Below are 448,846 nucleotides of genomic sequence, written 5' to 3' on the forward strand. Positions count from 1 at the left end.
GGGCCAGATGTCGAGGTCGACGCCGTGCAGGGCATGGCTTTCGCCATACCAGGCATTGAGCCCGCGCACGGACAATAGCGGTTGGCCTCTATTCATGTTCGGTTCCCATATAGGCGGTGCGCACGCGCTCGTCCTTCGAGACGGCGGCGTAATTGCCGGAGGCAAGTATTTCGCCGCGCTGCAGCACCGTGACGTGGTGGGCAATGTCGGCCACCACCTTGAGATTGTGTTCGACCATCAGCACCGCGCGGTCCTTCGCCACATCGGCGATGAGGGCGGCGATGGTGTGGACGTCCTCATGGCCCATGCCGGCCATCGGCTCATCGAGCAGCAGCACCTTGGGATCGAGCGCCAGCGTGGTGGCGATCTCCAGCGCGCGCTTGCGGCCATAGGACAGGTCGGCGGCCAGCGCATGGCGGGCATCGGCAAGGCCGACGCGCTCCAGAAGCGAAATCGCCTGCGCGTCGAGCCGGTCGAGCGCCGACAGCGGACGCCAGAACTGCGTGGCAAGCCCGTTGGGGCGTTGCAGCGCGACCTTGACGTTTTCCAGCACCGTCAGATGCGGAAAGGTTGCCGAAATCTGGAACGAACGCACCAGCCCCATGCGCGCCACCCGGGCCGGATCGGCTCTGGTGATGGTTTCGCCCAGAAGCGTGATCTCGCCGCTCGATGGTTGCAGGAATTTGGTCAGGAGGTTGAAAACGGTCGTCTTGCCCGCGCCATTCGGCCCGATCAGCGCGTGGACGCGGGCATGTTCCACATCAAGATCGACGTTCCTCACCGCGTGAAAGCCACCAAACGACTTGCCCAGTCCGCGCGCCGACAGAACCGTCCGGCCGGATGCGCCGCCATCGTCCGGCCCTGCTTCATGCAGGGCCGTCATATTGCCAGTTGCTGCGTTCATTCAACCAGCCTCTTTTACTGCTTCACAAGCGGGCAGCCGCTTTCTTCCGGCTTCATGTAGGCCTGATCGCCGGGAATGGTGGCAAGGACCTTATAATAATCCCAAGGCGCCTTGCTTTCATCAGGCTTTTTCACTTCCATCAGATACATGTCGTAGATCATGCGTCCGTTGGGGCCGACCTTGCCGTGGCGGGCGAAGACGTCTTCGACCGGCATTTCATGCAGCTTCTTGGCAACGGCTTCGGTTTCGTCGGTGCCTGCTTCCTTGATCGCCTTCAGATATTGCGTGACGGCGGAATAGGTGCCTGCCTGAATCATGTTCGGCATGCGGCCCGTGCGCTCGAAGAAGCGCTTGCCGAATTCACGCGATTCATCGTCGCGGTCCCAGTAGAAGCCTTCCGTTAGCGTCAGCCCCTGTGCGGCTTCGAGGCCGAGGCCATGTACTTCGGCGAGCGTGAAGAGCAGGGCTGCGAGGCGCTGCCCGCCAGCAACGATGCCGAATTCCGCCGCCTGCTTGATGGCGTTGGAGGTGTCGAGACCGGCATTGGCGAGACCGACCACTTTCGCGCCGGAGGCCTGTGCCTGCAGCAGGAAGGAGGAATAATCGGTGGTCGCCAGCGGGTGGCGCACCGAACCCAGCACCTTGCCGCCCTTGGATTCCACGAATTTGGTTGTCTGTTCTTCCAGCGAATAGCCGAAAGCATAGTCGGCGGTGAGGAAGTACCATGTGTCGCCGCCCTGCTGCACGAGCGAGCCGCCGGTGCCGACGGCGAGTGCATGGGTGTCATAGGCCCAGTGGAAGCCATAGGGCGTGCACTGCTTGCCGGTCAGTTCCGACGTGGCCGCGCCGGTGTTGATCGTGATCTTTTTCTTGTCCTTCGACAGGGCCTGCACCGCGAGGCCGACCGACGAGGTCGTCAGTTCCATGATAGAATCGACCTGCTCGGTGTCGTACCACTGGCGCGCAATGTTCGAGGCCACGTCCGGCTTGTTCTGGTGGTCGGCCGTGATGATTTCAATCGGCGCATCGAGCACCTTGCCGCCGAAATCCTCGGCAGCCATCTTGGCAGCTTCGAACGACCATTTGCCGCCGAAATCGGCATAGACGCCGGACTGGTCGTTCAGAATACCGATCTTGACCTTGCCGTCGGAAATTTCCGCCGCCGATGAGATAGCCGTGGCGGCGAAAAGCGCCGCCGTTGCCAATGCGAGACATTTCATGAAGTGCTCCTCCCAATAACACCTTGAGCCATTGCGGAAAAACCGCACGGCATCCTCCTTCAAGCAGTCTTTCGAAATCGGGAAACAGCTTTTCCTCTTCGCCGTTCGCCCTCTGCCCGCGCCCGGTTTGTTCCTCCACCCGGGCTTTGAATTGAACGGTAGCATTGACAAATGCGTACAAGAACAACAATTTTTGAACATTGTCTGTTCAAAAATGTACAGAGGCGGTGGCGTGGGTCATCTCTGCTGTCTGGGAGGCGGCGTGCGGCAGTTTACATGGGACGATCTGCAATATTTTCTGGCGGTTGCCCGCACGGGACAGCTTTCGACGGCGGCGCGGCAATTGCGCACCAGCCATGTCACGGTGCTGCGGCGGATCGACCGGCTGGAACAGGCCCTGGCGACCAAGCTTTTCGAGCGGAACCCGCGCGGCTATCTGCTGACGCCCATCGGTGAACGGCTTGTGACCTCTGCCGAGGTCATGGAACGCGAGGCGGTGAAGTTCCAGACGGAGGCCACGGGCAATCTGGCGGCGCTGTCGGGCGTCGTGCGGCTTTCGACGCTGGAAGGCTTTGGCAATTTCTTCCTCGCCGACCGCCTGCCGGTGCTGGCGCAATCCTATCCGAGCCTGTTCGTGGAAGTGGTGACGATCCAGCAGATCATGTCGCTGTCACGCCGCGAGGCGGAATTGTCGATCACCCTGCATATGCCGCGCACCGGTCCCTATCACAGCGAGAAACTGACGCCCTATCGTCTCTTCATCTATGGGCATCGCGATTATCTGGACCGGCATCCGCCGATCCGGACGCGCGAGGACATGGCCCGGCATCCTTTCATCGGTTACATCGACGACATGGTTTTCACGCCCGGTCTCGATTACATGCGCGAGATCCTGCCGGGGCAACGCTGTACCTATCAAAGCTCGAGCATCCATGCGCAGCTGATCGCCACCCAGATCGGCTATGGCCTGTGCGTGCTGCCTTATTTCATCGCGAGCCGGCACCCGGAACTGGTTCCGGTTCTGCCGCGCGAGATGCATCTGGTGCGTGAATACTGGATGAGCTGTCACATCGATGTGGTCGCCGCACCGCGAATCCGGGTGTTGAGCGATTTCATGATCCGCGCCGTGCGCGAGTCGTCAGCAATCTTCCTTGGGGAACCCCTGCTGCGGGCATGATATGGTGTGATTGCCGTTCAGATCGTGCCGCCGCCGATGGCGACGATGCATGTAATGACGAGTGCGGTAAAACCGAACCCGATAATGAACAGGTTAAGTGTTTTCATGACCCCTCCCTTTCAACCCTGGGGCGTTATGTTCGACTTGCGGTGGAATGTCTACCTTAAATTGCAACTATCCAGACTAAAGTGGTAGAGCCACTCTTCAGCCGTTCTCACGCTCGATATCCCGGCGAAGCACGATTGCCGTAGTGAGATCCTCTACCGTCTCATGGGTGGCCATGAGATCGCGCAGGCGATTGAGGCGGTCTATGGAGGGAACTTCAACCTCCACGATCAAATCGAGCTGGCCGCTTACCGACGATACGCGGCGTACTTCGGCATGGCGCGCCAGCTCGTCGAGAAGGCCAAGCGCAGGCGTGCGCTTGAGGCTGACCAGAATTATGGCGCGGATGATATTGCCGTCGATCTGGCCAATATCTGCGCGATAGCCGCGAATGACGCCGCTTTTCTCCAGATTGGCGACACGTTCGCCGGTGGCGCTGCGCGAAAGCCCGATACGGCCCGCAAGCGTCTTCAACGGTATGCGCGCCTCCTTGGAGAGAATGGCCAGTATCTCACGATCCTTCGCATCCAGTTCCCGCATGGTCGGATGTGCTCCCGCCGTAAATGTGCCGGTCCATTCCGGCAAAGTGCCGGTCTGACCGACGCCTTGTCTGATGCCTGAAAATCGCGGACATGCCAAGCTCCTCCTGTTGCCTCCCATTCATATTCAACCCGTGAAGCGCCTCCCATGACCGATATTTCGCATCCCGCCCCCGATTTTTCGCCAGAAGAGGCCGAAGTGCTGGCCCAGCTTCATTTCGGCGTGACGGCGAGTGCTTCGCCGCTCGACAGCGAGCGCGACTGCAATTTCCGCCTGAAAACGGGCAATGGGTCGGCGGACTGGATATTGAAGATCGTCAATGCCAGCGAGCCGCCCGTGGAAAGCGAATTCCAGACCGCGCTTCTCCAGCATCTGGCCAAGACCGATCCGGCGCTTGCCGTGCCGCGCCTGAAGGCGAGCCTGTCGGGCGAGGTGCTGGCTTCTGTCGAAAAGGATCAGGGCAAGCCGCATGCGCTGAGGGTGGCGAGCTGGCTTCCCGGCACGCCGCTTGCGGAAGTCCCGCGCAGCAGAACGCTCATGCACAACCTTGGCGCAGCGCTCGGCGAACTTGATCGCGCCTTGCAGGGCTTCATCCATCCGGGCGCGCTTCGCGATTTCGACTGGGACCTGCGTCATGCGGGGCGGGCGCGCGACCGGCTGCATTTTATCGACAAGGCGGAAGACCGCGCTGTCGCGGAGCGCTTCCTTGCCCGTTTCGAGCGCGATGTGGCGCCGAAGCTGCCATTGCTGCGCGCGCAGGTGATCCACAACGACGCCAATGACTGGAACGTGCTGGTCGACAGTCAGGACAATGAACGCATTGCCGGGCTGATCGATTTCGGCGATTCCGTCCATACGGTGCTGATCGCCGAAGTGGCGATTGCCTGCGCCTATTCCATCCTGGACATGGACGACCCGATCGGGGCAGCCGCTGCCCTTGCCGCCGGGTTCCATGCGAAATATCCGCTTCTGCCGCAGGAAATCGACCTTCTTTTCGACCTGATCGCAATGCGTCTTGTGACGAGTGTCACGCTTTCGGCGTCGCGCCGCGAAAAGACCGATGACAATCCTTATCTGGCGATCAGCGAAGCACCTGCATGGCGGCTTCTGCACAAGCTGGACGCCATGAACCCGCGCTTTGCCACCGCGATCCTGCGGAAAGCCTGTGGTTTCGATGCAGTGGAGGGTGCCGGTGCGGTACGCCGCTGGATCGCCGCGAACAGCAAGGCTTTCGCGCCTGTCGTGCGCCCGCATCCTGCCACGATGACCAAGGCGCTGGTGCCTTATGGCGACCCGGCCCATGTTATGACGGTCGATTCCGCCGGGCAGCGCCCGAAGGAAGCAACGGCCTGGTGGGACGATTTCTGCGCCCGCAACCGTATCGAACTCGGCATCGGTCCGTGGGGCGAAAGGCGTACCGTTTATACCGACGAGGCGTTCCGTTCGCGCTTTGTCGAAGGCGAGCGGCGTGTCCATCATCTGGGGCTTGATCTGTTCATGCCCGCAGGCACGCCTGTCTACACGCCGCTTGCAGCCATTGTGAAAAGCGTCGAGATCGAGACCGCGCCGCTTGGCTATGGCGGGTTGATCGCGCTGGAACATCAGCCGGAAGACTGCCCGCCCTTCATCACGCTCTGGGGCCATATGGCGCACGAGGCGATGTCGCGGCTGAAACCCGGCCAGAAGCTCGCCGCTGGCGAACTGGTCGGCTATATGGGCGACATGCACGAGAATGGCGGCTGGACGCCGCATCTCCATTTCCAGATTTCGACCGATACCGGCCTGACGGCTGCGGAAATTCTGGGCGTGGGCGAAAATGCCTTTCTCGATGTATGGGCCGACATCTTCCCGGATGCCGCAGCCCTTGCAGACATTCCGGCGGAAGCTTTCCACCAGAGCGGGCGCACGCGCGCCGAAATCGTCAGCGCGCGCAAGGATATTCTGCTGCCGAACCTCTCCATCTCCTATTCCGAGCCGATCAAGTTCGTGCGCGGCGAGGGCGCATGGCTGATCGACAATCGGGGCCGCGCCTATCTCGACTGCTTCAACAATGTCTGCCATCTCGGCCATGCGCATCCGGAAGTGGTGGAGGCAATTGCCAGACAGGCGGCGATCCTCAACACCAATACGCGCTATCTGCATGACAATATCGTTTCCTATGCCGAGCGTCTGACGGCGACCTTGCCGGAAGGTTTGACGGTGGCGACATTTGCCTGTTCGGGCAGCGAGGCGAACAGTCTGGCGCTGCGCATGGCGCGCGCGCATTCGGGCCAGCGCGATGCGCTGGTGCTCGACTGGGCCTATCACGGCACGACGCAGGAACTGATCGACCTCAGCCCCTATAAATACAAGCGCAAGGGCGGCAAGGGCCGTCCGGACCATGTGTTCGAGGCCACCATTCCCGACAGCTATCGCGCACCGGAAAACTGGCCGCTGGCGGAACATGGCAAGCGTTTTGTCGAAAGCGTGGCCGAACAGATCGAAGCCATCAAGAAATTTGGACGCGGCCCCGCCTTTTTCATCGCGGAATCGATCCCGAGCGTGGCCGGTCAGGTCTTCCTGCCGGAAGGCTATCTGCGTGAAGTCTATGCGATGGTGCGCGCTGCTGGCGGCGTCTGCATTGCAGATGAGGTGCAGGTCGGCTTCGGCCGTGTCGGCAGCCACTGGTGGGCATTTGAAATGCAGGACGTGGTGCCGGATATCGTCACCATGGGCAAGCCCATCGGCAATGGCCACCCGATGTCGGCTGTGGTGACGACTCGCGAAGTCGCCGACAGCTTCAACAATGGCATGGAATATTTCAACACATTCGGCGGCAATCCGGTTTCCTGCGCGGCGGGTCTGGCGGTGCTGGATGTGATCGAACGCGACGGCCTGCGCCGCAACGCGCTGGAGACAGGCAACTATCTCCTCGACGGGTTCCGCGCGATGCAGAAGCGCTTCGACATCATCGGCGATGTGCGCGGGCAGGGGCTGTTCCTCGGCATCGAACTGGTCACGGATCGCAAGACCAGGGAACCGGCAACCGCGCTGGCCAAAAAGATCAACGACGGCGCGCGCGAGCGCGGCATCCTGATGGGAACCGAAGGCCCGTTCGACAATGTGCTGAAAATGCGTCCGCCGATGATCTTCAGCCGCGCCAATGCGGATCATCTCCTGAGCGTTCTGGAGGACAGTTTCGCGGCTGCGCTGAAATAGGGCCTGACCCTGGTTCGTGTCTGATTGAAATAACAACAAGCCCGGCGGGAATGTCGCCGGGCAATGAATCGGCTTTGCTCAAATTCCGAGGCGAGGGCCGATATTCTGGGAGGAGGAACAATGAAAAATATTCTTTTGGGTTCGTTGCTGGCGGCGGGCTTTGCGCTGTCCGCTCAAGGTGGGGCGCAAGCGGACACGCTTTCGACGGTCAAGGAACGCGGCAAGCTCAATTGCGGCGTCAGCCAGGGCGTCGCCGGCTTTTCGTCGCCGGATGATCAGGGCAAATGGACCGGCTTCGACATCGATTTCTGCCGCGCGGTTTCGGCGGCGGTCTTCGGTGATCCCGACAAGGTGAGCTTCATTCCGCTTTCGACCAAGGAGCGCTTTACCGCCTTACAATCTGGCACGGTCGATCTGCTTTCACGCCAGACGACGTGGACGCTCTCACGCGATGCGGGCATGGGCATTCTTTTCGTCGGCACTGCCTATTATGACGGGCAGGGCTTCCTGATCCGCAAGGACCTTGGCGTCGACAGCGCGCTGAAGCTTGACGGCGCGTCGGTCTGCACCGAACAGGGCACCACCACCGAACAGAACGCCGCCGATTATTTCAGCGCCAACAATATCAAGTATGAGCCGGTGGTGATCGATTCCGCCGACGGTATTCTGAAGGCGTTTGAAACGGGCCGCTGCGATGTCTACACGACCGACGCATCCGCGCTCTACGCGCAGCGCCTCAAGCTTGCCGAACCAGACGCCTTCACCGTTCTGCCGGAAGTGATTTCCAAGGAGCCGCTTGGACCTGCCGTCCGACAGGGCGACGACAAATGGTTCAACGTCGTCCGCTGGACCCTGTTCGCGCTGCTTGAGGCAGAGGAACTGGGCGTCACGCAAGCCTCGGCTGAAGCGGACCTCAACTCAAAGAAGCCGGATGTGCGCCGTTTCCTCGGCTCGGAAGGCGATGGCGGCCAGCAGCTCGGCCTCGAGCCGAAATGGGCCTATAATGTCGTCTCCACGATCGGCAATTACGGTGAAATGTTTGAACGCACCATCGGCAAGGGCAGCCTGCTCAAGATCGACCGCGGCCTCAATGCGCTGTGGAACAAGGGCGGGCTGATGTATGCGCCGCCTGTAAAGTAAAGCCAGATAAAGCAGATGAAAGAGCCCCGGAAAACCGGGGCTCTCTTGTTTTTACTTCTGCTTCGCAAAACCCTGTTCGCGCATCTGGCTGAGGCTCATCTTCGGGGAAAGCGCTTCAGGATCGATGCGGATTTCGATGAGGCCGGGTTTGCCGGACTTTTCGCAAGCCTCGAAGGCCGGGGCGAAATCAGCCGTCTTCTCCACCACTTCACCATGCAGGCCATAGGCGCGCGCCAATGCCGCGAAGTCGGGATTGGCAAGGCCGGTGCCCGAAACGCGGCCCGGATAGGTGCGCTCCTGATGCATGCGGATCGTGCCGTACATGCCGTTGTTCACGACGATGAAGATGGCGTTGGCGCCATATTGCGCCGCCGTTGCCAGCTCCTGTCCGTTCATGAGGAAACAGCCGTCGCCTGCAAAGGCAATGACGGTGCGTTCCGGCGCGGTAAGCTTGGCGGCAACCGCAGCCGGTACGCCATAACCCATCGAGCCGTTGGTGGGCGCAAGCTGGCTGCGATAGGTGCGGTACTGGTAGAAGCGATGCGGCCAGGCGGAATAGTTGCCCGCGCCGTTGGTGATGATGGCGTCGGCTGGCAGATGCGCACGCAGCCATTCCATCACTTCGCCCATCTGAACTTCGCCGGGGATGACCGGCGACTTGATGTTGTCGCGGTAATCGGCATTGGCGCTGTCGGTCCATGCCTTCCAGCGAGGATCGGAGACCGGCGCAAGCCTGGCCGCTGCCGCACAGAAGGCAGGCATGGAGGCATTGACCGGAACGTCCGCATGATAGACGCGACCCAGTTCCTCAGCGCCCGGATGGATATGGACAAGCTTCTGCTGCGGCACCGGAATGGATACGAGTTCGTAGCCTTGCGTCGTCATTTCGCCAAGGCGTGCGCCGATCACGATCAGCAGGTCGGCATCGCGCACGCGCTGCGCCAGCCTGGGGCTGATCGAGGTGCCCATTTCGCCAGCATAAAGCGGGTGAGTGTTGTCGAACATATCCTGACAGCGGAAGGAAGCAGCGACCGGCAGGTGCATGTTTTCTGCAAATTTGCGCAGGTCGCTGACGGCATCGTCATTCCAGCCGCCACCGCCGACGATCACGAGCGGCCGCTCAGCCTTTGCAAGCAGCGCCTGCATGTCTTGCAACTGGTCCGCGCCCGGATGCATCTGAACCTGCTTATAGGCCGGTGTGTCGCTGACGGCGGCATAGGAAGTCAGCATGTCTTCCGGCAGCGCGATCACGACCGGGCCGGGACGTCCGTTGACGGCGCGGTGAAAGGCCTGGCTGACGAGTTCCGGTATGCGGGCCGCATCGTCGATCTGGACGACCCATTTGGCCATCTGGCCGAACATGCGGCGATAATCGATTTCCTGAAACGCCTCGCGCTCGACCTGATCGCTAGCGACCTGTCCGATGAAGAGCAGCATCGGCGTCGAGTCTTGAAAAGCGGTGTGCACGCCGACGGAGGCGTTGGTCGCGCCCGGGCCGCGTGTGACGAAGCAGATGCCGGGCTTGCCGGTCAGCTTGCCATAGGCTTCCGCCATATAGGCCGCGCCGCCTTCCTGCCGACAGACGATCAGGTCGATCGCATCGCTGGCATCGTGAAAGGCGTCAAGCGCAGCGAGATAGCTCTCGCCGGGTACGCAGAAGACGCGGTCGGCCCCGTGGATGCGCAGCGCATCCACCAAAATCTGGCCTCCGGTACGGGCATTGGGTTTGCTCGTCATTGTATGCATTTCCTCAATCTCACCATGTCTGGCTCGCCATTCCCGGCTTGCCTTGCAAGGGCGGTTTTTCCGCCTCTTTTCAAAAAGATCGTCCCGAAATTCCGGACAATTCATGTGTTTGGGGGAACGGGAACTCATGGTCAGACGCACCCAAATGGCCGACAGGTGCACCGGGCCTTGGTCTCGCGGCCAGGTTTTACCCTCAGCCGTCTGCTTTTCCTCCCAGTCAAGCACGCTGATATGAACATAGCCAGCGGTGCGAATACAGATTAAACATCATGACCAAACAGTATGAACTCATGATGCACCGGTATGGAGGAAAGGCAATGGCCAGGGAAAAGACGGGCGAGATCCGCATCGGCATTGGCGGCTGGGCCTATGAACCGTGGGATGAGAGCTTCTATCCCGAGAAACTTCCGAAGAAGCGCCAGCTCGAATATGCGTCGAGCAAGCTCACTTCCATCGAAATCAACAGCACCTATTACGGTCCGCAGAAACCTGCGACCTTCGCCAAATGGCACGATGAAACACCGGACGGTTTCGTGTTTTCGCTGAAAGCGCCGCGTTTTTCCACCAATCGCCGCGTGCTGGCCGAAGCGGGCGAGAGCATCGAGAAGTTCATGACCGGCGGCATGATGGAGCTGAAAGACAAGCTCGGCGCGGTCAACTGGCAGTTCATGGGAACGAAGAAGTTCGACCCCGTGGATTTCGAGGCGTTCTTGAAGCTTCTGCCCAAGCGGGTCGACGGGCGCGACGTGCGCCATGCTGTGGAAGTGCGCCACGACAGTTTCAACTCGCCGGAGTTCATTGCGCTGCTGCGCGAATATGGTGTGGCAGTGGTGATTGCGGGCGACAGCGACTTTCCGCAATTTGCCGATATGACGGCGCCTTTCGCCTATTTCCGCATCATGGGGACGAAGGAAAGCCAGCCGGGCGGTTATGGCAAGGACGAACTCGATCAGTGGGCGGCGCGCGCAAAGGCAGTTGCCGCCGGAGAGCTTGCCGAAGGGTTGAAGACCGTCACGCCGCCCGTTGCCGATTATATCGCCCGCGATGTCTTTCTCTATGTCATCAGCGGCTATAAGGCGCATAATCCGCATGCGGCCATGGCCTTGATCGAACGGACAAAATGATGCCTCGTGGCGGCTGTTGATTTCATCTGAGTCGCCTGAGCATCATGTCAAAATTCGATCTTCCCGCGCTAGAAGCTTTCGTTCGCACCGTTCCGCAGCACTATAAGGGGCCGGGCGGCGCGGTCGCCGTGGTGAAGGATGGCAAGGTCGTCCTGCGCCACGCCTGGGGCTTTGCCGATCTTTCAGCGCGAAAGGCGATGACGCCGCAAACGCGCATGCCGATCTGCTCGGTCAGCAAGCAGTTCACCTGCGCCGTGTTGCTGGACAGCGTTGGCGAGCCGGAAGTTCTTGACGATGCGCTTGCCGCCTATCTCGACAGGTTCACGGAAGAGCGCCCGAGCGTGCGCGACCTGTGCAACAACCAGTCGGGCCTGCGCGACTACTGGGCGCTGACTGTTCTGTGCGGGGCCGATCCGGAAGGCGTCTTTCTGCCAGAACAGGCGCAAAGCCTGCTGCGCCGCCTGAAGACCACGCATTTCGCGCCGGGCACGAATTATTCCTATTGCAACGGCAATTTCCGCATTCTGGCTGATCTTATCGAAAGCCATACGGGCCGAACCCTGGTCGAGCTTCTGGCGGAGCGTATTTTCAAGCCTGCGGGCATGAAGACCGCAGAACTCATCCCCGATACCGCGCTGTTCGACGAATGCACCGGCTATGAGGGCGATACGGTGCGCGGGTTCCTGCCTGCCGTCAATCGCATCCACTGGATGGGCGATGCGGGCATCTGCGCGTCGCTCGACGACATGATCGCCTGGGAACAGTTTATCGATGCGACACGCGACGACGAAGACGGAATCTATCGTCGCCTGAGCGGCCCGCAGACTTTCAGCGATGGCAATGCGGCTCCCTACGGCCTCGGCCTCAAGTTCGAGGAAGCAGGCGGCAGGCGGCTCACCGGCCATGGCGGGGCGCTGCGCGGCTGGCGCTGCCAGCGCTGGCATTGCGCCGATGAGCGTCTCTCGACGATTGCCCTGTTCAATTTTGAAGGCGGCGCGTCCGATGTCGCCTTCAAGCTGATGAATATCGCTCTTGGCGTTTCCACGACAGAACAGGTCCGGGTCGAAGCCGATGCCGCCTGGTTCGGTTCGTGGCTGGACCATGAAACCGGCCTTATGCTGAGCCTCGAAGATGCCGGGCGCGGGCGCATGAAGGCGCGTTTTGGCACCGGGCCGGAAGTGATGGATGTGATGGGCGAGAACGAAGCGCGCTCGTCGATGACCACGATCCGCCGCAAGGGCGATACGATCCATCTGACGCGTGAGGATGAAAATCTCAGCCTGACGATGCAGCGCCTCAAAGGGGCGGCGAAGCAGGATATCGCGGGGCGCTATCGCAGCGACGAGCTTGAAGCCGATCTTCTGATCGTCAATGAGGGCGGCGCTTTCTACGGGGCCTTCGAGGGTTTTCTCGGCAAGAGCGACATGTATCCGCTCTATGAGGCAGGCCCGGATGTCTGGCTGCTGCCGGTGCAGCGCTCCATGGATGCGCCGTCGCCCGGCGAATGGAAACTTGTCTTCCATCGCGATGCCAAAAGCGGGATAACAGGCATGACCGTCGGCTGCTGGCTGGCGCGGCACGTGGACTACAGGAGAATTCCGGAATGAGCGAACTTAAAGTCAGGACCCGCGAGACGGGCGCCGTCGCTGAAATGCCGCACGGAAAACTTCCGGTCATCACCACGCCGACCGGCGGCGTTGTCGAAATCGTCACCAGTGTCAGTCAGGCAGGCTTCAACCCGCTCGACCTCATTTATTCGTCGGTCGCGGCCTGCATGGCGCTCAGTGCGCGCATCGCTGCCGGCAAGCTCGAGCTGAAGGACAAACTGACCGATGTGCGGGTGGAGGTGAAGGGCGACAAGGCGCATGAAGGGCCGTCGCGCATCGAGCGGTTCGATATCACCTTTCATTTCGGTGGCGATCTGACCGAGGACGAAAAGCACCGGCTTGCCGAAATGGCCGAGGAAATCTGCACGGTAAGCAATACGCTGCGCGGCGAGCCGCAGTTTGATCTGAAGGTATCGTAACCTTGAGAGTGGTTCTATATGATGGAGCCGTAAGAACCTCTCTCTTTCTCCTTTACCGCATGTTCGAACGCAAAACCGGTTCCCACTTTTGCTGGAAAATGCTCAAATAACGTCCCGGATGCGATCGACGCCAAGCTTGATGACGCTTTCCATGGCCTGGCGCGCTTTCTGCGGGTCGCGCGATGCGATGGCATGGGCAATGCGCAGGTGATTGGCCGCGCATTCGGCAATGCCTTCCCGCGATGCCGCAGGCGATGAAAGCTGGAACGAGATTGCAAGCGCCGCCTCGATCAGGCCGCTGACCGAGCGCATGAACGGGTTGCCCGACATGCGGGCGATGGCAAGGTGGAATTCCAGATCGACCTTGGCGATGGATTCAGGCGTGTGGTCGGGATTGTCGAATTTGGCGGCAAGGGCATAAAGTTCGACGATCTCGTCGCTGGAGGCGCGCTCTGCTGCCGCAGCCGCAGCCGCCGGTTCCAGCGCCATGCGCATTTCCGCCAGATGATCCACGAAGACTTCATCGAAGCCCGCCTCGAAGCGCCAGGTCAAAACGTCGGGATCGAAGAAATTCCAGCTGGCATGACCCAGAACGCGCGTGCCGACCTTGGCCTTGGGTTCGATCAGGCGCTTGGCGGCAAGCGTCTTCATCGCCTCGCGCAGGACGGTGCGGGATACGCCGAAGCGCAACGAAAGTTCATGGTCGCCGGGAAGGATCGAGCCTTCGGGAATGTTGCCCGCGACGATCCCACGGCCCAGTTCCCCCACAACCACCGCGTGGCTGTTATGGCGCTTGCGTCCGGTTATGGCCGTTTCCAGCAATCCCAATTCAGGCCTCCTTCATGCGTTGCCGCGCGTGTTTTATATCGGAAAACCACAAGAGTCCCCGTTGCAGGGCGATAAACAGAAACAGCAATATACCGATTGCAATTTTCGTCCACCATGAAGACAGTGTTCCGTCGAAAACAATGTAGGTCTGGATCAGTCCCTGTATGAGAATGCCGACGAATGTGCCTGCCACAAGGCCCGCGCCGCCCGTCAGGAGCGTCCCGCCGATCACCACCGAAGCGATGGCGTCGAGTTCCACGCCGACCGTCGCCAGCGAATAGCCGGACGAGGTGTAAAGCGTATAGACGATCCCGGCGAGGCCGGAAAGCACGCCCGACATCGTATAGATGCCGATTGTGGTGCGGGCAATCGGAACGCCCATCAGTTCCGCCGATTGCTGGTTGCCGCCAAGCGCGTAGATATTGGCGCCGAAGCGCGTGCGATGGGCGATGATGCCGCCGACGATGAAGACCGCGAGCATGAGCATGGCAATGAATGTCAGCCTTCCGCCGCCCGGAAGCCGGAGATAAAGCCCCTGCAAGGTATCGAGAAACGGATGTGCTATGGGCACGGATTGAGTGGAGATGAGGAAGGCCGCGCCGCGTGCCAGAAACATGCCGGCAAGCGTGGCGACGAAAGGCGGGATGCCAAGGAAATGGATCATCACGCCCATCCACGCCCCGAACAAGGCCGCGATCACCAGAATGAGCGCGAAAGCCACGAGCGGGTGCACGCCGAGCTGCCCCACCAGAACGGCGACGAAGACGCTGGTGAAGGCGATGACCGAGCCGACCGAAAGGTCGATGCCGCCCGAAAGAATCACGAATGTCATGCCGACAGCGGCAATGCCCAGAAAGGCATTGTCGGTCAGAAGATTGCCGATCACCCGCGTCGACAGCATGTTCGGAAACTGAATGATGCAGATCGCATAGGCAAGCAGGAAGATTGCAACGGTTGTCAGGAAAGGCAGATTGCGTAGCGCTCTCATTGCTGTGCTCCCTGCTGGCTTTGGCGGACCGGCTTGGCTCCGTCGCCCTTGCGCTCCGAGCGCAGGAAGGCGATCAACTGGACGATGGCCGGTGACTGGAAGGTGAGTACGATCACGATGATGATCGCCTTGATGATGAGGTTGAATTCCGGTGGAAAGCCCGCCATCAGGATGCCGGTATTGATCGACTGGATGATGAGAGCGCCGAGCAGCGAGGCCGTGATCGAGAAACGTCCGCCATTGAGCGACGTGCCGCCGATGACGACCGCCAGAATGGCGTCGAGTTCGAGCCACAGCCCTGCATTGTTGGCGTCCGCGCCGCGAATATCCGCCGCCGCGATCAGCCCGGCAAGGGCCGCGCCAACGCCGGAAACCGCATAGACGCTGAACAGGAGAAAGTGCGCCTTGACCCCCGCCAGCATCGCCGCGCGACGGTTGATGCCGGTTGCTTCGATCAGGAAGCCGAGCGCGCTCGTGCGCACGGCAAGGCCCACCGCGAGACCGGCCAGAATCCAGATCAGGACCGGAACGGGCACGCCGAGGAAGGAGCCGGAGCCAAGTGCGGCAAAGGAATCATTGTTGAAGGTCAGGATCGCGCCTTCGGTGATAAGCTGCGCGATGCCGCGCCCCGCCACCATCAGGATGAGCGTTGCAATGATCGGCTGGAGATCGAAGACGGCGACCAGGAAGCCGTTCCACAAGCCGCAGAGCAGGCCGACGCCAAGTGCCGCCGGAATGACGATAGCAAGCGGATAGCCCGCCACGATGAGCGAAGCGGCAAAGGCGCCGCTGATCGCCATCACCGCGCCGACCGAAAGGTCGATGCCGCGGGTTGCGATCACAAGCGTCATGCCCACGGACAGGATGGCGACGGGCGCTGCACGCACCAGAATATCGATCAGGCTGCCATAGAGGCGTCCGTTCTGGAAGGAAATGTCGAGAAATCCGGGCGCGATGATGGTGTTCGCCGCCAGAATGAGCACGAGGGCAGCGAGCTGGGGGGCAAGTCTTTTCAGTTTTCTGGTCATGCGGGCAATCATGCTGCCGCTTCCTTTTCGCTTCCGGTCTCTGCGATTGCGCGCACGATGTTGTCGGCGGTGATTTCCTCGCCTTTCAGTTCCGCGACATGGCGGCGATCCGAGAGGACGACGACACGGTTGGCCACGGCGGCAAGCTCCTCGAATTCCGACGAGATGATGACGAGCGACATGCCTTCGGCGCAAAGCTCGCCGATGAGCTTGAGGATTTCGGCATGGGCGCCGATATCGATGCCGCGCGTCGGCTCATCCAGGATCAGGAGACGCGGGTCGGTAGCGAGCCAGCGCGCCAGAATGGCTTTCTGCTGGTTGCCGCCGGACAGGAACTTGATCGGCTTGTCGGGATCGGGAGGCCGGATATCAAGCGCCTTGATATAGCGCTGGGCAAGCGCCGTCTTCTCGCGTGCAGAGATCGGTCTCGACCAGCCACGCTTCGCCTGAACGGCGAGCGCGATGTTTTCGGCCACCGAAAAATCGCCGATGATGCCATCGGTCTTGCGCTCTTCCGGACAAAAGGCAAAGCGCTCGGCAATCGCGGCAACGGGCGAGGGCAGCCGGGTCTCCTTTCCATCGACGGTCAGGCTTCCGCTATCGGTCTGATCGACGCCGAACATCAAAAGCGCGGTTTCGGTGCGGCCGGAACCGAGCAACCCGGCAATGCCGACGGCTTCTCCGGGCCTGATCGAGAGATCGAATGGCGCAACGCTGCCCTTTTTGCCGAAGTCCGAAAAACGGATCGGCGCGACCGTTTCCGCGCTGACATCCTCGGTGAGCTGGCGGCGCACGGTTTCCTGCAATTGATGGCCCAGCATCATGGAAATAAGGTCGGTGCGCGGCAGGTCCGACAGGTTTCGACTGCCGACAAGACGACCGTTGCGCAGCACGGTGGCGCAATCAGCAATCGCATAGACCTGATCCAGAAAATGGGTAATGACGATGATGCCGAGTCCTTCCGCCTTCAACTGGCGCAGAACGCCGAAAAGCATTTCGACTTCACGCGCGTCGAGACTGGCGGTCGGTTCATCGAGCACCAGCACCTTGCCGGAAAGATCGACGGCGCGGGCAATGGCGATGATCTGGCGGATGGCGACGGAATAGGCAGACAGAGGCGCACCGACATCAATAGTGAGGCCGTAGCGCGAAAGGAGCTGCGCCGCATCCCTTTCCATCCGCCCGCGATCGACCAGCCCGAAGCGCCTGGGCTGGCGTCCAAGGAACAGGTTTTCTGCAACCGTCAGGTTTTCGAGCAGGTTGACTTCCTGATAGACCGTGCCGATGCCGAGCGTCTGGGCTTCCGCCACGGATGCGGGCGCAATCGGCTGGCCTTCAAGCAGGATCGATCCATCGAAGCCGTGATAGGCGCCGGTCAGGATCTTGATGAGCGTGGATTTGCCCGCGCCGTTTTCGCCGAGCAAGGCGTGGATTTCGCCGCGGTGAAGCGTGAAATCGACATGGTCGAGCGCGGTTACGCCCAGAAAGGATTTGGTGATCGAACGGGCTTCAAGAAGCGGTGTTCCCACCGCCGATGCAGCGTCTTTTGCAGCCATGGCATTCTTCCGTTTGCGCTTCGCAAAGGGGTATCCGGGCCGACAGCGGCCCGGATGAAGCGGATCAGTAGCCGAGGCCCTTCTTGGCTTCGTAGACGGCCTTCGGATCGTCAGCCTGTGTGTAAAGCTTCGATTCCGTCTGGATCCATTTCGGCGGAACGGTGCCCTTGTCCTTGAAGGCTTCAATCGCGTCGAAGGCCGGGCCTGCCATGTTCGGCGTCAGCTCGACGGTTGCGTTGGCTTCTCCAGCCGCCATGGCCTGAAAGATATCCGGCACGGAGTCGATCGACACGATCTTGATTTCCGTTCCCGGCTTCAGGCCAGCTTCCTTGATGGCCTGGATGGCGCCGACGGCCATGTCGTCATTATGGGCGTAGACCGCGCAGATATTCTTGCCGCCGCCTTCGGCCTTGATGAAGCTTTCCATGACTTCCTTGCCCTTGGTGCGGGTGAAGTCACCGGTCTGCGAACGGGTGATCTTGATGTTGTCGTGTCCCTTGATCGCGTCCTCAAAGCCCTTCTTGCGGTTGATGGCAGGCGAGGAGCCGGTGGTGCCCTGAAGCTCAACCACGTTGCATGGCTTGTCGCCCACATCCTTCACCAGCCAGTCGCCGGCCACCTTGCCTTCATGCACCTGATCGGAGGTGACGGCGGTGAGGTAAAGATCTTCCGGGGAATCGATCTGGCGATCAAGCAGCACGACCGGAATTTCCGCTTCCTTGGCTTCCTTCAAGACCGCATCCCAGCCGGTGGAGACGACCGGCGCGATCAGGATCGCATCGACCCCTTGAGCAATGAAGCCGCGAACGGCCTTGATCTGGTTTTCCTGCTTCTGCTGGGCGTCGGCGAATTTCAGCGTATAGCCGCGCTTTTCGGCTTCCTGCTTGGTCAGGGCCGTTTCTGCGGCGCGCCAGCCCGATTCCGAACCGATCTGCGAAAAGCCGACCGTCAGCGAAGCGGCGGATGCGCTCGAAATCAGGGCAAGCGATAGTGCGGCCGTCAGAGCCGCCAGACTGCGTTTCATGATAGTTCCTCCCAATAATAAGGCCCTCCCGGCCTTCGTGTTTATGAAGCATATAATATTACTTTATGGCAAGCGCCTTTCGATAATTCCCAATAAAATGCTGGTGCGACAAACGGGCCATATCAAAATTTATGAATATGAAACAAAGGCTTGTATCATTGCGCGGGGAGCAGTTTTTCTGAACGATGCATGTGGGGGCGTCTGCTTGCTTGACAAAGCAGGCTGCAGCAAAATAGTCATATTAATAACGCGAACCGTGGATTGACGCCTTCTGGTGTTTTTCAAGCGGTCAGGGTGAATTCCGCAAAGGGTAATGCGGAAAACGGGAGGTTTAATGTTACGTCTGGTCCAGTTCCGCGACGAAAGCGGAGAAATGCGTGTGGCTGCCTGCAATGACGAGGGAGCGGCGCATGTCGTCAGGGGCGTGGCAACGACCTATGAACTGGCCTCGGCGGCAATTGCCGCAGGCATCAGCCTTGAAGAACAGGTGGCGAAGAGCGGCAAGGGCGAAGCTGTCGATATCGATGCCGCCCTGGCAGCGGGCCGCGTCGGCCTGCCGATCACGCATGCCGATCCGGCGCATCTGATCGTGGCCGGTACGGGCTTGACGCATCTGGGTTCCGCCGATGGCCGCGACAAGATGCACAAGGCTGCGCAGGCTGCCGAGAAGCCGACCGATTCCATGCGCATGTTCCTGATGGGCGTCGAAGGCGGCAAGCCGAAGCCGGGTGAGACCGGCGTTCAGCCGGAATGGTTCTACAAGGGCGACGGCTCCGCGCTGGTCGCTACCGGCGGCGAACTGGTTTCACCTTCCTTTGCCGAAGATGGCGGCGAAGAGCCGGAGCTCGCTGGCATCTATCTGATCGGCCCGGATGGTACGCCGTTCCGGCTCGGCTTCTGCCTTGCCAACGAGTTTTCCGACCATGTGACCGAAAAGCAGAACTATCTCTGGCTCGCCCATTCCAAGCTGCGACAGGCAGCGCTTGGGCCGGAGCTCTATGTTGGCGCGCTGCCGGATCATGTGGAAGGCGTTTCGCGCATTCGTCGCGGCGATGAGATCATTTTTGAAAAGCCGTTCCTGTCGGGCGAAGCGAACATGTCGCACACCATCGCCAATCTGGAACATCACCATTTCAAATATGAGCTGTTCCGCCGTCCGGGCGACATTCATGTCCACTTCTTCGGCACGGCGACCCTGTCCTTCTCGGAAGGTGTGAAGACGGAAACTGGCGACCAGTTCGAGATTTCCGCCAAGCCGTTCCGCTATCCGCTGGTCAACAGGCTGGCGCAGGCGGCCGCCGAAGACGTTGTTGTGAAGGCGCTCTGAAATGGCGGCTGAATCGAACATCGCTGTCGCAATCGTCGGTCTCGGCAAGATCGCGCGCGACCAGCATCTGCCGTCCATCGAGGCCGTCGAGGGCATCGAGCTGAAAGCCATCGCCAGCCGCAATGCCGGGCTGGACGGCCTGCCGTCCTTTCACGATATCGATGCGCTGCTTGGCAGCGATGTCGCCATTGACGCGGTGTCGCTCTGCACGCCGCCGCAAGGGCGTTTTCAACAGGCTTACGCCGCCCTGAAGGCGCGCAAGCATGTGATGCTGGAAAAACCTCCGGGCGCGACCATTTCGGAAGTGCAGGCGCTGGAACGGCTTGCGCAAGCGGCAGGCGTGACGCTTTATGCCACATGGCATTCGCGGGAAGCGGCGGCGGTCGAACCGGCGCGGGAATTCCTGAAAGATGCGGAAATCCGTTCGGTCTCGGTCATATGGAAGGAAGATGTGCGCCACTGGCATCCCGGCCAGCAATGGATATGGGAGCCGGGCGGGCTCGGTGTGTTCGATCCGGGCATCAATGCGCTTTCCATCGTGACGCATATCCTGCCGGAGCGCTTTTTCCTGACGCAGGCCGATCTGTATTTTCCTGAAAACCGCGCAGCGCCGATTGCCGCCGATCTCAAATTTGAGACGGAAAGCGGCTTGCCGGTTTCGTTTGAGCTGGACTGGCGCCAGACCGGCCCCCAGACCTGGGACATTCGCGTCGAGACCGACAAGGGCACGGTTCTGCTCAGCCATGGCGGCAGCCGCCTGGCCATTGCCGGAACCGAGAAGATGGCCGAGCCGGACCGCGAATATCAACGACTTTACAAGCGTTTCGTGCAATTGATCCGTGCGGGGCGTTCGGATGTCGATCTCGCTCCGCTGACCCATGTGGCCGATGCGTTTCTGCTCGGAAAGCGGCATGTCGTCGAAGCATTTGAAGATTAAAGCGCATCCCGAAAAGTGTAAAACGGTTTTCGGACAAGATGCGCGATGAACCAAACATTTGGAATGTCGATCTGATTTTAAGGATCGGCGTCGAAGGAATCGAGACCGCTGTCCGGTCTCTCACCCACGCAGGACAATGAAATGAACAAGCCCGTCTCTCCGAAACCGCCAAAGTTCCGCTCCCGCGCCTGGTTCGACAATCCCGATAATGTCGACATGACCGCGCTCTATCTGGAGCGCTACATGAATTACGGCCTGAGCCAGGAAGAGCTGCAGTCCGGTCGTCCGATCATCGGCATTGCGCAGACGGGTTCCGACCTCTCGCCTTGCAACCGTCATCATCTGGAACTGGCCAAGCGCGTGCGCGAAGGCGTGCGTGAGGCTGGCGGCATCGTCATCGAGTTTCCGGTCCATCCGATCCAGGAAACCGGCAAGCGCCCGACGGCGGGTCTCGACCGCAACCTTGCCTATCTCGGCCTCGTGGAAGTGCTTTATGGCTATCCGCTCGACGGCGTGGTGCTGACGATCGGCTGCGACAAGACCACGCCCGCCTGCCTTATGGCTGCGGCAACCGTCAACATTCCGGCCATCGCCCTTTCGGTCGGACCGATGCTCAATGGCTGGTTCCGTGGCGAACGCACCGGTTCGGGCACCATCGTCTGGAAGGCGCGCGAACTGCTCGCCAAGGGTGAAATCGACTATCAGGGCTTCGTGAAGCTCGTTGCTTCGTCTGCTCCATCGACCGGCTATTGCAACACGATGGGCACGGCGACGACAATGAACTCGCTTGCCGAAGCGCTCGGCATGCAGCTTCCCGGTTCCGCCGCCATCCCGGCGCCGTATCGCGACCGTCAGGAGGTGGCCTATCTCACCGGACGCCGCATCGTGGAAATGGTTCACGAAGACCTGAAGCCGTCGGATATTCTGACGAAGGATGCCTTCGTCAATGCGATCCGCGTCAATTCCGCTATCGGCGGCTCGACCAATGCGCCGATCCACCTGAACGCCCTTGCCCGTCATGTCGGCGTGGACCTGACGGTGGATGACTGGCAGAAATATGGTGAGGAAATTCCGCTTCTGGTCAATCTTCAGCCCGCCGGTGAATATCTCGGCGAGGACTATTACCATGCCGGCGGCGTACCGGCTGTCGTCAATCAGCTGATGGGGCAGGGCCTCATCAATGAGGACGCGCTGACCGTCAACGGCAAGACCATCGGCGAGAACTGCAGGAACGCGACCATCGAAGACAGCAATGTCATCAAGACCTATGATCAGCCGCTGAAGAAGCATGCCGGTTTCCGCGTGCTGCGCGGCAATCTGTTCTCGTCGGCGATCATGAAGCTGAGCGTGATTTCGGACGAGTTCCGCAATCGCTACCTGTCCGATGACAAGGACCCGAATGCCTTTGAGGGCAAGGCGGTCGTGTTTGACGGACCGGAGGATTATCATCACCGCATCGACGATCCGTCGCTGGAAATCGACGAGCATACGGTGCTGTTCATGCGCGGTGCCGGTCCGATCGGCTATCCGGGCGCGGCGGAAGTCGTCAACATGCGCGCGCCGGATTACCTCTTGAAGAAGGGCGTTACTTCGCTGCCTTGCATCGGCGACGGTCGCCAGTCGGGCACATCGGGTTCGCCTTCGATCCTCAACGCTTCGCCGGAAGCTGCGGCGGGCGGCGGTCTTGCCATTCTGAAGACCGGCGACCGCGTGCGCATCGATCTCGGTCGCGGCACGGCGGATATTCTCATCTCGGATGAGGAACTGGCCGAGCGCCGCAAGGCGCTGGAAGCTGCGGGCGGCTATAAATATCCGGAAAGCCAGACGCCGTGGCAGGAAATCCAGCGCGCCGTTGTCGGCCAGATGGAAACCGGCGCGGTTCTGGAAAATGCGGTCAAGTATCAGGATATCGCGCATACGCGCGGCCTGCCGCGAGACAATCACTAAGGCCGGTCCCGATGGCTCTCGATAAAAAGCCATTTGCAGCAGTAGCGGACTGGGGCACCACCCGGTTCCGCCTCTGGACGCTGGATGCCGATGGCAATGTGCTGGGCGAAAGCCGCGGCGATGACGGTCTGCTGCAGGCAAAGGAAGCCGGTTTCGAGCCAACGCTCGAACGGCACCTTGCTTCTGTCGGCGCAGCGGACGATCTGCCGGTGGTGATATGCGGCATGGCCGGTTCGCGGACCGGCTGGATCGAAGCGCCCTATATGAGCCTGCCCGCCGGGCTGGAGGGCATCGTGAAGGCGGCGGTGCGCGTGCCTGCGCGTCGCCACGTTATCATGCTGCCGGGTGTCGCGCGTCGGGATGAACTGGCCCCGGACGTGATGCGTGGCGAGGAAACCAAGCTTCTGGGCCTTGTGCATCGCGGAACGCGGGATGCGGTGGTGGTCATGCCCGGCACCCATGCCAAATGGGTGCGGATTGCCGATGGCGGACTTGCCGATTACCGCACCTTCATGACCGGCGAAATGTTCGCTCTCCTGAAGGACAGATCGGTGCTGGCCGGTGCGCTGGAAGGTGCGGGTGCGGTCGATCCGAATGGCGAGGCTTTCGCTGCGGGTGTGAAAGCCTCGCTGGAAAGCCCGGCGCTGATTTCCAACGCGCTTTTTTCCGTTCGTGCAGGCTGGCTCGTGCATGATCGCAAGCCGACGGACCAATTGGCCCGTTTGTCGGGCCTGCTGATCGGGCTGGAAGTCGCTGGCGGGCGCACGCTCCATGGCGGACCTGAAGAAGTGCTGCTCCTTTCGGACGACACGATGGGGGCGCTTTATGCCAGCGCGCTTGAAATCGCGGGGCTGAAGGTCCGGCGCGTGGCGGCGGACGAGCTGGTGCGGGATGGCCTTTTCATGGCGGCAAGACACGCCTTCGGAGGAATTGCGCAATGAGCGGGCGCATCGCATGGCCGAAATTGCGCTATCCGCTGGTCGCTATCCTGCGCGGCATCCGCTGGCAGGAAACCGAGGCGATTGTCGGCGCGCTGATCGAGACGGGTTTCGAGGCTATCGAAATCCCGCTCAATTCGCCGGAGCCGTTTGTGTCGATCGAAAAGGCCGCGAAGCTCGCGCCTGCCAATGTGCTGATTGGCGCGGGAACGGTGCTGACCGTTGAAGATGTGGACCGCCTCAATGATGTCGGCGGCAGGCTGCTGGTGAGCCCGAATGTCGAGCCGGAGGTCATCCGCCGTGCCGGACAGCATGGCATGGTGACAATGCCGGGCGTGTTCACGCCGACGGAGGCTTTCACGGCCATCCGCGCAGGCGCGTCGGCGCTGAAATTCTTTCCGGCCAGCGTGCTGGGTGCTGACGGCATCAAGGCGGTATGCGCCGTCTTGCCGAAAGATGTTCCGGTCGGCGCCGTGGGTGGCGTTTCCGAGGCTGATTTTGCGACCTATCGGACAGCGGGAGTAAGCTGCTTCGGTTTGGGTTCCAGTCTCTACAAGGCCGGCTTTACGGCGGCCGAAGTTCGTGAACGTGCGGAGCGCGCGGTTGCGGCATGGGACAAGATCGCGGGCTGAGGAGCTTCGCGACGGGAAGAATTCCGCGTGGCCGGAAGGTGGGGGCGGAAATTTTGGGAGAACGACAGGCAGAAAAACCTGTCCCAATTTGGGAGTGAGACAATGGCAGGCATGAAATCTCTAACACTGGCAGTCGCGATGGCCGCGCTTGCCTTTAGCGGTCTGGCGCATGCGGAAGACAAGGGTCTTGTCGCCGTCGCCATGCCGACGAAGTCTTCGGCGCGCTGGATCGCCGATGGCGACAACATGGTCAAGGTGCTGAAGGAACGCGGCTACCAGACCGATCTTCAATACGCCGAAGACGACGTGCCCAACCAGCTTGCGCAGATCGAAAACATGGTGACCAAGGGCGCCAAGGTTCTCGTTGTGGCATCGATCGACGGCACGACGCTTTCCGACGTGCTGGCCAAGGCACATGACGCAGGCATCAAGGTCATCGCCTATGATCGCCTGATCCGCGATACGCCGAATGTCGATTACTATGCGACCTTCGACAATTTCCAGGTCGGCGTGCTGCAGGCGCAGTCCATCGAGAAGGCTCTGGACCTGAAGAACAAGCCGGGCCCGTTCAATATCGAGCTTTTCGGCGGCTCGCCTGACGATAACAACGCCTACTTCTTCTACAACGGCGCGATGTCGGTGCTTCAGCCTTATATCGATAGCGGCAAGGTCGTTATCGGCAGCGGCCAGACCGGCATGGACAAGGTGGCGACCCTGCGCTGGGACGGTGCAACCGCTCAGGCCCGCATGGATTCGATCCTTTCCGCCTATTATGCCGACAAGAAGCTCGATGCGGTCCTGTCGCCTTATGACGGCATTTCCATCGGTATCCTGTCGTCGCTCAAGGGTGTAGGCTATGGCAGTGGCGACATGCCGATGCCGGTCGTCTCCGGTCAGGACGCGGAAGTGCCTTCGGTGAAGTCGATCCTCGCCGGTGAGCAGAACTCGACCATCTTCAAGGATACCCGTGAACTCGCCAAGGTCACGGTCGACATGGTCGATGCGCTGATGAGCGGCAAGGAGCCGGAAGTCAACGACACCAAGACCTATGACAATGGCGTCAAGGTCGTGCCGTCCTACCTGCTCAAGCCGGTGATCGTCGACAAGTCGAACTGGAAGCAGGTTCTGGTCGATAGCGGTTACTACAAGGAAGACCAGATTCAGTAATTTATTGTTCCGGGCGTATCGGAGGATGTGCCCGGAACTATTCTGCAAGCCATTGCCCCAAACTCCCCAGCCTTTCGGCTGGGGTAGGCTTGGCGATTGACAGCGTTGTCTTTCTGGCCCGGGCAATGGTTGCAGAATTTGTAATGGGAGCGAGCGATGAATGTAGCCAATCCTGTCCTGCGCGAGCAGCCTGACGGCGAGCCGGATATCGCCGGCAAGCCGCTTCTGGAAATGCGCGGCATCAGCAAGTCTTTCGGGGTTGTCAAAGCGCTGAGCGATGTCAATTTTACCGTGATGCCGGGCGAGATCCACGCTTTTGTGGGTGAGAACGGGGCGGGCAAGTCGACCTTGATGAAGGTGCTGTCGGGGGTCTATCCGCATGGCAGCTATGAGGGGTCGATCTTCTTCGACGGCGAGGAACGGCAGTTTCGTGACATCAACGATTCCGAAGCGCTTGGCATCGTCATCATCCATCAGGAACTGGCGCTCATACCGCTGATGACGATTGCCGAGAACATTTTCCTCGTCAATCCGCCCGCGAGCTATGGCGTCATCGACCGCAGCACGGTGCACAGGCGCACCCGGGAGCTTTTGCAGAAGGTCGGCCTGTCGGAACAGCCAGATACGCTCGTCACCGATATCGGCGTGGGCAAGCAACAGCTTGTCGAAATCGCCAAGGCATTGTCGAAGCGTGTGCGGCTTCTGATCCTCGACGAACCGACCGCGAGCCTCAACGAGACCGACAGCGCGGCGTTGCTGGCGCTTCTGCGGGAGTTTCGCGCGCAGGGCATCACGTCGATCCTCATTTCGCACAAGCTCAATGAAATCCGCGAGGTCGCCGACAAGATCACCGTGCTGCGCGACGGCAAGGCGGTGGCCACGCTGGATTGTCATGCAGGCGAAGTGGAGGAGGACGACATCATCCGCAAGATGGTGGATCGCGACCTGGAAAGCCGCTACCCGAAGCGTGCTCCCAAGATCGGCGAAGTCATCTTCGAAGTCGATAACTGGTCGGTCTATCATCCGCTGCATCCCGAGCGGCATTCGGTCAAGAACGTATCGTTCAAGGTGCGGGCGGGCGAAATCGTCGGCATCGCCGGATTGATGGGCGCGGGCCGCACGGAATTCGCCATGAGCCTTTTCGGGCGTTCATGGGGAACGAATATCAGCGGCGACGCACGCATCAACGGCAGGCAGGCGGACATTTCCACCGTGGCGCGGGCGATCAAGGCAGGGCTTGCCTATGTGACCGAGGACCGCAAGAAGCTCGGCCTCGTTCTGGGCGAGAACATTTCGCGCAACATCTCGCTCGCGCATTTGCGCGGCGTCAGTCCGAAAGGCGTCATCGACGATATTCGCGAAATGAAGATCGCGAATTCCTATCGCGAGCAGATGAGCATTCGCTGCCACAACGTCTATCAGGAGACAGGCACGCTTTCGGGCGGCAACCAGCAGAAGGTCGTGCTGTCGAAGTGGCTCTTCACCGGCCCCGACGTGCTCATCCTCGACGAGCCGACGCGCGGCATCGATGTCGGCGCGAAATACGACATCTACACAATCATCAATTCACTGGCAGACAGTGGCAAGGGCGTGGTCGTCATTTCTTCGGAAATGCCGGAACTGATCGGTATCTGCGACCGCATCGTCGTCATGCATGAAGGTGCGTTTGTCGGCGAAGTCGCCGGCGAGGAAGCAACGCAGGAAAACATCATGCGCGCCATCATGCGGAACAAGGGAAAACGGCAATGAGCGAGAATATCATCGGAAGCAGTGGATCGAAAGTTCCTGCAAGCAGCGTGGGGCGTTATCTCAAGAACAATCTGCGCGAATCCGGCATGCTGCTCTCGCTGGTCGCGATCATGATATTTTTCCAGATCGTGACGGGCGGCGTGCTGATGAAGCCGCTGAACCTCACCAATCTGGTGCTGCAGAACAGCTATATCGTCATCATGGCATTGGGGATGCTTCTCATCATCGTCACCGGCCATATCGATCTTTCGGTCGGCTCGGTCTGCGGTTTTATCGGCGCGCTTGCCGCCGTGATGATGGTGAGGCTCGGCGTGCCCTTTCCCATCGCGGCAATTCTGTGCCTGCTGGTGGGCGGGCTCATCGGCGCGATACAGGGGTTCTGGGTCGCCTATTTCAATATTCCGTCCTTTATCGTCACGCTGGCGGGCATGCTGGTCTTCAAGGGCCTGATGCTGGCCGTGCTGGGCGGGCAGTCGGTCGGTCCGTTTCCGGTCGTGTTCCAGAAACTGTCATCCGGCTTCATTCCGGAGATCATCGGTACGACCGGCGGTGTCTATCTGACGTCGCTCATCATCGGCGTGCTGCTTGCCGGTTTCATGATTTGGCAGAACGTGAAATCACGCCAGCGCCATATTGCCCATGAAGTGGAAACGGAGCCGTTCGGCCTGTTCGTCATCAAGAACATTCTGTTCTTTGCAGCGATTGCCTATCTGTCGCTCTTGATTTCCATGCATCGCGGCTTGCCGAATGTGCTCATCATCATGGCGGTTCTGATTGCGGCCTATGCGTTTCTCACCAACCGGACTGTGCTCGGACGGCAAATCTATGCAGTGGGCGGAAACCGCCATGCGGCAAAGCTTTCCGGCGTGAAGACCGAGCGGCTGACCTTCCTCGCTTTCGTCAATATGGGCGTGCTGGCAGCACTTGCCGGTCTTGTCTTCGCGGCGCGCCTCAACACGGCAACGCCGAAGGCCGGTATCGGCTTCGAGCTGGACGTGATCGCGGCCTGCTTCATCGGCGGCGCATCGGCCTATGGCGGTGTGGGCCGTGTGACGGGTGCGGTGATCGGCGCGCTCATCATGGGCGTCATGAACAACGGCATGTCGATCCTCGGCATCGGCATCGACTATCAGCAGGTCATCAAGGGGATCGTGCTGCTGGGGGCTGTCTGTATCGACGTCTATAACCAGAAGCGCTGATATTTCGGCTCTGGCGGCCTGCAAATGGCGTTGTTTTGCGCTTCCGGTGCTCACGTACCTTCTTTAGGCACATAATCTTATCCGAAAAGTCTGCAACTTTTCGGGATTATGTTCAGAAGTACGCTGCGCTTCGGTTCTCAAACTCCGCCATTTTCGGCTCGCCATAACCAAAATCTTAGCCGCCTCGCTGGTAGGCGGCAGTTCAGTTTTCAGATCGCCGTACGGCGGGCGTGATCGAGATAGATTTCACGCAAGCGCTGGGCGACAGGGCCGGGTTTGCCATCACCGATAGACTTCTCATCAATGACGGTGATCGGCGTGACGAATGTGCCTGCGCTGGTGAGGAAAGCTTCCTTTGCTGCATAGGCTTCATCGATGGTGAAGGGGCGCTCTTCAAGCTTCATGCCGGTTTCCGCGATCAGTTGCAGGAGCGAAAGCCGCGTGCAGCCGGGCAGGATGGAATTGCTGTTCGGGCGCGTGACGACGACATCATCCTGCGTGACGATATAAGCAGTGGACGACGCACCTTCGGTCACATAGCCGTCCTCGATCATCCACGCTTCATCGCAGCCGGCATTCTTGGCGATTTCCTTGGCGAGCGCCTGCGGCAGCAGGCAGACCGTCTTGATATCGCGGCGCTTCCAGCGCAGATCTTCCAGCGACAGCACGCGCGCGCCGGTTTTCAGCGCAGGCTTGTCGAGCAGGTTCGCGTCCTGGGTGAACAGGACAACCGATGGCTTCATGCCCTTTGCAGGCACGAAATCGCGGTCGCGCCCGTCGCCGCGTGTCACCTGCAGATAGACCAGACCTTCGGTCAGATTGTTGCGGCGGATCAGCTCGCGCTCGACGGCGACGATCTCGTTTTCATCCATAGGCATCGGAATGCCGATCTCGCCGGTCGAGCGGCGCAGGCGCCGCATATGCGGTTCGCTGTCGATAAGCTTGCCTTCCAGCACGGCGGTCACTTCATAGATGCCGTCACCGAACAGAAAGCCGCGGTCAAAGATGGAAATGCGTGCATCGCGGGCGGGGACATATTCACCGTTGACGTAGACAATACGGTTTTCGAGGTCTTCTGCTGAAACGGCCATGTGGGATGCATCCTGAAGTGAAAGGGCCGCGACACAAGTCGCGGCCCTTTCATATGCCACTGAATGTTTTAAGGGAATATTTTTCGTGCGGGCTGTCTGCCTGCTGCGGACGGCTCTGGTCAGATTGCAACAATCGAGATCAGAAATGCGGTTCCCTTGCCCCTGATCGTCAAGGGCTCGGCGTTGCCGCCTGCGAAAACCGCGCAGTCCAGTTTCTCCAGGCGAACTGCCCCGGAACCTGAACTCAAATCGAGCTGGCCTTCGGCACAGAAAAGGAGCGCCGGGTTGCCATCGGCCACGGTCAATGTGGTGCCATCGACAGGCAGGCGCCTGACCTTATGGGCGAGGCGACCGCGCCGTGTCATGACGTTGAGATCGGTAATGGCCGATCCGATCAACCGCGCGCTGGAACGCGCATCGGCGGCAAAAGCCAGCGGCGCGCTTTCGCGGGTGAGCTTCGTTTCCTCCCCCTCGACATCGAGCAGGATGCCGTCTCCCTCCAGCACCGACAATGTGCGGTCGATGCCGGGAAAGACGGAAAACGGGCCATCGCTGGCCACCGTGGCCATGGAAACGCGCCAGTCGAAATCATCGACTGACGCGCCTTGCGGATGAATGGCGATTTCGACCGTGACGCCGCCGCCGTTTTTCCACGGCATGCGGCGATGGTTTTCGGCCTTGAGGATCGTGAGCGCCATTCGACCTCAGTTTCCGAGTATGCCGGGCAGGCGCAGGCCCTGCTGCTTCGCCCAGTCGAGCGCTATGTCATAGCCCGCATCGGCATGGCGCATGACGCCGGTTGCAGGGTCGTTCCACAACACGCGACCGATGCGCTCATCGGCATCTTCGGTACCATCGCAGCAGATGACCATGCCCGAATGCTGGCTGAAGCCCATGCCGACGCCGCCGCCGTGATGGAGCGACACCCATGTCGCGCCCGAGGCCGTGTTGAGAAGCGCGTTCAGAAGCGGCCAGTCGGAGACGGCGTCCGAGCCGTCCTTCATCGCTTCGGTCTCGCGGTTCGGTGAAGCAACCGAGCCGCTGTCGAGATGGTCGCGACCGATCACGACCGGCGCTTTCAGCTCGCCGTTCCTGACCATTTCGTTGAAGGCGAGGCCAAGGCGGTGACGATCGCCCAGGCCGACCCAGCAGATGCGGGCGGGCAGGCCCTGGAACGCGATACGCTCCTTCGCCATGTCGAGCCAGTTGTGCAGGTGCTTGTTGTCCGGCAACAGCTCCTTCACCTTGGCGTCGGTCTTGGCAATATCCTCAGGGTCACCGGAAAGGGCAGCCCAGCGGAAAGGCCCGATGCCGCGGCAGAAGAGCGGGCGGATATAGGCCGGCACGAAGCCCGGGAAATCGAAAGCGTTCTCCAGTCCTTCTTCCAGCGCCATCTGGCGGATATTGTTGCCGTAATCGACCGTTGGAATGCCTGCGTTCCAGAAGTCGAGCATGGCCTGAACCTGTACCTTCATCGAGGCGCGGGCAGCCTTAGCAACGGCCTTGGGATCGCTTTCCTGTTTGGCGCGCCATTCGGCGACGGACCAGCCGATCGGCAGATAGCCGTGCACCGGATCGTGAGCGGAAGTCTGGTCGGTGACGATATCCGGCTTCACGCCGCGCTTGACGAGTTCCGGGAAAATTTCGGCTGCATTGCCGATGAGCGCAATGGACTTTGCCTCGCCAGCCTTGGTCCATGCTTCAATCTTCGCCAGGGCCTCATCGAGGCTGTGGGTCTTTTCATCGACATAACGGGTGCGCAGACGAAAATCGGCGCGGGTTTCGTCGCATTCCACCGCAAGGCAGCAGGCACCGGCCATAACCGCTGCAAGAGGCTGCGCACCGCCCATGCCGCCCAAACCGCCGGTCAAAATCCACTTGCCCTTGAGGTTGCCGTCATAATGCTGGCGACCGGCTTCCACAAAGGTCTCATAGGTGCCCTGAACGATGCCCTGCGCACCGATATAGATCCACGAACCGGCGGTCATCTGGCCATACATGGCAAGACCCTTCTTATCCAGTTCGTTGAAATGGTCCCAGGTCGCCCAATGCGGCACGAGGTTGGAATTGGCGATCAGGACGCGTGGCGCATCCTTGTGAGTGCGGAACACGCCGACGGGCTTGCCCGACTGCACCAGCAGGGTTTCGTCTTCGTTGAGCGTCTTGAGGGTCGCGACGATCCTGTCGAAATCATCCCATGTGCGGGCGGCGCGGCCGATGCCGCCATAGACGACCAGTTCATGCGGGCGCTCGGCCACGTCAGGGTCGAGGTTGTTCATCAACATGCGAAGCGGCGCTTCGGTCAGCCAGCTTTTTGCATTGAGTTCGCTGCCGCGTGGAGCACGCACTTCGCGCTCGTTATGGCGTGGATTGGACATGATGTTCTCCTCAGGAAATTAATTTGGGAGCCAGCTGTTCCAGCTGCTGCAAAAGAGATTTGAGATGTACGCGAAGCTTGTCCGCCTTGGCCTCGTCATAGGCGAAGGGAACCGCTTCGGTAGCCAGATGCGTGGACTGGGCAAGCTCCATCTGGATGGCGTGAACGCCGGTTTCGGGCTTGCCGTAATGGCGGGTCGTCCATCCGCCTTTGAAGCGGCCATTGAGGATCGACGTGTAGCCCTCGGCCTGTCCCGTTATCTCGACAGCGGCGGCTTCGATGGCGGGCGCGCAAGTCTTGCCCATATCCGTCCCGATGTTGAAATCCGGCAGCTTGCCTTCGAACAGGAACGGGATATGGGACCGGATCGAATGGCAGTCATATAGGATAGCGACGCCGTGGATCGCCTTGACACGGCTGATCTCGGCGGCAAGCGCGTCGTGATAGGGCTTGTGGAAACGGGCGATGCGATCCGCAATATCGGTTTCGGTCGGCGCCTCGCCGTCCTTCCAGATCGAAAGCCCGTCAAAGTCGGTTTCCGGGATCAGCGTCGTGGTGTTCTGGCCGGGATAGAGGCTGACGCCTGCCGGGTCGCGATTGGCGTCGATGCAATAGCGGTGGAAGGTGGCGCGAACCATGGTCGCGCCTTCAAGGACACCGTCATAAAGCCGGTGGATGTGCCAGTCGGTATCGGCGAGAATCCTGCCATTTTCATTGAGGCGCGCCCAGATGTCGCCGGGAACATCCGTGCCCGTGTGAGGAAGGCCCAGAATGACGGGCGACGTGCCTTGCCGGACTTCAAAGGCGCTCATGATCAGGCCTCCAGCGATGGCAGGATGCCGCCCGAAACCGCACCGGCAAGCACGCCGTCGGCCACCAGATCGGCAGCGTTCCTGAGGTCGTCGGCCATGTAGCGGTCGTCTTCCAGCGTCGGCACGCGGTCGCGCAACGCGGCGATCACCCTGGCAAGCTCAGGGCTGGTGGTCAGCGGTTCGCGCAGTTCGACGCCGAGCGCGCCGGTCAGCGCCTCGATGCCGATGATTGCATTGAGGTTGGCGGTCATCTGGAGAAGACGGCGTGCGCCATGGCAGGCCATGGACACATGGTCTTCCTGATTGGCGGAGGTGGGGGTGGAATCGACCGAGGCCGGGTGCGCCATCTGCTTGTTTTCGCTCATCAGCGCGGCGGAAGTGACTTCGGCGATCATCAGGCCGGAGTTGAGCCCCGGCTTGCGGGCGAGGAAAGCCGGAAGGCCGAAGGACAAGGCCGGGTCGACCAGCAGAGCGATGCGGCGCTGCGAAATCGCGCCGATTTCGCAGATTGCGAGCGCGATCTGGTCGGCGGCGAAGGCAACGGGTTCGGCGTGGAAATTCCCGCCCGATACCGCGCGGCCGTCCGAGAGAACCAGCGGATTGTCGGTGACGGCATTGGCTTCGATTTCAAGCGTGCGTGCGGCCTGCCGCAGAATGTCGAGGCATGCGCCGTCGACCTGTGGCTGGCAGCGAATGCAATAGGGGTCCTGCACGCGCTGGTCGCCCTCAAGGTGGCTCTGGCGGATGACGGAACCTTCGAGCAGGGCACGCAGCGCCCGACCGGCATCGATCTGGCCCTTATGGCCGCGCAGCGTGTGGATTTCCTCATGGAAAGGCGCGTCCGATCCCATGGCGGCATCAGTCGAAAGGGCGCCGGTGATGAGCGCCGTCTGCGCCGCACGATGGGCGCGGAACAGACCTGCGAGTGCGAGCGCAGTCGAAGTCTGGGTGCCGTTGATCAGTGCCAGCCCTTCCTTGGCGGCAAGCACGACCGGTTTCAGGCCGGCCTTTTCCAGCGCCTTTGCGCCGGAGAGGCGCTCGCCCTTATAAAAGGCTTCGCCTTCGCCGATCATGGCCGCAGTCATGTGCGCAAGCGGCGCCAGATCACCGGAAGCGCCGACGGAGCCTTTTTCGGGGATCATCGGGATCACGCCTTTTTCCAGCATGTCTTCGATGAGGGTGATGACTTCAAGCCGTACGCCGGATGCGCCGCGACCGAGCGAAATCAGCTTCAGCGCCATGATGAGACGCACGATGTTTTCCGAAAGCGGCTCGCCGACGCCGCAGCAATGCGAGAGGATCAGATTGCGCTGCAAGGTGGCGACATCGCCTGCCGCGATGCGGATCGAGGCGAGTTTTCCGAAGCCCGTATTGATGCCGTAAACCGGCTCGTCGCCTGCCGCGATTTCCGCAATGCGCGCTGCCGCTTTTTCAACACCGGCATGAAAGGCTGGATCAATGCGGACGGGGAGGCCATCGCGATAGATTGTTTCAAGCGTTTCCAGCGATACGCTGCCGGGCTTGAGGATGATGGTCATGGAAGGCTCCATTGCAAATGAGTTAAAGCTGGCCTTTGAACACCCGCTTCCAGAGCGGATTGAAGCCGATGCGGTAGACAAGTTCAGCCGGACGGTCGACGTCCCATATGGCGAGATCGGCGTCCTTGCCGGTCTCCAGCGTTCCGGTACGCTCGTGTATGCCGAGCGCGCGTGCGGCCTCGCGGGTGACGCCTGCGATGCATTCGTCCACCGTCATGCGGAAGAGCGTTGCGCCCATGTTCATGGTCAGGAGCAGCGAAGTCAGCGGCGAAGTGCCCGGATTGTTGTCGGTGGCAAGCGCCATCCTGGTGCCTGCGGCGCGGAAGGCATCGACCGGCGGCTTTTGCGTTTCCCGGATGAAGTAATAGGCGCCGGGCAGCAGCACGGCCACGGTTCCGGCCTTGGCCATCGCGGCAGCGCCTTCCGCGTCCGTATATTCCAGATGGTCGGCCGAAAGCGCGCCATAGGACGCGGCAAGTGCCGCGCCATGCAGGTTGGAAAGCTGGTCTGCATGAAGCTTGACGGCAAGACCATGGGCCTTGGCCGCATCGAACACGCGGGTGATTTCATCGGGCAGAAAGGCGATCCCCTCGCAGAAGCCATCGACGGCATCGGCCAGCCCCTCGGCGGCAATGGCGGGCAGCATGTCATTGATGATGCGATCGATATAGGCGGCCTTGTCGCCGTTCATTTCGGGCGGCAGGGCGTGCGCGCCGAGGAAGGTCGTGCGGATCGCCACGTCGCGCTCTTCGCCAAGACGGCGAGCCGCTTTCAGGGACTTGATCTCGCTGTCGCGGTCGAGACCGTAACCGGATTTGACTTCGACGGTGGTGACGCCTTCGGCAATCAGCGCATCGAGGCGGGGCAGGGTTTCGCGCACCAGGTCGTCTTCGCTGGCGGCACGCAGGTTCTTGACCGAGGAAACAATGCCGCCGCCAGCGCGCGCGACTTCCTCATAGGATGCACCGTTGAGACGCAGTTCGAACTCGTGCGCGCGATTGCCTGCATGGACAAGATGCGTGTGGCAGTCGATCAATCCCGGCGTGATGAGCCGGTTGCCACAATCTATCCTGTCGAAGGAATCATATTCACCCGGCAGCGCGCTTTCGGGGCCGACATAGACGATCCTGCCATCCCTGACGGCAATCGCCGCCCGTTCGATCAAACCGAGATTTGCGGCATTTTCCGCCAGCGTCGCAATGCGAGCGTTGGTGAAAACGGTGCTTGAATTCTTGAGCATGAGCGTTTTCTCGCTTCCCCTGTTTTGAGATAATGTATATACATATTACCGGAACAGCAAAGAAAAAAATGCGCCCGGGCATTTTCGATCCAAAAGCGGAAACTGCTTTGCGTCGAAATGCATGAGAACGAAGTCGAGGAGAGCCTATCCATGTCAGATGCCACGCTCAAAACACGTTTTGTCCATGCCGGTCAGGCGCTCCTCGAGAGCGGCTGGGCCGACGACGTGCGGATCGGCATTGCTGATGGAAAGATCGTGTCGCTTGATGCGGGTTCGTCCGTGAAGCCGGGTGATGAACCTCATGCGGTCGTCGTCGCGGGCATGCCGAACCTGCACAGCCATGCTTTTCAATATGGCATGGCAGGGCTTGCGGAACGGCGCGGCCCGTCCGCCGATTCGTTCTGGAGCTGGCGCGAGATCATGTATAAATTCGCGCTCACCATGTCGCCTGAACAGGCGGAAACCGTGGCGCTGCGCCTCTACGTCGATATGCTGGAGGGTGGATTTACGCGCGTCGGCGAATTCCATTACCTGCACCATGATCGTGATGGCGCGCCTTACGCCAATCTTTCCGAAATGGCGGATCGCATTGTCTCCGCTGCCACAAGGGCGGGCATGGGCCTGACGCTCCTGCCGGTCTTTTATGCGCATTCGAGCTTTGGCGGCGCGGCTCCCAATGAAGGCCAGCGCCGGTTCATCAACGATCCGGAGCGCTTTGCGCGACTGCTGGAAGGCTGCAAACAGGCGCTGGCGGGTTTCGATGGCGCTGTTCTGGGTGTTGCGCCGCACAGTTTGCGCGCCGTCGCGCCGGATGAACTCAACGTCGTTACGCAGCTTCTGCCCGATGCGCCGGTGCATATCCATGTGGCCGAGCAGGTGAAGGAAGTGGAGGACTGCATCGCCTGGTCGGGCAAGCGCCCGGTCGAATGGTTGCTCGATAATCAGGACCTGTCGTCGCGCTGGTGCCTCATTCATGCCACCCACATGACCGACGATGAAACGAAGCATATGGCCGAGGCGGGGGCGATTGCCGGTCTCTGTCCGGTGACGGAAGCCAATCTCGGCGACGGGACTTTCAACGCGACGGTGTTTGCCGCTGCGGGTGGCAAGTTCGGCATCGGCTCGGATTCGAACGTGCTGATCGGCATTGGCGACGAGTTGCGACAGCTTGAATATTCGCAGCGTCTGTTCCATCGCGCCCGCAATGTGCTGGCCGAAAACGAAGGATCGACCGGACGCGCGCTGTTCGATGGCGCGGTTGCGGGCGGCAATATCGCCATGGGACGCGCCGGCGATGGCCTGAAAATTGGCGCTTCAGCCGATTTCGTTGCGCTTGATGCGGGGCGTCTGCCGCATGCAAAAGGCGACGCGGTGCTGGACGGCTGGATTTTCGGCGGTCGCGCCCATATCAACGATGTATGGGTGCGCGGCGTTAAACAGGTGGAAGGCGGGCGTCACCGCTTGCGCGATGAAGCCGAGCGTGCTTTCCAGAAAACCATAGGCGAATTACTCGCCTGACAGGAGACGGCATGGCTGGCGGAGATTCGATCGCAAAGGAAACACCGGCGCTTTCGCTGCATCAGCGTATTCTGGACGATATCGAATCGCGCATCCTGTCGGGGGAATGGCTGCCCGGCCATCGCATCCCGTTCGAGCATGAACTGACGGAACAGTACGGCTGTTCGCGCATGACCGTGAACAAGGCGCTGACCCAGCTTGCCAAGGCGGGCCTGATCGAGCGCAAGCGCCGGTCGGGAAGCTTCGTCTCCTTTCCGCAGTCGCAGGCGGCAATCCTCGAAATCCACGATATTCGCGATGAGGTGGCGGCGCTTGGCGTCGCCTATCGGTTCGAACTGACGAGCCGGCGCGAGCGGTTGAGCGGGCCAGCCGACGCAAGGCATATCGATATGCCGCGCCATACGCCGCTGGTGGAACTTGTCTGCCGTCACTTTGCGGGCAAGCGCGTCTTTGCCCTGGAGGAGCGCATCATCAGTCTGGATGCGGTTCCAACGGCGGCGTCAACAGACTTTGCCGAAAATTCGCCCGGCCCCTGGCTGGTTTCATGCGTTCCGTGGAGCAGCGCAAAACACTCCATCCGCGCAATTGCCGCCACGCAGGAAAATGCGGGCATGCTCGGTATTCCGCTGGGTTCGCCCTGTCTGGTGATCGAACGCCAGACGTGGAACGCTGACCAGCCGGTGACGCATGTTCGCTTTACCTATCCCGGAGACAGCCATGCGCTGGTGGCGAACTTCACGCCCTCGCAGGGATAAGTGGAGTGGAAAAAAGCCGCCGCAGGGGAACAGCGGCGGCTAAAAGGCAGCATGACCTGGGTGTTGGTCAGGCTGCGCGTTTGATGGCGTCGCCGATGATGGAAACGATCGTGTCGATCTGTTCCTTTTCCACGATCAGCGGCGGCGAAAGGGCAATCACATCGCCGGTGACACGGATCAGCAGGCCCTTCTTGAAGCAATCCACGAAGACGTCATAGGCGCGGGCACCCGGTGCACCTTCGCGCGATGAAAGCTCGATGGCGCCGACCAGACCGAGGTTGCGGATGTCGATGACGTTCGAAGCGCCCTTGAGCGAGTGCAACGCTTCCTGCCAGTGGTCGGCAAGCTGCGCACCGCGGGTCAGGAGACCCTCTTCGGCATAGACTTCCAGCGTGGCGAGACCGGCAGCGGAGGCGACCGGATGGCCGGAATAGGTATAGCCGTGGAAAAGCTCGATGGCGTTTTCCGGACCGGTCATCAGGCCATCGTGCACCTTGCGGCCGGCGAAGACCGCGCCCATCGGGATGGCGCCATTGGTAAGGCCCTTGGCGGTGGTCACGAGGTCAGGCACAACGCCGAAATAATCGACGGCAAACGGCGTGCCGAGGCGGCCGAAACCGGTGATGACTTCGTCGAAGATCAGCAGGATGCCGTGCTTGTCAGCCGTGGCGCGCAGGCGCTCCAGATAGCCCTTCGGCGGCAGGATGACGCCAGCCGAACCGGACATCGGTTCAACGATGACGGCAGCGATCTTTTCCGCGCCATGCAGCTGCACCAGGCGTTCCAGATCATCCGCCAGTTCGATGCCATGCGCAGGCAGGCCCTTGGAGAAGGCGTTCTTCTCGATGTCGAGCGTGTGGCGCAGGTGATCGGCGGGAATCTGCGGGAAGACGCGGCGGTTATTGACGAGGCCGCCGACGGAAATGCCGCCGAAACCGACGCCGTGATAGCCCTTTTCGCGACCCAGAACCATGGTGCGGGTGCCCTGTCCGATGGCGCGCTGATAGGCGATGGCGATCTTCAGTGCGGTGTCGACCGATTCCGAGCCGGAATTGGTGAAGAACACGCGGTCGAGCTTCGCATCCGGTCCGCCGGGCGCAATGGCGGCTAGCTTTTCGGCAAAGTCGAAGGCGACGTTGTGGCCCATCTGGAACGTGGGCGCGAAATCCATGGTGGAAATCTGGCGTTCGACCGCTTCGGTAATGCGCTTGCGGCCATGACCGGCGTTGCAGCACCACAGACCTGCCGTGCCGTCCAGAACCTGATTGCCGTCGGTGTCGGTGTAGTACATGCCCGAAGCACTTGCGAGCAGGCGAGGCGCTGCCTTGAACTGCCGGTTTGCGGTAAACGGCATCCAGAAATTCTCAAGGCTTGGCGCGTTGGTTTTGGTGAGCATGGTGTCCTCCTGTTTGGGGGTAGCAGGACATGCTTTGCGAAGGGCAACAAGTCCTTTTCTTCAGGATATTAAGCTATTGTTTTCATGTGGGATAATTATCGGGTTTGTGCTATATCGAACATCATAAACATGAAGGGAAGGTTCGATGAGCATCGATATCGGCGGGAGGCTTCGTTATGTGCGCATGCGGCAGAATCTGTCACAGCGCGAGCTTGCCAAAAGGGCAGGCGTGACCAATTCGACCATCTCCCTCATCGAAGCCAATCAGTCCAACCCGTCGGTCGGCGCATTGAAGCGCATTCTCGACGGAATTCCCATCGGCATGGCCGAGTTTTTCGCGCTCGAACCGGATGCGCCGCACAAGGTATTCTATCAGGCGGAGGAGCTTGTGGAAATCGGCAAGGGGCCGATCTCCTACCGGCAGGTGGGGGACCACCTATTTTCACGTTCGCTGCAGATGCTGAAGGAGCGGTACGAGCCCGGTTCCGACACGGGCAAAGTGCTTTTGATGCACGAGGGCGAAGAGGGAGGCATCGTCATTTCAGGCCGCATTGAAGTGACGGTTGGAGCCGAACGCCGCATATTGGGGCCGGGCGATGCCTATTATTTTTCCTCGAAGCTGCCGCACCGGTTTCGTTGCGTTGGCCCGGTGCCGTGTGAAATCGTCAGCGCCTGCACGCCGCCAAGTTTTTAGTCAGAGGGAGGCAAACGGTATAACTTCCAGTTAACCATCGGAAGGTTGCCGACATCCTTCGAGCCAGACGTCGCCATGGCTTTTGGCTGCACACTTGCCTGCTACGAGACGTTCTATTCGTCCGACACGCTCATCGAGAGCAGTGTCTTTCTCGCTCAGTTTATACAACGCCGGTGAGATGAGAACGGCAACCAGCCGCATGAATTCCAGGTTGTTCAATTCGGCAGGTGCTCGCCCATAAATCAGGGAACTGGCATTATTGAAACCAGTCATCCATCCTTGAGGACCTTCACCCATTTCCAGAGTATCGAGCCACAGGGCAAGGATTTGTTCCTTTGAAAGTCGGCTTTCGAGGCCCAATGCATAACCGGTTTGCCGAATCTTGCCGAGGCCGGGATGAAATTCTTTGAAAGCAAGGCGTTTGGATGCCGATTGGGTGATTGTCGTCGCGCCTGCTCCGGGCGTGGAAAAATCAACGCCAATGTGGTTGGCGAAATTGGGGTCTTCTACAGCAAGCAATATCGCCAGATGTTCCCCACCGAGCGAGTTTCCTCCCTGTCCCCGGACTATTAATGCATCGGCGCGTTGACGTAATTCCGGCGCATCCGACAGAGCGTCCAAGTATCCTTTTCCACCGTACAGAACACCTGCAACAACTATCAGACCCAGAAAAAGGCCAGTGAACTTATACACTCGTCTCATGCAAGTTTCCCGACCAGAATCAACGCGGCAAGATCGCATCCAATGAGACACGGGATTGCAGCAGAATTTGGGTTCAGGAAGTTTTGGTGCCGTGCGAAATCGTCAGCGCCTGCACGCCGCCAAGTTTTTGACGGCGCACAGGCATTTTCTTATTCGTAGCGGGAAATGCCAAGGTCGTCCGCCCGGATATCCGGCTTGTTGCCGGAAATAAGGTCGGCGAGCAGCTTGCCGGAACCGCACGACATGGTCCAGCCAAGCGTTCCATGACCGGCATTGATGAACACGTTGTCATAGCGCGTTGCACCGATGATCGGCGTGGAATCCGGTGTCATCGGGCGCAGGCCCGACCAGAAGGTTGCAGCTTTCAGGTCGCCGCCGGGGAACAGGTCGGTGACCGACAGATCCAGCGTTGCGCGGCGCGCGGCAGGCAGATCCTTGGTGAAGCCCGACACTTCCGCCATGCCGCCGACACGGATGCGGTCGCCGAGGCGGGTAATGGCGATCTTGTAGCTCTCATCGAGTACGGTCGAAACCGGGGCGCGTTCTTCATTGATGATCGGCGCAGTAATCGAATAGCCTTTCACCGGATAGATCGGGGCGTTGAGGCCGAGCGACTTGACCAGTGCAGGCGTGTAGCTGCCAAGCGCAACCACATAGCGGTCGGCAGTCAGAATGCCTTGCGAAGTCTCGACGCCGGAAACCTTGCCGCCCGACATCAGCAGTGACTTGATGTTGACGCCGAAGCGGAATTTCACGCCAAGCCCTTCGGCAATCTTTGCCAGCGCATTGGTGAATTTGAAGCAGTCGCCGGTTTCGTCATGCGGCAGGCGCAGGCCACCGACGAACTTGTCCTTCGCATGCGCAAGCGCCGGTTCCACCTTGACGCAGCCTTCGCGGTCGAGCACTTCGAACGGCACGCCATCCTGGCGCAGCACTTCAATGTCCTTGCCGATGCCGTCAAGCTGGTACTGTTCGCGGAACAGCTGGAGCGTACCCTGCATGCGCTGGTCGTATTCGATGCCTGTATCCTTGCGCAGATCGACAAGGCAATCGCGCGCATATTCGGCCACGCGCACCATGCGGGTCTTGTTGATCTTGTAGCGGCTGTCGGTGCAGTTGGCGAGCATCTGCAGGAGCCAGCTGTACTGGACCGGATCGCAGGTCGGGCGCAGAACGAGCGGCGCGTGCTTCTGGAACAGCCATTTCGCGGCCTTGAACGGGATGCCGGGAGCAGCCCAGGGCGAGGCGTAGCCGGGCGAAACCTGGCCGGCATTGGCAAAACTCGTTTCCAGTGCCGGGCCTTCTTCGCGGTCGACAACGGTTACCTCATGACCGAGCTTGGCGAGGTAGTAAGCGGTCGTAACGCCGATGACGCCGCTGCCGAGGATGGTGATCTGCATGTTCGCCTCTTGTCTTATGCTTTTATGTCGCTCGCGCCGCTCTCCACGTAGACACGTGCATAACGGTTGCCGAGCGCAGTCAGAATTTCATAGGGAATGGTGTCGCAGTCGCGTGCCACGTCTTCGAGACGCTGGTGCGGACCAATCAGTTCCACAAGGCTGCCGAGTTTCAGCGTGCCTTCCGGCAATGCGCTGACGTCGAGCGTGATCGAGTCCATCGAGACGCGACCGATGATCGGCAGGCGCGTATCGCCAAAGAAGGCAGAACCCTTGTTGCTGAGAGAGCGGAACCAGCCATCGGCATAGCCCACCGCAATGGTCGCGACCCGCGTCGGGCCTTCAGCGACATAGGTGCCGCCATAGCCAACCGCCGCTCCCTTGTCGATATCGCGCACCTGAATGACACGTGCCGACAGGGTGAGGACAGGAACGACCTCATTTTCGGGCCCAACGCCATAAAGCGCAACGCCGGGGCGGGCGAGGTCGAAATGATAGGATTTATCAAGAAAGCTGCCGCCGGAATTGGCGAAGGCAACCGGAAGTTTCGGCAGTCGCACAAGCAGGGCCGTCATATTGGCAAGCTGGCGCGCGTTTGCCGCATTTTCTGGCTCGTCGCCGCTGGCCAGATGGCTGATGACAAACTTGATATCGATATTGTCCAGAAGCGCGAAATTTTCCAGAAGGCGCTCGAATTCACTGGCGGAGAGGCCAAGACGCGACATGCCGGTATCGAGTTGCAGAAGGGCAGGCAGCTTTCTGCCCTGTCTGGCGGCGAGTGCCCCCCAGTTTTCGATCTGTTCGAGTGAGTTCAGCACCGGCAGGATGCCGTCGCGAGCGCAGGCTTCTTCCGTTCCCGGCTGAAGACCGTTCAGAACGTAAAGTGTCGCATCGGGCTGGAGAAACGGCTTCAGCGCAATGGCCTCGCCAAGATGGGCGACGAAGAAATCACGGCAACCGGCATCGTAAAAGGCCGGGGCAACGCGGCTGGCTCCGAGGCCGTAGGCATCCGCCTTCACGACAGCAGCGGCGCGCGTGGGCGCGATATGACGGGCAATGGCCGAATAATTGTGCCGCAGCGCCGCAAGATCGATTGTCAAGACGCCGCCGGCGGCAAGGTCACGCTCGTCCTGTGAAAATTGCATCGCCATATCAACCATTTACGCGGTTCTTTCCAAGCCTCCGACTACTCAATGAGAACGCCTGAAAGCCGCTGACGATATGGATCGCGCGCCGCCCAGAGCGTATAAAGCCCCGGCGGAGAAACCCGGCCGCTCCTCACACCCACAGCTTGCTCATATATTAATCGAAGACTATTCGAATGTTTTTGCTATTTATCGCATATTATGCGAATTTCCGCACAACTTGCGCATATTTTAGCTTTTCGGTTGAAGATTATTCATGGCAACGCTCGACAGTATAGACCGCAACATCATCCGTTGCCTGCGCCGTGACGGGCGCATGACCAACAGCCAGCTGGCCAGCGAGGTGGGGCTTTCCCAGTCCGCCTGTCTGCGACGGGTGCAGATATTGGAGGAAAGCGGCGTTATCCGTGGCTATACGGCCATCGTCGGCTCATCCGGTGGCGATGAGCGGCTGGTCGCCATCGTGCGCATTACGCTCGACCGGCAGACGGAGGAATTTCTGAACCGTTTCGAGGAAGCGGTGCGGCGGCATCCCGAAGTGCAGGAGTGCTATCTCATGACGGGTGATGCAGATTACATTCTGCGCGTCGAAGCTGAAAATGCTGCGGCCTATGAGGTCATTCACAAGGAAATCCTGTCGCGATTGCCCGGTGTCGCGCGCATTCATTCCAGTTTCGCCATCCGCACGGTGCTATTGTCGAAAGCGCCGGTTTCACGCGGCTGAAATGAAGAAAGCCCGGCTGAACCGGGCTTTGCTATTCACGTGAGCACGATGCTTAACGGAATTCGTAACGCAGACCGGCGCGGATCGTGTGCATGTTGAAGCCGTTGTCCTTGGCCTGCGTTCCGGTGGCGCCCGGTCCTTCGGCGCTGCCGTAAGGGTTGGTGTTGCGGTCGTCCGCATCGTATCCATAGGCCTTGCCGCCATTGATACGCATATAGCGATAGCCAACATCCAGCTTGAGCTGTTCGGTCAGGTCATAGCTGACGCCGGCCATGAGAGCCATTGCAAAACGCCAGCTGTCCAGTCCGCCCTTTTCGCTGGAATAGGTGCAGCCAGCGCAGACTTCATGGGATTTCCAGTCGTCATATCTGACATAGGCAGCACCAAGACCCGCGCCGAGATAAGGCGTGACAGGGCCGGTACGCGGCAGGTCGACATAGGCATTGGCCATGGCCGTCCAGATATTGGCCGTGGACGAATCCTCGTAGTTGCAATTGTCCTCGACCGGATTGAGCCCCTTCCCGGACTTCACATAGCTCGGACAGGGGGTGCGCCCGTTGATGCCTGCGCGGAAGTAGTCCAGCGTGGCATCGGCGCGGAATGTGTCGGTGAAGCGATAGCCGACACCCACGCCATAGGTTGCGCCTGCCTTGAGGTTGAAATCGTCGTAACGCAGCGTGTCGTCAATGCCGCGATAGGGTGGATCGAACTGGTTCCAGAAGTTCCACTCGCCGCCCGTGCTGGATTTGAAATTGTAACCGAGGTCGCCACGGATATACCAGCCGGAGGCATTGACCTGTTCCGGCATTGGCTCAATAACAGGCTCTGCAATTATATCAGCGGCAAAGGCCGCACTCGATCCCGCCATCAGACTGACAGCCACGATGGCAATGGCGGAAATGCACTTCATCGGTTCCCACTCCAAATCCGAACAGAAAATCGGCTCACAAGCCGCATTGCCGGATATGGTAAAGAGATATGTTTAACACTTGGTTATTAAGTAACCCTGCGGTGTATTTTCTACTAGAATTCGCGTCTGGCGCGATATTGTATAAGTAATAGCTAAAGTATAGGAGCCGGCACGGGGCCGGCTCCAAACATCGTCAAAAGTTAATGGAATGGATGATCGACTTGTCGATCTCGTTGACGTCGCGCTTACCGCAGAGCGCCATCGTGACATCCAGCTCCTTGCGGATGATCTCAAGCGCCAGCGTTACGCCGTCCTTGCCCATCGCGCCGAGGCCGTAGAGGAACGGGCGGCCGATGAAGACACCCTGCGCGCCTAGCGCGCGGGCTTTCAGCACATCCTGGCCGGAACGAATGCCGCCATCGACATGAACTTCGATCGCGTCGCCGACAGCATCAACGATCGGCTGCAGCATGGAGATTGAAGATGGCGCGCCGTCGAGCTGGCGTCCGCCATGGTTCGACACGATGATAGCATCTGCACCGGACTTCGCCGCCATTCTTGCGTCTTCGGCGTCGAGAATGCCCTTGAGGATGAGCTTGCCGCCCCATTGCTCCTTGATCCACGCAACGTCGTTCCAGTTGAGCTGTGGGTCGAACTGCTCCGCGGTCCAGGAGGAGAGCGAGGAAAGGTCGGTGACGTTCTTGGCGTGACCGGCGATGTTGCGGAAGGTGCGGCGCTGGGTGCCCATCATGCCAAGGCACCAGCCCGGACGGGTCGCCATCTGCCAGATATGCTTCGGCGTAAATTTCGGCGGGGCGGAAAGGCCGTTGCGGATATCCTTGTGGCGCTGGCCCAGAATCTGGAGATCGAGCGTCAGCACCAATGCAGAGCAGCCCGCAGCCTTGGCGCGGCCGATCAGGTTCTTCACGAAGTCGCGGTCCTTCATCACATAGAGCTGGAACCAGAACGGCTTCTTGGTAACCGAAGCAACGTCTTCAATGGAGCAGATGCTCATGGTCGAAAGGGTGAAGGGAACGCCGAAGGCTTCGGCTGCCTGCGCTGCCAGCATTTCGCCGTCAGCGTGCTGCATGCCGGTCAGGCCCGTTGGGGCGAGAGCCACCGGCATGGACACTTTTTCACCGATCATCGTCGTTTCCAGCGAGCGGTTTGTCATGTCGACGAGAACGCGCTGGCGCAATTTGATCTTCTTGAAGTCGTCCTCGTTTGCGCGGTAGGTCGACTCGGTCCAGGCGCCAGAATCCGCGTAATCAAAGAACATCTTGGGGACGCGGCGCTGGGCAAGCCGCTTCAGATCGGCGATTTCAACGATGTTGGGCATCTATCCCACCCCTTGTGGTAATTTTTCTTGACCAATCGCATGACGGATCGCGCGGCTGAAATCAAGTACGAACAAGTATCGAATAACAATTGCCTCGCGGTTAATTGAAGGACCGGCTAATTCCTCTTATGGTAATGCCACACGCCCAAGGCAACTTCCTGCCGATCAGAGAAGGCGTTCCTGCAACTGAGCCCGCAATCGGGTTAGAGGGTAACGGATGAGCAAGGCCACCAAAACCGGTTTCATCGGCAAGCGATCCGCTGCTGCGGGTGGATGGGGCGCATTGAAAAGCTGCGGCAAGCAATTGCTCGCCAGCGGCGCTCCACTCTCAGGCGCACGCACGCTTCTCAAGGCAAACCAGCCTGACGGGTTCGATTGCCCCGGTTGCGCCTGGGGCGATCCGGAACATGGCTCTTCGTTTGAGTTTTGCGAGAACGGCGTGAAGGCTGTCGCCTGGGAGGCGACCGACCGGCGCACGACACCGGCCTTTTTCCGCGAACACACGGTTTCCAAGCTTCGTAGCTGGACGGATTACGATCTGGAAAATACCGGTCGCCTGACCCATCCGATGCGTTACAACGCTTCGACCGATCAATATGAAGCCATCGAATGGGACGAGGCTTTCAAGACCATCGGCGATATTCTCAAGAGCTTCGACAGTCCGAACCGCGTCGAGTTCTATACGTCCGGCCGTGCTTCCAACGAGGCTGCGTTCCTCTATCAATTGTTCGTGCGCGCCTACGGCACCAATAATTTCCCCGACTGCTCCAATATGTGCCACGAGGCAAGCGGTGTGGCGCTGAAGCAGTCGGTCGGTGTCGGCAAGGGCACGGTGCTTCTGGAAGATTTCGAAATGGCAGACGCCATTTTCGTCGTCGGTCAGAATCCGGGCACCAATCATCCGCGCATGCTGGGCGATCTGCGCCGTGCGGCTGAACGCGGCGCGCGCATTGTCGTTTTCAATCCGATCCGTGAACGCGGGCTGGAGCGGTTTGCCGATCCGCAGAACAAGCTTGAAATGCTGCATGGCGGCAGCGAAGCCATAGCAAGCGATTATTTCCAGCCGCGTCTTGGCGGCGACCTCGCCGCTTTCCGCGGTATGGCCAAGGCGGTTTTCGCGGCAGACGATGCAGCGCTCGCCGCAGGCAAGCCATCGATTCTCGACAGGGCCTTTCTCAGCACGCATACGGCGGAACTGGAAGCCTATCGTGCGGCTGTCGACGCCACCTCATGGGAGGAGATCGAGGATCAGTCCGGTCTTCTGCGGCAGTCGCTCGAACGCGCGGCGCAGATCTACATGCAATCCGAACGGGTCATCTGCACCTGGGCGATGGGCATCACCCAGCACCGCCATTCGGTTATCACGATCCGGGAAATCACCAATTTCATGCTGCTGCGCGGCAATATCGGCAGGCCGGGCGCGGGCCTCTGTCCGGTGCGCGGCCACTCCAACGTGCAGGGCGACCGCACCGTTGGCATCAACGAGCGGCCTCCGGTCGCGTTTCTCGATGCGCTGGAAAAGGAGTTCGGCTTCAACGTTCCGCGCGAGCCGGGGCATAATGTTCTGGGTGCCATCGGCGCGATGCTCGACGGATCGGCTCAGGCCTTTATCGGCCTTGGCGGCAATTTTGCACGGGCGACGCCGGACAGCCCGCTCATCTCGAAAGCGCTCTCCAGCCAGCGCATGACGGTCCATATCGCAACCAAGCTCAATCATTCGCATCTGGTGCCGGGGCAGGATTCCTTCATCCTGCCGTGCCTCGGACGCACTGAAATCGATCTCAACTCCAAGGGTGTTGCGCAGATCGTGACGGTGGAGGATTCCATGAGCATGGTGCACGGCTCGGGCGGCATCAATGCGCCTGCATCTGCTCATCTGCGCTCGGAAGTGGCGATCATTGCAGGCATGGCTCAGGCGACGCTTGGGCCGCAGCCGGTCAATTGGCTGGAACTTGCCGACGATTATGATCTCATCCGCGACCGTATTGCCCGCGTATTGCCAGACTTTTACGACTTCAACAAGCGCGTGCGGGTACCGCGCGGCTTCCATTTGCGCAACTCCGCCCGGGAACTGGAATGGAACACGACGAAGGGCAAGGCCACGTTTTGGGCCGGCGCCCTGCCGGAATCCGTGGAGCACCAGCAAGCGCGCGGCACGCCCGGACGCTATGTATTGCAGACATTCCGCAGCCACGACCAGTATAACACCACCATCTACGGCATGGATGATCGCTATCGCGGTGTCTATGGCGAACGGCAGGTCGTCTTCATGAATGCCGACGACATGGCCGATCTCGGCGTCGAGGCCGGCGACCGGGCTGATATTATTGGCGAGTTCGATGACGGCGTGGAGCGGATTGCACGCGATTTCCGCTTCGTGCCCTACGATATTCCGCGCGGCTGCATTGCAGGCTACTACCCGGAAATGAACGTGCTGGTGCCGCTCGCCAGTTCCGGTGATGAAAGCTACACGCCGACCTCAAAGTCGGTGATTGTTTCGTTCCGTCCCCTGAAGTCGGCTGCCGCATGATGGATGAGAGCGAGGCGGAATATATGGCGTTCGTCGATGCTCTTATGGCTGCGTCCGGCAATCTTACCACGCTCGGTGCCGGGATTGTGGCTGGGCTGGCGCTGGATATCGCCTCAGACAGCCGAACCTTTGCGCGGTTGCTGGGCGTTGCCCATGCTCTCGTGCTCCGGGAAATTTCAGTGCTCGGGCAGGACCATGGTTATGTGCGGATCAGGCAGCGCGATCCGCGCACGCAGCGCACACGTTATGAATTGAACGCTGCCGGGCAAAGGCTTGTCCGGGAGGTGCAAGGGTAGGAGGCAATCGCCGGTATTCCCGGAACATTTCTTCAAACTCTGCTCGTACCTACATTTTTACTTATAAATTTTCTGATGAAAGGCAAAAGCCGCCCAATTGTTTGGTGTAAACATTTCCGAAGAGATTTTGACAGCGAGAAATATGAAACCATATCTTTTACGACGCCGCTTTCGCGTGCGTGGCTTTCGTTGCACTCTCAAACGAACCGAACCAGCGAGATTCGTGTAAATGGCAGTAAATTCATTTGTTTACGGTTTGCGGAATAGAGGAGGGCGCGTTGTGAACCGGCACGTTTTTCCCCGTTTCGGGATGGCCGCCATAATTCTTGCCTGCATGGGGCTGCTTGTGCCGGGCGCAACGTTTCAGGCGCGGGCGGATGAACTCAATGTCGTCCCGGTGGCGGCGGTCAAAGCGGTCGCCAGTGATTATCAGCCAAAGCTGACATTATCCGGGTCGATAGCGGCGCGATCGCTTGTCAATGTATCGTTCCGGCTGAACGGTCAGGTCGTTCAGCGTCTGGTCGAAGTCGGCCAGCATGTGGAAAAGGGACAGCCCCTCGCCAGTATCGACGATGTCGAACAGCAGGCTAATCTGCGCGTTGCGCAAGCCTCCAAGGATGCCGCGCAGGCGCAGCTGGTGCAGGCGGAAGCCAACTTTGCGCGACAGAAGGCCTTGCTGTCGCAAGGGTTTACGACGCGCAGCACCTATGATCAGGCAACCCAGAACCTTCAGACGACGCAAAGCGCCCTTGCCAGTGCGGAAAGCCAGCTCAACAACGCGCGCGACGAACTGTCCTACACCGAGTTGCAGGCGCCTGTTTCAGGCGTGATCACTGCGCGCAATGTAGAGGCCGGTCAGGTGGTGCAGGCGGCGCAGACGGCGTTTTCGATTGCCGAGGACGGTCCGCGCGATGCGGTCTTCGACGTGCAGGAAACGCTGGTCAACCATGCCAAGATCGGGATGGGTGTAACGATCTCCCTTCTCTCCGATGCTTCGATAAGCGCCGAAGGAAAGATCCGCGAAATTTCGCCGGTGGTCGATGCGCAGACCGGCACTGTGCGGGTCAAGGTCGGGATAGCTCAAACCCCGCACCAGATGGCGCTGGGCGCCACGGTGACGGGCACGGTTCATATGGAAAGTGTGAAGGTCGTCGTTCTGCCATGGAGCGCGATGACTTCGGATGCCGGACGCACGGCTGTCTGGAGGCTCTCCAAGGATTCGAAAGTGGCAACGCTGGTCCCGATCAAAGTGCTCGCCTACGAAAAAGGCCGGTTACTCGTTGAGAGCGGGCTACAGGAAGGCGAGCTGATCGTCACCAAGGGCGCGCAGATGCTGCGCTCCGGCGAACCGGCCGAGATCATGCCGGAACAGGAAGGGCTCGTTGCACAATGAAAACGGCAATCCAGTTTCCCACGATCCGCGCGGCGGGTTATGTCGCCCTGCTTGGCGCGGCGGTTCTGCTTAGCGCCTGTGGCAAGGAAGAAGACAAGCAGGCGGATTCGGACGTCGCGCGTCCGGTTCTTTACATGGTGGTCGAGCCCAAGCCTGTAACGCAGACGGGCTTTGCCGGTACGATCGAGCCTCGTTATTCCACCGATCTTGCCTTTCGTGTGCTGGGCCGGATCATCAATCGGCCTGTTCAGGTGGGCGATCTTGTAAAGAAGGACGAGATGGTGGCCATGCTCGATCCTGCCAATCTCGATCTTGCCGTCCAGTCCGCACGGGCCGATCTGGCGAGCGCGGAAGCACAGTTTGCCAACGCCTCGGCAAGCGAGGAGCGCCAGCGTATCCTGCTGAAGGGCAATAATGTTTCCCAGGCCGATTATGATGCGGCAAGGCAGGCGCGGGACAGCGCTCACGCAGGGCTCGAGAAGGCCCGGGCGGGTCTGAAAAAGGCGCAGGATCAGCGCAGCTATGCCGTGTTGCGCCCGGATTACGATGGCGTCATTTCCGCAACGAGCGCCGAAGTGGGGCAGGTCGTCGCCGCGGGACAAACCGTGATGACGGTCGCACGTCCGGATGTTCGAGAAGCGGTCCTCGATATTCCCGACAGCATGACGCAATATTTTGAAAGGGACACGCCATTCAATGTGCAGCTTCAGGCCGACCCGACTGTCACCGGAAAGGGGACCGTGCGTGAGGTCGCCCCGCAGGCGGACGCCCAGACGCGCACGCGGCGCGTGCGCATTGCCCTCGACAATCCGCCCGACGGCTTTCGCCTCGGCGCGACGATCCGGGCGGCGATGGCTGCACCCGAACAGAACCTGGTAACGATCCCGATCCAATCCTTGCACGAAGAAAACGGCAAGACCGGAATCTGGGTCATCGACCCCAGCAAACAGACGGTTTCCCTTCACGACGTGCAGGTTATCGAGCGGCGCGGCGGCAGTTTTGTCGCCGAGGGTGTCGATATCGGAAGCTACGTTGCGATTGCCGGTGTGAATGAGTTGAAGGAAGGACAGAAAGTCCGCCTGGACGCGAAAGGAACGGGTCTGTGAAGAAAGGATTCAATCTGTCTGACTGGGCTCTGAACCATCGGTCCCTGGTCTGGTACTTCATGCTCGTCTTTCTAGTCGCGGGCTTTATTTCCTATATCGATCTCGGCCGGGAGGAAGACCCGGAATTTACCGTCAAGACGATGGTCGTGCAGGCCAACTGGCCCGGAGCCTCCGTTGAGGAAACGCTCAATCAGGTTACGGACCGGCTGGAAAAGAAGCTAGAGGAACTCGATACGCTCGACTATACCCGCAGCATAACGACGGCGGGTAAATCGGTCGTTTTCGTATTTTTGAAAGATACCGCGCGCGCCGAACAGGTCAAAAAATCATGGACCGAGGTGCGTCACTTTCTGAACGACATTCAGAACACGCTGCCTCAAGGCGTTCTCGGGCCATATTTCAACGACCAGTTCGGCGATGTTTACGGCAATGTCTTTGCCTTCACGTCGGATGGTCTTTCGATGCGGCAGCTGCGGGACTATGCCGAAAGCACGCGGGCGAAAATTCTCACCTTGCCGAATGCAGGCAAGGTCGAGCTGATCGGCGCGCAGGACGAGGCGATCTATCTGGAATTCTCCACACGTCAGGTTGCGGCGCTCGGACTGGACCAGCAGGCAATCCTGCAAGCGTTGCAGGACCAGAACGCCATCACGCCTTCCGGTGTCGTGGAAGCCGGTCCGGAACGCATCAGCGTGCGTGTCAGCGGGCAATTCACGTCGGAAGCCGACCTGCGCGCGGTGAATTTGCGCGTCAATGATCGCTTCTTCCGCCTTTCCGATGTGGCGACCATCACGCGTGGCTATGTCGATCCGCCGACATCGATTTTCCGGGTGAACGGGCAGGACGCCATCGGCCTTGGCATCGGCATGAAGCCGAACGGCAATCTGCTGGAATTTGGTGCGGCGCTTGACAAGATGATGAGCCAGGTGACGCAGGAACTTCCCGTTGGCGTGAATGTCTTCAAGGTCGCGGATCAGCCCGAAGTCGTCAAGGATGCGGTTTCCGGCTTTACCAGAGCGCTGTTCGAGGCTGTCGTCATCGTTCTGGCGGTGAGCTTCGTCAGCCTGGGCGTTCGAGCGGGCTTTGTCGTTTCGCTGTCGATCCCGCTGGTGCTGGCGATCACCTTCCTGGCAATGTCGCTGCTGGATATTTCGCTGCAGCGCGTGTCACTCGGTGCGCTGATCATTGCGCTCGGCCTTCTGGTCGATGATGCGATGATCGCGGTGGAAATGATGGTCGCGCGGCTGGAGGCAGGCGATCCGATCAACAAGGCGGCGACCTACGTTTATACCAGTACAGCTTTCCCGATGCTCACGGGCACGCTTGTGACCATTGCCGGCTTCATACCGATCGGGCTCAATAGCAGCCAGGCCGGTGAGTACACGTTCACATTGTTCGTGGTGATTGCGGTTTCGCTGATTGTCTCGTGGATCGTGGCAGTGCTGTTTGCGCCTTTGCTGGGGGTCACCTTCCTGCCGAAGAAAATGAAGGCGCATGAAGAAAAGCGAAGCCGCTTCTTCGAAATATTCTCGCAGGTCCTGCTCGCGGCCATGCGGCATAAATGGATCACGATCATCGCGACCATCGCACTTTTTGCCGTGTCGGTTTTCGGGATGGGCTTCATCGAACGGCAGTTCTTCCCGCAGTCGGACCGCCCGGAACTGGTGCTCGACTGGACGCTGCCGCAGAACAGTTCCATCACCGACACCAGAGCGCAGATGGAAAAGTTCGAAGCGACGATGCTCAGGGATAATCCCGATGTGGATCACTGGAGCACCTATATCGGGCAAGGGGCTATCCGCTTCATCCTATCCTTCGATGTGCAGCCGGCGAACCCCTATTTCGGGCAGATGGTCGTCGTTGCCAAGGACATTGAAGCGCGCGACAGGCTCCGCGACAAGTTCAACGAGGTGCTGCGCAAGGACTATGTCGGTACGGACGTCTATGTGAAATATCTGGAGCTTGGACCGCCGGTAGGGCGTCCGGTGCAGTATCGCATTTCGGGACCGGACATCCAGAAGCTGCGGGGTGTCGCGCAGGATTTTGCCGGTATCCTGAGTGCGGACAAGCGGCTCGGCGTCGTCAACTACAACTGGAACGAGCCTGGCCGGGTCATTCGCGTCGATGTGATGCAGGACAAGGCGAGAAAGCTCGGCATTTCGTCGAAGGATATTGCAACGACCCTCAACGGTATCGTTGGCGGGATCACGATCACGCAGGTGCGGGATTCCATCTACCTGATCAACGTGATCGCACGGGCGCAGAAGCAGGAACGGGATTCGATCGATACGCTCCAGAGCCTCCAGATCGCAACCGGCAACGGGACTTCGGTGCCCTTGGCGGCGATTGCGAATTTCCGGTATGAGCTGGAGCAGCCGGTTATCTATCGTCGGTCGCGTATTCCCACCATCACGGTTGCCGCCGGCATCATCGACAAGACGATGCCTGATACGATCGTCAAGGATCTGGAACCAGCCATCAAGACCTTCGCCGACAAGCTGCCAGCGGGATATGATGTCCAGACGGCAGGTACGGTGGAGGAAAGCGGCAAGAGCCAGGGACCAATTGCGGCGGTCGTTCCGCTGATGCTGTTCGTCATGGCAACCGTCCTGATGATCCAGTTGCAGAGCTTTCAGCGGCTGTTCCTTGTGGTGGCTGTGGCACCGCTCGGGTTGATCGGCGTCGTTGCCGCTTTGCTGCCAAGCGGCAAGCCGCTCGGTTTCGTGGCGATCCTCGGCGTGTTGGCGCTGGTCGGCATTCTCATCCGGAACTCGGTCATCCTCATCGTGCAGATCGAGGAGCATATCATCGAGGGCATGCACCCATGGGATGCAGTGACACAGGCGAGCCAGCACCGAATGCGCCCCATTGCCCTGACGGCGGCGGCAGCAAGCCTGGCGCTGATCCCCATCGCGCGTGAAGTGTTCTGGGGACCGATGGCCTATGCCATGATGGGTGGCATCATCGCTGGCACGGCAATCACGCTCCTCTTCCTGCCCGCTCTCTATGTCGCCTGGTTCCGGATCAAGGAGCCGGAACGCAACGGCGATGCGCCACCAGCCGAGGCACATACTGCTTCGCCATCGCACTAACAGAAAAGCCCGGTTACGACCGGGCTTTTTTCATGAGATTGTCACTTGCCATTGGTTCTATATAGGTTCTATTATGTAAGTTATGAATAGAACCACATTGATCACGGCGATTGAAGAGCGCGGCCTGCATGATCCGCAGCTTACGGGACCGCTTTACCGGAACCTCGCACGCATTCTCGGTGAGTTGATCGAGGAAGGGGAGCTTGCGCCCGCCGTCGGGTTACCGCCGGAGCGCGATCTGGCGGAGCAGCTTGGCGTCGGCCGTATCACCGTTCGCAATGCCTATAAGGAATTGCTGACACAGGGCGTGGTGGAAGCGCGGCGCGGCAGCGGCACCTTCGTCGCGGAGCGCCCGGCACGCATCAGCCAGCATCTGTGGCGCCTGACTTCGTTTTCCGAGGACATGCTGTCGCGCGGCAAGGAGCCGGGCGCGCGCGTCGTCACCAACAAGGTCGACAGGCCATCGCCGGACGAAGCTTTCCGGCTGGGGGTCGGTGTCGATACGACCGTGGTGCGGCTTGACCGCCTGCGTCTCGCCGACGGAGTGCCGATGGCTTTTGAACGCGCGGTGGTTCCACGCCATTTTCTGGATCAGGACCGCGTCGATGAAACCTCGCTTTATGGCGCTCTGGCGCGGCGCGGCCACAAGCCGGTACGCGCCTTGCAACGCCTGACGGCGGTCACGCTCGATCCCGGCATAGCCCGCCTGCTTGGCGTGCATCGGGGCGCGCCCGCACTGCTTATCGAGCGCGTCTCGCATCTCGAAGACGACCGGATCGTCGAATATACCCGTTCGCATTATCGCGCCGATGCCTATGACTTCGTCGCGGAACTGAAAATTGGAGAATGACCATGAACAGCCCTTCCTCCCTGATGCTGCAGGAAACCGAACAGTCGCCAGCCGTCGTCGCCGGTCTGCTTGAGAAGGAGGCAGGCACGTTCGCGGAAATCGCGCGCATCTTCCAGAAGAGCGAACCTGCCGTCATCACCACCGCCGCACGCGGTTCGTCCGACCACGCGGCAACATTCTTCAAATATCTGATGGAAATCACGATGGGCATTCCCGTCGCGTCCATCGGGCCATCGGTGGCATCGGTCTATGGTTCCAAGCTGAAGCTCAAGAACGGCCTGCATTTCACCGTTTCGCAATCGGGTGCCAGCCCCGATATTGTTGCGGCGCAGGAAGCCGCCAAAAAAGGTGGTGCAACGACAATCGCCGTCGTGAACGTCGTCGATAGTCCGCTTGGTAACGCTGCCGACGTCGTGCTGGCGCTCCATGCCGCTGAAGAAAAAAGCGTTGCCGCAACCAAGTCGTTCATCGCCGCGGTCGCCGCGCTTTCGGGCGTCGTTGCTTCGGCCAGCGGTGACGCAAGCCTGCAAGCCGGACTGCAACGCCTGCCGGACGCGCTTGCTGCAACACGGCCCGATGGCCGCGAGGCAGTAGAAAACCTTCTGTTCAATGCGCGTTCGCTTTATACCGGCGGTCGCGGCACGGCCTTTGCGATTGCACTCGAAGCTGCGCTGAAGGCAAAGGAAACCGCGAATATCCATGCCGAAGCTTTCTCTCTGGCCGAACTGATGCATGGTCCGATGCGTCTGGTGGAGGAGGGCTTCCCGATCGTTTCCTTCCTGCCACGCGACGAAGCCTTTGACACCAACATGCAGGCGCTCAAGCGGCTGCACTCGTTCGGGGCGAGCATCGTATCGCTATCCGATGCGGAAACGCCGGGCTTCCGGTTGCCATCGGCGAGCACGGGTAACGCGCATCTCGATCCGCTGGTTTCCCTCATCAATTATTACCGCGTCATTGAAGCGGTCACGCGCCGCAAGGGGTTCGATCCTGACAAGCCGCGCAATCTCAACAAGGTTACGGTGACGGTATGACGAAAAAATCAGCAATAGCAGGGGCGCGTGTCTTCGACGGCGAGCGCTTTCACGATCAGAGCGCGCTGGTGTTCGGCGATGGCCGGATCGAAGCCATTGTGCCGGAAGCATCGCTCGGCGAGGCCCATGAGGTCGAGCGTCTGAATGGCGGCATTCTGGCTCCCGGCTTCATCGATGCGCAGGTGAATGGCGGCGGCGGGCGCATGCTGAACGATCAGCCAACGCCCGAAACCATGTTCACGATTGCCAAGGGGCATCGCAAATATGGAACGACGAGCCTTTTGCCCACGCTGATTACCGATACGACGCCGGTTCGCGACCGCGCCATCGAAGCGGCGATTGAAGCGGTCAAGGCGGACAAGGGCGTTGCCGCCCTGCATCTTGAGGGGCCGCATCTGGCGCCTGCACGGAAAGGCGCGCATCTGGCGGAACTGATGCGTCCCGTCAATGATGCCGATATTGCGCTCTATATCCATACGGCAAAGCAGATCGGCACCTTGCTTGTCACGCTTGCTGCCGAGCAGGTTACGCCGGACCAGGTGCGCCGGTTAAGCGATGGCGGTGTCGTCGTCAGCATCGGCCACAGCGACACTACAGCGGAAGAGGCGTTCAAGCGCTTCGATGCCGGTGCGCGCAGTGTCACCCATCTTTTCAACGCCATGAGCCAGATCGGTCACCGGGCGCCGGGGCTTGCAGGCGCGGCGCTCGATCATCCCGACATCTGGTGCGGCATCGTTGCCGATGGCCACCATGTCGATCCGATGGCGCTGCGGCTTGCGCTCAGGGCAAAGCGCGGCGACGCGCATCTGTTTTTCGTGACGGATGCCATGGCTCTGGTGGGTTCGGACTCTGAAAGCTTCGAAATCAACGGGCGCGCCGTCCGTCGTGTGCCGGGCGGCATCTGCTCCAAGCTCGTGCTGGCGGATGGCACCATTGCCGGTTCGGATCTCGACATGGCGTCGGCTGTTCGTTTCGGCGTGGCCGAGCTGGAACTCACGCTGGCCGAGGCGCTGCGCATGGCGAGCCACTATCCCGCGCGCTATCTGCGTCTTGATGATCGCGGTACATTCCGACCCGGCATGCGAATGGATGCGGTCCATCTTGATGACGGATTGTTTGCGAAAGCCACGTGGCTTTCGGGTGAAAAGCAGATCGCGGGGTAAGGCCGATGACCGAAATCACCGATCGTTATTTCAATGATCTGATCGCCCGGCTCTCCGGCCTGCGCGATCGCCTTGCCGACCCGATGGCCAAGGCGGCTGAACTCATCGCCGCTGCGGCCAAGGCGGATCGGCGCGTTTATGTGTTCGGCACCGGCCATTCGCATATGATGGCAGAAGAACTGCATTATCGTGCAGGCGGACTGGCAATCACCGTGCCCATTCTTTGCGGGGCGATCATGCTGCAGGACGGGGCAGTGGCAAGCTCGCATTTCGAGCGGATCGAAGGAGCGGTGCTGCCAATTCTCGAACGCTATGGCATTCGTGAAGGCGACGTGCTGATCGTCGTGTCGAATTCCGGCGTCAATGCCGCTCCCATCGAGGCAGCACGTTTTGCGCGTGAGAAGGGCGCTGCCGTTATTGCGGTCACCTCCGTCACCTATTCCAACGCCATCGCCAAGGGGTGCACGCAATTGCTTTCTCTGGCCGATGTCGTTCTGGACAATGACGCGCCTGCGGGGGATGCGGTGCTGGAAGTGGAAGGCAGTGCGCTGAAAGTCGGCCCGGTTTCAACCGCGCTTGGCGTGACCATTCTCAATGCCGTTTTTGCCGATGTGGCGGCAAGGCTGGTGGGCGAGGGCGACGCCCCGATTTATCTCAGCGCCAACATGCCGGGCTCGGGCGATGTGAACCGCTCGCTGGTTGCCCGCTATCGTAATCGCAACCCGCATCTTTGATGCTGGTCCGCATCCCGGAACGCGGGATGCGGCTCGAAACAAAATTGGACAATCTTTCTTCCAAAGTCGCTTGATAGCGCAATCCCGTCAGTGCATTACGCATTCTGGCATGGCCGGGGCCGCTTCGTGGATTAGGTTCGCGATGTGGTCGCCCTGGCTTGCGCCTTCGAAAATTTGAGGAAGTCCGATGCATAATTTCGTCCTGACCGTCACCTGCAAGTCCACCCGTGGTATCGTTGCCGCGATTTCGGGTTATCTTGCCGGCAAGGGTTGCAACATCATCGATAGCGCCCAGTTCGACGATCTGGACACCGGTCGCTTCTTCATGCGCGTCAGCTTTATTTCCGAAGAAGGCGTAGCGCTCGACGTGCTGCGTGAGGGCTTTGCGTCCGTGGCGGCACCTTTCGACATGAATTTCGAGTTCCATGACAATGCCCACCGCACCAAGACATTGCTGATGGTTTCGCGTTTCGGCCATTGCCTGAACGATCTTCTCTATCGCTGGAAGATCGGCGCACTGCCGATCGATATTGTCGGCGTGGTCTCCAACCATTTCGATTATCAGAAGGTTGTCGTCAATCACGACATTCCGTTCCATCACATCGCCGTAACCAAGGCCAACAAGCCGGAAGCCGAGCAGCGCCTTCTGGATATCGTGGAAGATACAGGCACCGAACTGGTGGTGCTTGCGCGTTACATGCAGGTTCTGTCCGACCAGCTTTGCCAGAAGATGTCGGGCCGGATCATCAATATCCACCACTCGTTCCTGCCGTCCTTCAAGGGCGCAAATCCTTACAAGCAGGCTTATGAGCGTGGCGTGAAGCTGATTGGCGCGACCGCGCATTATGTGACGGCTGATCTTGATGAAGGCCCGATCATCGAGCAGGATGTGGCGCGCATCACGCACGCACAGAGCGCCGCCGACTATGTGTCGATTGGCCGTGACGTGGAAGCGCAGGTTCTGGCGCGAGCCGTTCACGCGCATATCCATCACCGCTCATTCCTCAACGGCAATCGCACAGTTGTATTCCCTGCTTCTCCCGGTTCCTTCGCCTCCGAACGCATGGGCTGATATTGCGGTTCTGACGGCGTGTCTTTTTTGCGCATGATCCCAAAAAGTCTGCAACTTTTTGGGATCATGCGTTTGCGCTTCCGGCGCTCACGTACTCAAGTACGCTGCGCGCCGGTTCTCAAAAGCCACGATTTTCGGCATGTCATAACCACAATCTCCGCTAATCGCCAATCCCGCTCCCAAAACAACGATGCGGTTTTCGGGATGCGCCCTAAAGATTAACGGCTGAACTGACGGAATGTAATTTTTGGATAGAGTTCTGGCAAATGACGCTTGATGGTGTCGCGATATGTTTGCGGTGCCGGAGATGCCAGAATGACAGCGCGCCTCTTACTCGTGGAAATGATGTTGAGGACTCCCGCATCCACGATCTCCCCTTTTTTCACCGAAATTGTGCCGTCAATCGCCAATGGAACAAGCGCTTTCTTTCTCCCGAGCCCAAAGAAGCCACTGCTGCTGGCTTCAAGCACGCTTCGATGATTCGAATCCCAGCTACAGATGACGCGAGCTATGCCATAATCGCCGGGTGCAATCGGCTGGAATGATACGCGAATATCCTGGCTGTCTATTACGTCGAAGACACCGGGAATGTTCAGGGTGGCCATTCTGAGGGTGATCTTGCCAATATCCGCCAAGGAGTAATTTTGTCCGATACTGGTGATATTACGCGGCACTAACTGGCCGTTCTCTACTGCTTGCAATTGAATATTCGCCTGATGGCATATTTTGCCGTTAATAGTCACGCGGGCGACGATTGCAGCACCTTTTGTAGCGACATAGCCCTCTGTCTTGCGAGCATTGTCGATCGCACTTTTGTTAAGCGCCGTAGGATCGGAGCTTGTATTGCAAGCGGTCAAAATAAGAGAGCCTACCAGCAGACTGAGCAGGCGATATGAAGTCGATTTAAACATGTTGCCCCAAAATAACTATGAAAAACATGTTTCGTTTATTCAGACATGGCGGGCTGCTGCAATGTAACTTTTGGCTATTATCAACAGTATGAGCGATTGGTTATATTCCGATGCAAAAAACCCCGCCGAAGCGGGGTTTTCTTTTGATCCTGAACCAGACCGATCAGTCGATGTCGAAGGAAACGCCCTGGGCCAGCGGCAGAGCCTTCGAGTAGTTGATGGTGTTGGTTGCGCGGCGCATATAGGCCTTCCACGCGTCCGAACCCGATTCACGACCGCCGCCGGTTTCCTTTTCGCCGCCGAATGCGCCGCCGATTTCCGCACCAGACGTGCCGATGTTGACGTTGGCGATGCCGCAATCCGAACCTTCAGCCGAAAGGAAGCGCTCTGCTTCCTGCAGGTTGAGCGTGAAGATCGATGACGACAGGCCTGCGCCCACAGCATTGTGACTCGCCAGAACATCGTCAAAGTCGGAATACTTCATGACGTAGAGGATCGGGGCGAAGGTTTCTTCGAGAACCGGGCCTTCCTGCTTCGGCATTTCGACAATGGCCGGACGCACATAGTAAGCGTTTTCATGGCCAGCATCGACGCGTTCGCCGCCCTGTACCTTGCCGCCGTGAGCAGCCGCTTCCTTGAGCGCCTTCTGCATGTTGTCGAAAGCAACCTTGTCGATCAGCGGACCGACCAGAGCGCTGGTTTCAAGCGGGGAACCAACGGTGACGCTGGCATATGCCTTCTGCAGACGCGGGACGAGGGCGTCGTAAACGCTTTCATGCACGAAGAGACGGCGCAGCGTGGTGCAGCGCTGGCCAGCGGTGCCCATTGCGCCGAAAGCGATTGCGCGCAGCGCCATGTCGAGATCGGCCGACGGGCAGACGATGCCGGCATTGTTGCCGCCGAGTTCGAGAATTGCGCGAGCAAAACGCTTGGCAAGGCGCGGACCGACTTCGCGGCCCATGCGGGTCGAGCCGGTTGCCGAAACGACCGGGACCTTCGGGCTGTCGACGAGGACTTCACCGATTTCACGATCACCGAGCAGAAGCTGGGAGATGCCTTCCGGCGCGTCGCCAAAACGCTTCAGAGCACGCTTGAAGATCGCATCGCAGGCAAGAGCGGTCAGAAGGGTCTTTTCAGACGGCTTCCAGACGACCGAGTTGCCGCAGACGATTGCAAGAGCGGCGTTCCACGACCAGACGGCGACGGGGAAGTTGAAGGCAGAGATAACGCCGACGACACCGAGCGGATGCCAGGTTTCCATCATGCGATGGCCAGCGCGTTCGGTTGCGATGGTGAGACCGTAGAGCTGGCGCGACAGGCCGACCGCGAAATCGCAGATGTCGATCATTTCCTGCACTTCGCCAAGGCCTTCAGACGGGATCTTGCCAGCTTCGAGCGAAACGAGACGGCCAAGATCTTCCTTGGAAGCACGCAGCTCTTCACCGAGCAGGCGGATCAGCTCGCCGCGCTTTGGGGCTGGAACGTTGCGCCAGGCGCGGAAGGCTTCGTCGGCCTTGTCGATGATCTTGACGGCGTCTTCCTTGCTGTGGGTCTTGACCGCAGCAATCTGTTCGCCCGAAACAGGGCTGAAACCGGCAAGGTTGCCACCGGTATAGGCGGATGCATCCACGCCGATTTTGGAAAGCAGATCGGCGGCTTCCTTCTTCACGTCGATTTTTCTAACAGCGGTGTTCATGGCTTTCCTCTCTGTATGAGTTGTTTGCGCATAATCCTGTCCGAGAAGTTTGCAACTTTTCGGGGTTATGCGTTTATTCCGCCGCTTCGAGGCCCTTCAGGCCTGCTCGAACGGCTTCGATGGATTCGCGTTCGATGCGGGCATAGTGCTCGAATTCATTAAGCACTTTCGCGCCCAGATCATCCTCGAAACGCTTCTGGTTGGGGCTTTCAACAAAATCCTGCGTTTCGTCGTCACCCAGATTGGACTGGAATATACCGGCAGCACTGACCGGCAGGAAGTCTTCATAGATGATCGGGTCGAACTGAACCGCGCCTGCTTCAATCAGAACCTCGATATCGGTATCCGGCTTGAAAGCTGCAAGACGTGCCGCATCCTTGACCGAATAGGCGAAGTAGCCGAGGCCCTCCTCACGCACGCCAGCCCATGTATCGGGGAAGGCCGCGAAAGTATCGCTCAGCGCCTTCACATATTCAGCCGCATTCGAGCCGTCCGGGGCAGGGCGGGCAATAGCGCGGGTGTCGTTGAGAAGCTTGTCGTAAAGCGCACGACCCTTTGGCGTGAGCGCCACGCCGCGCTGTTCGATCTCGCCGAAACGGGCGGTATGCGAGCCCGGTGTCCAGGTTCCGTCCGGGTTGACGAAGGATACTTCTTCTTCCAGCGCCTTGAAAGAGGTCTGGCGCAGGAGGATCGGGCACTTGCGGGTTGGCGGGCCTTCAACAACGGCTTTCGGGTTGATGCCGCGTTCCGGCATCTGGGCCTGCACGGCGTCGATGTCGAGCGTGCGCGGCGTCAGGTGGTTGATATGCGGACCCTTGAAGGACACGACATCGGCAATGAGGCGATGTGCATCATGCAGGCGATGATAAAGTTCGGCGCTGACATTGGCGTGATCGTGCCAGCGGAAGGTTTCCAGCACTTCAGCGACGAAGGCCTTGGCATCTTCATCGTTGAGGCCGCCTTCAGCTTCCGCCTTTTTTACAAGCGCGATGGCGCCAGCGGTGAAGATGTTGCGCTTGGAGAGAACTTCCTCCGATTCAGCGCGCAGCTTTTCATCGGCGATGAGGTCAAGGCGCAGAAGCGAGGTGAAGACGCGGAACGGGTTGTGTTTCAGGGCGGCATCGGCGACCGGGCGGAAGGCTGTCGAATGGACCGGAACGCCAGCGGCGCTCAGATCGTAATAGCCGACCGGGAACATACCCATGACCGCGAACACACGGCGCATCATGGAAAGTTCGGCAGCAGTGCCGAGACGGATTGCGCCGTGGCGCTCTTCCGAGATGCGCTCAAGCGAATCTGTTTCCGTCAGGCGTTCATGCAGATGGCTGTCATCCGCCAGCACCTTGGCGTTCACATCGGCAACGAGTTCCATCAATGTGCCATAAGCAGGCACTTCCTGCTTGTACATGGCAGACATCGCAGCCGAGAAGGCGGAACGAATGGCGTCCGGCGAAACGAATTTCTGGTCTTTCATGGCGAAAATTTCCGTCGAGTGGGGCATCTTCGGGTGACGCATGTCTTGTTTGGGAGGATCATGCATGGATTATGATGAAAATGTATCATATAGACCGTTTTGCGGTTATGCTTGCGACGAAAGCAACTATGTTAATGCGAGAATGGAATGAAGCTGAGCAGAAGACTGATCCCGGACATCGCCACGCTGCAAGCCTTTGAATGTGCTGCCCGTCACGGAAGTTTCACCCAGGCTGCGCATGAGCTCAATCTCACCCAAAGCGCTGTCAGCCGTCAGATCAAGGATCTCGAAAGCCAGCTCGGCGTGCTGCTGTTCGAGCGCATTCGCCAGCGCATTCTGCTTTCCGATGCCGGCCGCAAGTTTCTGCCGGAAGTGCGGCGTCTTCTCAACCAGACAGAGGATACGATGTTGCGCGCCATGGCTTCGGCGCAGTCCACCTCTTCTTTCAGTGTGGCGACCCTGCCGACATTCGGCACGCGCTGGCTGATGCCGCGCATTCCTGATTTCGTGGAGAAGCATCCGGGGATCGCGTTGAATGTAGCGTCGCGTTCCGGCGTTTTCGACTTCGAGGAACAGCCCTTCGATCTGGCCATCCATTACGGGCAGCCGGTATGGGCCCACGCCACCTGCACTTTCCTGTGTAGTGAGGTTATTGTGCCGGTTGCTTGTCCAAGCCTGTTGAAGGCACGTCATCCGTCCGCTCCGGAAGAACTTGAAAACGAGCCTCTGCTGCATCTTGCGACACGGCCCAAAATGTGGGCGCAATGGTTTGAAAGCTGCGGCGTGGAAGGACAGTCGGCCTATCGCGGCCACCGTTTCGACCAGTTCTCTATGGTTATAGGTGCGGCATTGGCCGGGCTGGGTTTCGCGCTTCTGCCGCTTTATTTGATAGAGCAGGAATTGCGCAGCGGTGAACTGGTCATGCTTTTCGAGAAGCCGATGCGGACCGAGAATGAATATTATCTCGTTGTCCCGGAAGGAAAACTGGAAAACCCGCTGACGCAGGTCTTCTGCCAGTGGATTGCCGGACAGGTTGGAAATACGGATTATTCGATGCTGGTTCATTCCAAACCGGAATGAATTGTTGCGCAAATAACGCTGTCCAAGTGGCTTTCGCGGCGTGAAATAGAAACAACCGGGCAGGGTGCCCGTATTCCACGAGAGCGGTCGATCATGAAAAAGACCGGGAACCGCTCTAACTGTTTGTTTTTACGCATTTCCGAACGCAAAACCGCTTCACACTTTTGCTGGAAATGCTCGGTATGAAATGGTTGTCTCAATGCTGAACGATCCGCGCTCCCATGGTCTTTGGGAAAAGACCGCCCCTGCCGCTCCCAAGACGACTGCGCTGCAAGGTGATCTGACTGCGGACGTGGTGATTGTGGGCGGCGGCTTCACCGGCCTGTCGACGGCCTTGCATCTGGCCGAAAAAGGCACGCGGGCCATCGTGCTTGAAGGCGTCGAGATCGGATACGGCGGTTCGGGACGCAATGTCGGTTTGGTGAACGCGGGCATGTGGGTCATGCCGGATGATCTGCCCGGCGTGCTTGGCCAGAAATATGGCGACCGTCTGCTCGATGTCCTCGGCAATGCGCCGAAGCTGGTTTTTGAGATTATCGAGAAACACAAGATTGCCTGTGAAGTCGAGAAGCAGGGCACTCTTCATTGCGCCGTCGGCAAGAAGGGTCTGAAAGAACTTGAAGATCGTTATGAGCAGTGGGCGCGTCGTGGCGCGAATGTGAAGCTGCTCGATGCGAGAGAAACCGAAGCCAAGGTCGGCACGAAAGCCTATGCCGGGTCGCTGCTCGATCTGCGCGCCGGTACGATCCAGCCGCTGGCCTATGTGCGCGGGCTTGCCCATGCCGCTGTCGCCGCTGGCGCGACCATCTTTACCGGAAGCCCCGTGACCGGCGCTGAGGAAAAGAACGGCAAATGGGTGGTCAAGACCGCCAAGGGTTCCGTGACGGCCAACTGGGTCGTGGTGGCAACCAACGCCTATACCAATGCGCCGTGGGCGGAAGTTCGCGCCGAACTTGTTCATCTGCCATATTTCAACATGGCTACAAAGCCGCTGTCGGACAATCTCAAGAAGAGCATTCTGCCGGAGCGTCAGGGTGTATGGGATACGAAGGAAGTGCTTTCGTCCTTCCGTTTTGACAGCCAAGGCCGCCTGGTGTTCGGCAGCGTCGGTGCGCTGCGCAACACGGGTGCTGCCGTGCACAAGGCATGGGCCAAGAAGTCGTTGAAGCGACTGTTCCCGCAGATCGGCGAAGTCGAGTTCGAAGCCGAATGGTATGGCAAGATCGGCATGACCGATGACAGCCTGCCGAAATTCCATCGCCTGGCGCGCAATGTCGTCGGGTTCTCCGGTTATAATGGCCGCGGCATCGCGCCGGGTACAGTCTTCGGAAAACTGCTTTCGCAACTCGTTTCAGGCGAGATCAAGGAAGACGATCTGCCGCTGCCGGTCAGCGATCCGAAGGAACAGAATTTCCGTGGTCTGCGTGAAGCCTATTACGAGGCTGGCGCACAGATTGCGCATGTCGCCGAGATCGTTATCTGATCTGCCGACCGGTTCACCGGGGATAGGTTTGCGGCTGTCATAAAACCGCAGTGCAATTCCTCTAATGCCATCCGCATCTCTCCAAATCAGGAGAAACGGATGGCTGTTCGGCAACTGCCTCAATGCCTTACAAGCCTTCCGATGGAATGATTCCGCCGGAAGGCTTTTGCTTTTCCGGTTTCACGTTGCAGGATGTTTGACAGGTGCACCATGAATGGAAATGATCGTGCCTATCGCCATGGCAGTATCTGCGCGTTATCACTTCGCACGCGTCAGGATCGCACCGGCATCGCTGGTCATGCTGGCGAACATTACACAGAAATTCGAGGAGCGAATCCCATGAACAAGATGCTGAAGCGGGCCGCTGTCGTACCTGCGCTTCTTGCTCTTTCCATCGCCGTGGCGCAGGCCGATACGCTGACGCTTTATACCTCGCAGCCGGAAGCGGATGCGACCAAGACGGTTGAAGCGTTCCGCAAGGCCAATCCCGATACGGATGTGCAGATTTTCCGCTCGGGCACGAGCGAACTCCTCACCAAGCTTGCTGCCGAATTTGCGGCTGGCGCTCCGCAGCCCGACGTTCTTCTCATTGCCGATGCGGTGACGATGGAAGGCCTCAAGAAGGACAAGCGGCTGCTCGCCTATCCGGAGGCCAAGGTCGATGGCTTTGCCGCAGATAGCTATGACGCCGACAAGACTTATTTCGGTTCCAAACTGATCACCACCGGCATAGCTTACAACACAGGCGCGTCACAGAAGCCTGAACATTGGGCCGATCTTGCCAAGGCCGACTACAAGGGTCAGGTTGTCATGCCGAGCCCGCTTTACTCCGGCGCTGCCGCCTATCTGCTGAGCGGCTTCGCGCTCAACAAGGATCTGGGCTGGGATTACTTCAAGAACCTCAAGGCCAACGAACTGGCGAGCGTCAAAGGCAATGGCGCAGTGCTGAAGTCTGTCGCCAGCGGCGAAAAGCCATACGGTATCCTGGTGGACTTCATGGCGCTCAACGCCAAGGCCAAGGGTTCGCCGGTTGAGTTCGTATTCCCGTCGGAAGGCGTGCCCGCGGTGACCGAACCGGTCGCGATCATGGCAACCGCCAAGAACGTCGACGGCGCGAAGAAGTTCGTGGACTTCATCCTGTCGGATGACGGCCAGAAGCTGGCGCTCGAGCAGGGTTATCTGCCTGCCAAGGAAGGTGTTGGCCGTCCTGCCTGGCTGCCGGAAGGCACCAAGATCAACATCATGTCTATCGACACCCAGAAGGTTCTCGATCAGACTGATGTCGACAAGAAGCAGTTCTCCGAGCTGTTTGGCGGATAAGGCATCTCGATGCGCATCATGAGAGACCTTCAGGGCCGCGATGCGGCCCTGATTGCTGGCATAACACTGATCGTGGCGGTTCTGTCGCTTCTGCCGATGGGCAGGCTGCTGGTCGAACTGGTCGCGCCGCAGGGGCAGCTTTCGACTTCGGCGCTGGTGGAGACACTCGGAAGCCAGTCGACCTGGGTTGCGACATGGCATTCGTTGCAGATCGGCATTGGCGGGACCCTGCTGGCGCTGGTGTTCGGCATTGTCGCGGCATTGCTCGTCGGGCTGACAAACATGCGCGGCCGCAATGTCTTCGTGCTTTTCTATGTCACTCCACTTTTGATCGCTCCGCAGGTAACGGCGCTGGCTTGGCTCCAGCTTTTCGGGCCATCAAGCCAGTTCCTCAAGATTGTGGGGATGGCGCCGCCGCTTGGCAGCCGGAATCCGCTCTATTCCGTCTGGGGCATCATCTTTTTGCTGGGCGTTCAATACGGCCCGCTGGTTTTCCTGATCGTGCGCGCAGGTTTGCGCAAACTGCCACGCGAACTGGTGGAAGCGGGACTTAGCGCCGGTGCCGGAAAATGGACCGTGTTACGCACCATCATCCTGCCGCTGATGACGCCGTCGATTATCGGTGCTGCCGCGCTGGCCTTCGTTTCCTGCGTGGGGAATTTCGGCATTCCGGCATTTCTCGGCATACCGTCGAATTATCTGGTTTTGCCGACGCTGATTTATCAGCGTCTTGCGGGCGGCGGACCGTCTGTGCTTTCGGGCGTCGCCGTGTTGTCCGTGCTGATCGGCCTGATTGCCATGGCTGGCATTGCTGCGCAGGAATATGCGTCCCGCAGACGTGATTTCCGCATTGTCTCGACGTCTCTGCCAGCCGCTCCCTTTGCGCTTGGCCGCTGGCGCGTGCCGGTGGAAGCCTCCGCCTGGCTGCTGATCGTGGTCGTACTCTTCCTGCCGCTGATCGGGCTCACGCTTTCCGCTCTGGTTCCGGCTTACGGCGTGCCGCTGACCTTTGCGACCGCGACAGTCGAAAATTTCCGCTTCGTCCTTATGGAACATGCCGGTGCCGCGCGCGCGTTTCGCAATAGTGTGGTCCTGTCACTGTCGGCAGCGTTCTTCGCTGTCCTGATCGCCGTTCCGCTTGCCTATATGCTGGCATGGCGCAAGCGTCGCTGGACGCCGATCCTCAATTTTGCAGCCGAAATGCCGTATGCCCTGCCGGGCGTGGTGCTGGCGATTGCCTGTCTGCTTCTGTTTTTGAAACCGCTGCCGGTGATTGGCGTCAGTCTTTACAACACGCTCTGGATCATCCTGTTTGCCTATCTCGCGCGCTTCTTCGTGCTGGCTCTGCGGCCGACGGTCGCCGGGTTGCATCAGATCGACCGTGCGATGGAGGAGGCCGCGCGTGTTGCAGGCGCGGGGCTTTTCTATCGCCTGCGGACCATTATATTTCCCCTCGTCGCACCGGCGACGCTTGCGGGCGGCGTGCTCATCTTCATGACCGCTTTCTGTGAGTTGACGGTTTCAGCGCTTCTCTGGGCGTCGGGATCGGAAACGCTGGGCGTGGTGATGTTTTCTTTCGAACAGGCGGGCGATTCCGCCTATGCAGCAGCCATCTCCATGCTGGCTGTTGCGGTGACATTCATGCTGATGCTTGCAACCAATCTGTTTGCGCGGCGTCTTCCAAACGGAGTGCTGCCATGGCGCGACTGAAAATCGCTTCTGTTTCCAAGACCTTCAATGAGTTTCAGGCCTTGTCCGGCGTGTCTCTCGATGTGAAGGATGGCGAGTTTGTTGCCATCCTCGGACCCTCGGGCTGCGGCAAGACCACGCTTCTTCGCATGATCGCGGGATTTGAAGATGTCGATGGCGGTGAAATCCACATTGGTGACAGCCGCGTTTCTCATATTGGCGGTAGCGTGCCGCCCGAAAAGCGGCAGGTCGGTATCGTCTTTCAGAACTATGCGCTCTGGCCGCATATGACCGTGGCCGAGAATGTCGGTTACAGTCTGCGGGTGGCAAAGGTTGCCAGGGCCGAGCGCGAACGCCGAGTTAACGAGGCGCTGGCGCTCGTTGATCTCGCCGGTTTCGGTGATCGACGCCCAGGTAATCTTTCGGGCGGTCAGCGGCAACGTGTTGCGCTGGCTCGCTGTCTGGTGGCTGCACCGTCTCTCGTCCTTTTCGACGAACCCCTCGCCAATCTCGACGTGCATCTGCGTGCTTCGATGGAAGACGAGTTCGCGGCGTTTCACAAGCGCACGGGTACCACGATCATTTATATCACTCACGATCAGGCTGAGGCCATGGCGCTCGCCGACCGGATTGCGGTGCTGGATCATGGCAGGCTCCAGCAGTTCGACACGCCACGCAAACTGTATGAGGAGCCGGCGAGCGAAATGGTGGCCTCCTTCATCGCCCACGGCATGGTATTACCTGCGGAGGTGCTTTCTTTTGCCGAACGTGGCCATTGCGAGGCGCTGGTGTTGGGCAGCCGCGCACAGGTGCGTTGTTCAGGCACGGAAATGCCACGCGCCAATGCGCAGCTCTGCGTTCGGGCAGAGGACCTGACATTGACCGAAACCGGCGGCATTCCCGTGCGGGTCAAGCGCTCGGTTTATCGGGGCGGCGGTTCGCGCATTGAGGCATCGCCGGTCGCGAAGCCGGATATTCACCTGCATTTCGAGGTGCGCGATCCCGTGCGGCTGGAAGAGGGCGACGAAGTGCGCATCGCCATCCGCAACGGCTGGATCATTCCCACCGCTGACATGCCGGTGAGAAAAGCCTCAACCGGCTTTCCGATAGGTAACAAGATTTAGGATATTCAACTTGTAGTGTAAAATATACTGATATATGCCAGATACGATGTTTCGTGTGGGGGCTCTGGAGAAATATGGGGGCAGGGCGGTTTTCCAATATCGACGGCTTGCGTGCAATCGCGGCTATATCAGTTTTGTTTCATCACATTCTTGGCGACTTTCTCCGAGAGGCGTCAAATCAGAATACGACCCTGATTGGTTCTCTTAACTCAATAATTTCCAGTTTCGATTTTGGCCGTTTTGGCGTTGTATTGTTTTTCCTGATCAGCGGTGTTGTGGTGCCTTTCAGTATCAAGAGCGACCAGCTCCAGCCGATCAGACGATTTGCAATCGGACGTTTTTTCCGTCTTTACCCGGCGTTCTGGCTGTCTTTGATTTTCATGTATGGTTATCTGGTGTTTACAGGCGGTGCCCCTGAACTGAAAACGCTGCTAGCCAATGCGACAATGGCGGCGAATGCATTCGGACAGCCTTGGCTTTCTGGCGTTTACTGGACGCTTTTCATCGAACTAATCTTCTATATCTTGATCGCCGTGGCCTTCATGGCTGGAATTTTGCGCCAACCGATGCTGATCTTGGCTGCCGGATTATTGTTGGCGCTTTCAACGGGTGGACCGTTTCTGCTACGTTCTCTCGGCATCAACCTGCCCGTTGTCTATATCGGGCTTCATCTATCCTTCCTGTTTTGCGGATTGTTGCTTCGTCTTACCGTCATTGAGAAAGAAAGGGGCACCTTATCGGCGGCTCTGGTGCTGATTATTGTACAAATGGGCATCATTGTCTCAATTGGAGACTTTTCCCTCGCTCGAAACGACACGTTTTTCATCGTGGGAAAATTGCCTGTCATTGCATCTTATCTTGCTGCTTATTCCGTCTTTCTTCTGTCACTTTGGACGATGAGACCGCAATCCAAGCTTTTATCCTCGACCGGTGAGATAAGTTATTCGATCTATCTGTTTCACGTTCCGGTCTGCTGGACGATCTACCTGTTCCTGCCGCCGACAGGCGCTATAAGCGATCTTATCACAATGGCATTGTGCGTGATTGCATCCTTCGTGGTTTCGATCTTAACATATCGCTATGTGGAAAAGCCGATGATCGCCGTTGGTCGAAGGATTTCAGGGCAAATCCATCGCCCCTTGCAACCAGCAGCAAGCTGACGGCTTTTACATAAGGTCGTAAAAGCCGTTCGCTGTTTTCTATTTCTTCTTCATAGCTTCCAGCAATGCTGCGCCGAAGCCGCCGGTCGATGGCTGCTCCTGTTTGCGTTGCGGTGTGAAGTTCTTGGCGGGCCGTTGATCTCGGCCTGCATTCCCGCGTGGGGCAGGGGCTTCGCCTCCGTCCTTTCTCATCGTCAGGCCGATGCGCTTGCGAGGCACATCCACTTCCGTCACGCGCACCTTCACCACATCACCAGCCTTGACTACTTCATGCGGGTCTTTGACGAAACGGTCCGCAAGCTGCGAAACATGGACAAGTCCGTCCTGATGCACGCCGATATCAACGAATGCACCGAAGGCCGCAACATTGGTCACGGTGCCTTCAAGCAACATGCCGGGCTTCAGGTCCTTGATGTCATCAATGCCATCGGCAAAGGTCGCAGTCTTGAACTCCGGACGCGGATCGCGGCCCGGCTTGTCAAGTTCGGCAATGATGTCACGCACGGTCGGCAGACCGAAACGCTCATCGACAAAAAGACGCGGATCAAGTGCCTTCAGCGCTGCGCTGTCGCCCATGAGGCTGCGCACATCGCGACCGCAAGCGGCGACGATTTTCTTGGCGACGCCATAGGCTTCCGGGTGAACGGAGGAGGCATCGAGCGGCTCTGTGCCGTTGGAAATGCGCAGGAAGCCCGCGCATTGCTCGAAAGCGCGGTTGCCGAGCCGTGCGACTTTCAAAAGCTCCTTGCGGTTCTTGAAGGCTCCGGCTTCATCGCGGTGCGCCACGATTGCTTCGGCGAGCGACTTTCCCAGACCCGAAACACGCGCCAGCAGTGAAGCGGAAGCCGTATTGAGATCGACGCCGACCGCGTTCACGGCGTCTTCGACCACTGCATCGAGCGAACGCGCCAGGCGGGATTGATCGACATCGTGCTGGTACTGGCCGACGCCGATGGATTTTGGCTCGATCTTAACGAGCTCGGCCAGCGGGTCCTGCAGACGCCGCGCAATGGAAACTGCGCCGCGCAGCGACACGTCGAGCTGCGGGAATTCGGCGGCTGCGGTTTCGGATGCTGAATAGACCGAAGCGCCTGCTTCCGACACGATGACTTTTAGCGGTTTTGGTGCCGGCATGTCGGAAAGCATGTCGATGACAAGCCGTTCGGTTTCGCGGCTGCCGGTGCCGTTGCCAATGGCGATCAATTCGACCTTATGCTTGCGGATCAGGCTTGCAAGTTCGGCTTGTGTGCCGCTCACGTCGTTCTTTGGCGGAAAAGGGTAGACCGTCGTCGTGTCGAGCAACTTGCCCGTACCATCGACCACCGCTACCTTGACCCCGGTGCGGATGCCCGGATCAAGCCCCATCGTGGCGCGCGAACCAGCAGGCGCTGCGAGCAGCAGATCCTTGAGGTTGCGGGCGAAGACATTGATGGCTTCTTCTTCGGCACGCTCGCGCAGGTCGCGCATCAGATCGAGCGAGAGCGACAGCGAAAGTTTCACGCGCCATGCCCAGCCTGCAACTTCCATCAGCCAGCGGTCGCCGGGAAGCGTTCCGCCGATATTATAGGCGGCGGCGATCTTGCGTTCGACCGGCTTCACAGGCGAGGTATCGTCGGCGTCGATCTCGATGTCGAGCGACAGGAAATCCTCGTTGCGGCCGCGCAACATGGCGAGGGCCCGGTGGCCCGCAACATTTGCCCAACGTTCGGAATGGTCGAAATAGTCGGAGAACTTCGCGCCAGCGGCCTCTTTGCCTTCGACAACCCGGGAGCGGAGAACTGCGCGTTCCTTGAGATAGTTGCGCAGATTGCCGATCAGCTCGGCGTTTTCCGCAAAGCCTTCGGCAATGATGTCGCGTGCGCCATCGAGCGCTGCCTTTACGTCGGGAACATCGGCGGTGATGTATTGCGCCGCGATTTCGACAGGCACAAGCTTGCGGTCCGTCAGAATGGCCTCGGCAAGCGGACCGAGGCCACGCTCACGGGCGATTTCCGCCTTGGTGCGGCGCTTCGGCTTATAGGGCAGATAAAGATCTTCAAGCTCGGCCTTGGTTGCGACGCCTGCGATCTTCAGCTCCAGCTCAGGCGTCAGTTTTCCCTGACCGCCAATCGATTCCAGGATCGAAGCGCGACGGGCTTCCAGTTCGCGCAGATAGGCGAGGCGTTCGGAAAGCTGGCGCAACTGCGTATCGTCAAGGCCGCCGGTGACTTCCTTACGGTAGCGGGCGACGAAAGGCACGGTCGCGCCTTCGTCCAGCAGGCCGATGGCGGCGAGCGCCTGATCCGGCTTTGCGTTGATTTCCGCCGCGATGATCCCGGCAATGCGCTTGGTAATATCGGCCATGTAACTTCCATTTCTTAATAGTCACGCCGAACATAGTCGGATGCCGGTTCGGCGCAATCAAGGTAGTATCGATGTTCCACAGGAAAGGCGTCAGCGTTCGTGTTCACGGCGATGTGAACTGCCTGCACCTTTTTAAATCGGATTTTAACAATACTTATATCGGGTAATGACGATACGCATTGGAAGATCAGCGAGGTGACTGCGATGTCGGATGTTCAGCCTATACCTCTGGACGAGATATTAAAAGCGCTCGCCAATCCTGTGCGTCTCGACATTTTGAGCTGGCTCAAGGAGCCGGAGAATCATTTCTCCGGCCAGCACATGCCTCTGGAGATGGGCGTGTGCGCGGGCCAGTTCGAACGGTGCGGCCTCTCCCAGTCGTCCGTTTCCGCCCATTTGTCCGTATTGACCAAAGCGGGGCTGATAACGCCCCACCGCGTCGGGCAATGGACTTTCTACAAGCGCGACGAGGAGGCGATAGCCGCCTTCGTCAAAGCCCTCTCCGATCTTTAATCCATCCTGAAACCGACCTCTCCCACTTGCCCAATCTTTCCCATTTGAAGGAAATGTATCCATGGCTTCATTGTTCGATCCCGTTACCGTAGGCGATCTCAAGCTCGCAAACCGCATCGTCATGGCCCCCCTGACGCGCAATCGTTCGCCGCGCGCCGTGCCAAACGACCTCAACGTCACCTATTACGAACAGCGCGCGAGTGCCGGCCTCATCATCACCGAGGCAACGCCGATCAGCCATCAGGGACAGGGCTATGCCGATGTTCCGGGTCTCTATTCCGCTGAACAGCTCGCTGGCTGGAAGCGCGTGACCGACGCCGTGCATAGCGCAGGCGGCAAGATCGTCGTGCAGATGTGGCATGTGGGACGCATTTCACACACCACCTTGCAGCCGAATGGTGGCCAGCCGGTCGCGCCTTCCGCGATCACGGCCAAGTCGAAGACCTATCTCGTTCAACCGGACGGCACGGGCGGCTTCGCGCCGACCTCCGAACCGCGTGCCCTGGACAAGAGCGAACTGCCGGAAATCGTCGCCACCTACGGCAAGGCTGCAAGGGATGCGATTGAAGTGGCGGGGTTCGATGGCGTGGAAATCCATGCCGCCAACGGTTACCTGATCGACCAGTTCCTCCGTTCGGGCAGCAATCATCGTACCGATGAATATGGCGGCTCGATCGAAAATCGCGCCCGTTTCCTGTTTGAAGTCGTCGACGCCGTGACGAAGGCGGCCGGTGCAGGCAAAGTCGGTATCCGTCTTTCGCCGGTCACGCCAGCCAATGATGCCTCCGATCCCGATCCGCAGCCGCTGTTCGATTATGTGGTCGAGAAACTGGCGGGATACGGTCTGGCCTATATCCATATCATTGAAGGCGCGACGGGTGGTCCACGCGATTTCCAGCAGGGGCCGCAGCCCTTCGATTATGCGCGTCTCAAGCAGGTCTATCGCGATGCGGGCGGCAAGGCGGCGTGGATGGTCAATAATGGTTACGACCGCGCGCTTGCCGAAGAGGAAGTCGAAAGCGGTCGCGCTGACGTCGTGGCTTTCGGCAAGCCCTTCATTGCCAATCCGGACCTCGTGCGTCGCCTTAAGGACAATGCGCCGCTGAACGAACTCGACCAGCAGCATATGTATGGCGGTGGCGCCAAGGGTTATACGGATTATCCCGTGCTTGCCTGATCACGAGAATACAAAACCCGGCGAAAATGCCGGGTTTTTGTTATCAAAGCCTTGCACGTGTCGAGCGCGGTGTGGCCAGCAGCAGATTGGTTTCGCTGGCCTTGATGCCCGGCACCAGCCTGATGCGGCGCAGGACAGCGTCGAAATCGGTGAGCGTGGCAGCACCCAGTTCCACCACCAGGTCGAAGCGGCCATTGGTGGTATGGATTGCCGATATTTCCGAAAAGCCGCCAAGCGCCTTGACCACACGGTCGGCCACATGGCCTTCGATTTCGATCATCATGATGCCGCGCACCGGCAGATCGACGGCATCAGAGCGCAGGATTACGGTATAGCCGATGATATCGCCGGAATTTTCCAGCCGCTCCATGCGAGCCCGGACAGTTGCCCGCGAAACACCGAGATCGATAGCAATATCAGAAATGCTGCGTCGCCCGTTATGGCGCAAAAGCGTAATCAGCTTTTCATCCAGATCGTCCATGCTTTCTCCATTTTGAAAAGCCAAACCGACATTCTGATAAACCAAACCGATAAAATTGCCAATCCGGTTGCTTCACATCGCCAAGCGTAGATGGTGAATCATGATCTGGATATTCAGAAGGACTCCACTTTATGCATTGCAAGATTCTGGGACTGCCCGTTCAGGAAGGTACCGGCCGCGTGGGCTGCAATATGGGGCCCGATTCCTATCGTGCCGCGGGCATTGCTTCGGCTATCGAGGAACTCGGCCACGAGTTTACCGATCTCGGCAATCTCGCACCGGCTGTCCAGCGCCCGCTGGAGCATCCGAACCCAGCGATCAAGGCATTGCCCCATGCCGTTGCCTGGATCGAGGCAATCAGCGAAGCCGCCTATCGCGAGAGTGCGGATGGTTTCCCGATCTTCCTGGGTGGTGATCACCTTCTTGCCGCCGGCACCGTTCCGGGCATTGCGCGTCGTGCGGCTGAGAAGGGACGCAAGCAGTTTGTGCTCTGGCTCGATGCCCACACGGATTTTCACACGCTGGAAACGACAACCAGCGGCAATCTCCACGGGACGCCGGTCGCCTATTACACCGGCCAGAAAGGTTTTGAAGGCTATTTCCCGAAGCTCGCCGCACCGGTTGACCCTGCCAATGTCTGCATGCTCGGCATTCGCAGCGTCGACCCGGCGGAACGGGAAGCAATCAAGAAAACCGAAGTCGCCGTCTATGATATGCGCCTGATCGATGAGCACGGCGTTGCGGCCTTGCTGCGCCGCTTCCTTGAGCGCGTGAAAGCCGAAGACGGCCTTCTTCATGTCAGTCTCGACGTCGATTTTCTCGACCCGTCCATCGCGCCTGCCGTCGGCACCACGGTCCCGGGCGGCGCAACCTTCCGCGAAGCGCATCTCATCATGGAAATGCTGCACGACAGCGGACTGGTGACGAGCCTTGATCTCGTTGAACTCAATCCCTTTCTCGATGAACGCGGACGTACCGCCACCGTCATGGTGGACCTGATGGCGAGCCTGCTTGGCCGCAGTGTCATGGACCGCCCGACGATTAGTTATTGAAACATGCTCAAGGAGCAATGATGACCCAACCCAACCTCAATATCGTCCCCTTCGTCAGCGTCGATCATATGATGAAGCTGGTGCTGTCCGTCGGCGTGGAAACCTTCCTCAAGGAACTTGCCGACTATGTCGAAGAAGATTTCCGTCGCTGGGAAAACTTCGACAAGACGCCGCGCGTGGCGTCGCATTCGAAGGAAGGCGTGATTGAGCTGATGCCGACGAGCGATGGTACGCTTTACGGCTTCAAATATGTGAACGGCCATCCGAAAAACACGCGTGAAGGTCTCCAGACGGTCACCGCCTTCGGCGTGCTGGCCGATGTGGGCAGCGGCTATCCGATGCTGCTGACCGAAATGACCATCCTGACCGCGCTGCGCACTGCTGCGACTTCGGCGGTTGCTGCAAAGCATCTGGCGCGTGAGAACTCGCGCACGATGGCCATTATCGGCAATGGCGCGCAGAGCGAATTCCAGGCTCTGGCATTCAAGGCGCTGCTCGGCGTCGACAAGCTTCGTCTTTACGATCTCGATCCGGAAGCCACCGCCAAGTGCATTCGCAACCTGCGGGGTGCCGGTTTCGACATCGTCGCCTGCAAGACGATTGAAGAGGTTGTCGAAGGTGCGGATATCATCACCACTGTCACCGCCGACAAGGCCAATGCGACGATCCTGACCGACAACATGGTCGGCGCTGGCGTGCACATCAATGCGGTTGGCGGCGATTGCCCCGGCAAGACGGAACTGCACGGCGATATCCTGCGCCGTTCCGACATCTTTGTCGAATATCCGCCGCAGACCCGCATTGAAGGCGAAATCCAGCAATTGCCGGAAGATTATCCGGTCAATGAGCTTTGGGAAGTCATCACCGGCAAGATCACCGGTCGCAAGGATGCACGACAGATCACGCTGTTCGACTCCGTAGGTTTCGCCACGGAAGATTTTTCGGCATTGCGCTATGTGCGCGACAAGCTGAAGGATACCGGCCTCTATGAGCAGCTGGACCTGCTTGCAGACCCCGACGAGCCGCGCGATCTCTACGGCATGCTGCTGCGCCACGAGAAACTGCTGGAAGGCGAAAAGACCAAGCCTGCGGCCTGATCTTCTCCTTTCTAGGAGCGATTTTACTCAGCTTCACCTGTTGCAACCCTGCCGCGCTCGACGTGCGGCGGGGTTATGTTTTTTCAATCAGTGCGATAAATCCTTGTGCCGGGCACGATTTCCATTATTGCAGAGGGTACTTCTGAGATTGGGGATGCATCGGGCATGGATGACAGGGTGGAAAACGCAACATCCTTCAGGCAATCGGCAAATACCAACCGGTCTGCCGCCAGCCCTCTCATCTTCAGCGATACGCTCGGGCTTTATCAGCGGCCCATTGGTGAAGCTCTGGATACGGTCGTCTTGTTTGCAAGCCCCTGGGGGCTGGAAGACCTCTGCACGACGCGGAAGTTCTGGCGCATCATCGCCGACAGGCTTGCAGCGCGGGGCATAGGTTCCTTCCGTTTCGACTGGCCGGGAACCGGCGACGGGCGCGACGACATCGATTTTTCCAAAGGTTTGGGTCTCTGGCGCGATACGCTGGTCGAGGCCGCCCGGAAAGCGCGCGCCCTGTCGGGGGCAAGCCGTGTCGTTATCATCGGACAAAGCCTCGGAGGAGCCGTTGCTGCCGAAACGGCATCGCAGATCGACGGCGCCACGGCCCTGGCGCTTCTGGCACCGGTTATCTCCGGGCGGTTCTACACGCGTGAACTGGCAGTCTGGTCGAGCATGGTCGATGCCGATCTCGGACTGACGGACGAGCAGAGGATCAGGAACGGTGTTTCCATCGCCTCCCTGACGATGCAGCCGGAAGTAGCCGCCGATGTGAAGAAGATCAATCTCCTGTCGCTGGAAGCAAAACCTGCGCCCCGGTGCCTGTTATTGGCGCGAACGGATCGCCCCAACGATGCAGAACTGGCGGCCCATCTGGAAAAGCTTGGCAGCGACGTCACGGTTGAGGCCTTCGCCGATTACGACAAACTGATTTCCAACCCCGTCATCTCGCGCCTGCCGCTGGAGGTAGCTGGCCGGCTTGTCGATTGGGTGGCCGGGCTGGCAGGTTCCACGCCTGCACAAAATAAGCCGGACGAAAGCGCTCTTGGCGGCACATTACGGGGCGACGGTTTTATCGAAACGCCTGTTTCTTTCGGTTCCGAAAACCGGCTTTCAGGTGTTCTCTGTGCCCCTTCTGGCGAACGGCAGGGCAGGACGGTCATGTTCCTTTCGTCATCCTACGACCGTCGCGTTGGATGGGGACGCACGACCGTCGATATGGCGCGCAAGCTCGCGCGGGAAGGCGTCGCTTCGCTGCGCTTTGATATTGCAAATGCGGGCGACAGCCCACCGAACCCCGGCATGCCGGAACAGGTGCTTTACACCCACGGCCCCGAGGCCGATGTTGCAGAAGCTCTCGACTATCTCGAGGCGCTCGGCTGGGGGCGTCCGGTTGTTGCCGGGCGATGCAGCGGCGCGTTCCTAGGATTTAACACGGCCCTCAAGGACGAGCGCATTTCCGGCGCGGTTCTGGTCAATCCCGTTACCTTCTACTGGGCGCCGGGACGCTCGATCGACGAGGCTCTTCGCGAAGGCAATCGCACGCTGGAGGATTACGGCAGCCGTGCCTTGCGCGCCGAAACGTTCCAGCGCCTGCTCCGTGGCGAACTGGATATCCGCGCCATACTGCGCAACCTCACACGCGGGGTGGCCGGGCGCATTCGCGGCCTGGCACGCAAGCTTTTGCGCAGCCGCACAGCGGAAGGGCGGGCGGTCTACTCGGCTTTTGACGAACTGAAACAGCGTGAGGTGCCGCTGGCGCTGGTCTATGCCGAAAAGGACCCCGGGCGCGAGCATTTCAATTTCTATTTCGATCAGGCAGGCAGCGGCGTGCAAGGCTTCGACAATGTGTCGGTCGCCATCATTCCCGATGCCGATCACAATCTGACACCGGAACATTCACGCAAGATCTATATCGACGCGATCCGTTCCCTGGCCCTGAAATAGTCAGAACCAGACGATCCGGGACGAACCAGCGATACGAATTTCGCCAGACGGTTTTTCCGGTGTTTCGTTGCGCGGGATAAGCGTGACGCGTTTCGTCCCGTTGGGGGCGAGGTGAAACCAGTTGTCGGCAGGGCGCCAGTCGCCCGCATCGATGCTGACGGATTGGGCCAGAACCGGTGTTTTGAGATCAAGGAACCAGTTCCCGTTCTCTTCCACAATAACGGCTTCGATGGCGGCGTCGTGAAAGGCTTTTGTCCGTCCGAGCGGAAAGTGAAACGCCTCGGCGATGGTAATATCATTACGTTTCAGTCGCGCCACCGTCACGTCATGCGCCGGAGGGCCGAAACGATAGGCGTAAGCGACATCGAAGAAGGCGCCGAACAGATCAGTTGCCGGAATGGTGATCGCTGAACGACCTCCTATCGAAAGATCGCGGCGACCGGAAACCACCGGCTGCGAACCAGCGCGCAGGCAAGCTAATTCAAGCGAAAGATCAGCGGATTCTGCCTGTTCGTTCAGAACATGAATCGCAAGGCCGTTGACGCCTTCGTCGGTCAAGGCAAGCTGTTGCGGACGGAAGGCACGCTTGAGGCCGTGCCAGGACGGCTTGGGTTCGCCGGTTGCATCGATCATGCCCCACCCGGCACCGGGCCTAAGGTCCTGAAACATCCAGACAAGCCCGCCGAAACAGGTGCTTCCCGGACGTCTCCATTCGGCAAAAGTCGCTTCCATCACTTCCGCCGTGACCGCACGGGAAAGGTGGAGATACTGTTCCACATCCTCGCGTCGCAGCCGCGCGGGATCGTAACCGTATAACATCTCCAGATAGCTATCCCGCGCATCCTCGAAATCCCAGGATACGCCACGATCGCGTGGCACGCATGCTTTCCAGCGCGGATCGTGCACAGGCGGCACATCAAGATGGGATTTCAGCGTGCGTGCTTCCGGCACGTTGGCGAAGGCCAGACATTCGGTTGCAAAGCGCACTTCCGCCCGGCGCGCATCGTCCAGCGGGCGGCAATAGGCGCTGACGCCGTAATAATGGCTGACGCCTTCATTGCTGATGAAGGGCAGGGCGCCATCGCAGGGCGAATTCGGCACATAGGGAATGTCGGGGCAAATCTTGCCTGCGATAGCCGGCAGGATTTCCTCGGTAAGCGGGCCTTTCCATGTCGTCTCCGGCAGGCCCATCATAGCGCCCTGCTGGTAGATTTCGCTGCCGCCGCAAAGCACGGTCAGCGATGGCGCCTGTCGGATGGCAGCAAGAAGCTGCGACGCTTCTGCCTGCACCTTCGTGACAAATGCCTCGTCTTTCACCGGATAATCGAAATTGGCGAACATGAAGTCCTGCCACACCATGATGCCAAGCTCATCGCAAAGCGCGTAGAAATCGGGCGTCTCATAGGCGGTGATGCCGCTTAACCGCAGCATGTTCATGCCCGCTTCCTGCGCGAGCCTCAGCCACGGTTGGTAATCGCTGCGTGTGCCGGGAAGGCGGACGATATCCGCAGAACTCCATACGGCACCGCGACAGAAAACCTTTTCGCCGTTCAGCTTGAGTGCAAATCCCTTACCGTCCGGCCCGCGGTCGACCTCGATCCGGCGAAAGCCCGTGCGCCCGAGCAGGCGCATTTCGCCGTCGAGCGAAAGTTCAACATCGTGACGTGCCGGCTTACCATGCGTATGCGGCCACCATGGTTCAACATTGGGGAGCGTCAGCTTCGCAGTCCACTCGCCGCTGGTCTGGCGCTCGCAAATGGCCTGTTGCCCAGCGCAATGGAGGACCAGCGTTCCGGCGCTGCCGCTATAAATAAAACTGACTTCAAGTTCTCCATTGCCGCTTTCGGTCAATCTTGCGCGGATGGTGATGCCTGAAATGGCTTCGGTATGGGCGCGGCTGATTGTGACGGGACGCCATGGTCCCACCGCTTGGACTTCCGGACACCAGCCCGGCATATAGCCGAGCGCGGTCGTGCGGATGAGGCGCAAACCTTGCGTGTTCATCAGCTGCGTGCGCCAGCGGGCACGCGGGCCTTTTTGATTGAGACGGCGCGCGAGCGCGCGAAAACACAGCGCAAGTTCGTCCTTGCCGGTCAGCGTGACGGACAGATCATGTTTGAGAAACATGCTGTCGGTTTGCAGCAGCAGTTCGCCGTTGAGAAAGACATCGCAGATCGTGGCAAGCCCGCCCAAATGCAGCATGGCAGGGCCGGCTGCCTCGTCTAGGTCGAGGAAATACCAGGCATCCTGATTGTCGAGCGGGAGGGGGTTGTTTCGGTCGAAGCGCCCCGCTTTTTCCAGAGCTTCCGCCACCGTGCCGGGTACCGGTGCGTCCTTGATCACCTCACCGGACCTGGCGTCATGCGGCGTTTGCGCCGCATCTGGACCGGTGAGAACGAGCCGCCAGCCGGTCGAGAGCGGGCAGGTCGTCGGATTGAATTCAAGCAGCATCGCGACCGAGTTCCGTTGCAAGCGCTGCCATCAGCCGATCCCAGGCATCTGCTGCCGGTTGAAGCGTTCCGCCCAGTGCGTCGAACTTCTTGCGCATGACGGCACGGGCAAGCTGGAACTGAACCGCCTTTGCCGTTTCCGCAATCTGCAGGGCATCTGCGGACGCCGTTGCAAAGCGCTTGCCTTGTCCGAGCCACTCAAGATGGCTTGCCGCAAGTTCGAAATTGGCGCCGAGCTGGCGCAGCGTGTTGAACGCATATTTGTGGAAGAAGCCGAACGGGCGTTCCGCGATTGCTTCCACCTGAGCGGGGAACACGCTTGCAAAGGCACGGATCGGGTTTTCCTTCGGCCTGCGCGCAAAATGGCGCGGCAGAAGGATTGCAGCCACGCGTCGCTGATGGGCTTCGTCCGGCACGTGCTTCGGAAACTTGGCGAATTCCGTATAGGGCAGGAAGGGCAGGTCGGCATCCGTCAGTTGACGCTGGAAAACGCCATCGAAATCCTCGCCTTCGAGATGGTAGAAACCGCCATTGTGGAAATAATCGAGCTGGCGGTTTTCAACATCCATGCGGTTGATGGCGATGGTGGTCTTGCCATGTTCAGTACGATAGCTGACACCATGCGTATCCGGCATGAAATAGCTGTCCATTTCGACCATGCAGAGACGTCCGCGCGCGATCTGCTCGGCGACATGGCTTTCCACACGGTCGAAAATTGCAAGCTCCGTCGCCCGCACGCCGTAAAGGGCTTCGAGGTCTTCCAGCGGCACCTTGAAGAAGGTGAACTGGTCGCCCTCGAAATCCTGCGTCAGCGTGAAGCCGAGCATGGCTTCCGGGGCGATGCCCAATGTTGCCAGCACTTCGATCCACAGATCGACATAGCAGTTGGTTTCCGGCCAGATACGCGTCTGGGCATGCAAGGCGTGCGGCGTGTAACGGTCGGGCGCGATGTTCGGAAAAACAGCCTGCATGAGTGCGATCAGCCCCACAATTCCTTGCGTATGTTTTCCGGCCAGATTTCGACATCCAGACCGTGGTGATGGAAGAGCGCCAGTGCGATGCGTTCCAGCCCGAAGCCGACACATGCCGTGTGGGCCACCGAACCGTCGTCGAGTGAGAGACCCCACTTCACGCCAAACTGATCCTGATGATAGTTGAAGCTCATGCAGGCGGTCGGCTTTTCCACGCTGGTGATTGGGATGAGCAGTTCGAATTTCAGGTTCTGGTCGCGCTGGTTGTTTACCAGCATCTTGCCTGCACGGCCAAAGAACGGGTCGTTGGCGACGTCGATTTCAACCGGCAGCCCGACCTTCTTCATCATCTCCGTGCCACGATCGATCCAGAGCTGGCGGAACGCCATCACATCGGCTTCAGTGCCCATGCGCACATATTCGCGCATGCGGAAAAGCTGCTGACGGGCAGGGTCCACCGATGGCTCGTGACGGAAGCAATAGGATTGCAGGTCGTAAAGCCCGCCGCCCTGCGGCAGCGGCCCGCGCCTGGCGACGGTCGGATAAAGTGGATAGCAGGCTGCTGGCGTCAGAACGATGTCCGTTGCCTTCTGTTCCGTCGTCCAGTCCTTGCCTTCATCCATGCATTTGATGAGGTTGACGTGGTCAAGCTCGCAGCCGCAGAAGCTGTGCACGGTGCCAGCCAGTTGCGGGAAGCTTTTCATATAGCCGCTTTTTTCGAAGAAAGCGCGGTTCATGCCGGGCGGGAAGCGGATTGCCTCGGCGCCGTCATCGCCTCCGGTACGGTCGATCAGGCGTTCAAATGCCTGGATGACATCTTCGAACTGGCCGGAGCGTCCGTAAAGACCTTCCACGCCGGTGTCGATCAGGAGACCGGAATCGAAAAGCCGGTCGAGAAATGATCTCTGAGCATCCATGGAGGTTATCCCAAAAGGCTGGTGTTCTGTTTGTGGATGAGCAGCATGGTGGCGGTATTGCCGAGGATGCGCTCGTTTGAAATCATCAGCTGCGCGGAATGCGCGTCACGCAGATGGCGTCCGAGGCTGAAGGGCGTATCGTTCTTGTAGCCCATGATGCCGCAGACCAGCATGGCGTGATTGATGATCTGCAAGATCATCTGCGAAGCGGCAATCTTGAGATTGTTCATCGCAATCGCAAAACCCATCGAGGCCAGCTTGTCGGGATGATGCCTGGCTTCGCGATAGGTCTTCAGGCAGGCAACAATTTCGGATTTGAGCATCTGCAGCATGTTGGAGGCTTCGGCGACACGCAATGCACCCGGCTGCGGCGCGCCCGGATTGCGCTTTGCGGCGGCGCGCACGAATGCCTGCGCCCGGTTGACCGCGTCGACAGCGATACCGTACCAGAGCGAACTCCACAGCGTATGCGATTGCGCCAGCATGGACTGCGCTGCGATTTCCGCGAAAGGATGCGGCAGGATCTGCACCTTGTCGGCCTCGCCACGGAACACAAACCCTTCCGAGCAGGTGCCACGCATGCCGAGCGTGTCCCAGTCATGCGTCTTTTCAAGCGTGTACTGGTCTTTCAGAAACACCGTCATCACCTGATCCGACGATGCGGCATCCTTATGGGAGCGCGATGTGATCAGGATGGCATCCGCATAGGTGCCGTAGGAAATGACGGTGGCGTTCTTTTCCAGACGACACTTGTCCCTTTCGACTTCGATAGCGCAGATCGAATTGCGCAGATCGCCGCCAATGCCGCCTTCGGTGGTAGCCGAAGCAAGCAGCAGCTGATCCTTTGCGATTTTGCGCATGAAGTCCCGATGCCATTCGACCGTCTGGCCGTGTTCCACCAGGCTTGAAAGCTTGATGTGATGCATCGCGAAGATCATCGCGCTCGATGCGCAGGACTGACCGAGAATGCAGCACAATTCCGCAATCTGGTCGATTTCCGCGCTTTCGCCGCCCAGTTCGCTCGGCACCTGAATGCCAAGCAAGCCCTCGGCCTTCATCGCATCGATTGCTTCACGCGGGAAGCGGCCTTCCTTATCGACGCTATCGGAAAATTTACCCGCTATGGCCGCTACGCGGCCTGCGCGCTCTGAAAGACTGTTTCCCGCCCCGGCATTCATTATGCGGCCTCTTTGTCCTTGAGAATCTGGGTGATCGTCTGTTCGATGGCCTTGATGCTCGCGAAAGACTTGCGGTTCAGATACTGATCCGGAAATTCGATATCGAACTTGTCTTCCAGACCGAGCATGAGCTGAACCGAGGCAAAGGAGGACAGGCCTGCGCTGTAAAGATCGGCATCATCGGCAATGTCCGTCACCGGTCCCGGCAGACCGCCGACCTTGGCCAAAAGTTCGCGAATGGATTCATTCATAATCTAACTCCCTGCTTATTCGCTCAAGTCGAAGGTTCGCGTCTGGGTTGATGCGACGGCACGATCTCTCAAGCCTCTCGAAAAGCTGCGGCAACTGTTCGAAATTCTGTCTCTTTATGCAAGTGATATGTTGCGAATGTTAGCAACATCGCAAACACATCAGTATGCGTCCGGCTTTTTCTGCTCCCGCAAGCCTTTATTTTCTGTTGACGCAGAGGCATTGCGGCCCGCCTGTTCTGAAGACGTGCTTATATAGTTAAATATTCAATGACAAGATATGTGGCATTGCCCGCAAGAGTTGCGTGCTCTTTTAGTTAAAAAGGACGGCCCGAATGCCGCGGCGCGGCGATCTGTCCCGTATTTGTAGCGATTGCCATTTCAAAACTGTCGGCAATTCGGCGAGCCCTGTCGATGAAGATGATTGCAGTTTCCGGCGGAAAGATTTCGCGCGTAGTCTTCTCGAAAAGGTCGAGCCAGCGGTCGAAATGTTCGTTCCTCAGTCCCAGTTTCAGATGCGGGGCCATGGGGCGGCCATCGTAATTGCCGGTCTTGAGGATGACCGACGACCAGAACGCGGCGATCTGCGCGATGTGGTGATCCCAATCATCGACCGCATCGGCAAAGATCGGCCCGATAACTGCATCTTCGCGCGCGCGTCCATAGAACGTCGTCACCAGTCTTTCGATTGAAGCCGGGTCGATGGATGGGTGAGGCTGATTGATGAGAACGGTCATGTCGCCTGTTGATATCTTTTCGCCGGGAAAACGGGCTCTGGCGCGGATATAGTCGCTGCACCGGCCACAATCCAGTGAAGTGTTGCCGCATGGGCATCAACTTCCCGTTGGCGAAGCAGTTGCGACGATCTAATAGTACGATGGTTGAACACGGTTGAAGGAGGAATGAATGCGGGTGTTTCTGTTTGCGGGTCTGTTGACCCTTGCCACCGGCGGAGTGGGCTTTGCGGCTTCGTGCGAACAGAATTTCAAATCCGATGGCGTTCCGCTGGTAACATCCGTGAGCTATCGCTCGACACAGAGCTTTACCGGCGTGAAGTCTTCGGCCGCCTTGCAGCGTCTGGCGCAAGCCATTGCCGCTGAAGGGTTTTCGGGTATCAAGGTGAACAAGCAACTCGCTTCTATCGAGGCTTTTCAGGAAACGACAGGATCGGGCCGGATCCAGACCTTGCGCGTCACTGCCCGGGCGCAGGGCAAGAGCACGCGTGTCGATGCGATCTTCACCATTCAGGCGGGACAGGCGACGAGCAAGTCAGTCGTACGCGAAGGACTTTGCCGCATCATTGCTTCTGCTGCCAATTGAGTTTGTCGTTCGATGGTCGGGTTTCGAACGATGTGTTCCAAGCGCAAAACCCACGGTTAACCGGTGACGCCGCCAAACTCGGATTATCGCTGGAGAAAGAGAATGGTAGCGGAGGTACGCTACAGCCTATAACACACACGAGAAATCGTTGGTTTAAAGATGGTAGTGGTCGACGATTACAGCCTTTACCCACCAATGGCAACTACAGGCTTTTAAGGCCGATCAAGCCGCTATTGCCTACTGGGTCAGTGCCATTTGTAATTACTGCGATGTTCGTCCATGCTGCCTAACAGCTAGGGCCGCATTCGATAGCGATGACCAGTTGTTTACTTCAAGCCTGCTAGAAGTAGCCCTTCGGAACAAGGGTACGGCATATGGCGATAATCATTCCTAAGAAGAAGGGCACGGCTTCTAACAAGACCGAAACCCACCCGGAAACACCCGATATCTGTCTACATAAGCCGCAACCCGCGTTCACCGCACACAGCCCCCAATATCCCGAACCTTTTATCGATAAGATCAGTATCGTCGTGACGCCCGATAAAAGCCGGGGACACATGATGTATCAGGAACTATTTACGACCCTGGACCAGAAAACTGAATTTCTGGATGCCTCGAAGCCGAAAGGCGGATATCAACTTGCCAAGCGCCTTGTCCTTCAGTCTGTAGATCAACTCAAACGATATCCACTGATACAGTTCCGGTATCTGAAAGACCACAAGCTCATCGAACGGTTCCGGCTTGAATTCGTACCTGTCGATCTCGGATCGAATGGGATGGAAGAACTGCATATTGTTATGGGGGGCTTAATTGAGGATGGGTGGGACTATGTACGTAAATACGGTAAAGTAACCCGGATCGATATCAGCATCGATATCCCTAATGTCTCGATGGAAAGCTTTCTTCTCCTCTCGCATCAGAGCGTCAGTTCTCGGACATGGAGTATGGACGGACGGTTAGAGACCATCGTTCACGGGAAGAAAAAGGGCAATCAGACGATTGTTTATGACCGGGGAGCCAAACGAAAGGCGCATGGCCAGTCGGCTGAAGGCAAGCAAGGGACACGGGTTGAAAGACGACTGATCAAGCTTCCAATGGTAACGGTTGCTGGACTCGTACAGCTAGAAAATCCGTTTGCCAAACTAGCGCTATTGGAGAAACTGCCAACGATACCGCCCGCAAGCGCGAAAAGCGCTTCGCAAAAGGGGCAGTGGCAGATGTTCTGCGATAGCGTACAGGTGCGCCAGTTAAGCAATGCCCTAACGCTACTTTCGGCGGAGAAGCGAGCCGAGTACCGCAAGCATATCAAACAGAATTCAGCCCCATGGTGGGATCCAGATGCAATGTGGGGAAAGTGGAGCTCGGTCCTTGAACAGATGCGATTTACGGGCAAGCTGCCTGGAGACTGAGTAACGTCGACATGAATGAAGCCTCTGTTTCCAAATTGCACCGCTGGCAACAAGACTAGGTGACAACTTGAGGTACCGGTGATTTTAAGTTCCAGATAACCCAATCAACAGGTTCCGGGCTATGAATAAATCTGAAATCAAAGTCATGCCAAAACCGCAGGGGCGTATACAGCGCGCGGTTCTTACAGCGTTACAGCAACATGATCAGTTGACGACGGCACAGCTTGCTGTACTCGCGTATGGCCATGATGGTGAATTCGAAAATCATCACGTCATTCGTGCTATTCGTGGATTGATGAGGCGGGGCTACAAATTCACGAACGAGCGCAGGGGGCGGGTCAACGCGTCCGGTTACGTTTATGTCTGGAGTCTCGCCTGATATCTCCCGACCTTTCGTCGGTAACCCCGGTGGTTTCAGGAGTTGGAGGTCAGCACTACTTCCTCCGCCATAAGCCGCCAACACGATTTCAAAGGCCGGGGATATTATCTCCAAATCGATATCGAAATACTCTCCAGTGGGCATCCATGCCGGTTTTATGAAGTGCCGCCAGTAACAGCCTGCGACCACCACGCGGGCAGGTTGATAACGAAGAGCCGATTTCGGGAACCGGAGACAGATATCGTGTCCGGCAACCGTCTGGTGACAGTTGTCAGGACACGGCTGCTTCGTAGCGCTTCATTACCGTTTAAGTATCTGTCCAAAAAGCCATAAACTGAAAATTATGTAATAATCACTTGGCTTTAGGTCGCCTCAAGTTACCGTTTTCCTTGGATAAAACGTCAAGGAGGACGCTATGATCAAAACCACAAACGACCCCTACTGGGATGAATCCGTTCTTTACGACCCGCAGGCATGGAATACTGTCTCCCGCCTGGACGCATGGGTGGGGTCAAGTTTAATGCAAAAGTCGATCCGACGTTGCGATACACCGTTTGCCGCCGTGACCGGTCTGCGTTATCACCAGCTTCGCGGCGCAGCAGTTTGGTCCCGGCTGATGTTGATCGCTGTCGAGGATATTGGCATCGCCTCGCCACCGACGCTGGCACACGTCGCGAATATGGCCCGACTGGCCCGCAGACACGAAGTGGGCGATAATATTCTGAGAGCCGTCGCCAGCGTGGCTGAAATCCTCGCCGGTGCGCCAAAAGACAGATCTGCTGATTACCTAATATCCGCCGCTGTTGCTCATCCCGCTTTCGAGAACGAGCGCTGTTTCGTGGGAAAAGCTTCAGCCGACCAGCGTATCGCCATGGCGGTCGATCTTTCGCTCCCGCTGATTACTCGTGGAATTGCAGCATGGTTTGCATCCGGGCGAGACCATACGGGAGAAAGCAGGGTTGGTGAAGGAAATCTGCCCCAACTCATGGAGGCTTTTGTTGGAGCCGGTGTGCCGGATAGTCTCCTAGCAGCTGTCACCTATATCTGCTCGCGAGTCCGTCATCCCATTACCATTATGCTTCCGGTCTTGTGGATGGAGGCTTTTGGAAGCAACGCGTCCGGCTTGCCCCGCGTCACCGATATGGCCTGTCCGGGCTCTCCTTTGATTGGGGGTATGCCAGCCTATGCGCTCGACAAGCACACATCTTCTGGAAAAGCCGCCATCACGCAGTTCGCCGCCGAGAACAATGCCGTTGCTGATGTGCTCAGCCGACGGGTTCCGGATTTCAGGGCAGCGGACGTAGCTGCGATGGGAGCATTCTACACCGATGCAATTCCCATCCGCCCGCAACTCTTCTGGCATGGTACGACTGAACTCGAGAGGCTGGGCCGCGAGGCTGATTTCGCCAAGATAGGCTATCCCATCGAGGCTATTGACGAACTCATCGCTGCGATCGCGGACAACCTCGATCATCTTAACGTTCTTCGGGCTAAGCGATTTTCACGACGGTTTGGAAAGGGAGAAACTTGCGATGCATGACGTTGCCGCCGATCCAGAGAATAATGATATCCATAACCCGATCGCCGCCAAGTGGGTGAACAAGTTTGCAATTAATTGCAAATTGGACAGTTCTAATATCGAGCCGCCAAAAGCCGTCATCGATCTCGTCTCATATTCTATCTCCGAAAGCACTAAACGCGCCTACAGGGCGGATTTGCGGCATTTTGAGGCCACTGGACGGACTATCCCCGCGTCGCCCGCCAACGTTGCTACGTATCTGGCTGAAATGGCAGGTCACTTCGCCGTCGCCACCATCGAGCGGCGGCTGGCATCCTTGGCGAAGGCGCATCGCTCATTAGGACATGGCAATCCCTGCGAAGCCGAACTCGTCAGATCGACCATGCGTGGTATCCGGCGGAGCTTTGGGACGAAACAGCGTCAGGCGGTTGCGATCCTGCGCGATGATTTGTTCGCGATGCTCGACAGGCTCGGTGACCAGCGCCGGAAAGATATCCGGGACCGCGCACTACTTCTGATCGGTTTCGCAACCGCCATGCGCCGCTCTGAACTGGCATCGCTTGACATTGAAGATATCGAATTCACCGCAAAAGGCATGATAGTGACATTGCGTCGGTCGAAGACGGATCAGGAAGGACAGGGGCGCAGGATAGCTGTGCCATTTGGACGAACCCGGTACTGCCCTGTGACAGCGCTCAAGGCATGGCTCACTGTTCTCAATCGCTCATCTGGTCCGATGTTCGTTCGCATCAACAAGCATAGGCAAATTCTGGATCGGCGCATTTCAGGTGAAGCTGTGAGCCTTGTCGTCAAGACGAGGATAGCCAAGGCGGGGTATGATCCAAAGTCGTTTTCCGGCCATTCGCTTCGCGCAGGCTTCGCCACATCGGCGGCGGAGGCTGGGGCTTCGAGCTTCAAGATCAGGCAGACGACCGGACACAGGACAGAGACCAGCCTGTCGCGCTATATCCGAGATGTCGACCTCTTCGCCGATGCCGCAATCTCCCGTTTGCTGTAACCGGGTTATCGCTTCTGGTTGAGGGCGGCGTCGAACACGCCCTTGATCCACAGAAGCTCTTTCTCGTCGAGCCCTGCAAGGCGCACTTTCAACTCCAAAAGCGCCGAGCTGGGTCGCTCCTTCGTCGGAATATCGGGCGAAAAGAACGCAGCAGGGTCGACATCGAGAGACCGAGCCAGACGTTCGATGACAGGAAACCGCGCCCCCGATGTGCCGGTTTCGATCTTGGTGACCATATCGACGCTGATGCCTGCGGCTTCTGCAAGTTGCCCTTGCGTCAGACCCGCCTTGCGTCGATGTGCAGCCAGCAACTGACCGAACCGTTTTCGCAGATCATCCATGGCCACACTCCTTTGAGGAGTGTGTAGGCCCAAGGTTCATTGAACATCAGCGCAATCAGTTGCAATTTCATCTAAATCAGTAAAACACTTGCAACTTACGGTAAATCAGTTACGGGTTTTGGGAGGCTGGAAATCTCGAGGTGAGTCGCCGTACAGCTGGATGGGTATATTGGGGGACATCATATGCAGCGCAGAATTTATCACTGAAGCGGCCCGTGCAAGCGCTGACGACCATTGCATTCGCGATATCATTGTCGGCTTGTGTTTCGGTCGATCCTCTCCAGCCGTCACCAGCGGGTTTTGACGCTATCGAATTTACCAGAACGACGGTGGTCCGAGACCATGCGAGGTATACGCAAAAAGAGCGATTAGATGGAAACTGAAAATCAAAAGCCTAAATTGGTTCCCCGTTGGAGCTACGGGAAAATTCTCATCATCTATACTCTGATTGCACCCGTATTCATTGGAGGCTTGATGTTGACGGGTTTTGTCCATCGTTCTGTTTCGTCGTATCTTTCAACAACCTTCACGCCGAAGCCAAAAGACGGCGTGCAATGCTTTTCCTCGTGGGATGGCTCAGTTTCTGCGCTCGTTGATGCTGTAAAGTCCAGTATGAATGACCCTGAAAGTTTCCAGCATGTCCGAACGGGCTACAATTCCCGCAGTGGACAGTTTATGTCTATTGCGATGGAATTTCGCGGCAGGAATGGCTTTGGTGCATTGATACTCGATAAGGCTGTCGCTGATCTGAACAAGGAAACCTGTGCGGTGAGCAATATTCGTACCAGACGGTAAGGTTTTGGCGTTGGGCTATCGCATTGTCAGGATGATCATTGCGACAATGCCCGGCTGTTTTTCACAAAATGCATAATGCTCGGCGTTAACTCTGGATGCAAAGGCAATGTGCGATCCTTGTATGTTGCAAACGGCTGTCCCTCCACATCCCGCTTCAGCACATGAGTTGCATTGTTCAGATTTTTCCGTATGCCCTGCGGCATGGCGGCAACGAGAAGGTCAGCGTCCCGGGGTTTGACCTGAATATCAGCAGTCCCTTGCACAATGAGGACAGGTCCGGTCCAATGGGTAGCGACCTTCGCGGGATCGTAAGAAAAAAGGTCAATCATGTACCGTTGTAGCCCTTCTGAAAATAGCGGCTGCAATGCTGCAGGGAGAGATTTAGGGTCGCTCTTCCGCCCCGCCTCCAGCTCCTTCACGATCATTTCGACATCGGAAACAACGGAAGCATTTGCAGGATTGGCATGAACCTGCTCAATCAACAACCGCCCTACAGGACGCCCTGGAGTCGCCAAAAGAATTAAGCCGCATAAATTTTGAGGATGGTTTTCAGCGGCAACAAGTGCAACAAGCCCACCTTCAGAGTGACCCGCGATCCAAACGCAGGGCGAAAGCTCAGAAGCTCGCTTGACCCATGTTACGGCATCATTGGCGTAGGCCTCAATTGTCACATCGTTTGGGTCCTCGATGGCCGCTTGGCTCCGGTAAAAGGTAAGCGCTGTTCTATTCGCACGTTGACCAAGCGCAGTGGGGCGTAACGATGCCTTTCCACTTGGACGTGGTGGCAACAATGCACCGATAGTGGACTTCAGGCTTCTCTATACATCTCCACCTTGGTTAGACAGGTCACGCTATCCCGAAAAAAGGTTGCGGTGTGCGCGCCGCCTGTTTTATCCTGAGGTGCTGGCAAGGAGAATCATATGCCCAGCAACCTTCCTAAAACACATGAGAGTTTCCTGAATCAGGTCTGCGACGCGGTCGCAGTCGACGAACGGCTTAACGCACTTCTGATCGGCGGGTCGTACATTCACGGCGGGTTCGACGAGAATTCCGACCTAGACTTCGTCATCGTCGTCAATGACGAAGATTATGAGGACGTCATGGCCACGCGCTTGGCTTTCGCGAAGACCCTTCCTGGTCTTGTCAGCGCTTTCACCGGCGAGCATGTCGGGGAGCCGCGTCTTCTGATCTGCCTCTATGGTCCCCCGCTCCTGCATGTCGATCTGAAATTTATCCTGGCATCTGATCTCGACCGCCAAATCGAGCGACGGGCGATTTTGTTCGCCCGGAAGCCGGCCGAGATGGCGGCCCGTGTTCAAGCCGGAGAGGTCGAGTGGCCCAACCATTCATCGGACTGGTTTGAAGCACGGGCCTGGATATGGCTGCATTATGCGGCCACCAAGCTTGCCCGTGGCGAACTCTACGAGGCAATAGGGATGCTTGCATTCTACCGGGAACAGGTTCTCGGTCCGCTACTTTACCGCCGTGCAGGCAAAAACCAGCGGGGTGTCAGACGCCTCGAGACGCTGGCATTGGACGAACAGGGAATGCTTGCCGCAACCGTGGCCACGAATGACGCTGCCTCCGTGAAAAGAGCGATAGAGGCATGCATTGCCATATATATGGACCTGAGAGCCGATGACCCGCCGTCACTGCCGACAGAAGCAATGCCTAAACTGCTGCGCGACTTTATCGATAAGGTAAACTCCACCGGCGAGGTTCGCACCCGATGACCCAGGCAGCGACGGGCACGTCTCGACGTTTGTCTCTCGTGTCACTCCTGGTGCGCGACTACGACGAGGCGATCTCCTACTATGTCGGCAAGCTCGGCTTTCGACTTCTGGAGGACACGAGGTTATCAAGTGAAAAGCGGTGGGTCGTCGTCGGCCCTGGAGGCGGTCAGGCATCCCTGCTCCTCGCCAAGGCCGTTGGCGAACAGACCGACGCTATCGGGCGACAGGCGGGCGGCAGGGTGTTCCTTTTCCTGGAAACGGATGACTTTGCCCGTGATCATGCTCGCTACTTGGAGGCGGGTGTCACTTTCCGCGAACAGCCAAGAGTGGAGGCTTACGGTAAGGTTGCCGTATTCGAGGACTTATACGGCAACCCGTGGGACCTGATCGAACCAACTATGTCCTACGCCTTTTGATTCCAAAGTGAGCTGACAGCTTATCGGCTGTCAGCTCGCTTCGGGTCTGCTCCGTCATGAGTAACTCCACGGCATCAGCACATCGATTCGGCTCTGCTTGTGGCCGCTGACGATGGCGGTCAGCGTAGCAGTCAGATAGGCAAACGGATCAACCGAATTGAGTTTGCAGGTCTCGATGAGGGAGGCGATGGTCGCCCAGTTCTCCGCTCCCGCGTCATGTCCGGCAAAGAGAGAATTCTTACGGTTCAGAGCTATCGGGCGGATGGTTCGCTCGATGCTGTTGTTGTCGATCTCGACGCGACCATCGGTCAGGAAAACACAAAGCCCATCCCAGTATTTGGCGATATAAGCGAGTGCTTCGCCGAGCGGCGACTTGCCAGAGACGCGGGCACGATGATGCGTCAGCCAGGTCCGCATGTCGGCGACCAATGGCGCTGACCGTGCCTGCCTTCCGGCCAAGCGGGCGTCGGCGTCGCGACCGCGCAACGCTGCTTCGATGCGATAGAGGTCGCCGATCCGCTTCACGCCTTCCTCGGCAATTGGTGCCGAGCCGGTGCGGGTGATCTCGACCAGCCTGCGCCGTGCGTGAGCCCAACAATAGGCGAGCTGGATGTCGGGCCCGGCGCGTCCCGGTGCGAGCAAGCGGTTATAACCCGCGTAACCATCCACCTGAAGGACGCCTGTGAACCCTTGCAATATCCGTTCGGCATGCTGGCCACTGCGACCCGGAGCATAGGTGAAGGCGACGCCTGGCGGAGCACCTCCACCCCACGGTCGGTCATCGCGAGCCAGCGCCCAGAAGTATCCGGTTTTGGTTTTGCGAGAGCCGGGATCGAGGACCGGCGCACGGGTCTCGTCCATGAACAGCTTGGTGGACCGCTTCAGGTCGGTGATCAGAGCGTCGAAGACCGGGCGAAGCTCGAATGCTGCCCGGCCGACCCAGTCGGCGAGCGTGGAGCGGTCGAGATCAACGCCCTGGCGACTCATGATCTGGGCCTGTCGGTAAAGCGGCATGTGATCGGCATATTTGGAGACCAGCACATGCGCGATGGTCGCCTCCGTTGGCAACCCGGCGTGGATCAATCTTGCAGGCGCTGGAGCCTGGGCAACGCCGTCGGTGCAGGTACGGCACGCATACTTGGGACGACGAGTAACGATGACGCGGAACTGCGCCGGGATGACATCCAGCCGCTCGGAGGCGTCCTCGCCGATGCAATGCAGACCGCCGCCGCAGGCGCAGATCAGGCTTTCCGGTTCGATGATCTCCTCAACGCGAAGAAGATGGGCGGGCAGAGAGCCGCGATTGGCGGCACGGAGTTTAGGCTGCGGCTTCCCAGAGGCGCTATCGGCTTCATCTTCGGCATGGATGGCCGCAATAGCGGTTTCCAGGTCCTCCAATGCGAGGTCGAATTGCTCGGGATTGGCCTTCTCGGATTTGCGGCCGAAGGCGGCCAGCTTGAATGCGGCAACCAGCTTCTCCAGCCGCTCGATCCGGTCATCCTTGCGAAGTTCACGCGCTTGCGCCGCGATCAGCATCGCCTTCAGCGCAGCAACATCATCGGGAAGATCGGCGGCGTCTAACATGATCGAAGTCTATCAAAATCAGCGTCGCTTCGCCGTTGGAATTTACCGCCCGAGTCATAGTGCCGCATCTATTCGATGGTGTCCGGCGGTCTCGCCTCTACGGAACGGACGCGACGCCAATCAAGGCCTGCAAACAACGCTTCGAATTGGGCATGGCCCAGCGTCATCAAGCCGTCCTTGATACCCGGCCAGGTGAAGGTGTGTTCCTCCAGCCGCTTGTAGGCCATCACCAGACCGCTGCCATCCCAGTAGATCAGCTTCAATCGATCCGCTTTCCGGGACCGAAACACGAAGACCGTCCCTGTGAACGGGTCCTTGTGCAGTTCGTTCTTGACCAGCGCCGCCAGACCATTATGGCCCTTGCGGAAATCTACCGGCTTTGTCGCCACCATGATCCGGACGCGGTTCGATGGAAAGATCATGACGGGACCGCGCAGGCACGCGCGACAGCGGCGATGCGCTCGGCAGACGCACCTTCTTCCAGCCGAATGATGACGGACCCGACGATGATCTCGGGACGGCTGGTCTTTTTGATCGGCGGTTCCGAAACAGGTGCAGCAACTATGACCGCTGCGAACTCCACCGCATCCCCAGGTGCAGGCAAAACCAACTTGCCCTGCCGCGCCATCGTTCGCCAGGTGGAGAGGTGGTTCGGCTTCAGGCCATGTCGCTCTGCGACTTCATTTACCAGCGCTCCGGGCCGAAGACTTTCCGAAACGATTTGTGCTTTAACGTCATCCGGCCAGTGCCGGTGAAACTCACGTCCAGACTTCCTGGTCGTGAGAACCTCCAATGTACTCTCCATGGAGAAACTCCCGTTGCTCGTCCATGGATAGGCGATCACAGATCAGGTCCGTAAGGACAACGTGGGAGCGGAACACCGGTTACGGTAAAAGCCACGCTTGTCGATACGAATTGATGAAATACCGACCTTCTCTAATTCTTCGGCTAGCATTTTGTAGGTGTCGGCCTGTAAGCCCACCTGTAGTGAATTTCCGTCACGATCCGTTGGACCCGATCCTGGAATAATGACGACGATGTTGTCAGCGTTCGCAACATTGATCAATTCGCCAACCAAAGCGCCTTGTGGTCCATCAATTTGAACTGGTTCAGACATGGCAGCGGTAGGGAAGATGCAAGCGAAAACGAGGGGGCGTAGAATTCTGAGCGGAGACAGCATGACAGTCATTCTGTGACAAACCCATTGACATGCCAAGTGCCAAGCCGTCTCAATTTGTATAACTACCTCTTATCACGACCTACGCGAATGGCCTATTCCATTATGTTTGGCTTGGCGATTGGATCAATGAGAGACGCAGTCATCCCTACAATATATAGTTCAGAGCGAAGTGACCGGAACTGAGACGTTATTCCATTTTCCTTTGCCATTATCTGCGGGAATATGAGGAGCAATATCAGCTACTCTACGCACATGCAGCGCAGGCTTATCTTTGCTCATGTCCCAAATATGAAATATATAAGCATCACTGGACTTTTCAGCTTTATTCCATTCATTTCTGGTCAGGATGAATCGAAGCGGCGACACGGACGTCGATTTTACCTCGATCAGCCGAGTTTGAATTCCTGTGTGTCCATGATCATAAGACAGAACATCGTAACCAGCGTAATTATCATCGAAACCCGGCCATTCAGGCTGTTTGTCAATGCCCATGGCTTTGAGCCGTTCACGCTCGTGATCAAGTGTTAGTATCTCCGCAAACCGGCCCTGTTCCATCTTTTCCTGATCACTTCTGAGGCGTGCGTAACCGGACACTATATCCCACCAAACCACCACATGGTGCGGCGTGGGGTCGTCCAAGAGTCCCGCGGCTGCAAAAACGTCTTGATCGTTAGGGTCGAGTGTTTGAACGAATCGTCTGCGACCGCTGCGCATGGCTTTCGACCAGATCGGTTGGTGCTTGAGTAGTACTGCCTTGATACAACTTTGATAAAACGCATGTCCATCCAACGGACAATCGGTTTCAACCAAGGAAGAAAGATGAACTGACGCCTCCATGTCTAGCGTATGAGCATCAGCCTCGACCTTTTCAATGAGGCGAAGAAGGTCGGCTGTGCTCAAAGCAGGATGTTGAGCCATATACCGCCGCAGCAAGCGTAGTCCTTCAAAGCATGGTAGAGAAAAAACACGCTCAGTAGAGAAGAGGATAGTCATTCATCCTCCAGCGGAACATCAGCCGCATTGCCCTCCAATTCGGCGATCAGATCAATAATATCTTGCATCTCGATATCGTAATCGATGGGATCAGCGGCTTCTTCTTCGTCGAAAGCAATTTCGTGCAAATCAGGGTCATCGAGTAGCATCTGCATATTACGAATTTTGTCGACAAGTCTGCGGCTAACAGACATATCAATACTGCCAATTACTGGCGGGGCTTTGGATCTGTAAATATGAATATGGGTTTCCTGGTCCGGTGGGAGCCCTAGGCGATGGATCCGGTCAATCGATTGTAGATAGTGCGTAGAAACGTAGCTCCGGTCGGCGTAAATAGCGTTGTGACATACAGTATGTAAACTTATGCCTTCCCCAGCAGCCGCCGGGTTCGCAATCAGAACAAAGCAACTCGAGTCTTCGTGAAAGCGCCGAATTCGCCCTTCTCGACTATCGGGATCAGATACCAAGCCGGAAGGCACCCCGCCGTGGATGTATACCGGGTTCAAATCTGCAAGGGAGGAAGCGAAACTGTGGATGGTATCAGTGAATATCGTCCAGATAACGGACTTCTGTCCCTGACGAGCCAGCGTATAAGCGTGATCCATTACTGCACGCATTTTGGAAGAATGGCCTTCTTCTAGCACGAGATCAACGATGCCGGAATTAATCACCGTATCGTCATTGCCCATCGCGCTAAGCGCAAGAACGGGATTTACAGAAAGCTGTAAAAGCCGCATGACAGATCTGCGGGCCTTTAGAAATTGGGCGCTATCTATACCGTGTGAGACTTGTTTTGAATAGTTTCGAAGAAACTCGTTTCGAACCATTGAATAAAGGGCAAGTTGACCATCATCCATCGTGACGTCAATAAAATGTCGTTTAGCTTTCGGAAGGCCAAGCTCCTGTTTTGTTGTACGAACATACAGATTTCCGAGGACTTCACGGGGTGATTTTCCATGAGATATTTCGAGGCCGTATCCATGTCCTGGCCAAAGAAAGTCAAGTTGAGATTCAATATCTGAGGCCGCTTGAGGCATGGGAGTTCCCGTGAGAATATCGCGCCGGACCGGATCATCGGCGATGCGCAGGAAAAATGCCCCGCGCTGTGAATTCCAGCCTGCCTTCATGCGGTGGGCTTCATCTAAAACCAAGTGCGTCTCAGTGGTAGCAAAATGCGTGCTTAACAGACCTTGTTGTCGTATCGCCATATCATATGAAATGACAAATCGGGTCGCACCGGAGCGAAGGGCTTTTCGGGTTTGTTCCTCCGTGCCATTCAAAAGAGTGAAGGGCTCAGCTGCGTCATCCGGCGCGGCTTCGTCCATGCATTCACCCACAATATCTTGCCACGCTTGGAAAGCTGCTTTGGGAGCTACGACAATGAAATGCTGGCCGGACTTTCTTGTGAGCAAATGCAAGGCAAATGTCACTGTGGTCTTTCCCGCGCCGGGCACCGAAAAATTTGCCCCGTTGCTCAAAGAAAGCAGGTGCGACAAATCACGAACCTGAAACGGCTTCAACGCTCGCTTAGTGAATCCCTGCGCTTTCAGACGCTCTTCAATTTCTCGAGGCGTTAATGCTATTTTGAGGTCAGTACGTTGGGCGCGAGTTTTCTTGAGCTGAGCCGAGAAGATGTTGATCTTTTCCGCAGCATTCCCTTCTGGTCTGAAGCGAAAGTTCATATCTATCTGATTTGCTTTGCTGCCAAGCTCCCTGATCACGCCAAGCGTGTCGGGCCAAGAGAGAGTTATTTCACCGCCAGAAATGGTGTGATCAAGCTTCTTGGTTCGTATCGCCAGCTTTAGGCGCGCCCAGATTGAGGTCTCCAGCCTGTCAGGCATTACAGCGAACGTACCACTGTGATCCACATTATAGCGAACGGCTACGGCAGTGGGCTCATCGTTCACGAACACTTACTCCTAATCTTCCGCCCGAACGTTAGCGCGCCCGATCTCCTGCCGTTTAGCGACAGCTCGCTCGATTCTGTCAAGCGAATTACGGATGGTCTCAATTTGCTTGAGCATAGCTGGAAGTGTTTTTGCTCCCGCATAGCTGACATCGACGCCCGTGATTTTTGAGTTGATCTGTGACAAAGCTCGCAGTGCCGCCTGCTCGTTCTTCTGGCCTTTATCTAGCTCTAACACCGTTTCACAAGCATCAATTAGCGTCTCGATAACGTCGTCTTTCGACGTCTCGTCACGCAATGCTTCGATAATGGCGGTATAATCCTTGGTTGTATCGTCCGCGTCGATGTCAACCGCAAAATCGTCATCGTCGACGTGAGTACTTTGACTATCGATCAAGTCCAGTTGTTCTTCTAAAATCTCGAGTACTTTTGGCGCCAATTTACCGAAGGCAGCGTTCAGACGATACAAACGACCAGTTATCTTATTGCGGTTCTCATAAATAGACCAAGCAATAGCACGGCTTGCATTCTGGAGATTGGCATCTTTCCTTGCGATGTTTTTTGGCAAATCGCCGAAAATTTGTTGGCCTTCTTGTACGAGATCATACTCACCGGGCTTTTCAAGCCATTCGCTTAGATAAAGGTCAGCTTCGTCAAGAGCTTGAAGCACGTTCTCGATATCGACTCTGCTCCGACGGAGTCGATCCGCTACTTCTTTCGTCGACCTACCTTTATCCACCTGCCTTCTAATTAAGCGCGCGTCCCCTATCCAGTCGTAATCCAGCTTTGTCTGAGGACGGGCTTGAAGATCAGCTTCGATGTCGTCGATTTCATCACGTGAAATATCTGAGGGTAGAACAGCGCATCGAACGTTCGTAAAACGTTCGTCGACAGCACCATCATTTTTACGCATAAGCTCGCGCATTGCACTGAGGCGGCGGTTGCCATTAACCACTATTCCCGAACTGCTGATCAAAATGGGTTCACGCTGGCCATCCTGATCTAGTACATTAATGATGGGTGTTACAGAGCCGGATCCTTGCTTAGCCAGCTTTATAAGAATTTCATGTTGGGACTGCTGCACGGTCGTGAGTTCTTGACCTTTCGCAAAATAGTCCTTGTCCAGACCTTCTCTCGCAATCTCCGTTTGCTGAGCGCTGAAAGTGCGGCAATTTTCCATTCTATAAAGTGGGACAGCAATGGGAAGAGAAATAACTTTGGGAGTAAACGTGCCGCTCCTGAAATCGAAGATGGTCTCGCCAAATTCGGACGATGCAGCTAACCGCTTTTCGATCATGGCCTCGCGTTCTGACCGTGGTGTTATCTTGATGACGTAGGTCATGATCCCTTTTTTCACTCAAAAGCGATAACGAGTATCGGCACTGTAATAACTCGATCGAAAAGCTGAAGCTCGTTGATAACGCGCTCAGCATTGGCGATATTATCGCCGATTAGGTTAGCCGCTCGCTTCGTGGGCAGAGCCAGTGCGGCGGCTTCAATACGCTGACTCTGAAAAAGATACTGCATTTTCAGCAGATCATAAGGGGCACGGCTCATGTTGCCGGTCTGCAACTGGAATGCTAGATCACCCTTCTGGCCAAAAACCTTGAGTTTATGACTCTGATCGAGATCAACGTTCAGCGCCCAACCTTCGTTCAGCAACTCTGTCTCAACATGTTCGCGAATTTCGGAAGTGCACCGCGGCTCAACTTTGATCGCCGGGGCTTCGAACACGTCTGTTAACCATTCCTTAAGTTCGCGCCGATCCCATTCCGCGCCAGCACTGTGATGATCGTCGTAAGTATAAGCGAGCTTCATGAATCTCTACTTCGCATCAGGGTCATAGACCGGCTTATTCATAGGACGCGTTCGCAATGTGCCGGCTCTAAGTTGATGAACACGATCCCAAGCAATATCGATATATCCCTGATCCAGATCGCAGCCAAAAGCATTTCGATTGTGTTTCAAAGCAGCAATAGCCGAAGATCCCACGCCAAGATATGGATCGAGCACATTCTCGCCTTCGTTTGTCAGGGCCAAAACAAGCCGTTCGACCAAGCCAACTGGAAACTGGCAAGGATGATCCGTTTTTTCAACGTGATTGGATTTGACGTTTGGAATATCCCAGACATCAGAGGGATTTTTCCCAAGGGGGTTGCTCGACAGCTCACCCTTGTTCGGTCCCTTAAAATGCTTCTTGTTTGGATACTTTGATGGTACCCGGATAGGATCTAGATTGAAAGTGTGGTCATCGGATTTCGTAAACCAGAGAATGGTTTCGTGCCGACCCGAAAACCTCCTTTGGCAATGCAATCCGTGGCCAAATGTCCAAACAATACGGTTGCGGAGCTGAAGACCATGATTCTTGAAAAGGGGATAGAGTATGATATCGAGCGGAAAAATCTCGCCACTATCGACATGGTTGCCTACCTGCCAGCAAATCGAACCAGTAGGAGAGAGAAGACGGACCGCTTCGGCAATACAGGCTGCTTGATCCTCTACGTATTTCTCTTGCGATCTACGTTTTTCGTATGGCTTGCCGATATTGTAGGGAGGGGACGTCACAACGAGACTCATTGACTCGTCCGGCAGACGGCGCATAAATTTAAGATTGTCTTCGCAGGATATCGTCGCTTGCGCATCTCTTTTCAGACGGAGAACCTTACCTGCGTCTTGCAGGTCGTGTCTGTTGTAAGCGTGAGCCGTTTCCCGTGCCATATGTCTTTCTCAGTTCAAATAACTCATAGCCGATTCGACGCAGGAATATAGCAAGGAATATTTACAAACCGTCCTCAAAATCCAAAATCGCAATTTAGGGTGCAACAGCTCATTTATCTATGAAATTGTTCACGTAGCGCTGAGGAAGTACTCCCTCGCAACCTATTGAAATTCTCGTGGTGGGAAAAGAGAAAACGTTCTTTGCTGCTTCAAGCTTCAAGTTAATTTAGGACGCTTTTCTGAGAAAAGAGCGGCGTAACATTATTCATATGACAGTTTGCTTTTCATATTTTTCAGAAGCTTTAACGACGTTGAGCTTTGGTCTGCATTCCCTTTCGGTGATAGAATTTCCATAATCTCGTCAATTCTGCTCTCCAGTTTATCTAGGCGCTTCTCTATTGTATCGTGTCGCGGGCCCCGCCGAACGGAGGCGGCATCCGGAATGTAATCCGGGAACGAGGCTTCTAGCCGGGACACAATTTCCCCATTTAGCGAGCGATTACTTTCAAGAGCCGCTGCTTCGATCTGTCGTTTAAGAGCTACGGGGAGGCGCAGCTTCATTTGAGCATCTTCCATCATGAACCATTTATGCCCCGCAATGGTCTTGACTGCAATATGAACCATTATTACCCTGTAATGGTTCATAATTGGAGTTAGGGTAATGACGGAAACTACAACGATCAGTGTGCGTTTACCGCCAGCCGAAGGTGCTTGGCTTGCTCTTCGTAAGAAGGAGAACCGTAGCAGCGTAAATGTCGAGATTGTTAACGCGATCCGTAGCGCTATGGCCGCAGATCCGCTTACGATAGCCATCCACGAATGCACTGTTCCCGGCGATGTGTTCTATACAGTGTCGCTTGGCAGGCACGGGGACGATTTTCATGAAGGTCATGACCGTGCTGGTGCATTCGCTGCAGCCTGTGCAAAAGCCAAAGAGCTTGGTTTGTCTCGCGCGGCCATACGCTTCTTCGTGGAGGATTTTACGATGGGAGCGCGCAATGTCTAACCGTGCAGCTGTATACGCCCGCTTCTCGACCGATCTCCAGAGCGAACGATCCACAGACGACCAGATTACCCTTTGCCGCACCTACGCAGATCGCGAAGGCTATCAGGTGGTCGCCGCATACGAGGACAAGGCCAAGTCAGGGGCCTCGATATTTGGACGTGACGGTCTTCAGCAACTGCTTGCGGACGCGGCCAATCAGAAGTTCGACGTCATTATCGTCGAAGCCATCGACCGTCTGGCCCGCGATATGGAAGACCTTGCCGGCATGCACAAGCGCATGTCGTTTCTTGGCATCAAGATACTCGCTGTACACGAGGGTGAGGCGAACACCGTCCTGGTCGGACTCCGGGGTCTCGTCAGCCAGCTGTTCCGTGAAGACAACGCTCACAAAGTGCGTCGTGGACTATCCGGTCGCGTTAAGCAGGGCCTGTCAGCAGGCGGCAAGGCATACGGCTACCGCCCCGACCCGCTCAAAAAGGGCGAACTGATCATCGACCATGATGAAGCGGCGATCGTGCAGCGCATCTTCCGCGAGTATGCCAGTGGCAAGTCGCCGCGTGCAATAGCGAGAGACCTGAACAGGGACAAGATTGTTCCACCACGTGGAAGAACTTGGTCAGCCTCGACCCTGAATGGCAGCGCCAGCCGACACAACGGGCTCCTTCGCAATCCGATCTACGACGGGACGCTGATTTGGAACCGTGTCCGCATGGTCAAGGACCCGAATACCGGCAAGCGCGTATCCCGGATCAATCCGAAGGATCAGTGGGAGGTCGTCGAGAAGCCAGAGCTTCGCATCGTCGACAAAATGATGTTCGCTAAGGTGCAGGCCCGCAAAGAGGAGACGGCACACGAGCCGCACTTCTACAGGCAGCGCCGGCCAAAGCACCTGTTCTCGGGACTGCTCAAGTGCGGGTGCTGTGGATCAGGCATGGTGACGACGGGGACCGACAAGAGCGGACGCAAGCGTATTCGCTGCAGCGGTTTCTCCCAGAGAGGCATCTGCGAAAAGCCGCGGACCTATTATCTGAATGTCGTCGAGGACCTGATCCTAGATACCCTGCGAAACGAGCTTCAGCATCCAGAGGTCATTTCTGCCTATGTGCAGGAGTACCACGCCGAACGTAAGCGTCTAGAGCTGCAGCGCACGAAATCAAGGGCGCAACTGGAGCAGCGGCTCGCAGCCGTGGAAGCAGAGGCGAAGCGTATCCTCGATATCGTCGTCAAGACGGACGCGCCTCCGGATTTCGCTCTAAGCCGATTGCAGGAACTGTCGGCAGAGAAGAAGCGGATCAACGCAGACATAGCGGAAACACCAGAAGCCGAGAAAATCGTGTCGCTGCATCCGACTGCTCTCGCCTTCTATGAGAAGCAGCTCCAGCGCTTGGGTTGCTATATCGGGGATACGATTGCCGAAGGTGATCTGGAGGCCGCTCAGGCTATACGAGATATTGTCTCGAAGATCGTGATCATTCACGGGGAAAATGAGGGTAGGGGCCGGTTCGAGAAATCCGACTTTACCGTAGAAATCCATGGAGACCTGACGAGGCTGCTTGGGCCGGAGACTGAGGAAGTCGTCGTCATTGGTATAAGTGGTAGCGGAGGAGGGATTCGAACCCCCGACACAAGGATTATGATTCCTCTGCTCTAACCTACTGAGCTACTCCGCCACGCGTCGCTTTACAGAGACAACTTCATGTTCGCCGTTTCCGGTGGGACAAATCGTTGTTCCTGCAAGGAATGGCGGCGGTATATGTGCGGAATGAAAAGCTGTCAAGCACTCTTCGCATAGCTTTCGTCTTGTTTTCTATCATTTGCACCGATAAGGAACTTGGCATCAGCAAAGGCATGGTTTTATGGCACCTCGTATTGCGGTTTTGGGTTGCGGCTATTGGGGCGGCAATCACATTCGTACCCTGAAGAGCCTCGGTGCCCTTCAGGCAGTTTCCGACGCGAAAGCAGAACAGGCAGAACGCTTCGCGGCGGAGTTCAATGTTCCCAACATTCCCGTCGATGAATTGTTCACGCGTTCAGACATTGACGGCATCGTCCTGGCATTGCCGGCACAGTTCCATTCACAATACGCCATCCAGGCAGTGAAGAACGGCAAGGACGTACTGGTCGAAAAGCCGATCGCGCTCGACATTCCGGCTGCGGAAGCCGAAGTCGAGGCCGCCCGTGAAAACGGTCGCGTGTTCATGGTCGGCCATGTGCTGCGTTTCCACCCGGCTTTCGAGAAACTGCTCGACATGGTGAAAAGCGGCGAGCTTGGCGATATTCGCTATGTGCATTCGCATCGCGTCGGTTTCGGCAAGTTCCACAATACGTTCGATGCATTGTGGGATCTTGCGCCGCACGATCTTTCGATGATCCTGGCTATCACCGGAGAAGAGCCGAGCGCGGTGCGGGGAGAAGGCGTGGCGACGCTCGATCACCTTACCGATATAGCTCATCTTCATCTCGATTTTCCCAATGGCATCCGCGGCCATCTGTTTGCGTCGCGCCTGAATGCCTATCGCGAACGCCGCCTGACGGTCACCGGCACGAAAGGCATGGCGGTGTTCGACGATGGCGAGCCGTGGGATCGCAAGCTTGCGCTCTACAATCATGAAGTCTGGCGGGAAAACGACCAATGGTCTTTCAAATCCGTCGAGCCGGTCTACATCCCGGTTGAAGAAGGCATGCCGCTGACACGTGAATTGCAGCATTTCATGCATTGCATCGAGACGCGCGAAAATCCGCGCACCGACGGCAAGGAAGCAATCAGCGTGCTGCGCATTCTCACGGAAGGTACTGTCAGGCACCCGCAGTAAATGTGGGGCGTGCGGGCCCGGTAACCTGCGTCAAGCGGTGTTACAGGAATCGCAAAACTTTGAACGCTCTGGCCATAGCGGGGCAGGGCGCAAGCGAATAAATAGGTTGCCGAGGATTCGCATATCGACTTGTGCGGGCCAGATATATTGGAGCCAACATGCAGTTTATTGATCTTGGAGCGCAGCGCGCGCGTATCGAAGACCGTCTCAATGCCGCCATTTCCAAGGTTGTTGCGGAAGGCCGTTATATTCTTGGACCGGAAGTAGCCGAGTTTGAAAAGAAGCTTGGCGAATATCTGGGCGTGGAACACGTCATCGCCTGCGCCAATGGCACTGATGCCTTGCAGATGCCTTTGATGGCGCGCGGCATCGGACCGGGCGACGCAGTGTTCGTTCCGTCCTTCACCTTCGCTGCCACGGCGGAAGTTGTTGCACTGGTGGGCGCCGAGCCGGTCTTCATCGACGTGGATGCGCAAAGCTACAATCTGAATGTCGAGCAGCTCGAAGCTGCCATCGCCGCCATCCGCAAGGAAGGCCGCCTGCAGCCAAAGGCGATCATCCCGGTCGATCTGTTCGGCCTGGCTGCCGACTATAACCGCATCAGCGCCATCGCGGATCGCGAAGACCTGTTCGTCATCGAAGACGCTGCGCAGTCGATCGGCGGCAAGCGCGATAACGTCATGTGCGGTGCTTTCGGCCATGTCGGCGCGACGAGCTTCTATCCGGCCAAGCCGCTCGGTTGCTATGGCGACGGCGGCGCGATGTTCACCAACGATGCCGAACTGGCCGACACGCTGCGTTCGGTCCTGTTCCACGGCAAGGGCGAAACCCAGTACGACAACGTTCGTATCGGGCTCAATTCGCGTCTGGATACGATTCAGGCAGCCGTTCTTCTGGAAAAGCTTGCAATCCTCGAAGACGAAATGGAAGCACGTGACCGCATCGCCAAGCGCTACAACGAAGCGCTGAAGGACGTCGTCAAGGTTCCGGCGCTCCCGGCTGGCAATCGCTCGGCATGGGCACAGTATTCCATCGAGAGCGATAACCGCGACGGCCTGAAGGCGCATCTTCAGACGGAAGGCGTTCCTTCGGTCATTTATTATGTGAAGCCGCTGCACCAGCAGACCGCATACAAGCACTATCCGGTTGCGCCGGGCGGCCTTCCAGTTTCGGAAAGCCTGCCGAACCGCATTCTGAGCCTGCCGATGCACCCCTATCTGTCGGAAGCCGACCAGGACAAGATCATCGGCGCCATCCGTGGGTTCCACGGCAAAAAGGCTTGATTTTTCTTGCGTGACTAACGAAAAACCCGGCGAAAGCCGGGTTTTTTATGTTTCAGGCTTGCAAGTTCAATTGCCAGGAAACACCGTATTTATCCTTGATCCAGGCGAAAAGCTTGCTGAAACCATAATTGTCGAGCGGCATCAGCGTCTCGCCGCCTTCCGAAAGCTTCTCGAAAACGCCGGTCAGGCTTTCCTCATCATGAAAGTCGACGAACAGCGATACGGACGGATTGAAATCGAACTGATGCGGGATGGGGCTGTCGATCACGATCAGCCGGTGTTCGGCAAAGGTCACGCGGGCAATCTGCACCTTGCCGGGGCTGCCGCTTGCTTCGTCATAGGTTTTGATCGACTCGATCAGGAAGTCCGGAAAGATCGAACGATATGTTTCCAGCGCCGCGCCTGCACTGCCCTGAAACATGAGATGGGTGCAAACCTGTGTCATGGCGGAAACGTAACACGGCCTCGCTGTTTTCGGCAATCGGGCTGCCAGGGCATTTGCGTCGTGAAATGCCTGAAACCGGTAAGAGCGGTCCTGACCATACCGGGAAAAACAGGAGCCGCTTTAAAGGTTCTTTTTCTTCAACCGCTTGTCGATGCGCGCGGCCACGAAGTGGGCGAGGGCCGGACCTGCCAGAAGCACGATGAAGAAGCGGCTTGTCTGCATCGCAATGATGAAAGGCAGGTCGACATTGCTCGATGCTGCGATGATTGCAACCGTATCCGCGCCACCGGGACTGGTGGCGAGATAGGCTGTCAACGGATCGAGCCCCAGCACATGGCCGAGCGCCATGCCGAAAAGCCCGCAGACGGCGATGAGGAGCAGCGTGGATGTCAGCACCGCCGGAAACGCGCGCGCCGCATGGGCGATGATGGCGCGCGAGAAGCCGAGGCCGATGCGCCAGCCGATGAGCAGATAGCTGACCGCGAGCAGCCATGGCGGCAGGTCGATGGTGATGAAGCCGGTGTCTTGAAGCAACGCGCCCAGTATGAGCGGCACGAGCATGGCGCCGGTCGGAATGCGGAGGAGTTCGCCTAGGAACGCGCCGACGACGATCAGCAGCAGTGTCGGGCCGAGGGTGAACCAATCGACGGGTGGAAACCATGTGATTTCGGCAGGTGCAACGGTTTCCACGCCTGTGCTGAGGCGCAGGACCAGCGAAGCGGCTGTGGCAACCAGCACCACGCGCAGATATTGCATGAAGGCGACGAGGCGGGCATCCGCGCCGTGGGATTCCGCCATCAGTGTCATTGCCGTGGCCGCCCCGGGGGAAGAACCCCATACGGCGGTTGTTCCTGGCAGAATGCGAAACCGCGCCAGCAGATAGCCGATGAAGGTGCTGGCAAAAAGCACGTAGCCCACGGATAGCAGGATGACGGGCAGGTGCTGCCCCATGCTCGTGAAGAACTCGGCAGTGATCGAACGCGCGATGAGGCAGCCGACGACGCCTTGTGCTGCGAGTGACAGCCAGCGGTGGACCCGCAGCGTGCTTTCGCCAGCAGCCATCAGGATTGCGCCAAGCATAGCGCCCAGAAGCATCGCGGCAGGCAGTTGCAGCTTTTCCCCTGCAAAGATCAGGATGGCGGAAAAAACGGCCAGAAGACCCAACTGGGCTGGTCTCGGCAAGGTCTTGACGCTGAATTTTGTGGAGGCCGAATTCGGCCCGGAGGGGGAGGATTTCTGCATTATGTCTTTTCACTACATCCGGCCCGGGAGCGATGCAAACCAAGATTTGCACGGCTTTGCGCAAATCTCCACGCTCCTTCCAGCCAACCGCAAAAGATTTTGGCAATTGTCATATTTGATCGGAAGAAACGGATGGTTCGTCAGCTTCTCCATCGGCAGTGTGAGAGACGGGGCGTGAAGCATGGGCGGCCCTGTCCATGGGGCGTTCACGCCAATTGCCAGTCAATGGAGAAGAAGGGTGATGAAACTAAAATATCTTCCAATGCCGAGCGACGAGGTGCGTGCTTTGCAAGCCGGTGGCAAGGATGCTTATGGCTGTGCGCCGGAGCGAACGGTTTCCGACGGAGACGGCAACCCCTGTCGCCATTGCCTTGACTTCGTACCGAAGGGGGCGAGCATGCTCATTCTCGCCTATCGCCCTTTTCCCGATGTTCAGCCCTATGCTGAAACCGGGCCGGTCTTTTTGTGTGCCGACCCCTGCGAGGCCTGGGCTGGAGAAGGTGTTCCGCCCATTTTGAAATCGAGTAAGGATTATCTGCTGAAAGGCTATACCGAAAGCCACCGCATCAAATACGGAACAGGGAAAGTCGTCGAGCGCGATGATCTGGCAGATTATGCCGCCGACCTGCTGGGTCGCCCGGAAATCAGTTTCGTCGACGTCCGATCTGCGCGCAACAACTGTTTCCAGCTGCGCATCAAGCGTGCAAGCTGAATTGACCGGAGGCCGGTTTGATCGGGGGAACACGAAAACACCGCCTGCGAGGCGGTGTTTTTCATCGTTGGGCAAGGTTGAGAAACGAAACGTCGATCAACCGATCATGGCGCGGCGCTGGTTGACCGGGCGCTCGATCACTTCCCTCGGAGCCTTGCCGCCGTCGCGTTCTTCAAGCGCTTCGGCTTTCGTCAGTTCGGTTTCCGCCGCCGACAATTCGGCTTCGGCCGCTTCCTTCTGGGACATCAGGTCGCGAATCGATACGAAGAGGTTATCGCGCCGCTGGCGAGCCGCCTTGGCGAAGGTCGGATAAGCGAAATGATTAATGTCAGTGATGCCAGCTTTTTTCTCTTCCGATAGAATCTGGGCGTCGAGTTCTCCGGCCATCCGTTCGAACTCGCCGATCATCAGGTCTAGCTGGCCCAGTTGACGGCGTTTTTCCTTCACCTGGAACAGTTTCAGCCTGACTAGGCTTTCACGTGGCTTCATACGCAATACTCCTTGAACACCAACCAGCTTTCATGTGTTGGGGCGTTCCCCCCGACTTTATTAACAGGTGTGAACGAGCAAAACGCACCCGGCCTGCACCCGAATCTCCTTGCGAATTCAAGCCCCTGAAGGGGAAATCATCGCAGCCGTTCTTCCGAAATGGCTCAACAAGCGAAACAAAAAGTTAAGAATTCGCTCGTTTGGTAACCATTCCTTTACCGGCGAAGTTAATCATACGCGTTAGGACTTAAGGCTCGGTAAACCTCGTGTGGTTTTTCGGCAACAGGCGAAAGCTAGAGTCAGATGAATCGCTTAGCGAAGATTCTTAATGCGATGCTTTAGAGTCGTGAGGAAGAGAATGTCTTTATGATTCAGGCGCGTAAGAGAATTTTCTAAACAGGGCAGAAATATGCTTGCCAAGCAGAATCATATTTTGTTAACCATTTGCTGGCACCTTCATGCAAAGGCAACGATAGTTCCGTGTGCTGCCGTGAGGGACATCGGGTCGGCTGCGGAAAGGGGATAAGAGATGCGCGTCCTTTTGATTGAAGACGACAGTGCTATCGCACAGAGCATCGAGTTGATGCTCAAGTCCGAGAGTTTCAATGTCTACACGACCGATCTGGGCGAAGAAGGCATCGATCTCGGCAAGCTATATGATTACGACATCATCCTGCTGGACCTGAACCTGCCGGATATGTCTGGTTATGAAGTTCTTCGCACCTTGCGTCTGTCTAAGGTGAAGACGCCGATCCTTATCCTTTCCGGCATGGCCGGCATCGAGGACAAGGTTCGCGGTCTGGGCTTCGGTGCCGACGACTACATGACCAAGCCGTTCCACAAGGACGAACTGATCGCACGTATTCATGCGATCGTGCGCCGTTCGAAGGGGCATGCGCAGTCGGTCATCACGACGGGCGACCTCGTGGTCAATCTGGATGCGAAGACGGTGGAAGTCGCCGGCCAGCGCGTTCACCTGACCGGCAAGGAATACCAGATGCTGGAGCTTCTTTCGCTCCGCAAGGGCACGACGCTCACCAAGGAAATGTTCCTCAACCATCTTTATGGTGGCATGGACGAGCCGGAACTGAAGATTATCGACGTCTTCATCTGCAAGCTGCGCAAGAAGCTCGATGCTGTTTCCGGTAGCCAGAGCTACATCGAGACGGTCTGGGGTCGCGGTTATGTGCTGCGTGAGCCGGATGCGGAAATGCGCGAAAGCGCCTGATCGGCAACAGGCTTCGAAATGTAAAAAGCTCCGCTTCGGCGGAGCTTTTGCTTTTTGGAGTGACCGTTTGCCCCGGCTTTCAGGCGGACAGAACGCCTGCAAACTGTTCAGTGAGATAGGCGCGGTCGAATGGCTTGAGAATATAGCCGTTGGCGCCTGCGCGCTTCGCCCGCATGATGCGGGTGACGTCGAGTTCATAAAGACAGAGGATAATCCGCAGCTTGTCGCCGCCCGGCATGGCGCGCAGTTCGGTCACGACTTCCAATGCCGTCATGTCCGGCAGGTCGTAGTCGAGCAGCATGACGTCGGGCATGCGCGAAAAACAGGTTTCGAGCGCTTCCCGGCCGGTCGAGGCTTCAGCAAATTCGGCTATGGTTTCGGAAAGGATGCGGCGGGCGACCTTGCGAATGACCGATGAGTCATCCACCAGCAGGCAATAAGCTGCCATTGGTTCATTCGCCATTCAGACCCCCCTTACAGATATGTGATGATCGCCGCGCCTTCGACGACATTCGAGGCAAATCCTCATCGGAAATGCATGTTTGTCTGATAGAGGGTTTTATGATGGTTTGCCAGTGCGAGCGCGGGCTGGTCCCGCGCTCGCAAACGCTTATTCAGCAGAAAATACGATGTCTTCCGCGGTTGCGTGGATTGAAATCTTCATGCCGGCCTCTTCGGCCAGCAGAAGGGTATAGTAAGGCTGGACGGAATGGGCGTCGATTGGCTCTTCCGGAGCGGCGCCGGAATGAAGCTCAAGGAATTTGGGCGGAACGCGCAGCATGCGGCCCTTCACGGTGATAACGAAGCGCGGCTCGGTATCGCCGCCTTCAAGCCGCACGGCAAGCGAACCGCCGCGTGGAATGGCTGCGTTGCCGATCAGCAGCATGTTGAGGAGCAGCTTGACCTTGTTCTTGGGCAGAAGGACGCGGGTGCCTTCCCAGGTGAATTCCGGCTTTTCATTCTTGAAGTATTCTGTGGCAACGTTCTGCGCGTCGCCGGTGTCGATCTGTACGCCAGCCGAGCCTGCCGCGCCGAAAGCGATGCGGGCAAACTGAAGCCGGGCAGAGGCGTTGCGGGCGCTCGACTTGATGAGCGCCATTGCGTCTTCGTCGGCTCCGCCTTCTTCCAGCAGTTCCAGACCATTGTTGATCGCGCCGACCGGCGAAATGATGTCATGACAGATCCTGCTGCACAGAAGCGCACCGAGGTCGAGTGCGGAAAGGGTAACGGGCATTGGCATGGCGTTTTCTCCGGAACGCGGATTGATCCCGGCCTCCGAGCGGGTCGGATAACAGGATCGTTATCGGTTAACGAGACAGCCCGCAAAGCCAGTGTTTGCGCGGCTGCATGAAGATGGGCGAATCGCCCTGAATATCGATTTAACTGGATACACGCGCCACCGGACCGCCGCAACAAAGCTCTCTTTTTGATCCGTCGGGCTACCCCCACAGCTTCACACCATGGGAGAAATTCCCTGCCTTCGTAAAGTCAATTTCAGTGCTTAAAGGTTTGCACAATAAATTCGGGTCTAAAATAGGCGCGATTCGACCAAAATGTCCGTAAGAGACGTGGTCTGGCTTTTTAACAGGGCCGTCAGACAGAGGAGCGGAGAGCCAAAAGGAATTTTACATGGCCACACAATCCCTGTCGCAAATCAGGTTCCGCAATGCGGCGTGCTTCGTTGCGTTTTTTGCGGCGCTGTTTGTTTCTTTCATCGCCCTGCCAAATCAGGCCAGGGCACAGAACACATACACTGCCGAGGAAATCGTCGAATCTGGTCACAGGTTCTTCGGGTCGGCTTCGGGTGGAATCGCAAGCGCGGTCGAGAAGGCGTTCCAGAGTTTTGGTCTGCCCAACGGCTATATTCTTGGTGAGGAAGGTTCCGGGGCCTTCATCGGCGGCCTGACCTATGGCGAAGGCACGCTCTATACCAAGAATGCGGGCGACCATAAGACGTTCTGGCAGGGCCCCTCGCTTGGCTGGGATTTCGGCGGGCAGGGTTCTCGCGTGATGATGCTCGTCTATAACCTCGACGACATCCAGAACCTTTACGGTCGTTACGCCGGTGTCGCAGGTTCTGCCTATGTCGTTGCCGGTGTCGGCTTCAACGTCCTCAAGCGCGAGAACATCATGCTTGTGCCGATCCGCACCGGCGTGGGCGCGAGGCTGGGTGTGAATATCGGTTACCTGAAGCTGTCTGGTGCTCCCACCTGGAACCCGTTCTAGGGCCTGGTTGCCAATGAGTGCCTTTTCAGCCGGTGATTGTTTTGCTGGCTGGAAAGACGGTCGGCTGCGCACTATGAATAGTAAATGCTTGTCTGAAACCGCTCGGGCCCATGTGAAACCGTGATCCAGTCCGCTCTCTTTTTCATATTCGGCGTTCTTGTGACGGTTTTCGTCGTGGTGCTGCTTGGCCCTTCGGTCTGGCGGCGTGCCTTCTTTCTGGCGCGGCGGCAGGTCCAGGCGGAACTGCCGATCACACTCGCCGAGATTCGCGCCGACCGTGACGGGCTGCGCGCAGAATATGCCGTTGCGGTCAGCAGGCAGGAACAATTGCTGAAGCTCGAACGCCAGAAGAATGCCGAGCAGAAGGTGTTGCTCGCCCGGCAATATGAAGAGCTGAAACGCATTCCGTTGCTTGAGGCAAGTCAGGCTGATATCGAGAAGCAGCTGGCCGAACACGAGCGGATGGCGAAAGAAGCCGGTAGCGCGCGGGATACAGCGCTGGAAAAGGCGCAAATCCTCCAGGCTGAACTGGAACGGATGCAAAGCCATTACGCCGCGCTTGAGGGATTGGCCGATACATTGCGTATCGAGATAAGTGGAAGCGAGACGGAATACAGCCGTCTGACAAACGAGATGACCGAAATGCGTCGAGATCGCAAGGAAGCCGCAGCCCGTTACAACGAAGTTTCCACCCAGTTGACCTCGGCGCAGACCGAGCTGAAAAGCGAGAAGCGGCGCAACAGCGAGTTGCAGCAGAAACTTGAGAAGCTGATTTCCGAGCTTTCCGATGCACAGGAAAAAATCGAGCGCTACAGCCGCCGGAAAGCTGGCGTGGACGACAGTCCCGATTTGGCGGAAATCGAGCGCGAGAATGCAGCCCTTCGCGAAGAAATGGCTGCACTTGCCGCCCGGATGGTAGCGGCGACCGCCGAAAAGGAAGGACCGGGCTCGCCGATCCATTCAATTCTCGAGGCAGCCGAAAAGGCGGATGCAGGAAAAGGCAGGAAGGCCGGCCCCAAGAGCCTGGCGCGCCGCATCCGCGACCTGCAATAGGCCATCGTTCAGCGACTATTCCTTGCCCAGAACATCCGACCAATCGGGATGGCGCATCGCCTGCGCATGCATGAAGCTGCAACGCGGGATGATCTTCCACCCGCTTCGCCGGGCGTCCAGAACAGCGTTCTTGGCAAGCGCCTGCGCGACGCCTTTGCCGCGCATCGTGTCCGGTACGAAAGTATGGTCGATGGATATCAGCGAGGGGCCAAGCTTCGTATAGGTCATTTCGGCTTCACTGCCGTCGAGAACAGCCGCATAGCGCCCGCCGTCGGAACTGTCTTCCTTGCGAATCTCGATCGTCCCACTCATGCCATCCTCCTGAACATTGTGTGTCTGGATCAACGCGCCAAGTTCACAACATAGGAACGGAATGTGCAAATAAAAACCGGCCACGAGGGCCGGTTTTCGATTTGTCGATCAATGCCCCTTTCACGGAAGACTTGTTCCGCCGGAGGCCCGATCCTCGCCCTTCCAAAACCGGTCCCGGTTTCGAGGGGCGGTTTTAGTGACGATATTGTTGAATTCTGGTGGTCCTGAGGCCGGCGAGACCATGCTCATCGATTGAGGATTGCCAGGAAAGGAATTCCTCCACCGTCAATGTATAACGCTGGCATGCCTCCTCAAGGCTCAGAAGTCCGCCCCGCACCGCGGCGACGACTTCAGCCTTGCGGCGAATGACCCAGCGCCTTGTATTGGCGGGGGGGAGGTCCGCGATGGTCAGCGGGCTGCCATCAGGACCGATAACATACTTTATACGCGGTCTTACCAGATCGGTCATTGTACTCTCTACACAACACTCAAGGACCTAATCGAGTAGGAGACTAACGCGACAGCTTTAAAAATTACCTAAGCAGCTGGTAACTCTCTGGTAAGACTTGAAAAAATACTCGTTATGGCGCTTTTGCGGGCATTTTTGGGGCATAGGATGGGAAAACTTCACGGTGAAGTGTCCGCTGCCTGTCGCAATCCGGACAATGATTGTTCCCTGACCCTTGGCAAATTGCCGCAGTTTAGCCTATATAGGGCGCAGAAACCTAAATTTTGAGAAGCAGGGCAATTGCCCGGAAGCTGGAATCAATCATGAGCCTGAACAGCCTCGATCTGCCGGGAAAGCCGGAAGACACGCGCGTTGTCGTCGCCATGTCGGGCGGCGTCGATTCATCTGTTGTGGCCGGGATTCTCAAACGTGAAGGTTACGATGTCGTTGGCGTGACGCTGCAGCTTTATGATCATGGCGCAGCCGTTCATCGCGCCGGTTCCTGCTGCGCGGGACAGGACATCGAAGATGCCCGCCGCGTTTCGGAAAGTCTCGGCATTCCGCATTATGTCCTCGATTACGAAGCACGCTTCCGCGAGGCTGTGATCGATCCTTTTGCGAATTCCTATGTCAGCGGCGAAACGCCCATTCCGTGCGTTTCATGCAATCAGACGGTGAAGTTCGCCGATCTCCTGCAAACCGCGCGTGATCTCGGCGCCGATGCACTGGCGACAGGGCACTATATCCGTAGCCGCGCCAATGGTGCGCATCGCGCGCTCTATCGTCCGGTCGATACAGATCGCGACCAGAGCTATTTCCTCTTTGCCACCACGCAGGAGCAGATCGACTATCTGCGGTTCCCGCTCGGTCATCTGCCAAAGGCGCAGGTGCGCGAAATTGCTGAGGAAATGGGCCTGACTGTGGCCAAGAAGCAGGACAGCCAGGACATCTGCTTCGTGCCGCAGGGCAAATATTCCGACATTATCTCCAAATTGAAGCCGGAAGCGGCCAATCCGGGCGATATTGTCCATATCGATGGGCGCACGCTCGGCCGCCATGATGGCATCGTGCATTACACGGTCGGCCAGCGGCGCGGTATCGGCGTCGCCACGGGCGAGCCGCTCTATGTCGTTCATCTCGATGCCGCCAATGCGCGGGTTATCGTCGGTCCGCGTGAAGCGCTGGAAACGCATAAAGTTTTCCTGCGCGACATCAACTGGCTGGGCGATGCGCCGATTGGCGATCTGCCTGAAGGTGGAATGGAAGTGTTCGCCAAGGTCCGCTCGACGCGCCCGCCGCGCCCCGCCGTGCTGCGTCATGCCGATGGCCAGACCTGGGTTGAACTGGTCGATGGCGAAAGCGGCATCGCTCCTGGACAGGCCTGCGTGCTCTATTCGGACGAAAGCAATACGGCGCGCGTCTTCGGCGGCGGCTTTATTGGCCGTTCGGAGCGTGAACCGCAGGCGGAAGAAATGCTGCGCCGTCTTGTTGCCAATACGGCAAGCGCCTCGGCAGCCTGATAGTACTTTCCTGCTGCATCAAAAACCTCCGGTTCGAAGCCGGAGGTTTTTTGTTGAGAGCATTTCCAGCAAAATTGCGAAGCGTCTACGCGGGGAAATCAGTTCACTGGACTGATTTCTTATCCCGCTTCGATGCGTGGGATAATGCGGCAATACGAATAGTTAGAGCGGTTCCGCTGTTTGCCTTTTAATCGGAAGCGCCCTGGAGCATGTCGCCCCGAAGCGCGAACCGGCCAGGGCAATTTCCGGTGATCCAATCAAAACAGGAATTACTCGGAAGCCGCTCAAGTAAATTTGCTGAACCGCGAGAGGGCAATGCCCGATGCGGTTGCGACATTCAGGCTGTCGAACGCTGTGGACATGGGAATCCGCGCCGTCTGAAGCTTCTCAAGTAACCTTGGTGGCAATCCTTCCCCTTCGGTCCCGAGCAGGAGTGCGTGACGGTCTTGCTTCGCCGCATCATAGATGCTGAGCGTTGATGACGGGCTGAGCGCCAGCAGATTGAAGTTGGCATCGCCGAGCGTGGCGATGATTTCATCAATGTTGCCGCCGTGGAAATAGGGGACTTTCAGCGTCGCGCCGACCGATACACGGATGGCCTTGCGATAAAGCGGGTCGCAGCAGGTTTCATCCATCAGCACGCAGTCTGCCTCGAAGGCTGCGGCATTGCGAAAAATCGAGCCGACATTGTCGTGATTGGAAATGCCGCACAATACCACGACGAGCGATCTGGCGGGGAGGGCTCCGAGCATCGCTTCCAGACCGGGCTGTGGTTTGCGACGGCCGACAGCGAGAATGCCGCGATGAACGTGAAATCCCGCAACTGCATCCATGACAGCCTGCGGGACGGAATAGACGGGAACATCGGGTGGGAGTTGGCCTAGTTGTTCTCCGAGACCTGCGAGCCGGTTTTCCAGAACGAGCAGCGATTCCGTTTCGAATCGTGCGGAAGAGGAAAACAGGACGTTCAGAACCACCTTGCCTTCAGCGATGAAACGCTGCTGGCGCCCCACGAGGTCTTTCTCGCGAATGCTGCGATAAGGGGAAAGGCGTATGTCGTCCGGATCGTCAATTGGATGGACGCAAGGATGGACGCAGCCGTGCGAATGAGAACTTTCTTTCATCGCACGGCTGTGACCTCATGATGTTATGCGTGAGCGACCGCCGCCAGATTATGTCTGCGCGGTGTTGGACTCATATACAGACTCGAGAGTGTCGACAACATCAACTCGATATGCGGCGAAGAGACCATGTAGTAGATGGTCTGCGCGTCGCGCCGGGTTGAAACGAGATCAAGAGCTCGTAGTTTTGCCAGGTGCTGAGACAAAGCGGATTGGCTAAGGTCAATCGCCTTGGCAAGCGCACCGACGGACATTTCGTTATGAAGCAACTTACACAAAATTAGTAATCGCTTATTGTTAGCAAGTGCCGAAAGGAAATCGGCGGCCTGGTCTACATTTTCAATCAAATCAAAGAAAGTATCTTGGTTGCTCATTTGCCGTCATACCCCCGTAAGACTGGACAAAGTTAAAAATATACATGCGAATTTCCATAAGCATGCATATTCAAAATAGTGCTATAAGCTGCTTTTGAAAAGCCCTTGCTTATATTCAATCCAGTATAAAGACGTGCAATTTCGTCCCAAAAAAAATGCGGTTTTGTTTCAGGGGGCTTTATTTTACCGTTTTGTCAGTGTTGTAACAGCTTCCCCCAGAGAATCGGGCTGCGCCGAAAATACGTGACGAAGAACCAGATCGCCACTGGTAATATCGGCACCATCGGGGTCGATACCCACAATTTTGAACTGTTCCCGAAGCGCGTCTGATTTCGAAAGCCCGCGCGCAATATGTGCGATTTCCAACGCGTAATTTTCATTCAGATTGTCAAGCGCCTTCTGTTCGCCTTCGGCAAAGTTGGCGCTGACGGAAGCTGCGCATAGCAAATCGTCCCGCGTCAGATTGAATGCCTTGCCGAAACCGCCGTTAAGGCTGGCGCTTTCCAGTTCGAGGCGGAAGAAGGCGAAATCTCCAAGATCCACATAGAGCGAACCCTTCGGATTATGATTGAGATAGCGCCTGCGGATGCGCGGATAGTCGGCGTCGGTTTTCTCAACCTTTCGCGCCTGGCAGTGGAGGGTGACGCGGGCATGGGCGAGGGGGTCTCCCTTGCCGACCTCGCCGAGCAGAAGCGAGCAGGCAGGGTTTGCCAGCAGGCCCGGCGTATGCGCGGCCAGTCCGGAGACCAGAATGAGCGGTGTGCCATCCACGTCTGTCGCAACGGCAACGCGGCTTGCCAGCGGCCTGCCGGTCGCCGCGTCAAAAACGGCAATTGCACCGTAGCGCGACGTGCGCAGCAACGACTTGGCAAGCTGGATGGCTTCGGGCGTGGTCGGACGGATAGGATTGGCTTCGGGCATGGTCTGCAGGACTCAAATATGACTTTTATTGTCCACTTAATACGACGCCTCTTCCCAAAGCGCCAGTCAATTCGGCGGTGGCCTGACAGGGCTGATGCGGGACACGCTTTCAGTTGATCTATTTATGGATCTGGCACCTCGAGTCGGTGATGCGCAGCTTGCATTACCCCATGCAAAATGCGTGCGAATAATATTATAATTCAGTGTGCTTTAGCGCAATTTTCCGAAATCGCACCATTTCATAGAATAAAAATCTAACGATTGGTCCCATAATCGGTTGAGAATATGAAGTGGTTCTAAAAATTGCGCTTGCAAAGTGACGATCCACACGTTTCGATAAGCGCAAGCTGCGGGCAATGGGGTGCGCGCGGCATGCTTTTCCGTGGAGGCGGACAATAATGAAATTCTACCAAAAACTCCTGGCAGCAACCGCGCTGGTGGCTCTGATGAGCGGTGCTGCATCGGCGAAAACCTTTGTGTATTGCTCGCCGGCTTCGCCTGAAGGTTTTGATCCGGCTGCCTATACCGGCGGCGATACGTTCGACGCCTCGGCCCATCCGGTTTACAACCGCCTTGCCGAATTCGAAAACGGAACGACGAAAGTCGTGCCCGGTCTCGCAGAAAGCTGGGACGTTACCGACGACGGTCTGGAATACACCTTCCACCTGCGCAAGGGCGTCAAGTTCCATTCGAACGACTATTTCACGCCGACCCGTGATTTCAACGCCGACGACGTGATCTTCTCCTATGATCGCATGCGCAACAAGGACAATCCTTGGCACCAGTACACCGCTGGCATCACCTACGAATATTTCGACAGCATGGAAATGGGTGCGCTGATCAAGGACATCGTCAAGGTTGACGATTACACCGTCAAGTTTGTGCTGAACCGTCCGGAAGCGCCGTTCCTCGCAAATATCTCGATGCCTTTCGCTTCGATCATTTCGAAGGAATACACGGACAAGCTCGCCGCTGATGGCAAGAAGGACGACCTGAACCAGGTTCCGGTCGGCACCGGCCCGTTCCAGTTCGTCGCCTACCAGAAGGACGCCGTCGTCCGCTTCAAGGCCAACGAAAACTATTGGGGCGGCAAGCCGAAGATCGACGATCTCGTCTTCGCGATCACGACCGATCCGGCTGTTCGCGCGCAGAAGCTCAAGGCTGGCGAATGCCACCTGATGTCCTATCCTGCTCCGGCAGACATCAAGGGCCTCCAGGCCGATTCCAACCTCAAGGTTGACGAACAGGCAGGCCTCAACGTGGCCTACTTCGCGTACAACACGCTGAAGGCGCCTTATGACAAACCGGAAGTCCGCAAGGCACTGAATCAGGCCGTCAACAAGCAGGCCATCGTCGATGCCGTGTTCCAGGGTCAGGGCCAGGTTGCCAAGAACCCGATCCCGCCGACGATGTGGGGCTATAACGACAAGGTCGAGGACGACAAGTACGATCCGGAAGCCGCCAAGAAGGCTCTTGAAGCCGCTGGCGTGAAGGATCTGAAGATGAAGCTGTGGGCGATGCCTGTCAGCCGTCCTTACATGCCGAATGCCCGCCGTACCGCCGAACTCATGCAGTCCGATCTGGCCAAGGTTGGTGTCAACGCCGAAATCGTTTCGATGGAATGGGGCGAATACCTCAAGAAGTCGTCCGACAAGGACCGTGACGGCGCCGTGATCCTCGGCTGGACCGGTGACAATGGCGATCCGGACAACTTCCTCGGCACGCTTCTCGGCTGCGCCGGCGTCGGTTCCAACAACCGCGCCCAGTGGTGCTACAAGCCGTTCGAAGACCTGATCCAGAAGGCCAAGGTCTCGACCAGCCAGGAAGAGCGCACCAAGCTTTACGAAGACGCACAGGTGATCTTCAAGGAACAGGCTCCTTGGAACACCATTGCTCACTCGACGGTCTTCGTGCCGATGTCGGCCAAGGTCACGGGCTTCAAGCAGAGCCCGCTCGGCGACTATCGCTTCGAAGACGTTGATATCTCCGAGTAAAATCTGACAACACGAGCGGCCGGGTGTAGGGTGATCCCCTGCACCCGGTCGGAGTTTTTGTATGTTCCGCTTCATATTGAACAAACTCGTCTATCTGGTTCCGACCTTCATAGGCATCACAATCGTGGCTTTTGCCTTCGTCCGGGTTCTTCCGGGCGATCCCGTGCTGTTGATGGCCGGCGAACGCGGCGTAAGCCCCGAGCGCCATGCCGAACTGATGGCGCAACTGGGCTTCGACCGCCCGATCTGGCAGCAATATCTCGACTATGTCTGGAACCTGCTGCACGGCGATTTCGGTCAGTCCCTGGTGACCAAAAAGCCTGTTCTCGTCGAATTCTTCGCGCTGTTTCCTGCAACTGTCGAGTTGTCCATCTGCGCGATCATCGTGGCTATTCTCCTCGGCATCCCTGCCGGCGTCATCGCGGCTGTCAAGCGCGGCTCATGGTTCGATCAGGGCCTGATGGGCATTTCGCTGGTCGGTTATTCGATGCCGATCTTCTGGTGGGCGCTTCTGCTCATCATCCTGTTCTCAGGCGTGCTGCAATGGACGCCGGTCTCCGGCCGCATCTCGCTGCTCTATTTCTTCCCGCCCGTCACCGGTTTCATGCTGATCGACAGCCTGATGTCAGACCAGAAGGGCGCTTTCGCCTCCGCGGTCTCGCATCTCATCCTGCCGACCATCGTGCTTGCGACCATTCCGCTCGCCGTAATCGCCCGCCAGACGCGCTCTGCGATGCTGGAAGTCCTGGGTGAAGATTATGTGCGTACCGCGCGTGCCAAGGGCCTTCCGGTTCGTCGCGTCGTCGGTCTGCATGCGCTTCGCAATGCGATGATACCCGTTATCACGACGATCGGCCTTCAGGTCGGCGTCCTGATGGCCGGTGCGATCCTCACGGAGACGATCTTCTCATGGCCCGGTATCGGCAAATGGATGCTCGATTCCATTTTCCGTCGCGACTATCCGGTCGTGCAGAGCGGATTGCTGCTGATCGCATTCATCATCATGCTGGTGAATTTGGTCGTCGATCTGCTGTACGGCCTCATCAATCCGCGTATCCGGCACAAGTGAGGGTATCATGACACACTCAGCTATTCAGCCGGAAGCCGTGAACGACGTTGGCAAGATGCGCGCGTTGAGGGATTTCTGGTTCTATTTCAGCGTCAATCGCGGCGCTGTGATCGGTCTTTTCGTATTTCTCGCGATCATTTTGGTCGCAATCCTTGCTCCGCTTATTGCGCCGCATGGACCTACGGATCAGTTCCGTGAATTCCTAAAGACTCCGCCGTTCTGGGAAGATGGTGGCACGACGCAGTTTCTTCTCGGTACTGACGAAGTTGGGCGGGACATTCTTTCCCGCCTGATCTACGGTGCGCAATATTCGCTGCTTGTCGGCTTCGTCATCGTCATCATTTCAATGTGCCTCGGCATAACGATTGGCCTTATCACCGGCTATTTTGGTGGCGGTGTCGATACGGTGTTCATGCGCATCATGGACGTTATCCTCGCATTCCCGTCGCTGCTGCTGGCGCTGGTTCTGGTGGCGATCCTTGGGCCCGGCCTGATCAATGCCGTTCTGGCGATCACGCTGGTCCTGCTGCCGCACTTCTCGCGTCTCACCCGCGCTGCCGTGATGGCGGAAAAGGAACGCGAATATGTGACCGCGGCCAAGCTTGCCGGTGCAAGCAAGCTGCGCCTGATGTTCAAGACCATTTTGCCGAACTGTCTTGCCCCGCTCGTGGTGCAGGCAACGATGTCGTTCTCCAACGCCATTCTCGATGTTGCAGCTTTGGGCTTTCTGGGCATGGGCGCGCAGCCGCCCACACCCGAATGGGGCACGATGCTTGCATCCGCACGTGAGTTTATCACGAGCGCCTGGTGGATCGTCACGTTCCCCGGCCTTGCGATCCTGATTACTGTTCTCGCCATCAATCTGATCGGCGACGGTCTGCGCGATGCGCTCGACCCGAAGCTCAAGAGGAGCTGACCGATGGCGCTGTTAGAAATCAAGAATCTATCGGTTTCTTTTGACACCTCGACCGGTCCCTTCAAGGCGGTCGACGGGATCGACATTACGGTGGACAAGGGCGAAGTGCTGGCGATTGTCGGCGAATCCGGTTCGGGCAAGTCTGTCGGAATGCTCGCCGTCATGGGCCTCCTGCCCAAGTCAGCGACCGTTACCGCAGATGTCATGACCTTCGACGGTCAGGACTTGCAGGCGATGTCCGACAAGGAACGCCGGAAGATCATCGGCCGCGACATTTCGATGATTTTCCAGGAACCGGTCGCAAGCCTCAATCCCTGCTTCACGGTCGGGTATCAGCTTGAGGAAGTGCTGAAGCAGCATATGGGCATGAACGGCTCGGCAAGCCGTGCCCGCGCCATTGAGCTTCTGGAACTCGTCGGCATTCGCGATGCGGCGGAACGCCTGAAAAGCTTCCCGCATCAGATGTCGGGCGGCCAGTGCCAGCGCGTCATGATCGCGATTGCGATTGCGTGCAATCCCAAGCTCCTCATCGCAGACGAACCGACGACGGCTCTCGACGTGACGATCCAGAAGCAGATTCTCGATCTGCTGATGCGGCTTCAGGTGGAGCACGGCATGGGTCTGATCATGATCACCCACGACATGGGTGTGGTTGCCGAAACGGCGGACCGCGTGATCGTGCAGTACAAGGGCCACAAGATGGAGGATGCCGACGTGCTGTCGCTGTTCTCCGCGCCCAAGCATCCATATACCCGTGCGCTGCTGTCGGCCCTGCCGGAGAATGCGACGGGCGACCGTCTTCCGACGGTGTCCGATTTCGTCTTTGAAAATAATGGTGCGGGAGAAGCGTGATGAGCGAGATTGTTCTCGAGGCGCGCGATATCAAGCGCGATTATCATGTCGGCGGCGGGCTGTTCGGCAAGCCAAAAGTGGTTCATGCCGTCAAGGGCGTGAGCTTCAAGGTCGAGAAGGGCAAGACGCTGGCGATCGTCGGTGAATCGGGTTGCGGCAAGTCCACGCTGGCCCGCATTCTCACCATGATCGATCCACAGACCTCCGGCGAACTGAAGATCGGCGGCAAGGATGTGAACATCGCTCGCGATGGCCTGACGCCCGAAATGCGCCAGAAGGTGCAGATCGTGTTCCAGAACCCCTACGGTTCGCTCAATCCGCGCCAGAAGATCGGCGACGTTCTGGCGGAACCGCTGTTGCTGAACACCAATATGTCTGCGGAAGAGCGCCGTTCCAAGGCCATGCAGATGCTGTTGAAGGTCGGCCTCGGTCGCGAGCACTTCAACCGCTATCCGCATATGTTCTCCGGCGGCCAGCGCCAGCGTATCGCCATTGCGCGCGCGCTGATGCTTAACCCGAAGCTGCTCATTCTGGATGAGCCGGTTTCCGCACTCGACCTTTCGGTGCAGGCCCAGGTCCTCAACCTGCTGGCCGATCTGCAGGAAGAGTTCGGCCTTACCTATGTCTTCATCAGCCATGACCTTTCGGTCGTGCGCTATATCGCCGATGAGGTGATGGTGATGTATTTCGGTGAGGTGGTTGAATACGGCTCGCGCGACGACGTGTTCAACAATCCGCAGCACGATTATACGAAGAAGCTCTTCGCCGCGACGCCGCGTGCGGATGTGGATGCCATCAAGGCACGCGTGGAAGCGCGCGCTGCTGCAAGACAGGCCGCCCATAGCTGACGCGCATCCTGCGCAGCCTGAAATTCGAAAGCCGCACATGAGAATGTGCGGCTTTTTTGTTCACGAAGAGGTTCCGCGCTGCTGATGCCAGGCCAGCGCACGCACAATGTCGTCTGCCGCAATCTTGCCGACCACAGCGCCATTCTCGACGATGCCGACATCGCCGCTGCTGTCCGCCACGGCATTCATCAGTTCGCGCACCAGCGTTTCGCGCCGTGCGGTAGCCGCAAAAGGACGCGGTGCCGCATTGCGATCGAAAGGCACCATGATGTCTCCGGCGCGAAGCACGCCGAGCGGGTTCATATGCGCAACGAAGTCGGCGACATATGCATCGGCGGGCTGCAGAAGAATTTCCTGCGGCGTGCCGCACTGGACGATACGCCCGCCTTCCATGATGGCGATGCGATTGCCGATCTTCATGGCTTCATCGAGATCGTGGCTGACGAAGACGATGGTCTTTTTCAGGCGCGACTGGAAAGCCAGCAATTCGTCCTGCAACCGCGTGCGGATCAGCGGATCGAGGGCCGAGAAAGGCTCGTCCATCAGCAGGATCGGTGCGCCGGTCGCAAAGGCGCGGGCAAGTCCGACGCGCTGCTGCATGCCGCCGGAAAGCTCCCCGACCTTGCGCTTGGCCCAGTCCTGCAAGCCGACGAGTTCGAGCTGGTCGCGGGCCTTGGCGAGGCGCTCGTCCTTGCCCATCCCGGAAATTTCCAGTCCGAAGGCGACGTTTTCCTCGACCGTGCGCCATGGCAGCAGGCCGAACTGCTGGAACACCATGGAAACGAGCTCGGTGCGCAGATGGCGGAGTGTCGCCCGGTCAGCCTTGCCGACATCGATGGCGCGGTCGCCTTCACGCACGAGAACGCGGCCGCGCGAAATCGGATTAAGCCGGTTGATTGCACGAAGAAGGGTCGATTTGCCCGAGCCGGACAGTCCCATGAGAACGAGGATTTCGCCTTCCTCGATGTTGAGCGTGCAATTGTGGACGCCCAGGACGAGATTGGTTTCCGCCTGGATCTGCGAGCGGGTTGCGCCGCGATCCGCCAGCGCCAGCGCGTCGCCGACATTGCTGCCGAAAATGATGCAGACGTCTTCGAGTGCGATGATGGTCATCCGCTTGTTCCTATTTCTCGTTCCCAGCGCGGAAGATGCGATCAAGTATGATTGCAACCACGACGATGATAAAACCTGCTTCGAAGCCGAGAGAAATGTTGACGGAGTTCAGCCCGCGCACCACCGGCACGCCGAGGCCGTCGGCGCCGACAAGCGCGGCGATGACCACCATCGAAAGCGAAAGCATGATCGTCTGGGTCAGGCCCGCGAGGATTTGCGGCATCGCATAGGGCAGTTCGACCTTCCAGAGAAGTTGCGAGCGTGACGCGCCAAAGGCTTCACCCGCCTCGATGAGCGAGGACGGTGTGGAGGAAATGCCGAGCTGCGTCAGGCGGATGGGGGCGGGGATCACGAAGATGACGGTGGCAAGCAGGCCCGGCACCATGCCGATGCCGAAGAAAACAATCGCCGGGATCAGGTAGACGAATGTCGGCAAGGTCTGCATCAGGTCGAGAACCGGACGCATCGCGGCGTAAAGTGCCGGACGATGGGCCGCAGCAATGCCGAGCGGCACGCCGATCGCCATGCAGACAAAACACGATGACAGGACGAGCGTCAGTGTCTTGAGGGTCGGTTCCCAGTATCCCTGATTGATGATGAAGAGGAAACCCAGAACGGTGAGCAGGACGACTGAGATACGACGCTGGATCAGCCAGGCAATGATTGCGAAGATGGCGATCAGCAGCAGTGGATGCGGCAGTTGCAAGAGATACAACAAGCCGTCAATCAGGCCCTGCATGACCGCCGCCAAAGTGTCGAAGAAAAGCCCCAGATGGGTCGTCAGCCAGTCCACCACAGATTTGGCGGTTGGTCCGACAGGAATCTTGTAGTCCGTCAGCCAGTTCAACGATCAAGTCTCCTGCTGCGTGCTTGTGATGAAGGTGCTGGAATGTGCCGGGCCGCGTTTGTCGCAGCCCGGCGGCATAGGAGAATCAAAGGCCGAGCGCCGCCTTGACGGCCGGCAGGCCTTCCTTGCCGTCGACGGTCGTCACGCCTGCGAGCCACTGGTCGAGAACGCCGGGATTGGCCTTGAGCCAGTCCTGTGCGGCTTTCGACGGTTCCTGGCCGTCATCGAGAATCTTGCCCATGATCTCGTTTTCGATATCGAGCTTGAATTCCAGATTGGTGAGGAACTTGCCGACGTTCGGGCATTCCTGCGTGTAGCCGGTGCGCACATTGGTTTCGACCTTGGCGCCGCCGAGATTGGGGCCGAAGAAATCGTCGCCGCCAGTGAGGTAGGCGATTTCGAAACGCTTGTTCATGGGATGCGGTTCCCATGCCAGGAACACGACCGGGTCCTTGCTCTTGATGCTGCGCGCGACCTGCGCCAGCATTCCCTGCTCGGAGGATTCCGCCAGTTCGAAGGATTTGAGACCAAAGGCGTCCTTGTTGATCATGTCGAGGATCAGGCGGTTGCCGTCATTGCCCGGTTCGATGCCGTAGATCTTGCCGCCCAGCTTGTCCTTGAACTTTGCAATGTCCTTGAAGTCCTTGAGGCCTTCGTCATAGGCGTATTTCGGCACGGCGAGGGTGTATTTCGCGCCCGTCAGATTGGTGCGCAGCGTCTCGACGGTCTTGTCGTCCAGATAGGGCTGGAGGTCGGCGCTCATGGACGGGTTCCAGTAGCCGAGGAAGACGTCGATGTCCTTCTTGCTCAGCGACGCATAGGTCACCGGCACGGAGAGAACCTTGATGTCGGTCTTGTAGCCGAGACCTTTGAGGATTTCCGTCGCCACCGCCGTCGTGGAGGTGATGTCGGTCCAGCCGACATCCGAGAAGCGGACGGTCGAGCAGCTTTCGGGTTCGGCGGCGACGGCGTTTGCAGGCGCGCTCAGCATTGCCGTTCCCGTGGCAAGCCCACCCAAGGCAAGCGTAAGCATAAGGGTCGATACGGACTTCATTGTTCTCTCCATTTACCGGGCCGTTTTTACGGATTGATTGTTTTTCCGGTTCCAGCTTTAGCAAACACCAAAGATTTCGCCATTCAAGTACCATAGCGGCGAAAATGTTCTTGATTGCGACGTTGACCGCAGTTTCCGGCGAAAAACCGTTTCGCACCTGATTTGAAACCGCCTTGAAGCTGTTTGTCGCTCATCATTTTCCGGAACCGTCGGCCAGGGGAGGCGGGCAGGATTGCCACGCACTTGGCCGAAGCGGGTTGGCGCCATGTTACGGATCGGCTCCCGGGATTCAACCCTGTCAGCGGAAATTGACGGATAAAATCAGTTGGATGAGTGTTCGAGTGGATTGAATTTGACGTTTGATATCCGTCCGATATAAACCTCGTTTCAAACGTCAAATTCGAAAAATCCACGCGATTCATAAAGTTACCAGTGGTCTGATTCCGACATTTGCTCAGCGCTCATATCCGCGGGACGCAAATGTCGGAATCAGACCATTGGGTTGTCGAAAAGATGAGCACACTCTATTTGAGAACCAGTGGCTTTTTCAGGCTTGGCTGCTTGCGAACGGGACTTGCGATGCATAGGTCCGCGTGCGGTGCAGACGCGGTGCGAAGCCCCGGTTTATGGGGCAAAAGGAAGGATATTTTACAGTGTGGAATGCAGTAAAGGGCGTTTTTTCCTTCCTCGGACGTTTCATCGCGGCGCTTGCCCGCCTGATTGCCATTCCGCTTGGCGGTTTGTGGCGGCTTTTCCTGCGGCTCGGAATTTTGTGGAAAGTTGTAAGCGCGGTCCTCGTGATCGGTCTTGGCGGGCTTTACCTCTATTTCATCTGGCAGACTCAAGCCTGGACGAATTTCGATCCCGATTATCCGGCCAAATACAGCTATCAGAACGCGACAACGCCCGGCGAAGAGGTGAAAGCGGAGGCCGCGCCAGCCGAAGTTCCGTCCACTGCCGCACCGGCAGAACAGCCCGCCACTGCGCCATCAACCGGCCAGAACGGCGATGCCGCAACGGCGAATCAACCGGTTCAGGCGGCGCAATTGCCGTCGTCGGCGCGCAAATGTTCGCGTTCGGCCATTGCTGAAGTTGCTGCCGATCTCACCGATTTCAACGTCAACCAGAATGCATGGATTTCTTCCATGCTGCTCTACAAGCTCGGCTTTTTCGGGCTGGATTGGGACCGCACGCCGTTCCTCGACAACAAGGCTTCGTTCCAGCGCGGCATCAATGCAGCCGTGCGCCGCACGGCAATTGAACTCGTTGATAATATCGGACGCCTCAGAGGCACATCGCAGATCGATGGCGATCTGCAAAAGGCGCGCGGCAATCTGCAGTTTGCCGAAGATTCCTGGTATTTCGGCCTGAGTCCCTTTGGCCCTAAAACGCCGACGCCGAGCTATTACCGTTCGGCGATCAAGGATCTGCGTGCCTTCAACGGGCGGCTGGAAAACTGTCAGGCAACATTCGATGCCCGCGCCGACAATCTGATCCAGTTCGTGGACCGTATCGCGAGCGACCTCGGTTCGACTTCGGCCATCCTCAAGGACCGTGCCGAGAACTACCATGCCGGCTGGTTCGACACGCGCGCGGATGATCGTTTCTGGTTCGCCTATGGCCAGCTTTATGCCTATTACGGCCTGCTGCGTGCAGCACATTCGGATTTCCGCGGCGTTCTGGCCGAAAAGCACCTCGACGGTGTGTGGGACGAGATGGAAAAGCAGATGCGCGCGGCGCTCGACATGCAGCCTTTCATCGTTTCCAACGGCAGCCCCGATGCCTGGTTCACGCCGTCGCATCTGACCACGATGGGCTTCTACATCCTGCGTGTCCGTTCGAACCTCGTCGATGTGAAGCAGGTTCTGGAGCGCTGACGGGCGATGGAACTGCCAGCTACCTTGCGACAGGCGGTGGATGCCGCGCTTGAGGGCGTGGCTCTGGCCGACCTGAAGCGCGCATCCGAAATGCTTTCGCGCCGTTACCGGGCCGAGACGCGCGACGGGCGCATGCATATTTCCGACGATCTTGCCGCGAAAGCCTATCTGGCGGCGCGGCTGCCTGCGACCTATGCGGCGGTCCGCGCCAGTCTGGATAGTGCAGCTGAGGTCTGTCCCGATTTCGCGCCGCAAACCATGCTGGATGTGGGCGCAGGGCCGGGAACGGCGCTTTGGGCGGCCAGGCAGCGCTGGCCCATGCTTCAATCCGCAACCATGATCGAGGCAAGCCCTGCAATCCGTGCAGTGGGAAGCGGCCTTTCGCAAAATAGCGGACTGCCCGATCTTGATTGGCGGGCGGGGGATGTGGTGCGGGAAAAGCTCGATTTTCCACAGGCCGATCTCGTGACCATTGCCTATGTGCTGGACGAGCTTGCGCCTGAAAGGCGGCAGACGCTGATCTCGCGCCTGTGGGCAGCGGCAAAACAGATGCTGGTTATCGTGGAGCCGGGTACACCGGCGGGCTGGCAGCGCATCCTCGATGCACGCCACACGCTCATCGCCGAAGGCGCAATCATTGCGGCGCCCTGTCCGCACCAGCTCGATTGCCCGCTGGCCGCGCCCGACTGGTGCCATTTCTCGCGCCGGGTCGCGCGCTCTCGCATTCATCGTCTGACCAAGGACGCGGAAGTGCCGTGGGAGGATGAGAAATTCATCTATCTTGCTGCGGTGCGCGAGACGGTCAATGATGTGAAGGCGCGAGTGATCGCGCCGACCCGGGTTGGCGGCGGCAAGGTTTCGGTTAAACTGTGCAAGGATGACGGCAGGGCCGAAGAACGTCTCCTGACCAAGCGCGAGGGTGATCTGTTCCGTTGGGCGCGCCGCGCCGACTGGGGCGATGCTTTGATTGAAGAGTGAGCCGGAACCAAAACGATGAAGATCAGTCTGGTCCAGTTACGTCTGCTTGAAGCTGTTGCGGAAACCGGCAGCGTCGGCGCCGCCGCGCGCCGCCTGCGCCTGACGCAATCGGGCGCAAGTCAGGCGATTGCGACACTGGAAAAGATACTCGGGGTCGAGGTGCTGGCACGAAAGCGCGACGGCGCTGCGCTGACGGCATTCGGACAATCGATCCTTGCCGACGCCAAGGCGGCGCTTCAGGCCATCGACCGGATAGAGGTGCAGGCACGGTGTCGTGCTTCAGGCGCGCCCGAACGGCTGCGCGTTGCGGCAATCCCGAGCCAGCTCCAATATGTCCTGCCCGGTCTGCGAAAGACGTTTCAGCGGCTTTATCCCGGCATCGAGTTCAGTGCTTTCGAGGGTGGGCACGATGATGTCAGCCTGTGGGTGCGGGACGGCATTGCTGATCTCGGCATCACCTCGCTGCCCACGCCTGAGCTTGAGGCTCGCGAGGTTGGCCGCGAAGAACTGGTCGTGGTGGGCAGGCGGGACGATCCCTTCATGCGCAACGACACTGTTGCCGCGGAGGAACTGCGCAACCGCCAGCTGATCGCGGCTGCGGGCTGCGAAATGATCATCGACCGGATTATCCATGGCGATGGCGAAATGCGCAGCGAGCAGGTGCGCACGCGGGACGTCGCCACGGTGCTGGAAATGGTGCGGCATGGCATCGGCACCACGCTTCTGTCGGAAATCAGCCTGCCGGACGCCGATCTGCATGGATTGCGCGCGCGCCGCCTCAATCCGCCGACTTTCCGCACTGTCTATATCGTCTTTCGAGCCGACAGCCCGGTCAAGCATCTGATCGACCGGTTCTGCGATGTGGCCCTGCAAGCCAGAAGCCGGGCGGCATAAGAAATTCTAATATCTCATATCTCGCTTATCCGTGGCGCTCGTCGCGGCCAGGAATGCAATAGTCCGGCGCTATTCCTTTTTCCTGCTGCGAGTGAAAATGACGGCCATCACCGACACCCATCCGACAACTTCGACTTCCAATACCATACGCGGTCTGGCCTGGGGGCTGTCCGGGGTGCTGGTGTGGTCCGGTTCCTTCGTCCTGACCCGGTTCGGGTTCAAGACCGCCTTGACGCCATTTGACATCATTGCCCTGCGCTTCGGCGTGGCAGGGCTGGTGCTGTTGCCGGTCGTTCTGATGAAAGGGTTCGGTCTTCGCCAGCTTGGCCCGCTCGGCTTCGTGCTTCTGGCTTCCGGTGCGGGCGTTCCCTATGCGCTGCTGACCACCTGCGGCCTGCAATATGCCCCGGCGTCCCATGCGGCGGCGCTTATTCCGGGGCTGATGACGGCGATGGTCGCCATTATGGGAATGGCGCTTCTGAAGGAACATCTTGCACCGTCGCGGTGGTCCGGGGTCGTGCTGATCGTGATCGGGGCCATGCTGATCGCCGGTCTGTCGCAACTGGGCGGGCCGGAAATGCTCGGGCACCTGTTCTTTTTCGTCGCGGCACTAGTTTGGGCGATCTATGTCATGGTGTTTCGCAAGAAGGGGATGGACGGGCTGCACGCGACCGCCATCGCCGCCGTCACCTCGGCAATCGTCTATCTGCCGATCTACATGATCTTCCTGCCCAAGGGGATGGACGCGACACCGTGGCGCGATATTGCCCTGCAGGGGTTTTATCAGGGCGTTCTGACCTCGGCTTTCGGCGTATTCGCCTTCAACCGTGCCGTTGTCCTGCTGGGAACGGCTGCGGGGGCAGCGCTATCGGCGCTGATCCCCGTCATTACTCTGGTTCTGGCGCTTGTCCTGCTTGGCGAAGTGCCGGGCTGGACCGACACGCTCGCCGCCTTCCTGATCAGCCTCGGCGTGCTGGCGCTGAACAGGAAGGGCAAGAAACCTGCCGCCTCATGATGCCTGCAAGGCGGGTCTTGCGGCAGGGCGGCTGATGATGAAGACCATGGCAGCGGCGGCAAAGCACATGGCGCCTGCAAGGATCAGGGCCGGAGTGTAGCTGTCATAGTCGGTGCGCACCAGCCCCGCGAAGGCGGCTGCGGCCGCTGCACCGATCTGATGGCCGGTGAACACCCAGCCAAAGACCAGTCCGGCCTTTTCCGGGCCGAAACGTTCGGCGGCAAGCTTGACCGTCGGCGGCACGGTCGCCACCCAGTCCAGCCCGTAGAAGACGGCGAACAGTGCCAGTTCGTAGACGGTGAAGTCGGTAAAGGTCAGGTAGATCAGCGACAGGCCACGCAGCGCATAGAACCAGAACAGAAGCCAGCGATTGTCGAACCGGTCGGAGAGCCAGCCGGACATGATCGTGCCGATGAGGTCGAAGGCGCCGATCACGGCAAGGATGCCCGCAGCCCCCACCGGAGCGATGCCGAAATCGCCGCAAAGCGTGATCCAGTGCGTCTGGATCAGGCCGTTGGTGGAAAAGCCGCAGACGAAGAAGGTCAGGAACAGGACCCAGAAGGTCGGGGTCGACGATGCTTCGCGCAAGGTGACGAGCGGCGAGGCCAGCATGGCGCCGAAGCTCTTGCGGGGTTCGGGTGCCGGAAGCGGCGCGGTGCGGCCGAACGGTTTCAAGCCGATATCCGCCGGGTGGTCCCGCATAAGGGCGAGAACCAGCACAAGGGCCGCAACAAGGAAACAGATGACGATGGTGAGCGATGTGCGCCAGCCGATCGTCTGGCTGACGCTGGCAAGGATCGGCATGAAGACCAGCTGGCCGGTGGCGTTGCTGGCGGTCATGAGGCCGACGACGAGGCCGCGCCGCTTTTCGAACCAGCGTGCCGCGACAGTTGCGCCAAGCACAAGCGCGGTCATGCCGGTGCCAAGGCCGATCACGATGCCCCAGAGCCCCACCATCTGCCATTCCTCGGTCATGAAAATCGAGCCGACAAGCCCCAGCGAAATCATGATGAGAGCAGCAGCAACCACCCGGCGCAGGCCGAACTGGTTCATGAAAGCAGCGGCGAATGGCCCCATGAGGCCGAAAAGAACGAGGCGAAGCGCCATTGCGAAGGAGATATTCGCATTGGTCCAGCCGAATTCACGCTGGAGCGGTTCGATCAATATGCCCGCCGATCCCATGGCGGCGGCCGTCGCCAGCATGGTCAGGAAGGTAATGGCGGCGACGATCCATCCGTAATGGATGTTTCTCTGGGCGAGAAAGCTGGCAAGGCGGGCAGAAATCATCTTCGGTGCTTTCGGGTTCAAGCTGGTTCTCGACCAGCCTTGCGTTTGATGGCGAAGCCATTCGCCCTGATCTTTGGTTTCCACGCATCGTGCTTTGCGAAAATCGTCACCGATTTCGGGCCGATGCTGTAGCGGGCGCATGGCTTCAGGTCATTGTTTTCAGTCAAAGGCGTTTGGTTTTCAGTCAAAAGGCGTTTGGCTTAGCCGAGCGCGCGGAGCAGATGCTGCAATTGCTCCACGCCGTCCTCTCCCAGCCGGGTTTCGATTTCCTCCTGGGCCTCATCCCAAAGCGGGCCGCCGCGCTCAACCAGATCGCGGCCATCAGCCGTGAGCGTGACGCTGGTCTCGCGATGGTCGTCACTGGCGGCGGGCTCGATCAGGCCCATTCGCTGCAGAACCTTCACATTGCGGCCCATGGTCGAACGGTCCAGTTCCGACAGGTGGGCGAGTTCCGTCACCGAGATGGAGCCCGCGCGCCGGATTTTCCGCAGCGTGCTGAACTGGGCGACATTGATGCCAAGCGGAGCCAGCGCGTTGTCGTAGACGCTCGACGTCTTGCGGGCTGCCTGGCGCAGAAGAATGCAGAAACACGGATGTGACATGTTGCGGGTATATACCCGTAAATAATTGCGCGCAAGTTCGGAGTGCGGAACAGGGAGTTCGTTGCTGCCATGCTGCTGACAGCAACGACGGTGTTTGTCGCCTGCTCAGACGGCGATATAGGCGGTTTCCTTCACTTCCTCCATCACGGCATAGGTGTGCGATTCCCGCACGCCGGGGAGGGAAAGAAGCGCTTCCGAAAGGAAACGCCGGTAGTGATCCATATCGGATACGCGGGCCTTGACGAGATAGTCGAAGCCACCCGCAACCATGTGGCATTCCAGGATGTCCGGATTGTTGCGGGTGAAGGTCGAGAAGGTTTCAAAGACTTCCGGCGTGGTGCGGTCGAGCTTGATCTCGATGAAGACCAGCATGGCCCGGTCGAGCATCTTGGGCGAAAGCCGCGCCGAATAGCCCAGAATATACCCTTCTCGGGTCAGTCGCTTGACGCGTTCGGCGGTGGCCGTCTGCGAGAGATTTATGCGATCAGCCAGTTCGGTATTGGTCAGGCGTCCATTCTCCTGAAGGGCGCGCAAAATACTCCTGTCCATCGCATCGAGATTCTTCATCAGTTGTCCCCAATGGCCGTTTATGTGTGACGGCTCTATTCTTGATTTTTGCATATGTGTTTGAGTTGCCACGGAAATGAATCCGAAATCGATCCCCGACGCAAGACGAAACTTGTTGGGTGGTCCTACAAATTTTCGAACTGTTTCGGTGAATTGGCCTCAAATGTAAGCATACGTGCAAATAACAATCACAGGTTGCATGATAATCGCGGCCTGTGATAAGGATAAATGTGCATACTGAAAGGCATATTGCACCTGGAAATTTTGGCATGGGGTAAGGGGGGCCGGATTGGGGGAATCGTCGCTTTCCTTCCGTCCCGTTCATCCCCGGTTCTGAGGAAGTCCGGACAGCCCCAAACTGTCCGGATTTCTTTGTGGTGATTGCTGAACATGCCGAAGGCCCTGTCGACAGCGAGCTGGACGGCGCTTTGCGGCCCGGATTGCGCGCCCGAATTTTCCGGTTGCAAGGAAACGGATTGAACGCTAACAGTAGCTCCATGAACATTTCGCGCAATATCGTCATCAACGGTTGGTGGTGGGCCCGCTAAAAGCGGCCACGCAGGCGTTTGTGCATTTGCGTTCAGGAAACAGGCCGCTGGGATTATCCGGGCGGCCTTTTTGTTTGGCTGTTTGTATAAGACCGGCGGGAGAAACCGGTTTCCGGGAATGTTTGGGAACAGTTGGAGCATGTCCCCGGAAGCGGGAGCCGTTTCTTGGGATCGAGACATGCGTCAAAAACAAATAAATAGAGCATTTTAAACCGGAAATGCTCTCGTTTTGGGATAGCCGACCATGAATGCGAAGATTGCGGATAGCGAGATATTCCAGCACGAGACGGCGGGCGGCATCGTCGTCGAGCGCGTGCGCCACCTCACAGCCTATAAGGGCGCGATCGAGACCTATATCGATGCGCTGAACGAACGGCGCGGTGCGGTGTTCTCGTCCAACTACGAATATCCGGGCCGCTATACGCGATGGGATACGGCCATCGTCGATCCTCCGGTGGTCATCACCTCGCGCGCCCGCACCATGCGCATCGAAGCGCTGAATGCTCGCGGCGTCATTCTGCTTCGTCCCATTCTGGACACGGTAAAGGCGCTGGCCGAAGTGACGGTCGACAGAGCGGAAGAAAACCGCATCGAGCTGACGATTGCCGAGCCGAACGGCACCTTTACCGAGGAAGAGCGCTCGCGCATGCCTTCGGTCTTCACGGTCCTTCGCGCCATTGTCGGCCTGTTCTTTTCCGAGGAAGACGCCAATCTCGGTCTTTACGGCGCCTTCGGTTACGATCTGGCGTTCCAGTTCGATCCGATCCAGTACAAGCTGAAGCGCCCCGACGATCAGCGCGATCTGGTGTTGTTCATCCCGGACGAAATCTTCGTGGCCGATCATTATGCGGCACGCGCCTGGGTGGATCGTTACGAATTCACCTGCGGCGGTTCTTCCACGCACGGCCTCGCACGTGCGACATCTGCACGCGCCTTCAAGCCATCGGACGCCAAGCTCGCGCGTGGCGACCACAATCCGGGCGAATATGCGAAACTGGTCGAGCGCGCCAAGGAGAGCTTCAAGCGCGGCGACCTGTTTGAAGTGGTCCCGGGGCAGACCTTCTACGAGCGCTGCCACACCGCGCCATCGGAGATTTTCCGCCGGTTGAAGACGATCAACCCGTCGCCCTATTCCTTCTTCATCAATCTGGGCGAGAATGAATATCTGGTCGGCGCGTCGCCGGAAATGTTCGTGCGGGTGAACGGCAGGCGTATCGAAACCTGCCCGATTTCAGGCACGATCAAGCGCGGCGAAGACGCGATTTCGGATTCGGAACAGATACTGAAACTGCTGAACTCCAAGAAAGACGAGTCCGAGCTGACCATGTGCTCGGATGTGGATCGCAACGACAAGAGTCGCGTCTGCGAGCCAGGATCGGTGCGCGTCATCGGCCGCCGCCAGATCGAGATGTATTCACGCCTGATCCACACGGTCGATCACATCGAAGGACGGCTTCGCGACGGCATGGATGCCTTTGACGGCTTCCTCAGCCATGCATGGGCCGTGACCGTAACCGGCGCGCCGAAGCTGTGGGCGATGCGCTTTCTGGAGGAAAACGAACGCAGCCCGCGCGCATGGTATGGCGGCGCGATCGGCATGATGCACTTCAACGGCGACATGAATACCGGCCTGACGCTGCGCACCATCCGTGTGAAGGATGGCGTGGCGGAAATCCGCGCGGGTGCAACGCTTCTGTTCGATTCCAATCCGGAAGAGGAAGAGGCCGAAACCGAATTGAAGGCTTCGGCCATGATCGCTGCGGTGCGCGAGGCGCAGAAGAGCAATCATGTCGCCGAGGAGCGCGTAGCGGCGAAGGTGGGAGAGGGCATCTCCATCCTGCTCGTGGATCACGAGGATTCCTTCGTGCACACGCTCGCCAACTATTTCCGCCAGACGGGGGCGACGGTTTCCACCGTGCGCTCGCCAGTGGCGGAAGAGGTGTTCGACAGGATCAAGCCGGACCTCGTGGTCCTGTCGCCCGGACCGGGCACGCCGCAGGACTTCGATTGCAAGGCCACCATCACCAAGGCGCGCAAGCGCGAACTGCCGATCTTTGGTGTCTGCCTTGGTTTGCAGGCGCTCGCCGAAGCCTATGGCGGCACGCTGCGCCAGTTGCGCATTCCGATGCACGGCAAGCCGTCGCGCATCCGCGTGTCGAAGCCGGAGCGGATATTCTCTGGCCTGCCGAAGGAGGTGACGGTCGGGCGCTACCATTCGATCTTCGCCGATCCGGAGCGTCTGCCGGATGATTTTCTGGTGACGGCGGAAACGGAAGATGGTGTCATCATGGCTTTCGAGCACAAGCACGAGCCGGTTGCCGCCGTTCAGTTCCATCCGGAATCGATCATGACGCTTGGCCACAATGCCGGAATGCGCATGATCGAGAATGTGGTGACGCATCTGGCGGGCAAGAACAAGGCTCGCCGCACCAACTACTGACCGAACGCTTCGCGTCGTGATTTCAAGCCAGCCGCGGCCCGCGCCGCGGCTGGTTTTTTTATGACCTGCCGGCGCTTGCCCATTGCCTGCTCTGGCAACTCATTTGCAACTGTAATGCCTTGCATTTGCAGGAGAAAATTAAATGCGGGAACTGAAAAAACAGGGTACGAAGTTTTGCTTTTCTGGGGTATAGAGCGGCGGTGAATTGCTGCCGCATATGCCAGATGCGTTGTGGATGTGTCCCGCGCGCTGGCGCGCATCCGAAAAGTGTGAAACGGTTTCGGATAAGATGTGCGGTTCATGACAAGCAGTTGGAGCGCCGGTCTGTTTCAACCGGATCGAACCGCGCTCCAAGAGTTTTTATAGTCGCATTATCCTACGCAAAGCCGCTTCGCACTTTTGCTGGAAATGCTCTGGATCAAGATAATCAAAGGTTCATCATGGACGCGAGTGCAAAGGTTCGGCGGCTTGCCGCTTGGTCTATTCCCATTGCTTTCGGTGTGATGGGCCTGAAATATCTGGCCTATGCGCTGACCGGCTCCGTGGCGCTTTATTCGGATGCACTGGAATCCATCGTCAATGTGATTGCGGCCATCGGTGCATGGTGGGCAATCCGCATGAGCTACAAGCCTGCGGATGGCAATCACCCTTTCGGGCATCACAAGGCCGAATATATTTCGGCTGTCGTGGAAGGCGTCCTGATCACGGTCGCCGCACTCCTGATCTTCCGCGAGGCGTGGTTTGCGCTGGAAACCCCGCGCAAGCTCGATGAACCCTGGCTTGGCCTTGCCATTAATACCGCTGCGGCCGTCATAAACGGCCTGTGGGCGACCTTGCTGATTCGCACGGGCCGCAAGTTCCGCTCGCCCGCGCTGGAAGCGGATGGCAAGCACATCATGACTGATGTTTTCACCTCGGCTGGCGTTCTGGTCGGCCTTGTCGGTGCGGTGGTGACGGGCTGGGCCATACTCGATCCGCTGCTTGCGATACTGGTCGCCATCAACATTCTCTGGCAGGGCTGGCATGTCATCAATTCCTCGGTGCAGGGGCTGATGGATATTGCCGTCGAACCGACCGAGGAAATGCGCATCCGCGACGTGATTTCAGCCAATGCGGGGGGCGCCATCGAAGTTCACGACCTCAAGACGCGCATTGCCGGTCGTGTCACCTTCATCGAGTTTCACCTGGTCGTTGCCGCCGATATGAGCGTCGGCGATGCCCATGTGATTTGCGACCGTATCGAAGATGCCCTGAAGAAGGAGATCGACAGCGCGCGCGTGGTGATCCATGTGGAGCCGGAGGACGAGGCAAAGCTGCCGCCGGGAACCAGCGCTGTGCCATTTGCCTGACTGAAATACTGTCTTGCATGGCGGATAGTGCGCGTGTAAAAGCTTTCCCCATGACGATCAAAAACGCAACATCCATGGAACATTCCGCAGCCGCCTTCGGCGCGCGCGTTGATGTTTGCGTTCTAAACTCGCTTCTTACCCTCGGCCTTAGCGGCGATCGCCGGGCTCGCTGAAAGGAGCGTCCGGCGGTCGATCCCCGGTCGCAGGCCTGTGCTCCTTTCCAGAAAACCCTTATAATTGATCAGTATTATCCGCGCTTGACGGCTTGAATCCGTCGACAGCCGGGAGGAAACGAACATGAATCAATCCGTCACCACGCCGCAATCGAAGTCCGTCTCCGAGCGCAAAGGCATGCCGATTGCAGGCAGCAAATATTCACCTTTCCCGGTTCCGCAGCTCGATGACCGCACCTGGCCATCCAGGCGCATCGAAAAGGCGCCGATCTGGTGTTCGGTCGACCTGCGCGACGGCAATCAGGCCTTGATCGACCCGATGGGCCACGACCGCAAGGAGCGCATGTTCCGCCTGCTGGTCGATATGGGTTTTCCGGAAATCGAAATCGGCTTTCCGTCCGCTTCGCAGACGGATTTCGACTTCTGCCGCTGGGCCATCGAGCATGGCAATGTGCCGGACGAAGTGGACTTGCAGGTGCTGGTGCAGTGCCGTCCCGAACTGATCACGCGGACTTTCGAGGCGCTGGAAGGCGCGAAGTCGCCGATCATCCATTTCTACAATTCCACCAGTGAATTGCAGCGCCGCGTGGTCTTCGCCAAGGATGTCGGCGGTATCAAGCAGATCGCGACCGACGCCGCCAAGATGATCATGGACATGGCTGCCAAGGCAGCCAATTCTACAGATGGCGGTTATCGCTTCCAGTATTCACCGGAAAGCTTCACCGGCACCGAGCTGGATGTGGCGCTGGAAATCTGCAACGCCGTCATCGAGATCGTGAAGCCGACGGCGGACAACAAGCTGATCGTCAATCTGCCCTCGACCGTCGAGATGAACACGCCGAACGTCTATGCCGACCAAATCGAATGGATGTGCCGCAATCTCGACAATCGCCAGAACCTGATCGTCTCGCTGCACCCGCATAATGATCGCGGCACGGGCATCGCCGCCACGGAACTCGGCCTGATGGCGGGCGCCGACCGAGTTGAAGGCACGCTGTTCGGCAATGGCGAACGCACCGGCAATGTGGATGTGGTGACGCTGGCGCTGAACATGTACACGCAGGGCGTAGACCCGGAACTGGACTGCACCGACATCAACCGGATGAAGGAAGTCTATGAATATTCGAACCAGTTGAAGATCGCCGAGCGCCACCCTTATGTCGGCGAACTGGTCTATACGGCTTTCTCAGGCTCGCATCAGGATGCGATCAACAAGGGCATGAAGGCGCGCCGTTCGGCCAATTCGCCGATCTGGGAAGTGCCTTATCTGCCGATCGATCCGCAGGATGTGGGCCGCTCCTACGAAGCCATCATCCGCATCAATTCGCAGTCGGGCAAGGGCGGCATCGCCTATATCCTGCAAGCGGATTACGGCCTGAACCTGCCGCGCAACCTGCAAGTCGAATTCCGCGAGATCATCCAGAACATTACCGATGAAGAAGGCAAGGAACTGCCGTCGAAGCGCATTCACGATGAGTTCCAGAAGCTCTACGTGACGCAGCCCGGCGCACGCATCAAGTTCGTGGATCATCACACCATGCCCGATCCCGAGCAGAAGGGCCGTCGTATTCTGACCGCCGAAATCACCGATAACGGCGTGACCAGGAATATCGAGGGCAAGGGAACCGGCCCTATCGACGGTTTTGTCGATGCGCTGTCCAAATATCTCGGCGTAAAGATGTCGGTCGTCGACTATTCCGAACATTCGCTACAGCAGGGTTCGGACGCTTCGGCCATTTCCTACGTCGAAATGGCTCATCCGGGCGGCAAGCTGTTCGGCGCCGGTATCAACGACAATATCGTCAGTGCTTCACTGGAAGCAATCGTCTCGGCGGCCAACCGGGTGATTGGCCGTTAAGCCAAACACATAGATTAGAGCGCCGGTCTGATTCAGATGGGCGCTCTGTCTCTTTGTGTTTCGACGCGCATCTTTTCCGATCGAAGCAGGATCAGAAATTAGTCCAGTGGACTGATTTCCCTGCGTAGGCGTTTCACACTTTTCGGGATGCGCTCCAAAACGGTGCTAAGGCGCCGTGTTTGTTTTGAAATCAATAAGAATGCGCTCGTTGAGCTTCGTTATTTTCTCGCTGGCATCGGAAACGCCATGTTCTTCCATGAGGCAGGACCAGCCGCCCTCAGGCCGCCTGTCGATGCTGAATATGTTGTAGCGGGCGGCGGGTTTGTGACCGCCGAAGTTCTGGCTTGCAGACGGCACGCTGACGACGGGGACCTTGCCGTTCGGCCCGTCTATCTCGTAATGCGTGACAAGATGCGTGTGACCGTGGAGAACCAGCTCCGCACCATGCTTGCGTATGATTTTCTGAAAACGGCGGATGCCGTAAAGGCGTTTGTGTGCGGGCGTCGCGCCATGGATCGGCGGGTGATGGATCATCACGATGCGAAAGAGCCCGCGTGCACCGGCTTCGTCCAGCATCGCCGCCAGGCGCTTGCCTTGCGCAGACCGGAAATCGCCGCTTGCCATGAAAGGGGCTGTCGCACGCGCCGAGGAAACACCGATCAGCGCCACGGGGCCGCGCTCGCGCATATAGGGAAATTGCGGGCGGTTGCTGCTGTTGTCGATGCCGTCGCCGCGCATCCAGGGTTCCCATTTCCGGCACGACTTGTCGAGCGCGCCGGGAACATAGGCGTCATGATTGCCGGGGACGACCGACACATCGTTCGGATTGCCCAGCCTGGTGAGCCAGTCATGGGCGATATCGATTTCGAGATTGAGCGCCAGATTGACGAGATCGCCCGTCACCGCAATATGATCCGGGGATTGCGCCTGCATGTCGGCAATGAGACTGTCGAGTACGGTTCCGTGCATCGCATTTTTGCGATTGCGCAGCCAGTTTATGTAACCGGTAATGCGCTTCGATGCCAATTCGCGGTATCGCACGCGCGGCAGCGGTGAAAGGTGAATATCGGATATATGGGCGAGACGGAACATAAGGCCCCGTTTACTGGATAATGTTTAAAATCAAAACCTGTTTAGCGACTTTTTGTTGATGACATTGATGCATTAATACGAAGTAGATTGCTTCGCGGAGAGACGGCATGCGCTTTCGACATTTTATATTTCATACATATTTTTTATTAAGACGCCCAATGACATTAGGAGTAAGGGCCATTGTTTTCGATGAAAAAAAGAATTCGGTTTTCCTGGTAAAACATACCTATGTGCCCGGATGGCAGTTGCCGGGCGGAGGCGTCGAGCGCGGCGAGACTTTTATCGAGACGCTGGAAAAGGAACTGCGCGAGGAATGCAATATCGTGCTGAAAGGCTCCCCCCGGCTTTTCGCGCTTTACAAGAACGCCCATGCATCGCCGCGCGATCATGTGGCGCTCTATGTGTGCAGGCAATTCGAGCAGACAGCGCCGCGTTTGCCTGACCGCGAAATTGCCGAATGCGGTTTTTTTCCGCTCGACAATCTGCCGGAGGGAACCACGCCCTCGACGAAACGGCGCCTGCAGGAAGCACTTCACGACCTCGAGCCGCTGCCGATCTGGTGAAGGTGCATCCGCCGCACCCTCACCGTGGCGTGTGGAGTTTTAGAAGCGGTAGGTGATACCCGTGCCGATCAGCCATGGATTAAGCTTGGCCTTGCCGGTCACTTCCGTGCCGCCGATCAGGGTAGCGTCGAATTTCGGCTCCAGGAACAGCTTCTTGACGTCGAAGTTCACGCCCCAATGCTCGTTGAGCATGTAGTCGAAGCCGATCTGCAGCGCGCCGCCAAATGCGTTCTTGACCTTCAGATATTCGACCCCGGTCGCATCCTGATTGTAGAACACGGTATAGTTCACGCCTGCACCGACATAAGGCTTGAAGGCGCCGAAATTGGTGAAGTGATATTGCAACGTCAGCGTGGGCGGCAGAATCCAGGCCTTGCCGATCTTGCCCAGCCCGTCGATCGAACCGGCGCCGTTGATATTGGCATAGGTCGTGCCGAGAATGAGTTCGGCGGCGAAATTGTCGGTGAAGTAGTAGGTGATGTCGAGTTCAGGCGTGATCGACTTGGAATAGTCGAGATCCGAACCTGAAACGCCATTCACATAGCCGGAATTCTGCGGAACGACGCCGAGTGCGCGCACACGGATCTGCCAGGGCGACAGGGCTTCCGGCACGGCCTGAATTTCGGACGCGGGCTGGGCTACGATGGCATCTGCGGCAAACGCCGCCGGTGCGGCCAGGTTCAGGGCGGTAGCGGCCAGCAATCCTCTTGCGAAGCGGTTCATCTCTCTCTCCTTAAGTCGTGGTCAGTCTTTGAAGTCTCGGGGGAGGTAGTAGTGATGCGTGCAATCTGGACCGCGCAACGAAACGCCCCATTGATCGAAATCAATGGGGCACGAGAGATTTAAGAGATTGCTGATGTTCTCCGGGCACTGTTGCAGGAAAAGCGCAGTTGGTCCGGTCGGGCTTTAAAGCCGCTTCACGCTCTTGCTGGAAGTGCTGAGGGGAAGCGATCCCGGTCATGCGGGGCAGCGAAGTCGATTTCCGGCCCAAGCGGCACAACGCCGGTCGGATTGATCGTCTTGTGGCTGCGATAATAATGGCCCTTGATGTGTTCCATGTTCACGGTCGGAGCCACGCCCGGCACCTGATAAAGCTCGCGCGTGTAGTTCCAGAGGTTCGGATAATCGGCAAGGCGGTGCAGGTTGCACTTGAAATGGCCGACATAGACCGGATCGAAACGCAACAGCGTCGTGAACAGCCGCCAGTCGGCTTCCGTCAGGCGGTCGCCGGTCAGATAGCGCTGGCGGGAAAGACGGTCCTCAAGCGCATCCAGTGCGGCGAAGAGTTGCCCGAACGCTTCCTCATAGGCTTCCTGCGTGGTGGCGAAACCGGCGCGATAAACCCCGTTATTGATGTTGGGATAGATGAAATCGTTGAGCGCATCGATCTCGCCGCGCAGCGCTTCCGGGTAGAAGTCGAGCGAGGCATCGCCGAATTCGTTGAAGGCGGTGTTCAGCATGCGGATGATTTCCGACGATTCGTTGGAGACGATCGTCTGGCGCTCTTTGTCCCACAGGACCGGCACGGTGACGCGGCCGGAATAGTTCGAATCGGCGCGGGTGTAGATTTCGTAAAGACGCTTCGCGCCGTAGAGCGCGTCGCCGGTGCTGCCGGTGGTGCCGTGGAAGGTCCAGCCTTCTTCAGCCATCAGAAAATCCACCACCGAAACCGAAATCACGTCTTCCAGCCGTTTCAGCGCGCGGAAAATCAGTGTGCGATGCGCCCACGGGCAGGCATAGGAAACATAGAGGTGATAACGGCCCGGTTCGGCCTTGAAGCCGCCTTCGCCGATCGGGCCGGGGCTGCCGTCAGCGGTCACCCAGTTGCGGAATTGCGATTTTGAACGTTCGAAGCGGCCTTTCGTGCTCTCGGTGTCGTACCAGACATCATGCCACTTGCCATCGACCAGAAGTCCCATGCGATTTCTCCTTTTGGCAAGAGAATAGGGCGACAGCCGCCGTTTTGCAGCATTGCAAGCCGTGAACAGTGCGTAACGGTTCCAAAAAGATCATTTGAAGCCGCCATTTTGAAAAAAATGGTTTTACCTCTGTCCATTTTGGTGTAATGCAACTTCCAAATTGCGGTCATCTCAATTCCGGCCGCACAGGAGAACGATGTAATGGAAATGCTTTTCATCCGACGATGAAACTTGGACCGCGCCCAAGCGCGGAGTGCATTCCATTGACCTCAAGGGTCCCCGACTTCTCCTATTGCGATCTTAAGCCCATGCAGCAGCTTGAACTGACCTATGCGCAGGAATGCCCGGCGCACGACATTGAAATCGAAGCCATCAATGCCGAAGCCTTCGGACCGGGACGTTTCACACGTGCCGCGCATTTCATCCGCGAGGGTGGTCCGCACGCGCTCGATCTTTCCTTCGTGGCGCTGATGGGCGGCATCGTGGTCGGCTCGGTGCGGCAGACGCCGGTTGTCATCGGCAAGACGCCCGCGCTCCTGCTCGGACCGCTTGCTGTCAGGCCTGAATGGAAGAAGCGGGGCATCGGCGGCAGGCTGATGCGCATGTCGCTGGAAGCCGCCGAAAAGGCAGGCCACAAGCTCGTCATTCTCGTCGGCGATGAGCCTTACTACGGTCCGTTCGGCTTCAAGATGGTCGCGCCGGGCTCCATGATCATGCCGGCACCGGTCGATCCGCGCCGGATGCTCGCCTGCGAACTCGCGCCGGGCGCGGTGAATGGCGTCGGCGGCATCGTGCGCCACGCCAACCGGGCGAAATAGAGCATTTCATTAGAAATGCTCTATCTGCTTGTTTTATTGCATGTCTTTAACCCGAAACCGGTTCCCACTTTCGGGAGACATGCTCTCGTTAAAAAGAGGGGAAAGCGAGGGGCGGTTTACCGCCCTTCGCGATACCACATGCTGCCGAAGACCAGAAGCAGGGCAGACAGCGCCAGGAAGCCGGAGAACAGCGGCAGGCGATTGACGCTTTTCAATTGCGTGTCCGAAGTCTCACGCAGGCCGATCCAGTCATTGCCGCTGGCGGCGCGGTTGCCGCTGATGGCCGTGATCGCGGGCACACGGACTGCACTGTCTCCGCTTGCATGGAGGCGATGAACCGAGCCACCCGTCGCCTCGGCAAGCGGTTTCAGGTGATCCGCCGTCGAAATGCTGTCGGCAAATTCCGGCGCATCGATGGGCCCTACATGGGCCAGCGCTTCCAGATCGCCATTCTTCACCCGGAAAATCCCGATCTCGTCCGTCTGCAACGAGCCTTCGAACAGGCCCGGCTTGCTTTGCGCAAGACTGACCTGCAATTCCTTGCCGGAAGGGGTTGTGACGGTCGCCGCACCGGGATTGTCGCCCATGGTCTGGCGACGGATGGAAAGGGCGCGCCCGTTGCCGGAAGCTGTCAGCGCTTCTTCCTCCAGTTCCGGCTCCTGCATCAGCCAGTGGGCAATGCGGCGGTAGAGCGAGGCGTAGGGGCCGCCGCCCTCGAAACCGCGCGCCCAGAGCCAGCCCTGATCGGAAAGAAACATGCCGACGCGGCCCTTTCCGACGCGGCTCAACACCAGCAGCGGCTTGTTGTCCGCGCCGCTCATTACCGTTTCGCCCTGCGGCGCGGTAATGTCGATGGTGCGGAACCAGCGGCTCCAGTGCGGCGGCTCCTGATCGCTGCCATCGAGGCCGCGCGTGACCGGGTGGCGTTTGCCGAGATCGGTGAGGCGCGGATAGAAGGCCTTTTCCGTTACCGCGCCGGTCGGCATGGCGGGCAGGGCGCTATAGAGCGGCGTGCGGGCAATGGACATTTCGCCTGCATATTCCGGCCCGGCGGCGACCAGAAGCGCGCCGCCATTCTCCACATATTGCGCGATATAATCGTAATAGAGCAGCGGCAGCACATCGCGGTGCTGGTAGCGGTCGAGAATGATGAGATCGAACTCGTTGACCTTGTCCACGAAGAGTTCGCGCGTCGGGAAAGCGATCAGCGACAATTCGTTGATCGGCGTGCCGTCCTGCTTTTCGGGCGGGCGCAGAATGGTGAAGTGGACGAGATCGACGGCGGCATCGGATTTGAGCAGGTTGCGCCATGTGCGCTCGCCATTGTGCGGCTCGCCGGAGACGAGCAGCACGCGCAGGTTTTCGCGAACGCCGTCCACGGTTGCGACGGCGCGATTGTTGGCGTCGGTCACTTCGCCGGGAAGCGCTGGCGTGGCGATTTCGACAATGTTCACACCGGCGCGCGGCAGGGTGATGGTGACGGGCGTTTCCTGACCGACCCGCGCTTCCTCCTCGCTGACGGTTTCGCCATTGACGCGGACCTGAACCGGAGCCGGGCTGCCGAGGCTCTTGCCCTCATCGATCACCGTAAACGACATTTCCAGCGGCTTGCCGCTGATGCCATAGCGCGGCGCCTTGTTGAAGCGGATGCGGCGGTCGAACTCGTCCGGCTTGCCAGTCACAAGCCCATGCAGCGGCGCATCGAAGCCGAGCGCATTCTTGTTGGCGGGAATATCGTGCACCTGACCATCGGTAATCAGAACAGCGCCCGCGACGCGGGAAGGCGGCACGTCGAGAAGCGAACGCGCCAGCGGTCCGAAAAGCCGGGTGGCGTAACCGTCTTCATTCTCGCCGGGCTTGCCTGCCTCCACCACGCGGGTTTCAAACTGCGGCATGGTTGCAAGCTGGTCCTGCACAGCTTTCAAGGTGGCATCCGTGTCGGCGCGGCGGCTTCCCAGTTCCTGGCTCTGGCTGCGGTCCACCACGACTGAGACCACGCTTTTCAACGGCTCGCGTTCTTCGTTGATGATGACCGGATTGATCAGCGCCAGCGCAAGCGCGGCTGCGGCCAGCAGGCGGATCAGCCCGCCACGCATCCGCAACGCAATCGTGGCCAGAACCAGCAACGCCAACGGCACGAGAACGGCAATCAGCCAGGGCGTGGAGAGAAACGGTTCGAATTCGATGTTCATTCTCACCTCCTACCGCCGTTCGCGTTCACGATCAGGGGAAAAGAGAAGCGGGATTGGGCGATGACGTGGCTGCAAAGCATTATGCTAGTTTCCCAGCCGCTCGATGAGGTCCTTGGCGTGGACCTGATCGGACTTGTAGTTGCCGGTCAGCATATACATGACGATGTTCACGCCGCCGCGAATGGCATAGATGCGCTGCATCGGGTCGTTCGGCACGGTCGGCAGAAGCGGATTGCCTTGCTCGTCCACGGCCCATGCACCGGCGAAATCATTGGCGGTGATCATGATCGGGGTCACGCCGTCACCGGTGCGCACAGGGCGGTTCTGCGGCGAAGCATTGGGCGTTGTCGCCTCGACCCAGAGCGGGCTTCCTTCATAGCGGCCCGGAAAATCGGGCATGATGAAGAAGGATTTGGTCAGCACATGATCGTCCGGCACGGGTTCCAGCGGCGGTACATTCATGCCGTCGAGAATGGCGCGCAGGCGCTGGTTGGCCGGTGAGGCGGACGCATCGAGGCTGGCTCCGGCCTGCAACTGGTCGCGCGTGTCGAAAAGCACGGTGCCGCCCTGCTGCATATAGGCATCGACCCTGGCAATCGCTTCCGGGCTGGGCATCGGCGCTTGTGCGTCGATAGGCCAGTAGATCAGCGGATAAAAGGCCAGTTCATCCTTGGCCGGATCGACGCCGACAGGGTCGCCCGGTTCAAGCGCGGTCTTGTCCATCAGCGCGAAGCTTAAACCGCGCAGCCCGGCCTTGCTGATGTCGTCGGTCTGGGCGCTGCCGGTGATGACATAGGCAAGATGCGTCTGCGAGACCGAGTTGACGATCGCCTCGTCTCCCGGCTTGCTGTCGTCATGCACCTGTTCCTGTGTCTTGGACTGGGATTGAGATGGGGATGGGGTCTGGGCTTGTGCTTCGCCCATTCCAGACGGAAGAAGGTTGAAGGCAAGCGAACCAGCCAGCAGTACGGCGATGCCTGCGGCCTTGGCGCGCACTTTCATGCGGCGACGGAAGGCACCGCGCAGCCACAGCATCAAAAGCGTATCGAGCGCGAGCAGCATCGCGGCGACCGCAAAGAACGGTCCCGCCAGTGAAATCGACTGGTCGGACGTGTAGGAAGCGGGCACTATTCCGACGGAAAATGCGGGTTGGGCTATCGGTTGCAGCTTGATGTCGGCACCTTCAAAGATGTTGAGCGCTTTCAATCCGTCCTCATTGCCATAGAAACCGGGCGGCGTGTTGATGCTGACGCTCGCCTGCCTGTTCTTCTCGACGATCAGCGGCTTGGCCTCGGATGTGGGCGGGGTCAGCGCGCCGGAAGCGGACAGGAGCTGGTATGGCGGAAGTGAGACCGAGGCCTGCGTGTCCTGCGCGCCGGTCCTCTGTGACAGCGAGACGATGCGGCGCAGCATTTCCACGAACGAACCCGAAATGGGCAGGCTCGACCAGCTTGCATCCGGCGAGATGTGGAACAGGACGATATTGCCGCGCCCGCGCTGTTCGCCAGTCACAAGCGGCGTTCCATCCTGAAGAACGGCGTAAGCCTTGTCGTTGAGATCGAATGACGGTTCGGCAAGAACCTGCCTTGTGACGGTCACGTCATCGGGAACGGCAAGACCGGCAAAAGGCCCCTTGTCAGGGAAAGCGCGCAATTTCTGCGGCTCCGACCAGGACAGCGTTCCGCCCAGTGCGCGTTCGCCCTTGCGCAGTTTCACCGGCAGAAGCGGGTCGTTATCGCTGGCGCCGGCAAGGCGCGGGCCTGCGAACCGCACCAGCGTGCCGCCATCCTCGATCCACTTGGAAAGCTGTTCGGTGACTGGCTGCGGCAGCGTGCCGATATCGGCCATGATGAGGATCGACGGCTTTGCATCCAGCACTTCCGGCACGGATTGCAGCAGGTCCGCCGAGCGCGGCTCGATCAGATTGACATAGGGCGAAAGCGCCCGGGAAATATAGTGCAGCGGCGAGAGCAGAGGTTGCGCCAGATCACCGTCGCCGCTGGCGATCAGGCCGACTGTGCGCCGTTCCGATCCCGCATCGATCAGCCGTGTCGCGCCTGCCTGTTCGATGCCATCGACACGGATCAGGCGGAAATCGTTGCGAAGCTCCACCGGCAGGTTGAAACGCGCTGTGCCTTCCGCGCTTCCAGGCGTGAAGGAAAGCGGCGCTTCGGCGATGCGGCGTCCCTTGTCGTCATAGGCGGCTGCGGTGAGCGTGCGCGGGGCCGATACGCCTTGCGGGCGGATGGCGATCGCTTCCAGACTGTCAGCCTTGTTGTCGATGCCGGTCAGCGCGAAAATGCGGCTGAGTCCCGCGCCATACCAGAGAACGGAAGCGAGATGGCCGGACTTGTCCAGTTCCGCGAAGGTTTGCGCATCGTTTGGCGTAGCCAGCCCGTCGCTCATGAAGGCAAGGCGGATCCTGGCACCGGCAGGCAGGGCGGATGAGAGCCGCTCCAGCGCCGCCTTGCGGTCGACGGGAATAGGGCGCGGTTCCAGCGCCTGCAGGCGTTCTGCGGCGCGCTTGCTGTCATAGGGGCCGAGTTCCGCATTGGCCGGTTCCGCCGTGCCTGCGATATAGATCGGCGCGTCAGTGCCTTCCGCATCGGAAATGAGCTTTTCGGCGGCATTGACGCGCTGTTGCCAGTCCTCGGCGGAAGCCCAGCCATTATCGATGACGATGGCGAGCGGCTCATTGCCCGCAAGCGCCACCGGGCGCGGGTTCCAGACCGGCGAGGCAAGCGCGAGAATGACGAGCGCGGCGATGAGCAGTCGCAGCAGCGTCATCCACCATGGGCTTTTCGACGGTACTTCCTCGCGCTTGAAGACCTGCGCCAGAATGCGCAGCGGCGGAAAGGTTTCTTCCTGCGGGCGCGGCGGCGCCATGCGCAAAAGCCACCAGATGACCGGCAGGGCGATCAATCCTGCAAGGATGAGCGGTGAACCGAAGGCGAGCGGCAGGAAATTCATGTGCTGCTCCCTGTAGCGCTGCTCCCTGTTGCGCTCAGGGCATCGTGAAGACGCGCCAGCGCTTCGGCTGTCGGCCTGTCGGTGCGGTGAACCGTATAGCTCCAGCCAAGCCGCTTGCAGTAATCGACGAGGGTTTCGCGCCGCGCGGTGTAGAGGCGGCGATAGTCCTCCGCATAGGTTTCGGCCCGACCGGCGACAAGCGTCGCGCCGGTTTCGGGATCACGGAACTCGGTGCGGCCGGAATAGGGAAATGTCTCTTCCGCCGGATCGGCCACTTCCACCAGATGGGCGCGGACGCCGCGTCTGGCGAGGCGGTCGAGTAGATCGCTCAGTTCATCGAATGGATGCAGGAAGTCTGAGACCAGCACGACTTCCGAAAAACGGCGTATCTGGCCGATATCCGGCAGCGCCGGAGCGGGCGCGTCGTGCATTAGCGCCGCTGCAAGCCTCTCTGCACCATTGCGGGCCGAAAAGGGCTGGATCAACTCCGGAAAGGCGATGCGTTCGCCCGAACGCGACAGAAGTTCGGCAAGCGCCAGCGTCAGCACCAGTGAACGCGCTTCCTTGGAAACCGGCGCCATCTGCGAGCGATAGAGCATCGAAGGCGAAAAATCGCACCACAGCCAGACCGTATGGGCGGATTCCCATTCGCGGTCGCGGACATAGGTATGGTCGTCGCGGGCCGAGCGCCGCCAGTCGATGCGGGCGAGGGATTCGCCCTCGACATAGGGACGGAACTGCCAGAAATTTTCACCCGGGCCGCGTTTGCGCCGTCCGTGCCAGCCATTCATGACGGTATTGACCACGCGCTGCGCTTCCACCAGCAGATCGGGGATAGCAGCGGCCCGCGCGCGGGCGCGGGCAAGCGTCTCCTTGCGATCTGCGGTGGAAACTTCTGCGCCGATGACCATCAGACAGCAGCCTTTACCAGATTGGCGATGACGTCACGAATATGCATGCCATCGGCGCGCGCGGCGAAATTGAGCGCCATGCGGTGCTGCAATACCGGCTCGGCCAGCGCCTTCACGTCGTCAACCGAGGGGGCGAGGCGGCCTTCATAAAGCGCGCGCGCCCTTGCGCAGAGCATCAGCGCCTGGCTGGCGCGGGGGCCGGGACCCCAGGCGATATGCTTCTTCGCATGGTCGTTATCGGCGTCAGGTCTTGCGGAGCGCACCAGCTTGAGGATTGCTTCAACGACGCTTTCCGACACGGGCATGCGCCGCACCAGGGTCTGCATTTCGATCAGCCGCTCGGCATTGATGATTTCATAGGCCCTGGCCTCGGAAACGCCGGTCGTCTCCAGCAGAATGCGCCGTTCCGCATCCAGTTCGGGATAGAGAATGTCGACCTGCATCAGGAAGCGGTCGAGCTGGGCTTCCGGCAGCGGATAGGTGCCTTCCTGCTCCAGCGGGTTCTGCGTCGCCAGAACGTGGAATGGCGCTGGCAGGTCGTAGCGCTGGCCTGCGACCGTCACATGATATTCCTGCATGGCCTGCAAAAGGGCGGACTGCGTGCGGGGCGAGGCGCGGTTGATTTCATCGGCCATCAGGAGCTGCGCGAAGATCGGCCCCTTGAGATAGCGGAAGGAGCGGCGTCCGTCGGCATCCTGTTCCATGACTTCCGAGCCGATGATGTCGGAAGGCATCAGGTCGGGCGTGAACTGGATGCGTTGGCCGGACAGGCCAAGCACGGTTCCAAGCGTTTCCACCAGCTTGGTCTTGGCGAGGCCCGGCACGCCGACGAGGAGCGCATGGCCACCGGCAAGCACAGCGACGAGGGTGCGCTCGATCACGTTTTCCTGACCGAAGATCACGGTGCCGACACTTGCCTTGATGCGGGCGATATCTGCGAGCGCCCGTTCGGCCTCCGCGACGATTTGTTCGGGATTGGCGGTTTCAGGCGTAACGGCAACGCTCATATGGACCTCGCAATGCTCTGGCGGAACTGCTTCTTAAATCGCTATATAATACTGACAAGCCGCGAAAGGGTGACTATTTCATGGCTTTGGGTCTATTTGCGCAGGAATAACCGAGTCGGATGATAAAAAGCACCCCTGAAGGCAAAGAGGCGCCGCAAGAATCCATGCGGAACACCGGGACCGCCGGCGGGCTGGAAGCCCTGATCGCGCGCGCCCATGCCGATGCGCAGAGCGGTCCTTCCACCAGGGAGCGCGGAATCCCGCCGGTCGAGCGGTGGAATCCGGAATTCTGCGGCGATCTCGACATGGAAATAAAGGCGGACGGCACATGGTTCTACATGGGCACGCCGATCGGCCGCAAACAGCTCGTCAGGCTGTTCTCGACCGTGCTGCGCAAGGATGAGGACGGAAAGACCTATCTGGTCACGCCGGTGGAAAAGGTCGGCATCCGCGTCGAGGACGCGCATTTCATTGCCGTCGAGATGGAGGTTTCCGGCGAAGGAGAGACGCAGGCGCTCACCTTCCGCACCAATGTCGGCGATGTGGTTACAGCCGATGCGCAGCATCCCTTACGCTTCGTGGTCGAGCCGGAAAGCGGCGGCCTCAAGCCTTATGTTCTGGTTCGCGGACGGCTGGAGGCGCTGATTGCCCGTTCGGTCATGTATGATCTTGTGGCGCTGGGCGAGGAAATTGAAATCAACGGGGTGCAGACATTTGCGGTCCGCTCCGGCGGCATGGTCTTTCCGATCATGGCGGTGGATGCGCTGGAGGCAGCATTGCAATGAACGGCTTTCCTGACTTTTCAGCCGGTGATTTTGCCGAGCGGGTCCGGCAGTGGCACCCGGACCACGATGCGGTAACGGGCGACCATTCGCTCAATCCCGATTTCACGCAGGCCATGGTGACGGCGAAGATGCGCGACGCGGCCGTGCTGGTGCCTGTAGTCGATCGGGGATCGGAAGCCACGCTGCTTTTGACGCAGCGCACCGACACATTGCGCAAGCATTCCGGCCAGATCGCCTTTCCGGGCGGCGCAATCGACCCGGAAGACGGCACGGCGGAACGGGCGGCACTGCGCGAGGCCAATGAAGAAATCGGGCTTGCGGCGGATCGCGCCGAGATCATCGGCAATCTGCCGCGTTATCTCACCGGCAGCGGCTTTTCGATCACGCCCATCCTCGCGGTGGTGAAAACGCCGTTCGACGTGCATCCCAACCCGGACGAAGTGGCCGATATTTTCGAGGTTCCGCTTTCCTTCCTGATGAATCCGCAGAATCACCGGCGGGAAAGCAGGATGTTCAACGGCAAGGAACGCTTTTATTACGCCATGCCCTATCACGAGCGATTCATCTGGGGGGCAACCGCCGGGATCATTCGCGGACTTTATGAAAGGCTCTACGTTTGAGTATCAATATTTCCGGCAAGGCGGACTGGCTTAAGGCAAAGCCGTTGCAGGCCCTGTTCAAGGCGCTGAACCGTGATGGCGGCGAGGTGCGCGTCGTCGGCGGCGCAGTGCGCAACACGCTGCTTGGCACCGGGGTGAGCGATGTGGATCTGGCGACGACGCATGTGCCGGACGAGACTGTCAGGCTGGCGACCGAGGCCGGTTTCAAGCCGGTGCCGACCGGCATCGAGCACGGCACGATAACCGTTGTCGTGCAAGGGCATCCGTTCGAGGTGACGACGCTGCGGCAGGACATCGAAACCGATGGCCGTCACGCCAAGGTTGCGTTTGGAACCGACTGGAAGGCCGATGCCGAGCGGCGCGACTTCACCATCAACGCGCTCTATGCGACCGCTGACGGCACGATCATCGATGATGTCGGCGGCCTTGCCGACATAGAGAGCCGGACGCTGCGCTTCATCGGCGATGCGGAACAGCGCATTCGCGAGGATTACCTGCGCATCCTGCGCTTCTTCCGCTTCTTTGCCTGGTACGGTTCGGGTCGGCCCGAGGCCGAAGGATTGCGCGCCAGCGCGCGGCTGAAGGACGGGCTTTCACAGCTTTCCGCCGAACGGGTCTGGTCGGAACTGAAGAAGCTTCTCTCTGCTCCCGATCCCTCGCGCGCGCTGTTGTGGATGCGCCAGGGCGGCGTGCTGAACCTCATTTTGCCGGAAAGCGAGAAATGGGGTATCGACGCCATTCACGGCCTGGTGCGCACCGAAGCCGATCTTGGCTGGCAGGCCGATCCGCTGCTGCGGCTCGAAAGCATCATCCCGCCCGACAGCGTGCGGATGGAAGAGATGGGCAAGCGGCTGAAAATGTCCAATGCCGAAAGGGCGCGGCTCGAAGCCTGGGCGCGCGCCGATGCAGTCAAGCCGGAACTTTCCGAACAGGCGTTGAAGAAGACCATCTATCGCGGCAGCAAGCAGGCCGTGCTCGACCGCATTCGTCTGGCCTATGCCGCGGCGCGGGCCGAGGCCGGAGGTAGCGACGAAGCGATGGTGCGCGCCGGTGGTTTCGCGCGTCTTCTCGAAACTGCCGAACGTTACGATGCGCCGGTCTTTCCCGTGACGGGGGGCGATCTTCTGGCCCTTGGCATCCAGAAGGGGCCGGGGCTGGGCGAGGCCTTGCGGTCGCTCGAAACTTTCTGGATAGACTCCGGTTTTAGCCTTGACCGCACCGCGCTTCTGGACAAACTTGATCGTAGTTAGGGTGTTTCTGCCCTGACTATTCTTTCTCCGGCATTTCCGAACACAAAACCGTGTCTCACTTTTGTTGGAAATGCCGCGAAAATGAACAGCTGACCTCTTGTCGGCAAATTTTCGCTATAGTTTCATTCATTTATGGCTGGGAAGTTTTCAGCGTCATTCTGAAAGAGCGTGAGATGTCCAATCCCGATACATCGATACAAGACAAGGCAGCGGCCGATCCGAAGCAGAAGTTTGGCACCGAGGGCATCGCCGCCATGGACCGGCCGAGCCGCATCACCCGTTTCTTCATGGGGATCGTATCCTGGGCCGAAGGTCTCAACCTGAAATATGCCAGGCTTGGCAATCCGCCGGTCTATGACAACGCGACCTTTCCGTGGGCTGCGGAGATTGAGAAGGAATGGCCGGCCATCCGCAAGGAATTGGACACGATTCTCCTGCGCCAAAGCGAACTGCCTTCCTTTCAGGACATTTCGACCGATGTGAAGACGATCTCGACCGACAATCGCTGGAAGACGTTCTTCCTGCTCGGTTTCGGCGTGAAGTCGGAACAGAACATCAAGGCCTGCCCGGAAACCTGGCGCATCGTCAACAAGATTCCGGGCCTTACGACGGCGATGTTCTCCATCTTTGAGCCGGGCAAGCACCTGCCGCCGCATCGCGGCCCTTATAATGGCGTGCTGCGCCTGCATCTCGGCCTCATCGTGCCGGAGCCGAACGACAAGCTTGCCATCCGCGTGGACAAACAGGTCTGTCACTGGCAGGAAGGCAAGGTGCTGATTTTCGACGATGCCTATGAGCATGAGGCATGGAACCACACGGACAAGACGCGGGTCGTGCTGTTCGTCGATTTCGTGAAACCGCTGAAGTTCCCGGCCCGGTTCGTCAACTGGTGCCTGATGAATCTCGCCATCTTCACGCCCTTCATCAAGGAAGGGCTCGATAACCACAATGAGTGGGAAAAGAAGTTCTACGCGGAAGCCGAAAAGCTTCGCAACCAGCCCAATACCAAGTCTCGTTGAGTCCAGCTCATCGGGAATTGTTTAAATCCGTGCCGCGATCGAGCATTTTCAGGGCGCGATGCGTCGGCATGCCGGTGCCTGCCATGAAAGCCTGAACGGTTTGACACCGGCGCGCGGCGCTTATAAATGAGCAGGAGGGGCTATTGCCCTCCTGTCCTTTGGGCCTCTGGAAGAGGAATTGTTGATGCTGGAGATTGTCGGAAGCCTTTGAGCGTTCCGGACGAAACTGCAAGTGACGGGTGCTGAAAGCGCCTGACATGCAGGTCCAGGAGCGGAAACGGCATTGGCCGTGGATGGTTCACCATCCGCGAGGGCTGATGCTTGTCATGGTTTCCATCCAGGCATTAACGACAATGAATATCTCACGCATGGAACAGCGCGTCTTGCACGTGCTGGCGCAGGGCGGCTACATCCGCCATCTGCGCGAAGACGGACGCGTCTGCGATATCGAATGCTATACCCGGGAAGGCTATCTGCTTTCCGACTGCACGATGGCGGTTTTCCAGCAATTGCGCCGCAAGCGGCTGATCGAATCGCGCATGGGCAGTCCTTATCGCATCTCCTTGAAGGGGCGCGAGAATGTCCGCGCCCAGGCAAACAACCGGTGAAGGAGAGGGACATGCATATTCGCAACGAAACGCCCCAAGACGCCGCGGAAATCCGTCGCCTGACGGATGAGGCATTCCGCAACGCTGCCCATAGCAGCGGGAAGGAAGGGGAAATCGTCGATGCGCTCCGCGCCGCAGATGCGCTCACCCTGTCGCTGGTTGCGGAAGAGGACGGGCAGGTTCTGGGTCACGTCGCTTTCTCGCCGGTTCTGGTCGGCGGCGAGGACAAGGGCTGGCATGGGCTTGGTCCTGTTTCGGTCCGCCCGGACCGGCAGGGCGAGGGGATTGGCGGCAAGCTTATCCGCGAGGGCCTCGCGCGGTTGCGCAGCCTCGGCGCTGAAGGCTGCGTCCTTCTGGGTGATCCCGGCTATTACGGGCGCTTCGGCTTCAAGGCCGATGAGCGGCTGAAACTGCCGGGCGTGCCGGCGGAATATTTCCAGTGTCTGGCCTTCGGGCCGGATATTCCGGAAGGCGACGTCGCCTATCATTCCGCCTTCGCAATATGATTGAAGGGCCGGGAAACCGGCCCTTTTTCAATGCCTCACGGCCACTTCACCACGGGGGGCATGGAAGACAGGATGGAATTCACATTGCCGCCGGTCTTGAGGCCGAAGATCGTGCCGCGATCATAAAGCAGGTTGAACTCGACATAGCGGCCACGGCGGATGAGCTGTTCGTTGCGGTCCGCGTCGGTCCAGTCCTTGTTGAAGTTCTGGCGGACCAGATGCGGATAGACGACCGAAAAGCCGCGTCCCACATCGCGCGTATAGGCAAAATCCGCATCCCAGCCGCCTTTTTCTTCCGGCGAGTGCAGCCAGTCGTAGAAGATGCCGCCAATGCCGCGCGCCTCGTTGCGATGCGGCAGGAAGAAATATTCGTCGCACCACTCCTTCACGCGCTGGTAGTCGACAATGTCCTTGTGCTTGTCGCAGATGAAGCGGAAGGCCTTGTGGAAGGCAAGCGTGTCCGGGTCGTCCTGCGTGCGGCGGCGGTCGAGCACCGGCGTCAGGTCGGCACCGCCGCCGAACCACTGGCGCGTGGTCACCACCATGCGGGTGTTCATGTGGACGGCAGGCACGTTCGGGTTTTGCGGATGCGCGATCAGCGAAATGCCGCTTGCCCAGTAACGCGGGTCTTCCTCGGCACCCGGAATCTGCTTGCGGAACTCCGGCGAGAACTCGCCATAGACCGTCGAGACATGGACGCCGACCTTTTCGAAGACGCGGCCATGCATGATCGACATGACCCCGCCGCCGCCGCGGCCTTCATCCTTCTGCCATGGCGTGCGGACGAAGCGTCCGGGTTCGCGATCCGAAAGCGGGCCCTGCAATTCATCTTCAAGTTGTTCATAGCTTGCGCAGATACGGTCGCGCAGTTCCTCGAACCAGCGCTGTGCCGCCTGCTTCTTCTCTTCGATGTCTGCCGGGATGATGGCCGGAATCTCGTCGCGTTGCATTTTCGTGTCCTTCCGGCGCGGCCTGGTGGTGTTTGAAGACCTCGCGCAGCCAGGGTTGGAGCGCATCCCGAAAAGTGCGTGACGTTTTCGGACAAGATGCGCGGTTCAAAATGAATATCTAGAGCGCCGATCCGATTCAGTCAGATCGAAGCGCTCTAAATGGATGAACTATTATTGCTTGGCTTAGCAAAGTCCGCCTTCACCGCAAAGCGTGAAGCGCGTGATCGCAAGACAGTACCGGCCCTCTCCCCAAGAAAAGACTCGTCTTTGGGGTATCGCTAACCTATCTTTCTCTACTCAGGGTTTGAAAGGCATTCATTTCCGGGTTCGCCGGGAGGCAAACGCATGGCAGCAACACCGCCCCGTCCACCGCTTGAAGGCCTGCGCAGGCAGCTTGAGAAAAGCCGCGCCCAGAAAAGCGCCAAGCAAAGCACGAAAAGCCGGATGCCGCGCGATGGTTTCGTCCGCGAGACGTTCACCCTGCCGAGGCTGGCGGCGCGCGAAAAGGCGCGCGAGTGGTTCGAGACATTCCCGAAAGCCGCCTACTGGACCGAGATCGAAAGCTGGTGCGAGCGGCCGGACGATGTGATTGAGTTTACCATGCGCCGTCTGGCGACCGCGGATTGAGCAGCGCTTCAATAGCGGCGGTCAAGCCATTGAAACGCGATTCAGATTAGTAGGCAGAAAAGGCGCCCCGGAGGGCGCCTTCGCTTTTTGAATCGTTATTACGTTACGGCTTGGAGTTTCGATCCGATTGGATCGGATTGCGCTTCATCCGAATGCCGTTTCACACCTTTCGCGATGCGCTCTACTTGCCTGCCGTCTGCGGGGCCTTTTCCCATGCGTTCCAGTTCTGGATGATGCTTTCGGCATAGGCCTTGCCGACGCGATAGGCGTTGGTCGTGGCAAGCGGGAAGCCGCCGGAATTCGCGGCCAGCGATTCCGCCGCCGTCTGGTCCTTGCCCTGGCGGTCGAAATTCGACGCGGTGCGCAGCAGCGCGATGCGGTCGAAATCGAGCTTGCCAGCTTCGGCGGCGCGCTTCAGCGCGGTCAGCGTGGCATTGTCTTCCATCTGCGAGGTGCAGTAATCGGCCTTGCCGTCGGTCAGAAGCTTCGACCATTCGGCCATGGCTTCGCCGAGCTTTGCGCCGTGCCAGTAGGTATCGCCCGAGGCCGTATCGCAGATCGTGACCTTTGGCGCGCCGGTCGCGGCCTCTTCCGTGTAATGCTTGCGATATTCCTTCGCCGCGTCGCTATCCAGAAGTTCGACGCCTCTGGTCGTTGCCAGAGCATAATCGGCAAGCTTGCCGTTCAGCGCGAAGATTTCCGTGCCTGCGGCCCATTTCGGCTTTTCGCCGGGCTTTGCCGCGCCGAGGCCGAAGAAGTCCGTGGGCGAGCCTTCCGGCGCTTCCCGAATGTCGATGCGGTGGTTCAGATTGGCGTCGACCGAATATTTCGCCCAATGCGCCGATCCGAGCGTGCCGTGCTTCGGGTCGACACCGGCGATGCCCGCGATCACGAAATAGGTGTGGCTCAGATCGAACCTGTCGCTCAGCGCCATGGCTGCCGTCGCGCTTGCGGCATTGGCGAAGCCCATGGCCGTTGTCATGTGGCACAGGCCTTCGGCGGTGCAGTCGACCGTCGGATATTCGGGGTTGAGGCCCGGCAGCTTGATCTTCTGGGTGAACTTTTCGCCTTCAAGCCATGGCTTGGCCTCCTCGCCGAACATGGTGATGACCATCACCTTCGGCGCGATGGGGGTGGCTTCCTTGGCGAAGGCCGGGGCGCTTGCCAGCAGGGACAGGGTGGAAGCGGCGAGAGCGAGGGTGGACAGGTTCATGGAAGAAGCGAGCCTTTCAGACCGGAGGGGGAGATGCTGCCTTGCGAATCCGGTCATTTCGCGAGGTTTTTCCTTTGCCGCAGAGCTTCGCCTGCGGTCATCGCAACCGAAATCGCAAGATTTAGCGAGCGCGCGCCCGGCATCATTGGGATCAGAAGCCGCGCATCCGCGGCATCGTGCACGGTGTCGGGAACGCCCGACGACTCACGCCCGAAGAGCAGGATGTCATTTTCCTGAAACTGGTAATCCGTATAGGGAACCGCCGCCCTGGTGGACAGCAACACGATGCGGCGTCCGGCCTGCCGGCGCCAGTCCTCGAAATGGCGCCAGTCCGCATGGCGGGTGAGGGCGGCCTGCTCCAGATAATCCATGCCTGCACGCTTCAGCGAGCGGTCCGAAACATCGAATCCGGCAGGCTCGATCAGGTCGACCGCGAAGCCGAGGCAGGCGGCCATTCGCAGGATGGTTCCCGTATTGCCGGGAATGTCGGGCTGGTAAAGTGCTACGCGCAGTTCCATATGATGCGGGTAGCCGACAAATCGGGCGGCTGCAAGCGTCGAGAACGGTTCCCGCCTCCCGCATCAACATATCCGTTGGCGAGGGAGTGTCCGCAGGACGGGGCTCGTTCCTGCATCACGAAAATATTCCTGTTTTGTTCCTATTTCGTCTTGGAAATTCTGCAAGGTGCCCGTAAAAGGATCGCCATGTTCAGATGGTTTGAAAAACGACTCGAAGCTTATCCCGAAGAACCGCCGCGCGAACCCCCGCGCGGACTGGTAGCCTTTTGCCTTTATTATACCCGCGGCGCATGGCCGTGGATCATCGGCATGGCGATCTTCACCACGCTCATTGCCGTGATCGAAGTGTCGCTCTTTGCCTTCATGGGCAACATTGTCGACTGGCTGTCGCACCAGTCGCGCGAGACTTTCCTCAGCAATGAGGGCTGGCGGCTTGCGCTGATTGCCGGCGTGGTTCTGATCGGCCTGCCGGGTGTGGTGCTGATCCATTCGCTGCTGATCCACCAGACATTGCTCGGCAATTATCCGATGCGCATTCGCTGGCTGATGCACCGTTACCTGATCCGCCAGTCGATGTCGTTCTTCCAGGACGAATTCGCCGGACGCATCTCCACCAAGCTGATGCAGACTGCTCTTGCCGTTCGCGAAACGGTGATGAAGCTTCTGGACGTGCTCAACTATGTCATCGTCTATTTCGCTGGCACGCTGTTCATTGCGGCGTCTGCGGATCTGGTTCTGATGGTCCCGTTTGCCGTCTGGCTGGTTGCCTACATCCTGCTGCTGCGCTTCTTCATTCCGCGCCTGCGGGTGGTTTCGGAACAGCAGGCCGATGCGCGCTCGCTGATGACGGGCCGCATCGTCGACAGCTATACCAATATCGCGACCGTGAAGCTTTTCTCGCATTCGAGCCGCGAGGAATCCTATGTGCGTGAGAGCCTCGACGGCTTCCTCGGCACCGTGCATCGGCAGATGCGGCTCATCACGATGTTCCATTTCACCCTCTATATGGCGAACTGCATCCTGCTGTTTGCGGTGGGCGCAATCGGTATCCAGCTCTGGATGAACGAAGCGATTACCGTGGGCGCCGTCGCCGTCGGCATCGGTCTGGTGCTGCGCCTCAACGGCATGTCGCAGTGGATCATGTGGGAAATGTCGGCCCTGTTCGAGAATATCGGCACGGTGGAAGACGGCATCACCACGATTGCGCGTTCCCATGAAGTCGTGGACGTTCCCAATGCGCCGGCGCTGCAGGTGACCAGAGGCGAGCTCGACTTCGACCGGATCGGCTTCCACTACGGCAAGGGCAAGGGTGTCATCGACAACCTCACCCTCACCATTCAGCCGGGCCAGAAGGTGGGACTGGTCGGACGCTCCGGCGCTGGTAAATCCACGCTGGTCAATCTGCTGCTGCGCTTCTACGATCTGGAGAAGGGCCGCATCCTGATCGACGGGCAGGACATTTCCAGGGTCACGCAGGATTCGCTGCGCGCCAATATCGGCATGGTGACGCAGGATACCTCGCTTCTGCATCGCTCGGTCCGCGAGAACATCATGTATGGGCGGCCGGATGCCACGGAGGAGATGCTCCAGCAGGCGATCCGTCTCGCGCAGGCCGACCAGTTCATTCCACTGCTGACCGATCCCAAGGGACGGCAGGGGCTGGATGCGCATGTCGGCGAACGTGGCGTCAAGCTTTCCGGCGGGCAGCGCCAGCGCATCGCCATTGCGCGTGTGATGCTGAAGGACGCGCCGATCCTCATTCTGGACGAGGCCACCTCGGCCCTCGATTCGGAGGTGGAGGCAGCTATTCAGGACAGCCTCAACACGCTGATGGAAGGCAAGACCGTGATCGCCATCGCGCACCGCCTTTCCACCATCGCGGCGCTGGACCGTCTTGTGGTGATGGACAAGGGGCGCATCGTGGAAGACGGCACGCATGAGGAACTTGTCGCGCTCGGCGGCATTTATGCAAGTCTATGGGCCCGCCAGTCCGGCGGTTTCCTCGGCTTCGATGAAAATACCGAGGATACGCTGGTCAAATAAGGACGCAAGCCATTGATGAAAGCGGTTTACAGCCTGTTCGAACGTTGGGTCGATCCCTTTCGTGAACCGGACAGGCTGAGACCGCCTTCAACGACCCTCGGCTTTCTGTGGCATTATGCGCGACAGGCGAAATGGCCGCTGGCGGCTTCCCTTGTCGTCGGCGGATTGCTGCCGCTGGTCGAGGCAGGCCTGTTCTATTTCACCGGCAGGCTGGTCGATATTCTCGATCAGGCGGGCAAGGGCGGCGTCGAGCGAAGCTGGTCGGCGCTTTTGCAGGTGGCAGGGCCCGACCTGCTTTTCATGGGGTTCACTGTCCTTGTGATCCGCCTCGTGGTGACGGCAATCAACACGCTGCTGGAAGACCAGACCTTGTCGCCGGGCTTCTACAACATGATCCGCTGGCAGGCGAATTCCTATGTTCTCCGCCAGTCCTACGCCTTCTTCCAGAATGATTTTGCCGGGCGCATTGCCACCAAGGTCTGGCAGGCAGGGCAGGCGGCAGGCGACCTCATCGAAAGCCTCATTCAGGTCGTCTGGTTCATGGCGATCTACAGTATCACAACGCTGTTTCTGGTCGGTCGGCTCGACTGGCGGCTGGCGGCGGCGGTAGTCCTGTGGATCATTGCTTTCGGCTTCATCGCCTGGCGTTATCTGCCACGCATCCGCAAGAATGCCGAGGCCTCTGCGGAGGCGGGATCGATGATCAATGGCCGCATCGTTGACAGCTATTCCAACATCCAGACGATCAAGCTCAATACTGCCGATGACGATGAGCGCTATTTGCGCGATGGTTTCGAGCGGTATCTCGGCGCAATTCTCCCGTTCATGCGGTCGCTCACCGGAGTCCGCGTTTCGCTCACGGCGCTCTCCGGCCTGATGATCGTGACGGTTGCGGCGATAGCCATCGATCTGTGGACGCGCAATGCCATCACGGTCGGGCAGGTGTCGTTCACGCTCGGTCTGGTGCTGCGCCTCAACATGCTGCTTGGCCGTCTCATGATGCAGCTCAATGGCATGCTGCGCCAGCTGGGGCTGATCGAAAATTCCATGCGGCTGGTTTCCGCCCCGCTCGGTCTGGAAGACCGGCCCGATGCCAGACCCTTGCAGGTGACGGAGGCGCGCATCGATGTCCGCAACGTCACCTTTCACTATGGCAAGGCCGCGGGCGTTCTCGACAATATCAACCTCACTGTGCGCGGCGGTGAAAGGGTCGGTCTCGTCGGCCATTCCGGCGCGGGCAAGTCCACGCTCGTGAACCTCATCCTGCGTCTCTACGATGTCGAGAAGGGTTCTATCCTTGTCGATGGGCAGGATGTTCGCGATGTCACCCAGACATCGCTGCGCCGGGCCGTCGCGGTCGTCAGTCAGGAAACCGCGTTGCTGCACAGGTCGCTGCGCGACAATATCATGCTGGCGCGAGACGATGCGACCGACGAGGAACTGCTGCAGGCGGCGCGTCAGGCCGAGGCCGACGGGTTCATCGCCAATCTGGAGGATTTTCAGGGGCGGCGCTCCTTCGATGCCTTCGTGGGCGAGCGCGGCGTCAAGCTTTCCGGCGGGCAGCGGCAGCGCATCGCCATCGCGCGCGCCATCCTCAAGGACGCGCCGATCCTGATCCTCGATGAAGCGACATCGGCGCTCGATTCGGAGGTGGAAGCTTCCATTCAGGAGAATCTGAAGCGCTTGATGGAGGGGAAGACGGTTATCGCGATCGCCCACCGGCTTTCCACCATCGCGGCGCTGGACAGGCTGGTGGTGATGGACCAGGGCCGCATCGTGGAGGAGGGGACGCATGACGAACTTATCGCCCGCGGCGGCATCTATGCGGGACTTTGGGCCCGCCAGTCGGGCGGGTTCATAGGGCGGAACAGGGAAAGTTGAAAGCTTTCGGCGGCTGCGTCCTTGCCGTGCTTTCCCCGAATTCAGCAGGCAAATCCGCCTGCGACATCGTGCCGTCATAAGGGGTTGGTGTCTGGACAAGCGTTTTTTACACGCATAAACCGGATAGTGAAATGGAGGGAATTTCGTCCTGTGAGCACTTGCGGGACTACTTTTGCGCAAGTGCAAAAGAGGACGAGGGGAGAGTTCAATTGAACATGCAGGTTGAAAAGGAATTGGCACGTGAGCGCACTCGACACGGCTGAGCCGACACGGCGTGATTTTTTGTATATTGCGACGGGAATGGCCGGTGTCGTCGGAGTTGCCGGACTGGCCTGGCCGTTTATCGACCAGATGCGTCCGGACGCTTCGACACTCGCGGCTGCGTCCATCGAGGTTGATGTTTCGTCCCTGACGGAAGGAGCATCATTAACTGTTAAATGGCGTGGTAAGCCGGTTTTCATTCGTAACCGCTCCGCCAAGGAAGTCGAGGATGCCAAGACAACCGCTCTTGGTGATCTCAAGGATCCGATCGCGCGTAACGCCAACCTTGCTTCGGACGCGCAGGCGACCGATCTCGCCCGCTCGGCAGGCGAGGGCAAGGAAAACTGGCTGGTGATGATCGGCGTCTGCACCCATCTGGGTTGCGTGCCGCTCGGTGAATCCGGTTCTTTCGGTGGCTGGTTCTGCCCATGCCATGGCTCGACCTATGACACGGCCGGTCGTATCCGCAGCGGTCCGGCGCCGGAAAACATGCACATCCCGCAATATGCGTTCACTTCCGATACGGTCATCAGGATCGGCTAACAGGTCTTGGGGAGAGAAGACATGAGTGGTGGACACTCCACATACACGCCGAAGACCGGCATCGAAAAATGGGTGGACGAACGGCTTCCCTTGCCGCGTCTCGTCTATGATTCTTTCGTGGCCTATCCGACGCCGCGTAACCTGAACTACATGTACACCTTCGGTGGCATTCTGAGCTTCATGCTCATTTCGCAGATCGTTACCGGCATCGTGCTGGCAATGCATTATGCTGCGGATACGGGCATTGCGTTCAATTCCGTCGAAAAGATCATGCGCGACGTCAACTCCGGTTGGCTGCTGCGCTACATGCACTCCAACGGCGCATCCTTCTTCTTCATCGCCGTTTATCTCCATATCGCTCGCGGCCTCTATTACGGTTCCTACAAGGCGCCGCGCGAGCTGTTGTGGATTCTGGGCGTGGTGATCTTCCTTCTCATGATGGCGACCGCCTTCATGGGCTACGTGCTTCCATGGGGCCAGATGTCCTTCTGGGGCGCAACCGTCATCACGGGCTTCTTCACGGCCTTCCCGATCATCGGCGAGCCGATCCAGCAGCTTCTGCTCGGCGGCTTTGCGGTCGACAATCCGACGCTCAACCGCTTCTTCTCGCTGCATTATCTGCTGCCGTTCATGATCGCCGGCGTCGTCATCCTGCACGTCTGGGCGCTGCATGTGACGGGCCAGACCAACCCGACCGGCATTGAAGTCAAGTCCAAGACCGATACGCTGCCGTTCACGCCATATGCGACCATCAAGGACGCTTTCGGCGCGCTCGTCTTCTTCGTGTTCTTCGCCTACTTCATCTTCTACATGCCGAACTTCCTCGGCCATCCGGATAACTACATCCCGGCCGATTCCCTGAAGACGCCTGCCCACATCGTTCCGGAATGGTACTTCCTGCCGTTCTACGCGATGCTGCGCGCCATCACCTTCAATATCGGCCCGATCGATTCGAAGCTCGGCGGCGTTCTGACCATGTTCGGTTCGATCGCAATCCTCTTCGTCGTGCCATGGCTCGATACGTCGAAGGTTCGTTCGGCTGTCTATCGTCCCTGGTTCAAGCTGTTCTTCTGGCTGTTCGTGATCAACGCCATCTTCCTCGGCTGGCTCGGTTCGCGTCCCGCGGAAGGTTCCTACGTCTTCATGGCGCAGCTGGGTACGCTCTACTACTTTGCCTTCTTCATCATCATCATGCCGGTCATCGGCCTGATCGAAACGCCCAAGCGTTTGCCGAACTCGATCACCGAGGCGGTTCTGGAGAAGAGCGGCAAGGCCGAGATTACCCCAGTGGAAATCCCTGTAGAAACTCGGGGCTGAACCAGCGAGAGAGATGAAGGACGTAACAATGAAAAACATCCTCAAGAATTTCGCTGCCTTCGGTATTGTTCCGCTGGTCGCGCTTGGTATCGCCTTCGCCAGTACGGTGGGTGGTGCCTCGGCTGAGGAAGGCGGTAATGCCGCGGAGCCGGAACATTTTCCGATCCACCATCCCAAGCAGGAAAAGTGGAGCTTCGCCGGTCCGTTCGGAACCTATGACAAGGGCCAGCTGCAGCGCGGTCTGAAGGTCTACAAGGAAGTCTGCTCGGCCTGCCATTCGATGAACCTGGTCGCCTTCCGCACGCTGGAAGGTCTCGGTTACTCGCCTGAACAGGTCAAGGCGCTTGCCGCTGAATATGAAGTGCAGGACGGCCCGAACGCGGATGGCGAAATGTTCACCCGCAAGGCGCTTCCGACCGACCACTTCCCGTCGCCATATCCGAACGCGGCTGCGGCTGCGGCGGCAAACAACGGTGCGGCTCCGCCGGACTTTTCGCTGATTGCCAAGGCGCGCGCAGTGGAGCGTGGGTTCCCGCAGTTCATCTTCGATATATTCACGCAATATGCCGAAGGTGGCCCGGATTATATCCATTCCCTGTTGACCGGTTTCGACGAACAGCCGCCGGCAGGCATGCAGATCGCCGAAGGTACGCATTACAATCCGTACTTCATTTCGGCCAAGGCGCTCGCCATGGCGAAGCCGCTCAGCGACGACCAGGTCACCTATGACGACGGTTCGCCGCAGACGGTGGACCAGTATGCACGCGACGTTTCGGCTTTCCTGATGTGGGCTGCCGAGCCGCATCTGGAAGAACGCAAGCGGACCGGCTTCCGGGTCATGGTGTTCCTGATCCTCTTTGCGGGTCTGGTCTATGTCGCCAAGCGTTCGATCTGGTCGGATGTGAAGCACTGACAGTTCAGTCAAGGTTGAAAAATGGGCGCCACGGGCGCCCATTTTTTTGTCCCGGAGCCAGCCGGAATTTGGCCGTGGAAACGAGCACTGGCTGCCTTGCCACAATTAAGCCATGAAAATGTCCGTGCTTCGCCGCAATATTCCTGGCAAAAACAGGCGGTTTCTTTTGCATTTTGCTCGTTTGCGGGTGTAAAGGAGCTTTGCCCCGACTTTGCCTTGATTGGTTTTACCGGCCTGCAGGCCGCCTGAAAGGATGGAAAATGGAATCCGGATTTAAAGCCAGCCTTAAGGATGCGATCCGCACCATTCCGGACTATCCGAAGCCGGGCGTCCAGTTCCGCGACGTGACGACCCTCATGGGCGACGCGCAGGCATTCCGCCGCTCGGTCGATGAACTGGTCTATCCCTATGCAGGCAACAAGGTCGACAAGGTAGCCGGTATCGAGGCGCGAGGCTTCATTCTGGGCGGCGCAATCGCGCACCAGCTTTCCGCCGGTTTCGTACCGATCCGCAAGAAGGGCAAGCTGCCGCGCGATACGGTGCGCATCGCCTACAGCCTCGAATACGGCATCGACGAAATGGAAATGCATCGCGACGCGATTGAAAAGGGCGAGCGGATCATTCTGGTGGACGACCTGATCGCCACGGGCGGAACCGCGGAAGCGGCAGCGAAGCTTCTCCTTCAGATGGGCGCGGAAATCGTCGCAGCCTGCTTCATCATCGATCTGCCGGATCTGGGTGGCCGCAAGAAACTCGAAGCGCTCGGCGTTCCGGTGCGCACGCTCGTCGCCTTCGAGGGCGACTGAGACATATAATATAAGGGATAGCGGTCGTGGCTTTGTCGTTTGGACTTCTGGTTTTCCCGTCCATTCAGCAACTCGATCTGACAGGACCTTATGAAGTTTTTTCGTCAGCGGAAGGGGCTGACGTTCACCTGATCTGGAAGGATCGGAATCCGGTCAAGTCCTCCTCGGGACTCACTTTCATACCGACAGCAACTTTTGATGATTGTCCGCAACTTGACGTAATCTGCATTCCCGGCGGCGGGGTGAACCCGTTGCTGACGGATGATGTGGTGCTGGATTTCGTCAGGCAGCAAGCGCGAGGCGCACGGTATGTAACCTCTGTCTGCACCGGCGCGTTGGTTCTCGGCGCAGCCGGGCTGCTTGAGGGGCGAAGGGCGACAACCCACTGGAATGCCATGGATTTTCTGAAGCACTTCGGGGCGATAGCAACCGAGGCGCGTGTTGTTCGAGACGGGAATGTCATTACGGCGGGCGGCGTAACGTCCGGTATAGATTTCGGTTTGTCCATCCTCGCAGAGGTGTTTGGACAAACAGAAGCGGAAACTGTTCAATTGACGCTCGAATATGCTCCCTCACCGCCGTTCAAGTCCGGGACACCCGGCGAAGCTCGCGCAGGGGTTTTGGAGCGGGGCCGTGAACGTCTCGCCGCATCCAGAGCGGCAAGGGAGGCAATTTTTTCGCACTGGAAGCGAGACTGATTACCGTTCCGGCAGCTTCACCATCGCCGCATTGTCGAAGGACAGGACTTCCTCGCCACTCTGGTTATGGGCGTTCGTCGTCATCGTCAGCATCGACCAGCCGGGGCGGGAAGCGAGCGGCCTGATGGTGTGGACCACGCGCCTATAGGTGATCGTATCCCCAGCATAGACCGGCTTCGGCCATTTCAGGTTCTCAAAGCCGGGCGAGGGACCGAATGTCGGCGGTGTCTCGCCGCGTTTCAGAGCGTCCTTCGTTGCCTTCACGATGGAGGCGACGTTGAGCTTCATGAACACTGCCGTCGTGTGCCAGCCGGAAGCGCACAGCCCGCCGAAGACGCTCTTCTTTGCCGCTTCGCTATCGAGATGAAACGGCTGCGGATCGTATTTCCGCGCGAAATCGATGATTTCCTCGGCCGTAAAGGTATAGCTGCCAATAACGACGGCGTGTCCGAGATTGTCTTCCAGAAAACTCATGACGCATCTCCCGCAGCCGCATCGTAGTCACGCCGCAACATCATGCATGGATGCTGCATTTCACAGACGCTTTCGCCGCGCTGATTGAACAGTTCATGATGGAACGTCACCAGCCCGATTGCCGGGCGCGACCGGGAAATGCGCTTGTCCTTGATGGTCGTCACGCCGCTCAGCGTATCGCCTGCGAGCACGGGACGCTTCCACCGCGTAAACTCCACGCCGGGACCGCCTTGCGAGGTGGAATCAGTCAGATAGGCATCACAGACCAGCCGCATGATGAGGGAAACGGTGTGCCATCCCGATGCGGCCAGCCCGCCCAGCACGCTGGCCTTGCCCGCTTCCTCGTCCAGATGGAAGGGCTGCGGGTCGAACGCGCTGGCAAATTCTATGATTTCTTCCTTGCTGATCGTACGAGGACCGAAGGGAAGGGTCATTCCCGGTTCCATATCCTCGTAGGCATATTTCGGCAGAGGCTTGCTCACCCTCGATCTCCTCCATACTCATAAAGTGCGATGCACTCTCACTGAATCGTACCACGATTTTCCCTCATCCTGAGGAGGCTCGCGAGCTTGCGAGGGAGCCGTCTCGAAGGAAGAGGGCAGGCACTGTGCGTTTTCCCCGACCCTTCGAGACGCCGTTTTCAACGGCTCCTCAGGGTGAGGGAAAGAAAGGCGTCGAGAGTATAGGTGACACCTCCCGGAATCAAAAACTCTCCCACATCACTACACATTATTCAGACGCGAAATCAGTTCACACTTTTGGGAGGCGCGCCTTATACCAGAGCGGTTCCTGTTCTGACAGAATCGCCGGAACCGCTCTAACTATTTGTTCTATCGCATTATCCAACGCATCGAAGCGGGATAAGAAATCAGTCCGGTGAACTGATTTCCCCGCGTAGACGTTTCACACTTTTGCTGGAAATGCTCTAGGTCTCGTTGAGCCTGACTCATCGAGACCTGGTTGAGCCCGTGCGGTGATTGAGCATTTTCAGGGCGTGATGCGTTAGCATTTCAGCGCCCTGCTATCAGGTATTGAAGCGGAACAGCATCACATCGCCGTCATGAACGATGTATTCCTTGCCTTCATCCCTTGCCTTGCCAGCTTCCTTCGCGCCGACTTCGCCGTTGTATTTGACATAGTCTTCATAGGCGATGGTCTGGGCGCGGATGAAGCCGCGCTCGAAATCGGTGTGGATGACACCGGCGGCGGCTGGAGCCTTGGTGCCGCGCTTGATGGTCCAGGCGCGGGTTTCCTTGGGGCCAGCGGTGAAATAGGTGATGAGGTCGAGCAGCTTGTAACCGGCGCGGATCAGGCGGTCGAGGCCCGGCTCTTCAAGGTCCATGCTTTCCAGATATTCCCTGGCTTCCTCATCGGGAAGCTGCGCGACTTCCGCCTCGATCGCAGCCGAAATGATGACCGTCTGGGCACCCTGTTCCTCGGCCATCTTGCCAACGGCGGCGCTGTATTCGTTGCCCTTCGCAGCATCGCCTTCCGCGACGTTGCAGACATAGAGCACAGGCTTCGAGGTCAGAAGGTTCAGGCCCTTCAGCGTCAGCAGGTCCTCGGGAGAAATGTCCTTCAGCATCAGGCGGACAGGCTGGCCGTTCTGGAGCAGTTCAAGAGCGGCTTCCATCACCGGCAGGACGGTGAGCGCTTCCTTGTCCTTGCCCGTCGCCCGCTTGCGGATCTGCACGATGCGGCGCTCGATGCTTTCGAGGTCCGACAGCATCAGTTCCGTTTCGACCGTCTGGGCATCCGATACGGGATCGATGCGGCCTTCGACATGGGTAATGTCGTCATCCTCGAAGCAGCGTAGCACATGCACGATGGCGTCGACTTCGCGAATATTGGCGAGGAACTGGTTGCCGAGGCCTTCGCCCTTCGAGGCGCCGCGCACGAGGCCCGCAATATCGACGAAGTTGATGCGGGTCGGGATGATTTCCTTCGAGCCGGCGATCCCGGCGATTTCGTTCTGGCGCGGGTCCGGAACGGCCACTTCGCCGGTATTCGGCTCGATGGTGCAGAATGGATAGTTCGCGGCCTGTGCGGCGGCCGTTTTGGTCAGCGCGTTGAAAAGCGTCGACTTGCCAACGTTTGGCAGGCCAACGATGCCGCATTTGAAACCCATGATCGTACCTATCAGACTAGAATTTTCTTGGTGTGGCTATGCGTCATAGGACGGCACAGCGTCAATCCTTTTTCCCGAAAAGCCGCTTGAGCATGTCGGCCATCGGGCCGCTTTCGGGAATATTCGGTTTTTTCTGGTTTGGCCGCGCCTGGCGGATATGGCTCTGCGTCTTTGCCTTTGCTTCGGGCGGGGCTTTCTCAAGCTGCGCGGGGTCGGCCTTGAAACCGTTTGGACGCTGATTGCCGTCGCCCATGGCGAGCGCAACGCGGTTCATGAAACTGTTGTCCTCGCCGCGGGCGAGCATGGCGACATTATCGGCGACAGCGCCCAGAAGCGTATCCAGCCATTCATTGTCGACCTTGGCGAAATCGCCGAGAACATAATTATGCACGAGTTCCTTCGCGCCGGGATGGCCGATGCCAAGCCGCATGCGGCGATAATTCTGGCCGCCGGAGAAGGATTGCATATGGGCGTCGATGGACTTGATGCCGTTATGGCCACCGGAGCCGCCGCCGGTCTTGATGCGCAGCTTGCCGGGATTGAGATCGAGTTCGTCATAGATCACGACGAGATCGGCAGGCGTCAGCTTGTAGAAGCGCATGGCCTCGCCGACAGACTGGCCGGAAAGGTTCATGAAGGTCTGCGGCTTGATGAGCAGCACCTTTTCGCCATCGATCACGCCATCGGCGATCTCGGCCTGAAACTTCTTCTGCCAGTTGGAAAAGCGATGGCGGCGGAATATTTCATCCGCCGCCATGAAACCGATATTGTGCCGGTTATGCGCATATTTGGGGCCCGGATTGCCAAGACCTGCAATGAGCAGCATGGTTTGAGCCCCTAAATAATTACTCGGCGTCCTTGGCTTCTTCCGCAGCGCCTTCCGAGGCAGCTTCTTCCGACTTCAGGCCGGCAGGAGCAGCGATCGTGGCGATGGTGAAGTCGCGATCCTGGATAGCAGGCGTCACGCCCTTCGGCAGCTTGATTGCCGAAATGTGGACGGAGTCGCCGATTTCGAGGCCGGTCAGGTCGACGTCGAGTGCTTCCGGAATTGCATTGGCCGGAACGATCAGTTCAACGTCGTGACGAACGATGTTGAGAACGCCGCCGCGCTTGATGCCCGGAGCTGCTTCTTCGTTCTTGAAGTGGACCGGAACATTCACATGGACGACCGACTTCGCGGAAACGCGCAGGAAGTCGACATGCTGCGGGAAGTCACGGACCGGATCCAGCTGGTAGTCCTTCGGGAGGACCTGAATCTTCTTGCCGTCCACTTCGATCGTGGCAACTGTGGTCTTAAAGCCACCGCCATGAATCTTGTAGAAGATCTCCTTGTAGGAGACGGCGATTGCGAGGGGTTCCTGCTTGTCGCCATAGATGACTGCAGGAATCTGGCCGTTGCGACGCAGTTCGCGGGAGGACCCCTTACCAACCCGGGTACGCAGATCGGCCTTGAGCACGTAAGTCTCGCTCATGGCATTTCCTTTCGATGTTACTGGAGTGTCGCCCGCTGTATAATCTGCGCATGACCTTGTCCGAAAACTGGTTTCCACTTTTCGGGACCATGCTTCAACAAACGACATGAAACAGCCCGTATCGTCTGTCACAAGGTGAAAGACCGGACCGCTCCATTCCGCGTTGCCTCCAAGGGTGTCTACGCGGATGGCGGTGCTATAGAGCATAGCGCGCGGCGGTGCAAGTTTTTTGGGTTTGCCCCACACGGAGGCTGACGGGCGATAGTTGAAAAAGTGATCCCGATGGCCTATATTCGGATCGGTAGCTGAAGCGCTAACTCCAGCTACCGTGTTCTTAGATAAAGAATTGTGCCCGCACTGTGGCTTGCCAGCCAGTGCGGGTTTTCTTTATTCTAAGCGTGAATCTGATGGGTATTAACCACATTCAATTCACCTCCGAATAGAGAGCAAAGCCTTTGCCACGGTCGAGGTGGCTCATCCTCCCCGACGCGCCCGCTGGCTGGACGCTTGCTGCTTTTGCCCCCTGACAGGATTGCTATCAAAACTTCAGGTTGAAATCTACTGCCCGGCATCTGTGGGCATTTGTCTTAACGGGTGGCAATGACAGCCGCGAAAGTGTTAAGCGGGTGCCTGATCGACTGGCCGGTTTTCTGCGCGAGTCGTCTGTTCCTGCAATGTTGAAACAAGGAGGCGAGATGCAGGTCGGTATCGACATGGGTTCTGTTGCTGGAAGCGGTTCTGCCTCGGCAGCGGCGCTTGGCGGCGGCAAGCAGGCCATGCTTGATCTTGAAGAGCTTCTCGCCACGCGCCTGCTCGTGCAGGGCAATTCCGGCTCGGGCAAGTCGCACCTTCTGCGCCGCCTGCTTGAACAGAGCGCGCAATGGGTGCAGCAGTGCATAGTCGATCCCGAAGGGGATTTCGTCACGCTCGCCGATCTTTACGGCCATGTCGTCGTTGATGCCGCCCGCACCGAAGCCGAACTGACCCGCATTGCCGGACGCATCCGCCAGCATCGTGTATCCGTCGTGCTCAATCTGGAAGGGCTGGACGTCGAGCAGCAGATGCGCTCGGCTGCGGCTTTTCTTGGCGGACTTTTCGATGCCGAACGCGATTATTGGTATCCGATGCTGGTTGTGGTGGACGAGGCGCAGCTTTTTGCGCCTGCCGCCGCCGGTGAAGTGTCGGATGAAGCGCGCAAGCTTTCGCTGGGCGCGATGACCAACCTCATGTGCCGTGGTCGAAAGCGCGGTCTTGCCGGGGTTATTGCGACGCAGCGACTGGCGAAGCTCGCCAAGAACGTCGCTGCCGAGGCCTCGAATTTTTTGATGGGGCGCACTTTTCTCGATATCGACATGGCGCGTGCCGCCGACCTTCTCGGCATGGAGCGCAAACAGGCTGAGATGTTCCGCGATTTGCAGCGCGGGCATTTCGTGGCGCTTGGGCCCGCCCTGTCGCGCCGTCCATTGCCGATCAAGATCGGCAAGGTGGAAACATCGGCACGGTCTTCTTCGCCGAAACTGATGCCGCTTCCCGATGCGCCCGAAGACGCGCTCGATCTTATCTTCACGCCTGCGCCGCAGGAAATCCGCACCGCCGTGCGCAGGGCGCCGCCACCGCCACCGCCGCCATCGACGGCGGAAATCCTGGCTCAGGTGGCAAAGCCCAAGCCGGAAGCCGAACCGGTCGAAGCGCCGCTTTTCCCCGGCATCGTGGAAGCCGAACGCGAAGAGCTTCTGGAAAAGGTGATGCGCGAGATCGTGGACGATCCGGAAGCCTCGTTCCGCTCGGTTGCCGTTCTCTATCAGGACTTTCTGGTGCGTTGCCGCATTCACCGCGTTCCGGGCGAACCACTGGCCCTGCCGGCATTCCGGCGCAGGCTCGCCGTGGCGCAGGCCAGCATTGAAAGCGATGTCGCCAATGGCGAGACATGGCAGCAGGCGCTTATCCTTTCGGAAAGCCTCACCGACGATGTGCAGGGCGTGTTCCTGATCGTGGCGCAGGCAGCGGTGACGGGTGCGCCTTGCCCGTCCGACGCGGCGCTGGCGCGGGCCTATGGCACGCATTCGTTCAGTCGTGCGCGGCGTCTCCTGACCTATTTCGAAGAGCGCGGGCTTCTGGTCGTGCGTAACGACTTCAAGGGAATGCGCATCGTCAATTTTCCCGATCTTGGCTGTGAGACCGCGCCGGGCGATCCGAATGCGCCGGATGATCTGGCCGAAGAAGGTGCCGCAGCCGAGTAAGCCTGTGAAAACCGTCATGAACCTGTAATGATTGTCAGCAAGAGCTTGGTCGGATCATTCAGGATGACAGCGTGACACAGCCAATAAAGCAGCCGGATTTCAAAGAACTTTTCGCGACATTCGGCAAGATCGGGCTTTTGTCCTTCGGCGGGCCGGCAGCGCAGATCGCCATGTTGCAGCGCGTTCTCGTGGATGAGAAGAAATGGATGGATCAGGAGCGGCTGATCCATGCGCTCAATTTCTGCATGTTGCTGCCGGGGCCGGAAGCCATGCAGCTTGCGACCTATTCCGGCTGGGCGGTGAAAGGCTGGCGCGGCGGCTTGCTGGCCGGGCTTTTGTTCGTGCTGCCCGGTGCGGTCGTCATGTTGGCATTGTCGGCGCTTTACGTCGCCTTCGGGCATGTCGATGTTGTGGCGGGATTGCTGTTCGGCCTCAAGGCTGCGGTGCTGGCCGTGGTCTTTGAGGCGCTCTATCGGATGGCCAGACGGACATTGGCGTCGGGTTTTTCCTATTGCGTAGCGGTCACTGCATTCATTGCGATAGCGCTTTTGAAACTGCCGTTTCCGCTCGTCGTGCTGCTGGCGGCTGTCGCCGGCGGCCTGCGCCATGCCATTCAGGGAAATAGTGCAGCAACAGTTCTGGGGCAGGCGACACCAGGTGCGCTGCGGGAATTCACGCAGCAGACACTGATCTGGGGCGGGCTGTGGCTTTTGCCTCTGCTGGGGCTCTTCCTCGCCTTTGGCGGCGGGCATGTCTTCGTGCAGGAAGCCGCCTTCTTCTCGAAGCTTGCGGCGGTAACGTTCGGTGGCGCTTATGCGGCCCTTTCCTATACGGCGCAGCAGGCGGTCGAGCATTTCGGCTGGATGAAGCCCGGCGAGATGCTGACCGGGCTCGGTCTTGCCGAGACCACGCCGGGACCGCTGATCCTCGTGCTGGTATTCGTCGGCTTCGTGGGGGCGGCGAACCTTTCGGGTCTGCCGCCGCTGCTCGGCGGCTTTTTCGGCGGATTGATCGCGCTGTGGTTTACCTTCGTGCCCTGCTTTCTATGGATACTGGCAGGGGCGCCCTTCGTGGAGCGGCTGCGTCAGGTGCGCTGGCTGTCGGCGATGCTGGGCGGCATTACGGCTGCGGTCGTGGGCGTGATTGCCAATCTGGCGCTGTGGTTCTCGCTGCATGTCCTGTTTTCACAGGTCGTGGAGAAGGCGGTCGGTCCCTTCACGCTGCCGCTTCCGGTCTGGAGCACAATAGACAATGCCGCCGTCCTGATCGCAGGCGCGGCGGCATTGTTGCTTGTCGTCTTCAGGATGAACATGCCGCTCGTGCTGTTGCTGGCGGCATGTTTCGGGATCGCCCTCAGGCTGTTGTTTTAGTCGAACAGGCTCGAAACCGACTCTTCCGCTGCCGTGCGGGCAATGGCTTCGCCGATGAGGTCCGAGATCGACAGCACGCGGATGTTCGGCGCGTCGTTGATGGCGGTGGTCGGCTGGATGGAATCGGTGATGACCAGTTCTTTCAGCTTGGACGAGGCGATACGCGCAACCGCGCCGCCGGACAGAACGCCGTGCGTGATATAGGCGGTGACGCTGTTGGCGCCCTTGTTGAGCAGGGCTTCGGCTGCATTGCAGAGCGTGCCGCCGGAATCGACGATATCGTCGAACAGCAGGCAGTCCTTGCCGGAAACATCGCCGATGACGTTCATGACTTCCGATTCACCCGGGCGTTCGCGGCGCTTGTCGACGATGGCGAGCTGCGCGTCGATGCGCTTTGCGAGCGAACGGGCGCGCACCACGCCGCCGACGTCCGGCGAAACGACCATGCAGTTGCCGGTGGCATAATGGGCCTTCACATCGCGGGCGATGACCGGAACGGCGTAGAGGTTGTCGGTCGGGATATCGAAGAAGCCCTGGATCTGACCGGCGTGAAGATCAAGCGTCAGGACGCGGTTGGCACCGGCTTCGGTGATGAGGTTGGCGACGAGCTTGGCCGAGATCGGCGTGCGCGGGCCGGGCTTGCGGTCCTGGCGGGCATAGCCGAAATAGGGCAGGACTGCGGTGATGCGACGGGCCGAGGAACGGCGGAAGGCATCGATCATGATGAGTAGTTCCATCAGGTGATCGTTTGCCGGGTAGGAGGTCGATTGCAGAACGAATACGTCTTCGCCGCGCACGTTTTCCTGAATCTCTACGAAGATTTCCTGATCGGCGAAGCGACGGACGCTGGCCTTACCGAGCGGAATGTTGAGATATTGAGCAACGGATTCGGCAAGAACCCGGTTGGAGTTGCCTGCGAAAAGTTTCATTCTTTTGCCTCTGACGCCGATGCGGTCGCGGTTTGCAGTCTGGTTGTCGCAAAAGTCCGCCGTAACGGACAATCTCAAAAATTTTAAAGCTGCGTACTTATCTGACGGGATCAAGTACAGCAGCTTGCAAGGTTCTTTCGGATGCGGGGGCTATTGCAAAGAGTCACAGTTATTGCAAGGCCCGAAGGGACACAATTGCTGCAAAAAGGCCGGTATTGCGGCTTTCCCACAGTATGACAGACCGATTCAGCAAAAGATTTCAGTCTTTTGCTGCCGAAGCAAGTTTCTATGCGCGATTTGCCGCAAGCCAGGTCGAATATTCCTGCATGGTGCGGTCGGCGATTGCCTGCATTGCGGAAGCCGGAACGACGCTCCATGAGTCTGCCGCAGCGCCCGGAACTTTCTCCTGACCCTGTATGCGGTGAAGGCGGTTGCCGGACGCATCGAGAACGTCCCAGACGTAGAGAACCGTGGTCTGGTTATCTTCCGAAAGAACGGAGAAATAGCCCTTCATCACATAGGCCGCGCCCGTATCATTATTGCCCGCAAGCTCGATGCCCTTTGCCTTGGCGTCATCGTTGATGCGATGGGTCAGCGGCGTCACCACATTGACCGGCGCGCCGACGATGGGGGCGATATGCAGCTTGCCCGGCTTGAGGCCCGCACTGCGCTGCGGCGTCGCTGGCGCGGTGGTTGCGGGCGTGGTGCCGGTTGCGGTTGTTCCGGCGGGTTGCGCGGTGCCCGTCGCCGGGGTGCCGGGCGTCGTGGCCGGTGCAACGGTTTGGCCCGAACTCTGGCCAGAACTCTGGCCAGAATTCTGGCCAGAGGCTGGGCCCGGGCCCTGATTGCTGCCTTGCACGTTCAGCGCGGATTCAGTGCTGTTGCAGGCAGCGAGGACGCTTGTCAGCATCCCGGCCAGAAACAGCATCGTTGAAAGATGTGCCTTGTTCATGTTCGGCTTCATGCTCCTGAAGGCGCAGGTTCCCTGCGATAGGGCATTTCAGTTCATACCGTCGACTTTTCCCGACGTGCCGTTTTATCGCCGATTGCGCCTCATTTGACAATCATATCAAGAGAATGGCGGGATAATGGCTGAGCAGCCCCATTTGTTGTGAGATATGTCTGTCCCAGCGTCATGGCGGTCTGCGTATCGGAGTCCATGATGATCATATGCGCGAAAAGCGTCATGTCCGGCTGGATGCTTTCCGGATTTCCGGCATAGAACATCTGCGGGTCCATCCATGACGGCGTGAAGCGCGCGCCCACCGAATAGCCGCAGGCATTGAGGCGGTGGCGGGTGAGCCCATGCGCCTCCATGGTCCGCGCATGGGCATCGAACACGTCGCCGAATGTCGAGGCGGGCGTCATCGCCGCTTCCACGGCTTCCAGCGCCTCGCGCGCGGCGGCGTAAAGCTCCTGATGATGCGTGGTCGGCTTGCCGACGATCAGCGTGCGCATCATCGGCGCATGGTAATGCCGGAAGACGCCCGACCATTCGAGCGTGAGCTGGTCGTTCTTGTTCAGCTTGCGCCGGCCGGATTTATAGCGGCAGAGCAGGGCGTCGTCGCCCGAGCCGATGATATATTCGTTCGCCGGATAATCGCCGTCGCCCGCGAAATTGGCGCTCATCATCGCAGCCAGAATATCGGCCTCGCTCGCGCCGCCTTTGGTCAGCTTGATCGCCGCATCAAGCGCATCGTCGCTGAGTTCCGCGGCGCGCTTGGCATAGGCGATTTCGGCAGGGCTTTTCAGCAAGCGCAGGCGATCCACCATGCCGGAGGCATCGTAAAGCTTGGCAAAGCTCTGCAACTGTTCGTCCAGCTTGCGGGCATTGGCCCCGGTAAGGCCGTGCGTCTGGTATTCGATGCCGATCCGGGTGCCGAGAAGGTCCAGTTCCGTCAGGATATTGCGCAGGTCCGAGGCCGGATTGGCATTGTCGCGGTCGGTCCAGACCACGATATTCTCGATATTCGAAGTATGACGCGCCTGCCGGAGATCGGCGGAGCGCGTCATCAGCACCATGGACCCGTCGGCTTTCACGACGAGGCACTGGAAGAAGCAGAAGCCGAACGTGTCATAGCCGGTCAGCCAGTACATGCTCTCCTGTGCGAACAGCAGAAGGGCATCCAGCTTCTCCTCCTCCATCTTCAAGGTCAGACGGTCGCGACGTGCGGCGAATTCTTCCGGCTCGAAGTGAAGGGCCATGCGGTTCTCCTAATCTTCCTGGGTGGCGGTGTCTTCTATGATGGCAATGGCTGCGATCTGACGCCCGTAATCGGGTTCATTGCGATGGGTGGTGCGCCGGTAGGAATAGAACTGGTCCTCATCGGCATAGGTGCACTGGCGCAGCGATTCCGCCTGCACACCTGCCTTCGTCAGGCGGTCGGTGATGAATGTCCACAGGTCGAACAGCTTGTGGTCCGCCTTGTCGGATGGGCGGAAATAGGCGGTATAGGCCGGGTCCCTGCCGATGAATTCGGCATAGAATTCCGGTCCGACCTCATAATTGTCGGGGCCGATGGTGGGGCCGAGAACAGCCACGATATTCTCGCGCTTCGCGCCGAGCCCGATCATGGCTTCGATGGTGTTTTCCAGCACGCCGCCAAAAGCGCCGCGCCATCCCGCATGAGCAGAGCCGATGATTCCCGCTTCGTGATCGGCAAACAGCACTGGCCCGCAATCGGCGGAAAGCGCACCGATGGCGATGCCGGGAACATTGGTCACCATGGCGTCGGCCTTCGGGCGCGGGCTGCCGAATGGTTCGGTGACGTGGAGGACATCTGGCGAATGAACCTGATGCACGGTCATGAGATGATCGGGCGCAACGCCGAGGCTTTCGGCTACGCGGCGGCGATTCTCCGCGACCTTTTCCGGTACATCGTTCGATCCGCTTCCGACGTTGAGGCCCGTATAGATGCCGTCGGAAACGCCGCCCTTGCGGGTGAAGAAGCCGTGCGCAATCCGCTTCCCGTTCTGTCCGACGGGCTTTTCAAGGAGAGGCGAACGGAGCGGTTGCGGCATGTCGGTCATGGCATTCTTTCGTTAAACGGCGGGATGGTGGGGGAGGTCGGTTGGCTTGTCAATCGAAGCTTTCGCTAACATGGAACTGCAAATGGAATGAGCTTTGTGTCGGAATCGCTGATGGCCAGCACCTTGAACAAGGTTCCCATCTGATCGGGCGCGGCCAGTCTTTCGACATCCTGCCGGATTTTTTCCTGAAATGCCGCATCCTTGCCCGCGCCCAGCCGTCCGGCGCGATCGATCAGGCCCATTGCGAGCAGAAACTCGCCCTGCGTCATCGTTCCGGTCTTGCAGTTGCTGGCGCGTGCCGCCTTCTCCAGCATGTCGAAATCGACATGGCTGGTAAGATCGGCTTCCCCCGGATGGGCGAACACATCGTCAAAGCTGTGTTTCAGCATGGCTTGCAGCGTATCGCCGAAACCGGATTCCAGATGGCCGTAATCGATGTTGAGCGCCGCGCCGCGCGTTGTGGCAATTCGGCTGGCGATTTCCTGCATCAGGGCCGTGCGCGCCGGGGCCGCTTCAAAGATGGCGCCTTCTTCCGCCGTGGCGTGATCTTGCGGAAGGAGAGCCGGGTCTATGCCGCCCAGACCGCTGACGAAGTGAAATTCGTCCTTGTCGTCGAGCGCGATCATCCGTTCGACAAAGCGGCCACCCACCTTGACGAACTGGCGGAAAGGAATGGCGTCGAAGAGTTCGTTGGTGACGAGGATCAGCGGCCCGTCAGCTATGTCGGAAAAGCGCTCGAACCAGTCGATTTTTACGCCTGCACCGGCCAGCTTTTCCTTTTGCCTGTCGACAAGGCGCGGGCTGGTTTCGACCATGGCGATGCGGGCAGCGCCAAGCATTTGCGGGGCAAGCCTGCCGATGGTGCGCAGCATGTCGCTCATCAGCGTGCCGCGACCGGGGCCGATCTCGCACAGCACCACATTGTCCGGGCGTCCCAGCGCATCCCATTCGCTGACGCACCAGATGCCGATCAGCTCGCCGAACATCTGGCTCACTTCCGGCGCGGTGATGAAATCGCCGTCACGTCCGAAAGGTTCGCGCGTGGTGTAATAGCCAGCCTCGCGGTCGCCGAGGCAGGCGGCCATGTAATCGGCGACGCTGATCGGCCCGGAGGCGGCGATCAGGCGTTTCAGCCGGTCTTTCAGCGATGACTCAGGCATCTTTGGCTGCTGCGCGGTTGGCGCGCCACATGGCCCAGAGCCCGATCAGCACCATCGGCACCGAAAGCACCATGCCCATGGTGAGCCAGCCGCCGAGGAGATAGCCAAGCTGGGCGTCCGGCTCGCGGAAGAATTCCACCACGATGCGGCTGAGGCCGTAGCCGGTGACGAATGCGCCTGCGATGAAGCCGGGTTTCTTCAGCTTGCGTCCGACCCAGACGAGCAGGAACAGCACGAAGAAGAGCACGAGACCCTCAAGCAAGGCTTCGTAAAGCTGGCTTGGATGGCGCGGCAACGGGCCGCCATTGGGGAAATAGACCGCCCATCGCACATCGCTGACCCGGCCCCAGAGTTCCGAATTGATGAAATTGGCGACGCGCACGACGCCGAGGCCGACCGGCACGCCGGCGGCGATCGTGTCGAACATGCTCCACACCCTGATGCCGCGTGAGCGGGCAAACAGGATCATGGCGAGCGTGGTGCCCAGAATGCCGCCGTGGAACGACATGCCGCCATCCCAGACCGCCGGAATGGCGAGCGGGTTGGAGATGTAGAAGGAGAAATTATAGAAGAGCACATAGCCGATGCGCCCGCCAAGCACGACGCCGAGCGCGGCCCAGATGACGAAGTCGTCGAGCGCTTCCGGGGCCATGGGCGGCTGGTTGTTCGCCCACAGGCGGTGGCTTCGCAGGAGCTTCTTGCCATACCACCAGGCGAACATGATGCCGACCACATAGCCGAGGCCGTACCAGTGCACTGCCAGCGGCCCGATCCGGAAAATCACCGGATCGATATTGGGGAAGGCGAGCGCCGATACGGGCAGCAACGTCTCAATCATGAAATCACTCCGTTTTGTGAGGGAACATGCTGGACCAGCCCTTGCCGGTCAAGCCGTTCCCGCCGTGCTGCAAATCGCGTTTTGCGGCGCCTGCGGTGCTCATCTACCCTTAAGGCAGCCTTAAGTACATTCGCCTCGGGTTTCCCGATCCCGCAGGAGCCCCTGATTTTGCTTTCGTTGCGCCGAAGCCGATCACTTTCCATAGCCGAGCTTGCATCGGACCCGAGACGGCCCTATTTCAAATTTATGTTTTCAACAGGTCTCTCCTGGAAATAAGGAATGATTGCCATGACCAGCGGACAGAACCGGGTTCTCGATGAACTCGCCAAGCTTGTGACGGATGCGGCAGGCGCTGCGCAGGGCGTGCGCCGCGAAGTGGAAACGGCGTTGCGTTCACAGGGCGAACGGGTGCTGAACACGCTCGACGTGGTGCAGCGCGAAGACTTCGAAGCCGTTCGTGAAATGGCGATCAAGGCACGTGCCGAAAACAGCGCCCTGCTGGCAAGAATCGAAGCTCTCGAAGCGCGTCTTGCGAAATTCGAAGTCGATTCCGATGCCAAATCGGCAAAATCGGCTTCAACTTCGGCTAAATCCAAAAATAATCCCTGAATATTTATTAACAGGCCGCAAGTGGCAAAAACCCTTGTCTTAGAGTCGGTTAAGGCAAGGGGTGCGGCCCGCCCCTCATATATTTCCACATGCTTTCATGTCTCTTTTTTGAAAAGGGGCTGGCGTTCAGATTCAGCATCAATAGACTGAAAACACTACATGATTCGTAATGTGGTCATGTAGGCGGCGGCGAGGGGCTGTGTGTCAGGTTTCGCGTCTTTCAGGCTGCTTTCCAGTATCAGTTGCGTATGTGCGTGTGCCATTGGGGCGCTTGCATGCCACCGTGCATGCCGGTTCCTCGACCGATCAATTCGTGCCTGTTTTCCTGCGCTTGTTCTTGCGCGGTGACCGGCGCGGGCGGGCAGTTATCTGCACGCCGGGAATTAGGAAACATCTGGGGGCAGATGGTTCCCAGAACAGGAAACGGACATGAGCCTTCTTGAGCTTGAATTCGCACGTGAGGCGCATCCGGTGGATGTGATCGAACAGGTCGCGCATTCAAACGACTGGACGTTCGAGCGGACTGGCGACGACGAAATCGCAATCTCGGTTGCGGGCAACTGGACTGACTATCACATCTCGTTTTCCTGGATGGAGGATTTCGAGGCACTGCATCTGGCCTGCGCATTCGACATCAAGGTGGCCGAGCCGCGCGTCAACGAAGTGATGCGCCTGCTTTCGCTCATCAACGAAAAACTGCTGATGGGCCATTTCGACCTCTGGCAGCAGGAAGGGGCGATCATGTATCGCCAGTCGCTGTTGCTGGCGGGCGGCGCTGAGCCGACGAGCCGTCAGGTGGAAGTGCTGCTGTCGGCGGCGCTGGAAGCCTGCGAGGCCTATTTCCAGGCTTTCCAGTTCGTGGTCTGGTCGGGCGTCACGGCCCGCGAGGCGCTGGAAAGTGTTGTGTTCGAGACAGTCGGTCGCGCCTGACTATAAATCAGTTTAATTTTGGCCCGGCGCTCGCGCCGGGTTTTCTGCGAGGCCGGGAGCGCGGGCCGGGGAGTGAAAGAATGAGCGAAGCAACCACCATCAGCTGGGCAGATTTCGAAAAGGTCGATATCCGCAGCGGAACCATCGTGGAAGCCGTACCATTTCCCGAAGCGCGCAAGCCCGCCTACAAGCTGAAGATCGATTTCGGCGAAAAGATCGGCGTCAGGAAGTCGTCGGCACAGATCACGAAGCACTACACGCCCGAGCAACTCATCGGCAAGCAGGTCATGGCTGTGGTGAATTTCCCGCCGCGGCAGATCGGCCCCTTCATGTCGGAAGTGCTGACGCTCGGCATGCCGGACGAGGACGGCGAAGTGGTTCTCGCGGCAATCGACAAGCCGGTGCCGAACGGCGGCAAGCTTTATTAAGAGCGTTCTGCAACCGCGTCGACCCCTCATCCTGAGGAGGCTCCTGAGCTTGCGAAGGAGCCGTCTCGAAGGACGAGGGCAGGCACTGTGGCAGGCATTGTGCGTTTTCCCTCAGCCCTTCGAGACGCCGTTTTCAACGGCTCCTCAGGATGAGGGAAAAGAAGCGTGAAAACTCCTGCTTATCGCTTTGCTCTGAAGTTTATTTCCCGAGCCCCAAGCCAGAACGCCTGGAGAATTTCCAGCAAAAGTGTGTAACGTCTAGGCGGGGAAATCGGTTCACCGGACTGATTTCCTAACCCACTTCGATGCGTTGAATAATGAGATAAAACAAATAGTTAGAGCGGCTCCGGCGATTAGGACAGGAACCGCTCTAAGCCGGAATATGGATGATGGCGCGGAGGCCGCCCAGAGGCGAATCTTCCAGCGAAATGTCGCCGCCGTGGCTGCGCGCAATGTCGCGTGCAATGGCAAGCCCCAGCCCGCCCGTGCCGCCTGAATCCTGCGTTCGCGCTTCATCCAGCCGGACGAATGGCTTGAAGACATCTTCCCGCCGGTCTTCCGGAATGCCGGGCCCGTCATCGTCCACGACGACTTTCAGCCAGCCTTCGACATGCGAAATCGACAGCTCGACATTTTGCGCGTGACGGAAGGCGTTCGATACGAGATTACTCACCAGACGCGAGAAGGCGTTCGGGCGCACATGAACCTCGCTGTCGCCCTCGACATGATATTTGAAGCCGCGTTCGCGCAGACGCGCCTCGTTCTCCAGCTTCTCGCAGAGTTTGGTGACATCATAGCTTGCCGTTTCTTCCGAACCTTCGCCGCGCGCAAAGGCAAGATAGCCTTCGAGCATCGTCTGCATGTCGGCGATATCCTGATTGAGCGGTTCGGTGTCGATGGAATGGCCAGCCAGCGCCAGTTGCAGCTTGAAGCGGGTGAGGATGGTGCGCAGGTCGTGGCTGACGCCCGACAGCATGGCCGTGCGCTGCTCGATCTGGCGCTCGATGCGCGAGCGCATCTGGATGAAGGCAATGCCGGCGCGGCGTACTTCCTCGGCCCCGCGCGGATGGAAGCCCTCCGGCATGGGGCGCCCCTTGCCGAAACTTTCCGCCGCCTCGGCAAGCTGCTGGATCGGCTTGATCTGGTTGCGCAGGAAGGCGATGGCGATGATGAGCAGAACCAGCGCGGTGCCGACCATCCAGGTCAGGAAGATGCCCGTATTGGACGCATAGGCCTGGCTGCGCCTTGCAAAGACGCGCAACACCTTGTCCTCAAGCTTGATGCGGATTTCGATGAGATCGGAATCGCCCACCGTATCCACCCAGAAGGGCCGGTTGATCTGGCGGGTGATTTCTTCGCTCAGGAAGTAATCGAGAATGGCGAAGAACGGCTTCGGTCCGGGCGGCGGCAGCGGATCGGGCGGCAGGATCGAAATGTTCAGCGCCAGCCGCTGCTGCGAGATGCGGATCAGATTATCGTAGCCCGGTTCCTGCGGATAGGTTTCCAGAATATCGATGATGCCCGCAATATCGCGCACGACGGCGGTGGACAGGCGTTCCGTCACCATCTGCCAGTGACGCTCCATGAACACATAGGCGATCACGGATTGCAGCAGCACCATCGGTGCGATGATGATGATGAGCGACCGCGCATAAAGCCCCTTGGGCATGGTGCGGGCCAACCAGCGGGAGAATTTTCTCAAGGGCGATTTCATCGTGTCAGGCCCACACTGGCTGCGGCACAAGGCCGGTATTCGGGGCGGTATTCGGGTCGGTATTCGGGGCGGTGATCGCGCTTCGCGACGGCCTTCCCGGCGTCTGGCGCAGCCGAAAAGTTCTTTTCAGGCTGCGCTTCGCGTTTTGTGAGAATACCATTTCCGATCGCACTATCCCGGCTCTGCCGAATGCTACTCGATGCTCAGCTTGTAGCCGATGCCGCGCACGGTCTGGAGCCAGACCGGATTGGCCGGGTCCTGCTCGATCTTGCGGCGAAGGCGATTGATCTGCACGTCGATGGTGCGCTCGCCGACATCGCCGTCCTGCCCGGTCAGCTCATGACGGGGGATCGTTTCACCGGCGCGCTCCGCGAAGATCGCCATGATATCCTGTTCGCGATCCGTCAGCTTGATCGTTTCGGAACCCTTCTTCAATTCGCGGCGCGGGATGAAGAAAGTGTAGGGGCCGAACACTATCTGTTCGATCTTCGGCTGCGCCGGAGGCGCGCCGCGCCGCAGGATATTGTTGATGCGAAGCGTCAGCTCGCGGGGATCGAAGGGCTTGGGCAGATAGTCATCGGCGCCAGCGGCCAGCCCGTCGATGCGGCTGTCGGTTTCCGACAATGCCGTCAGCATGAGAATGGGAACATTCTTCTGCTCGCGCAGCGAGCGCGTCAGCGAAACGCCGGTTTCGCCCGGCATCATGACGTCGAGGATGAGCAGATCGAAGTCGATGCCTTCCAGCTTGCGGCGCGCTTCAGCGGCGCTGCCAGCCATGGTGACACGGAAACCGCTATTCGTCAGATATTGCGAAAGAAGGCTGCGAATGCGCGTATCGTCATCAACGACGAGGAGATGCGGCGCGTCATCCGAAAGCGTTTTTTCTTCTTCTGCTGCCATGGCGTGTTTCGATCCCGTTCCGATAATTTGACTTCAGCATCCCGGCATCATGCCCGATGCTTTGGCATGCATATTATCGACAGGAATGCGGCACGTCCATTCACTGCCTGCATGCGCCTGTTTTTATGCAATCATTTAGTGTCTGGTCCAAAGCCGCCATGCCCTGCTGCAAATAGCGGCTTTCTGCGCTGCCGAGGCGCATATACTTTCAAGTATTGCTCAAGCTGCGGTTGTCGAAACCCGTCATTTTCGCCACGGCCTGACGCTTCTTATTCAGACACTTTCTGCAACGATGCGTAACACTTCGCCTCACACCTGCCGGGACGATGGATCATCGGCAGAAAACTCGTCGATCTGCGCACGCCGTTCGGGATTGACCATATTATAGAGAAAGCGTTCGATCACCGCGCGGTCCTGCGGGGCGCAGTCCTCCAGCGCGCGCGCAATGCGCCGCGACTGCGGAAGGGCCAGCGCCAGCGTCAGCTCGCGGCCGCTCCTTGTCGGATAGAGCTTGCGGTGGCGGCGGTCATGCAGGCCGGTGGCCTGAACGACATGGCCGGTATCGATGAGCTGCTTGAGCACGCGCGACAGGCTTTGCTTCGTGATGCGCAAAACCTCCAGCAGCTCCGCAACCGTCATGCCGGGCTTGCGGTTGATGAAATAGAGGACGCGGTGATGCGCCCGCCCGAATCCGATCTTTTCCAGAATGAGATCAGGGTCGGCGGTGAAATCGCGATAGGAAAAAAACAGAAGTTCGATCACGTTGAGATCGGCCGCCTCCTCAGCCGTCAACGGATTGCTTATATAATTCAGATCGTTCGTCGAATTCACATCTGTGCTCCGTTCTGTCGCGTTAAATATGTCAGCATTATTGACATAATTCAATCGCCCAGATAATTTTCGATAAGCGTGAGCTGGCTTTTTTGGAATAATGTTTGCGCTGACGCATGCATGGAGGAGGAATAATTGCGCTGGCCGCTTTGCCGCCGTTCGTCTCAACGCGAACGGTGAGAAGAGTACCCGCAATATTCCGTCCCGATGGAGGATTTATTTTCTTTCCATGCATGCTCCGGCTGGATTTCGCGCAATATGTTTGCGTGACCTCAAAGCATTTTGAACAAAAAGGCCAGCAGTTACGCAGAAAAAGGTGGCCGTCTCACCATTTATATCGATTTAACTGGGGAAGACGGGTCGCGGAGAAGTTTGTCCGGTCTGAAATCGGCCTGTAACCGTGTCGAGACAGCGCCGCGAGAAAAGTCAAGGAGCAAGAAAATGGCTGCGATTCCATTCGATCAACGGGACGGATTCATCTGGCTGGACGGAAAATTCGTCGACTGGAAAGATGCGAAAGTCCATGTGCTGACCCATGGCCTGCATTATGCGAGCGCCGTGTTTGAAGGCGAGCGCGCCTATGGCGGCGAGATATTCAAACTGAACGAGCATACTGAACGCCTGCATGAATCCGCGCGCATTCTCGGTTTCGAGATTCCTTTCAGTGTCGCGGAAATCAACGATGCCTGCCGCGAGCTTCTCAAGAAGCAGGGTTTCGAGGATGCCTATGTGCGCCCGATCGCCTGGCGCGGCTCGGATTCGCTGGGCGTGTCGGCGCAGAACAACCGCATTCATCTGGCCATCGCCATCTGGCAGTGGCCGAGCTATTTCTCGCCGGAAGAAAAGATGAAGGGCATTCGGCTCGACATCGCCGAATATTGCCGTCCGGACCCGCGCACCGCGCCGTCGCGTTCCAAGGCCGCCGGTCTCTACATGATCTGCACGATCTCCAAACATGCCGCCGAAGCCAAGGGCTATGCCGATGCGTTGATGCTCGACTGGCGCGGACAGGTCGCGGAAGCGACCGGCGCGAACGTCTTCTTCGTCAAGGACGGAGCGCTGCACACGCCGAAGCCCGACTGCTTCCTCGACGGCATCACGCGCCGCACGATCATCGATCTTGCCAAGCGTCGGGGCATCGAAGTCATCGAGCGGGCGATCATGCCGGAAGAACTTGCCGGTTTCTCCGAATGCTTCCTGTGCGGAACGGCTGCGGAAGTGACGCCGGTTTCGGAAATTGGACAATACCGGTTCAAGCCTTCCGAAATTACAAATGTTCTAATGAATGACTATTCCGCGGAAGTTCAGCCGAAGCGCGCGGCGGCGGAGTAACTGGGTTTTAAACAGAAAAAGAGCGGCCTTCGGGCCGCTTTTTTGTTTTTCCGTCGGTTATTGTTTGACATTGGCAAGTTTCGGCACATGATTTTTTTGCCGGAGTCGCGCTATTCCGGTTTAAAACTCAGATGGGGTGACGATTATGGAAGCTCTACTACCTCTCATTCTTCAGCTGGTCGCTGGCGCGGTTGGCGGCAACATCGCAGGCGCAGTCAAGAATATCAGTCTGGGAACCACGGGTAACACGGTGGCGGGCGGCATCGGTGGTGTCATCCTCGGTCAGCTGCTTCCGATGCTATCCGGCGGCGGTCTCGATTCCGTTCTCAACGGCGTTGTCGGTCAGCTGGCTGGCGGCGGTGTCGGCGGTATCGTACTCACGGCCATTGTCGGCCTGATCAAGAACGCGATGGCCGCCAAGGCCTGATGCACCGCAGAACGTAAGGTTGTGGGGACAACCGGCAAGACGAACTGTCGGGGCGCGTTCCGAAAACCGTGAAGCGGCTTTCGGGGAAGCGTCCCGGTCAAATCCTGGAGAGGGAAAACGGGCGGCGATCAGCCGCCCGTATCTGTTTGGAGCGGTTCCGGTCGAGACGTTCTGTTTGAAGCATAATCTTATCGATCCCCTGATCGGATTATGTTCTAAAGCTTCACCGGACAGGCGGGGCTCTAAGTATTTGTTTTGTCGCATTATCCTACGCATCGAAGCGGGTTAAGAAATCAGTCCAGTGAACTGATTTCCCCGCGTAGACGCTTCGCACTTTTGCTGGAAATGCTCTAGTGTGGGACAGAAAGCGTTTTCCAGACCGTCATTTATGCGGGACGCGCCATAAAGTGGAGTAAGACCAATGGGGCAATTGCAGGCCATCATCGTTCCCGTCACGCCGTTCCAGCAGAACTGCACCATACTGTTCGACAGCGAGACCAAGAAGGGCGTGGTGATCGATCCGGGCGGCGACCTCGATCGCATCCTGGACGCGATTGGATCCCAGGGGGTCGAGGTCGAGGCCATCTGGATCACGCATGGCCATATCGATCACGCCGGGGCTGCGCTCGATCTCAAGGAAGCCCTGGACGTGGACATTATCGGCCCGCACAAGGATGACAAATTCCTGCTCGACAATCTGGCCACGACCGGCCTGAAATACGGCCTTACCGAAGGCGTGCGCAACGTGACGCCGGACCGCTGGCTGAACGAGGGCGACAAGGTTTCCGTTGCCGGACACGAGTTCGAGGTCTTCCACACGCCGGGCCACGCACCGGGGCATGTCGTGTTCTTCAACCCGGAGGCGCGATTCGCCATCGTGGGCGACGTGCTTTTCAATGGCTCGGTGGGGCGCACCGATCTGCCGGGCGGCGATCATGGGGCGCTGATTCGCTCCATCAAGGAAAAGCTGCTGCCGCTTGGCGACGATATCGGCTTCATCTGCGGGCATGGTCCGGGCGGACGGTTCGGCGAGGAGCGGCGCTCCAATCCGTTCCTGAACGACATCGGCTACGCATAAATTGAAAAACCGCAAACAAGAACGGCTACCCTGAGATCAGGGTAGCCGTTCCTCTTGTTTTTAGTGGCATTATCCGGCGCATCGAAGCGGGAGACTGGCCAGCTTCAGTTCGCGGAGCAGAAGTGGTCGCGCCCGTCGTAACCGCGATAGGTGCCGGTGTTCGGATTGAACGACCGGTAACGGTCGGAGCAATATTGATACCAGCCGCGGCTCCAGGGCTCATAGCCCGCGCGGTAATAGGTTACCTGGCGCGCCGGGGCTGCCGGATAATAGGCAGGCGGCGGCGGAGGCGGCGCATAGACCGGGGCCGGCTGCACATAGGTCGGCTGCGGCTGGCTCAGTGCGCTGCCGATGAGGGCGCCGGCTGCGAGGCCGATCACGCCTGCGGCAACCGCGTCGCCGTGGCCGCGATGCCGGTCGCGGTAGTAGGGACGATCCCAGCCGCCACGATTCCAACCATGGCGACCCCAGGAATCTGCCGATGCCGTTGCAAGCGGCGCGGCAACTGCCGCGAGGGATGCCGCTGCCAGAATGGCTGTTTTCGCAAATCGGTTCATTGTTCGCTCCTTCAGAAGCTCGACTGCAATGTCTGCGATACGTTTGCCGAAGGGGCACGTATCGTTTGTGAATAAGTGATTAACTCTTTCGACATGAATGGAGGCTGAACAATGGTGAAGGGCTGCGGAAAACGCCCATTTTCCGGTAAATTACGCGCAGTATCTGTAATATTTCGCGCTTGAATGGGCGCCTTTAGGAAACCAGACGGAGCGCCGCGCAGGCAATAAAAAACCCCGGCAGAAGCCGGGGCAAGTGGTAGGTTCATTAATGAACGATCAACCGGTAACGGTGATGTTCACGGCCTTCGGGCCCTTGCCGCGACGATCCGGTTCCGTCTCGTAGGAAACCTTCTGATTGTCTGCGAGGCCTGTGAGGCCAGAAGCCTGTACCGCGGAGATGTGTACGAAGATATCTGCGCCACCGTCGTCCGGCTTGATGAAACCGAAACCTTTTTCGGTATTGAAGAATTTGACCTGTCCGGTCTGTGCCATGGGATCCGTTCCTTTTCCTTGGCGCCACCGCTCCTGTGGAGACGGTGGTATTACTATTTCTGCCAAGCGCACCACACACCCGGCAGAGGGTTATGCAGGCAGTTCTCGACATTGGGAAGGAACCGATCATTGCCGAAGGGGAGCCTTCGACCCGGAACTTATAGCGGCCCCGGCACGCCGTTCTTCCAGTCTTCCATTTGTTCGCTAAATGCCCGAACAGATGGAGACTGATCTATGAAGCGGTATTTGGCAAGCAAATTCTTTGGGGTGGACATGATTGGTTATCTTCGAACCGGTATCGTTTGATTTTTTTACGATTGTTTCAAGAAAATCCTCGGTCGAATCCCAAAACAGAACAGGGTTTCCCTAATATATCGCTGATTTAGCAGGTACTGACCGTGTTTTTCTCATCGGTTGCGTAAAACTATGCATGCGCCGCCGGCAGCGCGAAGTTTTGTGCAAATGCCATCGGCTTCCCCGCGGCTGTCGGCGCCGATGCGTACCGCATAGATTCCGCGACGTCCCATTGGCGTGCGTATGCGGCTTACGACCGGCTCGTGGCCTGAAAGCACGGCGCTGAACTGCCTGCGCAGGCGGGTCCATTGATTGACGGCGGCGCTGCGGCGGAAATTGCCCGCAACCTGTATGCCCCAGGGTTTCGGCTTGACGCGCGACATCGGAATGGTGGCGCTGCGGATGATCGGCAGGCGCTTGCAGGCGTCGTGAAAGGCGAGCTTTGGATCGAGCGGCCGGTTCATGATTTCCTTGCCGGCGGCGAAGTCGTCGGCAGGCGCGCCAGTAATGTCCAGCACGTAATTTTCTGTCTCGAGCGGCAGAAAGCCGCCGGACCGCATCCAGCTCGAAACGCGCCCCGCGCCTGCATTATAGGCGGCGGCTGCAAGGCCCCAATTGCCGAACGCGCCTTTCAGGTCGCGCAGGAGGCTCGCCGAGGCGGGAATGGCCTGCTCGATATCGAAGGGATCGGCGAGCCCGCGCTCCCTCGCGGTATAGGGCATGAATTGCGCAATGCCTTCGGCACCGACCGGGCTCACCGCCTTGTGGTCGAACCGGCTTTCCTTCCAGATCAGCCGCGCGAAGAAGTCGCGCGGGATTCCATGGGCGTCTGCATTGGCGCCGATGAGCTGGCAGATGCGGCCCACGGTCGGCGTCTTCTTCTCCGGGGGCAGGGGCGGCGCATAGACCGGCGGGGTCGGCTCACTGGCTGCATGGGAGGAAATGACGCCGAGAGGCAGGCTGAAAAGCTGCGAAACGAGGATAACCGCTATGCTGTGCCTGTAACGATTCATGCTGCCTGTTCCGCCCCTCAACTTCGGCCAAGGTAACCTATATGGGCGGGTTGTCGATATGGTCCGCAAGGTTTTGCACTTTCGCGAAAGGACTTGCCCTTATTGAAGGCTGCGCCATCTTAGGGGGCGGGACAAAGGGAGAGGAAAATGCAATTTCATCGTTTCAGAAAACTGTCCGTGCTCGCGGGCCTGCTGCTTCTTGCCGGTTGCGTTGCGGAAGGCGGGGTGGATCATCGTCCGCCGCTGCGCCCCGGACCGTCACAGCCGCCGCGAATCTGCCCGATGAACTATGCGCCGGTCTGTGCGCAGCGCGGATCGTCACGCCAAACCTTCAGCAATTCGTGCCAGGCGCGGGCAGAGGGCTACCGCGTCATTTCCAACGGTCGCTGCTCATCGAGGCCGGGGCCGGGCTGGGGCGGCGCAGGCGGAATGCATCCGCCGCACCAGGGCAACAGGCCGGGCAGGCCGGGAGCAGGCGCATGCACGCGGGAGTTCATGCCGGTTTGCGCGCAACGCGGCAATGACAGGCGAACCTTCCCGAACCGTTGCGAAGCCGACCGCGCAGGCTATCGCATCATGAGCAGCGGGCAGTGTCGGTAACGACTGGCTCAATGGAAGGGGCGGCGGGTGCCGCCCTTTTCACGCCGCTTCCTGAACAGAGGACGATGATTCTTTCCCCGGCTTGCCAAACCGGTCGATATTGGCGTCACCCCATTTCTTCAATGCGAGCAGGATCGGCTCGATGCTGCGGCCGAGCGGAGAAAGGCTGTATTCCACCTTCGGCGGCACCTGCGCATAGACCTTGCGCTCGATAAGTCCGTCTTCTTCCAGTTCGCGCAGCTGGTTGGTCAACATGCGCTGGGTGACGCTTGGTATCTGTCGCCTCAATTCATTGAACCGAAGCGTGCCGCCCATGAGATGAAAGAGCACGACGCTCTTCCATTTTCCGTCGATCAGGCTGATGGCGGCTTCAACCGCACAGCCGGGACTGCAGTCGAAGCGGGAATGCCTGGCTTTGGCCATTCCGGTATCCTTTTTATACCAAGTGCAAATATCGACACTATAGGCGATATTTGTGCGTATTTCTAAATTGCGAACGTAGTCTAATATTTGGTCCATAGCAAATGGAGCAAAGACGATGAAAGCTGTTGCCTATCAGAACGCCGGTAAACTGGATCGAGCCGATTCGCTTGTCGATGTGACACTGGACAAGCCGGTTGCCGCCGGGCGCGATCTGCTGGTTCAGGTGGAGGCGATTTCCGTGAACCCGGTCGATTACAAAATCCGCAGCGGCGTTTCACCGGACGCCGGCCAATGGAAGGTGCTTGGCTGGGATGCTGTGGGCACCGTCGTCGAAACCGGCGATCAGGTGCGGGATTTCAAGCCGGGCGACAGGGTATGGTATGCGGGTTCCCTGACCCGTCCGGGCGCCAATAGCGAATTTCATCTGATCGATGAACGCATCGTCGGGCGCAAACCGGCATCGCTGTCCAACAGCGAAGCCGCCGCCCTGCCGCTGACGTCCATTACCGCATGGGAAATGCTGTTCGACAGGCTGGACGTGCGCAGGCCGGTTGCCGGTGCGGCGAATGCAATCCTCATCATCGGCGGCGCGGGCGGCGTGGGCTCGATCGCGATCCAGCTGGCGCGCGCACTGACCGACCTGACGGTGATAGCGACCGCATCGCGCCCCGAAACGCAAGACTGGGTCAAGCAGCTTGGTGCGCATCACGTCATCGATCACCGCAAGCCGCTGGCCGAACAGGTTGAAGCTCTGGGGATTGGCGCACCGGCTTTCGTCTTTTCGACGACGCAGACGCCGGATCATCTTTCTGAAATCGTCAGACTCATTGCTCCGCAGGGCCGTTTCGGGCTGATCGACGATCCGGACAAGCTCGACATCATGCCCTTCAAGCGCAAGTCCGTGTCGGTGCACTGGGAACTGATGTTCACGCGCCCGATCTATCAGACCGCAGATATGGCGGAGCAGGGCAGACTGCTGAACGAAGTCGCGAAACTGGTCGATGAAGGCAAGATCAGGACAACGCTGACGGAAGTCCTTTCACCGATCAGTGCCGCCAATCTCAAGGCAGCGCATAGCGTGCTGGAAAGCGGCAAGGCAAAGGGCAAGATCGTGCTGGAAGGCTGGTGAGCCTTCCAGCACATTATCGATTTTAGCTAGCGCCCCGGTCGGCCTGTCTTGCCGGGGCGGCGCTTCTTGCGCGCTGTTTCTGCCGGGTCTTCGTAAGACCCGATGCCCGCGCGCTCACGGCGGATCGCCGTATCGTTGCCGCCAGATGGCACTTCCGTCCGCTTCACGGTCATTTCATCGAGCGTGTTCTTGCGGAATAGCGGTTTTGCCATGTCCGTGCCCGGTCCCATATCGTCAAGCGACGGCTTCTGGAACAGGGACGGCTTGCCAAGCGGGCGCGTCGTATCGGCGCCCATTTCATCGAGCGTCGGCTTGCGGAAGCGCGAATTGCCGGTGGGCTTGCCCTTGTTGCGGCTTGCGCCTGCGTCGCCCGCCTCGAACTCGCGTGCCAGCGGATCGTCGGCGATGGCCAGTTCCGTCTCGCGCAGGCGCTTGATCTCGTCGCGCAGGCGCGCCGCCTTTTCGAAGTCGAGATCGGCGGCGGCGTCGCGCATCTGCTTTTCCAGATGCTCCAGATGGGCGGCAAGGTTGTTGCCCATCATCGCGCCTTCTTCCGCAAAGCCCGAAATATCCGCGCGGACATGATCGCGCTCGTAAACGGAGCCGAGGATATCCGAGATATTCTTCTTCACCGAAGCAGGCGTGATGCCGTGTTCTTCATTGTAGGCGACCTGCTTCTCACGGCGGCGGCTGGTTTCATCCATCGCGCGCTGCATGGAGCCGGTAATATTGTCGGCATAGAGAATGACCTTGCCGTCAACGTTACGCGCCGCACGACCGATGGTCTGGATGAGCGAGGTTTCCGAACGCAGGAAGCCTTCCTTGTCGGCGTCGAGGATGGCGACGAAGCCGCATTCGGGAATGTCCAGACCTTCGCGCAGCAGGTTGATGCCGACCAGCACGTCGAAGGCGCCAAGCCGCAGGTCGCGGATGATCTCGATGCGCTCCAGCGTATCGATGTCAGAGTGCATGTAGCGCACGCGCACGCCCTGTTCATGCAGATATTCGGTCAGGTCTTCCGCCATGCGCTTGGTCAGCACGGTGACCAGCGTGCGATAGCCCTTCTGCGCAGTGTCGCGGATTTCGCCCAGCACGTCGTCGACCTGCGTCTTGGCAGGACGGATTTCGACCGGCGGGTCGATCAGCCCGGTCGGGCGGATGACCTGTTCTGCGAACACGCCGCCCGCTTCTTCCATTTCCCAGTTGCCCGGCGTTGCCGAAACGGCAATGGTCTGCGGACGCATGGCGTCCCACTCTTCGAAGCGGAGCGGGCGGTTGTCCATGCAGGAGGGCAGGCGGAAGCCATATTCGGCAAGCGTCGCCTTGCGGCGGAAGTCGCCGCGATACATGCCGCCGATCTGCGGAACCGTGACGTGGCTTTCATCGATGAAAACCAGCGCATTGTCGGGAATATATTCAAACAGCGTCGGCGGCGGCTCGCCCGGATTGCGGCCCGTGAGATAGCGCGAATAGTTTTCGATGCCCGCGCAGGAGCCGGTCGCTTCCAGCATTTCGAGGTCGAACGTCGTGCGCTGGTCGAGGCGCTGGGCTTCCAGCAGGCGACCGGCGCGGGTCAGTTCGTCAAGGCGGTGCTTCAGCTCCTCCTTGATGGACTTGATCGCCTGATTGAGCGTCGGGCGCGGCGTCACATAGTGCGAGTTCGCGTAGATCTTCACCGATTTCAGGTCGCCGGTCTTCTGGCCGGTCAGCGGGTCGAACTCGGTGATGGACTCGATCTCGTCGCCGAAAAGGGAAATGCGCCAGGCGCGATCTTCCAAGTGGGCCGGGAACAGTTCGATCGTGTCGCCGCGCACGCGGAACGAGCCGCGCACGAAATTGATGTCCTGCCGCTTGTATTGCTGGGCCACGAGATCGGCGAGCAGCTGGCGCTGGTCGAGCCGGTCGCCGATCTTCATCTCGAAGGTCATGGCCGTATAGGTTTCGACCGAGCCGATACCGTAGATGCACGACACGGAGGCGACGATGATCACGTCGTCACGCTCAAGCAGCGCACGGGTGGCCGAGTGGCGCATCCGGTCGATCTGCTCGTTGATGGAGGATTCCTTCTCGATATAGGTATCCGAGCGCGGCACATAGGCTTCCGGCTGGTAATAATCGTAGTAGGAAACGAAATATTCGACGGCGTTGTTCGGGAAGAAGCTCTTGAACTCGCCGTAAAGCTGCGCGGCCAGGGTCTTGTTGGGCGCGAGGATCAGGGCAGGGCGCTGCGTCCGCTGGATGACCTGCGCCATGGTGAAGGTCTTGCCCGAGCCGGTGACGCCGAGCAGAACCTGCGTGCGGTCGTTGTTCTCCAGCCCTTCCACCAGATCGCGGATTGCAGTCGGCTGGTCGCCAGACGGCTCGAAGCTGGTTTCCATCTCGATGGCGATGCCGCCTTCGGATTTTTCCGGGCGGGCGGGGCGGTGCGGGGTCCACAGCTCGCCATTCTTGAACAGCGGATTGCCGGAGGCGATCAGGTCCGACAGGGCCTGAACCGTCGCGGTCGCGCCGGATGGGTTCAGCCCGGCTGCGTCTTCAAGGCTGATGTCGAGACCGGCAACGGGGTTGAGGCCCGCCGCCGCGCGTTCCTTCGCCGAAGCCGCGCCGCCCATCGACGTGCCGCGGCCTGTGCGCGACGCTTCCTTGCTGCGCTCGGGAATCTTCTTGGGTTGTTTTGGATTTTTTGCGCGCGGCTTGGCCGCCTCGTCGCCGATCTCCTTCGCCCAATCAGCGATTGAACCGGATAGGGGCGCGCCGGAAAACCCGGCCTGTGGCGCTTCGCCGAAGCCGCCAGCCTTGTCGTGCGAATCCTGGGAATGTTTGTCTTTTGAGGAAGCCATGACCCTATATTGTTACCGCATGTCTTAAGCGGAAAACCGGTTTCCACTTTTCTGCGACATGCTTCCAATATGGAATTTCAGCGTCCAAATGAAAAGGGCGCCGAGGCGAAATCCTCGGCACCCTCAACATATCCGGTCAATGCTCCTGACAGAAGGCTGTCAGGAGGCGACCATTTTGCGGATGGCTTTACAGCCTGCCGCCCATGCGTATGCGCGGACCGGGACCGAAGCCGCGACCGAAACCGGGATGATAGCCCGGATGGTCGTTCCAGCCCGGACGATCCGTCCAGTGCGGGCGCGGCGGACCCCAGTTCGACTGGCAATTGCGACCGATGCAGCCATTATAGACGTTGCCGCCGCCGCCCCAGCCGCGATAGGGGCCGGGACCCCAATAGCGGTCGTTGTTGGCCGACAGTGCCGACCCGATGGCGATGCCTGTGATGAGCGGTATGCCCACGGCTGCGGCGGTCGATCCGAAATTGTCGTTGGACGTGTAGCCGTTGCCCGTCTGGATGGCGATATAGCTCGATGCCGCCCAGCCGGTCATGCCGCCGTAGCTCACCTGACACCAGCCATAGCCGCTGGTGCAGCCCCCGACGGTAACTCCAACGCCGTTCGGGATCGCCCCGATGGTTCCATACTGGGTGCCGGGACCGGTGCGCAGATTAACTGTCGAGGTGACGATGGCCGATGATGCATAAGCATTTGCTGAAACAAGGAATGCTAATGTAAATATGGAAGCTTTCACCGATAGGTTCATTTATCGTTCCTCTAATATACTTTCCATCATTACTTATAGCATAGGCGATATTATTCCGGCTCATCACGGATAATCAATTTCAATTCATGATTAATTATTGCCAACCTTTTAGGTGCAGCCCGATTCTAACGGTTCAGAGCGTATTGCGCGGTACTTTTCTTCCGGGCAGCCTTGTCTCATATTAGCGGCCGACTCTCTCAAGCACTCAAGGAACGACATTGATGAATACTGACAATGAGCCGAACGGCACGCTGACGATCCGCGTTTCCGCCATGCCCAAGGACGCCAATTCGGCCTATGATATTTTCGGCGGCTGGGTGATGGCGCAGATGGACATGGCTGCGGGCATCCGTTCCGCCGAGCGCGCCAAGGGCCGCACGGTCACTGCGGCGGTGCGCGAAATGGCGTTCGCCCGGCCGGTAAAGATCGGCGACACGCTCTGCGTATATACGGATATAACGCGGGTAGGACGCACGTCGATCACGCTCAGGGTCGAGGCGTGGGCGAAGCGCTATCTCAGCGACAGGCGCGATCTCGTCACCCATGCCGAATTCGTGATGGTTTCGCTGGACGAGAACGGCAAGCCGACGCCGGTTCCGCCGGAAGAATGAACCGATGATGAAAGGAAGCCCGGCGCAGGCTATGCCTGTAAGGCCGGGCTTTTTCTATTTGCAGGCGCGATAGCCGCTGCGGCGCTGCATCAGGTCGAAATGAAAGTGGTCGGCATGTTCCGGGTTGTAGCCGGGGCCGAGAACTGTCGTGAAATAGCCGCAGGCATCGGAGCGGACGCTGTTGAGCAGGCCCTTTTCGCGGAAGGCGAAGAAGCCCGGCTTGCGCACCATGATGTTCTTGCCGTTGTTCAGCACGATCTTGGTGACGTCGATGGCGTTGCCGCGTGAATGTTCCGACATTTTCGCGCCGCGACGATGGTTCATCGTTCGGCAGGAATAGCCTCCGGCATTGTAGATCGTGCTCACGCCGGACAGGTATCGCAGGCGCGAGGCGGGTTGCAGGTCGCCCTTGATCCAGCGGGCGAAGGCTTCCGTCACCTGGCAGTTCAGCGTCGCCGCCGGCTTGAACGCGATGGAGCCGCTGTTGAAACCCGATACTTCGATGGGGTTTTCGATATGGCAGGAGCTGCTGCGATAGATGGTGGGCTTTTCCCTGAAGACGACGCCCAGCCGTTTGAGGCGCGTGCGGCAGGCGGCTTCCGCATTGGACATCGTATAGATGTTTTCGGCAGCCGTGACCGGGTTCTGAACAGGGGCCGTGAAGCCATAGTCGCCGGAATATTGCGGCCGGTTCTGCGGCGCGGATTGCGCGACGTGGTTTTCCTCCTCTTCGGCAAGCCCGACGACGCGCTCTTCCTGCGGTTGCTGCATGACGGGCGCAGCCATGACCGGGGCGGCACTCGCCACCGGGGCTTCGGGCACCATCACGTCGGAATTGCCGACGCTGGCCTGCGGACGCGGCGCGCTTTCGCCGGAGCAGCCTGCGACGAGGGCCAGCAGCATGATCGATAAAGAGGGGGCCAGACCTCGCAACCGGGAGCGCTGGCGGCTGACTGGAGCGGTGGCGGACAACGCAGAACTCATGTCCATACCTTTTCTTCAGGAGACCAGACCGATGGCGTTCCCTGAATATTAGCCTGCAAGCGTAAAGGAAGAGTCAGCGCCCGCGTTAAGGGCTGTGGCGTAAACGGGGCAGGCGCAAACGGCAGGATTGGCAAAATGCCGCCGTTGTTTTATCACCGTGCGGCGGTTTCGGGCCATGCCGCAGACAACATCCTCCCGGTCCCTGAAGTCATTTCCATGTCAGCACTGATTTCGCCAAGCGTCCTGCCGATCCTGCTTCTCATCGGCTCCAACGTTTTCATGACATTCGCCTGGTACGGGCATCTGAAATTCACCAGCACGCCGCTCATCACCGTCATCTTCATCAGTTGGGGTATCGCGCTGATCGAATATTGCATGGCGGTCCCGGCCAATCGCATCGGGCATGAGGTCTATTCGGCGGCGCAGCTCAAGACCATACAGGAGGTCATCACGCTGGTGATCTTCAGCCTGTTCTCGGTGTTCTACCTCAAGGAAGCCTTTACCTGGCACCATCTGCTGGGCTTTGCGCTCATCGCAGGCGGGGCGGCTCTGATTTTCAAGGCCTGATGGAAATCACTCGGCGGGAGCAAGCGCGGGCTTGCGCTTCCAGAACATGGGAATGAGTTCGACGGCCATCATGGCGGAGAAGATCAGTCCGCAGCCGATAAGGCCGATGAAGGTCACTCGTTCGCCGAGGAAAAGCGCGCCGAACAGGGCCGCGAAGAGCGCTTCCGAGGCGAGGAAGATCGCTGCCTGCGCGGAGGTGGTATAGCGCTGCCCGATGGCCTGCAAGGTGAAGGCGACGCCGGACGAGAACACGCCGGTAAAGAGGATTTCCTTCCAGGTGAGCGCGATGGCGGTCCAGTTGAGATCTTCAACCATGGAAGCGATGGCAAGCCCTGCAACGGCGCTGGTCGCGAACTGGACGCAGCTCAGCGTTATCGGCCGCGCGGCGCGGTTTGCCTTGCCGATTAAAACCACCTGCAATGCCCAGAACACGGCACCGCCGATGACCAGCAGGTCACCTTGCTTGAGCGCCGTCAGCGTGCCGCCGGAAAGCAGGAAGATGCCTGCAAGGCAGGCCGCCGCACTGGGCCAGACGACCGGATGCGGCCATGTGCGAAACAGGATGACGCCCAGCACCGGCACCATCACGACATAAAGCCCGGTCAGAAAACCGGCATTGGTGACGGATGTGGTGATGAGCCCGATCTGCTGGAGGACGAGCCCGATGAACAGGCTCAGGCCGATGACCATGAAGAAGAGATAATCCGACCGGCGGAGGGCGATCTTCGCGCGGCGTCCTTCCGCCACGGCCCATGGCAGGACGGTGAGCGAGGCGATTGCCGAGCGGATGCCGATGAACAGAAACGGTCCGATGCTGGCCATTGCCGTCGATTGCGCGACGAAACCCATGCCCCAGATGGCGCCCGCCAGAAGCAGCAGCATGTTGGCCTGTACGCGCGTCATTCTTACCTCGGTTCGATCTTTTTCAGCCGACATGCTATAGGCAATATTGTGGGCAGGCGGCAAGGGAACTTCCGATTCTGCGACATTCGTGCATGATCTGATTCTGCTCAGTGCGCTTTCCATCGGCGGAGGTCTTATGCTTTCCTTCTATCGTGAATCCTCTGTCAGGACCGCTGTCGTGGCGTCGGCTGCCGCAACGATGCTGTTTGTGACGGGCGGGGAATCGCAGGCGGCTTTCAAGACGGTCCGGGATACGCAGGTTCTGTGTGATTTCGCGCAGAACTGCACATTGAGCCTGACGCCGGTCGCAAGCGAGGGAGCGCCGGGGCTTGGCATCTTTCGCAGCAGCCAGCCGGGGTCGAAACCGGTCTTGCGGCTTTCCTATGTCGATCCGTCCCGGAAAACCGGCAAGCTGGAGATTTCCGTCGATGGCCAGCCGCTGCTCGGCGTCGATGTCTCGGCCCTTAAGGCAGAGGACGACCAGCTTGATTATACGGGCGATGTTGCCAAAGCGCTTGAAGGAATGAAGAACGGCCAGAAGTTGCAGCTGAAACTGGCCGGAAAGACGTTCACCTATTCGCTTTCCGGGCTTGTCGGCGGGCTGATCTATGTGGATGAGCAGCAATCGCGCGACGGAACCGTCGAGGCATTGCAGGTCAAGGGCAGCAAGCCCGCGCCCGTGCCGCCGGTGCTCAAGCTGATTGAAACGGTTGGCCAGATACCGGCCGAAATCCGCAAGGATTTTTCCGATGAAGCCGCGGTTTGCGGTGGCGCAAGCCCGGACACGTTCCGCAGCGCAGGCGGTTTCGAGACGAAGATTGCCGACGGGCTCGATCTGATCGGCCTGCCGTGCGGATCGCCGGGCGCCTATAATCAGCCCTACGCCTTCTACAGCCGCCATGAAAACAGGATCGTGCCGATTTCCCTGCCAACCATTTCCGACGACGGCCCGACAGTGACCGATACGGCATGGAACATCGACTGGAACCAGAAATCACTGACGCTGACGGCTTTCTTCAAAGGCCGGGGACTTGGTGATTGCGGCATTTACGATGTCTGGAAAGCCACCGACAGCGGCGAGGGCCGGGTGCGTTTCGTGCTGGTGCAGGAACGCTCAAAAGGCGATTGCGATGGCAATTATGCGGGAGGCCCGGAGAAATGGCCGGCGAGCTGGCCAGTCAAGCCGAAATAGCGCACGCGAGAAAGCGTCGCTTTTGCAGAGAGTTGACAGGGACATATTTTTCCGCGTGAAATGATTGATGGAAATGCTATAGTTCTGTGAATGGTTATTCGAACGGTTCCGAGGCGGATGTTTCGGTGACCGTTTTCTTTTTGTGTCTCGGAGGTTGGAAGCCTCCGAAAAGCGCCTCGCACTATCCAAGCATTGCGCGAGGTGAGGCGGGCAAATCAAACTGCCGGTGCGTGCAGGGCCTCGGGGAGAGGCGAAGCGCCGGATGAAGGAAAGGACTGGGTATGGAAAAGTTCCCTATGACCCCTGGCGGTTTCGAAAAGCTCAAGGAAGAGCTGCGCTGGCGCCAGCAATCGGAGCGCCCTCGGATTATTGAGGCAATTGCCGAAGCGCGTGCGCATGGCGACCTGTCCGAAAACGCCGAATATCACGCTGCGAAAGAAGCCCAGAGCCTGAATGAAGGCCGTATCAACGAGCTGGAAGATCTGGTTGCGCGCGCGGAAGTCATCGACGTTTCCAAGCTGTCGGGCGACCGCATCAAGTTCGGCGCGACCGTCACCATGATCGACGAGGATACGGAAGAAGAGAAAATCTACCAGATCGTCGGCGACCAGGAAGCCGATGTGAAGGAAGGCCGCATTTCCATTTCATCGCCGATTGCGCGCGCGCTGATCGGCAAGGGCGAAGGCGATACCATCGAAGTCAACGCACCCGGCGGTTCGCGCTCCTACGAAATCGTCGGCCTGAAGTTCGTCTGATTTTCATGAAAGTCCCGGTTCAGGATGTCGAGGTGGTGGCGCCCAATTTCAAGCGCCGCCTATCCGGGGTCACATCGACGATCGTTCAGCTCATCCCCTTGCAGCGTGCAAAGGGCCTGAACATCGCGACGATGGGGCCGGGCCTGCCCGACACGCTCCCGCATCTTGGCTGGGGCGCGTTGTTATCCTTCTGGTCGAAGCCGCGTACGAAGCCGTTCCGCATCTGGCACGCGCGGCGCAATATCGAAATGCTGGCCGGGATTTTCATGCGCGATGTTCTGCGCATGAAACTGCGGCTGATCTTTACCTCGGCCGCACAGCGGGACCACAAGCCTTTCACCAAATGGCTGATCCGCCGCATGAATGCGGTGATTGCGACGAGTGGCCGCTCGGGAAGCTTTCTCCAGGTCCCGCACGATGTCATCATGCACGGCGTGGATTTGCAGCGGTTTCATCCGCCGGTTGGCGATGACGATAGTTTCGCGGCGTCCGGCCTGCCCGGAAAATATGCCGTCGGCTGCTTCGGTCGCGTGCGTTCCTCCAAGGGAACAGACCTTTTTGTCGATGCGATGGTTGCGCTCCTGCCGAAATATCCGGACTGGACGGCGATCATTACCGGACGCACAACCGCTGAACACCAGTCTTTCGAAGACGCACTGAAGGCGAAGATCGCGGCTGCGGGTTTGCAGGACCGTATCCTCATCCTGGGCGAAGTGCCCGACATTCGGGTTTGGTATCGCCGCCTGACGCTTTATGTTGCGCCTTCGCGCAATGAAGGTTTCGGGCTGACGCCGCTCGAAGCCATGGCCTCGCAAACGGCGGTCGTGGCCAGCGATGCAGGCGCCTATGCGGAAATGATCGTGGATGGCACCGGAACATCGGTTGCAGCCGGTGACGGGGAAGCCCTGCGCAAGGCTATCGAGCCATATCTGGCCGATCCGGCATTGGCCGAACGTGACGGCGAAAATGCTCTCAGGCATGTTCGCGCCACGTTTCCGCTCGAAAAGGAAGCCGCTGCAATCAGCGGTGTTTACGAGCGCGTATTCGCCGGGAAATAATCTCGAGCCTGTTCCAGAAGTCGTCCTGTGTGGTTGCAAATGGCGCTTTTCTGCGTTCCGGTGCTCATGTACGTTCAGTACATTGCGGTCCGGTACTCGAAAATCACCATTTTCGCACACACATGCCGCTCTTTGTTTCAGGCTCTTAGAGAATCATCAGCGGTTCGTCCTTGACCGGACGAATGGTCAGCGCGGTACGCACGGAATCCACGTTGGGAGCGGCGGTCAGTTCCTCGATCACGAAGGTCTGGAACGTGTTGAGATCACGCGCGACGCAATGGAGCAGGAAATCGGATTCGCCCGAAACCATCCAGGCGCGGCGTACCAGCGGCCATTGCTTGGTTTTTTCGGCAAATGCCTTGAGGTCGGCATCGGCCTGGCGATGAAGGCCGACCGAGCAGAACGCAACGAGATCCTGTCCAAGCGAATTGCCGTTGAGAATGGCGCGATAACCCCGGATGACGCCGCTTTCTTCAAGCTTGCGCACCCGGCGAAGGCAGGGCGGGGCCGAAATGCCGACGCGTTCGGCCAGCTCGACATTGGTGATGCGCCCGTTGTTCTGGAGCTCCCGAAGGATTTTCCAATCGATTTCATCCAGATCGGCCTTGATCGGCATGCGTAACTCCGCGCGCAAGGAAATTTCATTCCGGGGTAATTATAGAACATTCGTCGCCATCGTGGCGCAATCTAATCCTGCTCATATCAAATGAAACAGGCGGATGTAAACCGCTTAACGCTCGGTCAACGCACCCAGAAAGCGCGTGTGAACAGGATATACACCGTCACCAGCTCCAGGCGTCCGACCAGCATCAGGAATGAAAGCACCCACAGCGCCGGATCGTGAATGGTGGAGAAGTTGCCGACGGGACCGATCGTGTCGCCGAAACCGGGTCCGACGTTGGAAAGCGCCGTCAGCGCCCCGGTGAAGGCCGAGACGAAATCGAGGCCCAGCGAGGCGAGCAGCACCGCGCCGATGACGAGCGACGCACAATAGAGGAACAGGTAGAGCAGCACGTTCTGCGCGATATCGCCGGAAATCTCCGAGGTGCCGTAGCGGATCTTGATGACCGCATGCGGCATGATGAGCCGGGCGAGATTGGCCTGTGTCAGGCTCCACAGGATGATGAGGCGGTTCATCTTGATGCCGCCGGAGGTGGAGCCGGCACAACCGCCGAGGAACGAAGCGAGAAAGAAAATTCCGATCGCAGGCGGTCCCCAGAGCGAATAATCTTCGGTGGCATACCCTGTCGTGGTCATGACCGACACGAAGTGGAACGAAGCGGAAATCAGCGCATCGCCGAACGGCACATCGGAGCCGAGCCGCAGCACCACCGCAAGCGCAAAGCTGAAACCGATGGCAATTGCGAAGAACAGTTTTACCTGCGGGTCGGCGAGCGATTCCATGCGGCGCGGCATGAAGGCCTTGATGTAAAGCACGAAGGGGAGGGCCGAGAGCGCCATGAAGATGGTGGAGACGACCAGCAGCAGCCGGTTTCCCTCATAGAAACCGATCGAGCTGTCATGCGTGGAAAAACCTGCCGTCGCCACGGTCGTCAGGCCATGATTGATGGCGTCGAAAACGCTCATGCCGACTGCGAAATAGGCGATGATGCAGGCCGCGGTCAGGCTGAGATAGGCGAGTATGATGCCGAGCGCTATCTGGTTCATGCGCGGGAGGATTTTTTCCGACTTGTCGGAATTCTCCATATGAAAGAGCGCAAGCCCGCCCGCCCGCAGCGAGGGCAGCAACAGAAGGGCGAGGCCGATAAAGCCGACGCCTCCGATCCAGCAGAGGATGGAGCGCCACAGGAGAATGCCGCGCTGCATGTTGTCGAGACCGGTGAGCGCGGTCGCGCCCGTGGACGTGACACCCGACATGGCCTCGAAGAAGGCGGTGGCGTAGCTGATCGGCAGGTGCGAAAAATAAAGCGGGATCGAGCCGAGGAAGCTTGCGGTGAGCCAGAGGCAGGCCGTCAGCAGAAAACCTAAGCGCGGCGTGAAGCGCATGGTCTGGTTCTGGGTGGCCAGCAGAAACAGCGCAGACAATGCGCCTGTAGCCGCAGCCGAGCGGACGAAGATCAGCCAGTCGTCGCTTCCGTCGCGCAGGTCGATCGCCGCAGGCAGAAGCATGGCCGCCGCCATGATGAGGCCGAAACGCGCGCAGATATTGGCGACTGTCTTGTAAATGGCGGCCGGCTCCGGGTTTGGGCGAATTATTCCTATATCAAGCTTGTTTAGCGTGAGATCGATCCACCCGCAACGTGCTGGCGTGAAAGGGTTTGCTCAAAAGGTCACAAGCTGTGGCTAAAGCTCGGCAAATCCCTGTGGAAGCTTGCAAACATCCGGGGGCAGACCTACCTTGGCCATAATATCGGGGCATTGGCCGGACAGGATTGCGGAAGCGATTCTGGTGGGCCGGAAACCCGCCGCTTTAAATCGATTTTAAGGTGCACCCAAAAATGTGGAACAGTTTGGGTGCGCGTGAAAACCAACATGAGGAGCGCCGGTCCGGCTTGAAGGCCGCAGCGCTCCGGGACCGGAGAGAACTTCATGTCACAGCGTCATGCGCCAGTCATTGTCATCGGCTCGGGTCCTGCTGGTTATACTGCGGCGATTTATGCCGCCCGCGCCATGCTGAAGCCAATCGTGATTGCCGGGCTGCAGCAGGGCGGTCAGCTGATGATCACCACCGACGTGGAAAACTATCCGGGCTATGCCGATCCGGTGCAGGGGCCATGGATGATGGACCAGATGGCGACGCAGGCGCAGAATGTCGGCGCCGAGATCGTCCACGACATCATCACCGAGGTCGAAACGACGGTGCGTCCTTTCCGTCTCAAGGGTGATTCCGGCACGATCTATACTTGCGATGCCCTGATCATCGCGACGGGCGCACAGGCCAAGTGGCTTGGCCTCGACAGCGAGCAGACCTTCATGGGCGGCGGCGTTTCGGCCTGCGCGACCTGCGACGGTTTCTTCTATCGCGGCAAGGATGTGGTCGTGGTCGGCGGCGGCAATACCGCGGTCGAGGAAGCGCTTTACCTTTCGCATATCGCCAAGAGCGTGACGGTCGTGCATCGCCGCGACGGTTTCCGGGCGGAGAAGATCATGCAGGACCGCCTGCTTTCGCGCCAGAACGTCTCGGTCGTCTGGAACAGCGTCATCGACGAAATCCTCGGCACGGAGGCAAAGCCGCCCATGGGCGCGACCGTGACCGGCGTGCGCCTCAAGAATGTCGTGACCGGCGAAACGCAGGAACTCGATACCCATGGCGTTTTTGTCGCCATCGGCCACGCACCGGCGGTTTCTTTGTTCGAGGGCAAACTCAAGCAGAAGCCGAACGGCTATCTATGGACCGCGCCCGATTCGACGGCTACCGACGTTCCGGGCATTTTCGCTGCGGGCGACGTCACCGACGATATCTATCGTCAGGCCGTGACAGCCGCCGGCATGGGTTGCATGGCAGCTCTTGAAGCCGAGCGCTGGCTCGCCGCACAGGAACCGCTGCACGAAGCGGCGGAATAGGGCTTTCCAAGCCAAAAGCGGGAGGCGGTGTTGCCTAAGCTGAATGCGGTCAAAACAATGAGAGGGGATAATCGTGGTCGCTCCGCTCGACTGGGATAAACTGCGCATTTTTCATGCTGCGGCTGAGGCGGGGTCGTTCACCCACGCAGCCCAGACATTGCATCTGTCGCAATCGGCTATTTCGCGTCAGGTCAGCGCGCTGGAGCAGGATGTCGGCGTCCCGCTGTTTCATCGTCATGCGCGCGGTCTGATCCTGACCGAGCAGGGCGAAACGCTCTATCGCACGGCGCATGACGTGCTGATGAAGCTCGAAAACGTTCGTTCGAAGCTTGCCGAGAGCAAGGAAAAGCCGACAGGCCGCCTGCGCGTCACGACGACTGTTGGTCTCGGTTCCGGCTGGCTGATCGAGCGCATTCAGGAATTCGTCGAGCTTTACCCCGATATCCAGCTCCAGCTGATCCTCGACAATGAGGAACTGGACCTGACGATGCGTCATGCGGATTGCGCTATCCGGTTGCGACAGCCGCAGCAACCCGACCTGATCCAGCGTCGACTGTTCACGGTGCATATGCATGTCTATGCGTCGGCGGGCTATGTCTCGAAATATGGCAAGCTCAACTCCATAGACGAGATCGACCAGCACCGCGTCGTGACCTTCGGTGAACCGGCGCCGAGCTATCTGACGGGCCTCAACTGGCTGGAGATCGCCGGCCGCACGGACGGCAGCTCGCGCATCCCGGCATTGCAGGTCAATAATTTGCTGTCGATCCGCCGCGCCGTGCAGCGCGGCGTCGGCATCGCCGTTCTGCCCGACTATATGGCGGACAAGGAATCCGGCCTGGTGCAGCTTCTGCCCGAACTGGAAGAGATACCGTCCTTCGATACGTTCTTCTGCTATCCGGAAGCCTTGAAGAACTCCGCGAAACTCCACGCCTTCCGCGACTTCCTGTTCTCGAAGGCCCGCAACTGGACCTATTGATCGCAGCTTGTGATTCAAAAAAGGCCGCGCTGGGCAATCAGCGCGTCCTTTTGTTTTTTGGTGATGACCGATTACTTGCGCGGCAACAGGCGCTGGACTTCCTTGGAGGCGTCGGCAAGGGCGTCTTCGGGGGTGGCGGACTGTTCCACGACGCGGGAAAGATTGTCCACGATGGTCTGCGTCACCTTCACGCCGTTGGAACCGGGGAAGGCATACCACGGGATCATCAGCGACATCTGGCTCAGACCAGCCTTGAAGAGCGGATTTTCCTCATAGAACTTGCCGAGATATTCGTCGGACTTCGCGGCCAGCTCGTTGTTCGGCACGTAGCCGGTGCCGGGAACGACGACGGACGCGCCATAGGGGCCAGCGGCGAACTTGGCGAATTTCCATGCTGCATCCTGCTTGCCCTGATCTTCGGTCAGGATGACGACCGCATTGCCGCCGGTTGGCAGGCGACCCTTTTCGACGTTGATGAGCGGGATCTTCGCCGTGCGAAGATCGAACTTGTCGCCGACATTCTTGATCGTGTTGCGCAGCGCGCCGGTGGTCTGGAACGAGAAACCGACCTTGCCAGCCGCGAAAGCCTGCTCGCCCGCCGCCTTGGTCAGAACCGGCATGCCGCCTTCCTTCACCATGCGGTCGATGAGCTTGAAGGCTTCGAGCCCCTCCGGTCCGTTAAAGGCGACCTTCTTCTCGTCTTCGGTCAGCATGGTGCCGCCCGCGCCGAACAGCAGCGCGGAGAACATCCAATCGTCGCCCTGCCAGCGGAAATCGATGCCTTCATTGCCGTTGCCGAGCGCCTTGATCTTGCCGCCCAGTTCAATCACTTCGTCCCAGGTGGTGGGGGGATTGTCGGGATTGCCGCCTGCCGCCTTCAGAAGATCGGCGTTGTAATACATGATTGGGTTGGAGGTTGCGAAAGCAAGGCCGACCTGACGGTCGCCGACGCGGGCGAGGCTCAGCAGGTGATCTGTGAAGCCCTGCGCTTCCATGTCGGTTTCTTTTTCGACCAGCGGCTTCATGTCGACGCCGATATTGCGCTCCGCCAGCACACGCAGGCGGTTCAGACCGGTAAAGGTGATATCCGGCATTTCCGACGTTCCGGCCTGGCGCATGATCGTCTGGATGCCTTCTTCATAGGTTGCCGACGGGCTGACGAAGTTGATCTTGATGTCCGGATTTTCTTCCATGAACTTCTTGGAGATGTCGGCCATGACATCCTTGAAGAAACCCGGCATCGGGTAGTGCACGTTCAGCGTCGTGTCGGCAAGGGCGGGCGAGCCGAAGGCCGTTGCCATGGCCAGAGCGGCGAGGGCGCCGGAAAAGCGTTTCATGTTTGAACTCCTGTGGAGGATTGTGGGAAGAATTCAGCCCTTGAGGCCGGTGAGGGTGATGCCTTCGATGAAGCGGCGCTGGGCGGCGAGAAATGCCAGCAGCAGCGGCAGGGTGATGATGAGGGTTGCCGCCATCAGCGCCCCGTAATCGTCGCCTGCTTCCGCGGCGCGGAAATAAAGGAGGCCGAGCGGCGGCGTGGCGCGTTCCATGCCGTTGACGACGATCAGCGGCCAGAACAGGTCGTTCCAGTGCGCGACAACGGAGAAGATCGAGAAGGCCGTAATCGCAGGCCATGCATTGGGCACGATCACCCGCATGACGATGCCGGCTTCCGACATGCCGTCGAGGCGTGCGGCGCTGATGAGATCGTCCGGCATGGCGCGGAAGAATTGCAGAAACAGGAATATGCCGAAGACCGAGATGAAGAACGGTGCGCTGAGGGCAAAGTAGCTGTTGAGCACGCCGAGCTGATTGAAGCCCACATAGAAGGGCAGTGCCGTGGCATGGATCGGCACCAGCAGGCCGAGCATGACCATCATCATCATGATGCGCTGACCGCGGAAGTTGAGCTTTGCCATGGCGTAGGCGCAGGGGATGGCGACCACGACCTGGATGACCAGCACAAGCGCGCAGACGATTACGCCGTTGAACAGAAGAAGCCCCATCGGGACACGGCTCATCGCCTTGGCCAGATTGTCCCAGAGCGCCCAGTTGTGCGGGATCAGCGACAGAGAGGACGAGAAAATATCCTGTTGCGATTTTGCTGCCGTGGACAGCATGAAGATATAGGGCGCGAGGAAAAGCAGGGCACCCAGCGACAGAAGTCCAAGACGGAAAGAACGAGCCAATGTCATCCGGGTATCCTCAATAATGGGTGCGGCGGTCCAGCACGCGGAATTGCAGCATCATCAGGATCACGAGGACCGCGAGAAAGATCACCGTCATGGCGGAGGCATAGCCGACGCGCAGATAGACGAAGCCTTCCTGGTAGATCGTCCAGAGCAGGACTTCCGAAGCCTTGTTCGGGCCGCCTTCGGTCAGCGTCTTGACCGTCTCGAAGACCTTCACGGCGTTGATAATGCTGATCGTCGTGACGAAAAGCGTGGTCGGGCCGAGCAGGGGCCATGTGACCAGCCGGAAGCGCTCCCAGCCGTTTTTCACACCATCCACTTCGGCAGCCGAATAGAGTTCTCGCGGGATGGCGGTGAGACCGGCCAGAAACAGCACCATGTTGAAGCCGACGCTTTGCCAGATGCCGATAAGCGCGAGGCTGAACAGAACCGTATCGCTGGAGCCGAGCCAGTTAGGACCGGCAATGCCGATCATGCCCAGCATGGCGTTGACGGGGCCGAGCGTCGGGTGCAGCAGATATTGCCAGACGGTTGCCATGGCGACGAGCAGCGAGGCGACCGGCAGGAAATAGACGGTGCGGAAGAAGGATTTGCCGCGAACTTCGCCTTCGATGAGGAGCGCCACGCCGAGGCCGAGGAAGACGGAAGCGGGCGCCACGATGGCGGTGTAGATGGCGGTGTTCTTCAGCGAGATCAGAAATGTCCGGTCGCTGAACAGTTCGGCGTAGTTTTCCAGTCCGATGAATTCGAAACCGTCATAACCAAGCTCGAAATTGGTAAGGCTCCAGAAGATGACGGCGGCTGTCGGCAGGAGAATAAGCAGCACCGTCAAGATGATGGCCGGAGCCGCAAGTTTCCAGGCAAGCCGTTCTTCACGGCGGCGGGCTTCCTCAGCTGCCGTCCGTGCACTGGTGGCCGCTGGAGCGGGGATCGCGACATCAGACATGGGCAGCAGCCTTTTCCGGCGATGCCGTCTTGACGATATTTCCGGCGGGCTGGCGCAGGCGCAGGCCATCTTCCCCGAAGAGATAGGCGTGGCTGGCATCAAAATGCAGGCCGACCGGGAGGCCAACGACGATATCGCGGGCTTCTTCGGGCGCAAGCTTCACGGTGAGGTCCTGCGGGGAGCCAGGAGCCTTGAGGTAGACGAGCACTTCCGAGCCGAGAAACTCGATCCGCGAGACCGTGCCGGCAAGGCCTGTCTTGTCGTGCGGCTTGAGCCGGAAATGTTCGGGACGAATGCCGATGCGGATATTGGTGCCGGAATGGGCGGCGACATCCTGCAGGATGGCGCGACCGGCAAAATGCACCATGCCGTTATCGCTGACCAATGCTTCCAGAATATTGATGCGCGGCGTGCCGATGAATTGCGCGACCTCGATATGGCGGGGATCGTTATAGATCGCGGTCGGCGTGTCGATCTGCAGCAGCTTGCCGCCCATCATCACCGCTACGCGGTCGGCCATGCTAAGCGCTTCGGCCTGATCGTGGGTCACGTAGATGGTGGGGACACCGGCGCGGCGATGCAATTCGACAATCTCGGCCCGGGTGTGGACACGCAGATTGGCATCGAGGTTCGACAGCGGCTCATCCATCAGGAATGCGCCCGGCTGGCGCACGAGCGCGCGGGCAAGCGCGACGCGCTGGCGCTGGCCGCCCGACATCTGGCCCGGCTTGCGGTCGAGCAGATGGTCGATCCTGAGGCTGGTCGCGGTGGCCTTGACCTGTTTCTGGATGGCGGCGCGTTTGCGCCGCTGGCCGGGCAGGAAGGCGCCTACCATCGGCAGGCGTTCCACGGCGGTCAGGTCACGCATGGCAAGCGGCACCGCGATGTTCTGCGCCGCCGTCAGATGGGGATAGAGCGCATAGGACTGGAAAACCATGGCGATGTTCCGGTCGGCGGGATGCGCGCCGGTTATGTTGCGTCCCGCAAGCTCGACGCTTCCTTCATCCGCATGGTCGAGACCGGCGAGAATGCGCAAAAGCGTGCTCTTGCCGCAGCCCGAAGGGCCGACGAGGGCGATGAATTCGCCTTCCGCCGCTTCGATGGAAATGCCATCGAGAATGCGGTTGCCTCCGTAGGATTTGCCGATGTCGCGAAGGACGAGCGTGCTCACTGGCTTGCCTCCTCGGTGGCCTTCTCGCCGTCGCCCGTGTGGTGCGGATAGACTTCATGCACCACATCGTCGATGACATAGGGGGTCAGCTCGTCGATGCGGACAATGCTGTTCGTGGCGACTTCACCAAGGTCGTGAATTGCAGCGCCGAGTATGCGCTCGCCGGGCAGGTCGCGCTCCATCGGGCCGACGATGAAGGCGGCGGCAGGCGCCCAGACATAGTTCGTGCCGAAGGCGTCGCCCGACCAGGCGCGGTGCAGGTGGCCGCTGGCGTGGAGCTGCACATTATACTGCGCGAAAAGATCATAGAGGCGCTGGCGCGGGGCGGGGCGGATGCCCCAGTAACCGCTGTCGCCCTCATCCGGATCGTCGACAAAGAGCGGCTTGTGCGCGAAGACGGCGACCGGCTTGCCGTCGCTGTTGTTCAATTCGTCCTCGAGCCACTGGAACTGTTCGGCTTCTTCGGCTTCACCGGAACCGATGATGAGGCTGTTGAGGCCGATAATGCGCCAGTTTCCGAAATTTTCCGCCCAGCGGTCCGGGCCGATATGTCGGCGCCAGCGCATCAGGCGCTGCGCATTGACGGGCTGGTGGCTTTCGGGAAGATGACCGATGTCGTGATTGCCCGGAAGGGTGAGGACACGCGCCGGAAGTTCGTTGAGGCAGGCGCGGCAGAACAGAAGGTCGGCCTCCACGTCTGCACCATCGACTGTGAGGTCGCCGGTGTGGATGATGAGATCGGGCTTCTGCTGGTCGATCCAGGCAACGAGCGGTTCCCAGTTGCGGTTGAAGTGCGGCTTGATGGGGCTGAGGTGAGTGTCTGTAATCTGAACGATCCGCACGGGTACGCTCCTTCTCGGGTCTGTCTGTGGGGGGCAGCGCTTTTTCACGCGCTGCACATGCGCCAGGCGCGTCATGCGCGGCGTCTTGCCGGGGCTTTTAGGCTCGTTATGTGACAGGCCCGCTGCATTGCAGTGACAGTTGCGTGACATCTGCTTCGGGCGACTCAAAAAGGGTGATTTGCCAAATTTGCGGGCATTGCCTTGTCGCCGATGCCCATGCTTTAGGCGGTTGATCTGCCCATTATAATATTACGAAGTAATTCTGTTCGGAGTAACCAGATGATTTCAAAGGATTTTCTTGCCTGGTCAAGACATGCGTAAAACGCATAGCTGCATTGCGCTAAAGTCTCATTGCAAAAACAATGGGCAACAGGCATATAAAGGTCATCTCAGCGCTGCGTTTCCTCCTCCCATTTGCGCGGGCTGAGTGTTCCCCTCTGGAGGTTTGCCTCGAAGGCACCTTCAAAACTCAAAGCCAGACATTTGTCTGGCTTTTTTTTTGGCTTTTCGCCCGGCCGGGCGACGCATTGCAACGATAGCCAGATGTTTTTCGCGCTCAACTGTCTCTTTTGACAGGTCCGGGAAGCCGGACACGCCCGCCACGGCATGTCTCAAATTGCGGATATGAAAAAGGGGCCTTTCGGCCCCTTGGTATTCTTTGCTCTGACTATTTGTTCCGTCGCATTATCCTATGCAAAACCGCTACGCACTTTTGCTGGAAATGCTCTAGCGCAGGCTGGCGCAGAAGCGCTGGATGCGGGTGCAGGCTTCTTCAAGCAGCGCATCCGACGTCGCATAGGAAATGCGGAAGTTCGGTCCGAGGCCGAATGCCGAACCGTGCACGACGGCGACGCCTTCGGCTTCCAGCAATTCGGTGACGAAATCTTCGTCGGTCTCGATGACCTTGCCAGCTTCCGTCTTCTTGCCGATCAGGTCAGCGCAGGACGGATAAACGTAGAACGCACCTTCAGGTGTAGGGCACTTGATGCCCTTGGCCTGGTTGAGCATCGAGACGACCAGATCGCGGCGGGCCTGGAAGATCTTCTTGTTTTCCGGGATGAAGTCCTGGGTGCCGTTGAGGGCCTCGACTGCGGCCCACTGTGCGATAGAGCAGGCGCCGGAGGTCTGCTGGCCCTGAACCATGTCCATGGCCTTGATGAGCTGCAGCGGTCCGGCTGCGTAGCCGATGCGCCAGCCCGTCATGGCATAGGCCTTCGACACGCCGTTCATGGTGAGCGTGCGGTCGTAGAGCGACGGCTCGACCTGAGCAGGCGTGGTGAAGACGAAATCGCCATAGACCAGATGCTCATACATGTCGTCGGTCAGAATCCAGACATGCGGATGACGAACCAGAACCTCGGTCAGGGACTTCAGTTCTGCTTCCGTATAAGCCGCGCCGGTCGGGTTCGACGGCGAGTTGAAGATGAGCCACTTGGTCTTCGGCGTGATCGCCTTTTCCAGATCGGCTGCGGTCAGCTTGAAATTGTCTTCGATCTTCGTGTTGATGAAAACCGGGTTGCCGCCGTTGATCGCCACCATTTCAGGATAGCTGACCCAGTAAGGGGCAGGGATGATGACTTCATCGCCGGGGTTCAGCGTCGCCATGAAGGCGTTGAACAGGATCTGCTTGCCGCCAGTGCCGACGATCGTCTGTTCCGGCTTGTAGTCGAGGCCGTTTTCGCGCTTGAACTTGGCAACGATGGCCTGACGCAGCTCGGGGATACCGGCTACAGGCGTGTATTTCGTTTCGCCGCGATTGATGGCGTCGATAGCCGCCTGCTTGATATTTTCCGGCGTGTCGAAGTCGGGCTCGCCCGCACCGAGACCAATCACGTCCTTGCCCTTGGCTTTCAGTTCACGTGCTTTCTGGCTGACCGCGATGGTCGCAGAAGGCTTAACACGGGAAAGGGCGTCGGCGAGAAATGCCATGATAGATCTCCATAAATGGCAGGCTCTGTTAACCGGCACCGGGCGCGGTCCGGTTTTGCGGATTTTCTATGTCCCATCGGCGCGGGAAGCGCAACAGATGGATTGAGAATTCGTCCGCAATTGCCGGATTTCGCGCAAATGTGTTGCCGAAACGAACAGATCCATCAGCAATGCTGACATATTAGCGCAAAGAAACTGATTGGACAGGAAGCTGGCGGGCAGGAATATTGCGGCAAAACAGGAGACGACCATGCTGACGCTTTATGAACACGCCGATTCCGGCAATTGCTACAAGCCTCGCCTGCTTCTGGCGAAGATCGGCAAGCCCTTTCGTCACGTCGCGGTTTCCTCGCTTGATGGATCGACGCGGACACCGGAATATCTGGCCAGGAACCCAAACGGCAAGGTTCCGCTGCTGGAACTGGAAGACGGGCGTTTCCTCGCGGAATCGAACGCCATTCTCCTGCATCTGGCGGAGGGGACGCCCCTGTTGCCGCAAGACCCCTACGAGCGCGCTCTGGTCTATCAATGGCTGTTCTTCGAGCAATACAGCCATGAGCCTTATATCGCGGTGCGCCGTGCCTTGATGGTCTATCCGGAGCGGTCGCGTGATGCGACGCCTGAGCGTCTCGCTTCCACGCTGGCTGGCGGCGAAAAGGCGCTGGCCGTGATGGAAACCCAGTTGAAGAAAACGCCGTTCATCGCCGGTCACACTTATACGGTGGCCGATATCGCGCTCTATGCCTATACGCACGAAGCGCATCTGGGTGGTTTCAATATGAAGCAATATCCCGCCGTGAGTGCATGGTTGGAGCGTGTCGCCAGCGACAAGGGGCATGTGCCGATCGAGTGGCTGCCTTAAGCTCCTATCCTGCCATCAGGTCGCGCAGGCTGCGCGTGGCCATCAGCTTGTAAGCCGCTATCAGCGCATCGCATTCGCTTTCCGAAACTTCGACGGCGATGCGCATGGTGGATTCACCGAAATGCATCAGCAGGAACGCAGTTTCGTCCAGTTGCGGCGGCAGCTTGCCGGGGGCGATCCGGCGGATCGTATCGGCCAGAAGCTGGCCGTTCTGCCTGCTCTCAGCAATTTCCAGCTTTGACAGGGACTTGTCTGTCTGCGTGGCCGACCAGATGTCGCGCATTGCCGGTTCCAGCCGCATCAGCCCCAGATATTCATCGATCAATGCATTGAAGGCGACGATCAGCTCATCTGCCGAACTGGCGGTCGCGAGCCCTTCGGCGATACACTGGCGCGATTGTGCATTGGAGCTTTCAAACAGGTAGCGGATCAGGGCGCTCTTGTCGGGGAAATACTGATAGAGCGCGCCAATGGAAATACCGGCCTGCTGGGCGATTTCACTCATCCTGAGACTGTCGCTGCCTTTGGCGGCGATCAGAGCCGTGGCGCATTCTGCGATGCGACGGATCTTTTCCTGCGCGCGGCTCTGGCTGGGCGTGCGGCGGAGGACAGTGGTGCTGGTGGCCTCTGCTTGCCCGGCGGAATTCTGCTTCATGACCGACTCACATATTTCGCTCTTGACAGAATATGAGGATTACTCACATATTGCAAATATGAGGGTTACTCAGATTTTTGGCCGCGAAGGTGAACAGGTATCGTGCGGATAAAGCTGCCGCCGACGACAGAGGGAGGACAGTCATGACGACAGGTTTTCAATTGCTGGTTCTGCTGACGGCATGGGGCAGCGCCATTACAGGCGGCATTTTCTATGCGTTCTCAAGTTTTGTGATGGCCGCGCTGGCGCGCATTCCGGCGAGCGCGGGCATGATGGCGATGCAGTCGATCAACATCACCGTGCTCAACAGCACGTTCTTCGCCGCCTTTTTCGGCACCGCATTACTGTGCCTCGCGATTATCGTGCTGGGATTGATGGGCTTCGGGGGCCTGTCGACGTGGGCGGTGGCCGGCGCTGCCGTCTATCTCGTCGGCACTATCGGCGTCACGATGGTTCTCAACGTGCCGCTGAACAACCAGCTTGCCGTGATGGACGTCAATGCCGCTGCGTCCGCCGACGCCTGGCTCGCTTATGTGCGCGACTGGACCTTGTGGAATCACATCCGCACCATTGCCGCGCTGGTTGCCGCCCTCATTCTTGGCGCAAGCGCGATGGGACGGGGCTGAACGGAACGGCGGACAAACAAAAAAGGCGGGCCCGAGGACCCGCCTTTTTCGTTATATTCTGACGATCAGGCTGCGACGAGGTTGTCTGCAGACGAACGGCCGGAACGGCGGTCCTGAACGATTTCGTAAGAAACCTTCTGACCTTCGTCGAGCGTGGCAAGGCCAGCGCGCTGAACGGCGGAGATGTGAACGAATACGTCCGTGCCGCCCTGATCAGGCTGGATGAAGCCGAAGCCCTTGGTCGTGTTGAACCACTTAACTGTTCCCGTAGCCATGGGAATGTCCTTTGTAACATAGTAATTTTTAAGTCCGTATGCTTCGCACACGTGCCCGTGAATCGAATTTATGGACAGGAGATCGTCAGGAAGCACGGCGGGCCGCACGGGTCGCAAAGTCACTCGACCGAAAAATCGATGCGCTAACTATATGCGACAAATTTGACCAATACAAGATAGATAGAATGCGAGCTAGAAACTGATTTTACTGATGCTTTCAGCCATTCCGAGGCCCAGCCGGTTTTGCGCGCTCCTGCGGTCGAGCCAGAACAGGCGGAACAGGATCGGCGCGCCGCCATCGCAAGGCGACATTTCATAGTGATCCCAGGTTTCAGGCATTGGGGCGTTCCATTTCAGGTGGAAGCAATGGCGGCGGTGCAGCTCCCTGGAGCCCCTTTCCGGATAGTCGTAATCGACGGTTTCGAGGTGGATCATGCCATCGCCATGGAGAAGCCCTGTCTCTTCGGCGAATTCGCGATAGGCAGCGGCGAGAATATCTTCTCCCGCATCGACTGTGCCGCCCGGCACCTGTAGCGGTGTTTCGGGAAAATCCGGTTCTTCAAATACCAGAAGGCGGTCGTTCCACGTTGCATAAATGAGCACTTTGTCGATGGGCTTGATCGTGACAGCCATGGATTGCTTTCCGGCAGGGTTCGGGTTCCGGCCATCATTGCAGCGAAAGCCTGCCGGTAAAACCCGCATATTGTTGTGGGGCGTATCAGCTCTCCTGCGCGAAAAAATGTGCCGATCTCCAATCTTTGACTTCCGCGTGAAGCCGGAATCGCCGGACTGCTCTATGTATTTGTAGTGACGCATTTCCCAACGCAAAACCGGTGCCCACTTTTGCTGGAAATGCTCTAATGAGTATCTGCAAAATCGAGCGGGCCACGGGCAGCGAGGCAGGAAATGACGTCTGAACCAGACAAGGACAAGACGAAGCAGAGCGCACCCGGGAAGGAGCGCCGCCGCAAGAAGCCCAGACGCAGCGTCACGGAACGCCTGCGCAAAAGTTCCGCCAAGCTGATCGGCGGCACGCCGTCGCGCGATGGGACCGATCTTTTTTCACAGGTTTCGATGATGGTCGGGGCTTTTCTGGTCTCGCCGGTGCGCAACACGCTGATTGCGCTCGGGGCCGGGATTTTCGCTCTTGTCGTACTGATCGCCATCGGGCAGGTGGCAATCAATCGCTGGAACGAACCGTTCTACGATGCACTTGCCCGTCGGGATTTGCAGGCTTTCTTCCATCAATTGATGGTGTTCTTCGGCATTGCAGGCGCTCTTCTGCTTCTCAACGTATCGCAGACCTGGCTCAACCAGATGTTCAAGCTCAAGATGCGTGAAGGGCTGGCGCGCGATCTGGTAGGGCAATGGCTGGCGCCAGGCAGGGCGTTCCGCCTCGCCAATGCGGGCGAGATCGGCATCAACCCGGATCAGCGCCTGCATGAAGATGCGCGGCACTTTGCGGAAATGTCGTGCGATCTGGGGATCAACCTGCTCCAGTCGACCGTCATTCTGGTGAGTTTCGTCGGCGTGCTGTGGTCGCTGTCGAGCGGTTTCGTGTTTCATGTCGCGGGCTACAGTTTCTCCATCCCCGGCTACATGGTCTGGGCCGTCATCCTTTATGCGGCTTCTGCCTCCTGGCTCACATGGATCGTGGGGCGCAGCCTGGTCAATATCAACGCCAACCGCTATGCGCGCGAGGCGGATTTCCGTGCATCGCTGATGCGGGTCAATGAACATCTGGACGCCATCACCCTGTCGCGGGGCGAGGGGGATGAGAGACGCCGCCTCGATCTGGACATCGATGCAGTTCTGGGCGCGATCCGCAAGATCGTCTATGCAACCACGCGGCTGACATGGGTGACGGCAGGTTATGGCTGGCTGACGATCGTGGCGCCGATCCTCGTTGCGGCGCCGGTCTATTTCGGTGGCGGGCTGACGTTCGGCGGGCTGATGATGGCGGTCGGCGCATTCACGCAGGTGCATAATGCGCTGCGCTGGTTCGTCGATAATTTCGGTGCGATCGCCGACTGGCGCGCGACGCTGCTCCGCGTTGCGAGTTTTCGTCAGGCGGTGCTGCACATGGATGCGCTTGGCCATCTGGACCGGCAGATCGACCTTGCAACGAATGACGATGACAGGCTGACGCTGGACAATGTTTCCATTGCCGCGCCTGATCAGTGCCTGAAGCTTTCCCGCAAGGCCTTTTCGGTCAAGCCCGGCGAGCGAGTGCTGGTGACTGGCGGGACCGAGACACAGAGAACGCTGCTGTTCCGCGCATTGGGCGGGCTTTGGCCATGGGGCGAGGGGCGGATCGGCATGCCGGCTGGCGATGGCGTCGCCTTCATGCCGCGCGCGCCCTACTTCCCGCCGGGCAATCTCAAGGGCGTGATCGTCTATCCGCTCGATATCAAGAAGTTTTCCGAACAGGATCTGGAGAATGTTCTGCGGCGGGCCGGGCTTGAACGTCTGACCACCAGTCTTGACCACGCTGCACGCTGGGATCGCGTCCTGACGGATGATGAGCGCCAGTGTATAGCTTTCGCCCGCCTGATCCTGCAGAAACCGCAGTGGATCGTCATCGATGGCGCGCTCGATGGCCTCGATGCCGAAGCCTATGACCGGATTCGCGACATGCTGAATACCGAGCTGAAAGATGCAGCGGTCATTCATCTTGGCAAGCCGCATCTGCATGACGGGCTTTTTACCCAGCAGATCAGTCTGGAAGACGACCCTTCGGGAAAGCCTCTCGAGGTGCGGGCCGTGAAAACGGCATGAAAAAAGCCGCCGGTCGCCCGGCGGCTTTTCAACTTTCATGAGTTAGAACGGTTCCGGTTAAAACGGAGTCGTTGGAACTGCTCTAACTATTTGTTTTGTCGCATTTGCCTCACGCAAAACCGCTTCGCAGTTTTGCTGGAAATGCCCTATGCGGTCAGCGGAAGTAATCCTGAAGCGGACGAACTTCCAGCGAGCCTGCCTTGAGGGCTGCGATGGCTTCGGCAGCGGCTTCCGCTCCGGCCATCGTGGTATAGTAAGGCAGCTTCTGCATCAGCGTTGCGCGGCGGATCGACTTGGAGTCGGAAACAGCACTTGCGCTGTCCGTCGTGTTGAAGACCAGATGAATCTGGCGATTGCGGATCGCGTCTTCCACATGCGGACGGCCTTCGATGACCTTGTTGACCTTGGTCGATTCGACGCCGTTTGCTTCGAGGAACTTCTGCGTTCCACCGGTCGCCATGACCTTGAAGCCGATGCTTGCCAGCAGGCGGACGGGGCCGAGCACGCGTTCCTTGTCCTCATCGCGGACCGATACGAAGACCGTGCCTTCGCGCGGCAGTTCCACGCCGGCACCAAGCTGTGCCTTTGCAAAGGCCAGAGCATAGTCGTAGTCGAGACCCATGACTTCGCCGGTCGAGCGCATTTCAGGCCCAAGCAGCGTGTCGATGCCGGGGAAGCGGGCAAACGGGAACACGGCTTCCTTGACCGCGATATGCGGACGGGAAGGCGTCTTCGGCTTGCCGCCATAGGCGCCGAGGGCTGCCTCAAGGCTTTCACCGGCCATGATGCGGGCTGCGACCTTGGCAATCGGGGTGCCAACCGTCTTGGCGACGAAGGGAACCGTGCGCGATGCACGCGGATTGACTTCTAGAATGAAGATTTCGCCGTCCTTGATGGCGAACTGCACATTCATCAGGCCGCCGACATGAAGCGCCTTGGCCAGCGCTGCCGTCTGGCGTTCCAGTTCGGCGACGATTTCAGCCGAAAGCGTGTGCACCGGCAGCGAGCAGGCGCTGTCGCCCGAGTGGATGCCGGCTTCCTCGATATGCTCCATGATGCCGGCGACAAAGCTGTCCTTGCCGTCGCAGAGGCAATCGACGTCTACTTCGATGGCTTCGGTCAGATAGGTGTCGAACAGGAGCGGGTTCTTGCCGAGCAACGTGTTGATCTGGCCGGTCTTGTCGTTCGGGTACTTGGCCTTGATGTCTTCGGGCACCAGTTCCGGCACGGTGTCGAGCAGATAGTTCTGCAACGAACGCTCATCATGGATGATCTGCATGGCGCGGCCACCCAGAACATAAGACGGGCGCACGACAAGCGGGAAGCCGAGATCGGCGGCGACGAGGCGGGCCTGTTCGACCGAATAGGCGATGCCGTTCTTCGGCTGGTTGAGATCGAGCTTGATCAGCAGCTTCTGGAAGCGGTCGCGATCTTCGGCAAGGTCGATGGCGTCCGGCGAGGTGCCGAGGATCGGAATGCCTGCCTTTTCAAGCGCATTGGCGAGTTTCAGCGGGGTCTGGCCGCCAAACTGCACGATGACGCCGTGGAGCGTACCCTTTTCCTGCTCGACGCGCAGGATTTCCAGCACGTCTTCCGCGGTCAGCGGTTCGAAATAGAGACGGTCCGAGGTGTCGTAGTCGGTCGAAACCGTTTCCGGGTTGCAGTTGACCATGATGGCTTCGTAATCGGCATCGCCGAGCGCGAAGGCTGCATGGCAGCAGCAATAATCGAACTCGATGCCCTGACCGATACGGTTCGGACCGCCGCCGAGAATGACGACCTTCTTGCGATCCGACACTTCGGCTTCGCAGCGCGGCTGGCCGACGAAAGGCGTTTCGTAGGTCGAGTACATATAGGCGGTCGGCGAGGCGAATTCGGCGGCGCAGGTGTCGATGCGCTTGTAGACCGGATGCACGTCGAGATCGGCGCGCAGCTTGGCCACGTCTTCCGCGTCCTTGCCGGTCAGGCTTGCAAGGCGCGCATCGGAGAAGCCCATGGCCTTCAGCATGCGCAGGTTTTCAGCGTCCTGCGGCAGGCCATGTTCGCGAATGCGCTCTTCAGTCTTCACGATGGCTTCGATCTGTTCGAGGAACCACGGATCGATCTTCGATGCGTCGTGGACCTGCTCGGTGGTGAGGCCAAGGCGCATTGCCTGCGCTACCATGCGCAGACGATCCGGCGTCGGCGTGCCGATGGCGGCGCGGATGGCGTTCTTCTCGTCGCCTTCCTCGATATTGGGAATGGCGATTTCATCGAGACCGGTCAGGCCGGTTTCGAGACCGCGCAGTGCCTTCTGCAAGCTTTCCTGGAAGGTACGGCCAATGGCCATCACTTCACCGACCGACTTCATGGCGGTGGTCAGGATCGGCGAGGAGCCGGGGAATTTCTCGAAGGCGAAACGCGGGATCTTGGTAACAACATAGTCGATCGACGGCTCGAACGAGGCAGGCGTTGCACCGCCGGTAATGTCGTTGTCGAGTTCATCGAGCGTGTAGCCGACGGCAAGCTTGGCCGCGACCTTGGCGATCGGGAAGCCGGTTGCCTTGGAAGCCAGAGCCGAAGAGCGCGACACGCGCGGGTTCATTTCGATGACGATCATGCGGCCATTGGCCGGATTGATCGCGAACTGGACGTTGGAGCCGCCGGTTTCGACGCCGATCTCGCGCAGCACCGCAATCGAGGCGTTGCGCATGATCTGGTATTCCTTGTCGGTCAAGGTCAGCGCGGGCGCAACCGTGATCGAGTCGCCCGTGTGGACGCCCATCGGGTCGAGGTTTTCAATCGAGCAGATGATGATGCAGTTGTCCGCCTTGTCGCGGACGACTTCCATTTCATATTCTTTCCAGCCCAGAACCGACTCTTCGATCAGAACTTCGGTCGTCGGCGAGGCGTCGAGGCCGCGTTCGATGATCTCAAAGAATTCCTGGCGGTTATAGGCAATGCCGCCGCCGGTGCCGCCGAGCGTGAAGCTCGGGCGGATGATGGCGGGAAGGCCGACCACGTCGAGCGCCTGCGCTGCCTTCGCAAGCGCATGGCTCATATAGCGCTGCTTGCGCTCCACTTCGCCGAGCTGCCATTCGGTTTCCAGCTTGTCGAGCGCCTTGTCGAGATCGTCGCCGGAGAACTGCGCCTTCACTTCGGCGCGCTTGGCTTCGTGGCGCTTGCGGTCCTCATCCTTGATTTCGGTCGCGTTGGCGAGCATCGAGCCCGGCGTGTCGAGGCCGATCTTCTGCATCGCCTCGCGGAAGAGCGCGCGATCTTCCGCCTTGTCGATGGCTTCCGCATTGGCGCCGATCATCTCGACATTGTAGCGCTCAAGAACGCCCATGCGGCGGAGCGACAATGCGGTGTTGAGCGCGGTCTGGCCGCCCATGGTGGGCAGAATCGCATCCGGGCGTTCCTTGGCGATGATCTTGGCCACGACCTCCGGGGTGATCGGCTCGATATAGGTCGCATCGGCCAGATCGGGATCGGTCATGATCGTGGCGGGGTTGGAGTTGACGAGGATGATGCGGTAGCCTTCCTCTTTCAACGCCTTGCAGGCCTGCGTGCCCGAATAGTCGAACTCGCAAGCCTGGCCGATGACAATGGGGCCCGCGCCGATAATCAGGATCGATTTGATATCTGTACGTTTCGGCATGAGCTCATCCTATCTTCTTCGCGCGCATGATCTTGTCCCGAAACCGGTTCCCACTTTCGAGAGACATGCTTCTTAGCCTGCCAGAAAAGCCCGCACGGTTTTCCGGCGGGTTGGCAGCTTATGAATTCTGTGGGCTAAGCGGGCCTTATAGGCAATCATTTCGATAAGCGGAACCCCACAAATCGTTTTATTTCAAAGAAAGTGGGGGCATTCACGAAAATTCTGCTTTCTCCGTGGATGTTATAACCGAACCAAAGCGTTCGCGGGCTGATTTCCCGCTCGCGCGGCTGACCGGCAGCAGCGTGCCGTCCTTGGTCAGCAGGCTGAGACCGCCATTGGTCTTGCGCAATTCTGCAACGTGCCGGTCGGCAACCCAGTGCGAGCGATGAATCTGAAGTCCGCTCGTATTGCCGACCTCATTCACGGCATCGGAAAAGCGGAGAAGGAGAAGTTCCTCTCCCCGGCTGGTGACGATCCTTGTGTAGTGATCTTCCGCGGAAAGACGCAGAATCGCGCCGCGATTGCCGGGTTTCAGCCGGGCGAGCAATGGCGGCGGCGTGTCGGCGACATCTCTCGGGACGGATTCCAGCTCACGGCGGAGCGTCATGTAGGCGAGAATGCAGAAAAGGGCGCTGAGGGGCAAGGCGACCGAGGCGTTGGCGAGAACCGCACTCGCCGTGGGCATTCTGCCCGAAAAGCCCCAGCCGATAAACCCGATCCAGAGCCCGATCGGAAGGGCGGCCACAACGGCGCCGGCCATCATGCGGGCAAAGGCATGCTTGAAAAATGGTGCAAGGAAAGCATCCGCCAGAACGGAAAAGGCGATTGCGGTGGACCAACCGGAAAACTGCACCGAGAGCCAGTAAAAGAAGCGAACCGCAACCGGCATGGACTGGTCCGTTCCGAAGGGGCCGGTAACGGTGAAGATCAGCACGACCACGAAGAAGGTGCCCCACAGGCGCGGCGCACGAATGATGGTCGACAATTCGCGAAGCGCGAATTGCAACAAGCCTCCGGTCACGTAGTTTTCCCGCATTTGACGCCGTTTCGATTGAGATGAGCGCAGTCTTGTTGAAAGCGACAGGAAATTCAACAGGAACGCTGCGATGAACTTCGAACCGCTTCTTCATGCACCGCTTGCCATTCAGATCCATGTCGCGACTGTCGTGCCCGCCGCCATCATCGGCCTTGTCATCTTCATGCGCCGTAAGGGTACGAGACTGCACAAGGCGCTCGGGCGCCTTTGGGTGATTCTGATGGTCGCAATAGCGATCTCCAGCTTTTTCATTCACCAGATCAATCTCATAGGCGGCTTCAGCCCGATACATATTCTTTCGATACTGGTGCTGGCGGGGTGTGCGCGCGCCGTCGTTGCTGCTCGGGCAGGACAGTTAGAGGCACATCGCAGGATCATGAGAAGCGTCTATCTCGGCGGAATTCCCGGAGCAGGGTTCTTTGCCTTCATGCCCGGACGCATCATGAACGAGGTTGCGTTTCCTTATGGATGGAGGTCGTCATTTCTTTTGGCCTGCCTTCTGCTGGCTCTCCTTGCGGCAGGTTTGGTCTATCGAAGCCGAACGGGTTTTCTTGTGAGCAAACTATTGCGAAAGAGTCTTCGTTTGTGATTGACGCTGCCATTTACTTTTTATGTTGCCGTGCCAACTCTTTATGCGACAATTACAGGTATAGTTTGGTGCCGCTTCGTTAAGGGCGGCACGGTGCACGGGAGTTGGTCAATGCGCTGGCAAGGCCGTAGGCAAAGCGACAATGTTGAAGATCTGCGCGGAGAGCAGGGCGGTGGTGCAGGTGGCGGCTTCGGTCGCGGCGGGGGCCTAGGCGGTCCGGGATTTCGAATCGTCCGTGGCGGCGGGATTTCAGGCATCCTCATTCTGGTGGTGATGTTCTTCGTGCTGCGCGCCGTGGGCATCGATCCGCTGCCAATCCTGTTCGGTGACGGCAGCATGGGGCCGAGCGTGACGCAGCAGGCCGACCAGTCGGGACGGACGGTTGCCGAAGGCGGCAATGTTGCCAATGACGAGACGACGCAGTTTGCCCGCACCATCCTTGCCGAGACGGAAGACGTTTGGAGCGGCATTTTCCAGTCGCGCGGCCAGACCTATACCAAGCCGACGATGGTGCTGTTTTCGGGACAGGTTCGTTCGGCCTGCGGTTTTGCATCTGCGGCTTCAGGGCCGTTTTACTGCCCCGGCGACCGCAAGCTCTACATCGATCTGAGCTTCTATAACGAACTGGCCAACCGCTTCGGGGCTTCCGGCGATTTTGCGCGTGCCTATGTTCTTGCGCATGAAGTCGGCCACCATGTGCAGAACCTGCTCGGCATCCTGCCGAAGTTCAACCAGATGCGCCAGCAGATGAGCGAAGCGCAGGCAAACCAGATGTCGGTTCGCGTCGAGCTTCAGGCCGATTGCTTCGCCGGTGTGTGGGGCTACTACACGGAGCAGAAGGGCATACTGGAGTCGGGCGACCTGGAAAGTGCGCTCAATGCGGCCCACCAGATCGGCGACGATACGCTGCAACGCCGCAGTCAGGGTTATGTGGTGCCTGAAAGCTTCAACCATGGCACCTCGGCCCAGCGTGCCAAATGGTTCCAGCGTGGTTTCGACAGCGGAAAGCTGGAATCATGCGATACGTTCAGCGGTGACGTTTAAGATCGTTTCGATGTTGCGGAAAAGGCGGTTTCGACCGCCTTTTTCTTTATCCGGCGGAATTCCATTTTCTTTTTGTCGAAACCGGGCAATATTCGCCTTGTCGTGAAATAATTTTCCAGATAAATGCTTTTTGATCGGCGCGGCCCTTTTCCCGATTTGCAAGCGTGACGCTCAGTTTTGAGCGGCGATGGCGCGCGAGTTCTCCAATCAACACAATTTATGACTGTTCCACCTCGTCCGTCGTGGAGCATATTTCAGGTGTCCCATGCATGATCCCCAGTTTGTACGGCGGGGCTTGTTACTCGTCTTTATGACATTGTTTCTCGACATTATCGGCATTGCGATCATCATGCCGGTTCTGCCGACTTTTCTCGAAGAGCTGACCGGCGCGGATATCAGCACCGCTGCCGTCGATGGCGGCTGGCTCCTGCTGGTCTATGCCGGAATGCAATTCCTGTTCGCCCCGATGATCGGCAATCTGAGCGACCGGTTCGGGCGGCGCCCGGTGCTGCTCGCCTCGATCTTCACCTTCGCGCTCGACAATCTGATCTGCGCGCTCGCAACCACCTACTGGATGCTGTTTGTCGGCCGCATTCTGGCGGGTATCAGCGGAGCGAGCTTCGCGACGGCTTCGGCCTACATCGCCGATGTGAGCGATGACAGCAATCGCGCGCGCAATTTCGGCCTGATCGGCATTGCCTTCGGTGTCGGCTTTGCGCTTGGCCCGGTTCTGGGCGGCTTGCTGGGCGAGTTCGGCCCGCGCGTTCCGTTCTACGGTGCGGCGTTCCTGTCGTTCATCAACTTCATTCTGGCTTATTTCCTTTTGCCGGAAACGTTGAAGCGTGAAAACCGGCGCTCGTTCAAGTTCGCCCGCGCCAATCCGCTGGGGGCACTCAAGCAGATGCGCAACTATCCGGGCATCGGCTGGGTCGTGCTGGTCTTCTTCCTGTTCTGGCTGGCCCATGCCGTCTACCCGTCCGTCTGGGCGTTTGTCGGCGCTTATCGCTATAACTGGAGCGAAGCGCAGATCGGCTTTTCGCTCGGGCTTTTCGGCATTGGCGCGGCATTCGTCATGGCGCTGGTTCTGCCACGGGTCCTGCCGATACTGGGTGAAAAGCGCACGGCGATGACCGGTGTGCTGTTCTCCTGTCTGGGGCTGATCGGCTACGCCATCGCATGGGAGGGTTGGATGGTTTATGCCGTCATCTTCCTGACGGCGCTGGAAGGGCTGGCCGATCCGCCGCTGCGTAGCATCGCGGCGGGCAAGGTTCCGCCTTCGGCGCAAGGCGAATTGCAGGGCGCGCTGACAAGCGTGTCGAGCATTACGACCATCATCGGCCCGCTCATCTTCACGCAGCTTTTCGCGATTTTCACCGGCAAGAACGCGCCGTTCGTTTTCGCGGGCATGCCCTATGCCGTGGGCGCCGGGCTGGTCTTTCTGGCGCTGGTCATCGTGGTGGCGCGGGTGCGGCCTACCGCACCGGCCAGACTGTCGGAGGTCTGACCGATACAAAAAGAAAGGCCGGAGTTTCGCTCCGGCCTTTTCGTTTGATGGTTCATGCGCAGCGTTCAAGCCGCCTGTTCGCGTTCGGGAAGCGGCGCCTGGCCCTTCTTTTCGCGGATCAGATTGATGAAACGGCGGAACAGATAGTGCGAATCCTGCGGGCCGGGCGATGCTTCCGGATGGTGCTGTACCGAGAAGACCGGCTTGCCGACAACGCGCAGGCCGCAATTGGTGCCGTCGAAGAGCGAGACGTGCGTTTCCTCGACATTTTCCGGCAGCGAGTCCGAATCGACCGCGAAACCGTGGTTCATCGAGACGATCTCGACCTTGCCGGTCGTGTAGTCCTTCACCGGATGGTTGGCGCCGTGATGGCCCTGATGCATCTTTTCGGTGCGTCCGCCAAGCGCGAGCGCCAGCATCTGGTGACCGAGGCAGATGCCGAAGACCGGGAGTTCGGTTTCGACAAGCTTCTTGATGGTCGGCACGGCATATTCGCCGGTCGCTGCCGGGTCGCCGGGGCCGTTGGAGAGAAAGACGCCATCCGGATTGTGGGCCAGAACGTCCTCAGCCGTCGCGGTCGCAGGCAGAACGGTGACTTTTGCGCCGAGGCCGGTAAGCAGGCGCAGGATGTTGCGCTTCACGCCGAAATCCAGCGCCACCACGTGATATTCCGGGGCTTCCTGTTCACCGTAGCCATCTGCGAGCGTCCATGGCGTTTCCTTCCATGTAAGGCTCTGGCCAACCGTGACGTCCTTGGCGAGATCGAGGTTTTCGAGGCCGCTCCATGCGGCAGCGCGCGCCTTGAGTGCATCAAGGTCGAAATTGCCGCTCGGGTCATGCGCGATGACCGCGTTCTGGGCACCGCGCTCGCGAATGAGCGAAGTCAGCGCGCGGGTGTCGATGCCGGCGAGCGCGATGATGCCGCGATGCTTCAGCCAGGCGTCGAGATCTTCTTTTGCGCGGAAATTCGACGGCGAGGTGATGTCGGCCTTGAAGATTGCGCCGACCGCGCCGTGCCGGTTGGCGGGCGTCAGGTCTTCGACGTCTTCGGCATTGGTGCCGACATTGCCGATATGCGGGAAGGTAAAGGTGACGATCTGTCCGGCATAGGATGGATCGGTCAGGATTTCCTCGTAACCGGTCAGCGCCGTGTTGAACACGACTTCGGCTTCGACCGCGCCAACTGCGCCGAGGCCCTTGCCTTCGATCACGGTTCCGTCCGCAAGAACCAGGATGGCGGTTCGCTTCTCGACAGTCCAGGGTGCTGTTTTCGGTGTCGTTTCTGTCATGGTCTGCACTCCTGTTTGTTAGCCGCACGCCAGCGTGTGCTGTTATTTCGTTACCAGTTAGTGCACCGGACTGATGGAATCAAATCGAGGCTCTAACTGTTTGTTTGCATGCATGCCTTTGCCCCAAAACCGGTTCCCGCCTTTGGGCGACATGCATTATGCGGCACGCGTTCGCGTTTCACCCCGCCACCGGTAAGGTAGCTTGAAAGATGAAGCGTCAAGGGTCATATATGCGCCAAAAGGCAGCGGGGATTTCAAACCTCCCGCCGCGAGCACGTGCCGATGTCCTGCTAAGCCTTGAGCAATAGAGAAACTTGAAGGCCGGGTCAATCGTCCGAAGCGGGGCTTTCCCGAAATAATGACGATAATCGTCGCATTATTTCTCGGGATGCCGGTTCGGACAGCTCGGCGTTTCTATTCGCTTGCTGTATAGATGCACGAAACGAACAACACAGAACAAACACCGTCAGGAGAGACGTTATGCTTCGCCAGGAGATTTCCCAGGCCCTCACGACCGCGCTGAAAGCACAGGAAAAGCGCCGCATGTCGACGCTGCGGCTGATCCTGGCTGCGGTAAAGGACCGAGATATCGCCAATCGCACCGCTGGCAAGGACCCGGTCGGGGACGAAGAATTGCTGGGCATCCTCGGCAAGATGGTCAAGCAGCGTGAAGAATCCGCCCGCATCTACGAGGAAGGCAGCCGTATCGAGCTGGCCGAAGCAGAGCGTGAGGAAATCGCGATCATTTCCGAGTTTCTGCCGCAACAGATGTCGGACGACGAGATTAAGCAGGCCTGTGCGGATGTAATTGCTGAAATCGGCGCGCAGGGCCTGCGCGACATGGGCAAGTGCATGGCGGTCCTGAAGGAGCGTTATGCCGGCAAGATGGATTTCACCAAGGCTAGCGCCATCGTGAAATCGCTTTTGCAGTGAAAGCGTAAAGCCTGAAGGCTTTCGGCTTTTGATTCAGCCCTCGCTCTGGCGAGGGCTTTTCTTTGTGCTATGCATGGCGAAGGCCAACCAATCACCGGATGCTGACTGATGAAAACAGCTTTGCTTGTCATAGATGTTCAAAACGACATCGTGGCCGGGATGGGCACGCCCGAACGGCAGCCCGCTATCGACCGGGCCCTCGATGAGATCGTCATGCGGCTGCGCGGCTTGCAGGAGAAGGCGCGGCAGGCCGGAATTCCGGTCGTCATGGTTCAGCATGACGGCGGCCCGGGGGACGAACTGGAAAAAGGCACGGCGGGATGGGAAATCCGCGAGGAGCTTGCCCTGAAACTGGGCGACGTTCTCGTTGAAAAGGGGAGTTGCGATTCTTTCCACCAAACGGACCTTCAAACCGTTCTGGAACAGCGGAATATCTCGCATCTCGTCGTCGGCGGCTGCCAGACGCAATATTGTGTCGACACCACCGTCCGGCGCGCCGTTTCTCTCGGTTACGACGTCACGTTGATCGGGGATGCGCACACGACCGGCGACACCGCCAGCCTGCAATTTGCGGATATCGTTGCGCATCACAATGAAACATTGAGCGGTTTCAGGGCGGGAAATGCTCGCGTGCGGGTGCGTCCGGCTGCGGATATTTCCTTTTGAGGCTTGACGCCATGCGGCAGCAGGCATTGCCTGCCGCCGCTGGACCGGCGGTCAGCTCTGCTTGGCGGTCTTGAGGCGCGTATCGCTGAGCAGTCCCTGTTCCTCGAGCACAGGGTAGGCCATCGACGCCAGAAGCGAGTTGATCTGCTTGAGGTCGCGGATCGTGTCGAGATGGATGGAGCTTGTCTCGATGCTGCGGGTCGCGCCTTCGCGCAGGCGCGTGAAGTGCCGCATGCTCGTCTGCTTTTCCAGTTCGCGCAGCTGGTCCTTTTCCTGCACGAGCTGGCGGGCGGTGCGGCCATCGCGTGAAACGATGACGTTGAATGCCATATGCGCATTGGCCAGAACCATGGCGTGGAAATGGCTGAGTTCCTTCCAGCCTTCCTCGGTGAATTCCAGCTGATGGTCCATCTTCTTCTGGACATGCGCCAGCATGTTGCGGACGATGATGTCGCCCACCTGTTCGAGCTTTACGCAGGCTCCCAGCAGTTCCTGCATCCGCAGGGACTCGAAATCCGACAGTTCATGGGTAGCAAGCCTGGTCAGGTAGAGCTTGATCGCGGCGTGCTTCTTGTCCACCCGGTCGTCCAGCGCCGCGAGTTCGTTGATCCGCGCCTGATCGGGCTTTTCATAAAGCTCGATAATGCGGCGCAGCATGACCTCGATCGTGTCGCAGACACCCACCACCTCGCGGGTTGCATTGGCGAGCGCCTGTGAAGGCCGGTCGAGCACGGCGGCATCAAGCGCGCTGTATTCCTCGGTCGCCAGCGGCTGAGCAGGCGCATTGCTGTCGGCGTTGAGGTGCACAAGCGCTTCGGTCGCCCGCAGCACGAGGCCGGAAAGCGGGATGCCTGCAATCATCACGATGACGTTGAACAGGATATGCGCGTTGACCACCTGCGAAACCGGATCGGCGCCGAGGAAGGCGACCGATGGCTTGAAGGTCTGGTAGAGCACCAGCATGACGAGCGATCCGGCACCGCGCATCAGGAGATTGCCGAGCGGCACGACGCGGGTTTCAGGCGGGGCATGACGGGTCAGGATCGGAGCGATGATCGACGAACCCAGATTGACGCCGAGAACCATCACCACGGCAAGTTCTGGCTGGATCAGCCCGCGTGACGCGAACGTGGTGAGGAGGATGACGGCGGCAACGCTTGAATGAAACAGCCATGTCATCAGCGCTGCAAGCAGATAGGCGGTGATCGGATCGCCGGACAGATAATCGACGATGACCGGCAGCAATTCGCTTTGCCGCAGAGGCTCCGTGGCCTGTCCGGTCATTTCCAGCGACATGATGAGAAGGCCGATGCCGACCAGAATACGTCCGATCTGCCGCCAGTCGCGGCGCTCGGTCGTCATGAAGATGCCGGTGCCGATGACGAGGCAGAGCGGCACCAGAAGCGTGAGGTCGTAGCTCAGGATCTTGACAACGAGGGCGGAACCAAGCTCTCCGCCGCGCACGGCCATGAGGCCGGCTATGCCGCTGACAAAACCTGACCCGACAAAAGAACCGACGAGAAGCGTAACCGCCGTCGAGCTTTGCAGCGCAACAGCAAGGGCCAGACCAAAGGCAACGGAAAGCAGCGGATTCTGCATCTGGTTGCGCAGGCGTCTGCGCAGCCGGTCGCCATAGGCGCGCTCCACCCCGGTCCGCACCATGCGTGTCGCCCATAGCAGGAGGGCAACTGCACCGGCCAGATGCAAAAGGACTACAGAACCATTCACGGCAAAATCCCTTCGGGTTGGAGGTGAATATCTGTGATTAAGCTAACGCAACAAATGAAGAAAAAATATGTTCCGGCTAATCAAATTTCCAAGAGATATGGGCTTGTTCGCAATAAAAAGCAATCCATTCCCACAGCGTCATGACGAATATATGACAGTTTTGTGACAATGCGCCTGTCCGCTGGCGGCATGTGATTAGCGGGGAGGGATGCGCCTGCGCGATGGACTGTCGAAGCGGGCGGGCCTATATACTCCTTAGAAGGCAACGGCTGCCCGAATGGCCTGCCCGTATTATCTGCCCGTATGTACTGAAAGTGAAATCTGTAATGCGTTTTCCGCCCTCCTTTCTCGATGAGATCAGAGACCGCGTCCCGATCTCGACGCTGATAGGGACGCGCGCTTCGTTCGACCGCAAGAAGAGCAATCCGCCAAAGGGCGATTTCTGGGCCTGCTGTCCGTTCCATGGCGAGAAGACGCCGAGCTTTCACTGTGAAGACCGCAAGGGCCGCTATCATTGTTTCGGTTGCGGCGTGACCGGCGATCACTTCAAGTTTCTGACCGATCTCGAGGGGCTGAGTTTCCCCGAAGCTGTCGAACGCGTCGCCGATATGGCAGGCGTGCCGATGCCGGCGCGCGATCCGGAAATGGAAAAGCGCGAGGCGCAGCGCGCCACGCTCTATGATGTCATGGAACTGGCTGCGCAGTTTTTTGAAAGCCAGTTGCAAAATGCCGTTGGCGCCAAGGCGCGCGCCTATCTGCGCGACCGCGGCCTTTCGACCGCGACACAGCAGGCATTCCGTATCGGCTACGCGCCGGAATCGCGCAATGCATTGAAGGAATTTCTGGCAGGCAAGGGCGTGTCGCGCGAGCAGATCGAGGCGTGCGGCCTTGTCGTGCATGGCGAGGGAATTGCGGTTTCCTATGACCGTTTTCGCGATCGCATCATGTTCCCGATCGAGGATCTGCGCGGGCGCATCATCGCCTTCGGTGGCCGTGCGCTTTCTGCCGATGCCCCGGCAAAATATCTGAACTCGCCGGAAACCGAACTGTTTCACAAGGGGCGGGTGCTCTATAACGGATTGCGGGCGCGCAAGGCCTGCCAGCCGCAAGGCGGCGAGCCTGCCAAATCCATCATTGCCGTCGAAGGCTATATGGATGTGATTGCGCTGGCGCAGGCCGGTATTCATCAGGTGGTGGCTCCGCTTGGCACGGCGCTGACCGAAGAGCAGCTCGATCTGCTCTGGCGCATCAGCCCCGAACCCGTATTGTGTTTCGACGGCGACGGGGCGGGCCTTCGCGCCGCCTATCGCGCCGTCGATTTGGGGCTGCCTGCCTTGCAGCCCGGTAAGTCGCTGCGTTTCGCGCTTCTGCCGGAGGGGCAGGACCCGGACGATCTCGTCAAGGCGGAAGGGTCGGCTGCGTTCCATGCGGTCCTGCGCGATGCCAGGCCGCTGGTCGATATGGTGTGGACGCGGGAAACGGCGGGCGGTGTGTTCGATACGCCGGAGCGCCGGGCCGAGCTTGAAGCGCGGCTGCGGGAGATTACCAGCCGCATCGTCAATGAAGATATTCGCCGCCACTACAGCCAGGACATGCGCGACCGGGCGCAGGCTTTTTTTGGTCAGGGACGACAGGGGTATCAGGGCGGAGGGCAGCGCAATTCGTCTTTCAACCGCAGGAACGAAGGCGGGCGCGGGCGCGGCGGACCGGCTGGCGGCAGCGGGCGCCTTGCGATTTCCGACAGCCTGGTGCGTTCCACGCTGGTAAAGGGCGGCAGGCCAGGCGCTGGTTCGCACGCTCCCTTGCGCGAAACGGCAATCGTGCTGACGCTTCTCAACCATCCGCGTCTGATCGAAGAGGATTTCGAGACGCTGGCCGCGCTCGATCTGGGACATGAAGCCTTGAGGTCGCTACATCTGGCCATGCTGGACGTGCTGGCTGCCGGTCACATGGAAGATGGCCATGCGATGCGGCGGGCGCTGGTCAATGCCGGGCATGGCGAACAGATTGAAATGCTCGAACTTGTGGTGAAGGGCGCGAAGCTTTGGACCGCGACGGCGCTGGCCGCAGAAGACGATGCGCGGGAAGCGCTTCGGCAGGCGCTTCACTTGCATCAGCGGGCGCGCACACTACATAAGGAGCTGCGGGCCGTTGAGGCCGCGCTTGAAACAGATGAAACGGGCGAGCTGTTCGCACGTCTCAGAGATATACAAAATCAGATTTTGAAAGCTGATGCGACAGAAGCGTTGATCGATGGTTTCGGCCTGTCTTCGGGGCGTCCGCCCGGCGGCTTCTGATTCGGGTTTCACGAATCAGGCTTGCCACAACAGCCGGAAATGCGGGGTTGCGATCCTGCAAACGCGCTCTATCTGGCCGACGGAGAGGCTGCGACAACAAAATGATTCGCTTTTTAAGCGCGAATCAGGTGAGTCGCTCTTGACGTATGGCGTAAATGACGGAATCACGACAGTTCGAACAAGGAAAAGAACAGAAACCGGTGATATCCGAGGCTGCAAGGCGGCAAGCTGGGTACGGGCCGGAAAAGTGGCCCGGAAAGTGGCGTTGTCCGGTTGACCGCCCATCTGCCCACAAGAAATCGGAGATGAAGAAGCCCGATACCGATGGCAAGGTTAATCCGCCATTAACAGGAAATCGGCTACTCGCAGAATCAACTGACGGATTGCGACCTCGCAAAACTGTCCGAGAACTCTATATATCTTAGAAGCGACCGGGGTCGCCTGGAGAAGAACATATGGCAACGAAGGTTAAGGAAAACGAAGAAGCCGAAGTCGAGCGCGAAGGTGCTGCCGACGGTCCGCTTCTCGACCTTTCTGACGATGCTGTCAAGAAGATGATCAAACTCGCGAAGAAGCGCGGCTACGTCACGATGGACGAGCTGAACGCCGTGCTGCCTTCCGAGGAAGTGACATCCGAACAGATCGAAGACACGATGTCGATGCTTTCAGACATGGGCATCAACGTCGTTGAAGACGACGAGCAGGACAACGACCGCGAAGACAACAGCGACGACGACTCGGAAGAGGGCGGCGATCTGGTCGAATCCGGCGGCACGGCTGTTGCCACCACCACGACCAAGAAAGAGCCGACCGACCGTACCGACGATCCGGTGCGCATGTATCTGCGCGAAATGGGTTCGGTCGAGCTTCTGTCGCGCGAAGGCGAAATCGCCATTGCAAAGCGCATCGAGGCCGGTCGCGAAACCATGATCGCCGGGCTGTGCGAAAGCCCGCTGACCTTTCAGGCGATCATCATCTGGCGCGACCAGCTGAACGATTCCAACATCCTGCTGCGCGAGATCATCGACCTCGAAACCACCTATGCCGGTCCGGAAGCCAAGCAGGCCCCGGTGATCGAGCGCGTGGAAGAGGAAAAGCCGCGCGATGACAAGCCTCAGCGCCGCTCGCGTGACGACGACGACATCACCAATGTCGGCGGCGACATGCCCGTTGAAGAGGAAGAAGAAGACGAGGACGAAGCCAACCTGTCGCTGGCGGCCATGGAAGCCGAACTGCGCCCGCAGGTCATGGAAACGCTCGATCTCATCGCCGACACCTACAAGAAGCTGCGCAAGCTGCAGGACCAGCAGGTCGAGGGCCGTCTGGCCGCGACGGGCGAACTGTCGTCCAGCCAGGAGCGTCGCTACAAGGAACTCAAGGATCAGCTCATCAAGGCAGTGAAGTCGCTGTCGCTGAACCAGAACCGTATCGAACAGCTTGTCGAACAGCTTTACGACATCAACAAGCGTCTGGTGCAGAATGAAGGCAAGCTCCTGCGTCTGGCCGAATCCTTCGGTGTGCGCCGCGAGGAGTTCCTGAAGGAATATCAGGGCCACGAACTGGACCCGAAATGGGTCGAGCGCGTAAGCACGCTTTCGGCGCGCGGCTGGAAGGAATTCGCCGCCAAGGAAGAACGCACCATCGACCGGCTGCGTTCGGAAATCCAGATGCTGGCAACCGAAACCGCGATTTCGATCGGTGAATTCCGCCGCATCGTCAATCAGGTGCAGAAGGGCGAACGCGAGGCGACCATCGCCAAGAAGGAAATGGTGGAAGCCAACCTTCGTCTCGTCATCTCGATTGCCAAGAAGTACACGAACCGTGGCTTGCAGTTCCTCGATCTCATTCAGGAAGGCAATATCGGCCTGATGAAGGCGGTCGACAAGTTCGAGTATCGCCGCGGTTACAAGTTCTCGACCTATGCGACCTGGTGGATTCGTCAGGCGATCACCCGTTCGATTGCCGATCAGGCGCGCACCATCCGCATTCCCGTGCATATGATCGAAACGATCAACAAGATCGTTCGCACGTCGCGCCAGATGCTGCATGAAATCGGTCGTGAACCGACGCCGGAAGAACTGGCCGAAAAGCTCGCCATGCCGCTGGAAAAAGTGCGCAAGGTGCTGAAGATCGCCAAGGAACCGATCTCGCTCGAAACCCCGGTCGGTGACGAGGAAGATTCACATCTGGGCGATTTCATCGAGGACAAGAACGCGCTTCTGCCAATCGATGCAGCCATTCAGGCCAATCTGCGCGATACGACGACCCGTGTTCTGGCTTCGCTGACTCCGCGTGAAGAACGTGTTCTGCGCATGCGTTTCGGCATCGGCATGAACACCGATCACACGCTGGAAGAAGTCGGCCAGCAGTTCTCGGTTACCCGCGAACGTATCCGCCAGATCGAAGCCAAGGCGCTGCGCAAACTGAAGCACCCGAGCCGGTCGCGCAAGCTGCGTTCGTTCCTGGACAGCTAAACCGGCCTGGATAGCCAAGCAGAACAAAACATACGGGAAGGGGAGGCGATATGTCTTTTTTGAAGCGTCTTTTCGGTGGAGGCTCTGCCTCCGAAACACCGGCAGAGCCGAAAGAGGCTGGTCGCCTTGAGCACAAGGACTTTCTGATCATTGCCACGCCCTATAGCGAGGGCGGGCAGTATCAGGTCTGCGGCGTCATTTCCAAGTCGATCGCCGGCGAAGTGAAGGAATATCGCTTCGTTCGCGCCGACCGTTGCCCCGGCATCGAAGATGCCGCCAGCATTGCGCTGAACAAGGGCCGGCAGATCGTGGATGAACAGGGCGAAGCCATTTTCCGCTGAGCCATCCGCAAGAAGATTGGAAAAGCCGCGCATCAAGGTGCGCGGCTTTTGCGTTTAGAGCTAATGCTGCTCGCACAGCATGGCGACCATTCTGCGCACGATGGGCAGAATGGCGAGGAGCACCGGAAACGCGACCACCCATGATAGGGCCCAGGCGCCCATCCAGCTCGATGCGAGTTCGGGGTGGGTAAAACCAAGGCTCTTGGCGGTTGCAATCAGCGACACGATGAATGTCATCATGATCGATAGGATGAAAGGCATCACGATAGATGCATAGCGGGCGGGCAGTTTCCTGCGGCGTGCGCATTCAAACCGAGACATGTGTATTCCTGAATATTAGGCGGGAAAGGCGCAACGAAACATCAATGCGAATTGCCGTTCCCGGCGGATTGATGCGTTGCCTGACGTAAGACGCTTACGGTCATCGTGATGACGCCGCTTGATTAACCTGTCCGGGAACCGATTTCAACTGTTCTGAGTGGCGGCGATTTGTCCATGCCATTCCGGACATAATTCCAGTATACGCTGCATCATGAACGACAAACCTTTCTGGCGCACCAAGACCCTGAACCAGCTTACCCGCAGCGAGTGGGAGAGCCTGTGTGACGGTTGCGGCCAATGTTGCCTGCACAAGTTGCAGGACGAGGACACCGACGAAATCTATTGGACGAGTGTCGCCTGCACGCTGCTCAATGCCGAAACCTGCCAATGCCGCGATTATCCCAACCGCAAGAAGACGGTGCCGGACTGTGTGTTCCTGACGCCGGAAATCGTTGACGAGGTGGACTGGCTGCCGGTGACATGCGCCTATCGTCTGGTTGCGGAGGGTTCGGACCTGTACTGGTGGCACCCCCTTGTTTCCGGTTCGCCCGAAACCGTGCATGAAGCAGGCATTTCCGTTCGTGGCAAGGTGACGGCCTTTGATCACGATATGGAAGACGACGACGATTATCTGGACCATATGGTGATGCCGGGCGACCGGTAACGGCTGGCCGGCGGTTTTCAAACATTGCGTAAATTTAATCTGTGGCCGGAACAGAGCGGCACAGAGTTGCAGTCATTATAAGTATTTGAATTTATTCTATTTATGGTGGTGTAGCGCCGATATGCCTTGCGCTTCACGGAAAGCTGAACGGTACATGAATGATGGTTTTTCATTCTGTTCATCTATTGCGGGCTACTTCTCGGATGTCTCAGGCAAGACCTGGAAACAAATCGAAAGAGGTTCAAAGATGTCTGCTATTTCGCTCAAGTCGTTCGTCGTAACCGCCGCTCTTGGTGTTGCCGCCATCTTCACGACGGCTGCCACGGCCAGCGCTGCATCGCCGGTTGCCGTTCCAGCTGTCAGCACGTCGGCAGGTTCTACCATCGTGAACGTCGACTATCGCGGCCATCGCCACGGCCGCCCGGTTTATCGCGGTCCTGCATGCTCGGTCGAAGGCGCCAAGATGAAGGCCAACCGCATGGGCATCCGCAATGCGCGTGTCGTCTATCGCGGCAAGTCGGTTCAGGTTCGCGGCTTCCGCCACGGTCGCCCCGCAGGTGTCGTATTTGCGAATGTACGCGGCTGCCCGATCATTCGCTAAACCCGCTTTGAATTTCAAAAGCCCCGGCCTGCGCAATCAGGCCGGGGCTTTTCGTTGTCGGCAGGCAAAGAAAAGGGGCGCTGGTGCGCCCCTTCCTGTTTGGTCCTCAACTGGACGTTATTCCTTGATCTCGAAAACGACGTTGACCGAGACATTATAGCTGTTCTCGCCGGCTTCAACCGGAACGGAGCCCTGCGGTGCCGCGTCAGCCATGGTTTTGAACTGCGCGCGCGCGATCGGCATCGGCATGGGCGGACGGCTCTGCTCGTTGATCTCGACGAGGCGGCCAATGCCGACACCGGCTGCGTCGGCAAGCGTCTTGGCCTTGGCGATAGCGTCGGTAACGGCGCGCTTGCGCGCTTCGTTGATCGTTGCGGCGGGATTGTCGTTCACGAAGTTCAGGTCGCCGCCCTGATTGATGCCGAGCGTGACCGATTCGTCGAGCACGTTTCCGACCTTGGCCAGATCGCGCACACGCACCGTCAGGCTGTTTGAAACGGTGTAACCGGTGATGCTCGGTTCCTTCAGGCCATTCTTGTCGTCAGGATAGACGTAGCGCGGCTGGATGTTGATGCCGCCGGTCTGAAGATCGCGGTCTTCAATGCCCGCCTTCTTCATGGCTTCTAGCACCTTTGCCATGGCTTCATTGTTGGCCGTCATGGCTTCGCGAGCGGTCTTCGCCTCGCGCAATACGGAGAGATTGAGGATGGCCATATCGGGCGAGGCGGTCATGGTGCCTTCGCCGGTGACGGCGATACGCGCAGGCTGCTTCGTCATCTGATTCTCCTGTGCCAGAGCCGGCAGCGTCAGCGCGCCTGCGAGCATGATTGCAGAAAAGGAGGTTGCAAGAAGAGTGGTAGCGCGGTTGTTCATAAAATCTCCTGTAGAGAAAGTTGAGGCAGCTTTGGCAGGGCAGGCCGTGCCGGAATGGCTGGCCGCCTTGTCTTTGAAATCATTTATTTCTTAAGTTCCCTCTCGTGCATGGAGCAGACGATATCAGATTCGAATTGCGTGCCAAATGCAACCTCCGGTTAAAATGAGAAGCAGGTGTTTCCAGTTTAAGCGGAGCCGCCGGAAGCGCTCTAAGTATTTGTTTCGTCGCATTATCCCACAAAACCGCTGCGCACTTCTGCGGGAAGTGCTCCCGGTTGCATGCTTCGCAACTGAATATGTGCGCATTAGGGCAACTGATGCATTTGACAGCTTGTGTCCCGGCTTTCTTTAGGGTAGGGCAAGGATGCGTGGGGCCTGTAGCTCAATTGGTTAGAGCCGGCGGCTCATAACCGCTTGGTTGGGGGTTCGAGTCCCTCCGGGCCCACCATTTTTCCTTCAGACAGTTTTGTAGCGATAGCAAAATTCCGGACGGGACCTGCGCTTGTCTGTGGGACGCCCCGTTCCAAAAACTCGATCTCCGATAGGCTGGTTTCGACAGGATTGGCGCTGCCGATATCGCGTGTTGAAGCCGCCGCCTGCTTCAACAGGTCGGTGGGCCAGCCGTCATCACAAAGTTTCAACAAATTTTAGCGGTTCGTTAAGAAAATAGTAACGCAATGAAACAATTTTTTAAGTGACGTGAACTGGCAACAAATTGGAGGTTATGGGCGATGAGAAAAAATGCAACCACCGTTGCGCTGGCACTGGCGGGGTTGGTGGCGAGTTCTCTCGCGGCTTCAGCGAAGACGAGTTATCTGGGTGAATTCAGGGATTGGGGTGTTTATCAGAACACCGAACTTGCAGGAAACAAGTGCTATGCTTTGACCGTGCCGGTCAATTTCCATCCAGCCGGTGTGCGGCACGGCGATAATTTCGTGATTATTTCCAAGGCGGACGGACAATACAGCCCGCAACTGGTGATGGGCTATCAGTTGAAGGCCGATAGTTCGGTCAATGTGATGGTGGATGGCGCACGGTTCCCGTTTTTCAGCGAGGGTAATCGCGCCTGGGCGGAAAATGTGGCCGATGAAGCCAAGCTGATACGCGCGATGCGCGCAGGCAAGACGCTCAATGTCCAGGCCACATCGGCCCGTGGCACACAGACCCGCTATACATTTTCCTTGATGGGGCTCTCAGCCTCGTTGCAACGGGTGGATAGCTGCCGGTAGCATAGAAAAAGCCCTGCCGGATGGCAGGGCTTCGACTTGAAATTTCCGGCCTCAGGAAAGCCAAGTCTGACGATTGTACCAATCGTCCAGTTCGGAACGCACACGGTCCTTCTCAATGCCGTAGCGCTCCTGAATCTTGCCTTCCAACTGTTCGCGCCGGCCATTGATCTGGTCAAGGTCGTCATCGGTGAGTTTGCCCCACTGTTCCTTGATCTTGCCCTTGGCCTGTTTCCAGTTTCCTTCAACGCGATTCCAGTCCATTGGTAGTCCTCCGTTCTGGGTTGGTTATGGTTAACTAACGCGACGGAACAGGATTGGTTCAGCAAAAAATTTCAGAATTTTTTTGGAAAGCTTCACAGCCGCAGGTTAGCGGGCTCGGCGAAGAGCGCGTGCCTCTGCCGGGCGCGGTGCGTTCCCGACTGCAGGGCTCGCGATCAGCGTTCTCCCATGTATCCGCGCTGTTTCCATTGCTGCAACGGCATGATGTCCGGCGGTCCTCCGCCCGCCTCGTACCAGGAATCGACGGCCCAGCGCTGGCCCTGCCTGTCTTGGATAACCGCTGTCCAGTGCGGGTAGCGGCCGTCAAAGAAGGCCCCGCGTGAAGCGCGCCGCGCGGCGGAGTGATGCTTCAACCAGCCTCGTGATTGCAGATAATGCAGGAAGTTGTCGGTATTGGTCGATTCATCGATGCAATCCATCTGGCCCCTGATGCGGGCCTTGCCGAACTGCATTTTCGGCTTGTCGCGGACGCCGATGGTCGCGGTGCTGCGCTGTTCGAAGATCGCAACTGCGGCCCGCAACGCCTTCCGTTCGCCATCCGCGCTTCGACCGCCCGCTTGCAGAAGGCCGCGGATACGCTGTTCTTCCTTCGGGGTCAGCGTAACCTTGGTCCGGTAATAACATTCGTAACCGTGGCAGACACTGAAGGTCTGTGCCGAAGCCAGCCCGACCGGGAACACCAAACCCATGAGGACGCCTGTACCCAGCAGTTTTATCAAATGGCCGCTCCGCATTCGATTGAACGAATTTCCGTGCAATTTCAGTAAGATAAAATAGACCGAATCTCCAGCTATTCTAGCGGTGCTTGTGGCTTGTGAAAAGCAGGGACGGCTCCAGACGCTCCAGCCCCTGATAGGGATTTGCGTGAATAGCCAGAATCCAGAGGCAGAACGAGGCTGTCAGGGAGTAGATGACGAGCGCTTTCACGCCAGCCCGCACGCGATCGGCGTGGGTGGCGGCGATGGTTATCGCGGTCAGGAATGTCAGGGAAAGCACGAGATACCATTTGTAATAGTCGATGGAGGTCGAACCGACGGCCAGGCGGGTATTGCGTGCGTCCTGCAATTCATCGAAGTCGTTGATGAGCTGCGAGATTACCGGCGAGGGGACGTCGGTGCGGGCCAGATTGATGATCTCGCGCCTTATGTTTTGTAGCGCGGTTTCGACGGAACCTGCCGGCTCGACATTGATCTTCTCGCGCCATTCATCATCGATGACGGCGAGGCGATAGCCGGTGAGGGCGGTTGAGAGAGCAGGCGCGGCCAATATCTCCGCATTGGAAGTTCCGATGAGGCGGGAAATCGCCGAGCGCTCTTCGCTGACAGCCTGATCGGCGCGGGAATTGACGCTCCATATATCCGCCGCGACGAAGCCGAGCGACAAAGCCCAGGCCGTTGCGATGGTGCCGATGAAGGCGCCGATCGGAATCGACAGAGCATCGCTGGCTGCGTGTTTTGAGAGCATGTCCAGCGCAAAACGCCCGACCGCATAGAACACAATTCCGAGTATGATGAAGGCACCAAACGACAGGTAGATCGGCAGCTCGAAGATAAAGGCCATTTATTCCCCCCTTGGAGCGCTTCCAGTCAATCGGAGCTGCTCCAGCGCATTGTTCTGGCGGATATCTTTTTCGAGAGCCGCTTTCCGCTGCGCTCCGATATCCGGCATAGTATCCGCTAATATTAGGGAGAAGTGGTTGAATTTTACTTAGGCCGAAGGCCTGTCAATCCGGCGCCTGATCATTACCCGTCTTGGGCAGGCATACTGCCAATCGAAACGGGGCGTATAGCAAAACCCGCCGGTCGGGCCGGCGGGTCGAACAAGTGAGATCAAATCTAACGCGATCAGAACGAGACGGAGAAGCCGACGACCGGCCCGTGCTGGGTCACGTCATACTTGAACTTCGCAATCGTATCGTTGTCCTTGTAATCCTGGTAGAGGGCCCGATAACCGACGCGGAACGTCGTGGGCACGTCGAAAACCATCGTGCGGTAACCCAGATAGATCTGGCCGTTGGCGCTGAGCTTGGTGCCAGCTCCAAAGCCGCCAATGTCGGCTTCCGCGAAAATGTTCCAGCGATCGTTGATATCATAGAAGACGCGCGTCCCCACAAACGGGTCTGTCCATTCCACCTTGCTCGTTTCGCTGAAGCGGCCAACCTGCAATCCTGCTTCAAGCTTTGTCCAGCGAACGCCGACCGTCGGTTCAATTGCGAAGACGCGCTGGTTCCCGAACAGTGTCGTTCCTTCGAGCTGCTGCTCATAGACGCGATAGTAAGCGCCAGCCGACAGGCTCGCTGTCTTGATGTCGAGAGCAAGCTCATTGTCGCGGAGGCTTTCGTCCTGGCTGGTCTTGACGTACTGCCCGTCAATGAAAAAGCCGAACGTGCCGTTGGTGATATCGACATTGCCCATCACGCCCATATCGAGATTGTCGAAAATCTCGCTGAACGGCATATTCACGTCGGTGCTGCGGCCAAGCAATCCGGCGCTACCATTGAGCGACGCGCCCCAGAGATAGGGGCTGACAATCACCTGCCAGCGCTGCTGGTCCTGAATTTCTGGTTGTGCTGTTACGGCATCGGCCGCGAGCGATGCCGTTGATGTTCCAATTAAAACAGTCGATGCTAATATAATACTTCTGTAAAATTTTAACAGTAAATTCCCGTTCTGGTTACGTGATTTTCCGTCTTTCACTGAAAAAACCCCCTCAACTATGTATTAGCATTCCTGATAATACATCGGACTCAAATCGTTCTCCATATATATGTTAATCGCTTTGGGAAATAAAATGAAAATTCTTACTTGTACTGAGGTTTGTTCTGTTGATTTAAACAGGCGTTGCAATTTATTGGTGGCAGCGCTGCGCGGCGCTCTTCTGCCGTTGCTGCCTGAAAGTCAGTCTATCAGCGCAAATACGCATCTTTCCCGCCAATTGTCGCAAGCTAGTGATGGCCGGAATTGCTGCCGCTTTTTCCTGCGCTGTTGATAATGATTTCGAGCAGCCAGGGCCTATGGTCGATGATTTCGGTCAGTTCCTGCAGACCGATCTGCGAACCGGCTTCCTTCAGCAGCGCGTTGGCGTCGGAGGCCGATCCGTTCTTGCCTTCGAGCGCCACGCGGTGTGCCCGGCGGATAAGCAGTTCGGGTTGTGTAAAACTGCTCTCGGCAAGCCTTTTCTCAATTCGGCGCTGCAGTTCTTCCGGAGCAATCATCTGCTGAGTTCCTTCATTCCTGTAAAAGTGCGCAGCCGTTGCTGACCGCGATCCGCACCCGGAATCTATGTTGAGATTAAGTTTTTACCACGTGACAATTCGTACAAAGCGATCATGTGGAGAGGATTTTACTGCCGGGAGCGAGGCAGGAGACGGCGGGCGGTTTCGACTTTAGTATCACGGAATAGTAACGAAATATTTCAGCACATCAAATCCGCAAAATTGCCAATTTATTGCCACGCTTTCTCTTGTTTGCATCTGACATGCTACTTACATAGCCGATACGCCTTGGCGGGAAGAGCAGTGGTCAGGTAGAACGGATGCGGGAAGCGGGCTTCGCTTCGCGGGTTTGTTGCACGGTGTCCATTGCCTGTTTCCGTTTGATAACAATAATAATCCGATGGTTTGCAATGGCCACTCTTCGCTATTTTATCTGGCCCATGGTTTTTACCGTATTGGGTCTCGCAGGTGCCGTCTGGCTCGGTTACGAAATGACCGGCACTTTTGGGGGAATGGTCTCCGTCTTCATCATCTGTGCGGTTCTCAGCGTTCTGGAAATTTCGCTTTCCTTTGATAACGCCATCGTCAATGCGCGCATCCTGCGCGACATGACGCCGGAATGGCAGCACCGCTTTCTGACCTGGGGCATTATCATTGCCGTTTTCGGCATGCGCATCATCTTCCCGCTGGCCATCGTCGCGGTTGCCATGTGGACCGATCCGATCTCGGCGCTGAAACTCGCCATCTGGCAGCCCGATGAATATGCCCGTGTGATCTCGGAATCGCACACCGGCATCGCCGCCTTCGGCGGTACGTTCCTGCTGATGGTCGGCATGAAGTACTTCTTCGATGTCGAAAAGGATGTGCACTGGATCAAGGCCATCGAAAGCCGCATGTCGAAGTTCGCTTCCGTGCAGGGAGTGGAAATCGGGGTCGCAATCGCGCTGATCATCTTCTTCTCCTACCAGCTGGATGCCGAGCATTCACACACATTCCTGATTGCGGCGCTGTTCGGTCTTCTGACCTTCCTTGCTGTCGAAGGGCTGGGCGAGGTGCTGGATGCGACGCAGGAACAGATGGACATGGTCCATCGCGGCGGTCTTGGCGCCTTCATCTATCTGGAAGTTCTGGATGCCAGCTTCTCGTTCGACGGTGTTATCGGTGCCTTCGCGCTCACCACGAACCTGTTCATTATCGCCATTGGCCTTGGCATCGGCGCGTTTTATGTGCGTTCGCTCACCATCATGCTTGTCGAGCGCAAGACGCTTGGCCAGTACCGCTATCTTGAGCATGGCGCTTTCTATGCAATCCTGGTTCTGGCGGTCATCATGTATGTCCAGACACTGGTGCATATTCCGGAAGTCATCACCGGCCTTATCGGTGCGGCCCTGATCGGTCTCTCGTTCATGTCTTCGCTGCGCTACAACCGGCTCAATCCGAACTGGCAGGAAGAAGCCGAAGAGGTCACAGGGCATTAGAGCGGTTCCTGTTCTGAAGAATCGCCGGAACCGCTCTAACTATTTGTTTTATCGCATTATCCAACGCAAAACCGTTTCACACTTTTGCTGGAAATGCTCTAGCCTTGCCTCGTGCAGTCTGAACAAAGGGGCAGCTTACGCTGCCCTTTTTTGTTGGTCTTGACCGAATCGCCGGAGTTGAGGACCATTGATCATTGCGATGGGTTTCGCAATTTGCCGCGGGTCGTCTCGAATGCAGCGATGCGGCTTCACTGGGGAGGGCATGTTTCCATGGTCGTTACACGGTTGAGCAAGACCGCCTTCGTGGCGGCAATAGCCTTTTTCGCAACGCTGGTTTCGTTCGGCAATATCACCGATTACGATACCAATTTCGCCTTCGTGCAGCACGTTTTGATGATGGACACGATCTTTCCCGATGCCACGATCAAGTACCGTGCCATCGATAATCCGATGCTGCACAATGCCGCCTATATTCTGATCATTGCGGCGGAAACGCTGACGGCGATCCTGTGCTGGATCGGGGCTTTTGCCATGCTTGGCCGCCTGACCGACCGGGCGGCGAGCTTCAACCGCTCCAAGAAGTGGGCCATTGCCGGGCTGTCGCTCGGCTTTCTGGTCTGGCAGGTCGGCTTCATGTCGGTCGGCGGGGAATGGTTCGGCATGTGGATGTCGCAAACCTGGAACGGGATCGAATCCGCGTTCCGGTTCTTCATCACCATCATCGCCGTGCTGATCTTTATCGCCATGCCGGACGGCGAGCTAGAGTAAGTGGGATGCCGAAACAGGCTCGTCGATCAGCTCGACGCCAGCCTGTTTCATCCTTTCGAGCATGATGTCCATCGAGCCGTTGAGGTCGATGCCGCGGCAGGCATCGAGACGGACGCGCACCTGAAAGCCCTGGGCCACGGCATCGAGCGCCGAATAAGCGACGCAGAAATCGGTGGCGAGGCCCACCAGGGTGAGCGAGCCGATATTGCGTTCGCGCAAATATCCGCCAAGGCCGGTCGGCGTTTTATGATCGTTCTCGAAGAATGCTGAATAGCTGTCGATGCCGATGCGAAAGCCCTTGCGGATGACGAGCTGCGCCCGCGTCCATTGCAGGTCCGGGTGGAAATCCGCTCCGCGGCTGCCTTGCACACAATGGTCGGGCCAGAGTGTCTGCAGGCCATAGGCCATTTCGACCGTATCGAAAGGCCTGGCGCGAGGGTGGGTCGAAGCGAAGCTTGAATGGTTGGCGGGGTGCCAGTCCTGCGTGAGGATGACGTTTTCGCTTTTCTCAATCAGCCGGTTGACGGTCGGAATGATTTCATCGCCGCGATCAACCGCCAGCGAACCGCCGGGGCAGAAATCATTCTGGACGTCGATAACCACAAGTGCATGACCGATCATGAAGCGCTCCCGCTTGGCTTGTTTTGCAACCAGATATAGAGCGCATCCTGGAAAGTGGGAACCGGTTTTCGGACAAGATGCGTGCCACGGCAAGAGCCGGAGAGGTTTTGCGAGGCCAGCAATAAGCCGCGTTCTGGTATAACATCGGCAAGGGTGCTACGGACGAGCCAGATCAGACACGAGACAGGAAACCATCATGACAGATGTAATCGTCCGCGACAGCAATGGCACCCAATTGAATGACGGCGATTCCGTCACGCTCATCAAGGACCTGAAGGTGAAGGGAACCTCCACCACATTGAAGCGGGGAACGCTGGTCAAGGGCATTCGCCTTACCGGAAATCCGGCGGAAGTCGATTGCAGCACCAAGCAGGTCAAGGGATTGGTGCTGCGGACCGAGTTTCTGAAAAAAGCCTAAGCCTCTTCCAGAACTCGTGCTGTGACTGCAAGGTCAGGCATCAATCTCCACGCGGCCCCGGGGGCGGCTGCAGCAGGCGAGGATATAGCCTTCCGCGATCTCGTCATCGCGGATGCCGCCATTGTGGTTCATTTCGGTCTCGCCGCCGAGGCACTTCACCTTGCAGGTGCCGCAGATGCCGAACTCGCAAGCGCTCGGAATCTTGAGACCGCCATTGCGTGCCGCAAGCAGGATCGTGTCGTTTTCGGTGCATTCCACTTCCACGCCGGAAAGGCTGAAGACGACGCTGGCGGACGCTACCGCCGGGGCGGCGGGGGCTGCTGCCGCAGCCGTCTCGGAAAGTGTTGAAGGCAGCGGAACGGACGAAATCTCGCTCGCCGGATTAAAGCTTTCCTGATGGTAGTTGGCCATGTTGAAGCCGGCATCTTCCAGCAGGCCGCGCACGCCGTTCATGAACGGCTCCGGGCCGCAGCAGAAAACCGTGCGGTGCAGGAAATCTGGCGCAAGCAGTTCGAGCCGGGCGCGGTCGATGCGCCCATGCAGGCCCGGCCAGACATGGCGCGCCGAGGATTGCTCGACGATAAAGGCCAGCCGCATGGCTTCCATGCGGCCCGAAAGCAGTTCCAGCTCCCGGCGGAAAATGATGTCGTCCGGCGTGCGGGCGCAGTTGATGAAGGCGACGTCGGTCGCAGGTGCACAATCGAAGAGCCAGCGGGTCATGGAGACCATCGGCGTTATGCCGGAACCGGCGGAGACGAAGAGATATTTTTCGCCGGGATGGTTGGCGAGCGAGAAATCGCCATTCGGCCCGTAAGCCTTGATCTTCATCGGCGGGCGCAGATTGTCGAGCATCCAGCGCGTGCCGATGCTGCCCTTCTGCGCCTTGACGGTGACGGAGATATGGTAGGGACGGGAAGGGGTCGAGGACAGCGTATAGGTCCGCAGTACCGGCCCCAGCCCGTCGGCCCGTTCAATCGGCAGTTCAAGGGTGACGAACTGGCCCGGCGTATAGCGGAACCAGTTGTCCTCGGCAGTCTTGAAGGAGAAGGTCATGACGTCTGGCGCTTCTTCGATGGCCGAGATGCATTCCAGCATCTGCAACCTGTCGTTCCACGGCAGCATCTCATCCAGATATTTCAGAGGCTGCATGGCCTTCTCACTTCTCGCTTCATATTACGGTATCAGGCGACGCGGCTGAGCTTTGCCGCTTCGCCACGCAGGCGCGGCGTCATCGTGTTGGTGTACCATTCGAGGAACTGCATCACGCCGCCTTCATGTTCGACCGAGTAAGGGCCGGGCTGATAGGCGGGCGACCGGATGCCGACGGCGTTTTCTTCCACGATCTGCCGGTCCTGATCGTTTGTCTGTATCCAGACATGGGTCAGTTCGTCGAGATCGTAATCCACACCTTCGACCGCATCCTTGTGAACGAGCCATTTGGTGGTGACAAGCGTTTCCTCGGCGCTGATCGGCAGAACGCGGAAGGAAATCGCGTGGTCCGCCATCAGATGGTTCCAGGTCGACGGATAGTTGAACAGCAGCATGGCGCCGATATTCGTGCCGCCAGCCACCTGATCGCTCAGAGGCTTCTTCACCGCGGCCTTGCCGGACATCGTGTAGCTCACTGCGTCGCGCAGAAGCGGGATGCGGGTGATGCGATAGCGGCCGTCTTCCGACATGTTGAATTGTGCTGGCAGGCCGACGCTGGCGCAGTTCTTCCAAAGCTGGTTGATCTCCGGGTCTTCCATGACGCCCTGCACGCCGGTTGCCGACGGCGCTTCCGGATAGGTGCGGCAGAGTTCGGGATGGTTGGCGGCGCAGTGATAGCACTCGCGATTGTTTTCCCAGACGAGCTTCCAGTTGCCCTTCTCGATGATAGAGCTTTCGAAGGCGACCTTCGCGTCCTTGATATTGTGCGGTGCGAGATAAGGCTCGACCAGATTGCGGAAGGAAGCAAAATCGGGGGCTTCGTCGGCCACGCAGACATAGATATAGCCGGCGACGGTTTCACAATGAACCGGCTTCAGGCCGTATTCGGCTGGCTTGAAGTCCGGGCCGACCTGACGTGCGAAGAGCAGGCGTCCGTCCAGTTCGTAAGTCCACTGGTGATAGGGGCAGACCAGCTTTGCGGCAGTGCCCTTTTCGGCAGCGCAGATGCGCGAGCCGCGATGGCGGCAGGAATTGTGGAAAGCACGAATGCCGCCCTGCACGTCGCGAACGATGACAACAGGGTAAGCGCCGATCTGCACGGTCATGTAGGAACCGGTCTTCGGCAGCTCGCAGTCGTGGCCGACAAACAGCCAGTCCTTGTAGAAAATGTTCTCCAGATCCTGCTTGTAATATTCAGGATCGGTGTAGAATTTCTGCTCCAGGCTGAAATTGGGGTCGCGCCCGGTCAACAGCCCCAGCATTTCGTTGCGAACGTCCATAGCCTCGAACCCTTGCTTTCCATCTTGGATCGGCCCTTCTGCTGTTCTCGCAGCGACTATGGCTCGATCCGGTGTTCCCTTTGTCTTCCGGAAGCACGGCTTGTCCCGTTATCTCAATGGCTTGCCCACATCTCCCGAGGTCTGTGAACTGGCTTCCGTTATCCTGATTCAATCACTGAACTATTCTAAACGCGCATTGGGATGCGACATGGTTTTCGCGTAAAGACGACACGCCAAAATGTCGCTTTTGCGGAGCAGCCAGATCATCGCAAATGTGTGTTACATGCGCCTGCGGAGCGTTTCCGGGATTGCAAATTGGTTTAAAAGCCAGTTACCACGTCAACCATATCCCAATCTGTTTCATTCCATGGGAGGCTCGGTGGCCATGAAACGTTCTGAAATCAACGAAATCATCCGCGAAAGCGACGCTTTCATCCGCTCTTTCGGCTATGTCATGCCGCCCTTCGCCTATTGGTCGCCCGAGGAACTGAAGACACGCACCTCGTCTGATGCGCGTGCAATCCGCGATGCGCGTCTCGGCTGGGATATTACGGACTACGGACAGGGCAAGTTCGCCGATCTCGGACTGTTCCTCTTCACCACGCGGAACGGCAATGCCGAGGACCTCAAGCGGGGTGGCGGCATGCTCTATGCCGAGAAGATCATGATCTCGCGCAAAAACCAGCTTTCCCCGATGCATCGCCATGTGGTGAAGGCGGAAGACATCATCAATCGTGGTGGCGGCACGCTGGTGCTCGAACTGTTCAATTCGCGGTCCGACGGCAGCGTGGACGAGGAAACCGACGTGACGGTTGCGACCGACGGACGCCTTGTGACGCAGAAGGCCGGCGCTCACCTGAAGCTGCAGCCCGGTGAAAGCGTGACGCTGCTGCCCGGGAACTGGCATGCCTTCTGGGGCGAGGGCGGTGACGTGTTGATCGGTGAAGTTTCGACCGTCAATGACGACCTGACTGACAATATTTTCCGCGAGCCGATCGGCCGCTTTTCGAATATCGAAGAAAACGAGAAGCCGCTGCATCTGCTGGTGTCGGACTACGACAAATGGCTGTGATCCTACCGATATTTCGGTTCTGGCAGCCTGCAAATGGTGTTGTTTGACGCTTCCGGTCCGCATGTAACTTTAAGTGAACGATGCTCCGGTTCTCTAACGCCTCCATTTCCGGCAAACCGGAGCCGGAATCTCATCAGGCTCTCGCGAAGGCAAACTGAAGGACTGAACATATGAAGCTGGCGATGATCGGAACGGGCTATGTGGGGCTGGTTTCGGGTGTGTGTTTTGCCGAATTCGGCTTTCACGTCACCTGCGTCGACAAGAATCCGTCGATCATCGAACGGCTGAAGGCCGGTAAGGTCACCATCTTCGAGCCGGGGCTCGATGAGTTGATGACCCGCAACATTCGCGATGGCCGGCTGGAGTTCAGCACTGACCTTCCGGCAAGCGTCGCGGATGCCGATGTCATCTTCATTGCGGTCGGCACGCCGTCCCGTCGCGGCGATGGTGAGGCGGACCTGCAATATATCGAGGCTGCTGCGGACGAAATCGCTGCCGCCATGAAGCCCGGCGCCGTCGTCGTCATCAAGTCGACAGTCGTAGTCGGCACCAATGCGCGCATACGCGACCGCATCAAGGCCGCCAATCCGGGTGTGCCATTCTCGATGGTGTCCAATCCGGAGTTTCTGCGGGAAGGTTCGGCAATCGAGGATTTCATGCGACCCGACCGTGTTGTCGTCGGCGTGGAGGACGAGAGCGGCAAGGCCGCAATGCAGCGCCTCTATCGTCCGCTTTACCTGCGTGAAACGCCGATGGTCGTCACCTCGCTGGAAAATGCGGAAATCATCAAATATGCGGCCAATGCCTTTCTGGCCATGAAGGTGACTTTCATCAACGAGGTCGCCGACCTTTGCGAGAAGACCGGCGGCAATGTGCAGGAAGTGGCTCGCGCCATCGGCATGGATAATCGTATCGGCTCCAAGTTCCTGCATGCCGGACCGGGTTTCGGCGGATCGTGCTTCCCGAAAGATACGCGCGCCTTTGCTGCAACCGGCAAGAAATACGAGGCGCGTCAGTCGCTGATCGAGCAGGTTATAGCGGTCAATGAAACCCGCAAGCAATCCATGGCGGAACGGATCGTGACCGCCGCCAAGGAGAGCGGTGCGGACAGGGTTGCTGTTCTCGGCGTCGCCTTCAAGCCGAACACCGACGATATTCGCGAGTCTCCCGCGCTCGACATTATCGCGGCCATTCAGAAGGCCGGAATCAAGGTTCAGGCCCACGACCCGGAAGCCATGGACGCGGCCCGGGCGGTGCTGCCCGATGTTGTCTGGTGCAATTCAGTCTATGAAGCTGCAGAGGGGGCGGGTGTCGTGGCTCTGCTGACGGAATGGAACGCCTATCGTGCGCTCGATCTGAAACGGGTGGCGGGTGTCATGGCCGGAAATGTGCTGATCGATCTGCGCAATGTTTACAAGGCCGAGGACATTGCCGGTACCGGGCTTGACTATCGCTCAGTGGGCCGGACGCTGAGGGCCTAAAACAGAAGTTCCGAGCCGGGGGAGTTTACTCCCCGGCTGTCAGCCGCTTCTTTTCGTTGGCGATGAGCCAAAGATTGCGGATATAGACGATGAGGCCGAGGCCCTGACCGGCGATGAAGACCGGGTCTTTGCGCTGGATTGCATAGATCAGCAGCAAAGCGCCGCCGAACAGCGAGAAGAACCAGAACGCCACCGGCATGACGCTGCGCCTTGCCTTTTCGGATGCGAGCCACTGCACCACGAAGCGCATGGTGAAACAGGCCTGGGCGACAAAGCCCAGCACGATCCAGCCATCCCACTGCGCCACGAAAACGTCGTGCAGCCACTGCGACAGGCTGTTGAAAATATCAGTCATGGGTGATCTCCCTCACGCGAGGAACGACCTTGCGGCGCTTGCGCAGCCACCAGACGCCATAAAGGTCCAGAATCCCGCGCATTCCACGGTCCAGAATGCCGTAATTGGATTTGCCGTGGCGGCGTTCGCGATCGACCACGTCGACATGCACCACATCGTAGCCTTCGCGCAGCGCCAGCGCAGGAAGGTAGCGATGCCAGCCATCGAAGAAAGGCAGTTGTCGGAAAAGGTCGGTGTGCAGCGCTTTCAGGCCGCAGCCGGAATCGCGCGTCTTGTCCTTGAGGATCGCGCCGCGCAGATTATTGGCAAAGCGCGACGACAACTGCTTGAGTTTCGTATCCGTGCGCTTGAGGCGCTGTCCGGCGGCAATGCCGTAATCCGGTCCGGCTTTGATCAGCGCATCCGCCAGAACCGGGAGATAGGCGGGATTGTTCTGCCCGTCGCCATCCATGGTCACGACGATCTTGCCGCGCGCTGCGAAAACACCGGATCGCACTGCGGCGCTCTGGCCCGATGAACGGTCATGACGCAGATGGCGAAGCGGCTTGCCCGCATGGATGCGGCCCGCGAGTACGTCGCTGGTCGAGTCCGTCGAACCGTCGTCTACGACGATGACTTCGTATGCGCGGCCCTGCATGGCGGCATCGACTTCATCCAGCAGAAAGGCAAGATTGTCGGCTTCGTTGCGGCAGGGGATAACCACAGAAATCGTCGGTGTGTCCAAGCGGAGTGTTCCTTCATTCCTCGCGCCATCTGCTTAAGCCCGGCTTACCTGCCCGGAAACCCGATAGCGCGCAAGGCGCGCTGCATAGCATTGATTGCATGGCAAAGCCAAGACGGTTCAAGTAATCGTGAGTTCTGGCCCGGATAATAACTCGATTGATCGGTTGACTGCCGTTTTCTAGCTGGTCAATGCCGGTGACGGAAGAGCCTCCGCCAGCCAATCCAGAAAATTCTGCATCACCTGATCCCGGTTGGTCTCGTTGAGGCTTTCGTGGCGGGTGCCGGGAAGGATCGTGCAATCGACACGCTTGAAACCCATCTTCCGCATTCTCTCCCCCAACCTCTGCACAGCGGCACCGTTCGCCGTTGCCGGGTCTTCAGCGCCGCCGACCAGATTGAACGGCATGTCCCGCGGAACCTTTGAGAAATTGCGGTCGTCGGCCCCGCGCCGGATCATCCGGAAAATGTCGATCCACAGCGCCACGCTGGCGTCGAAGCCGCAAAGCGGATCGGCGATATAGGCATCGACCTCCGCTGCATCGTGCGAAAGCCAGTCGAACAGCGTGCGGTGGCCCTTTATGGACCGGCCCCAGGCGCGGAAGGTCATTTTCGGCAGAATGCTGCTTGGAACGTCCGAGCCTTTCAGCATGCGCTCCATATAAAGAAGTGCGAGTGCCGCAGCGCTTTGCGCTCCACCGTCAAAATTTGCATTCCAGATCGCCGCCGCATCCACTGTGTCGGCATGGTCCAGCACATAGTTCAGCGCGATCAGCCCGCCCATGGAATGGCCGAAAAGCACGATGGGCAAGCCCGGATGCTTCTCGTGAATGTGACGGTTGAGCGCTCGCACGTCCTCGATGGCCACGATATGGCCCTGCTTTTGCGCGAACATGCCTCTCGGTGCATGAGCACCGATATTGGTGCCGTGCCCGCGATGGTCGTGAATATAGACGTGGTAGCCAGCCGCCGCGAGGGCGAAGGCGAAGCGTTCGTATCGCGCCGAATGTTCGGCGAGGCCGTGGCACAGCTGGACAACCGCTCGCGGCATGGCGGCGCGGACAGTGCGGAACGGAAGTTCTGATTTGTCTGCGACCGGCAGATGATGAATGGTTTTGAACGTCATTTCGCCATCTGATTTTATGCCGTGCAAATAGTCAATCTCCCCGATGCAGCGTCGCTAAAACAGGCATTGGATCGACGGATGAACGAATTTTAGGCAATAGCGTTTTTTGTGCAGATTCTGCTTGAAAAGCGCAAAAGCTTGGGCAAATCTAGCTTTGCAGACGGGGTTTTGAAGGGCATCCAGGGGCGTCTAGAGACAGAATTCACGTCATAACTTGCAGGCCGTCCGATGAAAGGGAGGAAACTTTCGCGGACGGTGGCCAGAGGGGAAACCGGGTGACGGAAATATCCGCGCCCGGTTTCATTATATTTGTTTCTCGAGCAGATGCGGACCGGTGGTTCCGGCTGCTTCCATTTCGCGGGTTGGCGTTTGCTTCCGGGGCATATTTGGCCTACATACGCCTCAGCAATTTCCGCGCGGTTCGACCTGATCGGCGACCCGCGCTTCTCAACCTGCGGAGACGACGCGCTTTATGGCACGCCAGTTCATTTATCACATGTCCGGCCTCAACAAGGCCTATGGCAACAAGAAGATTCTGGAGAACATTCATCTCTCCTTCTACCCTGACGCCAAGATCGGCATTCTCGGTCCCAACGGCGCCGGTAAGTCGACCGTGCTCAAGATCATGGCCGGTCTCGACAAGGAATATACCGGCGAAGCGTGGCTCGCCGAAGGTGCGACCTGCGGTTATCTCCCGCAGGAACCGGAACTCGATCCGTCCAAGGATGTGCTCGGCAATGTGATGGAAGGGGTCGCTGAAAAGAAGGCGATCATCGACCGTTACAATGAACTGATGATGAACTATTCCGACGAAACGGCGGATGAAGGCGCAAAGCTGCAGGACATCATCGACAGCCAGAACCTCTGGGATCTGGACAGCCAGGTGGAAATGGCCATGGAAGCGCTGCGCTGCCCTCCGGGTGATGCGGACGTGTCCAAGCTTTCGGGCGGTGAAAAGCGCCGCGTGGCGCTTTGCAAGCTTCTGCTTTCCAAGCCCGACCTGCTGCTTCTCGACGAACCGACCAACCATCTGGATGCCGAAACGACCGCATGGCTGGAAAAGCACCTGCGCGAATATCCGGGTTCGGTGCTGATCATCACCCACGACCGTTACTTCCTCGACAATGTGACGGGCTGGATTCTCGAGCTCGATCGTGGTCGCGGCATTCCGTATGAAGGCAACTATTCGGCCTATCTGGAAGCCAAGGCCAAGCGCATGCAGCAGGAAGGCCGCGAGGAAGCAGCGCGTGAAAAGGCGCTGTCGCGTGAACGCGAGTGGATTTCGGCAAGCCCGAAGGCGCGTCAGGCCAAGTCCAAGGCGCGTATCAAGGCCTATGACGAACTGGTCAAGAGCGCGGAAGAACGCCGCCCCGGCGACGCCCAGATCATCATCCCGGTCGGCGAGCGTCTGGGTCAGGTGGTGATCGAGGTTGAGAACCTATCGAAGGGCTTTGGCGACCGCCTGCTGATCGATGATCTGAGCTTCAAGCTTCCGGCTGGCGGCATTGTCGGCGTGATCGGCCCGAACGGCGCCGGTAAATCGACGCTCTTCAAGATGCTGACGGGGCAGGAGCAGCCGGACAAGGGTTCGGTTCGCATCGGCGACACGGTTCACCTTTCCTATGTGGACCAGAGCCGCGACGCGCTCGACGCCAACAAGACCGTGTGGGAAGAAATTTCCGGCGGCAATGACGTCATCAAGCTCGGCAAGTTTGAAATGAATTCCCGCGCTTATTGCGGTGCGTTCAACTTCAAGGGCGGCGACCAGCAGCAGAAGGTCGGCAATCTTTCCGGCGGTCAGCGTAATCGTGTCCACCTTGCCAAGATGCTGAAATCCGGCGGCAATGTCCTGCTCCTCGACGAACCGACCAACGATCTCGATACGGAAACGCTCGGCGCGCTTGAAGATGCGCTGGAAAATTTCGCTGGCTGCGCCGTTATCATCAGCCACGATCGTATGTTCCTCGACCGCCTGGCAACGCACATCCTCGCATTCGAAGGCGACAGCCATGTCGAATGGTTCGAAGGAAACTTCGAGGATTACGAAGCCGACAAGATCCGCCGTCTTGGACCGGATAGCGTCAACCCCAAGCGGGTTACCTATAAGCCGCTCACTCGTTAATTACTCTCAAAGGCCGGTGCATTGCACCGGCCTTTTCGTTTGATGAAGGGAGACAGGATGAAAGACTGGTCCGCTAAGCAATATCTGAAGTTTGAAGACGAACGCAGCCGCCCGGCGCGTGATCTTCTGGCCCGGATACCGCTCGACGCGCCCCGCAAGGTTGTCGATATCGGCTGCGGCCCGGGCAATTCGACGGAGCTTCTGGCCGAACGTTGGCCAGACGCCCATGTCTCCGGCTTCGACACATCACCCGACATGATCGAGAAGGCCCGGGCGCGCCTGCCGCATGTCGATTTCACCATCGGCGACGTGACGAGCTTTGAGCCGGACGCGCAGACCGATGTTCTTTTCTCCAATGCCGTGTTCCAGTGGCTTCCCGATCACATCGCGCAGATGAAGCGCCTCTTGTCGCTGCTTCGTCCCGGCGCAGTGCTGGCCGTCCAGATGCCGGATAATATGGGTGAGCCCACGCATGTCGGCATGCGCGACGTGGCCAGAACGGAAGCCTTTGCCGCCAAGATCGGCACCGAGGGCAGGGAGCCTTTGCCGCCGGTGGCGGAATATTACAACGCACTGGCCCGCCAGGCTGCACGGATCGATATATGGCATACGATCTATAACCATCCGCTGGATGGCGTGGATGCCATTGTGGAATGGGTGAAGGGGACAGGTTTGCGGCCTTTTCTCGATCCGCTCGATGAGCAGGAACAGGCCGACTATCTGAAGGCTTATAAAGCGCAGATCACGCCGCATTATCCAGCGACGGTCGACGGAAAAGTGCTGTTGCGGTTTCCGCGTATTTTTCTGGTCGCTCAAAAGAAATAACTGTCTCAAAGATCGCTCTACACGGGGAATTGATCGATTGCCCGTGCGGGCGATCTCAATTATTTATTTGTTATTTCAAGGGGTTGCATCGTGTCTGGAGCAGGCGGCGCTGCCAGCCGTTTCATTTAGCAATTTCTCATATTGTAATAGATTGCATGCAAACGATTTTGTTCCTATGGTCTGGCCGCATCCTGAAACCGCTCTAGATATGGAGCCTGTGATCGCAACGCCGTGATGCGTTTCATCCCGTCGCGATTTCGTTCAGGAGGCCGGTTTCGATGCTCTTGCTCCGTTTATATTCTTCGTTGGGAATGAACACCGAGACCGCCGGTTCAAGGACCGCCTGTCATCGCCAGCGATTCAGACGGCATGATTTTGACCGGGAGGACATTTCAAATGCGAGGCTGCCTTTCGACTGAAACGCGGTTCGCTTTTTATGTTTGTGAAGTGAAACAATCGCCGATTTCGGTCATCCCCGCATTGGGACCGGCGGCTTGCGGGCTGTTCGAGACTGCCCGCTATCGGGAGTTTTCAGAATGAACAATGCAGAAATGCATGCTGACGCCAATGGCGAGATCGAAGCGGCACATGATGCCCATGACACGCGCCGCCGCGTCTTTGCCATCGTGGCCAGCGCATCGGGCAATCTGGTGGAGTGGTACGATTTTTACGTCTATTCCTTCGGCGCGCTCTATTTCGCGTCGCAGTTTTTTCCCGCCGAAGACCAGACCAGCCAGCTGTTGAACGCGGCTGCGATTTTTGCGGCTGGTTTCCTCATGCGCCCTATCGGCGGCTGGCTCTTTGGCCGCATTGCCGACCGGCTCGGCCGACGCACATCCATGCTGATTTCGGTCACGATGATGTGCCTCGGTTCTTTCGCGATCGCCATTCTGCCGACCTATCAGAGCATTGGCATTGCGGCACCATTCCTGTTGCTGATCGTGCGGCTTTTGCAGGGGCTTTCCGTCGGTGGCGAGTACGGCACCACCGCTACCTATATGAGCGAGGTGGCGCTTGCCGGTCGCCGTGGCTTCTTTTCCTCGTTCCAGTATGTCACGCTGATCGGGGGGCAGTTGCTTGCCGTTCTGGTGATCGTGGTGCTGCAGTTCTTCCTGACATCGGATGAGCTTCACGCCTGGGGCTGGCGCATTCCTTTCGCCATTGGCGGTGTCGCGGCCATCGTGGCGCTTTTCCTGCGGCGGACCCTTCACGAGACCTCGACGGAAGAAACCCGCAGCAACAAGGCGGCGGGCAGCTTCGCCAATATCTGGAAGAACCACCGCAAGGCTTTCCTCGTTGTGGTCGGCTTCACGGCTGGCGGTTCGCTCGCCTTCTATACTTTCACCACCTATATGCAGAAATATCTGGTCAACACGGCTGGCATGAGCAAGGAAACGGCCAGCGAAACCATGACCGTCGTGCTGCTGGTCTATATGCTGATGCAGCCGCTCTTCGGCGCATTGTCCGACAGGATCGGGCGCAAGACGATGATGATCGGCTTCGGCGGTATTTCGATCCTGACGACGATTCCGCTCCTGACGCTGATCGGTTCGGTTCAGAGTCCGCTCTGGGCGTTCATCTATATCGTGATCGCGCTGGCGATCGTCAGCATGTACACCTCCATCAGCGGCATCGTGAAGGCAGAACTGTTTCCGGCGGAAGTGCGGGCGCTGGGCGTCGGCTTTTCCTATGCGATCGCCAACGCTATTTTTGGCGGCACGGCGGAATATGTGGCGCTGTGGTTCAAGCAGCAAGGCATGGAAAGCGGCTTCTTTTGGTATGTGACCGTGATCATGGTGGTCGTCTTCGTCGTCAGTATCATGATGCCGAACCCGCGCACGCACGGCTATCTGCAAGGGCACGGTTCGGTCGATTGACATTCGCCAAGCTCGAATATTTTCAGGCCCGGATCGGTACGATTGCGGGCCTGAATGCATTGTGTGGCCTTGTATTCCGCGATGCGCTATCATCCGGGAGTTTTTATGGGGCGTTTTCATGAAATATTTTCTGAGATCAGAGCATTTCAAGCAAAGGCATAATGCGTTCGCGGTCCCGTTTTTGGGGGCGGCCCTATTCATGGTGCTGCTTACTTTCCCTGCTCATGCGGTGCTCGCACCGAATGTCGAGGCAGGCCGGGAACTCGCCTCCGTGACCGAGGCGGTCGGAAAGCGCTTTCCGGGCCAGCCCATCCAGAGCATCACCCGGCAGGATTCAGGTTCTTACGATGTCCGGGTCGGAACATGCAGGTTGAAGGCCAGGATCGTCACGCAGCCGACACCACAAGGCATGGTTGGTCCACGGCAATATACCGTGCGGTTGACCCGGCCCAAATGTGCGGCGGCGAAACAGTAAATCCCGGCTGGTTTACATTTGCACGGCTTCGTCGTCCTCCGGGGAGACGAGCCGTGTGGCGCGCCACTCGGTGAGTTTCGCGTTGATCGCATCCAAAACGAAGAACCGTGCCGAATCCCTGTCATAGCCTTCGTCGCGCAGCGCGTCGTAATCGGTGTGGGAATGGCGCACATGCGCAACGGTCGCGAGCCACACGGCAGTGGAAGGCGGCAGCGTCTTCATATGCGGAGCAAGTGCTGCGGCGCGGATAGGTTCGGAGTCCGAATAGGGGACGGCCGGAAGCAGAAGCGTCAGCGATTTGGCGATTGCCTTCTGGCGATTGGTGCCTGCGCTCATTCTGCTCTCCTTCCATTTCCGCATGCGCCTGAAAATCGGAACCGATTTCAGGATGCACGACGCTTGGCTTCCTGTCTGGAACCTTATTCGTGCATCCGTAAGGCGTGCGGCGCTCATTTGCGAATCCCTTACGCCGCCCATTCTGCATGAAAAGTCCTTGCGTCGAAATTGTTTTCCATATAAACATATCTTTATGTCTTTTAGTCAGCCCGAGGGCCAAGTGATGAGCAGTTTGCAGCTGCAACTCGATCAGATGGTGGATGTGTTGAAAGCGGTGGCGGAGCCAAGCCGCTTGCGCATTCTGGCGCTTCTGGCGCGGGGCGACCTGACCGTCTCGGACCTCACGACGATATTGGGGCAATCCCAGCCGCGTGTTTCGCGTCATCTGAAGCTGCTGGCCGAAGCTGATCTCATCGATCGCTATCAGGAAGGGGCGTGGGCCTATTTCCGTCTCGCGGACAATGCGATCAGCGGTGATCTGGCGCGCGGGCTTCTGGCGCGCCTCGACAGTGCCGATGCGCTGGTCGAGCGCGACATGGAGCGGCTGTCGCAGGTGAAGTCCAGCCGTCAGGAGAAGGCAGCCGCCTATTTCAGCGCCAATGCGGGCAGCTGGGATCAGATACGCAGGCTGCATGTTTCCGAAGACGCGGTCGAAGTGGCGCTCAAGAAAATAGTCGGCGACAAGCCGTTTCAGGCCATGCTGGATGTTGGCACGGGCACTGGCCGGTTGCTGGAGCTTTTTGCGCCGCTTTACCTTCGCGGCGTCGGTATCGACATCAATCGCGACATGCTTGCCGTGGCGCGGGCCAATCTCGATCTGGCGGCAATCGGCAATGCTCAGGTTCGTCAGGGCGATGTCTATGCACTGCCTGTCGAGCGCGAGAGTTTCGATCTGGTGACCATTCATCAGGTTCTGCACTTTCTTGACGACCCGCTGGCTGCGATCAGGGAAGGCGCGCGGGCGCTACGCCCCAACGGGCGGTTGTTGATCGTCGATTTTGCACCGCACAGGCTTGAGTTCCTGCGCGAGGAGCACGCGCATCTGCGGCTCGGCTTCAGTGACGAGCAGATGCTGGGCTGGATGAGGGATGCCGGTCTTGAACCGGAAAAGACACTGGAATTGGAGCCGAAGGCTACCAACGGAGATCAGGGGCTGACAGTGAAGCTGTGGCTTGCCCGCGATCCGCGCCTTCTGATCGCCGACCCGGTGTCGAAAACGATAGAGCGCGTTTCGGCTTGATGAAGTCAGACGGAAGCGCACTCTAAATATTTGTATTCACGGCATTATGCGACGCCCGATGTTTCAATCTGGCTGCAAAATGCTCCGAGCATGACGGAGACAGTTAGATGGGTTTTTACGGTCTTTCCCGCCGACCGGACGTTGGCCAGACCACCCGGGTATCGTTCGAATTCTTCCCTCCCAAGACGGAAGAAATGGAACAGCGTCTCTGGGATACGGTCACGCGGCTCGCCCCGTTGCAGCCCGAATTCGTTTCGGTGACCTATGGTGCCGGTGGTTCCACGCGGGAACGCACGGCGCGCACCGTTGCGCGCATTCTCAAGGAAACTGACGTCAAGCCCGCCGCGCATCTGACCTGCGTGGATGCGACGCGTGAGGAAGTCGACCGTGTGGTGCGCGAATTCGCAGCGCTTGGCGTCAATCGTTTCGTGGCGCTGCGCGGCGATCCGGCGGCGGGTATAGGCGAAAAATATGTGCCGACGCCGGGCGGCTACCAGAACGGTGCCGAACTGGTTTCCGGCCTGCGCAATATTGCGGATTTCGACATTTCAGTTTCCGCCTATCCTGAAAAGCATCCGGAAAGCCCGGATTTTGCAACTGATATCGATATGCTGAAACGCAAGGTCGATAATGGCGCGACGCGCGCCATCACCCAGTTCTTCTTCGAGAACGATCTTTACGAGCGTTATGTCGAGCGGGTTCGCCGCGCAGGCATCTACATCCCCATCGTTCCGGGCGTGCTGCCGGTGCATAATTTCAAGCAGGTCAAGAATTTCTGCGCGCGGTCGGCGACGCATATCCCGGCCTGGCTGGCCGAGCGTTTCGACGGGCTGGATAACGATCCGCAGACGCACCAGCTGGTAGCAGCCGCAATTGCCGCCGAACAGGTGATGGATCTGATCGAACGCGGCGTGCAGGATTTCCATTTCTATACGATGAATCGCGCCGATCTGCCCTTTGCGATCTGCCATATGATCGGCATAAGGCCGAAGGCGGAAGCAGCGCTGGAAATGGCCTGAAACAAAAGAAAGCCCGGCGATTTCGCCGGGCCTTCTCGTTTTCGTGCGGGTCGGCCTATCCTCAAAAACCGAAGCCGCCGTAATGGTTTAGGCCATTTCCCTTAGAGCATTTCCTGTTTAGGCTGGTGTCTTTATCCCGAAACCGGTTCCCACTTTCGGGAGACATACTCTAAGGGATGACCCCTGCTATCAACGCTGCAACAAATGCAAATGCCGCACAGATCATGAGGACATTCAAAGATCGCGTAAGTCCCATTGGTCTGTCTCCTTCATATGCGCCCGACTGGTCGGACGCGCGCTGGTAGGAAACCGGAATCTAAGCGCAAAACGCCCCGAACAAAAGAAGATTTCGTTCTGCAATCTGCCGTGATAGAGGAATAAACCTATTGTTTACCCTCTAAACTATTGAAATATTTGACCAGAAAAATTTGTTCACATTTCATGAAAAAGACATCGAACTGCCACGTTTGGTGCTGTTTTCGCCGCACTTGCCACAGCTTTTTTGGCACGTTTTTAGCCCATTTCAGCGAATTAGCGCCAGATATGCCGATAAGGTGAGGACAGATATCACAGTCGAATAGAGGATGACGTTGGAGGTTATCGCCGCTTCGCGACGATAATGCTCGGCCAGCATGAACGGGCCGGTGCCCGTCGGCAGGGCTGCCAGAAGCGCGGCGCTCTGCGCCAGCAGGGGCGGCAGTCCGAACACATGGACCGCCAGCAGCCAGGTTGCGAGCGGCTGCACGATAAGCTTCACCGAGACCAGGAAGGCGATGGCATTCACGCTTTCACGTTCGATCTTGCGCGGCTGGGCGAGGAACAGGCCAAGGGCCACGAGCGCGCAAGGCGATGCGGCACCGCCGAGCATATTGAGGAAGGTTTCCGCCGGGGCGGGGATCGCGAGTCCCAGAAAGGACACCACGGCACCAAGCGCTGGAGCGACAAGCAGCGGATTGCGGATCAGGGATCGCACGACCTTCCAGATGAGACGGAGTGGCTTCTTTTCCGTTTGCAGGCCGATTTCGATCAGCACGATGGCAAAAGCGAAGGTGACGCAGACGGTGATGATGATCGAAATGGTTGTCGCGGCCAGAACGCCCGAGCCGAAAGCGATCATCGAAAGCGGGATGCCCATATAACCGGTATTGGGATAGGCGGCGTTCAGGCCGTCCAGCGCGGTATCGGCAAGCGGCATTTTTCCGCGCAGCCGCACCAGAAATGGCAATGCGAAAGCAATGGCGCTTGAAAGCAGAAACACTGCGATGAAGCCTAGCTGCCACAGCTCGCTGCCATGGGTGTTGGCCATAATGTCGAAGAGGAGGGCAGGCAGTGCAAGATAGACGACGAAACGGTTCAGCTCCGCTATCGCATGCGGCCCGAGAATTTTCAGCCTGAAGGCACCCCAGCCGGAGAAAATCAGCGCGAAAACGGGAAGGACGACGAATAGCGTTGTGAGCATGGAGCGCATTTCAGTTCGGGAAAGGAAAAGGCGCGGGCTTTGAACTCCGCGCCTTGTCGAATATCAGAGCTTGTCGAGAAGCTCCTGCGTTGGCCAGGAATCGGCGGGCATTCCGAGGCGCAACTGTTCGGCGCGCACGGCATCGCGGGTGGCTACACCGAATACGCCGTCGATCTTGCCCATTTCATAGCCGCGCGCCTGCAGCTTGGTCTGGAGTTCCTTCAGCTGGTCCTGCGTCAGGCCCGGAACCGGGTTGCCGGGATCGAAGGCAGGCGCACCCGCCAGACGGGTCGCGAAATAGGCCGCCGTGGTCGCATAGACGATGGACTTGTTCCATTCCACGAACACGTCGAAATTCGGATAGGACAGGAAAGCCGGTCCCTTGCGGCCAAGCGGCAGCAGAAGCGACGCATCGCCATCATCCGGGCCGAGCGGACCATTGAGGCCGGTCACGCCCTGTTCAGCCCACCAGGAATGCGGCTTGCGGTTGGTGCGGATCGCTTCTTCCCAAGGCAGGTCCTTGGTGAGACGAACTTCCTCGAGCCATGGCTGGCCGCGTTTCCAGCCGAGTTCTGAGATCATGCGACCGGCGGTCATCATGGCGTCGGGAACGCTGTTCTTCAGATCGACCTTGCCGTCGCCATCGCCGTCGACGCCACGTTCAAGATAATCCTTCGGCAGAAGCTGCATCATGCCGATTTCGCCAGCCCATGCGCCGGTGGTCGCCGCATCCACGACACCCTGATCGAAAAGCTTGAGAAGGGCGATCAGCTGCGGGCGGAACAGGTCCGGGCGGCGGCAGTCATAGGAAAGGGTGACAAGCGCATTGAGCGTGTCGAAATCGCCTTGAATGGCACCATAGTCGGTTTCCAGGCCCCAGAAGGCGGCAAGGACTGGTCCCGGTACGCCATAGGTATCTTCGACCTTCTTGAAGACATCGGCATATTTGACCAGATTGTCACGGCCCTTCTTCAGGCGCGCTTCCGAGATGAGGCGCTTGGAAAATTCGGTGAAGGTCAGGTTGAAGACAGTCTGCTTGCGGTCGCGGTCGAGCACCTTCTGCTCAAGCATGGCCTTGTGCAGTTCGGCGATGCCCTTCTCGCCGACACCGGCGTCACGGGCTTCCTTGGTCAGATTGTCCATCCACTGGCCGAAATCGATCTCGCATTCCGGCTTTGGAAGATTGACGGCGTTTTCAGCCGGGGCCGCAGCAGGCGCAGGGGACGCGGCGGCCTGTGCATTGGACATGGCTGTCGATGCCAGCAGGGCGGCTGCGATAACTGAAGCGAACAACTTCATTGGTAACTCACACTAATAAACCGGGAGCAGTAGCTCCCTTCCGAGGATTGTTTTGCTATTGCCCCAACAAGCCCCGGAAATGAAGCAAAACTTGGTGTGAACTGCCAAACTGGGCCGTGTTAGCGGACCTTGTTGCTTTCCAGCCACTTTTTCCACGTATTGGCGTCACCTGCGAAGACGTTGATGTCGGCGTCGCCCTTGATGCCGGGAATGGAGCCGGTACCGGTATATTGCCAGAACGTCCACGGATGCGGTCCGTATTTTTCGTCAGGATGACCGGCGACGGAGCGCAGCCAGAACGGATAGTCCGCCATCTGCCGCAGATCGTTGTCATCGAAGAAATCGACCGTCGTGTAGACGATCGGGCGCTTGCCGTAATGTTTTTCCAGCGCCTGCAGGAAGATGCGCATTTCCTTGCGCACGACCGCTGCGTTGGGGCGCAGCTTGCAGGTTGGCGACTGCGGGTTCCATTCCATGTCGAGAACGGGCGGAAGCGCGCCGGGGTCACGCGGCACATTCTGGATGTACCAGCGCGCCTGCTCGATCGCCGGACGGCAGAAATAATAGAAATGATAGGCGCTCCGCGCGATGCCTGCCTGACGGGCGCCGTTCCAATGTTCCTGAAAGCGGTCATCGACCCGGTCGCCGCCTTCGGTCGCCTTGATGAAGGCAAAGGAAATGCCACTGGCGCGAACGGCGCTCCAGTCAATATTGGTCTGGTACTTGGAAACGTCCGTGCCGTGGATCGGATAGTGCCACGGCGTCTTGCCGGTCCAGTCGTGCGGGTCGCGATCCCCGAAACGGGGTGCCTTCACCGGGCCTGACGGCGGTGGAATGCGGGCTACCGAACCACCGGATTTCTTTACGTCGGAAAAGTCGTAGTCCACCGTCGTGCAGGCGGAAAGAAGTAAAGCGCCGAGGACGAGAATGCTGCAGCTGGCCAGACGGTTCATATAGTGGTTCCGTGTCGCGAATCAGTCCTCTAACGGTTACGCGATCCGGAGGCGGACGTCACCAGTCTGCCGGGCAAGTTTGCTGCTAATCTGTTGAAGTGGCTGGCATTGCCGAACGAACGACCGCTATCCAGGCAAAGCCGCGATACAGAATGCGCTTTTCAACAGTGGCGTGCCGTTCCTGTGCGAGCTGATCGCAAACCGCAAAAAGGTCGCCGCGCGGTGTGACGTGGAACCATTCCAGCCATTTGAACAGAACTTTTGCGAACCAGCGCGGCAGGCGAGACTGATCGCCGAAATCGACGATATGCAGTTCGCCGCCCGCATTGAGGTGCCGGATGCTTTCCCGGATGACCGATTGCCATTGCGGGATCATCGACACCGCATAGGAAATGAAAATCCGGTCAAAGCCCGCTTGTCCGAACAATCGCTCCGGATCGAATTGCGCCGCATCGGCCCGGTCGAGGCGGACGCGGCTTTCGATGCCGGCGCGTTCTGCCGCCCGGCGGGCGGTATCCAGCATTTCCGCGGAAATATCGATGCCGAAGAGCGTGGCGTCAGGATAACGTTCGGCAGTCTTCACCAGATTGCGGCCCGTGCCGCAGCCGATTTCCAGAACCGTGCCGTTCCGGGGAACGTCCAGCCCCGCAATCATGGGATCGCGGCCCAGAAGATAGTATTTGCGGGTTGCATCGTAGAAATGCCGCTGACGGCGGTAGACCCGATCCATGAGGTTGGCGTGGTCCATTCCCTGAACGCTCCATGGGCTGCGCAGCATGTCAGGCATCCTTCAAGATATAGAGGTGGAAGCCGCCATAGATCGACGAACGGTCGCGATCATGCAAGGCGCGGGACTCGTCGGCTCGATATTCCCAGCGATCCAGTATCTCTGGTGCTACCCGTCCCGGAAGCAGGCTCGGTTCGGCAGCGGTGCGGAAGATGACGCGGGCGTTCGGCGCGGCCGTGCGGGTGATTTCGATCCACAGCGCGTTGAGCTGTTCGTCATTCATCCAGTCCTGCGCATCCAGCAGGATATAGCGGTCGACGGAAGCGGCGGGCTTGGCGGCGAGAAAATCGGTATAGCTGGCGTTTTGCACCGTCATGCGATCGGCACGCGCCCGCACCGTTTCGAAATTGCTGCGCGACAGATAGGGCGGCAGGGGACCGGTCTCCTCATTGCCGCTATAGCCGCGCCCGAAGGCCTGCCACGCGAAATAATTGTCGGTGAGGGGAAAGCCGCAGGCGAGTTTCTCAAGGCGGCTGCGCAGGACGAGCGCCATGTCGCCATTCCCGGCGGTAGCAAGGGCATCATATTGCTGCGGCGGTATGCCGAGCCCGAACAGGGACGATTTGCGGGCCGTCGCCCAGCGCACCATGCGTTTTTCAAAAAGCGGTGCCAGCGCGGTGTCGAAGAAACTGCGCTGCTCTTCCATGGTGCGCGCCTTCAAGATGTCGCGCGGATCGATCCCATAGAGCCGCGCAACGCGGTGGCCCATTCCGATGAAGACGCCAAGCAAACCGTGGCGATAGAGGTCGCGCCAGAAAATGGAAATGCGCTGGCGGCCGTTCCACTTGCGCTTTTCCCAATAGGCGCGGCTTTCGCTGTCGAGGTGCGGGCGGATGAAGCGCTTGTAGGCCGCCAGATTGGTCTTGTCATCGGCCTTGCCGTAGAAGCGGTAGAAGGCGTTGTAATCAGGCAGGTTTTTGACGGCGGCGAGCTTAAGCCGGTTGAACGCGACGTGCGCCCGATTGAGATCGACCGCTTCCACGCATGCCGGATCGGCGGTCAGGTAGGACATGGCATTGCATCCGCCGGAAGCGATGGTGACGATGCGGTGGCCGGGCTCGATGGCAAGTGCTGCCATGTCGACTTCCGGGTCTTCCCAGATTTGCGGATAAACCAGCCCCTTGAACAGCCACGCGAACAATCTTTCGGAAAAGCCTGCGCGCGAAAGAGCGTTGTTTTGTGTCACAGCACGCTTGAGAATTGTGCCGCCTGTTGCCTGCTGTGTCATCAAAAGTTCCCCTGATTCTCGAATCCCGACTTCGATTTTGCAAAGTTAAACATCGTCCAATGACAGGGACGTGACGAAATAATTGCGGGCTTATAAACGGGAAAAAATGGGCTACTGCTCTGTAATACTATCGCTTTATTACGTTCGGTAAGACTATTTGAGAGAACTTTTCCGCGCTGCTGCCGTTTTTCGGTGTGAAGGTCCAGTCGACAGGACTTCTGTGTCGATGAGCGACCATAAAGGTGATTGGCCGGGTAAACCGGCCACGCACGGAGAAACAGCGAGGCGTTTGGCAAGCTTGCCATTGATGCCTGAAACCAGGCCAAGAGCCTAACCTAGGAAGGAGAGCCTAAGTGAAGAAGTTTCTGATTGCTTCTGTCGCCGCCGTATCGCTTCTCGGTCTTGCAGCTTGCAATGACAAGAAGGACGACACGAACAACGCACCGGCACCATCCACGCCGGCAGCGCCTTCGAACAATGACACGACGCCAGCGCCGACCACTCCGGCCACTCCGGCACCATCGACGCCGGGTACGGGGACCGCACCTTCCAACTAAGGGTGTGAAGTCGTGACTGCTTTGCAGGCGGATGGCGATCCGGTGTCGGGTCGCCATTCGTGCTTGACGGCTTCGGCCGGTTTCGGATTTGACATGAACGCTAAGGCAACCACAGTGGGAAAAGACGGGCACTCTGCGTTTTCCGTGTTTCAACGCAGGCTCTGTTCGGTTATGGCTTTCGTCATGAACCGTAACTTTCTCTTTTTCATTTCTGCGATCGTTCTCGTTGCGCTTGCCGCATGCGGCAAGGGAGATGACGAGAGCGCTGCCACGACCAATGGCGGAGAGCAGGGCGCTGCCGCCATTTCGCAGCCTGCCAAGCCTGCAGAAAGCACGGGTACAGAAAAAGGTCCCGATCTGGTCAAGTCGCTTCGCGAGAGTTCAGGCGTGGTGACCCCGGAAGAAAAAGCCGCCGCCATCGAAAGGGCCCGCGCAAATGCGGTTGCCGCCGCTGAGTCGGTGGGCCAGACGGATGAGCAGGCACAGGCGGCTGGAGAGGCTGCGGCTGCTGCCGCACAGCGCTCCTTCAACGACCGCGAGCCGCAGCAATAATGTAAGAGCCTGTTCCAACAGTCGTCGTGCCGGTCTGCAAATGGCGCCTTTCTGTGTTCCGGTGCTCACGTATCTTTAAGTACGCTCCGCTCCGGTACTCGAAAATCACCATTTTCGCCACGGTCCGACGCTTTTTGATTGAGGCTCTCAGCCTGCGGTTCGATATTCTTTCTAAATGTTTGTTTTTTCAACTTTCGCCTGCCTAGGCGGTTTTCAGTCCTTTCGGAATTCTATAGAAAAGTGCCATGTCGATTTGGGTCCGCATCGGTGAGTTTGTCACGTCCGTGGCGTCGAATGCCATTACTGGCGTTATCGAAGCCGTGCGCACCGTTTTTGAAGGCGATGCCGACACGCGCCGCCGGGTGGCTTTCTCCATCGCGATGATCGCGCTTTCCGCCAAGATGGCCAAGGCGGACGGGGTTGTCACCCAGGATGAAATCCGCGCCTTTCAGGACATATTCGCGGTGCCGAAGGAAGAGACGGCGCATGTCGCGCGGCTCTACGATCTCGCCAAACAGGATGTTGCGGGCTACGAATCCTATGCGCGTCAGCTTGCCGGATTGTGCAGCGAGGGGCAGACCGACTGTCATCTGCTGGAAGACATCCTTGACGGGCTTTTCCATATCGCTACTGCCGATGGCTATGTGCACGAAAAGGAAATGGCCTTTCTTGCAGGCGTGGCGGATATTTTCGGCTATGACGAGGCGGCCTTCGACCGTATTGCGATCCGGCATGTCCAGCGCGGCGCTGACGATCCCTACGCCATTCTAGGGCTGGAGCGCGGCGTGTCCTTCGACATGGCCCGCAAGCGTTATCGCGCACTGGTGAAGGAACACCACCCTGACCGGCTGGTGGCCGAAGGGTTGCCGCTCGAATTCATAACCATTGCCAACAGGCGTCTTGCGGCGATAAACGCAGCCTGGGCGAGTATCGAGAAGAATCTGGAGGCTGCATGAGCAGCGCACACGAAATCGAGAACGAATTGTTGGAGGAGCTGGCGCTTGTCCGGCCTGATTTCGTCGGTGCAATGCTTGACCCGTCGCCCAATTTCGGTCCGCGCCGCGACGGCAAGGTGCCAACCTTTCTCATTCTCCACTATACGGGTCTGGCAACCGCCGCAGAGGCTGTGCAGGTCCTGAAGTCGCCGGACATGGAAGTTTCCGCGCATTATCTCGTCCATGAAGACGGGCGGATCGTGCAGATGGTATCGGAAAAGGCGCGGGCCTGGCACGCAGGCCAGAGCTTCTGGAAGGGCGAAACGGACATCAATTCGGCTTCCATCGGCATAGAGATCGTCAACCCGGGCAACCTCGAGGATTATCCGCCGTTCAAGGATGCGCAGATCGAGGCGGTTATCCGCCTTTGCCGCGACATATGCGAGCGCCATGCCATCAGACCGGAGAATGTGCTGGCCCATTCGGACATCGCTCCGTCCCGCAAGACCGATCCCGGCCATAATTTTCCGTGGAAGCGGCTTCATGAGGCAGGTATCGCCCATTACATCGAGCCGACGCCGATCCGTGGCGGACGGTTCCTAGCAAGGGGCGAAAACGGCCAGCCGGTCGAAGCCTTGCAGTCCATGCTGGCGCTTTACGGCTACGGAATTGCCATCACTGGCATCTTCGATGAGGATACGGAGACCGTGATTAAGGCCTTTCAGCGCCATTTTCGGCCACAGAATGTGGACGGCGTGGCCGATGTTTCTACCATAGATACCCTCTACAGGCTGATTTTTTCCCTGCAAAATGTTACCGCCTGACGCGGCACGAGCGATCTGTTCGTCCAAGGGGCAGTATTTCAGATTTTCGTAATGTTTTCATAAAAATAGATCGATCCAGTCCTGTTGCAGCGGGGCTGTGACGCCGGTTCGCTGCGGTCGCGCATGAATCGCTAATGTTGCAACCTGTAAGACTATTTTACTTTTGCAACCAATCTTCAGCTGCATTTCCCCGCCAATTCATTCGTCAATCCCAGCGGTCACGGGCTCTTACAGGCCATATCGGGCGGGATCAAAAAACAGGATCGTCTCCCCCAAGACAGGCGGTCTGACAAAAGAAACGTTTCAAGACGGTAGGTTATGAAAGTAAAATTTGTTGTTGTTAGCGCCCTTGTCGGCGCGATGAGTTCGTTTGGCCTGAATCCGGCGCTGAGTGCCCCTTCAACTGAACCGACCAACCTCGCAGCTCTCCTCAAGGCACGCCAGCAGAACAAGTCTGCCGCGGCGGAAAAGCCAACCACAGCGCCCAAGAAGGCATCGGTCGTCAGCCGCCGTGCGGCCCCGGCCACAAAGGGTTCCACCGGCAAGCGTTCGCAGTCGAAAGACACGACGACCGCCCGTAACGCCAAGGGCGGCGCCTATTCCACCATCATCAACCGTTATGCGTCGACCTATGGCGTGCCCTCCGCACTGGCCCATGCGGTTGTGCGTCACGAGAGCAATTTCCAGCCGAATGTGCGCGGCAAGGCCGGTGAAATCGGCCTGATGCAGATCAAGCTCTCGACCGCTCGCAGCCTCGGCTACACCGGCTCCGCCAAGGGCCTCTACGAGCCCTCCACGAACATCCAGTTCGGCATGAAGTATCTCGCCATGGCGCAGAAGCTCGGCGGTGGAAGCACCTGCGGCACGATCCTGAAATACAATGCCGGTCACGGCGCAACGCGCATGAACCCGACCTCTGCGAAGTATTGCAGCTCGGTCAAGGCCTATATGAGCGCTCTCTAACAGATTTGCGTCGGCGGTCGCGTAGAGTACAGGCAGCCTGATGCGAACGGAAAGCCGACAGTGGCAACACTGTCGGCTTTTCTGTTGTGACGAGATTTTTTCGAAATCCGGTTTCACTGTCGCGCTATCGTTGCTATATGCGCCGTGTCAGTCGGTCGGGCAGCCGCGCCTGTCATATGCCGAAAGGCGGCAGGTGAGGAAAGTCCGGGCTCCATGGAAACACGATGCCGGGTAACGCCCGGCGGGGGTGACCCCAGGGACAGTGCCACAGAAAGCAGACCGCCCCGTCTTCCGTGCCGTTGCAATGACGAAACGGCAGGGATGACGGGGTAAGGGTGAAAGGGTGGGGTAAGAGCCCACCGCGTCGGCAGCAATGCAGACGGCACGGTAAACCCCATCGGGAGCAAAACCGAATAGGGACGGCGCGTCGGTTCGCAAGGGCCGGCAATCGGTTTCCGGATCAGCCGTCCGGGTGGGTTGCACGAGGCGGGTGGCGACATCCGTCCCAGATGAATGGCTGCCACGTCGGGCGCAAGCCCGGCCATACAGAACCCGGCTTACAGACCGGCTGACAATTTCCTCCAGGACGGTTTCGATCTTCCAACGCAAGAAACGGATAGTTGCGTTGCGGCCGAGGCTCTAATTGGGACCTCCACGAAATCATGGAGGTTCACTATGACCAGCTTGAAGGACAAGGTTGCAATCATTACCGGCGCGTCATCCGGGATAGGACGTGCGGCCGCATTGCTCTTTGCAAGAGAGGGCGCGTCGCTGGTGCTCAACGCGCGCGGACTCGCGGGCCTTGAGCGCGTCGCACAGGAGATCGCGGCGTTTGGCGGAAAGGCGCATTGTGTTGCCGGGGATGTGTCGGAAGCCCGGACCCATGCGGCGCTGGTGGCAGCGGCGAAAGATGAATTCGGCGGGCTCGATATTGCTTTCAACAATGCCGGAACCGTCGGTCCCATCGCGCCGCTTGCCGAAATCGCGCCCGGCGATTGGGAAGCGGTATTGGCGGGTAATCTCACTTCCGCATTTCTGGGAGCAAGATCGCAAATCCCCCTCATGCTCGAACGGGACGGCGGCTCGATCATCTTCACCTCCACATTTGTCGGCACGAGCGTCGGCATACCCGGCATGTCGGTTTACGGAACCTCGAAGGCGGCTCTCATGGGGCTGGTGAAGGGCATAACCGCCGATTACGGCGTCCGTGGTATCCGGGCAAATGCGCTTCTGCCGGGCGGTGTGGACACCCCCATGGGCGGAGATGAAAAACACAAGGAATGGGCCGCCGGTCTTCATGCGATGAAGCGGATCGCACAGCCGGAAGAGATCGCGCAGGCTGCGCTGTTTCTGGCGGGTCCCATGTCCAGTTTCGTTGCGGGGACAGCGCTTTATGCCGATGGCGGCAATGCTGCGGTAAAATGAATGAAAGGGCGGCTCTGCGATGCAGGGCCGCCCTTTTGAAGCGCTTCGGGCCTTAGATGGGCACGCCGGTCAGGAAGTCGTAAATCAGCTTCATGTTCAGGACGATGATGATTGCAGCGGTGATGGCGGCAAGCAGTGTGACCCAGCGCGGAGCGACAAGTGATCCCATCTTCTTTTTCTCCGCCGTGAACATCACAAGCGGAATGATCGCAAAGGGCAGTTGCAGGCTCAACACGACCTGAGACAGGATAAGCAACTCGGTCGTTCCCTGAGAGCCATACATGATCGTCACCACGGCAGCCGGAACGATGGCCACGAACCGGGTGATCGCACGGCGCAGCCACGGCTTCAGGCGAATGTCGATGAAGCCTTCCATGACGATCTGCCCTGCCATGGTCGCGGTGATGGTGGAGTTCAGCCCGCAACACAGAAGCGCAATGGCAAAGAGTGTTGGCGCGAGGGCCGAGCCGAGCAGCGGGTTCAGGAGAGCATGTGCCTTGTCCAGATCTTCGACAGCGGTATTGCCGGTGGCGTTGAAGCTCGCAGCAGCCAGGATCAGGATCGACGCATTGACGAGCAGCGCGAATGTCAGCGCAATGGTGGAATCCCATGTCGCAAAGCGTATGGCCTCGCGCTTTTCAGCGCTCGTATGGCCGTAGTCGCGCGTCTGGATGATACCGGAATGCAGATAGAGATTATGCGGCATCACCGTCGCGCCGATGATGCCAAGCGCAATATAGAGCATGTCCGGATTGCGGATGATCTCGGTCGTGGGGGCAAAGCCTTTGATGACTTCACCCCATTGCGGCTGCGCCATCAAAATCTGAATGAGGAAACAGAGCGCGATCACGCCAAGCAGCGTGATGATAAGCGCCTCGACGCGGCGGAATCCCTTGTTCTGGAGATATAGCACCAGAAGCACGTCGGCTGCGGTGATGATGACGCCGATTTCCAGCGGAATGCCGAACAGGAGGTTGAGGCCGATGGCCGTGCCGATGACTTCGGCAAGGTCGGTGGCACAGATTGCAAGTTCCGCCAGAAACCAGAGCGGCCATGCGAGAAAACGCGGATAGGCATCGCGGCAGGCCTGAGCCAGATCGCGGCCCGTCGCGACTGCAAGGCGAGTGCAAAGCGCCTGCAGGAGCACGGCCATAAGATTGGACAGCAGAACGACGGAAAGCAGCGTATAGCCAAAGCGGGAGCCGCCAGCCAGCGAGGTCGCCCAGTTGCCGGGGTCCATATAGCCAACGGCTACCAGATATCCCGGGCCGAAAAAGGACAGTGCGCGGCGAAACTTCGAGCCGGAGCGATTGACCCTGATCGAGCGGTGGACATCGGACATGGATGCTTCACCGCGATCGCGCCGCCAGCCTTCAAATGTAACTTCGCCAGCGCCGGACGAATTTTCTCCATATGGAGCCATCATAAACGCCTTGATGTCGTAATGCAGTTGCAAACTATTTGCATTAAATACGGCAAGGACGCGGAGACGTCAACAGGGGGCAGGGCATCACAAATCATAAGCTTGTGATGCATAGCGTGTGGGCCAGATGTGATGCGTTGAATGAAACGCGCTCCGGTTTTCGGTCGATGCCGCGAAACTGCTCCCAAAAAAATCTCTGTTGAAAGTTCCGCGGCTGAGCGGGTTCCGGCGCGAAGCCCATCCAAAGGATAACGCTTCATTAAGCTTAATATCCGATAACTGACGAACGAATCCGTCATGCCCTCAAGTCGACGGCAAATGGGCGGAATCCAAAGGCAACACTCAGGCATGTCTCCCGAAAGCGGGAAGATGCTCTCAAGCGCAATGCGCCTTAGATAACGGGCTGCGTACCCGGGAAAGGATCGGAATGATGGCAAGCCTCGGCGGAGACAATTCTCAAGCCGGTGGGGCTGAAGTCCGTCACGTTCCGGTGCTGATTGCCGAAGTGATCGATGCCCTGAAGCCCGCATCTGGCGCGGTGATTGTCGATGGGACATTCGGCGCGGGTGGTTACACGCGTCGCATACTCGAAGCGGGTGCGGACGTGATCGCGATTGACCGCGATCCGACTGCAATCGAAGCCGGGCGGGCGATGGAAAAGCAATTTTCGGGCAGGCTCAATCTGGTCGAGTCCCGGTTCTCTGCCCTGGACGACGCGGTCTCGACGGTCAAGGGAGCGCGCAGCAAGGTGGACGGCGTTGTGCTCGATATTGGCGTGTCGTCGATGCAGATCGATGAGGCCGAGCGCGGCTTCTCCTTCCAGAAGGACGGTCCGCTCGACATGCGCATGTCGAAAAAAGGGCCGAGCGCTGCCGACGTGGTCAACCGTCTTAAGACCGGCGATCTGGCCCGCATTTTCAATTTTCTGGGCGAGGAACGCCATGCGGGCCGCATTGCGCGCATGATCGACAAGCGCCGCACGGCACAGCCTTTCACGCGCACGCTCGATCTTGCCAATGCCATCGAAACGCTGGTCGGTCGCAACCCGAAGGATCGCATTCATCCGGCTACACGGGTGTTTCAGGCGCTGCGTGTCTATGTGAACGACGAGTTGGGCGAACTGGCGCGGGCGCTGCTTGCTGCCGAGCGCATCCTGAAACCGGGCGGTCGGCTGGTTGTCGTGACCTTCCATTCGCTCGAAGACCGCATGGTGAAGCGTTACTTCGCGGACCGGGCGGGCGGCAGCGCCGGATCGCGCCATCTGCCGGAAACGCATGTCCGTCTCGCGAGCTTTACGCCTGCGGTCAAGGGTGCGGTCGGCCCGACGGCTGAGGAAGAAGAACGAAATCCGCGTGCGCGCTCGGCGAAGCTGCGCGCCGGAACAAGGACGGAAAATCCGCCACTGGAAGACGATCTATCGCTTTTCGGATTGCCCAAACTGCCCGAGACGAACGAACTGGCCCGGAGTTAAACGAGTGCTGCGTACTTTCGACATCATCATGATAGCGGCGATGCTGGTGGCGGCGACCGTCACCTACACGATCAAATATGACGCCGAAAAACAGATCGCGGTCATCGCCAAGCTGAAGCGGCAGATCGACTCCGAGAAGGACACCATCACGCTGCTGCGCGCCGACTGGGCATTGATGAACCAGCCGGGCCGCTTGCAGAGCCTCGTGGGCGTCTATGAAAAGGAACTCAATCTCCAGCCGATCGAAGCCGAACAGCTTCTCCTTGGCGTCAACGAAATTCCGGAACGCCCGGTGGACGATATCCAGAAGATCATCTCCGGCAGCGACGAACTGCTGGCAAGCGGCGTGCTTGAAAAGGATGCCATCACGACCGGCAGCGTCAAGAAGAGCGGGGCGAGGCACTGATCATGCGGCTGAGACCTTTCAGAAATAAGAACATGCAGGCAGGTAACGGTGTTGAGCCGGTTGGCGATGAAAAGCTGGCCGGCAACATGGCGTTTGTCGGCTCGCGCAAGAAGCACGGCAACCGCGCGCGCAATCGCCTGTGGATGGCCATTGCCTGTTTTGTCGGCATCTATGGTGTGATGGGTGGAAAGCTCATCTATTTCGGCGTCATCGGCGGCGAAAACGAGGATAATGCAGGCCCGGCTGTTCAGCAGCTGGCATCGCGCCCGGATATCCTCGACCGGAACGGCGAAATTCTCGCCACCGATATCAAGACCGCGTCGCTCTATGCCGAACCGCGCAAGATCGTCGATCCTGACGAAACCATCGAAATGCTGTCCACCGTGCTGCCGGACCTCGATTGGGAAGCAACATACAAGCGCCTGAAAAGCGGCGCGGGCTTCGTCTGGGTCAAGCGCGGGCTGACGCCTCGCCAGCAGAGCCAGATCATGGCGCTCGGCGTGCCGGGCATCGGTTTCCGGACGGAAAAGCGGCGTTTCTATCCGGGTGGCCCAACCGCTTCGCACATCCTCGGTCTCGTCAATGTCGACAATCAGGGCATTGCGGGCATGGAGAAATACATCGACAGCCAGGGCCTGACCGACCTGCGCTCCGTTGGTCTTGCGACCGGGCAGTCGCTGGAACCGGTGCGTCTCTCCATAGACATTCGCGTGCAGCACATCATGCGCGATGTGCTGGTCAAGGCCATGGAACGCTATCGGGCGATTGCCGCCGGTGCGGTTGTGCTGAACGTCAAGACCGGCGAAGTCATCGCCATGGCATCGGTGCCGGATTTCGACCCGAACAATCCGGTCCATGCGCTGGACAAGGATCGCCTGAACCGCATGTCGGCAGGCACCTATGAAATGGGCTCGACCATCAAGAGCTTTACCACGGCGATGGCGCTCGATTCCGGCAAGTTCAACCTGAACTCGCGTCTTGATGCGTCGCGTCCGCTGGTGTTCGGTCGCCAGACCATCCGTGACTTTCACGGCAAGGGCCGTGTGCTGACGCTGCCGGAAGTCTTCATCTTCTCGTCCAACATCGGTTCAGGCCGCGAGGCCGATGCCGTCGGCATCGAAGGCCACCGTGCGTTCCTGAAAAAGATTGGTCTTCTCGACCGCTTGCAGACGGAACTGCCGGAAGTGGCGCGCCCCGTCGAGCCGCGTGTTTGGAAGAAGGTTCATTCGATGACCATTTCGTTCGGCCACGGCATGATGACGACGCCGTTGCAGACGGCAGTTGGCGCTGCGGCGCTGATGAATGGCGGCAAGCTGATGCCGCCGACATTCCTGACGCGCACGCAGGCCGAGGCCGATCAGGTGGCCAAGCAGATCATCCATCCACAGGTTTCTGCCGACATGCGTTATCTCTACCGCCTCAACGCGACTGCGCAGGGCGGTTCCGGCAAGCGCGCGACGGTTCCGGGCTATCGCGTCGGCGGCAAGACCGGCACGGCGGAAAAGGTGGTGCATGGGCGCTATTCGAAGGATGTGCGCTTCAACGCATTTCTGGCGTCATTTCCGATGGATGACCCGACCTACGTCGTGCTGACCATCATCGATGAACCGAAGCCGGAGGAAGGCAAATTCAGCGCAACCGCAGGTCTTAACGCGGCGCCGATGGTTTCGGAAATCATCCGCCGGTCTGCTTCGTTCCTCGGCGTGAAGCCTGATTTCCAGCTCGAAGCCCAGCCAGCAATGGTTAGCAATTTAAGCGGCAAGCCTGATTTTCAACAGGATGTGCCGCCAGCAATGGTTTCCAACGAATACGACTGATTCGCATAAAACAGCCTTTGCGGCGTTACGCGCACAACTGAATCTGGATTTGGTATGACCATGAAACTGAAGGAAATCGCTCTTTTCAAGGAACTAGCCTCCGGCAATGCCGGCGAGGTGGAGATCACCGGTGTCACGTCGGACTCCCGCAAGGTCGAACGCGGTTTTCTTTTCGCAGCCCTGAAGGGTGTGAAAGCCGATGGCGCGGCTTTTGTCGCCGATGCCGTCAAGCGCGGGGCCAGCGCCATCGTTGCGGGCAAGGATACGGTCATTGCCGATGCGGGTGTGCCGGTCCTTCATGTCGACGATCCGCGTCTTGCCCTGGCAGTTGCGGCGGCACAGTTCTATGGCAAGCAGCCGCAGGTCATGGTTGCGGTCACCGGCACCAGCGGCAAGACGTCCGTTGCATCCTTTACCCGTCAGATATGGGCGTATGCCGGTTTCCCGGCCGCCAATATCGGCACGACCGGCGTGTTCTCGCCGACCCGCAGCGACTATAACTCTCTGACCACGCCTGATCCGGTGGAGCTGCATCGCGTGCTGGCCGAACTTGCCGACGAAGGCGTCACCCATGCCGCCATGGAAGCTTCGTCTCATGGTCTCGACCAGCGCCGTCTCGATGGCGTCAAGCTTGCTGCGGGTGCCTTCACCAATCTCGGTCGCGACCATATGGATTATCACGCGACCATCGAGGAATATCTGGGCGCGAAGATGCGTCTCTTCAACACGCTTCTGCCGAAGGGTGCGCCAGCCATCATCTTCTCCGACGATCATTTTTCGGCGCAGGCCATCGAAGCGGCGACGCTTGCAGGATGCGATGTCAAGACGGTCGGACGCAAGGGCAATTTCATCGCTCTCAAGCGCGTGGAGCATGAGCGTTTCCGCCAGCATGTCGAAGTGCGCATCGGCGACGAGATCTTCGAGATCGAGCTGCCGCTCGCCGGAGATTTTCAGGTGGCCAATGCGCTGGTGGCGGCAGGACTTGCCATGGTCACGGGCGTTCCGGCTGCGGCTGCAATGCGTGCACTGGCGCTCCTGAAAGGGGCGCCGGGACGGTTGGATCTCGTCGGCGCGACGGAAGATGGCGCACCGGCCTATGTCGATTACGCCCATAAGCCGGAAGCGCTGGAAAATGTGCTGACTTCGGTGCGCCCATTCACGACGGGCCGTGTGATCGTGGTTTTCGGTTGCGGCGGCGATCGCGACAAGGGCAAGCGCCCGATCATGGGCGAAATCGCGTCGCGTCTGGCCGATGTGGCCATCGTCACGGACGACAATCCGCGTTCGGAGGTTCCGGCACAGATACGCTCGGAAATCATGGCGGCAGCGCCCGGTGCGACGGAAATCGGTGATCGCCGCGAGGCAATCTTCACCGCCGTGTCGATGATGCAGCCGGGCGATACGCTGGTGGTTGCAGGCAAGGGACACGAAGAAGGGCAGATCGTCGGCAACATCACCCTGCCTTTCTCGGATCATGCGGAAGTTGCGGCAGCGCTGGCTGCCCGTCTTGAGGAGCGCTCGGAATGAGTGAGTGGCTCTGGAAATCCGACGATATGGTCGAAGCCATGGAAGGAAGGCCATTCGGCAACCTTCCGGGCGGCATAACCGGCATCTCCATCGACAGCCGCTCGCTGAAGCCGGGTGAGGCGTTCTTCGCCATCAAGGGCGAGCAATTCGACGGCCATGATTTCGTTACCGCTGCCATGGCTGCCGGTGCCGGTCTGATCGTGGTGGCGGAACACCGTCTGCCCGCTTTCGGCAATTCCAAGGTGCCGATGATCGTGGTGGAGGACGTGCTTGAAGCCCTGACTAAGCTTGGCATTGCTTCGCGCGCCCGCTCGAAGGCTCAGATCATCGCGGTGACGGGTTCTGTCGGCAAGACTACGACCAAGGAAGCACTGCGCCATGTACTTTCGGAAGTCGGCAAGGTTCATGCTTCGGTGGCGTCGTTCAACAATCACTGGGGCGTGCCGCTGACGCTTGCGCGCATGCCTGCCGATACGGATTACGGCGTCTTTGAAATCGGCATGAACCATCATGACGAAATCCGCCCGCTGGTGAAGATGGTGCGCCCGCATGTGGCGCTGATTACGCTGATCGCCCCCGCGCATCTTGGTCATTTTGCCAATCTGGAGGAAATCGCCGTCGCCAAGGCGGAGATTTTTGAAGGCATTGTCCCGGGCGGTTATGCACTCCTCAACCGTGACGACAAGCGCTTCAAGCAGCTGGAAGAACTGGCTGAAAAGGCAGGCGTCGAGCACATCGTCACCTTCGGCGAGAATGCACGCTCCGATTACCGCCTGCGCGAAGTGAAGCTGCATCCCACCTGTTCCTGCATGACGGTGAAGGCTGGTACGCATGAAGCTGCGGTCAAGGTCGGCATGCCGGGCCGCCATATCGTCCAAAATATGCTCGCCGTCCTCGGCGCAGCCGATCTGGTCGGTGCGGATATCGCCAAGGTGATGATGGCAATGGCGACGCTCACCGCGGAAGGCGGTCGCGGCGCGCGCCATGTGCTGCAGCACCCCGAAGGCACGTTCACGCTGATCGACGAAAGCTATAATGCCAATCCGACCTCGATGCGCGCAGCCCTGTCGCTCTTGCATTCAACGGCGCCGGAAGGTTCGCGCGGCCGTCGCATTGCGGTACTGGGGGATATGCTGGAGCTTGGCCGTCAGTCGGGAAAACTCCACGCGGATCTTGCGCGTCCGATCGTGGATGCCGAGGTGAATGCGCTTTTTATCGGTGGACCGGACATGTCGGCGCTTAAAAATGCCTTGCCGGTTGAAATTCATACCGAGTACAGGCAGAGCACCGACGAATTGTTGCCGCTGGTGGTCAAGACTGTCCGTCCGGGCGATGTCATCATGGTGAAATCGTCGAAGGGAATCGGTTTTTCCAAAATCGTCAAGGCGCTGATCAGCCTGTTTCCGCCGGTAGAACCGGCGGAATAAGCGGTATTTGAGGGATTTTTCTCTAAATGTTGATGCTTCTCACCTTCTTCGCCGAACATATGACACCGCTCAATGTGTTCCGCTACATTACTTTCCGCACCGGCGGCGCGATGATCACTTCGGCGCTGATCGTGTTCCTGTTCGGCCCGTCGATCATCAACTCGCTCCGGGTGCGTCAGGGGAAAGGCCAGCCGATCCGCGCCGACGGCCCGCAGACACATTTCAAGAAAGCCGGTACGCCGACCATGGGCGGTCTGATGATCATGACCGGCATTCTTGTGTCGTGCATGCTCTGGGCCAATCTCTCCAGCGTCTATGTCTGGGTCGTGCTGCTGGTTACCGTGGGTTTCGGCGCAATCGGCTTTTATGACGATTATCTCAAGGTGACGAAGCAGTCCGACAAGGGCTTTTCCGGCAAGGCGCGTCTTGGCATCGAATTCCTGATCGCCGCCGCCGCCGCTTTCATCATCATGCGGGCAGGGCAGGAGCCGTTCTCGTCTTCGCTGACATTCCCGTTCGCCAAGCAGTTCGTCATCAATCTGAGCTGGTTCTTCATTCCGTTTGCTGCTTTCGTCATGGTTGGCGCAGGCAATGCCGTGAACCTGACCGACGGGCTCGACGGGCTTGCAATCGTGCCGGTCATGGTCGCCGCTGCCTCCTTCGGCTTCATCGCCTACCTGTCCGGCAACGCGATCTTTGCCGATTACCTGCAGATTCATTTCGTGCCCGGCACGGGTGAGCTTGCGGTGGTTCTGGGCGCTGTCATCGGCGCGGGCCTCGGTTTCCTCTGGTTCAATGCGCCGCCTGCCGCAATTTTCATGGGCGATACGGGTTCGCTTGCGCTGGGTGGCATGCTGGGCACGGTCGCAGTTGCGACAAAGCACGAAATCGTTCTCGCCATCATCGGCGGCCTGTTTGTCGTGGAAGCGCTTTCCGTCATCATTCAGGTTGGGTCCTTCAAGCTGACCGGCAAGCGCGTGTTCCTGATGGCGCCGATCCACCATCATTTCGAAAAGAAGGGCTGGACCGAGAGCCAGGTCGTGATCCGCTTCTGGATCGTCGCGATCATTCTCGCGATGATCGGCCTTTCCACCCTCAAGCTCCGGTAAAGTGCCATGATCCCGATCACCGCCCTCAAGGACAAGACGGTCGCCCTTTTCGGACTGGGCGGGTCGGGCATCGCGACTGCCAAGGCCATTCTTGGCGGAGGCGCAAAGGTCATTGCCTGGGACGACAATCCCGACAGCGTTGCCCGTGCACAGAGCGCGGGCATTGCCACGGGCGACCTGCGGCAGGCCGACTGGTCGCAGTTTGCGGCTTTCGTGCTTTCGCCGGGCGTCCCGCTGACCCATCCGAAGCCGCACTGGACCGTCGATCTGGCTCGTGCCGCCGGGGTTGAGATCATCGGCGACGTGGAGCTGTTCGTTCGCGAGCGCAACCACATTGCTCCCGATTGCCCGTTCATTGCCATTACAGGCACCAATGGCAAGTCAACGACGACCGCGCTGATCGCTCACATCATCAAGGCTTCCGGTCGCGACATGCAGCTCGGCGGCAATATCGGCACCGCAATCCTGACGCTGGAGCCGCCGCAGACGAACCGCTTTTACGTGGTTGAATGTTCATCCTACCAGATCGATCTGGCGCCTTCGCTGAACCCGACCGCAGGCATCCTGCTCAATCTGACGCCGGACCATCTCGACCGTCATGGATCGATGGAAAACTATGCGGCGATCAAGGAACGGTTGGTCGCGGCGAGCGACACGGCGATTGTCGGGGTCGACGATCAATATTGCGAAGCCATTGCCGACCGGCTTTATCGTGACGGCGTGCATGTCGTGCGGATTTCCAAGGAAAAACAACTCGGCAAAGGCTATTTTGCTGACGGTGCGAAACTGCTTTGGGCGCAGGATGGGGAAGTCGATGAAATCGCTTCTCTTGATGGTATCGGTTCGCTGCGCGGCGCGCATAATGCGCAGAATGCGCTTGCGGCGATTGCTGCCTGCCTGTCCGTGGGCCTGAGCCTTGAAGAAATCCACGCCGGTCTGAAAAGCTTTCCTGGCCTCGCTCACCGTATGGAACAGGTCGGACATCGCGGGAAAGTCCTGTTCGTCAACGATTCCAAGGCGACCAATGCGGAAGCGACGGCTCCGGCATTGTCTTCGTTCCCGCAGAACATCTACTGGATTGCAGGCGGCGTGCCGAAAGCCGGCGGGATCGCTTCGCTGGCCGGGTTCTTCCCACGGATTGCCAAGGCATATCTGATCGGCGAAGCCGCCGCGCAGTTTGCGGCAACGCTTGGCGATGCGGCGCCGTTCGAAATTTCCGACACGCTTGCGATCGCCGTTGAACACGCTGCCCGGGATGCCGGCAACGATGCGGCTCCCGAGCCGGTCGTGCTGCTGTCGCCTGCCTGCGCGAGCTTCGACCAGTTCCAGAACTTTGAAAAACGCGGCGATGCATTCCGCAGCGCTGTTCTCGCACTTCCGGGTGTCGAGCGGATAGGAGGGGAAAGCTGATGGTAAGCCGTGTCGATCGCGGTCCTGTCGCCAACTGGTGGTGGACAATAGACCGCTTCTTCCTCGCTGCATGTCTGGCCCTGATGGGGCTTGGCATTTTGCTGTCATTCGCCGCAAGTCCTGCTGTCGCGTCGCGCATCGGGCTGGACAGTTTTCATTTTGTCGAGCGACAGATATTCTTCATGCTTCCGGCGGTCGTCGTCATGATCGGCGTGTCGTTCTTCTCGCCGCGCCAGATCAGGCGCTTCGCTCTGATCCTGCTCGGCATTTCGCTCGTCCTGATGGTCGCGGCACTGTTCTTCGGCATCGAAGTGAAGGGTGCACGGCGCTGGGTCAACCTGGCAGGTATTTCCATCCAGCCATCGGAATTCATGAAGCCCGCCTTCGTGGTGGTTTGCGCCTGGTTGTTCTCGGAACGTGAGCGCGGCGGCGAAATGCCCGGCAATTTTCTCGCCATGCTGCTGTTCGGCACCGTTGCGGCCCTGCTCGTGCTTCAGCCCGATCTTGGTCAGACGATGTTGACCACCGGCACATGGGGCGCGATGTTCTTCCTTGCGGGCCTGCCGATGTTCTGGATTCTGGTTCTTGGCGGTCTTGCGGTTTGTGGCGGCATTTCGGCCTATTTCATGTTCGATCACGTCGCCGGACGTATCAATCGCTTCATGACGGGCGAGGGCGACACGTTCCAGGTCGATGCCGGTCGCGAGGCAATCCTGCGCGGTGGCTGGTTTGGACAGGGGCCGGGCGAAGGCACCGTGAAGCGCATCATTCCGGATAGCCACACCGACTTCATCTTTTCGGTCGCGGCGGAAGAATACGGCATCATCCTGTGCATGGTCATCATGCTGCTGTTCGCGTTCATCGTCGTACGCGGCCTTTCCATAGCGCTGCGCGAACGCGATGCGTTTACGCGTCTGGCCGTCTCGGGGATTGTCATCCTGTTCGGCTTCCAGTCGATCATCAACATGGCGGTGAATCTGCATCTCATGCCTGCAAAGGGCATGACCCTGCCGTTCATTTCCTATGGCGGGTCCTCGCTCATCGCCATCGCCATCACGATGGGCATTCTTCTGGCACTGACACGCCGCCGTCCGGAAGCCCGCATGACCCATACGGTCAGCATGGGCGCCGATGTGAACAGGCGCATTCCGGCTTTGTGAGGGGAATATGGGGAAAGGCGTAATCGTACTGGCCGCCGGGGGAACGGGCGGCCATCTGTTTCCGGCGGAAGCGCTGGCACATGAACTGAAGGCGCGCGGTTGGGACGTCCATCTGGCGACCGATGCGCGCGCGCAGCGTTTCGCCGGCGCATTCGCGGAAGACCATGTTCATGTCATTCGCTCGGCGACGATCGCAGGACGCAACCCGTTTGCGCTCCTGAAGACGTTCTGGTCGCTGTGGCAGGGCAATCTCGATTGCCGCAAATTGTTTCGTCGGCTGAAGCCAAAACTGGTTGCGGGCTTCGGCGGCTATCCGACGCTGCCGCCGCTTTATGCCGCCAGCAACATGAACATTCCGACCATGGTCCACGAGCAGAACGCTGTCATGGGGCGCGCCAATAAGGGCCTTGCAGGCCGGGTGAAAGCCATTGCCGGTGGCTTTTTGCCCGAAACAGGTGGCATCCATGCCGAGAAGACGGTCACGACCGGCAATCCGGTGCGTCCGCCTGTGCTGGTTGCAGCCGGAACGCCCTACAAGCCGGTCAAGGCGGATGAACGTTTTCGCCTACTGGTTTTTGGCGGCAGCCAGGGCGCGCAGTTCTTTTCGACCGCCATTCCTGCAGCCGTGGCCTTGCTGCCGGAGAAAGATCGCGCGCGGTTGCTGATCACCCAGCAGTCCCGCAAGGAAGACGAAGCTGCGGTGCGGGATGCTTACAAGAAGCTTGGCATTCCGGCGGACGTGGCGCCGTTCTTCAACGACATGCCGGCACGCATGGCCGATGCCCAATTCGTGATTTCACGTTCCGGGGCTTCCACCGTTTCCGAGATCACGGTCATCGGTCGCCCGGCCATGCTGGTGCCGTTTCCGCATGCGCTGGACCACGATCAGGCAGCGAATGCGGCAGCGCTCGCGGCAGTGGGCGGGGGCGAGGTCGTTCGCCAGTCGGAATTGTCGCCGGAACGCCTGGCGGGGATACTCCAGGCTGCGATGAATGAGCCACAGCGCCTCGAAGCACAAGCAAAAGCTGCGAAAAGCGTTGGCAAGCCGGATGCTGCGCGGTTGCTTGCCGATCTGGCAGAGGCTATTGCAGCGGGTAAATCTGTTCAGGAATTCAAAGAAGGAACTCGGCCATGAAAATGCCGCTGAATATCGGGCTCGTCCATTTCATCGGAATTGGCGGCATCGGCATGAGTGGTATTGCCGAAGTGCTGCATAATCTGGGCTACAAGGTACAGGGCTCGGACCAGTCCGACAGCGCCAATGTGCAGCGCCTGCGCGAAAAAGGCATTGAGGTCTTTGTCGGTCACAAGGCCGAAAACATTGGCGATGCTGAAGTCGTCGTCGTTTCGACCGCGATCAAGAAGAACAATCCCGAATTGATCGCCGCACGCGAAAAGCTGCTGCCCATCGTGCGCCGCGCGGAAATGCTGGCCGAACTGATGCGCTTCCGGCATGCGGTTGCGATTGGCGGAACTCACGGCAAGACGACCACGACCTCGATGGTTGCGGCATTGCTTGATGCCGGGCACCTCGATCCGACCGTCATCAATGGCGGCATCATCAACGCCTATGGCACCAATGCCCGCATGGGCGATGGTGACTGGATGGTCGTGGAAGCGGACGAAAGCGACGGCACGTTCCTGAAGCTGCCAGCCGACATCGCGGTTGTCACCAATATCGATCCGGAGCATCTCGACCACTACGGCAATTTCGATGCCGTGCGCGCTGCTTTCCGCCAGTTTGTGGAAAATGTGCCATTCTATGGTTTCGGCGTGATGTGTCTCGATCATCCGGAAGTGCAGGCTTTGGTGAGCCGCATCGAGGATCGCCGCATCATCACCTACGGTCAAAACCCGCAGGCGGAAGTGCGTTTCGTCAATCACCGCATGGACGGTGCTGCGAGCCTGTTCGACGTCGTGATCCGCTCGCGCAAGGGCGAGGCGACCGAGATCAAGGATCTGCGCCTGCCTATGCCGGGCCAGCACAACGTATCCAACGCCACGGCGGCAATTGCGGTTGCGCATGAACTCGGTATCTCCGCCGACGATATTCGTCGCGGTCTCGGCTCTTTCGGCGGTGTGAAGCGCCGCTTCACCCATACCGGCACATGGAACGGCGTCGAGATATTCGATGATTACGGCCATCACCCGGTTGAAATCCGCGCCGTGCTGAAAGCTGCGCGTGAAGCCGCCAAAGGCCGTGTGATCGCCATCGTCCAGCCACACCGTTTCACGCGTCTGGCAAGCCTGTTCGATGAATTTGCGGCATGTTTCAACGATGCCGATACGGTCATCGTGGCGCCGGTCTATACGGCAGGCGAAGACCCGATCGAAGGCGTCAATTCCGAGACACTGGTATCGCGCATCAAGACCGCAGGTCATCGCGATGCGCGTTATGCGAACGGCCCGGAAGCGCTGGCGCCATTGGTCGCGTCGATTGCGGAGCCGGGCGACTTCGTGGTCTGCCTCGGTGCAGGCAACATAACGCAGTGGGCCTACGCATTGCCGAAAGAACTGGCTGAACAGGGCAAGAAGTAAGATGGAAAGCGGCGAGACGCTTCTGAAAAAGCTCGACGGCAAGTTGTCGGGCCTGCGCGGCAGGCTGACAGCGGATGCCGGCATGGACAAGATTACCTGGTTTCGCGCTGGCGGACCGGCGCAAGTCCTTTTCCAGCCCGCTGACGAGGAAGACCTTTCCGCATTTCTGAAGGCGGTGCCCGAAGAGATTCCGATCCTCGTTGTGGGCATCGGCTCCAACCTTTTGGTGCGCGATGGCGGCGTTCCCGGCTTTGTCGTGCGGCTCTCGGCCAAGGGTTTCGGCGAAGTCGAGCAGGTTTCCGACACGCAATTGCGGGCAGGGGCGGCAACGCCTGACAAGCGTGTGGCTGCGGCGGCGCTGGATGCAGGGCTTGCCGGATTTCATTTCTACCATGGCATCCCCGGCGGCATAGGTGGCGCGCTGCGCATGAATGCGGGTGCGAACGGCGTGGAAACGCGCGAGCGCGTCGTGGAAGTGCGCGCGCTTGACCGCAAGGGCGAGGTGCAGGTGCTTTCTAATGCGGATATGGGCTACGCCTATCGGCATTCCTCGGCTTCGCCGGGCCTGATTTTTACCTCCGTCCTGTTTGAGGGGATTGCGGGCGAGCGCGACGCAATCAGGCAGGCCATGGACGAGGTACAGCATCACCGCGAGACGGTGCAGCCGGTGCGCGAAAAGACAGGCGGTTCGACCTTCAAGAATCCGGAAGGCACGTCGGCCTGGAAGGAAATCGACAAGGCAGGCTGTCGCGGTTTGCGGGTCGGTGGCGCGCAAATGTCAGAGATGCACTGCAATTTCATGATCAATACAGGCACCGCAACGGGGCATGATCTGGAGACTTTGGGCGAAACGGTTCGCGCCCGGGTTTTTGAAAATTCGGGTATTCGCCTTCATTGGGAAATCAAACGTCTCGGTTTGTTCCGCGATGGCGAGCCGGTTGAAGAGTTTCTTGGAAAATTTTGATAAAAAAGTTGCCCGGATTTTCTACCTGATATTCCGGGCTTTTTTGCCTTCGCAAGCGACACGTAAGGTTCGTCCCTTCCTATAGGGTCTTGTCACGGAATCAATCCTCTGATTCTTTAGGGTTAACCACACAGTGATTTGATTCGGCAGGATTTTCCTGCCGCGGGTGCCTGCGGCCTGTGCTGCTGGGTTGCTCGGATTCTGTTTAATTGATGCGCAGGGGATTGCGCAGAGGGGATGCTAACATGACGGGAAAGCACGTTGCCGTTTTGATGGGCGGTTTCTCTTCGGAGCGTCCGGTGAGCTTGTCCTCCGGAGCGTCTTGTGCTGCGACCCTCGAAGAGTGCGGCTATCGCGTGACGCGTATTGACGTGGATCGCAATGTTGCCACCGTTCTTGCCGAGCTGAAGCCTGATGTTGTTTTCAACGCGCTGCACGGCCCGTTCGGTGAAGATGGTGCTATCCAGGGCGTTCTCGAATATCTCCAGATTCCCTACACGCATTCGGGTGTTCTCGCTTCGGCGCTGGCCATGGACAAGGATCGCGCCAAGAAGGTTGCCGCCGCCGCCGGCGTTGCCGTTGCTCCCTCGCTTCTGCTCAATCGTTTCCAGATTGGCGCTGAGCATCCGATGAAGCCGCCTTACGTGGTCAAGCCGGTGCGTGAGGGTTCGAGCTTTGGCGTCGTGATCGTCAAGGAGGATCAGGCCCATCCGCCGCAAATCATCAGCTCTGCTGAGTGGAATTACGGCGCTGAGGTTCTGGTCGAGAAGTACATTCCCGGTCGCGAGCTTACCTGTTCCGTTATGGGCGATCGCGCCATGGATGTGTGCGAGATCATTCCCGTCGGGCATCAATTCTACGATTATGATTCAAAATATGTTGCAGGCGCATCAACTCACGTGTGCCCGGCGAAAATTTTACCAAATATTTACCAAAAAATACAAACAATGGCCCTTACGGCGCATCGGGCAATCGGGTGTCGGGGCGTAAGCCGATCAGACTTCCGTTTCGATGATCGTTTCTCCGAAGATGGCGAAGTTATCTGGCTGGAAATCAATACCCAGCCGGGGATGACTTCCACCTCGCTCGTGCCTGATATCGCCAGAGCGGCTGGTATCTCTTTCGGTGAATTGTTGAGTTGGATGGTGGAGGACGCGTCTTGTTTGCGTTGAACGGAAAATCGGACGGATACGGGCGCTCGGGCTCGATGCGGGATGCATCGGGTGCGATGGGTGCCGCTTTTGTCCTGCCGCGCTTCCTGCGCAAGCCGTTCCGCTTTGCCGTCCGCCTGTTTCAGGGCAATGTCAATATTCCGCGCCATGCCGGCACCGTCGGCATGCTGGGCTTCCTCGGTGCGACCGGTCTCTATGGCATGGCCGTCGGCGGTCATACGCCCGAGGTCGTAAAGGCAACTGCATCCACGCTTGGTTTTGCAATCGAGGATGTGAAGGTTGTCGGCAACAACGAGACCTCCGACATCGATATTCTTGGTCAGCTCGATCTCGACGGCGAGACGTCCCTTGTCGGCCTGAGCGCCGAAGAGGCACGCCAGTCCATCGACAAGCTGCCCTGGGTTGAAAGCGCGGAAGTCCGCAAGGTTTATCCCGGCACCGTTCTCGTGTCGCTGCGCGAGCGCAAGGCGTTCGCCATCTGGCAGAACGACAAGGATCTGTCCTTGATCGACGCTGCGGGCGACACCATCGTTCCGTTCCGTCCGGGCCGTTACAATTCGCTGCCTCTCGTGGTGGGCGAAGGCGCGGAAAAGAAGGTCAAGGGCTTCGTCGATGAGATTGCCGCCTATCCGGCGCTGGCCGGAAAGGTTCGCGCTTACGTTCGGGTCGGCGACCGTCGCTGGGACCTGCTTCTGGATAATGGCGTGCGCATCATGCTTCCGGAAACCGATCCGTTGAAGGCGCTGGCGCATGTCGAGAAGCTCGATCAGGAGCAGCACCTTCTGTCGCGCGATATCGCTGCGGTCGATCTTCGTCTCGAAGATCGCGTGACGGTGCAGCTGACGGCAAGCGGCATGGAGCAGCGCCAGAAATTTCTGGCAGAGCGTAAAAAAGAACTATCCCGCACGGGGAAACGCGTATGAGTATTCTGGGCGGCAAGGGGACATCACAGGGCGGGACTGCAGGGCGCAAGGTGCGCCTGTTGACGGTTCTGGATGTCGGGTCGAGCAAGGTTTCCTGCGTCATCGCAAGGCTGCGCCCGCATGAGGGCGGCGCACTGCTGCCAGGTCGTACGCACCGCATGGAAGTGCTGGGCATCGGCCATCAGCGTTCGCGCGGCGTCAAGTCGGGCGTCATCATCGATCTGGATGCGGCTGAACAGTCGATCCGTCTTGCGGTCGACGCCGCAGAGCGCATGGCCGGCCTGACCGTCGATAGCCTTATCGTCAATATTTCCGCTGGTCGCCTCAAGAGCGAAACCTTCACGGCAAGCGTCAATCTGGGCGGCCATGAAGTGGAGCAGACGGATATTCGCCGCGTTCTGGCGGCTGGCGCAAAGCAGGCGCTAGCTGCCGAACGCCATCTCGTCCATTCGCTGCCCGTCGGCTATACGCTCGACGGTGAGCGCGGCATTCGCGATCCGCTTGGAATGCTCGGCGACAGCCTCGGTGTCGACATGCACGTGCTGACAGCCGATGCCGCACCGCTGCGCAATCTGGAGCTTTGCATCAATCGTTGCCATCTGTCGGTGGAAGCCATCGTCGCAACGCCTTATGCCAGCGGTCTTGCGGCTCTGGTCGGCGACGAGGCTGAAATGGGCGCGGCCTGCATCGATATGGGCGGCGGCACGACGACGATTTCCGTCTTCTCCGAAGGCAAGTTCATTCACGCCGATGCCGTGGCCATCGGCGGCACGCACGTCACGATGGATGTTGCGCGCGGCTTCTCCACCCGTATGGAAGACGCCGAGCGTCTCAAGGTCATGTACGGCTCGGCGCTGCCAAGCGCTGCCGATGACCGCGACCTCATCTCGGTTCCGCCGATCGGTGACGATGAGCGTGATGTACCCAATCAATATCCGCGCTCGGTACTGACGCGGATTATCCGTGCGAGAGTGGAAGAGACGCTGGAACTGGTGCGCGACAGGCTCAACCAGTCCGGCCTCGGACATATCGTCGGCAAGCGCGTGGTTCTGACGGGGGGCGCAAGCCAGCTGCCGGGAATGCCGGAGGCTGCCAGACGAATCCTTGCAAGAAATGTACGAATCGGGCGTCCTCTAGGAATAGCGGGATTGCCTGAGGCGGCTAAGGGGGCGGCTTTCGCCGCGACCGTTGGACTTCTGATTTACCCGCAGGTGGCCGGGATAGAAGAACGGTCGGTGAAAGCGGCTTCCTCCGGTCTCATGACCGGTACGGGTGGGCGCATTCAACGTGTCAGCCAATGGCTGAAAGAGAGTTTCTGAGTATCCAGTATTGTGTAAACTGTTGAAATAGCGTGTTGAATTAGCGTGTCGACTTATTGGGGCGTGACCATCTGGGTAACAACCAATCCACACCGCGGCGGCGAAGCGGTGGTAAGGCTTAAGAGGAACAAGGACCTATGACTATCAATCTGCAAAAGCCGGATATCACCGAGCTGAAGCCCCGCATCACCGTATTCGGTGTCGGCGGCGGCGGCGGCAATGCGGTCAACAATATGATCAATGCCGGCTTGCGCGGCGTGGATTTTGTCGTGGCCAACACCGACGCTCAGGCTTTGACGATGTCGAAGTCCGAACGCATGATCCAGCTCGGCGCTGCCGTTACAGAGGGTCTTGGTGCTGGTTCCCAGCCAGAGGTTGGCCGCGCGGCTGCTGAAGAATGCATCGACGAAATCGTCGATCATCTGAACGGCACCCACATGTGCTTCGTGACGGCAGGCATGGGCGGCGGCACCGGCACCGGTGCTGCTCCGGTCGTGGCGCGTGCTGCTCGTGAACGCGGTATCCTCACCGTCGGCGTCGTGACCAAGCCTTTCCATTTCGAAGGCGCACGCCGCATGAAGACCGCCGATCTCGGCATCGAAGAACTGCAGAAGAATGTCGATACGCTCATCGTCATTCCGAACCAGAATCTTTTCCGCATCGCCAATGACAAGACCACCTTCGCCGATGCTTTCGCAATGGCTGACCAGGTGCTCTATTCGGGCGTTGCCTGCATCACCGACCTGATGGTCAAGGAAGGTCTGATCAATCTCGACTTCGCCGACGTTCGCTCGGTGATGCGCGAAATGGGCAAGGCAATGATGGGTACGGGCGAAGCGTCCGGCGAAGGCCGCGCGATGGCTGCTGCCGAAGCTGCAATCGCCAACCCGCTACTCGACGAAACCTCGATGCGCGGTGCGAAGGGCCTCCTGATCTCGATCACCGGCGGTCGCGACATGACCCTGTTCGAAGTCGATGAAGCCGCGACGCGTATTCGCGAAGAAGTCGATCCGGATGCGAATATCATTCTTGGTGCGACCTTCGACGAAGGCCTCGAAGGCGTCATCCGCGTGTCTGTCGTCGCTACCGGTATTGATAAGCAGTTAGGAGACGCGGCGCCTGCGCCGCTGGAATTTCGCCAACCGGTAAAGCAGACCGCACAGGCAAAGCCGATGGCTCCGCATGGCGCACTGCGTCCTCCGGTCGTTGAGCAGCCGCGTCAGGTTGATCCGATTGCCCAGGCGATCCAGTCTGCTGAAGCTGAAATTCCCGCCGCACCGGCTGCACCTGCCGCTTCGGCAGAGCCGGAATTCCGCCCGCAGAGCCGCATCTTCCAGGCTCCGGCACCGGAATCCTTCGAGCGCGCTCCGGTTGCCCGTGCGCCGATGCCGCAGGCTCCGGCTGCCCATCAGGCACAGGCCGTGCAGCAGCCGGCCTACCAGCAGCCGCAGATGCATGAACAGCCGGTTCGTGAACCGCGTCCTGCTCCGCGCATGCCAGCCGTTTCGGATTTCCCGCCGGTTGCACAGGCTGAAATCAATGCCCGTCGTGCTCCACAGCAGCCTGTACAGGAAGAGCCACGCGGTCCGATGAGCCTCCTGAAGCGTCTGACCCACGGTCTGTCGCGTCGTGAGGACGATCAGCCTGCGGCCCGTCTGGAACCGGCTCAGCACCGCGAACCCGGCATGCGCCCGGCTGAACGTCGCGCTCCGCAGCAGGATTCGTCGATCTATGCACCGCGTCGCGGCCAGCTTGACGATCAGGGCCGCCCGCAGCCGCGCGCAGCTTCGGAAGAAGACCAGCTCGAAATCCCGGCCTTCCTGCGCCGCCAGTCGAACTGAGCCATTTCTGGCAATGAATATGAAAGCCGCGGGTAACTCCGCGGCTTTTTCGTTTCTGTAAACAGAAACAGCACATTCGTAAGAAAGCGTGATTTTGTTCAGGCCGCGCGAATTATTATCTTGATCGAAACGGGTATGGTTCGGGCGGCGGAGTTTTGTACACCCTTGCGTATTTCCTGTCGCAATTTTAGCTATATCTATCCATATAGACCCAAGAATTGCGAAATCGGTCGTTGAAATTCCTTTTGGGCGACCTGCACTCATTATATTCAGCAGATTGGAACTGTCTTGAGCGCTTATCAAAAGACAATTGGTCGTGCGGTTACGCTTTCAGGCGTCGGCGTTCATGGCGGAGCTCCCGCTTCGGCGACATTCTTCCCGGCTGATGCCGATACCGGCATCGTATTCCAGCGCTCAGACCTGAAGGGCAAGGCGCCCGAAGTGCGCGCTCATGTCTCGCAGATCGGTGCGACGGACCTTTGTACGTCTCTCGGGCCGAAGGAGTCCAAGATCGACACGGTGGAGCATCTGATGGCGGCAATCGCCGCTCTCGGGATTGACAACCTTGTCGTGGAAGTCGATGGCCCTGAAGTTCCCATTCTTGAAGGAACCTCGGCTCGTTTTATCGAGGCTTTCGATGAAGCGGGTATCGTCACGCAGGAAGCGAAGCGCCGCTTTATCCGCATTTTGAAAACGGTCCGCGTCGAAGCTGGCGGCTCCTGGGGGGAATTTCGCCCCTTCGCCGGCACGCGATTTGAGGTCGAGATCGACTTCGAGTGCCCGCTGATCGGCCGGCAGAAATTCGCGGACGATGTGGATGAGGCAACCTTTCGCAAGGAGCTTTCCACGGCACGCACTTTCGGTTTCATGAAGGACGTGGAGCGCCTCTGGGCTTCCGGCCATGCGCTTGGTTCGTCGCTCGACAATTCGCTCGTCATCGGTGACGATAACTCGGTCATCAATCCCGGTGGTTTGCGTTTCAAGGACGAGTTCGTCCGTCACAAGACGCTCGATGCCGTTGGCGATCTGGCCTTGGCAGGCCTGCCGTTCATCGGTTGCTTCCGTTCCTATCGCAGCGGCCACCGGCTGAATGCGGAAACCGTGAAGGCGTTGCTGTCGGACAAGTCGGCATTCGATATTGTCGAAGCTTCGGGTGTCCGCAAGAATTCCCGAGCATCCGATTTCGTTGCCGTGAAGCCGAATATCGCTGCTCCCTGGGCGCTTTGATTTATAGCATGAAATGAGTGGGTATCGGCACATGGCCTTAATTGGGCCGTGTTCGCCGGTTCCCCTCGCAATTGAGTCGGTGCGCCGTTTCCGCGGTGGATTGATCGGGGAGTATCTACCCATGCGGGTGGTCAATACCGGGGACAATTCACACTGGTTACGGGTTTCGACGTGCCGTCCGGCGGATTCGGGCTACTAGACGATTGCCGATTTCGCCTGCATGTGGTTTATGGACGGCCAAAACAGCGTCAGCAATGTTCTTACATTCGCTGGAGCTGAATGTTTTGTATGGATGGAGCAGCCGTGCAGTGCTAGAAGCACGCAACTCCAAACAGGAATGACGCTGCCAGAAGGCCGGAGACCGCATGACGAGTTTCAAATTCAAGGGTGTGACGAAAACCGCGCTGCTGACTGGCGCTATCGCCGTTCTTATCCCGCTCGCCGGTTGTGCCAGCAAGGACGACGACATCGATCTCACCAAATATGTCGAGACGATCGATCCTGCCGACAAGCTCTACAATGAAGGTCTCGCCAATCTGGATGCAGGCCGCCTCGATGAAGCCGCGAAGAAATTCGCTGCCGTCGACCGCCAGCATCCCTACACGGAATGGGCGCGCAAGTCGCTCGTGATGGCTGCCTTCACCAACTACCGCAAGGGCAATTACGAAGAAGCGATCTCGATGGCGAAGCGTTACAACACGCTTTACCCGACTTCGCCGGAATCGGCCTATGCCTATTACATCATCGGTCTTTCCTACTTCCGCCAGATTCCGGACGTGACCCGCGACCAAGCCGCAAGCCGTCGCGCAATCGCCGCGATGCAGGAAGTGGTCGATCGCTTCCCGGACTCCGAATATACGGATGACGCCAAGGCCAAGATCCGTTTCGCCCGCGACCAGCTTGCAGGCAAGGAAATGCAGGTCGGCCGTTACTATCTGGAACGCAAGGAATATCTGGCTGCCATCAAGCGCTTCCGCGGCGTGGTGGAAGAATATTCCAACACCCGCCAGGTGGAAGAAGCGCTCGCCCGTCTTGTCGAAGCCTATTATGCGCTTGGCCTGACCTCGGAAGCCCAGATGGCCGCGTCGGTTCTCGGCAAGAACTATCCGGACAGCCAGTGGTACAAGGACAGCTACAAGCTCCTGCAGAGCGGCGGTCTTCAGCCGCGCGAAAATGGCAATTCGTGGCTGGCCAAGGCTTCGACGCTCATCACCGGCGGCGGCTCATAAGCTGATTCTCACATGCTGTCGCACCTGTCGATCCGCGATATTGTTCTGATTGAAAGGCTCGACATCGAGTTCAAGACGGGCTTGTCCGTGCTTACCGGTGAAACCGGGGCGGGCAAGTCCATCCTGCTTGATTCGCTTTCACTGGCTCTGGGCGCGCGCGGCGACGCCTCACTGGTGCGTCATGGCGCCGATCAGGGGCAGGTGACGGCGGTATTCGATGTGCCCGGCGGACATCCTGCCCGGAATTTTCTGCGCGATAACGGTTTTGACGATGATGGCGACATCATCCTGCGCCGCCTGCAGATGGGCGATGGCCGCACGCGCGTCTTCATCAATGATCAGGCGGCGAGCGTCGCGCTTCTTCGTGATCTTGGGCGCAAGCTCGTGGAAATTCACGGCCAGCACGACGACCGCGCCCTGATCGATACCGATCTTCATCGTACATTGCTGGATGCCTTCGGTGGTCTCGAACAAGAGGCTGCGGTGGTTCGTGAGCGTCACAAGGCCTGGCGCGACGCGGAAACCGCACTTGCCAAACACCGCGCCCGCGTCGAGCAGGCCGAGCGCGAAGGCGACTATCTGCGCTCTTCGGTCGAAGAACTGACGAAGCTCGATCCGCAACCCGGCGAAGAGGAAGAACTCGCTGAACGTCGCGCGATCATGATGAAATCCGAAAAAATCGCCGGTGACGTGAACGAAGCTGGCGAATTGCTGTCGGGACAGGGGTCTCCCGTGCCGTCGCTTGCAAGCCTTGTGCGTCGGCTGGAGCGCAAAATTCCGGAAGCGCCGCATCTGCTGGAACCGGTTTGCAAGGCAATCGACGAAGCGCTCAACAGTCTGGCTCTTGCGCAGGACGGCATAGATCATGCCATGCGCGAAATCGATTTCGATCCCCGCGTACTGGAACAGGTCGAGGAACGGCTTTTTGCGCTGCGCGCTGCCGCGCGCAAATATTCCGTTGCCGTGGAAGGCCTGCCCGCGCTGCGTGACAAGATGGATTCCGATCTTGCCGACCTTGATGCCGGGGCGGAAAAGCTCGTCCAGCTTGAAAGCCAGGCGAGCGAAATGCGTGCGGCCTATGACACGACTGCCGCCAAGCTCTCCGCTTCGCGTAAGGAAACCGCAGAACATCTGAAGGCCGCTGTGATGGCCGAATTGCCTGCGCTCAAGCTCGAGCGCGCCGAGTTCATCGTTGAAATGACGACCGATCCGGAAACCCGCGCGGCGGAAGGCATCGATACGGTGGAATATTGGGTGCGCACCAATCCGGGCACGCGGGCAGGGCCCATGATGAAGGTCGCTTCGGGCGGCGAGCTTTCGCGTTTCCTGCTGGCGCTGAAAGTGGCGCTTGCCGATCGCGGTTCTGCTCCGACGCTCGTATTCGATGAAATCGATACCGGCGTGGGCGGCGCTGTAGCGGATGCGATCGGCCAGCGCCTTGCACGGCTTTCGGGCCGTGTGCAGGTGCTTTCGGTTACACATGCGCCGCAGGTGGCGGCGCGTGCCTCCACCCATTTCCTGATTGCCAAGTCGGCCACCAACGAAGACCGGATGGCGACCTCGATTCGATCGATCGGGGTAGACGAGCGGCAGGAAGAGATTGCCCGTATGCTCGCCGGCGCCAGCATCACTGATGAAGCGCGCGCGGCAGCGGAGCGCCTCCTTGCCGAAAATAGCGCGCTGGCAATTTAAAAGCCTGTCAGCAGTCACTGTGCAGTCCGCTGTTTTCGTAGGCGTAATCATATTTCTTGGTTATGTTGGGCGAAACTGAATCAGCAGGTTTTGCTTCGCTTATGACCGATATTCCCGTCGAAAAACTGACCGAGCCTGAAGCCGTTTCCGAACTGGAGCGGCTGGCGCGTGACATTGCGCATCATGATGAGCTTTATCATGCCAATGACCGGCCGGAAATTTCAGATGCGGAATATGACGCGCTGAAGCGGCGCAACGATGCAATCGAAGCGCGCTTTCCGCATCTGGTGCGGACAGATAGCCCGTCCTTGCGGGTCGGCACTGCGCCGGTTTCCAAATTCGCCCCGATTGTCCATGCGCGCCCGATGCTTTCGCTCGGCAACGCGTTTTCGGATGAGGACGTGCGTGACTTTGTCGGCAGCGTCTACCGATTTCTGGGGCAGTTGCCGGATAATTCCATCGCTTTTACCGCCGAGCCGAAGATCGACGGCCTTTCCATGTCGATCCGTTACGAGAACGGAGTTCTGGTCAGCGGCGCAACACGCGGCGACGGCACGACCGGTGAGAATGTGACGGCGAATATCCGCACCATTGCCGAAATCCCGAACAGGCTACCGGCTGGAGCGCCGTCCGTGGTGGAAGTGCGCGGCGAGGTCTATATGGCCAAGAGCGATTTCCTCGCGCTCAACGAGCAGATGGCCGCTGAAGGCAAGCAGACCTATGTGAACCCGCGCAACACGGCAGCAGGTTCGCTACGCCAGCTTGACGCCAAGGTGACGGCAAGCCGCAAGCTGAAGTTCTTCGCTTATGCCTGGGGTGAAATGTCGGACATGCCCGCCGACACGCAGATGGGCATGGTCGAGATGTTTCGCGAGTGGGGATTCCCGGTCAACCCGCTGACAAAGCGGCTTCACGGGGCGGACGAATTGCTTGCGCATTACCGTGCCATCGGGCTCGAACGACCGACGCTGGACTATGACATCGACGGCGTGGTCTACAAGGTCGACCGGCTCGATCTGCAGACGCGGCTCGGTTTCCGCTCGCGCAGCCCGCGATGGGCCATTGCGCACAAGTTTCCGGCGGAACAGGCGACGACGATCCTGCGCGGTATCGACATTCAGGTCGGGCGAACCGGCGCGCTGACGCCGGTGGCGCGACTGGAGCCAATTACCGTCGGCGGTGTGGTCGTCACCAATGCGACGCTGCACAACGAAGATTATATCAAGGGCATCGGTCTCAAGGGGGAGCGTATCCGCGCGGACGAGCATGACATTCGCGTTGGCGATACGGTCATTGTGCAGCGCGCAGGTGACGTTATCCCGCAGATTGTCGATGTTGTACTGGAGAAGCGTCCGGTCGATGCCGTGCCGTTCCATTTCCCGCATGAGTGCCCGGTCTGCGGGAGCCACGCGGTGCGTGAGGAAGGCGAGGCGGTATACCGCTGTACCGGTGGCCTGACCTGTGCGGCGCAGGCGGTCGAGCGCATTCGCCATTTCGTATCGCGCAATGCCTTCGATATCGAAGGTCTTGGCGAAAAGCAGGTTGAGTTCTTCTTCCACGCCGAAGATGACAGCCTCAAGATCAAGTCGCCTGCGGATATCTTTACGCTGCAAAAGCGGCAGGCGGGTTCGCTCAAGAAGCTTGAGAACATCGAAGGCTTCGGCGCGACTTCCGTGAAGAAGCTTTACGACGCAATCAACGACCGGCGCGAGATTGCCCTCAATCGCTTTCTGTTCGGCCTCGGCATCCGTCATGTCGGCGAAGTCAATGCCAAACGCTTCGCCCGAGCCTATCTGTCTTATGCCGCGTTTGAAAAAGCTGCACTGGAAGCCGTCCCGCCGAAAGAAGGCGACCGTACAGACAAAGGTAATGAAGCCTGGCAGGACCTGATCGCGGTAGAGGGCATTGGTTCCATTGTTGCTGAGGCGGTCGTGGATTTTTATGCCGAGCCGCATAACCGCGAAGTGCTGGCGGCTCTTCTGGCGGAAGTGACGCCGCTTGATGAGGCGGCGCGCGTTGCCACCGGTTCGCCGGTGGAAGGCAAGACGGTGGTGTTTACCGGCAGTCTGGAGCGTATGTCCCGCGATGAGGCCAAGGCCATGGCAGAACGCTATGGGGCAAAGACCGCCGGATCGGTATCGAAGAAGACCGATCTTGTGGTGGCTGGACCGGGTGCGGGCTCCAAGCTTGCCAAGGCATCGGAGCTTGGCATCGAAGTCATTGACGAAGATGCCTGGTTCAAGCTGGTCGGAGAAGAATAATGGCCCCGTTCAACGGTTTTGGCGAGAAAGCGATCCCGTTTCTGAAAGCTCTGGATTTTCACCAGAACCGCGAATGGTTCGTGGAGAACAAGGAACTTTTCGAGCAGCAATTGAAGGAGCCGCTTGGCGATCTTGTCGAGGAACTGACGAGCCGGTTTGAAAAGGCTGGTCTGCCGTTCAAGGGCGACCGAGCGAAATCGCAGTTCCGCATCAAGCGTGACACGCGGTTTTCGAAGGACAAGGCTCCCTATAATCGTCATCTGTCTGCACTGCTGTCGCAATCGGGCACGAAATGGGACGAGAGCGGATGCTTTTATGTCTGCATCGGCTTGCCGGGTGTGCGCGACAGCTACGCCTGTGTCGCGTGGTGGGGACCGAAGAAAGAACTACTCCAAGCCATACGCAACTCTATCGTCGAGAAGCCGGAAGAATTCCGTGCCATGGTCGCGAAACTCAAGAAAAATGGTTTGAAGATCAGCGACTACGACCGGCTGAAACGAACGCCGCGGGGTTTTGAGGCCGTCACCGACGACGATCTGCTGGAAGCCATTCGCAATCGGCATTTCTCGGTGCGGATGGAAATCGATCCTGAAACGATTACCCGCGCCGATCTGGCGAATCGTCTTGTCGATTTCACCGAACGGGCTCGTCCGCTTGTGGACTGGATGCACAAAATCGAAAAGACTGTTCCACAACAATCATAATCATTCATGAATGCATCAGCGGGATTTATGAGTGATGCCCAAATGCGGCATCGCCGTTTAATAGTATGATTTTTTGGGAAATCATATTCCAACGGGCAGCAGAATTTCATAACTACTCTTCATTCGGAGGAGTGAGTATTCGTGAATCAGACTTTTCGGCCCGGAAGGGCTTCAGCGCACCCCGATATTGTTGACGGTGTCCGGCGCGGACTTCCGCTTGTCGTCGCAGGGGCGCCATTTGGCTTGCTGTTCGGCGCGCTGGCTGTCGATAACGGCTTGTCGCTTTCCGAAGCGGTATTCATGAGCGCGATCATCTATGCCGGTGCCAGCCAGATGGTGGGGCTCGATCTCTTCAGCCAGAATATTGCGCCGTGGATGATCGTCATGTCGATCTTCGCGGTCAATTTCCGGCACGTGCTCTATTCGGCGACGACAGGTCGCCGCATCCGTCACTTCAGGCTATGGCAAAAGGCGCTGGCCTTTTTCGTTCTGGTGGACATCCAGTATGCAGAGGTCGAACAGCGTGCGGAAGCCGGCAAGCCGGTCACCTTCGCCTGGTACATGGCCCTCGGGCTCACCTTCTATCTGACCTGGGTTCTGGAAGCGCTGATTGGTGGTTTGTTCGGCAATCTGATAACCAACCCCTATGCCTTCGGCATCGACTTTCTTTTGCCAATCTATTTTCTCGGCATGGTCATGAGTTTCCGCCATCGCCAGAAGTGGCTGCCTGTCGTTATAGCCAGTGCGATTTCTGCGGTCGCAGCCTACAAATTTGTGGGGTCTCCGTGGCATGTTTCGCTGGGCGCGCTTGGCGGAATTGCGCTGGCGGCGATTATCGCAAAACCACGCGAAGGGGAGGCGTAAATGTCCACCACGATCTGGATCGTTCTTGCAGGCGCGCTCTGTACCTATCTTACCCGCATCGGCGGGCATCTGGTCCTGTCACGCTTCAGCCATGTGCATTATCGGGTGGAAGCGGCGCTCAACGCTGTGCCTGCGGCTGTTCTGACGGCCATTGTGGCCGCACCCGCTTCAGATCACGGCTGGCGGGAACTGCTCGTGTTGGCGGTGTGTATCGTGCTCTCGCTGCGGCTCAGCATGATGACAATGTTCTTTGCGGGCGTAGCGCTCCTGATGGCGCTACGCCATTTTGCTGCGTGAAAGTGCTATTAAAGCGGCGCGGTGGCCGCTTCGAGCCATTTGCGTTCAGCGTCCTTGAGATGGGCTGACAGCTTCTCACGCACGCGGGCGTGATAGCTGTTCAGCCAGTCGATTTCCTCCTGCGTGAACAGCGACTTGTCGATCAAGCGCCGGTCGATGGGGCAGAAAGTCAGTGTCTCGAAGCCCATCATCGGAATATCGCCGCCTTCGGGCACTTCCGGTTCGGTGACGATGATGAGGTTTTCGATGCGGATGCCGAATGAACCCGGCTTGTAATAACCCGGCTCATTGGAAAGGATCATGCCCGGCAGCAACTCCTGCGCGCCCTTCTTCGAAATGCTCTGCGGGCCTTCATGGACCGACAGGTAGGAGCCGACGCCATGGCCGGTTCCGTGCGCGTAGTCGAAACCATGCTTCCACAGTGCGATGCGGGCCAGAACGTCGATATCCTGGCCGCGCGTGCCTTTCGGGAAACGGGCGGTGGTGATCGCGATCACCCCTTTCAGCACGAGCGAGAAGGCCTTGATCGTCTCCGGCGACACGCTGCCGATGGGCACGGTGCGGGTGATGTCGGTGGTGCCATCGCGATATTGCGCGCCGGAATCGACCAGATAGAGTTCGCCGTCTTCGAGCGTCCTGTTGGTGTCGGTGTTGACGCGGTAATGGATGATCGCGCCATTTGGGCCCGCACCGGAGATCGTGTCGAAGGATATGTCTTCTAGCGGCATCTGGAAATCTCGCCCGGCATCGGCACGCGATTCTTCCAACTTTCGGGCCGCGCTGATTTCATCGACCGTACCGGGCTTCTGGGCATCGATCCAGGAAAGGAAATTGACCATCGCCACGCCGTCGCGCTCATGCGCTGCGCGCGAGCCATCAAGCTCGGCCTTGTTCTTGATGGCGCGAGGAATACGGGCCGGATCCTTGCCCTCGATCACGCTACCGCCTGAACTGTCGACGATGAGGCGGAGTTTTTCGGCAGCAAGAGCGGGATCGAGAAGGATAGCTTCGCCTTTGACCGCGCGGGCACTGAGATGCCCCTCCAGATCGGCAGGTGCTGCGAGCCTGGCAAGCTGCGTCAGATAGGCACGCGGTTCGATGGCGAGCTTGCGTTCATCAATAAAAAGCTCTGGCTCGCCTTGCGCGGGAATGATGGCAAAGCTGAGCGGAAGCGGCGTGTTGGAAACGTCCTTGCCGCGAATATTGAACACCCACGCGACCGAGGACGGATCGGTGAGGACAGTCGCGCTGGCCCCGCTTGCGGCAACGGCCGTCTGCATTTCCCTGATTTTGTCCTCCGCCTCATGGCCTGCGAAACGGGCTGGCTGGATCGTGACTTCCGCCGCAGGTACGCCGGGCTGGTCGTCCCAAATGGCGTCGACAAGGGTGATCTCGACTGGAACCAGTTGACCACCCTGGTTTTCGAGCGCCTCACGCAAAGCGCGTGCTTCCGAAATGGTGTGAAGCCACGGGTCGAAGCCGATATTCAGCCCCTTGCCGTTCTCCGCCAGCCAGGAAGCCGGTGGATTGGTGACGAGACTTTCATAGGAAAAGACCTTTGGGTCGGTCTGGGCGCGAACCTGCAATTCGTAGCGTCCATCCACGAAAACATAGGCGCTGTTCTTGAGGATGAGTGCAGCACCTGCCGATCCGGTGAAGCCGGTCAGCCAGGCAAGACGCTGCGCATGGGGCGGGACATATTCTCCCTGATGCTCATCGGCGCGAGGAACCAGAAAACCGTCGAGGCCAAGCTCGGCCATCTTTGCGCGCAGCTTTGCAACGCGCGGGGCTCCATTGGCCGGATTTGTGGTGACGTCGAAATTCTGAAAAGCCATTTTGTAACTCGCTCAAAACAGGAATACGCCTTGGTGCATGCGGCCCGTTAGAGCAGTCTGGTTAAACTGCTCTGTCTCTTGGATGTTACGCATTATCCGAAGCAAAACCACTTCGCACTTTTGCTGGAAATGCTTTATTTCAAATGGATCGCCACCCAGCCTTCGCGATGCAGCGTCTTTTGATGGGTGAGACCCTGTGCCTGATAGGCAGCGAGCACCGCATCGTGCTGGCTGTCAAGTATTCCGGAAAGAATGATGGAACCGCCGGACGCCAGATGTTCTTTTAGGGAGGGAGCAAGCTCGATAAGCGGATTGGCCAGAATATTGGCGACGATCAGGTCGAACGGCGAATAGGAACGGAAGATCGCGTGGCCGAAGCCTTCGGCCGTTGCAGTGACGATGTGCTCGGCAACGCCATTCTTGGCGGCATTTTCAGCGGCGACCGTGACGGCGACGGGGTCGATATCGGTAGCCAATACCGGAATGGGAGCGAGCTTGGCGATAGCGATGGCGAGAACGGCGCTGCCGGTACCCAGATCAAGCGCATTGGTCGGATGTTCGTTGGTGACGGTCTCCTCGATCAGTTCGAGGCATCCCGCCGTTGTTCCGTGATGGCCGGTGCCAAAAGCAAGACCCGCGTCGATTTCGATGGGTATATCGTCCGCTTCGATCTTGTCGCGGTCGTGCGAGCCATGGACGAAGAAACGTCCGGCTCTCACCGGCTTCAGACCTTCAAGCGAATGCGTGACCCAATCGATGTCCGGCAGTTCCTCGACGGCAAAAAGGCCCGTCCCCACCAGTTCATCGATCCGCCCGGCAACTTCTTCGGCATCGTCCTCGACATAAACCGAAACCTCGAAAACCTGTCGATCTTCATCGATCTCGGTGATTGCTATGGGAAAGCCATCCTCCTCGAAAGCCTGTTCGAGAATGTTGTAGACGCGCTCGGCTTCCGCCTTATCTGCCGAAAAGAAAAGTCGTGACTGGGCCATGAAGTAAAAAGCTCTCTGCTGGAAATGTTCTTGAGCTTCTCCTTAGCTCTTTGCAGCGCCTTTGGCCAGATTCTTCAACTTTTCCAGAGCCGTATCAGGGTTTTCCTGATAGGCGATGGTGCTGCGGAAGCGGCCGCCCTTGTCGAGCAGAAATACCGATGCCGTATGATCCATGGTATATTCGCCGTCTTCACCGGGAACCTTCTTTGCGTAGACGTGGTAGGACTTCACCACATCCGCAATATTCTGCGGCGTACCGGTGACGCCGATGATGCGGTCGGAAACGTTGCCGACATAGGTTTTCATAACTTCCTGCGTGTCACGTTCCGGGTCGACGGTGATAAAATAAGCCTTGATGTCACTGCCTTCCGGTCCGAGTTGCTTCAGCCAGCCATCCATCTCATAGAGAGTGGTGGGGCAGACATCGGGGCAGTGGGTGAAGCCGAAGAAGATGGCCGCTGGCGCGGCGCGCAGGTCGTTCTCGGTGAACGGCTTTCCGTCCATGGTGACGAGGTTGAGTGGGCCGCCAAACGGTTCTTTAGCCGCCTGCTTGTCGCGGAAAAGGTTAAGCCCCGCAGCGCCGACAATGACGACGATAAAGGCGATGATGAAGATGGGCAGGAATTTTTTCATGTCCAGTCAGCCTTGAATTTCCGAACGCGCCTCGTTGCGCTGCTCAATAACCTATCTTTTCCTTATGCATTGCAGAACCGTCGTTAAAGCCGCATCCTGCCATCATGAAGAGCTGGCGGCAGTGTAGGGTCATTTGTTCAATTTTCAATAATTTCTGAAATTTTTGACTATTTGTCGCGTGGGAGACGTGAGGGTTCAGAGAGCGCCTGCTTTGTCTTTCGCAAGGGGGCGAACTGATATATGCCTGAAATGGCAGCGGGATAGGCTGATCTTTCGGATTGCGCTGCTTGTAGCGATGCTTCGGGTGAATATTCATGACGTCGTCAGATGATCTTCGTTTACAGAACAGTGAACCTCGCATTCATTCCACTGCTCAGCTGAAATCAGTCAAGCTGGGGCGGTACGCGGATATCGGTGAGCGCGTGATTCTGCGTGAAGTCACGGTCGGCGATTTCACCTATTTCGAGCGGAATGGCGAGGGGATCTATGCCGAGATTGGCAAGTTCTGCTCCATTGCTGCGAATGTCCGCATCAATGCGCTTGAACACCCGATGGAGCGGCTGACGACGCATAAGGTAAGCTACCGGCCAAATGAATATTTTCGTTATCTGGGCGTTGATGGAGAGTTCCGCGCAAGGCGTCAGGCGCAGCGCGTGATCATCGGCAATGATGTATGGATCGGCCACGGCGCGGTCATCACACCGGGCGTCCAGATCGGCCATGGCGCTGTGATTGGCGCGAATGCAGTCGTCACGAAGGATGTGCCGCCTTATCATGTGGTCGGTGGTGTTCCGGCCCGTTATATCCGCAAAAGGTTCGACAATGCCGTCATAGAACGGCTGCTTGAACTTGAATGGTGGAACTGGCCAGTGGAAAAACTCTACGAAGCGGTGCCGGACATTCAGGCGCTCGAGATTGAGGCGTTTCTTGAAAAGTGGAGCGGCTGAATCCGACTCTTGCAAAGCCGTAATTATTTTCCCACTTTCACGTCACGATAGTTCTGGAGACTGGAAAATATGGTCGGACTGAAGCGTTTTGCCGGTTTGTTGCTTGCTCCAATGATGGTTGTTGCAGCTTCGGCGGCTCCCGCCGAGGAAGTCGGCAAGGTCGGCGTCGACTGGCTTGGAAATGATATCGTCATCGACGCGGTACAGGACCCGAAGGTGCAGGGCGTAACCTGCCATCTGGCGTCGTTCTCACGTGGCATGATCGACCGGTTGCAAAAGGGTAACTGGTTTGAAGACCCATCCAATGCTTCGATTTCGTGTGAGCAGACAGGGCCTATCACCATCGGCGACATCGATCTTGGCAAGGGTGGAGAACGGGTTTTCTCCGAACGCACCAGTCTGATCTGGAAGAAGCTCGTCATCACGCGCATTTACGACAAGACGAACAATACGCTGCTTTATCTCGCCCATGCGACGCAGGTTCAGGACGGTTCCGCGAAGACCTCGCTTTCGACCGTGCCGCTCTATAAGGGCGATGTTACGTGGGCTAAAGGTAAGCCGGAATAGCAAAGCTTTTGCTAATCCGGCTTCTTCACCAGGCGTAATTCAGATCGGCTGGACGAAGCTGTCGAGAACGCGCTTTTGCCCGGCCTTGTCGAAATCGATGGTGAGTTTGTTGCCGTCGATAAGCGAGATCGTGCCATTACCGAACTTGATATGAAACACGCGGTCGCCAAGCTTGAAGGCCGATGGCTTGTCGGCCACTGACTTGGCTACCAGTTCGCCGTCTATCGTGCGGCCCTTCACAGAACCACGCCCGGCGCCGAAGCCGGAATCGGTCTCGCCATAGCCGATACGCTCGACGCGGCTACCGGAGCGCGAGCCCCAGTTATTGCGTGTCGCATCGGAACGGTTCTGTTGCGCGCGCTGCCAGCCGGGCGTCGAATAGGTGTTCTGGAACGGATCGGCCTTGTCGAAACGGGACTGCCCATAGCCACTGCCATAACCGCCGTAATTGCCTTCCAGTTCAGCCACTTCCACATGCGCTTCCGGCAATTCTTCCAGAAAACGGGAGGGAATGGTGGATTGCCACATTCCGTGGATGCGCCGGTTGGACACGAACCAGATATGCAGATTTTTCTTGGCGCGAGTCACGCCGACATAGGCGAGGCGACGTTCTTCCTCAAGGCCCGAACGGCCACCTTCATCAAGCGCGCGCTGGTGGGGAAACAGGCCTTCTTCCCAGCCAGGAAGGAAGACGGTTTCAAACTCCAGACCTTTGGCCGAATGCAGCGTCATGATGTTGACGGCATCCAGACCCTCGTTCTGCTCGGCATCCATGACAAGAGCGACGTGTTCAAGGAAACCACGCAGACTTTCATATTCCTCCATGGAACGGATGAGTTCCTTGAGGTTTTCAAGCCGACCCGGTGCTTCGGCAGACTTGTCATTCTGCCACATGGCCGTGTAGCCGGATTCATCGAGGATGGTTTCCGCCAGTTCCGTGTGCGGGGTGTTGTCGATCATCGACTGCCAGCGCAGGAAATTCTCGACCACTTCGCGAAGCGCGGAGCGTGGCTTCGGCTTCAACTCTTCGGTTTCGATGAGGTCGCAAGCCGCAGCGAACATGGAAATGTCGCGTGCGCGGGCATAATCATGCACCTGCCGGATGGCGGCTTCGCCCAACCCCCGCTTCGGCGTGTTGATGATGCGCTCCAACGCCAGATCGTCGGCAGGTTGCGCGACCACGCGCAGATAGGCCATCGCATCGCGGATTTCGAGGCGCTCATAGAAGCGCGGACCGCCAATGACGCGGTAATTGAGGCCAAGCGTGACAAAGCGGTCTTCGAATTCACGCATCTGGAAAGAGGCGCGAACGAGGATCGCCATGTTGTTGAGGAGGTGCCCCTGACGCTGCGCCTGTTCGATCGCTTCACCGACTGCGCGCGCTTCCTCTTCGGAGTCCCAGGCGGCATGGACTTTCACCCGTGGATCGTCCGGATTGGGCGCCTCCGTAAACAGCGTTTTGCCGAGGCGGCCCTCATTATGTGCGATCAGGTGTGCGGCGGCGCCGAGAATATGCGCCGTGGAGCGGTAGTTGCGCTCGAGCTTGATGACGACTGCGCCCGGGAAATCCTTCTCGAAGCGAAGAATATTGTCCACTTCTGCCCCGCGCCAGCCATAGATCGACTGGTCATCATCGCCGACGCAGCACAGATTGACTTTGTTTTCGCTCACGCCGAGTTCGCGGCGCTCACCGGCTCCGCGGGGGCCTTCGGACGCCCTAGCGGGCTGTATGGGCGCATTTGTGTTTTGTGTTGTGGGAGAGGTATTTCTCGATTGAGGGCGTTGTGCAAGCAAGCGCAGCCAGAGATATTGCGCCGTATTGGTATCCTGATACTCGTCCACCAGAATGTAGCGGAACTTTGCGTGATATTCGCGCAGGATATCCGGATGATTGCGGAAGATGCGGATCGGATGCAGCAGAAGATCGCCGAAATCGCAGGCGTTCAATGTGCGCAGGCGTTCCTGATAGGCTTGATAAAGCTCGCGCCCGCGACCATTGCCGAATGAGCGTGCATCGCCTTCAGGAATATCGGATGGGCCGAATCCCTTGTTCTTCCATCCGTCGATCATGTTGGCGAAGGTGCGTGCCGGCCAGCGCTTGTCATCAAGGCCCTCAGCCTGAATGAGCTGCTTGATCAGGCGGATCACATCATCAGTGTCGAGGATCGTGAAATCCGATGTCAGATTGGCAAGTTCCGCATGGCGGCGCAAAAGCTTGACGCCGATGGAGTGGAATGTGCCGAGCCATGGCATGCCTTCCACTGCGCCGCCGACCAGATGGCCGATACGCTCCTTCATTTCACGCGCAGCCTTGTTGGTGAAGGTCACGGCGAGAATCTGGCTTGGATAGGCAAGGCCGGTGGTCAGAATATGCGCGATACGGGTCGTCAGAACGCGTGTCTTGCCGGTGCCCGCACCGGCAAGCACCAGCACCGGACCCTCTGTCGTCAGCACAGCCTGACGCTGTTCCGGGTTCAGCCCTTTCAGGTAATCGGGTTCGCCGCGCTGCTGGTTGCGTGCTGCCATGGCACGTGCGGCAATGCTGCCGGGAGCAGGCGTGCGGCTTGCCGGAGCGTCGTCATCGCCGAAAAACGGCATATCGTCGGGAAAGTCAGACATTTGACCCGAATGTAATGATTCGTGGCTGAAAGACCAGCGAAAGGGTTAAAATATTCGACTACTCTAATTGAGTAACGCGACGATCCGTAAAGTTCAGGCGATGAGAAGCCAGCGCTTCCACGAGCCCGCGCAGTTCGGGTTCACGCTGCAACAGATCGTCCAGTTCCGTCATCTGGTTCATGGCGATCAGCCGCAGAATGTCGTCGCGGACGGTCCCATCGGCGCGCCGTGGCAGATGGGCAACCGGCTGGATCAGTTCGACCTTCTGTCCTTTAAGCCTTGCGCGCAGACTTTTCTCGTCTGCGTTGAGCGTTTCCACGAAAGCGTAGATGCCGACGCCCTTGGCTGGAAGTGAATAGAGCGCAAGCGCCACATCGGTTACGCGCGGATCGGATTTCAGTGCGGCACGGATTGCAGGACCTTCGTTGTCGATCCGGTCGCCCGTACCTTCACCGTCGGACCAGCTAAAAATGCCACGGGTGATGAAGTTGTAGACCTTCTTGCCTGTCGCGAGCCAGATGCGGGAGGGCAGGGACCGGCGCGCCAGAATGCGTTTTTCCGTTGGCGTCATCCGGTCCTTCGCGAAGGCGCGCTTCTGCTTGAGCAGATGACGGAAATCCTCATATGCCATCAGGCGATAGAGGGCACCGCGACGGCGATGAACGCTTGCCAGCTGGAAGTCAATGACCGCTGCTTCGCCTTCAGGCGTCATCAGCCAATTCTGCGGCTTGGCGAGATCGTTATGGGTGACGCCGAGCCGGCGCATGTCGCGCAGGATGCGATGCGCGGTGCGATACCATTTCGGATCTGAATGGCGGGCCAGATGCAGTGGCGTTCCTTCTGTCCAGGATCGGTAAAGCCCGTCCTTGTCAGTGGCAAGCAGTTGTGGGACGCCTTCGATACCGCGCACTGTCTTGAGACCGCGAATTTCGCGCCGGGCCAATATCCAGGCCAGCGGCTTCGACCACCAGGGAGCGGCGCTTACCACGCGACGGATGATGCGGGTTTCGGGATCGTTCACGAAATAGCCGGCATGGGTTTCCGAAAACACGTCGCGCTTGAATACGGCGGTTTCCACAAATTCCGGTATTTGATCGCCTTTCAGAGGCACATCTATATTGGGGTTCTGAACCATAAGGCTCCACTAGTGGATTGCATCCGATCAATCAAGTTTGATGGCCGACAAGCCTTATTGCAATCACGTGATTGAAGGCGCACAAGGAACGCACAGATTTCGTGCAGCTCATCGGGAAAATGCAGAAAATGGCACAAGGCGACGACAGCAAGCAGGCGATTGCGCAGATCATCCGACAGGAACAGGCGCTTATTTTTCCCTCGTTTGACGAAAATGCAGCATTTGCGCTGGGTGCGAGCATTCGCGATATCGCCGTGAAGGAAAAGCTTGGAATCGCCATCGAAATATCCCTGTGGGACCGGCAATTATTCTATGCGACGACAGCCGGAAGCACGGTGGACAATCAGGAATGGTTGCGCCGCAAGTTCAATGTCGTGCGCCGCTTTCACGCTTCGACCTATCGCCTTGTTCTGGAACAGAACCGCGACGACCGCATGTTCGCTTCCCACAAGGCGCTGAATGTGGAGGATTACGCGCTGGCAGGTGGCGGATTTCCGATCCGCGTTGCCGGAGCGGGCGTGATCGGTGCGGTGATCGTATCTGGGCTGCCGCAGCGCGAGGACCATAATCTGGTGATCCGGGCGGTGGCGAAACATCTTGGGCAAGACCCGGTTGCCCTGGCGCTGCCTGCCGTTTGAATATCGAGTTTCGGAGAATGAACGATGTCGCTTGAAAATGTTGTCGCACTTGCCCGCAACGAGGACGGTATCGCCGCAGCAGTCGGTGTACTCAAGCAGCGTTTCGGTGAGCGTGCGCAGACCGGTCAGGCTATCCGCGAACAGCACGGCCACACGACAACCTATGTGCCGACACAGGCTCCCGACATCGTCATCTTTGCCGAGAACGGGCAGGAAGTGCAGGATATCGTGCGTATATGTGCCGAGCACCGTGTGCCGGTTATCGCTTTCGGTGCCGGTTCGTCGCTTGAAGGGCAGGTGAACGCGCCAGCTGGCGGCGTGTCGCTTGACCTCACCCGCATGAACAAGGTCATTGCCGTTCATGCAGAGGATCTCGATTGCGTGGTGGAGCCGGGCGTTACGCGTCGGGAACTGAATGAATATCTGCGCGACACGGGACTGTTCTTCCCGATCGATCCGGGCGCCAATGCCACGCTGGGCGGCATGGCTTCAACCCGCGCTTCGGGTACGAATGCGGTGCGCTATGGGACCATGCGCGAGAATGTGCTGGCACTTAAAGCCGTGATGCCCGATGGCCGCCTGATCGAGACCTCCAAGCGCGTGAAGAAGACGGCTGCGGGCTACGACCTCACGAGGCTGCTTGTCGGAGCGGAAGGAACTCTTGGCATCATCACCGAACTGACATTGAAACTACAGGGAATTCCACAGGCGATTTCGGGCGGCATCTGTCCTTTCCCGGATGTGGATTCGGCTTGCCGCACGGTGATCGAAACCATCCAGATGGGCATTCCCGTTGCGCGCATCGAGCTTGTGAACACGCTTCAGATGCAGGCGCTGATACTCCACTCCAAACTGCCTTATGAGGCGCAGCCCTATCTGTTCGTCGAGTTTCACGGCACGGAAAGCGGCGTGGCCGAGCAGGCGGAATTGTTTGGAGAGATTGCTGCGGGCAATGGCGGCGGCGATTTCCGGTGGACACACGATGCAGAGGAGCGCGACAGGCTCTGGCGTGCCCGGCACGATGCCTATCTGGCATCGTTCCTGCTAAGACCGGGTTGCAAAGGCGTTTCGACGGACGTTTGCGTGCCGATTTCGCGTCTGGCCGATTGCATCGGCGAGACGGAAAAGGACCTCGCCGAAACCGGCCTGATCGCTCCGATCGTCGGGCATGTGGGCGATGGAAACTTCCACCTGCTCCTGCTTCTGGACACGGATGATGCGAATGAAATGGAACGTGCCGAAGCTTTCATGGACCGGCTCGCCAAACGCGCCATCGCCATGGAAGGCACCTGCACCGGTGAGCACGGTATCGGGCAGGGCAAGATGAAGTATCTTGCCATGGAATTGGGTGAGGCCACGGATTACATGCGGGCCATCAAGCAGGCACTCGATCCCGACAACATCATGAATCCGGGTAAAATACTGATTTCGTGATTCAAATCAGGCCTGTGGACGATTTTGCCAAGAGTTTGATTCATGCAGGCGTGCATATCGGGGTGGCCGGGATGCAATTTGCCTTGTTGTCGCCGGATCGATGCCGTTATGTTGCGCAGATAAAGACAGCGTGATTCACCGTTTGTTTCACGCTAACTTGCAATCTGTTTGACCGGAGCTGGTTTTTGGGCCGCATATTCGTCATCGTCGGCGGGCTACTCGTGCTGCTGTTGACGGCAGCACTTGTCGTGCCGCCTTTTGTTGACTGGAGCGGCTATCGCGCCGATTTCGAGCGGGAGGCGAGCCGTATTCTGGGGCGTCCCGTCAAAGTCGCCGGTGACGTCAGCGCCCGGCTTTTGCCATTTCCCTCGGTGGCGTTCTCCGATGTGCGTGTCGGGGCCGACGCGGCCCAGCCGGTGATGACCGTCGACACGTTCTCCATGGATGCCGAACTGATGCCGTTCCTGCGCGGCCAGCTTCTGATCTTCGATATGCGTGTCGACCGTCCGCGGGCGACGATTTCGCTCGACAGGGATGGCAAGGTCGATTGGGCAATCCGTCCGTCGACGCCGCTTGATCCGGCGAAAATCAAGCTGGAACGACTTTCCGTCAAAGATGGCACCATCACGCTTCGCGAAGAAGCGAGTGGCCGCAGTCACACGGCGACCGAACTCAACGCGGTGATCTCTGCAAACAGTCTGGCAGGTCCGTGGCAGGCCAATGGAAGCCTCGTCTTGCGGGGAGAAAGGCTTGCTATCGACCTGACAAGTGGCGAAGCGAAGCCTGATGGATCGCTGCGCGTGCGGGCTCGAATTTCACCGGATGCAATACCGGCTACTTTCGAGACCGATGGCGATGTGACCGTAACCGATGGGCGGCTCGACTATGCTGGTGACTTTTCTCTCCGTTCGTCGGATATGGTTGTAAAGACGGGCAAAGACCAGAAGGCGCCGGCGGAAACGCCCTTTTTCAGTGGCGTACGTGTAACCGGAAAGTTCAAGGCGGATCGCAGTCGTTTCGACGCGAGCGAATTCCGGATGGAGCAAGGGCCAGCCGACAATCCTTATGTGGTGAATGGCAAGGCCTTCATCGATTACGGCGAAGAGCCACGTTTCGAAGTCAACGCCGATGGCCAGCAGCTCTACTGGGGGCCGAACGAGGCCGCCAGCGAAGAACAGACTGGCTCAGACATGCCAATTGCAGACCGGATTGCGATTGCGCGCCGTGTTCTTGAGCAATTGCCCATTCCGACCATACCCGGCAATGTGGATTTGCGCCTGCCTGCGGTGATCGCGGGTGGTACGACGATACGCTCGGTCACGGTGAGTGCGGAACCTGATGGAAAAAACTGGAATATTCGTCAGTTCGCTGCCGATCTTCCTGGGCGGACCAAGGTGGAAGCCAAGGGCACGCTTTCGGTCGGCAAGGATTTCGGCTTCAAGGGCGAATTGCTGGTTGCTTCGCGCCAGCCTTCGGGACTGGCAACATGGCTCAACGAGACAGTCGATGATTCCGTCCGCAAGCTGGACGGTGCAGGCTTCTCCGGTCAAGTCGAGCTTCGCGACGGTATGCAGCGGATCGGTAATCTCGAAATCGCCTTGGGAAAGACAACGCTCAAAGGCTCGTTTGTTCGCGAAGTAAAGGGGTTGGCGCAGCCTGCAATAACGCTCGCGCTCAATGGCGGTGTGGTGGAAAGCGAAGCACTGCAAGCCTTTACAGGATTTTTCTCGAGCGGTGACGGCCTCGGTCTCCTTGATGGTCAGTCGTTGAATCTGGCATTCAAGGCGGGACCAGTCCGGTATCAGGACATGGAGGCTGGCAATGTCGATATGGCACTCCGGCTTCATGACGGACGTTTCGATTTCGACCGGCTGATGATCGGCGACGTGGCGGGCACGGCACTGACTGCGACCGGCACTTACGAGCCTTTTGCCAATACGCCGTCCGGCTCGCTCGACGCGACAATCCTGTCCGCCGACCTTTCCCGGTTCCTGTCGCTGATGGCCAATCGCTATCCCCAGTTGCCGCTGTTCCACGCGCTTTCGATACGTGCAGCCAATTTCCCTGGCCTGTTCGAGGATAGCGAAATCAATGTCATCGCCAACGCAGTTTCGCCTTCGGTTCCAGCGGTGGCCCCGGTGCCTGCAAAAACTGCGGCATCCAAAGGCAAGAGCGACCGACCCGCCGAGGCGAAAGCCAAGAATCCTCCCGGTGTTGGCGAGTTTTCGTTCAGCGTTACCGGCAAGGCGGGGGGCATGAAGCTGGACCTGTCGGGGACCGCGAGCGGCGGCGAAGGGGAGAGCGAGCCGTTGCAGATGCAATTGAACGGTACCGCGGCATCGGAACAAGGCGAAGCGGTGCTTGCATTGATCGGATTGCCCACCCTGCCGCTGGGGCTTGCGGGTGAACTTACGGCCGATCTGAGCATGCAAGGTGCACCGAGCGCGGGTATGCGGACGCTCCTCAAGCTCACGGCACCTGACGGGGCAGCGACTGCCGACGGTGTGATTTCGCTGGTTGGCGGTGATATTGCCGCCAGTGGCAAGGCTCAGCTGAAGTCCGCCGATCTGCAACCCTTTATCGCGACGGCAGGTTTCGCCCTGCCTGGATTTGGGGAGGGACTTTCAGCAGACCTTGCCAGCGACTTCCAGTTTGCAAAAGGTATCTTGCGGTTCCCCAATCTGACGGGAAAGCTGGACGGGGAAGAGGTGTCGGCGCGGCTGGAGGCCAATTTTGCCGACAGCGGACTTCCGCAGCTGAAAGGTGAGGCAAAGCTTGCCACGCTTGAGGTCGACAGCCTCGCAGCGATCATGCTCGGGCAGGATGCGTTCGAGCCGGCAAAACCTGTTGCGAAGACGATCTGGCCGCGTGGCGCATTCGCTGTGCGATCATCGCTGCCGCTCCTGCTGGATGTGAAACTCAATGTAGCGCAGGCGCATATGGGCGGCTTCGGGACCGCCACGGAGTTTTCGACACGGCTTCTGAAGTCCATGGACGGCCTTCAGCTGAACGAATTGACCGGTAACTGGGCAGGCGGATATCTGGTCGGCAATGTTTCCTTGAGCAACAGCGACAAGAATGCTCTTCTCTCGACGGAACTCAAGTGGAGCGGCGCAAACCTCAAGGATTTCTACCAGCTGGAGACCGGCGCTGCGCCGCTTGGCGGCGTAGTGAAAGCCGCTGTCAATCTGAACGGAAGTGGCGAGAGCGTGGCGGCGCTCGTCGGATCGCTGGCTGGAACTGCAAGTTTCGACGTGGAGAATTTTACCGTCAATGGTCTGGATGGAACGGCATTGCCCGCGATGATCACGGCAGCTGACGCGACGGGCGATCAGTCGTCTGGCCCGGACAAGCTCGCTTCGAAGCAATTTGTCGGTATTGCCGACAAGGCTACGGGGCAAGGTACGTTTACGCCGGGTAATGCGCGGTTTGAGTTTGCCATTAGCGGCGGTGTCGCGCGTATGGCTGCGGCCAACCTGAATGACGGCAATGCAGTCCTTCTCGGTGATCTGCAATTCGATCTGTCCACGCTCGGTATTGGCGGAAACGGCAGTCTGACGTTCCAGAACGACGGCGGTTCCGATACCGGCATCTCACCGCAGGTAGCCTTTTCTCTGGGGGGCACCTATAGCGTACCGGAAGTGACTTTCGATAAGCAGCCCTTGATTCAGTTCCTCACCCAGCGTGCACTCGAGCGCGAGCAGGAGCGTGTTGAATCAATGCAGGCGAGCCTCATGGAGAAGCAGCGCCTTCGCCGCCAGCTTGGACTTTTTGAAGCGGATGAAGAGGAGCGCAACCGCTTGCAGCGTGAGGAAGAGGCAAGGCGCCGTTCTGAAGCAAAGGCGCGTGAAGTGGCCCGGCAAGCCGCAGAGGAAGCGCAACAGCTTGAGGCGCAGAAGCCACAGGCCGCTCCGGCGGGAGGGACGAATGCTCCCCTCGCATCGCCGGACGGCGGGCAATCCCTCAACGAATTTCTGAAAAGCCTGGAGCAAGTGCCTGCTGCCCCGGCACCTCAGCCTTGAGGCAATCTGGATTTAAGCCAATCCAGGACGTGGAGCCTCAGCGCGGATGACAGGTTGATTGACCGGTCACGCCTGCTATCGATTTCTGCGATCAAGCTTGCAACGGACATCTCACGCGTGTCCGCAATTTCTTCAATCAACTCAAAGAACGGGTCTTCGAGCGTATAGCTCGTCGCATGTCCGCGAATACTGACAGAATGTTTGCGCAACCGCCCCGGCGCGTTCACTTTTCCGCGTCCGGCTTGTCGCTTTTCTCCAGACGGTTCTGATCCAGAAAACGCTCCGCTTTTGTCATTTCCGCCTGCGTAAGAACCTTTTCGGATTTCGTTCGCCCGAAAAGAACGCGGTTCTGGTCCGCGTGCTTCTCTTTCTCAGCGCGAGCTTTCTGTTTTTTGAACTGCCGTAGGTTGACAATATCGCTCATGGAACCACGCGGAAACGTTGAAGATTTTCCGAAAATTTACCGCGTTTCGGTCTGGGCCCGCAAGTGCGTAATAGGCTGGCACTATTTCTGCGGGTTCTTCGGATTGGTGAACCACCAGATAGCCAGAGAAACCAGAATTAGGAGTATGAGCCCGACCGTCATTTGCAGAAGAGGGAAATTCGGTTCGTCCTTGGCCACAAAGAAGGCTGCGACAAGGCCGCTTATCCACAATACTGCCTGAGCGATTGCACGAATCATCGAACTCAATCCTGAACCGGTTGCCGTCGGAACCGACTATAAAACGGCCCTTTGCTTTTCACCATTGATTGCAATCAACGGTGAAAAAGGACCCATTCAATCAAACAAACGGATAGAGCCAGTAGATTTTCAGATCGGGATGGCAATCGCGGTATTATTTCTTCCGGAATGCATCCAGCGAAACCACATCGGCTGAAGGCTTGGCTTCCTTGTCGGCCTCATCTGCATTGCTGTCTTTGGAAGCAGCAGCTTCTTTTTCGGCCGAAGTCTTGCGCGACTTCGATTTAGGCTTTTCCGCCTTCTCGACCGGGGCTTCCGTTGAAGCGATCTCAATGGGGGCAACATTGCCGCCTTCGTCATTGTCGCTTTCGGGCTGGTTGACCGCTACGTCGAATTCGAGTTCGAAATTGACCGAAGGGTCATAGAAACCGCGGACTGCCGAAAATGGAACGGTCAACTTTTCCGGAATGTCCCCGAAGGAAAGACCAACTTCGAAAAGTTGGTCGGTCACATGCATATCCCAGAACTGATGCTGTAAAACGATCGTCATCTGCTCGGGATATTTCTCCTTCAGGCGCGAGGAAATTCGCACACCAGGCGCTCCGGTCAGGAACGTGATGAAGAAGTGGTGGTTACCTGGCAAGCCAGCCTTGGCCACTTCCGCAAGAACCTTGCGAATGACGCCGCGGAGGGCTTCCTGAGCGAGAATATCGTAACGGATTAGGTCCTGTACCATGGTTTGCTTATCCCACGGATTCGGAGGTCGATGTCAAGTTCGTTCTCATCAGATACGATGATATATGACCTGAAAATGCAACAGCGCGATGCTTGCGGCTTGAAGATGTGCAATTTTTGAACGCCACGGGAGGCGCCGGGTCTATTGCCGCCCGAATGCCCTCAGGAAGGTGCGCACTCCGTTGACGGCGCTCTTCTCGATGATCGCATCATCCAGACACTGGCCGGTCAGTATATGATAATGGGTGTCGGCGTTGATCAGCGCCATGAAATGGCGCGCCGCCAGATCGGGATCATCGACGTGCAGATGGCCATCCATCGCAAGGCGGGCCAGGCGCGCCGCGATCGCAGGTATGGCCTGTGCAGGGCCCTTCGTATTGCAAATGCTGGCGGCAAGCGGCAGGTTGGTCTCATTGGCCTGCAATATCTTGCGCAGAAACGCCCCGGACGAATCGTAGATGCAGTTCCGGCTCATGCGGATGGAGAACGCCACCAGATCATGCTCCAGATTGTCGCCGGTCTGGGGAAATGTGGCCAGAACCGCGAACATGCTCGCACTCATACGCGCCAGTGCATCCTCGACGACGGCAGCGAGCAGCGCTTCCTTGTCGCGGTAATGATTGTAGATGGTCTGGCGTGATACGCCCGCTTCGCTGGCGATGAGATCGATACTCGCCCCCTGAAACCCGTCGCGGTTGAAAACCCGCGCTGCGGAACACAAGATGAAGTCGCGCTTCATGCACTGTCCGGGCTTTATCGCCGCGGAATTCAGGCCCTTTTCGGATACGGCGCGCTTCTCGGGCAGGACGGCCATGTCGATTATGTCAGTAGGTTTCATAACTCCAACATAAGATAGCTTGACGTTTTGGACAATGGTGTCTAATTTGACATCAGTGTCAAATCTGTTTTGACCATCCGTATAGAATGCCTTTCGCTTCAGAGTTTTCAAATGTCAGCCACAACTCAAAACAGGCTGACTTCATCGAGTAAGAACGAAAACTCGAAGCGAATACAAAGATTTATCTGTCCTGTACCGATTTTGCGAGCCCGATGGCGCCATCCTCCCAAGCAAAACCGGAGATCCGAAATCGGTGCGGGAATCTCACGAAACATTGATGAAAGCGCGTCCCCCATGGCTTCCAGTCTTGTGCGCAATGCCATTGTTCTTGGCCTTCTTTCCGCCATTGGCCCATTTGCGATCGATATGTATCTGCCCGCTCTGCCCACCATTGCCGCCGATCTGCATGCGGAAACCGGTGCCGTGCAGATGAGCCTTCTGGCCTTTTTCATTGCGCTCGCGATAGCGCAGCTCTTCTGCGGACCGCTGTCCGACATGATCGGGCGCAAACTGCCGCTCTATGGCGGGCTGGTCCTGTTTGGCATCGGCAGCATCGGTTCGGCTGTCGCCACCGACATAGATGTGCTCGTGCTTTTCCGTTTTGTGCAGGGGCTTGGTGCTGCTGCGGGGATGGTTATTCCACGTGCTGTCGTGCGTGATCTTCATACTGGCATCGAGGCTGCGCGCCTCATGTCGCTTCTGATGCTGGTTTTCTCCATATCGCCGATTCTGGCTCCCTTGACGGGCTCCGTCATTATCAGCTTCTTCGGCTGGCGCGGTGTCTTCTGGGCCGTTCTGGTTGCGGCTGCTATCGGTATCGTTCTCGTGGCGACTGCGCAGAAGGAGACGAGAACGGCGGAAGCCCGGCTAGAAAGCAATCTGGGCAGCGCCTTGCGCGGCTATGGCCGCCTGTTGAAAGACCGTTACTTTCTCGGGCTGGTTTTTGTCGGCGGCTTCGGGATTGCTTCCTTCTTCGTCTATCTCGCCAATTCGTCCTTCGTGCTTATCGACCATTACGGCCTGACGCCCACGCAATATGCGATCGCCTTTTCGGCCAATGCAGTATCGTTCTTCGGTGTTTCGCAGTTGAACGGCTGGCTGGGATCGCGCTTCGGCCTTCGGCGGGTCATGCGATTCGCGGTCTCCGGATTTGCTGCGGCAATGCTCGCCATGTTCGCCGCCGCCCTGATGGGGCACCAGTCGCTCTGGCTGATCGCCGGTTTCCTGTTCGTGGGATATGGCTTTCTCGGCCTCGTCATCCCCACAACAGCGGTTCTCGCTCTTGAGGATCACGGTGAAATTGCCGGCACGGCTTCGGCGCTCATGGGCACGCTGCATTTCGTGATCGGCGGCGTGGCAATCGGCGTGACCGGTTCATTCTTCGATGGAACGGCACTGCCAATGGTCGGCGGGATTGCCGGTTGTGCGCTGACCGCCTTCGTGCTGACGCAAGTCGTTCTGTCGCGCAAGGCGAGCGAACTCGATACAGAGGCTGCTGCGGCGTAATCCATGGAAAGGGAAAGTGGAGGCTTCTGTTGCCAGGTGCCTCCGAACCCCGCCTTAAGGTGCTAACCCCAAGGGCTTTAGAGTGGGTTTCCCGCACCGCCATTAGGCAGCGAGAGCATAACCCTGAGCTTTGTTGTCATTTGCAACTACTCAATTGACCCGATAACGGTGGTATCATGCCGAGTAAAAGAGCGATCTTTACACCCTTGTCGATCCTGTTTCGCCCCCGCCACAATACAAACCACTAGACGATCTGTATTCTGGTGGAGGCGCCGGGTACCGCCCCCGGGTCCAATGGGTTTATTACACCGTCCGTTTATCACCATAGTCAGCTTGCGCTGACACGCCGTATATAGGCGCGGTTGACCGCGATTGGAAGAGGGGACGCAGTTTTTAACGGGTTTTGCTGATATTCCGGGGCCTGCGGTTCCCGTTCATTTTTCATTGACAGTCTGCGTTCGCTGGTCAATCCTACCAATATATCGGGGGCGGCGAGCGAAATTTCGATGAAGCCGGATTCCGTGAGCTGAAACGGGGGATTGAAACCCCAATCGAAGGAGAGTGGATATATGAGTGAATATCTCGCGGATGTCCGTCGTTATGATGCCGCTGCCGATGAAGCTGTCGTCGACAAGATCGTCAAGCATCTGGGTATTGCGCTGCGCAATCGCGATTCCTCCCTCGTTTCGGCAACGGACCCGGAAGAATTGAAGCGCGTCCGCACGAATTGGGTCGCCAAGAAGCTTGGCGTTGACGACGAAGCCAAGGGCGATGAGGTCGTTGCCCATGTTGCTGAAGTCATGAAGGGCGACCGCAACAAGCATCGCGTTACCTTCTATTATCTGGTTGCCAAGCAGCTCGGAAAACTCGGCAGCCTTTGATCCACAGCGATCTGGTGAAATCGAAGCCCCGGTGCCCGACGCCGGGGTTTTTCTTTATAGTGGGCTCAACCGAATCGGATTCTGGATATCCCCCATGCGCACCTATCTCGATCTTCTTCAACATGTGCTCGATAACGGTGTTGACCGTGGCGACCGCACAGGCACGGGTACGCGGTCGGTTTTCGGATATCAGATGCGCTTCAATCTGGAAGAGGGCTTTCCCGTTCTCACCACCAAGAAGCTGCATCTCCGGTCGATCGTCCATGAACTTCTCTGGTTTCTGAAAGGCGACACGAACATCGCCTATCTGAAGGAAAACGGCGTTTCGATCTGGGATGAATGGGCAGACGAAAACGGCGATCTGGGGCCGGTTTACGGTTATCAGTGGCGCTCATGGCCCGCGCCGGACGGCCGCCACATCGATCAGATTGCGAATCTTCTGAAGATGCTGCATGGGAATCCCAATTCGCGCCGCCTCATCGTATCGGCCTGGAATCCGGCGCTTGTCGATGAAATGGCGCTGCCGCCATGCCATTGTCTTTTCCAGTTTTATGTCGCCGACGGCAAGCTTTCGTGCCAGCTCTATCAGCGCTCGGCTGATATATTCCTGGGCGTACCGTTTAATATTGCGTCCTACGCATTGCTGACGATGATGATCGCGCAGGTCACGGGATTGAAGCCGGGAGAGTTCGTCCACACGCTGGGTGACGCGCATATTTACGCCAATCATTTCGATCAGGCGCGCGAGCAACTCGCGCGTACTCCAAAGAAATTGCCCCAGATGTGGATCAATCCGGATGTGAAAGACCTTTTTGCTTTCCGTTTCGAGGATTTTCGGCTCGAGGGCTATGAGGCCGATCCGACGATCAAAGCTCCGATTGCGGTTTGAGGTGCATCATGTCCGCAAAGAAGCCCATTGTTTCGATCATTGTCGCTGCCGCTGAAAACGGGGTTATCGGGCGCGATAATGATATGCCGTGGCGGCTTTCGACAGATCTCAAGCGCTTCAAGGCGCTGACGCTCGGAAAGCCTGTCATCATGGGGCGACGGACCTGGGAATCCATCGGGCGTCCCTTGCCGGGACGGCCCAATATCGTGGTGACAAGAGACAAGGGATTTCAGGCTGAGGGCGCGACTACGGTCGGTTCTCTTGATGAAGCGATTGCGCTTGGGTGTAAACTCGCTGCCGAGGTGGGCGCCGAAGAGGTTTGTGTCATCGGCGGGGGAAAAATCTATGCGCAGGCTCTGCCTCTCGCGGACCGTGTTCACCTGACGCGCGTTCTGGCGGAGATCGACGGCGATACGCGTTTTCCGGAAATCGATCCGAACCTATGGCAAGCGGTTTTGCAGGAAGATGTGCCTGCCGGGGACAAGGACAGCCACCTAACGCGCTATTTCGTGTACGAAAAACGTGCTGTGTAAAGCATAGTTCACGAATTTTGTCGTCTTCGCGTTGAAAGCGGACCTCCCGATGCCTATAAAACGGAAACATTAGTTGATGACGGGAGTGGGCAACTCGCTTTCCCGTCGCCTGGACGAGAGGTGAGGATGCCCTGGAGTAACCAGAATGGTGGCGGCGGCCCGTGGGGTGGTGGCGGCGATAATAACAACAATAATGGTGGCCCATGGGGACAAGGACCGAAAGGTCCTCGTGGTGGCGGCCAGAACACGCCACCTGATCTCGAAGATATTTTGCGCAAGGGTCAAGACCGTCTGAAGCAGGTATTCCCCGGCGGCGGTGGCAAGGGCGGCAGCAATCGGGGCGTTCTGTTCCTGATCGGCGCAGCCGTTCTCGGCTTCTGGCTTTTCCAGTCGATCTATACCGTGCAGCCGGATGAACTTGCCGTCGAACTGCGCTTTGGAAAGCCGAAGGAAGAAGTGTCCGAACCGGGCCTCCATTTCCATTGGTGGCCGATCGAAACCTATGAGAAGGCGCAGATCGTCGAAAAGCAGATCAACATTGGCGGCCAGGGCAACCGGAGCGCGACCCAGGGCCTGATGCTGACGGGTGACCAGAACATCGTCAATGTCCAGTTCTCGGTTCTTTACCGTGTCTCCGACCCGCAGGCATATCTGTTCAACGTCGATAATCCCGATGCGATGGTGCAGCAGGTTTCTGAAAGCGCGATCCGCGAAATCGTTGGCCGTCGCCCGGCTCAGGATGTTTTCCGTGACAACCGTGCGGCTATCGCAACGAGCGTCCGCGATATCGTCCAGCAGACGTTAGACGCCTACAAGGCGGGTATTCAGATCAATGCCGTTTCCATCGAAGACGCAGCGCCGCCGCGTGAAGTGGCCGATGCCTTCGATGAAGTGCAGCGCGCCGAACAGGACGAAGATCGTTTCGTGGAAGAATCGAACCAGTATTCGAACCAGAAGCTCGGTCAGGCCCGTGGTGAAGCAGCGCAGCTTCGTGAAGAAGCAGCCGCCTACAAGAACCGCGTCGTTCAGGATGCGGAAGGTGAGGCGCAGCGTTTCAGCTCCGTTCTGGGTGAATACCAGAAGGCGCCTGAAGTCACGCGCAATCGTCTGTTCCTCGAAACGATGGAACAGGTGCTGAAGAGCACCAAGAAAGTCATTGTCGAACCTGGAAAGGATGTCGTGCCTTATCTGCCGCTGAACGAGCTCATGCGCCAGCCACGCCCCGGTGTGAATGCGACGACGACGACCCCGAGCGGAGGTAACCAGTAATGGCCCAGAACAGGCTTCCAATCATTGGCGGTATCGTTGCCGTCATCGCTTTCCTGATCTACTCCGCCACGTTCATCGTATCCGAGCGTCAACAGGCTATCGTGCTTCGCTTCGGCCAGATCGTAGATGTGAAGACGGACCCGGGCATCTATTTCAAGCTGCCGTTCGGCTTCCTGGATGCTGACACCGTGCAGTTGATCGATGACCGTCTGCTGCGCTTCGATCTGGACGATATCCGAGTTCAGGTTTCAGGCGGCAAGTTCTATGACGTCGATGCCTTCCTCGTTTACCGCATCACCGATGCGCGCAAGTTCCGTGAAACCGTGTCAGGCAGCACGCTTCTTGCCGAGCAGCGGCTGCGCACCCGTCTTGATGCTGCATTGCGCAGCGTTTACGGCCAGCGCGGTTTTGAAGCGGCGCTTTCGGAAGAGCGTGGCGACATGATGCGCGAAGTGCGTGACCAGCTTCGCCCCGACGCAACGTCGCTTGGCCTTACCATTGCCGATGTTCGCATTCGCCGTACGGATCTGACCGCCGAGGTCTCGCAGCAGACCTATGACCGCATGAAGGCCGAACGTCTGGCCGAGGCGGAGCGCCTGCGTGCCCGGGGCCGTGAGGCCGCCCAGCGCATCCGCGCTGTGGCCGACCGTCAGGTCGTCGAAACGATCGCTGAAGCGCGCAAGGAATCCGAAATCCTTCGCGGTGAGGGCGATGCCCAGCGCAGTGAGATCTTCGCCCGTTCCGCAGGCAAGGACCCCGGTTTCTTCGCCTTCTACCGGTCGATGTCCGCTTATCGTGAAGCACTTGAGACACCGGATACAACGCTGGTTCTCTCCCCGGACTCGGAGTTCTTCAAGTTCTTCCGGGACGCTGGCGGCAGACTTGCAACGCCTGCCCAGTAACAACCGGGGCAAACGCTCATGAGCGATTTTCTAGCCGCCGTAGGTCTTCTCTTCGTTCTCGAAGGGCTGCTCTACGGCGGCTTTCCTTCTTTGGCGAAGAAGCTGGCCCGTGAGGCTAGCGAGACCCCGGAGAATATGTTGCGCATCGCCGGGATTGCAGCGCTTGCAATTGGCGTCGGCATTGTCTGGCTTGTCAGGGGATAAGCCGTTTTCCTTCCGTTATTTATTGTCTGCGGTCTATGCGAGGCCGTAAACAGGCCGTATTTTGCAGCGATCAAGCCGTAGTACATCTATCGCTAATCAAACGACTGCAAGCAGACAGGAACGGAGCAGGGCTTCATGGTAATTGCACCAAAGGCGGGATTTGCTCGCACCCTTTTCGCAACCGTGGCGCTGGGGGCGATGACGGTCAGTGGCACTCTTTCGATGGGGACGCCTCCGGCAATCGCGGCTCAGGGACCGGCTTCCGTTGCTGATCTGGCCGAGGGCCTGCTCGATGCGGTCGTGAACATCTCCACATCCCAGACCGTCAAGGGAGACGGGGAAGGTGACGGTGCTGTTCCCATGCCGCAGGTGCCGGAAGGCTCCCCCTTCCAGGAATATTTCAAGGACTTCTTCGGCGACAATGGCGGCGCGCAGGGTGACGAATCGCGCAAAGTCCAGTCGCTGGGTTCCGGTTTCGTCATCGATGCCGAGAAGGGGTTCATCGTCACAAACAATCACGTGATCGCCGATGCCGACGAAATCGAAGTCAATTTCAATGATGGTTCCAAGCTGAAAGCGGAACTCGTCGGAAAGGACATCAAGACCGATCTGGCGATCCTTAAAGTGGACCCGTCCAAGCATAAGCTGAAAGCCGTACAATTCGGCAATTCGGAAAAGGCGCGTATCGGCGACTGGGTTCTTGCAATCGGCAATCCGTTTGGTCTTGGCGGAACGGTTACCGCCGGTATTATTTCGGCCCGCAAGCGTGATATCAATTCAGGTCCCTATGATGATTTCATCCAGACCGACGCGGCGATCAATCGGGGCAATTCCGGTGGTCCTCTGTTCGATATGGAAGGAAAGGTGATCGGCATCAACACGGCGATCATCTCGCCGTCGGGAGGTTCCATCGGTATCGGCTTCGCCATCCCGGCGGAAATGGCCGTCGGTGTGATCGACCAGCTCAAGGAATTTGGTGAGGTTCGCCGCGGCTGGCTCGGTGTGCGCATCCAGCCGGTTACGGACGATATCGCCCAGAGCCTGGGGTTGAAGGAAGCCAAGGGCGCGCTGGTTGCCGGATTGATCGAAAACTCCGGCGTCGACAACAAGGCCATTGAAGCAGGCGATGTCGTGATCCGTTATGAAGGCAAGCCGGTCAACACCGCCCGCGATCTGCCTCGATTGGTTGCCGAAACGCCTGTCGGCAAGGAAGTTGAAATTGTCGTGGTCCGTCAGGGTGAGGAAAAGACCGTGAAGGTCAAGCTCGGTCGTCTCGTAGAGGACGACAAGAGCACCGAGGCTGCGACGGAAGACCAGGCTCCGCTTCCTGAAGGCGAAGGCGGAGACGAAGGCAAGCAAATGCCGGATACGCCGAAAAAGGACCAGAAGAGCGACGCTGCTCCAAGCGTGCTTGGGATGAAGCTCAGCGAGCTGAGCGACGAGGTCCGCGGTGAGTTTGGCATTGCCGAAGATGTAGAAGGCGTTGCGGTTCTTTATGTCTCTCCCGGCTCCGCTGCCGGAGAAAAGCGTATCGAAACCGGCGATGTCATCGTCGATATTGGCCAGGTGACCGTAAAAACACCCGACGATGTGAAGAAGCGCATCGATGCGCTGCGCCGCGAGGGACGCAAGAATGCACTCCTGATGCTGGCGTCCCGCTCGGGCGAACTGCGTTTTGTGACTGTTCGGATCAATTGATCCTTCCATGGTTATCCGCAATGGCAGAGCTTTCTGTTTCATAAGCTTCGGCTGTGCTATGGACCGGCGCCATTCGGAGTAAGATGAGTTGGAAACAGTCGATATTGTGGTCATAGGCGCCGGTGCGGCAGGCATGATGTGCGCCATCGAAGCGGCCAGACGCGGGCGTTCCGTGCTGGTCGTGGATCACGCCAAAACAGCCGGTGAGAAAATTCGCATATCGGGCGGTGGACGCTGCAATTTCACTAATCTTCATGCGAGCCCAAAGAATTATCTCTCGCAGAATCCGCACTTTTGCATCTCGGCCCTGAGCCGCTATACACAGCGCGATTTTATTGCACTGGTTGAGCGCTATCGCATCGCCTATCACGAGAAGACGCTGGGACAGCTCTTCTGCGATGGTTCGGCATTGCAGATAATCGAAATGCTGCTGGCAGAAATGAAGCGCCATGGTGCGCGACTGAAGCTTGGTTGCAGCGTCAGCTCGGTTGAAAAATCTGTAGAAGGCTTTTCTCTTCAACTGTCGGACGGACCTGTTAGCTGTCGATCACTGGTCGTGGCCTGTGGCGGGAAATCAATTCCGAAGATGGGCGCTACAGGCTTCGGCTACGATATCGCGACACAATTCGGATTGCGGATTGTAGAAACACGACCGGCGCTGGTTCCGCTGACGTTTGAACCCAACACGCTGGAAAGGCTGAAGCCGCTGGCCGGTGTTGCCGTCGACGCTGTTGTCTCCTGCGGTAAAACCAAATTCGCCGAGGCGATGCTTTTTACGCATCGCGGCATTAGCGGCCCTTCGATTTTGCAGATTTCTTCCTACTGGCGGGAAGGCGACGAAATCCTCATAGCCATGCTGCCTGGCACAGATATTTTCGAAGCACTGCGCGAGCAGCGCAAGCAGAACGGCAAGCAGGCATTGCAGACCGCACTGGCTGCTTATCTTCCGAGAAAGCTGGCGCAGACCTTAGCCGAGGATGTTGGCGCAACGGGTCATCTGGCGGATATGTCCGACAAGATGTTCCGTCGCGTCGAGTCAGCAATAAACGACTGGCGCATCAAGCCTGCGGGCTCGGAGGGTTACCGTACCGCAGAAGTTACGCTTGGAGGGGTCGATACGCGCGAGCTCGACTCGAAGACCATGGAAGCCAAATCCGTCCCCGGCCTCTTTTTCATTGGCGAGGTAGTGGATGTTACCGGCTGGCTCGGCGGCTATAACTTCCAGTGGGCCTGGTCGTCCGGCTGGGTTGCCGGTCAGGCTGCCTGAATGCTTATGCGACGTCAGGTGATCGATCTGATTGTAAAATGCGATAGACCGCATGACGCTTCAAATGCGGGGTTTCATCCGGCACGCGCGGGTGATCAAAATCACGCCCTGGATCACGGATCATGCCGATGCGCTGCATGACAGCTGTAGACCGCTCGTTATTGTGAACGGCGAAAGAAACGACTTCCGAGAGGCCAAGGGTGTCGAAAGCGTAGTCGATCAGCGCTTTGCCGGCCTCGGTTACATAACCCTTGCCCCAAAAGGGAGTGGCCAGCCGCCAGCCGATTTCAACAATGCCGTCCGGTAGATGAGGTTCGAGATCGGTGCGGGCGAGACCGGCGAAGCCGATGCATTCACAGCCTGCTTTTTCTTCCAGCGCATAGAAACCGAGACCCGTTTCAGAAATGGTCTTCTGGAGGCGGTTGAACAATTCATCCGATTGCGAGCGGTTTCTGCGAAAGGGAAAGAACCGCATGACCTCTTCATCGGAATTGATGACATGGAACAGATCGCGGTCGCGATCTTCCCAGTTTCGGACGACGAGGCGTGGTGTTTCCAGAATGATCATTGAACGAAGTCCGTTTTTCGGTAGCCCTGAATATAGAGCAGGGCAGTCAGGTCGCCATGGTCAACGCGCATCCGGGCTTGCGCTGCCACGGCTGGTTTTGCATGAAGCGCCACGCCTGTTCCCGCAAGCTGGATCATGCCGAGATCGTTCGCGCCGTCTCCCACCGCAATCGCATCGTCCGGTGTAAGACCAAGACGATCAGCGATTTCCATGAGCTTCTCCACCTTGGCCTCACGGCCGAGAATGGGTTCCGTGACCAGGCCGGTCAGGTGCATGCCATCATCGATCAACCTGTTTGCGCGCTCTTCGTTGAAGCCGATCATTTCGGCAATGCGATGGGTGAACGATGTAAAGCCGCCGGACACAAGCGCGGTGTACGCACCATGCTTGCGCATGGTGCGCACAAGTTCGGGTCCGCCGGGCATCAGTGTGATGCGGGTTGAAATCACCTTGTCGATGACGGAGAGCGGCAGGCCTTTCAACAGGGCCACCCGCTCGCGCAAGGCCGGTTCGAATGCAATCTCACCGTTCATGGCGCGCGCGGTGATCGCTGCCACGTGCTCGCGCAGGCCGGCTTCTTCCGCCAATTCGTCAATGCATTCCTGCTGGATCATGGTGGAATCCATATCGGCAATCAGAATCTTCTTGCGCCGACGCTCCTGTTCCTGCACCACGACATCGACTGGCGCGCCATCAAGCGTATCACGAAGCAGGGCTTCTGCTTCTTCGCTGCTGATCCCCGATGGCAGCGGAATGTCGCAGGCGATGTTGTCGGCCAGCCAGTAAAGCCCGGTTGCATTCACCGCCGATGACGCTTTAATCCCATGCGCTGATGCAAGCGAAGCCCTGGCCGGATTGGAGATCAAGGTGGCGACGAGAGAAACCTGTTGGGACATGGAGAGCAATTCCGGCGATGAATGAGGATGCGAACACGAATGCAATCCTGATAGCTGGCCCGACGGCCAGCGGCAAGTCGGCACTTGCGGTTCGCATGGCTCGAGACACGGACGGCTTCATCGTGAACACCGACTCCATGCAGGTTTACGACGTACTCGATCTTCTGACTGCCCGGCCGGACAAAGCCGATCTTGCTGCCGCGCCGCATTATCTCTACGGACATGTCGCGCCGTCGATAAGCTATTCAACGGGACGATGGCTGGAGGACGTAGCTCGTCTGTTATCGCAACCCAAGATGAAGGACCGCACTCCGATCTTTGTCGGCGGCACGGGGCTTTATTTCAGGGCATTGCTGGGCGGACTGTCGCAAATGCCGGAGGTGCCCGGTGATGTTCGGGCCTATTGGCGAGGGCGAATGGAGACAGATGGACCGGAGTTGCTTCACCGGATCCTCGGTGAACGCGATCCCGATATGGCCGCAACACTTCAGCCTGCCGACAGTCAGCGCATCGTTCGAGCACTGGAAGTGCTGGAGGGCACCGGAAAGTCTCTTCTCTACTGGCAGCAGACAAAAGGTAGGGCCCTTGTAGATGAAAACAGCGCCCATAAAATTGTATTGGCGCCCGATCGGGCATGGCTTTCAGAGCGCATCGCGCAGCGATTTGCGTTGATGTGGGACAATGGCGCGATCGACGAGGTCAAGGCATTGCTGGCCCTTGATCTGGACCCCGGACTGCCAGCGATGAAAGCCATCGGTGTGCGTGAAATCACTGCGTACCTTGAAGGCACGATGTCCCGAGAAGAAGCTGTTGAACGTTCGGTTATCGCCACGCGGCAATATGCGAAGCGTCAATCGACATGGTTTCGAAATCAGCTCAATGCCAGCTGGTCCGTCCATGCAAATTCTAATGATGCTTTCGCTCAATTAACGACAACGAAATAACTCGCTGGCACTCTCTGAAACAGGAGGCGGGCGTGGATTATGCGGTTCAACAGATCGGAGCGGGCATTTTTTATTCTGATCGTTTTGATGGTCGGTATCGGGCTGCTGCTCTACCAGGCTCGCGTTGACATCGGACAATTGCTGACCTTACCGCTTGAGGGGCGCACCTTGGAACTGGTTTCGCGGCTGGACCAGTTGAACTACGTCACGATCTGGTTGCTGGCGGCGACGCTCGCTTGCGGGCTGTTCCTGATCTACCCCCAAATAAGAATCGATGCGCTGGATCGCGGCAAGTTGCAGGTCATCACGCAGGATCTTTCCGAGCGGTCGCAGACCCTCGAACATGCTGCGCTGACGGACAGCCTGACGGGCATGCAGAACCGGCGTTATTTCGACGAGGCGCTGAAGGAATATCTGGTCCAGTTCGACCGTATTCACCGGCCCGTCGGGCTGATGATTATCGACCTCGATCACTTCAAGTCTGTGAATGATACTTACGGGCATGACGTTGGCGACATCGTACTGCAGGAGGTGGCGCGGTGCCTGAGGGATTACACACGCTATCATGACGTTGTCGCCCGGCTGGGTGGGGAGGAGTTCGCAGTCCTCGCACCGAACATGGATGCGGAATTGATGATCAAGCTTGCCAATCGCATTCGCAAGGCAATATCGGCGCTTGAAATCGATCTCGGTGACGAAAAGCTTGGTGTTACCGTCAGTATCGGTCTTGCGATATGGGACCGGCGCGAGACCTCGAAGGATCTCTATCGCCGCGCAGACAAGATGCTCTATGCAGCAAAGAACATGGGACGCAACCGCGTCTGCGCCTAAGCGTGTCTAGCGCTCGCGGTCCTTGCGAAAACTGCGCACCAATTCGCCCATCTTCTCGATGCTCTGCTTCGTGTCCAGGCTGAGTCGAGTTTGCGGCTTCAATGAAGGTGCCCGATGAAATTGCTCTCCGATCGATGCATGGTCGCGCTGAGAGGTGGAAGCCGGGTTGCCCCAAAGGTTGTCGTCGTCTGCGAGCCGGTCCGCCGGTTCCGCCTGGGAGCTGCTTTCGAATGCGCGCAGCTTTTCGATGATACGGTCGAGCGATATCTTGCCGTCGTTCCGCCAGCCGGAAAGGGCGCTTTCGCTTTTGCTGCGTCCCGGAAGCTGATGGGATGGAATAGTCTCAAATGTAAGTCGCATGGGCGTCGAGAAGGCTTCGCCGAAGGCGATGGCCTCGCGATTGGCGATCGATGAAAGGAAACCTGCCATGCTTTGCGCGCCGCCGCGAATGGCACCTTTGATGATTTCCTGATCGCGTTCATTGCCGAGCCGCATCGCGAAAATGGAATTGCATTGCGACAGGATTGTCGCGTCAAGCTCGCCGGGGCGCTGGCTGATGACGCCAAGATAGGAACCGTATTTTCGGCCTTCCTTGGCAATTCGGGCTATAGCCTGCCGCGTCGGCCAGAAGCCGGCGTCGCGGTCGGCTGGAATATAGCGGTGAGCTTCTTCGCAGATCACCAGCGTCTGCAGGCTGCCTTCGCTTGACAGAGCGATATCGAATGCCAGTCGGCACAAAACCGACGCGACGGCGTTGACCACCTCGGATGGCAATCCCGCAAGCTGGAATGTGCAGATGGGCTTTCCGTTTTGTGGGATGCGGAAAATGCGGCCAATGGCGTGCCGCATCGTCTCGGGTCCGCCAGTCACGGCAAACATGAAGCGGAAGCGAGGATCGGCAGAAATCGATTCCAGACGAGCCTTGAGGCTTCGCAGATAGGGACGTTCCGCTTTGCTGTCGAGAAGCCCCATGCGTTCGTCGATGAGGGCGATCAGATCTGGGAGGCGATAGGCAACGGGCGTGTCGGCGCTGACGCTCTGCCGGTCCGCCAGCTGCCGCCGCAAGGTTTTCGCGGACAACGGCTCGGTGCCTTGCATTTTTTCCCGCGCAAGCTGGACAAGATCGCGCAGTATATCGAGCTCCATCGGGTCCGGCGCGCGCCCGCGAAAGATCACGTCTGCGAATTCTTCAAGCCGCAGCATCCAGAACGGCAGTTCGATATTCGTCTGATCGACGGCTACTGCGAGGTCAGGAAATGCGCTCGCGAACTCGTTGTGTGGATCAAGGATGAGTACACGAAGATTGGGCTTTTCGGCGACGATGCGGCGCAGAAGCAGCATGACTGCGCTCGATTTACCGACGCCCGTTGTGCCAACGATGGCGAAATGCCGGGAAATAAGATCGTCGACCGAAATATGAGCCGGAACTGTTGCGTCCTGTGTCAACGTGCCGATCGAAACGCTGCTGTGCCCGGTCTGGGCATAAATGGCCGCCAGGTCGCTCGCGCGGATACGGTGGGCGATAGCGCCCGCATGGGGAAATTGAGAAATACCGCCGTTGAATGTGGTTTGCCCATTGGACTGCACGCGAACCTCGCCCAGAAACTCGACATGGACATGGAGCGTGTTGTCACCGCCGCGTATCCAGACATCACCCGGCACAAGCACATTGCGAATAAGACCGACGACGCGATTGCCGCCTGACCGAATGGATATCAGCTGTCCCACGGCCCAGTAATCGTCGGATGCGGGGGAGGAGGGGCCTGACAACGCCGAGACGATGGCGCCTTCGCCATCACACTGGATGACGTACCCTTCCGTGCGATTGCGCTGCACGTATTCGCCGTGTTCTCGTGCGCCGGAATTGCCGCCGATTTCGCTCATGCTGCCCGCTTGCCCCAACTTTCAACAGGAGGTTTCGCATCAGGATAGGAGTCTTCGGTTGAAATAAAGTTATCGTTTAGGGCGAGCGAGCCTAAGAAAATATCGCAGGCGATGTATTTATGCGTTGACGACGCCAAATCCGGCTATTAGTGTCCGCCACCATGAACACGATTATTATTCTTGTGGTACGGGCGCGCATGGGCAGGATGGTGTAACCATCCGGCGAAAGCTCCCATGCGCGAAAGACAGGCTCCCTCGGGGGCCTTTTTTATTATCCAAATCAGAAATGAAATGCAGACGGGAAGAGAACAATGACTGCAGGTAAACGTGAGGCGGACGCAAACGCCGCAGAAACGCAGGAAGCAAGCAATCCGCGCGAAATGACCGGCGCGGAAATGGTCATTCAGGCTTTGATCGATCAGGGCGTCGAGAGCATCTTCGGTTATCCCGGTGGCGCTGTGCTCCCGATCTATGACGAACTCTTCCAGCAGGACAAGGTTCAGCACGTTCTGGTGCGTCACGAGCAGGGCGCCGGACATGCGGCGGAAGGCTACGCGCGTTCGACCGGCAAGGTTGGGGTGATGCTTGTCACATCCGGTCCGGGTGCGACCAACGCGGTCACGCCGCTTCAGGACGCCCTGATGGACTCCATTCCTCTGGTTTGCATTTCGGGCCAGGTGCCGACGACCCTGATCGGTTCCGATGCATTTCAGGAATGCGATACGATCGGCATTACACGCCCCTGCACGAAGCACAATTGGCTCGTAAAGGACGTCAACGATCTGGCGCGCATCCTGCACGAAGCCTTTCATGTCGCTTCCACCGGTCGTCCGGGTCCCGTTGTGGTCGACATTCCGAAGGATATCCAGTTCGCCAAGGGCATTTATACGCCGCCGGAAACTGCACCGCGCACCAGCTACCGTCCGGTTCTCGACGGCAATGCGCAGGCAATTCCGGATGCCGTTCGTCTGCTCGTCAATGCGAAGAAGCCCGTCATCTATTCCGGCGGCGGCGTGATCAATTCCGGCCCGGCAGCTTCCCGTCTGCTGCGCGAGCTGGTGGAGATCAGCAATTTCCCGATCACCTCCACGCTTATGGGACTGGGCGCTTATCCGGCTTCCGGCAAGAACTGGCTCGGAATGCTCGGCATGCACGGCACCTATGAAGCCAACATGAGCATGCATGACTGCGACGTCATGCTGTGTGTCGGTGCCCGTTTCGACGACCGTATCACCGGGCGCCTGAACGCATTTTCCCCGAACTCGAAGAAAATTCATATCGATATCGATCCATCTTCGATCAACAAGAACGTTCGCGTCGACGTGCCGGTCATCGGCGACGTTGCCCACGTTCTGGAAGACATCGTTCGTCAGTTCCGCGCTTCTGAAAGGAAACCGGAAAAGCAGGCAATCGGTGCATGGTGGGAGCAGATCGACCGCTGGCGCTCCCGCAATTCGCTTGCCTATGCGCCGAACCGGGACGTCATCATGCCGCAATATGCAATTCAGCGGCTGTATGAACTGACAAAGGATCGCAAGACCTACATCACCACTGAGGTTGGACAGCACCAGATGTGGGCTGCGCAGTTCTATGGCTTCGAGGAGCCGAACCGCTGGCTGACCTCCGGCGGTCTCGGCACCATGGGCTATGGTCTGCCGGCGGCGCTTGGCGTGCAGATCGCGCACCCTGATGCTCTGGTTATCGATATTGCAGGCGATGCATCCATCCAGATGTGCATTCAGGAAATGTCGGCTGCGATCCAGCACAATGCACCGATCAAGATCTTCATCCTGAACAACCAGTATATGGGTATGGTGCGCCAGTGGCAGCAGCTTCTGCATGGCAACCGTCTGTCGCACTCCTATACGGAGGCGATGCCGGATTTCGTGAAGCTGGCGGAAGCCTACGGCGCGCACGGCATCCGCTGTGAAAAGCCGGGTGATCTCGATGCCGCCATTCAGGAAATGATCGATATCGACAAGCCGGTTATTTTCGATTGCCGCGTGGCAAATCTCGCCAACTGCTTCCCAATGATCCCGTCGGGCAAGGCGCATAACGAAATGCTGTTGCCGGATGAAGCGACAGATGAAGCCGTTGCCAATGCTATCGATGCCAAGGGCCGCGCGCTCGTCTGATCCGGAGGAAAAAAATCATGAACGCACAGAACCTAGCTTCCGGATCGGCCTATTTCATCGCTGCCGAAACGCAAATGCCGGAAACGCACACGCTTGCCGTCCTCGTTGACAACGAACCGGGCGTCCTTGCCCGCGTGATCGGTCTTTTCTCCGGTCGTGGCTACAATATTGAAAGCCTGACGGTTTCGGAAACCGAGCATGAAAAGCACCTCTCGCGCATCACAATCGTGACGCGCGGCACCCCGCATGTGCTCGACCAGATACGCCACCAGCTGGCCCGCATCGTGCCGGTTCACCGCGTTGTCGATCTCAGTCATCGCGCCTCGGAACTCGGCCATGACCGCCCGGTGGAACGGGAATTGGCATTGGTGAAGGTCGCCGGCAAAGGTGAGGCAAGGGCCGAGACGCTACGTCTGGCCGACGCATTCAAGGCCAAGGTGGTTGACGCGACGACAGATCATTTCATTCTGGAAATCACCGGCAAAACTGCCAAGATCGATCAGTTCATCTCGATCATGAAGCCGCTCGGTCTGGTTGAGACCTGCCGTACCGGCGTTGCGGCCATGAACCGGGGGCCTGAAGGCATGTAATAGCTTCCGAGAAGATCGATACAATATCGTTGTAAACCGGCACAATGTTTCGATTGTGCCGGTTTTTTATTGAGCTAATTTGTCCCTATAAATCGGGGCCATCCTATGTCTATCGAAATTTTTCTGGCGCTTCTTGTCTTCGCCTTTGTCTCATCCGTTACACCGGGGCCGAACAATCTGATGCTGCTGGCATCGGGTGTAAATTTCGGTTTCCGCCGCACCATTCCGCATATGCTGGGGATTGGCGTCGGCTTCTTCGTATTGCTCCTGGCGGTCGGCTTCGGCCTCGGCGCCTTGATCGAAACGGTGCCGTCATTCTATACCGCGCTGAAATTCGCCGGTGGCGCCTATATGCTTTATCTCGCTTGGAAAATCGCCATGTCGCGCTCCATCGGAGAAGCCAGACATCGCGATAAGAGCGTGCCGATGACTTTCCTTCAGGCGGCAGCGTTCCAGTGGGTCAATCCGAAAGCGTGGGTGATGGCAGTCACCGGCATTGCCACCTATGCCAACCATGACAATTATTATGTTGCCGTGCTTTTGGTGAGCACTGCCTTCGCGATCGTGAACTTGCCGAGCGTGTCGGTCTGGGCGGGGTTCGGAACTTTGCTGCGCAACTGGCTTTCGGATCCTGTTCGGTTGAAATGGTTCAATCTTGTCATGGCTTTGCTGCTCGTGCTGAGCCTGTGGCCAATGTTGAAATAAAGATGAAGAGGCAGATGATGAACAAGCTTCCAACTTACGATGACGTGATCTCGGCCGCAAAGCAGATCGAAGGCCATGCGCACCACACGCCCGTATTCACATCGTCCACAATCGACCGTGACACCGGCGCGCAGTTCTTTTTCAAGTGTGAGAATTTTCAGCGGATCGGTGCATTCAAGTTTCGAGGTGCGTTCAACGCTTTGTCACGGTTTACGGATGAGCAAAAGGCGCGGGGTGTGCTGGCTTTTTCATCCGGCAATCATGCCCAGGCGATAGCGCTTGCAGCAAAATTACTCGGTATTGGGGCGACCATCATCATGCCGGAAGACGCGCCGCGCGCCAAGCTGGAAGCAACGCGAGGCTATGGTGCGAAGGTTGTAACCTATAACCGCTACGAAGAAGATCGCGATGCGATTTCAAGTCGGCTGGCGGAGGAGGGGGGGCTGACCCTCATTCCGCCGTTCAATCATCCCGATATCATCGCCGGGCAGGGGACTGCTGCCAAGGAGTTGATCGAGGAAACCGGCCCGCTCGATGCATTGTTCGTCTGTCTCGGCGGCGGTGGCCTGCTTGCGGGCTCGGCGCTGGCCGCGAAAGCCTTGTCGCCCGCTTGCGATGTCTACGGGGTGGAACCGGAGGCTGGAAATGACGGCCAGCAATCATTTCGCTCCGGCAAGATAGTCCATATAGATGTTCCAAAGACGTTGGCGGACGGTGCGCAGACGCAGGCGCTGGGCGACATGACCTTTGCCATCATTCGCAACACCGTTCGCGATATTCTGGCGGTTGGCGACGATGAACTCGTGCAAGGCATGAAATTCTTCGCCAGCCGGATGAAGATGATCGTTGAGCCCACCGGCTGTCTTGCTTTTGCCGGAGCGCGACAGATAGCGTCGAAGCTGCAAGGCAAGCGCGTAGGCGTCATCGTCAGCGGCGGTAACGTTGATCTCGACAGATTTGCAGCTTTGATGAGCAAAAACGTTTGATCACGGTTTGATCTTGTTTTCAGGCGGCGAATCCTGTCTGAAAGGATCATGCAGTTTTCACCGGAACAGGATCAGGCGCTGAAAGCAGTGGGGCATTGGCTCAAGGACGGTCGCAGCCCCATTTTCAGATTGTTCGGCTATGCGGGTACGGGCAAGACGACGCTCGCCCGTTATTTCGCCGAGCATGTGGATGGCGATGTGCAGTTTGCTGCGTTTACCGGGAAGGCAGCTCAGGTGCTGCGTTCGAAGGGTGCCAGCAACGCTCGCACGCTTCATTCGCTCATCTATCGCCCGCGCGGTGAAGAAGCAATCGAAGACGAAACCACTGGCAAGACCTCCATCGCGCCGACCTTCTCGCTCAACCGGCAAAGCCCTGTCGCCAAGGCAGCGATGATCGTCGTGGACGAATGTTCCATGGTCGATGAAGCGCTGGGGCGGGATTTAATGAGTTTCGGCACGCCTATCCTTGTCCTTGGCGATCCGGGACAGTTGCCTCCGATTTCCGGTGGTGGGTTTTTCACGGAGCACGAGCCGGATTACCTGCTGACCGAAATTCATCGTCAGGCACAGGACAATCCGATCATCCGTATGGCGCTCGACGTTCGAGAGGGAAGGGAACTTCCCTATGGCGACCACGGCGCTGCGAAGGTTATCGGTAAAGGCGATGTCAATCAGGAGATGGTTCTGGCTGCCGATCAGGTGCTGGTCGGTACAAACCGAACGCGACGCCGCTACAATCAGCGCCTGCGGGAATTGAAGGGCTTCACTGCGGATTATCCGCAGGCCGGCGACAAGCTGGTTTGCCTTCGCAACGATCCTGCCAAGGGGCTTCTCAACGGATCATTATGGAAGGTGATGACCTCCTCCAAGGAAACCGTGAAGCCGGGCATCAACCTGCTTGTTACGCCCGAGGACGATGACCGCGGCGTTGCGAAGATCAAGCTGTTGAAGGCGCAGTTCGAAGATCCGGACAGTGAAATTCCGTGGCAGACCAAAAAGCGTTATGACGATTTCGATTATGGCTATGCGTTGACGGTTCATAAAGCGCAGGGTTCCCAATGGGACGAGGTGGTGCTTTTTGATGAAAGTTTTGCGTTCCGCGATACGCGTGAGCGCTGGCTTTATACGGCCATTACCCGCGCCGCCGAACGCCTGACTATCGTAAAATAATCATTCTTCCATCGGTCTTGCGCCAAGCCATTCCCATGCCTCGTTTTCTTCATCCGCTTCAAATGCACGGAGTTCTATCGAGAGGAACGGCTGCATGAGGGTTATGCTGGCCTGTATCCACAGGGGTCCGCCCACGATAGCATAGCGGCGAAGCTTTTTGAGCGATTTGGCGCGCATGGACAACATGCTCTCCGAAAACGCAGCGGTCCAGTCGAACCCCTCATAGCCGGTGAGACGGACCAGAAGATCGATTTCGTCGTGGGTTTCGTAAGCGGCATCGAGAAGCCCGTAGAGGTTCTCCAGCGATGCGTCGTCAAGATGCCCCTCGATTGCAAAGGCAAAAACGTCATCCCGGTTTGTTGGAATACGGCGAATGACGGGTATGTCCTCATTTCGCATCATAGACCTCCATCATTGATCAGATTCAAACGCGAAAGCGGGGTCAAAGGTTGCGTCCAGCGCCAAATTGATACGAACTGGAAAAGCTCTGCAAACCCAGTTTGTTACAACCAATTTGCGCGGTTGGGGATTGCAGGCGTGGTGCGACGGCAAAACACTCACATTTTTTCATGGCAGGCGTTATAAAGCGGAATATTCATCCGGGAGTCTCCAATGCCTGCGAAATTATCGGTCAATCTCAACGCTGTTGCGATGCTGCGAAACCGGCGCGATTTGCCATGGCCAAGCGTTACCGGTCTGGGCCGCGCCGCGCTCGCTGCAGGGGCCGCCGGATTGACGGTGCATCCGCGTCCAGACCAGCGTCACATCCGGTTTTCCGACCTCGGCGAAATACGCGCTTTGATCGATGACGAGTTTCCGCAGGCGGAGTTCAATATCGAAGGCTTTCCAAGCGAGGCATTTCTAGATCTTGTGGAGAAGCATCAGCCTGAGCAGGTGACGCTTGTGCCTGATGATCCGACACAGGCGACATCTGATCACGGATGGGATTTCGTGTCGAAGTCTGATTTCCTCGCGCCGATAGTCGCTCGCCTGAAAGCAGGTGGAATGAGGGTGTCGTTGTTCGCCGACCCTGATCCGTTGGGATACGAACGCGCAAAGGCTATCGGGGCGGACCGGGTGGAACTCTATACCGGTCCCTACGGCGCTACCTACGACGATCCGGCTGCCGCGATACACGAACTGGATCGTCTGGAAAAGGCTGCAAATGTTGCCACGGCGTTGGGATTGGCCATCAATGCCGGGCATGATCTGACAGTAGATAATCTGCCTGCGCTCGTTAAACGTGTTCCTCAACTGAACGAAGTTTCCATCGGGCATGGATTGACAGCCGATGCCCTCATGTATGGGATGCCGACGACGGTAAGCCGCTATATCGCGGCTTTGCGATAGATGTTATTCAATGCGCTTGATGCATGGCTGGGATTGGAGCTTTGCAAAAAGCGCATTTGCATTCGGATGCGACAAGCTATAGGCGTCCGCCACTATTCAGATGCGTGTGGGGGCGCGCAGGATCGTATGAGGGAAGCATTGAAGCAGTTCTCCGACGTCTGCTTTGCGCGCTGCGGCATTTGCAATGTTGTTGCATTCGTGCAGATTGCTACGTTCAGTCGACGCCATGACCATGATTGAAACTGGTCGGGGGAAGGCTTGGCAGCGATGCCGCAATTCGCAACTTTTTGCGAATACGCTCATTATCTCAATTCGATCCCAGTAACTCCAGCCAGAACGTTTTCAGGAAGTTGCGAGGTGCCTGCATATGAGCGGCGAGCTAAATGGCAATGACACGCCGATGCAGGCTGGTGTGCCTGCAGTCGGTGTTCCTGAAAGCGTTGCGTTTGCTGAAGATGCCGGCCAGCACAATGAGAGCATGAAGACGCTGGTGCTGGGAGCATTGGGTGTCGTCTATGGCGACATCGGCACCAGCCCTATCTACGCTTTTCGTGAAGCGCTTCATGCAGCCGCGAGTGACGGCATCCTCGCCCGCAGCGATATTCTGGGCGTCGTTTCGCTGATCTTCTGGGCGCTGACACTGGTTGTCACAATCAAATATGTGCTGTTTGTTCTGCGTGCAGACAATAATGGCGAGGGTGGCATTCTTTCGCTGATGGCCCTTGTCAGAAGTGCGTTGAAAGGCAGACCGGACCTGATTCTGGGGGTAGGCATCTGTGGCGCGGCGCTATTCTTCGGCGATGCAGTCATCACGCCTGCCATATCGGTCCTCTCGGCAATGGAAGGGCTGGAGATTGTCGCTCCCGATCTTACGCCTTTCGTGGTTCCAATAACCGTCGTTATTCTCGTGACGCTGTTCTCCGTACAGAAATTGGGAACGGGAAAGGTTGCCATCGTCTTCGGACCGATCATGGCATTGTGGTTTCTGGCGCTGGGCGCGTCGGGTCTATGGCATATTTTCGACGACCCTACCGTGATGGTCGCGCTCAATCCCTATTATGCGGTGCGCTTTCTGGTGGTCAGCCCCGGCATCGCATTCATTACGGTCGGCGCCGTGTTTCTCGCAATGACGGGCGCTGAAGCCCTTTACGCCGATCTCGGCCATTTTGGGCGCAAGCCAATTGTCCGTGCATGGCTCTGGATCGTTTTTCCATGCCTGCTGCTTAACTATTTCGGGCAGGCTGCGTTCATTCTTTCTCACGGTGAAGCGGCTGCGCTGCCGTTCTTCCAGATGATGCCAAGTTTCGCACTCCTGCCCATGGTGTTGCTTGCCACCGCTGCGACCGTGATAGCGAGCCAGGCGGTTATTACCGGCGCCTACTCCGTGGCGCGTCAGGCCGTTCAGCTCAACATTCTTCCGCGCTTGGAAATCCAGCACACCTCGGAAAAGCTGCACGGCCAGATTTATATCCCGCGCGTCAATCTGCTTCTGGGGCTGGCAGTGGTCATTTTGGTGCTGGGTTTCGAGAAATCCAGCAATCTTGCGGCGGCATATGGCATTGCCGTCACCGGCAACATGCTCGTGACGACGGTTCTGCTTTATATCGTGATGACCCGTATCTGGAACTGGCGCGTAAGCCGCGCCCTGCCATTTATTCTCGGTTTCCTTGTCATCGACATCATGTTTTTCAGTGCGAACATCATCAAGGTTCACGAAGGGGGATGGGCGTCGATCGGTATCGCAGTGGTGCTGGTCCTCATCATGTGGACCTGGGTGCGGGGAACGCGGCACCTGTTTCACAAGACCCGCAAGGCTGAAGTTCCGCTGGACCTGATCGTCCAGCAAATGACCAAGCGTCCGCCTACCATCGTGCCGGGTACGGCTGTTTTTCTGACGGGCGACCCAAAAAGCGCTCCGACCGCCCTCATGCATAGCCTGAAACACTACAAGGTTCTGCACGAAAACAATGTCATATTGACGGTTGTGACCGCCTCGAAGCCATGGGTTTCGAGTGCCGACCGGGCACGGGTGTCCCAATATAACGAGCGCTTCATGCAGGTGACGCTCACTTTCGGCTATATGCAACAGCCTAACATCCCGCGGGCGCTCGGCATCTGTCGCAAACTCGGCTGGAAATTCGACATCATGACCACGTCTTTCTTCCTGTCGCGCCGGTCCCTCAAGGCATCCGCTCATTCCGGCCTGCCGCTCTGGCAGGACAAGCTGTTCATCCTGCTTGCGCGCACGGCATCAGACGCAACCGAATATTTCCAGATCCCGACAGGTCGAGTGGTGGAAATTGGAACGCAGGTAAACCTTTAAATCTGCTTGAACCGACAATTTTACAGGGCGCTTTCCCGGCTTCGGGAGGGCGCTTTTTGCGTTCTATGCGCGGCAAACTGAATTCTGCAGTAGCGAACTGTAATTTTCGAAAACACGCTTGACCGTGGCGGGAACAATAATTATGAATTGGGGAACCGTACCGTACGGTACAAGGTGGAGGAAAGACCCGTGACTGATACCAGCGACGAATTGCAGGCTCAAAAGCAGCAGGCTCTTTCGCCGCGTCAGAACGATGTTCTGGAGCAGGCGTTGCGCCTTCTAGTGGAAGGCGGGGACCGCGCTTTGACGACGGCAAGTATTGCGCGTGCCGCCAACTGCTCGAAGGAAAGCCTCTACAAATGGTTTGGTGACCGCGATGGCCTGTTGACCGCGATGGTTCGCTGGCAGGCCTCGAAGGTTCGCGTTGTGCCGCTGACGCGTGAGAAGCTCGATGCGGAGTCCCTGTTTTCCAGTCTGGAGCATTTCGCGCGCGACTGGCTTCTGGTGCTGTCGGGGAAGACCTCGATTGCTCTGAACCGCCTTGCGGTGAGCCACGCAGCGTCCGCTAAATCCGCATTGGGTGATATCGTCCTGGCCAACGGCCCTGTGGCCATGGCCAAGCGCCTCAAGCCCATTCTGCATATGGGGCAGGAGGCCGGTTTGCTGACCTTCGACGATATCGATGAGGCATTTCGCACGTTTTTCGGGCTCGTCGTCCGGGACATGCAAATACGGTTGCTGCTTGGCGACCATCTGGAACTGACTGACGACGTGGTCATCCGGGACGCCCGGCGTGCCACCAAGCAGTTTTTTGCCCTCTACGGGGCCTAATCACATCGGCGGACGCGAGAAAGCCGAAGAACAATCTGAACGAAGGGAATAAGGAAATGCGCGTTTACTACGATCGGGATGCAGACGTTAACCTGATCAAGTCGAAGAAGGTGGTTATCGTCGGTTACGGCAGCCAGGGCCGTGCCCATGCGCTGAACCTCAAGGATTCCGGTGCCGCTAACGTGCGCGTGGCCCTTCGTGAAGGTTCTGCGACTGCGAAGAAGGCACAGGCTGACGGCTTCGAAGTGATGAATGTTGCCGATGCCGCCAAGTGGGCCGACCTCATGATGATGGCAACGCCTGACGAGTTGCAGGCCGACATCTACAAGGAGCACATTCACGACAATCTTCGTGATGGCGCTGCTATCGCCTTCGCCCATGGCCTCAACGTCCATTTCGGCCTCATCGAGCCAAAGAAGTCGGTTGACGTCGTGATGATCGCGCCAAAGGGTCCGGGCCATACGGTTCGCGGCGAATACCAGAAGGGTGGCGGCGTACCTTGCCTCATCGCCATTCACCAGGATGCTTCGGGTAACGCGCACGATCTGGCGCTCTCCTACGCTTCGGGCGTCGGCGGTGGTCGATCAGGCGTCATCGAAACCACTTTCAAGGAAGAGTGCGAAACCGATCTGTTCGGCGAACAGGCTGTTCTCTGCGGCGGCGTGGTCGAACTGATCCGTACAGGCTTTGAAGTTCTGGTCGAAGCTGGCTATGCGCCGGAAATGGCGTATTTCGAGTGCCTGCACGAAATGAAGCTGATCGTGGACCTGATCTACGAAGGTGGCATCGCCAACATGAACTACTCGATCTCCAATACGGCCGAGTGGGGCGAATACGTGACCGGTCCGCGCATTATCACTGCCGAAACCAAGGCTGAAATGAAGCGCGTCCTGAAAGACATCCAGACGGGCAAGTTCACGTCGGATTGGATGCAGGAGTGGAAAGCCGGCGCTGCCCGCTTCAAGGGTATCCGCCGCATGAACGATGCTCACCAGATCGAAGAAGTCGGCGGCAAGCTGCGTGCAATGATGCCGTGGATTGAAAAGAACAAGCTCGTGGACAAGGCTCGCAACTAAGAGACTTCAGCTTCCATTGTTCGATCAAGGGGGCGTTTCATGCGCCCCCTTAATAGTTGGCGTCCCAGAAGGCTTATGCGTTCGTTGCGAACGAAAAGAACTCAAATTCTGCGCCAGTTTTTCGTTTCATGCACTTAAAGGCCCAAAACAATTCCGAATATCTTTATTCCATAGAAGCATGGGAAAAGCTGTTCTCGTCTGCCGAAAAGTGCGCTAGAGCTTCACATCCAATAGCCAAGTTCTGAGGAGACTTCGCTATTACAAGTTCCGTAAAATCTACGGATAGTCTAATTGAGGAGATTTCCCGTGTTGGACTGGGAAAATGTATTTGCAACGCGCTCGAAACGTATGCGCGCATCAGAAATCCGCGAACTGCTGAAGCTTCTGGAACGTCCCGATATTATTTCGTTTGCGGGCGGAATTCCTGATCCGGCGCTTTTCCCGCATGACGAATTCCAGGCGGCTTATAAGGATATTCTTACCGGCCCCGAAGCCAATGCAGCGCTGCAATATTCCATTTCGGAAGGCTACAAGCCGCTGCGCACCTGGCTCGTGGGTGAGCTTGCCAAGATCGGCATTCCCTGCACGGAAGACAATGTGTTCATCACATCGGGTTCGCAGCAGGCTCTCGACTATCTCGGCAAGCTGTTCCTGTCGCCTGCCGATACGGCGCTCGTGACCGCACCGACCTATCTCGGCGCGCTCCAGGCCTTCAACGCTTACGAGCCCAATTACGATATACTGGCGATCAAGGGCAATCGCACGCCGGAATCCTATGCGCAGGCAGCGGAAAAAGCCGGCGGTCAGGTGAAGTTCGCTTATCTGTCTGCCGATTTCAGCAATCCGACTGGCGAAACCGTCGATCTTGCTGGCCGCGAGAAACTGCTCGCACAGGCGGATGAACTCGACATTCCGGTGATCGAGGACGCGGCTTACCAGTATCTTCGCTACAATGGCGATGCGATTTCGCCGATCCTGGCACTCGACATTGCCCGTAACGGCGGCGATATCGAGAAGACCCGCACCATCTATTGCGGTTCCTTCTCCAAGACGCTGGCTCCGGGCCTGCGCGTCGGCTATGTGGTGGCGTCGAAACCGGTTATTCGCAAGCTTGTTCTGATGAAGCAGGCAGCGGACCTTCACTCTTCCACGATCAACCAGATCGCCATTCAGCGCGTTGCCAGCAGTGGCTTCGATGCTCAGGTAGCGAAGCTGCACAGGGTTTATAAGCACCGTCGCGACAAGATGCTCGAAGCGCTGGCGAAATATATGCCGGAGACCACGAGCTGGACGAAGCCTGAGGGCGGCATGTTCGTCTGGGTCACGTTGCCGGAAGGCATGGATGGCGCTGCACTTCTTGCCGCGTCCATCGATAGCGAAAAAGTCGCGTTCGTTCCGGGCCGCGCCTTCTTCGCTGACGGCAGCGGAGCCAATACACTGCGCCTCAGCTATTCCTGCGCCAATGACGAGATGATCGATGAAGGCATCAAGCGGCTTGGTCGCCTGATACGCGCTCACACAAAATCTGCCGCTGCCTAAGCCGCAGATGTAAAAGCCGGGTTCTGACCCGGCTTTTTTCTTACTGGAAGGGTGAATTGCAGCCCGTTCTCGGACCGGCTATCGGCTGGTACGTGTTGTCGGATGTTCGATAGCTGCGATAGCGGTTCGAGCACCACTGGATATGGTTGCTGCTTGGACGCGCGCCGACGGTCGGCGGCTGCATCGTGCGCCGATATTGCAGGGCATCGCCGTTCTTGTAATTTAATACGCCGTGTTCGGTAATATAGGTTCCACTTTCCCGGCAAAGTGTCGAACCGTAGCAATTACGGGCGCTCGGGTCCGTTCGATTGGCTCCCGCCTGACCGCCGATAATCAAAGGGCCGCTCGGCTTCAACGAGGGAAGATACTGGCTGTTGCGAAGTTCGACGGCTGACCCCGCACTCGCAACACCGGCAACGAAAAGTCCGGTCAGTATCGTCAGGTGCAGTAGGTTTCGCATCGTCTCGGCTCGCTTCAATGACGTTTCTCCCGGTATATGGGTATTTTTGAAACCCAAGTCACGGTTTCAGCAGAAATTTATTGGTTTCGGAATTCATCCTCTTGCCAATCGCCTAGCAAGCGGAGAGATTGCGCATGCATGTTTACAATAGCTACCTTCAATGTCGAAAACCTGATGCGCCGGTTCGATTTTTCCGGCTTTCGCAATGAATTGCATCAGGATCGCACCTTGCAACTCTTTGAAATCAGCGATGAGGCGCAGTATCGCCTTCTCGAGCAGGCACGGTCCATTGCGCATGCCGACGATACGCGCCAGATGACGGCCCTTGCTATTGCCGAAACACGCGCCGACATTCTTTGCCTGCAGGAAGTGGACAACCTCGCTGCGCTGAATGCATTCGAGTATGGCTATCTTTTCAAGATGATAGGCCATGGCTTCCGGCATAAATACCTGATTGACGGAAACGACAGCCGTGGCATCGATGTCGCCGTTATGATGCGCGACACCACACGGGACGGCCAGCCCATTGAGGTTGATCAGGTCACAAGCTACGCCTACCTAACCTATAACGATTTCGGCCTGTACGAGCCTGCCCTCGGCGAACTCGGACTTGAAGCCCATGACCGCATCTTCAAGCGGGATTGCCTTAATGTGGATATCCGTATTGCCGGAAAGCCGCTGTCGCTTTTCGTGACACATCTGAAATCGATGACGGGCGCGCGCAACGGCTTTGATGGACGAACTTCCTCTTTGCCGGTGCGTCGCGCGGAAGCGCGAGCGATACGCCGCATCATCGAAGACAAGTTCGGTCCCTCCAATGTTGCCGACCGCCGCTGGCTGATTTGCGGTGACTTCAATGATTATCGCGAGCGGATCATCATCGGAGGCGATGAATGGAACGGTTACGAATTCACGCCATTGGTCGAAGAGGAAAGTGCGCTCGACGTGCTTCTGGGAGACGGGTTTGCGGTCAACCTGGTCGAACGCCGCCCCGTGATGGACCGCTGGACGCTCTATCACACGCGCGGGCCGCAAGAGCGCCATCTCTGCCAGCTCGACTACATCATGGCGTCGCCTTCATTTGCGAAGAAGAATGAAAGGGCGGTTCCGAACATCATTCGGCGCGGGCAGCCGTGGCGCACGATTTTTCCGCCTGGCCAGCAGATCGACCGCTATCCCCGAACCGGGTGGGATCGTCCGAAGGCAAGCGATCATTGCCCGGTTGCAGTGACGCTGAATATGGTTTGAATGATGGAACAGGTCCGCGAAAACACCGTCCATATAATCGACCGTGCGGATGTGCGGGTCCTGCCCGGTCCTTTGCCATATACGGTGGAGAACAGCGAAGCGATTGCTTCGAACTGGACGAAAGAGCGGGCTGCGAACCCGACCTTGTTCGATGGTGAGTTTTATCTCGCCCCGCAAGCGGAATTGACGGGCGGTCTATTTAAAGCCGGTTTCAAGCGTACAAGTTTTGCAACGTTGATGCACTGGCGACGTGATGCATCGCAGGAACGTCCATGGCACATTTTCGGGGTCGGTGTGATTGTCTCCAGCGAGGGTCATCTGATCGCAGGCCGCATGGGGGTGCAGAATGCGGGAGCCGGAAGGGTTTATTTTCCGGCTGGCTCGATCGACGATAACGACATTGTCGACGGATATGTCGACTATGATGCCAATCGCAGGCGAGAGGTTCAGGAAGAAACCGGTCTCGATCTTCATGACGCCAGAGCGGAGCAGCAAATCAATCTCGTGACTGGCAATCGCAGCGTTGCGCTTTTCCGCCGTTATTATTTTGACGCGCCATCAACGGAGCTGGTGTCGCGGATCGAGCAGCACTTGGCTGATGAGGCCGAGCCCGAGTTGTCAGAGATCATTCCGGTGAAGGCAGCAGGGGCGATGGGTGGGGCCACGCCGAGTTATGTGCGAGCCTTCGCGGACTGGCATTTTAACAATCTCTAAAACTTGGTCAGACTTGCAGATGACAGCGCCACGAAATTGTCTATGCTCGCAGATAACGCGCAGCATGAAGCATCGGAGTGAAATCGCCTTTGCAATTTGTCTTGTGAGCATGTCATGGGGAGAATGAGGGATGAGTGAAGCCGCTGTTTCCGGCAGATTTTACGAGGTTTTCGACGTTTTCGCCGACAAGGCTCTGGCTGGAAATCCGCTGGCTGTGGTTCATGACAGCGAAGGTTTGAACGATACGCGAATGCAGGCCATCGCACGTGAGTTCAACCTTTCCGAAACGGTGTTCATTTTCCCGCCGAGCAATCCGGCGCACGAGGCGGCGGTGCGTATCTTCACGCCTGATTATGAGCTTCCCTTTGCCGGACACCCTACGGTGGGTGCGGCAGTTTCACTCGCCCGACGCCGCAAGACGGGGGATGAGACGGACAGGCTCGTCGCTCTGGAAGAGAAGGTCGGCATTGTGCGCTGTGGCGTGATACTTGGCGAGAACAGCGCTTTCGCCGAGTTCGATCTGCCGCGCCTTCCGGAACGGCTCGAGGTCAAGATCGAGAAGGAAGAGGCCGCCGCCGCAATCGGTCTCGGTACACACGAGATCGGATTCGAGAACCATGTACCCGCCGTCTGGAGTGCGGGTACACCCTATCTGCTGGTGCCGGTCCATAATCTGATAGCAGCAGCGAAAGTGTCCATTGATCCGGTCTATGTCAACGAAAGCCTGCCGCATGTTGATGGCCGTCCCTTGCCGATTTATGTCTATTGCCGCGAAACAATTCTGTTCGACAGCAATTTCCATGCACGCATGTTTGTAACGGGCGCCAATGTCTATGAAGATCCGGCTACCGGTTCTGCAGCGGCGGCCTTTGCAGGCATGATCCAGAAAAACGACAAGCCTGTTGATGGCAGTTCGCAGTGGTGGATCGAGCAAGGTATGGAGATGGGGCGGCCTTCGCGGATTCGCCTTGAACTGGACGTTGCCAAACAGCAGCTTACAGGTGCCCGGATCGGCGGAACCGCAGTCAAGATCGCGGAAGGACGTCTCTTCATCTGATAAAATTACCGCCCCCTGCGCTTTGATTACGGTCAAAGCTGGAACGCTGCCCTATGTTAACCTGTCGGCAGACAAGCGAACGGCGGAGCTGAGCCATGATGATCAGGGAAATGTCGGAATACGATATCCGGAACATGATACAGCACACCCAGCTGGGGCGGCTGGCTTACGTTCTCGACAATCGCCCGTATATCCTACCACTGAGTTTCCGGTTCAGCGGCGGTTCACTCTATTGTTTTACGACCGAGGGCCATAAAACCGACGCCTTGCGCAAGAACGATGCGGTTTGCATCCTTTTCGATCAGATTGAATCCCGGACCAACTGGCGCACCGTAGTGCTGAACGGCCGATATCGGGAGATCGAACGCGAAGACGAGAAAAACTCGATCGTCGCGCTCATGGCTTCGGAGCCAACCTGGTGGGAACCGGCCTACACAAAAACGGTTGCCAAAGACGGTCACGAACGTAAACTTGCGCCGGTCTTTTTCCGCGTTGATATCGAAAGCGCAACAGGTCATCAGGCCGGCTGAAATAAAGCCCCGGCATTTCAGGCCGGGTTCGACTTCGTGTTACTTTACGACCAGAACCGGTGTGTTGCCGCGGGTCAGGACTTCATGGGTCTGACTGCCTAGAAGCATGCCCTTCAGTCCGCGACGACCATGGGAAGCCATGACGATGAGATCGTTGCGCAGTTCCTTGGCTGTCTCAATGATGGATGTGGCCGGATGCGGGGCAACCTCATGCAGCGTATGAACTTCAACTTCCGCTTCCTTCGCCAGTTCGCGCGCACGGGCGAGGGCTTTATCGGCATATTCGTTCCATTCCTGCTCGAAACGCTCGATGAAAGCAGGGCTATCGGTCCAGCCGCCGGGAAGCCCCGAAACCGAATAGGGCGCGGTCACCGTCAACACTGTCACCTTCGCACCAACGCTATGCGCCAGCTTAAATGCGTGGACAAGCCCGCGCTCTGCAAACTCCGACCCATCGGTCGTGACGAGAATATTCTTGTACATGTTGCCCTCGCTGTCGGTTTTCAATCTTTAACCTAATGTTTTAAACAGCCATATCAAACCCCTTGCCTGACAAGTTGTTTAGACGGAACGAATTCATGCCCCTCGATTGCGATGCATTTCATGCCAGCTGGATAGCGACGGTCCTCAATCTCGATTGGCCGTCGCGCAGTTCCTCTCGGATCGAGGACGATGCCGAACGTGTAAAGCGCCAGAAAGAAGAACTTGTCAGGCTTTTTGACGAGGCGGCCGAGCACGGTATCAACGCCGTCATTTTTCAGGTTTCGCCCACTGCCGATGCGTTTTACCAGTCAGCCTATTTGCCGTGGTCGTCCTATCTGACGGGAACGCTAGGCAAAAATCCGGGATTCGATCCGCTGAAATTTGCGGTTCAGGAAGCGCATAAGCGGGGCATCGAACTGCACGCGTGGTTGAACCCCTATCGCGTTTCGATGGATACAAAGCCGTCGACCCGCAAGGAGTTGCGAAATTCGTCGAAGGAGTCGCCAGCCAGCGTTTATAAAACCCACCCGGCCTGGGTTGGCGTATCGGCGGATCGTTATGTTCTCGATCCCGGCATTCCGGCCGTTCGCGAATGGGTGACGAATGTTACCGCTGAGGTTGTTCAGAAATATGATGTCGATGGCATTCAGTTCGATGACTATTTCTACTATGAAACTGCATCGTCGAAACTCGATGATGATAAATCCTATGCACAGTTCGGGACGCGTTTTTCGAGCAAATATGAATGGCGTCGCTACAATACCCATACGCTGGTACGGCAGATTTCAGACAAGATAAAAACAATCAAACCGAATGTTCGTTTTGGCATCAGTCCGAGCGGCGTCTGGCGCAATGCCGCTGACGATCCGCGCGGTTCTGCAACCCGCGCCGGGAAAACCAATTACGATGGAGATTTCGCCGACACCCGGCGCTGGGTGAAGGAGGGGATGATCGATTATATTGCGCCGCAGATTTACTGGTCCTTCGGAAGGAAGGAAGCGTCCTACGGGACGATTGCCAGATGGTGGGCAGAGACGGTTCGGGGGACGAAGACCGACCTTTATATCGGTCTGGCGCTTTATCGGGCCGGCGCCGGGACTACACTCGAGCCCGGATGGCAGGCTGGCGATGGCGTGACAGAAATCAAACGTCAGCTCGAACTCAATGATGCATTACCGGAAGTGAAGGGAAGCATTCTATTCCGTCAGGGGTTTCTCTCCGATCCGAAGCTCGGAGCTGTCTCGAACTATCTGAAGAAGACATGGGGCAAATGCAGGCCACGAAAAAACTGACTGGGAAAAACGACCATAGTTCGCGGAATTGTCTCCTGTTTGATTGAAATCAAAGAGCTTTGTTTGAGCGGGTGCTAACTAGCCATCGTTGCCGGGTTCCACCAGAGCCGGTGACCCGGGGTGCCGAGGCCCTACTCGAAAGGCACCCCGGCTAAATCAATCTGTCGAGCGCATGAGCGCGATCTTTCTGCAACGTCGCCTGTCGGCAGCCAGCGGGTGCTGTCGGCGTTGCTCCCCTCTGTTTCATCAAATCAGCACCCGCGTCTCTAACGACATCGATGTTTTAGCTGTTCTTGATCCTAATCAAGGCGAACGGTTTCGGCGATGATTAGAGCAGACCCAGCCGGGAGTTTGCGATTCTGGATCGCTTCCCCCAATTCACCGGTTGCTAAATGAGAAGGTAGTTCCATATCCCCAAAGAAGGTTCCGGTCCATGCCGGAGGTGGGGCGGTGGGGATGACGAAAACCCTTGCAGACAGCGACCGCTTGCCGATGCTTCGTTTGAAGACGGTATCGTGACGACGATGGCAATGAGGGTGGTTCATTATGGCTTTCAACCGCAAGCAATGGATACTGGCTGGAGCGATTATCGTCCTTGCCGCAGGCGCGTATTACGCGTGGAAATCGCTGAACGGAGACGGGCTGCCGGAAGGCATCGCCCGGGGTAACGGCCGCATCGAGGCGGTTGAAATCGATATTTCAACGAAGAGTCCGGGGCGCATCCGCGAAATCCTCGTCGACGAAGGCGATTTCGTACAGGCAAATGACATCCTTGCACGCATGGATACGGACCAGCTTGAAAGCCAGCTCAAACAGGCCGAAGCGCAACTGCGCCGAGCCGAGATCGGTATCGAGACGGCACGGAGCCTGGTCACACAACGCGAAGCCGAACACACGGCTGCGGAAGCGACAGTGGCGCAGCGGGAAGCGCAGCTCGATGCCGCGCAACGACGTCTGGCCCGCTCCCAGCAATTGACGCAAACACGCACGATTTCTCAACAGGTTCTTGACGACGATCGCGCGACCGCGCAGGGAGCAGAAGCAGCGGTCGGTGCAGCCAAAGCACAGCTCGCCGCCACGGAAGCCGCCATAGGCGCCGCAAAGGCGCAGGTCATCGATGCCGAGGCATCGGTAGAGGCCGCCAGGGCGGCAATCGCCAGCATTCAGGCAGATATCAACGACGCCACCCTGAGGGCTCCGAAACCGGGGCGCGTCCAGTATCGCGTCGCCCAGCCGGGCGAGGTGCTTTCCGCCGGCGGACGGGTGCTCAACCTTGTCGATGTCAGCGATGTTTATATGACCTTTTTCCTGCCGACTGCTCAAGCAGGGCGGGTCGCCATTGGTGCCGAGGCCCGGATCGTTCTCGACGCCGCGCCGCAATATGTCATTCCTGCGAATATTAGCTTTGTGGCCGATGTTGCCCAGTTCACGCCCAAGACCGTGGAAACGGAGGAGGAGCGCCAGAAACTGATGTTCCGCGTCAAGGCGAAGATATCGCAGGAACTGCTTCAAAAATATATTCAGCAGGTAAAAACGGGACTTCCGGGCATGGCCTATGTCAAGCTTGATCCCAATGCCGAGTGGCCGCAGCATCTCGCGGAAACCGTGAAATGAATGATGTTCCGGTCAAAGCTGGCGCTAGTGACGACAGCTTTGTCGTCCGGGCGCAAGACGTAGGATTGTCCTACGGAAAAACCCGCGCGCTGCGGGAGATCAACCTTGATGTTCCAGCAGGTTGCATGGTCGGGCTGATCGGGCCTGACGGGGTGGGCAAGTCGAGCCTGTTATCGCTGATCGCCGGGGCCCGGACGGTGCAGCAGGGCCATATCGAGGTCCTGGATGGTGATATTTCCGATAAGCGGCATCTTCAGTCCGCCTATCCGCGCATCGCCTATATGCCGCAAGGGCTTGGGAAGAACCTTTATCCGACGCTTTCGGTATTCGAAAATATTGATTTTTTCGGGCGGTTGTTTGGACATAACCGGAAAGAGCGTGAGCGGCGTATTGCCGATCTTCTGGCACGAACCGGCATGTCGCCCTTCGCGGACCGTCCGGCGGGCAAACTTTCCGGCGGCATGAAGCAGAAGACAAGCCTCTGCTGCTCGCTGATCCATGATCCCGACCTGCTTATACTTGATGAGCCGACGACCGGTGTCGATCCGCTATCCCGGCGTCAGTTCTGGGAGTTGATCGACGATATCCGCAAGGATCGTCCGGGAATGAGCGTCATCGTTGCCACGGCCTATATGGAAGAAGCCGAACGCTTCGACTGGCTTGTCGCGATGAATGACGGGCAGATACTGGCGACGGGTACGCCGCAGGAATTGCTGCAGCGTACCAATACTCCCAATCTTGATGCGGCCTTTATCGCGCTTTTGCCGGAAGAATTGCGGAAAGGGCATCACGACATCGAAATCCCAAAGCGTGAATTCGGCGACGATGCCGAAATCGCAATCGAGGCGCAAAACGTCACTGTTCGCTTCGGCAATTTCACGGCAGTGAATGACGTGAGTTTTCGCATCCCGCGTGGCGAGATTTTCGGCTTTCTGGGCTCCAACGGTTGTGGCAAGACCACGACCATGAAAGTCCTGACCGGGCTGTTGCCAGCCAGTGAGGGTACGGCACTCCTGTTCGGGCGTGAGGTCGACCCGAAGGATATCGATATACGCCGCCATGTCGGATATATGTCCCAGGCGTTTTCACTTTACTCGGAATTGACCGTTCGCCAGAATCTGGAGCTTCACGCCAAGCTGTTCGAGATGGCGGACGACCTGACCGAACGCCGGATCAAGGAATTGACCGAACGTTTTGATCTTACAGAGGTCATGGATTCCTTGCCCGACGCCTTGCCGCTTGGTATCCGCCAGCGGCTCTCACTGGCTGTGGCTTTGATCCATTCGCCCGATATCCTTATTCTCGATGAGCCGACATCTGGTGTCGATCCGGTCGCGCGTGACGCTTTCTGGCAAATCCTTGCCGATTTGTCGCGCAAGGACAATGTCACCATTTTTGTCTCCACCCATTTCATGAATGAAGCGGAACTTTGCGACCGCATTTCGCTGATGCATGCGGGCAAGGTGTTGATTAGCGATACCCCCAAGGCGATTACCGAAAGTCGCCATGCGGAAACTCTGGAGGAGGCCTTCGTCGCTTATCTTCAGGATGCTATTGGCGAAACAGGACAGCCCGCGCAATTGCCAGCAGCCGTACCTGATCAAGCGGCAAAGGCAGATGAATCACATCAAAAGAAGGCCTCAAGCTGGTTGCCGGACCTGCGGCGGATGCTGGCCTATACGCGGCGTGAGGCGCTGGAATTGAAGCGCGATCCGATCCGCGCAACGCTTGCTATCCTCGGCAGCGTTATCCTGATGTTTGTCATCGGCTACGGCATCAACATGGATGTCGAGAACCTGAAATTCGCTGTTCTCGACCGGGATGACACGACGATCAGCCGTAATTATGTCCAGCAGATTGCAGGTTCGCGTTATTTTTCCGAACAGCCTCCGATAACCGATTATGACGATCTCGACCGGCGAATGCGCGAGGGGGAAATCAGCCTCGCCATCGAAATACCGCCGAATTTCGGCGCAGATGTCATGCGCGGACGCCCAGTGGAAATCGCCGCATGGATCGATGGCGCGATGCCAACCCGCGCGGAGACAATCAAAGGCTATGTTCAGGGGATGCATGCCAATTGGCTGACGCAGAAAGCGCGTGAGCTTTATGGACGCGCGGCGACTGTCGGCAGTTTCAACCTGGAAATCCGCTACCGTTATAATCCCGATGTGCAAAGCCTCGTGGCCATGGTGCCGGCGGTCATTCCGCTTCTGCTGCTGATGATCCCGGCGATGCTGGCGGTGCTAAGCGTAGTCCGTGAAAAAGAACTGGGTTCCATCATCAACTTCTACGTGACGCCAGTGACGAAATTCGAATTTCTGTTCGGCAAGCAATTGCCGTATATCGGGCTGGCGTTTCTCAATTTCCTGATGCTGACTGCCTTCGCAGTCTTCATTTTTCGGGTACCGTTTACGGGCAGCTTCCCAACCTATGCGCTGGCGGCATTGCTCTATGTCACGATCGCGACCGGAATGGGGCTGGTGCTATCCACTTTCATGAACAGCCAGATCGCTGCAATCTTCGGCACGGCTCTGCTGACACTCATTCCGGCGGTGCAATATTCCGGCATTATTGACCCTGTGTCGTCGCTGCAAGGCGCGGGCGCTTTCATCGGCAAAATCTATCCTGCAACGCATTTCGTGACCATTTCGCGTGGCGTTTTCTCCAAGGCACTGGGATTTGCCGATCTCGCAGGTTCGTTTCTGCCCTTGTTGATCGCGGTGCCGGTACTCATGGCGCTCGCCATCATTCTTCTCAAGAAACAGGCGGGCTGAGATGCGGATATCCAACATAATCCAGCTTGGCGTGAAGGAACTGCGGGGCCTCGCACGCGATCCGATGCTGCTGATCCTCATCGTCTATGCCTTTACGCTTGCGATCTACACGGCTTCCAAGGCGATGCCCGAAACGCTCAACAATGCGGCCATAGCGATTGTCGATGAAGATCAGTCACCCGTTTCGGCCCGCATCACGACAGCGTTCTATCCGCCATATTTCGTACCTCCGAAACTCATTTCATCTTATGAAATGGATGCCCGGATGGATGAAGGTCTGGACACGTTCGCGCTCAACATCCCGCCGAATTTTCAGCGGGATCTTCTGGCGGGGCGTTCCCCGACGATCCAGCTCAATGTCGACGCGACCCGGATGAGCCAGGCCTTTACCGGGGGCGGATACGTGCAGGCGATTGTGACGAGCGAGGTGAACGAATTTCTCAATCGCTATCGCGGCAGCGCACAAACACCCGTCCAACTCAATCTGAGGGCGAGATTCAATCAGGATTTGAACAAGGGTTGGTTCGGGGCGATCAACAATGTGATTTCGTCGGTGACGATGCTGTCGATCATTCTGACGGGCGCAGCCCTTATTCGAGAGCGCGAACACGGAACCATAGAGCATCTGCTGGTGATGCCGGTAACGCCCGTCGAAATCATGGTCAGCAAAATATGGTCTATGGGGCTGGTCGTGCTGATTGCTTCAGCTTTTGCCTTGGTCGTGGTGGTGCAGGGGCTGCTCGCCGTTCCCATCTATGGATCGGTGTCGTTGTTCCTCGTCGGTGCAGCGCTGCAGCTTTTTGCGACGACCAGTCTTGGTATCTTTCTGGCGACTGCGGCTGGTTCCATGCCGCAGTTCGGAATGCTGCTGATGCTGGTACTTCTGCCATTGCAAGTGCTTTCAGGAGGCACAACCCCTCGTGAAAGCATGCCTGAGATCATCCAGACGATCATGCTGGCTGCGCCGAACACGCATTTCGTCATATTGGCGCAGTCGATCCTGTTTCGTGGTGCAGGGCTAAGCGTCGTGTGGCCGCAGTTTCTGGCCCTTATCGTCATCGGCTCGGTGCTATTCTACTTCGCGCTCCAGCGTTTCCGTGCGTTCATGCGATAAGAAAATTCTTTTGAAAACAGAGGACTGTATCCAATCCTTGCCAATGTGATTCAGTTTTCTCTCCTGGATTGCGCTTCGTCGCAGTTGCGAATCCTTAACCATGTTGCTATCGCAATCACTAGGAAACGGTTCCGCTGTTCAGGCGGATGAAAAGGGAACACGGTGAAGCCATTCGGGCTGATGCCGCGACTGCCCCCGCAACTGTAACCGGAGAGCTATCCTCCACAGCCGTGCAAGCGGTGAAAGCCACTGAAAGCTATCGTGCGATCGGGAAGGCGGCGGAAAAGCGATGACCCGGAAGTCAGGAGACCTGCCGTATCCGGTCACCCATGCATGGATACGGGGTGTGTCCAAGCGCGGCTGTCCGTGGCGGTGACATTGTTGAAATGTTGCCGTCGGGAAGAAGGGCGTATCACGCCACTATCACTTCAACCTGCGGTGAGAGGAAAAGCCGGTCATCGGTCCTCCGATACGGAAGGTTGAGGAAAAAATGCATCTTTTGAAATCATCGGTTCTGTTGGTCTCGGCCAGTGTTCTTGCACTACCGTCTGTGGCGCTTGCGCAAAACCTGCCGGAAAGTGACGGCGTCGTCGTTCTTGATACAATCGTGGTCACGCCATTGCGCCGCGTGTCTTCGCTGCAGCGCTCAACATCATCGGTGACTGTCATCGATTCCGCGGATATCGAGCGGTCGGCCGCTCCCGATCTGCAGTCACTGCTGAAGTCCTATAACGGTATTTCCATCAAGACGAATGGCGGACAGGGCTCTTCGGCTGGTATCTTCATTCGTGGGATGTCCGCCACGCAGACCGTCGTGCTGGTCAATGGCGTGCGCACGGCGTCCGCGACAAGCGGCGCAACGGGATTGGCGAATATTCCCCTGAGCTCAATCGACCGCATTGAGATCGCAAAAGGTCCTCATTCTGCCCAATATGGCGCCGACGCCATGGGTGGGGTGGTCAATATCATCACCAAGCAGGGGGGTGCCTGTGGCGAGCGCTCCTGGTGCGGCAGTCTTTCTACCGGGGCTAGCCATCCATGGGGCGGCTATGTTTCCGGTTCCGTCCAGGGGCGCAGCAAAGATGGCGTGGATTACGCTTTCGGCGCGGCCATCACCGGCACGCAAGGATATGACTTCACCACATCGGATGCGTACGGTCATGAGCCTGATCGCGATGGATTTCTGCAGGGCTCCTTCAACCTTGCGCTGGCGAAGGATTTCGACTGGGGTAGAATTTATGCAGATGGTCTCTTCAGCCGGGGGCGTAACCAGTATGACGCCAAAGCGCCTTCGCCGAACCAGGCTGACAGCACGGCATTTAACGGCAAGATCGGAACGCGGATCGATCATTCGGCGGACTGGTCGTCAACACTGGAATTCAGCACCGGTATCGACAATAGCCGTAACTTCCGCAAGGGCGTGAACGAATCTGACCGGTTTGAAACCAGGCGTTATGGGGTCTTTGGGTCGACCGAGAAGAGCTTTGATACCGGCAACGTTGGTCATACGGTCACCGCTGGCGTGGAAGCCTATCGCGAGGAGATCAACACCACGGTTGCCTATGATGAAACCAGCCGCGACCTGGCTGCCGTGTTTGGTCAATATTCTCTGGAATATGAAGCGTTGCGCGTTGACGGTGGCATTCGCTATGACCACAACAGTCAATTCGGGAACGTCGCCACTTATAACCTTGGCGCAAGCTATGAAATTTTGCCGGATTTGGTGCTGAGGTCTTCTTACGCAACCGGTTTCCGTGCGCCGACATTTAATGATCTTTACTATCCGCTGTCGGGAAATCCTGATTTGAACCCCGAGAAATCGGGTTCTTATGAACTCGGTTTGAATTGGCGGATCAGCGCTCGCACCAGTCTGGATATGGCTTTCTACGATACCAGACTAAAGCAGGGCATCAGCTGGAGAGAAAACGAGCAAACACATCTCTGGTTGCCGGTAAACGTTGACCGAGCCCACATAACCGGTTTTGAAGCGACGCTCGACCACCGCTTCAACGACCAGTGGGGTGCCAAAGGAATGGTGGATTTCAAGCGGCCTATCGATGAAGACACCGGAAACGATCTTCCCTATCGTGAACGTTTCAAGGCAGCGGCTGAGGTCAATTTCACGCCGATTGAAAAGCTCGATCTGACTGCAAGATTGATCTACGGCGGCTCCCGCTACGCGGACGCTGCGAACAACAAGAAACTCGGTGACTATGTGACCGCTGATTTCGTGGCGCTCTATTCCATCGACAAGCAATCGCAACTGAAGTTTTCGGTCGAGAATATATTTGACAAGGACTATCAGTCCAGCGCTGGCTATATTGCGCCAGGACGTACGATCAATGTCGGATTGACCCGGAATTTCTGAGGCTGAACAGAGAATGAAAAGGGCATCCGCAAACTGGATCATTAGCTTCTGCCTCGCGGCGGGGCTGGCCCTTTTCGTTCGAAATCCGGCAGATGCAGCGGATGGTCCAAAGCGGGTTGTTTCCATCAATGTATGTACCGATCAGCTCGCAATACTGTTGGCCAGGGAAGGGCAGCTACAATCGGTTTCCTATCTATCGCAGGACCCGGAATTGTCTGTCATGGCTGCGAAAGCCCGGCAGTTGCCGGCCAACCATGCGCAGGCAGAAGAAGTTTTCCTGATGAAGCCCGACCTTGTGCTGGCAGGAACATTCTCCTCGAGAGCGACGGTTGGGCTATTGCGGAGGCTTGGCGTACGAGTGGAAGAGTTCGCGCCCGCCCGCTCGTTCAGCGATATAGAAGTTCATCTGCGTCGCATGGGCGAGTTGCTCGGAAGACAGGCGGACGCCAGCCGGGAAATCGATAAGATGAAAGCTGCTTTGGCGGCTATCCAGCAGCCTGTCCGTCGCAAGACGGTCGCGCTTTATTACGCCAACAGTTACACATCTGGGCGGGGCACGCTGGTCGATGAAGCAGTTCGCCTTGCCGGACTTGATAATCTGGCCGACAAGGCAGGCGTCAGTGGCTCTGCGCCGCTATCACTGGAAAAACTGGTGCTCGAAAAGCCGGATATTCTGGTGCGCAGTTCCAGAGAACGCGCGCCTGCGCTGGCTTTCGAGAATTTCGAACATCCGGCCTTGCGGGCGCTCGAAAGACAGGCGAGGGCGGTGACGATAGAAGACAATCTGACCGTGTGCGGTGGACCATTCAGTGTCGAAGCCGTGGCAGAACTCGCGGAGGCCGCGCGTGACTGAGCGTAACCGCTTCTATCTTCTGCTGGTCGGGCTGGCCCTTCTCGTGGCTTTGCTTTTCGTTGTTTCGCTGCTGACGGGACCTGCGGCAATCAGCATCCCCGACAGCCTCAAGGCACTTTTCGGCGATGACAGCGAAATGATCGTGCTAGTGATGCGCGAAATCCGTCTGCCCCGGGCATTGCTCGCGCTCCTTATCGGAGCTTCGCTTGGGCTGTCTGGCGCTGCCTTGCAGGGCTATCTGCGCAACCCGCTCGCGGAACCGGGTTTGCTTGGAGTGAGCGCATCCGCGTCGTTCGGAGCAGTTATTGCTATCTATAGCGGCCTGTCGCTTCTGTTTCCGCTGGCCTTGCCGCTGCTTGCGTTGGCGGGGGCTTTTGTGTCGGTGTTTCTCGTCAAGCTTCTGGCGGGGCGGAATGCCGGTACGCTCGCCGTCATTCTGGCAGGTGTCGCGGTGACGAGCCTTGCCGGAGCATTGACGGCGCTGGCGCTCAACCTGTCGCCCAATCCATTTGCAGCAATGGAAATCGTGTTCTGGATGCTCGGATCGCTGGCAGACAGATCAATGACCCATGTCGCTCTTGCCGCACCATTTATTCTCGTCGGCTGGGCGATGCTTCTGGCACTCGGGCGGTCTCTCGACAGCCTGACATTAGGGGCCGACGCTGCCGCCATGATGGGCGTCAATCTGGCTCGTGTGCAGCTTTTTGCAGTGCTGGGTACAGCGGCCTGCGTCGGTGCTTCCACTGCGGTTGCCGGGGCAATCGGTTTCGTAGGACTGGTGGTTCCTCATCTCTTGCGTCCACTTGTGGGTTCGCGTCCATCGCGATTGCTGGTCGCAAGCGGTTTCGGTGGCGCTGCCCTTTTGCTGGCGGCTGACATATTGGTGCGCATCGTCATGCCGGGGCGTGAGCTGAAACTGGGCGTCCTCACGGCAATCATCGGTGCGCCGTTCTTCCTGTGGCTGGTTTTCAAATATCGGAGGCGGCTCGTATGACATCGCTTTCGGTAAAAAATCTTTCCGTTACGCTCGGTGGAAAGGTTGCGCTCAACGATGCAAGTTTTGCTATTCAGGACGGTGAATTCATCGGGTTGATCGGACCCAATGGTGCAGGAAAGACGACATTGTTGCGGGCTATCCTGGGGCTTGCTGCGTCGCGAGGAGAGATTTCACTCGATGGAGACGACTTGCGCCGAATGACGGCTTCGGAAAAAGCGCAAAAGCTTGCCTATTTGCCTCAGGAGCGTGATGTCGCGTGGCCGGTATCAGTGGAGATGCTTGTTTCCTTGGGCCGTTCTGCGTTGAAACCGGTCTTTGCGAGCATGAATGCGCAGGACAAGGCGCTTATCGATACTGCAATGCAGCGCATGGACGTTGCCCAATTCCGGGACAGGTCCGCAATGGAGCTTTCCGGCGGCGAGCGGGCGCGGGTACTGATTGCGCGTGTGCTGGCGCAGGATACGCCGATGATACTCGCTGACGAGCCGGTGGCAGGTCTCGACCCTTCTCATCAACTGGGGTTGATGGAGAGTTTTTCTGAACTTGCGCAGGAGGGGAGAACGGTTGTTGCCTCATTGCATGAGTTGAGCCTTGCGGCACAGCATTGCACGCGCCTGCTTGTGGTGGACAAGGGGAAAATCGTTGGGGACGGGGCGCCAACGGAGGTCCTCACGCCGCAACTATTGCAAGACGTCTATGGCATACATGCGAAAATACTGACAGTCGACGGAGAGTTCATCGTTCATCCTGCTTCACGTACAGGCTAGACATTTTTCCATTGGCGGTCACGAGACGAGGCGTAGATCGTTTCTACAGCCTTCTGGACTTCATAACCCTCGCGAAAATCGGCGTGACCGTTCCGCTGTCCGGCGATAGCAAGCACGAAGTCGCGGACCTCGATTGTCTTGAGATCATTGAAGCCGATCTGGTGACCGCCCGCGACGCAAAAGGCTCCATAGGGTTCGTGCTCAGGCCCTGCGAATATCTTGCGGAAGCCCTGTTGTCCTTTCTTGTCGGAAAAGAGAAACAGGTCGAGTTCGTTGAAGCGTTCCTGCGAAAAGCATAGCGAGCCTTTCGATCCGGAAATCTCGAAATCATGCTGCATCTTGCGACCGCTGGCGATCCAGCTTGCTTCGAGCGTTCCGGTCGCTCCGTTTTCAAAACGCAGGAAAGCACGCGAAACGTCGTCCACTTCAACGGGTTTCATCCGTGAAGGTTTCAAACTATCCGGACGCTCGCTGATCACTGTGACGGCATCTCCCATGACGGCTGTGATCGGTCCAACGAGATAGCGCGCAGCCGCGATGATATGACTGCCGATGTCGGCCAGTGCTCCGCCTCCGCCCACCGGATCAAGCCTCCAGGTCCAGGGGATACGGGCCTCGGCCATGAAGTCCTCAGCGTGAATGCCGCGAAAATTGCGGATTTCGCCCAGTTCACCGCTTTCGATGATTTCCCTTGCCAGCTTTATCATCGGGTTTTTGAGGTAGTTGAATCCGACTGCAGTCTGAACACTGTTCCGTTCAGCGGCGAGCGCCATTTCGAGGCACTCGGCCGCGGTGGGTGCAAGCGGCTTTTCGCAATAGACGTGTTTGCCTGCTTCAATGGCGGCGAGCGCCATTTCCCTGTGAAACCGGTTTGGCGTAGTGATGTCGATGAGATCGATATCCGGGTTTGAGATTAGTGTACGCCAATCGCCGGTGGCAGTTGCAAAGCCCAGTTGTTTTGCGGCTTTTGTCGCCGTTTCCGCATTCACATCGGCCAATGTGTGAAGCCGCACTTCAATCGGCAAGTCGAACACCCGGTTGACGTTTGCGAGCGCAAGGGCGTGGGTCTTGCCCATGAAACCGGACCCGATCAAACCGACCGTCAGAAGCTCAGTTCTACCAGTCATGGCATTCCTCCCGAAACGATGGTCGAGGTGTTTGGCGCTGCGCAACTCCTTTGCGAAATAAGCATATCGTCGGCAGCTTATGCGATTGACATCAGCTACCAGAAATGGAATTATAATTCCACGATAATTTGTTATGAATGTTTCATTCTATTGAATAAACCCAACCTCTGCATGAGTTGCCGGACAAACGCTTGGAGGAGCGCCGGGATGCCGCAGACGAAGGTAAAGCGTTAACGCAAACCGGCGGGGAGTGCCGGACAAGGGAGGAGTGAACATGCAATCTCTATTGAAGTCGGCCGTAGCCGGGGTGGCCTTGCTGGCTGCTTCTGTCGCAGCCCAGGCAGCTGATATTAATATCGTCGTGGTCAGCCATGGTCAGGCATCCGATCCGTTCTGGTCTGTGGTGAAGAATGGCGTTGCGGAAGCGGCGAAGGATACGGGTGTGAAGGTCGATTACCGCGCACCGGAAACCTTTGACATGGTGCAGATGGCGCAGCTTATCGATGCTGCTATCAACCAGAAACCACAAGGTATCGTGGTTTCCATTCCAGATGCGGATGCGCTTGGACCGTCGATTCAACGTGCTGTCGCAGCCGGTATTCCCGTCATTTCCATGAATTCCGGTTCCGATGCTTCGAAGAAGCTCGGCGCTCTGCTGCATGTCGGTCAGGATGAATTCGATGCCGGTAAGGTTGCCGGTGAAGCATTGAAGAATGCTGGCGGAAAGAAAGGCATTTGCGTCAATCAGGAAGTCGGAAACGTCTCGCTCGATCAGCGTTGTGCAGGCTTCAAAGAGGGCTTTGGTGAGGTGACGGTTCTGCCTACGTCGACAGATCCTGCAGAAAACGAAGCCAAGGTTCGTGCGGCTTTGGCATCCGATGCTGCCGTCGACACGATCCTGACCCTCAATGCGACACTCGCGGGTGAACCAGCTGTGAAGGCTGCTGCCGAGAGCGGTCGCAGCGGTATCCACGTTGCGACGTTCGATATGTCGGCTGGCTTTCTGGAAGCCGTCGAAAAGGGACAGGCGGACTTCGCCATCGACCAGCAGCAGTTCCTGCAAGGCTATCTGCCGGTATCGTTTCTCGCGCTTAACGCGAAGTACGGCTTGATGCCGGGCGGCAATGTTCCATCGGGTCCGAACCTGATCACCAAGGACAAGGCCAAGCAGGTCGTTGAACTTTCGGCCAAGGGCATCCGTTAACCTCGTTTCGACGATCAAACATCAAGCCCGCCCATGACAATGGGCGGGAATGGGTTTCTGCGCCCGGAATGTATCAGGAGAAGATCATGAGTGAGCCACTTCCCCATCAAAGGGCCGGAACGGCACCGCTGTCGAAGGATGAGCGTTTGCAATCGGCCAGCCCGTTGCAGCGGCTCCTGAGCCGGCCGGAATTGGGGGCGGTATCTGGTCTGATCCTTATAACGATATTTTTCGTTTCCGTTGCCAATCCTGCGATGTTCACGGCAGCCGGTATCATGAACTTCATGGCGCCTGCTTCGCAGCTTGGCATTCTGGCCGTCGCCGCGGCGCTTCTCATGATCGGCGGCGAGTTCGATCTCTCCATCGGCTCGATGGTCGCCTTTGCTGGCCTGATCTTCGCCGCTGCCCTCGTCGTGTGGCAGGTGCCACTCGCTGTCGCCATCATCGTCACCCTGCTTTTTGCAGCTTTCGTGGGCGTAGTGAATGCCCAGATAGTTATCCGAACGGGGTTGCCATCCTTTATCGTAACGCTCGCTTTCCTCTTCATTCTGCGTGGTCTGTCGCTGGTTGGGCTGAAATGGGCCACGGGCGGAGCCACCCAATTGCGCGGTGTGAAGGAAGCCGTTGCGGGCAGTTATCTTGCAGGGCTTTTTTCCGGCGATGCCTTTCAGGGAGTTTTTGCCTGGATGGCTGAAAACGACCTGATCGCCAAATTTCCCAATGGGGAGCCGTCGGTAAGAGGCGTCCCTGTCGAAGTTATCTGGTTCATCGCCATTGCGCTTATCGCGACCTATGTGCTGGTGCGCACCCGCTTCGGTAACTGGATTTTCGCGGCAGGCGGTGATGCACTTGCCGCCCGCAATTCCGGTGTTCCGGTGCGCCGCGTCAAGACGACCCTCTTCATGTGCACGGCAATGGCTGCAGCACTGGTGGCTATCCTTACCGTTCTGGATGCTGGCTCAACCGACGCGCGCCGCGGCTTCCAGAAGGAATTCGAGGCGATTATTGCCGCAGTGATTGGGGGCTGTCTGCTGACGGGGGGGTATGGCTCTGCGATCGGGGCATTCTTCGGCGCGATCATATTCGGGATGGTGTTGATCGGGTTGACCTATACCCAGATCGATCAGGACTGGTATCTGGTCTTTCTCGGCGGAATGCTGCTGATCGCGGTGCTCTTCAACAATTTCATTCGCAAGCGTGCGACCGGCGAGCGCTGAGGAGGTTTGCCATGACGACGCCCATCATCGAAGTCCGCAATCTCGTTAAACATTTCGGCCCGGTCATCGCGTTGAACGGCGTCTCGTTAAGCGTCGAACCGGGGCAGGTGCACTGTCTGCTTGGCGACAATGGCGCGGGTAAATCGACCCTGATCAAAACGCTTTCGGGCGTGCATAAGCCGACGAGCGGCGACTTTCTGGTTGAGGGAAAGCCTGTCTTCTTCAACAGTCCGCGTGATGCGCTCGATCATGGCATCGCGACCGTCTATCAGGATCTGGCGATGATCCCGTTGATGTCCGTCATGCGCAATTTTTTTCTTGGGCGCGAACCGACAAAGGGCGTCGGACCTTTCCGCTGGTTCGATGCACAACAGGCCGAAGAGGTAACACGCGAGGAAATGCGCAAGATCGGGATTGACGTTCGTGATCCACAGCAGGCTGTGGGAACGCTTTCCGGCGGCGAGCGCCAGTGTGTGGCGATTGCCCGCGCCGTCTATTTCGGGGCGAAGGTGCTCATCCTTGATGAACCTACCTCGGCGCTGGGCGTGCGCCAGACAGCGATGGTTCTCAAATACATCAATCTGGTGCGCTCGCGGGGGCTGGGCGTCATCTTCATCACCCACAATGTTCGTCATGCCCATGCGGTCGGCGACAAGTTCACGGTTCTCAATCGCGGCGTAACGCTTGGAACGCGAACCAAGAACGATGTGGACATGGACGAACTGCAAAGCCTGATGGCGGGTGGGCAGGAGCTTGCCGATCTGACTGCCGAACTGGGCGGCAGGGTTTGACCGGGATTTTCGGAGTGTAGAATGAACGGACAATTCAGCGGTAAAGTTGCTGTCATAACGGGAAGCACCCAAGGGCTGGGAGCAGCAACGGCGAAACTGTTTGCTGAAAGAGGCGCGAAAGGCTTGGTCATATGCGGGCGCTCGGCTGAGAAGGGGCGGGCACAGGTCGATCAGTTGAAAAAAGCGGGAACAGAAGCCGTTTTCGTTCAGGCCGATCTTGAGAAGGTGGAAGACTGCCGCACGATCATCTCGGAAGCTGATCGTGTGTTTGGACGGCTCGATGTCCTCGTAAACGCTGCTGGTCTGACGGATCGGGGCACCATTCTGGATACCGACCCCGAACTGTTCGACCGTTTGTTTGCGGTGAATATGCGAGCGCCGTTCTTCCTCATTCAGGAAGCGATAAAGCTGTTCCGACGCGACAAGGTTGAGGGAACCATCGTCAATATTTCTTCGATGTCCTCCATGGGTGGCCAGCCATTCATTGCAGCTTACTGTGCTTCCAAGGGGGCGCTCGACACGCTGACCCGCAACGTGGCCTATTCGGTGCTTCGCAACCGCATTCGCATCAATAGCCTGAATATCGGCTGGATGGCATCGGACGGCGAGGATCGCATCCAGCGCGAATTTCACAATGCGGCGGCGAACTGGCTCGATGAAGCGGCCCGGAGCCAGCCTTTCGGAAGGCTGATCGATCCGGCCGAAGTTGCCCGTGCAATAGCTTTCCTGGCCTCGGAAGAATCCGGATTGATGACCGGCGCCATCGTGAATTTCGATCAATCCGTCTGGGGCGCGTATGGTGTATCTCCGCATCCAGATCAGCCGCTTTAGCGGCCGACAGTATCCATATGTTTGAACGAGGGGGATGGAGCCTGCTTCGGCAACTGAAATGGTTCGATAGATATTTCCGTCGAGATTGCGAATATTTGTATGTTGCTTTGTTCGAGTATTGCTTGAGCAAAGCATAAAATATTGTGAGAAAATTTTATATCCCTTCTTGCGCTTGCAATTTCAGGTAGTTAGAGCATCTGTCTGCCTGACCGATTCAGGCTGTGTGTTTCAAGCAGTTGTTTCAGCCGTATTAACGCAATGTCAAAGCCTCCCTTTCGACTGCGAATTCGCTCTAGACAATAAGCTGGCACAGACACCGTTTTAATTTGCGCTGAAAGGACCAGCATCGTGGAGCAGGCAAAGAACGGAACCCGTAAGGGTGGGCGCAAGGCGCTGTGGGCGGCTGTTGCGATAATCGCTATCGCTGCCGCCGGTTTGACCGGATACAAATTCACACTTGAGAAGACCATTACATCGCAGCTTGAAAAGCGTGGCGGCAAGGCATCTTCCGTCGAGGCGGATTTTCTCGGACGTATCCACCTGCGCGACGTGACGTTGCCGCTGAAGGATGGCTCTAACGTTCGTATTGCGTCGGTCGATGGTCGCCCGAAGTTCCTGTTCCTCACGGGGATGCTGAATGCGTCGGGCATCGATACAGAGATCGGAAACTACAAGATTTCCATTCCAAGCGTGGCGATCGAAGACGCCAATTTCGATAGCGCCATGCTGAAGGACACTTTCGGCAATAGCGGTCTCACGCTGCCGGAGCGCGTTGGCCGTTTCTCGGCAAAGCGCCTCACCGCGCAGGAAATCAAGGTCGTCCAGACGGTTGCGAATAACGAACAGAACATTGTCTACAAGGACGTTGCGCTGGAAGATATCAACCTCGGTAAGGTTGCTCGCTATACCGCTGCCAGCACAGATTTCGACTTTACGGTCGAAGTTCCTGACGAAGACGGCGAAAAAGTCACGGACAAAATGACGGGTACCATCGGTGCCGCAGAAGGCAAGGACATCGATGGTGTCTTCCTTGCACGCCTCTATACCGAGAAGGCAGGTCCGGACGACAAGGAGGCCAAGCCGGTCTACGGTCCGTTCTCGGCGAAAAACATCGTCATGAAGACGAAGGATGTGACTTTCCGCTACGATGAAGTTCGCAGCAACGGCTTTTCAGCTCGTATGCCTGCCGTACCATTCACCGAAACTTTGCAAAAGCTGCAAGCTCTCGAAAAGATGGACGAACCTTCCCCGGCAGAAACGCGTGAGCTTATTCTCAAGCTGACTTCCCTGTTCGAAACGATCGGCAAGGGTGATGTCGAGCTGATCGGCATGAAGATCGAGCCTACCGATCCCTCGAAGGGCAAGGGCGGCATCGAACGCATTGCGGTCGCTTTCGACAATCAGAAGATGGACGCGACCATCAAGGGTTTCGGGTTTGCGGAAGGCCCGGATTACATGAAGATGGAAGAAGCTTCCTTGAAGGGCTTCTCCTGGGCGACATCAATCGAAGCGTTGAAAAAGTTTGCGGCGCTGAGCGACGATCAGATTGAGAACTTCCCTTATACGACCATGCTTCCGGAATTCGGCACGCTTCGGATTGTGGGAATCGACGCAGACCTGCCATACGACGAATCTGAAGATGTAGATGCAGGCGAAGAAAACGCGGACGATGCGGATCAGGCTGCAACGGAAGGAACGTCGGTTCCTTCGCTGCCGGAACGCATTCAGTTTGCCATGAAGAGCTACGAAGTCTCTCTCAACAAGCCTTACAACGGCATTCCGACCGACGTGCGCGTGGCTTACGAAGATATGTCGCTCAAAGTCCCGGCACAGGGCGATGACGAATTCTACCAGCAGCTTCGCAAACTTGGTTATGACCGTCTCACCATGTCCTCGAATTTCGAGGCCAACTGGGATGAAGCAAACCAGAATCTGATCATCAAGGACATCTCGGTCAGCGGCAAGGATATGGGGTCCGTGTCCATGTCGGGCTTGATGGGGGGCTTCACCAAGGAGTTCTTCTCAGGTGACAAGGTGATGACACAGGTCGCTTTGCTTGGGCTCAAGGCCAAGCAGGTAAACCTCAAAATCCAGGAAAAGGGTATCATCGCCAAGGGCATCAAAATGTATGCCCAAGAGAACAATATGACCGAAGACGAAGTGCGCAGCACTGTGTCTCTGATAGCTGCAGCCGCTCTACAGGAACTGGCAGCGGATCAGCCGCAGTTGCAGGATGTTGCGGCGGCGTTTTCTACCTTCCTTGCAAAGCCGAATATTTTCGAGCTGGCCGTCAAGGCGAAAGCCGATAGAGGCATTGGCGCCCTTGAAATGGTAGCTGCATCGCAGGATCCGCTCACTTTGCTCGACAAGGTCGATATCGAAGCCAAGACGGAATAATCGGCTATTCAATCGACATAAGCGAAACGCCGGCCTTTGGCCGGCGTTCTTGTAATCAGAGCTTCACCAAAACATTACACAAGGGTCATGCCCTTGAAATACAAGGGTCCTAGTAAGCCTCGGAAATAACGAGGCCAACATGACCAGAAAAAATGTCCTGCTTATCGTCGTTGATCAATGGCGAGCAGATTTTATCCCTCACCTGATGCGGGCGGAGGGGCGCGAACCCTTCCTTAAAACGCCCAATCTTGATCGTCTTTGCCGGGAAGGCTTGACCTTCCGAAATCATGTCACGACGTGCGTGCCGTGTGGCCCGGCAAGGGCAAGCCTGCTAACGGGCCTCTACCTGATGAACCACCGAGCGGTGCAGAACACTGTTCCGCTTGACCAGCGCCATCTGAACCTTGGCAAGGCCCTGCGCGCCATTGGCTACGATCCCGCGCTCATTGGTTACACCACCACGACACCTGATCCGCGCACAACCTCTGCAAGAGATCCGCGTTTCACGGTCCTGGGCGACATCATGGACGGCTTTCGTTCGGTTGGCGCATTCGAGCCCAATATGGATGGGTATTTTGGCTGGGTGGCCCAAAACGGCTTCGAACTGCCAGAGAACCGCGAAGATATCTGGCTGCCGGAAGGTGAACATTCCGTTCCCGGCGCTACCGACAAACCGTCGCGCATTCCGAAGGAATTTTCGGATTCGACATTCTTCACGGAGCGCGCCCTGACATATCTGAAGGGCAGGGACGGCAAGCCTTTCTTCCTGCATCTTGGCTATTATCGCCCGCATCCGCCTTTCGTAGCCTCCGCGCCCTACCATGCGATGTACAAAGCCGAAGATATGCCTGCGCCTACACGTGCGGAGAATCCGGATGCCGAAGCGGCACAGCATCCGCTCATGAAGCACTATATCGATCACATCAGACGCGGTTCGTTCTTCCATGGTGCGGAAGGCTCGGGAGCAACGCTTGATGAGGGCGAAATTCGCCAGATGCGCGCTACCTATTGCGGACTGATCACCGAGATCGATGATTGTCTGGGGAAGGTCTTTGCCTATCTCGATGAAACCGGTCAGTGGGACGACACGCTGATCATCTTCACGAGCGATCATGGCGAACAGCTGGGCGATCATCACCTGCTCGGCAAGATCGGTTACAATGCCGAAAGCTTCCGTATTCCCTTGGTCATAAAGGATGCGGGACAGAACCGGCACGCCGGCCAGATCGAAGAAGGCTTCTCCGAAAGCATCGACGTCATGCCGACCATCCTCGAATGGCTGGGCGGAGAAACGCCTCGCGCCTGCGACGGCCGTTCGCTGTTGCCATTTCTGGCTGAGGGAAAGCCCGCCGACTGGCGCACGGAACTGCATTACGAGTTTGATTTCCGCGATGTCTTCTACGATCAGCCGCAGAACTCGGTCCAGCTTTCCCAGGATGATTGCAGCCTCTGTGTGATCGAGGACGAAAACTACAAGTACGTGCATTTTGCGGCCCTGCCGCCGCTGTTCTTCGATCTGAAGGCAGACCCGCATGAATTCAACAATCTGGCTGGCGATCCTGCTTATGCGGCCCTCGTTCGTGACTATGCCCAGAAGGCATTGTCGTGGCGACTGTCTCATGCCGACCGGACACTCACCCATTACAGATCCAGCCCGCAAGGGCTGACAACGCGCAACCATTGATCTCAGGAGCAACCAATGATCAATCTGACCCGACGCGGGATGCTTGGACTTTCAGCCGGTGCCGCGGGTTCGCTCATCCTGCCGCGCTTTGCCATCGCACAGGCTGACAATCGCACATCAATCACCATTGCGGTGCAAAAGGTGGCGAACAGCAATACGCTCGACGTCCTTCGCGAACAGTCGAATGTCGGCGAACGCGTCTTCTTCTCCAGTATCTGGGAAGCGCTGATCGACCGTGACTGGTTGGGCGGGCTTTCTGCCGTGCCGGGCCTTGCGACCGAATGGACCCGCATTGACGACAAGACCGTCGAATTGAAACTCCGTCAGGGCGTGAAGTTCCACAACGGCGACGAGATGACCGCCGAAGACGTTGCCTTCACCTTCGGCAAGGAACGCATGTTCGGCGACACGCAGCCAGCCGAAGGCAAGACGATTTACGTCACGGAGAAAAATCCGCTCGGTCGCGAAAGCAAGGAACTGCCGCTGGAAGTACCCGCGACTGCCCGCCGTTCCTGGCCGGCCCTGCTGGGTGTGGAAGTGGTCGACAAATATACGGTGCGTTTCAAGAACGGTACGCCGGACGTCACCATGGAAGGCCGCATCTCGCGTTACGGCAGCCAGATCATGAGCCGTCGCGGTTGGGAGGAATCCCCAAGCTATCTCGATTGGGCGCGCAAGCCGATCACCACCGGCCCCTACAAGGTTGTCGAGTTTAAGCCAGACAACATGCTGGTGCTCGAAGCTCATGATGAATATTGGGGTGGACGCCCGCCGCTGAAGCAGATCCGTTTCATCGAAGTGCCGGAAGTAGCCTCTCGCATCAATGGTCTGCTCTCGGGTGAATATCAGTTTGCCTGCGACATTCCGCCGGACCAGATCGAGGGCATCGAAAAGAACGACGCTTTCGAGGTTCAGGGCGGTACGATCCTTAACCATCGTCTGACCGTTTTCGACAAGTTCCATCCGCAGCTTGAAAACCCGCTGGTGCGTCGCGCATTCACCCACGCGATCGATCGTCAGGCGATCGTGGATTCGCTGTGGGCCGGCCGTACGGTCGTTCCGGCAGGGCTTCAGTGGGATTATTATGGCGATATGTTCGTCCAGGGCTGGAATGTTCCGGAATATAACCCTGATCTCGCCAAGCAGCTTCTGAAAGAAGCCGGTTACAAGGGCGATGCAATCCCTTACCGCCTGCTCAACAATTACTACACCAACCAGACCCCGACCGCGCAGATCCTTGTGGAGATGTGGAATCAGGTAGGCCTGAACGTCGAAATCCAGATGAAGGAAAACTGGCAGCAAATCCTGGAAAAGAGCCCGGGACGCGCAGTGCGTGACTGGTCCAATTCTGCGCCGTTCAACGATCCTGTTTCTTCCATCGTCAGCCAGCACGGCCCGAACGGCCAGCAGCAGCAGGTCGGCGAATGGACGAATGAGGAAGCAAACAAGCTTTCCGTCATTCTGGAAACCAGCACGGATCACGCGAAGCGCAAGGAAGCGTTCAAGCGGATGCTGGAAATCTGCGAACGTGAAGACCCAGCCTACACGGTCCTCCATCAGAACGCGACGTTCACGGCCAAGCCGAAGTCATTGAAGTGGAAGGCCGCACCTGCTTTCGCGATGGACTTCCGCAAGAACAACTGGGCTTGAACCATTTGTAGTAGCGAGCCCGGTATGACCGGGCTCGCTTGTCCTTTGGGGCTTCCCGCCCCGCGAATGTGAATGAACCAGAAGGATTGCATGATGCCGCTGGTCGAAATTTCCAATCTTCACGTAGCCTTTGACGGCGTGCCGGTTCTGCATGGTATCGACCTCTCGATTGGGCGTGGCGAAGCTGTGGGGCTTGTCGGGGAATCCGGCTGCGGCAAGTCTGTCACCTGGCTGGCAGCGCTCGGCCTCCTTCCGAAGAAAGCGTCGATCTCCGGCAGTGTTCTCCTCGAAGGAACGGAATTGCTGACCGCCTCCCGCAGCACGCTCGAAAATGTTCGCGGCGGTCGCGTCGCAATGATCTTTCAGGACCCGTCGAGTTCCTTGAACCCGGTTATCCGGGTGGGGCGACAGATAGAGGAAGCCGTGCGGCTACATCGCGGGCTGAGAGGACCTGCGGCCCGGGCAGAGGCGTTGCGATTGATGGAGCTTGTTGGAATTCCCGATGCTCGTCGACGTATTGATAATTATCCGCACGAATTTTCAGGTGGCCAGAACCAGCGTTTGATGATCGCCATGGCGCTCGCGGGCAACCCTGACATCCTTATCGCTGATGAGCCGACGACTGCCCTCGATGCGACGATCCAGGCTCAAATTCTCGATCTGCTGGCTGCCCTGCGCGCGGAAACCGGCATGGCTCTGGTGTTTATCAGCCACGATCTCGGCGCTGTTTCGCAAATATGCGAACGGGTTTCCGTCATGTATGCGGGACGTATTGTCGAGCAGGCCCGGACCGAAGCGCTTTTCGCCGCGCCCCGTCATCCTTATACGCATGGCTTGTTTGGTTCCATTCCGAGCCTTGATGGCGGGCGCAATCGTCTGATCCCCATCGAGGGCACGGTTCCTGAACCCGGCAAGCTTCCGCAAGGTTGCGCATTCTCGCCACGCTGCCTGAGCGCGAGCGACCTCTGCGCGCGAAGTCTTCCACGGCTTGGTGTTCCGCAGGACGACGCCGGTGAGGGGCGCATGGTCGCCTGTTTTCATCCCTATCCGGCAGCGCCGTCTTTACTGCCATCAATGCGCGGTCGTGTTTCAACGCAAGCGAGTACAAAGGCGATAGCACAATGACAGCCGCTCTCATCGAAGCCCGCGACCTTGTCAAAACCTATACGTCACGCAAAGGGCTGTTCGCGCAACCAGTTGCAGTTCGCGCTGTAGATGGGCTTTCCCTGTCGGTAGCTCCGGCGACGACACTCGGAATTGTTGGCGAATCCGGTTCAGGCAAATCCACAACTGGACGCCTGCTTCTCGGTCTGGAAGATCCCAGCGAAGGGGAAGTCACCTTTGAGGGCTCAGCTCTGCCGCGTCAAAAGACGGCGAGCTGGCGCGCTTTACGCGCGCGCATGCAACTCGTTTATCAGGACCCTCTTGCTGCTCTGGACCGGCGGTTGCCTATTGGCCGTCAGATAGCCGAGCCACTGGAAATCCACGGCATCGGGACTCCGGATGAGCAGAAAGCCCGTGTCGCCGAATTGATGCGAGCGGTGGGGCTTCGTCCCGATCAGGCTTCACGCTACCCGCATGAGCTTTCCGGCGGGCAGCGTCAGCGCGTCGTCATCGCGCGGGCCATCGCGTCCAGGCCGCAACTCATTGTCTGCGATGAACCAGTATCAGCGCTGGATGTTTCTATTCAGGCGCAGGTCGTAAACCTTCTGCGGGATTTGCAGGAACGCGAAGGCATTGCGATGGTTTTCATCAGCCATGATCTGAAGGTGGTGCGCAATATATCGGATCGTGTCGCGGTCATGTATCTGGGCCGTATCGTCGAAGAAGCTTCCTCTGACGAAGTTTTTGCCAAGCCGCTTCACCCCTATACGCGGGCACTCGTGTCGAGTGTTCCTGTCGCGGGAACGCCGCTCAGCGATCGCATCATTCTGCAGGGTGAGCCGCCTAATCCTGCTGCGCGGCCCAGTGGCTGTGCCTTTCATCCCCGCTGCCGTTTTGCCGCTCCGCGCTGCAGCAGCGAGGTACCTGAACTCCTCGACATGCCAGCGGGACGCAAAGTCGCCTGCCATTTTGCCGGAACACCGCAGACGGACAATATTCATGCTTAGATTTCTGATGGTTCGCGGATTCCGTGCATTTGTGACCATTCTTCTGGTGGTGACATTTGCCTTTGTAGTGTTGCGCATGTCTGGTGATCCAGCCCAGATCATCATGGGACCAGACGCTCCGCCGGAAGCCATAGCTGCATTCCGGAAGAACTGGGGCCTCGACGATCCCCTCTGGCAGCAATATTTGCGCTATTTCGGAGCCATCGCGCGCGGCGACCTTGGAATTTCGATGCGTGACGGTCAGTCTGCGATCACACTCGTGGCGGAGCGCATCCCTGCCACCCTCCAGCTAACGATACCTGCGTTGCTGATCAAGCTTGGACTTGGCATTCCCGCCGGAATTTATGCGGCGCTGCATCGCAACAGCTTCATTGACCGGGCCGTCATGGCAACGGCTGTCATTGGCTTCACGTTACCGAGTTTCGTACTCGGCCTGCTGCTCGTGCTCGTGTTCTCGGTATCGCTTGGATGGTTGCCTTCGGGCGGACAGGATAGCTGGATGCACGCCATTCTCCCTATCATCACGATGGGACTGGGCGGTGCGGCTATTCTGGCGCGTTTTTCCCGCAGCGCGATGATCGAGATTCTGGGGCAACCATATATTCGCACGGCGAGCGCCAAAGGAGTGTCCTGGCGCAATGTTGTCTGGCGGCACGCACTGCCTAATGCGGCTATTCCGATTGTCACGATCGTTGGGTTTATGGTCGGATCGCTGATTGCAGGCGCTGTGGTGGTAGAGTCGCTCTTTTCCTGGCCGGGAGTGGGCAGATTGCTCGTAGTTTCGGTCGCCAATCGCGATCTCGCAATCGTGCAATGCATCCTGCTTCTTGTGGCCGCGACGATGGTGATCTCCAATTTCGTGGTCGACCTTCTCTATGGTTATCTCGATCCGCGTCTGCGTCAGGCGCAGGGCAAGGCGTGAGGCTGAACCGATGACGGATATGATTGCCAATACCGCCGCTGTATCCACGGAACCGAAAAAGAACCGCAGGCGCATTCCGCTGATGGTCATCATCGGATTTGTCTGGATTGCGGCGATGATCCTGATTGCGGCCACCGCAGATTGGATAAGACCGTACAACATCACAGCCTTCGACCTGAAAAATCGCCTCGCACTGCCCGGGAACGCACAGCACTGGCTGGGAACCGATGAGCTCGGTCGCGACGTGCTTTCGCGCCTTATCGAGTCCATCCGCATTTCGCTGCTCATCGCGTTTGGCGCGACGATCATTTCCGCAGTGTTCGGGACAACGCTCGGTTTCCTTGCAGCCTATTTTCGGGGGGCGGTCGAACAGATTGTGGTCATGCTGGCTGATTTTCAGGCAGCGCTGCCATTCCTCATTCTGTCGCTCGCGGTGCTTGCATTCTTCGGAAGTTCGCTCCTGCTGCTGACCTGCCTGATGGGCTTCTACGGTTGGGAGCGTTATGCCCGTATAGCACGTGGACTGGCCGTTTCTGCCAATGCGCAAGGCTACGCTGCGGCGGTTACGCAGCTCGGCGCTACGCCGTCACGCGTTTATCTCAAGCATATTCTCCCGAATATCGCTTCGACGCTGATCGTCTCGATGACGCTGACCTTCCCGGAGATCATTCTGCTTGAAAGCAGTCTGTCATTCCTTGGTCTCGGCGTGCAGCCGCCAATGACCAGCCTCGGCAATATGGTCGGTTATGGCCGCGAATATCTTACCCGCGCGCCGTGGATCATGCTCGCGCCGTCATTTGTGATCATGTTCACCACGCTGTCGATCAGTTTTGTGGGTGATTGGCTGCGTGACAAGCTGGACCCGACAACCCGATAGGGCCGTCACCTCCGCCAGCACTTGGACCTTGCGATTCTGAAAGCGAGTTGTTTAGTGTGACCTGTTCGAATTTTTATGGGAACTGACTCCTTATGTTGAAGAATATCAATCCATTGCTGACGGGCTCGCTGCTGGAAGTCCTCGCAGATATGGGGCATGGCGACGATCTGGTGATTGTCGATGCCAATTATCCGGCGCAGTCCTCCGGCGTGCACGTGCTCGATTTTCCGGGAATCACTGCGACGGATATGGCTGAGGCCGTGCTGTCGCTGCTGCCTCTAGACGATTTTGTCGACAAGCCAGCGGCTGTCATGCAGGCACCCAATGAAACGCCAGCGATTTTCAAGGAGTTTGAAACCGTCATTGAAAAGGCCGAAGGGCGTAAAATTTCCGTCGATCCAATGGAGAGATTTGCTTTCTATCACCGCGCCCGTGACGCTTTCGCGATCATTCGGACGGGTGAAAAGAGGCTCTACGGAAATATCATCTTCAAGAAGGGCGTCATCCGCTCCTGAACCTGTCGCTGATATCTATGCGAAAATAGCCCGGGCATTGAGCCCGGGCTTTTGTTTGGATTTATTCCTGCGGCTTTTCTGCCTGGCCCTTCATCGGGCCTTTGTGCTCTCCGCCCTTATGGTGCTCCATGCGATGGGGACCCTTATGGTGAGAACCTCTGGCGTGGTGCATTTTCGCTGCGCGCATTTCGCTGCGATCAATCTTGCCGTCCTCGTTCCGATCTAGTGCAGCGAATTCCTTCTTGCGCTGGTTCTCAATTTCCGCAAGCGTGACCTTGCCGTCGCCGTTGATATCGAGACGACGCTCCATGCGGTCAGCCGCTCGGCTCACAATGCGCTTTTGTGCCAGCGCTTCGATTTCGGCTCGAGAGAGTACGCCGTCGCCATCCGTGTCGGCTGCCTTGAGATCGTCCATGCGTGAGAATTTGTCGAGATCAACGGGGCCATGTCTGCCCTTCGTGTCAGTGTTTTGTGCAGCGGTCGTCTCTGTCGCCGGTTTATCAGTATTTGAATTGCTTTTTTCTTGTGCCAATGCGGGTAGGGAAAGCAAAGACGTTGCAATTACAGCGATAAGTGCGGTCTTGGATTTCATGGCTATTTAACTCCATTACTCTTTTACAGGGGCGCCGCTAAATGGCGTGCGAGTAATGTCTGTCATTTTAGATGAACCGCATATGAATGGGCGAATTAATTATCGGTAATGTATCAGGGAGCAATAGAGCGGCCCACGAGAACATTCTTAGGGGAGGAATCCCGAAGCATCGAAGCGTATGCTCCATAAGGAAGAGTCTGGGTTTGTCCAGTCACTCAAGACAATTTATCAGCGGAAGCGTTTGTTTTCTGAAGAGAAAATGGTGGGTGATGTAGGGATCGAACCTACGACCCGCTGATTAAGAGTCAGCTGCTCTACCAACTGAGCTAATCACCCACTCGCTTTGCCGAGGCAGCGGCCCCGGTGAAGTGAGCGGTTCTATAACGGCCTCTTTTCCACCTGTCCAGCCTTCAACTGAAAATTTTCTGAAAAAAATGACAGATGGCGTAGAAAGCCCAGAAATGCGGGATTTTTAAATTTCCGATTTTGCACGCTACCAGTGTCTCTTTGAAATATACTTACTGTGGTTGTGGATTTTCTGCGCGGATTTGAGAATCAAAAAAGAGAAATTCTTGATTTGATTCATTTTTTCCATTGTGGCGTTGTATGGAGAGCTGGCCGACTCCATATTCGGCGTTGCCCAGTATAATATGTGCGGCGGGAGGGTGATCGGGGAGTAGGGATACGCTGCAAATGTCGCAGCCATGTCATCAATTATTGATGCTTGTCTGAGAAGCTACGGCATATAAAAGACTTGATCGGTTGGTAATCATCCTGGACAGGAGGGCACCCGTACCGCCCAAAGTTATGAGAGCAAGGCGATTCATGCACCGGAGTTGCCCTTGTCGAATAAAGGAACGGTTCATATCGTTTCGGAATCCGGTTCGAGGTATTTGAGGACGGAATGGAAAGCATAATAGGCGATCTCGGACAGTTTATTTCCGATCATCGGGCATGGGCTGGGCCTATCGTGGGCATCATCGCCTTTGGCGAATCTCTCGCCATCATAGGAATGTTCATTCCGGCCACACCGATCATGATCGCCATCGGCGGCCTTGTGGGCGCCGGAATCATCGAACCCATTCCCGTCATCATCGGCGCGATCATCGGTGCGGTGATTGGCGATATCATCTCCTATTTCCTTGGCTGGTGGCTGGGCCGTAACATCATCCACAAGTGGCCCCTCAACAAGCACCGGAGCGGTGTGGCGCGTGCGCGCCTTCTTTTCCGCCGTTATGGTTTTTCGGCAGTGTTTCTGGGGCGCTTCTTCGGTCCTATACGCTGCACCGTGCCGATGGTGGCAGGCATGATGTCGATGGACCAGACGCGCTTCCAGACCGCCAATATCCTCTCAGCGCTGGTGTGGGCTCCGGTGATGTTCCTTCCCGGCTGGCTGGCTGGCCGCGGCGCTGGCGTTTTCGCCAGGATGGACGGGGATCACATGTTCTGGTTCGTAATCGGGATCACCATCGCCACGATTATCGTGACCGTCATTGGTGTCCGGTTTTTCAAGGCGCGTCCGCGCCGCGAACGCAAGCGTCGCGTTCATGTGTCACCGGCCGAATAGTAATCTCTTGTGCGGCTGGTTTCCGTCTGCATAATAACGAGCGATATATTCCATATGGCAACCGGTATTCGCTGAGGCTCCGAGCTTCGCATTGCCCGATATAAGGTTCATCGCGCTTTATGCCCGACGACAGTTCTGACGATTCGTCTTCCCGAAGTCCGGATTCCCTAGAGGGACGTTCCGGGCTTCCTGCGCGTTGCACAACTCCCGACAATCTCGCCTGCATGGGGCTGGTCCGCTCAAAGTGGTCCGGCCAGCACCTGTTTGCAGCGTTATTTCCATTCACTGTTTCTGCTGAACTTTAAAGGAGCCGACATATCATGGACTGGTCCATGGACTGGATTGCCGACCCCAATGCCTGGATAGGTTTGGTGACATTGGTGGTACTCGAGATTGTTCTCGGTATCGACAATCTCGTCTTCATCGCCATTCTCGCCGACAAGCTGCCGCCGCATCAACGCAATCGTGCACGGTTGATCGGCCTCAGCCTGGCGCTTTTGATGCGCCTTGTGCTGCTCGCCTCCATTTCATGGATCGTTGCCCTGCGTGAGCCTTTGGTCACGTTGATGGAAATATCCTTCTCGGGACGCGATATCATCATGCTGATTGGCGGTCTCTTCCTGCTTGCAAAAGGCACGATGGAGCTTCACGAGCGTCTGGAAGGGGCCCATGGACCCAAAAATTCCAAGGTCGTGCATGCCGTATTCTGGCAGGTGATCGTTCAGATTGTCGTGCTGGATGCTGTGTTCTCGCTGGATAGCGTCATCACCGCAGTGGGCATGGTTCAGCACCTGCCGGTCATGATGATTGCCGTCGTTATCGCCATCGGCGTGATGATGCTTGCTTCCAAGCCGCTGATGGACTTTGTCAACAAGCATCCCACGGTTGTCATCCTCTGTCTTGGCTTCCTGATGATGATCGGTTTCAGCCTGGTCGTGGAAGGTTTCGGCTACCATATTCCAAAGGGCTATCTCTATGCAGCTATCGGCTTCTCTGTACTGATTGAAGCAGCTAACCAGATGGCGCGACACAATCGCGAGAAGCTGGTCACCACCAATGATCTGCGAGAACGCACGGCAGGCGCGGTCTTGCGTCTGCTCGGGGGCGGGCGCGGTGAAAACCCGCTCTCCGATACGGTTGACGTAATTGCTCAGCAGACGGCGGCCAGCGATGTCTTTCTTCCGGAAGAAAAGGAGATGATCCGCGGTGTGCTAGATCTGGCTGATCGGCCTGTACGCTCCATCATGTCGCCGCGCAATGAGATCGAATGGCTCGACCTTGATGAAGACGAGGCGGAACTTGACGCAGCTATTCGCAAGTTGACGCATTCGCGCGTCGTCGTTGCGCGCCGTCAGGTGGATGAATTCGTCGGTGTGGCTCTGGTCAGAGACCTTCTGCTGGATATAGGTGACAAGAAACCCATAGACTGGGATAAAACCGTGAAGCAGCCGCTGGTCGTGCATGAGAATGCAAACGTGCTTCGCGTCATGGAGCAATTGCGCAACTCTCCTGTTCAGATCGCGGTAGTGGTGGACGAGCATGGCTCATTCGAAGGCGTTGTGACGCCGACCGATGTTCTTGAGGCTATCGCTGGCGAGTTTCCGGATGAAGACGAAGAAGCGGCTGTCGCTCAGTCGGACGGGAAGGGCGGCTATCTCGTTGATGGTTTCACCGATATTCGCCGCTTGAGCGGGCTCTTGGAACGCGATCTGGTGGACGAGGCTGATCGCTACACGACGCTCGCGGGCTATGTCCTCTGGCATCTGGGGCACTTGCCCCTGGGAGGAGAGAGCTTCGCCGCTGACGGGCTGGAGTTCAAGATCGAGTCGATGAATGGCCGCCATATCGGCAAGGTCCGCATTTCGACGCCCGTCGATTACGAGGTGTGATTGGAACAGATTTGCGAGCCAAACGGTTTGGCTCGCAAATTATTTCATGATGTTAACTCCCATAAAATAAGTAGGTTATTGACAAATTCCAGGAAGCCTACAAAATTAACCTGTCGTTCATTGTTGTGGCGAAAGCGCGACAATATCTGAGCGCGAGGTGATGAGGAGGCTTGGCATGAAGCGAATAGTTCAACTGGTCGCTACTAAAATGAAGAATGCGTTCTTGCGTATTCCGACCTTTCTTGAGCAGCCATGGCGCGAAATGAAGCTGAATGCCGAGGAAATTGCAGCCCGCCGCCGCAGTCGGGTCGAGCGTGGCGAGCATAATTTTCTCTGGTGCTGGCAGCATCGCGGTTTCTGGTAAATCCGCGCAAGCGCGTAAAGTTTAGGCAGGAGAGGGAAGGCTCCTGCCTTTTGCATTTCATTTTATGGTTTTGCGCTAGGTGAGAATTATTTTCTCATGCCAGCAAATGGATTGGGTGCAGGTTCCATGAATGACTATGAAAGTAGTTTATATATTTAAATCAATGATTTAGATTGATTTTGTCTCTTCTCTCGTTAGATTTGTTTTCCGAAAACAATCCAGTTTATAGCGCTTCTCGCAAACGGCGCGGTGGGGATGGGTCTAATGAGAAAAATTATTCTATATGCGGCGGTCGCGCTCGGTTTGGGCTCTGCCCCTGTTCATGCGCAGGAGCCAAAGGAAATCCTCAACGTTTCCTATGACATCGCTCGGGAACTCTACGAACAGGTCAACAAGGCCTTCATCGCCGACTGGAAGACCAAGACCGGTGAATATCTGACCGTCAACCAGTCCCATGCCGGCTCGTCGAAGCAGGCGCGTTCTATTCTGGAAGGGCTTGAAGCTGACGTCGTGACCTTCAATCAGGTGACCGACGTGCAGGTCCTCCATGACAAGGGTAACCTGATCCCCGCGGACTGGCAGAAGCGGTTGCCCAACAACTCGTCGCCCTATTATTCCTTCCCTGCGTTCCTTGTACGTGAGGGGAATCCGAAAAACATCAAGAATTGGGATGATCTGGCGCGCGACGATGTCAAGGTGATCTTCCCGAACCCTAAAACATCGGGCAATGCGCGCTACACCTATCTTGCTGCGACCGCTTACGCGAACGAGGCGTTCAAGGGTGATCAGGCAAAGGTGCATGACTTCATTGGGAAGATTTTCAAAAACGTTCCGGTCTTCGACACGGGAGGTCGCGGGGCAACGACAACATTTGCCGAGCGCGGTATTGGCGACGTGCTGGTGACTTTCGAGGCGGAAACGCGCGGCACCGAAAAGGTGCTTGGGCCGGACAAGTACGATGTTGTCGTTCCGGAAGTCAGTTTGCTGGCAGAGTTCCCGGTTACGGTCGTGGATAAGGTGGTGGACAAGCGGGGATCGCGCAAGATCGCCGAAGCTTATCTCGATTACCTCTATTCCCCGGAGGGGCAGGAAATCCTGGCCCAGAACTTCAACCGCGTGCATGACAAGGACGTCATCGCAAAGCACAAGGATATCTACCCTGATGTGCGTCTTGTAACGGTTGAGGATGCTTTCGGTGGCTGGGAGAAGGTGCAGAAGGAACATTTCGCCGAAGGCGGAGTGCTTGATCAGCTTTTCAAAGGCAAATAATAAAGCCAACTGGCGATCCCGGCGGGGTCGCCTCGCATTTTGGAAAATCCAGTGGCGCTTCTAAGCATGAAACGTAATTCGGTGTTGCCGGGGTTCGGGCTGACCCTCGGCTGCACCTTGCTTTATCTGGCTGTGATCGTAGCCTTGCCGCTGTTGGCAATGATCCTGAAAACGGCGAGTCTCGGCTGGAGCGACTTCTGGAATATCGTGACTTCAGAGCGGGCGCTGGCGACTTACAAGATCACCTTGAGCGCCGCTGCAGTGGCGACAGTGTTCAACGGGTTGTTCGGTCTTCTGCTGGCGTGGGTACTGACGCGATATGAATTCCCAGGCAAACGTCTGATCGATGCCGCTGTCGATCTTCCTTTCGCACTGCCAACCGCCATTGCGGGTCTGGCGCTGGTAACACTGTTTGCCCAGAACGGCTGGTTCGGACGGTTTCTTGAACCGATCGGCATAAAGGTCGCTTACGCACCGCTTGGCATCATGATCGCGATGTTCTTCACCAGCATCCCGTTCGTCATCCGCACAGTTCAGCCGGTTCTGGAGGATATGAGTGCTGATGTGGAAGAGGCCGCACGCAGCCTTGGTGCCAGTTCGTGGCAGACATTCTCCCACATTATCTGGCCGACGATCTTTCCGGCATTCCTTGCGGGCTCGTCGCTTTCCTTTGCGCGCAGCCTTGGCGAATTTGGCTCAATTGTCTTCATTTCCGGCAATCTGCCCTTCGAAACCGAAGTGACATCACTGCTCGTTTTCATCCGGTTGGATGAATATGATTATCCAGCCGCGGCAGCCCTTGCATTCGTGATGCTTGTCACGGCTTTTGTCATGCTTCTCGTGACCAATCTCATTCAGGCAAGGCAGCTTCGTTATGCAGAACGCTAGCGCAAGCATGCAGGCGCGAAATTCAGGGCCAACGCGCAGCCTGTTGATCTGGCTCGCGGCCCTGTTGTCGGTCATCTGTATCGGGGCGCCGCTCGCCGTCATCTTCTCCTATGCCTTCAGCAAGGGAGTCGATGTGTTTTTCAGCGAGATATTGAAGCCGGATACATTGCATGCGGTGTGGTTGACCATTCTGACGGCAATTGTGGTCGTGCCGATCAATATGGCTTTTGGCGTCTGTGTTGCATGGCTGGTAACCAAGTTTCGGTTCCCGGGGCGGCGGTTGCTCATTACTTTCTTCGAAATACCGTTTTCCGTGTCACCTATCGTGGCCGGTGTGACCTATCTCTTCCTCTATGGATCGCAGGGTTTGCTGGGGCCGTTCCTGGAGTCCTATGACATCAAGATCATGTTCACGGTCCCGGCGATTTTTCTTGTCAGCCTTTTCGTGACTTCGCCTTTTGTGGCACGTGAGCTGATCCCGCTTATGGAAGTGCAGGGGAGCGATGAAGAAGAAGCGGCCCTGACACTGGGGGCCAACGCCTGGCAGACCTTTTTCTATGTCACCTTGCCCAATATCAAATGGGCGTTGCTTTATGGTGCGGTGCTTTGCAATGCACGTGTGATGGGGGAGTTTGGAGCAACGTCGGTCGTTTCGGGCGCAATTCGCGGCAAAACCAATACGCTGCCCCTGCAGGTGGAGCTGCTGTTCAATGACTATAATGTCGCCGGTGCTTTCGCCGCAGCCTCGACGCTGGCATTGATCGCACTTGTGACGCTTGTCTTGAAGATACTGCTTGAGCGCAGACAAGGTGCCTGAAATGAAGAGCCGCCCATTCGAAAAATGGGCGGCTGGGCGGTCACGCTGCTTGGGAAAGCGTGTTGTTTACAGGTTCTCTGTGAAGAGAGGACGCGAGGATAATCCCCTCCGGCCAGCGGCTGAATCCGCTTGCCACGTTGATGTGACCGGCATGGCCCAAGTCGACAAACCCCGATCCCCACACATGCGAAAGCGCTTCAGCCTTGGCAAAGCTCATATATTCATCGTTACGACTTGCCACGACGATGGAAGGAAAACCCAGTTCATGGCGGGGCAGCGGGGCAAAGCTCTGGAAGCGGCTATCCTTGCGGGCCATGGTCTCGGCGTCGGCCGGTGCAACGAGTAGTGCACCCGCCACATGAGCGGCCGATGGGCGGCTCGCCAGATGTGCGACGAGCGCACAGCCCAGACTATGGGCAACCAGAACTGCGCCGGGATTTTCAGCCAGCTTGGCTTCGAGCGCGTGCATCCAGTCGGATAGAACGGGATAGTGCCAGTCGTCCTGTTCGACGAGCAATGCTGACGGATCGTCATGCAACCATTGGCGCTGCCAGTGGCCTGCTTCCGATCCCTTGTAACCGGGGATGATCAATGTCGCAGGCATGCGTTTTTTCCTCTTGGATAAAGCCTTGGGAGGGCGTTCAATTTCGCAATGTCGACGCTTTGTGAAACTGGTTCCAAGATAGGCGGCGTCGGCCGCTATTTTAAGGAAGATAAATTCAAATAAGGGCAGAGTTTGTGAAAAATATACTCCGCCCCCGGTCCGCTCCTATTTCTGCTGTTTTTCGTTCCAGCGCAGCAGAAATTGGGACTTTTCGAAAACCAGTACCACCATGAGCGACATTGCGAACGGAATAAGCAGGTAGAGCAGGCGGAAGACGATCAGGGCGGCAAGAACATCGGCCTGATCCATGTCGGGTAGACCTGTCAGGAAAACGAGTTCCAGGACACCGAGACCACCGGGAGCGTGCGATATCAGGGCTGCCGAAAACGAGACCAGAAAAATGCCGAGAATAATGAGAAATCCGGGATTACCGGCTTCGGGCAGGGCAAAATAGATGATGCCGGCAGCGCCGATCAGTTCCAGAGGAGCGACGATGAGCTGCTGCACAACCACCGACATGCGCGGATATTCCAGACGGAAGCTGCCGATCTTCAGCGGACGCAGGCGCAACCAACTGCCGAAGACATAAACCAGCACGAATGCCAGCATCAAAAGCGCAATAACGATAGAGACTGTCGGTGTCAGCTCCTCGTTGAAACGCATCAGAATGTGCGGTTCCAGCAGAAGAACGACGCTGGAAGTTATGATGACGCCGAGAATGAACGTGAAGGAGCAGAAAGCGATGAGAACGGCGATTTCACTGCCGGGCATCCCTTGCGAGGAGTAGGCTCGATAGCGCACCACGGCGCCGGAGACGACGGAGGCCCCGATATTGTGCGACAAGGCGTAGGTGGTAAAGGAGCAGAGCGCGATGAACAGCCAGGAGATTTTGCGCTTGAGATGCAGGAGCGCGATACGATCATAGCCTGCAAGCGAACTATAGGCGAGAAGCGCGGAGCCAGCCGCAAGAATCCAATGATGGGTGCGGATGGCATAAAAACTGTCCAGAACATCATCCAGCGAGATGCTGCGAAGCTCTCGATAAAGGAGCCAGACCGAAATTCCAACTGCGCAAATGCCTACGACCGGCCAGATGTAATCCTTTGCTTTCATCAACCGGTCACCACGCCTTCATGCTTCATATCATCCCCTTTTTTGCCCATAATATCCGTTGTTCCGTCCGATATTATCCCCATTATGCCTGTCTGAGGGGCGCCTTCCGAAACGGTGTCGGCGCTTTTCCTCTTGATCTCGGTGCCGATTGCCTTCGCCATGGCGGCTGCAATTTCTTCTTCTCCCAGAATGACAGAATTGGCGCCAAGATCATGCAGATATTGTGCTTCTGCCTTCGAGCAGGCGCGCACGACGATGTTGATTTCCGGGTTGGCAGCTCGAGCCAGCGCTGTCACCCGACCAGCCTCAAAGGCGTTGGGTATCGCGATGACCAGATTTCGAGCAGCTGACGGCTTGGCGGCCTCCAATATTTCCGAATCGGAGGCATTGCCGGTAATCGCCTCAATGGCTTTATCCTTCAAAGATGCGCTGACTTTCGGCGAATCTTCAATCACGAGGAAAGGCGAAGTTTCCGCCTGCAATCCTTCTGCGATCCCCGCACCGATCTGGCCATAGCCAACGACAATCGTGTGTCCGGCCAGCAACGTTTGCGGCAAAGGCTCGGGCTCGGAAATGCTGGGTTCGATATCGCTGTTGTCACCAGCTGTAATTTCGCCCTTGCTCCGCTTCTCGATCCATGGCCGCATCCGCTCCGCCACGATGAACATGACCGGATTGAGGAAAATCGAGAGGATTGCGCCAGCGAGAATGAGGTCGCGCCCCGCCGGAGGGAGTAGATTGAGGCTGACGCCCAATCCCGCAAGAATGAAGGAGAACTCACCGATTTGCGCAAGGCTTGCGGAAATGGTGAGCGCCGTGCTGATCGGGCGACGGAAAGCGCGAACGATGAAGAACGCCGCAACCGATTTTCCGACGAGAATGATGGCGAGCGTTCCCAGTAGTGGAAGCGGATCGCGAACAAGGCTCATCGGATCGAACAGCATGCCGACGGAAATGAAGAACAGCACCGCGAAAGCGTCGCGCAAGGGGAGGGATTCTTCCGCTGCCCGATGGCTGAGCTCGGATTCGCTCATCACCATCCCGGCGAAGAACGCGCCCAGCGCGAAGGAAACGCCAAACAGATGGGCCGCGCCGAAGGCAACCCCCAGTGCTATGGCGAGCACACCGAGCCGAAACAGTTCACGCGAGCCGGTCTGGGCCACGACGTTGAGAAGCCACGGTATGACCTTGCGCCCGACTATGAGCATCAGCGCAACGAAGAGAATAACCTTGGCAATGGTGAGAAGAATGATGCCGCCTATGCCGAGGCCAAGCCATGAAACAATTGGATCGCTTGCTGCCGTGCCTTCAGCGCGGCCGGTGACGCTGGCAATGGCCGGAAGCAATACCAGGGCCATGACCATGGCGAGATCTTCAACGATCAGCCAGCCGACGGCAATGCGCCCGCGCTCGGTATCGATCAGGCGGCGCTCCTGCATGGCGCGGAGCAGGACGACTGTACTGGCGGTTGAAAGGGCCAAGCCGAAAACCAGACCCGCCTGAACATCCCAGCCGAGGGCCAGGCCGAGGCCCGTGCCAAGTGCGGCGGCGGCGGCAATCTGCGCAAGGGCGCCGGGTATCGCGATGGTTTTGACGGAAAGAAGATCCTTAAGCGAAAAATGCAGGCCCACACCGAACATCAGCAGGATGACGCCAATTTCGGCGAGCTGAAGAATGAGGTCCTGATCTGCGACGAAGCCGGGAGTATGGGGACCGGCAATAACACCGGCAAGGAGATAGCCAACGAGGGGCGAGATTTTCAAACGGGTGGCTATCGCACCGAAGATGAAGGCCAGGCATAACCCGATGACGATTGTCGCAATCAAAGGCGTGTCATGGGGCATCAGGTGCCTTCCCCCTCTGGCTTCTCGGTTTTTGCATGTGGATGCCGGGCAAAGACTGAGCCTTGCCCGGCGAATGATTTTATTTCTGCGCTGCAGCGCTGTCTTCGATAGCCTGATGGGCTTCCTTCCGGTGCTGCCACCAGTTGCCCAGCAGAAGCAGAATCGGAGCGGCGATGAAGATCGACGACGACGTTGCGATCACGATACCGAACAGCATCGGCACGGCAAAATTATGAACCGCGCTGCCACCCCAGATGGCCATCGGAACCATACACAGGAATGTCGTCACCGATGTATAAATACAGCGCACGAGCACCTGATTGATACTCATGTCGACGATTTCGCGCAGTGGTTTCGATTTATAAAGGCGCATGTTTTCACGCATGCGGTCATAAACCACGACCTTGTCGTTTACCGAGTAGCCGATGGCGGTCAGAAGCGCTGCGATGGCGGTCAGGTTGAAGTCGAGCTGGAACAGCGCGAAAAAGCCGACCATCTTCGTGGTGTCGAGAACCAGGGTGATGATCGCTCCCATCGCGAAGAACCACTCGAAACGCCACCACAGATAGATGAGCATACCGAGTGCCGAAAGGACAACGGCGATGAAGCCGGAACGGGCCAATTCGCCCGAAACCTTCGGACCGACGACTTCCGTCCGTTCGATCTTCACGCCGGGATCAAGCTCGGTTACGGCCTGGCGCATCTTGTTGACGGCGGCCGTCTGCGCTTCTTCGCCACCATCCTGACGCTGCACACGGATCAGTACGTCATTCGGACTGCCTGCAGACTGCAGTGCTACTTCACCAAGGCCAAGCGCCCCAAGCTTCTCGCGCAATTGTGCCAGATCGGCAGGTTGTGACGTGACGATTTCCGCCTGGATACCGCCCTTGAAATCGATGCCGTAATTGAGACCCGGCTTGAAGAACAGACCAATCGAAAGGATGGACAGGACGATCGAGACGCCGATGCCGACGAAACGGGCGTTCATGAAGCTGATGTTCGTCTTTTCGGGAACGAATTTCAGGAATGGTTCGATGACGAGCACCTTCAGCTTACGCTTGCGTACGTACCAGGCCATGACCATGCGCACCAGCGTTACATCCGTGAACATGGAGATCGCGATACCGAGCATCATGGTGATGGCAAAGCCACGAACCGGACCTGTGCCGAACGTGAAGAGCAGCAAGGTCGAGATCAGCGACGTAACGTTCGCATCCACGATGGTGGAGAAAGCGCTGTGGAAGCCCTTGTCCAGCGCCGCCATGGCTCCGAGGCCCCGGCGCGTTTCTTCACGAATACGTTCGTTGATGAGAATATTGGCGTCGACCGCGATGCCAATACCGAGAATGATACCGGCAATACCGGGCAATGTCAGAGTTGCCCCGATAAGGCTCAGTGCAGAGAAGGTAAGCAAGGTGTGGAGCAGCAGCGCCACGTTCGCAATGGTACCCCAGACGCCATAAAGCAGCTGGATGAAGACCGCGACAAGCACAAAGCCGACGATACCGGTGATCAGGCCCATCTTGATAGCGTCGCCGCCAAGATCCGGACCAACGGTACGTTCTTCGATAACGGTAAGCGGAGCGGGCAGGGCGCCGGCGCGAAGGAGCGCGGAAAGGACAACCGTGTCCTGGACCGTGAAGCTGCCGGAAATCTGGCCCGAACCGCCGGTGATCGGTTCGCGGATGACCGGTGCGCTCAGCACCTTGCCATCGAGCACGATTGCGAACGGGCGATTGACGTTCTTGGTCGTAATGTCCGCGAACTGGCGGGCACCGAGGCTGTCGAAACGGAAGGAGACGATAGGCTCATTGGTGCGCTGGTCGAAGCCCGCACGCGCGTCAGTGAGACGCTCGCCGGAAAGGGCGATCTGATCCTCGATCGGGAACTTGATGTTCGGGTCCTTGGAATCCGGCATGATCGTTACGCCGGGAGGCGGCGGATCGTTCGGATTGGCATCGGCAACCATGTGGAAGCTCATTTTCGCCGTGCTTCCGAGAAGCTGGCGAAGCTGTGCCGGGTCCTGAAGGCCGGGAAGCTGAACGACGATGCGATCCGAACCCACACGCTGGATGGAAGGCTCGGCAACGCCGACTTGGTCAACGCGCTGACGGATGATTTCGAGGCTCTGCTGGAGAGCAGCGTCGAGACGGTAGTTGAAGCCCGCCTCGGTCAGGGTCAGACGCACCTGGTTGTCGGTCGAGGCGACATCGATGTCGTTGATCTCAGTGCCGAAACCGCTGGTGTTGACCTGCGAGATCAAGGTGCGCAGTGCAGTTTCCGCCTTGGAACGCTGATCGGCATCGGGAATGGTGACGACAACGGCATCGCCAACTGCGCGGATGGACTGCGGCTGGATACGCTCGGCGCGCAGCTTGCTGCGGGCATCGTCCAGCAGGGTCCGCAGACGGTCCTTTTTCAGACCAGCGGCATCCACTTCAAGCACGAGATAGGAGCCGCCGCGCAGGTCGAGACCGAGCGTGACCTGACGCTTCGGGAACCAGGACGGCATCGCGTCGAGGTGCTTCTGGGTAAAAAAGTTGGGCAAGGCGATGATAACGCCGATCACAACGATCAGGCTATACAGCGCAACCACCCATTTCGAAGTACGCATGGATTAAGGTTCCGGTTGGTGCGCCCCAATTGCCACTAACTGAGTGGCGGTGCGGGCTTTGTTTATTACGGGCGTTAGGATTGGTAAGGGCCAATCATCAAGAATGGCGTATTATGCGCTTTTCGGAGGCGCACGGGCAGAGCCAAAATGTCTCTGCAAGACCGCGAGACGCGGGAAATTCTGCGCCGCTTCGGCTGATTTCGTCTCTGGCAGTATCACGCCTGCCGAAGCAGCAAGCAGGGCCGCCCCGGTGCCATCGAGATAAGCTGTCTTGATTTTGGCCGCTATGGCTTCGATCAGGATTGCCCGCATGGGCTGGGGTGAAGGAGTGGACTGCTGGCGAACAGGTGTCGCCGGACTGCCTTCGACCTGTCTTGCTACGATCCCGCCGGCATGGATGCGGGCTGCATTCTCATCAATGGACGAAAAATCGACGGCAAAGAGAAAAGCGGTAAAAGACAGAACGCAGGTCAGGAACAGCATGAAGCCATGCCGTTTGTGCTGTTCCGTGTTTGTCATGCCCTTCATCAATTCGCCAAGACTTTCTCTAGAGTCTATCCGTGGAGTCGAGCCAGCTTTTCACACTCATTGCGAATCCTCATTAATCATTTGTGTTCGTGGGAACAAGGAAATACTGGCATCACGGCTTGTCTTATACGGTATCTGTCCGCTTCCTACGCGCGATGAAATCTTGTAAACAGCCACGCCTTGCATCCGTTTTAGGGCGCTTTATGTTGAAACCATGTCTTGTTTAACGGCAGAATTGAATTGGCATATTCATCGACGTTTCGTCTTCTTGCATTTTCTCTTCTGATCGGCGTCCTGTCGCCGGGGAGCCTTGCGCCCGCCATCGCGCAGGACAATAAGCAGCCGACACCGGCCGCGCGCGAAGCCTCACCAGTTGCGGCTCCCCAGAGCAATACAGCCCAGCAAACGCCTGCTGCCGCTGATCAGCAACAAACCCCGATGCCGGTTTCCAGTGTCGTCAAGCAGCAAAGGCCCGTTATCGACGATCTGAAGCAGCAGACGAAACGGATCAGCGATCAGCTTCCGAAAGCGGCTTCAAACGATGAAACGCTCGCCAACCTCAAGCTCCAGCTGGATTCTCTTTCAAAGAAGCTTCTTGATGCCGGTGTTTCATTCCGTCCGCGTCTAAGCGAAATCAACACGCGGCTGGAACAGCTGGGGCCAGCGCCGTCGGGCGATCAACCGCCTGAACCGGCCATCGTCAGCGAAGAACGTGCCCGGCTGACCTCCGAAAAGGCGGAAATCAATGCGATTGTCGGAGAGACGGAAGATACGTCGCTTTCCGTCAACCAGATGTCCGCAAAAATCGGGGATATGCGCCGGGACCTTTTTGCAAGGACGCTTTCCCAGCGCGTGAACATCGACACGACGCTTGGGACTGAGGTTGCCTCAGCGGCGAGCTCTCAAATGGTATCGCTCTGGCGTATCGTCCAGTCGTGGTGGCGCTTTGTAAGTACGTTCAAGCTCAATTCGTTTCTCGCCGCCGCCTTTTTTGCGTTCGTAGCCGCGTTGGTCATCCAGCTGGGTGCGCGGCGCGTTCTGGGAACGCTGTACCAGCGTGATCCAACGGTGGAGTCGCCCTCCTATCTGAGCCGACTGTCGGTGGCCTTCTGGTCTACGGTGATACCATCGGCGGCTGTCGGTGTATTCCTGGCGACCACGTACTTTTTTCTGAATTATTTCAATGTCTTGAGAACCGATATTGCGTCTCTTCTCCAGTCGCTTTTTCTGGTGCTCGGGCTGGTATTCTTCATCCACAGGCTGGCATCCGCCTGCATCAGCTCTGATATGCCGCAATGGCGGCTGGTTCCGGTCGCGCCGCGTCCGGGACGAGTTCTGGGCTGGCTGATAACGGGAACGGCGCTGACAAGCGGGCTCGATTCCTTCTTCGGAACGGTCAATCAGATACTTTCATCGCCGCTGTCGCTGACGATGGCGAAAAGCCTGCTCGCCACCGTAATGGTTGGTGTCCTTATTCTGGCGATTGCTTTCCTGAAGCCCGTTGAGCGCGAAAAGGATGGCATTGTCCGGTCATGGCCACGGGCCTTCAGGACGTTCCTCATCATATTGGGGCTTTTGCCTATTCTGACTGCGGTCTTCGGCTATATAGGCATGGCGCGCTTCATATCGCAGCAGATCGTGGTGACGGGCGCATTCCTGGTGACCATGTATATGGGTTTCCTGACCGGGCGTGCGATTTCCGAGGAGCAGGCTTTTGCATCCAGCCAGATCGGCAGGGCAATGCGGGAGCGCTTTCATTTCGATGACGCGACGCTGGATCAGCTTGGCCTCGCAGCAGGCATCCTGATCAATCTCGTCGTCGCGCTGATCGGTATTCCGCTTGTTCTGATGCAGCTGGGCTTCCAGTGGGCGGAACTGAAAAGCACGTTCTATCAGCTGATGACCGGCTTCCAGATCGGCAATATGTCAATCTCGCTGATGGGGCTGCTGTCAGGCGTGCTGCTGTTTGTGATCGGTTATCTGCTGACGCGATGGTTCCAGAACTGGCTCGACAACAGTGTCATGGCGCGCGGGCGCGTCGATTCCGGCGTACGCAATTCGATCCGCACGGTCATAGGCTATGTCGGTCTCTGTCTGGCGGCCTTGATGGGGATATCGGCAGCCGGGTTCAACATGTCGAACCTCGCCCTTATTGCTGGTGGTCTTTCACTCGGTATCGGTTTTGGCCTGCAGAATATCGTTCAGAACTTCGTTTCCGGTCTCATCCTGCTCGCCGAGCGTCCCTTCAAGGTCGGCGACTGGGTGGAGGCCGGCACGGTCAGTGGTATCGTCAAGAAGATCAGCGTGCGCGCGACGGAAGTCGAAACTTTCCAGAAGCAGTCGATCATCGTGCCCAATTCGACGCTTATCAATGGTAACGTTGGCAACTGGACACATCGCAACAAGCTTGGCCGCATCGATATCAACGTGCAGGCCTCCTATACTGCGGAACCGCGCCGGGTTCATGCATTGCTGCTGGAAATCGTTCGTGGCCATCCATCAATCTTGAAGAATCCGGAGCCTTTCGTCGCTTTTCAAAGCATGAACGATTCACTGATGGTTTTTGATATCTATGCCCATGTAGCCGATATTACATCGACCGGCGGCATCAAGAATGAGCTGCGTTTCCAGATCGTCGAGCGTTTCCATGAAGAAGGACTGCATCTGTCCTCATCTTCGACCGATCTCGTCCTCAGCGTGCCGGAAATCGAAAAACTTTCCGGGTTAATGCAGCAGGAAAGAGAGAATTCGTCTGCGGTCAGGATAAAAAAGGCAAGTGCGGAAAAGCCGGAAGCCAAGGACAAGGACGATGATCGCGCTTGATGAACATTACGTTCAGTTGCAGTTCAGTTTTGTCCGCTTATAAAGGGCTGTCTCAGGGCAATAGGGCTCACGCGACACAGGATATATCGCAGCGGGGATAGAAAGGTCGGGACGATATGAACACAAATCAGCTCAACAGCTTGGGCAAACTTGTTCTTGGTGCAGCAATTGGTTTTGCAGTCTCGGCTGGCGGCGCCTATGCTGCGCAGATATCCAACAATGATAGCGGCCCTCAGACGGTTGTGGTTACGGAAGGCGCTTCCAAGCGCGAAATGATCGTCGCGCCGGGTGAGACGGTGGATTTCTGCGCTTCAGGTTGTTTTGTGACCTTTCCCAATGGGGATCGTGAAGCATTGACCGGCGATGAAAAGATCACGATCAGCGGTGGCAAGGCAACGCTGAAATAGCAATTCCATCCGGTAATAAAAAAGCCGAGGTGACACCCTCGGCTTTTCTTATTAAAAGTGTTCAGCTTCGAGGTTTCAAGTTTTCCGGATCGTAGAGCGGTTTATAACCGATAGAGCGTACTTCGACCGGATAAGTCTCACCGAAATATTCCACGCTCAATTTGCGGCCTTCCTGGCAATAAGCCCAGGGCAGATAGGCAAGAGCAATATTCTTGCCGATGGTTGGGCCATAAGCGACGGATGTGGTGAAAGACCGGCGGCCCAGCTCGTCGACAAGCGTCTCTCCAGTTTCAGGGTCCTGTACTGGCATGATGCCGACCGGATAACGGGCCACGCCGTTCTTATCGAGATTGTCAGTCATCACTAGCGTGCAGAGCATCGCTGGCTGGTGCTCGCGGGCGCGATATTCCAGATGCTTTGCCTTGCCACGGAAGTCAGCTTCCTTGACTTTGGGGCGGGCAAGATCTGCTTCCAGAAGATTGTATTCGGTCAGCAGATCCGCATTTTGCAGGCGCAGGCTCTTTTCCATGCGGCGCGTGTTGGCATAGGTCTCGACACCGACCGCAATCACGCCGGTGGAGCGAAGCGCATCCCAGACGGCGAGGCCGTCTTCGTAACGCATATGCAGTTCCCAACCCTGCTCGCCGACATAGGAGATGCGGAAGGCGGTAACGTCTTTGCCTGCAATCCTGATAGGCTTGATGGCAGCGAACGGGAAGTTTTCCGCATCAAGGCCTTCCGGGTTCTCAACCACCTTTTTCAGGTTTTCACGCGCATTCGGACCCCAGATGCCGATGGTGACGTACTTTTCGGTCACATCGGTGATGGTGACGTCAAAGCCCTTATCTTCGGCTACGCGGCGCATATAGTGGAAGTCACGAGGCCCGGCATCGGCGCCATTGATCATGCGGATACGATCAGCCATGCGGATTGCTGTGAAGTCGGCGCGCACCATGCCTTCGTCATCGAGGAAGTGGGTATAGATACCCTTGCCGATATTGGCATCGCCGCCAATCTTGGCAGCGCAAAGCCACTCCATCAGTTCGACATGGTCGGGGCCTTCGATGTCGTACATGGCGAAGTGGGAGAGATTGATGATGCCGCAGTTTTCGGTGAGTTCGAGATGTTCGGCATTGGAAACGCGCCAGAAATGGCGGTTGTCCCATTCGTTCTCGCGCACCGGTACGCGGTCGCCGTATTTCTCCAGCAGGTGCTCGTTGGCGGCATAGCCATGCGCGCGCTCCCATCCGCCCAGTTCCATGAAATAGCCGCCGAGTTTGACCTCACGTTCGTAGAAGGGCGAGCGGCGGATGTTGCGGCCCTTTGAAAAGGGTTCGCGCGGGTGAACTGCCGGATTATAAACCTTCATCGCGGTTTCCGTGCAGCGGTCCCAGATGAACTGTTCCGTCATCTGGTGCGGATAAAAGCGCGAATAGTCGATAGCGTGATGGTCGATGGATGTGCGGCCGTCGGTCATCCAGTCGGCGATAAGTTTGCCCATGCCGGGGCCGTCCTTGACCCAGATAGCGACGGCATACCACAGGCCGCGCACCTTCTGGCTTTCGCCCATGGAGGGACCGCCATCGGTCGTGACTTGCAGGAAGCCGTTGAAGGAGTGGCTTTCATTGTAGCCAAGTTCGCCCAGAATCGGCGTCAGTTCGATTGCCCGCTCCAGCGGTTCCAGAATCTGGTCCATTTCAAGGTCGCGCTGCGATGGCGAGAGACGCGCTTCATGCTTTTCCAGAAGATCGCGCGGATGGCAGAGGCGCGGGTTCTTTTCTTCGTAATAGCCCCATTCGATCTGTCCGCCTTCGGCGGTCTTTGGATCGCCCGTATCGCGCATATAGGCCGAGTTGCCCTGATCGCGCATGAGCGGCCAGCCGATTTCCTTGCCCGTTCCTTCGAACTCGGTATAGGGACCGAAAAATGTCAGCGGATGATCGATCGGCATGACAGGCAGGTCTTCGCCAACCATTTCGGCAATCAGGCGCCCCCAAAGTCCCGCACAGATGATGACATAATCGGCTTCGATGGTGCCACGATGCGTGACGACGCCCTTGATGCGACCGTTTTCCACGATCAGCGACTGTGCCGGCGTGTTGGCGAAACTCTGCAGCTTGCCCGCAGCCTCAGCCTGGTCGATCAGCTTGCCGGCAACGGTCTGCGAGCGCGGAATAACCAGGCCGGCATCCGGGTCCCATAGGCCGCCTTGAACGAGGCTCTCCTCGATGAGAGGGAACTTTTCCTTTATCTCCGCCGGTTCCATCAACCGCGCGCGGGTGCCGAATGCCTTGCCCGATGCAACCTTGCGCTTGATTTCGTCCATGCGGGCATCGTCGCCCACGCGCGCCACTTCGATACCGCCGACGCGGGCGTAATGCCCCATCTTTTCGTAGAAATCGATGGAATAGAGCGTCGTCCAGCAGGAGAGGAAGTCGTGGCTCGTCGCATAGCAGAAGTCTGACGCATGGGCTGTCGAGCCGATGTCGGTCGGAATGCCGGATTTATCGATGCCGACGATATCATCCCAGCCGCGCTCGATCAGATGATGTGCAACCGAAGCCCCGACGATGCCGCCCAGCCCGACAATCACAACTTTCGCCTTCTTAGGAAACTCTGCCATTTTATGCGACCCTAGTTGGTATTTTCACAAAACCATAGTCGTTGGCTGGCCGCGACATTTGCCTTTATACGACATATTCGCAGCGCCAGACGACTGCATGGCAGCTTCTGGAAATCGCCGAATGGCGGAAAGATGCTGTTCTGTTCGCGACGTGTTCGCCCATCCGAGGCGGCACACAGCACGCCTTATGAAATTGATTCCGAAAAGAACTGTATGGTTTTGATTTTCTTCCGAAAGCCGGGAGGGCCGGGCCATCCCGTTCAAGAGCACGGACCGTTCCCGTTCGATATCGTGCTTAGGCGGCGATGAGCATTTTGCGCTCTGCCCGTTCCTGTTGCGGCGAGCGCCCATAGAGTTCCCGGTAGCATTTGGAAAAATGCGACGCGGATACGAAACCGCAGGCAACTGCAACCTCAACGACCGGCATGGACGACTGCAGCAGCAGGTGCCGTGCCCGATCCAACCGGATTTCGAGGTAATAGCGCGCCGGAGATCGGCCCATTTCCTGGCGGAAAAGTCGTTCAACCTGCCGGCGGGACAGGCCGATCGTATGGGCGACATTGATCAGCGCCTGCGGTTCCGAAAGGTTGGCTTCCATCATCTCGATAATGGTCAGTACCTTCGAATTCTGAATGCCGAGGCGCGCGCGGAGTGGCAGGCGCTGGCGATCCTGCGGGCTGCGAACACGATCGGTGAGGGCCTGCTCGCAAATCTTGTTGACCAGGTTCGCGTCGAAATCGTCGCCAATCAGTTTCAGCATCATATCGAGAGAAGCTGTTCCACCGGCGCAGGTGTAGAGGTTGCTATCCACTTCAAAAAGATCGGCATAGACTTCCGCCTTGGGGAAAGCCTCCGAAAAACCCGGAAGATTTTCCCAGTGAATTGCGCAGCGCTTTCCGGATAGAAGTCCGGCTGCCGCCAGTATGTGGGCGCCGGTACAAAGCCCGCCGACGGCAACGCCGCGATTATACTCCTCGCGCAGCCACGCAAAGACTGATTTGTTCCTGAATTCTTCTACGTAGACGCCCGAACAGACGAACACCATCGATGGACGCTGTTCGCGCTGTAGAAAGCGCCGCTCGTCTTCCAGCGATGCGTTGACAGCGCATTCCACGCCATTGGAGGCCGTCACCGGCTTTCCGTCGACAGATGTCAGCCGCCAACGATAGGCGTCATAGCCCAGCATTCGATTTGCAATGCGCAATGGCTCGATGGCCGTTGCGAAAGCAATCATCGAAAAATTTGGAACAAGAAAAAAGACAATAGACCGCTTAACCGATGAAGCCTGGATCATGCCCGATCGTTCCCATTCTCGAAGGCTTTAGCCGCGGTTCCCGACGCAGTTGAGGCCTTGTGTCTCCGTCACGACTCCGGGTCATTTTGGGCCCGGTTTCTATCCGGTCGCTTTCAGACCGGCGATCTTGTCGCGCATACCCGGATTCACAGGGGGCAGGTGATGGCGCAAACAAGATAGTGTTCTATTGAGACACAGAACGGGTAGGTTGCAAAGTGCGGCTAAATGCCTGCCGCGAAAAGGTATTTCAATGTCGGGAAATTGAGGGCGGGCCGCATGGTCGCCCTCAATCGATTTCAGTTTTTGCGCGGGAACTCGGCCGGATTTCGCGGGGTGCCGACCAGCCGGTCATCCACGTTGGGCCAGCCAATATCGTGCAGTATGTGTTCAGGCAATGATTCCAGCACCCGGCGGCTGCGCTTCACGCGTCCCTCGTAAGCCCAGATTTGCAGCTGCTGCCGTACTCTGGAGTGAAGTTCCAGAAGCCATGACGGCGCATTTGTGACGGTCCAAGTTGGCAGGAAGCGAATTGTCGCCGCCTTGCCATGGGAAGCGGTTTGGCATTGAACGGTCATTTTCTCTCTCCTCGTTCAGAAAGTCCGGTTGATGCGTTCGCTGCAGCTCGCCTTGTTGATGCTCTGAATATGTATTCCGCTTGACGTTCAATCAAACGAAATATAGAAAGGCTTAAGATCAGAAAATTTGAACAAAGTGCTAGAAACGGAGTCCGTCATGACAGCGCCCGTTCAACATCCTCTTCCGATGCTCGATATTGATGTGTTGCGCACATTTGTGGCGATTGCCGATACCGGAAGCTTTTCTTCGGCGGCGAACGCGGTGTTCCGCACGCCGTCTGCTGTTTCGATGCAGATCAAGAAACTGGAAGAACAGCTGGGGGTAGCGGTTTTCGACCGTGACGCGCGTTCGGTCACGTTGACCAGCGATGGTGAGATTCTGCTCGGCTATGCGCGGCGCCTTCTGGCTCTCAATCGCGAAGCGGTATCGAAATTCGTTGCGCCCACGGTGACCGGCGTGGTCCGGCTGGGCTCACCGGACGATATTGGCGAATGTGTCCTGCCCCTCGTGTTGAAGCGTTTTTCTGAAAGCCATCCGGGGGTAACGGTCGATGTGGTGATCGACCAAAGCAGCAACCTCCGCAAGCGGCTGGATGAGCGCCGACTGGATGTGACGCTGATCAACATTTCCCACACGGTGCCCAACAAAGGCGATGTGGAAGTTCTGCTGGACGAGGAACTGGTATGGGCTGGCGCCAAGTGTGGTACGGCTTATCGCCGGGACCCTTTGCCGCTCTCCATATGGGAAGAGGGCTGCGCCTGGCGGGGCAATGCGCTCGAAGCGCTTGAAAGCAGCGGGCGTCCTTATCGGATCGCTTATATGAGTTCACACTCGACCGGGCAGCGGGCCGCGATTATGGCCGATCTTGCCATCGCGCCTTTCGGTAAAACGCTGTTGAGTGAGGGAATCGTTGCTTTGGGGCCTGAGCACGGCCTGCCTGCTCTCGGTCGCTATCAGCTTGGCATGGTTGTGAAACCGGAAGCCGGTCCGCATATTCAGGTTGTCGCCGACCATTTGCGAAGTGTTTTCGAAGGTTATCGTCGCTCCGGGCGGTTCGAGACCTTCCGTGCATGCTGATGAAGATCACAGTTTATTGGGATAGGACTAAAGCATTCTCTTGCCAGTGAAAAACGCTGCGCTAGATTTCTTGTATGACAGCCGAGTGAATCGGCTTCACCGCCAGCTGCCGAGCAGGGGCTTGTAAGCGGCGGGAGGCATAACTGGTTTGAATAGGCTTGGAACCCTAGGCGTCTGCTCCTTAAAGGGCAGAAACGCGCATCCCATTGGAGAGACTGTCATGAAGCTGACCCGACTTGTCCCATTAGCTATCGTTCTCTGCGCATTTACGCTCGCCTCCTGCGCAAACACGGTTCGAGGCGTTGGCCGCGATGTAAAGAGTACCGCACATGCGGTCCAGGATACCGTAGAATAAAGAACAAATGGCCCGGGGAGACCCGGGCCATTTCGCTACGGCACCAGGAAATAGCTGACCGTCATATGCTTGTCGGGCCGGGTTTTGTATACAACTTCCGTGGTTACGATGCTTTCATGAGGCACGGCTATATTTGCGTTCTGCAACAAGGAGGCAATGCGCTCATTGGGTTCAGCCCCACCAAACCACATCACGAGGACAGGAGGCGTCAAGTGCGCTCTGGTATCCGGTGTTTCTGGGTGCACTACTCGTAAGGTAGAATCAAACAATCTGAAATTGCCCGGTATCTGGGCATTGTCCGTCAGGATCGTCTTGAATGGCCCCTTCGCCTGCACTTCCTCATAAAGATGTCGATAGTTGAGTTGGCCGTAAGGCGGTGAGCCGGAGCCGTAGGTCAGATTGTAGCTCAACACCGGCGGAACAATCAGCGCGGCAACAGCGCTGACGACGGCATAGTCGATCAAAGGCCGATCTCCGATCCGATAACGCCCCATAAGGCTAGCCATCAGTGCAGGAGTCAGAAACAGCACTGGCTGCAGCCAGCGGTCTTTCACGTTATTCGCACCGGTCGCCACAACACCCACAAGCACAATAACCAGCCCGACCAAGATGAGGAGACGGAGAAATTTTTCGCCAGTGGTCAGCGGGGTTGCGGGTGCGGTACGTTTCTTCCAGTGAATAAGCGCGATAATGCCAGCAATCGCGATCGCAAGGATCGAGAATAGAAATGCCGCTTCAATGAGGCTTTCGACGCCCATCAGCCTGTCGAAGAGCAGATTGCCGGAAGCGCCGATCTCAAACTTGCTCGCACGCGCCATGACACTCGATTTGTGCGCCAGCATCCAGGTCGCGGTCGGCCCGAAGCAGATCGCGAATGCCAGAACCGTTACGAGACTAAGCTTGGAGAGCAGTATCCGGCGATATTCGGGCATGAGAAGGCCCGTCACAATCAGCATGATCAGGAAAAAGGACGCGTTGAACTTGCCGAGAAGTGCTGCAGCCATCGCGGCGCCAAGAGCGGCAGCAGATCCCGCGTGACGCGCCCTCATATGCCAGGCAAAGGCCAGTAATGCCCAGCCACAACCGGCGGTACCTGCAACTGAATGCGTCAATGCGCGCTGCGATTCCCAGCCAATTTGCGGAATGAGGAACAATCCGAGCATGCTGGCCGACGCGACCATGCGCGAAAAACCGAACAACTTCATCGCGCCGTAAACGCTTAGGAACAGGCTTGCGAGAAGGCTGAACTTGACGATCTGCAGCGTGAGCATCGAGGTGCCGAGCAATGACGCCGCGAGATTGGTAATCCATGTATAGAGAGGGGGTTGCGACCCGCCATAGCCCCAGTCCAGATAGCCGATATTCGCCAATTGTTCAGCGTCATCGAGACCGGCGCCGTTCGAAACAACAGTGACAAGAATGGCCTGGAACGCAAAATAGCACAGCACGAAAATGACAGCCACGGGCAGGCCGAAGAGCTTCCTGTCTGCGCTGGAAACAGCGGTGGCTGATCGTTGTGCGGTCAAACTCATTGCCCCGAATAAAATATGGCCTGTGCAGGCGCGCCATGGGAGGCACACTGCATTTCACAGGATTATGTCCGGATTTCAATCGGACGGCTCAAAAGCTTTGTAACAAAGGCGTGTAATTAGGCAATCACGTGGGGGCAAGAGGTCCAGGCTCAAGACCCAACAATTTAATGGAGACCAGCAATGGAAATGACAAAAGCTGCGAGCCTCACACCAATTCCGTCAAATTAACAGTTCCTGAGCCTAGTGCTGATACGGCAATATTGCAGGCTAGGAACGGCAAAAACCGCGCTGCCAAAGGTGCACGGTTTTGCCAATTACGCATGGCATCTCCGCCGAACAATACACTGGCGGGATATACTGAGCTCCGGTACGCAGTACCAGATCCGGAGCGTCGAGCCGGTGTGAACCGCCTCTTGCTCCTTTCTAGCTCAACATCGTTACCGTACGGTTATCAGACACTTAAGCAAATCTAAACAATGCAAGTTTTTTGCATGGGGATTTGTTTACCTTGCTCCAGATTTGGCGCGCAGATAATTGATGATGCCTGAAAAGTCTTCGCCGCCGTGGCCCTCGCTGTCGAAGAGACCGTAGAGTTCCTGCGCATGCGCTCCAAGCGGCGTTTCAGCGCCAGCGCTTTGAGCGGCTTCCTGAGAGAGTTTGAGGTCTTTCAGCATCAGGGCTGCGGCAAAGCCGGGTTTATAGTCCCGATTGGCAGGCGACGTAGGAACGGGGCCGGGAACAGGACAATAGGTCGTCAGCGACCAGCATTGCCCCGATGAAGTCGAAGCCACGTCGAAGAGGGCCTGATGTGAAAGTCCCAGCTTTTCCGCCAGAACAAAGGCTTCGCTGACACCGATCATCGATATGCCGAGTATCATGTTATTGCATATCTTTGCGGCCTGTCCCGCGCCATCGCCACCACAATGCACGATTTTTCCGGCCATGGGCTGCAGGATCGGTTCGCCGCGCTTGAACGCCTCGTCGCTACCGCCAGCCATGAAAGTCAATGTGCCTGCGGAAGCGCCCCCGGTGCCGCCGGAAACCGGCGCATCGATGGAAAGATGTCCGTGGCTTGCGGCCAGTTCATGTGCCTTGCGCGCCGAATCCACATCGATTGTCGAACAGTCGATGAAAAGTGAATCTTTGCGTGCCGTTGGTGCAATGTCTTCATAGACGGCGAGAACATGCTTTCCCGCCGGCAGCATGGTGATCACCACGTCCACGTCAGCAACTGCGTCCTGCGCGCTCGAAGCGACCGAGAGACCATTTGTCCTTGCTTCATCAAGATGTTGGGGCAAAAGGTCGAAACCGCGCACGGTGTGACCGGCTTTCACGAGGTTTGCGGCCATTGGCCCGCCCATATTGCCAAGGCCTATAAATGCTATTTTGGCCATAATGAACTCCTCCCTTGGCGATTATTTATTCAGTCAGCGCCCAATCATCTGGCGTGCAATGATGACGCGCATGATTTCGTTCGTGCCTTCGAGAATCTGGTGCACGCGCAAATCACGGACAAGCTTTTCGATCCCGTATTCATGAAGATAGCCGTAGCCGCCGAAAAGCTGGAGCGCTTCGTTTGCTACATCAAACCCCGTGTCCGTGACGAAGCGTTTGGCCATCGCGGACCATTTTCCTGCGTCATGGGTTTTACGATCAAGCTTGCTGGCTGCGGTATATAGAAGAAGACGCGAGGCCGAGAGTTCGGTTTCCATGTCGGCCAGACGGAATTGCAGCGCCTGAAACCTGTCGATCGTCTGGCCGAATGCCTTGCGCTGGCTGCAATATTCCAGCGACTTGTCGAGCGCTGACTGTGCGCCACCGAGCGAGCAGGCAGCGATGTTGAGCCGCCCCCCATCAAGCCCTGCCATTGCGATGCGGAAACCGGTTCCTTCCTCACCTAGAAGATTTTCAACCGGAACGCGGCAATTATCGAAAATGACGGTTCTCGTCGGCTGCGCATTCCAACCCATTTTGAATTCATTGGCGCCGAAAGAAAGGCCGGGTGCATCTTTTGGCACAACGATGGTGGAAATTCCCTTGGGACCGTCCTCGCCGGTACGCACCATTGTCACATAGATATCTGTTGCGCCAGCACCAGAAATGAACTGCTTGGAGCCGTTGAGAATATAATGGTCACCATCGCGCGTGGCGCGTGTTCTGAGCGCTGCAGCATCCGAACCTGATCCGGGCTCTGTCAGGCAATAGCTCGCAAGCGATTCCATCGACGTGAGCTTCGGCAGAAAGCGTTGCCGCTGTTCTTCGTTTCCGAAAGTGTCGATCATCCATGCGGCCATGTTGTGGATGGAGACGAAGGCCGAAAATGATGGGCATGCGGTTGCCAGCGCTTCGAAAATGAGCACAGCGTCGAGCCGTTTCAACGCCGAGCCACCCACATCTTCACGCACATAAATGCCGCCCATCCCGAGCGGTCCCGTCTCTTGCAATACATCGACGGGGAACTGCTTGTCACGATCCCACTGCAATGCATGCGGCGCGACACGATCACTGGCGAAGGCTCGTGCCATATCCTGAATGGCAAGCTGATCTTCGTTCAGTTCGAACTGATTCTGGTCGGCAGCATCCATGGTTTCCTCCCTGTAGCACCGTACCCCTCCGCCGAACTAGATCATAACCGGATGAGGCTGCCAACGCTCCATTGGAATAATGTTGCTCACATTTGTAATAAACTGATGCGCATTTTTGCATAGAAGGTGGCCGAACGGCATGCCGTTGCCACCGCCTCGAGTTTGAGCTACGCACCTTTCCATGGCACGCGCAATCATGTTTCAAGGTACGGGTTCGGACGTCGGCAAAAGTGTTCTCGTTGCCGGATTATGCCGCGTTGCACGCAATCGCGGGCTCAAAGTCAGACCCTTCAAGCCGCAGAACATGTCCAACAATGCTGCAGTCAGCGATGATGGCGGAGAAATCGGCAGGGCGCAGTGGCTGCAGGCTCTGGCTTGCGGAGTACCGTCGTCCGTCCACATGAACCCGGTGCTCCTGAAGCCGCAGACCGACATGGGTAGCCAGGTTGTCGTGCAGGGGCAGGTGCGAGGCGAGGCGCGCGGGCGCTATTATCAGGAATTGAAACCGCAGCTCATGGCAGCGGTGATGGAATCATTCGCCCATGTCAGCGAAGGCGCAGACCTTGTGCTGGTGGAGGGGGCAGGATCGCCCGCCGAGATCAATCTGCGAGCTGGTGATATCGCCAATATGGGATTCGCTACGCAGGCCGATGTTCCGGTCGTTCTCGTCGGCGATATAGACAGGGGCGGAGTGATCGCTTCCCTTGTCGGGACGCACACAATTCTTTCCGAACAGGATCGCGCGATGGTTCGCGGGTTCCTGATAAACAAGTTCCGGGGCGATATTTCGCTTTTTGATGACGGGCTGGCCGCGATTACCCGGTTTACCGGCTGGCATTCATTTGGGGTGGTGCCTTGGCTGAAAGCAGTGTCGCGATTGCCAGCGGAGGACTCGGTCGTTCTTGAACGTGCTGTGGCTGGGTACAAGAGGGCGCTTGTGGTCGCGGTGCCGGTGTTGCCGCGCATCGCGAATTTTGATGACCTCGATCCGCTGAAAGCTGAGCCGGATGTGGAAGTAGTCATGGTGCCGCCCGGTTCGAGCATTCCCGGCGAGGCGGGTCTCGTCATTCTGCCCGGAACCAAATCTACGATAGCCGATCTGATGGCGCTTCGGGACAATGGCTGGGACCGGCAGTTGTCCGCCCATGTGAGACGGGGCGGTCACGTGCTTGGTATCTGTGGTGGATTTCAGATGCTTGGTCGCCACATCAGCGATCCTGCTGGTATCGAAGGGCGTGTGCGCGACATTGAGGGCCTCGGATTTCTCGATATAGAAACGTTGATGGCGCCTGAAAAAGTGGTCCGCAATGTGCAGGCGACTTCTTGTCTGCACAATGTACCGCTGGAGGGCTACGAAATCCATATCGGTCGCACGACCGGACCGGATATGGCGCGGCCTTTCGCCCGGTTAGCTGAGCATCACGATGGCGCGATATCGCCGGATGGCCGGATCATGGGAACCTATCTCCATGGTGTTTTCAATGCGGACGAATTTCGGCGAAAATTTCTGGAGAGTCTTGGTGTGCGAAGCAGTTCGGTAAACTATCGCGTTGGCGTCGAAGATGCATTGAACGAGCTGGCCGAAGGACTGGAAGGATGTCTCAATATCGAGGCTTTGTTTAATTTGAAATGAGATTGCAGATATTCTGCCGCGATTGACGCCGGTGGGGCGAAAGCATAATGTCAAACCATGCAACAGGTTTTTGTCGGGACGAATCCCGGCGATACCAAAAAGGGAATGCGACGGACGGACCCAATCCGGGCGTTTTTATCGCAGCCGACCCCGCGACTGTAGAGCGGAGAGGGATGAGGCAAGCCGGGCAACCGGTAACCACTGGAGGCAGAAGGACCTCTGGGAAGGTAGCCTTAATCCCCGCGACCCGTGAGCCAGGAGACCTGCCTGTTGCGTGAGGGCATTGAGCCCGCACCCCATGGGAGGTTTTTCCCTGCTGCCTGCACGGAGGTTGTCATGGCTGCACGTACTCAGAATTCTGTTTCCGGCACACTCGCAATGCCGCTCGCTGCCCGTCTGGGCACGGCTGTTGTTTCGCTGCTTCTTGGCGCGTTCCTGATTTACGGCGTAGGGCTTGCCCATTCCGATACGCTGCACGATTCGGCACACGACACGCGCCATTCCTATGGTTTTCCCTGCCACTGAGCAGTCGAATAGCTGTCAGAATTGAAGTTGAGCAAAGCTTGATGGTGGACGGCCATCGGCGCGGAATTGCTATTGGAGACAGAAATGTTGATCCGTTATTTGTTGGCGACGCTCGCCGCCGGTCTTCTGGCCGGGTTGCTGGTCACGCCTGCCATGTATCTGAAGACAGTGCCTTTGATCCTGCAGGCTGAAACGTTCGAAGGAGCTGGTGGTGGCCATAGCCACGGCGAGGCCGAGGCCGCACCGCATGATCATGGCGCTGTTACTGCAGACGCCGAAGAGGAAGGTGCCGAACTGCCGTTCGGACGATTGGGTAACACGATCCTTGCCAATCTTGTTGCCGGGGCTGGCTTTGCCCTGCTGCTTGGTGGCGTGGCGTTGCTGCTCGGACGTCGTATTACCGTGCAGAATGGCATTTATTGGGGCGTTGCAGGTTTCTTCGCGGTGGCATTTCTGCCTGCGTTGGGGCTCTCGCCGGAGTTGCCGGCAATGCCTGCGGCCGATCTGGCAGAGCGGCAGCTATGGTGGATTGCTGCCGTGGTGCTGAGCGGTCTCGGTATATATCTCGTCGTGTTGCGTCAGGAAATTTGGGCGAAAATCCTGGGGCTGGTTCTGATCGCTGCGCCACAGCTCTATGGAGCACCGCATCCGGAAGATATCTCGTCTCCCGTTCCCGCGCTGCTTGCGTCGCAATACGCGGTGGCATCGCTGGCGACCAACCTGTTCATGTGGGCGGTGATCGGCCTCGCGCTCGGCTGGTTCATCCAGCATTATGCATCGTCCGAGATTGAGGGCTGACAAAAATGGCTTCGCCGGGAAAATCGGTTCTGGTCCTTGGCGGAGCCCGTTCGGGCAAGTCTTCCTATGCCGAGAAAATGGCGCAGTCCTCGGGGTTGCAGCCGCTCTATCTTGCAACAGGGCGCGCCTTCGACGGCGAAATGGAAAACCGCATTGCCATTCATCGGAACCGACGTGGATCCGACTGGCAGACAGTAGAAGAGCCGCTCGATCTCGTCGGTGCACTCACGCTGCATGTTGCCGTTGATCGATTCGTGCTGGTCGACTGCCTCACCCTGTGGCTGACCAATCTGATGATGGCCGAGCGCGACATAGCGGCAGAGACAGCAGGACTTGTCGCCATGCTGCCGAACCTCGCGGGGCCTGTGGTTTTTGTTTCGAACGAAGTTGGGTTTGGAATCGTGCCGGAAAATCGCATGGCACGGGAATTTCGCGACCACGCAGGCTTTCTGCATCAGGCAGTGGCCGCGGTTGCGGATGAAGTTTATTTGATAGCGGCAGGGTTGCCGCTGAAGATGAAGGGATAAATCAATGCAGGGACAGAAAATTCCCGCAACCGTTATCACGGGTTTTCTTGGATCGGGCAAAACGACGATGATCCGCAACCTGCTGGAAAACGCCAACGGAAAACGCATTGCATTGATCATCAATGAGTTCGGTGATCTCGGGGTCGATGGCGGTATTCTGAAAGGCTGCGGTATCGAGACCTGTCGCGAGGAAGATGTGATCGAGCTCAATAATGGCTGCATCTGCTGCACTGTTGCCGATGATTTCATCCCGACCATGACCAAGCTTCTGGATCGCCCTGATCGCCCCGATCATATCGTGATCGAAACCTCCGGCCTTGCCTTGCCGCAGCCGCTGGTTGCGGCTTTCAACTGGCCGGAGATCAAGACGCAGGTGACGGTCGATGGCGTGGTGACGGTGATCGACGCCGCAGCTGTTGCCGAAGGTCGTTTCGCTGATGACCACGACAAGGTTGATGCGCAGCGGGCAGCGGACGAATCCCTTGATCATGAAAGCCCCTTGGAGGAACTTTTTGAGGATCAGATTCATGCAGCCGACCTTATCGTTCTCAACAAGGCCGATCTGATCGATTCATCAAGACTGGAAAGCGTCAAGGCGGATGTCGCCGAGCGTTCGCCGCGCCGCGTGAATATGGTTCCTGCGAGCTTCGGCAAGCTGGGCGCCGATGTTCTGCTCGGTCTTGGTGTCGGCACTGAAGACGATATCGCCAACCGCAAGTCTCACCATGAAATCCATCATGCAGATGGACACGAGCACGATCACGACGAATTCGAGAGTTTTGTGGTTGAAGCGGGTTCTGTCGCCGATCCCAAGCTATTTGCGGATAAGCTGAAAGCGGTTATCGCGGAACATGACATTCTTCGTCTGAAGGGCTTTGTCGATGTGCCTGGCAAACCGATGCGTCTGGTTGTGCAAGCAGTCGGCCCGCGCATAGAGCATTATTTCGACCGTCCATGGGGCAAGGATGAAGCACGCTCCACGCGACTGGTCGTGATCGGGCTTCATGACATTGATGAGGCGGCCATCGCCAAGGCAGTGAAAGACGCCGTCTGACCGATGCATCTTCTCCTTGCACAGAAAGGAACAATCAGCGACGGCAATGAGGCCGTCGATCTCGGCCAGACGCCGGGAGAGATATTGTTCCTTTCCGCCGCCGATACGGAACTGGCCAGTCTGGCGCAGGCGCACAGGCTCGCGCCGGATTTGCCGAGTTTGCGGCTGGCCAATTTCCTGACCCTCACTCACCCCATGTCGGTGGACGCCTATGTGGAGCGTACGGCCAGATATGCGAGCCTTATCGTGGTGCGCATCATTGGCGGTGAGACCTATTGGCCCTACGGGTTGGAAGCGCTGCATGCCTGCGCCGTCAATCACGGTATCAAGATTGCCGTATTGCCGGGGGATGATAAGCCGGACCACGGGCTGGACCGGTTTTCGACGATCTCTGTCCAGGAGCGAAATGAACTCTGGCAGTATCTGATCGAAGGCGGGGCAGCGAATACGGGCGCATTTCTGCAATATTGCGCCGCACTGATTTTAGGTTCCGAGAAGCCGGAGAGTGCCGCACCTCTGCTCAAGGCTGGTCTGTGGTGGCCGGGAGACCATGTCTCGTCGCTGGACAGCATCCGCGAGCAGTGGAGCGGTGCAAAAGCACCTGTCGTTGCCATTATATTTTACCGGGCGCTGGTGCAAAGCGGACAGACGCAGCCCGTCGATGCGCTGATCGCATCGTTGCAGGCAAGGGGCCTCAATCCGCTTCCGATATTCGTCTCAAGTCTCAAGGACCGATTGTCCGCAGCCGTTGTTGATGGTCTGTTTGAGGATTGTCCGCCGGATATCGTATTGAATGCCACCGGATTTGCGATTTCTTCACCGGGTGCCGAGCGTAAGCCGACCGTGCTCGACAAGCGCGGTAACATGGTACTGCAAGTCATCTTTTCCGGTACGCCGAAGTCCGTCTGGGAATCGTCGCAGCAGGGGCTGCTGGCGCGCGATCTGGCGATGAATGTCGCCTTGCCGGAAGTGGACGGGCGCGTGCTTTCACGTGCGGTTTCCTTCAAGTCGGCCAAACAGTTTGACGCGGCAGTGGAGGCGAATATCGTTACCCACGAGCCGCATGACAACCGCGTAGATTTTGTGGCGCAACTTGCGGCAAACTGGGTGCGGTTGAAACGGAAATCGCCCGAAGAAAGACGTGTTGCGCTTATTCTTGCGAATTATCCGAACCGTGACGGGCGGCTTGGAAACGGGGTAGGGCTCGATACGCCAGCCGGGACGGTCGAAGTCCTGCACGCGATGGCGGATGGCGGCTATTCCCTCTCTGACCTGCCGGTGGACGGGGATGCTCTGATGCGCGCCCTGACGGCTGGTCCGACCAATGCCGCGCGTGACGGGCGCGAGATACGCGAGACGATTTCACTGAATCAATACAAGGCTTTCTTCAAAAGACTTCCCACTGCGATTCAGAAAGAGATTGAAGATCGCTGGGGTGCGCCAGAAAACGATCCCTACTTTGCGGAGGAACTTGTCGCTTTCGCATTGCCGTTGATGCGGCTGGGGGAAACCTTTGTCGGTATTCAGCCCGCGCGCGGTTACAATATCGATCCGAAAGAGACTTATCACTCGCCCGATCTGGTGCCTCCACACGGATATATTGCCTTCTACGCGTATCTGCGCGAGGTCGCAGGTATCGACGCCATTGTGCATATGGGCAAACATGGAAATCTGGAATGGCTGCCGGGAAAGGCGCTTGCGCTGTCCGAAAACTGTTATCCGGAAGCCGTGTTTGGTCCCACCCCGCATATCTATCCTTTCATCGTGAATGACCCCGGGGAAGGCACGCAGGCCAAGCGTCGCGCCAGCGCGGTTATTATCGACCACCTGACGCCGCCGCTGACACGCGCCGAAAGCTATGGGCCGCTGAAAGATCTGGAAGCGCTGGTGGACGAATACTACGAGGCCTCCGGTGTCGATCCTCGCCGCCTGCTGAGGCTGAAAGGACAGATACTGGATCTCGTGCGCGACATCGGGCTCGATCGGGATGCGGGCATCCACGATCTTGACGATGAAGACATGGCTTTGCAAAAGCTCGATGCCTATCTCTGCGATTTGAAGGAAATGCAGATACGCGACGGGCTGCATATTTTCGGACTTGCACCACAAGGCAGGCTGCTGACCGATCTTCTGGTCGCGTTGGCCCGTGTGCCGCGCGGTGTTCCGGTTGCGCTCGGTGGTGCGCCGGGCGATCAAAGTCTCCAGCGGGCAATCGCTGCGGATTGTGGACTTGGCGAAACATTCGATCCGCTCGATTGCAATATGGCCGAAGCCTGGACCGGGCCCAAACCGGAACTCCTGTGCGCTGCAAGCCCTGCAACGTGGCGCATCGCAGGCGATACGGTGGAACGTATCGAACTGCTGGCCGCGAGTTTTGTTGCGGGCGAAACCGACTGCCCCGAAGACTGGTCGCAGACGCGGGCGGTGCTGCAATCCATAGAGGAGCATCTGCGCCCCATGGTCGTTTCATGCGGGCCTTCGGAGATAGACGGGTTTCTTGCCGCACTCGATGGGCGATTTGTGCCGCCGGGACCCTCCGGCGCGCCGACGCGTGGTCGCCCCGATGTACTGCCGACCGGTCGCAATTTCTTTTCTACCGACAGTCGGGCCGTTCCCACTCCGGCGGCATGGGAACTTGGTCGCAAATCGGCCGAACTCCTGATCACCCGCTACACACAGGATCATGGGGAATGGCCGACGTCTTTCGGCCTGACCGCATGGGGCACGTCGAATATGCGTACCGGCGGCGATGACATCGCGCAGGCTTTGGCGCTGATCGGCGTCAAGCCACTCTGGGATATGGCGTCACGCCGGGTGACTGGATATGAAATCATTCCGATAGCAAAGCTTGGCCGCCCGCGGGTTGATGTGACGTTGCGCATTTCCGGTTTCTTCCGCGATGCGTTTCCGGAACAGATCGCGCTCTTCGACAAGGCCGTGCGTGCAGTCGGCGCTCTCGACGAAGATGCCGAGGACAATCCAGTCGCAGCGCTTATGCGGATTGAGCAGACGCGTCTTGTTGCCGAAGGGGCGGATGAAAAGACAGCGCAACGCCGCGCGGGCTATCGTGTCTTCGGTTCCAAACCCGGCGCTTATGGAGCAGGCTTGCAGGCCCTGATCGACGAGAATGGCTGGGCCGGGCGCAACGATCTGGCGGAAGCCTGGCTTGTCTGGGGCGGTTACGCCTATGGTGCAGGTGAGGAAGGGCAGGCCGAGCGCGGTCTTCTTGAAGAAAGGCTTCGTTCTGTTCAGGCCGTGGTTCAGAATCAGGACAATCGCGAGCACGACCTTCTCGACAGCGATGATTACTACCAGTTCGAAGGTGGAATGGCCGCGACCGTGGAAAGCCTGAACGGCGCAATGCCTGCGGTTTATCACAATGACCATTCCCGCCCGGAAAAGCCGGTGATCCGGGCGCTGGAAGAAGAGCTGTCACGCGTCGTGCGTGGGCGGGCGGCTAATCCGAAATGGATCGCAGGTGTGATGCGTCACGGCTATAAAGGCGCGGCAGAGATTGCGGCAACCGTCGACTATCTGTTCGCCTTTGCGGCGACCACCGGCAAGGTCGGAAATCATCACTTCGAGGCGGTCTATCAGGCTTATATTGCCGACAGGACGGTACATGAATTCATGGCCGAGAAAAACCCCGCTGCACTTGCCGAGACGGCAGCGAAGCTGAACAATGCCATCGAGCGGGGCTTCTGGACACCACGCTCCAATTCGGCGCGGTTCGAACTGGAACAACTTGCGACTTTGAATCCGGGAATGAGAACAAATGGCTGAAAAATCTGCAAAACTTCTGTCCATGACGGAAGAGGAACTGAACGCCCGTCATGCGGACAAGATGCGCAAGAAGAAAGCTGCCCGCGACAAGATTCAGGCGACAAAGACCGAGGAAAAAGGTCTGGTGATTGTCCATACCGGGAAGGGCAAGGGCAAATCGACCGCCGGTTTCGGGATGGTTTTCCGCGCGTTGGGCCACGGAATGAAGATCGGGGTCGTGCAGTTCGTCAAGGGATCGTGGGACACAGGCGAGCGCTGGGTTCTCGAAAAATTTCCCGATCAGGTCACGATTTCAGCGCTGGGAGAGGGCTTTACCTGGGAGACGCAGGATCGCACGCGAGATATCGCCATGGCGCGCGGTGCTTGGGAACAAGCCAAGGCGCTGATAATGGATGAAAGCTACGATATGGTGCTCTGCGACGAGTTGAATATCGTGCTTCGCTACGATTACCTGCCGGTCGAGGAAGTGATAGAGGTTCTCAAGGCCAAGCCGCAGATGAAGCATGTCATCATCACTGGTCGCAATGCCAAGGACGAGCTGATTGAAGCCGCGGACCTCGTGACCGAGATGGAGATGATCAAGCATCCATTCCGCGCCGGGGTGAAGGCACAGAAGGGCATCGAGTTCTAGTTTTTCTTTTGCGCATTATCCTGCGCAAAACCGTTTCACACTTTTGCTGGAAATGCTTCAATGTTGGACAGCTGGCAGTTCTGGGCACTGATGTCGGCGGTGTTTGCCGCGTTGACGGCGATCTTTGCCAAGATCGGTATTCAAGGCATCAATTCGGATTTCGCCACGCTCGTGCGCACGCTGGTTATCATCGGTGCATTGTGCCTGTTCCTGACCGTTACCGGCCAGTGGCAGAAACCGGGCGAAATTTCCGGGCGGTCGTGGCTGTTTCTGGTGCTTTCTGGGCTGGCGACCGGCGCTTCGTGGCTTGCCTATTTCCGGGCCTTGCAGATAGGTGACGCATCGCGCGTCGCGCCGATCGACAAATTGTCGGTGGTGCTGGTGGCCCTGTTCGGCGCGGCATTCCTCGGCGAGCGCATGTCCATCATCAACTGGTTCGGCATTCTGCTGATTGGTTGCGGTGTCGTTTTGGTGGCGCTTAGAATTTAAAATCCTATCCACTGGCGCAGCGGATTGGTTCCGTCCATCAGGAGGCGAACTGCCAGCGCCAGGCTGACGACGACCAGAAGCGGCTTGATGATGCGTGAGCCGACCTTCATGGCGAGGCTTGCGCCGATCTGCGCGCCGATGAACTGGGCAATGCCCATGCAGATGCCGATTTTCCAGTTGATGGTGCCGACGAGGGCAAAGGTTACAAAACTGCCGACATTTGAAGCGCAGTTGAGAAGCTTCGTATGCGCGGTAGCTTTCAACACGCCGAAACCGGCAAGCGCCACAAAAGCCAGCATGAAGAACGATCCGGTTCCGGGGCCGAAAAGCCCATCGTAAAAACCGATCAGCGGAACGAGGGTTGCGCCGAAAAGAAACGGTCCGAGACGTCGTGCCCGATCAACATCGCCAAGGCTGGGCTTGACGGCAAAATAGACTGCGATGGCGATCAGTAGGATCGGCAGGGCCGCGCGCATGATATCCACGGGCAGAACGGTTGCCAGCAATGCGCCGAATACCGAGCCGATGAGCGAAGCGAGCGCTTCGGGCCACTGTTCCCTGATGTTGACATGCCCTTTGCGCGCATACGCAATGGTTGCTGACGATGAGCCGAACAGTCCTTGCAGCTTGTTCGTGCCCAATGCTTCAACGGGCGGTATTCCGGCCAGCAACAGAGCGGGAATCGTAATCATTCCACCGCCTCCGGCTATGGAATCGATGATTCCGGCAATGAATGCCGCAACCGTGAGGAGCAGGGTAAGCGTGTCAAAAAATTCAAGCATCGGGGGAGCCTAAAGGAGGGGTTGGGGCAACATAGAGCAGCCGCTTGGCGAACGCCAGTCAAACAAAGGCGCACTCGGAAGAAAGCCGGGTCTCGGAGCGAGATTGTTTTCCTGCGCGTCCGGCGCTATTCATTATAAGCAGACTGAAAGTTTAGAGGGGTTCCATGAGCGAAAGCATCTTTGAGCGGATTACTGCTTTTCTGAGCAGGAAGAGCGCCGTGCAGCGTGTTGCCGATGATCCGGCGCTCGCTTCTGAACTGCTTTTGCTGTTGCATGTGGTGTTTGCCGATGGCGACCAGCACCCAGCCGAAATAGCCGCCTTCAAGGAAATTGCCGAAAAGAATTTCGGCATTCCACCGGAAGAGCTTCCGGAAGTCGCGGAATATCTCAAGGATTTTGCTTACGAGACGACAACCAAGCAAGCCGCCAACATGCTGGCGGAGATGGCGCCGGAGCGTCGGCTGGCACTGCTTGGTGACCTCGTGACGATTGCCTGCTCCGATAATCGCCTTGATCGTAGCGAAGCCACAATGATCCAGCGCATTGCCGATACGCTTGGGGTCAAGCCGGAAGAACTGCACAAAGCACGCCAGTCATCTCCCTGTGGGTTCTAGAAATTTCAATAGGGTTCTTGGCATGGGCGGTTCGTCGGGCGTGACGCTTGATGAACTTTTGGCCTTGGCCGAGCAAGTGTTGGCTCGGGGCGAGTGCGTACGGCCTGATGCTATTGCAACCTTGAGCGCGAAGCGCGACGAGCCGGTGTGGGCGGAGCTTGCGTCGCATTATGAATGTGCGCTTTGTTTCTTCGATGCCGCGCGACTGGAGCAGGAAACACCGCGTCTCAAAAACCCGTCGGACGCTGTTTTCCGGGTAGTCGGTTGTCATGGCGTTGCCGAAGCGGCAGCGCTTGCTGCGGCCGGTCCGCACGGTATTCTCGCGGTCGAGAAAACCGCGTCAGTCCGGGCAACTGCTGCCCTGGCGATTGCTGGTTTCGACGCCGCTCCCCAGTTCAGGAAGGTAGAATTGTGACTGTTCATTTCATTGGCGCCGGTCCCGGTGCGGCGGATCTTATCACCGTTCGTGGCCTGCGCCTGATCGAGCGATGCCCCGTCTGCATCTATGCGGGATCACTGGTGCCGATTGAACTTGTTGCCGGAGCACCAAAGGATGCGCGTCTGGTTGACAGTTCATCCTTAACTTTGGACGAGATCATCGCCGAAATGGAAGTCGCACACGCTAAAGGCCTTGATGTGGCGCGGGTGCATTCCGGTGATCCATCGATCTACGGCGCCATGGCCGAACAGATGCGCCGACTGGACAGTCTCGGCATTCCCTATGATGTGACGCCGGGTGTGCCAGCCTTTGCGGCCGCTGCCGCCGCGATGAAACAGGAATTGACCATTCCAGAGGTCAACCAGACCATCATTCTAACCCGTACCTCGATGAAATCGTCCGCCATGCCCGAAGGCGAAGACCTCGCCACGCTTGGCCGGTCAGGCGCGACGCTGGTGATTCACCTCTCCATTCGCAACCTCACGAAGATCAAGGCCGAGCTGATGCCCCTTTATGGCGCTGAGTGTCCCGTTGTCGTTGCCTATCGCATAGGATGGCCGGACGAGCAGATATTGCGCGGTACTTTGGCGGACATAGCCGAGAAGGTGGCGATTTCGGGCCTGCAACGTACGGCGATGATTTTTGTGGGACGCGGACTGGACCCAAAGAGCTTTCGCGATTCAGCGCTCTATCATGAAGCGCATAACCACGCGGCACGTTCAAAAGCCTAGGCTTGTGCGGGCAAATGCGATTGCACCTTCCGGCGAGGTGACGGTGTTCCTGGCCGCAACCGGTGGGCGGGAGATCATCATGACCGGAAGCCCGAGCGCGCGAGCGGCTTCGATCTTGGCATAGGAAATGGTGCCACCCGAATTGCGGCTGACGATCAGTCCGATCTTGTGTTTCTCCAGAAATTGCTTTTCCGCAGCGAAATCGCCAGGCCTTGCGAGGATAAGCTCGCAGTCCGGCGGCAGCGCCGCCTCCGGCGGGTCGATCATGCGCATGACGAAACGAACATCAGTGCGCTTGGCAAAAGGGGCGATGTGCTGGCGACCAAGCGCCAGAAAGACGCGCGCGTGGTGAGGAATGGCGTTTGCAGCTTCGGCTTCGCCGGAAATATCGATCCAGTTGTCACCGGGCTGCTTTTCCCACGCGGAGCGCTCCAGCCGAACGAGCGGGGTTTTCGTCGCTTCCGTGGCAATGACGGCATTATGCGATATACGCGCCGCGTAAGGATGGGTGGCGTCGATCACGAGGTGGATTTTTTCGGCCCTGATATAGTCTGCAAGGCCCTCCGCTCCACCGAAGCCACCAATGCGAACCGTACCAGCCAATCTGGCTGGATTGCTGGTGCGTCCGGCAAGCGAGGTGATGGCTTTGATAGGGAGTTCCGCAAAAGCCGTTGCGAGCGCTGCCGCCTCGGCGGTTCCACCTAAAATGAGTATCTTCGGCTCAGACCCGCGCAAGGATATTTCCACTGCGGTCAGTCACGATAATCTCAACCTCCACAGGTGCGCCGCGAAGGGTTTCCAGTGCTGTTTCCTTCGCTTTGAGCGCAATCGGTGTGGCCATGTCGATGCCGATTGATTGAGTCAGTTCAAGTACTTCCAGGGCAGTGTTCGCAAAGAGAATCTGATCCTTCATGCCTGCCGGAGCGCCAGCCTTTTCGGCGATGCCCCAGAGGAAGCCCTTGTCCACTTGCGAGCGTGACGAATGAAGATCGATCGCGCCCTGGGCAAGCTTGGTCAGCTTGGCGAAGCCGCCTGCGATCGTCAGCTTGTCGATGGGATGGTCACGCAGATATTTGAGCACGCCGCCTGCGAAATCGCCCATATCAAGAATGGCAAAATCCGGCAGACCATAGAGCGCCTGCGCTGCGTCTTCGGACGTGGAACCGGTTGCGCCGAGCACATGTTTTTGCCTGGCAGCACGCGCAACGTCGATGCCGCGATGGATCGAGTGAATCCAGGCCGAGCAGGAAAACGGGTGAACCACACCAGTGGTGCCGAGAATGGAAATGCCGCCGGTAATGCCGAGGCGCGGGTTCCATGTTTTCTTGGCGATCTCTTCCCCGCCCGGCACTGATATCGTGATCACGAGGTCGGCGGGCAGGCCATATTCGGCGCAAATCTGCTCGCAGATTTCCGTCATCATGCGGCGTGGAACCGGATTGATCGCTGCTTCGCCGGGTGGAACTTGCAAGCCGGGACGCGTGACCGTGCCAACCCCTTCACCGGCGCGAAAGACGACTCCAGTTCCGGGCGGTGCCGGGTATACCGTCGAGATGACGGTTGCGCCGTGGGTTACGTCGGGATCGTCGCCCGCATCCTTGACGATGCCCGCCATCGCATAGCCGTCGCCCAGCCCTTCATAGGCAAGCTGGAAGTACGGCACTTCGCCCTTGGGTAGAATTATGCCGACAGGATCGGGAAATTCCCCAGTGATGAGCGCCGTCAACGCCGCCTTGGTGGCAGCCGTCGCGCAGGCGCCAGTCGTCCAGCCGCGGCGAAGCTCGGCCTTTTCCTGACTTTTATTCGTTGGAGCAGTTTCGTCATTCATGGACGCCTTATAATGTATCTGCTAGCTGTGTCGCCAGATAGAATAATGGTTGACGAGAATGAACAAGGCTGAAGAAACAGCGGCATGTGTCATTGCTAAAAGCAAAATGGCGTTGCCTGCGATGGAGCCCGGCCACGTCTGGCTCGTGGGGGCAGGGCCGGGCGATCCCGGCCTTTTGACGCTTCATGCCGTCAATGCCCTGCAACAGGCGGATGTCATTGTTTATGACGCACTGGTGGATGATTCCTGCCTCTCTCTGAAACATGCAGATGCTGTTCTGGAATATGCAGGCAAGCGCGGCGGCAAACCTTCGCCGAAACAGCGCGATATTTCTCTGCGGCTTGTCGAACTTGCGAAACAAGGCAATAAGGTGCTGCGGTTGAAAGGCGGCGATCCTTTTGTTTTCGGACGTGGAGCAGAAGAGGCGCTGACGCTAGTGGAACACGGGGTTCCGTTTCGCGTCGTTCCCGGAGTGACTGCCGGAATTGGCGGCCTCGCCTATGCAGGCATCGCCGCAACGCATCGCGACATCAATCAGTCCGTGACGTTTCTGACCGGCCACGACGCCAGCGGTCTGGTGCCCGACGGAGTGGACTGGACCGGTATCGCCAGAACCTCTCCGGTGATCGTCATGTATATGGCGATGAAACATATTGATCTTATTGCCAGGCGGCTGATCGATGCCGGACGCTCGCCCGATGAGCCGGTCGCCTTTGTGTGCAATGCGAGCCTGCCCAGCCAGACCGTGCTCGAAACGACATTGGCGCAGGCTGCAAAAGACGTGGAAGCGGCGGGGCTGAACCCGCCTGCAATCGTGGTTGTGGGGCAAGTGGTTCGCCTGCGGGATGGATTGGACTGGATGGGCGCTTTGAGCGGCAAGATCCTGTTCAGCGACCCGCTTGGCAGAAAGAACCAAAATGAGGGAGCGCAAACCGCATGAAGGGTTTCATGATCGCTGCGCCGGCTTCCGGGTCGGGCAAGACAACGGTAACGCTGGGTTTGTTGAGGGTTTTGAAACGCAGGGGCGTAGCGGCTGCACCGGTGAAAGCCGGGCCGGATTATATCGACCCCGCCTATCACAAGGCTGCGAGTGGTGCGGATTGCTTCAATCTCGACCCTTGGGCGATGCGTCCTGAACTTATCAGCGCGCTTTCCTCGCGCATGACCGAAAGCAGCGCCAAGCTGCTGGTCGCCGAGGGCATGATGGGGCTCTTTGACGGAGCGATGGACGGGAAGGGGTCTTCTGCCGATCTGGCCCGGCTTCTCGAGCTGCCGGTGGTGCTGGTGGTAGATTGTGCACGGCAATCACACTCGGTCGCGGCGCTTGTGTGGGGCTTCAGCCAGTTTCGCAAGGATGTGCTGATTGCCGGAATTATCCTCAACCGGGTTGGCAGCCCGCGGCACGAAGCGATGCTGCGTGGCGCGCTGGAGCCACTCGGCATCCCGGTTCTCGGCGCCTTGCCTCGCGATACCGAACTTTCGCTGCCGGAAAGGCATCTGGGACTGGTGCAGGCGGGCGAGCATTCCGACCTCGAAACTTTTCTGGATCATGCTGCCGATGTGATTGAAGCGCATATCGATCTGGAGGCGTTGCAGTCGATCTGGTCGCGGCCGAAGCGTTACGATGCGATGGCCAATGTTCCACGCCTGAAACCGCTTGGGAGCCACATTGCGGTTGCCCGCGACGATGCATTCGCCTTTGCCTATGCGCATCTGTTTGAAGGATGGCGCAGGCGAGGTGTGGAGATTTCGTTCTTCTCGCCGCTTGCAGATGAGGCTCCGAGACAGGATGCAGACGCAATCTATCTGCCCGGCGGTTATCCGGAACTTTACGCCGGCCGTCTGGCACAAGCCGGACGTTTTCAAACGGCAATACGCGACGCCGCAACGCGTGGTGTGACTGTTTATGGCGAATGCGGCGGTTACATGGTTCTTGGCGAGAGCTTGCAGGATGCGGAGGGTGTTGCGCATCCGATGCTGGGTCTTCTGCCGCTTGAAACGAGCTTCGCGAAAAGAAAGCTGCATCTTGGCTATCGCCTGCTGGAACCGCTTGAGGGCTCACCCTGGAAGGAGCCATTGAAGGCGCACGAGTTTCATTATGCAAGCATTCTGCGCGAAGGAGAGGCTGATCGGCTTTTCCGTGTGCGGGATGCCGCAGGAGACGAGCTTGGCGAGGCAGGTCTCAGGGTGGGGTCCGTTTCAGGCTCGTTCATGCATGTGATCGATTTTTGCGGAGACAAAGCTTGAGTGCAGAAATCGAGCATGGCGGCGCGCTGGACAAGGCCGTCGCGCGCTTTGGCGGAAAGCCGGGAGACTGGCTTGATCTTTCAACGGGCATCAACCCGGAGCTTTTTCCCCTTCCCGAACTGACACCGGAAATCTGGAACCGCTTGCCGGATGAGCTGCTGCTGCGGGAAACCCTGCGGCTGGCCCGCAGCTATTATGGGCTGCGTGAGAATGCGTCCATTGTCGCAGCCCCGGGCACGCAGGCTTTGATCCAGCTCGTTCCGACGTTGGTTGCTCCGTCGACGGTTGCAATCCTCGGGCCGACCTATCAGGAACATGCCGCTTCGTTCGCTGCTTGCGGTTGGAAGGTCGTGCCGTGTGCGGCAATCGGTGAAATTCCGGACGAGGCGACGGCGGCAGTTATCGTCAATCCCAACAATCCCGACGGTCGTGTGGTTTCAAAAGACGATCTCTTTCATCTGGCGCGAAAACTTGGTGCGCGGGGCGGTTTTCTGATCGTGGACGAGGCTTTTGCGGACGCGCATGAGGATGTCAGCGTTGCAGCGGATGCGGAAGACGTGCCGATGATCGTGCTGAAATCTTTCGGCAAGTTTTTCGGGCTGGCTGGCGTTCGTCTGGGCTTTGCCGTTGCCGGTAAGCCGTTTGTCGAGGTATTGCAGCAGCGGCTTGGGCCATGGGCTGTATCCGGCCCGGCGCTTGCCATTGCCAGCCATGCTTTCCGCGATGCCGAGGCGCTTTCCAACTATCGTGCGCGTATCGATTTGAGGCGGCTGGAACTGTCTGCTGTTCTCGAGAAATCCGGTCTGAAGGAAATCGGCGGCACGGCGCTGTTTTCTCTTGTTGAACACCCGGATGCGCACGAACTCTATGCCAGACTGTGCCAGAGACATATTCTGGTCCGGAAATTCGATTACGCCTCGCGCTGGTTGCGCATTGGTCTGCCGTTGGATGACGTGGCGCTTGCGCGCTTGGAAAAGGCGTTGAAACTTTGATTCAGTTTTTCTGGTCAAGCTCATGGAAATAAAGCTGATTATTCTTTCGCTTGCGCTGCTTCTCGATCGCGTTGTCGGCGATCCGCCGCAGCTATGGCAAAGGATGCCGCATCCCGTCGTCCTGTTCGGGAAAGCAATTTCATGGGGTGAAAAGCGTTGGAACAACCGAAATCTCGCTGCTTCGGTGCTTCGCCGAAATGGCATGTGGCTGACGGTTGGGCTGGTGGCTGTCTGTGTCGTTCTGGGGCTTGTCCTTGAGTTCGTGCTGCCCTTTGCCGGAACAGCAGGCGCTGTTGCCGAAATCCTGATCGTGACGGTGTTGCTTGCGCAGAAAAGCCTTGCCGATCATGTGCAGGCGGTTGCGCTGGCGCTGCGGGAGGGTGGCCTCGAGGGCGGACGGCGGGCCGTGTCGATGATTGTTGGGCGCAATCCCGAGCATCTTGATGAGGGCGGTATCAGCAGGGCAGCGATAGAAAGTCTGGCTGAAAACGCATCCGACGGCATTGTCGCGCCTGCATTCTGGTTTCTGGTGGGCGGATTGCCGGGGCTGTTTGCCTACAAGATGATCAATACCGCCGACTCGATGATCGGTCATCTCAATGATCGCTATCGCGATTTCGGCCGTTTCGCGGCGAAGCTGGACGATGTTGCAAACTACATTCCGGCTCGGTTGACGGGGCTGCTGGCTTCACTGGCCACCGCGATCATGAAAGACAGGCTTTCAGGAAGGGAAGCTTTCTCGGTCATGCGCCGTGACGCGCGCTTGCATCGCTCGCCCAACGCAGGCTGGCCGGAATCGGCATTTGCAGGCGGGCTGGGGCTGGCATTGGCCGGTCCACGCCAATATGGGACGGAAAAAGTTGAAGGTCCCATGCTCAATGCATCCGGCAAACGCGATGCCAATGCCGATGATATAGATGCCGCGCTTCACCTTTTCTGGTCAACCATGAGCCTGATGACCGGGCTGGTGATCGCCGCCAGTCTCATTGGGCTACTTGTCGGCTAGCACGAACCGTTTGCCGTCGAACCGCTGGAGGCGGTTGGGATTGTCCGTTCGGATGCCGTTGTCGTCGAACTTGATCGTGCCAAGCACGGTTTCGAAGGAACCTGTGCGAAGCGTATCAAGCACCGGCTGCTTCTTCTCGTCGGCGCGCAGGATCGCATCCGCAGCAATCTCCGCGCTGGCATAGCCGATGATGGCATAAGCATCGGCCAGCTTTCCGGCCTGATGCAGTGCGTCGATTGCGGGCTTTGCTGTTGAAAGGTCCTGCGGCCGGACCGGGGCGATCATCAAAGTGCCCTGGCTTAAGGGCTGTGGGCCGGGCGCGGCATCAAGCAGGCTGCCGCCTGCAATCGTCAGCGGATGATTGAGGGCCGCAGCGCTTGCACCGATGGCGGCGATATCGTCACGCTCGCCGCCGACATAGACATGGGTTGCGCCTGCGCGCCGCAGCCGGGCGACCAGCGCATTTTGATTGTCGAGGCCGGGCCGGTAGGTATCGGTAAAAACCGGTTGCAGCTGCTGCTCCTTGAGGCTGGCCAGAACACGTGCGGCACGTTCGCGTCCCTCAATCGTCCCGTCATCGATGACGGCAAAAGCCTGGGCACGCCAGAGACTGCCGAGAAAACTGCCTGTCGCTTGCGTTTCCTTGTCGAGCCCGGTTGCGAGACGGAATACCGCCATCGGTGCGGGTGCGCGCCTTTCGGTCAGCGTGGGTTCACTGACGCCTGAGGCCACGATAGCTATGTTGCCGGCTGCGAGAACCGGGAGCGCCGCCTCAAGGGCGTCGGGACACAGAAAGCCGGTTACGATCCGGACGTTTTCCTTCACGAAACGTTCCGCCGCTTCCCTGCCGCCTTCGGCATCGCAGCGGTCATCGGAAATGACGAGTTCAGCGCCTTTCGTCGCGGCCGCGATGCGCGCCCCTTCGGCCAACTGATTACCCAACGGAGCGAAGGTTCCCGACAGGGGCGCTGCAAGTCCGATGCGCATATCTGCTGCCTGCGCCAGTACGGAACTGGCCAGCAGTGAGAGGATAATGCTTGTCAGCGCTGCGGCAGGACGTTTCCCTAGCTCGATCACGTGATCCGTCTTCATTAAACAATTCGTGGCATTTTCAACGAAAAGTGGGTAGCTGTTTCCTCGCCTTTGTGCAATGCCCGTTTCTGGGGGCCGATATCGCGGGCTTCTGAACATGGTAGCTGGCTTCAGGTAACATACCCATAGGGCGAGATGGATTCTGTTGGCGTGCAAACGATTAAGAACATCATTTCAAGTGCAGCTTCGGTGGAATCCAAGTCCTACCGCGACGCCATGAGCCATTATGCCGGCGCAGTGCAGATCGTTACGACCGCAGGCAGTGCGGGACGGCGCGGTCTAACCCTGACGGCGGCCTGCTCGGTGTCCGATAATCCGCCGACAATCCTCATCTGCCTGCAGAAGATCCACGAGGAAAACCGGCTGTTCATCGACAATGGGGTTTTTGCCGTCAACACGCTTGCCGGCTCGCATCAGCAACTGGCAGACGCGTTTTCCGGCCGCATTGGCCTGACCCAGGACGAGCGGTTCGAACTGGCGCAATGGGAAGTTCAGGTTACGGGAGCGCCCATATTGCAGGGAGCGCTTGCCTCTTTCGATTGCCGGGTGGTGAGCGTTCAGGATCATTCCACCCATCACGTGCTTTTCGGCGAAGTGGTAGGCCTGCGGTCGAGGGCCGAAGAGGAAGCGCTGGTTTATCTCAACAGGCGCTACCATACGCTGGAGCTGTGATGTCGAGACGTGCAACACGCAGCCTCCTCGGGGTGTTGTTTCTGCTTTCGGCGGCGACGGCATCCGGGGCTTCGTCGCTGCCGCCCTACAAGGACGACTATTTCGCCTATCCCGGCGTCATCAGTAGCGCCGACAATGGCGATTACAAGGTCGTCGATTACAATGAAATGCGCGATATAAACGGGCGCGATGCGGTGCCCGAAAAGCGGGTGAAAGACGCCTATGTCTCGCTGAAGGCGCGCGCCTACCAGAAGGACGTCACGTTTCAGACCAAAGCTGGGCCAGTCAAGGCCATGACGGCGGGCAAGCGCGAAGGTGCATCCTTCATCGTCATCTATCTGCATGGCCGGGGCGGCAATCGCCTGCAAGGCATGAATGATTTTACCTTCGGCGGCAATTTCAACCGGGTGAAGAATCTCGCTGCATTGAACGGCGGCTTGTATGTCACACCGGACTTCAAGGATTTCGCCGATGCGGGCGAGGCGCAGATTGCCGGGCTGATTGAAGCTGTCAAAGCTTCGTCGCCAAGCGCTCCCTTGATCCTGTCCTGCGGCTCGCAGGGCGGAACGCTGTGCTGGCGCATAGCGGGCAACGAAAACGCCGGTAGTCAGCTTGCAGGTCTCATCCTGCTCGGCTCGCTTTGGGATGAGGGATTTTTCAAATCTCCAGCATTCAGGAAGCGCGTGCCCGTTTTTTTCGGTCATGGAAGCCGCGACCCGGTTTTCGCCATCGACAAGCAGGAAGCCTTCTATCGCGAGATACGCAAGCGCGCGCCGGGTTATCCGGTTCAGTTCCGCCGTTTCGAGAGCGGCAATCACGGCACGCCGATCCGCATGTCGGATTGGCGGGAAATGCTGAACTGGATTTTGGCAAAGCAGTGACTTCAGCCTGTGGATGCGAATCGAAATTCTGGCAATGTGACCTTCCTGCCACTCGACAATCGAGCAAAACCGAATAGTTATCGAACTTAAAATTTTACCTACTCAGCAGATCCTATGAGGTTGATCATGTACGGACGCGCCCGCACCGGAGCCCGTTTCCTAGCCATTGCCATGTTGGCCCCGCTTGCCGCTGCCTGCACGACGACTGTACCGACCACGACGGCGACGCCGGGCAAAACCGAGGCCCCGGTTAGCGCGCCGACGATTTCGATGCCGCGCTTCACTCCGACCGCTTATGTCGATCCTGCGCTGGCCCAGCCGTGCATCACCGCTGCTGCCAACAAATACTTCCTGCCGGAACGCGTTATCTCCGCCGTCAATTCCCGTCCGGGTGCTGCAGGCGGAACGGATGTCGATCTCAAGGTGGACCTGCGCACGGCTGTTTGCCAGCTCACTGCAAAGGGCGGTGTGCGTGCCGTCATCGACACCTCGCCGAAAAGCGCGGATCAGATTGCAGCCGAAGCTGCCGCGGCCAAGGCAGACGCCGTCGCCGCTGCCCAGCCGAAGAAGGCCAAGGCGAAGAAGAACTGATTCAACTATCAGGGCTAACATGCGAAAAAGGCAGGGTTTTCCCTGCCTTTTTGTTTGTCATTTCTCGGGCTTCTCCCCGTACCAACGCGGCGTATAAACCCATTCGCGGCCATCGGACTTCGCAAACCGTTGTGTATGCGAGGAGCCGACGATGACCACGGTGCGCATGTCGACATCCTCTGGCGTCAATTCACCCAGCGTGGTTGTCCGTGTCGTCTCGGCAGGTCTGCCTATGTCTCGTCCAAGGACGACGGGCGTTCCAGGCGATCGATATTGGCGCAGGATTTCCAGCGCGCGGCCAAGCTGATGCGGGCGCGCCCTGGAGATCGGGTTGTAGAACGCCATGGCGAGATCGGCTTCGGCGGCAAGCGCCAGGCGTCTTTCGATGACTTCCCAGGGCTTCAGGTTGTCCGATAGCGAAATGATGCAGAAGTCATGTCCCAGCGGCGCACCAATGCGCGATGCGGCAGCCATTGCCGCTGAAATTCCGGGCTGGATGACAAGCTCCACACCGTGCCATGCGGGGTTGTCCGTTTCGTGCAGCGCCTCGACAACCGCCGCAGCCATGGCGAAGACACCGGGATCGCCCGACGAAACCATGACGACATGCCGCCCGGAAGCCGCGAGTTCGAATGCATGACGGGCGCGCTGCATTTCCTCACGATTGTCGGTCATGTGAATGGTTTGGTCCGGGCGGAAAGGACGAAGGTTCTCCTCGGCCATTCGCACATAGGTCTCATAGCCGAGAATGTCTTCAGCCTGTTGCAGTTCATGCTGGACGGCAGGCGTCATCAGGCTGCGCGATCCGGGCCCAAGTCCGATAACGACCAGCTTGCCGCGCTTTCGACCGACAAACAGCACATCTGCCGGGGTTAGCGCAACGGCGATGGCGAGTCCGTCATCTTCTATCAGTTCAATCGGCTGCTCGACCGAACGAAGGACGAGTTCGCGGGCATGGGGCGCATCCGCCACAAAACGCAGCGGAATACCAAGCATCCGTGCCGCTTCGTGAAGTTCCGACGCAGCGCAGTCTTTTTCCTTGGCGAGAAGCAAGGCCAGTGACTGCCGGGCTATCCCCGCCCGGGCAAGCGCATGCTCAACGTTGGCCTGAGGGTTTTCGCGGACCATATCAACGGCAATCGCCACGCTGCGCGGATGATAAATCAACTCGTCGGGACGCGGTACGCGATTGTGGGGCGTTATGCTGATCGTCAACGCGCCGTCGTCGGCGAAAGGCAGTTTCGATTGCGCAAGCCAGCGCGATTGTCCTTCAAGCCGCAACTTTTGTCCCGCGAGCAGGTTCGACATGAAACTTTTCGCGTCGTCTGGATTGGCAAGTGTCAATTCGGCAGGCGGGTGCAGCAGATTGATTCCGAAGCGTAGTTCGCCGGACGTGGTTATCGCGGGCGCGACCTCAAGCGCTGCCGCAACCTGCCGCGCCATGTCGTTGACACCCGAGAGCCCACCCAACAGCGGCACGACCGCGCTTCCATCCTCAGCCACGGCGAGAACTGGCGGTTCGATACGCTTGTTCTCAAGTAGCGGGGCGAGCGCCCGGATGACGATACCCGCGGCGCAAAGCGCGATGATCGGACGGCCTTCCTCATAGAGCGACCTTATTGCATCGCCGAAATGCACGAAGGTGTCGTCAACCGATGCAACGCGGCTCTGAAGGCCCCGTATTTCGGCGTGCTCCAACGCCATTGCGATCCGTTGCGCGGTGGGAACCGCAGCTTCTCCAAGCACCAGAATCGCAAGGGTCATGCGCCGTTCCATTTTTGCCCCGGAACGAGAATGATCGAGAAATAAGGGCAGTCGTCACCATCGACTTCGGCAAGCGGCACGATGCGCTGGTTGGACATGGTGGCGCGCTCGACATAAAGCGCACGGCCCATGAGGCCGAGATCATCCAGCACGGCGCGGACCTTGTCGAGGTTCTTGCCGAGTTTCATGATCGCCGCAGCTCCCGTATCCGCAAGCCGCTGCTTCAGTTCCTCCGCGCCCATGACGCCGGAAAGAACGGAGAGGGTCTGGTTGCGATAGACAAGCGGCGCACCGAGGACGGCAGAGGCACCGAGAACGGAACAGACACCGGGCACGACTTGCGTTTCATACCGCTCTGCAAGCCGGTCGTGAATATACATGAACGAGCTGTAGAAGAAGGGATCGCCTTCCGCGATCACGGCCACATCCTGTCCGCGATCAAGATAGCTCGCGATCGTGTCCGTTATCTCACCATAGAAATCGCTGACGATCTGCTCGTAATCCATATGCGCCGGGAGCTTTTCCGTCGTCACCGGATAGATCAGCGGCACCAGAACCTGTTCGGGCGAAAGATATTCTTCAACGATGGTAAGGGCGTTGCCCCTCTTTCCCTTGGCGGCGTGATAGGCAACGACCGGCGCGCTTTTGAGAAGGCGAAGGGCTTTCAGCGTGATCAGTTCCGGATCGCCGGGGCCGACACCGAGGCCAAACAATCTGCCTTTTGCTGCCATTATTCGCGCTCCGACGCGAGCGCGTTGACCGCCGCTGCCGTCATGGCGCTGCCGCCGCGTCTTCCGCGAACGATCACGTAAGGCACGCCACGGCTGTTGGCGGCGAGTTCGTCCTTGGATTCCGCCGCACCCACGAAGCCAACCGGCATTCCGATGATGAGCGCCGGTTTCGGCGCACCGGCATCCAGCAATTCGAACAGGCGGAAGAGGGCGGTCGGTGCATTGCCGATTGCAACCACGCTGTTGGCGAGATGGGGAAGCCAGAGGTCGAGAGCTGCGGCCGAACGGGTGTTGCCGATCTTCGCGGCTAGCTCGGGAACCGACGGGTCACCAAGTGTGCAGATGACTTCATTGTTTGCAGGCAGACGGGAACGCGTGATGCCTTCGGCCACCATGCGCGCATCACAAAGAATGGGCGCACCGGCGAGCAGGGCGTCGCGCCCGGCTTTACCTGCGCCTTCCGAGAAGGCGAGGTCATTGACCACATCCACCATGCCGCAGGCGTGAATGACTCGGACTGCAAGCTTTTCCAGATCAGCGGGTATCCGGCTCAGATCGGCCTCGGCACGAATGATGGCGAAAGACCGGTCGTAAATGGCCTGTCCGTCGCGGATGTAGTCTGTCATGGTGGACCACTCTAATCAGTGTCGGGCGTTCAGAAGGTGCGCCGCTTGGTCAATGGTAATATCAGTCGCCAATAACCGTCCGAAGCGCGATGGTCCAGCCCCGTCTTGCGGAAACGGCTCCTGCGTATAGAGATCGTAGCGGCATGCCGAGCGCGCCAGCAGCGTATGCGGCAATGGCGCAAGCGCTGCGCATGATTTGGCGCATCCTGTAATGTGTACGGATGACGTTCCGGGACTTAGACGTGTCGCTAGCTTCCCGCCGTCGGTTTGGGTGTCGGCGAGCGCAGAGGCGCACCCACTCGAGCCCGAGCAGGCACGAAGCCGCGCGTGCGGGGCTTCGGCTGTCGTTTCGAGACCAAGCGAAGGGAGCATTTGGGTGAGCTCGATCACCCGGGTTTCGTTTACATAAGGCAGGATGACACCTTGCCAGGGCGTAAGGCGCAGTTCGCCTTTTCCGCTCTCGGAGAGGTCCGCCAGCGCGCTGAGTTGGCGTGGCGTCAGCCGTCCCATGAGCGGCATCGCGCCGATATAAGTCGACCCATCGCGCTGCCGGTTCGCTCCGAGATGCGAAAACGCCGTCCCTGCCTTGCGTTTCCAGCCATTTGCCGAATGGATGGGAAAAGGGAGTTCCCTTTCCAAATTGGCCAGAAACTGCGATGGCGAAATGATCTCGAACAGATGCTTCATCCGCGCAAAGCTGCCCTGATGTAAAAAGCGATGCAGCAACGCTTCGATGAATGGCAGGGCGTGTCGCGCGTCTATGGTTCCCAGCGCGGGCTTATCTGGAGACGAGGCGAGGCCGAACGCATAGGTTTTCCGGTCCATGGCTGAAAGCCAGATATCGCCCGGATGCGAAACCATTGCGCAATCCTCACTGCCGTCAATCTGCAAGGAGAATTTCGGCGATAGCGCATAGAAAGCCTCATTCGCCTGCAGCGTATCGAGCGCGGATGAGGCCAGTTCCGTGACATCGGCTATCTGGCCCCAATCAATGCCGGCCGTGGGGCTGACCATCACGTTGCGAATATCATCAGCACCGGAGTTTTCTGCTCCGAGGCCGGCGTCGTGCAGCGCAGCGACAACATTATCCCAATGTTCGGGCGCAATACCGCGCAACTGGATATTGGAGCGAATCGACAGCTCTATTGCGCCTGCATCGAAGTGTTCGGCTATTGCTGCAATTGAACGTGCCTGATCGGCTGACAAGCGGCCCAGCTTCAGTTTTATGCGGGCAATCGCACCGTCTTTCGCCATCACCATGCGCGAGAGGCCGGGGCAGGCGTTGCGCCTGTCGGGTTGGGCTTGCAGCGAATTGGTGATCGGGTTGCTCGGCATTTCAGTCTTATACGCCTTGCCGCATGCACTTGCTACTGTCCGCGACAGAGCGAAATGCCTCACATTCGTTCGCCCTTCCGCTCCATCCGTTTGTTTTGCCGCATTTATGCGAAGTCAGGTGATTTCACCTGACTGCAAAATGCTCTACGAACTCGGGAAAAGGAGCATTGCGCATGGCACGCTGGCTGACAGTGATCGGGATCGGTGAAGACGGGTTTGATGGGCTTGGAAAAACCGCGCTTGCGGCTATCGCCTCGGCCAAGGCCATTTTCGGCGGCAGACGCCATCTGGATTTTCTGAACGATGGCATCAAAGCCGAACGCGTGGCCTGGCCTTCTCCATTCGACGAAGCTATCGGGATGATCGAGGCCTATCGCGGCGAGCCGGTCATCGTGCTGGCAAGCGGCGATCCGATGTTTTTTGGCGTGGGTGCAACTTTGGTCCGGCATTTTTCGCCGGAAGAAATGCTGGTTCTGCCACATCCGTCTTCGCTTTCACTGGCCGCGGCACGGATGGGCTGGCCGCTCCAGGATGTCCGCACAGTCAGCGTGCACGGTCGTCCGTTTGAACTGCTGCAACCGCATATCCTGCCCGGCGAGAAGCTCTTGGTGCTCAGCAATGACGGCACGACGCCAGCGAAAGCGGCGGCAATGCTCAGGGGCAAGGGGTTTGGTCAAAGCCGCATGACTGTTCTTGAGCATGTTGGTGGCTCCAAGGAACACCGGGTGCAGGAGATTGCCGAAAACTGGTCGCACGGGCGATGCGCCGATCTGAATGTTCTGGCAATCGAATGCAGCGCTGCATCGCAAGCGAACGTGTTTTCGCCTGTCGTAGGTCTTCCTGATGAAGCGTTCGAGAATGATGGCCAACTGACCAAGCGCGACATTCGTGCCGTCACGCTGTCGCGATTGCAGCCATTGCCGCGTGAACTGCTATGGGATGTGGGTGCCGGTTGTGGTTCGATTGGCATCGAATGGATGCGTGTTCATCCCTCGTGTCGTGCGATTGCCATCGAGGCCAGCGAACAGCGACAGGCTATGATCGAGCGAAATCGCGCCGCACTGGGCGTTCCCGGATTGCAGCTGGTCAGGGGGGAAGCGCCCCTAGCGTTGGCCGGCTTGGAAGCGCCAGACGCGATCTTCATCGGCGGCGGGGTAACGGATGATGGTGTGCTGGAAGCTTGCTGGAACGCCTTGAATCCGGGGGGCAGGCTGGTTGCCAACGCCGTGACCCTGCAAAGCGAAATGCTGCTTTTCCACTGGCGTGAAAAGTACGGCGGAGAACTGACGCGATTGTCGGTTGCGCAGGCTGGGGCGCTCGGTTCCTTCGATGTCTGGCGGCAGGCACTGCCCGTCACGATTTATTGCGGGTTCAAGCCAAAATGATGACTTGAATAGTCATGTTATATTCGGGTAAGGCTGGGGAAATTGTTTCCCAAAGGAGGACGGGGCATGTCCGAACTCAACGCCAATACCCGCTTTGCGCTTACCAACGCCGGTCATGTGGTCAATCAGCTTCTCGATCATTTCGTCGAGCATGCCGACGTGCACCGTCAGGGCAGCACGGCAAAGCTGGTGCTGAGCTTCGGTCAGGCGGATGTGCAGTGGGACAATGAAACGGTCAGCGTCGATGTCTCCAGCGAGGACGAAACCGGCCTTGCCTATATGAAATATTCCATAGCCGAACATGTGCTGGAGTTTCTCGACAAGGGCAGCGCCAAACCGAAAATCATCTGGGAAGGCGATGGGGCTGCCGGACTGCCGCTGCCCTATTTCCGCGAGATGCAGGTCGTCTCCGTGTCGAATGTAACACCGCACATGCGGCGCGTTCGCCTGAAAGGCGAAAACCTGTTCCGCTTCTCGCAGCTGGGGCTCCATATCCGCCTTCTGTTTCCGCCCGAAGGCCTGGCAAAGCCGCAATGGCCCACAACCGGTGAAGATGGTCGTCCGGTCTGGCCCGAAGGCGCAGCCAAGCTTGCGACACGTGTCTACACGATCCGCAACATCGATACCGTCGCCGGATGGGTGGATATCGATATGGTCGTTCACGGTGATGATTGCGACGCTCCGGGTTCCGGTTGGGCCCTCAGCGCCAAGCCGGGCGATATTGTCGGCATGACAGGTCCCGGCGGTGGCGATGCAGGTGATGCGAAGTGGTATCTGCTCGCCGGAGACGAAACCGCTCTGCCTGCCATCGGGCGCATTCTGGAACGGTTGCCGGAAGGAACCAAGGCGGTCGTGCGGATCGAGATCGGCAGCGCAGAGGAAGAGCAGGAACTTTTTTCGCGCGCCGATATCGATCTGCAGTGGCTGAACCGCAATGGCGCGGAAGCTGGAACGACGACCTTGTTGCAGGATGCCGTGCGGGCGGTCGAATTGCCGGAAGACGAAGACGATATTTACGTCTGGGTCGGTTGTGAATTCAACGCGTTCCGGTCGATCCGCACCTATATGCGCAAGGAACGCAATATTCCGAAGGATCGGCAGTTGATCGTCGCCTATTGGCGGCGCGGGCAGGATGGCGACACGCCGCGCAAGTCCGACGATTGATGCGATGAAAAAGGGGACCCCAAGGTCCCCTTTGTTTTTAGCGTATCCTGAAACGGACCGTTTCTGCTTTACCTGCGGAAGCCTTCGCTCGCCCGCATCAGGTTCTTCGTATAGTCGGCATGGATATTGCCGCTGACAAGATCGTTTGCCTGCAGCTGTTCCACGACCTCACCATTGCGCATGACGGCAAGCCGGTCGCACATATGGGTGACGACGCCAAGGTCGTGGCTGACCATGACGAAGGTCAGGTTGCGGTCGCGCCGAACCTGTTCGAGCAGGTTCAGCACTTCCGCCTGAACCGAAGCATCGAGCGCGGAGGTGGGCTCGTCGAGCAGCAATATGCTGGGCTCGACGATCAGGGCGCGAGCAATGGCGATGCGCTGGCGCTGGCCACCCGAAAGCTGGTGCGGATAGCGAAAGCGGAAGCCGGAACCGAGGCCGACTTCATCGAGCGCCTTCACGATGCGCTGTTCCGTATCGCCGACCCCATGGATGGCGAGCGGTTCCAGCAACAGCCGGTCCACCGTCTGGCGCGGATGCAGCGAGCCGTAGGGGTCCTGAAACACCATCTGGACATTGCGATAGAACGCCTTGTCACGCGGTGTCTTCAGCAATTGTCCGTCGATACGGATTTCGCCGTCCTCGACAGGCGCCAATCCCGCAACAGCGCGCAACAGGGTGGATTTGCCAGAACCGGATTCACCCACGAGGCCGTAGGATTCGCCCCGGGCCACTTCGATGCTGACCGATTTCAGTGCATGGAAGTGGTCGAAATAGACGTCGATATTGTCGACGCTCAGTGCAGATGCCGTGCTCATAGCTTCCATGCCTCCTCACGCTGCAAGGTTGGCAGGGGATGGCGATCGGCTCCGATTTTCGGCATGCAGTTCAGCAATCCTTGCGTATAGGGGTGTTTCGCATTGGCGAGGTCCTTGGCCGCAATTTCCTCCACGATCTTGCCCGCATACATCACGATGACGCGGTCGCAGAAGGAGGAAACGAGGCGCAGATCGTGGCTGACGAAGATCAGTCCCATACCGCGTTCGGCAACCAGCTTGTCGAGGATGCCGAGCACTTCAAGCTGGACCGTAACGTCAAGCGCCGAAGTCGGCTCATCGGCTATCAGCATTTCCGGCTCGGCAACCAGCATCATGGCAATCATGACGCGCTGGCCCATGCCGCCCGAAACTTCGTGCGGATAGAGGCTCATAACCCGTTCAGCATCGCGGATCTGCACGGCTTCCAGCATGGCGATGGAGCGCCTGCGGATTTCTTCACTGCTGAACTTGCCGTGGGCCTTCAGCGTTTCGGCAATCTGCTTGCCGATGGTCATCACAGGATTGAGCGAGTATTTCGGGTCCTGCAAAACCATGGCGATGCGTCCGCCGCGCAAAGCGCGGCGTTCGCGTGCCGGTGCGTTCAGAAGATCGATGCCGTCAAACTCGAGTTTTTTGGCGGTGATCTTCGCATGCTGCGGGGTCAGACCCATGATGGCGCGGCCGGTCTGCGACTTGCCGGAACCGGATTCGCCCACGATGCCGAGGCGTTCACGACCCAGTTCGAAGCTGACGCCGCGCACGGCCTCGATTGCACCCGTGCGGGTCGGGAAGGTGACGCGCAGGTCTTCGACAGTCAGAAGAGGCTTCATTGGTTGTTACCCCGCGGATCGAGCGCATCGCGCAGGCCATCGCCCAGAAGATTGAAGCCGAGGCTGACGATCAGGATCGCGATACCCGGCATGGCGGCCACCCACCACTGGTCGAGAATGAAGCGGCGACCGGAAGCGATCATCGCACCCCATTCAGGCAGAGGCGGCTGTGCGCCGAGGCCGAGGAAGCCGAGACCGGCGGCGGTAAGGATGATGCCTGCCATGTCGAGCGTTACACGCACGATCAGTGACGATGTGCAGAGCGGCATAATGTGGCGCACGACGATGCGGATAGGCGAAGCGCCCATCAAACGGACGGCGGAGATATAATCCGAATTACGCACGGTCAGCGTTTCCGCACGCGCAATGCGCGCATATGGCGGCCACGAAGTGATGGCGATGGCGATGATGGCATTTTCGATGCCCGGTCCGAGAGCGGCAACGAAGGCCAGTGCCAGAATGAGCTTCGGGAAGGCGAGGAAGATGTCGGTGATGCGCATCAGCACGGCATCCACCCAGCCACCTGCATAGCCCGCGACCGTGCCGACCAGAAGGCCGATGGGCGCTGCGATGATGGCGACCAGCAGCACCACATAAAGGGTAAGGCGGGAGCCATAGATCAGACGCGAAAGAATATCGCGGCCCTGATCGTCAGTGCCGAGCAGATAGCCGGGCGACCCCGGCGGCAAGAGACGTGCATTGGCCAGATCGCCGGCGACCGGCGAATGCGGCGCCAGCACATCGGCCAGGGCTGCAACGACCAGAAGGCCGATGATGATGAGGAGGCCAAGGACGGCCAGCTTGTTGGCGGTGAAGCGCCGCCAGACCATATAGGCACGGCCGAGGCGGGCTTGTGTGCGTGACTGTGGCCGCTCCGTAAGCAGCCACTCACGCCATGAGAGGTTGGAAGTATCTGTCATTTGGCTCATCGTGCGCGCGTCCTTGGATCGAGAAGCCGATAGAGAAGATCGGACACGAGGTTGAGCGCGATAAAGACCGACCCGATGACGATGGTGCCACCCAGAACGGCATTCATATCAGCGTTTTGCAGTGAATTGGTGATGTAGAGTCCGAGGCCCGGCCAGGAGAAGATGGTTTCGGTCAGTACCGAACCTTCCAGAAGTCCGGCATAGGAAAGCGCGATCACGGTCACCAACGGCACGGCGGCGTTGCGCAGTGCATGGCCCCAGATGATGCGGGTTTCCGAAATGCCCTTGGCGCGCGCTGCGATGATATATTCCTGTTCCAGCTCGTTGAGCATGAAGGAACGGGTCATGCGGCTGATATAGGCAAGCGAGAAATAGCCGAGCAGCACGGATGGCAGGATAAGGTGGGAGACAATATCCTTGAGGGCTGGCCAATCGCGCTGGAGGATCGCGTCGATCAGGTAGAAGCCGGTGATCGGGGTGAAGGTATATTCGAACGTGATGTCGATGCGTCCGGGACCGGAGGTCCAGCCTAGCCGCGCATAGAAGATCAGAAGCGCAAGCATGCCGAGCCAGAAGATCGGCACCGAATAGCCGACAAGGCCGATCACGCGCACGATCTGGTCGACAATGCTGCCGCGCTTGACCGCAGCGAGAACGCCGAGCGGAATGCCGAACAGGGCTCCAATGATCGTGCCGACGGTGGCGAGTTCCATCGTAGCCGGGAAAACGCGGCGAATATCGGTCATGACGGGGTTGGTGGTCAGCACCGAGGTGCCGAAATCGCCCTGCAGCACGCCCTTCACGTAGAGAAAGAACTGCTGGTAATAGGGCAGGTTGAAGCCCATTTCTTCCCGCACGCGGGCGACGACATGCGCTGGAGCGCGGTCGCCAACGATGGCAAGCACGGGATCAATCGGCACAACGCGGCCGATGAAAAAAGTTACGGCCAGAAGGCCCAGATAGGTCGTGACGACGATACCCAGAAAACTGGCTATCGATGCGGCAAGGGCCGTTGAGCGCCGCGGCGCTCGCCTTACTTTTTTTGTAGTGACAGTGTTACTCAATGTTTTGACCGCTTCCGACAGTGAGAGCCTGTTCCAAAAGTCCCGCCTTGAGTGGCTGCAAATGGCAATTTTTTGCGTTCCGGTGCACATGTACTTTCAAGTACACTCCGTCGCGGAACTCAAAAATCATCATTCTCGCACACTCATGCCGCCTTTTGTTTCAGGCTCAGAGAGCGTTTCAGGACATCTGTCGCTCCGGAAAGCCGGATCGGCAGCGCTGAAAATTTCGTGGAGCGGCTTTCCTTTTTGATTCAGAAAACCGCTCCATCCCGTTGATTTAAAGCCGTTTCAGCACGTGGTTGTTTCCACACGCCGAAGCATGGCCGACTATTCCTTGCTGACGTTCGCCAGGAAGTTGGAGTCGAATGTCGGGCCGAGCTTGTAGCCCTTCACATTGCCGCCAATGCCGGCGACTTCAACCTGCTGGAACAGCATGACGAACGGGCTCTGGTCGAGCGCTTCCTGCTGCAGCTTCTTGTACTGTTCGGCACGCTTGTCGTTGTCCCGTTCCAGAAGAGCAGCCTGCGTCTGCTTGGTCAGTTCCGGAATGTCCCAGGCGTTGCGCCATGCAAGCGTCTTGGTCGAGGCGTCGTCGCTGTTGTCCGGGTTGCTGGTGAAAGCTTCAGCGTTGGAATTGGGGTCCCAATAGTCCATGCCCCACTGGCCGATATACATATCGTGGTTGCGGGCGCGATACTTGGTCAGCGTCTGCTTGCCGTCGCCGGGGATGATTTCGATCTTCACGCCGGCCTGTGCAGCGGTCTGCTGGAAGGATTCGGCAATGCCGGTGACCGGCTGACCGTTACGCACGTCGAACGTAACCGAAAGACCGTCCTTCAGACCGGCCTTAGCAAGCAGTTCCTTCGCCTTGGCGACGTCGAGCTTGTACGGCGCAGCATCGAGAGCGCCGAGAACGCCCTTGGCCTGATAGGTCTGGCGGATTTCGCCGATGCCCTTGATGAGCGTCGAACCGATTGCATCGTAATCGACCAGATATTTAAAAGCTTCGCGAACTTCAGGCTTGGCGAGGTTCGGGTTCTTCTGGTTGAGGCTGATGTAATAGACCGTGCCCTTTGCGGCGCTGGTCGTGGAAAGCTTGTCGTTCTTCAGGACAGCTTCGTAGTCGCCCGGTTCCAGATTGCGCGCCACATCGACATCGCCGGATTCGAGCATCAGGCGCTGCGTCGCGCTTTCCTTGACGTGACGATAGAAGACGCGCTTAAGGTTGGCCTTTTCACCATAGAAATTGTCGTTGCGTTCCAGAATGACGACTTCATTGGCGCGCCATTCGCGGATCACGAACGGGCCGGAGCCTGCCGATTTGGTTTTCAGCCATGCATTGGCGTAATCGGTTTCGTACTTGTACTCGTCGGTCGGGGTCACCTTCTCGGCATGTTCTTCGAGAAGCTTCTTGTCGACGACTGCGGCGACGGTCGCGGTCAGGCAGTTCAGCACGAAGCTTGGTGCATAAGGCTTGTCGACGGTGAAAACGAAGGTGCTGTCGTCAACGGCTTTCGCCTTTTCGTTCACGTTATCCTTCGTCAGGCCGAACTGGGTCAGGATGAAGGCCGGGCTCTTGTCGAGACGCACTGCACGCTCAAAGGAGTAGGCAACGTCGGCAGAAGTGATCGGGTTGCCGGAAGCGAACTTGATGTCCTTCTTCAGCTTGAACGTATAGGTGAGGCCGTCGTCGGAAACGGTCCAGCTTTCGGCGACGCCCGGAACGACCTTCGACGTGTCGTTGATGTCGAGACGGACGAGCATGTCATAGGCGTTACCGATGAATTCAGCCGGGCTCAGTTCGAAAGACTCGGCCGGGTCCAGCGTGATCGTGTCGTCGATGGCCCATGCTTGGACCAGCGTATCGGCCGGCGTGGCGGACCAGGCCGGATTTGCAGCCAGCACGGCCGCAAGTGCCGCACCGGCAGCCAGAATACGAAAACGTCCGAAATGCATCATGTTAGAGTTCCCTTCCTGTGATTTTGTATGGGATTTTGTCTTTGTTCCTGCGCATCCTGTTCCGAAAACCGTTCACAGGATGCGCTTCAGATCACGCTGCTTCGTGCCAGGCCTGTTTCAAAACGCGTATCCAATTGCCCCGGCAAATCTTTGCCAGCTCTTCTTCACCATATCCCGCTTTCCGCAAAGCTGCGACAAGGTTTTGCGTGCCGGCTGCATCGCCGATTTCGGCGGGAATTGTTGCACCGTCATAGTCCGAACCAAGCGCCACACAGTCGATGCCCATCCGTTCGACCATGTAATCCACGTGGCGCACCACATCGGAAAGCGGCGTGTTGGCGTCTTCCTTGGCATCGGCGCGCAGCATCGTCGTGGCGTAGTTCAGTCCGGCAAGGCCTTTGCTCTCGCGAATGGCATCTAGCTGACGGTCGGTCAGGTTGCGTGCGACGGGGGTGAGGGCGTGCGCATTGGAATGGCTGGCAACCAGCGGCTGATCGCTCAGTTTCGCCACGTCCCAGAAGCCTTTTTCGGTGATATGCGCCAGATCGATCAGAATGCCCTTGGCATTGCATGCCTTGACGAGGCGCTTGCCCGTATCCGTCAGGCCAGGGCCGGTATCGGGGCTCATCGGGTAGGCGAACGGAACGCCGTGAGCGAAGATATTGTTGCGGCTCCAGACAGGTCCGAGCGAACGCAGGCCCGCGGCGTAAAAGACTTCAAGCGCGGCCAGATCTTCATCGATGGCCTCGCAGCCTTCCATGTGCAGTACGGCGGTAAATGTATCGCTGTCCAGCGTCTCGTCGAGGTCGCGGCCATTGCGGCAGAGCTTCCAGCCGCCAGCGGCTTCCAGCTTGAGGGCAATGGCAGCCATATCGAGAGCGATGTCGAGGGAGGGGCTGCGTTTCAGCGGTGGCGAAAGGGGTGTTTCATAATGGCCATTGGCGTCCGGCTTGCCCAGTTCGATATGCTCGCCCGAGGGAACGTAAATGGCGCATATGCCGCCAGCGAGACCGCCTTTACGAGAGCGGGGGAGATCGATATGGCCGCTATCCGTTCCGTCGATAAATTCCCTGATCGGGTCTTCGCCCTTGCGGGCATTTTCCCAAAGCCGCAGAAGGACATCATTATGTCCGTCAAAAACGCGCTGCATTCTTTCATTCCTGACTGCATGGCCTGCGGAAGCAGAACCACATATCCAAGTGTTCAGGCGCGGGAGAATTAAACGGCAAGGTAAGACAACCTCCCGAATTGATGGTTGAACTTTTCGCTCTTATTGTTCCCCGCAATCCACTCGCAATTTATAAGCGGTGAGTGCCTGTCGGAGTCAAGCCATCCGATGACGTAGTCAGACTGCGAAATGAAGATAAATTTATGCAAAACGAAAGGGCTGCGCCGTGAAACGCAGCCCTTTGTGCAAAAGGCGAATTGCTTGATGCGAAAACAGAATGAAGTTTCGCATCTGATCAAGAGGTCTAGAACTTGTAGTTCAGGCCAGCCTTGATCGAATGGTTCTTCAGATTGTTGCGCTGCTCCACGCCGTTGACGCGGGACTTCACATCGCTGAAGCGCTGGAAGTCATACTCGGCCTTGACGGAAAGCGGGCCGGTAAGCGCCTGTTCGACACCGGCGCCGATCAGTGCGCCGCCTTCCCAGCCGGGGGCCGAGGTGGTGTTGTCCTTGGCCTTAAAGCGGGTCACACCGTAGCCGGCCGTGCCATAAACCAGCGTCTTGTCGAATGCATAGCCGACCTTGCCCTTGGCATTGCCGTTCCACGACTGCTGGAGGCTGCCGCCATGGCCGATGCGATGCTCCGCTTCGGCGAAGTTGCCTTCGAGTTCCGCACCGAACACGACATTGCCGCTCTGCATGTTCTTGCCGACAACAACGCCGCCCAAAGCGCCGGTGCGGTTGGTGAAGGGGCCGGGAACCTTGGACGAGGAAGCGCCGATCTGTGCGCCGATATAATTGCCGGACCAGTCATGCGGGCCGCTGGCAACCGGATCGTTATAGGAATAGTCCGTTGCTCCCATCATGTCGGCGGCGAAAGCCGACCCTGCAAAAGCAACGATTGCGGCGCCAAGCGCCACTGCGGTGATAGAACGCTTCAACATTTTTTACTCCGATTTTCCCGTCGAAGAACGCTGGCGGGAAACATGCCTGAATTCATTATTGCCATCGAAAGGCCTTGCCTTCGCTCTGGCTTCCGTCTCACCTCTGATTGTGTCCAAATTTAAGAAAATTCGAGCGATTTCCACGCATTGCGCAGCCATTCCTTGCGCTATGCTTAACAATTGGTAACGGCTTGAGGTGGATGCCCTGTCAGATCAATCCCAACCCGCGAAAGCTGGCATGACCGTGCTTTCCCACGATGACGTGGTCGTGCACCGTGATGTTGAGGGCCTTGGCGGCATTGACGAGTTGCCGGGTCATGTCGATATCGGCGCGTGATGGTGTCGGGTCGCCGGACGGGTGGTTGTGGACCAGGATGATGGCGGTCGCGGATAGTTCCAGCGCCCGTTTGACGACCTCGCGCGGATAGACGGGCGTATGATCGACCGTGCCGGTCTGCTGCACTTCATCGGCAATCATCTTGTTCTTCTTGTCGAGGAACAGGATGCGGAACTGCTCACGGGTCTCGTAGGCCATGGCGGTGGTGCAATATTCGATCACCTGATTCCATGAGCCCAGAACTTCGCGCTCCATGACCGTGCTGCGGGCGCTTCGCTTGGCGAGGGCTTCCACAAGCTTGAGTTCATGCGCGACGGTGGGGCCGGCACCGGGTACTTCGGCGATCAGTTTTTCGGGAGCGGCCAGCACTTCGGCAATCGAGCCGAACCGGGTCAAAAGCGCCTTGGCGAGCGGCTTGGTGTCGGAGCGGCGAATGGCGCGAAACAGCAGCATTTCGAGCAATTCATAATCCGCCAGCGCGTCGGGAGTTTCCCTGAAACGCTGTTTGAGACGATCGCGATGCCCGGCGTAATGCGGCTTTTCGATTTTTGGCGTCAGTTGCAGCGTATCGCTGAAGCCGGGCATCTGCGCATTACCCGGCTCGGTCTTGCTCTTTGCCATACTGTTTAAACCCCCGCAAAAACAGACCAGACAATTATCGAGATGATATCACTTCGACATCATCTCATGGAAGGCGGTCCGAAGACGTTGGCTGGGGAGAGAGTGAATATCTCGCAGCCGTCTTTCGTGACGCCGACCGTATGTTCGTATTGCGCCGTCAGCGACCGATCCCGTGTAACGGCCGTCCAGCCATCGGCTAGAACCTTCACATGCGGTTTGCCGAGATTGATCATCGGCTCGATGGTGAAGATCATGCCTTCCTTGATTTCCACCCCTTCATTGGGCGTGCCGTAGTGAAGGATATTTGGTGCGTCATGGAACAGTTGTCCCACGCCGTGCCCGCAGAAATCGCGCACGACAGAACAGCGCTCGCCTTCGGCATAGGTCTGGATCGCCGCGCCGATTGCACCGGTCTTGGCGCCCGGCTTGACGGCTGCGATCCCGCGCAAAAGGCTTTCATAGGTGACTTCCAGCAGCCGCTCGGCGGCGCGCTTGATTTCGCCTACCGCATACATGCGGCTGGAATCGCCGTGCCAGCCGTCAAGGAGATAGGTGACGTCGATATTGACGATATCGCCCTCGCGCAGCGGCTTGTCGTTCGGAATGCCGTGGCAGACGACGTGATTGATCGACGTGCAGGTCGATTTCGTATAGCCGCGATAGTTCAGCGTTGCCGGAAACGCGCCGTGATCCATGCCGAACTCGAATACGAAGCGGTCGATCTCGTTGGTGGTCACACCCGGCTTGACGATATCGTTGAGGGCATCGAGACAGCGTGCCGTCAGATTGCAGACCGTGCGCATACCCTCGAAAGCCTCGGGGCCATAGAGCCTGATCTGGCCCGTATATTTCATGGGTGCACTTGTCGCTTCGATATAGGTTACCATCACTCGATCCGTCTTAGACCTTAATCATTCAATTGGCACCAGTTCAGTGGCGTCAATGCTGTTATCCGTTATGTGGCACCGAACGGCCCAGGCCTCAACCCCGTTTGCACGCGCATGTTCAAAAGCGCGTGCGTAAGTGGGATCGAGATCGCCGGAAATGCTGAATCTGCTGCAATCGTTTCGCTGGATAATAAACAGCATCACGCCCCGATGACCAGCGGCAACCACGTCGACCAGTTCCTCAAGGTGCTTCGCTCCGCGCGCCGTCACCGTGTCGGGGAACTCCGCCAGTCCGAGCGTGCGAATGAAATGCACATTCTTGACCTCGACATAGGCTCGCTGGCGGGGACCGTCATCCAGCAGAAGATCAATGCGCGAATTCCGGCCATATTTCTGCTCGCGCTTGAGGCTGGCATATCCTGAAAGGTGCGGAATGAGACCCTTCAGGATCGCTTCCTCGGCGATTCTGTTGGGCAAGCCGGTGTTCACGCCAACCAGCGTATTATCAGCTTCGACAATCTGCAGCGTATGGGCATATTTGCGGTGAGGGGCATCCGAAACGCTCAGCCAGACGCGAGAACCCGGAGCGGTCAGTCCGAGCATCGAACCGGTGTTGGGCACGGACGCTGTGATGAACCGTCCGTCATCCAGCGTGACGTCGGCGAGAAATCTTTTGTAGCGGCGTTCCAGCCTGCCGGTGACCAGAGGTGTTTGAAAAATCATGCGCCGATGTAGAGCAGTTCGGCGCGTATGCGAAAGGCTTTTCTGACAGCTACGCGGAAATAGCCAATATAGGCGGTGGCGGTCAGAAAAGGGCCTTGATGACGTCAGCCCAGCTCATATCCGCACCGAGAGCCATTGCCGCAGCAACCAGGCCGGCGCCGAGAAAGGTGAGAGTGGTTCTTGTTTCGCTTGTCATTATTCTTCCCCATCAAATCAGTCATTTGAAACTGGGAGGAATCTCGCGGGAGAATTTGCCCGGATTGTGATGCGATAATGGCTATTCCGGGCAATTTGCGGGCATTTTACGGATAGGGTAAACGCTGCCGCCTTTGCTATTGCCTTATCCAGTCGAAGACGAGTTCCTCGCGAAAAGCGAAGCGGACAACATGGCTCGCCACGACTTCTTCGAGGCGGGCAAGGTTTTCTTCCGATGTTTCGACAGTCGTGGTCAGTTTTTCAGCATCGGCATCGAGAATCATGAGACGTTTCTCGCCAAGATCGATCGTGCCATGTTCAGGAGTGAATTCGACCGCGAATTTGTGTGCCCAATGCTTGCAGAGCTGCTGCAGGTAACGGCTGGCATGGGTGGTGGGAACGATTGCTGTTGCTTTCGGCATCATGCTGTCCTTTCAAAAAGGTTGCAGTCCGGCGCGTAGCAACATCCTGGCAGTTCAGCCAGTAATATTTGCGTCAATTTCAAGGGAAAAGAAAAACCAGCAATGGTACGCCCAAGGGGAATCGAACCCCTGTTTCCGCCGTGAAAGGGCGGCGTCCTAACCGCTAGACGATGGGCGCCCGTTGCTGGTGTGGGGCGCTTATAGTCAGGAAATTTCCGACATGCAAGCCCCTTTTTCACTTGTCTGTGAATAAGTTTTGACGGCGCAAAACAGTGCACATCGAGTGCTAACAGATTGAATTGTAAGGGGAAAAGAAAAAACCAGCAATGGTACGCCCAAGGGGAATCGAACCCCTGTTTCCGCCGTGAAAGGGCGGCGTCCTAACCGCTAGACGA

Annotated in this window: 411 protein-coding genes, 4 tRNA genes, 2 other RNA genes, 5 pseudogenes and 2 riboswitches; of the genes and pseudogenes, 239 read left to right on the top strand and 183 right to left on the bottom strand. The window is 58.2% G+C overall.

From position 1 onward, the window contains the following. From JNC63_RS08775 to JNC63_RS08785, 3 genes and pseudogenes are all read right to left on the bottom strand, one after another. Positions 1 to 153, bottom strand: a pseudogene (locus tag JNC63_RS08775) (ABC transporter ATP-binding protein); the annotation flags it as partial. Continuing rightward, on the bottom strand, positions 89 to 904 hold the full coding sequence (locus JNC63_RS08780; RefSeq protein ID WP_006467527.1) for an ABC transporter ATP-binding protein: 816 nt from the start codon (positions 902 to 904) through the stop codon (positions 89 to 91). The gene JNC63_RS08780 and the pseudogene JNC63_RS08775, both read right to left, overlap by 65 nt. A gap of 14 nt (positions 905 to 918) precedes the next feature. After that, positions 919 to 2,124 (bottom strand): ABC transporter substrate-binding protein, encoded by a 1,206-nt coding sequence (locus JNC63_RS08785; RefSeq protein WP_006472976.1) that lies wholly within the window; start codon positions 2,122 to 2,124, stop codon positions 919 to 921. A 262-nt stretch (positions 2,125 to 2,386) separates the two neighbouring features. On the opposite strand from JNC63_RS08785, the gene JNC63_RS08790 reads away from it, so the two are divergent. Next, a complete protein-coding gene (locus JNC63_RS08790) occupies positions 2,387 to 3,301 on the top strand; it encodes a LysR family transcriptional regulator (RefSeq protein WP_006472975.1) in 915 nt (304 codons plus the stop codon). Between the two features lie 204 nt (positions 3,302 to 3,505). Here JNC63_RS08790 and JNC63_RS08795 read toward each other — a convergent pair whose 3' ends face one another. Next, positions 3,506 to 3,946 carry an Lrp/AsnC family transcriptional regulator gene (locus JNC63_RS08795; RefSeq protein WP_063620642.1) on the bottom strand — a complete coding sequence of 147 codons (441 nt, stop codon included), beginning with the start codon at positions 3,944 to 3,946 and terminating at the stop codon, positions 3,506 to 3,508. Between the two features lie 147 nt (positions 3,947 to 4,093). Here JNC63_RS08795 and JNC63_RS08800 point away from each other — a divergent pair, with 147 nt between their 5' ends. Together JNC63_RS08800 and JNC63_RS08805 are read left to right on the top strand one after the other, a co-directional pair. Then, positions 4,094 to 7,144 (top strand): aminotransferase class III-fold pyridoxal phosphate-dependent enzyme, encoded by a 3,051-nt coding sequence (locus JNC63_RS08800; RefSeq protein ID WP_063620643.1) that lies wholly within the window; start codon positions 4,094 to 4,096, stop codon positions 7,142 to 7,144. Between the two features lie 120 nt (positions 7,145 to 7,264). Continuing rightward, positions 7,265 to 8,284, top strand: coding sequence for an amino acid ABC transporter substrate-binding protein (locus JNC63_RS08805; RefSeq protein ID WP_006467521.1), 1,020 nt, complete (start codon positions 7,265 to 7,267; stop codon positions 8,282 to 8,284). Between the two features lie 51 nt (positions 8,285 to 8,335). Here JNC63_RS08805 and JNC63_RS08810 read toward each other — a convergent pair whose 3' ends face one another. Further along, the gene (locus JNC63_RS08810; protein WP_063620644.1) at positions 8,336 to 10,021 is read right to left on the bottom strand and encodes a thiamine pyrophosphate-binding protein; all 1,686 of its coding nucleotides are present in this window, start codon (positions 10,019 to 10,021) and stop codon (positions 8,336 to 8,338) included. A 326-nt stretch (positions 10,022 to 10,347) separates the two neighbouring features. Here JNC63_RS08810 and JNC63_RS08815 point away from each other — a divergent pair, with 326 nt between their 5' ends. From JNC63_RS08815 to JNC63_RS08825, 3 genes are read left to right on the top strand one after another with little or no spacing between them, the layout of a single operon-like run. Further along, on the top strand, positions 10,348 to 11,154 hold the full coding sequence (locus tag JNC63_RS08815) for a DUF72 domain-containing protein (RefSeq protein WP_063620645.1): 807 nt from the start codon (positions 10,348 to 10,350) through the stop codon (positions 11,152 to 11,154). Positions 11,155 to 11,198: 44 nt separating this feature from the next. Continuing rightward, entirely contained in the window at positions 11,199 to 12,761 is a 1,563-nt protein-coding gene (locus JNC63_RS08820) for a D-aminopeptidase (RefSeq protein WP_063620646.1), read from the top strand. Next, positions 12,758 to 13,180: an OsmC family protein gene (locus tag JNC63_RS08825; protein ID WP_025090588.1), complete on the top strand. Its 423-nt coding sequence runs from the start codon at positions 12,758 to 12,760 to the stop codon at positions 13,178 to 13,180. Before JNC63_RS08820 ends, JNC63_RS08825 begins: the two co-directional genes overlap by 4 nt. A gap of 102 nt (positions 13,181 to 13,282) precedes the next feature. On the opposite strand, the gene JNC63_RS08830 is transcribed toward JNC63_RS08825, so the two are convergent. The 5 genes from JNC63_RS08830 to ytfQ all read right to left on the bottom strand — a co-directional run bounded on the left by JNC63_RS08830 (position 13,283) and on the right by ytfQ (position 18,604). Continuing rightward, positions 13,283 to 14,008, bottom strand: a complete 726-nt coding sequence (locus JNC63_RS08830) for a FadR/GntR family transcriptional regulator (RefSeq protein ID WP_006467514.1) — start codon at positions 14,006 to 14,008, stop codon at positions 13,283 to 13,285. Position 14,009: 1 nt separating this feature from the next. Then, on the bottom strand, positions 14,010 to 14,996 hold the full coding sequence (gene yjfF / locus JNC63_RS08835; RefSeq protein ID WP_021587062.1) for a galactofuranose ABC transporter, permease protein YjfF: 987 nt from the start codon (positions 14,994 to 14,996) through the stop codon (positions 14,010 to 14,012). Continuing rightward, complete coding sequence (locus tag JNC63_RS08840; protein ID WP_063881982.1) at positions 14,993 to 16,036, bottom strand: ABC transporter permease; 1,044 nt, start codon at positions 16,034 to 16,036, stop codon at positions 14,993 to 14,995. Before JNC63_RS08840 ends, yjfF begins: the two co-directional genes overlap by 4 nt. After that, positions 16,033 to 17,580, bottom strand: coding sequence for a sugar ABC transporter ATP-binding protein (locus JNC63_RS08845; RefSeq protein ID WP_063620648.1), 1,548 nt, complete (start codon positions 17,578 to 17,580; stop codon positions 16,033 to 16,035). The genes JNC63_RS08840 and JNC63_RS08845 overlap by 4 nt, the downstream gene beginning before the upstream one ends. Before the next feature lie 64 nt (positions 17,581 to 17,644). After that, on the bottom strand, positions 17,645 to 18,604 hold the full coding sequence (gene ytfQ / locus JNC63_RS08850) for a galactofuranose ABC transporter, galactofuranose-binding protein YtfQ (protein ID WP_006472965.1): 960 nt from the start codon (positions 18,602 to 18,604) through the stop codon (positions 17,645 to 17,647). A gap of 334 nt (positions 18,605 to 18,938) precedes the next feature. On the opposite strand from ytfQ, the gene araD1 reads away from it, so the two are divergent. The 8 genes from araD1 to mmsB (JNC63_RS08890) all read left to right on the top strand — a co-directional run bounded on the left by araD1 (position 18,939) and on the right by mmsB (JNC63_RS08890) (position 28,500). After that, complete coding sequence (gene araD1 / locus JNC63_RS08855; RefSeq protein WP_063620650.1) at positions 18,939 to 19,931, top strand: AraD1 family protein; 993 nt, start codon at positions 18,939 to 18,941, stop codon at positions 19,929 to 19,931. 1 nt (position 19,932) lies between these two features. Further along, positions 19,933 to 20,868, top strand: coding sequence for a Gfo/Idh/MocA family protein (locus tag JNC63_RS08860; protein WP_063620651.1), 936 nt, complete (start codon positions 19,933 to 19,935; stop codon positions 20,866 to 20,868). Positions 20,869 to 21,009: 141 nt separating this feature from the next. Further along, a complete protein-coding gene (locus tag JNC63_RS08865) occupies positions 21,010 to 22,815 on the top strand; it encodes an IlvD/Edd family dehydratase (RefSeq protein WP_063620652.1) in 1,806 nt (601 codons plus the stop codon). Between the two features lie 11 nt (positions 22,816 to 22,826). Continuing rightward, positions 22,827 to 23,756: a 2-dehydro-3-deoxygalactonokinase gene (locus JNC63_RS08870; RefSeq protein WP_063620653.1), complete on the top strand. Its 930-nt coding sequence runs from the start codon at positions 22,827 to 22,829 to the stop codon at positions 23,754 to 23,756. Next, on the top strand, positions 23,753 to 24,385 hold the full coding sequence (locus tag JNC63_RS08875) for a 2-dehydro-3-deoxy-6-phosphogalactonate aldolase (RefSeq protein WP_021587055.1): 633 nt from the start codon (positions 23,753 to 23,755) through the stop codon (positions 24,383 to 24,385). The genes JNC63_RS08870 and JNC63_RS08875 overlap by 4 nt, the downstream gene beginning before the upstream one ends. Before the next feature lie 102 nt (positions 24,386 to 24,487). Further along, positions 24,488 to 25,552 (top strand): multiple monosaccharide ABC transporter substrate-binding protein, encoded by a 1,065-nt coding sequence (gene chvE, locus JNC63_RS08880; RefSeq protein WP_006472962.1) that lies wholly within the window; start codon positions 24,488 to 24,490, stop codon positions 25,550 to 25,552. A gap of 156 nt (positions 25,553 to 25,708) precedes the next feature. Further along, positions 25,709 to 27,301, top strand: a complete 1,593-nt coding sequence (mmsA, locus tag JNC63_RS08885) for a multiple monosaccharide ABC transporter ATP-binding protein (RefSeq protein ID WP_063620654.1) — start codon at positions 25,709 to 25,711, stop codon at positions 27,299 to 27,301. Then, positions 27,298 to 28,500: a multiple monosaccharide ABC transporter permease gene (mmsB, locus tag JNC63_RS08890; RefSeq protein WP_006467502.1), complete on the top strand. Its 1,203-nt coding sequence runs from the start codon at positions 27,298 to 27,300 to the stop codon at positions 28,498 to 28,500. Before mmsA ends, mmsB (JNC63_RS08890) begins: the two co-directional genes overlap by 4 nt. Before the next feature lie 209 nt (positions 28,501 to 28,709). On the opposite strand, the gene JNC63_RS08895 is transcribed toward mmsB (JNC63_RS08890), so the two are convergent. The 6 genes from JNC63_RS08895 to hutI form a co-directional block, all read right to left on the bottom strand. Then, positions 28,710 to 29,591 (bottom strand): D-amino-acid transaminase, encoded by an 882-nt coding sequence (locus JNC63_RS08895; protein ID WP_063620655.1) that lies wholly within the window; start codon positions 29,589 to 29,591, stop codon positions 28,710 to 28,712. Between the two features lie 119 nt (positions 29,592 to 29,710). Further along, positions 29,711 to 30,289, bottom strand: a complete 579-nt coding sequence (locus tag JNC63_RS08900; protein ID WP_063620656.1) for a HutD/Ves family protein — start codon at positions 30,287 to 30,289, stop codon at positions 29,711 to 29,713. Positions 30,290 to 30,295: 6 nt separating this feature from the next. After that, positions 30,296 to 31,969 (bottom strand): urocanate hydratase, encoded by a 1,674-nt coding sequence (gene hutU / locus JNC63_RS08905; protein ID WP_021587051.1) that lies wholly within the window; start codon positions 31,967 to 31,969, stop codon positions 30,296 to 30,298. A 10-nt stretch (positions 31,970 to 31,979) separates the two neighbouring features. Then, positions 31,980 to 32,780, bottom strand: a complete 801-nt coding sequence (gene hutG / locus JNC63_RS08910; protein ID WP_063620657.1) for an N-formylglutamate deformylase — start codon at positions 32,778 to 32,780, stop codon at positions 31,980 to 31,982. 2 nt (positions 32,781 to 32,782) lie between these two features. Beyond that, positions 32,783 to 34,318 (bottom strand): histidine ammonia-lyase, encoded by a 1,536-nt coding sequence (gene hutH / locus JNC63_RS08915; protein ID WP_025090576.1) that lies wholly within the window; start codon positions 34,316 to 34,318, stop codon positions 32,783 to 32,785. 22 nt (positions 34,319 to 34,340) lie between these two features. After that, the gene (gene hutI / locus JNC63_RS08920; RefSeq protein WP_063620658.1) at positions 34,341 to 35,558 is read right to left on the bottom strand and encodes an imidazolonepropionase; all 1,218 of its coding nucleotides are present in this window, start codon (positions 35,556 to 35,558) and stop codon (positions 34,341 to 34,343) included. 150 nt (positions 35,559 to 35,708) lie between these two features. Between hutI and JNC63_RS08925 the strand changes: the two genes are divergently transcribed. Then, positions 35,709 to 37,076, top strand: coding sequence for a formimidoylglutamate deiminase (locus JNC63_RS08925; RefSeq protein WP_063620659.1), 1,368 nt, complete (start codon positions 35,709 to 35,711; stop codon positions 37,074 to 37,076). A gap of 11 nt (positions 37,077 to 37,087) precedes the next feature. Beyond that, positions 37,088 to 37,831 (top strand): histidine utilization transcriptional repressor HutC, encoded by a 744-nt coding sequence (hutC, locus tag JNC63_RS08930; RefSeq protein ID WP_006467494.1) that lies wholly within the window; start codon positions 37,088 to 37,090, stop codon positions 37,829 to 37,831. Positions 37,832 to 37,898: 67 nt separating this feature from the next. Here the strand turns inward: hutC and aptA are convergent, their stop codons facing one another. After that, positions 37,899 to 39,227, bottom strand: a complete 1,329-nt coding sequence (aptA, locus tag JNC63_RS08935) for an omega-aminotransferase AptA (protein ID WP_063620660.1) — start codon at positions 39,225 to 39,227, stop codon at positions 37,899 to 37,901. Positions 39,228 to 39,372: 145 nt separating this feature from the next. Here aptA and JNC63_RS08940 point away from each other — a divergent pair, with 145 nt between their 5' ends. Beyond that, positions 39,373 to 39,921 carry a cupin domain-containing protein gene (locus JNC63_RS08940; protein WP_006467492.1) on the top strand — a complete coding sequence of 183 codons (549 nt, stop codon included), beginning with the start codon at positions 39,373 to 39,375 and terminating at the stop codon, positions 39,919 to 39,921. Between the two features lie 30 nt (positions 39,922 to 39,951). Here JNC63_RS08940 and JNC63_RS08945 read toward each other — a convergent pair whose 3' ends face one another. The 3 genes from JNC63_RS08945 to alr form a co-directional block, all read right to left on the bottom strand. Then, positions 39,952 to 40,542, bottom strand: a complete 591-nt coding sequence (locus tag JNC63_RS08945; RefSeq protein ID WP_245670661.1) for a transglycosylase domain-containing protein — start codon at positions 40,540 to 40,542, stop codon at positions 39,952 to 39,954. Positions 40,543 to 40,772: 230 nt separating this feature from the next. After that, positions 40,773 to 42,023, bottom strand: a complete 1,251-nt coding sequence (locus JNC63_RS08950) for a D-amino acid dehydrogenase (protein WP_006467491.1) — start codon at positions 42,021 to 42,023, stop codon at positions 40,773 to 40,775. Positions 42,024 to 42,037: 14 nt separating this feature from the next. After that, on the bottom strand, positions 42,038 to 43,180 hold the full coding sequence (alr, locus tag JNC63_RS08955; RefSeq protein WP_063620662.1) for an alanine racemase: 1,143 nt from the start codon (positions 43,178 to 43,180) through the stop codon (positions 42,038 to 42,040). A gap of 241 nt (positions 43,181 to 43,421) precedes the next feature. On the opposite strand from alr, the gene JNC63_RS08960 reads away from it, so the two are divergent. Beyond that, entirely contained in the window at positions 43,422 to 43,889 is a 468-nt protein-coding gene (locus JNC63_RS08960; RefSeq protein WP_021587044.1) for an Lrp/AsnC family transcriptional regulator, read from the top strand. 52 nt (positions 43,890 to 43,941) lie between these two features. Here JNC63_RS08960 and JNC63_RS08965 read toward each other — a convergent pair whose 3' ends face one another. Both JNC63_RS08965 and JNC63_RS08970 read right to left on the bottom strand, forming a co-directional pair. After that, positions 43,942 to 44,799 (bottom strand): outer membrane protein, encoded by an 858-nt coding sequence (locus JNC63_RS08965; RefSeq protein WP_063620663.1) that lies wholly within the window; start codon positions 44,797 to 44,799, stop codon positions 43,942 to 43,944. Positions 44,800 to 44,992: 193 nt separating this feature from the next. Further along, complete coding sequence (locus tag JNC63_RS08970; RefSeq protein ID WP_063620664.1) at positions 44,993 to 46,138, bottom strand: alpha-hydroxy acid oxidase; 1,146 nt, start codon at positions 46,136 to 46,138, stop codon at positions 44,993 to 44,995. 217 nt (positions 46,139 to 46,355) lie between these two features. Between JNC63_RS08970 and JNC63_RS08975 the strand changes: the two genes are divergently transcribed. The 10 genes from JNC63_RS08975 (at position 46,356) to purU (ending at position 59,408) form a co-directional block, all read left to right on the top strand. Next, the gene (locus JNC63_RS08975; protein ID WP_063620665.1) at positions 46,356 to 48,668 is read left to right on the top strand and encodes an FdhF/YdeP family oxidoreductase; all 2,313 of its coding nucleotides are present in this window, start codon (positions 46,356 to 46,358) and stop codon (positions 48,666 to 48,668) included. Then, positions 48,665 to 48,964: a hypothetical protein gene (locus JNC63_RS08980; RefSeq protein WP_063620666.1), complete on the top strand. Its 300-nt coding sequence runs from the start codon at positions 48,665 to 48,667 to the stop codon at positions 48,962 to 48,964. Before JNC63_RS08975 ends, JNC63_RS08980 begins: the two co-directional genes overlap by 4 nt. Positions 48,965 to 49,193: 229 nt before the next feature. Continuing rightward, on the top strand, positions 49,194 to 50,357 hold the full coding sequence (locus JNC63_RS08985; RefSeq protein ID WP_063620667.1) for an efflux RND transporter periplasmic adaptor subunit: 1,164 nt from the start codon (positions 49,194 to 49,196) through the stop codon (positions 50,355 to 50,357). After that, entirely contained in the window at positions 50,354 to 51,463 is a 1,110-nt protein-coding gene (locus JNC63_RS08990; protein ID WP_063620668.1) for an efflux RND transporter periplasmic adaptor subunit, read from the top strand. Before JNC63_RS08985 ends, JNC63_RS08990 begins: the two co-directional genes overlap by 4 nt. Further along, complete coding sequence (locus JNC63_RS08995) at positions 51,460 to 54,555, top strand: efflux RND transporter permease subunit (protein ID WP_063620669.1); 3,096 nt, start codon at positions 51,460 to 51,462, stop codon at positions 54,553 to 54,555. The genes JNC63_RS08990 and JNC63_RS08995 overlap by 4 nt, the downstream gene beginning before the upstream one ends. An 82-nt stretch (positions 54,556 to 54,637) precedes the next feature. After that, on the top strand, positions 54,638 to 55,405 hold the full coding sequence (locus JNC63_RS09000; RefSeq protein WP_006467481.1) for a GntR family transcriptional regulator: 768 nt from the start codon (positions 54,638 to 54,640) through the stop codon (positions 55,403 to 55,405). A gap of 2 nt (positions 55,406 to 55,407) precedes the next feature. Further along, complete coding sequence (locus tag JNC63_RS09005) at positions 55,408 to 56,439, top strand: SIS domain-containing protein (RefSeq protein ID WP_025090564.1); 1,032 nt, start codon at positions 55,408 to 55,410, stop codon at positions 56,437 to 56,439. Then, a complete protein-coding gene (nagA, locus tag JNC63_RS09010; RefSeq protein WP_063620670.1) occupies positions 56,436 to 57,602 on the top strand; it encodes an N-acetylglucosamine-6-phosphate deacetylase in 1,167 nt (388 codons plus the stop codon). Before JNC63_RS09005 ends, nagA begins: the two co-directional genes overlap by 4 nt. Before the next feature lie 5 nt (positions 57,603 to 57,607). Then, complete coding sequence (locus tag JNC63_RS09015) at positions 57,608 to 58,336, top strand: SIS domain-containing protein (RefSeq protein ID WP_025090562.1); 729 nt, start codon at positions 57,608 to 57,610, stop codon at positions 58,334 to 58,336. Between the two features lie 187 nt (positions 58,337 to 58,523). Continuing rightward, entirely contained in the window at positions 58,524 to 59,408 is an 885-nt protein-coding gene (purU, locus tag JNC63_RS09020; protein WP_006467477.1) for a formyltetrahydrofolate deformylase, read from the top strand. 218 nt (positions 59,409 to 59,626) lie between these two features. On the opposite strand, the gene JNC63_RS09025 is transcribed toward purU, so the two are convergent. The 3 genes from JNC63_RS09025 to hglS all read right to left on the bottom strand — a co-directional run bounded on the left by JNC63_RS09025 (position 59,627) and on the right by hglS (position 63,489). Continuing rightward, on the bottom strand, positions 59,627 to 60,319 hold the full coding sequence (locus JNC63_RS09025) for a hypothetical protein (protein WP_063620671.1): 693 nt from the start codon (positions 60,317 to 60,319) through the stop codon (positions 59,627 to 59,629). A 163-nt stretch (positions 60,320 to 60,482) separates the two neighbouring features. Continuing rightward, the gene (amaB, locus tag JNC63_RS09030) at positions 60,483 to 62,015 is read right to left on the bottom strand and encodes an L-piperidine-6-carboxylate dehydrogenase (RefSeq protein WP_063620672.1); all 1,533 of its coding nucleotides are present in this window, start codon (positions 62,013 to 62,015) and stop codon (positions 60,483 to 60,485) included. A gap of 73 nt (positions 62,016 to 62,088) precedes the next feature. After that, positions 62,089 to 63,489, bottom strand: coding sequence for a 2-oxoadipate dioxygenase/decarboxylase HglS (gene hglS / locus JNC63_RS09035; protein WP_063620673.1), 1,401 nt, complete (start codon positions 63,487 to 63,489; stop codon positions 62,089 to 62,091). A 147-nt stretch (positions 63,490 to 63,636) separates the two neighbouring features. On the opposite strand from hglS, the gene JNC63_RS09040 reads away from it, so the two are divergent. From JNC63_RS09040 to JNC63_RS09070, 7 genes are all read left to right on the top strand, one after another. After that, a complete protein-coding gene (locus tag JNC63_RS09040; RefSeq protein ID WP_006467474.1) occupies positions 63,637 to 64,569 on the top strand; it encodes a LysR family transcriptional regulator in 933 nt (310 codons plus the stop codon). 199 nt (positions 64,570 to 64,768) lie between these two features. Then, a complete protein-coding gene (locus tag JNC63_RS09045; RefSeq protein WP_025090559.1) occupies positions 64,769 to 66,052 on the top strand; it encodes an NAD(P)/FAD-dependent oxidoreductase in 1,284 nt (427 codons plus the stop codon). A gap of 214 nt (positions 66,053 to 66,266) precedes the next feature. Next, entirely contained in the window at positions 66,267 to 66,395 is a 129-nt protein-coding gene (locus JNC63_RS09050; protein ID WP_021587031.1) for a hypothetical protein, read from the top strand. Then, the gene (locus JNC63_RS09055; RefSeq protein WP_063620674.1) at positions 66,392 to 67,372 is read left to right on the top strand and encodes an ABC transporter substrate-binding protein; all 981 of its coding nucleotides are present in this window, start codon (positions 66,392 to 66,394) and stop codon (positions 67,370 to 67,372) included. Before JNC63_RS09050 ends, JNC63_RS09055 begins: the two co-directional genes overlap by 4 nt. Positions 67,373 to 67,381: 9 nt before the next feature. Then, the gene (locus JNC63_RS09060) at positions 67,382 to 69,082 is read left to right on the top strand and encodes an ABC transporter permease (protein WP_063620675.1); all 1,701 of its coding nucleotides are present in this window, start codon (positions 67,382 to 67,384) and stop codon (positions 69,080 to 69,082) included. Continuing rightward, positions 69,070 to 70,185: an ABC transporter ATP-binding protein gene (locus JNC63_RS09065; RefSeq protein ID WP_063620676.1), complete on the top strand. Its 1,116-nt coding sequence runs from the start codon at positions 69,070 to 69,072 to the stop codon at positions 70,183 to 70,185. The genes JNC63_RS09060 and JNC63_RS09065 overlap by 13 nt, the downstream gene beginning before the upstream one ends. A gap of 74 nt (positions 70,186 to 70,259) precedes the next feature. Further along, entirely contained in the window at positions 70,260 to 71,345 is a 1,086-nt protein-coding gene (locus JNC63_RS09070; RefSeq protein WP_210272905.1) for an acyltransferase family protein, read from the top strand. 39 nt (positions 71,346 to 71,384) lie between these two features. On the opposite strand, the gene JNC63_RS09075 is transcribed toward JNC63_RS09070, so the two are convergent. Further along, entirely contained in the window at positions 71,385 to 73,688 is a 2,304-nt protein-coding gene (locus JNC63_RS09075) for a Tex family protein (protein WP_063620678.1), read from the bottom strand. A 204-nt stretch (positions 73,689 to 73,892) separates the two neighbouring features. Here JNC63_RS09075 and JNC63_RS09080 point away from each other — a divergent pair, with 204 nt between their 5' ends. Both JNC63_RS09080 and JNC63_RS09085 read left to right on the top strand, forming a co-directional pair. Beyond that, entirely contained in the window at positions 73,893 to 74,201 is a 309-nt protein-coding gene (locus JNC63_RS09080; RefSeq protein WP_006471599.1) for an ArsR/SmtB family transcription factor, read from the top strand. A gap of 61 nt (positions 74,202 to 74,262) precedes the next feature. Further along, positions 74,263 to 75,378: an alkene reductase gene (locus tag JNC63_RS09085; RefSeq protein ID WP_063620679.1), complete on the top strand. Its 1,116-nt coding sequence runs from the start codon at positions 74,263 to 74,265 to the stop codon at positions 75,376 to 75,378. Positions 75,379 to 75,421: 43 nt separating this feature from the next. Here JNC63_RS09085 and JNC63_RS09090 read toward each other — a convergent pair whose 3' ends face one another. Next, a complete protein-coding gene (locus tag JNC63_RS09090) occupies positions 75,422 to 75,859 on the bottom strand; it encodes an Lrp/AsnC family transcriptional regulator (protein ID WP_006471598.1) in 438 nt (145 codons plus the stop codon). 131 nt (positions 75,860 to 75,990) lie between these two features. Between JNC63_RS09090 and rocF the strand changes: the two genes are divergently transcribed. The 3 genes from rocF (at position 75,991) to JNC63_RS09105 (ending at position 79,949) form a co-directional block, all read left to right on the top strand. After that, on the top strand, positions 75,991 to 76,911 hold the full coding sequence (rocF, locus tag JNC63_RS09095) for an arginase (protein ID WP_063620680.1): 921 nt from the start codon (positions 75,991 to 75,993) through the stop codon (positions 76,909 to 76,911). A gap of 20 nt (positions 76,912 to 76,931) precedes the next feature. Next, entirely contained in the window at positions 76,932 to 78,008 is a 1,077-nt protein-coding gene (ocd, locus tag JNC63_RS09100; protein ID WP_006471597.1) for an ornithine cyclodeaminase, read from the top strand. Positions 78,009 to 78,173: 165 nt separating this feature from the next. Next, positions 78,174 to 79,949 (top strand): alpha/beta fold hydrolase, encoded by a 1,776-nt coding sequence (locus tag JNC63_RS09105; RefSeq protein WP_063620681.1) that lies wholly within the window; start codon positions 78,174 to 78,176, stop codon positions 79,947 to 79,949. Here JNC63_RS09105 and JNC63_RS09110 read toward each other — a convergent pair whose 3' ends face one another. The 6 genes from JNC63_RS09110 to JNC63_RS09135 form a co-directional block, all read right to left on the bottom strand. Next, positions 79,950 to 82,400 (bottom strand): glycoside hydrolase family 2 protein, encoded by a 2,451-nt coding sequence (locus JNC63_RS09110; RefSeq protein WP_063620683.1) that lies wholly within the window; start codon positions 82,398 to 82,400, stop codon positions 79,950 to 79,952. It lies immediately after the preceding gene. After that, positions 82,390 to 83,370, bottom strand: coding sequence for a DUF1839 family protein (locus JNC63_RS09115; RefSeq protein WP_063620932.1), 981 nt, complete (start codon positions 83,368 to 83,370; stop codon positions 82,390 to 82,392). The genes JNC63_RS09110 and JNC63_RS09115 overlap by 11 nt, the downstream gene beginning before the upstream one ends. A gap of 8 nt (positions 83,371 to 83,378) precedes the next feature. Beyond that, positions 83,379 to 84,287: an amino acid--[acyl-carrier-protein] ligase gene (locus JNC63_RS09120; protein WP_063620685.1), complete on the bottom strand. Its 909-nt coding sequence runs from the start codon at positions 84,285 to 84,287 to the stop codon at positions 83,379 to 83,381. A gap of 5 nt (positions 84,288 to 84,292) precedes the next feature. Then, positions 84,293 to 85,465, bottom strand: coding sequence for an acyl-CoA dehydrogenase family protein (locus tag JNC63_RS09125; RefSeq protein ID WP_063620687.1), 1,173 nt, complete (start codon positions 85,463 to 85,465; stop codon positions 84,293 to 84,295). Further along, positions 85,465 to 85,716, bottom strand: a complete 252-nt coding sequence (locus JNC63_RS09130; protein ID WP_006467457.1) for an acyl carrier protein — start codon at positions 85,714 to 85,716, stop codon at positions 85,465 to 85,467. Before JNC63_RS09130 ends, JNC63_RS09125 begins: the two co-directional genes overlap by 1 nt. Positions 85,717 to 86,030: 314 nt before the next feature. After that, complete coding sequence (locus tag JNC63_RS09135; RefSeq protein WP_063620689.1) at positions 86,031 to 86,450, bottom strand: group III truncated hemoglobin; 420 nt, start codon at positions 86,448 to 86,450, stop codon at positions 86,031 to 86,033. Between the two features lie 169 nt (positions 86,451 to 86,619). Between JNC63_RS09135 and JNC63_RS09140 the strand changes: the two genes are divergently transcribed. From JNC63_RS09140 to JNC63_RS09160, 5 genes are all read left to right on the top strand, one after another. Further along, positions 86,620 to 87,033, top strand: a complete 414-nt coding sequence (locus JNC63_RS09140; protein ID WP_063620691.1) for a hypothetical protein — start codon at positions 86,620 to 86,622, stop codon at positions 87,031 to 87,033. Between the two features lie 374 nt (positions 87,034 to 87,407). Beyond that, the gene (locus JNC63_RS09145; RefSeq protein ID WP_374846248.1) at positions 87,408 to 88,442 is read left to right on the top strand and encodes a hypothetical protein; all 1,035 of its coding nucleotides are present in this window, start codon (positions 87,408 to 87,410) and stop codon (positions 88,440 to 88,442) included. A gap of 121 nt (positions 88,443 to 88,563) precedes the next feature. Next, a complete protein-coding gene (locus JNC63_RS09150; protein ID WP_374846250.1) occupies positions 88,564 to 88,821 on the top strand; it encodes a hypothetical protein in 258 nt (85 codons plus the stop codon). Between the two features lie 415 nt (positions 88,822 to 89,236). After that, a complete protein-coding gene (locus JNC63_RS09155; RefSeq protein WP_374846251.1) occupies positions 89,237 to 90,361 on the top strand; it encodes a hypothetical protein in 1,125 nt (374 codons plus the stop codon). 247 nt (positions 90,362 to 90,608) lie between these two features. Further along, on the top strand, positions 90,609 to 91,358 hold the full coding sequence (locus JNC63_RS09160) for a site-specific integrase (RefSeq protein ID WP_374846252.1): 750 nt from the start codon (positions 90,609 to 90,611) through the stop codon (positions 91,356 to 91,358). A 5-nt stretch (positions 91,359 to 91,363) separates the two neighbouring features. On the opposite strand, the gene JNC63_RS09165 is transcribed toward JNC63_RS09160, so the two are convergent. After that, positions 91,364 to 91,699 carry a helix-turn-helix domain-containing protein gene (locus JNC63_RS09165; RefSeq protein WP_374846254.1) on the bottom strand — a complete coding sequence of 112 codons (336 nt, stop codon included), beginning with the start codon at positions 91,697 to 91,699 and terminating at the stop codon, positions 91,364 to 91,366. Positions 91,700 to 92,071: 372 nt separating this feature from the next. Between JNC63_RS09165 and JNC63_RS09170 the strand changes: the two genes are divergently transcribed. Next, positions 92,072 to 92,494 carry a hypothetical protein gene (locus tag JNC63_RS09170; protein WP_374846255.1) on the top strand — a complete coding sequence of 141 codons (423 nt, stop codon included), beginning with the start codon at positions 92,072 to 92,074 and terminating at the stop codon, positions 92,492 to 92,494. 35 nt (positions 92,495 to 92,529) lie between these two features. Here the strand turns inward: JNC63_RS09170 and JNC63_RS09175 are convergent, their stop codons facing one another. Beyond that, positions 92,530 to 93,165 carry an alpha/beta hydrolase gene (locus tag JNC63_RS09175; protein ID WP_374846257.1) on the bottom strand — a complete coding sequence of 212 codons (636 nt, stop codon included), beginning with the start codon at positions 93,163 to 93,165 and terminating at the stop codon, positions 92,530 to 92,532. A gap of 249 nt (positions 93,166 to 93,414) precedes the next feature. Here JNC63_RS09175 and JNC63_RS09180 point away from each other — a divergent pair, with 249 nt between their 5' ends. Together JNC63_RS09180 and JNC63_RS09185 are read left to right on the top strand one after the other, a co-directional pair. Further along, a complete protein-coding gene (locus JNC63_RS09180; protein WP_171319522.1) occupies positions 93,415 to 94,227 on the top strand; it encodes a nucleotidyltransferase domain-containing protein in 813 nt (270 codons plus the stop codon). Next, the gene (locus tag JNC63_RS09185) at positions 94,224 to 94,643 is read left to right on the top strand and encodes a VOC family protein (RefSeq protein ID WP_171319523.1); all 420 of its coding nucleotides are present in this window, start codon (positions 94,224 to 94,226) and stop codon (positions 94,641 to 94,643) included. Before JNC63_RS09180 ends, JNC63_RS09185 begins: the two co-directional genes overlap by 4 nt. A 54-nt stretch (positions 94,644 to 94,697) precedes the next feature. Here JNC63_RS09185 and tnpC read toward each other — a convergent pair whose 3' ends face one another. The 10 genes from tnpC to JNC63_RS09235 form a co-directional block, all read right to left on the bottom strand. After that, positions 94,698 to 96,227, bottom strand: a complete 1,530-nt coding sequence (gene tnpC, locus JNC63_RS09190; protein ID WP_121539284.1) for an IS66 family transposase — start codon at positions 96,225 to 96,227, stop codon at positions 94,698 to 94,700. 68 nt (positions 96,228 to 96,295) lie between these two features. Then, positions 96,296 to 96,649 carry an IS66 family insertion sequence element accessory protein TnpB gene (tnpB, locus tag JNC63_RS09195; RefSeq protein ID WP_147438021.1) on the bottom strand — a complete coding sequence of 118 codons (354 nt, stop codon included), beginning with the start codon at positions 96,647 to 96,649 and terminating at the stop codon, positions 96,296 to 96,298. Next, a complete protein-coding gene (tnpA, locus tag JNC63_RS09200; RefSeq protein WP_147438022.1) occupies positions 96,646 to 97,032 on the bottom strand; it encodes an IS66-like element accessory protein TnpA in 387 nt (128 codons plus the stop codon). Before tnpA ends, tnpB begins: the two co-directional genes overlap by 4 nt. A gap of 42 nt (positions 97,033 to 97,074) precedes the next feature. Next, on the bottom strand, positions 97,075 to 97,416 hold the full coding sequence (locus tag JNC63_RS09205; RefSeq protein WP_374846260.1) for a hypothetical protein: 342 nt from the start codon (positions 97,414 to 97,416) through the stop codon (positions 97,075 to 97,077). A gap of 150 nt (positions 97,417 to 97,566) precedes the next feature. Then, entirely contained in the window at positions 97,567 to 98,400 is an 834-nt protein-coding gene (locus JNC63_RS09210) for a protein NO VEIN domain-containing protein (protein ID WP_374846261.1), read from the bottom strand. Then, positions 98,397 to 100,307: an SNF2-related protein gene (locus JNC63_RS09215; RefSeq protein ID WP_374846262.1), complete on the bottom strand. Its 1,911-nt coding sequence runs from the start codon at positions 100,305 to 100,307 to the stop codon at positions 98,397 to 98,399. The genes JNC63_RS09210 and JNC63_RS09215 overlap by 4 nt, the downstream gene beginning before the upstream one ends. Positions 100,308 to 100,319: 12 nt before the next feature. Continuing rightward, complete coding sequence (locus tag JNC63_RS09220) at positions 100,320 to 101,648, bottom strand: hypothetical protein (RefSeq protein WP_374846264.1); 1,329 nt, start codon at positions 101,646 to 101,648, stop codon at positions 100,320 to 100,322. 11 nt (positions 101,649 to 101,659) lie between these two features. Continuing rightward, complete coding sequence (locus tag JNC63_RS09225) at positions 101,660 to 102,124, bottom strand: BglII/BstYI family type II restriction endonuclease (RefSeq protein ID WP_374846266.1); 465 nt, start codon at positions 102,122 to 102,124, stop codon at positions 101,660 to 101,662. Positions 102,125 to 102,130: 6 nt separating this feature from the next. Next, positions 102,131 to 103,024, bottom strand: coding sequence for a DNA-methyltransferase (locus tag JNC63_RS09230; RefSeq protein ID WP_374846267.1), 894 nt, complete (start codon positions 103,022 to 103,024; stop codon positions 102,131 to 102,133). A gap of 261 nt (positions 103,025 to 103,285) precedes the next feature. Next, entirely contained in the window at positions 103,286 to 103,648 is a 363-nt protein-coding gene (locus tag JNC63_RS09235) for an Arc family DNA-binding protein (RefSeq protein ID WP_374846268.1), read from the bottom strand. A 37-nt stretch (positions 103,649 to 103,685) separates the two neighbouring features. Here JNC63_RS09235 and JNC63_RS09240 point away from each other — a divergent pair, with 37 nt between their 5' ends. Both JNC63_RS09240 and JNC63_RS09245 read left to right on the top strand, forming a co-directional pair. Next, on the top strand, positions 103,686 to 104,030 hold the full coding sequence (locus tag JNC63_RS09240) for a hypothetical protein (RefSeq protein ID WP_374846269.1): 345 nt from the start codon (positions 103,686 to 103,688) through the stop codon (positions 104,028 to 104,030). After that, positions 104,023 to 105,036, top strand: a pseudogene (locus JNC63_RS09245) (recombinase family protein); the annotation flags it as partial. The gene JNC63_RS09240 and the pseudogene JNC63_RS09245, both read left to right, overlap by 8 nt. 587 nt (positions 105,037 to 105,623) lie before the next feature. On the opposite strand, the gene JNC63_RS09250 reads toward JNC63_RS09245, so the two are convergent. After that, positions 105,624 to 105,700: transfer RNA gene (locus JNC63_RS09250), tRNA-Met, on the bottom strand. Positions 105,701 to 105,886: 186 nt separating this feature from the next. Between JNC63_RS09250 and JNC63_RS09255 the strand changes: the two genes are divergently transcribed. Together JNC63_RS09255 and JNC63_RS09260 are read left to right on the top strand one after the other, a co-directional pair. Then, on the top strand, positions 105,887 to 106,843 hold the full coding sequence (locus tag JNC63_RS09255) for a Gfo/Idh/MocA family protein (RefSeq protein ID WP_063620693.1): 957 nt from the start codon (positions 105,887 to 105,889) through the stop codon (positions 106,841 to 106,843). Between the two features lie 158 nt (positions 106,844 to 107,001). Further along, a complete protein-coding gene (locus tag JNC63_RS09260; RefSeq protein ID WP_063620695.1) occupies positions 107,002 to 108,126 on the top strand; it encodes a DegT/DnrJ/EryC1/StrS family aminotransferase in 1,125 nt (374 codons plus the stop codon). 52 nt (positions 108,127 to 108,178) lie between these two features. On the opposite strand, the gene JNC63_RS09265 is transcribed toward JNC63_RS09260, so the two are convergent. After that, a complete protein-coding gene (locus JNC63_RS09265; protein ID WP_006472630.1) occupies positions 108,179 to 108,571 on the bottom strand; it encodes a VOC family protein in 393 nt (130 codons plus the stop codon). A gap of 120 nt (positions 108,572 to 108,691) precedes the next feature. Next, entirely contained in the window at positions 108,692 to 109,813 is a 1,122-nt protein-coding gene (locus JNC63_RS09270; protein WP_063620697.1) for an AbrB family protein, read from the bottom strand. A 181-nt stretch (positions 109,814 to 109,994) separates the two neighbouring features. Between JNC63_RS09270 and JNC63_RS09275 the strand changes: the two genes are divergently transcribed. Further along, positions 109,995 to 110,525, top strand: coding sequence for a DUF1203 domain-containing protein (locus JNC63_RS09275; protein WP_312352141.1), 531 nt, complete (start codon positions 109,995 to 109,997; stop codon positions 110,523 to 110,525). A gap of 96 nt (positions 110,526 to 110,621) precedes the next feature. Here JNC63_RS09275 and JNC63_RS09280 read toward each other — a convergent pair whose 3' ends face one another. Next, positions 110,622 to 111,014, bottom strand: a complete 393-nt coding sequence (locus JNC63_RS09280; protein ID WP_006472627.1) for a hypothetical protein — start codon at positions 111,012 to 111,014, stop codon at positions 110,622 to 110,624. A gap of 529 nt (positions 111,015 to 111,543) precedes the next feature. Here JNC63_RS09280 and ctrA point away from each other — a divergent pair. After that, positions 111,544 to 112,242: a response regulator transcription factor CtrA gene (ctrA, locus tag JNC63_RS09285; protein ID WP_006467396.1), complete on the top strand. Its 699-nt coding sequence runs from the start codon at positions 111,544 to 111,546 to the stop codon at positions 112,240 to 112,242. Positions 112,243 to 112,321: 79 nt separating this feature from the next. On the opposite strand, the gene JNC63_RS09290 is transcribed toward ctrA, so the two are convergent. Beyond that, positions 112,322 to 112,705, bottom strand: coding sequence for a response regulator (locus JNC63_RS09290; protein WP_031346816.1), 384 nt, complete (start codon positions 112,703 to 112,705; stop codon positions 112,322 to 112,324). A gap of 147 nt (positions 112,706 to 112,852) precedes the next feature. After that, positions 112,853 to 113,482 (bottom strand): histidine phosphotransferase ChpT, encoded by a 630-nt coding sequence (chpT, locus tag JNC63_RS09295; protein WP_006467394.1) that lies wholly within the window; start codon positions 113,480 to 113,482, stop codon positions 112,853 to 112,855. A gap of 389 nt (positions 113,483 to 113,871) precedes the next feature. On the opposite strand from chpT, the gene JNC63_RS09300 reads away from it, so the two are divergent. Continuing rightward, on the top strand, positions 113,872 to 114,468 hold the full coding sequence (locus JNC63_RS09300) for a DUF1134 domain-containing protein (RefSeq protein WP_006467392.1): 597 nt from the start codon (positions 113,872 to 113,874) through the stop codon (positions 114,466 to 114,468). A 144-nt stretch (positions 114,469 to 114,612) separates the two neighbouring features. After that, a complete protein-coding gene (locus tag JNC63_RS09305; RefSeq protein WP_170873267.1) occupies positions 114,613 to 115,521 on the top strand; it encodes a coiled-coil domain-containing protein in 909 nt (302 codons plus the stop codon). 15 nt (positions 115,522 to 115,536) lie between these two features. On the opposite strand, the gene JNC63_RS09310 is transcribed toward JNC63_RS09305, so the two are convergent. Both JNC63_RS09310 and sciP read right to left on the bottom strand, forming a co-directional pair. Further along, positions 115,537 to 115,833: a GNAT family N-acetyltransferase gene (locus JNC63_RS09310; RefSeq protein ID WP_006472625.1), complete on the bottom strand. Its 297-nt coding sequence runs from the start codon at positions 115,831 to 115,833 to the stop codon at positions 115,537 to 115,539. Positions 115,834 to 116,026: 193 nt separating this feature from the next. Then, the gene (gene sciP / locus JNC63_RS09315) at positions 116,027 to 116,302 is read right to left on the bottom strand and encodes a CtrA inhibitor SciP (RefSeq protein ID WP_002964694.1); all 276 of its coding nucleotides are present in this window, start codon (positions 116,300 to 116,302) and stop codon (positions 116,027 to 116,029) included. 302 nt (positions 116,303 to 116,604) lie between these two features. On the opposite strand from sciP, the gene mnmA reads away from it, so the two are divergent. Continuing rightward, on the top strand, positions 116,605 to 117,801 hold the full coding sequence (gene mnmA / locus JNC63_RS09320) for a tRNA 2-thiouridine(34) synthase MnmA (protein ID WP_025090540.1): 1,197 nt from the start codon (positions 116,605 to 116,607) through the stop codon (positions 117,799 to 117,801). Positions 117,802 to 118,085: 284 nt separating this feature from the next. Here mnmA and JNC63_RS09325 read toward each other — a convergent pair whose 3' ends face one another. The 3 genes from JNC63_RS09325 to JNC63_RS09335 all read right to left on the bottom strand — a co-directional run bounded on the left by JNC63_RS09325 (position 118,086) and on the right by JNC63_RS09335 (position 120,217). Further along, positions 118,086 to 118,925: a TrmH family RNA methyltransferase gene (locus JNC63_RS09325; protein ID WP_063620703.1), complete on the bottom strand. Its 840-nt coding sequence runs from the start codon at positions 118,923 to 118,925 to the stop codon at positions 118,086 to 118,088. Positions 118,926 to 118,948: 23 nt separating this feature from the next. Continuing rightward, positions 118,949 to 119,296 (bottom strand): ArsR/SmtB family transcription factor, encoded by a 348-nt coding sequence (locus tag JNC63_RS09330; RefSeq protein WP_006467382.1) that lies wholly within the window; start codon positions 119,294 to 119,296, stop codon positions 118,949 to 118,951. Between the two features lie 183 nt (positions 119,297 to 119,479). Next, complete coding sequence (locus JNC63_RS09335; RefSeq protein WP_063620705.1) at positions 119,480 to 120,217, bottom strand: HugZ family pyridoxamine 5'-phosphate oxidase; 738 nt, start codon at positions 120,215 to 120,217, stop codon at positions 119,480 to 119,482. Between the two features lie 398 nt (positions 120,218 to 120,615). On the opposite strand from JNC63_RS09335, the gene JNC63_RS09340 reads away from it, so the two are divergent. The 5 genes from JNC63_RS09340 to JNC63_RS09360 all read left to right on the top strand — a co-directional run bounded on the left by JNC63_RS09340 (position 120,616) and on the right by JNC63_RS09360 (position 125,896). After that, positions 120,616 to 122,211 (top strand): ABC transporter substrate-binding protein, encoded by a 1,596-nt coding sequence (locus JNC63_RS09340; RefSeq protein ID WP_006472623.1) that lies wholly within the window; start codon positions 120,616 to 120,618, stop codon positions 122,209 to 122,211. A gap of 61 nt (positions 122,212 to 122,272) precedes the next feature. Continuing rightward, the gene (locus JNC63_RS09345; RefSeq protein ID WP_006467377.1) at positions 122,273 to 123,280 is read left to right on the top strand and encodes an ABC transporter permease subunit; all 1,008 of its coding nucleotides are present in this window, start codon (positions 122,273 to 122,275) and stop codon (positions 123,278 to 123,280) included. Positions 123,281 to 123,287: 7 nt separating this feature from the next. Then, complete coding sequence (locus JNC63_RS09350; protein ID WP_006467376.1) at positions 123,288 to 124,196, top strand: ABC transporter permease subunit; 909 nt, start codon at positions 123,288 to 123,290, stop codon at positions 124,194 to 124,196. Between the two features lie 3 nt (positions 124,197 to 124,199). Continuing rightward, positions 124,200 to 125,048 carry an ABC transporter ATP-binding protein gene (locus tag JNC63_RS09355; protein WP_006467375.1) on the top strand — a complete coding sequence of 283 codons (849 nt, stop codon included), beginning with the start codon at positions 124,200 to 124,202 and terminating at the stop codon, positions 125,046 to 125,048. Beyond that, complete coding sequence (locus JNC63_RS09360; RefSeq protein WP_006472712.1) at positions 125,048 to 125,896, top strand: dipeptide ABC transporter ATP-binding protein; 849 nt, start codon at positions 125,048 to 125,050, stop codon at positions 125,894 to 125,896. The genes JNC63_RS09355 and JNC63_RS09360 overlap by 1 nt, the downstream gene beginning before the upstream one ends. A gap of 60 nt (positions 125,897 to 125,956) precedes the next feature. Here JNC63_RS09360 and choV read toward each other — a convergent pair whose 3' ends face one another. The 3 genes from choV to JNC63_RS09375 form a co-directional block, all read right to left on the bottom strand. Beyond that, complete coding sequence (gene choV / locus JNC63_RS09365; RefSeq protein WP_063882108.1) at positions 125,957 to 127,009, bottom strand: choline ABC transporter ATP-binding protein; 1,053 nt, start codon at positions 127,007 to 127,009, stop codon at positions 125,957 to 125,959. 10 nt (positions 127,010 to 127,019) lie between these two features. Continuing rightward, positions 127,020 to 127,856 carry a choline ABC transporter permease subunit gene (gene choW, locus JNC63_RS09370; RefSeq protein WP_063620708.1) on the bottom strand — a complete coding sequence of 279 codons (837 nt, stop codon included), beginning with the start codon at positions 127,854 to 127,856 and terminating at the stop codon, positions 127,020 to 127,022. Positions 127,857 to 127,941: 85 nt separating this feature from the next. Beyond that, a complete protein-coding gene (locus JNC63_RS09375; RefSeq protein WP_006472714.1) occupies positions 127,942 to 128,910 on the bottom strand; it encodes a choline ABC transporter substrate-binding protein in 969 nt (322 codons plus the stop codon). Positions 128,911 to 129,536: 626 nt separating this feature from the next. Between JNC63_RS09375 and JNC63_RS09380 the strand changes: the two genes are divergently transcribed. The 4 genes from JNC63_RS09380 (at position 129,537) to JNC63_RS09395 (ending at position 133,674) form a co-directional block, all read left to right on the top strand. Continuing rightward, positions 129,537 to 130,787, top strand: coding sequence for a DUF2333 family protein (locus tag JNC63_RS09380; protein ID WP_063620710.1), 1,251 nt, complete (start codon positions 129,537 to 129,539; stop codon positions 130,785 to 130,787). Between the two features lie 6 nt (positions 130,788 to 130,793). After that, on the top strand, positions 130,794 to 131,765 hold the full coding sequence (locus tag JNC63_RS09385) for a small ribosomal subunit Rsm22 family protein (protein ID WP_063620712.1): 972 nt from the start codon (positions 130,794 to 130,796) through the stop codon (positions 131,763 to 131,765). 15 nt (positions 131,766 to 131,780) lie between these two features. Further along, on the top strand, positions 131,781 to 132,659 hold the full coding sequence (locus JNC63_RS09390; protein WP_063620714.1) for a LysR family transcriptional regulator: 879 nt from the start codon (positions 131,781 to 131,783) through the stop codon (positions 132,657 to 132,659). 97 nt (positions 132,660 to 132,756) lie between these two features. Beyond that, entirely contained in the window at positions 132,757 to 133,674 is a 918-nt protein-coding gene (locus tag JNC63_RS09395; RefSeq protein ID WP_063620934.1) for a DMT family transporter, read from the top strand. On the opposite strand, the gene JNC63_RS09400 is transcribed toward JNC63_RS09395, so the two are convergent. The 4 genes and pseudogenes from JNC63_RS09400 to JNC63_RS09415 form a co-directional block, all read right to left on the bottom strand. After that, positions 133,669 to 134,961, bottom strand: coding sequence for an MFS transporter (locus JNC63_RS09400; RefSeq protein WP_063620936.1), 1,293 nt, complete (start codon positions 134,959 to 134,961; stop codon positions 133,669 to 133,671). The two genes, JNC63_RS09395 and JNC63_RS09400, sit on opposite strands and share 6 nt — an antisense overlap. A gap of 200 nt (positions 134,962 to 135,161) precedes the next feature. After that, entirely contained in the window at positions 135,162 to 135,563 is a 402-nt protein-coding gene (locus JNC63_RS09405; RefSeq protein WP_021586996.1) for a MarR family winged helix-turn-helix transcriptional regulator, read from the bottom strand. 105 nt (positions 135,564 to 135,668) lie between these two features. Further along, a complete protein-coding gene (locus tag JNC63_RS09410) occupies positions 135,669 to 136,130 on the bottom strand; it encodes an Lrp/AsnC ligand binding domain-containing protein (protein WP_006472719.1) in 462 nt (153 codons plus the stop codon). Between the two features lie 522 nt (positions 136,131 to 136,652). Next, positions 136,653 to 136,924: pseudogene (locus JNC63_RS09415) on the bottom strand (hypothetical protein). Here JNC63_RS09415 and JNC63_RS09420 point away from each other — a divergent pair. The 3 genes from JNC63_RS09420 (at position 136,923) to leuA (ending at position 142,498) form a co-directional block, all read left to right on the top strand. Continuing rightward, positions 136,923 to 139,118: an anthranilate synthase component I gene (locus tag JNC63_RS09420; protein WP_063620716.1), complete on the top strand. Its 2,196-nt coding sequence runs from the start codon at positions 136,923 to 136,925 to the stop codon at positions 139,116 to 139,118. The pseudogene JNC63_RS09415 and the gene JNC63_RS09420 sit on opposite strands and share 2 nt — an antisense overlap. A gap of 440 nt (positions 139,119 to 139,558) precedes the next feature. Next, a complete protein-coding gene (locus JNC63_RS09425; RefSeq protein ID WP_021586993.1) occupies positions 139,559 to 140,467 on the top strand; it encodes a cation diffusion facilitator family transporter in 909 nt (302 codons plus the stop codon). A gap of 297 nt (positions 140,468 to 140,764) precedes the next feature. Next, the gene (leuA, locus tag JNC63_RS09430; RefSeq protein WP_374846278.1) at positions 140,765 to 142,498 is read left to right on the top strand and encodes a 2-isopropylmalate synthase; all 1,734 of its coding nucleotides are present in this window, start codon (positions 140,765 to 140,767) and stop codon (positions 142,496 to 142,498) included. 165 nt (positions 142,499 to 142,663) lie between these two features. On the opposite strand, the gene JNC63_RS09435 is transcribed toward leuA, so the two are convergent. Further along, positions 142,664 to 143,590 (bottom strand): metallophosphoesterase family protein, encoded by a 927-nt coding sequence (locus tag JNC63_RS09435; RefSeq protein WP_063620720.1) that lies wholly within the window; start codon positions 143,588 to 143,590, stop codon positions 142,664 to 142,666. A 107-nt stretch (positions 143,591 to 143,697) separates the two neighbouring features. Between JNC63_RS09435 and JNC63_RS09440 the strand changes: the two genes are divergently transcribed. Further along, positions 143,698 to 144,153, top strand: a complete 456-nt coding sequence (locus JNC63_RS09440; RefSeq protein ID WP_006467358.1) for an NUDIX domain-containing protein — start codon at positions 143,698 to 143,700, stop codon at positions 144,151 to 144,153. A gap of 39 nt (positions 144,154 to 144,192) precedes the next feature. Here JNC63_RS09440 and JNC63_RS09445 read toward each other — a convergent pair whose 3' ends face one another. Both JNC63_RS09445 and JNC63_RS09450 read right to left on the bottom strand, forming a co-directional pair. Beyond that, a complete protein-coding gene (locus JNC63_RS09445) occupies positions 144,193 to 144,876 on the bottom strand; it encodes an OmpW/AlkL family protein (protein WP_063620722.1) in 684 nt (227 codons plus the stop codon). Between the two features lie 194 nt (positions 144,877 to 145,070). Beyond that, a complete protein-coding gene (locus tag JNC63_RS09450; protein ID WP_063620724.1) occupies positions 145,071 to 146,072 on the bottom strand; it encodes a glutathione S-transferase family protein in 1,002 nt (333 codons plus the stop codon). Positions 146,073 to 146,380: 308 nt separating this feature from the next. On the opposite strand from JNC63_RS09450, the gene JNC63_RS09455 reads away from it, so the two are divergent. Next, positions 146,381 to 146,890 (top strand): GNAT family N-acetyltransferase, encoded by a 510-nt coding sequence (locus JNC63_RS09455; RefSeq protein ID WP_063620726.1) that lies wholly within the window; start codon positions 146,381 to 146,383, stop codon positions 146,888 to 146,890. A 116-nt stretch (positions 146,891 to 147,006) separates the two neighbouring features. Here JNC63_RS09455 and JNC63_RS09460 read toward each other — a convergent pair whose 3' ends face one another. The 4 genes from JNC63_RS09460 to JNC63_RS09475 form a co-directional block, all read right to left on the bottom strand. Next, positions 147,007 to 149,082 (bottom strand): hypothetical protein, encoded by a 2,076-nt coding sequence (locus JNC63_RS09460; RefSeq protein ID WP_063620728.1) that lies wholly within the window; start codon positions 149,080 to 149,082, stop codon positions 147,007 to 147,009. 84 nt (positions 149,083 to 149,166) lie between these two features. Continuing rightward, positions 149,167 to 152,052 (bottom strand): DUF4159 domain-containing protein, encoded by a 2,886-nt coding sequence (locus tag JNC63_RS09465; RefSeq protein WP_063620730.1) that lies wholly within the window; start codon positions 152,050 to 152,052, stop codon positions 149,167 to 149,169. Further along, on the bottom strand, positions 152,049 to 152,963 hold the full coding sequence (locus JNC63_RS09470) for a DUF58 domain-containing protein (protein WP_063620733.1): 915 nt from the start codon (positions 152,961 to 152,963) through the stop codon (positions 152,049 to 152,051). The genes JNC63_RS09465 and JNC63_RS09470 overlap by 4 nt, the downstream gene beginning before the upstream one ends. Beyond that, positions 152,963 to 153,970 (bottom strand): AAA family ATPase, encoded by a 1,008-nt coding sequence (locus JNC63_RS09475; RefSeq protein WP_006467351.1) that lies wholly within the window; start codon positions 153,968 to 153,970, stop codon positions 152,963 to 152,965. Before JNC63_RS09475 ends, JNC63_RS09470 begins: the two co-directional genes overlap by 1 nt. A gap of 119 nt (positions 153,971 to 154,089) precedes the next feature. Between JNC63_RS09475 and JNC63_RS09480 the strand changes: the two genes are divergently transcribed. From JNC63_RS09480 to JNC63_RS09505, 6 genes are all read left to right on the top strand, one after another. Then, positions 154,090 to 154,755: a DUF1285 domain-containing protein gene (locus tag JNC63_RS09480; protein WP_374846280.1), complete on the top strand. Its 666-nt coding sequence runs from the start codon at positions 154,090 to 154,092 to the stop codon at positions 154,753 to 154,755. Beyond that, complete coding sequence (locus tag JNC63_RS09485) at positions 154,752 to 155,375, top strand: CoA pyrophosphatase (RefSeq protein ID WP_063620737.1); 624 nt, start codon at positions 154,752 to 154,754, stop codon at positions 155,373 to 155,375. The genes JNC63_RS09480 and JNC63_RS09485 overlap by 4 nt, the downstream gene beginning before the upstream one ends. Then, positions 155,372 to 156,625, top strand: coding sequence for a CCA tRNA nucleotidyltransferase (locus JNC63_RS09490; protein WP_063620738.1), 1,254 nt, complete (start codon positions 155,372 to 155,374; stop codon positions 156,623 to 156,625). The genes JNC63_RS09485 and JNC63_RS09490 overlap by 4 nt, the downstream gene beginning before the upstream one ends. A 173-nt stretch (positions 156,626 to 156,798) precedes the next feature. Next, entirely contained in the window at positions 156,799 to 157,644 is an 846-nt protein-coding gene (gene olsC / locus JNC63_RS09495) for an ornithine lipid ester-linked acyl 2-hydroxylase OlsC (RefSeq protein ID WP_006472723.1), read from the top strand. Between the two features lie 353 nt (positions 157,645 to 157,997). Further along, positions 157,998 to 158,252 carry a YjhX family toxin gene (locus JNC63_RS09500; protein WP_063620938.1) on the top strand — a complete coding sequence of 85 codons (255 nt, stop codon included), beginning with the start codon at positions 157,998 to 158,000 and terminating at the stop codon, positions 158,250 to 158,252. Between the two features lie 11 nt (positions 158,253 to 158,263). After that, positions 158,264 to 158,758, top strand: coding sequence for a GNAT family N-acetyltransferase (locus JNC63_RS09505; RefSeq protein ID WP_063620740.1), 495 nt, complete (start codon positions 158,264 to 158,266; stop codon positions 158,756 to 158,758). A gap of 35 nt (positions 158,759 to 158,793) precedes the next feature. On the opposite strand, the gene hemF is transcribed toward JNC63_RS09505, so the two are convergent. Then, positions 158,794 to 159,708: an oxygen-dependent coproporphyrinogen oxidase gene (gene hemF, locus JNC63_RS09510; RefSeq protein ID WP_063620742.1), complete on the bottom strand. Its 915-nt coding sequence runs from the start codon at positions 159,706 to 159,708 to the stop codon at positions 158,794 to 158,796. A 345-nt stretch (positions 159,709 to 160,053) separates the two neighbouring features. On the opposite strand from hemF, the gene JNC63_RS09515 reads away from it, so the two are divergent. Further along, positions 160,054 to 160,335 (top strand): hypothetical protein, encoded by a 282-nt coding sequence (locus JNC63_RS09515; RefSeq protein WP_006467342.1) that lies wholly within the window; start codon positions 160,054 to 160,056, stop codon positions 160,333 to 160,335. 181 nt (positions 160,336 to 160,516) lie between these two features. Here JNC63_RS09515 and JNC63_RS09520 read toward each other — a convergent pair whose 3' ends face one another. Beyond that, complete coding sequence (locus JNC63_RS09520) at positions 160,517 to 161,548, bottom strand: purine-nucleoside phosphorylase (RefSeq protein WP_063620940.1); 1,032 nt, start codon at positions 161,546 to 161,548, stop codon at positions 160,517 to 160,519. Positions 161,549 to 161,601: 53 nt separating this feature from the next. Next, a complete protein-coding gene (locus JNC63_RS09525) occupies positions 161,602 to 162,066 on the bottom strand; it encodes a tRNA (cytidine(34)-2'-O)-methyltransferase (RefSeq protein ID WP_006467341.1) in 465 nt (154 codons plus the stop codon). 186 nt (positions 162,067 to 162,252) lie between these two features. On the opposite strand from JNC63_RS09525, the gene JNC63_RS09530 reads away from it, so the two are divergent. The 8 genes from JNC63_RS09530 to JNC63_RS09565 all read left to right on the top strand — a co-directional run bounded on the left by JNC63_RS09530 (position 162,253) and on the right by JNC63_RS09565 (position 170,528). Next, the gene (locus JNC63_RS09530) at positions 162,253 to 164,109 is read left to right on the top strand and encodes an ABC transporter ATP-binding protein (RefSeq protein ID WP_006472727.1); all 1,857 of its coding nucleotides are present in this window, start codon (positions 162,253 to 162,255) and stop codon (positions 164,107 to 164,109) included. Between the two features lie 15 nt (positions 164,110 to 164,124). Further along, positions 164,125 to 165,990: an ABC transporter ATP-binding protein gene (locus JNC63_RS09535; protein WP_063620744.1), complete on the top strand. Its 1,866-nt coding sequence runs from the start codon at positions 164,125 to 164,127 to the stop codon at positions 165,988 to 165,990. Positions 165,991 to 166,230: 240 nt separating this feature from the next. Beyond that, positions 166,231 to 166,794 (top strand): ubiquinol-cytochrome c reductase iron-sulfur subunit, encoded by a 564-nt coding sequence (gene petA, locus JNC63_RS09540; protein ID WP_063620745.1) that lies wholly within the window; start codon positions 166,231 to 166,233, stop codon positions 166,792 to 166,794. 21 nt (positions 166,795 to 166,815) lie between these two features. After that, positions 166,816 to 168,111 (top strand): cytochrome b, encoded by a 1,296-nt coding sequence (locus tag JNC63_RS09545; RefSeq protein ID WP_006472729.1) that lies wholly within the window; start codon positions 166,816 to 166,818, stop codon positions 168,109 to 168,111. A 28-nt stretch (positions 168,112 to 168,139) separates the two neighbouring features. Beyond that, positions 168,140 to 169,024, top strand: coding sequence for a cytochrome c1 (locus JNC63_RS09550; protein WP_171053459.1), 885 nt, complete (start codon positions 168,140 to 168,142; stop codon positions 169,022 to 169,024). A 21-nt stretch (positions 169,025 to 169,045) separates the two neighbouring features. Further along, positions 169,046 to 169,273, top strand: a complete 228-nt coding sequence (locus JNC63_RS09555; protein ID WP_100663706.1) for a hypothetical protein — start codon at positions 169,046 to 169,048, stop codon at positions 169,271 to 169,273. Between the two features lie 11 nt (positions 169,274 to 169,284). Next, positions 169,285 to 169,830 (top strand): adenine phosphoribosyltransferase, encoded by a 546-nt coding sequence (locus JNC63_RS09560; protein ID WP_010659612.1) that lies wholly within the window; start codon positions 169,285 to 169,287, stop codon positions 169,828 to 169,830. A 26-nt stretch (positions 169,831 to 169,856) separates the two neighbouring features. Then, positions 169,857 to 170,528, top strand: a complete 672-nt coding sequence (locus JNC63_RS09565; protein WP_063620749.1) for a DJ-1/PfpI family protein — start codon at positions 169,857 to 169,859, stop codon at positions 170,526 to 170,528. Here the strand turns inward: JNC63_RS09565 and JNC63_RS09570 are convergent, their stop codons facing one another. The 5 genes from JNC63_RS09570 to JNC63_RS09590 form a co-directional block, all read right to left on the bottom strand. After that, entirely contained in the window at positions 170,529 to 171,002 is a 474-nt protein-coding gene (locus JNC63_RS09570; RefSeq protein ID WP_063620751.1) for a MaoC family dehydratase, read from the bottom strand. It lies immediately after the preceding gene. Then, positions 170,999 to 171,484: a MaoC family dehydratase gene (locus JNC63_RS09575; protein ID WP_063620753.1), complete on the bottom strand. Its 486-nt coding sequence runs from the start codon at positions 171,482 to 171,484 to the stop codon at positions 170,999 to 171,001. The genes JNC63_RS09570 and JNC63_RS09575 overlap by 4 nt, the downstream gene beginning before the upstream one ends. A 542-nt stretch (positions 171,485 to 172,026) precedes the next feature. Beyond that, positions 172,027 to 173,130 carry a redox-regulated ATPase YchF gene (ychF, locus tag JNC63_RS09580; protein ID WP_006467332.1) on the bottom strand — a complete coding sequence of 368 codons (1,104 nt, stop codon included), beginning with the start codon at positions 173,128 to 173,130 and terminating at the stop codon, positions 172,027 to 172,029. A gap of 61 nt (positions 173,131 to 173,191) precedes the next feature. Continuing rightward, entirely contained in the window at positions 173,192 to 173,956 is a 765-nt protein-coding gene (gene pth, locus JNC63_RS09585) for an aminoacyl-tRNA hydrolase (protein WP_063620755.1), read from the bottom strand. A 19-nt stretch (positions 173,957 to 173,975) separates the two neighbouring features. Next, positions 173,976 to 174,602 (bottom strand): 50S ribosomal protein L25/general stress protein Ctc, encoded by a 627-nt coding sequence (locus tag JNC63_RS09590; RefSeq protein WP_006472730.1) that lies wholly within the window; start codon positions 174,600 to 174,602, stop codon positions 173,976 to 173,978. Positions 174,603 to 175,297: 695 nt separating this feature from the next. Between JNC63_RS09590 and JNC63_RS09595 the strand changes: the two genes are divergently transcribed. Together JNC63_RS09595 and chrA are read left to right on the top strand one after the other, a co-directional pair. Beyond that, entirely contained in the window at positions 175,298 to 176,842 is a 1,545-nt protein-coding gene (locus tag JNC63_RS09595; protein ID WP_063620757.1) for an ATP-binding protein, read from the top strand. Positions 176,843 to 176,913: 71 nt separating this feature from the next. Then, positions 176,914 to 178,212 carry a chromate efflux transporter gene (chrA, locus tag JNC63_RS09600; RefSeq protein WP_063620759.1) on the top strand — a complete coding sequence of 433 codons (1,299 nt, stop codon included), beginning with the start codon at positions 176,914 to 176,916 and terminating at the stop codon, positions 178,210 to 178,212. On the opposite strand, the gene JNC63_RS09605 is transcribed toward chrA, so the two are convergent. The 6 genes from JNC63_RS09605 to lgt form a co-directional block, all read right to left on the bottom strand. Continuing rightward, positions 178,209 to 179,141, bottom strand: coding sequence for a ribose-phosphate pyrophosphokinase (locus JNC63_RS09605; RefSeq protein WP_021586965.1), 933 nt, complete (start codon positions 179,139 to 179,141; stop codon positions 178,209 to 178,211). The two genes, chrA and JNC63_RS09605, sit on opposite strands and share 4 nt — an antisense overlap. 286 nt (positions 179,142 to 179,427) lie before the next feature. After that, positions 179,428 to 180,105 (bottom strand): hypothetical protein, encoded by a 678-nt coding sequence (locus tag JNC63_RS09610; protein ID WP_063620761.1) that lies wholly within the window; start codon positions 180,103 to 180,105, stop codon positions 179,428 to 179,430. An 89-nt stretch (positions 180,106 to 180,194) separates the two neighbouring features. Further along, positions 180,195 to 181,346: a M24 family metallopeptidase gene (locus JNC63_RS09615; RefSeq protein ID WP_006467324.1), complete on the bottom strand. Its 1,152-nt coding sequence runs from the start codon at positions 181,344 to 181,346 to the stop codon at positions 180,195 to 180,197. Between the two features lie 9 nt (positions 181,347 to 181,355). After that, a complete protein-coding gene (gene pgeF, locus JNC63_RS09620) occupies positions 181,356 to 182,171 on the bottom strand; it encodes a peptidoglycan editing factor PgeF (protein ID WP_063620762.1) in 816 nt (271 codons plus the stop codon). Positions 182,172 to 182,236: 65 nt separating this feature from the next. Beyond that, entirely contained in the window at positions 182,237 to 183,331 is a 1,095-nt protein-coding gene (locus JNC63_RS09625) for a class I SAM-dependent methyltransferase (protein WP_063620764.1), read from the bottom strand. Next, on the bottom strand, positions 183,324 to 184,169 hold the full coding sequence (lgt, locus tag JNC63_RS09630; RefSeq protein WP_063620766.1) for a prolipoprotein diacylglyceryl transferase: 846 nt from the start codon (positions 184,167 to 184,169) through the stop codon (positions 183,324 to 183,326). Before lgt ends, JNC63_RS09625 begins: the two co-directional genes overlap by 8 nt. 288 nt (positions 184,170 to 184,457) lie before the next feature. On the opposite strand from lgt, the gene JNC63_RS09635 reads away from it, so the two are divergent. The 3 genes from JNC63_RS09635 (at position 184,458) to JNC63_RS09645 (ending at position 186,136) form a co-directional block, all read left to right on the top strand. Next, on the top strand, positions 184,458 to 184,778 hold the full coding sequence (locus JNC63_RS09635) for an accessory factor UbiK family protein (protein ID WP_006471915.1): 321 nt from the start codon (positions 184,458 to 184,460) through the stop codon (positions 184,776 to 184,778). A 429-nt stretch (positions 184,779 to 185,207) separates the two neighbouring features. Continuing rightward, positions 185,208 to 185,708: a type III secretion system chaperone family protein gene (locus JNC63_RS09640; protein ID WP_006467319.1), complete on the top strand. Its 501-nt coding sequence runs from the start codon at positions 185,208 to 185,210 to the stop codon at positions 185,706 to 185,708. An 80-nt stretch (positions 185,709 to 185,788) separates the two neighbouring features. Next, positions 185,789 to 186,136, top strand: coding sequence for a tRNA-binding protein (locus JNC63_RS09645; protein ID WP_006467318.1), 348 nt, complete (start codon positions 185,789 to 185,791; stop codon positions 186,134 to 186,136). A 370-nt stretch (positions 186,137 to 186,506) separates the two neighbouring features. On the opposite strand, the gene JNC63_RS09650 is transcribed toward JNC63_RS09645, so the two are convergent. From JNC63_RS09650 to JNC63_RS09660, 3 genes are all read right to left on the bottom strand, one after another. Next, the gene (locus JNC63_RS09650) at positions 186,507 to 187,850 is read right to left on the bottom strand and encodes an ATP-binding protein (RefSeq protein ID WP_006471914.1); all 1,344 of its coding nucleotides are present in this window, start codon (positions 187,848 to 187,850) and stop codon (positions 186,507 to 186,509) included. A gap of 192 nt (positions 187,851 to 188,042) precedes the next feature. Next, entirely contained in the window at positions 188,043 to 188,750 is a 708-nt protein-coding gene (locus tag JNC63_RS09655; protein WP_006467315.1) for a response regulator, read from the bottom strand. A gap of 309 nt (positions 188,751 to 189,059) precedes the next feature. Next, a complete protein-coding gene (locus tag JNC63_RS09660) occupies positions 189,060 to 189,581 on the bottom strand; it encodes a MarR family winged helix-turn-helix transcriptional regulator (RefSeq protein WP_006471913.1) in 522 nt (173 codons plus the stop codon). Positions 189,582 to 190,022: 441 nt separating this feature from the next. Here JNC63_RS09660 and JNC63_RS09665 point away from each other — a divergent pair, with 441 nt between their 5' ends. The 3 genes from JNC63_RS09665 to JNC63_RS09675 all read left to right on the top strand — a co-directional run bounded on the left by JNC63_RS09665 (position 190,023) and on the right by JNC63_RS09675 (position 192,418). After that, entirely contained in the window at positions 190,023 to 190,913 is an 891-nt protein-coding gene (locus JNC63_RS09665) for a branched-chain amino acid aminotransferase (RefSeq protein ID WP_063620768.1), read from the top strand. A gap of 145 nt (positions 190,914 to 191,058) precedes the next feature. Beyond that, the gene (locus tag JNC63_RS09670) at positions 191,059 to 191,340 is read left to right on the top strand and encodes a hypothetical protein (protein WP_006471911.1); all 282 of its coding nucleotides are present in this window, start codon (positions 191,059 to 191,061) and stop codon (positions 191,338 to 191,340) included. Between the two features lie 421 nt (positions 191,341 to 191,761). Next, on the top strand, positions 191,762 to 192,418 hold the full coding sequence (locus JNC63_RS09675) for an MBL fold metallo-hydrolase (protein WP_025090524.1): 657 nt from the start codon (positions 191,762 to 191,764) through the stop codon (positions 192,416 to 192,418). Between the two features lie 104 nt (positions 192,419 to 192,522). On the opposite strand, the gene JNC63_RS09680 is transcribed toward JNC63_RS09675, so the two are convergent. The 3 genes from JNC63_RS09680 to JNC63_RS09690 form a co-directional block, all read right to left on the bottom strand. Further along, positions 192,523 to 192,975 carry a BA14K family protein gene (locus tag JNC63_RS09680; RefSeq protein ID WP_006467309.1) on the bottom strand — a complete coding sequence of 151 codons (453 nt, stop codon included), beginning with the start codon at positions 192,973 to 192,975 and terminating at the stop codon, positions 192,523 to 192,525. A gap of 276 nt (positions 192,976 to 193,251) precedes the next feature. Then, entirely contained in the window at positions 193,252 to 193,467 is a 216-nt protein-coding gene (locus JNC63_RS09685) for a cold-shock protein (RefSeq protein ID WP_006471910.1), read from the bottom strand. Positions 193,468 to 193,874: 407 nt separating this feature from the next. Beyond that, positions 193,875 to 194,774, bottom strand: a complete 900-nt coding sequence (locus JNC63_RS09690; protein WP_063620770.1) for an SPOR domain-containing protein — start codon at positions 194,772 to 194,774, stop codon at positions 193,875 to 193,877. Between the two features lie 147 nt (positions 194,775 to 194,921). Between JNC63_RS09690 and JNC63_RS09695 the strand changes: the two genes are divergently transcribed. Continuing rightward, entirely contained in the window at positions 194,922 to 195,374 is a 453-nt protein-coding gene (locus JNC63_RS09695) for a Kazal-type serine protease inhibitor family protein (RefSeq protein ID WP_006467306.1), read from the top strand. A gap of 39 nt (positions 195,375 to 195,413) precedes the next feature. On the opposite strand, the gene JNC63_RS09700 is transcribed toward JNC63_RS09695, so the two are convergent. Further along, the gene (locus JNC63_RS09700) at positions 195,414 to 195,797 is read right to left on the bottom strand and encodes a winged helix-turn-helix transcriptional regulator (protein ID WP_063620772.1); all 384 of its coding nucleotides are present in this window, start codon (positions 195,795 to 195,797) and stop codon (positions 195,414 to 195,416) included. 115 nt (positions 195,798 to 195,912) lie between these two features. On the opposite strand from JNC63_RS09700, the gene JNC63_RS09705 reads away from it, so the two are divergent. After that, on the top strand, positions 195,913 to 196,926 hold the full coding sequence (locus JNC63_RS09705; protein WP_063620774.1) for a zinc-binding alcohol dehydrogenase family protein: 1,014 nt from the start codon (positions 195,913 to 195,915) through the stop codon (positions 196,924 to 196,926). 26 nt (positions 196,927 to 196,952) lie between these two features. Here the strand turns inward: JNC63_RS09705 and uvrB are convergent, their stop codons facing one another. Together uvrB and JNC63_RS09715 are read right to left on the bottom strand one after the other, a co-directional pair. Further along, positions 196,953 to 199,766, bottom strand: coding sequence for an excinuclease ABC subunit UvrB (gene uvrB / locus JNC63_RS09710; RefSeq protein WP_063620776.1), 2,814 nt, complete (start codon positions 199,764 to 199,766; stop codon positions 196,953 to 196,955). A 187-nt stretch (positions 199,767 to 199,953) separates the two neighbouring features. Then, complete coding sequence (locus JNC63_RS09715) at positions 199,954 to 200,526, bottom strand: SH3 domain-containing protein (RefSeq protein ID WP_063620778.1); 573 nt, start codon at positions 200,524 to 200,526, stop codon at positions 199,954 to 199,956. A 221-nt stretch (positions 200,527 to 200,747) separates the two neighbouring features. On the opposite strand from JNC63_RS09715, the gene JNC63_RS09720 reads away from it, so the two are divergent. Continuing rightward, on the top strand, positions 200,748 to 201,137 hold the full coding sequence (locus JNC63_RS09720; protein ID WP_006471907.1) for an acyl-CoA thioesterase: 390 nt from the start codon (positions 200,748 to 200,750) through the stop codon (positions 201,135 to 201,137). A gap of 54 nt (positions 201,138 to 201,191) precedes the next feature. Here the strand turns inward: JNC63_RS09720 and JNC63_RS09725 are convergent, their stop codons facing one another. Next, positions 201,192 to 202,121 (bottom strand): extensin-like domain-containing protein, encoded by a 930-nt coding sequence (locus JNC63_RS09725; protein WP_025090522.1) that lies wholly within the window; start codon positions 202,119 to 202,121, stop codon positions 201,192 to 201,194. Positions 202,122 to 202,337: 216 nt separating this feature from the next. Here JNC63_RS09725 and JNC63_RS09730 point away from each other — a divergent pair, with 216 nt between their 5' ends. Next, positions 202,338 to 202,688 (top strand): DMT family protein, encoded by a 351-nt coding sequence (locus JNC63_RS09730; RefSeq protein ID WP_006471905.1) that lies wholly within the window; start codon positions 202,338 to 202,340, stop codon positions 202,686 to 202,688. A gap of 6 nt (positions 202,689 to 202,694) precedes the next feature. On the opposite strand, the gene JNC63_RS09735 is transcribed toward JNC63_RS09730, so the two are convergent. Beyond that, on the bottom strand, positions 202,695 to 203,591 hold the full coding sequence (locus tag JNC63_RS09735) for a DMT family transporter (protein ID WP_006471904.1): 897 nt from the start codon (positions 203,589 to 203,591) through the stop codon (positions 202,695 to 202,697). Between the two features lie 136 nt (positions 203,592 to 203,727). Here JNC63_RS09735 and JNC63_RS09740 point away from each other — a divergent pair, with 136 nt between their 5' ends. The 4 genes and pseudogenes from JNC63_RS09740 to JNC63_RS09755 all read left to right on the top strand — a co-directional run. Continuing rightward, complete coding sequence (locus JNC63_RS09740) at positions 203,728 to 204,783, top strand: DUF1176 domain-containing protein (protein ID WP_063620944.1); 1,056 nt, start codon at positions 203,728 to 203,730, stop codon at positions 204,781 to 204,783. A 281-nt stretch (positions 204,784 to 205,064) separates the two neighbouring features. Beyond that, positions 205,065 to 205,538, top strand: a complete 474-nt coding sequence (gene greA / locus JNC63_RS09745) for a transcription elongation factor GreA (protein ID WP_006467294.1) — start codon at positions 205,065 to 205,067, stop codon at positions 205,536 to 205,538. A 5-nt stretch (positions 205,539 to 205,543) separates the two neighbouring features. After that, positions 205,544 to 206,596: a glycosyltransferase family 4 protein gene (locus JNC63_RS09750; RefSeq protein WP_063620780.1), complete on the top strand. Its 1,053-nt coding sequence runs from the start codon at positions 205,544 to 205,546 to the stop codon at positions 206,594 to 206,596. Positions 206,597 to 206,635: 39 nt separating this feature from the next. After that, positions 206,636 to 206,758 (top strand): annotated as a pseudogene (locus JNC63_RS09755) (flagellar basal body P-ring protein FlgI); the annotation flags it as partial. Here JNC63_RS09755 and JNC63_RS09760 read toward each other — a convergent pair. Both JNC63_RS09760 and JNC63_RS09765 read right to left on the bottom strand, forming a co-directional pair. After that, complete coding sequence (locus JNC63_RS09760; protein ID WP_006471903.1) at positions 206,742 to 207,212, bottom strand: Lrp/AsnC family transcriptional regulator; 471 nt, start codon at positions 207,210 to 207,212, stop codon at positions 206,742 to 206,744. The pseudogene JNC63_RS09755 and the gene JNC63_RS09760 sit on opposite strands and share 17 nt — an antisense overlap. 125 nt (positions 207,213 to 207,337) lie before the next feature. After that, on the bottom strand, positions 207,338 to 208,738 hold the full coding sequence (locus tag JNC63_RS09765) for a TrkH family potassium uptake protein (protein WP_063620782.1): 1,401 nt from the start codon (positions 208,736 to 208,738) through the stop codon (positions 207,338 to 207,340). Between the two features lie 408 nt (positions 208,739 to 209,146). On the opposite strand from JNC63_RS09765, the gene trxB reads away from it, so the two are divergent. Then, positions 209,147 to 210,121 (top strand): thioredoxin-disulfide reductase, encoded by a 975-nt coding sequence (trxB, locus tag JNC63_RS09770; protein ID WP_006471901.1) that lies wholly within the window; start codon positions 209,147 to 209,149, stop codon positions 210,119 to 210,121. Between the two features lie 73 nt (positions 210,122 to 210,194). Then, positions 210,195 to 211,100 (top strand): LysR family transcriptional regulator, encoded by a 906-nt coding sequence (locus JNC63_RS09775; RefSeq protein WP_006467289.1) that lies wholly within the window; start codon positions 210,195 to 210,197, stop codon positions 211,098 to 211,100. Between the two features lie 71 nt (positions 211,101 to 211,171). Here the strand turns inward: JNC63_RS09775 and JNC63_RS09780 are convergent, their stop codons facing one another. From JNC63_RS09780 to JNC63_RS09805, 6 genes are all read right to left on the bottom strand, one after another. Beyond that, complete coding sequence (locus JNC63_RS09780) at positions 211,172 to 212,437, bottom strand: ABC transporter substrate-binding protein (protein WP_063882114.1); 1,266 nt, start codon at positions 212,435 to 212,437, stop codon at positions 211,172 to 211,174. A 33-nt stretch (positions 212,438 to 212,470) separates the two neighbouring features. Next, positions 212,471 to 213,292, bottom strand: coding sequence for a carbohydrate ABC transporter permease (locus JNC63_RS09785; protein WP_006467287.1), 822 nt, complete (start codon positions 213,290 to 213,292; stop codon positions 212,471 to 212,473). A gap of 10 nt (positions 213,293 to 213,302) precedes the next feature. Then, positions 213,303 to 214,235, bottom strand: coding sequence for a carbohydrate ABC transporter permease (locus JNC63_RS09790; protein WP_006467286.1), 933 nt, complete (start codon positions 214,233 to 214,235; stop codon positions 213,303 to 213,305). Next, positions 214,228 to 215,406 (bottom strand): ABC transporter ATP-binding protein, encoded by a 1,179-nt coding sequence (locus JNC63_RS09795; RefSeq protein WP_063620787.1) that lies wholly within the window; start codon positions 215,404 to 215,406, stop codon positions 214,228 to 214,230. The genes JNC63_RS09790 and JNC63_RS09795 overlap by 8 nt, the downstream gene beginning before the upstream one ends. Next, positions 215,403 to 216,248, bottom strand: a complete 846-nt coding sequence (locus tag JNC63_RS09800; protein ID WP_063620789.1) for a metallophosphoesterase family protein — start codon at positions 216,246 to 216,248, stop codon at positions 215,403 to 215,405. Before JNC63_RS09800 ends, JNC63_RS09795 begins: the two co-directional genes overlap by 4 nt. Before the next feature lie 726 nt (positions 216,249 to 216,974). After that, positions 216,975 to 218,177 (bottom strand): pyridoxal phosphate-dependent aminotransferase, encoded by a 1,203-nt coding sequence (locus tag JNC63_RS09805; protein ID WP_021586932.1) that lies wholly within the window; start codon positions 218,175 to 218,177, stop codon positions 216,975 to 216,977. A 250-nt stretch (positions 218,178 to 218,427) separates the two neighbouring features. Here JNC63_RS09805 and JNC63_RS09810 point away from each other — a divergent pair, with 250 nt between their 5' ends. After that, positions 218,428 to 219,039: a glutathione S-transferase family protein gene (locus JNC63_RS09810; RefSeq protein WP_063620791.1), complete on the top strand. Its 612-nt coding sequence runs from the start codon at positions 218,428 to 218,430 to the stop codon at positions 219,037 to 219,039. A gap of 4 nt (positions 219,040 to 219,043) precedes the next feature. Here the strand turns inward: JNC63_RS09810 and JNC63_RS09815 are convergent, their stop codons facing one another. After that, the gene (locus JNC63_RS09815) at positions 219,044 to 219,694 is read right to left on the bottom strand and encodes a TetR/AcrR family transcriptional regulator (protein WP_063620793.1); all 651 of its coding nucleotides are present in this window, start codon (positions 219,692 to 219,694) and stop codon (positions 219,044 to 219,046) included. A gap of 143 nt (positions 219,695 to 219,837) precedes the next feature. Between JNC63_RS09815 and JNC63_RS09820 the strand changes: the two genes are divergently transcribed. Beyond that, positions 219,838 to 220,320, top strand: a complete 483-nt coding sequence (locus JNC63_RS09820) for an anthrone oxygenase family protein (RefSeq protein ID WP_063620795.1) — start codon at positions 219,838 to 219,840, stop codon at positions 220,318 to 220,320. Between the two features lie 65 nt (positions 220,321 to 220,385). Here JNC63_RS09820 and JNC63_RS09825 read toward each other — a convergent pair whose 3' ends face one another. Together JNC63_RS09825 and JNC63_RS09830 are read right to left on the bottom strand one after the other, a co-directional pair. After that, the gene (locus tag JNC63_RS09825; RefSeq protein ID WP_006471898.1) at positions 220,386 to 220,595 is read right to left on the bottom strand and encodes a cold-shock protein; all 210 of its coding nucleotides are present in this window, start codon (positions 220,593 to 220,595) and stop codon (positions 220,386 to 220,388) included. A gap of 192 nt (positions 220,596 to 220,787) precedes the next feature. Continuing rightward, positions 220,788 to 221,228 carry an NUDIX hydrolase gene (locus JNC63_RS09830; RefSeq protein WP_063620797.1) on the bottom strand — a complete coding sequence of 147 codons (441 nt, stop codon included), beginning with the start codon at positions 221,226 to 221,228 and terminating at the stop codon, positions 220,788 to 220,790. Positions 221,229 to 221,501: 273 nt separating this feature from the next. Here JNC63_RS09830 and JNC63_RS09835 point away from each other — a divergent pair, with 273 nt between their 5' ends. Continuing rightward, entirely contained in the window at positions 221,502 to 223,373 is a 1,872-nt protein-coding gene (locus JNC63_RS09835; protein WP_063620799.1) for an ABC transporter ATP-binding protein/permease, read from the top strand. A gap of 154 nt (positions 223,374 to 223,527) precedes the next feature. Here JNC63_RS09835 and carB read toward each other — a convergent pair whose 3' ends face one another. Both carB and JNC63_RS09845 read right to left on the bottom strand, forming a co-directional pair. Beyond that, on the bottom strand, positions 223,528 to 227,013 hold the full coding sequence (gene carB / locus JNC63_RS09840; protein WP_063620803.1) for a carbamoyl-phosphate synthase large subunit: 3,486 nt from the start codon (positions 227,011 to 227,013) through the stop codon (positions 223,528 to 223,530). A gap of 211 nt (positions 227,014 to 227,224) precedes the next feature. Beyond that, a complete protein-coding gene (locus tag JNC63_RS09845) occupies positions 227,225 to 228,049 on the bottom strand; it encodes a LytTR family DNA-binding domain-containing protein (RefSeq protein ID WP_063620805.1) in 825 nt (274 codons plus the stop codon). Between the two features lie 70 nt (positions 228,050 to 228,119). Between JNC63_RS09845 and JNC63_RS09850 the strand changes: the two genes are divergently transcribed. After that, on the top strand, positions 228,120 to 228,638 hold the full coding sequence (locus tag JNC63_RS09850; RefSeq protein ID WP_374846286.1) for a DUF2306 domain-containing protein: 519 nt from the start codon (positions 228,120 to 228,122) through the stop codon (positions 228,636 to 228,638). Positions 228,639 to 228,749: 111 nt separating this feature from the next. After that, positions 228,750 to 229,682: a KPN_02809 family neutral zinc metallopeptidase gene (gene ypfJ, locus JNC63_RS09855; protein ID WP_006471647.1), complete on the top strand. Its 933-nt coding sequence runs from the start codon at positions 228,750 to 228,752 to the stop codon at positions 229,680 to 229,682. Here ypfJ and JNC63_RS09860 read toward each other — a convergent pair. After that, complete coding sequence (locus tag JNC63_RS09860; RefSeq protein WP_138725351.1) at positions 229,653 to 229,844, bottom strand: hypothetical protein; 192 nt, start codon at positions 229,842 to 229,844, stop codon at positions 229,653 to 229,655. The genes ypfJ and JNC63_RS09860 overlap by 30 nt on opposite strands. Positions 229,845 to 229,947: 103 nt before the next feature. On the opposite strand from JNC63_RS09860, the gene JNC63_RS09865 reads away from it, so the two are divergent. Beyond that, positions 229,948 to 231,186 (top strand): TCR/Tet family MFS transporter, encoded by a 1,239-nt coding sequence (locus tag JNC63_RS09865; protein WP_006467271.1) that lies wholly within the window; start codon positions 229,948 to 229,950, stop codon positions 231,184 to 231,186. Between the two features lie 65 nt (positions 231,187 to 231,251). On the opposite strand, the gene carA is transcribed toward JNC63_RS09865, so the two are convergent. Continuing rightward, positions 231,252 to 232,475, bottom strand: a complete 1,224-nt coding sequence (carA, locus tag JNC63_RS09870; RefSeq protein WP_021586922.1) for a glutamine-hydrolyzing carbamoyl-phosphate synthase small subunit — start codon at positions 232,473 to 232,475, stop codon at positions 231,252 to 231,254. Between the two features lie 480 nt (positions 232,476 to 232,955). On the opposite strand from carA, the gene JNC63_RS09875 reads away from it, so the two are divergent. Together JNC63_RS09875 and JNC63_RS09880 are read left to right on the top strand one after the other, a co-directional pair. Beyond that, positions 232,956 to 233,408, top strand: a complete 453-nt coding sequence (locus JNC63_RS09875; RefSeq protein ID WP_021586921.1) for a GatB/YqeY domain-containing protein — start codon at positions 232,956 to 232,958, stop codon at positions 233,406 to 233,408. A gap of 108 nt (positions 233,409 to 233,516) precedes the next feature. After that, a complete protein-coding gene (locus JNC63_RS09880) occupies positions 233,517 to 234,074 on the top strand; it encodes a cysteine hydrolase family protein (RefSeq protein ID WP_063620809.1) in 558 nt (185 codons plus the stop codon). Between the two features lie 51 nt (positions 234,075 to 234,125). Here the strand turns inward: JNC63_RS09880 and JNC63_RS09885 are convergent, their stop codons facing one another. Next, entirely contained in the window at positions 234,126 to 235,802 is a 1,677-nt protein-coding gene (locus JNC63_RS09885; protein WP_006467268.1) for a Na/Pi cotransporter family protein, read from the bottom strand. A gap of 326 nt (positions 235,803 to 236,128) precedes the next feature. On the opposite strand from JNC63_RS09885, the gene dnaG reads away from it, so the two are divergent. The 3 genes from dnaG to JNC63_RS09900 all read left to right on the top strand — a co-directional run bounded on the left by dnaG (position 236,129) and on the right by JNC63_RS09900 (position 240,914). Next, positions 236,129 to 238,099 carry a DNA primase gene (gene dnaG / locus JNC63_RS09890; RefSeq protein ID WP_063620811.1) on the top strand — a complete coding sequence of 657 codons (1,971 nt, stop codon included), beginning with the start codon at positions 236,129 to 236,131 and terminating at the stop codon, positions 238,097 to 238,099. 455 nt (positions 238,100 to 238,554) lie between these two features. Then, the gene (rpoD, locus tag JNC63_RS09895) at positions 238,555 to 240,573 is read left to right on the top strand and encodes an RNA polymerase sigma factor RpoD (RefSeq protein WP_006467266.1); all 2,019 of its coding nucleotides are present in this window, start codon (positions 238,555 to 238,557) and stop codon (positions 240,571 to 240,573) included. A gap of 50 nt (positions 240,574 to 240,623) precedes the next feature. After that, positions 240,624 to 240,914: an HlyU family transcriptional regulator gene (locus tag JNC63_RS09900; RefSeq protein ID WP_063620813.1), complete on the top strand. Its 291-nt coding sequence runs from the start codon at positions 240,624 to 240,626 to the stop codon at positions 240,912 to 240,914. A gap of 60 nt (positions 240,915 to 240,974) precedes the next feature. Here JNC63_RS09900 and JNC63_RS09905 read toward each other — a convergent pair whose 3' ends face one another. Further along, positions 240,975 to 241,235, bottom strand: a complete 261-nt coding sequence (locus JNC63_RS09905; RefSeq protein ID WP_063620815.1) for a DUF2798 domain-containing protein — start codon at positions 241,233 to 241,235, stop codon at positions 240,975 to 240,977. A gap of 211 nt (positions 241,236 to 241,446) precedes the next feature. Between JNC63_RS09905 and JNC63_RS09910 the strand changes: the two genes are divergently transcribed. Further along, positions 241,447 to 241,899 (top strand): YcgN family cysteine cluster protein, encoded by a 453-nt coding sequence (locus tag JNC63_RS09910; RefSeq protein WP_006471653.1) that lies wholly within the window; start codon positions 241,447 to 241,449, stop codon positions 241,897 to 241,899. Between the two features lie 247 nt (positions 241,900 to 242,146). Further along, positions 242,147 to 242,500: a hypothetical protein gene (locus JNC63_RS09915; protein WP_006471654.1), complete on the top strand. Its 354-nt coding sequence runs from the start codon at positions 242,147 to 242,149 to the stop codon at positions 242,498 to 242,500. Between the two features lie 117 nt (positions 242,501 to 242,617). On the opposite strand, the gene JNC63_RS09920 is transcribed toward JNC63_RS09915, so the two are convergent. Continuing rightward, positions 242,618 to 243,373, bottom strand: a complete 756-nt coding sequence (locus JNC63_RS09920; RefSeq protein ID WP_001064928.1) for an SIMPL domain-containing protein — start codon at positions 243,371 to 243,373, stop codon at positions 242,618 to 242,620. Between the two features lie 371 nt (positions 243,374 to 243,744). Between JNC63_RS09920 and JNC63_RS09925 the strand changes: the two genes are divergently transcribed. Next, a tRNA-Ile gene (locus tag JNC63_RS09925) sits at positions 243,745 to 243,821 on the top strand. A 283-nt stretch (positions 243,822 to 244,104) separates the two neighbouring features. After that, a complete protein-coding gene (locus JNC63_RS09930; RefSeq protein ID WP_021586915.1) occupies positions 244,105 to 244,602 on the top strand; it encodes an invasion associated locus B family protein in 498 nt (165 codons plus the stop codon). 51 nt (positions 244,603 to 244,653) lie between these two features. Here JNC63_RS09930 and JNC63_RS09935 read toward each other — a convergent pair whose 3' ends face one another. The 5 genes from JNC63_RS09935 to JNC63_RS09955 all read right to left on the bottom strand — a co-directional run bounded on the left by JNC63_RS09935 (position 244,654) and on the right by JNC63_RS09955 (position 248,095). After that, entirely contained in the window at positions 244,654 to 244,863 is a 210-nt protein-coding gene (locus JNC63_RS09935) for a CsbD family protein (protein ID WP_006467262.1), read from the bottom strand. A gap of 173 nt (positions 244,864 to 245,036) precedes the next feature. Next, complete coding sequence (locus JNC63_RS09940; RefSeq protein WP_245670679.1) at positions 245,037 to 245,600, bottom strand: hypothetical protein; 564 nt, start codon at positions 245,598 to 245,600, stop codon at positions 245,037 to 245,039. 76 nt (positions 245,601 to 245,676) lie between these two features. Beyond that, entirely contained in the window at positions 245,677 to 246,441 is a 765-nt protein-coding gene (locus JNC63_RS09945) for a bestrophin-like domain (RefSeq protein WP_063620816.1), read from the bottom strand. Positions 246,442 to 246,725: 284 nt separating this feature from the next. Beyond that, a complete protein-coding gene (locus JNC63_RS09950) occupies positions 246,726 to 247,517 on the bottom strand; it encodes a hypothetical protein (RefSeq protein ID WP_374846330.1) in 792 nt (263 codons plus the stop codon). 308 nt (positions 247,518 to 247,825) lie between these two features. Continuing rightward, complete coding sequence (locus JNC63_RS09955; RefSeq protein ID WP_063620820.1) at positions 247,826 to 248,095, bottom strand: hypothetical protein; 270 nt, start codon at positions 248,093 to 248,095, stop codon at positions 247,826 to 247,828. A 410-nt stretch (positions 248,096 to 248,505) separates the two neighbouring features. Between JNC63_RS09955 and JNC63_RS09960 the strand changes: the two genes are divergently transcribed. Together JNC63_RS09960 and JNC63_RS09965 are read left to right on the top strand one after the other, a co-directional pair. Continuing rightward, positions 248,506 to 249,573, top strand: a complete 1,068-nt coding sequence (locus JNC63_RS09960) for a DUF475 domain-containing protein (RefSeq protein ID WP_021586909.1) — start codon at positions 248,506 to 248,508, stop codon at positions 249,571 to 249,573. A gap of 270 nt (positions 249,574 to 249,843) precedes the next feature. After that, positions 249,844 to 250,341, top strand: a complete 498-nt coding sequence (locus JNC63_RS09965; RefSeq protein WP_021586908.1) for a DUF2165 family protein — start codon at positions 249,844 to 249,846, stop codon at positions 250,339 to 250,341. Here the strand turns inward: JNC63_RS09965 and pncA are convergent. Further along, entirely contained in the window at positions 250,333 to 250,962 is a 630-nt protein-coding gene (gene pncA / locus JNC63_RS09970) for a bifunctional nicotinamidase/pyrazinamidase (RefSeq protein ID WP_063620822.1), read from the bottom strand. The genes JNC63_RS09965 and pncA overlap by 9 nt on opposite strands. A 196-nt stretch (positions 250,963 to 251,158) precedes the next feature. Between pncA and JNC63_RS09975 the strand changes: the two genes are divergently transcribed. Then, positions 251,159 to 251,380, top strand: coding sequence for an alkylphosphonate utilization protein (locus JNC63_RS09975; RefSeq protein WP_006467255.1), 222 nt, complete (start codon positions 251,159 to 251,161; stop codon positions 251,378 to 251,380). Between the two features lie 33 nt (positions 251,381 to 251,413). Here JNC63_RS09975 and JNC63_RS09980 read toward each other — a convergent pair whose 3' ends face one another. Both JNC63_RS09980 and JNC63_RS09985 read right to left on the bottom strand, forming a co-directional pair. Continuing rightward, positions 251,414 to 252,529 carry an FAD-binding oxidoreductase gene (locus JNC63_RS09980; protein ID WP_063620824.1) on the bottom strand — a complete coding sequence of 372 codons (1,116 nt, stop codon included), beginning with the start codon at positions 252,527 to 252,529 and terminating at the stop codon, positions 251,414 to 251,416. A 32-nt stretch (positions 252,530 to 252,561) separates the two neighbouring features. Beyond that, positions 252,562 to 253,809 carry an aromatic ring-hydroxylating oxygenase subunit alpha gene (locus JNC63_RS09985; protein ID WP_063620826.1) on the bottom strand — a complete coding sequence of 416 codons (1,248 nt, stop codon included), beginning with the start codon at positions 253,807 to 253,809 and terminating at the stop codon, positions 252,562 to 252,564. A 385-nt stretch (positions 253,810 to 254,194) separates the two neighbouring features. On the opposite strand from JNC63_RS09985, the gene JNC63_RS09990 reads away from it, so the two are divergent. Together JNC63_RS09990 and JNC63_RS09995 are read left to right on the top strand one after the other, a co-directional pair. Next, positions 254,195 to 254,881, top strand: coding sequence for a D-lyxose/D-mannose family sugar isomerase (locus JNC63_RS09990; RefSeq protein ID WP_063620828.1), 687 nt, complete (start codon positions 254,195 to 254,197; stop codon positions 254,879 to 254,881). A gap of 170 nt (positions 254,882 to 255,051) precedes the next feature. Beyond that, on the top strand, positions 255,052 to 256,362 hold the full coding sequence (locus JNC63_RS09995; protein ID WP_063620830.1) for a UDP-glucose dehydrogenase family protein: 1,311 nt from the start codon (positions 255,052 to 255,054) through the stop codon (positions 256,360 to 256,362). Positions 256,363 to 256,387: 25 nt separating this feature from the next. On the opposite strand, the gene JNC63_RS10000 is transcribed toward JNC63_RS09995, so the two are convergent. The 3 genes from JNC63_RS10000 to JNC63_RS10010 form a co-directional block, all read right to left on the bottom strand. Continuing rightward, positions 256,388 to 256,717, bottom strand: coding sequence for a lipid-A-disaccharide synthase N-terminal domain-containing protein (locus JNC63_RS10000; protein ID WP_006467250.1), 330 nt, complete (start codon positions 256,715 to 256,717; stop codon positions 256,388 to 256,390). Then, the gene (locus JNC63_RS10005; protein ID WP_006467249.1) at positions 256,710 to 257,441 is read right to left on the bottom strand and encodes a glycosyltransferase family 2 protein; all 732 of its coding nucleotides are present in this window, start codon (positions 257,439 to 257,441) and stop codon (positions 256,710 to 256,712) included. The genes JNC63_RS10000 and JNC63_RS10005 overlap by 8 nt, the downstream gene beginning before the upstream one ends. Positions 257,442 to 257,618: 177 nt before the next feature. After that, positions 257,619 to 258,563, bottom strand: coding sequence for an alpha/beta fold hydrolase (locus tag JNC63_RS10010; protein WP_063620948.1), 945 nt, complete (start codon positions 258,561 to 258,563; stop codon positions 257,619 to 257,621). A gap of 472 nt (positions 258,564 to 259,035) precedes the next feature. Here JNC63_RS10010 and ettA point away from each other — a divergent pair, with 472 nt between their 5' ends. From ettA to JNC63_RS10030, 4 genes are all read left to right on the top strand, one after another. Continuing rightward, positions 259,036 to 260,685, top strand: coding sequence for an energy-dependent translational throttle protein EttA (ettA, locus tag JNC63_RS10015; protein ID WP_006467247.1), 1,650 nt, complete (start codon positions 259,036 to 259,038; stop codon positions 260,683 to 260,685). A 57-nt stretch (positions 260,686 to 260,742) separates the two neighbouring features. After that, on the top strand, positions 260,743 to 261,510 hold the full coding sequence (gene tam / locus JNC63_RS10020; RefSeq protein ID WP_063620832.1) for a trans-aconitate 2-methyltransferase: 768 nt from the start codon (positions 260,743 to 260,745) through the stop codon (positions 261,508 to 261,510). 536 nt (positions 261,511 to 262,046) lie between these two features. Then, positions 262,047 to 263,387 (top strand): MFS family transporter, encoded by a 1,341-nt coding sequence (locus JNC63_RS10025; protein WP_022568328.1) that lies wholly within the window; start codon positions 262,047 to 262,049, stop codon positions 263,385 to 263,387. 199 nt (positions 263,388 to 263,586) lie between these two features. Further along, positions 263,587 to 263,862 (top strand): hypothetical protein, encoded by a 276-nt coding sequence (locus tag JNC63_RS10030; protein ID WP_245670681.1) that lies wholly within the window; start codon positions 263,587 to 263,589, stop codon positions 263,860 to 263,862. Positions 263,863 to 263,874: 12 nt separating this feature from the next. Here the strand turns inward: JNC63_RS10030 and JNC63_RS10035 are convergent, their stop codons facing one another. Next, on the bottom strand, positions 263,875 to 264,198 hold the full coding sequence (locus JNC63_RS10035; RefSeq protein ID WP_063620838.1) for a DUF2293 domain-containing protein: 324 nt from the start codon (positions 264,196 to 264,198) through the stop codon (positions 263,875 to 263,877). Positions 264,199 to 264,421: 223 nt separating this feature from the next. On the opposite strand from JNC63_RS10035, the gene JNC63_RS10040 reads away from it, so the two are divergent. After that, positions 264,422 to 265,438 carry an ArsR/SmtB family transcription factor gene (locus tag JNC63_RS10040; RefSeq protein ID WP_006471669.1) on the top strand — a complete coding sequence of 339 codons (1,017 nt, stop codon included), beginning with the start codon at positions 264,422 to 264,424 and terminating at the stop codon, positions 265,436 to 265,438. 107 nt (positions 265,439 to 265,545) lie between these two features. Next, positions 265,546 to 266,457 (top strand): methylenetetrahydrofolate reductase [NAD(P)H], encoded by a 912-nt coding sequence (gene metF / locus JNC63_RS10045; RefSeq protein WP_063620840.1) that lies wholly within the window; start codon positions 265,546 to 265,548, stop codon positions 266,455 to 266,457. Between the two features lie 523 nt (positions 266,458 to 266,980). On the opposite strand, the gene JNC63_RS10050 is transcribed toward metF, so the two are convergent. From JNC63_RS10050 to JNC63_RS10070, 5 genes are all read right to left on the bottom strand, one after another. Next, positions 266,981 to 267,916, bottom strand: a complete 936-nt coding sequence (locus tag JNC63_RS10050) for an AEC family transporter (RefSeq protein WP_063620842.1) — start codon at positions 267,914 to 267,916, stop codon at positions 266,981 to 266,983. A gap of 63 nt (positions 267,917 to 267,979) precedes the next feature. Then, positions 267,980 to 269,215, bottom strand: coding sequence for a lytic murein transglycosylase (locus JNC63_RS10055; protein ID WP_063620844.1), 1,236 nt, complete (start codon positions 269,213 to 269,215; stop codon positions 267,980 to 267,982). A gap of 119 nt (positions 269,216 to 269,334) precedes the next feature. Further along, positions 269,335 to 270,168, bottom strand: a complete 834-nt coding sequence (locus tag JNC63_RS10060) for a glycoside hydrolase family 25 protein (protein ID WP_063620846.1) — start codon at positions 270,166 to 270,168, stop codon at positions 269,335 to 269,337. Between the two features lie 85 nt (positions 270,169 to 270,253). Continuing rightward, positions 270,254 to 270,946 (bottom strand): class I SAM-dependent methyltransferase, encoded by a 693-nt coding sequence (locus JNC63_RS10065; RefSeq protein ID WP_063620848.1) that lies wholly within the window; start codon positions 270,944 to 270,946, stop codon positions 270,254 to 270,256. A gap of 1 nt (position 270,947) precedes the next feature. Further along, the gene (locus JNC63_RS10070) at positions 270,948 to 272,183 is read right to left on the bottom strand and encodes a BtaA family protein (RefSeq protein WP_063620849.1); all 1,236 of its coding nucleotides are present in this window, start codon (positions 272,181 to 272,183) and stop codon (positions 270,948 to 270,950) included. A 353-nt stretch (positions 272,184 to 272,536) separates the two neighbouring features. Here JNC63_RS10070 and JNC63_RS10075 point away from each other — a divergent pair, with 353 nt between their 5' ends. The 7 genes and pseudogenes from JNC63_RS10075 (at position 272,537) to JNC63_RS10105 (ending at position 277,439) form a co-directional block, all read left to right on the top strand. Beyond that, positions 272,537 to 272,740: a hypothetical protein gene (locus tag JNC63_RS10075; protein ID WP_006471673.1), complete on the top strand. Its 204-nt coding sequence runs from the start codon at positions 272,537 to 272,539 to the stop codon at positions 272,738 to 272,740. A 133-nt stretch (positions 272,741 to 272,873) separates the two neighbouring features. Next, positions 272,874 to 273,292, top strand: a pseudogene (locus JNC63_RS10080) (hypothetical protein). A 245-nt stretch (positions 273,293 to 273,537) separates the two neighbouring features. Next, the gene (locus JNC63_RS10085; protein ID WP_021586890.1) at positions 273,538 to 274,248 is read left to right on the top strand and encodes a J domain-containing protein; all 711 of its coding nucleotides are present in this window, start codon (positions 273,538 to 273,540) and stop codon (positions 274,246 to 274,248) included. Next, positions 274,245 to 275,051, top strand: coding sequence for an N-acetylmuramoyl-L-alanine amidase (locus JNC63_RS10090; RefSeq protein ID WP_063620853.1), 807 nt, complete (start codon positions 274,245 to 274,247; stop codon positions 275,049 to 275,051). The genes JNC63_RS10085 and JNC63_RS10090 overlap by 4 nt, the downstream gene beginning before the upstream one ends. Before the next feature lie 318 nt (positions 275,052 to 275,369). Next, complete coding sequence (locus JNC63_RS10095) at positions 275,370 to 276,014, top strand: lytic transglycosylase domain-containing protein (RefSeq protein WP_063620855.1); 645 nt, start codon at positions 275,370 to 275,372, stop codon at positions 276,012 to 276,014. A gap of 147 nt (positions 276,015 to 276,161) precedes the next feature. Next, positions 276,162 to 276,590: RNase P RNA component class A (rnpB, locus tag JNC63_RS10100), an RNA gene on the top strand. Positions 276,591 to 276,689: 99 nt separating this feature from the next. Next, positions 276,690 to 277,439, top strand: coding sequence for an SDR family oxidoreductase (locus tag JNC63_RS10105; RefSeq protein ID WP_063620857.1), 750 nt, complete (start codon positions 276,690 to 276,692; stop codon positions 277,437 to 277,439). Between the two features lie 52 nt (positions 277,440 to 277,491). Here the strand turns inward: JNC63_RS10105 and JNC63_RS10110 are convergent, their stop codons facing one another. After that, positions 277,492 to 278,862: an Nramp family divalent metal transporter gene (locus JNC63_RS10110; protein WP_036592933.1), complete on the bottom strand. Its 1,371-nt coding sequence runs from the start codon at positions 278,860 to 278,862 to the stop codon at positions 277,492 to 277,494. Positions 278,863 to 279,289: 427 nt separating this feature from the next. Here JNC63_RS10110 and rsmH point away from each other — a divergent pair, with 427 nt between their 5' ends. From rsmH to JNC63_RS10220, 22 genes are all read left to right on the top strand, one after another. After that, positions 279,290 to 280,333, top strand: a complete 1,044-nt coding sequence (rsmH, locus tag JNC63_RS10115) for a 16S rRNA (cytosine(1402)-N(4))-methyltransferase RsmH (RefSeq protein WP_063620859.1) — start codon at positions 279,290 to 279,292, stop codon at positions 280,331 to 280,333. A 4-nt stretch (positions 280,334 to 280,337) separates the two neighbouring features. Further along, complete coding sequence (gene ftsL / locus JNC63_RS10120) at positions 280,338 to 280,739, top strand: cell division protein FtsL (RefSeq protein ID WP_006467228.1); 402 nt, start codon at positions 280,338 to 280,340, stop codon at positions 280,737 to 280,739. A gap of 2 nt (positions 280,740 to 280,741) precedes the next feature. After that, positions 280,742 to 282,556: a peptidoglycan D,D-transpeptidase FtsI family protein gene (locus tag JNC63_RS10125; protein ID WP_063620861.1), complete on the top strand. Its 1,815-nt coding sequence runs from the start codon at positions 280,742 to 280,744 to the stop codon at positions 282,554 to 282,556. A gap of 54 nt (positions 282,557 to 282,610) precedes the next feature. After that, entirely contained in the window at positions 282,611 to 284,083 is a 1,473-nt protein-coding gene (locus JNC63_RS10130; protein WP_006467226.1) for a UDP-N-acetylmuramoyl-L-alanyl-D-glutamate--2,6-diaminopimelate ligase, read from the top strand. Further along, complete coding sequence (locus JNC63_RS10135; RefSeq protein ID WP_063620863.1) at positions 284,080 to 285,510, top strand: UDP-N-acetylmuramoylalanyl-D-glutamyl-2,6-diaminopimelate--D-alanyl-D-alanine ligase; 1,431 nt, start codon at positions 284,080 to 284,082, stop codon at positions 285,508 to 285,510. The genes JNC63_RS10130 and JNC63_RS10135 overlap by 4 nt, the downstream gene beginning before the upstream one ends. 26 nt (positions 285,511 to 285,536) lie before the next feature. Beyond that, the gene (mraY, locus tag JNC63_RS10140) at positions 285,537 to 286,619 is read left to right on the top strand and encodes a phospho-N-acetylmuramoyl-pentapeptide-transferase (RefSeq protein ID WP_006467224.1); all 1,083 of its coding nucleotides are present in this window, start codon (positions 285,537 to 285,539) and stop codon (positions 286,617 to 286,619) included. A 6-nt stretch (positions 286,620 to 286,625) separates the two neighbouring features. Further along, a complete protein-coding gene (murD, locus tag JNC63_RS10145; RefSeq protein WP_063620865.1) occupies positions 286,626 to 288,029 on the top strand; it encodes a UDP-N-acetylmuramoyl-L-alanine--D-glutamate ligase in 1,404 nt (467 codons plus the stop codon). Beyond that, positions 288,029 to 289,189 carry a putative lipid II flippase FtsW gene (gene ftsW / locus JNC63_RS10150; RefSeq protein ID WP_006467222.1) on the top strand — a complete coding sequence of 387 codons (1,161 nt, stop codon included), beginning with the start codon at positions 288,029 to 288,031 and terminating at the stop codon, positions 289,187 to 289,189. Before murD ends, ftsW begins: the two co-directional genes overlap by 1 nt. A 7-nt stretch (positions 289,190 to 289,196) precedes the next feature. Continuing rightward, the gene (gene murG / locus JNC63_RS10155; protein WP_063620867.1) at positions 289,197 to 290,324 is read left to right on the top strand and encodes an undecaprenyldiphospho-muramoylpentapeptide beta-N-acetylglucosaminyltransferase; all 1,128 of its coding nucleotides are present in this window, start codon (positions 289,197 to 289,199) and stop codon (positions 290,322 to 290,324) included. Then, positions 290,321 to 291,727 carry a UDP-N-acetylmuramate--L-alanine ligase gene (gene murC, locus JNC63_RS10160; RefSeq protein ID WP_006467220.1) on the top strand — a complete coding sequence of 469 codons (1,407 nt, stop codon included), beginning with the start codon at positions 290,321 to 290,323 and terminating at the stop codon, positions 291,725 to 291,727. Before murG ends, murC begins: the two co-directional genes overlap by 4 nt. Before the next feature lies 1 nt (position 291,728). Next, positions 291,729 to 292,691, top strand: a complete 963-nt coding sequence (gene murB, locus JNC63_RS10165) for a UDP-N-acetylmuramate dehydrogenase (RefSeq protein ID WP_063620869.1) — start codon at positions 291,729 to 291,731, stop codon at positions 292,689 to 292,691. Between the two features lie 245 nt (positions 292,692 to 292,936). After that, the gene (locus JNC63_RS10170; protein WP_063620871.1) at positions 292,937 to 293,863 is read left to right on the top strand and encodes a D-alanine--D-alanine ligase; all 927 of its coding nucleotides are present in this window, start codon (positions 292,937 to 292,939) and stop codon (positions 293,861 to 293,863) included. Next, positions 293,851 to 294,786: a cell division protein FtsQ/DivIB gene (locus tag JNC63_RS10175; RefSeq protein ID WP_025090505.1), complete on the top strand. Its 936-nt coding sequence runs from the start codon at positions 293,851 to 293,853 to the stop codon at positions 294,784 to 294,786. Before JNC63_RS10170 ends, JNC63_RS10175 begins: the two co-directional genes overlap by 13 nt. Beyond that, positions 294,783 to 296,105: a cell division protein FtsA gene (gene ftsA / locus JNC63_RS10180; protein WP_006467216.1), complete on the top strand. Its 1,323-nt coding sequence runs from the start codon at positions 294,783 to 294,785 to the stop codon at positions 296,103 to 296,105. The genes JNC63_RS10175 and ftsA overlap by 4 nt, the downstream gene beginning before the upstream one ends. Positions 296,106 to 296,242: 137 nt before the next feature. Next, positions 296,243 to 297,946 carry a cell division protein FtsZ gene (gene ftsZ / locus JNC63_RS10185; protein ID WP_006467215.1) on the top strand — a complete coding sequence of 568 codons (1,704 nt, stop codon included), beginning with the start codon at positions 296,243 to 296,245 and terminating at the stop codon, positions 297,944 to 297,946. Between the two features lie 288 nt (positions 297,947 to 298,234). Then, positions 298,235 to 299,173: a UDP-3-O-acyl-N-acetylglucosamine deacetylase gene (lpxC, locus tag JNC63_RS10190; protein ID WP_081252504.1), complete on the top strand. Its 939-nt coding sequence runs from the start codon at positions 298,235 to 298,237 to the stop codon at positions 299,171 to 299,173. Positions 299,174 to 299,538: 365 nt separating this feature from the next. Next, entirely contained in the window at positions 299,539 to 300,402 is an 864-nt protein-coding gene (locus JNC63_RS10195; RefSeq protein ID WP_063620875.1) for an outer membrane protein assembly factor BamD, read from the top strand. Between the two features lie 12 nt (positions 300,403 to 300,414). After that, positions 300,415 to 302,094 carry a DNA repair protein RecN gene (recN, locus tag JNC63_RS10200; RefSeq protein ID WP_063620877.1) on the top strand — a complete coding sequence of 560 codons (1,680 nt, stop codon included), beginning with the start codon at positions 300,415 to 300,417 and terminating at the stop codon, positions 302,092 to 302,094. Positions 302,095 to 302,195: 101 nt separating this feature from the next. Further along, positions 302,196 to 304,355 (top strand): NAD-dependent DNA ligase LigA, encoded by a 2,160-nt coding sequence (gene ligA / locus JNC63_RS10205; RefSeq protein WP_063620950.1) that lies wholly within the window; start codon positions 302,196 to 302,198, stop codon positions 304,353 to 304,355. Further along, positions 304,355 to 305,059 (top strand): DUF2461 domain-containing protein, encoded by a 705-nt coding sequence (locus JNC63_RS10210; RefSeq protein ID WP_063620879.1) that lies wholly within the window; start codon positions 304,355 to 304,357, stop codon positions 305,057 to 305,059. The genes ligA and JNC63_RS10210 overlap by 1 nt, the downstream gene beginning before the upstream one ends. 141 nt (positions 305,060 to 305,200) lie before the next feature. Continuing rightward, on the top strand, positions 305,201 to 305,923 hold the full coding sequence (locus JNC63_RS10215) for an AzlC family ABC transporter permease (protein ID WP_063620881.1): 723 nt from the start codon (positions 305,201 to 305,203) through the stop codon (positions 305,921 to 305,923). Next, positions 305,924 to 306,220 carry a branched-chain amino acid transport AzlD family protein gene (locus JNC63_RS10220; protein WP_063620883.1) on the top strand — a complete coding sequence of 99 codons (297 nt, stop codon included), beginning with the start codon at positions 305,924 to 305,926 and terminating at the stop codon, positions 306,218 to 306,220. It abuts the gene before it with no gap. Between the two features lie 8 nt (positions 306,221 to 306,228). On the opposite strand, the gene JNC63_RS10225 is transcribed toward JNC63_RS10220, so the two are convergent. The 4 genes from JNC63_RS10225 to JNC63_RS10240 form a co-directional block, all read right to left on the bottom strand. Next, positions 306,229 to 308,055, bottom strand: a complete 1,827-nt coding sequence (locus tag JNC63_RS10225; RefSeq protein ID WP_063620885.1) for an aminopeptidase P family protein — start codon at positions 308,053 to 308,055, stop codon at positions 306,229 to 306,231. 134 nt (positions 308,056 to 308,189) lie between these two features. Further along, the gene (locus JNC63_RS10230) at positions 308,190 to 309,047 is read right to left on the bottom strand and encodes a 50S ribosomal protein L11 methyltransferase (RefSeq protein WP_063620887.1); all 858 of its coding nucleotides are present in this window, start codon (positions 309,045 to 309,047) and stop codon (positions 308,190 to 308,192) included. A 42-nt stretch (positions 309,048 to 309,089) separates the two neighbouring features. After that, positions 309,090 to 309,680 carry an SCO family protein gene (locus JNC63_RS10235; RefSeq protein WP_006467205.1) on the bottom strand — a complete coding sequence of 197 codons (591 nt, stop codon included), beginning with the start codon at positions 309,678 to 309,680 and terminating at the stop codon, positions 309,090 to 309,092. A gap of 43 nt (positions 309,681 to 309,723) precedes the next feature. Next, positions 309,724 to 309,996: a hypothetical protein gene (locus JNC63_RS10240; protein ID WP_138725349.1), complete on the bottom strand. Its 273-nt coding sequence runs from the start codon at positions 309,994 to 309,996 to the stop codon at positions 309,724 to 309,726. On the opposite strand from JNC63_RS10240, the gene JNC63_RS10245 reads away from it, so the two are divergent. Next, entirely contained in the window at positions 309,995 to 310,627 is a 633-nt protein-coding gene (locus JNC63_RS10245) for a DapH/DapD/GlmU-related protein (RefSeq protein WP_063620889.1), read from the top strand. The genes JNC63_RS10240 and JNC63_RS10245 overlap by 2 nt on opposite strands. Before the next feature lie 69 nt (positions 310,628 to 310,696). After that, a complete protein-coding gene (locus JNC63_RS10250; RefSeq protein WP_021586867.1) occupies positions 310,697 to 311,194 on the top strand; it encodes a CreA family protein in 498 nt (165 codons plus the stop codon). Positions 311,195 to 311,233: 39 nt separating this feature from the next. Here the strand turns inward: JNC63_RS10250 and JNC63_RS10255 are convergent, their stop codons facing one another. Both JNC63_RS10255 and JNC63_RS10260 read right to left on the bottom strand, forming a co-directional pair. Beyond that, on the bottom strand, positions 311,234 to 313,813 hold the full coding sequence (locus JNC63_RS10255; protein WP_063620891.1) for an ATP-dependent helicase: 2,580 nt from the start codon (positions 313,811 to 313,813) through the stop codon (positions 311,234 to 311,236). A 58-nt stretch (positions 313,814 to 313,871) separates the two neighbouring features. After that, complete coding sequence (locus JNC63_RS10260; RefSeq protein ID WP_374846297.1) at positions 313,872 to 314,948, bottom strand: serine/threonine protein kinase; 1,077 nt, start codon at positions 314,946 to 314,948, stop codon at positions 313,872 to 313,874. 128 nt (positions 314,949 to 315,076) lie between these two features. On the opposite strand from JNC63_RS10260, the gene JNC63_RS10265 reads away from it, so the two are divergent. The 3 genes from JNC63_RS10265 to JNC63_RS10275 all read left to right on the top strand — a co-directional run bounded on the left by JNC63_RS10265 (position 315,077) and on the right by JNC63_RS10275 (position 321,042). Then, on the top strand, positions 315,077 to 315,586 hold the full coding sequence (locus tag JNC63_RS10265; protein WP_063620952.1) for a heme-degrading domain-containing protein: 510 nt from the start codon (positions 315,077 to 315,079) through the stop codon (positions 315,584 to 315,586). A gap of 24 nt (positions 315,587 to 315,610) precedes the next feature. Next, a complete protein-coding gene (locus JNC63_RS10270; protein WP_063620893.1) occupies positions 315,611 to 317,020 on the top strand; it encodes an FAD-binding oxidoreductase in 1,410 nt (469 codons plus the stop codon). Between the two features lie 185 nt (positions 317,021 to 317,205). Further along, positions 317,206 to 321,042, top strand: a complete 3,837-nt coding sequence (locus tag JNC63_RS10275; RefSeq protein ID WP_063620895.1) for an AsmA family protein — start codon at positions 317,206 to 317,208, stop codon at positions 321,040 to 321,042. Here JNC63_RS10275 and JNC63_RS10280 read toward each other — a convergent pair. The 5 genes from JNC63_RS10280 to JNC63_RS10300 all read right to left on the bottom strand — a co-directional run bounded on the left by JNC63_RS10280 (position 321,033) and on the right by JNC63_RS10300 (position 323,297). Continuing rightward, positions 321,033 to 321,269 carry a ribbon-helix-helix domain-containing protein gene (locus JNC63_RS10280; protein ID WP_006467196.1) on the bottom strand — a complete coding sequence of 79 codons (237 nt, stop codon included), beginning with the start codon at positions 321,267 to 321,269 and terminating at the stop codon, positions 321,033 to 321,035. The genes JNC63_RS10275 and JNC63_RS10280 overlap by 10 nt on opposite strands. After that, positions 321,266 to 321,466, bottom strand: coding sequence for a DUF4169 family protein (locus tag JNC63_RS10285; RefSeq protein ID WP_063620897.1), 201 nt, complete (start codon positions 321,464 to 321,466; stop codon positions 321,266 to 321,268). The genes JNC63_RS10280 and JNC63_RS10285 overlap by 4 nt, the downstream gene beginning before the upstream one ends. Before the next feature lie 81 nt (positions 321,467 to 321,547). Next, positions 321,548 to 321,724 carry a hypothetical protein gene (locus tag JNC63_RS10290; protein ID WP_006471686.1) on the bottom strand — a complete coding sequence of 59 codons (177 nt, stop codon included), beginning with the start codon at positions 321,722 to 321,724 and terminating at the stop codon, positions 321,548 to 321,550. Positions 321,725 to 321,878: 154 nt separating this feature from the next. Continuing rightward, positions 321,879 to 322,460, bottom strand: coding sequence for an SspB family protein (locus JNC63_RS10295; RefSeq protein WP_063620899.1), 582 nt, complete (start codon positions 322,458 to 322,460; stop codon positions 321,879 to 321,881). Between the two features lie 141 nt (positions 322,461 to 322,601). Next, positions 322,602 to 323,297 (bottom strand): TetR/AcrR family transcriptional regulator, encoded by a 696-nt coding sequence (locus tag JNC63_RS10300; RefSeq protein ID WP_063620901.1) that lies wholly within the window; start codon positions 323,295 to 323,297, stop codon positions 322,602 to 322,604. Between the two features lie 294 nt (positions 323,298 to 323,591). On the opposite strand from JNC63_RS10300, the gene JNC63_RS10305 reads away from it, so the two are divergent. Beyond that, positions 323,592 to 324,803 (top strand): multidrug effflux MFS transporter, encoded by a 1,212-nt coding sequence (locus tag JNC63_RS10305; protein WP_021586858.1) that lies wholly within the window; start codon positions 323,592 to 323,594, stop codon positions 324,801 to 324,803. A 15-nt stretch (positions 324,804 to 324,818) separates the two neighbouring features. On the opposite strand, the gene ssrA is transcribed toward JNC63_RS10305, so the two are convergent. Then, positions 324,819 to 325,185, bottom strand: a transfer-messenger RNA (tmRNA) gene (gene ssrA / locus JNC63_RS10310). A gap of 187 nt (positions 325,186 to 325,372) precedes the next feature. On the opposite strand from ssrA, the gene JNC63_RS10315 reads away from it, so the two are divergent. From JNC63_RS10315 to JNC63_RS10350, 8 genes are all read left to right on the top strand, one after another. Next, the gene (locus tag JNC63_RS10315; protein WP_021586857.1) at positions 325,373 to 325,684 is read left to right on the top strand and encodes a DUF2853 family protein; all 312 of its coding nucleotides are present in this window, start codon (positions 325,373 to 325,375) and stop codon (positions 325,682 to 325,684) included. Between the two features lie 94 nt (positions 325,685 to 325,778). Beyond that, positions 325,779 to 326,573 carry a thymidylate synthase gene (locus tag JNC63_RS10320; RefSeq protein WP_063620903.1) on the top strand — a complete coding sequence of 265 codons (795 nt, stop codon included), beginning with the start codon at positions 325,779 to 325,781 and terminating at the stop codon, positions 326,571 to 326,573. Between the two features lie 8 nt (positions 326,574 to 326,581). Beyond that, positions 326,582 to 327,106, top strand: a complete 525-nt coding sequence (locus JNC63_RS10325; protein WP_063620905.1) for a dihydrofolate reductase — start codon at positions 326,582 to 326,584, stop codon at positions 327,104 to 327,106. Between the two features lie 126 nt (positions 327,107 to 327,232). Beyond that, entirely contained in the window at positions 327,233 to 328,375 is a 1,143-nt protein-coding gene (gene hflK / locus JNC63_RS10330) for an FtsH protease activity modulator HflK (RefSeq protein WP_036565177.1), read from the top strand. Next, positions 328,375 to 329,277 (top strand): protease modulator HflC, encoded by a 903-nt coding sequence (hflC, locus tag JNC63_RS10335; protein WP_006467186.1) that lies wholly within the window; start codon positions 328,375 to 328,377, stop codon positions 329,275 to 329,277. The genes hflK and hflC overlap by 1 nt, the downstream gene beginning before the upstream one ends. A gap of 18 nt (positions 329,278 to 329,295) precedes the next feature. Next, positions 329,296 to 329,481: a DUF2065 domain-containing protein gene (locus JNC63_RS10340; RefSeq protein WP_006467185.1), complete on the top strand. Its 186-nt coding sequence runs from the start codon at positions 329,296 to 329,298 to the stop codon at positions 329,479 to 329,481. A gap of 135 nt (positions 329,482 to 329,616) precedes the next feature. Next, positions 329,617 to 331,179 carry a Do family serine endopeptidase gene (locus JNC63_RS10345; protein WP_063620907.1) on the top strand — a complete coding sequence of 521 codons (1,563 nt, stop codon included), beginning with the start codon at positions 329,617 to 329,619 and terminating at the stop codon, positions 331,177 to 331,179. Positions 331,180 to 331,267: 88 nt separating this feature from the next. After that, positions 331,268 to 332,446 (top strand): BaiN/RdsA family NAD(P)/FAD-dependent oxidoreductase, encoded by a 1,179-nt coding sequence (locus tag JNC63_RS10350; RefSeq protein WP_063620909.1) that lies wholly within the window; start codon positions 331,268 to 331,270, stop codon positions 332,444 to 332,446. 4 nt (positions 332,447 to 332,450) lie between these two features. Here JNC63_RS10350 and JNC63_RS10355 read toward each other — a convergent pair whose 3' ends face one another. Then, the gene (locus JNC63_RS10355; protein ID WP_063620911.1) at positions 332,451 to 333,014 is read right to left on the bottom strand and encodes a GNAT family N-acetyltransferase; all 564 of its coding nucleotides are present in this window, start codon (positions 333,012 to 333,014) and stop codon (positions 332,451 to 332,453) included. Beyond that, positions 333,011 to 333,910, bottom strand: a complete 900-nt coding sequence (gene serB, locus JNC63_RS10360) for a phosphoserine phosphatase SerB (protein ID WP_063620913.1) — start codon at positions 333,908 to 333,910, stop codon at positions 333,011 to 333,013. The genes JNC63_RS10355 and serB overlap by 4 nt, the downstream gene beginning before the upstream one ends. Positions 333,911 to 333,927: 17 nt before the next feature. On the opposite strand from serB, the gene miaA reads away from it, so the two are divergent. Further along, positions 333,928 to 334,854, top strand: coding sequence for a tRNA (adenosine(37)-N6)-dimethylallyltransferase MiaA (miaA, locus tag JNC63_RS10365; protein ID WP_063620915.1), 927 nt, complete (start codon positions 333,928 to 333,930; stop codon positions 334,852 to 334,854). A 39-nt stretch (positions 334,855 to 334,893) separates the two neighbouring features. After that, positions 334,894 to 335,685 carry a GGDEF domain-containing protein gene (locus JNC63_RS10370; RefSeq protein ID WP_063620917.1) on the top strand — a complete coding sequence of 264 codons (792 nt, stop codon included), beginning with the start codon at positions 334,894 to 334,896 and terminating at the stop codon, positions 335,683 to 335,685. 6 nt (positions 335,686 to 335,691) lie between these two features. Here the strand turns inward: JNC63_RS10370 and JNC63_RS10375 are convergent, their stop codons facing one another. Next, entirely contained in the window at positions 335,692 to 337,569 is a 1,878-nt protein-coding gene (locus JNC63_RS10375; RefSeq protein ID WP_063620919.1) for an ATP-binding protein, read from the bottom strand. Between the two features lie 311 nt (positions 337,570 to 337,880). Between JNC63_RS10375 and JNC63_RS10380 the strand changes: the two genes are divergently transcribed. The 5 genes from JNC63_RS10380 to JNC63_RS10400 all read left to right on the top strand — a co-directional run bounded on the left by JNC63_RS10380 (position 337,881) and on the right by JNC63_RS10400 (position 343,155). Next, on the top strand, positions 337,881 to 339,704 hold the full coding sequence (locus JNC63_RS10380) for an acetolactate synthase 3 large subunit (RefSeq protein WP_374846302.1): 1,824 nt from the start codon (positions 337,881 to 337,883) through the stop codon (positions 339,702 to 339,704). 17 nt (positions 339,705 to 339,721) lie between these two features. Continuing rightward, positions 339,722 to 340,294 carry an acetolactate synthase small subunit gene (gene ilvN / locus JNC63_RS10385; protein ID WP_006467176.1) on the top strand — a complete coding sequence of 191 codons (573 nt, stop codon included), beginning with the start codon at positions 339,722 to 339,724 and terminating at the stop codon, positions 340,292 to 340,294. Between the two features lie 105 nt (positions 340,295 to 340,399). Continuing rightward, positions 340,400 to 340,999 (top strand): LysE family translocator, encoded by a 600-nt coding sequence (locus JNC63_RS10390; protein ID WP_021586844.1) that lies wholly within the window; start codon positions 340,400 to 340,402, stop codon positions 340,997 to 340,999. 17 nt (positions 341,000 to 341,016) lie between these two features. After that, complete coding sequence (locus tag JNC63_RS10395; protein ID WP_063620956.1) at positions 341,017 to 341,985, top strand: threo-3-hydroxy-L-aspartate ammonia-lyase; 969 nt, start codon at positions 341,017 to 341,019, stop codon at positions 341,983 to 341,985. A gap of 48 nt (positions 341,986 to 342,033) precedes the next feature. Beyond that, complete coding sequence (locus JNC63_RS10400) at positions 342,034 to 343,155, top strand: ATP-dependent DNA helicase (protein ID WP_006467174.1); 1,122 nt, start codon at positions 342,034 to 342,036, stop codon at positions 343,153 to 343,155. Here the strand turns inward: JNC63_RS10400 and JNC63_RS10405 are convergent, their stop codons facing one another. Continuing rightward, entirely contained in the window at positions 343,156 to 343,554 is a 399-nt protein-coding gene (locus JNC63_RS10405; protein ID WP_171053467.1) for a SpoIIAA family protein, read from the bottom strand. Positions 343,555 to 343,767: 213 nt separating this feature from the next. On the opposite strand from JNC63_RS10405, the gene JNC63_RS10410 reads away from it, so the two are divergent. The 5 genes from JNC63_RS10410 to JNC63_RS10430 all read left to right on the top strand — a co-directional run bounded on the left by JNC63_RS10410 (position 343,768) and on the right by JNC63_RS10430 (position 350,274). After that, positions 343,768 to 344,505 (top strand): pyridoxine 5'-phosphate synthase, encoded by a 738-nt coding sequence (locus tag JNC63_RS10410; RefSeq protein WP_025090499.1) that lies wholly within the window; start codon positions 343,768 to 343,770, stop codon positions 344,503 to 344,505. 367 nt (positions 344,506 to 344,872) lie between these two features. Next, positions 344,873 to 346,828, top strand: coding sequence for a potassium transporter Kup (locus JNC63_RS10415; protein WP_025090498.1), 1,956 nt, complete (start codon positions 344,873 to 344,875; stop codon positions 346,826 to 346,828). Between the two features lie 189 nt (positions 346,829 to 347,017). Continuing rightward, positions 347,018 to 347,659 (top strand): TetR/AcrR family transcriptional regulator, encoded by a 642-nt coding sequence (locus JNC63_RS10420; RefSeq protein ID WP_021586838.1) that lies wholly within the window; start codon positions 347,018 to 347,020, stop codon positions 347,657 to 347,659. 56 nt (positions 347,660 to 347,715) lie between these two features. Then, entirely contained in the window at positions 347,716 to 348,735 is a 1,020-nt protein-coding gene (gene ilvC / locus JNC63_RS10425) for a ketol-acid reductoisomerase (protein WP_006467168.1), read from the top strand. 306 nt (positions 348,736 to 349,041) lie between these two features. Then, entirely contained in the window at positions 349,042 to 350,274 is a 1,233-nt protein-coding gene (locus tag JNC63_RS10430; RefSeq protein ID WP_031346792.1) for an aminotransferase-like domain-containing protein, read from the top strand. Between the two features lie 40 nt (positions 350,275 to 350,314). Here JNC63_RS10430 and JNC63_RS10435 read toward each other — a convergent pair whose 3' ends face one another. After that, complete coding sequence (locus JNC63_RS10435) at positions 350,315 to 350,734, bottom strand: BA14K family protein (RefSeq protein ID WP_025090496.1); 420 nt, start codon at positions 350,732 to 350,734, stop codon at positions 350,315 to 350,317. A gap of 138 nt (positions 350,735 to 350,872) precedes the next feature. Between JNC63_RS10435 and JNC63_RS10440 the strand changes: the two genes are divergently transcribed. From JNC63_RS10440 to JNC63_RS10455, 4 genes are all read left to right on the top strand, one after another. Next, the gene (locus JNC63_RS10440) at positions 350,873 to 351,982 is read left to right on the top strand and encodes an endonuclease/exonuclease/phosphatase family protein (RefSeq protein ID WP_025090495.1); all 1,110 of its coding nucleotides are present in this window, start codon (positions 350,873 to 350,875) and stop codon (positions 351,980 to 351,982) included. A gap of 3 nt (positions 351,983 to 351,985) precedes the next feature. Then, positions 351,986 to 352,696: an NUDIX hydrolase gene (locus JNC63_RS10445; protein WP_025090494.1), complete on the top strand. Its 711-nt coding sequence runs from the start codon at positions 351,986 to 351,988 to the stop codon at positions 352,694 to 352,696. Between the two features lie 130 nt (positions 352,697 to 352,826). Beyond that, positions 352,827 to 353,753, top strand: coding sequence for a PhzF family protein (locus JNC63_RS10450; RefSeq protein ID WP_021586662.1), 927 nt, complete (start codon positions 352,827 to 352,829; stop codon positions 353,751 to 353,753). 95 nt (positions 353,754 to 353,848) lie between these two features. After that, positions 353,849 to 354,283, top strand: coding sequence for a pyridoxamine 5'-phosphate oxidase family protein (locus tag JNC63_RS10455; RefSeq protein WP_025090493.1), 435 nt, complete (start codon positions 353,849 to 353,851; stop codon positions 354,281 to 354,283). Between the two features lie 39 nt (positions 354,284 to 354,322). Here the strand turns inward: JNC63_RS10455 and JNC63_RS10460 are convergent, their stop codons facing one another. Then, positions 354,323 to 354,766, bottom strand: coding sequence for a universal stress protein (locus JNC63_RS10460; protein ID WP_025090492.1), 444 nt, complete (start codon positions 354,764 to 354,766; stop codon positions 354,323 to 354,325). A gap of 95 nt (positions 354,767 to 354,861) precedes the next feature. Between JNC63_RS10460 and JNC63_RS10465 the strand changes: the two genes are divergently transcribed. The 8 genes from JNC63_RS10465 to JNC63_RS10500 all read left to right on the top strand — a co-directional run bounded on the left by JNC63_RS10465 (position 354,862) and on the right by JNC63_RS10500 (position 366,548). After that, positions 354,862 to 356,058, top strand: a complete 1,197-nt coding sequence (locus tag JNC63_RS10465; protein ID WP_025090491.1) for a glycoside hydrolase family 10-like protein — start codon at positions 354,862 to 354,864, stop codon at positions 356,056 to 356,058. A 546-nt stretch (positions 356,059 to 356,604) separates the two neighbouring features. Beyond that, on the top strand, positions 356,605 to 357,672 hold the full coding sequence (locus JNC63_RS10470; RefSeq protein ID WP_025090490.1) for an HlyD family secretion protein: 1,068 nt from the start codon (positions 356,605 to 356,607) through the stop codon (positions 357,670 to 357,672). After that, a complete protein-coding gene (gene rbbA, locus JNC63_RS10475) occupies positions 357,669 to 360,449 on the top strand; it encodes a ribosome-associated ATPase/putative transporter RbbA (protein WP_063620923.1) in 2,781 nt (926 codons plus the stop codon). Before JNC63_RS10470 ends, rbbA begins: the two co-directional genes overlap by 4 nt. A 1-nt stretch (position 360,450) precedes the next feature. Beyond that, positions 360,451 to 361,563: an ABC transporter permease gene (locus tag JNC63_RS10480; RefSeq protein WP_025090488.1), complete on the top strand. Its 1,113-nt coding sequence runs from the start codon at positions 360,451 to 360,453 to the stop codon at positions 361,561 to 361,563. A 109-nt stretch (positions 361,564 to 361,672) separates the two neighbouring features. After that, positions 361,673 to 361,895: riboswitch (cobalamin riboswitch) on the top strand. Positions 361,896 to 362,053: 158 nt separating this feature from the next. Further along, the gene (locus JNC63_RS10485; protein WP_025090487.1) at positions 362,054 to 363,931 is read left to right on the top strand and encodes a TonB-dependent receptor domain-containing protein; all 1,878 of its coding nucleotides are present in this window, start codon (positions 362,054 to 362,056) and stop codon (positions 363,929 to 363,931) included. A 13-nt stretch (positions 363,932 to 363,944) separates the two neighbouring features. After that, positions 363,945 to 364,784: an ABC transporter substrate-binding protein gene (locus tag JNC63_RS10490; RefSeq protein ID WP_025090486.1), complete on the top strand. Its 840-nt coding sequence runs from the start codon at positions 363,945 to 363,947 to the stop codon at positions 364,782 to 364,784. After that, positions 364,777 to 365,778, top strand: coding sequence for a FecCD family ABC transporter permease (locus tag JNC63_RS10495; protein WP_025090485.1), 1,002 nt, complete (start codon positions 364,777 to 364,779; stop codon positions 365,776 to 365,778). Before JNC63_RS10490 ends, JNC63_RS10495 begins: the two co-directional genes overlap by 8 nt. Beyond that, positions 365,775 to 366,548: an ABC transporter ATP-binding protein gene (locus JNC63_RS10500; protein WP_025090484.1), complete on the top strand. Its 774-nt coding sequence runs from the start codon at positions 365,775 to 365,777 to the stop codon at positions 366,546 to 366,548. Before JNC63_RS10495 ends, JNC63_RS10500 begins: the two co-directional genes overlap by 4 nt. On the opposite strand, the gene JNC63_RS10505 is transcribed toward JNC63_RS10500, so the two are convergent. Further along, entirely contained in the window at positions 366,545 to 367,675 is a 1,131-nt protein-coding gene (locus JNC63_RS10505; protein WP_374846306.1) for a Gfo/Idh/MocA family protein, read from the bottom strand. The genes JNC63_RS10500 and JNC63_RS10505 overlap by 4 nt on opposite strands. A gap of 274 nt (positions 367,676 to 367,949) precedes the next feature. Between JNC63_RS10505 and JNC63_RS10510 the strand changes: the two genes are divergently transcribed. The 12 genes from JNC63_RS10510 (at position 367,950) to JNC63_RS10565 (ending at position 381,874) form a co-directional block, all read left to right on the top strand. Next, positions 367,950 to 368,879, top strand: coding sequence for a sugar ABC transporter substrate-binding protein (locus tag JNC63_RS10510; RefSeq protein ID WP_006471710.1), 930 nt, complete (start codon positions 367,950 to 367,952; stop codon positions 368,877 to 368,879). 86 nt (positions 368,880 to 368,965) lie between these two features. Beyond that, the gene (locus JNC63_RS10515) at positions 368,966 to 370,096 is read left to right on the top strand and encodes an ABC transporter permease (RefSeq protein ID WP_063620958.1); all 1,131 of its coding nucleotides are present in this window, start codon (positions 368,966 to 368,968) and stop codon (positions 370,094 to 370,096) included. 11 nt (positions 370,097 to 370,107) lie between these two features. After that, complete coding sequence (locus JNC63_RS10520; RefSeq protein WP_006467147.1) at positions 370,108 to 370,887, top strand: ATP-binding cassette domain-containing protein; 780 nt, start codon at positions 370,108 to 370,110, stop codon at positions 370,885 to 370,887. A gap of 21 nt (positions 370,888 to 370,908) precedes the next feature. Then, positions 370,909 to 371,718 (top strand): SDR family oxidoreductase, encoded by an 810-nt coding sequence (locus tag JNC63_RS10525; protein ID WP_025090481.1) that lies wholly within the window; start codon positions 370,909 to 370,911, stop codon positions 371,716 to 371,718. A gap of 348 nt (positions 371,719 to 372,066) precedes the next feature. Next, the gene (locus JNC63_RS10530) at positions 372,067 to 374,115 is read left to right on the top strand and encodes an aq_1923 C-terminal domain (protein ID WP_025090480.1); all 2,049 of its coding nucleotides are present in this window, start codon (positions 372,067 to 372,069) and stop codon (positions 374,113 to 374,115) included. 139 nt (positions 374,116 to 374,254) lie between these two features. Next, positions 374,255 to 375,799, top strand: a complete 1,545-nt coding sequence (gene pehA / locus JNC63_RS10535) for a phosphoric/sulfuric ester hydrolase PehA (RefSeq protein WP_025090479.1) — start codon at positions 374,255 to 374,257, stop codon at positions 375,797 to 375,799. A gap of 15 nt (positions 375,800 to 375,814) precedes the next feature. Then, the gene (locus JNC63_RS10540; RefSeq protein ID WP_025090478.1) at positions 375,815 to 377,449 is read left to right on the top strand and encodes an ABC transporter substrate-binding protein; all 1,635 of its coding nucleotides are present in this window, start codon (positions 375,815 to 375,817) and stop codon (positions 377,447 to 377,449) included. Between the two features lie 90 nt (positions 377,450 to 377,539). After that, entirely contained in the window at positions 377,540 to 378,574 is a 1,035-nt protein-coding gene (locus tag JNC63_RS10545; RefSeq protein ID WP_043715475.1) for an ABC transporter ATP-binding protein, read from the top strand. Next, positions 378,571 to 379,560 (top strand): ABC transporter ATP-binding protein, encoded by a 990-nt coding sequence (locus tag JNC63_RS10550; RefSeq protein WP_025090476.1) that lies wholly within the window; start codon positions 378,571 to 378,573, stop codon positions 379,558 to 379,560. The genes JNC63_RS10545 and JNC63_RS10550 overlap by 4 nt, the downstream gene beginning before the upstream one ends. After that, the gene (locus tag JNC63_RS10555) at positions 379,553 to 380,482 is read left to right on the top strand and encodes an ABC transporter permease (protein WP_006471716.1); all 930 of its coding nucleotides are present in this window, start codon (positions 379,553 to 379,555) and stop codon (positions 380,480 to 380,482) included. Before JNC63_RS10550 ends, JNC63_RS10555 begins: the two co-directional genes overlap by 8 nt. Before the next feature lie 10 nt (positions 380,483 to 380,492). Then, positions 380,493 to 381,359 (top strand): ABC transporter permease, encoded by an 867-nt coding sequence (locus JNC63_RS10560; RefSeq protein ID WP_025090475.1) that lies wholly within the window; start codon positions 380,493 to 380,495, stop codon positions 381,357 to 381,359. A gap of 92 nt (positions 381,360 to 381,451) precedes the next feature. Continuing rightward, complete coding sequence (locus tag JNC63_RS10565) at positions 381,452 to 381,874, top strand: RbsD/FucU family protein (RefSeq protein WP_006467138.1); 423 nt, start codon at positions 381,452 to 381,454, stop codon at positions 381,872 to 381,874. Positions 381,875 to 381,935: 61 nt separating this feature from the next. On the opposite strand, the gene JNC63_RS10570 is transcribed toward JNC63_RS10565, so the two are convergent. Both JNC63_RS10570 and JNC63_RS10575 read right to left on the bottom strand, forming a co-directional pair. Then, positions 381,936 to 382,466: an EF-hand domain-containing protein gene (locus tag JNC63_RS10570; protein WP_025090474.1), complete on the bottom strand. Its 531-nt coding sequence runs from the start codon at positions 382,464 to 382,466 to the stop codon at positions 381,936 to 381,938. 260 nt (positions 382,467 to 382,726) lie between these two features. Continuing rightward, positions 382,727 to 382,802 (bottom strand) — tRNA-Lys (locus tag JNC63_RS10575). A gap of 568 nt (positions 382,803 to 383,370) precedes the next feature. Between JNC63_RS10575 and JNC63_RS10580 the strand changes: the two genes are divergently transcribed. The 6 genes from JNC63_RS10580 to cysW all read left to right on the top strand — a co-directional run bounded on the left by JNC63_RS10580 (position 383,371) and on the right by cysW (position 389,260). Next, positions 383,371 to 384,033, top strand: a complete 663-nt coding sequence (locus JNC63_RS10580; protein WP_025090473.1) for a DedA family protein — start codon at positions 383,371 to 383,373, stop codon at positions 384,031 to 384,033. A 320-nt stretch (positions 384,034 to 384,353) separates the two neighbouring features. Continuing rightward, on the top strand, positions 384,354 to 385,922 hold the full coding sequence (locus tag JNC63_RS10585; RefSeq protein WP_025090472.1) for a TerC family protein: 1,569 nt from the start codon (positions 384,354 to 384,356) through the stop codon (positions 385,920 to 385,922). A 175-nt stretch (positions 385,923 to 386,097) separates the two neighbouring features. Next, positions 386,098 to 386,286, top strand: a complete 189-nt coding sequence (locus tag JNC63_RS10590) for a hypothetical protein (RefSeq protein WP_022568359.1) — start codon at positions 386,098 to 386,100, stop codon at positions 386,284 to 386,286. A gap of 264 nt (positions 386,287 to 386,550) precedes the next feature. Beyond that, a complete protein-coding gene (locus tag JNC63_RS10595) occupies positions 386,551 to 387,555 on the top strand; it encodes a sulfate ABC transporter substrate-binding protein (protein WP_025090471.1) in 1,005 nt (334 codons plus the stop codon). A gap of 66 nt (positions 387,556 to 387,621) precedes the next feature. Beyond that, entirely contained in the window at positions 387,622 to 388,443 is an 822-nt protein-coding gene (gene cysT, locus JNC63_RS10600; RefSeq protein ID WP_006471719.1) for a sulfate ABC transporter permease subunit CysT, read from the top strand. Then, positions 388,430 to 389,260, top strand: coding sequence for a sulfate ABC transporter permease subunit CysW (gene cysW / locus JNC63_RS10605; protein WP_025090470.1), 831 nt, complete (start codon positions 388,430 to 388,432; stop codon positions 389,258 to 389,260). The genes cysT and cysW overlap by 14 nt, the downstream gene beginning before the upstream one ends. A 40-nt stretch (positions 389,261 to 389,300) precedes the next feature. Here the strand turns inward: cysW and JNC63_RS10610 are convergent, their stop codons facing one another. The 5 genes from JNC63_RS10610 to JNC63_RS10630 all read right to left on the bottom strand — a co-directional run bounded on the left by JNC63_RS10610 (position 389,301) and on the right by JNC63_RS10630 (position 395,963). Further along, positions 389,301 to 389,864, bottom strand: a complete 564-nt coding sequence (locus JNC63_RS10610) for an alpha/beta hydrolase (protein ID WP_021586691.1) — start codon at positions 389,862 to 389,864, stop codon at positions 389,301 to 389,303. Positions 389,865 to 390,029: 165 nt separating this feature from the next. Further along, positions 390,030 to 390,977, bottom strand: coding sequence for a lysylphosphatidylglycerol synthase domain-containing protein (locus tag JNC63_RS10615; protein ID WP_025090469.1), 948 nt, complete (start codon positions 390,975 to 390,977; stop codon positions 390,030 to 390,032). Beyond that, positions 390,977 to 392,821 carry a YbaL family putative K(+) efflux transporter gene (ybaL, locus tag JNC63_RS10620; protein WP_025090468.1) on the bottom strand — a complete coding sequence of 615 codons (1,845 nt, stop codon included), beginning with the start codon at positions 392,819 to 392,821 and terminating at the stop codon, positions 390,977 to 390,979. Before ybaL ends, JNC63_RS10615 begins: the two co-directional genes overlap by 1 nt. Before the next feature lie 79 nt (positions 392,822 to 392,900). Further along, the gene (secD, locus tag JNC63_RS10625; RefSeq protein WP_025090467.1) at positions 392,901 to 395,435 is read right to left on the bottom strand and encodes a protein translocase subunit SecD; all 2,535 of its coding nucleotides are present in this window, start codon (positions 395,433 to 395,435) and stop codon (positions 392,901 to 392,903) included. Between the two features lie 111 nt (positions 395,436 to 395,546). Then, a complete protein-coding gene (locus JNC63_RS10630; RefSeq protein WP_063620926.1) occupies positions 395,547 to 395,963 on the bottom strand; it encodes a hypothetical protein in 417 nt (138 codons plus the stop codon). 240 nt (positions 395,964 to 396,203) lie between these two features. Between JNC63_RS10630 and JNC63_RS10635 the strand changes: the two genes are divergently transcribed. Continuing rightward, the gene (locus JNC63_RS10635; protein WP_025090465.1) at positions 396,204 to 398,786 is read left to right on the top strand and encodes a mechanosensitive ion channel family protein; all 2,583 of its coding nucleotides are present in this window, start codon (positions 396,204 to 396,206) and stop codon (positions 398,784 to 398,786) included. Positions 398,787 to 398,902: 116 nt separating this feature from the next. Continuing rightward, positions 398,903 to 399,193 (top strand): hypothetical protein, encoded by a 291-nt coding sequence (locus JNC63_RS10640; protein ID WP_063620928.1) that lies wholly within the window; start codon positions 398,903 to 398,905, stop codon positions 399,191 to 399,193. Positions 399,194 to 399,254: 61 nt separating this feature from the next. On the opposite strand, the gene JNC63_RS10645 is transcribed toward JNC63_RS10640, so the two are convergent. The 3 genes from JNC63_RS10645 to JNC63_RS10655 form a co-directional block, all read right to left on the bottom strand. Further along, the gene (locus JNC63_RS10645; RefSeq protein WP_025090463.1) at positions 399,255 to 401,816 is read right to left on the bottom strand and encodes a GcvT family protein; all 2,562 of its coding nucleotides are present in this window, start codon (positions 401,814 to 401,816) and stop codon (positions 399,255 to 399,257) included. A gap of 295 nt (positions 401,817 to 402,111) precedes the next feature. Then, complete coding sequence (locus tag JNC63_RS10650; RefSeq protein ID WP_021586008.1) at positions 402,112 to 403,110, bottom strand: GlxA family transcriptional regulator; 999 nt, start codon at positions 403,108 to 403,110, stop codon at positions 402,112 to 402,114. Between the two features lie 296 nt (positions 403,111 to 403,406). Then, entirely contained in the window at positions 403,407 to 403,685 is a 279-nt protein-coding gene (locus JNC63_RS10655; RefSeq protein WP_025090462.1) for a hypothetical protein, read from the bottom strand. Between the two features lie 157 nt (positions 403,686 to 403,842). Here JNC63_RS10655 and JNC63_RS10660 point away from each other — a divergent pair, with 157 nt between their 5' ends. Continuing rightward, positions 403,843 to 404,763 carry a LysR family transcriptional regulator gene (locus JNC63_RS10660; protein WP_025090461.1) on the top strand — a complete coding sequence of 307 codons (921 nt, stop codon included), beginning with the start codon at positions 403,843 to 403,845 and terminating at the stop codon, positions 404,761 to 404,763. Positions 404,764 to 404,983: 220 nt separating this feature from the next. Then, a complete protein-coding gene (locus tag JNC63_RS10665; RefSeq protein ID WP_006470280.1) occupies positions 404,984 to 405,118 on the top strand; it encodes an entericidin A/B family lipoprotein in 135 nt (44 codons plus the stop codon). A gap of 35 nt (positions 405,119 to 405,153) precedes the next feature. Here JNC63_RS10665 and JNC63_RS10670 read toward each other — a convergent pair whose 3' ends face one another. The 3 genes from JNC63_RS10670 to JNC63_RS10680 all read right to left on the bottom strand — a co-directional run bounded on the left by JNC63_RS10670 (position 405,154) and on the right by JNC63_RS10680 (position 409,235). Then, positions 405,154 to 406,650, bottom strand: a complete 1,497-nt coding sequence (locus JNC63_RS10670; RefSeq protein ID WP_025090460.1) for a glycosyltransferase family 39 protein — start codon at positions 406,648 to 406,650, stop codon at positions 405,154 to 405,156. Positions 406,651 to 407,153: 503 nt separating this feature from the next. Continuing rightward, the gene (gene mmsB, locus JNC63_RS10675; RefSeq protein ID WP_025090459.1) at positions 407,154 to 408,044 is read right to left on the bottom strand and encodes a 3-hydroxyisobutyrate dehydrogenase; all 891 of its coding nucleotides are present in this window, start codon (positions 408,042 to 408,044) and stop codon (positions 407,154 to 407,156) included. A 33-nt stretch (positions 408,045 to 408,077) separates the two neighbouring features. Continuing rightward, positions 408,078 to 409,235 carry an isobutyryl-CoA dehydrogenase gene (locus JNC63_RS10680; RefSeq protein ID WP_025090458.1) on the bottom strand — a complete coding sequence of 386 codons (1,158 nt, stop codon included), beginning with the start codon at positions 409,233 to 409,235 and terminating at the stop codon, positions 408,078 to 408,080. Positions 409,236 to 409,416: 181 nt separating this feature from the next. Between JNC63_RS10680 and JNC63_RS10685 the strand changes: the two genes are divergently transcribed. The 8 genes from JNC63_RS10685 to JNC63_RS10720 all read left to right on the top strand — a co-directional run bounded on the left by JNC63_RS10685 (position 409,417) and on the right by JNC63_RS10720 (position 418,675). After that, positions 409,417 to 410,868 (top strand): cobyric acid synthase, encoded by a 1,452-nt coding sequence (locus JNC63_RS10685; protein ID WP_025090457.1) that lies wholly within the window; start codon positions 409,417 to 409,419, stop codon positions 410,866 to 410,868. Between the two features lie 47 nt (positions 410,869 to 410,915). Beyond that, positions 410,916 to 411,153: riboswitch (cobalamin riboswitch) on the top strand. 51 nt (positions 411,154 to 411,204) lie between these two features. Next, positions 411,205 to 411,393 carry a CbtB domain-containing protein gene (locus JNC63_RS10690; RefSeq protein ID WP_025090456.1) on the top strand — a complete coding sequence of 63 codons (189 nt, stop codon included), beginning with the start codon at positions 411,205 to 411,207 and terminating at the stop codon, positions 411,391 to 411,393. An 84-nt stretch (positions 411,394 to 411,477) separates the two neighbouring features. Then, positions 411,478 to 412,191, top strand: coding sequence for a CbtA family protein (locus JNC63_RS10695; RefSeq protein WP_025090455.1), 714 nt, complete (start codon positions 411,478 to 411,480; stop codon positions 412,189 to 412,191). 5 nt (positions 412,192 to 412,196) lie between these two features. Beyond that, positions 412,197 to 412,718 carry a bifunctional adenosylcobinamide kinase/adenosylcobinamide-phosphate guanylyltransferase gene (cobU, locus tag JNC63_RS10700; protein WP_025090454.1) on the top strand — a complete coding sequence of 174 codons (522 nt, stop codon included), beginning with the start codon at positions 412,197 to 412,199 and terminating at the stop codon, positions 412,716 to 412,718. Between the two features lie 4 nt (positions 412,719 to 412,722). Next, a complete protein-coding gene (cobW, locus tag JNC63_RS10705) occupies positions 412,723 to 413,772 on the top strand; it encodes a cobalamin biosynthesis protein CobW (RefSeq protein ID WP_025090453.1) in 1,050 nt (349 codons plus the stop codon). A gap of 3 nt (positions 413,773 to 413,775) precedes the next feature. Then, positions 413,776 to 417,555 (top strand): cobaltochelatase subunit CobN, encoded by a 3,780-nt coding sequence (cobN, locus tag JNC63_RS10710; protein ID WP_025090452.1) that lies wholly within the window; start codon positions 413,776 to 413,778, stop codon positions 417,553 to 417,555. Continuing rightward, positions 417,548 to 418,186: a cob(I)yrinic acid a,c-diamide adenosyltransferase gene (cobO, locus tag JNC63_RS10715; protein ID WP_025090451.1), complete on the top strand. Its 639-nt coding sequence runs from the start codon at positions 417,548 to 417,550 to the stop codon at positions 418,184 to 418,186. The genes cobN and cobO overlap by 8 nt, the downstream gene beginning before the upstream one ends. Positions 418,187 to 418,246: 60 nt before the next feature. After that, positions 418,247 to 418,675, top strand: coding sequence for an EamA family transporter (locus tag JNC63_RS10720; protein ID WP_025090450.1), 429 nt, complete (start codon positions 418,247 to 418,249; stop codon positions 418,673 to 418,675). Here the strand turns inward: JNC63_RS10720 and JNC63_RS10725 are convergent. Next, positions 418,672 to 419,457 carry a TSUP family transporter gene (locus tag JNC63_RS10725; protein ID WP_025090449.1) on the bottom strand — a complete coding sequence of 262 codons (786 nt, stop codon included), beginning with the start codon at positions 419,455 to 419,457 and terminating at the stop codon, positions 418,672 to 418,674. The two genes, JNC63_RS10720 and JNC63_RS10725, sit on opposite strands and share 4 nt — an antisense overlap. A 164-nt stretch (positions 419,458 to 419,621) precedes the next feature. On the opposite strand from JNC63_RS10725, the gene JNC63_RS10730 reads away from it, so the two are divergent. Genes JNC63_RS10730 through cobM form a run of 3 tightly spaced genes read left to right on the top strand, consistent with a single transcriptional unit; the run spans position 419,622 to position 421,241 of the window. After that, on the top strand, positions 419,622 to 420,071 hold the full coding sequence (locus JNC63_RS10730) for a tellurite resistance TerB family protein (protein WP_006467101.1): 450 nt from the start codon (positions 419,622 to 419,624) through the stop codon (positions 420,069 to 420,071). A 22-nt stretch (positions 420,072 to 420,093) separates the two neighbouring features. Next, entirely contained in the window at positions 420,094 to 420,486 is a 393-nt protein-coding gene (locus tag JNC63_RS10735) for a cobalamin biosynthesis protein (RefSeq protein ID WP_043715420.1), read from the top strand. Beyond that, a complete protein-coding gene (cobM, locus tag JNC63_RS10740) occupies positions 420,483 to 421,241 on the top strand; it encodes a precorrin-4 C(11)-methyltransferase (RefSeq protein ID WP_025090447.1) in 759 nt (252 codons plus the stop codon). The genes JNC63_RS10735 and cobM overlap by 4 nt, the downstream gene beginning before the upstream one ends. Here the strand turns inward: cobM and JNC63_RS10745 are convergent. Both JNC63_RS10745 and JNC63_RS10750 read right to left on the bottom strand, forming a co-directional pair. Then, on the bottom strand, positions 421,230 to 421,976 hold the full coding sequence (locus tag JNC63_RS10745) for a cobalt-precorrin-6A reductase (protein ID WP_025090446.1): 747 nt from the start codon (positions 421,974 to 421,976) through the stop codon (positions 421,230 to 421,232). The two genes, cobM and JNC63_RS10745, sit on opposite strands and share 12 nt — an antisense overlap. Then, positions 421,963 to 423,069: a cobalt-precorrin-5B (C(1))-methyltransferase gene (locus JNC63_RS10750; protein ID WP_025090445.1), complete on the bottom strand. Its 1,107-nt coding sequence runs from the start codon at positions 423,067 to 423,069 to the stop codon at positions 421,963 to 421,965. The genes JNC63_RS10745 and JNC63_RS10750 overlap by 14 nt, the downstream gene beginning before the upstream one ends. A gap of 58 nt (positions 423,070 to 423,127) precedes the next feature. On the opposite strand from JNC63_RS10750, the gene cobA reads away from it, so the two are divergent. The 4 genes from cobA to cbiB are packed head-to-tail and all read left to right on the top strand — an operon-like array spanning position 423,128 to position 427,314. Next, on the top strand, positions 423,128 to 424,009 hold the full coding sequence (cobA, locus tag JNC63_RS10755; RefSeq protein ID WP_025090444.1) for a uroporphyrinogen-III C-methyltransferase: 882 nt from the start codon (positions 423,128 to 423,130) through the stop codon (positions 424,007 to 424,009). Next, positions 424,006 to 425,316 carry a cobyrinic acid a,c-diamide synthase CobB gene (locus JNC63_RS10760; protein WP_374846316.1) on the top strand — a complete coding sequence of 437 codons (1,311 nt, stop codon included), beginning with the start codon at positions 424,006 to 424,008 and terminating at the stop codon, positions 425,314 to 425,316. The genes cobA and JNC63_RS10760 overlap by 4 nt, the downstream gene beginning before the upstream one ends. Next, positions 425,313 to 426,308, top strand: coding sequence for a threonine-phosphate decarboxylase CobD (gene cobD, locus JNC63_RS10765; protein WP_025090442.1), 996 nt, complete (start codon positions 425,313 to 425,315; stop codon positions 426,306 to 426,308). Before JNC63_RS10760 ends, cobD begins: the two co-directional genes overlap by 4 nt. Positions 426,309 to 426,330: 22 nt before the next feature. Continuing rightward, the gene (gene cbiB, locus JNC63_RS10770; RefSeq protein ID WP_025090441.1) at positions 426,331 to 427,314 is read left to right on the top strand and encodes an adenosylcobinamide-phosphate synthase CbiB; all 984 of its coding nucleotides are present in this window, start codon (positions 426,331 to 426,333) and stop codon (positions 427,312 to 427,314) included. Here the strand turns inward: cbiB and JNC63_RS10775 are convergent. Beyond that, positions 427,300 to 428,391, bottom strand: a complete 1,092-nt coding sequence (locus JNC63_RS10775; protein WP_025090440.1) for a branched-chain amino acid ABC transporter substrate-binding protein — start codon at positions 428,389 to 428,391, stop codon at positions 427,300 to 427,302. The genes cbiB and JNC63_RS10775 overlap by 15 nt on opposite strands. A gap of 165 nt (positions 428,392 to 428,556) precedes the next feature. Here JNC63_RS10775 and JNC63_RS10780 point away from each other — a divergent pair, with 165 nt between their 5' ends. The 3 genes from JNC63_RS10780 to JNC63_RS10790 all read left to right on the top strand — a co-directional run bounded on the left by JNC63_RS10780 (position 428,557) and on the right by JNC63_RS10790 (position 430,550). After that, positions 428,557 to 429,078: a flavin reductase gene (locus tag JNC63_RS10780; protein WP_025090439.1), complete on the top strand. Its 522-nt coding sequence runs from the start codon at positions 428,557 to 428,559 to the stop codon at positions 429,076 to 429,078. After that, on the top strand, positions 429,078 to 429,959 hold the full coding sequence (locus tag JNC63_RS10785) for an alpha/beta hydrolase (protein ID WP_025090438.1): 882 nt from the start codon (positions 429,078 to 429,080) through the stop codon (positions 429,957 to 429,959). Before JNC63_RS10780 ends, JNC63_RS10785 begins: the two co-directional genes overlap by 1 nt. A 126-nt stretch (positions 429,960 to 430,085) precedes the next feature. After that, positions 430,086 to 430,550: a hypothetical protein gene (locus JNC63_RS10790; protein WP_025090437.1), complete on the top strand. Its 465-nt coding sequence runs from the start codon at positions 430,086 to 430,088 to the stop codon at positions 430,548 to 430,550. 57 nt (positions 430,551 to 430,607) lie between these two features. Here the strand turns inward: JNC63_RS10790 and cobJ are convergent, their stop codons facing one another. The 4 genes from cobJ to cobG are packed head-to-tail and all read right to left on the bottom strand — an operon-like array spanning position 430,608 to position 435,006. Beyond that, entirely contained in the window at positions 430,608 to 432,314 is a 1,707-nt protein-coding gene (cobJ, locus tag JNC63_RS10795) for a precorrin-3B C(17)-methyltransferase (RefSeq protein WP_025090436.1), read from the bottom strand. Beyond that, complete coding sequence (locus JNC63_RS10800) at positions 432,311 to 433,045, bottom strand: precorrin-2 C(20)-methyltransferase (protein WP_025090435.1); 735 nt, start codon at positions 433,043 to 433,045, stop codon at positions 432,311 to 432,313. Before JNC63_RS10800 ends, cobJ begins: the two co-directional genes overlap by 4 nt. Then, positions 433,045 to 433,671 (bottom strand): precorrin-8X methylmutase, encoded by a 627-nt coding sequence (locus tag JNC63_RS10805; protein ID WP_025090434.1) that lies wholly within the window; start codon positions 433,669 to 433,671, stop codon positions 433,045 to 433,047. Before JNC63_RS10805 ends, JNC63_RS10800 begins: the two co-directional genes overlap by 1 nt. Before the next feature lie 15 nt (positions 433,672 to 433,686). Beyond that, positions 433,687 to 435,006, bottom strand: a complete 1,320-nt coding sequence (gene cobG / locus JNC63_RS10810; RefSeq protein ID WP_100651965.1) for a precorrin-3B synthase — start codon at positions 435,004 to 435,006, stop codon at positions 433,687 to 433,689. Between the two features lie 173 nt (positions 435,007 to 435,179). On the opposite strand from cobG, the gene JNC63_RS10815 reads away from it, so the two are divergent. After that, the gene (locus tag JNC63_RS10815) at positions 435,180 to 436,391 is read left to right on the top strand and encodes a bifunctional cobalt-precorrin-7 (C(5))-methyltransferase/cobalt-precorrin-6B (C(15))-methyltransferase (RefSeq protein ID WP_025090432.1); all 1,212 of its coding nucleotides are present in this window, start codon (positions 435,180 to 435,182) and stop codon (positions 436,389 to 436,391) included. Between the two features lie 66 nt (positions 436,392 to 436,457). Next, positions 436,458 to 437,555, top strand: coding sequence for a siderophore-interacting protein (locus JNC63_RS10820; RefSeq protein WP_025090431.1), 1,098 nt, complete (start codon positions 436,458 to 436,460; stop codon positions 437,553 to 437,555). A 68-nt stretch (positions 437,556 to 437,623) separates the two neighbouring features. On the opposite strand, the gene JNC63_RS10825 is transcribed toward JNC63_RS10820, so the two are convergent. From JNC63_RS10825 to JNC63_RS10880, 12 genes are all read right to left on the bottom strand, one after another. Beyond that, positions 437,624 to 438,373 (bottom strand): ABC transporter ATP-binding protein, encoded by a 750-nt coding sequence (locus JNC63_RS10825; RefSeq protein ID WP_025090430.1) that lies wholly within the window; start codon positions 438,371 to 438,373, stop codon positions 437,624 to 437,626. Then, complete coding sequence (locus tag JNC63_RS10830; RefSeq protein ID WP_025090429.1) at positions 438,370 to 439,203, bottom strand: ABC transporter ATP-binding protein; 834 nt, start codon at positions 439,201 to 439,203, stop codon at positions 438,370 to 438,372. Before JNC63_RS10830 ends, JNC63_RS10825 begins: the two co-directional genes overlap by 4 nt. Next, complete coding sequence (nikC, locus tag JNC63_RS10835) at positions 439,200 to 440,132, bottom strand: nickel transporter permease (protein WP_025090428.1); 933 nt, start codon at positions 440,130 to 440,132, stop codon at positions 439,200 to 439,202. The genes JNC63_RS10830 and nikC overlap by 4 nt, the downstream gene beginning before the upstream one ends. Next, complete coding sequence (locus JNC63_RS10840; protein WP_025090427.1) at positions 440,129 to 441,196, bottom strand: ABC transporter permease; 1,068 nt, start codon at positions 441,194 to 441,196, stop codon at positions 440,129 to 440,131. The genes nikC and JNC63_RS10840 overlap by 4 nt, the downstream gene beginning before the upstream one ends. A 327-nt stretch (positions 441,197 to 441,523) precedes the next feature. Then, positions 441,524 to 443,155 carry an ABC transporter substrate-binding protein gene (locus JNC63_RS10845; RefSeq protein WP_006467078.1) on the bottom strand — a complete coding sequence of 544 codons (1,632 nt, stop codon included), beginning with the start codon at positions 443,153 to 443,155 and terminating at the stop codon, positions 441,524 to 441,526. 91 nt (positions 443,156 to 443,246) lie between these two features. Further along, positions 443,247 to 444,305 carry a dipeptidase gene (locus tag JNC63_RS10850; RefSeq protein ID WP_025090426.1) on the bottom strand — a complete coding sequence of 353 codons (1,059 nt, stop codon included), beginning with the start codon at positions 444,303 to 444,305 and terminating at the stop codon, positions 443,247 to 443,249. Positions 444,306 to 444,627: 322 nt separating this feature from the next. Beyond that, positions 444,628 to 445,266, bottom strand: a complete 639-nt coding sequence (locus JNC63_RS10855; RefSeq protein ID WP_006467076.1) for an outer membrane protein — start codon at positions 445,264 to 445,266, stop codon at positions 444,628 to 444,630. 208 nt (positions 445,267 to 445,474) lie between these two features. Further along, positions 445,475 to 446,224 carry a RadC family protein gene (gene radC / locus JNC63_RS10860; RefSeq protein WP_025090425.1) on the bottom strand — a complete coding sequence of 250 codons (750 nt, stop codon included), beginning with the start codon at positions 446,222 to 446,224 and terminating at the stop codon, positions 445,475 to 445,477. A gap of 59 nt (positions 446,225 to 446,283) precedes the next feature. Then, complete coding sequence (map, locus tag JNC63_RS10865; RefSeq protein WP_006470294.1) at positions 446,284 to 447,111, bottom strand: type I methionyl aminopeptidase; 828 nt, start codon at positions 447,109 to 447,111, stop codon at positions 446,284 to 446,286. A 24-nt stretch (positions 447,112 to 447,135) separates the two neighbouring features. Continuing rightward, positions 447,136 to 447,834 (bottom strand): DNA/RNA nuclease SfsA, encoded by a 699-nt coding sequence (gene sfsA, locus JNC63_RS10870; protein WP_025090424.1) that lies wholly within the window; start codon positions 447,832 to 447,834, stop codon positions 447,136 to 447,138. Between the two features lie 332 nt (positions 447,835 to 448,166). After that, positions 448,167 to 448,451 (bottom strand): DUF2218 domain-containing protein, encoded by a 285-nt coding sequence (locus JNC63_RS10875; RefSeq protein ID WP_063620960.1) that lies wholly within the window; start codon positions 448,449 to 448,451, stop codon positions 448,167 to 448,169. Positions 448,452 to 448,554: 103 nt separating this feature from the next. Further along, positions 448,555 to 448,629 (bottom strand) — tRNA-Glu (locus tag JNC63_RS10880). Positions 448,630 to 448,846: the final 217 nt, after the last annotated feature.

This window comes from Brucella ciceri (genome assembly GCF_041930145.1).
GTDB classification, from domain to species: Bacteria; Pseudomonadota; Alphaproteobacteria; order Rhizobiales; family Rhizobiaceae; genus Brucella; species Brucella intermedia.

Bases quoted from the DNA above. Each gene is read 5' to 3' on its own strand.
- JNC63_RS10590 (WP_022568359.1), top strand. From the start codon at position 386,098: ATGAAGCGAATAGTTCAACTGGTCGCTACTAAAATGAAGAATGCGTTC.
- JNC63_RS10260 (WP_374846297.1), bottom strand. From the start codon at position 314,948: ATGGTTCAGAACCCCAATATAGATGTGCCTCTGAAAGGCGATCAAATA.
- JNC63_RS10095 (WP_063620855.1), top strand. From the start codon at position 275,370: ATGAAAGTAAAATTTGTTGTTGTTAGCGCCCTTGTCGGCGCGATGAGT.
- JNC63_RS09605 (WP_021586965.1), bottom strand. From the start codon at position 179,141: ATGAAACTTTTCGCAGGCAACTCCAACCGGGTTCTTGCCGAATCCGTT.
- JNC63_RS09135 (WP_063620689.1), bottom strand. From the start codon at position 86,450: ATGACCGTTCTCATCAATCAGCCTCACCCATCCATCGACCCGGCTTCA.
- chpT (WP_006467394.1), bottom strand. From the start codon at position 113,482: ATGCCAATGCCCGTTACCCTTTCCGCACTCGACCTCGGTGCGCTTCTG.
- JNC63_RS10000 (WP_006467250.1), bottom strand. From the start codon at position 256,717: ATGACTGATATTTTCAACAGCCTGTCGCAGTGGCTGCACGACGTTTTC.
- JNC63_RS08980 (WP_063620666.1), top strand. From the start codon at position 48,665: ATGATGGATGAGAGCGAGGCGGAATATATGGCGTTCGTCGATGCTCTT.
- JNC63_RS09750 (WP_063620780.1), top strand. From the start codon at position 205,544: ATGAAAGTCCCGGTTCAGGATGTCGAGGTGGTGGCGCCCAATTTCAAG.
- JNC63_RS09470 (WP_063620733.1), bottom strand. From the start codon at position 152,963: ATGGTCATCGGCGCAGAAGTTTCCACCGCAGATCGCAAGGAGACGCTT.
- ilvC (WP_006467168.1), top strand. From the start codon at position 347,716: ATGCGCGTTTACTACGATCGGGATGCAGACGTTAACCTGATCAAGTCG.
- murD (WP_063620865.1), top strand. From the start codon at position 286,626: ATGATCCCGATCACCGCCCTCAAGGACAAGACGGTCGCCCTTTTCGGA.
- JNC63_RS09905 (WP_063620815.1), bottom strand. From the start codon at position 241,235: ATGTCTCGGTTTGAATGCGCACGCCGCAGGAAACTGCCCGCCCGCTAT.
- JNC63_RS09525 (WP_006467341.1), bottom strand. From the start codon at position 162,066: ATGGAACTGCGCGTAGCACTTTACCAGCCCGACATTCCCGGCAATACG.
- JNC63_RS08985 (WP_063620667.1), top strand. From the start codon at position 49,194: ATGGCAGTAAATTCATTTGTTTACGGTTTGCGGAATAGAGGAGGGCGC.
- pgeF (WP_063620762.1), bottom strand. From the start codon at position 182,171: ATGACCGACATGCCGCAACCGCTCCGTTCGCCTCTCCTTGAAAAGCCC.
- JNC63_RS10785 (WP_025090438.1), top strand. From the start codon at position 429,078: ATGTCGAGACGTGCAACACGCAGCCTCCTCGGGGTGTTGTTTCTGCTT.
- JNC63_RS10555 (WP_006471716.1), top strand. From the start codon at position 379,553: ATGCTTAGATTTCTGATGGTTCGCGGATTCCGTGCATTTGTGACCATT.
- JNC63_RS09665 (WP_063620768.1), top strand. From the start codon at position 190,023: ATGGCTGCGATTCCATTCGATCAACGGGACGGATTCATCTGGCTGGAC.
- JNC63_RS10395 (WP_063620956.1), top strand. From the start codon at position 341,017: ATGAACAAGCTTCCAACTTACGATGACGTGATCTCGGCCGCAAAGCAG.
- JNC63_RS09425 (WP_021586993.1), top strand. From the start codon at position 139,559: ATGGACGCGAGTGCAAAGGTTCGGCGGCTTGCCGCTTGGTCTATTCCC.
- JNC63_RS10540 (WP_025090478.1), top strand. From the start codon at position 375,815: ATGATCAATCTGACCCGACGCGGGATGCTTGGACTTTCAGCCGGTGCC.
- JNC63_RS09105 (WP_063620681.1), top strand. From the start codon at position 78,174: ATGGATGACAGGGTGGAAAACGCAACATCCTTCAGGCAATCGGCAAAT.
- JNC63_RS10845 (WP_006467078.1), bottom strand. From the start codon at position 443,155: ATGATGCATTTCGGACGTTTTCGTATTCTGGCTGCCGGTGCGGCACTT.
- murG (WP_063620867.1), top strand. From the start codon at position 289,197: ATGGGGAAAGGCGTAATCGTACTGGCCGCCGGGGGAACGGGCGGCCAT.
- JNC63_RS10090 (WP_063620853.1), top strand. From the start codon at position 274,245: ATGAGCAGCGCACACGAAATCGAGAACGAATTGTTGGAGGAGCTGGCG.
- JNC63_RS10460 (WP_025090492.1), bottom strand. From the start codon at position 354,766: ATGTACAAGAATATTCTCGTCACGACCGATGGGTCGGAGTTTGCAGAG.
- JNC63_RS10660 (WP_025090461.1), top strand. From the start codon at position 403,843: ATGACAGCGCCCGTTCAACATCCTCTTCCGATGCTCGATATTGATGTG.
- JNC63_RS09485 (WP_063620737.1), top strand. From the start codon at position 154,752: ATGAACGGCTTTCCTGACTTTTCAGCCGGTGATTTTGCCGAGCGGGTC.
- JNC63_RS09385 (WP_063620712.1), top strand. From the start codon at position 130,794: ATGGAACTGCCAGCTACCTTGCGACAGGCGGTGGATGCCGCGCTTGAG.
- miaA (WP_063620915.1), top strand. From the start codon at position 333,928: ATGAATGAGGATGCGAACACGAATGCAATCCTGATAGCTGGCCCGACG.
- JNC63_RS10380 (WP_374846302.1), top strand. From the start codon at position 337,881: ATGACTGCAGGTAAACGTGAGGCGGACGCAAACGCCGCAGAAACGCAG.
- hutH (WP_025090576.1), bottom strand. From the start codon at position 34,318: ATGACCATCATCCTCAAGCCCGGCAGCGTATCGCTGGAAACGCTTGAA.
- JNC63_RS09235 (WP_374846268.1), bottom strand. From the start codon at position 103,648: ATGGTTCATATTGCAGTCAAGACCATTGCGGGGCATAAATGGTTCATG.
- JNC63_RS09945 (WP_063620816.1), bottom strand. From the start codon at position 246,441: ATGGCCTTTATCTTCGAGCTGCCGATCTACCTGTCGTTTGGTGCCTTC.
- JNC63_RS09900 (WP_063620813.1), top strand. From the start codon at position 240,624: ATGTCTTTTTTGAAGCGTCTTTTCGGTGGAGGCTCTGCCTCCGAAACA.
- JNC63_RS09300 (WP_006467392.1), top strand. From the start codon at position 113,872: ATGGCCACACAATCCCTGTCGCAAATCAGGTTCCGCAATGCGGCGTGC.
- JNC63_RS09845 (WP_063620805.1), bottom strand. From the start codon at position 228,049: ATGCGGGAAAACTACGTGACCGGAGGCTTGTTGCAATTCGCGCTTCGC.
- pncA (WP_063620822.1), bottom strand. From the start codon at position 250,962: ATGATCGGTCATGCACTTGTGGTTATCGACGTCCAGAATGATTTCTGC.
- JNC63_RS09220 (WP_374846264.1), bottom strand. From the start codon at position 101,648: ATGACCTACGTCATCAAGATAACACCACGGTCAGAACGCGAGGCCATG.
- JNC63_RS10850 (WP_025090426.1), bottom strand. From the start codon at position 444,305: ATGCAGCGCGTTTTTGACGGACATAATGATGTCCTTCTGCGGCTTTGG.
- JNC63_RS10695 (WP_025090455.1), top strand. From the start codon at position 411,478: ATGTTGATCCGTTATTTGTTGGCGACGCTCGCCGCCGGTCTTCTGGCC.
- JNC63_RS10415 (WP_025090498.1), top strand. From the start codon at position 344,873: ATGAGCGGCGAGCTAAATGGCAATGACACGCCGATGCAGGCTGGTGTG.
- JNC63_RS10490 (WP_025090486.1), top strand. From the start codon at position 363,945: ATGAAAAGGGCATCCGCAAACTGGATCATTAGCTTCTGCCTCGCGGCG.
- JNC63_RS09935 (WP_006467262.1), bottom strand. From the start codon at position 244,863: ATGGACTGGAATCGCGTTGAAGGAAACTGGAAACAGGCCAAGGGCAAG.
- rocF (WP_063620680.1), top strand. From the start codon at position 75,991: ATGCATTGCAAGATTCTGGGACTGCCCGTTCAGGAAGGTACCGGCCGC.
- JNC63_RS09785 (WP_006467287.1), bottom strand. From the start codon at position 213,292: ATGACATTGGCTCGTTCTTTCCGTCTTGGACTTCTGTCGCTGGGTGCC.
- JNC63_RS09225 (WP_374846266.1), bottom strand. From the start codon at position 102,124: ATGAAGCTCGCTTATACTTACGACGATCATCACAGTGCTGGCGCGGAA.
- secD (WP_025090467.1), bottom strand. From the start codon at position 395,435: ATGCGTACTTCGAAATGGGTGGTTGCGCTGTATAGCCTGATCGTTGTG.
- JNC63_RS10345 (WP_063620907.1), top strand. From the start codon at position 329,617: ATGGTAATTGCACCAAAGGCGGGATTTGCTCGCACCCTTTTCGCAACC.
- cysT (WP_006471719.1), top strand. From the start codon at position 387,622: ATGAAACGTAATTCGGTGTTGCCGGGGTTCGGGCTGACCCTCGGCTGC.
- JNC63_RS08845 (WP_063620648.1), bottom strand. From the start codon at position 17,580: ATGGCTGCAAAAGACGCTGCATCGGCGGTGGGAACACCGCTTCTTGAA.
- JNC63_RS08900 (WP_063620656.1), bottom strand. From the start codon at position 30,289: ATGGCGCTCACGATCCTCAAGGCCGAAAACCATCGCCGCATGCCGTGG.
- JNC63_RS09085 (WP_063620679.1), top strand. From the start codon at position 74,263: ATGGCTTCATTGTTCGATCCCGTTACCGTAGGCGATCTCAAGCTCGCA.
- JNC63_RS10375 (WP_063620919.1), bottom strand. From the start codon at position 337,569: ATGAGCGAAATCGGCGGCAATTCCGGCGCACGAGAACACGGCGAATAC.
- JNC63_RS08925 (WP_063620659.1), top strand. From the start codon at position 35,709: ATGTCAGATGCCACGCTCAAAACACGTTTTGTCCATGCCGGTCAGGCG.
- JNC63_RS09530 (WP_006472727.1), top strand. From the start codon at position 162,253: ATGTTCAGATGGTTTGAAAAACGACTCGAAGCTTATCCCGAAGAACCG.
- JNC63_RS09075 (WP_063620678.1), bottom strand. From the start codon at position 73,688: ATGGCCGATATTACCAAGCGCATTGCCGGGATCATCGCGGCGGAAATC.
- JNC63_RS08780 (WP_006467527.1), bottom strand. From the start codon at position 904: ATGAACGCAGCAACTGGCAATATGACGGCCCTGCATGAAGCAGGGCCG.
- pehA (WP_025090479.1), top strand. From the start codon at position 374,255: ATGACCAGAAAAAATGTCCTGCTTATCGTCGTTGATCAATGGCGAGCA.
- cobN (WP_025090452.1), top strand. From the start codon at position 413,776: ATGCATCTTCTCCTTGCACAGAAAGGAACAATCAGCGACGGCAATGAG.
- JNC63_RS09210 (WP_374846261.1), bottom strand. From the start codon at position 98,400: ATGACTATCCTCTTCTCTACTGAGCGTGTTTTTTCTCTACCATGCTTT.
- JNC63_RS10340 (WP_006467185.1), top strand. From the start codon at position 329,296: ATGAGCGATTTTCTAGCCGCCGTAGGTCTTCTCTTCGTTCTCGAAGGG.
- JNC63_RS09435 (WP_063620720.1), bottom strand. From the start codon at position 143,590: ATGTTCCGTCTCGCCCATATATCCGATATTCACCTTTCACCGCTGCCG.
- cobJ (WP_025090436.1), bottom strand. From the start codon at position 432,314: ATGACCCTTGCGATTCTGGTGCTTGGAGAAGCTGCGGTTCCCACCGCG.
- JNC63_RS10545 (WP_043715475.1), top strand. From the start codon at position 377,540: ATGATGCCGCTGGTCGAAATTTCCAATCTTCACGTAGCCTTTGACGGC.
- murC (WP_006467220.1), top strand. From the start codon at position 290,321: ATGAAAATGCCGCTGAATATCGGGCTCGTCCATTTCATCGGAATTGGC.
- olsC (WP_006472723.1), top strand. From the start codon at position 156,799: ATGTCCAATCCCGATACATCGATACAAGACAAGGCAGCGGCCGATCCG.
- hutG (WP_063620657.1), bottom strand. From the start codon at position 32,780: ATGAGCGCCTTTGAAGTCCGGCAAGGCACGTCGCCCGTCATTCTGGGC.
- JNC63_RS09420 (WP_063620716.1), top strand. From the start codon at position 136,923: ATGAATGCGAAGATTGCGGATAGCGAGATATTCCAGCACGAGACGGCG.
- JNC63_RS09155 (WP_374846251.1), top strand. From the start codon at position 89,237: ATGATCAAAACCACAAACGACCCCTACTGGGATGAATCCGTTCTTTAC.
- JNC63_RS09110 (WP_063620683.1), bottom strand. From the start codon at position 82,400: ATGCTGCTTGAATTCAATCCGACGACCTGCCCGCTCTCGACCGGCTGG.
- JNC63_RS09350 (WP_006467376.1), top strand. From the start codon at position 123,288: ATGACACACTCAGCTATTCAGCCGGAAGCCGTGAACGACGTTGGCAAG.
- JNC63_RS10510 (WP_006471710.1), top strand. From the start codon at position 367,950: ATGCAATCTCTATTGAAGTCGGCCGTAGCCGGGGTGGCCTTGCTGGCT.
- JNC63_RS09690 (WP_063620770.1), bottom strand. From the start codon at position 194,774: ATGAATCGTTACAGGCACAGCATAGCGGTTATCCTCGTTTCGCAGCTT.
- map (WP_006470294.1), bottom strand. From the start codon at position 447,111: ATGGTAACCTATATCGAAGCGACAAGTGCACCCATGAAATATACGGGC.
- JNC63_RS09675 (WP_025090524.1), top strand. From the start codon at position 191,762: ATGGGGCAATTGCAGGCCATCATCGTTCCCGTCACGCCGTTCCAGCAG.
- cysW (WP_025090470.1), top strand. From the start codon at position 388,430: ATGCAGAACGCTAGCGCAAGCATGCAGGCGCGAAATTCAGGGCCAACG.
- JNC63_RS09400 (WP_063620936.1), bottom strand. From the start codon at position 134,961: ATGATTTCTGCCCGCCTTGCCAGCTTTCTCGCCCAGAGAAACATCCAT.
- JNC63_RS09380 (WP_063620710.1), top strand. From the start codon at position 129,537: ATGGGGCAAAAGGAAGGATATTTTACAGTGTGGAATGCAGTAAAGGGC.
- aptA (WP_063620660.1), bottom strand. From the start codon at position 39,227: ATGCTCACCAAAACCAACGCGCCAAGCCTTGAGAATTTCTGGATGCCG.
- JNC63_RS10250 (WP_021586867.1), top strand. From the start codon at position 310,697: ATGGTCGGACTGAAGCGTTTTGCCGGTTTGTTGCTTGCTCCAATGATG.
- JNC63_RS09720 (WP_006471907.1), top strand. From the start codon at position 200,748: ATGAATACTGACAATGAGCCGAACGGCACGCTGACGATCCGCGTTTCC.
- serB (WP_063620913.1), bottom strand. From the start codon at position 333,910: ATGTCCCAACAGGTTTCTCTCGTCGCCACCTTGATCTCCAATCCGGCC.
- JNC63_RS10410 (WP_025090499.1), top strand. From the start codon at position 343,768: ATGCCTGCGAAATTATCGGTCAATCTCAACGCTGTTGCGATGCTGCGA.
- hflK (WP_036565177.1), top strand. From the start codon at position 327,233: ATGCCCTGGAGTAACCAGAATGGTGGCGGCGGCCCGTGGGGTGGTGGC.
- JNC63_RS08950 (WP_006467491.1), bottom strand. From the start codon at position 42,023: ATGCAGATCACCATCCTCGGCAGCGGCGTCATCGGCGTTACGACCGCT.
- JNC63_RS09170 (WP_374846255.1), top strand. From the start codon at position 92,072: ATGGAAACTGAAAATCAAAAGCCTAAATTGGTTCCCCGTTGGAGCTAC.
- JNC63_RS10130 (WP_006467226.1), top strand. From the start codon at position 282,611: ATGACCATGAAACTGAAGGAAATCGCTCTTTTCAAGGAACTAGCCTCC.
- JNC63_RS10210 (WP_063620879.1), top strand. From the start codon at position 304,355: ATGGCCCCGTTCAACGGTTTTGGCGAGAAAGCGATCCCGTTTCTGAAA.
- JNC63_RS10070 (WP_063620849.1), bottom strand. From the start codon at position 272,183: ATGACACAGCAGGCAACAGGCGGCACAATTCTCAAGCGTGCTGTGACA.
- JNC63_RS10670 (WP_025090460.1), bottom strand. From the start codon at position 406,650: ATGAGTTTGACCGCACAACGATCAGCCACCGCTGTTTCCAGCGCAGAC.
- JNC63_RS10720 (WP_025090450.1), top strand. From the start codon at position 418,247: ATGTTGGACAGCTGGCAGTTCTGGGCACTGATGTCGGCGGTGTTTGCC.
- JNC63_RS10805 (WP_025090434.1), bottom strand. From the start codon at position 433,671: ATGACAGACTACATCCGCGACGGACAGGCCATTTACGACCGGTCTTTC.
- JNC63_RS10645 (WP_025090463.1), bottom strand. From the start codon at position 401,816: ATGGCAGAGTTTCCTAAGAAGGCGAAAGTTGTGATTGTCGGGCTGGGC.
- JNC63_RS10085 (WP_021586890.1), top strand. From the start codon at position 273,538: ATGTCGATTTGGGTCCGCATCGGTGAGTTTGTCACGTCCGTGGCGTCG.
- tnpA (WP_147438022.1), bottom strand. From the start codon at position 97,032: ATGGAGAGTACATTGGAGGTTCTCACGACCAGGAAGTCTGGACGTGAG.
- JNC63_RS10105 (WP_063620857.1), top strand. From the start codon at position 276,690: ATGACCAGCTTGAAGGACAAGGTTGCAATCATTACCGGCGCGTCATCC.
- JNC63_RS10550 (WP_025090476.1), top strand. From the start codon at position 378,571: ATGACAGCCGCTCTCATCGAAGCCCGCGACCTTGTCAAAACCTATACG.
- JNC63_RS10505 (WP_374846306.1), bottom strand. From the start codon at position 367,675: ATGACTGGTAGAACTGAGCTTCTGACGGTCGGTTTGATCGGGTCCGGT.
- JNC63_RS10405 (WP_171053467.1), bottom strand. From the start codon at position 343,554: ATGCGAAATGAGGACATACCCGTCATTCGCCGTATTCCAACAAACCGG.
- JNC63_RS08965 (WP_063620663.1), bottom strand. From the start codon at position 44,799: ATGAAGTGCATTTCCGCCATTGCCATCGTGGCTGTCAGTCTGATGGCG.
- hutI (WP_063620658.1), bottom strand. From the start codon at position 35,558: ATGCTCAAGAATTCAAGCACCGTTTTCACCAACGCTCGCATTGCGACG.
- JNC63_RS08840 (WP_063881982.1), bottom strand. From the start codon at position 16,036: ATGATTGCCCGCATGACCAGAAAACTGAAAAGACTTGCCCCCCAGCTC.
- JNC63_RS09405 (WP_021586996.1), bottom strand. From the start codon at position 135,563: ATGTCACATCCGTGTTTCTGCATTCTTCTGCGCCAGGCAGCCCGCAAG.
- JNC63_RS09205 (WP_374846260.1), bottom strand. From the start codon at position 97,416: ATGACTGTCATGCTGTCTCCGCTCAGAATTCTACGCCCCCTCGTTTTC.
- JNC63_RS09810 (WP_063620791.1), top strand. From the start codon at position 218,428: ATGCTGACGCTTTATGAACACGCCGATTCCGGCAATTGCTACAAGCCT.
- JNC63_RS08795 (WP_063620642.1), bottom strand. From the start codon at position 3,946: ATGCGGGAACTGGATGCGAAGGATCGTGAGATACTGGCCATTCTCTCC.
- JNC63_RS10295 (WP_063620899.1), bottom strand. From the start codon at position 322,460: ATGGTACAGGACCTAATCCGTTACGATATTCTCGCTCAGGAAGCCCTC.
- tam (WP_063620832.1), top strand. From the start codon at position 260,743: ATGAAAGACTGGTCCGCTAAGCAATATCTGAAGTTTGAAGACGAACGC.
- JNC63_RS10485 (WP_025090487.1), top strand. From the start codon at position 362,054: ATGCATCTTTTGAAATCATCGGTTCTGTTGGTCTCGGCCAGTGTTCTT.
- JNC63_RS09275 (WP_312352141.1), top strand. From the start codon at position 109,995: ATGGGCGGCCCTGTCCATGGGGCGTTCACGCCAATTGCCAGTCAATGG.
- JNC63_RS09650 (WP_006471914.1), bottom strand. From the start codon at position 187,850: ATGAAATCGCCCTTGAGAAAATTCTCCCGCTGGTTGGCCCGCACCATG.
- JNC63_RS08815 (WP_063620645.1), top strand. From the start codon at position 10,348: ATGGCCAGGGAAAAGACGGGCGAGATCCGCATCGGCATTGGCGGCTGG.
- JNC63_RS08865 (WP_063620652.1), top strand. From the start codon at position 21,010: ATGAACAAGCCCGTCTCTCCGAAACCGCCAAAGTTCCGCTCCCGCGCC.
- JNC63_RS09875 (WP_021586921.1), top strand. From the start codon at position 232,956: ATGCTTCGCCAGGAGATTTCCCAGGCCCTCACGACCGCGCTGAAAGCA.
- JNC63_RS09995 (WP_063620830.1), top strand. From the start codon at position 255,052: ATGAAGCTGGCGATGATCGGAACGGGCTATGTGGGGCTGGTTTCGGGT.
- JNC63_RS09330 (WP_006467382.1), bottom strand. From the start codon at position 119,296: ATGAGCAACCAAGATACTTTCTTTGATTTGATTGAAAATGTAGACCAG.
- JNC63_RS09340 (WP_006472623.1), top strand. From the start codon at position 120,616: ATGAAATTCTACCAAAAACTCCTGGCAGCAACCGCGCTGGTGGCTCTG.
- JNC63_RS09080 (WP_006471599.1), top strand. From the start codon at position 73,893: ATGTCGGATGTTCAGCCTATACCTCTGGACGAGATATTAAAAGCGCTC.
- JNC63_RS09465 (WP_063620730.1), bottom strand. From the start codon at position 152,052: ATGAATTTCCTGCCGCTCGCCTTCGGTTCACCGCTCATCCTTGCAGGA.
- JNC63_RS10760 (WP_374846316.1), top strand. From the start codon at position 424,006: ATGAAGGGTTTCATGATCGCTGCGCCGGCTTCCGGGTCGGGCAAGACA.
- JNC63_RS09065 (WP_063620676.1), top strand. From the start codon at position 69,070: ATGGCGCGACTGAAAATCGCTTCTGTTTCCAAGACCTTCAATGAGTTT.
- JNC63_RS10855 (WP_006467076.1), bottom strand. From the start codon at position 445,266: ATGTTGAAGCGTTCTATCACCGCAGTGGCGCTTGGCGCCGCAATCGTT.
- JNC63_RS10225 (WP_063620885.1), bottom strand. From the start codon at position 308,055: ATGGCTTTTCAGAATTTCGACGTCACCACAAATCCGGCCAATGGAGCC.
- JNC63_RS09760 (WP_006471903.1), bottom strand. From the start codon at position 207,212: ATGCCGATCAAGGCCGATCTGGATGAAATCGATTGGAAAATCCTTCGG.
- JNC63_RS09815 (WP_063620793.1), bottom strand. From the start codon at position 219,694: ATGAAGCAGAATTCCGCCGGGCAAGCAGAGGCCACCAGCACCACTGTC.
- JNC63_RS10240 (WP_138725349.1), bottom strand. From the start codon at position 309,996: ATGAATATTCACCCGAAGCATCGCTACAAGCAGCGCAATCCGAAAGAT.
- JNC63_RS09005 (WP_025090564.1), top strand. From the start codon at position 55,408: ATGAACAGCCCTTCCTCCCTGATGCTGCAGGAAACCGAACAGTCGCCA.
- rbbA (WP_063620923.1), top strand. From the start codon at position 357,669: ATGAATGATGTTCCGGTCAAAGCTGGCGCTAGTGACGACAGCTTTGTC.
- JNC63_RS10595 (WP_025090471.1), top strand. From the start codon at position 386,551: ATGAGAAAAATTATTCTATATGCGGCGGTCGCGCTCGGTTTGGGCTCT.
- JNC63_RS10570 (WP_025090474.1), bottom strand. From the start codon at position 382,466: ATGAAATCCAAGACCGCACTTATCGCTGTAATTGCAACGTCTTTGCTT.
- JNC63_RS09475 (WP_006467351.1), bottom strand. From the start codon at position 153,970: ATGAGCGTTGCCGTTACGCCTGAAACCGCCAATCCCGAACAAATCGTC.
- hglS (WP_063620673.1), bottom strand. From the start codon at position 63,489: ATGAAAGACCAGAAATTCGTTTCGCCGGACGCCATTCGTTCCGCCTTC.
- JNC63_RS10440 (WP_025090495.1), top strand. From the start codon at position 350,873: ATGTTTACAATAGCTACCTTCAATGTCGAAAACCTGATGCGCCGGTTC.
- ilvN (WP_006467176.1), top strand. From the start codon at position 339,722: ATGAACGCACAGAACCTAGCTTCCGGATCGGCCTATTTCATCGCTGCC.
- carA (WP_021586922.1), bottom strand. From the start codon at position 232,475: ATGACAGAAACGACACCGAAAACAGCACCCTGGACTGTCGAGAAGCGA.
- JNC63_RS09325 (WP_063620703.1), bottom strand. From the start codon at position 118,925: ATGAAAGAAAGTTCTCATTCGCACGGCTGCGTCCATCCTTGCGTCCAT.
- JNC63_RS09535 (WP_063620744.1), top strand. From the start codon at position 164,125: ATGAAAGCGGTTTACAGCCTGTTCGAACGTTGGGTCGATCCCTTTCGT.
- JNC63_RS08875 (WP_021587055.1), top strand. From the start codon at position 23,753: ATGAGCGGGCGCATCGCATGGCCGAAATTGCGCTATCCGCTGGTCGCT.
- JNC63_RS10270 (WP_063620893.1), top strand. From the start codon at position 315,611: ATGTCGCTTGAAAATGTTGTCGCACTTGCCCGCAACGAGGACGGTATC.
- ftsA (WP_006467216.1), top strand. From the start codon at position 294,783: ATGAGTATTCTGGGCGGCAAGGGGACATCACAGGGCGGGACTGCAGGG.
- JNC63_RS09445 (WP_063620722.1), bottom strand. From the start codon at position 144,876: ATGAACCGCTTCGCAAGAGGATTGCTGGCCGCTACCGCCCTGAACCTG.
- JNC63_RS09695 (WP_006467306.1), top strand. From the start codon at position 194,922: ATGCAATTTCATCGTTTCAGAAAACTGTCCGTGCTCGCGGGCCTGCTG.
- hutC (WP_006467494.1), top strand. From the start codon at position 37,088: ATGGCTGGCGGAGATTCGATCGCAAAGGAAACACCGGCGCTTTCGCTG.
- JNC63_RS09045 (WP_025090559.1), top strand. From the start codon at position 64,769: ATGCTGAACGATCCGCGCTCCCATGGTCTTTGGGAAAAGACCGCCCCT.
- JNC63_RS10830 (WP_025090429.1), bottom strand. From the start codon at position 439,203: ATGAAGCCTCTTCTGACTGTCGAAGACCTGCGCGTCACCTTCCCGACC.
- JNC63_RS10170 (WP_063620871.1), top strand. From the start codon at position 292,937: ATGACGGGAAAGCACGTTGCCGTTTTGATGGGCGGTTTCTCTTCGGAG.
- mraY (WP_006467224.1), top strand. From the start codon at position 285,537: ATGTTGATGCTTCTCACCTTCTTCGCCGAACATATGACACCGCTCAAT.
- JNC63_RS10060 (WP_063620846.1), bottom strand. From the start codon at position 270,168: ATGAACCGTCTGGCCAGCTGCAGCATTCTCGTCCTCGGCGCTTTACTT.
- JNC63_RS10455 (WP_025090493.1), top strand. From the start codon at position 353,849: ATGATGATCAGGGAAATGTCGGAATACGATATCCGGAACATGATACAG.
- JNC63_RS09990 (WP_063620828.1), top strand. From the start codon at position 254,195: ATGAAACGTTCTGAAATCAACGAAATCATCCGCGAAAGCGACGCTTTC.
- JNC63_RS10040 (WP_006471669.1), top strand. From the start codon at position 264,422: ATGAGCAGTTTGCAGCTGCAACTCGATCAGATGGTGGATGTGTTGAAA.
- JNC63_RS09505 (WP_063620740.1), top strand. From the start codon at position 158,264: ATGCATATTCGCAACGAAACGCCCCAAGACGCCGCGGAAATCCGTCGC.
- mmsB (WP_025090459.1), bottom strand. From the start codon at position 408,044: ATGGCCAAAATAGCATTTATAGGCCTTGGCAATATGGGCGGGCCAATG.
- JNC63_RS09345 (WP_006467377.1), top strand. From the start codon at position 122,273: ATGTTCCGCTTCATATTGAACAAACTCGTCTATCTGGTTCCGACCTTC.
- JNC63_RS09440 (WP_006467358.1), top strand. From the start codon at position 143,698: ATGCGCTTTCGACATTTTATATTTCATACATATTTTTTATTAAGACGC.
- JNC63_RS09335 (WP_063620705.1), bottom strand. From the start codon at position 120,217: ATGCCCGAAGCCAATCCTATCCGTCCGACCACGCCCGAAGCCATCCAG.
- JNC63_RS10195 (WP_063620875.1), top strand. From the start codon at position 299,539: ATGACGAGTTTCAAATTCAAGGGTGTGACGAAAACCGCGCTGCTGACT.
- hutU (WP_021587051.1), bottom strand. From the start codon at position 31,969: ATGTCCAATCCACGCCATAACGAGCGCGAAGTGCGTGCTCCACGCGGC.
- JNC63_RS10790 (WP_025090437.1), top strand. From the start codon at position 430,086: ATGTACGGACGCGCCCGCACCGGAGCCCGTTTCCTAGCCATTGCCATG.
- JNC63_RS10400 (WP_006467174.1), top strand. From the start codon at position 342,034: ATGCAGTTTTCACCGGAACAGGATCAGGCGCTGAAAGCAGTGGGGCAT.
- dnaG (WP_063620811.1), top strand. From the start codon at position 236,129: ATGCGTTTTCCGCCCTCCTTTCTCGATGAGATCAGAGACCGCGTCCCG.
- ocd (WP_006471597.1), top strand. From the start codon at position 76,932: ATGACCCAACCCAACCTCAATATCGTCCCCTTCGTCAGCGTCGATCAT.
- JNC63_RS09455 (WP_063620726.1), top strand. From the start codon at position 146,381: ATGCAGCAGCTTGAACTGACCTATGCGCAGGAATGCCCGGCGCACGAC.
- JNC63_RS09830 (WP_063620797.1), bottom strand. From the start codon at position 221,228: ATGGCTGTCACGATCAAGCCCATCGACAAAGTGCTCATTTATGCAACG.
- JNC63_RS10025 (WP_022568328.1), top strand. From the start codon at position 262,047: ATGAACAATGCAGAAATGCATGCTGACGCCAATGGCGAGATCGAAGCG.
- JNC63_RS10305 (WP_021586858.1), top strand. From the start codon at position 323,592: ATGGCTTCCAGTCTTGTGCGCAATGCCATTGTTCTTGGCCTTCTTTCC.
- JNC63_RS10055 (WP_063620844.1), bottom strand. From the start codon at position 269,215: ATGAAGTTGTTCGCTTCAGTTATCGCAGCCGCCCTGCTGGCATCGACA.
- JNC63_RS09560 (WP_010659612.1), top strand. From the start codon at position 169,285: ATGGAATCCGGATTTAAAGCCAGCCTTAAGGATGCGATCCGCACCATT.
- JNC63_RS09735 (WP_006471904.1), bottom strand. From the start codon at position 203,591: ATGACGCGCGTACAGGCCAACATGCTGCTGCTTCTGGCGGGCGCCATC.
- JNC63_RS09915 (WP_006471654.1), top strand. From the start codon at position 242,147: ATGTCTGCTATTTCGCTCAAGTCGTTCGTCGTAACCGCCGCTCTTGGT.
- JNC63_RS09790 (WP_006467286.1), bottom strand. From the start codon at position 214,235: ATGTCTGATGTCGCGATCCCCGCTCCAGCGGCCACCAGTGCACGGACG.
- JNC63_RS09115 (WP_063620932.1), bottom strand. From the start codon at position 83,370: ATGCAGGCTGTTTTTCCGAACATCGCGCCCGACCGTTACACGCCGCAC.
- JNC63_RS09015 (WP_025090562.1), top strand. From the start codon at position 57,608: ATGACCGAAATCACCGATCGTTATTTCAATGATCTGATCGCCCGGCTC.
- JNC63_RS10610 (WP_021586691.1), bottom strand. From the start codon at position 389,864: ATGCCTGCGACATTGATCATCCCCGGTTACAAGGGATCGGAAGCAGGC.
- tnpB (WP_147438021.1), bottom strand. From the start codon at position 96,649: ATGATCTTTCCATCGAACCGCGTCCGGATCATGGTGGCGACAAAGCCG.
- JNC63_RS09965 (WP_021586908.1), top strand. From the start codon at position 249,844: ATGGTCGTTACACGGTTGAGCAAGACCGCCTTCGTGGCGGCAATAGCC.
- nagA (WP_063620670.1), top strand. From the start codon at position 56,436: ATGACGAAAAAATCAGCAATAGCAGGGGCGCGTGTCTTCGACGGCGAG.
- ftsW (WP_006467222.1), top strand. From the start codon at position 288,029: ATGGTAAGCCGTGTCGATCGCGGTCCTGTCGCCAACTGGTGGTGGACA.
- ftsZ (WP_006467215.1), top strand. From the start codon at position 296,243: ATGACTATCAATCTGCAAAAGCCGGATATCACCGAGCTGAAGCCCCGC.
- JNC63_RS10580 (WP_025090473.1), top strand. From the start codon at position 383,371: ATGGAAAGCATAATAGGCGATCTCGGACAGTTTATTTCCGATCATCGG.
- JNC63_RS09240 (WP_374846269.1), top strand. From the start codon at position 103,686: ATGACGGAAACTACAACGATCAGTGTGCGTTTACCGCCAGCCGAAGGT.
- JNC63_RS10480 (WP_025090488.1), top strand. From the start codon at position 360,451: ATGCGGATATCCAACATAATCCAGCTTGGCGTGAAGGAACTGCGGGGC.
- JNC63_RS09685 (WP_006471910.1), bottom strand. From the start codon at position 193,467: ATGGCACAGACCGGACAGGTCAAATTCTTCAATACCGAAAAAGGTTTC.
- ybaL (WP_025090468.1), bottom strand. From the start codon at position 392,821: ATGCCCCATGACACGCCTTTGATTGCGACAATCGTCATCGGGTTATGC.
- JNC63_RS10750 (WP_025090445.1), bottom strand. From the start codon at position 423,069: ATGAATGACGAAACTGCTCCAACGAATAAAAGTCAGGAAAAGGCCGAG.
- JNC63_RS09270 (WP_063620697.1), bottom strand. From the start codon at position 109,813: ATGCAGAAATCCTCCCCCTCCGGGCCGAATTCGGCCTCCACAAAATTC.
- recN (WP_063620877.1), top strand. From the start codon at position 300,415: ATGCTGTCGCACCTGTCGATCCGCGATATTGTTCTGATTGAAAGGCTC.
- JNC63_RS08895 (WP_063620655.1), bottom strand. From the start codon at position 29,591: ATGGCCGTTTCAGCAGAAGACCTCGAAAACCGTATTGTCTACGTCAAC.
- JNC63_RS09050 (WP_021587031.1), top strand. From the start codon at position 66,267: ATGGAAATGATCGTGCCTATCGCCATGGCAGTATCTGCGCGTTATCAC.
- JNC63_RS10615 (WP_025090469.1), bottom strand. From the start codon at position 390,977: ATGAAAGCAAAGGATTACATCTGGCCGGTCGTAGGCATTTGCGCAGTT.
- JNC63_RS09055 (WP_063620674.1), top strand. From the start codon at position 66,392: ATGAACAAGATGCTGAAGCGGGCCGCTGTCGTACCTGCGCTTCTTGCT.
- JNC63_RS09590 (WP_006472730.1), bottom strand. From the start codon at position 174,602: ATGAGCGAGACTTACGTGCTCAAGGCCGATCTGCGTACCCGGGTTGGT.
- cobW (WP_025090453.1), top strand. From the start codon at position 412,723: ATGCAGGGACAGAAAATTCCCGCAACCGTTATCACGGGTTTTCTTGGA.
- JNC63_RS09260 (WP_063620695.1), top strand. From the start codon at position 107,002: ATGCAGTTTATTGATCTTGGAGCGCAGCGCGCGCGTATCGAAGACCGT.
- JNC63_RS10500 (WP_025090484.1), top strand. From the start codon at position 365,775: ATGACATCGCTTTCGGTAAAAAATCTTTCCGTTACGCTCGGTGGAAAG.
- JNC63_RS10730 (WP_006467101.1), top strand. From the start codon at position 419,622: ATGAGCGAAAGCATCTTTGAGCGGATTACTGCTTTTCTGAGCAGGAAG.
- ychF (WP_006467332.1), bottom strand. From the start codon at position 173,130: ATGGGTTTCAAATGCGGCATCGTTGGCCTGCCAAACGTTGGCAAGTCG.
- JNC63_RS09140 (WP_063620691.1), top strand. From the start codon at position 86,620: ATGCGGGTGTTTCTGTTTGCGGGTCTGTTGACCCTTGCCACCGGCGGA.
- JNC63_RS10465 (WP_025090491.1), top strand. From the start codon at position 354,862: ATGCCCCTCGATTGCGATGCATTTCATGCCAGCTGGATAGCGACGGTC.
- JNC63_RS10825 (WP_025090430.1), bottom strand. From the start codon at position 438,373: ATGAGCACGGCATCTGCACTGAGCGTCGACAATATCGACGTCTATTTC.
- JNC63_RS09985 (WP_063620826.1), bottom strand. From the start codon at position 253,809: ATGGACGTTCGCAACGAAATGCTGGGGCTGTTGACCGGGCGCGACCCC.
- hemF (WP_063620742.1), bottom strand. From the start codon at position 159,708: ATGCAACGCGACGAGATTCCGGCCATCATCCCGGCAGACATCGAAGAG.
- JNC63_RS10515 (WP_063620958.1), top strand. From the start codon at position 368,966: ATGAGTGAGCCACTTCCCCATCAAAGGGCCGGAACGGCACCGCTGTCG.
- JNC63_RS10235 (WP_006467205.1), bottom strand. From the start codon at position 309,680: ATGAAAAAATTCCTGCCCATCTTCATCATCGCCTTTATCGTCGTCATT.
- greA (WP_006467294.1), top strand. From the start codon at position 205,065: ATGGAAAAGTTCCCTATGACCCCTGGCGGTTTCGAAAAGCTCAAGGAA.
- JNC63_RS09410 (WP_006472719.1), bottom strand. From the start codon at position 136,130: ATGAAGAATCTCGATGCGATGGACAGGAGTATTTTGCGCGCCCTTCAG.
- JNC63_RS09125 (WP_063620687.1), bottom strand. From the start codon at position 85,465: ATGAATGCCGGGGCGGGAAACAGTCTTTCAGAGCGCGCAGGCCGCGTA.
- cobU (WP_025090454.1), top strand. From the start codon at position 412,197: ATGGCTTCGCCGGGAAAATCGGTTCTGGTCCTTGGCGGAGCCCGTTCG.
- JNC63_RS10035 (WP_063620838.1), bottom strand. From the start codon at position 264,198: ATGAGCGCAGGCACCAATCGCCAGAAGGCAATCGCCAAATCGCTGACG.
- JNC63_RS09310 (WP_006472625.1), bottom strand. From the start codon at position 115,833: ATGAGTGGGACGATCGAGATTCGCAAGGAAGACAGTTCCGACGGCGGG.
- purU (WP_006467477.1), top strand. From the start codon at position 58,524: ATGCATAATTTCGTCCTGACCGTCACCTGCAAGTCCACCCGTGGTATC.
- murB (WP_063620869.1), top strand. From the start codon at position 291,729: ATGGAAAGCGGCGAGACGCTTCTGAAAAAGCTCGACGGCAAGTTGTCG.
- JNC63_RS09550 (WP_171053459.1), top strand. From the start codon at position 168,140: ATGAAAAACATCCTCAAGAATTTCGCTGCCTTCGGTATTGTTCCGCTG.
- JNC63_RS09090 (WP_006471598.1), bottom strand. From the start codon at position 75,859: ATGGACGATCTGGATGAAAAGCTGATTACGCTTTTGCGCCATAACGGG.
- choV (WP_063882108.1), bottom strand. From the start codon at position 127,009: ATGACCATCATCGCACTCGAAGACGTCTGCATCATTTTCGGCAGCAAT.
- JNC63_RS09780 (WP_063882114.1), bottom strand. From the start codon at position 212,437: ATGAAACGCTTTTCCGGCGCCCTCGCCGCTCTGGCCATGGCAACGGCC.
- JNC63_RS08825 (WP_025090588.1), top strand. From the start codon at position 12,758: ATGAGCGAACTTAAAGTCAGGACCCGCGAGACGGGCGCCGTCGCTGAA.
- araD1 (WP_063620650.1), top strand. From the start codon at position 18,939: ATGTTACGTCTGGTCCAGTTCCGCGACGAAAGCGGAGAAATGCGTGTG.
- JNC63_RS08860 (WP_063620651.1), top strand. From the start codon at position 19,933: ATGGCGGCTGAATCGAACATCGCTGTCGCAATCGTCGGTCTCGGCAAG.
- JNC63_RS09070 (WP_210272905.1), top strand. From the start codon at position 70,260: ATGGGGGCAGGGCGGTTTTCCAATATCGACGGCTTGCGTGCAATCGCG.
- JNC63_RS09180 (WP_171319522.1), top strand. From the start codon at position 93,415: ATGCCCAGCAACCTTCCTAAAACACATGAGAGTTTCCTGAATCAGGTC.
- JNC63_RS09480 (WP_374846280.1), top strand. From the start codon at position 154,090: ATGATAAAAAGCACCCCTGAAGGCAAAGAGGCGCCGCAAGAATCCATG.
- JNC63_RS10820 (WP_025090431.1), top strand. From the start codon at position 436,458: ATGTCCGAACTCAACGCCAATACCCGCTTTGCGCTTACCAACGCCGGT.
- JNC63_RS10390 (WP_021586844.1), top strand. From the start codon at position 340,400: ATGTCTATCGAAATTTTTCTGGCGCTTCTTGTCTTCGCCTTTGTCTCA.
- JNC63_RS10655 (WP_025090462.1), bottom strand. From the start codon at position 403,685: ATGACCGTTCAATGCCAAACCGCTTCCCATGGCAAGGCGGCGACAATT.
- cobO (WP_025090451.1), top strand. From the start codon at position 417,548: ATGGCTGAAAAATCTGCAAAACTTCTGTCCATGACGGAAGAGGAACTG.
- JNC63_RS10370 (WP_063620917.1), top strand. From the start codon at position 334,894: ATGCGGTTCAACAGATCGGAGCGGGCATTTTTTATTCTGATCGTTTTG.
- JNC63_RS09700 (WP_063620772.1), bottom strand. From the start codon at position 195,797: ATGGCCAAAGCCAGGCATTCCCGCTTCGACTGCAGTCCCGGCTGTGCG.
- JNC63_RS09230 (WP_374846267.1), bottom strand. From the start codon at position 103,024: ATGGCACGGGAAACGGCTCACGCTTACAACAGACACGACCTGCAAGAC.
- JNC63_RS09680 (WP_006467309.1), bottom strand. From the start codon at position 192,975: ATGAACCGATTTGCGAAAACAGCCATTCTGGCAGCGGCATCCCTCGCG.
- JNC63_RS09805 (WP_021586932.1), bottom strand. From the start codon at position 218,177: ATGGCATTTCTCGCCGACGCCCTTTCCCGTGTTAAGCCTTCTGCGACC.
- JNC63_RS09460 (WP_063620728.1), bottom strand. From the start codon at position 149,082: ATGAACATCGAATTCGAACCGTTTCTCTCCACGCCCTGGCTGATTGCC.
- JNC63_RS10230 (WP_063620887.1), bottom strand. From the start codon at position 309,047: ATGGCCCAGTCACGACTTTTCTTTTCGGCAGATAAGGCGGAAGCCGAG.
- JNC63_RS09060 (WP_063620675.1), top strand. From the start codon at position 67,382: ATGCGCATCATGAGAGACCTTCAGGGCCGCGATGCGGCCCTGATTGCT.
- JNC63_RS10135 (WP_063620863.1), top strand. From the start codon at position 284,080: ATGAGTGAGTGGCTCTGGAAATCCGACGATATGGTCGAAGCCATGGAA.
- JNC63_RS09130 (WP_006467457.1), bottom strand. From the start codon at position 85,716: ATGAATGAATCCATTCGCGAACTTTTGGCCAAGGTCGGCGGTCTGCCG.
- JNC63_RS09265 (WP_006472630.1), bottom strand. From the start codon at position 108,571: ATGACACAGGTTTGCACCCATCTCATGTTTCAGGGCAGTGCAGGCGCG.
- JNC63_RS09730 (WP_006471905.1), top strand. From the start codon at position 202,338: ATGTCAGCACTGATTTCGCCAAGCGTCCTGCCGATCCTGCTTCTCATC.
- JNC63_RS10290 (WP_006471686.1), bottom strand. From the start codon at position 321,724: ATGATTCGTGCAATCGCTCAGGCAGTATTGTGGATAAGCGGCCTTGTC.
- JNC63_RS10470 (WP_025090490.1), top strand. From the start codon at position 356,605: ATGGCTTTCAACCGCAAGCAATGGATACTGGCTGGAGCGATTATCGTC.
- cobA (WP_025090444.1), top strand. From the start codon at position 423,128: ATGAACAAGGCTGAAGAAACAGCGGCATGTGTCATTGCTAAAAGCAAA.
- JNC63_RS09705 (WP_063620774.1), top strand. From the start codon at position 195,913: ATGAAAGCTGTTGCCTATCAGAACGCCGGTAAACTGGATCGAGCCGAT.
- JNC63_RS10725 (WP_025090449.1), bottom strand. From the start codon at position 419,457: ATGCTTGAATTTTTTGACACGCTTACCCTGCTCCTCACGGTTGCGGCA.
- JNC63_RS08960 (WP_021587044.1), top strand. From the start codon at position 43,422: ATGGCAACGCTCGACAGTATAGACCGCAACATCATCCGTTGCCTGCGC.
- JNC63_RS10435 (WP_025090496.1), bottom strand. From the start codon at position 350,734: ATGCGAAACCTACTGCACCTGACGATACTGACCGGACTTTTCGTTGCC.
- JNC63_RS09150 (WP_374846250.1), top strand. From the start codon at position 88,564: ATGAATAAATCTGAAATCAAAGTCATGCCAAAACCGCAGGGGCGTATA.
- JNC63_RS09975 (WP_006467255.1), top strand. From the start codon at position 251,159: ATGACAGATGTAATCGTCCGCGACAGCAATGGCACCCAATTGAATGAC.
- JNC63_RS08870 (WP_063620653.1), top strand. From the start codon at position 22,827: ATGGCTCTCGATAAAAAGCCATTTGCAGCAGTAGCGGACTGGGGCACC.
- JNC63_RS09765 (WP_063620782.1), bottom strand. From the start codon at position 208,738: ATGGCGGCGGCCATGCTTCTGCCTGCGGCGATCGACCTGCGCGACGGA.
- nikC (WP_025090428.1), bottom strand. From the start codon at position 440,132: ATGAGCCAAATGACAGATACTTCCAACCTCTCATGGCGTGAGTGGCTG.
- ligA (WP_063620950.1), top strand. From the start codon at position 302,196: ATGACCGATATTCCCGTCGAAAAACTGACCGAGCCTGAAGCCGTTTCC.
- yjfF (WP_021587062.1), bottom strand. From the start codon at position 14,996: ATGAGAGCGCTACGCAATCTGCCTTTCCTGACAACCGTTGCAATCTTC.
- JNC63_RS09290 (WP_031346816.1), bottom strand. From the start codon at position 112,705: ATGGCGAATGAACCAATGGCAGCTTATTGCCTGCTGGTGGATGACTCA.
- JNC63_RS10315 (WP_021586857.1), top strand. From the start codon at position 325,373: ATGAGTGAATATCTCGCGGATGTCCGTCGTTATGATGCCGCTGCCGAT.
- JNC63_RS10265 (WP_063620952.1), top strand. From the start codon at position 315,077: ATGGCACAAGGCGACGACAGCAAGCAGGCGATTGCGCAGATCATCCGA.
- JNC63_RS10630 (WP_063620926.1), bottom strand. From the start codon at position 395,963: ATGAAGGGCATGACAAACACGGAACAGCACAAACGGCATGGCTTCATG.
- mmsB (WP_006467502.1), top strand. From the start codon at position 27,298: ATGAGCGAGAATATCATCGGAAGCAGTGGATCGAAAGTTCCTGCAAGC.
- ctrA (WP_006467396.1), top strand. From the start codon at position 111,544: ATGCGCGTCCTTTTGATTGAAGACGACAGTGCTATCGCACAGAGCATC.
- amaB (WP_063620672.1), bottom strand. From the start codon at position 62,015: ATGAACACCGCTGTTAGAAAAATCGACGTGAAGAAGGAAGCCGCCGAT.
- JNC63_RS09725 (WP_025090522.1), bottom strand. From the start codon at position 202,121: ATGAGTTCTGCGTTGTCCGCCACCGCTCCAGTCAGCCGCCAGCGCTCC.
- JNC63_RS09160 (WP_374846252.1), top strand. From the start codon at position 90,609: ATGGCAGGTCACTTCGCCGTCGCCACCATCGAGCGGCGGCTGGCATCC.
- JNC63_RS09625 (WP_063620764.1), bottom strand. From the start codon at position 183,331: ATGCCTGAGTCATCGCTGAAAGACCGGCTGAAACGCCTGATCGCCGCC.
- JNC63_RS09740 (WP_063620944.1), top strand. From the start codon at position 203,728: ATGCTTTCCTTCTATCGTGAATCCTCTGTCAGGACCGCTGTCGTGGCG.
- JNC63_RS09395 (WP_063620934.1), top strand. From the start codon at position 132,757: ATGACGGCCATCACCGACACCCATCCGACAACTTCGACTTCCAATACC.
- JNC63_RS10065 (WP_063620848.1), bottom strand. From the start codon at position 270,946: ATGCTGCGCAGCCCATGGAGCGTTCAGGGAATGGACCACGCCAACCTC.
- JNC63_RS08785 (WP_006472976.1), bottom strand. From the start codon at position 2,124: ATGAAATGTCTCGCATTGGCAACGGCGGCGCTTTTCGCCGCCACGGCT.
- JNC63_RS09930 (WP_021586915.1), top strand. From the start codon at position 244,105: ATGAGAAAAAATGCAACCACCGTTGCGCTGGCACTGGCGGGGTTGGTG.
- JNC63_RS09960 (WP_021586909.1), top strand. From the start codon at position 248,506: ATGGCCACTCTTCGCTATTTTATCTGGCCCATGGTTTTTACCGTATTG.
- JNC63_RS10520 (WP_006467147.1), top strand. From the start codon at position 370,108: ATGACGACGCCCATCATCGAAGTCCGCAATCTCGTTAAACATTTCGGC.
- JNC63_RS08975 (WP_063620665.1), top strand. From the start codon at position 46,356: ATGAGCAAGGCCACCAAAACCGGTTTCATCGGCAAGCGATCCGCTGCT.
- JNC63_RS10680 (WP_025090458.1), bottom strand. From the start codon at position 409,235: ATGGATGCTGCCGACCAGAATCAGTTCGAACTGAACGAAGATCAGCTT.
- metF (WP_063620840.1), top strand. From the start codon at position 265,546: ATGGGTTTTTACGGTCTTTCCCGCCGACCGGACGTTGGCCAGACCACC.
- JNC63_RS09515 (WP_006467342.1), top strand. From the start codon at position 160,054: ATGGCAGCAACACCGCCCCGTCCACCGCTTGAAGGCCTGCGCAGGCAG.
- uvrB (WP_063620776.1), bottom strand. From the start codon at position 199,766: ATGGCTTCCTCAAAAGACAAACATTCCCAGGATTCGCACGACAAGGCT.
- JNC63_RS09920 (WP_001064928.1), bottom strand. From the start codon at position 243,373: ATGAACAACCGCGCTACCACTCTTCTTGCAACCTCCTTTTCTGCAATC.
- JNC63_RS10665 (WP_006470280.1), top strand. From the start codon at position 404,984: ATGAAGCTGACCCGACTTGTCCCATTAGCTATCGTTCTCTGCGCATTT.
- JNC63_RS09865 (WP_006467271.1), top strand. From the start codon at position 229,948: ATGCATGATCCCCAGTTTGTACGGCGGGGCTTGTTACTCGTCTTTATG.
- mnmA (WP_025090540.1), top strand. From the start codon at position 116,605: ATGAGCCTGAACAGCCTCGATCTGCCGGGAAAGCCGGAAGACACGCGC.
- JNC63_RS09555 (WP_100663706.1), top strand. From the start codon at position 169,046: ATGGGCGCCACGGGCGCCCATTTTTTTGTCCCGGAGCCAGCCGGAATT.
- JNC63_RS09255 (WP_063620693.1), top strand. From the start codon at position 105,887: ATGGCACCTCGTATTGCGGTTTTGGGTTGCGGCTATTGGGGCGGCAAT.
- JNC63_RS09640 (WP_006467319.1), top strand. From the start codon at position 185,208: ATGAGCCTTCTTGAGCTTGAATTCGCACGTGAGGCGCATCCGGTGGAT.
- JNC63_RS10445 (WP_025090494.1), top strand. From the start codon at position 351,986: ATGGAACAGGTCCGCGAAAACACCGTCCATATAATCGACCGTGCGGAT.
- JNC63_RS09980 (WP_063620824.1), bottom strand. From the start codon at position 252,529: ATGCAGCCTCTGAAATATCTGGATGAGATGCTGCCGTGGAACGACAGG.
- JNC63_RS09635 (WP_006471915.1), top strand. From the start codon at position 184,458: ATGACCAGCGGACAGAACCGGGTTCTCGATGAACTCGCCAAGCTTGTG.
- JNC63_RS09545 (WP_006472729.1), top strand. From the start codon at position 166,816: ATGAGTGGTGGACACTCCACATACACGCCGAAGACCGGCATCGAAAAA.
- rsmH (WP_063620859.1), top strand. From the start codon at position 279,290: ATGATGGCAAGCCTCGGCGGAGACAATTCTCAAGCCGGTGGGGCTGAA.
- JNC63_RS09825 (WP_006471898.1), bottom strand. From the start codon at position 220,595: ATGGCTACGGGAACAGTTAAGTGGTTCAACACGACCAAGGGCTTCGGC.
- JNC63_RS08805 (WP_006467521.1), top strand. From the start codon at position 7,265: ATGAAAAATATTCTTTTGGGTTCGTTGCTGGCGGCGGGCTTTGCGCTG.
- JNC63_RS09615 (WP_006467324.1), bottom strand. From the start codon at position 181,346: ATGGCCCTTCACTTCGAGCCGGAAGAATTCGCCGCACGTCGCGACCGT.
- JNC63_RS10585 (WP_025090472.1), top strand. From the start codon at position 384,354: ATGGACTGGTCCATGGACTGGATTGCCGACCCCAATGCCTGGATAGGT.
- JNC63_RS10220 (WP_063620883.1), top strand. From the start codon at position 305,924: ATGTCCACCACGATCTGGATCGTTCTTGCAGGCGCGCTCTGTACCTAT.
- JNC63_RS09120 (WP_063620685.1), bottom strand. From the start codon at position 84,287: ATGGATGCTCAGAGATCATTTCTCGACCGGCTTTTCGATTCCGGTCTC.
- JNC63_RS09280 (WP_006472627.1), bottom strand. From the start codon at position 111,014: ATGAAGCCACGTGAAAGCCTAGTCAGGCTGAAACTGTTCCAGGTGAAG.
- JNC63_RS10875 (WP_063620960.1), bottom strand. From the start codon at position 448,451: ATGCCGAAAGCAACAGCAATCGTTCCCACCACCCATGCCAGCCGTTAC.
- trxB (WP_006471901.1), top strand. From the start codon at position 209,147: ATGTCACAGCGTCATGCGCCAGTCATTGTCATCGGCTCGGGTCCTGCT.
- JNC63_RS10525 (WP_025090481.1), top strand. From the start codon at position 370,909: ATGAACGGACAATTCAGCGGTAAAGTTGCTGTCATAACGGGAAGCACC.
- JNC63_RS08800 (WP_063620643.1), top strand. From the start codon at position 4,094: ATGACCGATATTTCGCATCCCGCCCCCGATTTTTCGCCAGAAGAGGCC.
- JNC63_RS10800 (WP_025090435.1), bottom strand. From the start codon at position 433,045: ATGGCAGCAAAAGGCAGATTGTTTGGCCTCGGTGTCGGCCCCGGCGAT.
- JNC63_RS10735 (WP_043715420.1), top strand. From the start codon at position 420,094: ATGGGCGGTTCGTCGGGCGTGACGCTTGATGAACTTTTGGCCTTGGCC.
- JNC63_RS10685 (WP_025090457.1), top strand. From the start codon at position 409,417: ATGGCACGCGCAATCATGTTTCAAGGTACGGGTTCGGACGTCGGCAAA.
- lgt (WP_063620766.1), bottom strand. From the start codon at position 184,169: ATGATTGAGACGTTGCTGCCCGTATCGGCGCTCGCCTTCCCCAATATC.
- JNC63_RS09520 (WP_063620940.1), bottom strand. From the start codon at position 161,548: ATGAACCTGTCCACCCTCGCTCTCGCCGCTTCCACCCTGTCCCTGCTG.
- JNC63_RS10690 (WP_025090456.1), top strand. From the start codon at position 411,205: ATGGCTGCACGTACTCAGAATTCTGTTTCCGGCACACTCGCAATGCCG.
- JNC63_RS08970 (WP_063620664.1), bottom strand. From the start codon at position 46,138: ATGCCCAACATCGTTGAAATCGCCGATCTGAAGCGGCTTGCCCAGCGC.
- JNC63_RS10125 (WP_063620861.1), top strand. From the start codon at position 280,742: ATGCGGCTGAGACCTTTCAGAAATAAGAACATGCAGGCAGGTAACGGT.
- JNC63_RS09595 (WP_063620757.1), top strand. From the start codon at position 175,298: ATGCAGGTCGGTATCGACATGGGTTCTGTTGCTGGAAGCGGTTCTGCC.
- JNC63_RS09040 (WP_006467474.1), top strand. From the start codon at position 63,637: ATGAAGCTGAGCAGAAGACTGATCCCGGACATCGCCACGCTGCAAGCC.
- sfsA (WP_025090424.1), bottom strand. From the start codon at position 447,834: ATGATTTTTCAAACACCTCTGGTCACCGGCAGGCTGGAACGCCGCTAC.
- JNC63_RS09880 (WP_063620809.1), top strand. From the start codon at position 233,517: ATGAAAACAGCTTTGCTTGTCATAGATGTTCAAAACGACATCGTGGCC.
- JNC63_RS09165 (WP_374846254.1), bottom strand. From the start codon at position 91,699: ATGGATGATCTGCGAAAACGGTTCGGTCAGTTGCTGGCTGCACATCGA.
- JNC63_RS08990 (WP_063620668.1), top strand. From the start codon at position 50,354: ATGAAAACGGCAATCCAGTTTCCCACGATCCGCGCGGCGGGTTATGTC.
- JNC63_RS09655 (WP_006467315.1), bottom strand. From the start codon at position 188,750: ATGGCAGCAGAAGAAGAAAAAACGCTTTCGGATGACGCGCCGCATCTC.
- JNC63_RS08940 (WP_006467492.1), top strand. From the start codon at position 39,373: ATGAGCATCGATATCGGCGGGAGGCTTCGTTATGTGCGCATGCGGCAG.
- JNC63_RS10300 (WP_063620901.1), bottom strand. From the start codon at position 323,297: ATGAAACCTACTGACATAATCGACATGGCCGTCCTGCCCGAGAAGCGC.
- chvE (WP_006472962.1), top strand. From the start codon at position 24,488: ATGGCAGGCATGAAATCTCTAACACTGGCAGTCGCGATGGCCGCGCTT.
- ytfQ (WP_006472965.1), bottom strand. From the start codon at position 18,604: ATGAAACGCAGTCTGGCGGCTCTGACGGCCGCACTATCGCTTGCCCTG.
- JNC63_RS09820 (WP_063620795.1), top strand. From the start codon at position 219,838: ATGACGACAGGTTTTCAATTGCTGGTTCTGCTGACGGCATGGGGCAGC.
- JNC63_RS08810 (WP_063620644.1), bottom strand. From the start codon at position 10,021: ATGACGAGCAAACCCAATGCCCGTACCGGAGGCCAGATTTTGGTGGAT.
- JNC63_RS09355 (WP_006467375.1), top strand. From the start codon at position 124,200: ATGGCGCTGTTAGAAATCAAGAATCTATCGGTTTCTTTTGACACCTCG.
- JNC63_RS10110 (WP_036592933.1), bottom strand. From the start codon at position 278,862: ATGGCTCCATATGGAGAAAATTCGTCCGGCGCTGGCGAAGTTACATTT.
- JNC63_RS09910 (WP_006471653.1), top strand. From the start codon at position 241,447: ATGAACGACAAACCTTTCTGGCGCACCAAGACCCTGAACCAGCTTACC.
- JNC63_RS09025 (WP_063620671.1), bottom strand. From the start codon at position 60,319: ATGTTTAAATCGACTTCATATCGCCTGCTCAGTCTGCTGGTAGGCTCT.
- JNC63_RS10050 (WP_063620842.1), bottom strand. From the start codon at position 267,916: ATGCTCACAACGCTATTCGTCGTCCTTCCCGTTTTCGCGCTGATTTTC.
- JNC63_RS09570 (WP_063620751.1), bottom strand. From the start codon at position 171,002: ATGAGTTTTCTGGAAGACAATCTCGGACACGCCGTCGTTATTGGCAGC.
- JNC63_RS09645 (WP_006467318.1), top strand. From the start codon at position 185,789: ATGAGCGAAGCAACCACCATCAGCTGGGCAGATTTCGAAAAGGTCGAT.
- leuA (WP_374846278.1), top strand. From the start codon at position 140,765: ATGAATCAATCCGTCACCACGCCGCAATCGAAGTCCGTCTCCGAGCGC.
- ypfJ (WP_006471647.1), top strand. From the start codon at position 228,750: ATGCGCTGGCAAGGCCGTAGGCAAAGCGACAATGTTGAAGATCTGCGC.
- JNC63_RS10640 (WP_063620928.1), top strand. From the start codon at position 398,903: ATGAACACAAATCAGCTCAACAGCTTGGGCAAACTTGTTCTTGGTGCA.
- JNC63_RS09185 (WP_171319523.1), top strand. From the start codon at position 94,224: ATGACCCAGGCAGCGACGGGCACGTCTCGACGTTTGTCTCTCGTGTCA.
- JNC63_RS09500 (WP_063620938.1), top strand. From the start codon at position 157,998: ATGAATATCTCACGCATGGAACAGCGCGTCTTGCACGTGCTGGCGCAG.
- tnpC (WP_121539284.1), bottom strand. From the start codon at position 96,227: ATGTTAGACGCCGCCGATCTTCCCGATGATGTTGCTGCGCTGAAGGCG.
- JNC63_RS10325 (WP_063620905.1), top strand. From the start codon at position 326,582: ATGTCCGCAAAGAAGCCCATTGTTTCGATCATTGTCGCTGCCGCTGAA.
- cbiB (WP_025090441.1), top strand. From the start codon at position 426,331: ATGGAAATAAAGCTGATTATTCTTTCGCTTGCGCTGCTTCTCGATCGC.
- JNC63_RS10030 (WP_245670681.1), top strand. From the start codon at position 263,587: ATGGTGCTGCTTACTTTCCCTGCTCATGCGGTGCTCGCACCGAATGTC.
- hflC (WP_006467186.1), top strand. From the start codon at position 328,375: ATGGCCCAGAACAGGCTTCCAATCATTGGCGGTATCGTTGCCGTCATC.
- JNC63_RS10010 (WP_063620948.1), bottom strand. From the start codon at position 258,563: ATGACGTTCAAAACCATTCATCATCTGCCGGTCGCAGACAAATCAGAA.
- JNC63_RS09390 (WP_063620714.1), top strand. From the start codon at position 131,781: ATGAAGATCAGTCTGGTCCAGTTACGTCTGCTTGAAGCTGTTGCGGAA.
- JNC63_RS09850 (WP_374846286.1), top strand. From the start codon at position 228,120: ATGAACTTCGAACCGCTTCTTCATGCACCGCTTGCCATTCAGATCCAT.
- JNC63_RS10450 (WP_021586662.1), top strand. From the start codon at position 352,827: ATGAGTGAAGCCGCTGTTTCCGGCAGATTTTACGAGGTTTTCGACGTT.
- JNC63_RS10565 (WP_006467138.1), top strand. From the start codon at position 381,452: ATGTTGAAGAATATCAATCCATTGCTGACGGGCTCGCTGCTGGAAGTC.
- radC (WP_025090425.1), bottom strand. From the start codon at position 446,224: ATGGCAAAGAGCAAGACCGAGCCGGGTAATGCGCAGATGCCCGGCTTC.
- alr (WP_063620662.1), bottom strand. From the start codon at position 43,180: ATGGTTGATATGGCGATGCAATTTTCACAGGACGAGCGTGACCTTGCC.
- JNC63_RS09955 (WP_063620820.1), bottom strand. From the start codon at position 248,095: ATGATTGCTCCGGAAGAACTGCAGCGCCGAATTGAGAAAAGGCTTGCC.
- JNC63_RS09610 (WP_063620761.1), bottom strand. From the start codon at position 180,105: ATGAAGCCGAACATGAACAAGGCACATCTTTCAACGATGCTGTTTCTG.
- JNC63_RS10255 (WP_063620891.1), bottom strand. From the start codon at position 313,813: ATGTCTGACTTTCCCGACGATATGCCGTTTTTCGGCGATGACGACGCT.
- carB (WP_063620803.1), bottom strand. From the start codon at position 227,013: ATGCCGAAACGTACAGATATCAAATCGATCCTGATTATCGGCGCGGGC.
- JNC63_RS10320 (WP_063620903.1), top strand. From the start codon at position 325,779: ATGCGCACCTATCTCGATCTTCTTCAACATGTGCTCGATAACGGTGTT.
- JNC63_RS10355 (WP_063620911.1), bottom strand. From the start codon at position 333,014: ATGATCATTCTGGAAACACCACGCCTCGTCGTCCGAAACTGGGAAGAT.
- JNC63_RS08820 (WP_063620646.1), top strand. From the start codon at position 11,199: ATGTCAAAATTCGATCTTCCCGCGCTAGAAGCTTTCGTTCGCACCGTT.
- cobG (WP_100651965.1), bottom strand. From the start codon at position 435,006: ATGCCGAGCAACCCGATCACCAATTCGCTGCAAGCCCAACCCGACAGG.
- JNC63_RS09375 (WP_006472714.1), bottom strand. From the start codon at position 128,910: ATGAAGTCCGTATCGACCCTTATGCTTACGCTTGCCTTGGGTGGGCTT.
- JNC63_RS09715 (WP_063620778.1), bottom strand. From the start codon at position 200,526: ATGAACCTATCGGTGAAAGCTTCCATATTTACATTAGCATTCCTTGTT.
- JNC63_RS09000 (WP_006467481.1), top strand. From the start codon at position 54,638: ATGAATAGAACCACATTGATCACGGCGATTGAAGAGCGCGGCCTGCAT.
- JNC63_RS10815 (WP_025090432.1), top strand. From the start codon at position 435,180: ATGGCACGCTGGCTGACAGTGATCGGGATCGGTGAAGACGGGTTTGAT.
- JNC63_RS10560 (WP_025090475.1), top strand. From the start codon at position 380,493: ATGACGGATATGATTGCCAATACCGCCGCTGTATCCACGGAACCGAAA.
- JNC63_RS10245 (WP_063620889.1), top strand. From the start codon at position 309,995: ATGACGTCGTCAGATGATCTTCGTTTACAGAACAGTGAACCTCGCATT.
- JNC63_RS10285 (WP_063620897.1), bottom strand. From the start codon at position 321,466: ATGAGCGATATTGTCAACCTACGGCAGTTCAAAAAACAGAAAGCTCGC.
- pth (WP_063620755.1), bottom strand. From the start codon at position 173,956: ATGCTGCTCATTGCAGGTCTTGGCAATCCGGGCCCCAAATATGCGCAT.
- JNC63_RS10650 (WP_021586008.1), bottom strand. From the start codon at position 403,110: ATGATCCAGGCTTCATCGGTTAAGCGGTCTATTGTCTTTTTTCTTGTT.
- JNC63_RS09835 (WP_063620799.1), top strand. From the start codon at position 221,502: ATGACGTCTGAACCAGACAAGGACAAGACGAAGCAGAGCGCACCCGGG.
- JNC63_RS09450 (WP_063620724.1), bottom strand. From the start codon at position 146,072: ATGGGACTTCTGGTCGATGGCAAGTGGCATGATGTCTGGTACGACACC.
- JNC63_RS09670 (WP_006471911.1), top strand. From the start codon at position 191,059: ATGGAAGCTCTACTACCTCTCATTCTTCAGCTGGTCGCTGGCGCGGTT.
- mmsA (WP_063620654.1), top strand. From the start codon at position 25,709: ATGAATGTAGCCAATCCTGTCCTGCGCGAGCAGCCTGACGGCGAGCCG.
- JNC63_RS09145 (WP_374846248.1), top strand. From the start codon at position 87,408: ATGGCGATAATCATTCCTAAGAAGAAGGGCACGGCTTCTAACAAGACC.
- JNC63_RS09360 (WP_006472712.1), top strand. From the start codon at position 125,048: ATGAGCGAGATTGTTCTCGAGGCGCGCGATATCAAGCGCGATTATCAT.
- rpoD (WP_006467266.1), top strand. From the start codon at position 238,555: ATGGCAACGAAGGTTAAGGAAAACGAAGAAGCCGAAGTCGAGCGCGAA.
- ettA (WP_006467247.1), top strand. From the start codon at position 259,036: ATGGCACGCCAGTTCATTTATCACATGTCCGGCCTCAACAAGGCCTAT.
- sciP (WP_002964694.1), bottom strand. From the start codon at position 116,302: ATGACCGATCTGGTAAGACCGCGTATAAAGTATGTTATCGGTCCTGAT.